Origin of the sequence: Variovorax sp. 278MFTsu5.1, assembly GCF_048305045.1 — a bacterium.
Taxonomy (GTDB): domain Bacteria; phylum Pseudomonadota; class Gammaproteobacteria; order Burkholderiales; family Burkholderiaceae_C; genus Variovorax; species Variovorax guangxiensis.
The window spans coordinates 6,217,539-6,657,118 of the sequence record NZ_CP157622.1 but is presented as its reverse complement, the minus strand read 5'-3'; the positions used below and the strand labels follow the sequence as shown (position 1 = coordinate 6,657,118).

The following is a 439,580-nucleotide window of genomic DNA, read 5'->3' as shown; positions in this document are numbered from 1 at the left end:
GCAAGGCCATCGGCGTGCCGGTGCGCATCGGATCGATCACCGCCCGCTCCGAAGGGCTTTTCCCGGCCTTCGAACTGCGCGACGTGGTGCTGCAGGATTCCGACAACCGCGAGGCCCTTCGCCTCGCGCGCGTGGTGGCCAGCGTGTCGCCGCGCTCGCTCTGGCGGCTCAACTTCGAGCAGCTCTACATCGAGCGCCCGCAGCTCGATGTGCGCCGCGACTCTCAGGGAAAACTCCATGTGGCTGGTTTGCACATGGCCACCGATACGACCGGAGAAACCCGGGGTGCCGACTGGTTTTTCGCGCAGCGCGAGCTGGTCATCGAAGGCGGCACCGTGCGCTGGACCGACGAGCAGCGCCAGGCCGAGCCCCTGCTGCTGACCGACGTGCGCTTCGTCGCGCGCAACAGCGCCCGGCGCCACGGCCTGCGCCTGGACGCCACGCCGCCTGCCGGCTGGGGCGAGCGCTTCACGCTGCGCGGCCAGTTCCGCCAGCCTCTGCTGTCCATCCGCAGCGGCCACTGGCAGACCTGGGACGGCCAGATCTATGTCGACCTGCCCTACATCGACGTCACCCGGCTCGGCCAGTACGTCTCGCTCGACGCGCGCATCCGCGAAGGCAACGGCGCGCTGCGACTGTGGGCCGACGTGGACGACGGCCAGGTCGTCGGCGGCGCGGCCGACCTCGGGCTCGACAAGGTCGACGTCTCGCTCGACAAGGGCCTGCAGCCGCTGGTGCTGCGCGCCGTCACGGGCCGACTCTCGGGCCAGCTCACCGAGGAGACGCTGGAGTTCGCCACCACCGCGCTGCAGTTCGACACCACCGACGGCCTGCGCTGGCCCGGCGGCAACCTCTGGCTGCAGCACACGCCCGCCAGGGGCCGTACCCCCGAGCACGGCGCGCTGCGCGCCGACCGGCTCGACCTGGCCGCGCTCGCCCTCATTGCCGACCGGCTGCCGCTGGGCGACGCCACGCACCGCCTGCTCGACAGCTACGGGCCGCGCGGCCTGGTCGAGCACGTCGACCTGAACTGGCAGGGCTCGCTGGGCGCGCCCACCCGCTACCAGGCCAAGGGCCGGGTCAGCGGGCTGCGCATCGCTTCCCAGCCGGCGGCGGCCGATGCAGCGACGCCCGCTGCAACAACGGCAACGACGACCACCGCCACCACCACCACGGCACCGCACAGGATCCACACCGGCACCCCCGGCCTGAGCGGCGCCACCGTCGACTTCGACGCCACCCACACCGGCGGCACCGCCACGCTCGCCATTGCGAAGGGCACGCTCGAATTCCCCGGCGTGTTCGAGGAGCCGGTCATTCCCGTCGATCGTCTCTCCACGCAGCTGCAATGGAAGCTCGACAACGGCAATGGCAACGCCCAGCTGCAGATGTCCAAGCTCAGCTTCGCCAACGTCGACGCCGAGGGCGAGGCCCAGGCCAGCTGGCGTACCAGCGATCCGGCCACCTCGAGCAGCAAGTCACGCTTTCCGGGCGTGCTCGACCTGCAGGGCAAGCTCACGCGCGCCGACGGCACGCGCGTGTTCCGCTACCTGCCGATGGACATTCCCCAGCACACGCGCGACTACGTGCGCGAGGCCGTCACCAAGGGCGTCGCGAGCAGCGTCGACTTCCGCGTGCGCGGCGACCTGCACGACATGCCGTTCAAGGACCCGAAGCAAGGCGACTTCCGCATCGTCGCCAAGGTGTCGGACGTCAACTACGCCTACGCGCCGCCCTCCATCACCAACGCCGCGCCTTCGCGCAACGGCACGCCCCCTCGCGTCTGGCCTGCGCTCACGGGCCTGTCGGGCGAGCTGGTGTTCGAGCGCGACAGCATGCTGGTGCGCAACGCGCGCGGCCGCCTGGCCGGCACCAACGGCGTCGAGGTGACCAAGGGCGAGGCGCTGATTCCGGAGCTGTCGCACCACGCGCAGGTGCTTCGCGTCGACGTGCAGGCCAAGGGCCCGCTGGGCGAGGTGCTGCGCGCGGGCGCGCCGCTGGCCGGCCTCGAGCCGGGCGGCGTGGGCGAAATCATGCAGGCCGCGCGCGCCACCGGCTCGGCCGACTACAAGCTGCACCTGGAGCTGCCCCTGGAGGCCATGGACAACGCCAGGGTGCAGGCCAGCGTGGCGCTGGCCGACAACGAACTGCAGGTGGTGCCCGAGGCACCGTCGTTCACGCAGACGAAGGGCACGGTCAGCTTCACCGAGACCGGCTTCTCGCTGGCCGGCGTGCAGGCCAGGCTGCTGGGCGGAGACATCCGCGTCGAAGGCCGCGGCCGCTTCAGCGGCCCCAATCGCGAGGTCGCGCTGAAGGCCCAGGGCACGGCCACCGCCGACGGCCTGCGCGGCGCGCGCGAGGTCGACTGGCTCGCGCGCCTGGCGAAGAAGGCGACCGGCAGCACGCCCTATGCCGCCACCTTCTCGGTGCGCGACGGCGCGCCCGAGTTCTCCCTCACCAGCAGCCTGCAGGGCCTGGCGCTGCAGCTGCCGCCGCCGCTGGTGAAAACGGCCGAGGAACAGATGCCGCTGCGCATCGAGAAGAAGGTGCTCGCGCGCGAGACCACGAAGCACGGCGCGACGGTGGCCACGCAGGACCAGCTCTCGCTGGACCTCGGCCGCGTCGGCGCCATCCAGTACGTACGCGATCTCGTGGGCAACGAGGCACGCGTGCTGCGCGGCAGCATCGGCGTGGGCCTGGCGCAGGGCGAGACGGCAAGCCTGCCCGACAAGGGTGTGTTCGCCAACGTCAACGTCGCCAAGCTCGACATGGCGGCCTGGCAGGCCCTGCTGGGCGAGGCCACCGGCACGAGCGCGGATGCCCCCGAGCGCCCCGACGATCCGTCGATGGCCTACCTGCCCACGCGCATCGCGGTGCGCGCGCAGCAGCTGGGCATCGCGGGCCGCACGCTGCACAACGTGGTGCTCGGCGGCACGCGCGAGGGCAGCGTCTGGCGCGCCAACGTCGACGCCACCGAACTCAGCGGCTATGCCGAGTACCGCCATGCGCAGGCCGGGCGTCTCTACGCGCGGCTCGCGCGGCTGAAGATCGCGCCCTCCGAGGCCACGCAGGTCGAGACCCTGCTCGACGAGCAGCCCGGCAACCTGCCGGCGCTGGACATCGTCATCGACGACTTCGAGCTGCTGGGCAAGCGCCTGGGCCGCGCCGAGATCGACGCGGTCAACCGCGGCGGCGCGGGCCGCGAATGGCTGCTCAACAAGCTGACCTTCACCATGCCCGAGGCCAGCTTCGCGGCCAAGGGCACCTGGGCCGCGGTGCCCGGCGCGCCGGCCGGCCAGCGCCGCACCGCCATGACCTTCAGGCTCGATGTCGCCGATGCCGGCGAGCTGCTCACGCGCTTCGGCATGCCGGGCGTGCTGCGACGCGGGCGCGGGCGGATGGAGGGCGACGTCAACTGGCGCGGCTCGCCCTTCTCGCTCGACTACCCGAGCCTGGGCGGGCAGTTGCAGGTCGACGTGGAGCAGGGCCAGTTCCTCAAGGCCGACCCCGGCCTGGCCAAGCTGCTGGGCGTGCTGAGCCTGCAGGCGCTGCCGCGCCGGCTCACGCTCGATTTCCGCGACGTGTTCAGCGAAGGCTTCGCCTTCGACTTCATCCGCGGCGACGCGAAGATCAGCAAGGGCATCGCCAGCACCAACAACCTGCAGATGAAGGGCGTCAACGCCGCCGCGCTGATGGACGGCTCGGCCGACATCGTGCGCGAGACGCAGAACCTGCGCGTGGTGGTGGTGCCCGAGATCAACGCCGGCACCGCGGCGCTGGTGGCCACCGCCATCAACCCTGCCATCGGCCTGGGCACCTTTCTTGCGCAGTGGGTGCTGAGCAAGCCGCTCGCGGCCGCGGCCACGCAGGAGTTCCACATCGAGGGCACCTGGACCGACCCCAAAATAGCGAAGGTGCCGCGCACGCTGCAGCTGCTGCCGCAGAGCATTCCCGGCGCGCCCGGCCTGCCGCCCGCCTCGCAGACCGCGGACGACGGCAAGAAAACGGAGAACAAGCAATGAAAGTCGCAGCCATCCAGATGGTGTCGGCCATCGCCCGCGAAGCCAACCTCGCGCGCGCCCACGACCTGCTCGCGCAGGCCGCCGCGGCCGGTGCCGAGCTCGCGGTGCTGCCCGAGTATTTCTGCATGATGGGCGCGCGCGACACCGACAAGCTGAGCCTGCGCGAAACCGCCGGCGCGGGCATGGTGCAGGGCTTCCTGGCCGATGCGGCGCGCGAGTTCGGGCTGTGGATCGTCGGTGGCACGCTGCCCATCGAGAGCACCGATGCCGAGCACGTGTTCAACAGCTCGCTGGCCTTCTCGCCCGACGGCCGCTGCGTGGCGCGCTACGACAAGATCCATCTCTTCTTCTTCGACAACGGCACCGAGCGCTACGACGAGCGCCGCGTCATCGCGCCCGGTGCGAAGCCGGTGGTGTTCGAGTTGCCCTCGCGCGACGGCCACCGCTGGCGCGTGGGCATGAGCGTGTGCTACGACCTGCGCTTTCCCGAGCTGTACCGCGCGCTCGCCAAACAGGGCGCCGACCTGCTGCTGGTGCCCAGCGCCTTCACCCGCACCACCGGCGCCGCGCACTGGGAGGTGCTGCTGCGCGCCCGCGCCATCGAGAACCTGGCCTGGGTGGTCGCGCCCGCGCAGGGCGGCACGCACGAGAACGGCCGCCAGACCTGGGGCCAGTCGCTGATCGTCGACCCCTGGGGCACGGTGGTGGCGCAGCAGGCCACCGAAGAAGGCGTGGTGCTGTTCGACATCGACGCCGCGAAGGTGCAGAGCACGCGCACTCAACTGCCCGTGCTCTCGCACAGCGTGATCTAGGAATGACCCCCAGGCTTGCCCACTTCGTGTGGCCGCCAACCCCCTTCCAGGGGGCAACACCTGCGGCCCGGCAAAGCCGGTTCCGCGGTGTTCCTGGAACAAGCCACGTACCTTGCGTGCGGCGGTGTTGCCGGTATGTCTGATGCGCTGCTGACCGTTGCACCGCAGCGATGGGCGCTGCTGGCCTATGCGCGGCTGCGCTCGCTGTGGCAGCGCTGGTTCCTGTGGCTGCTGCTGGCGGTGCTGGTGTCGGTGCTGCTGGTCACGGTGGTGTGGCTCGCGGGCCGGCACGAGGTCGAGCAGGTGCAGGCCGCGCTCGACCGCGACACCGCCGACGCGGTCTCCGACCTTCGCAGCGGCTTCCAGCGCAACGCGCAGAGCCTGCGCGCCACGCAGGCGCCGGGCGCCGATGCCGCGAAGTGGTCGGAGGTGGCCTCGGCATTGCTGCGCGAGCACCGCGAATGGCTGCGGCTCGAATGGCGCGACTCCGCGCTGCGCCCGCTTCAGGCCGTCAATACGCCCTACCGCATGCGCGTGCTCGACGAGGACACGCGCGGCCCCGATCAGTCCGACGTGACGCTGGCCTGCGCCGCCGCGCGCAAGCTCGGCGCGTCGGCCTACTCGCCCAGCCACTACGTGCCCATCGCGGGCGGCGGCGGCATCGAGGTGATGGAACTGTGCGTGCCGATCGACGCAGGCGGCTATCTGGTGGCGAGCTATTCGCTGCGCGACGCGCTGATCGAGCTGGTCGGCCCCACGCTCACGCGCGGCCAGGAAGTGGCATTCACCGAGGCCGACGGCACGCGGCTGGTGGCGCTTGGCAGCTCGCGGCGCACCGGCACGCGCGTGTTCACATCGCAGCAGCTCATCGACCTGCCGGGCACCTCGCTGATGCTGCGCGTGGACGGCTGGCGCGCCGCGCCCGACCTGTTCCCGAACATGCTGACGGCGCTGGTCACGGCGATCTCCATCGCACTGGTGTCGGTGCTGGTGCTGCTGGCGCGCGACACGCGCCGGCGTCTGCGCGCCGAGCGCGACCTGGCCGACGCGCTGGCCTTCCGCAAGGCGATGGAAGACTCGGTCATCACCGGCCTGCGCGCGCGCGACCTGCAGGGCCGCATCACCTACGTCAACCCGGCCTTCTGCGAGATGGTGGGCTTCAGTCCCGAGGAACTCATGGCGGACAACGCGGAGGCGCCCTACTGGCCCACCGAGCTGGCCCACGAGTACCAGCAGCGGCAGGCGCGCCGGCTCGCGGGCGGCATGCCGCCGCGCGAGGGCTTCGAATCGGTCTTCATGCGCAAGGACGGCACGCGCTTTCCGGTGCTGATCTTCGAGGCGCCGCTGATCAACGCGCACAAGGTGCAGACCGGCTGGATGAGCGCGTTCATCGACGTGAGCGAGCAGCGCCGCATCGAGGAGCTCTCGCGCGCCAGCCAGGAGCGGCTGCAGGCCAGCGCGCGGCTGGCCACGGTGGGCGAGATGGCCTCGCTGCTGAGCCACGAGCTGACCCAGCCGCTGGCCGCCATTGCCAGCTACGCGAGCGGCTCGCTCAATCTGCTGGGCCCCGATGCCAGGGGCGACCAGGGCGAGGTGGCGATGGCGGTGAAGCGCATCGCCGAGCAGGCCGACCGAGCCGGCCAGGTGATCCGCAGCGTGCACGACTTCGTGCGCCGGCGCGACCGCACGCGCGAGGCCGTGGCGCCGCAGGCGCTGATCGACGCGGTGCTGCCGCTGGTGCGGCTGCAGGCGCGCAAGCTGGGCGTGATCATCGAGGTGGTGCTGGAAGACCGGCTGCCCGCGGCCATGTGCGACCGCACCCTGGTCGAGCAGGTGCTGCTGAACCTCGCGCGCAACGCGATGCAGGCCATGGACAGCCCCGACAATGTCGGCAGCCGCGTGCTGCGGCTGCGCGTGGCGCGCGCCACGGCGGTCGGCGGCGCGGTGCAGGAGGACGGCCGGCGCTGGCTGGAGTTCTCGGTGGCCGATCTCGGCAGCGGCATCGGCCAGGACGTGGCCGAGCGGCTCTTCACGCCCTTCTTCACCACGCGCGCCGACGGCATGGGGCTCGGCCTGAGCCTGTGCCGCACGGTGGTGGAGCAGCACGGCGGGGCGCTCGTGTACGAGCCCAACAAGCCGCGCGGCACCGTGTTCCGGTTCACGCTGCCGAGTACATGATCACCCCCAGGCTTCGCGCACTTCGTGTCGCTACGCCAACCCCCTGCAGGGGGCGGCGCCAGCGGCCCGGCAAAGCCGGTTCCGCGGCGCCCCGGAAAGGGCACGCGTTTGATTTGGAATTGATATGCAACCGCTGATCGACGGCTTGATCTTCATCGTGGACGACGACGCCAGCGTGCGCGAGGCGCTGGCCTGGCTGCTGCGCTCGCGGCGGCTGGCCAGCGAGCACTTCGCGAGCGCGGAGGCGTTCGAGCAGTTTCTCGACCAGGGCCCGCTGCCGCAGCAGCCGCTGTGCCTGCTGCTGGACGTGCGCATGCCCGGCACCAGCGGGCTGGTGCTGTTCGACCGCATCGTGGAGCGCGGCCTGCTGCCGGCGATGCCGGTGATCTTTCTTACGGGCCACGCCGATGTGCCCACGGCCGTCGACGCGGTCAAGCGCGGCGCCTTCGATTTCTGCGAGAAGCCTTTTTCGGACAACGCGCTGGTCGACCGCATCGAGCACGCGCTGAACGCGTCGCTCCAGGCGCTGGAAGTGCAGCGCGCGCGCCGGGGCCTTGCCGAGCGCGTCAGCGAGTTGACCGAGCGCGAGCGCGACGTGATGCGGCTGGTGATCGAGGGCCTGCCCAACAAGCTCATCGCCGACCAGCTCGCGATCAGCGTGCGCACGGTGGAGGTCCACCGCGCGCGCGTGTTCGAAAAGATGGAAGTGAAGTCGGCCGTCGAACTGGCCAACCGTCTACGAGAACTCTAGCGCCGGATTCTTCGCGGAACACCGCGGAACCGGCTTCGCCGGGCCGCTGGTGTTGCCCCCTGCAAGGGGGGCGGCGCAGCGACACGAAGTGCGCGAAGCCTGGGGGTTAGCTCAGGAACACCGCGGAACCGGCTTTGCCGGGCCGCTGGTGTTGCCCCCTGCAAGGGGGTTGGCGCAGCGACACGAAGTGCGCGAAGCCTGGGGGTTAGCCCTTTTCCGCGACGAAGATTTCCACGCGGCGGTTCTGCGCGCGGCCGGCTGCCGTGCCGTTGTCCGCCAACGGTTCGCGCGAGCCGCGGCCGTCGGTGGTGATGACGGTGGTCGAGACGCCGCGGCTCACGAGGTGGTTGCGCACGCTGTCGGCGCGGCTTACCGAGAGGCGCTCGTTGCCTTCCTCGCTGCCGGTGCTGTCGGTGTGGCCGACCACGCGCACGCTGGCGGCGGTGGCGCTCTTCAGGCCTTCGGCGACCTTGTCGAGCACCTGCGCCAGGTTGCGCTTGACGTTGGCGCGGCCGGTGTCGAACGACAGCTCGTTCGGGATCACCAGGTGAAGCTGGTTGTCGGCGGTCTGCTCGATCACGACGCCCGTGCCCTTGGTGGAGGTCTCGAGGTCTGTCTTCAGGGCGGCCAGGCGGGCTGTCCAGCTGTTGGCCGGTGCGGCCGGAGCAACTGCGGGCGCGGGGGCCGGCGGCGGCGCCGACTGCGATGCGCAGCCCGCGATGAACAGCAACGCGGCGGCGGCCGCGCCAGAAACAACAAACTTCCTCATGAGATTCCCTCTTAATGGACCAATGGAACGGTGATGGCGGGAACCGGCCTTTCAGCGCGGCCGGTTTCCCTTCGTGTGCTGGAGATCGTCAGCCTCGCGGCGCGCGCTCGCCCACGTAGATTTCGACGCGGCGGTTCTGTGCCCTGCCGGCGTCGCTGTTGTTGTCGGCGATCGGTTCGTGCGAACCGCGGCCTTCGATGCGGAAGATCGCAGCGTTCACGCCGCGCGCCACGAGGTAGTCGCGGGTGCTGGCGGCGCGTTCGACCGACAGCGGGTTGTTGATGGCGTCCGAGCCGGTGCTGTCGGTGTGGCCGATGATGCGCACCTCGGCGTTCGGGTTGCCGCGCAGGCCGCTGGCGAACTGGTCGAGCACCGGCGCGAAATTTGGCTTGATGTTGGCGCGGCCCACGTCGAAGGACACGTCGCTCGGAATCTGCAGCTTCAGCTCGTTGTTTTGCGTCTGCGTCACGGCCACGCCGGTGCCCTGGGTGGCGGCCTCCATCTGGCGCTTCTGGTTTTCCATGCGCTGCGACCACAGGTAGCCGCCCAGCGCGCCGGCTGCCGCGCCGACCACCGCACCGGTGCCGATGGCGCCGCGGTTGCCGCCAGTGGCCGAGCCGATCGCGGCGCCGCCAAGCGCACCGATGCCGGCACCGATGCCGGTGTTGCGCTGCGTGTCGGTCATGCCGCCCGCGCAGCCGGACAGGACGAGCGCGGCGGCGGTGGTGGCGAGTACGAACTTTTTCATGGCGTTCCCTTTCAAGGTTGGATCAGGCGGCACAGCTTAGCCTTCGGGGAGTGCGTGATGGTACGGGCTCAAAGCCCTACGGAAAATAAGAAAAGTTTCGTCATCGCGCATGAATGCTGCGATGATTGCTACCAAAGTAATAGCAATGGAGTGGTTGTCCGACAGTGCGCAGCGGCAGGGGACTGCACGAGCAATTCACGCTTCGGGCGGGCGCTTCCCTTCTTCGGTAACGCGGCCGGCTTCGGGCTCGTCGCCGTCGTCGTGCAATTCACCCTTGTTGCGCCCGGAAAACATGGTCCACCAGATGATCAGGATGAACACGAGTCCCGCGGCGAGGGCTTCAAGCAGAATCAAACCCATGAGAAATGGACTCCAGTGGCTGGTCGGGCTTGTGATCGTAGCAACGCTCGCCGCCTGTTCCACCGGCCCGCGCACCCCCGAGCCGCCTATCCGCCCCCCTGTCAGCCAGCCACGCGACCTCGGTCCGCTCACAGGCTCGCTCGCGCACCCCAAGAGCCGGTGGGTGCCTGTCGGCTGGGGCGAGCTGCCCGGCTTCGGCGAAGACCCGCTGCACGAAGCGTGGATCGCGCTGCTGGCGAACTGCTCACGCCCCAACGCCGCCTTCGCGCCGCTGTGCCGCGACGTGCGCCAGCTCGCCATCGCCACCCCCGAAGAGCAGCGCCAGTGGATGACCGAGCGGCTGCAGCCCTATCGCGTCGAGGCGCTCAATGGCCAGATCGAGGGCAAGCTCACCAGCTACTACGAGCCGGTGTACGAGGCCTCGCGCGTGCCCACCGCCACCTTCAACGTGCCGATCTACCAGGCGCCCGACGGCCTCGTGCCGCGCCGCCCCTGGTACACGCGCCAGGAGATCGAGACCCTGCCCGAGGCACAGGCCGCGCTGCGCGGGCGCGAGATCGCCTGGATGGCCGACCCGATCGACGCGCTGATGCTGCACATCCAGGGCTCCGGCCGGCTGCGCATCACCGAGGCCAACGGCTGGCAGCACACCGTGCGCATGGCCTTCTCGGCCACCAACGAGCAGCCCTACCGCAGCGTGCAGCAGTGGCTCGTCAGCCAGGGCGTGACCAAGGTCGGCAAGTGGCCCGACGACACCAAGGCCTGGGCCGCGCAGAACCCGCAGCGCGTGGCGCAGATGATGTGGAGCAACCCGCGCTACGTGTTCTTCCGCGAGGAAACGATGAGCGAGGTCGATGCCGCATTCGGCCCGCGCGGTGCGCAGGGCGTGCCGCTCACGGCCGGCCGCTCCATCGCGGTGGACCGCGAGAGCATTCCCTACGGCACGCCGGTGTGGCTGGCCTCCAGCGGACCGGCGGCGCAGCTGCAGAAGCTGGTGGTGGCGCAGGACACCGGCAGCGCCATCCTCGGCGCGGTGCGCGCCGACTACTTCGCGGGTACCGGCGCCGAGGCCGGCCGCTTCGCGGCGAGCATGAACCAGCCGCTGCGGCTGTGGGCGCTGTGGCCGCGGCAGTTGCCCGCGCCCTGAATCGCCAGGAGGGCAAATCCGGACCAGGTTTCGATGAAGGGTTTCTGAAAAGACCTGATTTAACCTGACTGGAGGCTGATCAATTCACGGAGTCGTCATACGAAGTGCCTAACTTCGCGGGCTGGTTTTTCCCCAACCCACGAAGAAAGACATTGCGCATGACCGCAAACACCCGCTCCGACGATCGCCCGGTCGAAATCGAAGACATCGGCACCAACACCACGTCGAACCCCTCCTTCACCGACCTGATCGCCTCGCGCCTGAGCCGTCGCCACCTGTTCGGCCTGGGCGTCGGCACCGCCGGCACCGCGCTGCTCCAGGCATGCGGTGGCGGTGGCGGCGGCGGTACTGCCTTCCCCGTCCTTCCTCCGGCTCCGGCGCCTGCCCCGGCGCCAGCGCCCACTCCGGCGCCCAGCCCTGCGCCGATGAAGCTCGGCTTCAATGCCGTTGCCAAGAGCCTCGCCGACGTCGTCACCGTGCCCGCCGGCTACACCGCCAGCGTGCTGTACCGCCTGGGCGACCCGATCGCCACGAGCGTGGCCGCCTACAGGAACGACGGCACCGACGCAGCCGACACCTACGACCGCCGCGCGGGCGACCACCACGACGGCATGACCTACTTCGGCATGAACGCGTCGAACAAGTGGGACGCCACCGGCGCATCGCGCGGCCTGCTCGTGATGAACCACGAGGCCATCACACCGCTGTTCCTGCACCCCACCGGCCAGACCATCGTCAGCGGCGCGCGCACCGTGGCCGACGAAGTGCTGCGCGAGTTCTACCTGCACGGCGTGAGCGTGATCGAGGTCAACAAGAGCGGCAGCACCTGGAGCTACAAGCAGGACTCGACCTTGAATCGCCGCGTCCACACGCTCACCGAGATGAGCTTCTCGGGCCCCGCCGCCAAGACCGACTACCTGAAGACCAAGTACTCGACCGACGGCAGCAAGACCCGCGGCACGCTCAACAACTGCGCCAACGGCACCACGCCGTGGGGCACGTACCTCACCTGCGAGGAGAACTGGGCCGGGTACTTCCGCCGCATCGCCGCCAATGACGATGCCAACCGCACCGCCAAGGAACTGGCTTCCTTCAGCCGCTACGGCGTGGCCAGCACCGGCCGCGAACTCTGGGCCACCGTCACGCCCGACACTGCCGACAACCTGTACGGCCGCTGGAACACCGAAGTCGTCGCCACGAGCGGCACCGCCGTCGACGACTACCGCAACGGCGCCAACACCTACGGCTGGGTGGTCGAGATCGACCCGTTCAACCCGTCGAGCACCCCGAAGAAGCGCACCGCGCTCGGCCGCTTCGGCCACGAAGGTGCGTGCCTGGGCCCGGTCGTGGTCGGCAAGCCGCTGGTCTGGTACATGGGCGACGACTCGCGCAACGAGTACATCTACAAGTTCGTGTCGACCAAGAACTGGGACGCGGCCGACATCGGTGGCGGCATGGCCGCTGGCGACAAGTACATGGACGACGGCAAGCTCTACGTCGCCAAGTTCAAGGCCGACGGCACGGGCGACTGGCTCGAGCTGAAGCTCGGCGTCAACAACATCACCGCGAGCTATTCCGCCTATGCGTTCGCCGACGCGGCCGACGTGGTGGTCAATGCGCGCCACGCCGCCGATGCCGCCGGCGCTACCAAGATGGACCGCCCCGAGTGGACGGCCGTCAACCCGAAGACCGGCGAGGTCTACGTCACGCTGACCAACACCAACTCGAGCTCGCGTCCGATCGGCAAGACCGACGCCGCCAACCCGCGCTTCTACAACGACAAGACGACCGCCGGCAAGGACCAGAAGGGCAACCCGAACGGCCACATCGTGCGCTTTGCCGACACCAACGGCGATCCGACCTCCGTCACCTTCAAGTGGGACGTGTACCTCTTCGGCGCGCGTTCCACCGCGTCGGCCGATGTCAACCTCTCGCAGCTGGGCGCCGACAACGACTTCTCCAGCCCCGACGGCATGTGGTTCAGCCAGGCCGCTCCCGGCCTGCTGTGGCTGGAGACCGACGACGGCGCGTACACCGACGTGACCAACTGCATGCTGCTGGCCGCCCTGCCGGGCAAGGTCGGCGACGGCGGCGCGAAGACCATCACCAACGTCGACGGTTCCACCACCGCAACTCAGGCTACGTTCATCGGCAAGGCCCCCGGCACCGATGGCCTGCGCCGCTTTCTCGTCGGTCCCATCGACTGCGAGATCACCGGCATCGCCGAATCCGGCGACGGCCGCGCGCTGTTCGTGAACATCCAGCACCCGGGTGAGAACACGGCCAGCACGAACATCTCGGATCCGACGAAGTTCCTCAGCCACTGGCCCGATGGCGGCAACGCCCGCCCGCGCTCGGCGACCATCGTCATCACGAAGAACGACGGAGGCCTGATCGGCCTCTGATCGGCGCAACAACCTGCCTCTTCCGGGAGACACCGCGGAACCGGCTTCGTCGGGCCGCAGGTGTCGCCCCCGGCGAGGGGGGGCGCAGCGACACGAAGTGTGCGAAGCCCGCGGGCGTGCCTACTCCCTCGGCAACGGCAGCGCCGTCTTGTATCTCACCTGCTTCAGCGCAAAGCTGGAGCGGATCTTCTCGATCCCCGGGATCGGCGTGAGTTGCTCCAGGATGAATTTCTCCAGCGCCGCCATGTCCGCCACCGCGATGCGGATCAGGTAGTCGCTGTCGCCCGTCATCAGGTAGCACTCCATCACCTCGTCGTGCTCGGCGATGCGTTGCTCGAAGTCGGCGAGCGACTGCTTGCTCTGCGTGGTGAGGCTGATCGAGATGAACACGTTGAGCCCCAGGCCCAGCGCCTTGGCGCTGGCGAGGGCGACGTAACGGTCGATCACGCCGTTGGCCTCGAGCACCTTCACGCGAGCCAGGCAGGGCGACGGCGAGAGGTGCACGCGCCGCGCCAGCTCCACGTTCGACAGCGCGCCGTCGCGCTGAAGCTCGTCGAGGATGCGCAGGTCGATGGCGTCGAGTTGCATGAAATGCCGTGTAGATCTGATTTTGCGGAATTTTATGCTGCGACGCATTCGTGGGATTGGCGCTGCCGGTAGCTAATTTTCCTCACGGCGGCCTAAAGTGCCGTCATGAACGCCCCGATTTCGCCCGACCAGATGCGCGCCCTGCTGCTGGATGAAACGCAGCTCTCGCACGACCCCGACCCCGCCGAGACCGCCGAGTGGCGCGATGCCTTCGTGGCGCTGGCGCAGACCCAGGGGCCGCAGCGCGCCCGGCAGATGCTGGCCGAACTGGCCCGCCTCGCGCGGCAGCAGCGCATCGGCTGGCAGCCCGAGCTGGCGACGCCGTACGTCAACACCATCGCGGTGGAAGACCAGCCGCCGTTCCCGGGCGACCTTGCCATCGAGGAGAAGCTCGCCTCGCTGATGCGCTGGAACGCGCTCGCGATGGTGGCCAAGGCCAATCAGGCGTACGGCGAACTCGGCGGCCACATCGCCAGCTACGCGAGCGCGGCCGACCTGTTCGAGACCGGCTTCAACCATTTCTTCCATGCGCGCAGCGAGCACCATCGGGGCGACCTCGTGTTCTTCCAGCCGCACAGCGCACCGGGCGTGTACGCCCGCGCATACCTCGAAGGCCGCCTGAGCGAGGAAGACCTGAAGCACTACCGCCAGGAACTCACCGCGCCCGCCTTCACCGACGGCAGCGGCGCGCGCGGCCTGTGCAGCTACCCGCATCCGTACCTGATGCCGGACTTCTGGCAGTTCCCGACCGGCTCGATGGGCATCGGCCCCATCAGCTCGATCTACCACGCGCGCTTCATGCGCTACCTCACGCACCGCAACCTGCTGAACTGCGAAGGCCGCAAGGTGTGGGGCGTGTTCGGCGACGGCGAGATGGACGAGCCCGAGTCGATGAGCGCATTGACGCTCGCCGCGCGCGAGAAGCTCGACAACCTCGTGTGGGTCGTCAACTGCAACCTGCAGCGCCTGGACGGCCCGGTGCGCGGCAACGGCCGCATCATCGACGAGCTCGAGAAGCTCTTCGCCGGCGCGGGCTGGAACGTCATCAAGCTCGTGTGGGGCAGCGACTGGGACGGCCTCTTCGCGCAGGACGCGAGCGGCGCGCTTGCGCGCGTCTTCGCCAACACCGTCGACGGCCAGATGCAGACCTTCGCCGCCAAGGACGGCCGCTTCAACCGCGACAACTTCTTCGGCCAGAACCCCGAGCTCGCGCGCCTGGCCGAAGGCATGACCGACGAGCAGATCGACCGCCTCAAGCGCGGCGGCCACGACCTCGTGAAGATCCACGCCGCCTATGCCGCAGCCGCGGCGCATCGCGGCCAGCCCACCGTGATCCTCGCCCACACCAAGAAAGGCTACGGCATGGGCAGCGCCGCGCAGGGCAAGATGACCACGCACTCGCACAAGAAGATGGGCGACGTGGACCTCATCGAGTTCCGCGACCGCTTCAACCTGCCGCTGACCGACGCGCAGGCCACCGCGATGGACTTCTACCGCCCGGCCGAGGACAGCGCCGAGATGCGCTACCTGCGCCAGCACCGCGAGGCCCTCGGCGGCGCCATGCCGCGCCGCGAGACCGCCTGCGAGGTGGTCGCCAAGCCCGACATCGCGAGCTACGCGCAGTTCGCCACCGTCGCGGGCGGCAAGGAGATGAGCACCACCATGGCTTTCGTGCGCATGCTGGGCAACCTGCTGAAGGACAAGACCCTGGGCCCGCGCATCGTGCCCATCGTGGCCGACGAGGCGCGCACCTTCGGCATGGCCAATTTGTTCAAGCAGGTCGGCATCTATTCGAGCGTGGGCCAGCGCTACGCGCCGGAAGACATCGGCTCGGTGCTGAGCTACCGCGAGGCCACCGACGGGCAGATCCTGGAAGAGGGCATCAGCGAGGCCGGCGCCATCGCGAGCTGGACGGCCGCCGCCACCAGCTACAGCGTGCACGGCCTGGCGATGCTGCCCTTCTACATCTACTACTCGATGTTCGGCTTCCAGCGGGTGGGCGACGCCATCTGGGCCGCGGCCGACCAGCGTGCGCGCGGTTTCCTGCTGGGCGCCACCTCGGGGCGCACCACGCTCGGCGGCGAGGGCCTGCAGCACCAGGACGGCAGCAGCCACCTCGTGGCCGCGACCATTCCGAACTGCAAGGCCTACGACCCGGCCTTCGCGGGCGAGATGGCGGTGATCGTCGACGCGGGCATCCGCGAAATGATGGTCGAGCAGCAGGACGTGTTCTATTACGTCACGCTCATGAACGAGAACTACGCGCAGCCCGACGTGCCCGCCGGCGCGGAAGGCGACATCCTGCGTGGCTGCTACCGCTTCGGCACCTATGCGCCGGCATCGGGCGGCAAGGCGAAGAAGAAGGTCACGCTGATGGGCTCGGGCGCGATCCTCACCGAGGTCGTGAAGGCCGCGCAGCTGCTGGCCGAAGAGAGCATCGAGGCCGAGGTGTTCAGCGTGACGAGCTGGAGCGAACTCGCGCGTGACGGGCTGGCCTGCGAGCAGCGTGCGCTGGCTGGCGAGGAAGCCGGCATTCCCTTCATCGCGCGGCAGCTCGGCAAGGGCGGCAAGGCCCCGATCGTCGCCGCCACCGACTACGTGCGCGCCGTGCCCGAGAGCGTCCGCGCGTTCCTGCCCGAAGGCCGCCGCTACATCACGCTGGGCACCGACGGCTTCGGCCGCAGCGACACGCGTGCGGCGCTGCGTGGCTTCTTCGGCGTCGATGCGAAGAGCATCGCCAACGCTGCGCGCCACGCGCTGGGCTGAGAGGGTTAAATTGATTGTTGAACTGGCCGAGCCGGCCAATTCGCTGGCGCCTCGATGGTTTCGAATGCTTGCAAAGCAAAGGTCTTGCGCGGAGTGCGGTTGCGAATACGAGCCTCCCGCACTTTGATCTGCGCACGCACGTGCCGATGAAGGGGGACCAGCCCGTCTTGGAGCGAGCGCTCCATGGCCGAGCGAGAGACGGAGCCAATGATTACGCTGCGATCTGCGTGCAGGCGCAACTCGAAGCGCAATGAATGCTCAGCCCATCCGATGATTTCGCCTTGTAGTGTCTCAAGCCGCTCCTCGATCGTCATCGCTTCAGCGCGCTGTCGTGCGCGCTGCACTGCCTGTGTTGTCAATTCGAAATCACGATCGCCTTCCACCACGCGAAGACTGGCGCCCTCGTCGTCCAGCAGTTTGAAGAACTCCTGCAACGCGCCAAGTTGCCGGTTGTCGACATCCGCTGAAGCTTCATCGAACAACGCGTCGTCCGCCGCGGCCATGCGTGACAAGGTATCAGCGACCTGATCAACAACTTCTTGGAGGACCGCATCGCCAGATGGGGGTTCGCTGCCTTGCAGAACAAAACCAAATGATCCTCGTACGACATCTGTGACCAGCAACTGCGTGTCGTCGCTCATTGGAACTCGGCCGCGAGACGAAAGAGGACCGGTTTCGACCGCTGCGTAGCGCTGGCTGATCAGTTTCTGGAATTTACCTACCGCTTGAGTTCCGAACGCAGCCTTAATGCCGTGTGAGCCAATGACTGGTCTGCCACCGAAGAACAATGCCACACCGATGGGCTCTTGGGCGCCCGTGTGTGACAGTTCCGCCAGTTCTCGCTCAAGTCGCAAGACGCGCTGACCGTATTGGCGCTCTGCTATCAGATCTCCATGTGCTTGGCCTTCGGCTAGCAACTGCCGTGCTTGTGCCAAGTCTGCCTGCAGAAATTGCTTCTCAAGTTGAGCCAGCATTGGGTTCTCCTTGGTGCATCAATGAGGCGAGCATCGCATGAGCAATGGAATCGTCCGACTCCAAGGGTAGTTGCAGCATGCCTTTCCACAATGCGTCTCCACGACGGTGAGAGTACAAACCGTACCAATAGCGTGTCTGCACTACCAGCCATTCAGGTGCAGTGGTGAGATTAACAATGCTCGTATCGCAATGGAATTCCTGTTTGCACCGGTCTGAGTCAAACAGATCTGGTCGGTCATCCATCATCTGGTTGATTTGTGCCTTACTCATTGCAACGGGAGGATGAGCAAAAGTCACCACGTCAATATCCCTTGGCGCTCGATCCTCGCGCGCTTCTATATTCTCGACAAAGCTACCGTCGAGCCATTGAAAGCCGCGCGTGAAGCCCAACGAATGCAGTTCAGCCCGGTAGCGCAGCAGTCCTTGAAGCACAAGGCATCGCTGCGAATTGGTGGCAAAGCGTTGCACCAGCTCGCTGGCGGCCACAACATAGGGCGAACTGTGTGGGCTCGTCATTCGTTCGCCCTCGAAAGGCGGCAAGACGTGCGAATGATTGAAGTTGGGGATCACGGGGCGTGAGGATAGCGGCGATCTCCGGGAATCCGGCGCCGCTCAATTGGCGGTTTGCGGAAAAGAGTCGAAATGCATATTCGGGTTCTTTTTTTGCTGAGGGGCAATGCGGCCGACCCTCAGTTAGAGTCGCAGGCCCACCACCTTCGCGCCCATGACCGCCCGCTTCCAGTCCATCGCCCCCGCCGTCCGCCTGGCCGACCAGGTGGCCGATGCGCTCGCGGCCGAGGTGCGCAGCGGGCGCTTGTCCGAAGGCGACCGGCTGCCCACGGAGACCGCGCTGGCCGAGCAGTTCGGCGTGAGCCGCACCGTGGTGCGCGAGGCGGTGTCGCGGCTGAAGTCGCTGGGGCTGCTCGATTCGCGCCAGGGCAGCGGCGTCTACGTGCGCGCTGCCGGCGTCGAGCCGCTGCGCTTCGAGATGCCGCATGTGGCCTCGCGCGAGGCGGTGATCCAGATGGTCGAGCTGCGCCGCGCGCTCGAAGCCGAAGTGGCCGCGCTGGCTGCCGAGCGCCGCACGGACGAAGACGTGCAGCGCATCGGCGACGCCATCGCCGCATTGCACGCGGCGGTCGAGGCGGGCGGCAACGGCGCGGACGAGGATGTGCGCTTCCACCGCGCCATCGCCGAGGCGGCGCGCAACCCCTTCCTGATCGGCACGTTGCAGTACCTGCGGCAGTTCCTGCACGGCGCCACCCGCGTCACGCGCGCCAACGAGGCGCGCCGTGCCGACTTCGCGCGCGAGGTGGCGCATGAGCACGCGCGCATCGTCGAGGCCATCGAGGCCGGCGATCCGCTGCGCGCGCGCGAGGCCGCCAAGAGCCACATGGACAACGCGATCCGCCGCATCGAGCTGGCCGATCCGGTGTTCTGGCAGCAGGAGGGCGAGCAGCTCGCCCGTCCGCTGGTCGAAGGCTGGCCGGTCGGCGGCTGAGCCCGGCGCCGATACACGAAGTCACCAGAAGGGCGCCGGAAGGCGGCCGTTCCGAGGGTTTACCCGGGTCGGCCAGCAAAAGCCAGATTTGTATGATGACCTGATAAATTAACCGAGACACCGCTTTTCCATGAATTCCTCGACCCTCCAGGCTGGCGCCATGTCGCCCGCCGACACCGATGCCGCGCTCGAAAAGCGCGCCTATTCCAAGGTGTTCTGGCGCCTCGTGCCCTTCCTCATGCTCTGCTACGTGATCGCGTACCTCGACCGCGTGAACGTCGGCTTCGCCAAGCTGCAGATGGGCCAGGACCTGGGTTTCAGCGAAACCGTGTTCGGCCTGGGCGCGGGCATCTTCTTCCTGGGCTACTTCCTGTTCGAGGTGCCGAGCAACCTGCTGCTCAACCGCGTGGGCGCGCGCATCTGGATCGCGCGGATCATGATCACCTGGGGGCTGCTGTCGGCCTGCTTCATGTTCGTGAAGACGCCCACCAGCTTCTACATCCTGCGCTTCCTGCTCGGGCTGGCCGAGGCGGGCTTCTATCCGGGCGTGATCCTCTACCTCACGCACTGGTACCCGGCGCACCGGCGCGCGCGGATCATCGCGGTGTTCATGTCGGCCATTCCAGTGGCGGGCATCTTCGGCAACCCGCTGTCGGGCTGGATCATGGACAGCTTCCATGGCGTGTCGGCCATGAGCGGCTGGCAGTGGATGTTCCTCATCGAAGCCATCCCCGCCGTGCTCATCGGCGTGATGGTGCTGCTGTACCTGGACAACGGCATCGCCCAGGCGCGCTGGCTCAGCGCCGAGGAAAAGGCCCTGCTGCAGCGCGAGGTGGCGAACGACGCCGCCCACGGCGCCAAGGGCCCGCACTCGGTGGCCGGCGTGTTCCGCGATGCGCGCATCTGGTGGATGGCGTTCATCTACTTCGCCTTCGTCATGGGCCAGTACGCACTCACCTTCTGGCTGCCCACGCTGGTCAAGGCCACGGGCGTGCAGGGCAACCTGAACATCGGGCTGCTCAGCGCGATTCCGTTCCTCTGCGCCATCGTCGCGATGAACCTCTTCGGCCGCAGCGCCGACCGCCGCCAGGAGCGCCGCTGGCACCTGATCGTGCCGGCCATGATGGGCGCCGTGGGCTTCACCGTGGCCGCTTCGTACACGCAGAACACGGCCGTGTCGCTGGCCTTCCTCTCGCTCGCCGCGGCCGGCGTGCTGACCTGCGCGCCGCTGTTCTGGTCGCTGCCCACCGCCTTCCTCACGGGCACCGCCGCCGCCGCGGGCATCGCCGCCATCAACTCGGTGGGCAACCTCGCGGGCTTCGTGAGCCCCTACCTCATCGGCTACCTGAAGGACCTCACGGGCAGCACGCAGATCGGCATGTACGTGCTGGCCGGCGCGCTGGTGCTCGGCGCCATCGGCGTGTGGTTCACGCCCAAGCAACTGGTCAACCGTTAGATGAAGTACACCCCCAGGCTTCGCGCACTTCGTGTCGCTGCGCCAACCCCCTCGCCGGGGGCAACACCTGCGGCCCGGCAAAGCCGGTTCCGCGGTGTTTCCCGAACGGGGCGCGTCGCACCGGGTGCCCGGCCTTGCAACTGAACGGAAGCAACGCAATGAACCAAGAAAAGACCCCTTCCACCATCTCCGCTGCCACTCCCGTCGTCGGCCTCGTGGGCCTGGGCGCCATGGGCGCCGGCATGGCGCAGTCGCTGCGCCGCGCGGGCCATGCGCCGCATGTGTTCGACGTGCGCCGCGAGGCCGCCGAAGCCTTCGCGCGCGAGGGCGGCACGGCCTGCGCCACGCTGGCCGAGCTCGGCGCGCAGTGCGACATCGTGGTCAGCGTGGTGGTGAACGCCGCGCAGACCGAGTCGGTGCTGTTCGGCGACGGCACCACGCCCGGCTGCGCCGCGTCGATGAAGCCCGGCAGCGTCTTCGTGATGTGCTCCACCGTCGATCCGAACTGGTCGGTGGCGCTGGAGGCGCGCCTGGAGAAGCTGGGCATCCTCTACATCGACGCGCCCATCTCCGGCGGCGCCGCCAAGGCCGCGAGCGGCCAGATGACGATGATGACCGCCGCCAGGCCCGCCGCGTACGAGAAGGCCGGCGCGGTGCTCGACGCCATGGCCGCCAAGGTCTACCGCCTGGGCGACAAGGCGGGCGCGGGCAGCAAGGTGAAGATCATCAACCAGCTGCTGGCCGGCGTGCACATCGCGGTGGCGGCCGAGGCCATGGCGCTGGGCCTGCGCGAGGGCGTGGACCCAGCGGCGCTGTACGAGGTCATCACCCACAGCGCGGGCAACAGCTGGATGTTCGAGAACCGCATGGCGCACGTGCTCGCGGGCGACTACACGCCGCTGTCGGCCGTGGACATCTTCGTGAAGGACCTGGGCCTGGTGCTCGACGTGGCGCGCGCGAGCAAGTTTCCGCTGCCGCTGTCGTCCACCGCGCACCAGATGTTCATGCAGGCCTCGACGGCGGGCTACGCTCGCGAGGACGACAGCGCGGTAATCAAGATCTTCCCCGGCATCGAGGTGCCGGGCCCGAAGAAAGAAGCCTGAAAGAAAGAAGAGACACGCACATGAACATCCTCATCACCGGCGGCTGCGGCTTCCTGGGCGCCCGCCTCGCCCGCACGCTGCTCGCGGGCGGCAGCCTCGCGCTGGCCGGATCGGCCGCGCAGCCCGTCTCGCGCATCACCCTGGCCGACCGCGTGCCGCCGCCCGCCGACCTGGCGGCCGACGCGCGCGTGCAGCTCGTGCAGGGCGACCTGCTGGAGCAGCTTTCGAACGGCGCGCTGCCCGTCGCCGACACGCAGCTCGTGTTCCACCTCGCCGCGGCAGTGAGCGGCGAATGCGAGGCCGACTTCGACCTCGGCATGCGCAGCAATCTCGACGCCACGCGCGGCCTGCTCGAAGCCGCGCGCCGCGCGGGCCATGCGCCAGTGTTCGTGTTCTCCAGCTCGGTCGCGGTGTTCGGCGATTCGCCCGAGCAGCGCCTGCCCGCCGTCATCGAAGACACCACGCTGCCGACGCCGCAGAACAGCTACGGCATCCAGAAGTTCATCGGCGAGCAGCTGGTGGCCGACTTCACGCGCAAGGGCTTCGTGCAGGGCCGCAACGTGCGGCTGATGACGGTATCGGTGCGCCCCGGCCGGCCCAACGGCGCGGCCTCCAGCTTCCTGAGCGGCATGCTGCGCGAGCCGCTGGCCGGCGAACGCGCGCGCTGCCCGGTGTCGCCCGACACGCCCGTCGCACTGGCCTCGCCCGGCAGCACCGTCGCGGGCATCGTGCGCGCGGCCACCGCCAGCGCCGCCGAGTGGGGCGCGCGCACGGCCATCAACCTGCCCGCGCTGACCACCACCGTGCGCGAGATGGCGCAGGCGCTCGAACGCATCGCCGGCAAGGAAGCCACCGGCCTGATCGACTGGGAGCCCGATGCCGCCATCGCGAAGATCGTCACCAGCTGGCCCAGCCGCATCCACGCCGCGCGCGCCGAGGCGCTGGGCCTGAAGGCCGACGCGAGCTTCGACGCGATCCTGCGCGACTACGTGCGCGAGAACGCGCAGGCCGTGAAACTTGCGCTGAAGGACTGAACGCCATGTCCAAGCTCGTGCTCGGCTGCATCGCCGACGATTTCACCGGCGCCACCGACCTCGCCAACAACCTCGTGCGCGCCGGCATGCGCGTGGTGCAGGCCATCGGGGTGCCGAAAGGCCCGCTGGATGCCGACGTGGATGCTGTGGTGGTCGCCCTCAAGTCGCGCACCATCGCGCCGGCCGAAGCCGTCGCGCAGTCGCTCGATGCATTGCGCTGGCTGCAGTCGCAGGGTGCGAAGCAGATCTACTTCAAGTACTGCTCCACCTTCGACAGCACGCCCCAAGGCAACATCGGCCCCGTGACCGAGGCGCTGATGGACGCGATAGCGTGCGACTTCACCATCGCCACGCCCGCCTTCCCCGACAACAAGCGCACCGTGTTCAAGGGCTACCTGTTCGCGGGCGACGTGCTGCTGAACGAAAGCGGCATGCAGAACCATCCGCTCACGCCGATGACCGACCCGAACCTCGTGCGCGTGCTGCAGGCGCAATGCACGCGCAAGGTGGGGCTCGTCGACTACGCGGTGGTCGCGCGCGGCGCCGCCGCCATCGAGGAGCGCATCGCGCAGCTCAAGGCCGAGGGCGTTTCCATCGCCATCGTCGACGCGGTGTCGAACGACGACCTGCTGCGCATGGGCCCGGCGCTCGCGAAGATGCCGCTGGTGACGGCCGGCTCGGGCGTGGCCATCGGCCTGCCTGCCAACTTCGGCCTCGCGCCCTCGTCGCAGGCGAGCGCGCTGCCCAAGGCGGGCGGCAAGTCGGCGGTGGTCTCGGGCAGCTGCTCGCTGGCCACCAACCGGCAGGTGCTCGACTTCATCCAGCGCGGCGGCGCGGCGCTGGCCATCGATCCGCTGCGCATCGCGGCGGGCGTGGATGTCGCGGCCGAGGCATTGGCGTGGGCCACGCCGCTCATCGACAAGGGCCCGGTGCTCGTCTACTCCACCGCCGAGGCCGGCGCCGTGAAGTCGGTGCAGGGCCGGCTCGGCGTGGAAGAAGCCGGCGCGATGGTCGAGCGCACCATCGCCGCCATCGCGCGCGGACTGGTCGAGCGCGGCGTGCATCGGCTGGTGGTGGCCGGCGGCGAGACCTCGGGCGCCTGCGTGCAGGCGCTGGGCATCGCACAGATGCAGATCGGCCCGCAGATCGACCCCGGCGTGCCGTGGTGCCATGCGCGCTCCGAAGCCGCACCCGGGGACGGCCTGCACATCGCGCTGAAGTCCGGCAACTTCGGCAGCGACGATTTCTTCACCAAGGCATTTACAGTGCTCGAATGACCGAGAGCATGACTGCAGAGAACCAGGCCCGCGAGGAAATCTGCCGCGTCGGCCGCAGCCTGTTCGAGCGCGGCTACGTGCACGCCACGGCCGGCAACATCAGCGTGCGGCTGGACGACGGCGGCTTCCTCATCACGCCCACCGATGCCTGCCTCGGCTTCCTCGACCCTGCGCGGCTCGCGCGGCTCGACGCGCAGGGCCGGCAGACCGGTGGCGACCGCGCCAGCAAGACCATCGCGCTGCATACGCGCATCTATGCCGCCGCGCGCAGCTTCGATGCGAACACCGCCTGCGTGATCCACACCCACAGCACGCACTGCGTGGCGCTCACGCTGCAGTCGCCCGGCGACGAACTGCTGCCCGCGCTCACGCCCTATTTCGTGATGAAGGTGGGCCATGTGCCGGTCATCCCGTATCACCGCCCGGGCGCGCCCGAAGCAGCCGAACAGGTGGCCCAGGCCATCGAGCGCTTCGGCGCGGCCGGCACGCCGATCCGCGCCGTGATGCTCACGCGCCTGGGCCCCAACGTGTGGCACGACACACCGGGCGCCGCCATGGCCGTGCTCGAGGAACTCGAGGAAACCGCCAGGCTCCAGCAGCTCGCGCAGGCCGCAAGGCCCGAGCCGCTGGATGCCCGACAGATCGATGAACTGCGCCGCACTTTCGGCGCGCGCTGGTAGTAAAAACACCCCATGCCCCAATTCGCAGCCAATCTCTCGATGCTCTACCCGGAGCTCGCCTTCCTCGACCGCTTCGACGCCGCCGCGAAGGACGGCTTCAAGGCCGTGGAGTACCTCTTCCCCTACGACTTCGCCAAGGAAGAAATCGTCGCCCGGCTGAAGCACAACGGCCTGCAGCAGGTGCTGTTCAACGGGCCGCCGGGCGACTGGAATGGCGGCGAGCGCGGCCTGGCCTGCCTGCCGGGGCGCGAGGCCGAGTTCCGCGAAGGCATCGCCAAGGCCATCGACTACGCCGTGGCGCTCGACTGCCCGCGCATCCACGTCATGGCAGGCCTCGTGCCCGCAGGCCAGCAGCGCGACGCGCTGCAGCCGGTGTACGTCGACAACCTGCGCTGGGCCGCGGCCGAGGCCGCCAAGGCGGGCCGCGACGTGCTGATCGAGCCGATCAACACGCGCGACATCCCGGGCTTCTTCATCAACCGGCAGGACCATGCGCACGAGATCGTCGAGACCGTGGGCGCGCCCAACCTCAAGGTGCAGATGGACCTGTACCACTGCCAGATCGTCGAGGGCGACGTGGCGATGAAGATCCGCAAGTACCTGCCGACCGGTCGCGTCGGCCACATACAGATCGCCGGCGTGCCCGACCGCAACGAGCCCGACATCGGCGAGCAGAACTACCCGTACCTCTTCGACGTGCTCGACGAGGTGTCGGCGCAGTGCGGCTGGCAGGGCTGGGTCGGCTGCGAGTACCGGCCGAAGCGCGGCGCGGAACCCGGCGGCACCTCGGCCGGCCTGGGCTGGCTGCGCGAGTGGCGGCAGCGGCACGCATGAAGCTCGAAGCGCTGCGCATCCCGGCGCCGCTGCGTGGCTTCGCGGCGGGCGAGGCGCAGCTGTTCGACGTCACCATCGAGGGCGACAAGGTCGCCGCCATCACGCCGAGTGCGCAGCAGCAAGCCAAGGGCACGCTGCTGAGCGCGCTGGTCGAGGCGCATGCGCACATCGACAAGAACTACACCGTGCAGGACGTGGGCGCCGCGCAGGGCAACCTGTTCGTCGCCATCGACCGCATGAACCGCCACCGCGAGAGCTGGACCGGCGAATCGCTGCGCCTGCGCATGGAGCGCGCGCTGTACGACGCCTGGCTGTCGGGCACGCGCGCGCTGCGCACACACCTCGACTGGGTGCAGCCCGAGCCGCCGGCCGCGCTAACAGTGTTCGAGGCGCTGCGCGAAGAGTGGCGCGGGCGCATCGAGCTGCAGTTCGTCTCGCTCACGCCGCTCGACCTGTTCGCCGACATGGCGGCGGGCGAGCGCATCGCGCAAGAGGTGAAGCGCGCGGGCGGCGTGCTCGGCGCCTTCGTCTATCGCAACGACGGCATCGTCCACAAGCTGGGCCGCGTGTTCGACCTCGCGCAGCAGCACGCGCTGGCGCTCGACTTCCACGTCGACGAAGGCCTGGACGTCGAGGCCACCGGCCTGCGCAGCATCGCCCAGCTGGTGCGTGCGCGCGACTTCCGGCGCGGCGTGGTCTGCGGCCATGCCTGCTCGCTCTCGGTGCAGGACGACACTGTGGCCGGCGAAACGCTGGCGCTGTGCGCCGGCGCGGGCATCCACATCGTCGCGCTGCCCACCACCAACCTCTACCTGCAGGGCGCGTGGGACCGCACGCCGGTGCAGCGCGGCGTCACGCGCATTCGCGAGGCGGCGGCACGGGGCTTGCGTGCGAGCCTAGCGACCGACAACGTGCAGGACGCCTTCTATCCCTACGGCAGCTACGACCTGCTGGAAACCTTCGGGCTGGGCGTGCAGGTGGCGCACCTGGCACCGGCCGACGACTGGCTCGACGCCATCACCGTGAGCCCCGCGAAGGCGCTGGGGCTCGCGTGGGACGGACGCATCGCGCCGGGCTGCCCGGCCGACCTGCTGGTGCTGTCGGCCACCGGGGAACATGAACTGATCGGCCCGCGCGGACGGCAACGCACCGTCATCCGCGCCGGCCAGCCACTGGAGAGCAACGAATGATGAGCATGGGCAAGCCGATGGCCAACTACGCGGCCGCCAAGCGCGTGGGCGATTTCGTCTTCATGAGCGGCGTGGTCGCCGTCGACCCGGCCACGCGCCGCGCGGTCGCCGGCTACGACGCGATTCCGCAAGAGGCGCGCACCGCGCTGCAAAGCGTGGGCTACGCCACCGGCCAGATGTCGGTGGACGTGTTCGAGGCGCCCATCGTCGCGCAGAGCTGGTTCGTGCTGGAGCGCATCCGCCAGATCGCGGCCGAGCACGGCGGCACGATGGAAGACGTGGTGAAGCTGGTGCAGTACTTCCGCCACCTGCCGCACTACGCCTTCTACAACCGCGTGCGCGGCCTGTTCTATCCGGGCGAGCCGCCGGTGAGCACGGTTGTGGAGGTTTCGCGCTTTCTGCCGGGCGACGAGGTGCTGGTGGAAGTCGAAGCCACCATGTACCTGCCCCGGACGTCTACCTGACGCCCGCGCCCTTGAGCAGGAACTCGGTCACCTGCTCGATCAGGTAGCGCCGGTCCTTTTCCTCACCCTGCTGGGCGGTGTCGCGGAAGTAGGCGGCCTGCGTCGCGTGGTCGGCATAGAACTGCGTCACGGCCCAGATGTGGAACAGCACCAGCATCGGGTCGGCCTTGTCCATCAGTTCCTGGTTCATCCAGTTCTGGATCACCGCGGCGGCCTGCTCGGTGCGCTGCTTGCTCGTCTCCATCATGTCGTTGATGACTGGCGCGCCGCGCAGCATCTCGGCCGTGAAGATGCGCGAGCGCAGCGGGTGCTCGAACGAGAACATCATCTTGCGGCGGATCAGGTCGCCCAGCACCTTGCGCGGGCCGAAGGCCTCGTCGCTGAAGCCGAACACCACGATCCAGTCGTTGAGGATGTCCTGCAGCACCTGGCGGTACAGCGCCTCCTTACTGTCGATGTAGTAGTGCAGCTGCGCCTTCGAGAGTCCCGCCTTGTCGGCGATGGCCTGGGTCGACGCGCCGGCCAGCCCCTCGCTCGCGAACACCTCGATGGCGGCCTGGTTGATGAGGCCGAGCACCTGCGTGTACTTGCGCGAGCGGCCGCGCGTGGCGGGGGCTTCGCCGTCGCTCTCTTCCGTGATCGCGGCGCGTGTGCTCACAGCTGCAGTTCCAGTTCCAGCCCCTTGGCGCGCGAGCAGCACAGCGCCACCTTGTGGCGGCGCTCGCTGCCCGTGAGGCAGAAGTCGCGGTGCTCGGCGCCCTCGCCGTCGCCCTCGACCACGCAGGTGCCGCACAGCCCCTGCTGGCACGACACCGGAATGTCGATGCCGACCTCGTGCAGCGCGTCGACGGCGGTCTGGTCGGCCGCCACTGGCACCGTGATGCCGCGCCGCGCGAGCTTCAGCGTGAAGGGCAGGCCGGTGACGGCGCCCGCGTCGGCTGGCGCGGCGAAGTACTCGGCGTGCAGCGCATCCTCGGGCCAGTGCGCGGCGGCGTCGCGCACCGCCTGCATGAAGCCGCCGGGGCCGCACACGTACAGATGCGTGCCGGGCGCGCGCTGGGCCAGCAGCGCGCGCAGGTCGATGCGCTGCGAAGAGGCATCGCCCTGGTCCAGGTGCAGCCGCAGGTGCGGCGCCAGCGCCGGGGCATGCAGCGCGTCGGCGAAGGCCAGGTGCTCCTCGCTGCGCGCGAACACGCACAGCGTGAAGGCGGCGCCGCGCGCGGCCAGCGCCTGTGCCATCGCCAGCAGCGGCGTCATGCCGATGCCGCCGGCCAGCAGCAAATGGTGCGTGGCCTCCTCGCGCAGCGGGAAGGTGTTGCGCGGCGCGCTGATCGGCAGCAGGTCGCCCTCGCGCACGCGCTCGTGCATCGACGCCGAGCCGCCGCGGCTCGCGAGCTCGCGCTTCACGCCGATCACGTAGCGCCCCGCGCTGGCGGCCGATGGCGCGCGCGCCAGCGAGTACTGGCGCGAGAAGCCGCCCGGCATGTGCACGTCGATGTGCGCGCCGGCCTCGTAGGAAGGCAGCGGCCGGCCCCACGGGTGGGCCAGTTCGAAGGCCAGGATTTCCGGCGTCTGGCGCGAGATGCGTTCGACGCGGACGGTGAGCGTGCGTTCGAGGCTCATGGTGTTGTGTCTCCCTCTGGAGTCGGTGGCTCTTGCGCTAGATGCTGCCCAGCTTGCGCGAGACGCGTTCGATGAAATGGGTGCGGTCGCTCGCGGTGACGGCGTTCATGTCGTGCAACTGCAGCCACGTCACCTTGCAGCGCCATGCGAACAGCGCGCGCAGCGCCCGCGTGAAGAGCCGCCTGCCCGGGTCGCCGATGACCATCACGAACCAGCGCGGCGAGCCGCCGGTGGTCACCACCGTGAGCCGCCTGATGTGCCGCATGCCCGACTTCGCGAGCTGTCCCTTGCGTTGCGCGGGCAGGAATGCCACGCCCGGCAGCCACACCCGTTCCAGCCAGCCCTTGAGCATCGACGGCGGCCCGTGGAACCAGGTGGGAAACACGAACACCAGGTGCTCGGCCCACAGCAGCGCTTCGACGTGGGGTTTCACACGCTCGCGGATCAGGTCGGGGTTGTCGAGGTAGGCGATGCGCTCTTCGCATGTCAGCGTGGGGTCGAAGCCCTCGGCGTACAGGTCGATGGCCTTGACGGGATGTCGCGGCGAGAGGGCCTCGAGGGCGGTGCGGTAGAGCGCGTGGTTGAAGCTGTCAGGGTTCGGATGGCAATGGACGACGAGCGTTTTCATGGTTGAGGGCCGGTTCGCCCGGCGGTTGTTGGCCGCCGGCGAGACGGGGTCAGAGCCCAGGGGGTGAAAGGCCGCGCGGTGCCTTATGGCAACCCAGGCGCCGGCATCTGACCCCGGCGCAAGCCCCGCGCGACCCGCGGGAAAAACCGGTGTGCCTACTTGCCCGTGAGCTTCTTGCGCACGTCGATGCCGACGCCCTTGTTCACGAACTGCGTGGTGACCACCTTCGACAGGTCGACCTCGCCGGGCTTGTACAGGCCGGCCTTGACCATCTTGTCGTAGAAGTCCTTCACGCGGGCCTCATCCATCGCGCCGATGCCCTTGGTGAGCGACTCGCCGCTGTCGACGATGCCCATCTTCTTCATCAGCTCGATGGAGCCCTGCGAGGAGGCCACGGGCGAGTCGGGGTTGATCCTGGCGATCATCTCGTTGGCGGCCTTGTTGTCGCCGTAGAGGTAGTTGTTCCAGCCGATGATCGATGCCTCGATGAACTTGCGCACCGTCTCGGGCTTGGTCTTCACCAGGTCGGCGCGCGTCTCGATGGTGGTCGAGTAGGTCGAGAAGCCGTTGTCGGCCAGCAGCTGCACCACCGGGTCGAAGCCGGCCTGTGCCTTGATCGACAGCGGCTCGGAGATGGCATAGCCCTGCTGGATCGACTTCTTGTCGGCCAGGAAGGGACCCACGTTGAAGGTGTAGGGCTTGAGCTGCGAGTCCTTGAAGCCGTGCTCCGACTTCATCCACTGCCAGAAGCTGAACTGGCCGTCCTTGCCGATGAAGGCCACCGGCGCCTTGGTCATGTCCTTGAAGGTGTCGAAGCCCTGGCCGGGGTGCGCGAACATGGCCTGCGGGTCTTTCTGGAAGAAGGCCGCAACCACCACGGTGGGCACGCCGTTCTTCACGTTGTCGAAGGACTGCAGCAGGTTGCCGGTCATCAAAAAGTCGACCTTGCCGGCCGGCAGCATCGGCCGGTTGTTGACCATCGGGCCGCCCTGCTGGATGTCGACGTCGAGGCCGTACTTCTTGTAGGTGCCGTCCACCAGCGCCTGGTAGAAGCCGCCGTGGCCGGCCTGCGCCTTCCAGTTGGTGGCGAACACCACTTTTTCCTGGGCCTGCGCGGCGAAGGCGGCGCCCGCGAGGGCGAGGCCGAGAACGAGCGGACGGAGAGCGAAGGCGGGAATGCGCATGGGAACGTGCTCCTGTGGAGGTTTCGTTGAAAAGTACGGGATGCGGAGACTAAGGCTTTTCAGCGCCCGACGGCCATGTCGGCACGCCATCCGCGTGTTTTTCCGGGGTTCATCAGGCCCATGGGGTCGCTGCGCTTCTTGAACTCGATCTGCTGCGTGTCGATGGTCTTCATGCCGCCGTCCTCGATGGTGACGACGTGCGGGTTGAAGATCACGCAGCCGCCCTGCGACTCGATCTCGCGGATCACCTCGTACTGGTGCGCCTCGCCCTTCCAGCGCACCAGCAGGATGCCGAAGGTGCCGCACTCGCCGTTGGCGCGCGCGAAGTCCTGGTGCTGCAGCACGTCGTCGCCGAAGATCTCCAGGTGCCGCTCGACCACCGACGGATCGAAGGGCTGGGCGTAAGCCACCTGCAGATAGGTCCAGCCGCGGTCGGCCTTCAGCGCCTGCAGCGTGGTGTGGTTGAAGGCGCACTCGTAGGCCGGCGGCAGTCCTTCGGCGAGCAACTCGGCCTCGGTGCCGGCCACCGAGATGGTGCCGCCCTGCGCCGCGGCGAGCGCGCGGAAGTCGGCCATCGACTCGGGCGAGACCATCGCGAACACCGCGTGCCGGTCGGCCGGGAAGCGGTCGCGCATGGCGGTGTAGTACGGCGAGAAGCGCGCCTCCACCGTCGAGAGCAGGAAGATGTCGAGCGAGGGCGCCTGCGCGGCGATGCCGAAGTCGAGCGCGCCGCGGTAGGTGTCGAAGAGCACCGTGCAGTGCACCCAGTCGACGGCCGGGCTCAGCGCCACTTCCACGTCGAGGATCACGCCGTTGGTGCCGTAGGCATGGTGCACCTGCTGGATCTCGTCGCCGTTCAGCTCGATGACGCGCGGCTCGCGCTCCACCGTCATCACGCGCGCGCGCAGCAGGTTGCCGGGGTCGCGCAGGATGCCGTGGCGGAACGAGCCGATGCCGCCGAAGCCGCCCGCGATGAAGCCGCCGATGGAGGCCACATGCCAGGTCGAGGGCCACATGCGCAGCGCCTGCCCGGTCTCGCGCGCGGCGAGGTCGATGTCGTGCATGCGGGCGCCGGCCTCCACGCGGATGCTGCCGGGCTGGATGTCGAGCACGCGGCACATCTGCGTCACGTCGAGCACGATGCCGCCTTCCAGCGGCACGCACTGGCCGTAGTTGCCGGTGCCGCCCGCGCGCACGGTGAGCGGCAGCTTCCACTTCGCGGCCACGGCCGCGGCCTGGCGCACGTCGTCCTCGGTGCCGACCTTCACCACCAGATCGGCCACGCAGCCCGCGAGCTGCGCGGTGAGGATGGGGCTGTACCAGTAGAAGTCCTTCGACAGCTGCTTGCGCTGGCCCGGCGCGGTGATCACGTTGAGGCCGCGCAGGTCCGCGCGCACGGCGTCCCAGTCGACTGCCGGCGCAGGGGTGGGCGTCCTAACGTTCACGGCGCATCTCGCTTTCGTGCCAGTGGCCGAGCACCAGCCTGGACAGTGCCGCGAACACGATGAAGATCACGATGCCCAGCAGGGACACCAGCAGCAGCGCCGCGAACATCATCGGGATCTCGGTGCGGAAGCTCGATTCGAGGATGCGCGAGGCCAGCCCCGTTTCCTTGCCCGCCGTGCCGGCGGTGAACTCGGCCACCACCGCGCCGATCAGGCTCAGCCCGCCCGCGATCTTCAGGCCCGCCATGAAGTAGGGCAGCGCGCTGGGAGCGAGCAGGTAGCGGAAGGTCTGCCAGGGGGAGGCCTTGTAGAGTTGGAACAGGTCGCGCAGGTTGCTGTCGGCGCTCTTCAGGCCGATGACCGTGTTCGACAAAATCGGGAAGAAGGCCACGATCCATGCGCACAGCAGCAGCGCGGCCGTGGTGCTCGACACGTAGATCAGGATCAGCGGCGCGATCGCAATGATCGGCGTCACCTGCAGGATCACCGCGATGGGGAACAGGCCGATCTCCACCCACTTGAAGAGCGCGAAGGCAATGGCCAGCAGCACGCCGCCCACGATGGCCGCGAGCAGCGCCAGCAGCGTGAGCTTGACGGTGAACCACAGCGCGCTGGAGAGCGACTCCCAGTTGTCGAACAGCGTGCGGATGATGAGCGAGGGCGCAGGCAGGATGTAGTGCGGGATGTTGTTGGCGCGAACCGTCCATTCCCACGCCAGCAGCAGCAGCGCGACGATGGCCGCGGGAACCACGATGCGCAGCATCGACTCGCGCCGGCGCAGCCGGTCCTCGTGCGCGCGCAGCGCGGCCTCGGAAGGCGCGGCGTCCGCTTCGGAAGCGGGCACGGCGACGGCGGGCTCAGTGATCGATGTCGACGCCATGCAGGGCTCCATGCAGGGATTGCGACACGGCGGTGCAGTGCGCGTTGTAACGGCTGGATGTGCGGAAGTCTTCGCCGCGCGGATAGGGCTCGTCGATGCAGATCTCGTCGATCACGCGGCCGGGCCGCGCCGCCATCACCACGATACGGTTCGACAGGTACACCGACTCGTACACGCTGTGCGTGACGAACACCACCGAGAAGCGGTGCTCGCGCCAGATGGCCAGCAGGTCGTTGTTGAGCTTGATGCGCGTCATCTCGTCGAGCGCGGCGAAGGGCTCGTCCATCAGCAAGAGACGCGGGTGCGTGACCAGCGCGCGCGCGATCGACACGCGCATCTTCATGCCGCCCGAAAGTTCGCGCGGATACACGTCGGCGAAGCGCGAGAGGCCGACCATCTCCAGCGCCTGCTTCACCACCGGCGCGGCGGCGTCTCGGCTGGTGCCGGCCAGCTTCAGCGGCAGCCAGACGTTGTCGAACACCTTGGCCCAGGGCATGAGCGTGGGCTCCTGGAACACGAAGCCCAGGTCGCGGTCGGTCTTGCCGTTCTTGGTGCCGGCGGCGGCACCGCTCCAGTGCATGTCGCCCGAGCTCAGGCGCGTGAGCCCCGCGATGAGGCGCAGCGCCGTGCTCTTGCCGCAGCCCGAGGGGCCGAGGAAGCTGATGAAGTCGTGCTCGCCGATGTCCAGCGACATGCCCTGCAGCGCGAGCGTGCCGTTGGCGAAACGCTTGCTGACGTTGCGCAGGCCGACCAGCGGCGTGCCGGCGGCGGTGGTGGCGTCGGCGCTCATTTCCAGGCGGGCTGGTTGGCCAGGCGCGAGAGCGGGAAGCGGTCGACCTCCTGCAGCAGCTCGACGAAGCGGCGGCCCACGTGGTCGAGCACGGCGGCGCCCTTCTCTGCAGTGGCGCGCGTGGCGTCGCCGGCGGCGCCCGCGGGGTTGATGTCGTGCATCTGCCAGCCGAGCTTGCCGCTGGGCGTGATCGAGAGGAACTTGTTCTCCTCGGCCAGCTGCTCAGTCATGGAGCTGAAGTTGCGGAACTGGTCCTTGCGCACGTAGTCGGGCGTGAGGTGCAGCATCACCGAGCTTTCGAGGTCGCCGGCGTGGATGCCGTGCCTGCCTTCATGCGCCGTGAACAGGCCCTCGGGCAGGCCCAGCGTGTACCAGTTGGCGGCCACGACCATCATGTCGTGCTCCTCGCGCAGGTCGCGCGCGACGATGTCCATCACGCTCATCTGGCCGCCGTGGCTGTTGTAGAGCACCAGCTTGCGCACGCCCGCCTTCGCGACACAGGCGCCGATGTCCTTCCACATCGAGATCAGCGTGTTCGCCGACACGGTGAGCGTGCCGGGGTAGCGCGAGTGCTCGTTGCTCTTGCCGTAGGGCACGGTGGGCAGGAACAGCACCGGCAGGTCGGCGGGCAGGTGCGGCAGCGTGGCGCGCACCATGCCGTCGATGGTGGCGGTGTCGGTCGACATCGGCAGATGCGGGCCGTGCTGCTCGGTGGCGCCCACCGGCAGCACGGCGATGAGCCGTTCGCGGTCGAGGCGGGAGAACTCTTCGCTGGTCAGGTCGGACCAGAAGCGGCTGCGCAGGGGCGGCGGATTCATCGTGGGTTTACCTCGTGCCGCCGGGCGTGGCGGTGGCTTAAATTATCCATACGGTCAAAAAAGGAGGGCTATCGGTGGATACCCGGCAAATTTCGCCATGCAAGCGTCGTGCCATCAAATTTGCCCATATGGTATGAAATAGCCGTCCGCACGGCCCCGCCCACCCCGCAGTGCCGGCTCAGCGCCGCACGATGTAGCGCGTGACGACCGGCCCCGACTCGCCGATGTGGAAGGCGAGCCTGCGTTCGCGCAGCGCCATGTCGCTGGCCGTCGCACGGTTGAAGCGGCGCAGGTGGTCGGTCCACGACTCGTCGACGATCTGCTCCACGTAGCGCTCGGGCTGCGCGATGTCGTGCAGCAGCTCCCAGCCGATGGCGCCCTGGCTCAGGCGCGCGCGGCGCGTCTGCTGCATCACGAGGTGGAAGGCGGCGGCGCGCGCCGGATCGATCAGGTACTCGACGGTGATCACCACGCGGCCGCTTTCCTCGGGCGCTTCCGCGGGCGGACCGACGGCCCAGCCGGCCTGCGCGGGGCTGGTGTCGTCCTCGCCGCTCAGGTCGGTCACCCAGCGCAGCGCCGCGAGCATCAGCAGCGTGCCGCTCGCGGCCGCCACGCACAGGCTCGCGACCAGCGAGCTGACGGTGGCCACCTGCCCCCAGATGGCCGCGCCGATCGCGCTCGCGCCCATGATCGCCATCTGGTACATCGACATGCCGCGCGCGCGCACCCAGTCGGGCAGCGCGAGCTGGGCCGATACCGACAGCGAGTTGGCCACCGTGATCCACGCCATGCCGCCGAAGAACATCGCCGGCACCGCGACCCACGCGTTGGGCGCGAAGGCCATCACCGCCGTGGCGCCCGACTGCAGCAGCGTGCCGCGCAGCACCAGCTGGTCGCGTCCCATCGCCTGGCGCAGCCGCGGCAAGAACAGCACCGCGACGATCGCGCCCGCGCCCATGGCCGCCAGCAGCAGCGTGAAGGTGCCCGCGCCGCCGCCCTGCAGGTTGCGCGCCAGCAGCGGCAGCAGCGCCAGCAGCGCGGTCGAGTGGAAGAAGAAGATCGAGATGCGCGTGAGCACCGCGCGCATGCGCTGCGACTGCCGCACGAACTGCACGCCCACGCGCATCGCGCTGACGAGCTTCTCGCGGCCAAGTGGGTTGGGCGTGTGCTCGCGCCGCCAGCGCAGCACCACGAAGCCCGAGGCCACAGACAGCACCGCGTTCAGCGCGAACACCCAGATGCTGCCCGCGCTCGCGATCAGCATGCCGGCGGTGAGCGGGCCCACGATGCGCGAAGCGTTCATCGCGATGCCGTTCAGCCCCAGCGCGGCCGGCAGCTGCGTGCGCGGCACCAGCTCGGGCACGATGGCCGCGAACACCGGCCAGCGCAGCGCCAGCCCGATGCCGTTGGCGAAAGTCAGCGCCAGCAGCAGCGGCGCGGTCATCAGGTCGAGCGCCAGCGCGGCGCACAGCACGATGGCGGTGCCGGCCAGCCAGAACTGCGTGGCGACCAGCCAGCGCCTGCGGTCGAGGATGTCTGCCAGCGCGCCGCTGGGCAGGCCCAGCAGGAACACCGGCAGCGTGGAGGCCGACTGCACCAGCGCCACCCAGATGGGCGAGGACGTGAGCGTGGTCATCATCCACGCTGCCGCCACGTCGTTCATCCACATGCAGATGTTCGCGACGAGCCAGGTGCTCCACAGCATGCGGAACACGGGGAGCTTCAGGGGCACGAGGGCCGCGAACTTCGTCGGCTGCGGCCTCGCGGGCGGGATGGGCGTCTCTTCGGGGGATATGGGCGGCATGTGGCGCTATTTTGGCGCGGCCGCCGCCGTCAGCCCCTGTCGCTGCGGGCCAGGCGGTGCTCGAGGCGGCGCAGCAGGGTGGTGAGGATCAGCGTCATCACCCAGTAGATGACGGAGATCGCGAGGTACGGCTCCCAGTAGCGCGCATAGGCGCCGGCCACGGTGCGCGCGGCATACGCCAGTTCGGCCAGGCCGATGGCGGAGACCAGCGACGTATCTTTCAGCAGCGCGATCGCGTTGTTGCCCAGCGGCGGCAGCATGCGGCGGAAGGCCTGCGGCAGCACCACGTAGCGCATCACCTGCGCGGGCGAGAAGCCCAGCGAACGGCCCGCGTCGAACTGGCCGCGCGAGATCGACTGGATGCCAGCGCGGAACACTTCGGAGATGTAGGCGGCCGAGTTGAGCGTGAGCGCCACCACGCCCGAGATGAGGGCGCCGTGCTCCTGCTTGAGCGTGCGCGCGAGCTCGCCGTCGATCAGGATGCCCGAGGTCGGGTGGATGAACACCGGCATCACCGCGAAGTGGATCAGCAGGATCTGCACGAACAGCGGCGTGCCCCGGAAGAAGCTCACGTATACCGTGGCGGGCCAGCGCAGGAAGAAGCGCGCCACCCAGGTCCACGGCGCATGGCGCGGGTGCGCCAGCCGCGCGAGCGCGAGGCACAGCCCCCAGCTCGCGCCCAGCAGCACGCAGACCACCGTCATGCGCAGCGTCATCCATGCGCCCTGCCAGAACAGGTCCTTGTATTCCACGAGGATGTCCCATCGGAACCATCCAAAAAGCAGCACTGGTTGTTCCATCTATTGCTCCCCCCCAGGCTGCGCGCACTTCGTGTCGCTTCTCCCACCCCCTACCGGGGGCAATACCAGCGGCCCGGCGGAGCCGGTTCCGCGGTATTCCTGGCCTATGCCGTGGGGGTTCATCGGACGTTCGGGTCCTTGTTGAACCACTTCTTGTAGATCGTCACGTAGCTGCCGTCGGCGCGAATGGCGGCGAGGCCGGCCGTGAGCTTGTCGAGCAGCGCCTTGTCGCCCTTCTTCACGACGATGCCGAAGCCCTCTTCGGGAAAGGACTTGTCGTCCAGCGTCTTCAGGTCGGGGTTCTGCGCCACGCGGTAGGCGATCACACCGTTGTCGCCCATGGCGGCATCGACGCCGCCGCTGGCCAGCTCGGAAATGATGAGCGGCGTGCTCTCGAAGCGGCGGATGTCGGGGCTGGTCTTGCCGAACTCGCGCGAGGCGATGTCGTCGGCCGTGGAGGCGCTGACCACGGCGATCTTCTTGCCGGCCAGGTCCTTCAGCGAGGCGACCTTGCTGTTCTTCGGCAGCGCGATCAGCTGGCGGGCCGCGAAGTACGGCGGCGTGAAGTCGTAGCTCTGCTTGCGCTTCTCGTTGATGGTCACGCCGGAGATCACGAGGTCGACGTCGCCGTTGTTCAGCGCGCCGAAGATGCCGGTGAAGGGCGTGTTGACGATCTTGATCTTCAGGCCCTGCTGCTTGGCGATGGCGTTGATGATGTCGATGTCGAAGCCGACGATCTGCTTGTCCTTGTTCTCGAAGGCGAAGGGCGCGTAGGTGGCGCTGGAGGCCACGATCAGCTCGCGGTTCTGGGCCTGGGCGCCCAGCGAGAAGGCCGCGCTGGCGGAAAGAAGAACGAGCGACAGGGCGCGCCGGATGCGGTTCATGGGGTATCTCCGGGGAAATGAGGCTTTGGGGAGGCTTTGGGCGGCCATGGCCGTCCAAAAGGGCAAAGGTGCGGGATTTTAGGCCCCCGGCCGCGGGGCCCCCCGCCGCGTTCCGCCCTGCATGGGTGTGGCGCTGAAGCCTTCGCCGGTAACAAATGCTGTGGATTTCTTCTCGATGCATGCCCCAATTTCGGGCAACGGCCCGTTTTTGAATACGCCAATAGTTAACAACACCAACAATGGCGAAGCTTTGAAAACAAGTAATCAGGGAAGAAGAAGGTATGTCTCTCGTACTGGGCGTCATGGGGCTCCCTCAGGTTGAGGTCGAGCTCCTGAGAATCATCGTGCGCCTCAGCTCCAATCTCCGCTCGCGCTGGACCGTCAGCGAATCGCGCTCGTGCGACCTGCTGCTGATGGACGGCGATTTCCCCGCTTCCGAATGGCAGGCGCTCAGGGCGCGCTTCGTCGTGCCCATGGTGACCCGCGGCGATACCACCGCCAGGAGCGCGAGCCGCGCGCTCGCACGGCCCATCTACGCCGAGGAACTGGTGGAACTGCTCAACGAAGTCGCTCCGGGCAACGCGCCCGCCGAAGCCGCGCGTGCCGCGGTGCGCACACCCGGCATGCGTGCCTCGCTGGTGCGCTGGCCCTCGCAGGCGACGCTGCGGCGCCATCCGGCCTTCGTGCGGCTCGCCGCCGCGCTTGCCAGGAGCATGCAATCTGCGGAGAGCCTCAGCGTGCTCGGCCGTGTCGATGTCGAGGTGTGCAGCACATTTCTCGGCCTGCTCGACGGCGAAGGCGCACTGGCCTGGGCCGAGCAGGCGCCAGCGCCTTCCGCATCTTCCGCGTCCCGTGCGCACGCCGGCGGCGAGGCCGCGCGGCGCAAGCAGGGCCTGCTCTCGCGCATCCGGCAGCGCCTCGGGCTGGCCTGAGCGGAGCGCTGCCATGAGGGACTACAAGCTCGTCTTCACGGGCCCGATGGGCGTGGGCAAGACCACGGCCATCGCCGCCATCAGCGAAACACCGCCGGTCAGCACCGAGGTCGCCAATGCCGACGCCTCGATCGCCAAGGCCACCACCACCGTCGGGCTCGACTTCGGCCAGGTCACGCTGGACAACGGCGACCGCCTGCGCCTGTACGGCACGCCGGGGCAGGCCCGCTTCGACTTCATGTGGAAGATCCTGGTGCGCGACGCGCTGGGCTTCGCCATCCTCATCGACAACAGCCGGCCCGACCCGCTCGCCGACCTCGCTGCCTACCTCGACGGCTTCGCGGGCGCGCTCCAGCAGATGCCCTGCGCGATCGGCGTGAGCCGGCTGCCCAGCCACCCCTTTCCCACGCTCGACGACTACGCGCGCGCCCTGGCGGGGCGTGGCCTGGTGCTGCCGGTGATGGCGACCGATCCGCGCAACAGGGACGACGTGGTCGCGCTGATCGAGACGCTGCTGATGCAGATCGAGGCGCTCGACGAAGAGATCGCGCCATGAGGATTCCCCACGAGATCAAGCTGCGCGCCGCGGCCGAGGTGCTGCGCGTGCTGGAAGACGTGAACGGCATCGCCTCCGTGGTGATCGCCACGCCCGACGGCTTCGAGATCGCCAGCGCCAGCCAGCGCCACTTCGAGCCCGCGCGCATCGCCGCGATGGCCAGCTCCATCTCCGCCATCGGCGCCGTCGTGTCGCAGGAGGCGCGGCTGGGCCGCTGCACCTGCATCACGGTGGCCACCGACAAGGGCTTCGCGCTCGTCAGCCCGGTGCGCAACGGCGAGACCGAACTGGTGGTGAACGTCATCGCCGACGCCAATGCGGTGCTGGCGCAGGTGATGTACCGGAGCGCCGCCTGCGTGCGGCTGCTCGAGGCACCCTGAGCAGCCTGCAGAAAGAAAAAACATCGGGCGGGGACGGGTTGCATGCGACGCCCCCGCTTCATCCCTCAGTCGCATGAATCGAACCGAACCACAGGAAATCATTGAAATGGCCTCGATCCAGAACAGCCTTGAAAACCTCCTGACCGCCGACGGCGCCCTTTGCGCCGCGGTGGTCGATTCCGGCAGCGGCATGATGCTGGGCGCCATCGGCACCGGCGTCGACCTCGAAGTGGCGGCCGCCGGCAACACCGAGGTGGTGCGCGCCAAGCTCAAGACGATGCGCGCGCTCGGCCTGAACGACAGCATCGAGGACATCCTGATCACCCTCGGCAAGCAGTACCACCTTCTGCGCCCGATGGCGCAGAAGGAAGGCGTGTTCATCTACTTCGTGCTGGACAAGGCCAAGTCGAACCTGGCGCTGGCCCGCCGCAAGCTGCAGGACGTCGAGAAGGAAATGAGCTTCTGAGCAGGCACTGTTCGCCCGGCCACGGGCGCAGCGCCAGGCCGGCTTCGTCACGGAGCCGGCCTTTTTCATTCCACCCGGCTTGTCGCGCGGCGCCGGGACAACCAAGGTTCTCGGCGCAGGACGAAGGACATCGGCGAAGGGGCGCGGCCCGCTGGCTAGCATCCGGGGCTTTGCGGTTCAGGAGCCTTGCATGACGACGATCCAGCGGCTTGCTTCCCATCTTCTCTGCGGCATCGGCCTTGCGTCGGGCGCCGCGGTCGCGCTGGCGGCCGATCCCGCAACGCGGCCCTTCGATCCGCAGCGCCTCTCGCAGATCGTGAAGACGGTCTCGGGCGACGATTTCGAGGGCCGCGCGCCCGCCACGCCGGCGGAAGCGAAGACGCTCGACTACCTCGTCGCGCAGTTCAAGGCCGCCGGCCTCGCGCCCGGTGGCGATCTCGAAGGCGGCCGGCGCGGCTGGACGCAGTCGGTGCCGCTGGTGAAGACCGAGTTCCGCGGCACGCCGCAGATCACGCTGCAGGTGGGCGCGCAGCGCGACGCGCTGGCGCAGGGCGAGCAGATCGCGGTGCGCGCGGCGCTCGACGGCTCGACCGCGGTGTCGATCCAGCAGGCGCCGCTGGTCTTCGTAGGCTACGGCGTGAGCGCGCCCGAGCGGCGCTGGGACGACTACAAGGGCGTCGACCTGAAGGGCAAGATCGCGGTGGTGCTGGTGAACGACCCCGACTTCGAAGCGAGTGGAAGCGGCAGCGGCGACTTCGGCGGCAAGGCCATGACCTACTACGGCCGCTGGACCTACAAGTTCGAGGAGGCCGCGCGCCGCGGCGCGCTGGGTGTGCTGATCGTCCACGAGACCGCGCCGGCCTCCTACGGCTGGGCCACGGTCAGGAATTCCAACACCGCGACCATGCTCGACATCGAGCGCGAACAGCCCGCGTCGGTGCATCCGAAGCTGGAGGGCTGGATACAGCGCGACGTGGCGGTCGAGCTGCTGCGCCGCGCGGGCCTGGACTTCGAGGCGCAGAAGAAGCTCGCGCAGACGCGCGAGTTCCAGCCGCAGCTGCTGAAGGGCGCGAGCCTGTCGGCGGAGTACGCGATCGACCGGCAGGTGATCGTCTCGAAGAACGTGGTCGGCCGCATCGAAGGCCGCAAGCGACCGGACGAGACGGTGATCTACAGCGCCCACTGGGACCACCTCGGCGTGGGCGCGCCCGATGCGAAGGGCGACCGCATCTACAACGGCGCCGTCGACAACGGCACCGGCCTGGCCGCGCTCATCGAGATGGGCCGCGCCTTCGCGAGCGCGCGCCACAGGCCCGAGCGTTCGGTCGTGTTCCTCGCGGTGACGGCGGAGGAGCGCGGCCTGCTCGGCTCGGAGTTCTATGGCGCGAAGCCGCTGTACCCGCTGGCGAAGTCGGTGGCCGTCATCAACATGGACGCGCTCAGCCCCGAAGGCCCGGCGCGCAACTTCAGCACCTCGGGCAGCGCGGTCTCGCAGCTGCAGGATCTGCTGGTCGAGCAGGCGCGCGGCTTCGGCCTGGCTTACGCACCCGATCCGCATCCAGAGGCCGGCTACTTCTTCCGCTCCGACCACTTCTCCTTTGCCAAGCGCGGCGTGCCGGCACTTTCGTTCGCCTCGGGCAACGACCTGGTGGACGGCGGCCTCGCTGCCGGCGAGGTGGCCAGCAAGGCCTACAACGCCGAGCGCTACCACCAGCCGGCCGACGAATGGCGCGCCGATTGGTCCTTCACCGGCATGGCGCACGACCTGCCGCTGCTCTACCGCGTGGGCGAAACGCTGGCCAACAGCCGGCGCTGGCCGGAGTGGGGGCAGTCTTCGGAATTCCGCGCGGTGCGCGAGGCGAGCAGGGCCGAGCGGCGCTGATCCTGTATCAGGTCGCGCGCGCCCGACTTGTCGCGCCCAGGTGCGCCAGCGGCAGCGCGCTGCTGGCCTTCACCTCGCCCAGCGAGAAGCTGGTGTGCAGGTCCTTCACGTTCGGCAGGTTCATCAGGTGCTGGCGCGCGAAGGCCGAGAAGCTGTCGAGGTCCTGCGCCACCACCTGCAGCTCGAAGGTGCCGGTGCCGCTGATGTAGTGGCAGGCGATCACGTCGGGCAGCTTGCGGATCGCGTCCTCCAGGCGGCGCGTGGCCTCGTGGGTGACGCGCTCCGTGTCGACCCGCACGAAGGCGAGCACGCCCAGGCCGATCTTGTGGCGATCGATCTCGGCGTGGTAGCCCTTGATGAAGCCCGCTTCCTCGAGCGCGCGCACCCGGCGCCAGCAGGGCGCGGCCGACAGGCCCACGCGCTGCGCAAGCTCGGCGTTGGTAAGGCGTCCGTTGGCCTGCAGTTCTTGCAGGATTGCAAGGTCGAACTTGTCGATGCTTTCCATGGATGCCGATGTTAAGCAAGATTCTTTCTGGAAGCTCGTTTTTCCGGGCACAGAACGCAAACACCTGTCGCGGACCCCGGCATACACTTTGCGTGATCATGGGCTCGTGCCCTACCCGGGCACAGACCCAGAAACAGCCAGGCCCACGAGGCCCTGCCAAACGGAGACAGACGACATGAATGCACCGCTACCCGCGCACATTCGCAAGGCCCTAGAAACCGTCACGCTCGACGACAAGTACTCCCTCGACTACGGCCGCGCATTCATGAGCGGCGTGCAGGCCCTGGTGAAGCTGCCCATGCTGCAGCGGCTGCGCGACCAGCAGGCCGGCAAGAACACCGCCGGCTTCATCAGCGGCTACCGCGGCTCCCCGCTCGGCGGCTATGACCAGGCGCTGTGGAAAGCCAGCAAGTTCCTCAAAGAGCAGAACATTGTCTTCCAGCCCGGCGTCAATGAAGAGCTCGCGGCCACCGCGCTCTGGGGCACCCAGCAGCTGGGCTTCTCCCCGCAGGGCACCAACAAGTTCGACGGCGTCTTCGGCATCTGGTACGGCAAGGGCCCGGGCGTGGACCGCTGCTCCGACGTCTTCAAGCACGCCAACATGGCCGGCACCACCGAGTACGGCGGCGTGATCGCGGTGGCGGGCGACGACCACATCTCCAAGAGCTCCACCGCCGCGCACCAGAGCGACCACATCTTCAAGGCCTGCGGCACGCCGGTGTTCTTCCCGGCGAACGTGCAGGAAATCCTGGACCTGGGCATCCACGCCTTCGCCATGAGCCGCTTCGCGGGCGTGTGGTCGGGCATGAAGACGATCCAGGAGATCGTCGAGTCGAGCGCCACGGCGATGATCGACCCCGACCGCGTCGAGATCGTCATTCCCACCGACTTCGAGATGCCGCCCGGCGGCCTGCACATCCGCTGGCCCGACCACGCGCTGGAGCAGGAAGCCCGGCTCATGCACTACAAGTGGTACGCCGCGCTGGCCTACATCCGCGCCAACCGGCTCAACCACAACGTGATCGAGGGCCCCAACGACCGCTTCGGCATCATGGCCAGCGGCAAGGCCTACAACGACACCCGCCAGGCGCTCATCGACCTGGGCCTGGACGACGCGGCCTGCCGCCAGCTCGGCATCCGCCTGCACAAGGTGGGCGTGGTGTGGCCGCTGGAGGCGCAGCTCACGCGCCAGTTCGCCACCGGCCTGCAGGAGATCCTGGTGGTGGAAGAGAAGCGCCAGGTCATCGAATACCAGCTCAAGGAAGAGCTCTACAACTGGCGCCCCGACGTGCGGCCCAACGTGGTCGGCAAGTTCGACGAGGGCGAGGTGCATGCGGCCGAGGGCTACTCGGGCGGCGAATGGTCGATGCCCAACCCGACCTCGCACACGCTGCTGCGCGCCAACGCCGACCTGAACCCGGCGCTCATCGCCAAGGCCATCGCCTCGCGCCTGAAGAAGACCGGCCTCCTGGCCGCGGCCGGCGCCGACATGGCCGCGCGCATCGACGCGCAGCTCGCCATCCTGGAAGCCAAGGAGCGCTCGATGGCGCTGCAGCAGGCCTCCACCGGCGTGGCCGACGCCACGCGCCAGCCGTGGTTCTGCTCGGGCTGCCCGCACAACACCAGCACCGTGGTGCCCGAGGGCTCGCGTGCGATGGGCGGCATCGGCTGCCACTTCATGGCGACCTGGATGGACCGCTCCACCATCGGCTTCACGCAGATGGGCGGCGAGGGCGTGCCGTGGGTGGGCCAGCAGCCCTTCACCACCGACCAGCACATCTTCGCGAACCTGGGCGACGGCACCTACTTCCACAGCGGCCTGCTGGCCATCCGCCAGAGCATCGCGGCGGGCGTGAACATCACCTACAAGATCCTCTACAACGACGCGGTCGCCATGACCGGCGGCCAGCAGGTCGGCGAGCGGCCCGAAGGGCACTCGGTGCTGCAGATCGCCGAGAGCCTGCATGCCGAGGGCGCGAAGAAGGTCGTGATCGTCACCGACGAGCCCGAGAAGTACGAGGGCGTGAACATCCCCGGCGACCACGTGCAGGTGAAGCACCGCGACCTGCTCGACGACGTGCAGCGCGAGTTCCGCGCCATCCCCGGCACCACGGCCATCATCTACGACCAGACCTGCGCCACCGAGAAGCGCCGCCGCCGCAAGCGCGGCACGGCGGTCGATCCGGCCAAGCGCGTGGTCATCAACGAACTGGTCTGCGAAGGCTGCGGCGACTGCAGCGTGCAGAGCAACTGCCTGAGCGTGGAGCCGCTGGAGACCGAGTTCGGCCGCAAGCGCACCATCAACCAGAGCAGCTGCAACAAGGACATGAGCTGCCTCAAGGGCTTCTGCCCGAGCTTCGTGACCGTCGAGGGCGGCCAGCTGAAGAAGAAGGGCAAGAACAAGGCGGCCACGCCGGCCGAGTTCGGCCTGCTGCCCGAACCCTCGATTCCGTCGCTGGCCGGCGGCAGGGTCTGGGGCGTGGTGGTGGCGGGCGTGGGCGGCACCGGCGTCATCACCATCGGCCAGCTGCTGGGCATGGCGGCGCACATCGAAGCCAAGGGCATCGTCACGCAAGATGCCGCCGGCCTCGCGCAGAAGGGCGGCGCCACATGGAGCCACGTGCTCATCGGCGACACGCAGGACGACATCCGCACCACCCGCGTGGGTACGGCGGCGGCCGACCTGATCCTGGCCTGCGACCCGCTGGTCACGGTGAACGCCGAGACCATGGCGCGCATGCGCGAAGGGCGCACGCACGTCGCGCTCAACAGCCACAGTTCTCCGACGGCCGCCTTCGTGCGCAATGCCAACTGGAAGAACCCCGAGGAAGCCTGCGCCGCCGAGATCGCGCGTGCCGTGGGCGTGGACGGCGTAGGCAGCTTCGACGCCGATGCCACCGCGACCGCGCTGATGGGCGACACCATCTACGTCAACCCGATGATCCTGGGCTACGCCTGGCAGAAGGGCTGGATCCCGCTGGCGCACGAGTCGCTGATGCGCGCCATCGAGCTGAACGCCGTGGCCGTCGAGAACAACAAGGCGGCTTTCGAATGGGGCCGCCAGGCAGCCGTGCGGCCGGAGGAGCTGGTCAAGCGCGTGCGCCCGGGGCAGGTCATCGAGTTCAAGAAGCGCGAGTCGGTGGAGAGCATCGTCGAGCGCCGCGCGGAGTTCCTCACCGGCTACCAGAACGCCGCCTATGCCGACGAATACAAGCGCTTCGTGGGCAAGGTGCGCCAGGCCGAGTCGGCCGTGGGCAAGAGCACCGCGCTGACCGAGGCGGTGGCGCGCTATCTGTTCAAGCTGATGGCGTACAAGGACGAGTACGAAGTCGCCCGCCTGCATACCGACCGCACTTTCCTCGATCGCATCGAGGGCATGTTCGAAGGCGACTACAAGCTCAACTACCACCTGGCGCCGCCGATCATCGCGAAGAAGAACTCCAAGGGGCAGCTGCAGAAGCAGAAGTTCGGCCCCTGGATGCTGACGGGCTTCAGGCTGCTGGCCAGGCTCAAGGGCCTGCGCGGCACGGGGCTCGACATCTTCGGCCGCACGGAAGAGCGCAAGACCGAGCGCGCACTGATCGGCGAATACCGCGCCGCCATCGAGGAAGTCATCGGCGCCCTGCGTGCCGACAACCACGCGCTGGCGCTGGAGATCGCGAGCCTGCCGGAGCAGATCCGCGGCTACGGCCACGTGAAGGAACGCAACCTCGCGGCCGCCCGCGCCCGCTGGAGCGAGCTGATGGCCAAGTGGCGCAACCCGCAGGGGCAGCGCGCGGCGGCCTGAGCCAGGATCGCAGGAGGCCGGCTCAGTCGGACTGGTTGTCGGCGAGCCGGCCGTCCAGCCGGGCGCGTGCGGCCACCAGGGCGCCGTGGATCTTCTGTTCGAACACTTCGCGAGGCGGCAGGACGGTGAGGTATTCCGCCACGTGGATGCCTGACTTGTCCAGCTCGAGCAGTTCGATCTGTTCCTGCTTCTTGCCTGTGCAAAGAATGATGCCGAGCGGAGGCGCGTCGCCCGGCTCCTGGTCGTGACGGGCCAGCCAGCGCAGGTAGAGCTCCATCTGCCCCTTGTACTCGGCGCGGAATTCGCCCAGCTTCAACTCGATCGCCACCAGCCGGCGCAGCTTGCGGTTGTAGAAGAGCAGGTCGATGTAGAAATCGTCGTTGTCGAGCTGGATGCGCCGTTGCCGGGCGACGAAGCTGAAGCCCGCCCCGAGCTCGAGCAGAAAGCTTTCCAACTCGCGCAGGATGGCGTCCTCGAGATCCTTCTCCAGGTGGCGGTCCTGCAGGCCCAGGAAGTCGAGCACATAAGGATCTTTCAGCAGCAGTGCCGGCTCGGTGGAGTTCTGGCGCTGAAGCTCGTCGAGTTCCTGGCGGATCAGCACGTCGGGCTGGCGCGAGACCGCGGTGCGTTCGTAGAGCAGCGAGCCGATGCGCTCACGCAGCGTACGAACGCTCCAGCCTTCCAACTGGCACATCTGTGCATAGAAGTCCCGCGCGAGCGGGTCCTTGACCGGCAGCAGGGCCAGAAAGTGCGTCCAGCTCAAATGTCGCACCAGCGGTACGACAATTTGCTCGGACGGGAACACCTCGGCGAACTGCACCATGCGCCGGAGGTTTTTCTCTTCGAAGCCGCGGCCGTAGTCGCTCGCCAATTGTCGTGACAGCGTTGCGACAATTTCTTCTCCGTAGCCGGCGCGCCGGCCTCCCAGCACTTCGGTGCGAATGCGCTGGCCGATGCGCCAGTACATGAGCGTCATCCCCGCGTTCACGGAGGCGACGGCCGCCTGCCGGGCCTGCTCGATCAATTGCCGCAGGTCCGCGAGGAGGGCGCGTGGCTCCTTGTGAAGCGCCGGTGTGGCGCTGGCTGTCGTCAAGCTGTTGCGCTTGCTCATGAAGGCTCCTTGCTTTTCGGGTGGTGCGGCGGGAATTCTCCGGCGGCCGTGGACCCAAGCTTCCTCGCGCAATGGGCGAAGTCCGCAAAAAAGTCAAAAGTCGGGAACGCCCCTTGAGGTTGCTATCAAATGTGTAGCAAATGCGGTGCCCGGAAGCTTGCTGAAAGCCCTCCCCGCCGCGCCGGATAAGCGCTCCGGGCGGCCATCCGCGCCGAATACAATGCCCGGTGCTGTGCGCGGCCAGGCCCCGCCGCGCTTTGACTTGGCGCACCCGCATCCCGCGTGGCCGCGAACCCCAAGGAACCGCGGGCGTGGCCCGCGCTCCCACACGTTTTCTTTCTCTTCCCTCTGCTGGAGACTCTCTTGTTCATTTCCTCTGCTTTCGCCCAGACCGCGCCCGCTGCAGGCGGCGGCGACATGATGTCCTCGCTCGGCAGCATGCTGCCGCTGGTGCTGATGTTCGTGGTGCTGTACTTCGTCATGATCCGGCCCCAGATGAAGCGCCAGAAGGAAGCCCGCGCCATGATCGAGGCGCTGGCCAAGGGCGACGAAGTCGCCACCGCCGGCGGCCTGCTCGGCAAGATCACCTCGCTGAACGACCAGTACCTGGGCCTCGAGATCGCCAACGGCGTCGAGATCAAGATCCAGCGCAGCGCCGTGGTGCAGGTCCTGCCCAAGGGCACCGTCAAATAAAGGCGTGAGCTGACCTTGCGCCTTCGGGCGCGGGGCCCCAATTCACGCCGTGTTCCGTTTCAGAAAAAGCGCTTTCTCATGAACCGTTACCCGGTCTGGAAGTACGCGATCATCGTGGTCGTGCTGCTCGTGGGGCTCATCTACGCCCTCCCCAATTTCTTCGGTGAGGCGCCTGCGGTGCAGGTGTCGGCAGCCAAGTCGACCGTCAAGATCGACGCGTCGACCCAGGCCAAGGTGGAGGGGCTGCTCAAGACGGCGGGCCTCACGCCCGACCTGCTGACCCTCGAACCCACCGCGGTGCGCGCCCGCTTCGCGACCACCGACGACCAGATCAAGGCGCGCGACACGCTCCAGCAGGCGCTGGTGCCCGACGCCGACGACGCTTCATACACGGTGGCGCTCAACCTCGTGTCGCGCTCGCCCTCGTGGCTGACAGCGCTGCACGCCTTTCCGATGTACCTGGGCCTCGACCTGCGCGGCGGCGTCGACTTCCTGCTGCAGGTCGACATGCGCGGCGTGCTCGACAAGAAGGCCGAGTCCTTCGCCGGCGACATCCGCATGGGCCTGCGCGAGAAGAAGGTGCGCGGCAGCGCCGTGAACCGCAACGGCCAGAGCGTGGAGATCACGCTGCGCGACGCCGACAGCGTCGAGATCGCCCGGCGCCTGATCCAGGACCAGATGCCCGACCTCAGCACCGTCGAGACACAGCAGGGCAGCGAATGGCGCATCGTGGCAAGCATCAAGCCCGAGGCCGCCCGCCGCTTCCAGGACGCGGCGCTCAAGCAGAACGTGACCACGCTGCACAACCGGATCAACGAACTCGGCGTGGCCGAACCCGTGATCCAGCAGCAGGGCATCGACCGCATCGTCGTGCAGCTGCCCGGCATGCAGGATCCGGCCCAGGCCAAGCGCATCATCGGCCGCACCGCCACGCTCGAGATGCGCCTGGTGGACGAAAGCGCCGAAGGCCGCGCCGCCGAACTGAGCGGCGGCCCGGTGCCCTTCGGCTCCGAGAAGTTCCTCGACCGCTCGGGTCGCCCCGTGATCGTGAAGAAGCAGGTGCTGGTCACCGGCGAGAACCTCACCGACGCGCAGCCCGGCTTCGACCAGCAGAGCAACCAGCCCAAGGTCGACCTGACCATGGACTCCAAGGGCGGCACCATCATGCGTGACGTCAGCCGCGAGAACTACAAGAAGCGCATGGCCATGCTGATCTTCGAGAAGGGCAAGGGCGAAGTGCTCACGGCTCCCTCGATCAACGGCGAACTGGGCAACCGCTTCCAGGTCTCGGGCTCGATGAGCGTGGCCGAGGCCAACGACCTCGCGCTGCTGCTGCGCGCCGGCTCGCTGGCCGCGCCCATGGAAATCATCCAGGAACGCACCATCGGCCCGACGCAGGGCGCAGAGAACATCAAGAAGGGCTTCGACAGCGTGATGTACGGCTTCGCCGCGATCATGGTGTTCATGTGCATCTACTACGCGCTGTTCGGCCTGTTCTCGTCGATCGCGCTGGCCGTCAACCTGCTGCTGCTGGTGGCCATCCTCTCGATCCTGCAGGCCACGCTCACGCTGCCGGGCATCGCGGCCATGGCGCTGGCCATCGGCGTGGCGATCGACTCCAACGTGCTGATCAATGAGCGCGTGCGCGAGGAACTGCGCAACGGGGCGTCGCCGCAGGCGGCGATCCACGCGGGCTACGAACGCGCCTGGGGCACCATCCTGGACTCCAACGTGACCACGCTGATCGCGGGTATCGCACTGCTGGCCTTCGGCTCGGGCCCGGTGCGCGGCTTCGCGGTGGTGCACTGCATCGGCATCGTCACCTCGATGTTCTCGGCCGTGTTCTTCTCGCGCGGCCTCGTGAACTTCTGGTACGGCCAGAAGAAGAAGCTCAAGTCGGTGTCCATCGGTACGGTGTGGCGCCCCTCGACCGACGGCACGGCCGCGGCCGAAACCAAGTAAGCGGCAGAAGAAGGACGCACAGCCATGGAATTCTTCCGCATCCACAAGACCATTCCGTTCATGCGCCACGCGCTGGTGCTGAACATCGTCTCCGTCGTCACGTTCGCGCTGGCGGTGTTCTTCCTGTTCCACCGCGGGCTGCACCTGTCGGTGGAGTTCACCGGCGGCACGGTGATGGAAGTCGCCTACAACCAGTCGGCCGACGTCGGCAAGGTACGCGACATCGTCGGCAAGCTGGGCTACACCGAAGTGCAGGTGCAGAGCTTCGGCAAGTCGGTGCAGATCCGCCTGCCGGTGAAGAAGGGCGTGACCTCCGCCCAGCAGAGCGCCGAGGTGATGGACTCGCTGAAGGCGGCCGACCCGTCGGTGGAGCTGCGCAGCAACGAATTCGTCGGCCCGCAGGTCGGCGACGAACTCACCACCAACGGCCTGAAGGCGCTGGGCATGGTGGTCGTCGGCATCATGATCTACCTGGCGTTCCGCTTCGAGTGGAAGTTCGCGCTGGCTACCGTGCTGGCCAACCTGCACGACGTGGTGATCATCCTGGGCTTCTTCGCCTTCTTCCAGTGGGAGTTCTCGCTGGCGGTGCTGGCGGCGGTGCTGGCGGTGCTGGGCTACTCGGTGAACGAGTCGGTCGTGATCTTCGACCGCATCCGCGAGAACTTCCGCCGCTACCGCAAGATGTCGACCACCGAGATCATCGACAACGCGATCACCTCGACCATCAGCCGGACCATCATCACCCACGGCTCCACCCAGCTGGTGGTGCTGTCGATGTTCTTCTTCGGCGGCCCGACGCTGCACTACTTCGCCCTGGCGCTGACCATCGGCATCTGCTTCGGCATCTACTCGTCGGCCTTCGTGGCGGCGGCCATCGCCATGTGGCTCGGCGTGAAGCGCGAGGACCTGGTCAAGGGCGGCCCGACCAAGCGCGACGGCGGCTCCGAGGACGACCCGAACGCCGGCGCCGTCGTCTGACGGATACTCCAGGGTTCGACAACCCAGGGCGACCGCGGCGGCAACCGCCGCGGTTCGCATGCAACGCCGGGCAATCTCCACACTTGTGCGGCGGCCCGTCCCGATGCAAGCTCCGGTTGTCGCCAACGAATCGACTACCCTGGCCCTTCCGACCTTTCAATGAGCATTGCGCGGTCCGCTTCTTCCCTGCAGCTCGCACGCGAGACGCGTGAGCGTTTCGTCTCGGCCACGGAAGGCGCCATCGCCCCCCTGGCGCGCGCGATCCGGGACCGGCTGACCACGCTATCCACCGAGGCCGGCACCGCCCGCTCCATGCAGGACAACCGCGACGACTTCGTCGCCTTCCAGGGGCAGGCCACCCAGTGGGTGACCCTCAGCCAGGCCGGCTGGCGCAAGGCGCTGGCCGCCAGCTCCGGCGGCACGGGCACCCTGCCCTCGGCGCTGCGCCTGGAGCTGATCGGCGACGAGGTGGTGGAAAGCAACATCCTCTCCTCGCGCCTCGCGCAGCTCATCCACGACAAGGCCAGCTTCGAGCTCAGCGACCTGCGCCTGCGCATCCAGCATCTCGAAGGCACCACCGAGCTCGACTCCAAGGACGTGCTCAAGCCCGAGACGCTGGCCAAGCTGCTGGTCGAGCAATGGCTCGCGGCCGGCCTGAGCCGGGGCCTCTGGACTCGCGTGCAGGACACGGTGCAGCAGGGCCTGGTCGACGTGATCGTCAAGGCCTACCAGAGCGCCAACGCCTACCTGATCGCCGCCGGCGTGATGCCCGAGATTGACCTCAAGAGCTTCGTGCGGCGCACGGGCAACGCCGGGGCCGCGGGCGGAGGTGGCGGCGGCGGATCGGGCGCGGTGCCCATGGACGGCGGCATGTCCGCGGCTCACGCTCCCCAGGCGGTGCAGCGGCCCGGTTTCGGATTCGAAGGCCAGCCGCAACAGCTCTCGGTGCCGGGTGTCGTTGCGACCACGACCACCGGCGGCTCGCCGCTGATGATCGCGCGCCAGCGTGCGCAGACCGCGCTGCTGAGCCTCAAGCGCTTCGTGACCGCCCGCATCGGCGGCGACCCGGGCGCAGCCGGCGGCGCATTCCAGGCCGGCGCGGGGGAAGGCCGCACCACCAGCCCCGGCAGCCAGTCGGGCGGGCAGGGCGGCGGTGGCGGCATCAGCCCCGCGCCGCGCGCCTTCTCCAGGACCTTCGCCGGCGCCATCGCCGAGGCCGAGGCCGCCTACCGCATGGCCGCCACCCAGTACATGGAAGGCGCCGGCGAGCAGGCCACCGTCATGCAGCAGACGGCCGTCGACCTGCGCCGCCGCACGGCCGAGCTCAAGAAGCGCGCGCCCACCACCGCCGACAAGGCCACCGTCGAGATCGTCGCGCTGATGTTCCAGGCCATCCTCGCCGAGGAGCGCATTCCGTTCTCGGCCCGCGTTTGGTTCGCGCGCCTGCAGATGCCGGTGCTGCGCGTGGCCATCGCCGAGCCCGAGTTCTTCGGCACCCTGCAGCACCCCGCTCGCATGCTGATCGACCGCATGGGTTCGTGCGTGATGGGCTTCGACGCCGCGGCCATCACCGGCAGTGCGCTCGAAGGCGAGATCCGCCGCGTGGTGCAGGTCATCGAGCAGTACCCCGAGACCGGCCAGCGCGTGTTCAAGCTGGTGTTCGACGAATTCGTCGCCTTCCTCAACCGCTACCTGACGCAGAGCGACACCACGCAGCGCGTGATGAGCGTGGCGCAGCAGGTCGAGCAGAAGGAGACGATGGCGATCCAGTACACCATCGAGCTGCGCAAGATGTTGAACGACATGCCGGTGCGCGACGAGATCCGGGAGTTTCTCTTCAAGATCTGGGCCGAGGTGCTGGCCATCGCCGCGCTGCGCTACGGCGCGCAGGGCGAGCAGACCGTGATGCTCAAGCGAGTGGCCTCCGAGCTGGTGTGGGCCGCGAGCGCCAAGCCCAACCGCACCGACCGCGCCCGCGTGATCCAGGACCTGCCGCAGCTGCTGCAGCGCCTGCGCCAGGGCATGGCGCTGCTGGGCATCGTCGACGAGCCGCAGGAAGCGCACATCAAGACCATCGGCGCCACGCTGTCGGATGCTTTCATGTCGAAGACCGAGGCGATCCCGCAGGCCAAGATCGAGGCCATGGCCGAGCGGCTGGCGCACCTGGAAGACTTCGTGAGCGACGTGGGCGGCACCGCCGACCTGCCGCTGGACGCGCACAGCATCGAACTGCTGCTGGGCGTGGATGCCGCGTCCATCGAGGTCATTCCCGACACCGCAGGCGCCAAGGTGCCCGAGGACATGATTGCCTGGGCGCACGAGCTGCAGGTGGGCAACTGGTTCATGCTCGACCACAACGACCGCGTGAGCCAGGTGCAGTTCGTCTGGCGCAGCGACCGCAAGCAGTTGCACCTGTTCGCTTCGGGCGACGGTCGCAGCTTCCTGATCCAGGCCGGGCGTCTTGCGGCCTATCTGCAGGCCGGCCTGCTGGTGCCGGCGGAAGAAGAAACGCTCACGGTGCGCGCCACGCGCGAAGCTCTGGCGAAGCTCGATGCAAATCCGGAGCGCCTTCTGAACTAACTGCTGCGCGGCTGTTTTCGCGGAACACCGAGGAACCGGCTCTGCCGGGCCTCAGGTGTTGCCCCCGGTAGCGGGGTGGCGTAGCGGACACGAAGTGCCGCGCAGCCTGGGGGCGAGCCTAATGCGCGGTGCGGCCTTCGCGGCTTTCGCACAGCTCGTCGAGCATCAGCGCATCGGGCTCGATGCCGGTGCTCCAGTGCACCATCAGCACGATGATCTTCAGCTCGTCGAGCGCGACCGGATCGCCCGGCGCGGCCATCGCGCGCTCGACGACGATCTCGCGCAGCCCGCAGGGCAGCACGTCCGACGATTCGAGAAAGCGGATGAAGCCGAGGCACTCGGCGCCGAGGTGGTCCTGCTCGGCCTGGGAGTAGATGCGCATCGCGTTGCCCGATTGCGGCAGCGCCGCTTCGGGCCTGCCCCCGATCACGACGGTGGCGATGGCCTCGTCGTCGGGGCTGCGTTCGATCTGCAGGCCTTGCGTCGCAAGGCTGAGGCCGTCGAGCCAGTGAAGGGCTTCGCGGATCTCTTCTGCCTCGAAGCCATGGGCGCTGAGCTTGCGGCCCAGTTGCTCGGGTTCGGGGCAGGCGTCGCCGCGCCAGTAGTTTTCGTAGACAAAAACAAGCACTTCGAACATGGGCCCAATATAGCCGACGTTCATGCAATGCCAACTAGGTGGAAGCCACGCGCTGGAAGAGACCGCCGGGCAACCGGGACACATGCCCGTCCAGTTCGAGCTCGAGCATCTTCGCCTGCAGTTCGGCGGCGCCCCAGCCGGTGCGTGCGCTGAGCGCGTCGAGGCTCGCCGGTTCGAAACCGAGGACCTCCAGCAGCGGGTCTTCCGGCGATGAAGAAGATGCAGCGGCCACGCCCGTCGCGTTGCCGTAGAGGGGCGAAGCCGAGGCAGTGCGAGGTGCGTGGAGCGGCGGCAGCTCTTCGAGGATGTCGTTCACCGATTCCACGAGCTTCGCGCCCTGGCGGATCAGCGCATGGCAGCCGCGCGATTGCGGAGAGTGGATCGAGCCGGGGATCGCGAACACTTCCTTGCCCTGCTCCGAGGTGAGCCGCGCGGTGATCAGCGAGCCCGACTGCAGCGCGGCCTCGACCACCAGCGTGCCGCGCGCCAGCCCGGCGATCAGGCGGTTGCGCTTCGGAAAATTCTGTGTGAGCGGCGGCGTGCCCAGCGGCAACTCGCTCACGATCAGTCCCTGCAGCGTGATGCGGTGCGCAAGGTCGCGATGCCGCGCGGGGTAGACGCGATCGAGCCCGGTGCCCACCACGGCCACTGTCGCGAGCACGGGCGCGTCGCCTGCCGCATCGAGCGCACCCTGGTGCGCCGCGCCGTCCACGCCCAGCGCCAGCCCCGACACCACGGGAAGCCCCGTTTCGCCGAGCGCGCGCCCGAAGCTGCGCGCATTGGTCGCGCCCTGCGGCGTCGGGTTGCGGCTGCCCACGACGGCGATGCTGTGGCCGAGCTGCGTGAGATCGAAGCCGGTGGCGCCGAGCACGTAGAGCATCAGCGGCGGGTCGGCCATTTCGAGCAGGGAGGCCGGGTAGCCGGCGTCGCCGAGCGTGACGACGCGGCGCGAGACCTTGTCGTCGCCCGCCTGCAGCCATTGCCAGGTGAGATCGATCTGCGCCTGCAGGCCGTTGGGCGGCTGCGCGAGCGCCTCGGCCTGTGCGTGCGAGACGACCTCGCGCAAGGCGGCGTCTGGCTGGCTGAAGATTCGCTCGGGCAGCCCGAAGGCCGCGAGCAGGCGGCGCGCGGCACCATCGCCGATGCCGGGCGTCAGCGAAAGGCGCAGCCAGCCTGCGAGTTCTGCGCGTTCCAATCGAGTGTGAGAGAAGAAAGGCCGGAGTCGCGGGTCAGGGATTGACGAGGAAGTCGCCGGCGCGCGGAGTGTCGTTGATTTCGAGCACCAGCGCGTAGGAGACCTTCTCGAAGGTGCGGAAGACCATCAGCAGGCCGATTCGCTCGTTGGGCAGCTTGATGGTTTCCTTGCGCGCGCCGGTGCGGTCGAGGATGGTCTCGCCGTTCTTCAGGATGGCGAGCACGTGGCCGTTGTCGACGCCGTCGCGCGTGCCCTTGTTGATGGCCACCACCTGGTTCTGCGCCGCGAACTGCACCGCGTTGCCGTAGACCGAGATGATGCGTCCCTCGACCTGCGTGGAGGGCGCGCGTGGCACGTAGCTCAGCAACTGGCGCGGCGGCTCGGGCAGCAGGCGGTCGCCGGCGCGCATTTCCTCGCGCGAGGCGATGATGTCGATGCTGGCGGGCACGACGGTGATGACGTCCTTGTCCTCGACCGTCTCGACGGTGGTCGATTCGCCGCGCTGCAGGCGAGCCTTGCCCAGGTACTGCGCCTCGTAGCCGAGGATCTCGCCCGTGCCCGGGTCCTTCAGCGGCGTGGCATTGCGGAAGATGCGGAAGTTCTGCACGGGGCCCGGCACCTCGACCAGCGGCGCCTCGGCGGTGCCGCGGGCATAGGCCCGGTCGCCGCGCGACAGCAGCACGCGGCTGTCGTTGCCGGCCACGATGCGCGGTGCGGCATCGAGCGTGCCGGCGTCCACCACGATGGGCTCGCTCAGGAAGGGCTCGATGATGCTCGGGTTGAGCGTGGGCAGTGCCATGCCGGCCAGCGAGTCGAAACGGGTGCGGGGTGACAGCTTGATGGTTCCGCCGTCGCCGCTGACGCCGCCGCGGCGGGTGGTCAGGCGGGCGCGGCCGCCGCTCTTGTCCAGGTAGAGCACCTGGCCGGGGTAGATCCGGTGCGGATTGGCGATTTCATTGATGTTCATGCCCCACAGTTCCGGCCAGCGCCAGGGGCGCAGCAGGTAGAGGCGGGAGATGGCCCAGAGCGTGTCGCCCGACTTCACGGTGTACTCGTCGGGCGCCTTGGGCGACAGTTCGCTCAGCGGCACGCCGGCCTGGGCGGTCTGCTGGGCGGTGGCGCGCTGCTGCGGCGTGATGGGGTAGTTCTGAGCCCAGGCCGTCGTGGCGCCGCAACTGCCGATTACCGCCAGGGCTGTCAGCGTGGCAAGGAAAGAGGGGCGCTGGCGGTCGGTGAGTCTGAGCTTTTTCATGTCTGAAGGGTGAGCGCGCGACGTATCGCTGCGCATACGAATCTCACAATTTGCTACGAATTCTGCGCTGAAGCCCTTGGGAGGGCAACGTTTTCGGGCTCCGGAGCCGCGTGTCGTCGCGGAATTGGCGAAAATAGCCACAACTTTCCCCCGATTTCATGGCCAAACGAAACATTCTGAGTTACCCGGACAAGCGCCTGCACACCGTGGCCAAGCCGGTGCAGGGCGTCGACGCGCGCATCAAGACCCTGGTCGCCGACATGCTGGAAACCATGTACGACGCCAACGGCATCGGCCTTGCCGCGACCCAGATCGACGTGCACGAGCGCCTCGTCGTCATCGACGTGTCCGAAGAGCGTAACCAGCCCATCGTGCTGATCAACCCCGAGATCACCTGGGCCAGCGAAGAGAAGGTCGTGAACGAAGAGGGCTGCCTCTCGGTGCCCGGCATCTACGACGGCGTGCTGCGCTCCACCTCGGTGAAGGTGCAGGCGCTCGACGAGAACGGCGAGATGCGCACCATCGAAGCCGAAGGCCTGCTGGCCGTGTGCATCCAGCATGAACTCGATCACCTGCTGGGCAAGGTGTTCGTCGAATACCTCTCCCCCCTGAAGCGCAACCGCATCAAGAGCAAGCTGCTGAAGCAGCAGCGCGAAGAAATGCGGGAGCGGGCTTGAACCCCATGAACGCAGGCCGGCGCTCAGGCTCCCTCGCGGCGCTGGCGTTCGTCGCGGTCGCCGGTCTCGGGCTTCTTGCAGGCTGCGCCAGCGAACCCACCCGCATCCAGCCCGGCACCACCGCCGCCGACACCCTGCAGCGACTGGGCACGCCCACCGGCCGCTATCCGCTCACGGGCGGCGGCGAGCGGCTGCAGTACTCGCGCATGCCGGCCGGTTTCGAGGTGGTCGACATCGACATGGACGCCTCGGGCAAGGTCGTCTCGGTGACGCAGGTGCTCAGCGAGGCGCGCTTCGGCCAGGACATCAAGGTCAACCAGTGGCGCCAGAACGACGTGATGGCCTTCTACGGCCGGCCCTATGAGATCACCCGCGTCAGTTCCTTCGACGGCGCCGTCTGGACCTGGCGCTACAAGGCCGTGAACGAGCGCCGCATGCTGTACATCTACATCGATCCGACCGGCGTGGTCCGGCGCTATCACACGGGGGACGATCTCGATTTCGATCGGATCCGGGATTGAGCCGCCTCAGAGTCGTCTTCGCGGGCACGCCCGAGTTCGCGCGCGTCGCGCTGGAGGCCATCGCCGCCGCCGGCCATGAGGTCGTGCTGGTGATGAGCCAGCCCGACCGCCCCGCCGGCCGCGGCATGAAGCTGCAGGCCTCTCCCGTCAAGCAGTGCGCCGTCGCCAACGGCTGGCCCGTGGCCCAGCCGCGCAGCCTGCGCCTGGACGGCAAGTACCCCGACGAGGCCTCGGCCGCGCGCGACACCCTGCTGGCCGTGAAGCCCGACGTGATGGTGGTCGCCGCCTACGGCCTCATCCTTCCGCAATGGGTGCTCGACCTGCCGGCGCACGGCTGCCTGAACATCCACGCGAGCCTGCTGCCGCGCTGGCGCGGTGCCGCGCCGATCCACCGCGCCATCGAGGCGGGCGACGCGCAGACCGGCATCACCATCATGCAGATGGATGCCGGCCTCGACACCGGCGACATGCTGCTGCGCGAGGCCGTCGACATCGGCGCGGGCGACAACACCGCCCGCCTGCACGACCGCCTCGCCGCACTCGGCGGGAAGATGATCGTCGAGGCGCTCGCGCGCATCGGCACGCTCACCCGCACGCCGCAGCCGGCCGAAGGCGTCACCTACGCCAGCAAGGTCGAAAAGCACGAGGCGCTGGTCGACTGGACCCAGCCCGCCGACGCCATCGTGCGCCGCGTGCTGGCCTTCGACCCGTTCCCGGGCGCCAACAGTCCGCTGGACGGCGAAACCGTCAAGCTCTGGGCCGCCCGTGCCGAGAAGTCTTCCGCCGCCTCTCCAGCCGCGCCGGGCACCATCCTGGCCGTGGACGACATCGGCGTGACGGTGGCCGCGGCCGCCGGCTCGGTTGTCGTCCTCACCGAACTGCAGCGCCCGGGCGGCAAGCGCCTGCCCGTGGCTGCCTTCCTGCACGGCTTCGACCTGAAGCCCGGGCAGGCGTTCGGCTGATGTTCTTCTCGCAAAGCATCCGCGGCCGCCCCGAATTTCGCGTCGGCGTGCGCGACATGACTCCCGTGGCGCTGGGCATCGGCGCCTGGGGGCTGATGACCGGCGTGGCTATGGTCAAGTCGAACATGAGCCTGATCGAGGCCGTGGCGATGACGCTGCTGGTCTACGCGGGCAGTTCGCAGCTGGCGGCCATTCCGCTGCTCTTCGCCGGGGCGCCGGCCTGGGTGATCCTGGCCACCGGCTTCTGCGTCAACCTGCGCTTCGTGGTGTTCAGCCTGCACCTGCGGCCCTACCTCATGCACATGCCGCGCTGGCGCCGCATGGTGCACGGCTACCTCACGGCCGACATGAGCTACGCGCTCTTCACGAAGAAGTATCCGAAGCCGCCGCTGACCATCGCCGAGCAGGAGTCGCAGGAGGCCTACCTCACCGGCAACTACTTCGTCACTTGGACCGCCTGGATGGGCATGAGCCTGCTGGGCATCGCGCTGGCCAACTTCATTCCCCAGAGCTGGGGGCTGAGCTTCGCGGGCGTGCTGAGCCTGGTGGCCATCGTCTGCTCGATGGCGACGACGCGCCTGCGCGTGCTGGCCGCGCTGATCGCGGGCGCCACGGCGGTCGCGGCTTACGCGCTGCCGCTGAAGCTCAACATCGTGGTCGCCATCGGCGTGGCCGTGCTGCTGTGCTTCTGGCTCGAGAAGCAGCTCGGGCTCGACCCGAACGCGGAGGACGACAAGTGAACAGCGCCGGCGCAACCACCGACTGGTGGACCATGGGCGTGATCGTGGGCCTGGCCCTGGTCACTGTGCTCACGCGCTGTTTCTTCTTCATCCTCGACCGGCCCTGGGGCCTGCCCGAGTGGGCGCACCGCGCGCTGCATTACGCGCCGGCCGCCGCGCTCGCGGGCGTGATCGCGCCCGAGATCGTCATGACGCAGGGCCACCTCATCACCACGCTGCACGACGCGCGCCTGTACGCGGCGGTGGTCGGCGCCGCGTACTTCTACTGGCGGCGCGGCGTGCTGGGCACGATGCTCGCGGGCATGGCGGTGTACCTGCCGCTGCACCTCGGGCTGGGCTGGTAGGCGATCAATCGAGTTTGACGCCGGCCGTCTTGATGATGTTGCCCCAGCGTTCGCTCTCGGCGCGCGAGAGCTTGTAGAAGTCCTGCGGCGTCCCGGGCAGCGCCTCGAAGCCGAAGTCCGCGAACAGCTTCACCACCTTCGGCGCCTTCATCGCCTTATGCAGTTCGGCGTTGAGCCGCGCCACCGCTTCCGGCGGCATGCCGGCCGGGCCGATCAGGCCGTGGAAAGCGTAGGCGTTGACGTCGGGGAAGCCGGCCTCGACGAAGGTCGGTACCTCGGGCAGGGCGCCCGCGCGCTGCGGCAGCGCGATGGCCAGCACGCGCACCTTGCCCGACTTGATGATCGGCAGGCCCGAGGCCAGGTCCAGCATCATCGTCGGCACCTGGCCGCCCATCACGTCGGTCATGGCCGGCGCGGCGCCCTTGTACGGCACGTGCGTGATCGTCAGGCCGGCCTTCTGCTTGAAGAGCTCCATCGCCATGTGGTGCGGCGAGCCGTTGCCGGGCGAGGCGTAGCTCACCTTGTCGGGGTTGGCCTTCACGTAGCGCACGAACTCCGCCACGTTCTTCGCGGGAAAGTCGGGGTGCACCACCAGCGCTACCGGAAAGCGACCGATGGTGCCGATGTAGGTGAAGTCGCTCGCGGGCTTGTAGGGCAGCTTGGCGAACATGTGCTCGTTGAAGAGCAGTGCGGCATTCTCCGCCTGCATGATGGTGTAGCCGTCGGGCTTGGCCTGCATCATCACGCCCACGCCGATGTTGGTGGAGGCGCCCGGCCGGTTGTCGATGATGAGCGGCTGCCCCAGCGACGGCTGCATCGCCTCGGCCAGCGTGCGCGCGAGGTTGTCGGTGCCGCCGCCGGCCACGTAGGGCACGATCCACTTGATCGGCTGGGTGGGGTAGGCCGCCGGCTGCGCCGATGCCGGGCTGGTGGCGATCAGCGCGAAGGCCGAGGCCAGCAGGGGAAGAAAAAATCGCTTCATCGTCTCTTGTCTCCGTTGCTTGTTTAGAAATAGCTTCAGCTCACTCGCCGCGCAGGACCTGCCACAGCTCGCGGTCGCGCTCGGCGGTCCACACCACCGGGTGCTCGATGCCGCGCAACTCGTCGTAGGCGCGCGAGACATCGAAGGGCAGCACGTGCTGGAACACCGGCCAGTCGCCGAAGCGCGGCGTCATCGCCGCCTCGGCGCGGGCGAAGCAGCCCTTGAGCGTCTCGCCTGCCGCGATGCCGGCCTTCACGCTCTCCAGCAGCGTCGAGAGGAATGCCTTGGTGAGCCCGATGGCCTCGGCGCAGGCGGCTTCGTCCTGCAGCACCGCGCCGCGGCCGGGCACCAGCACGCGCGGCTTCAGCGCGGCCACCGCGTCGAGCGTGCCGGCCCAGTCGCCGATGTAGGCGTCGCCCGCGTACACACCGCAGCGGTTCTCGACCACGTCGCCCGAGAAGAGCACGCCGCAGTCGGGCAGCCAGGCGACCGCGTCGCCGCCCGAGTGGCCCCGGCCCAGCGACATCAGCCGCAACTCGCGGCCGCCGCCCAGCGGCAGCGAAGTCTCGCGATCGAAGACTGTCGTGGGAACGGTCAGGCCCGGTATTTCCTCGACGCCCGCGAACAGGCGCGGAAAGCGGCCGACCTCCGAGTCGAAGTCGGCCTGGCCGCGCGTGCGTATCCAGTAGAGCGTGCCGCTGCTGGCGACGATCTCGCGCACCTCGTCGAAGGCGCTCGCGCCCATCACGCGCACCGCGTGGTAGTGCGTGAGCACGATGGTGCGGATGGGCTTGTCGGTCACGGTGCGGATGGCGGCGAGGAAGTCGCGCGCCATGCGCGGCGTGGGGCGTGTGTCGATCAGCACGACGTGGTCTTCGCCGACGACGAAGCCGCAGTTGGGATCGAAGTCGCTGATGTAGCCGTAGGCGCCGGGGCCGAGCTGCTGCAGCCGGGGCTTCTGCTCGCGCGTGTCGGAGGCGGATGCGAAGGAAACGGTCGTGGTCATGGGGTGTCGTCGTCGTCCGTTGTCGTCGTGGGTTCTTCTTCGGCTGCCGCGCGGATGCAGGCGAGCAGCACGTCCTGGTCGGCGCACTGGTTGGCCAGCAGCAGCACGAGGCGCGCGTTGAGGTCGGCGCTCTGCGTCTCGGTGCGGCCTTCGTGGGCGGCGAGCAGCGTGGCGTAGAAGCCGTCGGGGTCGGGAATGCGGGGCTCGCTGTTCATCATGGTTGGCGGTCGTGGGGCAGCGCGGTGCGCAAGGCGGCGGCGATGGCTTCGGGCGTCGCGTTCACCAGCACGGCGGCGCGGTAGGCGTCGGGACGCACGAGCACGAAGCTGCCCGCGTCGCCGGCGCCGAGATGGGCCGCGAGCTTGTCGTCGGCCTGCAGCGTGGGCAGGCCGCTGTCGCCGCCCACGGCCAGCAGGCGCAGCGGCAAGGAGGCCGTGGCGTCGAGCGCCGCCATCGCCTGCCCGCGCGTCGGCGCGAACCACAGGCCGATGCAATGCGTGCCTTCGGCCAGCAGCTGCATCAGCGTGGTCTCGCGGCCGTCGGACCAGCGCAGCGGCAGGTTCTGCACCGTGCGCGCGCCTTCGGGCAGCAGCGGCGCGGGTGGATAGTCGTTGGCGACCGACATGCGGCCGGTGTTGACCAGCGCCCGCGCGAACGGGTGGCGCGCCGCCAGCGCCACCACCGCGCGTCGCAGCGTGTGCTCGGCCGGCGAGCGCGGCGCGAGAAAGCGCGCCGAGCGGCTGGTCACCTGCAGGTTCTGCTTCGCGGCGGGCTGGCGTTCGGCGTCGTAGCTGTCGAGCAGCGCATCGCCGGCCTTGCCCTGCGCGACCAGCGCGAGCTTCCAGCCGAGGTTGGCCGCGTCCTGGATGCCGCTGTTGCCGCCGCGCGCGCCGAAGGGGCTCACCACGTGCGCCGCGTCGCCGATGAAGAACACGCGGCCGTGGTGGAAGCTGTCGAGCAGGTGGTCGCGGTAGCCGTAGGGGCCGATCCAGACGAACTCGAACTCCACGTCCGGCCCGAGCTGCTCGCGCAGCCGCGCGCCGGCCACTTCGGGCTTGCTGATGTAGGCGGTGTCGCAGTCCTCGGGCATCTGGTAGTCGATGCGCCACACGCCGTCGGCCATCAGGTGCTGCCACACGCCGCGGCCCTCATTGAATGGCGCGTCCACCCAGGTCCAGCGCTCGGTGGGCAGCGGCTTCCTGAAGCGCACGTCGCTGATGCACCAGCGGTCGGTGCTGCGCGAGGAGTGCGCGTCGATGCCCATCTGCGTGCGGATCGCGCTGTTGGCGCCGGTGGCGTCGATCAGCCGGTCGGCCTCGATGGTGTAGCTGCCGGCGGGCGTCTCGACTTCCAGGCGCACGCCGTCGGCGAGCTGCTCCACGCGCGTGACGCGGTTCTTCCAGCGCAGGTCGGTCAGCCCCAGCTCGACGATGCGCTCGACCAGGAACCACTCGACGTAGAACTGCTGCAGGTTGATGAAGGGCGGCTGCCGCGAGACGCTGTTGGCCTGCAGGTTGAAGTTGTAGACCTCCTGCTCGCCCGAGAAGGTGCGCCCGAACGACCAGGTGATGCCCTTGTCCGCGATGCGCTCGTAGATGCCCAGGCGCTCGAAGATCTCCAGGCTCTTCTGCGCGTAGCAGATGCCGCGCGACGACGCGCCGCGAACGCCGACGGTGTCGTCCTCGTCCAGCAGCACGGCGCGCACGCCGCGCTGCGCGAGGTCGCAGGCCAGCGTGAGGCCCGAGGGGCCGGCGCCGACGATCACGATGGGGTGGCGCGTGATGGCCTTGCTGCCCAGCTCGGGCGGTGGCGTGAAGGGCCAGACCGGCAGCTCGTAGGCCGGGGCGAAAGCGAAGTTTTCCATGGTGGCTCTGCGGCTACAGCGCGTGCGCGAACTCGGCGATGGCGTCCGCCGCCTTCGGGATCAGCTCCGGCTGCCCCGCCAGATAGTGGTTGCCGCCGACGATATCGACGTTGCGGATGCGCGAGCCGCCCGCCGCCATCCACGCGTCGCGTGTGCTCGGGAAGGTCGACTGGTCGCCCGTGTAGGTCAGCAGCAGCTTCGGCACCGTGGTGCGCGCGAGGTTGGTCGGACCGTCGGCCTGCGAGCGCGACGACCACTGCGAGAGAAAGGCCGTGAGCGAGGTGGTGCGCCCCATCGCGTTGGCCGAGTAGTTCACCTGCCGCGCGTCGCCCCACACGCTGCCGGGCAGGCGGTCGTTGGGGTCGAGCGAGAGGTCCACGCAGCGCGGATCGGCATGCGTGCGGTAGACGATGAAGGTCTGGTCGCGCGGCGCGCCGGGTGTGCCGCGCAGCAGCGCGAGTCGGTCGAGGCACCACTGCTCGATGCGATCCAGCCGCGCCTTCTGGGCGGCGCTGAAGCGCGCGAGAAAGTCGCGGTCGTAGGGCACGCGGTGGCGCGCGTCGTACATGTCGAGCTCGGGGTTGACCGAGAGCGGGTCGTGCTCGTCGGTGACCGAGGGGTCGATCCAGTCGCGCATCAGCCGCGTGCGGCCCAGGTGCGCGGCGCACAGCGCGATGCCGTCCACGGGCGGCAGGTCGTCGGGGTGCAGGTGCGTGGGGTCGCCGTCGGGCAGGTGCGTGGCGGTGAGCTTCTCGGCCTGCGCCTGGTAGAAGGCCGAAAGCGCCGCGCCGCCGGAGTTGCCGACGAGAAACACCTTTTCGTAGCCGGCGGCGCGCAGGTACTGCACGCCCGCGCCCAGGTCTTGAATCGCGCGCTCCATCAGCAGCACCGTGTCGTTGCCCACGAAGCGCGAGTTCAGGCCCATGCAGCAGATGCCGCGCTCGGCCAGCGGGCCGATCAGGTAGTGGCCCATGAAGTTGCTCGTGGGGTGCATCACGATGGCGGCGATCTTCTTCGGGCCCTGCGGCGCGCGGAAGGCGCCATAGATGCGCGGGCGCAGCAGCTGCAGGCCCGACTGGCTCTCCATGGCTGCGCCGGGCTTCACGTCGATGACGGCGAGTTGGAGCTCAGGCATTCGACGGACCCTTCGTGGCGGCGGCGCGCAGGCCGGCCTTGCGCGCGGTCCATGCGTCGAGCTCGGCGCGCGCGCGCAGAGCGTGTGCGTCCATCTCGGCCTGCGGCACGGTGGGCGTGGTGAGTTCCACGCGGATGCCGTTGGGGTCGAAGAAGTAGATCGATTCGATGATGTGGTGGTCGGTCACGCCCAGCACCTCGACGCCCGCGCCTTCGAGCCGCGCCTTGGCGGCCAGCAGGTCGGCCACCGAGTCGACGCGCAGCGCGATGTGGTTCACCCACGAGGGCGTGTTGGGCGAGGGCAGCGCGGCGATGTCGTCGCCCAGGTCGAAGAAGGCGATGTACGAGCCGTCGCGCATCTGGAAGAAGATGTGCACGTAGGGGCAGTACTCGCCGGTGCTCGGCACGTGGTCGCTCTTGATGACGTGGGCCAGCGGCAGGCCCAGCAGGTCTTCGTAGAAACGGCGGGTTTCCTCGCTGTCGCGGCAGCGCCAGGCGAAGTGGTGCAGACCGCGCACGGGCGGCGGTGGGGTAGGCATGGCTCGTGTGTCTCCGGTGAGCCGGTATTGGGCGATGCCGCGTCTTATGATGCAATCGAAATTAATTCATCGATTGATGAAGGATTCATATATATGAACCTCACCCTGCGCCAGCTGCGCGCCTTCGCCGCCGTGGCCGAGACCGGCAGCTTCACCGCCGCGGCGCAGCAGCTGCATCTCACGCAGTCGGCTCTCAGCGTGCTGGTGCGCGAGCTGGAGCGCGAGATGGGCGTGCAGCTGCTCGACCGCAACACGCGACGCGTTCAGCTGTCGGAGGCGGGGCGCGAGTTCCTGCCCTCGGTGCACCGGCTGCTGGGCGACCTGGCCGGCGCGGTGGCCGGCGTCACGGATTTGCGTGACAAGAAGAAAGGCTTGCTACGGCTTGCCGCGCCGCAGCTCATGGCCTGCACCTTGATGCCGCGCGTGATCGCCCTCTACCGCGAGCAGTACCCCGACGTGGACGTGCGCCTGGCCGACACCCTGCCCGAGCACCTGCTCGCGGGCGTGACGGCCGGCGACGTGGAACTGGCCGTGGGGCAGGACGTGGCGGTCGACGACGCCGTCGAGCGCCGCACGCTGCTGCGCGACCGGCACTGGCTGATCTGCCCGCCCGGCCATGCATTCGCCGGCCGCCGCAAGGTGCGCTGGCACGAGCTCGGCCCCTACACCTTCATCGCGCCCACGCGCGACTTCCGCCAGCGCGTGCTGCCCGAGCTGGCCCCCGCCGAGCGCGAGTACATGCTGCGCCCCGGCACGCAGGAGGTGTCGTACATGACCACCGCGCTGGGCATGGTCGCCTCGGGGCTGGGGCTGACCGTGTGCCCCACCTACTCGGCGCCGCTGGTGCGCGCCCACGGGCTGCAGATGGTGCGGCTGGAGTCGCCCGACTTCCATCGCGAGGTGTGCGTCTACAGCGCGGCGCGGCGGTCGCTGTCGCCTGCGGCCGCGAGCTTCGTGGAGGTTCTGGAAAGTTTCGCGCGCGAACAGCAGCAGAAAGACTGAGGAAAAGCATCAGCGCGCGGCAAGAGGCGCGTAGAGCCGGCGATGGGGCCAAAACTACAATGCAGCCGATCCCCGTCTTCCAATCTTCTCCAGGTTTTCCCAATGAACGTCATTCGATTCACCGACCTCTGCGCGCAGGGCAAGGCCGCCGGCCAGCGCGTCTTCATCCGTGCCGACCTCAACGTGCCGCAGGACGACGCCGGCAACATCACCGAAGACACCCGCATCCGTGCCTCGGTGCCCTGCATCAAGCTGGCGCTGGACGCCGGCGCGGCGGTGATGGTCACCTCGCACCTGGGCCGCCCGACCGAGGGCGAGTTCAAGCCGGAAGACTCGCTGGCGCCCGTCGCCAGGCGCTTGGGCGAGCTGCTCGGCCGCGAAGTGCCGCTCGTCTCCAACTGGGTCGACGGCGTCGACGTGAAGCCCGGCCAGGTCGTGCTGCTTGAGAACTGCCGCGTCAACAAGGGCGAGAAGAAGAACGACGAAGGCCTGGCCCGCAAGCTGGCCGCGCTCACAGACATCTACGTGAACGACGCCTTCGGCACCGCGCACCGCGCCGAGGCCACCACCTACGGCATCGCGCAGTTCGCCAAGGTGGCCGCGGCCGGCCCGCTGCTGGCGGCCGAGATCGACGCCATCACCAAGGCGCTGGCGCAGCCCAAGCGCCCGCTGGTGGCCATCGTGGCGGGCTCCAAGGTGAGCACCAAGCTGACCATCCTGAAGAGCCTGTCGGCCAACGTCGACCAGCTCATCGTGGGCGGCGGCATCGCCAACACCTTCATGCTGGCCGCGGGCCTGAAGATCGGCAAGTCGCTGGCCGAGCCCGACCTGGTCGACGAAGCCAAGGCGGTGATCGATGCCATGCGCGCGCGTGGCGCCGACGTGCCCATTCCGGTGGACGTGGTCACGGCCAAGACCTTCGCGGCCGACGCGGCCGCCACCGTCAAGGACGCGAGGGACGTGGCCGAGGACGACCTGATCCTCGACATCGGCCCGAAGACGGCTGCCCAGCTCGCCGCGCAGCTGCGCGAGGCCGGCACCATCGTCTGGAACGGCCCGGTGGGCGTGTTCGAGTTCGACGCCTTCGCGGGCGGCACCAAGGCCATCGCGCAGGCCATCGCCGAGAGCAGCGCGTTCTCGATCGCCGGCGGCGGCGACACGCTGGCGGCCATCGCCAAGTACGGCATCGAGAAGCAGGTCGGCTACATCTCCACCGGGGGCGGTGCCTTCCTGGAAGTGCTGGAAGGCAAGACCCTGCCGGCCTTCGAGATCCTGTCGAAGCGGGCTGCCGGCTGAACCGGCTCGGGCCGGTGGCCGGAGCTCATCGAGGAAAAACCCATGGGTGACTTCCGTCCGACACACAAACTGTATACAGTAGCGAATACAAAACGGAGACTACCCTCATGAGCACGGACCGCATTCCCCGCCACGCCACCAAGATCGTCGCCACCCTCGGTCCGGCGTCCAGTTCGCCCGATCTGCTGGAGAAGATGATCCAGGCCAAGGTCAGCGTGGTGCGGCTGAACTTCAGCCACGGTACGGCGCAGGACCACATCGACCGCGCCGCCATGGTGCGCGAAGCCGCCCGCAAGGCCGGCCGCGAGGTGGCCATCATGGCCGACCTGCAGGGCCCCAAGATCCGCGTGGGCAAGTTCGCGCAGGGCAAGGTCTGGCTCGAGCAGGGCGCCAAGTTCGTGCTCGACGCCTCGCGTACCGAGCCCGGCGACGTCGATGCCGTGGGCCTCGACTACAAGGACCTGCCGCGCGACGTGAAGCCCGGCGACAGGCTGCTGCTGAACGACGGCCTCATCGTGCTGACGGTGGACGCCGTCAAGGGCGAGGCGGTGCACACCACCGTGAAGCTCGGCGGCGAGCTCTCGAACAACAAGGGCATCAACAAGCAGGGCGGCGGCCTCACCGCGCCCGCGCTGACGGCCAAGGACATGGAAGACATCAAGACCGCGATGAGCTTCCAGGCCGACTACGTGGCCGTGAGCTTCCCCAAGAACGCCACCGACATGGAAATGGCCCGCCAGCTGTGCAACGTGGCCGCCGCCGAATACGGCCACAAGCCCGGCATGATCGCCAAGATCGAGCGCGCCGAGGCCATTCCGAAGCTCGAAGAGATCCTGCGCGCCAGCGACGGCATCATGGTCGCGCGCGGCGACCTCGCGGTCGAGGTGGGCAACGCGGCGGTGCCCGCGCTGCAGAAGAAGATGATCCGCATGGCGCGCGAGATGGACAAGGTGGTCATCACCGCGACCCAGATGATGGAGTCGATGATCACCAACCCCGTGCCCACGCGCGCCGAGGTGAGCGACGTGGCCAACGCCGTGCTCGACGGCACCGATGCCGTCATGCTCTCGGCCGAGACTGCCTCGGGCCGCTATCCGCTCGAGACCGTGCAGGAGATGAGCCGCATCTGCGAGGCCGCCGAAGCCGCCGAAGACAAGCAGCTCGACGCCGACTTCAGCGGCCAGAACTACAGCCGCATCGACCAGTCGATCGCCATGGGCGCGCTCTTCACCGCCCACCACCTGGGCGCCAAGGCCATCGTGGCGCTCACCGAGTCGGGCTCCACGCCGCTGTGGATGAGCCGCCACCGCGCGCACATCCCCATGTACGCGCTGACCTCGCGCCTGGCCACGCAGCGCAAGATGGCGCTCTACCGCAACGTGCGCCCGCTGCTCATGGACTCGGAGAGCGACCGCGACACCGCGCTGCTGCAGGCCGAGAACCACCTGAAGAAGCGCGGCATCGTGCAAAGCGGCGACGTCTACGCCATCACCTGCGGCGAGCCGATGGGTGCCCCTGGGGGCACCAACATGCTCAAGATCTGCCGAGCAAGTTGAGCAAACCCCCAGGCTTCGCGCACTTCGTGTCGCTGCGCCAACCCCCTTGCAGGGGGCAACACCTGCGGCCCGGCGAAGCCGGTTCCGCGGTGTTCCTGGAAACTCAACCGTTGCGGAAGAGGAAGCTGTAGGCGTTCAGCGCCGGCACGCCGCCCAGGTGCGCATAAAGCACCTTCGAGCCCGCCGGGAATTCGCCCAGGCGCACCTTCTCGATCATCCCGTGCATCGACTTGCCCTCGTACACGGGGTCGGTCAGCATGGCCTCGAAGCGCGCGCTCAGGCGGATGGCTTCGAGCGTGCCTTCGTTGGGCAGGCCGTACTCGGGGCCGCCGAAGCGGCGGTCGAGCACGATGTCCTTCTCGGTGATGTCGCGGCCCAGCTCCACCAGTTCGGCCGTGTTCTTCGCGATGCGCAGGATCTGGTCGAAGGTCTGCTGCGGCTTGGCCGAGGCGTCGATGCCGATCACGCGGTCGGCGCGGCCGTCGGCCGCGAAGCCCACCACCATGCCGGCCTGCGTGCTGCCCGTCACCGAGCAGACCACGATGTAGTCGAACTTGAAGCCCAGCTCGGCCTCCTGCTGGCGCACTTCCTCGGCGAAGCCGACGAAGCCCAGGCCGCCGCGCGGATGCTCGGAGCAGCCCGCCGGAATCGGAAACGGCTTGCCGCCAGCCTTGCGAACGCTCTCCATGGCGTCCTCCCAGCTCTTGCGGATGCCGATGTCGAAGCCGGCTGCGTCCAGGCGCACGTCGGCGCCCATGATGCGTGACATCTCGATGTTGCCGACCCGGTCGTACACCGCGTCGGAATAGTTGACCCAGTTCTCCTGCACCAGCACGCACTTCATGCCGAGGTGCGCCGCCACCGCCGCCACCTGGCGCGTCTGGTTCGACTGGATGCCGCCGATGGACACCAGCGTGTCGTAGCCGCCCTCGATCGCCTCGGGAATCAGGTACTCGAGCTTGCGCGTCTTGTTGCCGCCGAAGGCCAGGCCGCTGTTGCAGTCCTCGCGCTTGGCATAGAGATCGACCTTGCCGCCCAGGTGCGCGCTCAGCCGCTTCAGCGGCTGGATCGGCGTGGGGCCGAAGGTCAGCGGGTGACGGGGAAACTTCTTGAGGTTCATCGCAGCGGTTCCAAGGAAGGAGGTGGTGGGAGGTGGTGAAGGCCCTCATCGTAGAAACAATGCCGCGCAACGTGCTTGCGAAGTTTTCTGGATTCATCAGAGAAAAAGATGCACTATCGAAAGAAGTAAAACTTTCATTCCGACAAAAATCCGATGAGCACAACAAAATTGCGTGACACGCCGGAGCTCGATCGCACCGACCGCGCCATCCTGCGCACCATGCAGCGCGACGCCTCGCTGTCGAACGTGGCGCTGGCCGCCAAGGTCAACCTGAGCCCGGCCGCCTGCCTGCGCCGCGTGGAGCGGCTCAAGGCGGCGGGCCTCATCAAGGGCATCGTCGCGCTGCTGGACCCCGACGCGCTCGAGGTGGGCATGCTCGTGATGATCGGCGTGGTGCTCGACCGCTCCACGCCCGACTCCTTCGCCAACTTCGAGAAAGCCGCCCAGAAGGTCTCGGGTTGCCTCGAATGCCACGTGGTCTCGGGCGAATTCGACTACTTCATGCTCGTGCGCACCCGCGACAACGACAGCTTCAACCGCCTGCACGCCGAGCAGCTGCTTTACCTGCCGGGGGTGCGGCAGATCCGCACCTTCGTCGTGCTCAAGCAGGTGCTTTCGACCACGCAGCTGCCTGTTTGACGAAACCGCCGCCTGGCTGCCTGCGTACAGCAGGGGATGATCTTCCCCACCACCCCCGCGTCATTCCTGCGGCGCCGCGGCGCCTTCGCCCTCGCAGGCTCTGGCATCGCCGCCGCATTGCTTTCGGCCTGCTCGCCGGTCAAGGTGCTCAACGGCCTGGTGCCCACCGACACCTACCGGTTCGAGGGCGGCATCGCCTACGGCCAGGAACCGCGCCAGCTGCTCGACGCGTACCGGCCGCTGCCGTCCATCCCGCCGGAGCGCGGCGCGCGGCCGCTGGTCGTGTTCTTCTACGGCGGCACCTGGACGACCGGCGACCGCGCCAGCTACAGGTTCATGGGCGAGGCCCTGGCCGCCCAGGGCGCCGTGGTGCTGGTGCCCGACTACGGGCTGTCGCCGGCCTTCACCTATCCGGCCTTCGTGCGCGACAGCGCGCTGGCCGTCAAGTGGGCGCTGGACAACGCGGCGCGGCTGGGTGCCGACCCCAGGCAGGTGTACATGATGGGCCACAGCTCGGGCGCCTACAACGCCGCCATGGTGGCGCTCGATGCGCGCTGGCTCGGCGAGCTGGGCGCAAGCCCGAAGCAGCTCGCGGGCTGGATCGGCCTGGCGGGACCCTACGACTTCCTGCCCATCGGCGATCCGCAGGTGAAGGTCGCCTTCAACTGGCCCGGCACGCCGCGCGACTCGCAGCCGCTGGCGCACGTCACGCCTGCTTCGCCGCGAGCCCTGCTCATGGCGGCCTCGAAGGACGACCTGGTCTACCCCGACCGCAACACCCTGCGGATGGCCGCGGCGCTGCGCGAGGCGGGCGTGCCGGTCCAGGTCAGGCTCTTCGACGATCTGAACCATGCGACGCTGGTCGGCGCCTTCGCCAGGCCGGTGCGGTGGCTGGGCGGGCCGGTGCTGCCGCCTGTCATGGATTTCCTCGGGCTGGCGTCGGTCCTGTCCCACAAGGGGGCTCGGTAGAATTAGGGCAGTTTTTCTCGTCTTTCCGTCTTCTTCTTTTCCTAATTCCCGCGAGGTATTTCCCATGGCACTCGTCTCGATGCGCGAACTGCTCGACCATGCCGCAGCCAATGGCTACGGCATTCCGGCCTTCAACGTCAACAACCTCGAACAGGTTCAGGCCGTCATGGAGGCCGCCAAGGAAACCGGCGCTCCCGTCATCCTGCAGGCCAGCGCAGGCGCCCGCAAGTACGCCGGCGAAGCCTTCATCAAGCACCTGATCCAGGCCGCCATCGAGCAGTACCCGAACATCCCGCTGGTGATGCACCAGGACCACGGCCAGAGCCCGGCCATCTGCCAGGGCGCCATCGACCTCGGCTTCTCCTCCGTCATGATGGACGGCTCGCTGCACGAAGACGGCAAGACGCCCGCCTCCTTCGACTACAACGTCGACGTGACCCGCAAGGTCGTGCAGCTGGCGCACAAGGTCGGCGTGACCGTCGAAGGCGAGCTGGGCTGCCTGGGCTCGCTCGAGACCGGCATGGCCGGCGAGGAAGACGGCATCGGCGCCGAAGGCGTGCTCGACCACTCCGCCCTGCTGACCGACCCCGAGGAAGCCGCCCAGTTCGTCAAGGCCACGCAGCTCGATGCGCTGGCCATCGCCATCGGCACCAGCCACGGCGCCTACAAGTTCACCCGCAAGCCCACCGGCGACATCCTGTCGATCAAGCGCGTGAAGGAAATCCACGCCCGCCTGCCCAACACCCACCTGGTGATGCACGGCTCGTCGTCGGTGCCGCAGGACCTGCTCGAAATCATCCGCAAGTACGGCGGCAACATGAAGGAAACCTACGGCGTGCCCGTCGAGGAAATCCAGGAAGCCATCAAGTACGGCGTGCGCAAGATCAACATCGACACCGACATCCGCCTGGCGATGACCGGCGCCGTGCGCAAGTTCATGGCAGAGAACCCCGAGAAGTTCGACGCCCGCGAGTGGCTCAAGCCCGCGCGCGAAGCCGCCAAGCAGATCTGCAAGCAGCGCTACATCGAATTCGGCTGCGAGGGGCAGGGCGCGAAGATCAAGGGCGACAGCCTGCAGGTCGTTGCCGGCAAGTACGCCAAGGGCGAACTGGCCCAGGAAGTCATCTAGGCACTTCCCCGCGATCAGACGGCCACCGTTCGCGGTGGCTTTTTTCTGCGCGCACAATCCGCTTTTCCCGTCAGCCATCCGTTTCCCCACCGCACCAGCCCCATGACCACCGTCCACACCTCCTCCATCCAGAGCCTGCCCCTTCTTGCGCGCGGCAAGGTGCGCGACAACTACGCCGTCGGCGAAGACCGCATCCTGATGGTCGCGAGCGACCGGCTCAGCGCCTTCGACGTGATCATGGGCGAGCCCATTCCGGGCAAGGGCGAGATCCTCACGAAGATGGCGCTGTGGTGGTTCGACCGCCTCGGCCAGATCTGCCCCAACCACCTGACCGGCGACGCGCCCGAGAGCGCAGTCACGGCCGACGAGGTGCCGCAGGTCACAGGCCGATCGATGCTGGTCAAGCGCCTGAAGCCGATCCCGGTCGAGGCCGTGGTGCGCGGCTACCTGGCCGGCAGCGGCTGGAAGGAATACCAGGAAAGCCGCTCGGTCTGCGGCGTGCCGCTGCCCGAGGGCCTGACCAACGCGAGCAAGCTGCCGCGCCCCATCTTCACGCCCGCTGCCAAGGCCGCCGCCGGCGAGCATGACGAGAACATCAGCTACGAGCGCGTGGTCGAGATCGTCGGCCCCAAGCTGGCCCAGCAGATCCGCGACACCAGCATCGCCATCTACGAAACCGCCGCGCAGATCGCCCTGGCCAAGGGAATGATCATCGCCGACACCAAGTTCGAATTCGGCCTCGACGAGAACGGCACGCTGGTGCTGATGGACGAGGTGCTCACGCCCGACAGCTCGCGCTACTGGCCGGTCGAGGGCTACCAGGCCGCGCTGGCCGCCGGCGCCAACCCGCCGAGCTACGACAAGCAGTTCGTGCGCGACTGGCTCGAAGGCACCAAGATCAACGGCAAGCCCTGGGACAAGACGCCCCCGGCGCCGCGCCTGCCGGCCGAGGTCATCGAGAAGACGGCGGCCAAGTACCGCGAGGCGCTGGAGCGCCTCACGGGCTGACAGGCTGGCTGAGTAGTCCATCCCGGGCGCCTTGTCGCCACGGGAACAGGGGATGTCCGGACGTCCCCGCCCCGCCATCATGTGCGTCCAGAACATGAGGGAGTGGGGAAGATGGAAACCGGAAGAAGCGTTCGTGGGTGGCAGCGCTGCGTGGCGGCGGGGCTTATCGTGGCCATTGCGGGCTGCAGCAGCATCGATCCGTACCAGCGCAGCAAGCGCGCCGACATACCGATCAACCAGCTCGGCTACGAGGAAGTCGCTCTTGCCAACGCCAGGCCCCTTGCCGGCAACCTGCAGGGCGCGCTGGGTGCCCTGAAAGACCAGCGCCGCGAGTGGTTCGACTCGCTGTCGGCGCAGGCACGCGTTCGCACGATGACGCAACTCGGCTTGCTGGGCGTGACGGCTGCCGCGCTATATGGGGGCCTGAAATCCGGTGTCACCAGCGATCGCGAGAAGACCCGGCTCGCAATGGCCGGCGCCGTGGGCTTCACCGCCTATTCGGCGAGCAACTGGTTCGTCAATCCCAATCAGGAGAAGGCTTACGTCGAAGGCGTTCTCGGACTGACCTGCGCCATGCTGACCATTGAGCCGTTGCGGCTGGAGGTCGGGAGCTTCGACAGGATGTGGGCCGAGCAATACCGACTGACGCAGGCCATCAACAAGCTCGACGCGCAGTTGCTCGGGGCTCAGGCCGTCTTGCGCTACGCCCGTGACAGCGAACTGCCGCAGGCCCATGTGCGCCGCGAGGCTGCTTCGGCCTTGTGGCGGGCGCGCAAGACCCTCGCTTCCAGCGAGCAGCTGTACTCCCAGCTCGGGAACAGCGGGGTCATCCTGATGCGGGAGGGCGATCTGGTCTTTGCCCGCGTGGCTGCACATATCAACGCGGCCAACAAGACGGTATCCAGCCCTGACGAGTTGGTCACCCAAGCCACGGGAATCATCGGCAAGTTCCGGGCGGTCAAGATCGACGCCGCAAGCGAGAGCACCCAAGGCGACTCCGAAGGTGCAGGTCGGCCGGCGGCAGATGCGGCCGGGAAGAAGTCGGACGCCGAAACGGGCGCCGACGGCAAAGACGAAGAGACGCTTGGCGAAGAGCCTGCCGGTGCGCCGACAGCCAAGACCAGGAAGGCGAAACTGCTGGCGGAGTTGGCCGCGATTCAGAAGAAGGAGTCCGAGGACGCTTCCGCGCGAGCCCAGAAGAATCTGAAGGAGTCCCAGGCGGCGCTCAAGCGGGCCAAAGCTGCTGAAGCGGTCGCCGCCACCGCCGCAAACAGAAAGGTGATTGATGCCTGCAAGGCAGCTGGCCGCCGCGACTGCGGGCCTCTGGAGGCCGATGTCATCGCTGTCTCTCTTGCTGCCAGCACGGCGGAGATCTATGCCGCACGACGTCCTCTGAGCAATCGCCTTCTGACTTTCAACGATGCGCGCAAGGCAGCTGCCCGAAATCCGGGTTGCGCCGGCGGTAGCAGCGCCATGACCGTTTCCCCGGCCGAGGATGCAAAGGTCAAGCCCGGCCAGCGCTACCTCATCACCGTGAACGGCGTTGCCAAGCCGCCGATGGCATCAGCCAAGGGGCCGGCAACCCTGGAAGTTCTTGTCTCCGGACCGAATCAGTACACCGTACGCGTCATGGTGAAGGCCGATGCAAAAGGCATTGTGGACGTCAGCATCTCCGATCAGGGGCTAGCTACCGAAGAGATCCAGCTGACGGTCGATACGCCATCGGCCAAGTAGTCTTCTTCAGCGCCCCCCGCCGCTGCTCAGCAGCGCCGCCGTCCGCCCGTTGGCATCGAGCAGGGCCAGCCGGTTCGGCCCCGCCAGCCGGTAGCTCGTGGTGTTCTGCAGCGCCGAGATGAACTGCGCCTCGTTGGCGCCGCGCGTCGGATCGGTGCAGGCCATGCGGGTCGAGGCCATCTGGCCGATCCTCAGGGCGACGCCGGTGCGCGTGAAGGTGCCCGAGATGCGGTTGCAGCCGCCCGAGCCGCTGACGCGTCCGCTGCTGCGGTCGAACTGCACCTGGGCGCCGTTGCCCGGCGCGACCGGCTCCTCGCCCAGCTGCACCAGCTGCCAGGCCGGGCCCTCGATCGGCTCGTCGAGGCTGATGCCGCTGCCGCAACCGGCCAGCGTGGCCAGCAGGGCAGTGGCGGCAAGGGCGGGGAAGAGCGCGGTGCGGCGGGCGAAGGAGCGCATGGCCAGTGTTCCTTTTTCGATCTGCAACAAGTTGAATCGGGCGTGATCGTATGCGACGGCGCCTGGCCCGCCAATGCCGTGCCCCCTGCCGCCGGACCATGAAAAAAGCGACCCGGAGGTCGCTTTCTTCCCGAGTGGAGAACCGGTCAGCTCAGCACGATGCTGCTGAGCCGGCGGCGGTACGAGGCCACCACCGGGTCGTCCGGCGGAATCTGCCCGTCGGCCACCTTCACCTTCGGCGGCTCGATGATGTCGAGGATCGCGATGTAGGTCTTGCGCGCCAGGTCTTCGCTCCAGGCCTTGTCGCGCATCAGGATGTCGAGCAGCTCGTCCATCGCGTCGGTCCAGCGCTGCGCGGCCATCAGCAGGCGGGCGCGGCCGAAGCGGGCGTCGAAGTCGCGCTTGTTGGCGGCGATCTTCGCGTCGAAATCGGCGATGGCCGGCGCGGCGCCGGTGGGCGGTGCTGCGAAATCGATAGCATCCATCCAGCGCTGCAGCGCGTCGAAGCGGCGCACCAGCGATGTCTTGGCGATCACCGGGGCGAAGGCGACCTTGGCGTCGTCGATGCGGCCTTCCTGCAGCAGCAGCTTCACGTAGTCGAAGCGGGCGTCGTCGTTGGCCGGGTCGGTGGCCACCGCGTGCTGCAGCTTCTCGAGCGCGCCCTGGGTGTCGCCACCGGCCAGCGCTTCCTGAGCAGCCGCTTCCTCGGAGGCGGCTTCGGCTTCGTCGGCGCCGGGCACGTGCTTGTCGAGGAATTCGCGGATCTTCTCGGCCGGAATGGCGCCGACGAAGCCGTCCACCGGCTGGCCGTCCTTGAACATCACGCAGAAGGGGATGCTGCGCACGCCGAACATCTCGGACAGCTGCGAGGAAATCTGCGGCACCTTGTCGGCGTCGAGCTTGGCCAGCGTGAAGCGACCGCCGTACTCGACTTCGAGCTTTTCGAGCACCGGGCCGAGCTGCTTGCAGGGGCCGCACCATTCGGCCCAGATGTCCAGCAGCACCGGCGTGGCGACCGAGGCTTCGATCAGTTCGGCCTGGAAATTTTCGAGAGTGATGTCGATCATCGGAACCAGCTGGGGGTGAAACGTAAAATTGAAACCATGAACGAAACCATTCAGGTCGGTGTAGTGATGGGCTCGAACTCCGATTGGGAGACGATGCGCAACGCGGTCGAGATTCTCCAGCAATTCGGAATCGGGCACGAAGCCAGGGTGGTCTCGGCCCACCGGATGCCCGACACGCTCTTCGAATATGCCGAAAGCGCCGCCGGGCGCGGCCTTGCCGCGATCATCGCCGGCGCGGGTGGCGCGGCCCACCTGCCGGGCATGCTGGCGTCGAAAACCACGGTGCCGGTGCTCGGCGTGCCGGTGGCCAGCCGCCACCTGCAGGGCGTCGATTCGCTCTACAGCATCGTGCAGATGCCCAAGGGCGTGCCGGTCGCCACCTTCGCCATCGGCAATGCCGGCGCGGCCAACGCGGCGCTGTTCGCGGTGTCGATGCTGGCGGTGAACGACCCGGCCCTGCGCGCGAAGCTCGACGCCTTCCGCGCCGCGCAGACGGCGGCCGCCGAGGCCATGACCCTGCCCCCGCCGCCCGCCGGCGAGGCAGCTCCCGTATCTCCCTTCTCGCCGCAAGGCGGGGGTGCCCTGTGAGCGGCCGCAACGGCGACCTGCCGATCCTCCCGGGCGCCACGCTCGGCGTGCTCGGCGGCGGACAGCTGGGGCGGATGTTCGTCCATGCCGCCCAGCGCATGGGCTACTTCACCGCGGTGCTCGACCCCGACACCGACAGCCCCGCCGGCCGCGTGAGCCATCATCACATCCATACCGACTACGACGACGTCGACGGCCTCGCCCGTCTGGCCGGCCTGGCCGACGCGGTGACCACCGAGTTCGAGAACGTGCCCGCGCCCTCGCTGGAGCATCTCGCGGTGGCGCGCCCGGTGTCGCCCGCCGCGCCGGCCATCGCCATCGCGCAGGACCGCATCGCCGAGAAGGCGCACTTCACCCGCTGCGGCGTGCCCTGCGCGCCCTACGCCGTCATCGAAACGGCCGCGCAGCTCGCCGCCATCGACGACAACCTGCTGCCCGGCATCCTCAAGACCGCGCGCCTGGGCTACGACGGCAAGGGCCAGCAGCGCGTGAAGACGCGCGACGAGCTGGTCGAGGCCTGGCAGGCCGCGGGCTGCGTGCCCTGCGTGCTCGAGAAGATGCTGCCGCTCGAATTCGAGTGCTCGGTCATCCTCGCGCGCGGCCGCGACGGCCAGATCGTGCACTTCCCGCCGCAGCGCAACCTGCACCGAGACGGCATCCTGGCCGTGACCGAGGTGCACCCGCAGAACATGCCCAAGACGGTGGCGCAGGGCGCCATCAACTCGGCCAAGAGCATCGCCAATGGCCTGGGCTACGTCGGCGTGCTGTGCGTCGAGTTCTTCGCGCTGGCCGACGGCTCGCTGGTGGTCAACGAAATGGCGCCGCGCCCGCACAACAGCGGCCACTACACCATGGAAGCCTGCGACGTCTCGCAGTTCGAGCTGCAGGTGCGCACGCTCGCGGGCCTGCCGCTGGCCGCGCCGCGCCAGCACAGCCCGGCCATCATGCTCAACCTGCTGGGCGACCTGTGGTTCCCCGGGGGCGCCGACAACAAGGCCGACAAGCCTGTCGCGCCGCGCTGGAGCGAGGTGCTCGCGCTGCCCGGCGCGCATCTGCATCTCTACGGAAAGATCGAACCCCGCCGCGGCCGCAAGATGGGCCACCTCACGCTGACCGGCGCCACGCTGGAGGCGGTGCGCGCCACGGCTTCGCAGGCGGCGCTGCTGCTGGGCCTGCCGGCGGTGGCCACCGCCGATCTCGCATGATCCTCGACGGCCGCTCTCCCGAAGCCATCGCCGAGGCCGCGCGCGTGTTGCGTGCCGGCGGGCTGGTGGCCTTCCCGACCGAGACCGTCTACGGCCTGGGCGCGGACGCGAGCAGCGACACCGCCGTCGCCGGCATCTTCGAGGCCAAGGGCCGGCCGTCGGACCATCCGCTGATCGTCCACGTGGCGGCCGGCACCAAGGGCACGGAGTCGCTCTCGCGCTTCGCGCAGCCGCTGCCGCCCTTCGCGCAGAAGCTGGTGCAGGCCTTCTGGCCGGGGCCGCTCACGCTGATCGTCACGCGCCAGCCCGGCGTGGGTGCCGCGGCTGCGGGCGGGCAGGACACCATCGGCCTGCGCTGCCCCTCGCATCCGGTGGCGCAGGCGCTGCTCGAAGCCTGCGCCGAGCAGGGCGTGCCCGGCCTCGCGGGGCCGAGTGCCAACCGCTTCGGCCGCGTCAGCCCGACCACCGCCCAGCACGTGCACGACGAGTTCGGCGACGAGCTGCTGGTGATCGACGGCGGCCCCTGCGACGTGGGCATCGAGTCGACCATCGTCGACTGCAGCCGTGGCGCGCCCGTGCTGCTGCGCCCCGGCCTCATCACGCGTGCCCAGATCGAGGCCGCCTGCGGCGAGAAGCTCGCCGACCGCGAGGTGCTCGAGACGCCCGATCCGCGCGCATCGGGCACGCTCGAAGCGCACTACGCCCCGAACGCCAAGGTGCGGCTGATGGATGCCAAGTCGATCCAGACCGGCCTCGACGTGCTCGGCGCGAACGCCGCCCACATCGCAGTCTGGTCGCGCGCTGCGGTGCGCAGCCGCTCGCAGCGCGTGCTGCTGCGGCGCATGCCCGACGACGCGGCGGCCAGCGCGCAGCTGCTGTTCGCAGTGCTGCGCGAGTTCGACGCGCAGGGCGTCAAGCTGATCTGGGTCGAGACGCCGCCCGACACGCACGAATGGGAAGGCGTGAAAGACCGCTTGCAGCGCGCATCGGCCGCTTAAACCTGGCTAACCCCCAGGCTTGCCCACTTCGTGTGGCCGCCCACCCCCTTGCAGGGGGGCAACACCAGCGGCCCGGCAAAGCCGGTTCCGCGGTGTTCCTGGAATGGGCTCTTCGTTCAGCCTCCGGCTGCGAGCACGCCCTGGAAGAAGCCACGGGCCGACGCCAGGCAGAACGGCGGTGCCAGCGTGCCGTGGTACGCCAGCGTGACGGCCTGGGCCTTGTCCGATGCGCTGCCCGAGGTGTTCTGCGCGAGCAGTGCCTTGGCCTGCGCGAAGCCGGCGCGGGCGGTGGAGTAGGCGTCGATGGCCGCCGAGTCCTCCAGGTCCACCACGGACAGAATGCTGGACGGCATGCCCTTGGCGCGGAAGTAGCCCGAGGTGGCGCGGGTGCTCACGAAGTTCACCGTCGGGTCGTTGGCGCCGCCGCACATCAGCATCGGCCGGGTCGGCACCCAGTTGCGCAGGTCGTTGGCGATGGCGGCCTTGCGGAAGCCGGTGGAAGGCTTGCAGTCCAGCGGCGAGGTGGTGCTCAGCGAAGCGGCCGTGGCCGGCAGCGCGTTGCCGGGGCAGGGGTTGCCCTGGATGTCGCCCGCCGCCTGCGTCAGGAAGCTCTGCTTGATGAGGTTGTTGGCGCCGTAGAAGATCGACAACTCCGGGCTCACCGGCCCCGGCGTGGCGTTCGCCGGGAACAGCGCGAGCTGGGGCAGCTTGCCGCTGCTGAACAAGGTGCCGGGCGAGGTGCTGGGCAGCAGCGTGTCGATGCCGCTGGCGTACTGCGCTTCGTACACGTCGCTGGTGGAGCCGTAGACGTTGCCGAACTGCTGCTGCCAGCTCGTCGACAGCAGCGGCACGAACAGCGTGGCGCCCAGCGCCGGCCAGCCCAGGTAGGTGTAGTCGGTCAGCAGGCTGATGGCCGAGGGCGCCGACAGCGGCGCCGACGCCGTCACCGCCTTGCCCGTGGCCTGCATCTCGCGGTGCGCCGCCATCGCCACGTAGCCGCCCTGCGAGTAGCCGGTGATGAAGAGCGAGCCCGCGTCGTTCGCGCCGATGCCCGAGAAGGTCTTGCGCGCCGCGGTGAGCGCGTCGACCATGTCCTTGCCCTGCTGGTCGCCGTCGAGGTACGGGTGGTAGGGCAGCGTCGACTTGTCGTAGCCCGCGTAGTTGGGCGCCACCACGATGTAGCCCTGCGCCGCGAACATGGCGGCAATCATCAGGCCCTCGCCGGCGGCCGCCTGCGTGCTGTCGGTCCACTTGGCGAGGTTGTAGGCCTTGGCGGCGGTGGTGCCATGGGCATAGAGCACCACCGGGCGCTGGCCGCTGCAGGCCACGTCGGAGCCGGTGGGCACCATGATGGCGGCGGTGGCGTTGGTGGCCTCGTTCTTCGCGCCGACGGTGCGGTATTCGAGGTAGCGCAGGTCCACGCCGCACTTGGGCGTGCCCGCCACCTGCAGCAGGGCCTTGCCCTGGTCGCTGGCCTGCAGGCTGGCGGTGAACTGCGTGGCCGTCAGCGCGGCTGTCTTCTCGGGCGGGTCGGTGACCACCGAGCCCCGGCCGTTGTCTGCCGCGGGCGGGGGGACGCCCACGCCGATGCCGATGCCTCCCCCGCCTCCGCCACCCCCGCCGCAGGCGGCGAGCAGCAGCAATGTCGCGGCGCTTGCGACGGCCGTGAAGGCGGCGGTCTTGCGCAGGGGGCGGGAGGGCTGGGTTTGAGGCTGGTTCAAGTGATGTCTCCTGCGCCGGTCGGCGCCTGGCTTGCGTGGAATCGAACGACCGTCCGATTCTGTGCAGCGGCAAGGCCGCGCGCAACCGGGCGTTTGCCCTCAGAAGTTTTCAGTACTCAGCGCTACAGGCCAGCGGGAAGCCTTCAGTTGTCCTGCGAGGCCCAGTCGACCAGCGCGTCGAAGGCCGCGCGCGCGGCCCCGGCGTTCTCGCCGTTGGCGATGGCCACGAGCACGTAGCGCCGGCCGCTCGCGCCGTCCACGTAGCCGGCCACGCCGGAGGAATCGCGCAGCGTGCCGGTCTTCAGGTGCGCCGAGCCGCCGGAGCGCAGCGAGCGCCTCTTCAGCGTGCCGTCCACGCCCATGGCCGGCAGCGAGGACATCAGCTCCGGCATCACCGGCGAGCGCCATGCCACCTGCAGCATCCTGCCGAGCGCGGCGGCGCTGATGCGCTCGTCGCGCGACAGGCCCGAGCCGTTCTCGAACACCGGCTGCGCCTCGCCCGTGCCGATGCGATCGCGCCACCACTGGCCCATGGCCGCGCGCGAGGCCTCGAAGGTGCCGCGGTTCTTCTGCGCCAGCCCGATGGTGAGGAACAGCTGCTGCGCCATCACGTTGTTGCTGTACTTGTTGACGTCGCGGATCACCTCCGCCAGCGGCGGCGACTCGAACTCGAACGCCGGCTTCAGCCCCGCCGGCACGCGCCCCTCGCGCATCTGCCCGCCGACGCGCCCGCCCATCTCGGCCCACATGCCTCCGATGGCGCGCATGGCATAGGTGCGCGGGTCGCCATAGGCCACGGCCCAGCTCTTCTCGCCGCAGCCGCTGGGAAAGCCGCCGTTGAAGCGGATGCGGTTCACGTCGGAGAAGTCGGCGCGCAGCGTGCCGCGCCAGTCGCCGCATTCGCCGGGCACCAGCGCCACGGTCTGCGGCATGGCTACGCTGGCCAGCGGAGGCTCGTAGCTCACGCGCGCGACCTGGCCGGCGCGGTCGGGCGCGAAGGTCATGTTGACCGACTTGAAGTTCACCAGCAGCGCGTCGGGCGAGGCGTTGTAGGGGCGCAGCGGCTCGCCGTCGAAGGCGGCGGGGTCGCCCTCCACCGTGGTCTCGAAGGCGCCGCGGTCGAGGACGATGTCGCCGCTCACCGTGGTGATGCCCAGCCCCTGCACGTGGCGCAGCAGCAGCCACACGCGCTCCAGCACCAGCTTCGGATCGCCCTGGCCCTTGATGTAGAGGTTGCCGTTGAGCACGCCGTTGTTCACCGTGCCGTCGACGTAGACCGGCGTGGTCCAGCTGTAGGCGGCGCCGAGCAGGTCGAGCGCGGCGTAGGTGGTCACCAGCTTCATGATCGACGCCGGGTTCACCTGCGCCTGCGTGCGCCACGCCAGGCGCGGCTGGCGCGTGCCGTCGGCCTCGGCGACCAGCATGGTCACCGACTCGCGCGGCACCTTGGCGCGGGCGAGGGCGGCGTCGACCTGGGTGGGGAGGGCTTGCTGGGCGAACGCGCCGGCGGACGACAGCGTTGCGAGAGTCAGTGCGCAGGCCGCGCGGCGAAAGGCAGAAGGCATCCGCCCATTATCCCGGCGGGAAAACATGCAGCTTCGCGTGATACAGCAGCATCACCGTCTTGGCGTCCGCGATGCGGCCGTCGGCCACCATGGCCAGCGCCTCGTCGATGCCGGTTTCGAGCACCTCGATGTCCTCGCCTTCCTCGGCCAGCCCGCCGCCTTCGCCGACGCGCATCGACGACTCGTAGGGCGCGACGAAGAAATGCAGCTTCTCGGTGACCGAGCCCGGGCTCATGAAGCACTCGAACACCTTGCGCACCTCGCCCAGCCGGTAGCCGAGCTCTTCCTCGACCTCGGCGCGGATGCGCTCCTCGGGTGCCGCGTCGTCGAGCAGGCCGGCGGCGGCCTCGATCAGCAGGTCGTCATGGCCGTTGACGAAAGCCGGGTAGCGGAACTGGCGCGTGAGCAGCACCGTGCGCCGCTGCAGGTTGTAGGGCAGCAGGGTGGCGCCGTTGCCGCGGTCGTAGGTCTCGCGGTGCATGCGCTGCCACTGGCCGTCGTTGCGGCGCCAGTCGAAGGCGGTGGTGCGCAGCGTGTACCAGTTGTCGGAGAGCAGGGTGACTTCGTGCACCCGGACGCGGTCGTGGATGGTCATGCGCCGAGCATATGTGCATGTTCGTGCAATAACAAGAAAAATCGTGCAGAAAGCGGCGCGAGCCGATACCATCGCCCGATGCTCACCAGCCAGCGCAAGCAACACATCCTCTCGGTCCTGCGGCGCGACGGCAATGTCGTCGCCAAGTCGCTCAGTGAAGAACTGGGCCTGTCGGAAGACACCATCCGCCGCGACCTGCGCGAGCTGGCGGGCGAGGGCCTCCTGCTGCGCGTGCACGGCGGCGCGCTGCCGCTGGCGGCGGCCGAGGCCGACTTCGCCGGCCGCCAGCAGCTCGCGCCCGACGAAAAGGTGGCCATCGGCCGCGCCGCCGCGCGCTTGGTGAAGCCGGGGCAGGTGGTGTTCATCGACGGCGGCACCACCGCCGTGCAGCTCGCTCGCCACCTGCCGGCGAACCTGCGCGCCACGGTGGTCACGCACAGCCCGTCGGTGGCGGTGGAACTGGCCTCGCATGCGGGCATCGAGGTGGTGCTGATCGGCGGGCGGCTCTTCCGCCACTCGATGGTGGCGGTGGGCTCGGCGGCGATGGCGGCCATCTCGCGCATCCACGCTGACACCTACTTCATGGGCGTCACCGGCGTGCACGCCGAGGCCGGGCTGACCACCGGCGACCTGGAGGAAGCCGAGATCAAGCGCGCGCTGATGGGCTCGGCGGCCGAGACGGTGGTGATGGCGTCCTCGGAAAAGATCGGCGCTGCCTCGGCCTGGGTGGTCAACCCGGTGGCGTCGGCCGGCACGCTGCTGGTTTCGCCGCAGGCGCCGGCAGCGGCGCTGGTGCCGCTGCGCCGGGCGGGGCTGGCGATCCTGCGCAGCGACGATGCCGACGGCGGGAAAGCTGCCGATACCGCAGGCGGGGCTTCGGAATTGCCCGGCGCTCGATAATCGCAGGGATGTCTCCCTTCTCGCCCAAGCTGCTCGCCTTCGACACCAGCACCGAACACCTGTCCGTGGCCGTGCTGCATGGCGACAGGCTGCTGGCGCACGAGGGCGCCGGCGGCGCGCAGGCCTCCAGCACCCTTCTTCCGCTGATCCGGCAGCTGCTGGGCGAAGCCGGGCTCGCGCTGGCCGAGCTCGACGCCATCGCCTTCGGCCGCGGCCCGGGCTCCTTCACGGGGCTGCGCACCGCCTGCTCGGTGGCGCAGGGCCTGGCCTACGGCGCCAAGGTGCCGCTGCTGCCGGTCGATACGCTGCTCGCGGTGGCCGAGGAAGCGCGCCATGCCTTCGACGCGCAGCAGGTGGTGGCGGCGCTGGACGCGCGCATGGAGCAGGTCTACGCCGCGCGCTACGACTTCGCGGCGCACGGCCCGCTGGGTCAGCCCGAGGGCGGCGAAGAGCCGCTGCTGCTGGCGCCCGAGGAGCTCGAAGTGCCTGCCGGCTGGGCGCTCGCCGGCAATGCCTTCGCCGCCTACGGTTCGCGACTGGCCCCGGCCGCCGCCCGCCACGAGGCGCTGCCGATGGCCGCGGCCATGCTGCGGCTGGCGCCCGCGCTGCTCGCCGCCGGGCGCACCGTGCCGGCCGCGCAGGCCTGGCCGCTCTATGTTCGCGATAAAGTGGCGCAAACCACAGAAGAGCGCGCCGCCATCAAGGCTGCCGCAGCACAACGCTAGCCACCCTCGCATGAGCGCCGTCCTCCAGCCCGTCGAAGCCCGCCTCGAACCGCTCACCGTCGAGCGGATCGATGCCGTCTGCGCGGTCGAGCAGACGGCCTACAGCCACCCCTGGACGCGCGCCAACTTCACCGATTCCATGGCCGTGGGCTACCACTGCCAGTGCCTGCTGGCCCCCGGCACGGCGCCGGGCGTGGATTCGCCGGTCACGCAGCTGGGCGAGACGCTGATCGGCTACTTCGTCGCCATGAAGGGCGTCGACGAGGTGCACCTGCTGAACATCACCGTGGCGCCGGCCTTCCAGCGCCAGGGCTGGGCGCCGCTCATGCTCGAGGCGCTGGGCGGCTGGTCGCGCGCCGAGGGCGCCCAGTGGCTCTGGCTCGAAGTGCGCCAGAGCAACCAGCGCGCGCTCGACATCTACCTGCGCCAGGGCTTCCGCAGCGTCGGCGTGCGCAAGGGCTACTACCCGGCGCACGGCGGCAAGCGCGAGGACGCTGTCGTCATGAGCCTGCGCCTGAACGAAAGCCCGACGGCCTGGGGAGGCCTGCGATGAGCGCCGCCGTGCAGACGCTGAGGCTGGACGCCCGCCAGCGCGCCATGCTCGACGAGATGGGGGTGAAGGTCTGGTGGCCCGTTCCCGAGGCGGTCGAGGTGGCGGCAGCGCCGCAAGCTCCGGCGCCGGTCGAGGAGGACATGCCCACCGTCGACGAGCGCCAGGAGGCCGAAATGCCGGTGGCCGCACCGTCACCGCCCGTTGCCCGGCCTGTCGCCCCTCCGGTGCAGGCCTCTGCGCCAGCTCCCCGTGCCGCCGCGCCAGTCACGCAGGGCGCGGCCGTGCTGGTCGAAGCTCCCTGCCGCCTCTATGCCGATGTCGGCGCCGCCGATGCCGTGCAGGGCGGCTGGCTGGTCGTCGCCGACATGCCGCCCGAAGCCGACGGCCGCCACGGCGATGCCTTCGCGGGCGATGCCGGCCGCCTGCTCGACAACATGCTGCGCGCCCTGAAGCTGCACGACGGCAGCACGCCCGTGCACCTCATGCGCACCCACCGCGGCGTGGCCTCCGGCCAGCCCGGCAGCCCGCGCGCCATGGACGAAGCCTTCGGCGAGCATGCGGCGGCGATCGCCCCGCGCGTCGTGCTGGCCATGGGGCCGCTGGCCGCGCAGAGCCTGATGCGCAGCGGCGACCCGCTCGGCAAGCTGCGCGGACGCATCGTGCCGCTGGATTCCATCGAAGGAGCCTGCGTGGTCGCCACCTACCACCCGGCCTACCTGCTGCGCAATCCGGCGGACAAGGCCCGCGCCTGGGCCGACCTCTGCCTGGCCGCCGAGCAGCACTCGCCCGGCCCGAACTGAGCCCAGGCGACGGGCCAATTAAAATCACGGCCCATGACTTTCCTCGACAAGCTGGCCGCCGCACAGCAAAAAAACGGTTCTTTGCTTTGCGTGGGGCTCGATCCCGAGCCCGCCAGGTTCCCGGGACAGTTCAAGGGTGACGCCAGCCGCATCTACGACTTCTGCGCCCGCATCGTCGACGCCACGGCCGACCTGGTCATCGCCTTCAAGCCGCAGATCGCCTACTTCGCCGCGCATCGCGCCGAAGCCCAGCTCGAAAAGCTGATGGAGCACATGCGCAGGAACACGCCCGACGTGCCCGTGATCCTCGACGCCAAGCGCGGCGACATCGGCTCCACCGCCGAGCAGTACGCCCTGGAAGCCTTCGAGCGCTACGGCGCCGATGCGGTGACGCTGTCGCCCTTCATGGGATTCGACTCGGTCGCTCCGTACCTCAAGCACGAAGGCAAGGGCGCTTTCCTGCTGTGCCGCACCAGCAACCCCGGCGGCTCCGACCTGCAGGGCCAGCGGCTGGCGGACGTCGAAGGGCAGCCCTTCCTCTACGAACACGTGGCCAGGCTGGCGCAGGGGCCGTGGAACCTCAACGGCCAGCTCGGCCTGGTGGTGGGCGCGACCTACCCCGCCGAGATCGAGCGCGTGCGCGAACTCGCGCCGACGGTGCCGCTGCTGATCCCCGGCGTCGGCGCCCAGGGCGGCGATGCCGTCGCCACGGTGCGAGCCGGCTGGCGCCCCGATGCGCCGATCGTCGTGAACTCGTCGCGCGCGATCATCTACGCCTCGTCGGGCGACGATTTCGCCGAGGCGGCCAAGACTGCCGCGCGCACCATGCGCGACACCCTCGAATCCGCCAAATAGGGCTCGCCCCCAGGCTGCGCGCACTTCGTGTCGCTTCGCCAACCCCCTGCCGGGGGCAACACCAGAGGCCCGGCAGAGCCGGTTCCTCGGTGTTCCTGGATTGAGCCTCAGGCTCGACGGAGCCGCGTGAAGGCTTCGAACTCCCAGTTCCGCATCCCCAGCAGCAGCGTGTAGCCCTCGCGGTCCTTGGCGGCCAGTTTCTGGTCGGTCTGGTGCTGCTGGGCGAAGTCCTGCGCCACGCGCTGCAGGCGTTCCAGGAAGGCGGGCGCCAGCGAGCGGCTGATCTGGCCGTGCACCAGCAGCAGGCCCTCGGCGGGGCCGTCGAAGCCGCCCTTGTAGTAGTCGAGCACCACGTTCTCGCGGAAGAACTCCATCACCGGGCCGTGCGGGCGCCAGCGGAAAGTCTTGGCGAGCTTCAGGCGATACCGGTTGAGCGGGCGCAGCTCGATGATGCCGATGCGGTCGAGCTGCGCCAGAAAGCCGATGCACTCGGCCTCGCTCACGCGGTAGGCCGCCACGATCTGCTCCAGCGTCCACTGGCTCAGCACGCTGATGGCCACCAGCAGCAGCTTCTTGTCCTTGACCACGGCCTTCTCCTGCTCGTGCGTCAGCTCCTTCAGGAGCGGCTGGGCGTCGGCCACCCGGCGCGCCAGCTCGGCGAAATCGATCTTCAGCGCCCGGCAGATGGCGTCCACGCGGGACAGCGGCATGTCGCTCTTGGCCAGCATCCGCTTGACGCTGGATTCGGCCATGTCGAGCGACCGCGCCAGGTCGGCGTAGGTCATGCGGGCGTTCTTGAGTTCGTTCTTCAGGGCCTGGACGAGATCGACGGTGGTACTCATGGGGCGGAAGCGTACACGGGCGCCAGGGAGTATCAATTGGAGATACCACCGGGTGTGAATTAGTACCTCGTATCGATTCTCGATGCCTCTGGAGGGGTGCGGACCCTAAATTCCGCGCCAGTTCAGACCACCACCGAGGACCGCCATGCTTCTGCCCTCCCTCAGCCGCCGCGAACGCGGGCTGCTTTTCGCCTTCGCGCTGCTCGCGCTGATCGGCTTCTTCGGCCCCGAGCTGCCGGCCGCCGATGTCGCCATCGCATCGGTGTTCGCCGACACCCGCGGCTGGCACGGGCTGCCCAACGCCATGGACGTGCTGAGCAACCTCCCCTTCGTGGTGATCGGCCTGTGGGGCCTGTACCGGCTCAACCGCATCGACCGCTCGCACCAGGAGGCGCTCTCGCAGTTCCCGCTGGCCCCGCCGGCCAGCGACCCGCCGGACAACACGCTCGACTGCGCCTGGCTCTTCTTTGCCGGCCTGATCGCCACCGCCACCGGCTCGGCCTTCTACCACCTCATGCCCGACGGCCCCCGGCTCGCCGCCGACCGCGCCGGCATGGCGGTGGCCTTCGCCGGGCTGATCGGCGTGGCGGTGTGCGAGCGGGTGAGCCAGCGCGCCGGCTGGCCCGCCGCCTGGTTCGTGCTGACGGCCGGGCTGCTGTCGGCCGAGGTGTTCCAGGAGACAGGCAACGTCATGCCCTGGGCGCTGGTGCAGTTCGGCGGCATGGCGCTGGTGCTGACGCTGGCGCTGGCTACGCCGATGCGCAAGTCGGTGGGGCTGAAGCTGGGCTGGGTGATCTTCTTCTACGTGCTGGCCAAGGGCTTCGAGATGGCCGACCACCAGATATACGAATTCACGCAGCAGACGGTGTCGGGCCACACGCTCAAGCACCTGACGGCCTCGCTCGCCGGGCTGCCCGTGGTGTTCGCGCTGCGCAAGCTGGAGATGCGCTGGGAAGCCGCGCTGCGGCACAATCCGGGCGCCGCCGCCGTGGCCGCATGAGGAGCACTCTTCGAATGACAAATCCCGCCGCCGCAGCCGAGGCCACGCCCGTGGCCCACGAGGAGAACGCCCACGCCAACCAGTTCGCGCTCCTCGGCCAGCGGCGCTTCGCGCCCTTCTTCTGGACCCAGTTCGCGGGCGCGGCGAACGACAACCTCTTCAAGTTCGCCTTCACCGTCATGGTGACCTACCAGCTCCAGCTGAGCTGGATGCCGCCGTCGATGGCGGGCCTTGTGATCGGCGCGCTCTTCATCCTTCCCTTCCTGCTGTTCTCGGCCACCTCCGGCCAGCTCACCGACAAGTTCGACAAGACGAAGATGATCCGCTTCGTCAAGGACCTCGAGATCGTGATCATGCTGATCGCCGCCTGGGGCTTCGTCACGGCCAACGCGGTGGTGCTGCTGGGCTGCGTGTTCCTCATGGGGCTGCACTCCACGCTGTTCGGGCCGGTGAAGTTCGCCTACCTGCCGCAGGTGCTCGACGCGCGCGAGCTCACCGGCGGCAACGGCATGGTCGAGATGGGCACCTTCGTCGCCATCCTGCTCGGGCAGGTGGCGGGCGGGTTGCTGGTGGCCCTGCCGAACGTCGGCCACACGAGCGTGGCCGTGGGCTGCGTGCTGCTGGCGCTGGTGGGCCGGGGCGTGGCGCAGGCCATCCCGAGGGCGCCGGCCACCGACCCTGGGCTGGTCATCAACTGGAACCCGATCAGCGAGACCTGGCGCAACCTCAAGCTCGCGAACCAGAACGTGGTGGTGTTCCGCTCGCTGCTGGGCATCTCGTGGATGTGGTTCTTCGGCGCGGTGTTCCTGAGCCAGTTCCCCAGCTTCGCCAAGGAAGTGCTGCACGGCGACGAGCAGGTGGCCTCGCTGCTGCTGGTGGTGTTCTCGGTGGGCATCGGCGTCGGCTCGCTGCTGTGCGAGACGCTCAGTCGCCGGCAGGTGGAGATCGGCCTGGTGCCGCTGGGCGCCATCGGCATGAGCGTGTTCGCGATCGACCTGTACTTCGCCTCGCGCGGCCTCGCGCCCGCCACGCACGACATGGGCATCGGCGCCTTCTTGCACCAGCCCGCGCACTGGCGCGTGATGGCCGACCTCGCGCTGCTGTCGCTGTTCGCGGGGCTCTACAGCGTGCCGATGTACGCGCTGATCCAGCTGCGCAGCCAGCCGACGCACCGCGCGCGCATCATCGCGGCGAACAACATCCTCAACGCACTCTTCATGATCGGCAGCTCGGTCATCGCGGGCGCGCTGCTGGGCGCGGGCTTCACCATTCCGCAGATCTTCCTGTTCACCGGCATCGCCAACGCGGTGGTGGCGTTCTACATCTTCATGCTGGTGCCGGAGTACCTGCTGCGCTTCGTGGCCTGGGTGCTGTCGCGCTTCGTCTACCGCTTCGACATCAAGGGCGAGACGCACATTCCCACCGAAGGCGCGGCCGTGCTGGTGTGCAACCACGTGAGCTTCATCGACGCGGTGCTGCTGATGGCGGCGAGCCCGCGGCCGATCCGATTCATCATGGACCACCGCATCTTCAGGGTGCCGGTGCTGGGCTGGCTGTTCAAGCTGGCCAAGGCGATTCCGATCGCGCCGCAGAAGGACGACCCGGCGGCCTACGAGGCGGCGTTCGCGAAGGCGCAGGAGGTGCTGCGCGAGGGCGACCTACTCGCCATCTTCCCCGAGGGTGCGATCACGCGCGACGGCGAACTGCAGCCCTTCAAGGGCGGCGTGATGAAGATCCTCGAGGGCGCGCGCGCCCAGGGCATCGAGCCGCCGGTGATTCCGATGGCGCTCACCAACCTGTGGGGCTCGTACTTCAGCCGCATCGAGCTGCGCGGCGGCGAGCGCGTGGCCATGGCCAGGCCCTTCCGCCGCGGCTTCTTCAGCCGCGTGGGCCTGAACGTCGGCGCCCCCGTGCCGCCGGCCGAGGTGCAGCCCGACGCGCTGCGCCAGCGCGTGAGCGCCCTGCTGGCCAGCTGAAACACCCCAAAAAGTATCGATTGCGGATACCGGAGGCGCTGGAAACCGCCACCGGTGCAAGCATTCAAGCCTCGCGGTGCGGGAGCGAACCATCATTCGCTCACCTTCACTACGCCGCGAGGCACACATGCAACCCCTCTCATCGACCACGACCGTCTTCATCCAGCGCGACACGCGGGCCTGGCAGTTCCAGGCCTGGGCTTCGTTCGCGATCGCCGTCTTCCTGTGCGCCACCGGCCTGAGCTGGCTGCCGGGCGAGGCGCTGGACCGGGCGTTCATGGTGATGGGCTACGTGTTCTGCCTGAGCACCGCCTTCATGCTGTCCAAGTTCGTGCGCGACAGCCAGCAGGCTGCCGAGCGCGGCTCCGAAGCGGCGCGCGACGTGCCGATGTGGAAGCTGGTCGTCTGGGGCAGCTTCTTCACCGCGATGGGCCTGACCGGCTGGGGCCTCGTGCGCATGGAGATCAACGAGGCCTACAAGGCTTTCCTGGGCGTGAGCTGGCTCTTCCTCATCAGCTCGGCCTTCACGCTGGCCAAGACGCTGCGCGACCGCCACGAGGCCGACATTGCCGAAGCCCGCATGCAGGGCCGCCGCATGGCACGCGCCGAAGCTGCTGCCGCAGCCGCCACCGAATGACCCACGCACCCCAAGAACGGAGACTCATCATGATCAGGAAGTCGATTGCCGCCGCCCTCGTCGCCGCCAGCACTGTCTTCGCCGGTGTCGCGGTTCCCATTCAGGCCCAGGCCCAGAGCGACGCCTCGCTCGCCCTCTCGCTGATGCCGGTGGCGTCGGTGGTGGTCGCGGGCTCCGCCGTCGGGGCCTCGGCCACCACGGCGGTCGCGCTGCCCGCCGCGCTGTCGGTGGGCGGCTCGACCCTCGCCGTGGTCGCGGTCGAGGCCTCGGTGGACGGCACGGTGTACGTGCTCGAACGCGCCTCCGACGGCGCGCGCGCCAGCATCAAGGTCGCGGGCCGCGCGGCCGATGGCGCCTCGAAGGCCGTGGGTACCAGCGTGCTCGTCACCGTGATCGGCTCGGGTGTCGTGCTGTCGGCCGCCGGCGAGGTGCTGGCCTTCGTGCCCAACGCCATCGGACGCGCGCTGCTGCACAACGAGAGGTTGTCGTGAGCCGCGCGCTGGTGCCGCTGCTCGCGCTGGCGGTCGCGGCGGCCTTGTTGCCCATGCAGGCGCAGGCCGGCCGCTCCTGCGAGCAGGTCAAGCCCACGCCCGACGTGATCGTCAAGGGGATGCGGATGGCCGAGCGCACCTCGCAGGCGCTCGACACCAGCGGCGCGCGCGTCGTGCTCCTGGCGCGCGCCGGGCAGGACCTGAGCAAGTACGGCCTGCGCTATTCGCATCTCGGCTTCGCCTACAAGACCGAGGCCGGGCCGTGGCGCGTGGTGCACAAGCTCAACCAGTGCGGCACCGCCATCGCCGAGGTCTACCGGCAGGGGCTCGGCGAGTTCTTCCTCGACGACCCGTGGCGCTACGAGGCCGCCTGGGTGGTGCCCACGCCCGAGGTGCAGGCGCGCCTGCTGGCCGCGCTGAACGAATCGCCCGCGCGCATCGTGCGGCTGCACACCGAGCCCTACAGCATCGTGAGCTACGCGTGGGGCCGCAAGTACCAGCAGTCGAACCAGTGGGCCATGGAGACGCTGGCCGCCGCCATGGAGCCCGCCACCGTCGCCAACCGCGCGCAGGCGCAGGCATGGATGCAGTCCAAGGGCTACGAGCCCACCACGCTGAAGCTGGGCCCGCTCACGCGGCTGGGCGGGCGCGTGGGTTCGGCCAACGTGGCCTTCGACGATCATCCGAACGACAAGCGTTTTTCAGACCGCATCGAGACGGTGACGGTCGACTCGGTTTTCGCCTGGATGCCGCGCGCCGGTCTGGGCGCGGCGCCGGTGACGCTGAAGCTGCAATGAGAAAGAACGAGGAGAAAACAACATGAGCAAGTCTTTGAGACTTTCAGAAAAATGGTTCCGCCGCGGCCTCTGGCTGGTGGCGCTGGTGTTCGCGAGCTTCCTCATCGGACTCGGCAGCACGGTGGTGAGCGACCTGCCGCAGGTCGAGCGGGTGCGCCAACTCGACGACTTCATCGACAAGCCCAGGGCCGAGCCGCTGCGCGCCACCATCAAGGCCTCGGAGGCCGCCGAGTTGCAGGCCGCGCGCGACCTCGACCAGATCCGCCTGCAGCTCAATGCCGCGCAGCAGGCCAGCACCAACGCGCGCGAGACCTTCTCCAACTGGCTCGCCACGAGGCGCGCCACCGCGCAGCCCGACCAGGACACCGAGCTCATCGCGCGCACCAAGGCGCTCGACGCATTCAAGCAGAAGGAAGAGGAGCTGCAGCGCAAGGTCAACGCGCAGCAGCAGATTGCGCTCGACGCACGCCAGGCCGAGCAGGGCGCGCGCACGGCGCTGTCGGTGCTCGAGTACGAGGCGCAACGCAAGCTCGACGCCGAGTACCGCCGCATCGAACTGCGCGTGTTCGCCTACCGGCTGGCGCTCACGCTGCCGCTGCTGGTGGTGGCCGGCTGGCTCTTCGCGAAGAAGCGCAAGAGCACCTACTGGCCCTTCGTGTGGGGCTTCATCTTCTTCGCGCTGTTCGCCTTCTTCGTCGAGCTGGTACCTTACCTGCCGAGCTACGGCGGCTATGTTCGATACGTGGTGGGCATCGTGCTGACGGTGCTGGTGGGGCGCTACGCCATCGTCGCGCTCAACCGCTACCTCGCGCGGCAGAAGCTGGCGGAGCAGCAGCCCGACCAGGTGCGCCGCGAGGAATTGAGCTACGACACCGCGCTCGCACGCCTGGCCAAGAGCGTGTGCCCCGGCTGCGAGCGGCCGGTGGACCTGAAGAACAACGAGATCGACTTCTGCCCGCACTGCGGCATCGGCCTGTTCGACCACTGCGGCAACTGCGAAACCCGCAAGAGCGCGTTCTCGAAGTTCTGCCACGCGTGCGGCACCTCGGCCGCGAATCGCGTGTTGCCGGCCCTCGGGACGGCCGAGGCGTAGTCTGCGAATTCGGTCACGGCCCACGGAAGCTTCGACACGTCATGTAGCGGACATGCCGCGAGGCCGTGCTACAACCCCCGGCTGCGACACAAGTGTTGCCGCAGACTTCCAGCCACCCCTTCGACGGAGCAAAAGCATGAGCATTTTTGGCAGCATCCTTTCCAAGATCTTCCCGGGCGCCAAAGCCGCCGAGGCCCCCGCGCCTGCCCCCGCGGCGCCAGCCGATGCACCAGCGCCCGCCGTGGCAGCGCCGCCGCCCGCCATTCCGCTGGGCGATGTGGCCGCCGTGCTCGACGCGATGCCGGGCTCGAAGAACCTGAACTGGCGCACCTCCATCGTCGACCTGATGAAGCTTCTGGGCCTGGACAGCAGCCTCGAAGCGCGCAAGCAGCTGGCAGCCGAGCTGAGCTACGGCGAAGACACCAGCGACAGCGCCAAGATGAACATCTGGTTGCACCGCCAGGTCATGACCAAGCTGGCCGCCAACGGCGGTACGGTGCCCGCAGAACTGCGGGATTGAGCGCAACACCGGCGGCCCGGCAACGCCGGTTCCGCGGTGTTCTCGAAAGGAAAAAGCCTCGCGCGATGCGCGAGGCTTTTTTTCAGGTCCAGCCGGCGTCGACGACGTAGTCCTGCGCGGTGCACATGCGCGAATCGTCGGCGGCCAGGAAGAGCGCCATCGCAGCGATGTCCTCCGCCATCACGCGCCCCGGCAGGCATTGCGCCGCATCGATTTCCGCGCCCGACTCGGGCTTGACCCACAGCTTGATCTGCCGCTCGGTCATCACCCAGCCCGGCACGATCGAGTTCACGCGGATGTTCTGCTTGCCCAGGTCGCGCGCCAGCGAGCGCGTGAGGCCGCGCGCCGCCGCCTTGCAGGCCTGGTACACCGGGTAGCCCTTGCCCTTGATCATCCAGCTGATGGAGCCGAAGTTGACGATCGAGCCGCCGCCCAGCGCGCGCATGTCGTCGGCCACCGCCTGCGCGGCGAAGAACTGGTGCTTGAAGTTGACGGCCACGAGGCGGTCGAAGTCCTCGTCGGTCACGTCGGCCATCTCGTGGCGACGGTCGTTGGCGGCGTTGTTCAGCAGCACCGACACCGGCCCGAAGCGCTGGCGCACCGCGTCGATGGTGGCCGCGAGGGCGGCCGTATCGGTCACGTCGCAGGGCACGAAGAGCGCGGGGTGCTCGCCCTGCAGCTGCGCCGCGAGCGCGTTGCCGGCGGCGGTGTCGAGATCGCAGAAGCCGACCTTCGCGCCCTGCGCATGGAAGGCCCGCACAAGCGATTCGCCGATGCCGCTGGCGCCGCCCGAGATGAACACGGTGCGTCCGGCCAGCGAGGGATAGCGGGCGGTGTAGGGCGAAAGTGGTGGTGATGCGTCGGTCATGGTGGCTGCGGCAGCGTGGAGACGGACGGCAAGCGTAGCGGATAGCGGCCGGCCGGTGTATCCGGTGTATGGCTTCCGGCGAATGGGCGGCGCGAGCGGGCGTGGCTACGCTTGCTCCCATGAAGACCCAAGCACTTCCCCGCCGCCGCACCCTCGTTGCGTTCGCGATGCTCGTTCCCGCCGCGCTGGCGGTGCGCTCCGTGCGGGCGCAGGCCGCAGCATCCGGCGTGCAGCTCTTCAAGGTGGTCTCTGCGCGCGACGAGGTGATCGTCGGCGCCGACGCCGCGATGCTCGGGGCAGGCGCCGGCCCCGCGGTCGAGCGGCTGGCGACCCAGCTCGCCGCCAAGGGCCAGCTCACCCTGTGGCAGTACGCCTCGAGCAAGGACGCGGGCGGCGCGCTGGTGCAGGCGCCGCTCAGGCAGATCGTGGTGTTCAGGAACGATGCGCTGCGCATCGAGCCCTACGCCACGCCGCTGCCGATCCAGCCGCTGAAGTAGCTGCCGGCTGCTTCTTTTTCAGACTCCTCGCGCCCGGTCGGACTTGAAGCGCGCGCGGAACTCCGTGAACGTGCCCGCGTCGAGCGCCTCGCGGATCTCGCGCATCAGGTTCAGGTAGTAGTGCAGGTTGTGGATGGTGGTGAGCATCGGCCCCAGCATCTCGCCGCAGCGGTCCAGGTGATGCAGGTAGGCGCGGCTGAAGCCTTCGCGCCCGCCGTCGTTCCAGCTCACGCCCGAGGTGCCCGCACAGGCGTGGCAGGTGCAGCTCGGGTCGATGGGCTGCGGATCGCTCTTGTGGCGCGCGTTGCGCATCTTCAGGTCGCCGAAGCGGGTGAAGAGCGTGCCGTTGCGCGCGTTGCGCGTGGGCATCACGCAGTCGAACATATCGACGCCGTCGGCCACGCCCTGCACCAGGTCCTCGGGCGTGCCCACGCCCATCAGGTAGCGCGGCTTGTTCGAGGGCAGCCGGTGCGGCGTGTGGCCCATGATGTGCAGCATCTCTTCCTTGGGCTCGCCCACGCTCACGCCGCCGATGGCGTAGCCGGGGAAGTCCATGTCGACCAGCGCCGCGAGCGACTCCTCGCGCAGGTTCTCGTACATGCCTCCCTGCACGATGCCGAAGAGCGCGTTCGGGTTCTGCAGGCGGGTGAATTCCGCCTGGCAGCGCTTGGCCCAGCGCAGGCTCAGCTCCATCGAGACACGCGCCTCGGCCTCGGTCGTGATGTGGCCCTTGGTGTCGTAGGGCGTGCACTCGTCGAACTGCATCACGATGTCGCTGTTGAGGATGGTCTGGATCTGCATCGAGACCTCCGGCGTGAGGAACAGCTTGTCGCCGTTGACGGGCGACGCGAACTTCACGCCCTCCTCGCTGATCTTGCGCATCGCGCCCAGCGACCACACCTGGAAGCCGCCGGAGTCGGTGAGGATGGGCTTGTCCCACTTCTCGAACTGGTGCAGCCCGCCGAAGCTGGCCATCACGTCGAGGCCCGGGCGCATCCAGAGGTGGAAGGTGTTGCCCAGGATGATCTGTGCGCCCATCTCTTCCAGGCTGCGCGGCATCACGCCCTTGACCGTGCCGTAGGTGCCCACTGGCATGAAGATCGGCGTCTGCACCTTGCCGTGGTTGAGCGTGAGCGTGGCGCGTCGCGCGTGGCTGTCGGGGTCGGTCTTGAGGAGTTCGAAGTTCAGCATGTCGTTCAGTCCTGGGTGCGTGCGAGCAGCATGGAATCGCCATAGCTGAAGAAGCGATAGCGTTCGGCAATGGCGTGGGCGTACAGCCCCATCACCCGCTCGTAGCCCGCGAAGGCCGAGACCAGCATCATCAGCGTGCTCTTGGGCAGGTGGAAGTTGGTCACCAGCAGGTCGACGTGCTCGAAGACGAAGCCCGGCGTGATGAAGATGCGCGTGTCGCCCGCGGCCTTGCCGCTCCTGGCCCACGACTCGAGCGTGCGCACGGTGGTCGTGCCCACGGCCACGATGCGGCCGCCGCGCGCCTTGCATTCTGCAATCGCGCGCTGCGTGGCCTCGGGCACTTCGTAGCGCTCGGCATGCATCGTGTGTTCCGAAATGTTCTCGGTCTTCACCGGCTGGAAGGTGCCGGCGCCCACGTGCAGCGTGACGTTGGCGCGCTGCACGCCGTTGGCCTCCAGCTCGGCCAGCAGGCCTTCGTCGAAGTGCAGGGCGGCGGTGGGTGCCGCCACCGCGCCGGGCACGCGCGCGAACACGGTCTGGTAGCGGCTTTCGTCCTCGGCCGAGTCGGTGTGGGTGATGTAGGGCGGCAGCGGCACGTGGCCGCAGCGCTCCATCAGCATGTAGGGGTTCTCGCCGGTGTCGCTCTCGAAGGCGAAGCGGAAGAGGGCGCCGTTCTCGTCGGGCCAGCGGCCCAGCAGCGTGGCGCGGAAGCCGCCGACCATCTCCAGCGTGGTGCCCACGGTCGGCTTCTTGCTGACCTTCATGTGCGCCACCACTTCCTGGCCCTGCAGCACGCGCTCCACCAGCAGTTCGAGCTTGCCGCCGGTGGGCTTCTCGCCGAAGAGGCGGGCCTTCACCACGCGGGTGTCGTTGAAGACGAGCAGGTCGCCCGGGCGCAGCAGCGAGGGCAGGTTCCTGAAGATGCGGTCGACCGGTGCGGGCCCCGTGCCATCGAGCAGGCGGGAGGAGGTTCGTTCGGGGGCCGGGTGTTGCGCCACCAGCTCGGGCGGCAGGGCGAAATCGAAATCGGAGAGCGTGAAAGCGCGCATGTGCTTGAGGGCCGGACGGGCCCGTTCCAAGAAAAGACGGGAAGCGGTGGGGCTCCACTCGACGCCGTGGATGCACGGTGCGGGGGAAGGCCCGGATTGTCCCATGCCGCGAAAGCCGGCCTTTTCCGCAGGGTTGTCGAGGCAGAATCGGCGGATGGTCGATTCACAAGCTGCGCGTGTTGCCTCGGGCTCGTCGTCCGGCCCCTCCGAAGGTGAGCTCTTCAAGAAGATCCTCGGCAGCGCCTGGCAGGGCCTGCATCCCGACATCCGCCGCCGCTTCGACAAGAACCCGTCGCCGGGCAAGGCGCTGCACTACCTGGGCTCGCTGAGCGAGCTGCGCTGCTCGCGCTTCGGCAAGCTGCTGGGGCACATCACGCAGCCGATGATCCAGGGCGCACTCATTCCCTACAGCGACGCCGACTTCCCCGTGGAGATCCAGGTCTACGCCAAGCCGCGGGACCGGGCCATCTACAAGCAGCGCATCTACCGCCTGCGCAATCGCAAGCCGATCCAGTTCACCAGCTTCATGCGCGAGAGCGAGCGCGGCGAGGTGCTGGAGTACGTGGGCATGGGGCTGGGCATGAAGCTGGTGCTCAGCGTGGAGAACGGCAGCCTGCACTTCCAGAGCGACGGCTATTTCTGGGACGTCTTCGGCTGGCGTATCCCGCTGCCGGGCGTGCTCACGCCCGGCAAGACCTTCCTCTGGCACCACAACGAGACACCGGAGCGCTTCAACATCCGCATCGAGATCCGCCACTGCCTGATGGGCACGACCTTCACCCAGGTCGGCGTGTTCGAGGAGATTCCCGAGCCGAAGGCGGTGCCCGCATGATCGACACGCACCTGCTTGCGCTGCAACTCATGGCCGCGCAAGGCGCGCTCGGCGCCTTCGACACGCTCTACCACCACGAGGGCACCGAGGCGCTGCCGCGGCGCGGCACGGCCGGGCGCGAGCTGGCGATCCACGCCACGCGCTCGTCGATCTACTGCGCGCTCTTCATCGGGCTGTCGTCCTGGGCCTGGCATGGCGCATGGGCGTGGGTACTGCTCGCGGTGTTCGGCGTCGAGATCGTGCTCACGCTGTGGGACTTCGTGGTCGAAGACCGCAGCCGCCTGCTGCCGCCCACCGAGCGCGTGACGCACACGGTGCTGGCCATCAACGCGGGTGCCTTCATCGCGCTGCTGGCGATGAGCGCGACGGACTGGGCAGCGCAGCCGACCGCGATGGTGTGGCAGCCGCAGGGCTGGCTCGGCGCCTTCCTCGCGCTGTGCGGCGCGGGCGTGGGCCTGTCGGGCCTGCGCGATGCCTTCGCGGCGCGCGCGCTCTTCAGGCGCGGCGCGCAGGAGCGGGCGCGCGATGCCCAGGCGCCGGTGCGCTTCGGATCGAAGCCGCAGCGCGTGCTGGTGACGGGCGGCACGGGCTTCATCGGCCAACTGCTCGTGCGTCATCTGGTGGCCGACGGCCATGCCGTGACGGTCTGGACGCGTGATGCGCGATCGGCCGCCTGGAACTTCGGCGGCGCGGTGCGCTGCGTGCAGTCGCTCGACGACGTGCCGGCGGCCGACGACATCGACGTGGTCGTCAACCTCGCGGGTGCGCGCATCCTGGGCATGCGCTGGAGCGAGCGGCGCAAGGCGCAGCTGCTGAGAAGCCGGGAAGGGCTGACGCAACAGCTGGTCGCATGGATCGCGGCGCGGCCGCGCAAGCCATGGCTGCTGCTGTCCGGCTCCGCCATCGGCTACTACGGTGTGCAGCCGCAGGGCGACGCGAGCGAACTCGCGGAAGACGCGCCGCCGCAGCCGATCTTCATGTCCCAGCTGTGCCAGCGCTGGGAGCGGGCGGCGCAAGCGGCGGTGGCGCACGGCGTGCACGTGGCCTGCATGCGCTTCGGCTTCGTGCTGGGCCACCAGGGCTCGCTGCCGCAGTTGCTGCTGCCGATCTCGCTGGGCATGGGCGGACGGCTGGGCAGCGGGCGGCAATGGCTGTCGTGGGTGCATGTGCACGACCTGATCCGCGCGATGGCGCATGTGTGGACCCTGACCGAGAACGCTGCGGCGCCCCCGGCCGCGCAGGCGTTCAACTTCACCGCGCCCGGCGCCCTGAGCCAGGAGGAATTCACCCGCGTCGCCGCGAGCGTGCTGCACCGGCCCTGCTGGATGCCGACGCCCGCCGCGCCCGTCAAGCTGCTGCTCGGCGAGCAGGCCGATCTGTTGCTCGAAGGCCAGCGCGTGGTGCCGGCGCGGCTGCTGCAGTCGGGCTTCGGCTTCATGTTCCCCGACGCCCGCAGCGCCTTGACGGACCTTTGCCGGCCGCGCTAGAAGACTCTTCCGTGCCCGCCAAGAAAGCCCCGACTCCCACCGCCGAAGCGGCCGCCGCCGCGCCGGAGAAGCCGTCGCCGCCGGGCTCCGGCCTGAGCCAGGTCCAGCGCGCGCTGCGCAAGCTCGGCCTCGTGCGCGACATCGACTTCGCGCTCTACCTGCCGATGCGCTACGAGGATGAGACGCGCATCGTGCGCATCGCCGACACGCGCGACGGCGACGTGGCGCAGGTCGAAGGCGTCGTCACCGAATGCGAGGTGGTCTACCGCCCGCGCCGCCAGCTCATCGCGACCATCGACGACGGCAGCGACACCTGCCAGCTGCGCTTCTTCAACTTCTATCCCTCGCAGCAGAAGCAACTCGCGGTTGGCGCGAAGGTGCGCGTGCGTGGCGAGGTGCGCGGGGGCTTCGTGGGGCGGCAGATCATGCACCCCACGGTGAAGGCGGCCGGCACCGCACTGCCGAACGCGCTCACGCCCGTGTACTCGACGGTGGCGGGGCTCGCGCAGCCGGTGCTGCGGCGCGAGGTGCGCTCGGGCTTGGCGCGCGCGGTGCTCGACGAGACCGTTCCCGTGCAGATCGGCTTTCGCGGCGCGTGGAACCTGCGCGACTCGCTGAGCTTCTTGCACTACCCGACGCCCGACGTGGCGATCGCCACGCTCGAAGACCACAGCCATCCCGCCTGGCAGCGCATCAAGGCCGAGGAGTTGCTCGCGCAGCAGCTCTCGCAGTTGCAGGCGCGGATGGAGCGCGCGGCGCAGCGCGCGCCGGTGCTGCCGCCCGCACCGCCCGAACCCGACGCGGCCTCGCTGCATGCGCAGCTGCTTGCCGTGCTGCCTTTCGGCCTCACGGGTGCGCAACAGCGTGTCGGCGAGGAGATCACGCGCGACCTCGGCCGCGAGATCCCGATGCACCGGCTGCTGCAGGGCGACGTGGGCTCGGGCAAGACGGTGGTGGCGGCGCTCGCTGCGGCACGCTGCATCGACGCGGGCTTCCAGTGCGCGCTGATGGCGCCTACCGAAATCCTCGCGGCGCAGCACTTCGGCAAGCTCGTCGGCTGGCTCGATCCGCTGCTGGCGGCGCGTGGCCAGCGCGTGGCGTGGCTCACGGGCAGCCAGAAGAAGAAGGAGCGCGACGAGATGTCGGCGGCGGTGGAAAGCGGCCAGGCCGCGCTCGTCATCGGCACGCACGCGGTCATCTCGGAGAAGGTGCGCTTCAGGAGCCTCGCGCTGGCGATCATCGACGAGCAGCATCGCTTCGGCGTCGCGCAGCGCCTCGCGTTGCGCGGCAAGGCGCAAGGGCACCTGGAACCCCACCTGCTGATGATGAGCGCCACGCCCATCCCGCGCACGCTGGCGATGAGCTACTACGCCGACCTCGATGTCTCCACCCTCGACGAGCTGCCGCCGGGCCGCACGCCCATCATCACCAGGCTGGTGGCCGACCACCGGCGCGACGAGGTCATCGACCGCATCCACTCGCAGATCGCGCAGGGCCGGCAGGTCTACTGGGTCTGTCCGCTGATCGAGGAGAGCGAGGCCGTCGACCTGCGCAACGCCACCGAGACGCGCGACGAGCTGGCCGAAACATTGGGCGAGCCCATCCAGGTGGGCCTGCTGCATTCGCGCATGCCCACGGCCGAGAAGCAGGCGGTGATGGCGGCGTTCACCGCCAACGAGATCCAGGTGCTGGTGAGCACCACCGTGATCGAAGTGGGCGTGGACGTGCCGAATGCCTCGCTCATGGTCATCGAGCATGCGGAGCGCTTCGGCCTCTCGCAGCTGCACCAGCTGCGCGGCCGCGTGGGGCGCGGCGCGGCGGCCTCGGCCTGCGTGCTGCTCTATGCGCCGGGCGACAGCGGCCGCGTCGGCGAGGCGGCACGCGCGCGGCTCAAGGCCATGGCCGAGACCAGCGACGGCTTCGAGATCGCGCGGCGCGACCTCGAGATCCGCGGCCCCGGCGAGTTCCTCGGTGCGCGCCAGTCGGGCGCGCCGCTGCTGCGCTTTGCCGACCTCACGACAGATACGCTGCTGCTCGACTGGGCCCGCGAACTCGCGCCGGTCATGCTGCGCAAGCACCCCGACCTGGCGCAGCGGCACATCGACCGCTGGCTGGGCACCAAGGCCGAATACCTCAAAGCCTGAAGATTCTTTCGCGGAACACCGCGGAACCGGCTTTGCCGGGCCGCAGGTGTTGCCCCCGGCGAGGGGGTTGGCGCAGCGACACGAAGTGCGCGAAGCCCTGGGGGAGCGCTTCCTATGCGGGGCGGCGCGTGAAGGCCAGGATCACCCCGAAGCCGACCATCATGCTGCCGCTGATGCGGTTGAACCAGCGCATCGCACGGCTGCCGTTGGCCAGCCGGCGCATGCGCGCGCCGAGCAGCGCGTAGAGCGCGATCGCCACCAGCTCGAACACCAGGAAGGTCAGGCCCAGCAGCAGGTAGCTGGAGGCATAGGCGCCCGGCACCACGAACTGCGGGAAGAAGGCGGTGAACACCAGGATCGCCTTCGGGTTGCCCGCCGCCACGGTGAACTCTTGCCGGATGAGGGCGCGCATCGAGGGCGGCGCGGAGGCGGCGTCTCGCGCCTGCACCTCGGCCGTGGGCGTCGGTGCGCGCAGCAGGCGGATGCCGATCCACACCAGGTAGGCCGCGCCGATGTACTTGATGACGTCGAAGGCCAGCTCCGAGGCCACCAGCACCGCGCCCATGCCCAGCCCGGCGATGGCGATCATGATCGCGAAGGCCACGAGCCGGCCGCTGGCCGCGATGACCGCGGGAGACAAGCCGTGCCTGGCGCCGTTGGTCACCGACAGCAGGTTGTTGGGCCCGAAGGCCATGTTGATGGCGAAGCAGGCCGGCAGGAAGAGCAGGTAGGCAGACAGGGTCATGGCGGGTGTCCTTCAGGGGGCGGACAGCCATTATCCGCAGGCCCTAGCTGTCGATGCCGCCCTCGGGCATGCTGCGCGCATAGACCGCCAGCACGATGCGCTCGGAGTGCACCAGGTAGTCGTTGAGCGCGGCCGAGCCCTCGGCGAACTTGCCGGCCTCGATGAGTTCGAGCAGCTTCATGTTCATGTCGACGTAGGGCGCGTGCAGGAACTCCGGGTCCTTCAGCAGGCCGAAGGCCAGCCGCAGTTCGACCAGGATATGGGCGAACAGGTTGTTCAGCCGCTCGCTGTCGGCCAGTTCCACGATGCCCTTGTGGAACTCCATGTTGGCCGTGCCCACGCCCAGCCAGTCGCCGGCCTCGCGGCACTTCAGCGCCATCTCCACCGCCTCGCGCATGTGCTTCTTGGCGGGGTGGCGCGGGTAGGCCTGCGCCAGCGCCTGGCATTCGATGAGCCGTCGCACGCGGTAGATGTCGATGATCGACGCGATGCTCGGCACCGCCACGAACACGCCGCGGTTGGGCGCGTGCTTGAGCAGGCCTTCCTTGGTCAGCGTGCGGAACACCTCGCGCAGGGTGTTGCGCGAGATCTCGAAGCTGTCGGCCAGCGCGGCCTCCGACAGCCGCTGCCCCGGCGAGAACTCGCCCTTCACGATCTTCTGGCGGATCAGCTCCGCGACCCGGTCGTTGAGCGTCTGTGCGCCGGCTGCGGCAGGCGGGGCGGATGGGGTCGTCGAGGCCGGAGGGGTCATGCCGAAAGGGGAAGGCAGCTAAGGGAGGGTCCGTGAACCCGGGCGTTTTTAGCAGGTTTTCCCTGCTGGACCGGCAAAAGACGGGCCCTGCCGGATGCACCAGACGGTGGCGTGCTCAGGGTTTTCATGGGGTCATGCAGGCACTGTTGTTGGGCACACTCTCATAAATTGTTCAACAATTTATTGAAATTGAGTGATTCAGGAGAAATGAATTGCTCATTCATTGGCACGCAGCTTGCAAGAAGCGGCCAGCCGGAATCCCGGCGCAAGGTGTCTCCGAATCACCAAACGAAAGACCAACATGACTCCTGACATCCCTCACCTCTGGCCGCTGATCGGCGTCGCCGTGATCATTGCGGGCTTCGTCCTGCGCTTCAATCCGATGCTGGTGGTGATCGTCACCGCCATCGCCACCGCGGCGGCCGCGGGCTTCGGCCCGATGGCGATCCTCACGGCCATCGGCAACGGCTTCATCAAGACGCGCAACCTGCCGCTGATCATTCTTCTGCCGCTGGCGGTGATCGGCCTGCTCGAGCGCCACGGCCTGCGCCAGCACGCGCAGAACTGGATCAGCCGCATCAAGTCGGCCACCGCCGGGCGCCTGCTGATCGTCTACCTGGCCGCGCGCGAGCTGACCGCGGCCATGGGCCTGACCAGCCTGGGCGGCCATCCGCAGATGGTGCGTCCGCTGCTCGCGCCGATGGCCGAGGGCGCCACCGAGACGCGCTACGGCAAGCTGCCCGATCGCATCCGCCACAAGCTGCGCGCCTATGCAGCGGCCACCGACAACGTGGGCCTGTTCTTCGGCGAGGACATCTTCGTGGCCTTCGGCGCCATCGTGCTGATGACAACCTTCCTGCACGAGGCCGGCATCGACGTGGAGCCGTTGCACGTCGCGATGTGGGGCATCCCGACGGCCATCGCCGCCTTCGTGATCCACGCCTGGCGCCTGCGCCGGCTCGACCAGGCGCTGGCGCGCGAACTCGACGGCAAGCCTGAAGTGCCCACGGTTCCCTCGGTCCCCGCAACGCAAGAGGGCCGCTGATCATGATCCTCTCGATCCAGCACCTCTACATCCTGGTCGGCCTGATCCTCGCGATCACGGCGGTGATGACGCTGGCCGACCGCCAGCATCCCAAGCGCTACACCAGCGCGCTTTTCTGGGGCCTGTATTCGCTGGTCTTCCTGGTCGGCGACAAGCTGCCGCCCGCGCTGGTGGGCGTGGGCGCCATCGCCATGGCCGTCATCGCCGGCATGCGCGGCGTGGGCGCGGGCAAGCACGACGAGCCGACGTCCGCCCAGTACGAGGCCAGTGCGAAGCGCCTGGGCAACAAGCTCTTCATGCCGGCGCTGGCGATCCCGCTGGTCACCGTGATCGGCACCGTGCTCGTGAGCAAGGTCAAGATCGGCGACGCCTTCCTGCTCGACCCCAAGAACACCACCCTGGTGAGCCTGGGCGTGGGCTGCGTGGCGGCGCTGGCGCTGGCCTGCTGGCTGACGCGCGAGACGCCGGTTCAGGGCATGCGCGAGTCGCGCCGCCTGACCGACGCGCTGGGCTGGGCCGTGGTGCTGCCGCAGATGCTGGGCATGCTGGGCCTGGTGTTCTCCGACGCGGGCGTGGGCAAGGCGGTGGCGTATGTCACCACCAGCTACATCAACATGGACATCCGCTTCGTTGCCGTCGCGGTCTACGTGCTGGGCATGGCGCTCTTCACCATCATCATGGGCAACGGCTTCGCGGCCTTCCCGGTGATGACGGGCGGCGTGGGCGTGCCGGTGCTGGTGGGCGTGTACCACGGCGACCCGGCGGTGATGGCGGCCATCGGCATGTTCTCGGGCTACTGCGGGACGCTGATGACGCCGATGGCGGCCAACTTCAACATCGTGCCGGCAGCGCTGCTGGAGCTGCCCGACAAGAACGCGGTGATCCGCGTGCAGATACCGACCGCGGCCACGCTGCTGGTGGTCAACATCTTCCTGATGTACTTCCTGATGTTCCGCTGAGGGCTCCGCATGACCACCGATGACAAGGCGCCCCGGGTGCTGGTCGCGGGCTTCGAGCCGTTCGAGAACGATCCCGTCAACCCCGCGTGGGAGATCGCCCGCGCGCTCGAGGGCTGGCGCTGCGAAGGCACCGTGGTGCAGGCGCTGCAGCTGCCCTGCGTGTTCGGCCGCTCGATCCACGTGCTCGACGCCGCCATGGCGGGCATCGCGGAGAGCGGCAGGCCGCTGCCGCTGGTGCTGTGCATCGGCGCCGCGGGCGGGCGCACAGAGATCTCGCTGGAGCGCGCCGCGCTGAACATCGACGACGCGCGCATTCCAGACAACGCCGGCTACCAGCCCATCGACATCGAGGTGGAGGCGGGCGGCCCCGCCGCCTACTTCTCGACGTTGCCGATCAAGGCCATGGTGCGCGACATGCGCGCCGCCGGGCTGCCCGCGGCGGTGTCCAACAGCGCCGGCACCTTCGTGTGCAACCACATCTTCTATGCGTTGATGCACCGCCTCGCGACCCGGCCGATGCTGGCGCACACGCGCGGCGGCTTCGTGCATGTGCCCTACCTGCCCGAGCAGGCCGCCTCCAGGCCCGGCGTGGCGAGCATGGCGCTGCAGGCGCAGGTGGAAGCCTTCCGCGTGGCGATCCGCACCGCGCTGCTCGTGCGCGACGACGTGCGGGAGACGGCGGGCCGCCTGCACTGACCGACTCACTGAAGACCGAACGATGAACATCGACTTGAACAGCGACCTCGGCGAGAGCCTTGGCGCCTGGCGCATGGGCGACGACGCCGCCATGCTTTCCCTCGTGAGCAGCGCCAACGTGGCCTGCGGCTTCCATGCCGGCGACCCGGCCGGCATCCTGCGCACGCTGCGGCAGGCCAGGGAGCGCGGCGTCGCCATCGGCGCGCACGTGGCCTACCGCGATCTCGTGGGCTTCGGGCGCCGCAACATGGACGTGGAAAGCGCCGACCTGCGCGCCGACGTGATCTACCAGATCGGTGCGCTCAAGGGCCTGGCCGCCGCGGCCGGCACCACGGTGCGCTACGTGAAGCCGCACGGCGCGCTCTACAACACCATCGCCCACGACGAGCGCCAGGCGCGCGACGTGATCGCCGCCATCCGCGAGATCGACGCCAGCCTGGTGCTGGTGGCGCTCGCGGGCTCGCCGCTGCTGGGCTGGGCGCGCGACGCTGGCCTGCGCGTGGTGGCCGAGGCCTTCGCCGACCGTGCCTACACGCCCAATGGCACGCTGGTGTCGCGCCGCGAACCCGGCGCGGTGCTGCACGACGCCGAAGAAGTGGCCGCGCGCATGCTGCGGCTGGCTTCCGAAGGCGTGGTCACGGCCATCGACGGCAGCAGCGTGCGCATCGAGGCCGAGTCGGTCTGCGTGCACGGCGACAGCCCTGGCGCGGTGGAGATGGCGCGCCGGGTGCGCGCGCTGCTGGAGCAGTCGGGCGTGGCGATCCGCTCCTTCGTGGACGCCGCATGACGACGATGCGCTTCCTGCCGGTCAACCTGAATGCGGTGCTGGTCGAGCTCGAAGACCTGGCGCAGACGCTCGCGCTGCTGGCCTCGCTGCGCGCCGAGCCCATCGCGGGCATCGAGGAGCTGGTGCCCGCGGCGCGCACGCTGCTCATCACCTTCCGGCCGGCCGCAATTTCAGCCGACGAGCTCGCGCGGCAGGTCGGCGCGCGCAGCCTCGACGCGCGCGAGGCGCGCAGCGAAAGGCGCATCGAGATTCCGGTGCGCTACGACGGCGAGGACCTGGCCGAGGTGGCCGGGCTGCTCGGCATCACACCCGATGAAGTCGTGCGCTGCCACACCGGCAGCGACTACACCGTGGCCTTCACCGGCTTCGCGCCCGGCTTCGCATACCTCTCGGGCGGGCACCCGAGCCTGAACGTGCCGCGCCGCAAGGTGCCGCGCACGCGCATTCCCGCCGGCGCCGTCGGGCTCGCGGGAAGCTTCAGCGGCGTCTATCCGCAGGCCAGCCCGGGCGGCTGGCAGATCATCGGCGTGACCGACACGCCGATGTGGGACCTGTCGCGCGAGACGCCCGCGCTGCTGCAGCCGGGCGACGCGGTGCGCTTCGTCGACGTGACAGGCCAGCCGCGCGCGGAGGTGCAGGCCGCCGCCGCGCCTGCGCAACCGGCCGTGCCGAAGAGCGGCTGCGCCCTGGAGATCCGCGCCCCGGGCCTGCAGTCGCTGCTGCAGGACGGCGGCCGCCACGGGCAGGCGAAGCAGGGCGTGTCGGCTTCCGGCGCGATGGACCGGCGCTCGCTGCAGGCGGCCAACCGGCTCGTCGGCAATGCCTCCGACGCCGCGTGCATCGAGGTCGCCTACGGCGGCTTCCAGTTCGCCTGCCGTGGCGATGCGGTGGTGGCGGTCACCGGCGCCGAAGCTCCGGTCACGCTGACCCGCGCCGATGGCGCGAAATGGCCGCTGCCGCGCTACCAGGCGGTCGCGCTGACCGACGGCGACGTGCTCGCGCTCGGCGAGCCGACGGCCGGCATCCGCAGCTACATCGCGGTGCGCGGCGGCTTCGACATCGCGCCCGTGCTAGGCAGCCTCTCGACCGACACGCTCGCGCGCGTCGGCCCCGCCGCCCTCGCCGCGGGCGACATGCTGCCTGTGCGCGCGGTGTCGGCCGGTGCGCTGGTCGGCGAGCCCGAGGCGCCGCCGGCCGGCCTGCCCACCGTGCACGAGGAAGTGGTGCTCGACATCGTGCTCGGCCCGCGCACCGACTGGTTCACGCCCGACGCAGTCGAGCTGCTCTGCGGCCAGGCATGGACCGTCACGCCGCAGTCGAACCGCGTCGGCATCCGCCTGGCCGGCGAAGAAGCGCTGCAGCGCGCCAACCACGCCGAGCTGCCCAGCGAGGGCACCGCGCGCGGCTCGATCCAGGTGCCGGCGAGCGGCCAGCCTGTGCTGTTCCTGGCCGACCATCCGCTGACGGGCGGCTATCCCGTGATCGCCTCCGTCGCCACCCATCACCTCGACCGCGCGGGGCAGATCCCCGTGAACGCGCGCGTCCGATTCAGGCCCATGGCCCAGTGAAAGCCTCCCCATGAAGAAAGTACTGATCGCCAACCGGGGCGAAATCGCCGTGCGCATCGCGCGCGCCTGTGCCGACCACGGCGTGAAGTCGGTCGCGGTGTATGCCGACGCCGACCTGAATGCGCTGCACGCGCGCATGGCCGACGAGGCCTACGGGCTCGACGGCAACAAGCCCGCCGACACTTACCTCAACATTGCCAAGCTGCTCGACGTGGCCGCGCGCAGCGGTGCCGACGCGGTGCATCCGGGCTACGGCTTCCTCTCGGAGAGCGCGGCCTTCGCGCAGGCCGTCATCGACGCCGGGCTCACCTGGATCGGCCCACCGCCGGCCGCCATCGCGATGCTGGGCGACAAGGTGCAGGCCCGCAAGCTCGCGATGAAGGTGGGCGCGCCGCTGGTGGCGGGCACGGCCGGTCCGGTGAAGGACGCGGGCGAGGTGCTGGCCTTCGCCGAGAAGCACGGCCTGCCGGTCGCGATCAAGGCCGCGTTCGGCGGCGGCGGGCGCGGCATCAAGGTGGCGTGGCGGCTCGACGAGGTCGAGGGCCTCTATGAATCTGCGGTGCGCGAGGCGGTGACGGCCTTCGGGCGCGGCGAGTGCTATGTCGAGCAGTTCCTCGACCGCCCCCGCCATGTCGAGGCGCAGGTGCTGGCCGACACGCACGGCAACGTGGTCGTGCTCGGCACGCGCGACTGCTCGCTGCAGCGGCGCAACCAGAAGCTGGTGGAAGAAGCGCCCGCGCCCTTCCTGAGCGACGCGCAGCGCGAGCGCATCCATCAGGCCGCGCGCGACATCTGCGCGGAGGCCGGCTACACCGGCGCGGGCACGGTCGAGTTCATGCTGAGCGCGAGCGGCGCGATCTCCTTTCTCGAAGTGAACACGCGGCTTCAGGTGGAGCATCCGGTGACGGAGGAAACCACGGGCATCGACCTCGTGATCGAGCAACTGCGCATCGCCGAAGGCCTGCCGCTGCAGATCAGGCAGACGCCCGCGCCGCGCGGCCATGCCTTCGAGTTCCGCATCAACGCCGAGGACGTGGGGCGCGGCTTCCTGCCCTCGCCCGGGCCGGTCAAGGTGTTCGACGCGCCCTCGGGGCCCGGCGTGCGCGTGGATGCCGGCGTGGAGTCGGGCTCGCAGGTGCCGGGCACCTTCGATTCGCTGATGGCCAAGCTCATCGTCACCGGCGCCACGCGCGAGCAGGCCATCGCGCGGGCGCGGCGTGCACTCAAGGAGTTCCGCATCGAGGGCCTGCCGACGGTGCTGCCCTTCCATCGCGCGGTGATGGCGCACCCGGACTTCGTCTCGGGCGACGCCTTCAAGGTGCACACGCGCTGGATCGAGACAGACTTCGCCAACGGCGAGACGCCGGCCCTGCGCCCCGATCCGCTGCCCGACGCCGCGCTGCTGCGCACGGCGATCGAAGTCGATGGGCGGCGCATGGCGGTGGGCCTGCCGGCAGTGCTGCTGAGCGGGCTCTCGGCCGCAGCAGGCGGTGCCGCGGCGGCTCCCGCGTCGCAGGCACCCGCGGCGGATGCAGCCGCGGTGGCCGCACCCGTCTCGGGCACGGTGCAGGCATGGAAGGTGGCCGACGGTGACGAGGTCACCGAGGGCGCCGTCATCGCGGTGATGGAGGCTATGAAGATGGAGATGCAGGTGCTCGCGCATCGCGCGGGTCGCATCGCCATCTCGGTGGCCGCGGGCGGCTACGTGGCGGTCGGCGCCGCCATCGCGACCATCGCCTGAAAGGCAGCGGCATGACCAGCGGCAGCATCACGCGGCGCGGCTTCGCATGGCTGGCGTGCGGGGCCGGCCTTCTGCCGCCGGCCGCGGGGTCGGCGCAGGCGGTCGTGTGGCGGCTGGCCACCGGCTATCCGGCGGAGAACTTCCACACCGCCAACCTGCTGGCGATGGCGAAGGAGGTGGAGGCCGCGACCGGCGGGCAGCTTCGCATCGAGGTGCATCCGGGCAACACGCTGTTCGCGCTGAACGCGATCCGCGCGGCGGTGCAGGAGGGCAGGGTCGAGGCCGGCGAAGCCATCATGAGCAGCCTCGCGGCCGACGTGCCGCTGGCGGGCGCCGACTCCGTTCCCTTCATCACGCGCAGCTATGCCGATGCGCAATTGCTGTGGCGCATCCAGCGCCCGCTGATCGAGCAGGACTTCGCGCAGCGCGGCCTGCGCGTCCTCTACGCGGTGGCATGGCCGCCGCAGGGCCTCTTCTCGACGCGGCCGCTCGGCGGCGTGGGCGACCTGCGCGGCATGCGCATGCGTGCCTACAACGACACCACCGCGCGCATCGCGACGCTGATGGGCGCGGTGCCCGTCGACGTTCCGGCCACCGGCCTGGGCAAGGCGCTGGCCGAAGGCCGCATCGATTGCATGCTGACCTCCGCCGTGACCGGCGTGGAGAACCAGGCGTGGCAGTCGATGCGCTACTTCTACGAGATCAACGCGTGGTTTCCGAAGAACCTCGTGTTCGTCAACGCCAGGGCGTGGGACGGGCTCGACCCGTCGTCGCGCAGCTCGCTGGCCGCCGCGTGCGCGCTCGCCGAGACGCGCGGATGGGCCCGCAGCGCCGAGGCCGCCGCCCGCTCGACGGACGAACTGCGGCGCAACGGCGTGAAGATCGAGCCGGTGCCTTTCCTGCTGGGGCGCGACCTGCAGCGCCTCGGCGAGAACTTTTCGCTGAACTGGGTCAAGCAGGTGGGCACGGCCGCCAACGGCATCTTCATTCCGTATTTCGAGAAGCGCTGACGGCCGCGCGCGGAAGGAAAACCCTACGCCCAGGAGATGAAGTTGCTGCGTTGCAACATTCCATTTCCTGCGCTTGCGCTTGCGGTTACGACGAAAGCCATCGGATTTTCCGGCCGCGAATCGGGTGACCACTTCCCGATGAAATCTTTCTCTCTCAACGCCCCACGTGAAATGTTTTCACCCGGGAAGCTGTCGCTGAAATTATTGAAACAGCTTGTACATTGATTCGGAGTTTGCGAATGTTTCCTGCGGGAAACGATCGCTCGCCGATTCAATTCAAGACGTGGAGAAGTTCATGAGCACGGTCGATCCTCTGGGTGCCGCATCGGTCCTCACTACGGGCCAGATGGCGATGTGGCTCGGCGCGAAGTTCGCCTCGCCGGACACCAACTTCAACCTCGCCGAAGCCATCGAGATCGAGGGCTGGATCGACGCGGACGTCTTCGTGGCCGCGATGCGGCAGGTGACCGAAGAGGCCGAGGCCACGCGCCTGAGCTTCGTCGACACCGCGCAGGGCCCGCGGCAGGTGGTGGCGCCCGTCTTCAACCGCGAGATGCCCTTCCTGGACTTCAGCGGCGAGCACGATCCGGCCGCCGCCGCGCAAGCCTGGATGCAGGCCGACTTCACGCGCAAGGACGACCTCGCGCGCGACCAGCTCTGGATGTCCGCGCTGATCCGCCTCGCGGACGACCACCACGTCTGGTACCACCGCAGCCACCACATCGTGCTCGACGGCTTCGGCGGCGGGCTCATCGCGCGGCGCTTCGCCGACGTGTACAGCGCCCGCATCGCGGGCACCGAGGTGCCCGAGGCCTCGCGCCTCGCACCCATTTCGCAGTTGATGGAGGAAGACAAGGCCTATCGCGAATCGGGACGCTACCCGCGCGACAGGCAGTACTGGACGGAGCGCTTCGCCGACGCGCCCGATCCGCTGAGCCTGGCCTCGCAGCGCTCGGTGAACGTCGGCGGCCTGTTGCGCCAGACCGCCTACCTGCCGGCCGAAAGCGTGCGCGCCCTGGCCGACATCGCGCAGCAGCTCGGCGCCACGCTGCCGCAGATCCTGATCGCGACCACCGCCGCCTACCTGTACCGCGCCACCGGCGTCGAGGACATGGTGATCGGCATCCCGGTCACCGCGCGGCACAACGACCGCATGCGCCGCGTGCCCGCGATGGTGGCCAACGCGCTGCCGCTGCGCCTGGCGATGCGCCCCGACCTGCCGGTGGCAGAGCTGATCGCCGAAGTGGGGCGGCAGATGCGGCAGATCCTGCGGCACCAGTCCTACCGCTACGAGCACCTGCGCGGCGACCTCAACATGCTGGTGAACAACCGGCAGCTCTTCACCACGGTGGTCAACGTCGAGCCCTTCGACTACGACTTCCGCTTCGCCGGCCACGCCGCATGGCCGCGCAACCTGTCCAACGGCACGGCCGAGGACCTGGGCATCTTTTTGTACGAGCGCGGCAACGGGCAGGACCTGCAGATCGACTTCGACGCCAACCCCGCGATCCACACCGCGCAATCGCTGGCCGACCACCAGCGCCGGCTGCTGGCCTTCATGACGGCGGTGATCCGCCAGCCCGCGCAGGCCATCGGCCACGTCGACCTGCTCGATGCCGCCGAGCGCGAGCAGCTGCTGGTGACGTGGAACGACACGGTGCACGCAGTGCCCGGGACGAACCTCGTCGCGCTCATCGAAGCGCAGCTCGCCGCCAACCCGCAAGGCATCGCACTGCGCTTCGAGGGCGAGGCGATGAGCAACGAGGAACTCGACCGCCGCGCCAACCGCCTCGCGCACCTGCTGCGCGCGCATGGCGCTGGTCCCGAGCGCACCGTGGCGCTGGCCATTCCGCGTTCCTTCGACCTGATGGTGGCGCTGCTCGCCACGCTGAAGACCGGCGCCGCCTACCTGCCGTTGGACCCGGACTTCCCCCGGGACCGTATCGCCTTCATGCTTGGCGACGCGCGGCCCGCCTGCCTCGTCACCACCGAAGCGCTCGCGGAGTCGTTGCCGGTGGATACGCCGAAGCTCTTGCTCGATGTAGCGCAAACGTTTGCCGCGTTGGCGAATACGGCGAACGGCGACGATGCCGCGCCCGGCGCGGCCATCGACCCCGCGCATCCGGCCTACGTGATCTACACCTCCGGCTCCACCGGCAAGCCCAAGGGCGCGGTGGTGTCGCACCGCGCCATCGTCAACCGCCTGCGCTGGATGCAGGACCGCTACCGCCTGAAGGCCGATGACCGCGTGCTGCAGAAGACGCCGTCGAGCTTCGACGTGTCGGTGTGGGAATTCTTCTGGCCGCTGATCGACGGCGCCACGCTGGTGCTCGCGAAGCCCGGCGGCCACAAGGACGCGGCCTACCTCGCGAAGCTGATCGCCGATGAAGGCATCACCACCGCGCACTTCGTGCCGTCGATGCTGGAAGTGTTCCTGCTCGAGCCGAAGGCGCGCGAGTGCGCCTCGCTGCGGCGCGTGATCTGCAGCGGCGAGGCGCTGTCGCCCGCGCTGGTGGCGCAGTTCCAGCGGCAGCTGCCGTGCGAACTGCACAACCTCTACGGGCCGACCGAGGCCGCGGTCGACGTCACTTCGTGGGAGTGCCCGCGCGAGGCTGAGGACGCGCCGTCTTCGCGCAGCAGCGCGCCCATCGGCCGGCCGATCTGGAACACGCAGATGCATGTGCTCGACAGCGGCCTGCAGCCCGTGCCTCCCGGCACCGCGGGCGAGCTGTACATCGCGGGCGTCGGCCTTGCGCGGGGCTATCTCGAGCGCCCGCTGCTGAGCGCCGAGCGCTTCGTGGCCAACCCCTACGGCGAGCCCGGCAGCCGCATGTACCGCACCGGCGACCTCGCGCGCTGGCGCGAGGACGGCAGCCTCGACTTCCTGGGCCGCGCCGACCAGCAGGTGAAGATCCGCGGCCTGCGCATCGAGCCCGGCGAGATCGAATCGGCGCTGCTGCAGCACGCGCAGGTCGCGCAGGCGGCGGTGGTCGCGCGGGAAGACGTGCCGGGCGAGAAGCGCCTCGTGGCCTACGTGGTGGCCGCCGAGGGAGCCGATCCGCAGGCGGGCGACCTGCGCACCCACCTCGCGCAGTCGCTGCCCGAGTACATGGTGCCCTCGGCCTTCGTCAACGTGCCGGCGCTGCCGCTGGGCCCCAGCGGCAAGCTCGACCGCCGCGCGCTGCCCGCGCCCGAGCTGCAGGCGGCCACGCCCTACGTGGCGCCGCGCACGCATACCGAGAAGATCCTCGCGCGCCTCTGGGCCGAGACGCTGCACCTGCCGCGCGTGGGCATCGAGGACAACTTCTTCGAGCTCGGCGGGCACTCGCTGATGATCGTTCAGCTGATCTCGATGATCCGACAGCAGTTCATGATCGACCTGCCGCTGGATACGCTGTTCCAGGTCTCCACCATCGCCGGCCTCGCCGAGCTGCTCGACCAGGCCTCGCAGGCGCGCCCGAGCCTGGTGCCGATGCCGCGTCCGGCGCGCATTCCGCTGTCGTTCGCGCAGCGCCGCCTTTGGCTGATGAACCAGCTGGAGAACGCCAACCCCGCCTACAACATGCCGCTCGCGCTGCGCCTGTCGGGCGTGCTCGACCGCGCCGCGCTGCAGTCGGCGCTCGACGACCTGGTGCAACGCCACGAGAGCCTGCGCACCATCTACCCGAGCGAGGACGGGCTGCCCTACCAGCACATCCTCGAAGGCGAACAGGCGCGCGCGCTGCTGGTCGAGGCCGACAGCAGCGAGGACGGGATCGCCGCGCAGCTGCACGCCGCCGCCCGCACCGGCTTCGACCTCGGCACCACCGCGCCGCTGCGCCCGCAGCTCTTCAGGCTGGCCGACGACGAGCACGTGCTGCTGCTGCTCACCCACCACATCGTGGGCGACGGCGCCTCGCTGCTGCCGCTGGCTCGCGACCTGAGCGTGGCCTACGCCGCGCGCAGCGAAGGCAAGGCGCCTGGCTGGGCGCCGCTGCCGCTGCAGTACGCCGACTACGCGCTGTGGCAGCAGGAGCTGCTGGGCAGCGAAGACGACCCCGAGAGCATGGCCGGCCGCCAACGCGAGTTCTGGCGCGAGACCCTGCGCGACCTGCCCGAGCGGCTGAGCCTGCCGGTCGACCGCCCGCATCCGGCCGTGCCCAGCTACCGCGGCGACGTGGTGCCGCTGCAGATTCCGCCGCAGGTGCACGAGCGCATGCTGCAGCTGGCACGCGACGGCCAGGCCAGCGTCTTCATGGTGCTGCAGGCGGCGCTCGCGGGGCTGCTCAACCGTCTGGGCGCGGGGGACGACATCGTCATCGGAACGCCGGTGGCAGGTCGCAGCGACCACGCGCTGGACGAGCTCATCGGCTGCTTCGTCAACGCGCTGGTGCTGCGCACCGACCTCGCAGGCCAGCCCAGCCTGCGCGAGCTGGTCGCGCGGGTGCGCGCCACCAACCTCGCGGCCTATGCGAACCAGGAGTTCCCGTACGACCGCATCGTGGAGCTGCTGCGCCCGCAGCGCGGCGGCGCGAACCTGCCGCTGTTCCAGGTGATGCTGGGCTTCCAGAGCGGCAGCAACCGGCTCTCGTTCGGCCTGCCGGGCCTGTCGATCACGCCGCAGCCGGTGGAGGTGGACACGGCCAAGTTCGACCTGTCCTTCATCCTCGACGAGCAGCGCGGCGCCGACGGGCTGCCTGGCGGCATCGCGGGCGGCATCCAGTTCAGCACCGACATCTTCGACCGCGCGACCGTCGAGGCCATCGGCCAGCGGCTCGTGCGCCTGCTGGAGCAGGCCTGCGATGCGCCCGATGCCGCGCTGGGCAGCCTGGACATCCTCGGCGACGAGGAGCGCCATCGCCTGCTGGCCGACTGGAGCGGCAGGAGTGCCGGCACGCGCGACGACATCGCGCCGCTCTCGCTCGCGGCCATGGTGGAGGCGCACGCCGCCGCGCGCCCGCATGCGGCTGCGGTGGTGCTCGACGACGCCTCGGTCGTGAGCTACGCCGCGCTCGACGTGCGCGCCAATCGGCTCGCGCACCTGCTGCGCGGGCGGGGCGTGGGCGCAGGCCACATCGTCGCCACGGTGCTGCCGCGTTCGCTCGACCTCGTGGTGGCGCACCTCGCCATCGTGAAGGCCGGCGCGGCCTACCTGCCCGTCGATCCGAACCACATGGCCGGGCGCAGCGCCTTCGTGTTCGAGGAGGCGGCGCCTGCCGCGGTGCTGACGCACACGTCGCTGCTGCCGGAACTGGCCGGCATTGCGCACTGCCTCGCGCTCGACAGCGACGAGACCGTCGCAGCGCTGGCCATCCAGTCGGACGGGCCCGTGGCGCAGCCGCGCGCGGCCGACCCGCGCGATGCTGCCTACGTCATCTACACCTCCGGCTCCACCGGCAAGCCCAAGGGCGTGGTGGTGCCGCACCAAGGGTTGAGCAGTCTCGGCGCCTCGATGGCGCAGCGCTTCGCCATCGACCACGGCTCGCGCGTGCTGCAGTTCTCCTCCAGCGGCTTCGACGCTTCGGTGATGGACCTGCTGATGGCCTTCCATGCAGGAGCCGCGCTGGTGGTGCCTTCAGCGCAGCAGGTGCTGGGGGCCGAGCTCGGCGCGCTGATCGACCGGCTGGACGTGAGCCACGCGCTGATTCCGCCGGCCGCGCTCGCGACGCTGCCCGAGGGCGAGTACCCGTACCTGCGGACGGTGGTGGTGGGCGGCGATGCCTGCTCCGCCGAACTGGCCGCGCGCTGGTCCAGGGGCCGCCGCATGATCAACGCCTACGGCCCGACCGAGATCACCATCTGTGCGAGCACCAGCGCGCCGATGAACGGCGATGAGCCGCCCACCATCGGCACGCCGGTGTGGAACACGCGCGTGTACGTGCTCGACGACGCGCTGCAGCCGGTGCCGCCGGGCGTGGCGGGCGAGCTCTACATCGCGGGCAGCGGCGTCGCGCGCGGCTACCTGAACCGCGCGTTGCTGAGCGCCGAGCGCTTCGTCGCCGATCCCTTCGGCGAGCCCGGCAGCCGCATGTACCGCAGCGGCGACCTGGTGCGCTGGCGCAACGACGGCAGCCTCGACTTCCTCGGCCGCGCCGACCAGCAGGTGAAGATCCGCGGCTACCGCATCGAGCCGGGCGAGATCGAATCGGTGCTGCTGCGCCATCCGCAGGTGACGCAGGCGGCCGTCATCGCGCGCGAGGACGTGCCGGGCGAGAAGCGCCTGGTGGCCTACGTGGTGGCGTCTTCCGATCCGCAGCCGGCCGAGCTGCGCGCCCACATGGCGCAGTCGCTGCCCGACTACATGGTGCCCTCGGCCTTCGTGCATCTGCCGTTCCTGCCGCTGACGCAAAGCGGCAAGCTAGACCGCAGGGCGCTGCCCGCGCCTGAGCAGCAGGCCGCCTCGGCATATGTCGAGCCGCGCACCGCCACCGAAAGGCAGCTCGCCGCGCTGTGGGCCGAGACCCTTCACCTGGAGCGCGTGGGCATCCACGACAACTTCTTCGAGCTCGGCGGGCATTCGCTGATGGCCATTCAGCTCGGCATGCGCATCCGTCAGCAGGTGCGCGCGGACTTTCCGCATGCCGAGGTCTACAACCGGCCGACCATCGCGGCGCTGGCCGCATGGCTGGACGACAACACGGAAGGCGCCCAGGCGCTGGACCTGTCGCGCGAGCTCGACCTGCCGGCGTACATCCAGCCCCATGTGGCCCTGCCGCCGTTGATTGCAAAGCGCGTGTTCCTGACCGGCGCCAGCGGCTTCGTCGGCAGCCACCTGCTGGCCGCGCTGCTGCGCGACACCTCGGCCTGCGTGGTCTGCCACGTGCGCGCCGCCGACGAGGAGGCCGGCCGGCGCCGCCTGCAGCTCACGCTGGCGCAGCGGCAGCTCGGCGCGATCTGGGACGACGCGCGCATCGAGGTCGTGACCGGCGATCTCGGCAAGCCGCGCCTGGGGCTGGACGACAGCGCGGTGCAGCTGGTGCGCGAGGGCTGCGACGCCATCTACCACTGCGCGGCGCAGGTGGACTTCCTGCATCCCTACGCGAGCCTGAAGCCGGCCAATGTCGACAGCGTGGTCACGCTGCTCGAATGGACCGCGCAGGGCCGGCCGAAGAGCATGCACTACGTGTCGACGCTGGCGGTGATCGACCAGAACAACGGCAAGGAAGGCGCCACCGTCACCGAGCAGTCGGCGCTGGCCTCCTGGCGCGGGCTGGTCGACGGCTACAGCCAGAGCAAGTGGGTGGGCGACGCGCTGGCGCGCGAGGCGCAGTCGCGCTGCATGCCGGTGGCGATCTACCGGCTGGGCGCGGTCACGGGCGACCACACGCACGCGATCTGCAACGCCGACGACCTGATCTGGCGCGTGGCGCATCTCTATGCCGACCTCGAAGCCATTCCCGACATGGACCTGCCACTGAACCTCACGCCGGTGGACGACGTTGCGCGCGCCATCCTCGGCCTCGCGGCACTGCAGTCCTCGTGGGGCCAGGTGTTCCACCTGACGAGCCAGGAGGCGCTGCGGGTGCGCGACATTCCGGCCGTGTTCGAGCGGCTCGGCATGCGGCTCGAACCCGTCGGGCTCGAACCGTGGCTGCAGCGCGCGCATGCGCGGCTCGCCGTGGGGCAGGACCGCGACCTCGCAGCGGTGCTGGCGATCCTCGACCGCTACGACACCTCGGCCACGCCGCCGAAGGTGAGCGGCGAGGCCACGCACGCGCAGCTGCAGGCCATCGGCGCGGCGATCCGCCCTGTGGACCGCGACCTGCTGCAGCGCTACTTCGTCGACCTGGGCATCGACACCAAGGCGCGCTCTCCGGTCGAGACCAGCGCATCGCAGGTGGCCTGAGATGGCGCGCTACCTCATCGCGGCAACCGCGCTGCCGGGACACGTGCTGCCGATGCTCGCCATCGCGCAGCATCTGGTGGGCCTCGGGCACGAGGTGCGGGTGCACACGGCGAGCCGCTTCCGCGCGCAGGCCGAGGCCACCGGCGCGGGCTTCACGCCCTTCGACGCCTCCATCGACTTCGATCACCACGAACTCGACCAGCGCTTTCCGCAGCGCCAGCGGCTGCCGTCGGCGCATGCGCAGCTGTGCTTCGGGCTCAAGCACTTCTTCGCCGACGCCATGGCGGCGCAGCGGGCCGGGCTGGAGGCCATCCTGCGCGACTTCGCGGCCGACGCGATCGTGGTCGATACCATGTTCTGCGGCACCTTCCCGCTGCTGCTGGGGCCGCGCGAGCAGCGCCCGGCCATCGTGGCCATCGGCATCTCGGCGCTGCCGCTGTCGAGCTGCGACACCGCCTTCTTCGGCACCGCGCTGCCGCCGTCGTCCACGCCGGAAGGGCGGGTGCGCAACCGCGCGATGAACGCCAACCTCAAGCAGGCGATGTTCGGCGAGGTGCAGCGCTACTTCGACGCGCTGCTGACCTGCGCGGGCCTGCCGGCGCTGCCGGCGCTGCCGGAGTTCTTCATCGACGCGATGGTGAAGCTGCCGGACCTGTACCTGCAGCTCACCTCCGAATCCTTCGAATACCCGCGCAGCGACCTGCCTGCCTCGGTGCGCTTCGTCGGCCCGCTGCTCGCGCCGGCCAGCCGCGACTTCGTGGAGCCCGACTGGTGGCACGAGCTGGACGACGGCCGCGCGGTGGTGCTGGTGACGCAGGGCACGTTGGCCAACCTGAACCCGGCGCAGCTGATCGGGCCGACCCTGCAGGGGCTGGCCGGCGCCGGCGACATCCAGGTCATCGCGACCACCGGCGGCCCGCAGCCCGAGGCGCTGAACATGGCGGTGCCGGCGAATGCGCGCGTGCTGCCCTTCCTGCCCTACGACCGGCTGCTGCCCAAGGTCCACGCGATGGTGACCAACGGCGGCTACGGCTCGGTCAATCATGCGCTGAGCCTCGGCGTGCCGCTGGTGGTGGCTGGCGCCACCGAGGAGAAGCCCGAGATAGCCGCGCGCGTGGCGTGGTCGGGGGCAGGCATCAACCTGGGCAACGGACAGCCCACCGCGCGCCAGGTCGGCGACGCGGTGCGCAGGCTGCTGAACGACCCCGCCTACCGCCAGCGCGCGGGCGTGCTGCGCGACGACTTCGCGCGGCATCACGCGCTCACCGGGATATCAACTGCGCTCGAGGCGCTGCGCGAGGCCGCTGCTGCCGAATCCGTGGAAATGGCCTGACTGAAGACGAACCCCGCAAGGAAACCGACGATGAGCAACCCGTTTGACGACAAGAACGGCACCTTCCAGGTGCTGGTGAACGACGAAGGCCAGCACTCGCTGTGGCCCGCCTTCATTGACGTGCCCGCCGGCTGGAAGGTGGCGCTGCCCGCCACCGACAGGGCCGCCTGCAGCGCCTACATCGAGGCGAACTGGACGGACATGCGCCCGCGCTCCCTTGCGGCGAAGGATCTCGATGCTGCCGGCGCATGAGGGTGTTCGCCCTGCACCGGCGCGGCGCCGCATGGGCATATGCGTCGCGCCTGCGCTCGTCCGCGGCCGGTGATGTGAGCGCCGCCTCCGGCGAGCGGAAGGAACGCGCCGGCTCTGCCGAAGGGAGGCGGGAAAAGCCGCGGCAGCGGGGCGGGCCGAGCCGGCGATGAGTGTCTTCTCTGCCTGGCCGTACTTCGTGCTCATGCTGGTGGTGCTCGGCGCGATGGCGCTCCCGGTGTTCCGCGCGGCCGACGAGCCGCGGCACAGTTCACGCGACCACCGCACCGCCACGCTCGACGGGCTGCGCGGCTTTCTCGCGCTGAGCGTGTTCGTGCATCACCTGATGGTGACCCATGGCTACATCGAGCATGGCGAGTGGACTTTTCCGCCCTCGGGCTTCCACACGCTGCTGGGGCAGGCGGGCGTGGGCGTCTTCTTCATGATCACCGGCTTCCTGTTCTGGGGAAAGCTGCTCGACGCGAAGGGGCGGCCGGACTGGCGCGGCCTGTATGCCGGCCGGCTCTGGCGCATCGGCCCGACTTATCTGCTGGCGGTGGGCTTGATGTTTCTTGTCGTCGCATGGCGCACCGGCTTCGAGCTCAGGGAGCCGGTGTGGTCCCTGCTCGGCGCAGTGCTGCAGTGGCTGGCCCTCGGCATCTGGCCGCTGCAGCCGGACATCAACGGCTATGCCGGCACGACGCTGATCCTCGCTGGCGTGACGTGGACGGTCTTCGTGGAGTGGCTGTTCTACGGGGCGCTGCGGCCGATGGCGCCGCTCGCGCGCGGCGATCGCACACCCCGGTTCGTGCTCGGTCTCATGCTGCTGCTGTGCCTGCCCTTGCTGTGCTTCGCGGCGCTGTCGCCGGGCGCCACGCCCTCGCGGCCTACGCTCGCGCTGGTGATCGGGGCACTGGCCTGGGTGCTGGCATCGTTTCTCATGGGCATGCTGTCGGCCTGGCTGGTTCGGCGCGGCTGGCCGAAACTGCCGCAGCGATCGGCTTCACTGCTCGCGCTGGCCTGCCTTGGAGGCGTCTTCCTAGGCTTCGAGCACATGGTCGGTCCAGTGCAGGTGCTGCTGCTCTGGGTGTTCTTCCACCTGGTGTGCACCGGCAGCACCCTCTTCGGCCTGCTGGCCACGCGCGCGGCCCGGCGCATGAGCACGGCGAGCTACAGCATCTACCTGCTGCAGGGGCTGGTGCTGACGCTGGTGTTCGGCCTGCGGCCAGTAAGAGAGTTCGCGATGGCCGGGGCGGTGCAGTACTGGCTGGTGGGCACCGCCTGCGCGCTGCTGCTGGTGGCGACCTCGGTGGTCAGCTACCGGCTGGTCGAGAAGCCGGGAATCGCGCGGGGCCGGCGCCTGCGGGCCGGGCCGCGCGGGATGCCCGCGGCGCAGGCGGCGGGGCCTTGAACGGGGGATGGCCGTGGTCCTGAAGACCCCAGGCCATCCTCGTCACACACCCTTGCGCATAATTGACGCAAGCTATGACTCTCACCGAACTCAAATACATCGTCGCAGTGGCCCGCGAAAGGCACTTCGGCAAGGCGGCCGAGGCCTGCTACGTTTCGCAGCCGACCCTCTCGGTTGCCATCAAGAAGCTCGAGGACGAACTCGAGGTCAAGCTCTTCGAGCGCAGTGCCGGCGAAGTGACCGTCACGCCGCTGGGCGAGCAGATCGTGCAGCAGGCCCAGAGCGTGCTCGACCAGGCAGCCAGCATCAAGGAGATCGCCAAGCGCGGCAAGGACCCGCTGGCCGGCCCGCTGAACCTGGGCGTGATCTACACCATCGGCCCGTACCTGCTGCCCGACCTCGTGCGCCAGGTGATCGCGCGCACGCCGCAGATGCCGCTGGTGCTGCAGGAGAACTTCACCGCCAAGCTGCTGGAGATGCTGCGCGCCGGCGAGATCGACTGCGCCATCATGGCCGAGCCCTTTCCCGACACCGGCCTCGCGATGGCGCCGCTGTACGACGAGCCCTTCATGGCGGCGCTGCCCAACAAGCACAAGTTCGCCGACCGCGAATCCATCACGTCCGAAGAACTGCAGAGCGAGACCATGCTGCTGCTGGGCACCGGCCATTGCTTCCGCGACCACGTGCTGGAGGTGTGCCCGGAGTTCGCGCGCTTCTCGAGCAACGCCGAGGGCATCCGCAAGAGCTTCGAGGGCTCGTCGCTCGAGACCATCAAGCACATGGTGGCCTCGGGCATGGGCGTGACGCTGGTGCCGCGCCTGTCGGTGCCGGCCGATGCGCTCAAGCCCAAGGTCAAGGGCCGCAAGGAGGCCGAGCAGATGGTGCGCTACCTGCCGGTGCGCGACGCGCAGGACCGCGACCCGCCCACGCGCCGCGTGGTGCTCGCATGGCGGCGCACCTTCACGCGCTACGAGGCCATCGCCGCGCTGCGCAACGCGATCTATGCGTGCGAGCTGCCGGGCGTGAAGCGCCTTTCGTAGCGGATCGAATGTCGAGAACTTGGCCTACGCGAGGGCTGTTTTGAATCGTTGATCGCTGAGATAGAGTGGCACTGTTGCGAAGCCGCGTGCCGGCTTCCAGAATCGAAGCGAACACCCCCTCCAAGAAATCGACTGAAGAAAAGGATCTCCCGCCATGGCCAAAGACTCCAAGAAACCATCGTCAGCAGCTTCCGCCGGCAAGGTGCCCAAGAAGGGCGGCAAGCAGGTCGCGCAGGAGTCGGGCAGCCGCAATGCGCCCATCATCAACATCGGCATCGAGCGCCAGGACCGCGCCGCCATCGCCGAAGGCCTGAGCCGCGTGCTGGCCGACACCTACACGCTGTACCTCACCACGCACAACTTCCACTGGAACGTGACGGGCCCGCACTTCAACTCGCTGCACGCCATGTTCATGCAGCAGTACACCGAGCTGTGGGGCGCGACCGACGTGATCGCCGAGCGGATCCGCGCACTGGGCCACTACGCCCCTGGCTCGTACGCCGAGTTCAGCAAGATCGCCACCGTGCCCGATGTGCCTCAGAACCCGCCCAAGGCGATGGAGATGGTGCGCATCCTGGTGAAGGGCCACGAGACCGTGTCGCGCATCGCGCGCGAATTCATTCCTGTCGCCGAGGAAGCCGGCGACGACCCGACGGCCGACATGCTGACCGCGCGCTGCACGGTGCACGATCAGACGGCCTGGATGCTGCGTTCCCTCCTTGAAGACTGATTCCGCTCCCTCCGTCATCGCGCCCGCGGCTCGCCGCGGGCGTTTTGCGTTGTATCTCGACCTGATCCGCTGGAACCGCCCGGCGGGCTGGCTGCTGCTGCTGTGGCCCACGCTGGGCGCGCTGTGGTTCGCGGCCGGCGGCTGGCCGGGCTGGCACTTGCTCATCGTGTTCACGCTCGGCACCTTCCTCATGCGCAGCGCCGGCTGCTGCGTGAACGACGTGGCCGATCGCGACTTCGACCGCCATGTGAAGCGCACCGCGCAGCGGCCCGTGACAAGCGGCGAGCTGTCGGTCAAGGAAGCGCTGGGGCTGGGCGTGGTGCTGGCGCTGGTGTCCTTCGGGCTGGTGCTCACGACCAACCGCACGACGGTACTGTGGTCGTTCGCGGCGCTGGCCATTACGCTGGTTTATCCCTTCGCCAAGCGCTTCGTCTCGGTGCCGCAGGCGGTGCTGGGCATCGCCTTCAGCTTCGGCATTCCGATGGCCTTCGCGGCGGTGCAGTCGACCGTGCCGCTCTTTGCGGCGGTGCTGCTCGCGGGCAACCTGTTCTGGGTGCTGGCCTACGACACCGAATACGCGATGGTCGACCGCGACGACGACCTCAAGATCGGCATGAAGACATCGGCCATCACCTTCGGCCGCTTCGATGTTGCGGCGGTAATGGCGAGCTACGCGATCTTCCTCGCGGTCTGGACCTGGGCAGGCGCCAGCCGTTCGCTGGGCGTGCTGTTTTATGTGGGCATCGCCGTGGCTGCGGCGCAGGCTCTGTGGCACTGGCGGCTGATTTACGACCGCACGCGCGAAGGCTGCTTCAAGGCATTCCGGCTGAACCACTGGCTGGGCTTCACCGTGTTCGCCGGCGTCGTGGCCGGCTACGCGCTGCGTTGAGCACGCCGCGCTGTCCGGCGGGCTTCGTGGCTCTATCCAACGAGTTGTTCAGTCGCGGCCGAATTCTTCGCCCAGTTCGGCGGCGCGCTTCTGTGCCGCGCGGATCGCGGTCTTGAACTGCGACTTCACGTCCGCTGCCTGCAGCGAGGTGATGGCCGCGTAGGTCGTGCCGCCCTTCGAGGTCACGCGCTCGCGCAGCACCGACGGCGGCTCGGTCGCGCTGTGCGCCAGCGCCGAGGCGCCGGTGAACGTGCCGATCGCCAGCCGCTGGGCCTGCTCGGGCGAGAGGCCCATCTCGACGCCGGCCTCGGTCATTGCCTCGATGAAATAGAACACGTAGGCCGGGCCGGAGCCGGACATGGCGGTGACTGCGTCGAGGGCCGGTTCGGTGTCCACCCAGAGCAGTTCGCCGGTAGGCGCCAGCAGTTGGCCGACCATCGAGCGGTCGCTGCCTTCGACGCCGGGGCGGGCATACAGGCCGGTCATGCCCTTGCCCACCAGCGCGGGCGTGTTGGGCATGGCGCGCACCACGCGCTCGGTGCCGAGCCAGCGGGCGATGCTGTCGGACGGAATGCCCGCGGCCACGCTCAGGTGCAGGGCATCGGCGGCGAAGGCGCGCACCGGCCTGGCGGCTTCGGCGAAGGTCTGGGGCTTGACCGCCCACACCACCACGCCGCAGCGCGACAGCGCCTCGCTCGCCTCGGCCCTGGCGACGATGCCGAAGGACTGGGCCAGCTTCTTCCGGGCCTCCTCGAAGGGCTCGACCACCTGGAAGGCATCCGCCGGGGTGCCTTGCTGGATCAGGCCGCCGATGATGGCGCTGGCCATGTTGCCGCCCCCGATGAAGGCGACGGGAGGCAGCGGCGCAGGGCCGGTGCGGGGCAGGAAGGTCACGGCGATGGTCATGGTCGGTCGGCGTATTCGAAGGCGGCGAACTGGGTGATTTGAAGCGGATTGAAATTGTCGTCGCTCACGACCACCAGCATGCGCCTGCCGCCGGGCAGCGGCGGGCCCCAGCACATGCCTTCGGTGTTGTCGAGCCGGGAGAGGCCCAGCGTGGCGAAGTCGGCCACCAGGGTCTTGGCTGCCGGCCGGTGGTTGCCGGGCGCCAGCGCATCGACCGCGAGCACGTCGCTGGCGGCGCGGGTGTCTATTTCATACAGGCGCAGCGAATTGCCGCGGCCGGTGGCGTAGGCGCGCTCCAGCACCAGCATGCGGTCGGCGTCGATCATCAGGATCTCGCTCACGCCGTTGTCGGCGTAGCTTCCGGGAACGAGCGGGCGCAGCGGGATGGCGTCGGGAACGTAGGCGATCTGGCGGTCGGGCTGGCCGGTCTCCAGGTCGATCCGCGTGAAGCGGCAGGGACCGCCGGCGGCGCCCACGGCGGGTTCGGGGCCGTCCTGGATCAGGGCGTTTTCCATCGCCAGCCAGGCGAAGCGGCCGTCGGGCGTGAGGCTGACGCCCTCGAAGGTCAGGTTGTCGCGCGGGCCGCGGCGCTTTGCCGGATCGGGCTGGAACATCGCCGGCATTCGGAATTCGCGCAGGAAACGGCCGTCGCGGGCCGATTCGTACAAGGCCGGCCCGAAGCCGCGTGCGACGTCCCCCTCGCTGGTCCACAGCAGGGTGTTGGTGGCGGGGCGCAGCCGAAGGGCTTCAGGATCGGGTGCAGGCAGGCCGTCGACCGCGTTGCGGCGGTTGGGCCAGGGACCGCCGCCCGGGCGTTGCAGCTGCACCACGCCGGTCGACTCCGGCGGCGCGGCCTGCGGAGAGGGCCAACGGGCGGTGTAGTAGCGGACGGGGGCGAGATCTGATCGGTCGTCGCTGATGAGCAGGTACTCACCTCGGATTGGGTCGTAGTCGATGCCCGAGAGGCCTCCGGCCGTGGTTCCCTCTATATGAAGGCGGTGCGGCCAACGCGCTTCGGCGAGGAGGCGCAGCCGGCCGGGGTCCGGGTTCGGTGTCGCGCCGCCTTTGCAACCGGCCAGTGCCAGCCCCGCGAAGCCGACCCCGGCGGCCAGCAGGCGCCGGCGCTGTATTGACGAGGTCGAAAGAACGGGGTTTTCGGGCGCTTGCACGCCCCGGAGTCTAGTGGCAGTGCTCGACGGCAAGCAGGGTTGTTGACTTCCGGCTTCTCGCGTGCAACAATCGCGGGCTTCGCTTTCAAAAGGCGAAGCTTTCAGCCCAAAGCGAAAGTGTCCCGAGTGGTTCGGGGCATGGACGACGGGCCCAAGACTGACTGATTTGCCTCCCTCCTGGATGCACATCGGTACAAGTTGGGAATATCAAGAAATGATCCAAACTGAATCCCGGCTCGAAGTGGCCGACAACACGGGCGCGAAATCCGTCCTGTGTATCAAGGTGCTCGGTGGCTCCAAGCGGCGTTATGCCAGCGTGGGCGACGTCATCAAGGTCAGCATCAAGGAAGCCGCTCCGCGTGGTCGCGTCAAGAAGGGCGAGATCTACAGCGCAGTGGTGGTCCGCACCGCCAAGGGCATCCGTCGCGCCGACGGTTCGCTCGTCAAGTTCGACGGCAACGCAGCAGTGTTGCTCAACGCCAAGCTGGAGCCCATCGGCACCCGCATCTTCGGACCGGTCACGCGCGAACTGCGTACCGAGAAGTTCATGAAGATCGTGTCGCTGGCCCCCGAAGTTCTCTAAGGACACAACGCCATGAACAAGATTCGCAAGGGCGACCAGGTCATCGTGTTGGCCGGCCGCGACAAGGGCAAGCGGGGCACCGTCTCGCTGCGCAAGGACGACTCGCATGTGGTCGTCGAAGGCATCAACCTCGTCAAGAAGCACACCAAGCCGAACCCCCTGAAGGGTACGACCGGTGGCATCGTCGAGAAGGCCATGCCGATTCACCAGTCCAACGTGGCGATCTTCAACGCCGCGACCGGCAAGGCCGATCGCGTGGGCGTCAAGGTCACCCAGGATGCTGACGGCAAGCGCGTGGCTGTTCGCGTGTTCAAGTCGAGCGGCGAAGAAATCAAGTTCGCCTAAGAGGTACTCACATGGCACGTCTCCAACAACACTATCGCGAAAAGATCGCGAAAGACCTGACGGAAAAGTTCGGCTACACGTCGCCGATGCAGGTTCCGCGCCTCACCAAGATCACCCTGAACATGGGCGTGGGTGAAGCAGTCGCCGACAAGAAGGTTCTCGACAACGCCGTCGCCGACCTGACCAAGATCGCCGGCCAGAAGCCCGTGGTCACCAAGTCGAAGAAGGCCATCGCCGGCTTCAAGATCCGCGAAAACCAGCCGATCGGCTGCATGGTCACGCTGCGTGGCGTGCACATGTACGAATTCCTGGATCGCTTCGTGACCATCGCGCTGCCGCGCGTTCGCGACTTCCGTGGTATCTCCGGCCGTGCTTTCGACGGCCGTGGCAACTACAACATCGGCGTCAAGGAACAGATCATTTTCCCCGAGATCGAGTACGACAAGGTCGATGCCCTGCGCGGTCTCAATATCAGCATCACGACGACGGCCAAGACCGACGAAGAAGCCAAGGCTCTTCTCGCCGGCTTCCGTTTCCCGTTCAAGAACTGAGGTGACCTGTGGCTAAAGCATCTTTGATCCAGCGCGAACTCAAGCGCGACAAGCTGGTTGCCAAGTTCGCAGCGAAGCACGCCGAACTGAAGGCGGCTTCCAACGACCTGAAGAAGACCGAGGAAGAGCGCGCCGCTGCTCGCCTGGCGCTGCAGAAGCTGCCGCGCAACGCGAACCCCACGCGCCAGCGCAACCGTTGCGAAATCACCGGTCGTCCCCGTGGCACCTTCCGTCAATTCGGTCTGGCCCGCGCCAAGATCCGCGAACTGGCTTTCAACGGCGACATCCCCGGTGTCACCAAGGCCAGCTGGTAAGCCAGGCAGGAGCAAACAACATGAGCATGAGTGATCCCATTGCCGACCTGCTGACGCGTATCCGCAACGCGCAGATGGTGGCGAAGCCCACCGTGTCGGTCCCGTCTTCCAAGGTGAAGATCGCGATCGCACAAGTCCTGAAGGACGAGGGCTACATCGACGGCTTCCAGGTCAAGACCGAAGCCGGCAAGAGCGAACTGGAAATCTCGCTGAAGTACTACGCTGGCCGTCCGGTCATCGAGCGTATCGAGCGTGTGAGCCGCCCCGGCCTGCGTGTCTACAAGGCCAGCGCTTCCATTCCGCAAGTCCAGAACGGCCTCGGCGTCGCCATCGTCACGACCCCCAAGGGCGTGATGACCGACCGCAAGGCTCGCGCCTCCGGTGTCGGCGGCGAAGTCCTGTGCTACGTCGCCTAACCGAGACATCGAGGAGTAACTGAAATGTCCCGAGTAGGAAAATCGCCGGTCGCCATCCCCGCAGGCGTGGATGTGTCGATCAAGGAAGACCAGATCAGCGTCAAGGGTACGGGCGGCACGCTCAACCTCGCGCGCAACGCGCTGGTCAACGTCGTCAGCAAGGACGGCAAGCTGAGCTTCGAACCCGCCAACGAATCGCGTGAAGCCAACGCGATGAGCGGCACGGTTCGCCAGCTCGTGAACAACATGGTGGTCGGTGTGACCAAGGGCTTCGAGAAGAAGCTCAGCCTGATCGGCGTGGGCTACAAGGCCGCCGCCCAGGGCGCCAAGCTGAACCTCCAGGTCGGCTACTCGCACCCCGTCAACATCGACATGCCGCAAGGCATCACGGTGGCGACGCCTACCCCGACCGAAGTCGTGGTCAAGGGCGCAGACCGCCAGCGCGTCGGCCAGGTGGCTGCTGAGATCCGTGCCGTTCGTCCGCCAGAGCCCTACAAGGGCAAGGGCATCCGCTATGCGGACGAGAAGATCGTGATCAAAGAGACCAAGAAGAAGTAAGGGGCAGCAAAATGATGTTGACCAAAAAAGCACAGCGTCTCCGCCGCTCGCGCCAGACCCGCATCCGCATCGCGACGCAGGGCGTGGCCCGTCTGACGGTGAATCGCACCAACCTGCACATCTACGCCACCGTCATCTCCGGCGACGGCGCCAAGGTGATTGCAACCGCATCGACGGCAGAAGCCGAAGTGCGTACCTCGCTCGGCGGTTCGGGCAAGGGCGGCAACGCTGCCGCCGCCACCGCCGTCGGCAAGCGCATCGCTGAAAAGGCGAAGGCAGCCGGCATCGAGAAGGTCGCTTTCGACCGCGCAGGTTTCGCCTACCACGGCCGCGTCAAGGCGCTGGCCGAAGCCGCCCGCGAAGCCGGCCTGCAGTTCTAACCGGACACGAGATTCAAAATGGCAAAGATTCAGGCAAGAGCTCAGAACGAAGGCCCTGAGGACGGTTTGCGCGAGAAGATGATCGCGATCAACCGCGTCACCAAGGTGGTGAAGGGTGGTCGTATCCTCGGTTTCGCAGCACTCACCGTGGTCGGTGACGGCGATGGCCGCGTCGGCATGGGCAAGGGCAAGTCGAAGGAAGTGCCCGCTGCAGTGCAGAAGGCAATGGAAGAAGCGCGTCGCAACCTGCTGAAGGTTTCGATCAAGAACGGCACGCTGCACCACCAGGTGCAAGGCCACCACGGCGCTTCGACGGTCGTGATGTATCCGGCTCCCAAGGGTACCGGCATCATCGCCGGCGGCCCGATGCGCGCCGTGTTCGAAGTGATGGGTATCACCGACATCGTGGCCAAGAGCCATGGTTCGTCGAACCCCTACAACATGGTTCGCGCCACGCTCGACGGGTTGAAGAACTCGACGACCGCCAGCGAAGTGGCTGCCAAGCGCGGCCTGACCGTCGAAGAAATCTTCGCCTGAGCGCAGGCCGTCGCAAGCCTCAAGGAAGCATTCAAATGACGCAACAACAGACCCTCAAGGTGCAACTGGTCAAGAGCCCGATCGGCACCAAGGAATCGCATCGCGCGACCGTGCGCGGCCTCGGCCTGCGCAAGCTCAACAGCGTGAGCGAGCTGCAAGACACGCCCGCGGTGCGCGGCATGATCAACAAGATCAGTTATCTGGTCAAAGTCCTGTAAGAGAGACTGATATGGAACTCAATGGCATCAAGCCGGCGGATGGCGCCAAGCACGCCAAGCGCCGTGTCGGCCGCGGTATCGGTTCCGGCCTGGGCAAGACCTCGGGTCGCGGCCACAAGGGCCAGAAGTCGCGCGCAGGCGGTTTCCACAAGGTCGGCTTCGAAGGCGGTCAAATGCCGCTGCAGCGTCGCCTGCCGAAGCGTGGCTTCAAGTCGCACCTGCTGAAGTTCAACGCCGAAGTCACGCTGACCGCTCTCGAGCAGCTCGGCCTGGCCGAAGTGGACATCCTGGCGCTGAAGCAAGCCGGCCTCGTGGGCCAGCTCGCCAAGGTCGTCAAGGTCGTGAAGACCGGTGAGCTCACCAAGGCCGTCAAGCTGACGGGCGTGGGCGCAACGGCTGGCGCCAAGGCTGCGATCGAAGCGGCCGGCGGCAGCATCGCCTGATCACCATCGGACTGAAAGAAGTTCTTCGTGGCAACTAACGCGGCAACGATCGCAAAAACAGGCAAGTTCGGCGACCTCCGTCGTCGGCTCGTCTTTTTGCTGCTCGCGCTCGTGGTCTACCGGATTGGCGCGCACATTCCTGTGCCGGGTATCAACCCGGACCAGCTGGCTGCGCTGTTCCAGGGCCAGCAGGGCGGCATTCTGAGCCTGTTCAACATGTTCTCGGGCGGTGCGCTGTCGCGCTTCACCGTGTTCGCGTTGGGGATCATGCCGTACATCTCGGCGTCGATCATCATGCAGCTGATGACCTACGTGCTTCCGACCTTCGAGCAATTGAAGAAGGAAGGCGAGGCCGGCCGCCGCAAGATCACGCAGTACACGCGCTATGGCGCGCTGGGCCTGGCCCTGTTCCAGTCGTTCAGCATCGCGGTGGCTCTCGAGTCGTCGGCAGGCCTGGTGATTTCTCCCGGCTTCGGCTTCCGCATCACCGCGATGGTGAGCCTGACGGCAGGTTCCATGTTCCTGATGTGGCTCGGCGAGCAGATCACCGAACGCGGCCTGGGCAACGGCATCTCGATCCTGATCTTCGCGGGTATCGCGGCCGGCCTGCCCAATGCCATCGGCGGCCTGCTGGAGCTGGTGCGTACCGGCGCCATGAACGTGATCGTCGCGCTCTTCATCGTCGCCGTGGTGGTGCTGGTCACCTACTTCGTGGTGTTCGTGGAACGCGGCCAGCGCAAGATCCTCGTGAACTATGCGCGGCGCCAGGTCGGCAACAAGGTGTATGGCGGCCAGTCGTCGCACCTGCCGCTGAAGCTGAACATGGCTGGCGTGATCCCTCCGATCTTCGCCTCGTCGATCATCCTGCTGCCGGCGACGGTGGTCGGCTGGTTCAGCACCGGTGACGGCGGTTTCCGCTGGATCAAGGACGTTGCCAGCGCGCTGCGTCCCGGCGAGCCGATCTACGTGCTGCTGTATGCCGCTGCGATCGTTTTCTTCTGCTTCTTCTACACGGCACTCGTGTTCAACAGCAAGGAAACGGCCGACAACCTGAAGAAGAGTGGTGCATTCATCCCGGGTATCCGTCCGGGTGACCAGACCGCTCGCTACATCGACAAGATCCTGGTTCGACTGACGCTGGCTGGGGCGGTGTACATCACCTTCGTCTGCCTGCTGCCGGAGTTCCTGATCCTGAAGTACAACGTGCCGTTCTACTTCGGTGGTACCTCCCTGCTGATCATCGTGGTCGTCACGATGGACTTCATGGCCCAGGTGCAAAACTACATGATGTCGCAGCAGTACGAATCGCTGCTGAAGAAGGCGAACTTCAAGACATCGTAGGGCTGTGTTTCAGTATTGAGTCCGGGCGGTAGACCGCCACGTTAAACAGTTTTAGGAGAGTGAAATGAGAGTTTCGGCTTCGGTCAAAACCATCTGCCGTAATTGCAAGGTCATCCGCCGCAAGGGTGTGGTGCGCGTGATCTGCACCGACCCGCGCCACAAGCAGCGCCAGGGTTGATTGAAGAGTATTAGAGGACGCACATGGCACGTATTGCTGGCATCAACATCCCGCCGCACAAGCACGCTGAAATCGGCCTGACCGCCATCTTCGGCATCGGTCGCACCCGCGCCCGCCAGATCTGCGAAGCGAGCGGCATCGAGTATTCGAAGAAGATCAAGGATCTGACCGACGCCGATCTCGAGAAGATCCGCGACCAGATCGCCCTGTTCACGATCGAAGGCGACCTACGTCGCGAGACGACGATGAACATCAAGCGCCTGATGGACATCGGCTGCTACCGCGGCTTCCGTCACCGTCGCGGCCTGCCGATGCGCGGCCAGCGCACGCGCACCAATGCCCGCACCCGCAAGGGTCCGCGCAAGGCTGCGCAGTCCCTGAAGAAATAAGGATAGAACAGCATGGCTAAAGCACCTGCAAACAACGCCGCACAGCGCGTTCGCAAGAAGGTTCGCAAGAACGTCGCGGACGGTATCGCTCACGTGCACGCTTCGTTCAACAACACCATCATCACGATCACCGACCGCCAGGGCAACGCCCTGTCGTGGGCTTCGTCGGGTGGCCAGGGCTTCAAGGGCTCGCGCAAGTCGACGCCGTTCGCTGCGCAGGTCGCTTCCGAAGTGGCCGGCCGTGCTGCTGTCGAACAAGGCATCAAGAACCTCGATGTCGAGATCAAGGGCCCCGGCCCCGGTCGCGAATCGTCGGTGCGCGCACTGGCTGCGCTCGGCATCCGGATCAACTCGATCGCCGACGTGACGCCCGTTCCGCACAACGGCTGCCGTCCCCAGAAGCGTCGCCGCATCTGATCGTCAGTCCGCAAGGCGCAGCCGGCTTTGAATAGCGGCTGCGCGTTTGTTTTTTTACTAAGCCCACCGCCATCGGCATTCCGCTGATGGCTCCCGCAGGCAACTGCGGCAGATGACACAAAGGAAAAATCGTGGCACGTTACCTCGGCCCCAAGGCCAAACTTTCCCGCCGTGAAGGCACCGACCTGTTCCTGAAGAGCGCCCGCCGCTCGATCCAGGACAAGGCCAAGTTCGACTCCAAGCCCGGCCAGCACGGCCGCACCTCGGGTCAGCGTACCTCCGACTACGGCCTGCAGCTGCGCGAGAAGCAGAAGGTCAAGCGCATGTACGGCGTGCTCGAGAAGCAGTTCCGCCGCTACTTCGAAGAAGCCGATCGCCGCCGTGGCAACACCGGTGCCAACCTGCTGTTCATTCTCGAATCGCGCCTGGACAACGTCGTCTACCGCATGGGCTTCGGCTCGACCCGCGCAGAAGCGCGCCAGCTCGTGTCGCACAAGGCGATCACGGTGAACGGCCAGTCGGTCAACATCCCGTCGTACCTGGTCAAGACCGGCGACGTGATCGCCGTGCGCGAGAAGTCGAAGAAGCAGACCCGCGTTGTCGAAGCGCTGCAACTCGCCCAGCAAGTCGGTATCCCGGCATGGGTCGACGTGAATGCCGACAAGGCCGAAGGCACGTTCAAGAAGGTGCCCGATCGCGACGAATTCGCAGCCGACATCAACGAATCGCTGATCGTCGAACTGTATTCGCGTTGATTTTTTCTACCCGCCTGCGCTTCCACGCGCCGGCGGGAGATTGTTTTTGTTGTTCACGTTCCTGTTCCGCGCTCCGTCGCGGCTCAGGTGCTTCACCAGCCTTACCGGTGTAACGAGCCGGGGGTATTGAGAGGAAGTCTGCATGCAAACCACCCTGCTGAAACCCAAGACCATCCAGGTCGAGCAACTTGCCGCCAACAAGGCCAAGGTGACGCTCGAGCCTTTCGAGCGCGGCTATGGCCACACGCTCGGCAACGCGCTGCGTCGCGTTCTGCTGTCGTCCATGGTGGGCTACTCGGCCACCGAAGTCACGATCGCTGGCGTTCTGCATGAGTACTCGTCGATCGACGGCGTGCAGGAAGATGTCGTCAACATCCTGCTGAACCTCAAGGGCGTGGTGTTCAAGCTCCACAACCGCGACGAAGTCACGCTGAGCCTGCGCAAGGACGGCGAAGGCCCGGTCCTGGCCTCGGACATCCAGACCCCGCACGACGTCGAGATCATCAACCCCGACCATGTGATCGCCCACCTGTCGCAAGGCGGCAAGCTCGACATGCAGATCAAGGTCGAGAAGGGTCGCGGCTACGTGCCCGGCACGATGCGCCGCTACGCGGACGAGCCGACCAAGTCGATCGGCCGCATCGTCCTCGATGCCTCGTTCTCGCCCGTCAAGCGCGTGAGCTACACGGTCGAAAGCGCCCGCGTCGAGCAGCGCACCGACCTGGACAAGCTGCTGGTCGAAATCGAGACCAACGGCGCGATCACCGCCGAAGACGCAGTGCGCGCATCGGCTAAAATCCTGGTCGAGCAGCTCGCCGTGTTCGCGCAGCTCGAAGGCGGCGAACTCGCTGCGTTCGACGCTCCGGCTCCGCGCAGCGCACAGCAGTTCGATCCGATCCTGCTGCGCCCTGTCGACGAACTCGAACTGACGGTGCGTTCGGCCAACTGCCTGAAGGCCGAAAACATTTACTACATCGGTGACCTGATCCAGCGCACCGAGAACGAGCTGCTCAAGACCCCGAACCTGGGTCGCAAGTCGCTCAACGAAATCAAGGAAGTGCTTGCCTCGCGCGGCCTGACCTTGGGCATGAAGCTCGAAAGCTGGCCGCCGGCCGGCCTCGACAAGCGTTGATCATTTGAATTTTTTGAAAGAGGCCCCCTGAAAAGGGCCAGTGCACCGGGCAGTACCTGACACGGCTGCCTGTTTTTATAAAGTAAAGGAAAGCACCATGCGTCACGGACACGGACTCCGCAAACTCAACCGCACCAGCTCGCACCGCCTCGCGATGCTGCAGAACATGATGAATTCGCTCATCGAGCACGAAGTCATCAAGACCACGGTCCCCAAGGCCAAGGAACTGCGCCGCGTCATCGAGCCGATGATCACGCTCGCCAAGAAGCCCACCGTCGCCAACAAGCGCCTGGCCTTCGACCGCCTGCGCAACCGCGACGCCGTCGTGAAGCTCTTCGGCGACCTCGGCCCGCGTTTCGCAACGCGTCCGGGCGGCTACACCCGCATCCTGAAGATGGGCTTCCGCGTGGGTGACAATGCCCCGATGGCGCTCGTCGAACTGGTTGACCGTCCTGAAATTAAAGAAGACGCAGCCGAGCAAAACGCCGCTGAATAAGCTATAATCTAAGTCTGCCGCGCGATGGAGCAGCCTGGTAGCTCGTTGGGCTCATAACCCAAAGGTCGCAAGTTCAAATCTTGCTCGCGCAACCAAATTGAAAAGGCCCTTTGAGAAATCAAAGGGCCTTTTTCTTTGCCGGTCTTTGTTTATCAATTGCCGGTCAATGACAAAAAGAAATGCCCTCGCAATGAGGGCATTTTTATTTCGGTCGGCGCAAGAGATCAGTCCGGGATGACCGCCGTCACTTCGATTTCCACCTTCGCCCGGTGCTCCACAAGCGCCGCCACCTGCACACAGGTCATGGCCGGGAAGTTGCGTCCCATCGCTTCGCGATAGACAGGCCCGAGCTCGCTGAGGCGGCGGCTGTATTCGTCACGGTCCGTCACATACCAGGTCATGCGCACCATGTGCTCGGGGCCCGCACCACCTGCGCGCAGCACTTCGACGATGTTGCGCAGCGCCAGGCCGCACTGGTCGATGAAGTCGTCCGACTCGAATTGCTGCTGTGCATTCCAGCCGATCTGGCCTCCGATGAACAGCATCGTTCCGCGAGCGGCGACGCCGTTCGCATAGCCCTTGGGAGGCAGCCAGCCTTCGGGTTGCAGGAGTTTGTTGATCATGATGTCGTGTTGAGTTGTCTCAGTTTGAATCGTTGGAGCTTGCCGGTTTCCGTGCGCGGCAGCGCCGGTACGAACTCGATCTCCCTTGGGTATTTGAATGGTGCGATGGTCGCCTTCACGTGGTCCTGCAGCGCCTTCACAAGGGCTGCGTTGCCCTCGTTGCCGGGCTTGAGAACGCAGAACGCCTTCACGATCATGCCCCGCTCGGCATCGGGCTTGCCGATCACGCCGCACTCGGCCACGGCAGGATGCTTGAGCAGCGCATCCTCCACTTCCGGCCCGCCGACGTTGTAGCCGGCCGTGATGATCATGTCGTCCGCGCGTGCCTGGTAGAAGAAGTAGCCATCGTCGTCCTGCACGAACGAATCTCCCGGATAGTTCCAGCCGTTCTTCACGTAGTCTGTCTGGCGCGGATCGTCGAGGTAGCGGCAGCCCACCGGCCCCTGCAGCGCAAGCTTGCCGACCGTGCCATGGGGCACCTCGTTGCCTTCGCCGTCCACCACCTTCGCGGTGAAACCGGGCACTGCCTTGCCAACTGCCCCGCGGCGCACGTCGTTGCCCGCGGCAGAGATGTAGATGTGGAACACCTCGGTTCCGCCGATGCCATCCAGCATCTCGATGCCGGAAGCTTCCTTCCACAGCTGCCGTGTGGCATCGGGCAGGGCCTCGCCCGCGCTCACGCTGATGCGCAGGCTGGGCATGCCGTGCTGCTTCACGAACGGTGCCATCTGCCGGTAGAACGTGGGTGCCGTGTAGCAGATGGTCGCGCCGACCTCGTTGATGAGCTTCACCAGCCCCTCGGGCGTGAACGGCGCATCGGGGAAGTAGACGGAGGCGCCGGCCCACATCGGAAACACAAGCAGTCCGCCGAGCCCGAAGGTGAAGGCCAGCGGCGGCGAGCCCACCACGATGTCGTCGCTGCGCGCGCGCAGCACGTGGCGCGGCCAGGTCTCGCACATCGCGAGCACATCGCGGTGCGTGGTGACAGGCGCTTTCGGCTTGCCCGTGGTGCCCGAGGTGAAAGCCAGCAGCGCGATGTCATCGGATGCCGTGGGGCATGCCTCGAACACACCGTTCTTCTTCGCCGCGCGTGCCGAAAGCGAATCTTCCGCATCGGGCTTGTTGAATGCAACCACCGTGGCAAGCACCGGATGCGCCTGCTGCGCCAGCAGCAACTCATCGAGCAGCCGACCATCGCACAGCGCGGCCACGGGCTGCGATTTCTCGATGATGTCGCCCAGCTCCTTCGCGCGCAGCAGCGGCATCGTGGCCACCGCGATCAGCCCGGCCTTCACCACCGCCAGCCATGCCAGCGCCATCGCCACCGAATTGCCGCCGCGCAGCAGCACCCGGTTGCCCGGCACCAGCTTGAGATCTTCCACCAGCACCTGCGCGATGCGATTGACCTCGACGGCCGCCTGCGCATAGGTCAGCGTGCCCTGCGGCGAGCGCAGCATCGGCTTGTCGCTGAAACCCTTCGCTGCGGCCTTGTCGAGCAGCTCCTCGACCAGGTTGAGCTGGTCGGGCAGCTGCAGCTCGGGCATGTCGTAGCGAAAGACGGGCAGCTGTGCCGCGGGCGGCAAGCGGTCGTGAACGAAGCGGTCGACTTGGGCAGACACGGTGTTTATCCCCGTAGAACGGATTTGCCGATGATCAGTTGTTGGACTTCCGTCGCGCCTTCGTAGATGCGCAGCGAGCGGATGTCGCGGTAGAGGCTTTCAACCTTCGTGCCAACCTTCACGCCGAGGCCGCCATGCATCTGCAGCGCCATGTCGATCACGCGGTTCGCGTTCTCGGTTGCGCACATCTTGGCCATCGCGGCGGCGGCCGACACGTCGCCCACTGCCGGTGCACCGCGCCGCTCGGCGTCGTCGCGCATCCAGGCGGCGCGGTAGGTGAGCAGAGCGGCGCTGTCGATCAGCGCGGCCATCTCGCCGAGCTTGGCCTGCGTGAGCTGGAAGTCCGCCAGCGTCTGGCCGAACATGCGTCGCTTCTTGGAATGGGTGATGGCTTCCGCCAGCGCGCGCCGGCCCATGCCGAGCGCCGCACCGGCCACCGAGGCGCGGAAGATGTCGAGCGTGCGCATCGCGAGCTTGAAGCCGCCGTTGAGCTCGCCCAGTTGCGTAGCACGCGGCACGACACAGTTCTCGAAGCGCAGCGTGGCCAGCGGGTGGGGCGCCATCACGTCGATGTGCGCGGAGGTGTCGAGGCCGGACGTCGTCGCATCGACGATGAAGGCGGTGATGCCGCGCGTGCCGCCCGCCGGGTCGGTCTTCGCGAACACGCAGTAGAAGTCGGCGATGCCGCCGTTGCTGATCCAGGTCTTCTCGCCGTTCAGCTTCCAGCCGTCGGTGGTCGCCTCGGCGCGCATCGCCATCGCGCCCACGTCGGAGCCGGCCTCGGGCTCGCTGAGCGCGAAGGCCGCGATCTTGCCGCCCTTGGCAACGGCGGTCAGGTAATCGGCGTGCTGCTGCGGTGTGCCCGCGAGCGTGATCGCGCCGCTGCCCAGGCCCTGCATCGCGAAGGCGAAGTCGGCGAGCGGCGAGTGGTAGGCGAGCGTCTCGCGCAGCAGCACCAGGGCGCGCGAATCGAGCCGCTCCAGCGCGCCGCCGGAGCTGCCCGGCACGCAATAGCGCAGCCAGCCGCCGGCGCCTAGCCGCTGTACCCAGTCGCGGCAGGCCGCGCGGTCGTCGTGCTCGTCGACTTGCTGCGCGTCGGCCCAGGGCAGCAGGCCGTCGGCCAGCGTGCGGTGCGCGTCGTCGAAGAAGGGCAGCGCAAGGTGCGCCGTCGAGGGTGGTGCGGGAGCCTTGGTCATCATCGCGTCAGTCCCCGCCGAACACCGGCTTGCGCTTGGCCGCGAAGGCCTCGTAGGCGCGCTTGAAATCTTCGGTCTGCATGCAGATGGCCTGTGCCTGCGCCTCGGCTTCGATGGCCTGGTCGATGGTCATCGACCATTCCTGCGACAGCATGGTCTTGGTCATGCCGTGCGCGAAGGTCGGGCCTTCGGCCAGGTCGCGCGCGACCTTGGTGGCGGCCTCGAGCAGCGCATCGCTCTCGTGCAGCGCGTTGAAGAAACCCCACGAATGGCCTTCCTGCGCCGTCATCGCGCGGCCGGTGAAGAGCAGTTCGGACGCACGGCCCTGGCCGATCACGCGCGGCAGCAGCGCGCAGGCGCCCATATCGGCACCGGCGAGGCCCACGCGCGTGAAGAGGAACGCGGTGCGCGTGGCAGGCGAGCCGTAGCGCAGGTCGCAGGCCAGCGCGATCATCGCGCCGGCACCGGCGCACACGCCGTCGATCGCGCCGACGATGGGCTGCGGACAGGCACGCATCGCCTTCACCAGGTCGCCCGTCATGCGCGTGAACTCCAGCAGCTCGGGCATGCGCATGCCGGTCAGCGGGCCGATGATCTCGTGCACGTCGCCACCGGAGCAGAAGTTGCCGCCCGCGCCGGTCACGACGATCGTCTTCACGTCGGTGGCGTAGACCAGCGCGCGGAACAGGTCGCGCAGCTCGCCGTACGAGTCGAAGGTCAGCGGGTTCTTGCGGTCGGGCCGGTTCAGCGTGATGGTGCCCACGCCGGCCTCATAGCTCCATGCGAAGTGCTCGGCCTTGTAGGCTGCCTTGGGTTCGAATTGGGCGCGCATGGGATTGCCCGCGCCGATGTAGTGCTTCATTCGGTCTCCGCCATCAGTAGTTGGTTGTGCGAGTGCTGCTTGACCTTGCCCAGCAGCTTGTGCAGTTGCGCGATCTCCTTGGCGCTGAGGCCCGCGAAGGCCTCGACGATCCAGTCCTCGTGCTGCTGCGCCATGTCGTTGAAGAGCTTGCGCCCGCGCGGCGTGAGGCGCACGCGCCATGCACGGCGGTCGCCCTCGACGTTGATGCGCTCCACCAGCCCTTCGGACACGAGCTGGTCGGTGATGCCGGTCACATTGCCGCCCGTCACCATCATGCGGCGCGAGAGCTCGTTCATCTTCAGCCCCTCGGGCGAGCGCTCGAGCTGGGACATCAGGTCGAAGCGCGGCAGCGTGGTCGCGAACTGCGAGCGCAGTTCGTTGCGCACCTGCTTCTCGATCAGCTGGGTGCAGGTGAGCAGCCGCAGCCAAAGCCGCAGCGCCTCCGGGTGTTCGCTGTGCGCGCGCGCTTCGAGGTCCATCTCAGTGCGTCTCCTCGCTGTTCTGCGCGGCCATCGCTGCATTGGCGGCCGCGGCGAGCTGCTGCTGCTTGGCGATCTCGCGGTACATCTGGTCGCGCCCGCTCAGGTACTGCACGGGCCATTCGACGTCGCGGCTTTGCAGCTTGGCGGCCTCGTGCAGCGTCCATGCCGGGTCGGCCAGGTGCGGACGCGCGATGGCGCACAGGTCGGCACGGCCGGCGGCGATGATGCTGTTGGCCTGGTCGGCATCGGTGATGGCGCCCACGGCGATGGTCGAGATGCCGACCTCGTTGCGGATGCGGTCGGAGAACGGCGTCTGGTACATGCGCCCGTACACCGGCTTCGCGGCGCGCGTGGTCTGGCCGGACGACACGTCGATGAAGTCGGCGCCGGCCTCCTTGAAGAGGCGCGCGACCACGATGGCGTCGGCATCGGTGTTGCCGCCGGGCGCCCAGTCGTGCGCCGAGATGCGCACGCTCATCGGCTTGTCGGCCGGCCACGCGGCGCGCATGGCACGGAACACTTCGAGCGGGTAGCGGCAGCGCGCCTCGATGTCGCCGCCGTACTCGTCGGTGCGCAGGTTGGTGAGCGGGCTGATGAAGGCCGACAGCAGATAGCCGTGCGCGCAGTGCAGCTCGAGCCAGTCGAAGCCGCATTCGGCGGCGCGGCGGGTCGAGTCGACGAACTGGTCGCGCAGCGTGTCCATCTCGGCGCGCGTGATGGCCGCGGGCAGCTGGTTCTGCTCGCCGTAGGACAGCGCGCTCGCGGCCAGCAGCGGCCAGTTGCCGCTCTCGAGCGGCTCGTCGGTGCCTTCCCAACCCACGCGGGTCGAGCCCTTGGGGCCGCTGTGGCCGAGCTGCATGGCGATCTTCGCGCTGGACTGCGTATGCACGAAGTCGACGATGCGCTTGAAGGCGGCCTGCTGCTCGTCGTTGTAGAGGCCCGTGCAGCCGGGCGTGATGCGGCCTTCGGGCGTCGGGCTGGTCATCTCGACGAACACCATCGCGGCGCCGCCGAGCGCGCGTGCGCCCAGGTGCACCAGCAGGAAATCCTGCGGCACGCCGTCGACCGCGCTGTAGGTGGCCATCGGCGACACCAGGATGCGGTTCTTCAGCGTGAGTCCGCGCACCTTGTAGGGCATGAGCATCGGCGGCAGCGCCTTGCCGCCGGCCAGCCACTGCTCGTAGCCGCTGAGCCACTGCGTGTCGCGCAGGCGCAGGTTCTCGTGGCTGATACGCTGCGAGCGGGTGAGCAGCGAGTAGGCGAACTGCTCGATCTGCATGCCGGTGTAGCGCGGCACGTTCTCGAACCACTCGGTGGAGTTGCGCGCGGCGTTCTGGATCTTCAGCACCTCGACGCTGCGGCGTGCCTCGTAGCCTTCGAGCACATGGTCGACAGTGCCGCCCTGCGCGAACTCGTTGGCCAGGTCGATCGCGTCTTCCAGCGCCAGCTTGGTGCCCGAGCCGATCGAGAAGTGCGCCGTGTGCGCCGCGTCGCCCATCAGCACCACGGGCACCGAGCGGCCCTCTACGTCGATGCGGTGCGTCCAGCGCTCGCACACCACGCGCGGAAAGCGGATCCAGTTGGCAGAGCCGCGCAAGTGCGTGGCGTTGCTGATCAGCGAATGGCCGCCGAGGTACTTGGCGAAGAGCTTCTCGCAGAAGGCGATGGCCTCGGGCTGTTCCATCTGGTCGAGGCCGTGGGCCTTCCAGACGGCCTCGGGCGTCTCGACGATGAAGGTCGAGGTCTTGTCGTCGAACTGGTAGGCGTGCGCCTGGAACCAGCCGTGCTCGGTCTGTTCGAAGGCGAAGGTGAAGGCGTCGAAGGTCTGGTGCGTGCCCAGCCACACGAAGCGGCAGTTGCGCAGGTCGATGTCGGGCCTGAACACGTCGGCGTAGCGCTGGCGGATGCGGCTGTTGAGGCCGTCGCTGGCGATCACCAGGTCGGCCTGGTACTTCGCGGCAATGGCCTGGTCGTCGGCGACGTCGGTCTCGAACACCAGCTCGACGCCCAGCTCGAGGCAGCGCTCCTGCAGGATGTTGAGCAGGCGCTTGCGGCCGATGCCGCAGAAGCCGTGGCCGCCCGAGCGCACCTGGCGGCCCTTGAAGAAGACCTGGATGTCGTCCCAGTGGTGGAACTCGTTGCCGATGAGCGCCGCGGTCGGCGCGTCGGCCGCGCGCAGGTTGGCGAGCGTCTGGTCGCTGAGTACCACGCCCCAGCCGAAGGTGTCGAAGGGGCGGTTGCGCTCCACCACGGTGATCTGCAGCGCCGGGTTGCGCGCCTTCATCAACAGGGCGAAGTACAGGCCCGCCGGCCCGCCGCCGATGCACAGGATGCGTTGGAGGTCCGAGGCGGGAGCGGACTTGGACGGGTCGAGGCTGTTCATGGCTAAATAGTTTAGACATAAACAATCCAATGTCAATCCGGGTTCGCGCAGGCCCGAAGCCGCCTCAGATCGCGGCTTGCGCCGACACGGGAAGTCATGCAAAAGCTTGGAAAAATCAATACCATGGCCCCATGCAACACTTGATACCCAAGATCGAGTCGCAGCTGGCTTCGCTGCCTGTCCCCATCGCGCTCGAGCTGCCCGATGGCCGGCGCGTCGCACAGGCCGGAGCCCGCGTCACGCTGGCCTTCAAGGAATGGGCGGTACTGGCCAAACTGGCGGCACGGCAGGTGGGCGCCATCGGCGAGGCCTACGTCGAGGGCAAGGTGCAGATCGAAGGCGCCATGCGCGACCTGATCGATGCCACGGTCGGCATGCTCCCCGGCAACCCGGCGGAGACCGACACCGGCTGGTGGAGCCGCCTGCAGCGCCGGGCCAAGTCGCACGGCTCGCACTCGCTGCGCAAGGACGCGGCGCAGATCGAGTTCCACTACGACGTTTCCGACGACTTCTACGCGCTGTGGCTGGACCCGCGCCGCGTGTATTCATGCGCGTACTTCCGTACGCCCGACCTCACGCTGGCGCAGGCGCAGGAAGCCAAGCTCGACCACATCTGCCGCAAGCTGATGCTGCAGCCCGGCGAGCGCTACCTCGACATCGGCTCCGGCTGGGGCGCCCTGCTGCTGTGGGCCGCCGAGCACTACGGCGTGGACGCCACCGGCATCACGCTGTCGAAGAACCAGCATGCCTACGTGCAGCGCCTCATCGAAGAAAAGGGCCTGCAGGGCCGCGTGCGCGTCGAGCTGCGCGACTACCGCGAAGTTCCCGCCGACCAGCCCTTCGACAAGATCTCCTCCGTCGGCATGTTCGAGCACGTGGGTGCGGCCAACATGCCGACCTACTTCCGCAAGATCCATTCGCTGCTGAAGCCCGGCGGCCTGGTGATGAACCACGGCATCACCTCCGGCGAGCTCAACTATCGCCAGCTTGGCGCTGGCATGGGCGACTTCATCGAGAAGTACATCTTCCCCGGCGGCGAGCTGCTGCACGTGACGCACGTGCTGCGCGAAACGGCCGCGGCCGGCCTGGAGATGGTCGACACCGAAAGCCTGCGCCCGCATTACGCGCGCACGCTCTGGGCCTGGTCCGACGCGCTGGAGGCGCAACTCGACGCCGCACGCGAAGTGCTCCAGCGCAGCGGCGGCCGGCAGGCCGAGAACGCCGAGCGCGTGCTGCGTGCCTACCGCCTGTACCTCGCGGGCTCCGCCATGAGCTTCGAGCAGGGCTGGATCTCGCTGCACCAGATGCTTTCCACCAAACCCGATGGCAAGGTCGAACACGGCGTCCTGCGCGGCGCGCAATCCGTGTACCCTTTTGCCCGTGACTACATCTACAACAAGTGAGTGAGAACACAACCATGCTCTATCGATTCCAATCCCGGGCCTCTCCCGATTTCGTGATGCTCGAAGTGCATGCCCGCCAGCTGCTGGAGATCGTCGGCAAGTCGGTCGCCCCGCAGGGCATCATCACCGTCGAGCAGATCCCCGGCGCCATCGCGGCCCTCGAAGCCGCGCTGGCGCGCGAGGCCTCCAACTCCCACAACAACGACGACTACGCCGTCGAAGGCCACGCCAACGAGGCCGAGAAACAGCACATCGGGCTGCACCAGCGCGCGATCCCGCTGCTGCACATGCTCAAGGACTCGCTTGCCGAAAAGAAGGACGTGACCTGGAAGACTTGATCACCAAGATCAGGCGCCCCCCGATCTTTACGTGAAACACCACGGATCCGGCTCCGCCGGTCCGTAGGTGTTGCCCCCTGCAAGGGGGTTGGCGAAGCGACACGAAGTGCGCGCAGCCTGGGGGTTAGTCAACTTTAGCGCCGGAGTCCTTGACCACCTTCGCCCACTTCACATGCTCGCTCGCGATGAGCTTCGTGAAGTCGGCCGGCGAATTCCCGCTCGGGATCGCGCCCTGAGCCAGCATCTTCTCCTTCATGGCCGGCGTGCCCAGCGCCTTGGCCACTTCCTGCTGAATGCGGTTCACGATCTCCGGCGACGTGCCCGCCGGCGCCAGCAGCCCAAACCACGAACTCGCCTCGTAGCCCTTGAGCGAGGGGCCGCCCACTTCAGCCACCGTAGGAATGTCCGGCAGGGCCGGTGAACGCTGCGCGCTCGTCACCGCCAGCGCGGTGAGTTTGCCGGCCTTGATCTGCGCCATCGACGAAGGCAGGTTGTCGAACATCACGTCGGCGTTCCCGCCCACCATGTCCAGCAGCGCCGGGCCCGAGCCCTTGTACGGGATGTGGGCCATGAAGGTGCCCGTCATGCTCTTGAAGAGCTCGCCCGCCAGGTGGATCGAGGTGCCGCTGCCGCTGGAGGCCATGTTCAGCTTGCCAGGGTTGGCCTTGGCGTACTTGATGAAGTCCTGCACGTTGTGGATGTTCAGCGACTTCGCCTTGTCGGCGTTCATCTCCATCACGTTCGGCACGGCGGCCACCAGCGTGATGGGCGCGAAGTCCTTGATCGGGTCGAAGGGCAGCTTGGGATACAGCGCGCGGTTGATGCCGTGCGTGCCCACCGTGCCCATCAGCAGCGTGTAGCCGTCGTTCGGCGCGCGCGCCACGATCTCGGCGCCCACGTTGCCGCCCGCGCCCGCGCGGTTGTCGACGATGAACTGCTGGCCGAAGGCCTTGGAAAGCTCGGGCGCCACGGCGCGCGCCAGGATGTCGGTGGTGCCGCCGGCCGCGAAGGGCACGACGATGCGCACCGGCTTGGTCGGCCAGGTGCCCTGTGCCCACGAGGGAGCGGTGATGAGGGTCAGCGCGGCGGCGACGGATGCGGCCAGCGCGGTGCGGCGATTCGGGGAGGAAGAGAAAGTCTGATGGGTCATGCGCGCGTTTGTACAGGTGCGCGCTCCGGCCGTCGCGGGTGAAAACCCCGTGGCCGCGTGAGGGAGTTGACAGCGCGTGGTCTGGGGCGCCTCAGGCCACCTGCATCCGCTGCGCGAACCGCTCCTCGCGGAAGCGCTCCAGCACGAAATCGATGAACACCCGCGTCTTCGGCGGCAGCAGCTTCTTGCTCGGGTAGTACAGCCACACCGCACCGGCGTCCTGGTACCAGTCGGGCAGCAGCCGCAGCAGCTCCCCGCTGCGCAGCCCGCGCTCCACGAAGGGCATGGGCAGCATCGCCACACCCAGTCCCATAAGCGCGGCATGCGCGATCGCCTCGGGGTCGTTGAAGATGGCGCGCGGCCGGGGCAGCTCGACGCTGACCTCGCTTTCGCCTTCGCCTTCGCCTCCGCCCGCGCCGCGCACGCGCCGCAGCGTCCAGCTGCGCACGCGCCCCGTGGGCGAGGAGCGGCGCATCAGCGTGTCGAGCGCGGCCAGGTCCGACGGATGCCGGGGCGGCTTGCGCCCCTGCATGTACGCGGGCGAGGCCACTGCCACCACGTGGATGCGCGCCAGCTCGCGCGCCACCAGCCCGGCCGGCAGCTCGATGCCGCCGCCGATGGCCGCGTCGAAGCCCTCGCCCACCAGGTCGACCTGCTGGTTGTCGAAGTGCCAGTCGGGCACGATGGCCGGGTAGCGCGCGAGGAACCCGCCCATCAGCGGCAGCACGTGCTCGCGCCCGAAGGCCTGGCCCATGCTCACCTTCAGCGTGCCCGAGGGCTGGCCGTCGTCGGTGTCGATGCCGGCCACCGCCTCGCGCAGCGTGGCCAGCGCGCCGCCGATCTGCGCCAGGAAGCGCTCGCCGCCCTCCGTCAGCGTCAGGCTGCGCGTGCTGCGCTGGAACAGCCGCAGCCTCAGCCGCGCTTCCAGCCTTGCCACGTTCTTGCTGACGGCGGCCGGCGTCAGGCCAAGGCGCCGCGCGGCCTCGGAGAAGCTGCCGCCTTCCGCGCTCTGCACGAAGGATTCGAGGTGATTGAGCGGTTCCATGGCCGCATTGTGGCGCCCATCTTCAACCATCGGTTGAATCTGATTGACCCGATTGACGGCTACCGGAGAAGGAATGAAGCGCCCAAACTGAGGCCTTCTTCTTCACCATCGCACAGGAAAAAATCATGGCCTCCAGCACCGCTTCTTCTTCTGCTTCTTCTTCCTCCGTCCTGGCCGGCAAGGTCGCCTTCGTCACCGGCGGCTCGCGCGGCATCGGCGCGGCCATCGTGCGCCGCCTGGCGCGCGACGGCGCCGCCGTGGCCTTCAGCTACGCGGCCTCGGCAGCTCCCGCCGACGAACTGGTGCGCAGCATCCAGTCCGAAGGCGGCCGCGCCCTCGCGCTGAAGATCGACAGCGCCGACGCCGCGGCCCTCACCGCCGGCATCGACGAGGCCGCCCGCACCTTCGGCAGGATCGACATCCTCGTGAACAACGCGGGCGTGTTCCTCGGCGGCACCCTGGACGAGTTCTCGCTCGAAGACTTCGACAAGACGCTGGCCATCAACGTGCGCGCCGTCTTCGTCGCCGCCAAGGCGGCCTCGCGCCACATGGGCGAGGGCGGCCGCATCATCAACATCGGCAGCACGAATGCCGTGCGCATGCCCTGGCCCGGCGGCAGCGCCTACGCGATGAGCAAGTCGGCGCTGGTCGGCCTGGTGCAGGGCCTGTCGCGCGACCTCGGCCCGCGCGGCATCACCGTCAACAACGTGCAGCCCGGCCCGGTCAACACCGACATGAACCCCGTCGACGGCCCCAATGCCGCCTCGATGCACGGCCTGATGGCGCTGGCCCGCCACGGCCATCCTGATGAAATCGCCGCCATGGTCGGCTACCTCGCCAGCCCCGAAGCCGGCTTCGTGACGGGGGCGAGCCTCAACATCGACGGTGGCTTCGCGGCATAACTTGGTTCGCCCCCAGGCTGCGCGCACTTCGTGTCGCTTCGCCAACCCCCTTCCGGGGGCAACACCAGCGGCCCGGCGAAGCCGGTTCCGCGGTGTTCTTGGCTCGCCCCCAGGCTTCGCGCACTTCGTGTCGCTTCGCCAACCCCTACCGGGGGCAACACCGACGGCCCGGCGAAGCCGGTTCCGTGGTAGCACTTGGCTCGCCCCCAGGCTTCGCGCACTTCGTGTCGCTGCGCCAACCCCCTTCCGGGGGCAACACCGACGGCCCGGCGAAGCCGGTTCCGTGGTGTTCTGGAATGGGGCGTGGCCTGCTCGTGGTTGCGGTCAGGGGGTGCCGCGCTGCACTGCCTCGATGAGCTTGTCGAGGGTGGTGTCGAGCTGCGCCAGTTCGACGGCTCCGATGCCGCCGAATAGCGCGACCTCGCGCGCGCGGCCGAGCGCGCCCACCGTTTCGTGCAGCGCCTTGCCGGCGGCGGTGAGATAGAGCCGGCTGCGGCGCCGGTCGGTCGGGTCGTCGTGGCGCTGCACGCGCTTGTGGCGCAGCAGGCCGGCGAGGGCGCGGCTCACCGCCATCTTGTCGAGGCCGGTCTGGTCGGCCACCTGCGTGGCGTTGAGGCCGGGTTGCGCTGCCAGAACCGTCATCGTGCGCCACTCGTTCAGCGTGAGCCGGTGCTCGCGGCCCACGCGCTCATGGAAAGGCCGCGCCGTGAGATTCACGACCCGCACCAGCTTGAAGAAGAGAGGGTCCATGGGGGGGCGCGTTCAGCCAGCGAGCCTTTTCGCCGTGGCCACGATGGCGTCCGTGCCGATGCGTGACTGTGCCTCCAGCACCGGCGCATAGCCGACCGGAATGCGCGGCGCGCCCAGCCGTGCCACGCGGCAGCCGGTGGCCTCCGCAGCGCTGGCCGCGATTTCCGCACCGAAGCCCGCCGCCTGCACCGCCTCGTGCACCACCAGCAGCCGACCGGTGCGGGCGCACGACGACAGCACCGTCTCGCGGTCCCAGGGCCACAGCGTGCGCAGGTCGATCAGGTCCACCGCGATGCCCTCGGTCGCCAGCGCATCGCACGCCGCCGCGCTGGCCTGCATCTGCCGGCTCCAGCTCACGAGAGTGAGCGCATCGCCCGCGCGCACGCGTGCCGCCTTGCCCAGCGGCACGGCGACGCTTTCGTCGACCTCGCCGCGCGCGCCCCACAGCGTCTTGTGCTCGATGTAGACCACCGGGTCGCCGCACTGCAGGGCGGAGCGCAGCAGTCCGTGGTTGTCCTGCGGCGTCGACGGGCACACCACCACCACGCCCGGCAGGTGCGCGAACCAGGCTTCGAGCGACTGCGAATGCTGCGCGGCCGAGGCGTCCCAGATGCCGCCGGGCATGCGCGCCACCAGCGGCACGCGGCCCTGGCCGCCGAACATGAAGCGGTTCTTGGCGGCCTGGTTCACCAGCTCGTCCATGCCGCACAGCGCGAAGTCGACCACGCGCATCTCGACCACCGGCCGCAGCCCTGCGAGCGCCATGCCCACGCCGGCGCCCATGATCGCGGCCTCGCTGATCGGCGTGTCGATCACGCGTCCCGGGCCGAAGCTCTGCTGCAGCCCCTTGTACTGCCCGAAGATGCCGCCGCGGCCCACGTCCTCGCCGAGCACCACCACGCGCGGGTCGGCTTCCATCTCGCGCTGCAGGGCGAGCAGGGCGGCTTCCGAATAGCTCAGTTCGTGCTTCATCGCCACTGGCCCTCCCCGACGGTCTGCACGTCGGTGAAGGCGGCGGCCGGCTCGGGCCAGGGGGCCGCGTCGGCGATGGCGAGGGCGGTGTCGACCTCGTCGCGCGCGGCGTTCTCGATGGCGTCGAGCGCGGAAGCCGCGACGCCGGCCGAAAGCAGATGGGCGCGTGCCCGTGCGATCGGGTCGGTCTCGAGCGCGGCCGCCAGTTCGGCAGGATCGCGGTAAGCCGCCACGTCCACCGATACATGCCCCTTCACGCGGTAGGTCAGCGCATGCAGCAGGCGCGGCCCGCCGCCGCTGCGCACCTGCGCCACCAGCTTCGCGGCGGCCGCATGCACCGCGAATACGTCGTTGCCATCGACCTGCGTGGACGCGATGCCGAGCGACTCGGCGCGCGCCGAGGCGCCTTCCCCGGCCGTCATCGGCCCGCTCGCGGTGGTCGCGCTCCAGCGGTTGTCCTCGCAGACGAAGAGCACCGGCAGCTCGTACACGCGCGCCCAGTTCAGCGCCTCGAGGAAGGGGCCGCGGTTGATCGCGCCGTCGCCGAAGAAGCAGACGGTGATGTCGTCAGCCTTGTTCAGCAGCTTCTGCGCGTGCGCCGCGCCCACCGCGATCGGCAGCCCCGCCGCCACCACGCCGTTGGCGCCCAGCATGCCGACCGAGAAATCCGCGATGTGCATCGAGCCGCCCTTGCCGCCGTTGAATCCGGTGGCCTTGCCGAACAGCTCGCACATCATCCGCGCGAGGTCGGCGCCCTTGGCCAGCGTGTGGCCGTGGCCCCGGTGGGTGGAAGTGAGGTAGTCGGCGGCGCGCAGGTGGGCGCAGACGCCGGCTGGCACCGCCTCCTGCCCGGTGGAGAGGTGCAGCGGCCCGCGCACCTTGGCGGCGCCCGCCGCCTGCTGGCCATAGGCGCTCACGCCGCCCTGGCTGGCGGTCTCCGCCGCGTTCTCGAAGGCCCGTATTCGCACCATGACGCGGTACAGGGCCTCACCCACGCCGTGCGCGCCACGGACGGCGCTGCCGGAAATGCTCGAGTCCATCTTGTCTCCGACGCCCTTGGGGCGGGCGTTCCGGAAAAAATCGTATCAAGCGATACGGACTCGCGGCACCGGGCTTACCCGCCACGTGCCGGCAAATTCACGCCAACGGCGGCAGGCGATCCAGCAGCTTGTCGAGCGTGATCGGGTAGTCGCGCACCCGCACGCCCGTTGCGTTGTAGACGGCGTTCGCCACCGCCGCGGCGACGCCGCACATGCCGAGCTCCCCGACGCCCTTGGCCTTCATCGGCGAGGAGATCGGGTCGGTCTCGTCGAGGAAGACGACGTCCTGGTGCGGAATGTCGGCGTGCACCGGCACCTCGTAGCCCGCCAGGTCGTGGTTGACGAAGAAGCCCTGCCGCTTGTCGAGCGCCAGCTCTTCCATCAGCGCGCCGCCGACGCCCATCGTCATCGCGCCGATCACCTGGCTGCGCGCGGACTTCGGGTTCAGGATGCGCCCCGCCGCGCACACCGCGAGCATGCGCCGCACGCGGATCTCGCCGGTGGCCGCGTCGACGCCGACCTCCACGAAATGCGCGCCGAAGGTCGACTGCTGGTACTTCTTGTCGAGGTCGCCGAATTCGATGCTGTCCTCCACCACCAGCTCCTGCGCTCCCGCCGCCTCGGCCAGCGGCACCGCGCGCGAGCCGGCGCGCACCATGCCTTCGGAGAACTCCGCCTCGGCCATCGGAATGCCCAGCTTCGACGCCACGGCTTCGCGCAGCTTCATGCATGCCGCGAAGACGCCGGAGGTCGAGCTGTTGGCGCCCCACTGGCCGCCGGAGCCGGCCGAAACCGGGTGCGCCGAGTCGCCCAGGCGCACCTGCACCTTGTCGAGCGTCACGCCCATGGTCTCGGCGGCGGTCTGCGCGATGATGGTGTAGGTCCCGGTGCCGATGTCCGTCATGTCGGTCTCCACCGTGACCATGCCCCGGTTGTCCAGACGCACGCGCGCGCCCGACTTCATCACCAGGTTGTTGCGGAACGCGGCGGCCACGCCCATGCCGACGAGCCAGCGGCCGTCGCGCTGCTGCCCCGGCGCCGGGTTGCGCCTGTTCCAGCCGAAGCGCTCGGCGCCTGTGCGCAGGCATTCGATCAGCTTGCGCTGGGAGTAGGGGCGCTGCGGTTTCTCGGGGTCGACCTGCGTGTCGTTGAGCACGCGGAACTCGATCGGGTCGATGCCCAGCTTCTCGGCCATCTCGTCCATGGCGATCTCCAGCGCCATCATGCCGGGCGCCTCGCCGGGCGCGCGCATCGCGTTGCCCTCGGGCAGGTCGAGCACGGCCAGGCGCGTGGTCGTGAGGCGGTTCGCGCCGGCGTACAGCAGGCGGGTCTGGTTCACGGCCGTCTCCGGCTGGCCGCCCGGCAGGTCGCCCGACCAGCCTTCGTGCGCGATGGCGGTGAGCCTGCCGTCCCGGCCGGCGCCCAGGCGGATGCGCTGGATGGTCGCTGGCCGGTGCGTGGTGTTGTTCGCCATCAGCGGCCGCGGCAGCGCCACCTTCACGGGCCGCCGCGCCGCCCGCGCACCCAGCGCCGCGAGCAGCGCATCGGCCCGCACGAACAGCTTGCCGCCGAAGCCGCCGCCGACGAAGGGCGAGATCAGCCGCACGTTCGCCTTCGGGATGCCGAGCGTCTTGGCGACGTCGCCGGCGCCCCAGGCGATCATCTGGTTCGAGGTCCAGATGGTCAGCTTGTCGCCCTGCCACTGCGCGATGGAGGCGTGCGGCTCCATCATCGCGTGCGACTCGTCGGGCGTGGTGTAGGTCGCGTCGAGCTGCACGGGGGCCGCCGCGTAGGCGCCCGCGAAATCGCCCGTCTTCGTCTGCGGCTCGCCCGCGAAGGGGTTGGGCGCGGGCAGTTTCGCCGCGTCCTTCTCGGCGGACAGGTCGAAGCGGCCCGGCGTGCGCTCGTACTCGACGCGCACCAGCTGCGCGGCCGCGCGCGCCTGCTCGAAGGTGTCGGCCACGACCAGCGCCACCGCCTGGTGGTAGTGGTCGATCTCCGGCCCGCCCAGGAGCTTCGCCGTATTGAAGTCGCCCTTGCCGAGCTTGCCCGCGTTGCGCGCGGTGACGATCGCCAGCACGCCCGGCGCCGCCCGGGCAGCGGCCAGGTCCATCGACGCGATGCGGCCCTTCGCGATGCCCGCGCCCACCACGTAGCCGTAGGCTGCGCCGGGCATCTCGGTGTTGCGCTCGTAGGCGTAGCGCGCGGCGCCGGTGGTCTTCATCGGGCCGTCGATGCGGTCCGTGGCCCTGCCGATGATCTTCAGCTGGTCGATGGGGTTGGTCGTGGCGGGTGTGTCGAATCTCATGGTCAGCTCCTCGCTTGCGTGATGGCGGCGGCCAGCGCGCGCTCGGCGAGCTGCAGCTTGAACGCGTTCTCGTGGGTGGGCTGCGCGTCGGCGAGCAGCCGCGCGGTCACGGCCCTGGCGCCTTGCGGCATGGCGGTCTCTGCAGCCTCCACGCGCCACGGCTTGTGCGCGACACCGCCGAGCGCCACCCGGCCGGAGCCGTCGCGCTGCACGATGGCCGCGACCGACACCAGTGCGAAGGCATAGGAGGCGCGATCGCGGATCTTGCGGTAGACGTGCGTGCCGCCCACGGGCCTGGGCAGCGTGACGCCGGTGATGAGCTCGTCGCGCTCCAGCGCCGTCTCGACGTGCGGCGTGTCGCCTGGCAGGCGGTGGAAGTCGGCGATCGGAATCACGCGGGTGCGTCCGTCGGGCCGCACGGTCTCGACGGACGCATCCAGCACGCGCATCGCCACGGCCATGTCGCCCGGATTCGTCGCGATGCAGGACTTGCTGCCTCCGATCACCGCGAGCTGCCGCGTCACGCCGCCGATGGCGCCGCAGCCGCTGCCGGGGCGGCGCTTGTTGCACGGCTGGTCGGTGTCGTAGAAGTAGGGGCAGCGCGTGCGCTGCAGCAGGTTGCCCGCGGTGGTCGCCTTGTTGCGCAGCTGGCCCGATGCGCCGGCCAGCAGCGCGCGGGAGAGCACGCCGTAGTCGCGGCGCACGCGCTCGTCGGCCGCCAGGTCGGTGTTGCGCACCAGGGCGCCGATGCGCAGGCCACCCTCGGGCGTCGGCTCGATGCGGTCCAGCGCCAGGCCGTTCACGTCGACCAGGTGCACCGGTGCCTCGATCTGCAGCTTCATGAGGTCGAGCAGGTTGGTGCCGCCGGCGATGAACTTCGCGCCGGGCCTGCCCGCGACGGCGGACGCCGCCTGCGCCGGGGTCGCGGCGCGCTCGTAGGTGAAAGCCTTCATGCTTTGCTCCCCGCCACTTCCGTGATGGCATCGACGATGTTGGAGTAGGCGCCGCAGCGGCAGATGTTGCCGCTCATGCGCTCGCGCAGTTCCTCCGCCGAGAGAATGGGGCGCGCCGTGAGGTCGGCGCTCACGTGGCTCGGCACGCCGCGCCTGACCTCGTCGATCACCCCGACCGCCGAGCAGATCTGGCCGGGCGTGCAGTAGCCGCACTGGTAGCCGTCGTGCCTGACGAAGGCGGCCTGCAGCGGATGCATGCCTTGCGGCGTGCCCAGCCCTTCGATGGTCGTGACCTGCGCGCCCTCGTGCATCACGGCGAGCGTCAGGCAGGAGTTGATCCGCCTTCCGTCGACGATGACCGTGCAGGCGCCGCACTGGCCGTGGTCGCAGCCCTTCTTGGTGCCCGTCAGGTGCAGGTGCTCGCGCAGTGCGTCGAGCAGGGTGGTGCGCGTGTCCAGGTCGAGTGCCTGCGCCGTGCCATTGACGTTCAGCGTCAGCTTCATGCGCGAGCCGCCCGCGGCCGCTGCCGGGGCCGCGGTCTGCGCCGACGCGGGCGGCGCGGTGGCTGCCGAGACCGCCGCGGCGGTTGCGGCGCCGACGATGAGCGCGTCGCGCCGCGAGATCAGTTGTGTCGTGGGACTGTCCATGTCAGCTCCTGCTGTTCGAGGTTCGTGGGGATGGCGAATACTGCTGATAGCGCGTGCCATGGGCGGTGGCGGTAGGAAAACGGCTGCTGTTGCCCCCTGCCCGCGGCCCGTGGGGCTCCCCGCTTCCGAAAATGGTTCTCACCTTGGGAAGCCGCGGGGGCAGACCGGCCGATTCCCATTCTTCTGAAGCCGCGCGAGGATCGATAGCGCAATCCTCTTCATTTCTTGCCCGATCCGATGAGGCAGCGGGCGCGGGTGCGTGGCGTCAGGCCGGCCCTTGCCCGGTGCCGGCTCCGTCGATGCCCCCGGCACCCGCGCGCGCACCGCCGCGCAGCACCTCGATGTCCCGCCTGGGCGGCGCGCCGAACAGGCGGCTGTACTCGCGGCTGAACTGCGACGGGCTTTCGTAGCCGACCTGGAAGGCCGCGCTCGCTGCGTCGAAATGCTCGTTGAGCATCAGCCGCTTCGCCTCGTTCAGCCGCAGCCACTTCTGGTACTGCAGCGGACTCATCGCCGTCAGCTGGCGGAAGTGGTGGTGGAAGGTCGGCGCGCTCATCTGCACGCGGGCCGCGAGCTCGTCGATGCGAAAGGGGGAGGCGTAGTTCAGCTTCAGCCAGTCGATGGCCCTGGCGATCCGGTGGCCCTGCCCGTCGACCGAGGCGATCTGCCGCAGCCTCGCGGCCTGGTCGCTCATCAGCAGCCGGTAGTGGATCTCGCGATGGATCATCGGCGCGAGAACGGGAATGGCCTCGGGCTCGTCCAGCAGCTCCACCAGCCGGCCGATGGGCGCCAGCAGCGCGGGCGTCGCTTCGCCGAGTCCCACGCCGATGCCGATGGGGCGCTCGCGATGCGGCGGCAGGTTGCCCTGCGCGATGAGCTCGGCCAGCACGCGCACGTCGAGCTTGAGCATCAGGCCCAGGCAGGGCTGCCGCGGGCTCGCCGTCTTCACTTCGGAATTCGCGGGCATGTCCAGCGAGGTGATGAGGAACCGCGAGGTGTCGTACGGATAGGCCTCGCCGCCCACCCACATCTGCTTGGCACCCTGCGCCACGAGCACGATGCTCGGTTCGACCATGCAGACGGCGGGAGGCGCGGGAGACTCGCGCCTGAAGAAGCCCAGGCTGGCGATGGGCGTGTCGTAGTCGCCCGGCAGCGGCGTGCGGGCATTGATGATCCGCGCCATCGCCTGCTGCAGCGCCCTGCACCGCGCTGCGGCGTCCGCGTCCTCGTCCTGACTGGGGGCCATCTTGCTTGCTTCGAACCTTTGCGCAGGACTCTACCCGCGGGGCGCTTCGTCATCCACAAAAGAGCCGCGCCCCCGCAGGATCGGGCAAGAAATCCAGAGGAGTGAGCAAGCCTTCGCATCCCTCGGCGCAGCGGGCACCTGCCTGCCCTCCTACATCGTTGCGAGACGTTTCTGCGAACGCGTGCAGGACAAATGCCCGACCCGCCTGGCGAGGCCCCGCGGCGCAAGGGCCTGTGGCATCTTCACCTACTCATTCCGTCTGCCGGCCCGCGTGCCGGCTCGCGGCCATCCACCAAACACAGCGCAGGAGGCACATCACCATGATCAAGATCGGCATCGTCGACGACCACGCGGTCGTCCGCACAGGCCTGAAGTCGTTCTTCTCCACTTTCGTCGACTTCCGCGTGGTCGGCGAGGCCGGCACCGGCCGGGAGGCCATCGACCTGGTGCGCACGGCCGATCTCGACGTGCTGGTGATGGACCTTTCCATGCCCGGCCAGAGCGGTATCGACGCGCTCGCGATGGTGCGCGCCAAGGCGCCCGACCTCGGCGTGCTCATCCTCAGCGGCTATCCCGAGGAGCACTACGCGGTGAACCTCATCCGCCAGGGCGCATCCGGCTACCTCAACAAGGAATGCGAGCCCGAGGAGATCGCCAAGGCCATCCGCACGATCGCGCTGGGCCGGCGCTACATCTCGCCCTCGGTGGCAGAGCTGCTCGCAGGCCAGCTGGAGCGCAAGGACAACGCGCCGCCGCACGAGCACCTGTCGGAGCGCGAATTCCAGGTGTTCCTGAAGCTGGCCAAGGGAGAATCGGTGGGCGCCATCGGCGAGGCACTGTCGCTCTCGGTGAAGACCATCAGTACTTACCGCACGCGGCTGATGGAGAAGATGAACCTTTCCACCAACAGCGACCTGACCTACTACGCCATCAAGACACAGCTCATCGATTGACGAACCCCGAGGCGACGACCGCAACGACAAGGCAGCTGCGCATTCCGGTGACCGATGAGGTCGCCGTGTCCGCGCTCGCGGTGTCGCCGCCTTCGCCCGAGGCCTGCTGCGTGCTGGCGCATGGCGCCGGTGCCGGCATGACGCATCCGTTCATGGAGGCTGTGGCCGACGGGCTCGCGCAGCGGCGCATCGCCACGCTGCGCTACCAGTTTCCCTACATGGAGCGAGGCAGCAAGCGCACCGACGCGCCGGCGCTCGCGCATGCCACCGTGCGCGCGGCGGTCGATTGCGCGGCCTCGCATTTCGGCGGGCTGCGCCTCTTTGCTGGCGGCAAGTCGTTCGGCGGCCGCATGACTTCGCAGGCACAGGCACTGGAGCCGCTGCCGGGCGTGAAGGGGCTGGTCTTCCTCGGGTTTCCTCTGCACCCTTCGGGCGCGCCATCGACCACGCGCGCGGAGCATCTGCACGATGTCGACGTGCCCATGCTCTTCGCGCACGGTCCGCGCGACACGCTGGCCGAGCCGCGCGAGTTCGATGTCGTCACCCGCTCGCTCGGCCCGATGGCCAGCGTGCTCGAGATAGACGGCGCCGACCACTCCTTCAGCGTCCTGCGGCGCAGCGGTCGCACGGATGCCGAAGCGCTCGACGAGCTGCTCGACGGCATCGCCGTGTGGACGCAGGCCTGGCGCATCGGCTGAACGAACAAACCCTTGCAAGCCGCTCCGGGAATTCCCGGATGCCCACGATCGCACCTCGATGGGATAGTTAGTTCGCCCTTCAAACTAACTAATTTCTTACACGGCTGGCGCCTGCGGGCGACTCAACTCAGGAGAGACATCGATGCGACTGAAACAAACCCTGGCCGCCATGGCCTTCGCCACGGCACTCGGTTCCACGGCCGTGGGCGCGATGGCGCAGACCGTGGTCGGCGTGAGCTGGTCCAACTTCCAGGAAGAGCGCTGGAAGACCGACGAGGCCGCCATCAAGGCAGAGCTGGAGAAGCTCGGCGCCAAGTACATCAGTGCCGATGCGGGCGGCTCGCCCGAGAAGCAGCTGGGCGACATCGAGGGCCTGATGTCGAAGGGCGCGAAGGCGCTCATCGTGCTGGCGATGGACAAGGACGCCATCCTGCCGGCCGTCACCAAGGCCACGCGCCAGAAGGTGCCCGTGGTCGCCTACGACCGCCTCATCGAGGCGCCGGGCGTCTTCTACATCACCTTCGACAACGTCGAGGTCGGCCGCATGGAGGCGCGCGAGGTCTTCAAGGTCAAGCCCAAGGGCAACTACGTGATCATCAAGGGCTCGCCCAGCGACCCGAACGCCGACTTCCTGCGCGCGGGCCAGCAGGAAGTGCTGGATGCCGCCATCAAGAAGGGCGACATCAAGATCGTCGGCGACGAATACACCGAAGGCTGGAAGCCCGAGGTCGCGCAGAAGAACATGGAGCAGATCCTCACCAAGAACGGCAACAAGGTGGATGCCGTGGTGGCCGCCAACGACGGCACGGCCGGGGGCGCTGTGGCCGCGCTCACGGCCAAGGGCATCCGCGGCATTCCGGTGTCGGGCCAGGACGCCGACTTCGCGGCGCTCAACCGCATCGCGCTGGGCACGCAGACCGCCACCATCTGGAAGGACTCGCGCGAGCTCGGTCGCGAAGCCGCCCTCGCCGCCGTGGCGCTGGCCGCCGGCAAGCCGGTCGACAAGGCCGCGCCGTGGGCCGGCGGCGCCAAGAAGATCTCGTTGTCCTCGCGCCTGCTGACGCCGGTGCCGATCACGCGCGACAACCTCGACGTGATCGTCAAGGCCGGCTGGATCAAGAAGGACGAGCTCTGCAAGGGCGTGTCGGGCGCCAGCGCACCCGCGGCCTGCAAGTAACGACGCAACGCAACGCGTCGGCGCCATCCCCGGAAACCCGGAAAGCGCGCCGGCCTTTCTTCTCTCTCCCATGCAACGCATCCGACTGCCGGCCCTCGCGGGCCCGGCTGGCGGGCGCTTGCGCACCCACGTAGTCCCGTGTACTCCCAAAGGGCCTGAAACATGAGCAACCCATCACCAACACCGGGCTGGTGGCGCCGCACCGGCGTCGACCTTCGGCTCATCCTGATGTGCGTGCTGCTGGTCAGCATGGCCGTGGCCTTCAGCGTCATGTCCGGCGGCGTGTTCCTCTCGCCCGAGAACCTCTACAACGTCGCGCAGCAGACGGCGGTGGTGGGCATCGTCTCCACCGTGATGGTGCTCATCATCGTGGCGCGGCACATCGACCTGTCGGTGGGCTCGGTGATGGGCTTCGTCGGCGTGCTCATCGCCTACCTGCAGTACACCTCGGGCTGGTCGTGGCCCACGGCCTGCCTCGCGGGGCTCGCGGTGGCGCTCTTGGTGTCCATCTACCAGGGCTGGCTCACGGCGGTGCTCGGCGTGCCTTCCTTCGTGGTCACGCTGGGCGGCCTCATGTCCTTCCGCGGCGCGGCCTTCCTGGTGGCCGACGGCAAGACGCAGCCGGTGAACGACGAATTCTTCCAGCGCCTGGGCGGCGGCTACGACGGCGGCATCGGCGTCACCGCGAGCTGGGTGCTCGCGGTGCTGGTGGCACTGGTGCTGTTCGGCCGCATGGTGCAGAAGCGCCGCGCGCGCCAGCGCTACGACATGCCCACCGAGGCGCTGTGGCTCGACGTGCTCATCACAGCGGTGCCGGTGGCGGTGGTGTTCGGCTTCGCATGGGTCATGAACAGCTACCAGATCTCCTCCAAGAGCGAGCCGCAGGGCATTCCGATCCCGGTGCTGATCTGGGCCGTGGTGGCCATCGTGCTGTCTTTCATCGTGCATCGCACGCGTTTCGGGCGCTACGTGTTCGCGATGGGCGGCAACCCCGACGCGGCGGCGCTGGTGGGCATTCCGGTCAAGCGCGTCACGCTGATGCTGTTCGCGCTGCTGGCGGTGCTGGTCACGGTCGCGGCCATCGTGTCGATCGCGCGCCTGAACGCCGGCACCAACTCGCTGGGCACGGGCATGGAGCTGTACGTGATCGCCGCGGCCGTCATCGGCGGCACGGCGCTCGCGGGCGGCAGCGGCTCGATCTTCGGCTCGGTGCTGGGCGCGCTCATCATGCAGTCGCTCGACAGCGGCATGCTGCTGCTCGACGTGCCCATCGGCAAGCGCATGGTCATCATCGGGCAGGTGCTGATCGTGGCGGTCGTCTTCGACGTGCTGTACCGCCGCAAGTTCGGAGAGAACTGACATGGACACCAACATCGACACCTCCAAACCCCTCGTCGAACTGCGCGAGATCCGCAAGGCCTTCGGCGGCGTGAAAGCTGTGGACGGCGTGAGCGTGAACCTCTACCCCGGCGAGGTGGTCGCGCTGCTGGGCCACAACGGCGCGGGCAAGTCCACGTTGATGAAGATGCTCGCAGGCGCCTACCCCATCGACTCGGGAGACACGCTGATCGCGGGCGAGAAGGTCAACATCCGCACGCCGGCCGAGGCGCAGGCGCAAGGCATCGAGACCATCTACCAGACGCTCGCGCTCGCCGACAACCTCGACTCGGTGGCCAATCTCTTCCTCGGCCGCGAGAAGATGACGCCGTGGAACACGCTCGACGACCACTTCATGGAGGTGCAGGCGCGCAAGGTGTTCCAGCGCCTGAACAGGAACTTCACCAACATCCGCGTGCCGGTGCGCCGGCTCTCGGGCGGGCAGCGGCAGGTGGTGGCCATTTCGCGCGCGCTGTACTTCAATGCGCGCATCCTCATCATGGACGAGCCCTGCGCCGCGCTGGGCCCCGAAGAAACGGCGATGGTCGGCGGCCTGGTGAAGCAGCTCAAGGCCGACGGCGTGGGCATCTTCCTCATCACGCACGACATGCCCGACGTGTTCTCGCTGAGCGACCGCCTCGCGGTGATGAAGAACGGCAGGCTCGTGGGCACCTACCGCACCGCCGACGTGACCGAGGACGAGGTGCTCGGGATGATCATTGCCGGCAAGCGGCCCGAGGGCAAGGAGCAGGCCCATCACGCCGATACCGCGGCGGCACCCGCCTGACGCACAGGTAGACGGAGACAGACCCGACGTGACCACCACGGCCGACCTGCAACTGGTGAAGCGCATGAACCGCAGCGTGCTGCTGCGGCTGCTGCGCGCGCAGCCCGGCCTTTCGCGCGCACGGCTGGCCGGCGAGAGCGGCCTCACCAAGTCGACCGTGAGCCTGCTGGTGCGCGAGCTGATCGACGAGGGCTGGCTCAGCGAGGCCGGCGCGACCGTGGCCGACGGGCTCGGCCGCCCCTCCACGCCGCTGCAGATCGACGTGGGCGTGCGCGCGCTCATGGGCGTGGAGATCGCCGTGGAGACCGTGCGCCTCGTGTGCATGTCGCTGCAGGGCGAGGTGCTGCATTCGCAGAGCCACGACCTGACCGACGGTTCGCCCGCCGGCGTATGCGCGCAGGTCGCGCGCATGGCGGCGGCCGCGCACGCGAAGCTGCAGCAGCTCGGCCTGCAGCTGTCGAGCATCGGCGTGTGCGTCCCCGGCGCGGTGGACGACTGCACCGGCGTCGTCCGCTTCGCGCCCAACCTCGGGTGGCGCAACGTGAGCCTGCTGCCGGCGCTCGAGAAAGCCTTCGCCGCCGTCGGGCTACCCGGGGTGACGGTGCAGCTGCAGAACGACGCCGATGCCGCCGCGCTGGGCGAATACGAGTTCGCCTCCAGTGTCGGCCAGGAGGGCGAAGACCCGCTGATCTTCGTCAACTGCGACGTGGGCGTCGGCGCGGGCGTGGTGCTCAACGACCGGCTCTTCACCGGCGCGCAGGGCATGGCCGGCGAGATCGGCCACACCATCCTCCAGCTCGACGGACCGCTGTGCTCGTGCGGCCGTCGTGGCTGCGCCGAGGCCTTCTTCGGCTCGCGCGTGCTGGAGCGCGAAGGCGCCGATCTGCCGCGCGCCGCCGCATTCTTCGGCGTGCTGCTGCAGAACCTGTGGGTCACCTTCAATCCGCGCGCCATCGTGCTCGGCGGCAAGGCCTGCGCCGACCACAAGGGCTTCGCGCAGGCTGCCTTCGAATGCATGAAGCGGCATGCGGACGACGCCGGCATGCCGGCGCCGGACCTGCGCACAGCGCGCTACGGCGAGCTGGCGCCCGCGGTGGGCGCGGCGGCGCTCGCGCTGCACGAATACTTAAGGCCGCTGCAGCCCGATGCGAAGGCACGCAGGGCGCGCGCCGCGCAGGTTCTCGCCGCCACCTGAGCCTTCGGCCTACGCGCGGGCTGCCCGCAGCGGTCTAGCGTTCGGACTCCGTCCCTGGAGTTCCCGCCATGAATCCGCGCCCGTCCGCCGAGCCCGCCCGTTCCGCTTCCGTGTTGCTGGCCGCGATGGCCGTGCTGATCGGGCTTGCAGGCGTGGCGCTCGCCGTGGCCGGTGCATGGCTGATCGCGCTCGGCGGCTCGTGGTACTACCTCGTCGCGGGACTGGGCCTGGCGGCGGCGGCGCTGCTGTTGCGGCGCGGCGGCGGTGCCGGGTTGATGGTGTACGCGGCGGTGGTCCTGCTCACGCTGGCCTGGGCACTGTGGGAGGTGGGGCTCGACTGGTGGCCGATGGCCGCGCGCGGCGACGTGTTCTTCGTGATCGGCCTGCTGCTGCTCACGCCGTGGGTGGCGCGTGCGCTCGCCCTGCGCAATGCCGCGGGCGTTGGAAGCGCGCGCGCCGTGCTCGGCGTGGTGCTCGTGGCCTTCCTGGTGGCGGCGGTGTTCTCGTGGATGCGCGATCCCCGCCGCATCGAAGGCATCTCGCCCCCGGCCGATGCCACGGCCGCGACGGCGAGCCCGCCCGTGGGCCCCACGGCCGCGGCGGACGAGTGGACGGCCTACGGCGGCACCGGCTTCGGCCAGCGCTACTCGGCGCTCGACCAGATCACGCCGCAGAACGTGAGCCAGCTCGAGGAGGCCTGGCACTTCCGTACCGGCGACGTGCGAGGCCAGCCGGGCGACCCCGAGGAGACGACCTTCGAGGTCACGCCCCTGAAGATCGGCGGCAGGCTGTTCCTGTGCACGCCGCACCAGTCGGTGATCGCGCTCGACGCCACCACCGGCCAGCAGGTCTGGCGCTACACGCCCCAGATCGCGCGGCCGCTCGCGCTGCAGCACCTGACCTGCCGGGGGCTCTCGTACTACCCGGGTGCTGCGGCGGCGCCATCTGCCGGAGCCACGCCCGCATCCGCATCCGGGTCGCCGGCCGCCTGCGACGCGAAGCTGTTCATGCCCACAGCCGATGGCCGCGTCATCGCGCTCGATCCCGCCAGCGGCCAGCCCTGCCCGGCCTTCGGCGGCGGCACCGGCCAGATCGATCTCTGGAAGAACATGCCGAACGTGAAGGCAGGCTCCTACTACTCGACCTCGCCTCCGGTCGTGACGCGCTCGCTCCTCATCGTGGGCGGTACCGTGCTGGACAACGTCTCGACGAAGGAAACCTCCGGCGTGATCCGCGCCTTCGACGCGAACACCGGCGCGCTGGTGTGGAACTGGGACTCCGGCAACCCCGAGGACACCGCCCCCATCGCGGCCGACCGCACCTACACCGCCAATTCGCCCAACAGCTGGTCGATCTCCAGCGTGGACGAGGCGCTGGGCCTGGTCTACGTGCCCATGGGCAACCAGCCGCCCGACCAGTGGGGCGGCGCGCGCAGCGAAGGCGCGAAGAAGTATTCGTCGGCGGTGGTGGCGCTCGACCTGGCCAGCGGCCGCGTGCGCTGGAGCTTCCAGACCGTGCACCACGACCTGTGGGACTACGACGTGCCCGCGCAGCCCAGCCTGGTCGACCTGCGCGTGGGCAGCGAGACCGTGCCCGCGCTGGTGCAGCCGACCAAGCAGGGCGAGCTCTTCGTGCTCGACCGCCGCAACGGCAAGCCGATCCTTCCGGTGAACGAGCGCGCCGCGCCGCAGGGCGCCGCCGCGGGCGACGTCACCGCGCCGACGCAGCCGTCATCGGCCCTGTCCTTCGATCCGCCGGCGCTCAAGCCCTCGGACATGTGGGGCGCCACGGTCTTCGACCAGCTGGCCTGCCGCATCGCGTTCCACCGTCTGCGCTACGAGGGCCGGTTCACCCCGCCCTCGACCGAGGGCTCGCTGATCCATCCGGGCAACTTCGGCGTCTTCAACTGGGGCGGCGTGGCGGTCGATCCGCGCCGGCAGATCGTCTTCGCCACGCCCGCGTCGCTGGCCTTCGTCTCCAGGCTCGTGCCGCGCGCGGACGACACCTCGCTCTACGTGCAGGGCAAGGAACGCCCCAACGACAGCCTCCCGGCGCTCAACGAGAACTTCGGCGCGCCCTTCGCGGTGAAGCTCAGCGCCTTCACCTCGGTGCTCGGCCTGCCGTGCCAGGCGCCGCCCTGGGGCTACGTCGCCGCGGCCGATCTGCGCACCGGCCGGGTCGCCTGGATGCACAAGAACGGCACGGTGCGCGACAGCTCGCCGCTGCCGCTGCCCTTCGCGATGGGTGTGCCCAATCTCGGCGGGCCCATCATGACGGCAGGGGGCGTGGCCTTTCTCTCGGGGACGCTCGACCAGTTCGTGCGCGGCTACGACGTGAACGACGGCAGGGAGCTCTGGCGCAGCCGCCTGCCGGCCGGCGGACAGGCCACGCCAATGACCTACCGTGGCGCCGATGGGCGCCAGTACCTGCTGGTGGTGGCCGGCGGCCACGGGTCGCTCGGCACGCGCACCGGCGACCATGTGATCGCCTACGCGCTGCCCAGGCGCTGAACGGCCTTCAGTCGCGTGCGTCGGCCACGGCCGCGGCTTCGTCGCGCCAGCCCCGCAGCCGCCGGTAGAGCGTGCCGCGCGACACGCGCAGCTGCCGCGCCGCCTGCGACACGTTGCCGCCATGCGCGGCGAGCGTCTCCTCGATCAGCTTGCGGCTGTGCTCGCGCAGCGTGGTCTGCTCGTGCGGCGCTGCCTCGTCACCATCTGCGTGTTCGCTGGCCTGTGCGGCCGGCATCGCATCGTGCCGCTCGATGGCCAGTGGGGCAGCCTCGCCCGGCATCGCCACTGCGTGCCGGAAGTCCGCGCCATCCGCGCCGCCCTTCAACTGTGCCTGCACCCACACGCCAAGGCCGCTTGCCAGCCGCAACGGCTGCGCAGCCTCGCGTCGGCCCAAGCGCAGCAGGCTCGCAAGATCGTGCCCCAGCAGGAACTCCACGTCGCGCTCGTCCGCCGCCTCGGGCAGCCGCCCCAGCAGCCGCGCGCCCGCGTTGTTGAGCCAGGCGATGGTGCCGTCGGGCGCGATGCCGGCCAGCGCCTCCAACGGCGTGCCCAGCAGCGTGGGGCTGGCCTGGAAGCGCAGGATCAGGTGGTCGCGCGACTGCGCCTGCAGCAGCCGGTTCTCGATGGTGGTGGCGTACAGCGACACCATCGACGCCGCGTCGAAGCCGAAGCGCCGCGCCTCCACCGTGAGGTCGAGCACGCCGGCGAGCTGCCCTGTCACATCGCGTATCGGCGCGGCCGCGCACTGCATGTGGCACAGCAGGTCGAAGTAGTGCTCGGCGCCGTCGACGGTGCAGGCCTGCCCGGTGCTCGCCACGATGCCCGGCGCGGTGGTGCCGACGATGTGCTCGGCAATGTTCACGCCCACGCGCGCGGTCTTGCGCAGCACGGGCTGGTGCGCGGCGGCGGGATGCTGCGTGACGTGCACCACCACGCCCTCGCGGTCGGTGAGGATCACGCGGCAGTCGGTGCCCGCGAGCGCGTGCTCCATCTGCCCGAGTTCCTGCCGCGCCGCTTCGAGCAGCTGGCGGTTGCGCGCGAGCGTGGCGTGCAGCCGGCTGGGTGTGACCGGGTCGAAGGGCACGATGCGCTGGCGGTCGGCGTGGGTGCGGCTGCAGCGCATCCACGACTGGATCACCGCCTCGCCCACCAGCCCCGAGGGGCGCACGCCTTCCTCGAAGAACTGCCGCCGCGCGAGCGCCACGCGCTGCGCGGGCGTGCTGGCGAAGAGCTGGCGCGGGGCATCGGGTGTACCGATTCTTCCGACAAGGCTTCTGTCGAGGGCCATGGGTGAGCTGCCTCCCGGTTCAGGACCAGCGTCGAATGTGTTCCGCAATGGAACAGCGCCGGACTGGGGAAATCCCGAAGATGAACGCGCGGCCCGTCCCGACGATTCTTGGCGCACAAAGGAGACCTGCGATGAAAAAAACACACTCCGGGCTGCTCGTGCTCGCCGGCGCATTGCTGTGCCTGGGCGCCACCACCGCAGCCACGGCCCAGAACGCACAGGACCGCGCGGCAGCCGCTACGAAACGCGTCGACGGCGGCTTCATCCGCGCCAACGCCGCGCAGAAGAAGACGCCGGACTGGCCCAGCGTGGGCCTGGACTATTCGGAATCGCGGTTCAGCCAGCTCGACCAGGTGAACGCCGGCAACGTGAAGGACCTCGGGCTGGTCTGGTCGTACAACCTCGAGTCCACGCGCGGCGTCGAAGCCACGCCGCTGGTGGTGGACGGCATCATGTACATCACCGCCTCCTGGAGCGTGGTGCACGCCATCGACACGCGCACCGGCCAGCGGCTGTGGACCTTCGATCCGCAGGTCGACAGGTCCAAGGGCTTCAGGGGCTGCTGCGACGTGGTGAACAGAGGCGTCGCGATCTACGAGGGCAAGGTCTACGTGGCGGCCTACGACGGGCGCCTGATCGCGCTCGATGCCGCCACCGGCCAGAAGGTCTGGGAGAAGAACACCATCGAGGGCCAGAAGGGCAGCTACACCATCACCGGCGCGCCGCGCGTGTTCAAGGGCAAGGTCATCATCGGCAACGGCGGGGCCGAATACGGCGTGCGCGGCTTCGTCACCGCCTACGACGCGAAGACGGGCGACCAGAAGTGGCGCTGGTTCGTGGTGCCGGGCGACCCGGGCAAGCCCTTCGAGGACGAGTCGATGGCGCGCGCCGCCAAGACCTGGGACCCCAGTGGCAAGTACTGGGAGGCCGGCGGCGGCGGCACCGCCTGGGACAGCTTCGCCTTCGACCCCGAGCTCAACCTGATGTACGTGGGCACCGGCAACGGCTCGCCCTGGTCGCACAAGGCGCGCAGCCCCAAGGGCGGCGACAACCTCTACCTGGGCTCGGTGGTGGCGCTCGACCCCGACACCGGCAAGTACAAGTGGCACTACCAGGAGACGCCCGGCGACAACTGGGACTACACCTCCACGCAGTCGATGATCCTCGCCAACGTGAAGATCGGCGGCAAGCAGCGCAAGGTGCTGCTGCATGCGCCGAAGAACGGCTTCTTCTTCGTCATCGACCGCACCAACGGCAAGTTCATCTCGGCGAAGAACTTCGTCGAGGTCAACTGGGCCACCGGCTACGACAGGAACGGCCGCCCCATCGAGATCGCCGCCGCGCGCGACGCCACCAAGCCCGGCGACAGTATCCCCGGGCCCTTCGGCGCGCACAACTGGCATCCGATGTCGTTCAACCCGCAGACCGGCTTCGCCTACCTGCCCGCGCAGCATGTGCCGATCAACCTCATGGACGACAAGGACTGGAAGTTCGACGAGAACGTGCCCGGCCGTCCGCATTCGGGCCTGGGCTGGAACCTGGGCAAGTTCGCCAACGCCGAGCCTCCCAAGAGCAAGCCCTTCGGCCGCCTCGTGGCATGGGACCCGGTGGCGCAGAAGGAAGCCTGGGGCGTGGACTATGCATCGCCCTGGAACGGCGGCACCCTCACCACCGCCGGCAACCTCGTGTTCCAGGGCACGGCCGATGGCCGCCTGCTGGCCTACAACGCGAAGACCGGCGAGAAGCTCTGGGAAACGCCCACCGGCACCGGTGTGGTTGCCGCGCCATCGACCTACATGGTCGACGGCAAGCAGTACGTGTCGGTCGCGGTGGGCTGGGGCGGCGTCTACGGCCTCGCGCAGCGAGCCACCGAGCGGCAGGGGCCGGGCACGGTCTACACCTTCGCGGTGGGCGGTACCGCCAAGATGCCCGAGTTCGTGCAGTACCGCATGGACAAACTGGTGCAGGGCGTGAAGTACGACCCCGCCAAGGTCCAGGCCGGCACCATGCTCTACGTGAGCAACTGCGTGTTCTGCCACGGCGTGCCTGGCGTGGACCGCGGCGGCAACATCCCCAACCTCGGCTACATGGACGCGGCCTACATCGATAACCTCGACAAGTTCGTGCTCAAGGGCCCGGCCATGTCACGCGGCATGCCCGACTTCACGGGCAAGCTCTCGAACGACGACATCGAGAGCATCAAGGCCTTCATCCAGGGAACCGCCGACGCCATCCGCCCGAAGTAGAGGACGCAGCAGCACCAACAAAAAAGAAAGCCGCCGTCCCAAAGGACAGCGGCTTCAATTTGTCAATTCCAGGAACACCGAGGAACCGGCTTCGCCGGGCCTCAGGTGTTGCCCCCGGAAGGGGGTTGGCGTAGCGACACGAAGTGCGCGCAGCCTGGAGGCGAACTCAGTCAATCGGCGTAGACGCCGGCGGCCTTGATGATCGGCCCCCACTTCGCGATCTCGGCCGAGACGAACTTCTTGTGTTCCGCCGGCTCGGTGCGCTTGTCGGTGGTGATCACCGCGCCCAGCGCCTCTTCACGCTTGATGAAGCCGGGGTCCTTCATCGCGGCCTTGATGGCTTCGTTGAGCTTCTTCAGCACCGGCGCGGGGGTGCCCTTGGGCGCGTACACGCCGTGCCAGATCGTCACTTCGAAGCCCTTGAGGCCCGACTCGTCCAGCGTCGGCAGGTCCTTCAGCGCGGGGGTGGTCAGGCGCTTGCTGGTGGTCACGGCGTAGGCCTTGACCTTCTTGGCCTCGATCTGCGACGTGGTGTTGGTGGTCTGGTCGCACAGCAGGTCGATCTGGCCGCCCAGCAGGTCGGCGATGGCCGGTGCGGTGCCCTTGTAGGGAACCGGCGTCATCTCGACCTTCAGTGCGCTCTGGAACAGCAGGCCGCACAGGTGCGAGGCGGCGCCCAGGCCGGCGTTGCCGAGGTTGATCTTGCCCTTGTTGGCCGCGATCCAGCTCGTCAGCTCCTTGTAGTTGTTGGCCGGCAGGCCGGGCTTGCCGATCAGCGTCATGGGCACTTCGTTGACCATGCCCAGGTACTCGAAGTCGTTCTCGACGTTGAAGGGCAGCTTGCGGTAGAGCGCCGGCATCGTCGACATGCCGATGTGGTTCAGCAGCAGGGTATAGCCGTCGGGGTTGGCGCGCGCCACCTTGGCGGTGCCGATGGAACTGCCCGCGCCGGCGGTGTTGTCCACCACGATGGTGGTGCCCAGCGTCTTCTGCATGGCTTCGGCCAGGTCGCGCGCGACACGGTCGGTCGGGCCGCCGGCGGCGAAAGGCACCACCAGCGTCACGGTCTTGCCCGCGGGGAAGTCCTGGGCGTGTGCACCGACGGCCGCGGCGGCAATCGCCGCGAGGGCGAACAGTTTCTTCATGTCGTCTCCGAAAGGGGGGAATAAAAACGCCGCGATCTTAAGGGCTGACCAGGGGCTGACCTATAGCGAATAGCCCTTAGCCAAAGGCCGTCTTGCGCACCTCGGCGGGGCGCGTGGCGGGGCTCGCAAACCCGGGCCTCGCGAACGGGTTTTGCGGTGGGCCGCTTGCGGCGATGCCGCCGGCGTGGTCCTCTCGTCCTGCAGGCCCCCTCATCCTTCCCGACACCAGGAGACCACCACCGATGCAGACCATCCAGCTCAAAGACCCGACCCTGCTGCGCCAGCAGGCCTACATCGCAGGCGCATGGGCCGACGCCGACGGCGGCGAGACCGTGGCCGTCACCAACCCGGCCAACGGCCGGCAGATCGGCACCGTGCCGATGTGCGGCGCCGAAGAGACCGCGCGCGCCATCGCCGCCGCCGAGATTGCCCAGCGTGCGTGGGCGGAGGTGCCGGCCAAGGAGCGCTGCGCCGTGCTGCGCAGGCTCAACGACCTGATGCTGGCCAATGTGGACGACCTCGCGCTCATCATGACCACCGAGCAGGGCAAGCCCATGGCCGAGAGCCGCGGCGAGATCGCCTACGCAGCCTCGTTCATCGAATGGTTCGCCGAGGAGGCGCGCCGCGTGTACGGAGACACCATTCCCGCGCCGGAGGCCGACCGCCGCATCCTCGCGCTCAAGCAGCCCGTGGGCGTGACGGCCGCCATCACGCCGTGGAACTTTCCCGCCGCCATGCTCACGCGCAAGGCAGGCCCCGCGCTCGCTGCCGGCTGCGCGATGGTGGTGAAGCCCGCCACGCAGACGCCGTTCTCCGCGCTGGCCTTCGCCGAACTGGCCGAGCGCGCGGGCGTGCCCAAGGGGCTGCTGTCGGTGCTCACCGGCTCGGCCAGCAAGATCGGCGGCGAGATGACGCGCAACCCCGTCGTGCGCAAGCTCACCTTCACGGGCTCGACCGAGGTGGGCCGCACGCTGATGAAGCAGTCGGCCGACACCATCAAGAAGCTCTCGCTCGAGCTTGGCGGCAACGCGCCCTTCATCGTGTTCGACGATGCGGATGTGGACGCGGCCGTCGAGGGTGCGATGGTCTCCAAGTACCGCAACACCGGCCAGACCTGCGTGTGCGCCAACCGCATCTACGTGCAGCGCGGCGTGCTCGACGACTTCACGCGCAAGCTGGTGGCGAAGGTCGAGGCGATGAAGGTGGGCGACGGCACCGCGCCCGGCGTCACGCAGGGGCCGCTGATCGACGCCAAGGCCGTCGAGAAGATCGAGGAGCACGTGGCCGACGCCGTGGCCAAGGGCGGCAAGGTGCTCACCGGCGGCAAGCGCCACGCGCTGGGCGGCCTCTTCTTCGAGCCCACGGTGATAGGCGGCGCCACCGCCGGCATGCTGTTCGCGCGCGAAGAAACCTTCGGGCCGCTCGCGCCGATCTTCGCCTTCGACACCGAGGAGGAAGCCATCGCCGCCGCGAACGACACCGAGTTCGGCCTGGCCTCGTATTTCTACGCGCGCGACATCGGCCGCATCATGCGCGTGGCCGAGGCACTGGAGTCGGGCATCGTGGGCGTGAACACGGGGCTCGTGTCCACGGCCGAAGCGCCCTTCGGCGGTGTGAAGCAGTCGGGGCTCGGCCGCGAGGGCTCGAAGTACGGGCTCGACGATTTCCTCGAGGTGAAGTACGTCTGCCTCGCGGGGGTCGACAAGTAGCAGCAAGCGGCTGCACATTCTTCGTAAAGGAAGTTTGCCGGCCGTCGAACTGTCCGACAGGCGGAGCCGGCGCCGGACGATGCGGCCGGCGCATGCCGGACCTAGGGTGAAGGGCTTTTGAAGGAGATTCAACCCATGCCCAACACCACCACATCGTCATCCTCGCTGGACGGAATGAAGGTTGCCATCCTCGTGTCCGACGGCTTCGAGCAGGTCGAGATGACCGAGCCGCGCAAGGCGCTCGACCTCGCCGGCGCGCAGACGCGGATCGTCTCGCCCGTCGGGCGCGTGCGCGGCTGGAACCATCACGACCCGGCGGACAGCTTCCCCGTCGACGTGCCGCTGAAGAATGCGAGGCCCGACGACTTCGACGCACTGCTGCTGCCCGGCGGCGTCGTGAACCCGGACGCGCTGCGCATCGACGAGAAGGCGGTCGCTTTCGTGCGTGCCTTCGTCGAGGCCGGCAAGCCCATCGCGGCGATCTGCCACGGACCCTGGACGCTGATCGATGCCGGCGGCGTCAAGGGCCGCAAGATGACCTCGTGGCCCTCGCTGCATGCCGATCTGAAGAACGCCGGCGCGAAGTGGACCGACGAGGAAGTCGTGGTCGACCGCAGCCTCGTCACCAGCCGCAAGCCGGACGACCTGCCCGCCTTCAACCGCGAGATGACGAAGGCCTTCGCGCTCGCGCGGGAAACCGCGGCTCACTGATCTCTTCGGCCGCGCCGGGCATCGGCCCCGTGTAGCGGGCTCGCGGACGGATCAGCTGCCCCGTGGCCTGCTGCTCCAGCACGTGCGCGGTCCAGCCGACGGTACGCGAGAGCGCGAAGAGCGTGAGCGCCGCGCCCGGCGGCAGCCTGTGCACGGCAGCGAGGGCGGCCAGCGCGAAATCGATGTTCGCGGCCTCGCCCAGCAGTCTCTCGCCGATGCCACGCAATTCCTCGAAGGCGGGCGGCAGCTCGATGTTCGCGAGCAGGGCGCCGCAGCGCGCGTCGCCGCCCGGGTAGAGCGGATGGCCGAAGGCCGCCAGCGGCCGGTCGTGCGCGAGCCACTCGCGCACCGCGGCCTCGGCGCCGATGTCCGACGCACGGTGCATCAGCGCCTGCACTGCTGCCGAGGCGCCGCCATGCAGCGGCCCGGTCAGCGTCGAGAGGCCGGTGAGCAGGCAGGCTGCCATCGACGCGCCGGTCGATGCCGTCACGCGCGCGGCGAATGTCGAAGCGTTGAGTTCGTGGTCGGCCAGCAGCACCAGGGCGCGGCGCAGGTCGTCGGCGGCGCGCGGCCGGCGCCACGCCGTGGCCAGCCGCATGTGCAGCGGCATCTCGCGCGCGGCAGGCGTGGTGCCCAGCATCGCATCGGCCAGCGCGCCGATCGCGCCCGCCGCCTCGGCCTGCAACACGCTGCGCGAGCGGCCGCGCGATGGCAGGTCTGTGGCGGCGCGCGCCGCGAGCGCGAGCAGGCCGGCCTGCAGCGGTGCGTTGCCTGAAGCAGCGGATGCGGCCGAAGCAGGAAAGCGCGGTGGCGTGCTTTCCCACAGCAGCCCTGCCACATCCTCCAGCGCGGCCTGCTCCGCCAGCACGCAGGCATCTTGCCCGCGATACAGCAGCCGCCCTTCGGCCACCGTCGATACGGCAGAGGCCAGCACTGGCTCGCCCCACTGGATCGCCTCGCTCGCCACTGTCTCGACACTGCGTCTGCCCCGCGCGCGCGCCGCGACGCGCTGCACGTCGTCGCGGTGATAGAGGCTGCGGCGCGGATCCGCCGCATCGGGCTTGGCGCGGATGCGGCCGCGGCTCACGCTCGCGTAGAGCGTCTGCGGACGCACCTGCATCAGCTCCAGCGCCTCGGTGGCCGGCAGCCACAGGGGCGTGCTTCTCTTCATGGTCATGTTGACAGAATAGATCAAGATTGACGTCAATATCCATCGGACCAGAATCGATGTCATCGTGACAACCCAGGAGCAAAGAGCGATGAACAACGATGACGGCAGCCTCGAAGGCGTGGTGGCAGCGCATACCGTGCTGTCCGAGGTGGACGGCGAGGCCGGCTGGCTGGTGATCCGTGGCCACGAACTCGACGAGATCGCGCAGCGCTGGCGCTATGAAGACGTGGTGGGCCTGCTGTTCGAAGGCTTCTTCGACACGCTGCCCGCCGCCTCGGCCCTGCGCCGCGCCCTGGGCCGCGCGCGCCGCGAGGCCTTCGAGCTGCTGCAGCCGAACGACGACGCGCAGCTGCGCCGCATGCCGCCCATCGAGGCCGTGCGCGCGCTGATGGCTCGGCTTCCCGATGGCGACGACCTGCCGACCGCGCTGCGCCTGGTGGCCGCGCCGGCCGTCTACACCGCCGCCGTGATGCGCTGGCGCCTGGGCGTGCCGGCGCTCGCGCCGGACGAGGCGCTGCCGCACGCCGCCGACATGCTGCGCATGCTGCATGGCCGTGCGCCCACGTCCGCGCAAAGCGCCGCGCTCGACACCTACCTCGTCACCGTGTGCGACCACGGCCTCAACGCATCGACCTTCGCGGCGCGCGTGGTCGCATCGACAGGCGCGGGTCTCGCATCGGCGGTGCTCGCGGGCGTCAGCGCGCTCAAGGGGCCGCTGCACGGTGGCGCGCCCGGCCCGGTGCTGGATGCGCTCGATGCCATCGGCACTGCCGCCAACGCGCGCGCATGGCTGGAGCAGGCCGTGGCCGACGGCCAGCGGCTGATGGGCTTCGGCCATCGCATCTACCGCGTGCGCGATCCGCGCGCCGATGCGCTCAAGGGCGCGCTCGGCAGGCTCGGCGAGGAAGGCAGCGTGAACGCCGCGCGCTTCGCGCTGGCCGAAGCCGCCGAGCAGGCCGCGCTCGCCATCCTGCGCGAGAAGAAGCCGGGCCGTGCGCTGGAGACCAACGTGGAGTTCTACACCGCGCTGCTGCTCGAAGCGCTGGGCTTCGGCCGCGAGAGCTTCACCTGCGTGTTCGCGGCGGGCCGAGTGAGCGGCTGGGTGGCGCATGCGCGCGAGCAGGTGAAGAAGGGGCGGCTGATCCGTCCGCAGTCGGTCTACGTCGGGCCTGCACCGGAGGAATCGGGCGAGGCCGCACTCGCGCACTGAGCCTACAGGGCGCACCCGCCGTCATCCGATACGCTCGCCTTTTCCGCATGACGCGGCCGCGCCGGCCGCGCCATGCGTCGTGAAAGGCGAAAGTATCTCTTCCATGACGGCGACTTCTTCCCATCCGCAAGCACGGCAGGCACTGCGCCTGCCGCGCGACTTCGCGCTCATCACCGTGGCCATCGACGCCGTGATGGTGCTGGTCAACATGACCCTCCAGCTCTGGCCCGACTCGCCCAATGCCGAGCAGCTGCGCAGCGCCTATGCGCTGCCGGGCGTGTGGGTCCCGATGGTGTTCAGCATCGGCATGGCCTGGGTGCTGGCGGCCGCGCTGGCCTGGAGCCACGGGCGCAATGCGCTCGAAAAGCGCGGCGTGGACAGCGTGGCACGGCTGCCCCAGCCGCGCGTGCGCTACGGCGCGGCATACGTCGTGGTGCTGCTGCTGAACTTCTACGCGCTGAGCCCGCTGCTCTACGACCTGCAGCTGCTTTTCATGCCGGGCGGGCGTTTGCACGAATCGCTGGGCGACACCTCGATGCGCGCGGCGATGCCGGTGTTCATGTTCCTGCAGTCCGTGGCCCAGCTGATCGTGCTGGTGCTCGGCTTGTGGGTCGCGGCATGGTTCGCGCTGAGAGCCGGCCGTGCCGATGCCTCGGATACGCGGGGCGATGACGTACCCGCGGCCTCTTCGCCGCGCCGCGCGGTGGCGCTGGTGGGGGCGTCGGTGTTCGCGTCGCTGCAGATGTGGAGCGGCGCGGCGCTGAGCCGCTGGAGTTCCGTGTCGCAAGGCCTGGACGGCGCCGGGCTGCTGGTGGCATGGGTAGTGCCGCCGCTGGCCGCCTTCGCGCTGGCTTTCTGGGGCGGCTGGCTGGGCGCGACGGCGGGCCTTTCGAGGGTGCGGCCCTTCAGGGCCGTGGCGGCATCGGTGCTGGCTTTCGCCTTGGTGCAGATCGGCTGCATCGCCATTGCGCTGGCCTGGCTGGCGCTGGCGGTCTGGCTGCACGGCTTCAACAGCGCGGGCAGCCTCGTCGGCTTCGCGCTGGCGCTCGTGCTGGTCTACACGCTGCTCGCGGTGCTGCTCACGCGCGCCGCGACGCGCGGCTTCTACCGCCGCTACTTGTAGCTGCGCGCGTCCTCGATCACCTTGCCGTCGTTGGGCAGCGAGCCCGCGCCCACGACGACGACCTCGCTGCGCAGCTTGGTCACCTCGCGGATCACCGCGCTCACGCGCGCTTCAAGCCCTTCGGGTGCACTGCCCGCGCATTCGAGCTGCAGCGTCATCCTGTCGTCGCCCATCTCGCCCGAGACGACGAGGCGCGCGCGCTGCACTTCGGGAAAGCGCCGCGCGATCTCGGCCACCTGCGACGGGTGCACGAACATGCCGCGCACCTTGGTGGTCTGGTCGGCGCGGCCCATCCAGCCCTTGATGCGCTTGTTGGTGCGGCCCGTGGGGCAGGTGCCCGCGAGCACGGCGGAAAGGTCGCCGGTGCCGAAGCGCACCAGCGGATAGTCGGAGTTGAAGGTGGTGACGACGATCTCGCCGACTTCGCCGTCGGGCACCGGGTCGCCGGTGCCGGGGCGCACGATCTCCACCAGCACGCCCTCGTCGAGCACCAGCCCTTCGCGCGCGCTGGTCTCGTACGCGATGAGGCCCAGGTCGGCGGTGGCGTAGCACTGCGTACCCTTCACGCCGCGCGCGGCGATCCAGTCGTGCAGGCTCGGTGGGAAGGCCTCGCCAGACACCAGCGCCTTGGTGAGCGATGGCAGCTTGACGCTCTTCTCCTCGGCCTTCTCCAGCAATATCTTCAGGAAGCTCGGCGTGCCCGCGTAGCCCTCGGGCTTGAGGTCGACCATGGCCTCGAGTTGCTGCTCGGTCTGCCCGGTGCCGCCCGCGAACACGGTGCAGCCCATGGCGCGCGCGCCGCTTTCCATGATCGAGCCCGCGGGCGTCATGTGATAGCTGAAGCTGTTGTGGATGAGCTCGCCGCCGCGAAAACCCGCCGCATGCAATGCGCGCGCGGTGCGCCAGTAGTCGCGCGCCTCGCCCTCGGGCTCGTAGATGGTGCCGGGGCTCGCGAACACGCGCGGCATCCGCGGCCCGCGCACGATCGTCGAGAAGCCGCCGAAGGGGTCGTCCGCGCGCCGTGCCTTCTGCAATTCGAGCAAATCCGATTTGCGCGTGACCGGTAGTTTCGCGAGCGCCTCGCGCGTGGTGACGTCGGCAGGCTTCACGCCGTCGAGGATCTTCGCGAAGGCGGGCGCCGCTGTCTGGGCCTGTGCGATCTGCTTCGGCAGCGCGGCCAGCAGGTCGCGCTCGCGTTCGGCGGGGTCTCGGATCTCGAGTTTGTCGTAGTGGTCGGTCATGTCCGTACCCTTTGTCTTTCTGTTCGGTTCAGCCTCCGGCGGGGGAGAGTCAGGCCAGCCACCTCTTGCGCCGCTTGTAGCTCTTGACGTCGCGGAAGCTCTTGCGGTCCGCGCCGCCGACGCCGAGGTAGAACTCCTTCACGTCCTCGTTCTCGCGCAGGCTCTTGGCCTCGCCGTCCATCACGATGCGGCCGTTCTCCAGGATGTAGCCATAGTCGGCGTAGCGCAGCGCCATGTTGGTGTTCTGCTCGGCCAGCAGGAAGGTCACGCGCTCCTTGGCGTTGAGGTCCTTCACGATCTCGAACACTTCCTCCACGATCTGCGGCGCGAGGCCCATCGAGGGCTCGTCGAGCAGCACCATGGTCGGATTGGCCATCAGCGCGCGGCCGATGGCGCACATCTGCTGCTCGCCGCCGGAGGTGTAGGCCGCCTGCGAGGTGCGGCGCGTCTTCAGGCGCGGGAAGTACGCGTAGACCTTCTCCAGCGTCTGCTGCACCGCGGCCTTGCCGTCGGTGCGCGTGTAGGCGCCGGTCATCAGGTTCTCCTCGATGGTCAGGTGCGCGAAGCAGTGGCGGCCTTCCATCACCTGGATCAGGCCGCGCTTGACCAGCTCGGCCGGCGACAGCGCCTCGATGCGCTCGCCGCGCAGCTCGATGGTGCCCTTGGTGACCGCGCCGCGCTCGCCCGCGAGCAGGTTGCTCACCGCGCGCAGCGTGGTCGTCTTGCCCGCGCCGTTGCCGCCCAGCAGCGCCACGATGCCGCCTTCGGGCACGGTGAGCGACACGCCCTTGAGCACCAGGATCACGTGGTTGTAGATGACCTCGATGCCGTTGACATTGAGGAGGATGTTGGATTCGCTCATGGTGTGGTCCGAAGCATTCGCAAGAACGGCGCACGGGGTGCCCGCCGCTCTTGCGAATGGCGGCTCTCGCGAGCCGCCACGGAACGCTCGCTCAGCGCATCAGGACTGGCAATCCGCTGCTTCGCGGCGCGTCAGCTTCTTCTCGCCCGCGTACTTGTCGGCCGCGGCCTTCACCATCGGCTTGATGATCTGCTCGTCGGCCTGGTACCAGTCGGACATGTCGCCCCACTTCGCGCCGTCCCAGGTGTGCACGCGCGCCCAGGTCGAGCCCATGTGGTCCTGGCACGAGGTGCTCACCGGGCGCATCACGCCCGAGAAGCCCAGCGCGTCCAGCTTCTTCTGGTCGAGCGCGAGGTTTTCCATGCCCCAGCGAACCTGCTCGCCGGTCATGACCTTGCCCTTGCCGAAGCGCTCCTGCGCGCGCTTCACGGCCTCGATGGTCAGCATCTGGATGATCACGCCGCGCGTGTAGAGCACCGAGCCCACTTCGTCCTTCGGACCTGTGCCCTGGCCCTTGTCGTGCACCTGCTTGAGGATGTCCTGGATCACCTTGGGTTGCGTGCCCGAGGTGTTCAGCGCCAGCGCGTGGTAGCCCTTGGCATTGGCGCCCACGTCCTTCACGTCGGGCTCGGCGCCGGCCCACCACACGCCGTACATCTTCTCGCGCGGGTAGCCGGTGGCCACGGCCTCCTTCAGGGCGGTGGAGTTCATCACGCCCCAGCCCCACAGCAGCACGAAGTCGGGGCGCTGCTGGCGAACCTGCAGCCAGGCCGACTTCTGCTCCACGCCGGGCGCGGTCACCGGAATCAGCGAGAGCTCGAAGCCGTTCTGCTTGGCGCGCTCCTGCAGCAGCGGAATCGGTTCCTTGCCGAAGGGCGAGTCGTGATAGACGAGGGCGATCTTCTTGCCCTTGAGCTTGTCCATGCCGCCTTCCTTCTTCCCGATGTGCTGGATCAGGATGTCGGCCGCGGTCCAGTAGGAGCCCATCAGCGGGAAGTTCCACTTGAAGACGCCGCCGTCCTGCGAGGCGGCCAGGCCGTAGCCCAGCGTGATCAGCGGGATCTTGTCGGTAGGCACCTTGTCGGTCAGCGCGAAGGTGATGCCGGTGGCCTGCGGGTCGAAGAGCGCCACGCCGGGGCGGCCCTTCAGGCGCTCGTAGCACTCCACGCCCTTGTCGGTGGCGTAGCCGGTCTCGCACTCCTCGTACGCGATCTTCACGCCGTTGATGCCGCCGGTGGCGTTGACCAGCTTGATGTAGTCCTGCTTGCCGTTGGCCCAGGGCGTGCCGTTGGGTGCGTAGGGGCCGGTGCGGTACACCAGCAGCGGGAAGAACTGCTCCTTGGCCTGCGCGTTGACCACGGATGGCGCGAGCGCGGCGCCGAGGGTGCCGGCCACCAGGGCGGCGGTCAGAGCGAGCGATTTCAGTTTCATGCCTGTCTCCTTTGTGGGCACCTCGGTGCCGGGTTTTGACTAACGGGAACCTTTGGATCTCAATGCGGGAAGGGCCACAGCCGCAGCTTCTCCTTGGCCGTGGACCACAGCCGCGCGAGGCCGTGCGGCTCGACGATCAGGAAGAACACGATCAGCGCGCCGAAGATCATGGTCTCCAGGTGCGAGGCCAGCGCGGTGGAAATCGAGAAGCCCAGCCAGCCCGGCAGCTGGTTGAGCAGGAGCGGCAGCAGCACGATGAAGGCGGCACCGAAGAAGCTGCCCATGATCGAGCCCAGCCCGCCGATGATCACCATGAACAGCAGCTGGAACGAGCGGTCGATGCTGAAGGCCGCCGGCTCCCACGCGCCCAGGTGCACGAAGCCCCACAGCGCGCCGGCCACGCCGACGATGAAGCTGCTTACCGCGAAGGCCGTGAGCTTGGCGTACACCGGGCGGATGCCGATCACCGCGGCGGCCACGTCCATGTCGCGCATCGCCATCCATTCGCGGCCGATGGCGCTGCGCACCAGGTTCTTGGCCAGCAGCGCGAACACCGAAACGAAGATCAGGCAGAAAAGATACTTCTGCGCTGGCGACTCGATGGGCACGCCGAACACGTTGAGCCCCGCCACGCTCACCGAGCCGGAGGAAGAATTGTTGGTGAACCACTGGATGCGCAGGAAGGCCCAGTCGGTGAAGAACTGCGCCGCCAGCGTGGCCACGGCCAGGTACAGCCCCTTGATGCGCAGGCTCGGAATGCCGAAGAGCACGCCGATCACCGTGGCGCACAGTCCGCCCAGCAGCAGCGAGGCGATGAGCGGCATGCCGTCGATGCGCACCTGGAAGTTGTAGGCCGCGTATGCGCCCACCGCCATGAAGGCGCCGGTGCCCAGCGAGATCTGGCCGCAGTAGCCCACGAGGATGTTCAGCCCCAGTGCGGCGAGCGAAAGAATGAGGAAGGGCGTGAGGATGGCGCGCATCCAGTAGTCCGACACGCCCAGCGGCACCACCACGAACGCCACGAGCAGCAGAACGAGGATGGCCAGGCGGTCCTGCGCGATCGGGAAGATCTGCTGGTCGGCGCGGTAGCTCGACTTGAATTGGCCGTTTTCTCTGTAGAACATGTCAGTAGGTCGAAAGCGGGATCGGACAGCCGAACGCAGAGGTCGCGAAGGTCTCGCAGAGGTCGCAGAAGGAATGCAGAAAATCTTGAGGTTTTCTTCTGCGACCTCTGCGCAGCTTTTGTATTTCTTCTGCGTTCGGCTGTCCGTATTCGAAGTTCTTCATCTCACACCCGATCGATGATCTTTTCGCCGAAGAGGCCCTGCGGACGCACCAGCAGGAACACCAGCGCCAGCACATAGGCGAACCAGATCTCGATGCCGCCGCCGAACATCGGGCCGAGATAGATCTCGGAGAGCTTCTCGCCCACGCCGATCAAGAGGCCGCCGATGATGGCGCCCGGAATGGAAGTGAGGCCGCCCAGGATCACCACCGGCAGCGCCTTCAGCGCCACCAGCGAGAGCGAGAACTGCACACCCAGCTTCGACCCCCAGATGATCCCGGCCACCAGCGCCGAGAAGCCGGCCACCGACCACACGATCACCCAGATGCGCTTGAGCGGAATGCCGATGGACTGCGCGGCCTGGTGGTCGTCGGCCACTGCGCGAAGGGCGCGGCCGGTGGCGGTCTTCTGGAAGAAGATGGCCAGCACCACCACGAGGCCCGCGGCCACGAGTGCGGCGATCAGGTCTTCCTGGCTCAGCAGCAGGCCGCCCTGGAAGGTGTTCTCCAGCACCATCAACGGTTCCTTGGGCATGCCCACGTCGATCTTGTAGATGTCGTTGCCGAAGATGGTCTGGCCCACGCCGTCGAGGAAGTAGGCGATGCCCAGCGTGGCCATCAGCAGCGTGATGCCTTCCTGGTTCACCAGCTTGCTCAGCGCGAGCCGTTCGATGAGCCAGGCCACGAGGACCATCACCGCCATGGCCGCGACGAAGGCCAGGATGTTCGCGAGGATCTGGCTTTCGAAGCCGAACCACTGCGGGAACCACTCGGCGAAGCGCGCCATTGCCAGCGCCGCGAACAGCACCATCGCGCCCTGCGCGAAGTTGAAGACGCCGGAGGCCTTGTAGATCAGCACGAAGCCGATGGCGATCAGCGAATAGAGCATGCCGACCATCAGGCCGCCGAAGAGGGTTTCGAGGAAAAAGCCCATGGTCAGTTTCTTTCTCCCTCTCCCGCTTGCGGGAGAGGGCAGGGGTGAGGGCAAGCGGCGTTGGAGATGCTGCCGTTTGTGATGAGGCCGTCGACCCTCACCCCAACCCTCTCCCGCAGGCGGGAGAGGGGGCAAGACAGGAAGCGGTCGTGCGCGGCCATCAGTGCTCCACACCCAGATAGGCCCGGATCACGTCTTCGTTGTTCCGGACTTCATCCGGCGTGCCGTCGCCGATCTTCTTGCCGTAGTCCAGCACCACCACGCGGTCGGAGATGTCCATCACCACGCCCATGTCGTGCTCGATCAGCACGATGGTGGCTCCGAACTCGTCGTTCACGTCGAGGATGAAGCGGCTCATGTCCTGCTTCTCCTCCACGTTCATGCCGGCCATGGGCTCGTCCAGCAGCAGCACCTGCGGCTCCATCGCGAGCGCGCGGCCCAGGTCCACGCGCTTCTGCAGGCCGTAGGGCAGGCGGCCCACCGGCGTCTTGCGGTGCGCCTGGATTTCGAGGAAGTCGATGATGTGCTCGACGAACTCGCGGTGCGCGAGCTCCTCGCGCTCGGCCGGTCCCCAGCGCAGCGCCTGCGCGAACAGGCCGCTCTTCATCTTGAGGTTGCGGCCCGTCATGATGTTGTCGAGCACGCTCATGCCCTTGAAGAGGGCCAGGTTCTGGAAGGTGCGCGCCACGCCCATCTCGGCCACCTGGCGCGAGTTCATGTGCTTGAAGGTCTGGCCCCGGAAGGTGATGGAGCCCTGCTGCGGCCAGTACACGCCGTTGATGCAGTTCAGCATCGAGCTCTTGCCCGCGCCGTTCGGCCCGATGATGGCCCGCACCTCGTGCTCGCGCACGTTGAAGCTGATGTCGGTGAGCGCCTTCACGCCGCCGAAGCTCAGGGAGATGTTCTGCACGTCCAGGATGACGTCGCCGGTTTTTCTAGCCATGGACGGGCTCCTGGACGCGGACAGCCGAACGCAGAAGTCGCGAAGGTTTCGCAGAAGTCGCGAAAGAAGACCATGGAAAGTTCATCCGATTCCCTCTGCGACTTCTGCGCAGTTTTTGTATTTCTTCTGCGTTCGGCTGTCCGAATTCGAGTGCATTCATCTCACGCCGCCTTTCCCAACGGCGCGAACCGCTTCGCCTCGACGATCTTCAGCGTCGCGCTCACCACGCCCGTGCGTCCGTCCTCGAACTTGACCTGGGTCTCGATGAACTGCTCCTTCCTGCCGCCGTAGAGCGCGTCGACCAGCACTGCGTACTTGTCGGCGATGAAGCCCCGGCGCACCTTGCGCGTGCGGGTTAGCTCGTCGTCGTCGGGGTCGAGTTCCTTGTGCAGCACGAGGAAGCGCGCGATCTGGGTCTCGCCCATGCCGTCCTCGGCGGCGAGGTCGGCGTTCACCTTGGCAATGCACTCGGCCACCAGCGCGAGCACGTCGGGCTTGCCGGCCAGGTCGACGTAGCCACCGTAGGCCAGGCCTCGGCGCTCGGCCCAGTTGCCGACGGCCTCGTAGTCGATGTTGATGGCGGCGCAGACCTCGTCGCGGCCGTTGCCGAAGCACACGGCTTCCTTGATCTGCGGGAAGAACTTGAGCTTGTTCTCGATGTAGTTGGGCGCGAACATCGCGCCGCCCACGAGGCGGCCCACGTCCTTGGCGCGGTCGATGATGCGCAGGTGGCCCTCGCTGTCGAGCACGCCCGCGTCGCCGGTGTGGAAGTAGCCGTTCGCGTCCAGCACCTCGGCGGTGGCGTCGGGGCGCTTGTAGTACTCCTTGAGCACCGAAACGCCGCGCACCAGCACCTCGCCGTCTTCGGCGATCTTCAGCTCGATGCCGGGCGCGGCCGTGCCCACGGTCTGCAGCTTGACCTTGCCGTCCTGCTGCAGGCACACGTAGGCGCAGGTCTCGGTCTGGCCGTAGAACTGCTTCAGGTTGACGCCGATGGAGCGGTAGAAGCGGAACAGGTCGGGCCCGATGGCCGCGCCCGCGGTGTATGCCACGCGGATGCGGCTCATGCCCAGCACGTTGCGCAGCGGGCCGTAGATCAGCAGGTCGCCCAGGCGATACATCAGGCGGTCGCCCATGCTCACCGGCGCGCCGTTGAGAATGTCGGCGCCCACGCGCTGCGCCAGCGCCATGAACTTCGCGTACAGCCAGCGCTTCGGAGCCGCCGCGTCTTCCATGCGGATCGACACGGCCGTCAGCAGCCCCTCGAAGGTGCGCGGCGGGCCGAAGTAGTAGCTCGGGCCGATCTCGCGCATGTCGTTCATCACCGTTTCCGACGACTCGGGACAGTTGAGCGTGAAGCCGCCCACCAGCCACTGCGCCACCGAGAACAGGTGGTCACCCACCCACGCCATCGGCAGGTAGCTCATGATGTTGTCGCCGGGGCCGAGCCTGTCGGTTTCCACGCCGCCACGGCCCGCCGCGATGAAGCTCGCGTGCGTCTGGCACACGCCCTTGGGGCGGCCGGTGGTGCCGGAGGTGTAGAGGATCACGCCCACGTCCGTCGCTTCGCCGCTGGCCACCGCGCGGTCGTAGTAGCCGACGTTGGCCTTGTCGAACTCGCGGCCCAGCGCGCGCAGCTGCTCATGGCTCATGAGCCCGGGCTGGTCGTAGTGGCGCAGGCCCTTGGGGTCGTCGTAGACGATGTAGCGGATGCCGGGCTGCTTGCCCTGCTGCATCTCGCGGCATTCGAGCAGCTTGTCGACCTGCTCCTGGTCTTCGACGATCACGAACTCGATGCCTGCGTCCTGCAGCATGAAGACCATCTCGCCGGCCACCGCGTCCTGGTACAGCGGCACCGGCACGCCGCGCAGGCTCTGCGCCGCGACCGCCGCCATGTACAGGTGGGGCCGGTTGGCGCCGACGATGGCCAGGTTGTCGAAGGGCCTGAAGCCCAGGCTCGCGAGGCCGCAGGCGGTCTCGCGCACTTCCTGCGCGACGGCGCTCCAGCTCCAGGTTTGCCAGATGCCGAGGTCCTTCTCGCGCATGGCTGGGGCCTCGGGCTGGGCCTCGGCGTGCGCGAGCAGCAGACGGGGAAAGGTGGGGGCGGGTGTTTGCACAGTGGCCGGATCGTAGGACTCACTTTGACGCCCGCTTGTCGTTCCAACGACAATCCTAGGGACACTACTCCCCGGAGTTTCCCGATGCCTCACGGCCATCCCACCCACAGCGCGCTCGGCGGTTCGACCATCAGGGACCGGGTGCGCGCAGCCAATGCGCAGGAACTGGAAAGTATTCCGTGGCTGCCCACGCTCACGCCCGCCGAGCGGCGCCGCGCCGAGGCCGCGCTGGTGGTCGGCGAGGCCGAGCCCGGCGACCTCGTCTGCCGCGTCGGGCGCTCGCCCACCTACTGGTTCGGCGTGGTCGAGGGACTCCTGAAGATGAGCAACGACAACGCCGACGGCGGCTCCGTCACCTACACCGGCGTGCCGCCCGGCGGCTGGTTCGGCGAAGGCACGGTGATGAAGCGCGAGCCCTACCGCTACAACATCCAGGCGCTGCGGCGCAGCCTCATCGCCGGCCTGCCCACCGACAGCTTCCACTGGCTGCTCGACCATTCCATCGGCTTCAACCGCTTCGTGATGAACCAGCTCAACGAGCGGCTGGGCCAGTTCATCGCCGCGCTCGAGATCGACCGGCTCAACAACCCCGACGCGCGCGTGGCGCGCAACCTCGTCTCGCTCTTCAACCCCGTGCTGTATCCGGGTGTGGGCGAAGTCCTGCGAATCACCCAGCAGGAACTGGCCTACCTCGTCGGCCTCTCGCGCCAGCGCGTGAACGAGGCGCTTAACGCGCTGTCGGCGCAGGGGCTGATCCGCGTGGAGTACGGCGGCCTGCGCGTGCTCGACCTGCCGGGCCTGCGCGCGACCGCGATGTCGAACAAGAAGAACCAGCCGGCGCCAACCCAGGCGGAAAAATCATGACCAATCTCTCCGACAAGCTCCAGATCGTGCCCGCGAATGCCGAGGCCGCATTCATCCCGCCTCCGGAACCACCCAAGGCCAAGCCCGAAAGCGCCGGCCCCACGCTGGAGGAAGTCATCGAGCGCAACGAGGCGCTCACCGAAAAGGTAGAAGCGCTCGACGCGGTGCTGGCCAAGCCGCTCGCCGAGATCCTGGCCGACCGCGAGAAGGCCGAGGAAGCCGCGCTCGCCTGGGATCGCTTCGGCGCGATGTGGATGCTCTCGCAGCGCGCCATGCGCCGCGTTGCCCTCGACCTCGCGGCGCAGCTCGGCGTGAGCGAGGAAGAAGTCGTGGCGCGCGCCATGGCCAATGCCAACGCGGTGCTCAACGGTGCGGACGAGGTCGACCTGGGCGGCACCATCGCGCCGGCGCAGATGCAGCACATTGCGCGGCATCGCAACTTCCTGAGGAAGCAGTTCCGCTAGAGCCGCCTCCGGCTGTTATCGCGTCTTGGCGTGGATCATCCCGTCGGTCCACGTGTCTCGCATCTTCGCCAGCAGGTCTTTCGGGATCCGCTGGTCGCCGCGCGCCTCGTCCAGCGTCTTTCGCATCCCCTCGGCGATTCGCTCGAGAACGAGGGCGGGCTTGGCGACCCCGCATACCTTGCTGCCGAAAAGCAGCAGCTCCTCGGTCGTCGGATAGGCCCTGGTGTGGCCCTTGCCCGCGAAGAGCTTGAGCGCAAGCGTGCGGTCCTCCAGCTCGGGCCCGCCCTCGTAGCGCGTGTACCTGTAGATCGCGGTGGTCACCACGTCGAACATGGGCGCGAGGCGGCAGTCCGCCGTCGAGGTGTAGAGCAATCCGTAGTTCTTGAGGTGGCCGTCGCCGTTGCGCACCATGATGCTGAAGGCGACCTGCTCGAAGAAGCGCGCCAGGTTCTCGCTGGGCAGCTGAAGGTACTGCATCAGCTCGGCGATGCGCTGGTAGCTGCCGTGGTACTTCCGATCGGACTGGATGTCGCGCACCCGGAGGTTCATCAACGCCGCGATGTCCTCGAACCCGATGCGCGAGCCGTCCGCCGCGATGTCGAACCTGTCGACCAGGAGCAGCTGTCCGTCGTCCGAGAGATCGAAGCCGGGTGTCTCGATGCCGGCGTGGCCGGCGGCCGTCAGGCACAAGAACTCGTTGGCCGACAGGCCCGGGTAGGAAGGAGCGGCGGCCTTCACGATGATCGTGGGCACCGGGAGGGTGACCCGATCCGGCACCATGATCTTCGGCTGCATGCCGGCGATGCCTGCGCCCGTGCTCAGATACGCCCGCACCAGTTCGTCGAACACCTCGGGTGTGTAGCGGGTCTGCAGTAAGGTCTTGCGGTCGATGATCCGCAGCGCCGCAAGTGGCTCGGTGCCCGGCAGCCGGAAGCCCAGCCGCCCGATGCCATTGGAGCCGACCACCGCGAGCAGGTGCATCGGGGTGAGCTGCTGCTTGGGGAACATCGCCCGCAGGCGCAGGTACAGGTCGCCCTCCGGCAGGTTCTGATCCATGACCGCGAAGAGGTCGCCGTCCTGGTATGTGGGCCGGGTCGGCGGCATGAGGAGCGCGACCGAGGGCTGGTCCGCACGGCCGTCGAGGTACCGGAACTCGTAGACGGAGTGCCTGAGCAACTGCCCGGCGGGCGCGCCGGCGATCTCGACGTCGAGCTGCCTGATCTTTTCAGGAAGCATCGTCGTCCTCGTCCTCGTCCTGTCCGAAGCGTTGCGTGACTTCCTCCAGCGTCGGCATGCCCAGGCGCTCCAGGCTGATCGTGAGATCCATGGCGCGCAGGATGTCGAAAAGCGAGGCGAGGGTGACGTCTTCTCCGCGCTCCAGGCGGTAGAGAACGTTGCGCGCGCGGCCCGACCGTGAGGCGATGTCGGTCGCCTTCAGGCGGCCTTCTTTTCGCGCGCGCTTGATGGCTTGTCCAAGCTCGCCGGGGAGCCTGATTTTGTCCTGCATGCGCCACATTTTGGGGTCGAAAACGGAATTTGTCCATTTTGAAGGACAAAAATCCATCTATAGCCGGTACGTTCAGGACTCGGTGCCGCGGCGACGGATTCAACCGTGGGCCCGATCGAAATTCATCGCATCGCCTAAGCTCGCGGTTTTCTTTCCGTCTCCATCGCAATCCCATGTCTAGCTCTCACCTCACCCTCATCACCGGCGCCTCGCGCGGCCTGGGCCAGGCCATGGCCGAGCAGCTGCTGCAGGCCGGCCACACGGTCGTCGGCATTTCGCGCAAGCAGTCGTCCGCGCTGGCCGAGGCGGCCAAGGCTGGCGGTGCCGAGCTCACGCAATGGGAGCAGGACCTGTCCGACCCGGTGGCCGCGGCCGAGCGCCTCTCGGCCTGGCTCAAGACCGTCGACGCGCAGCGCTTCGACAGCGTCACGCTCATCAACAATGCCGGCACCGTGGGCAACCCCGCGCCGCTGTCGCGCGCCGTGGAGTCGGAACTGTCGCTGGCCCTGCGCATCGGCCTCGAAGCGCCGATGCTGCTGACGGCGGCCTTCCTCGGTGCCACGCGCGAATGGCGGGGCGTGCGCAAGGTGCTCAACATTTCCTCGGGTCTGGGCCGCAACGCCATGGGCAGCCAGGCGCCGTACTGCGCTGCGAAGGCCGGCATGGACCACTTCTCGCGCGCCGTGGCGCTGGAGGAGGCGAATGCGCCGAACGGCGCGCGCATCGTCTCGCTGGCGCCGGGCGTGATCGACACCGACATGCAGGTGCAGCTGCGCGGCGCCTCGGCCGAGAAGTTTCCGGACCGCACGCGCTTCGAGAAGATGAAGAACGAAGGCATGCTCGACAGCCCCGCCACGGCCGCGGCCAAGGTGCTGAAGTACCTCGCGCGCGCGGACTTCGGCGCCAAGCCCGTGGCCGACGTGCGCGACCCCGACTGAGCGGAAGGCGAGCGACATCATGGCAACGGCCCAGGCCATCGACACCGGCGAGTACAAGCTCTTTCCCTCGCCGCGCAACGTGCACCGCATCGTGTTCGAGCACCAGGTGTTCGTGCCGCACCCCTATGCGCTGATCGTGATGAACGAGTTCGGCTTCAAGGGGCGCTACAGCCTGTTCTCGGCCTGCCGCATGAGCGACGGGAAGATGGGGCAGGTGGCGACGTTCGAGGACGTCGCCGACGTGGACATCTTCAACAGGAAGTTCGTGCCGGACTGAATCCGGCACGCCGCTTCACTGCATCGCGAACCTGTCGCGCTGCGCCTGCGCGCATTCGCCCATCACGTTCAGTGCGCGCTCCACTGTGGGCGTGCCCATCACGAACGGATTTGCCGCGCCCGCGGGCTGCTGGCGCAATGCCGCCATCTTGGCCTGCGAGCTGTCGACGTTCGAGTGATTCGACAGCATCACGTCGATGTTCTGCGCCTTCACCACCGAGTCCATGCGCTTCGTGGATGCAACGTAGCTGTCAAGCCGCGGAATGTCCTTGCCGAAGTTGAAGCCGGTGCCGCCCCAGAGCATGGCGCGGTGCCTGCGGCCGTTCTCGCTCACATCGAACACCGGCGAGAGCGTGCCCATGGTGTGGCCGGGCGTGAGGTAGAGCGTGACGGTGGTGTCGCCCAGCGTGACGCGGTCGCCGTCCTTCACCGAGATGTCCCGCTTCGGAGGCGCACCCCAGATCGGCGTGGCGAACTCGAGCTTGGTCTCGGTCATCGTCCAGTCGGGCTCGCTCATCACCACGCGCGCGCGGTACTTCTGCGCGAGGTACGGCGCGCCGCCGTAGTGGTCGCCGTGGCCGTGCGTGACGATCACGTATTTGATCTGCGCCGGGTCCAGGCCCAGCTTGCGCATGCCGCCTTCGATCAGCGCGGCGGCTTCCACCTGGTTGTTGAGTGCATCGATGAGGATGATGCCGTCCGAGGTCTTGATGGCCCAGGCGCTGACCCAGTCGGCGCCCACGAAGTAGAGGTTGTCGAAGGCCTTGGCGGGCGGCGGTGCCGGCTTGTTGATGAGCAGCGGCAGGCCCTTGTCGAGCTCTTCCTGCGGCGGTCGCGTGGCGGGGGCGGGCTTGCACAGCGAGAGCAGCGGCCCGAGGTCTGTGCCCGCGGCCTTCGTGGCTGCCGCGACGTGGGCGGCGACGGTGGCGTCTGAAGGCTTCTGCGCGGCGGGTGTCTGCACGCAGCCCTGGGCGAAGGCGACAACCGCCGCGAGGGCGGCTGTCTTCAATGGAAGCGAAGGAACCATCGGTGTCTCCATGCCGTCGATGCGGCTTGTTCTGGAGACACCATTCTGCGACCCGAATGGCTTATTCGATTGTCGCGCCCGAGGCTTGCACGATGCCCTTCCACTTCTCGTAGTCGGTCTTCAGCAGCGCGCCGAACTGCTCGGGCGTCATGCTCTGTGGCTCGGCGCCCTGCGCGATGATGGCCGCCTTCATGTCGGGCGTGGCCAGCAGCTTGTTGATCTCGGCATTGAGCGTGGTCACCACATCCTTGGGCGTGCCGGCCGGCACGAAGATGCCGTACCAGGTGCTCACGTCGAAGTCCTTGTAGCCGAGCTCGGCGACGGTGGGCGTCTCGGGCAGCGAGGTGCTGCGCTTGGCCGAGGTGACGGCCAGCGGACGCAGCTTGCCGGCCTTGATCTGCGCCATGGCCGAGGGCACCGACGACACCATCAGGTCGACGTTGCCCGCGAGCACGTCCATCATGGCCGCGTTGGAGCCCTTGTAGGGCACGTGGCGCATCTTGATCTTGGCGGCGCCGTTGAAGATCTCGCCGGCCAGGTGGATGGTGGTGCCGTTGCCGGGCGAGCCGTAGGTGACTGTGTCGGGCGCGGCGCGCGCGGCCTTCACCACGTCGTCGAGCGTCTTGAACTTCGAATTGGCCTGCGTGACGATCACCACCGGCGTGTAGGCCACGTGGGCTACCGCGGTCAGGTCCTTCACCGGGTTGTAGCTCAGGCTCTTGTAGAGCCAGGGTGCGACGACCATGTTGTCCTTCTGGCCCATCACGATGTCGTAGCCCGTGGGCGCGGCGCGCGCGGCCTCGGCGATGCCGATGGTGCCGCCGGCGCCCGCGCGGTTGTCGGGCACCACGGTCCAGTGCTTGGCCTCGGTGAGCTTCTGGGCTACCAGGCGGGCCAGGATGTCGGTGCCGCCGCCGGGCGGGAAGGGCACGATCAGGCGCACGGGCTTGGCGGGGTAGGCGGTGGTCTGTGCGTGGGCGGTGGCTGTGAAAGCCAGCGGGAGTGCCAGCGAAAACGCCAGCGAGGTGGCCAGCTTGCCGAGATGTCTGCGGATCATGGGTTGTCTCTTCGTCGGAATAGATCGGGGGGTTGCAGCCGTTGCCTGCGGTCACTGCACCGGGGGTGCAGTGTGCCGGAAGCCGCGTAAGAAGGATTTCTTCATTCGCGACGGGGCACGTATCGACTTGCGGGGGCCCATTTTCCGATGCCTTGACAGGGCTCCGTCCGACGCAAATACTGCACCGCATGGTTGAGTATTTTTGGCAAGCCCGGCGTCCTGCCTTTTCGATGGCGCGCGGGGCCTGGAAGGAGACTCGCATGCTCGGAAACATCAACGCAGTGGCCAACCTCGCGGTGAAGGATCTCGCCGTGGCCCGCCGCTTCTACGAAGACACGCTGGGCCTGTCCCAGGTCGATGCGGAGGGCGACGAAGTGATCGTCTACCGCAGCGGCAACACGCGCATCAACGTGTACCGCTCGCAGTTCGCGGGCACCAACCAGGCGACGGCCGTGACCTGGGCCGTCGACGGCGACATCGAGCGCGTCGTGGATGCGCTGAAGTCGCGAGGCGTGAGCTTCGAGCACTACGACATGCCCGACACGAAGCTGGTCGGCGACCTCCATGTCATGGGCGACATGAAGGTCGCGTGGTTCAAGGACCCGGACGGGAACATCCTGAACCTGATCAACGATTGATCGATCGAGCGATCGATCAGCCGAAGTTCTTCGCGGCGAAGTCCCAGTTGACCAGCTTGGCCAGGAAGGTCTCGACGAACTTCGGGCGCAGGTTGCGGTAGTCGATGTAGTAGGCGTGTTCCCAGACGTCCACCGTCAGCAGCGCGGTGTCGGCGGTGGTCAGCGGCGTGCCGGCTGCGCCCGTGTTCACGATGTCCACCGAGCCGTCGGTCTTCTTCACCAGCCAGGTCCAGCCCGAGCCGAAGTTGCCCACGGCCGACTTCACGAAGGCTTCCTTGAAGGCGTCGAAGCTGCCCCACTTGGCATCGATGGCCTTGGCCAGCGCGCCAGTGGGAGCACCGCCGCCCTGGGGCTTCATGCAGTTCCAGAAGAAGGTGTGGTTCCAGATCTGGGCGGCGTTGTTGTAGATGCCGCCGCTGGACTTCTTGACGATCTCTTCGAGCGTCATCGACTCGAATTCGGTGCCCTTTTGCAGGTTGTTGAGGTTCACCACGTAGGCGTTGTGGTGCTTGCCGTAGTGGTACTCCAGCGTTTCTTGCGAGTACTCGGGTGCCAGTGCATCGAGTGCGTAGGGCAGGGGTGGGAGCTTGTGTTCCATCGTGGTTCCTTTGGGTTGGTGAAAGAGTCGGGAAAAAGAAATCTCAGGTGGCCGCCTTGGGCTCGACCCGGTAGGCGCAGCGCCGCGCGCCCGCCAGCACGTGCTCGACGCGGCTGACGTTCACGTCGGGGCCCAGCACCTCGTTGAAAAGCTGCAGCTCGCTGCGGCAGAAGCCCGTGCAGGCCTGCGCCGCGGTGCAGATGGGGCAGTGGTTCTCGATGAAGAGAAAGCCGTCGCCCCGGCCCTCCTCGTCGGGCCGGAACTCGGCCATGTAGCCCTCGCGGCTGCGGATATCGGCCAGCCGCTCCAGCCGCGTCTTCAGGCTGCGCGCGCCGCGCATGGCCTCGGCGTAGTTGGTGCGCATCGTGGCCTCGCGCGCGTTGATGAGCTGGTCCATGCCCTTCTGGCCGAACACGCTGATGACGGCGCTGATCATCTGCACCGTCATCTCGGCGTGCGTGTCGGGAAAGCGCTTGTGGCCTTCCCCGGTGAGCCGCCAGATCTGCGTGGGCCGGCCCCGGCCGCCGGAGCGGCTCTCGGCGTCGACCAGGCCTTCCGTCTCCAGCTTGGCCATCTGCTGGCGCACCGCCTCCACCGTGACGTTGAGCACCTTGGCGATGTCGGGTATGCCGAGCGCGCCACGGGTCTTGAGCGTCGAGAGGATGCGGTCTGCCGGCTGGTGCGGCATCCAGGTTGGCTTTGCATCGGGGGCGGACATGTCTGCTTCTGGCATGGAAAACAGCACCATTGTCAGGTGGTTGGCGCTCCTTTCGCCACCGAGGGTGCTTGCCAGCCCCCGCCCAGCGCCTTGTAGAGCGCGACCAGGCTGGTGTACGAGGCGGTTTCGGCCTCGGCCACGGCGTCCTGCGCGCGCAGCAGGGTGCGCTGGGCATCGAGCACGCTCAGGTAGGGCGCGGCGCCTTCGCGGTAGCGCACCTCGGCCAGCTCGGCGGCGCGGCTGCTGCGGGCGGATGCCTCCACCAGCCGCTGCAGGCGCAGCTGGTTCTGGCCATAGCCGGTGAGCGCGCCTTCCACGTCCTCGATGGCGCGCAGTACCGTCTGCTCATAGAGCGCGCGGTCGCCCTCGACACGGGCTTCGGCGCCGCGCACGCGGGCCTTCACCGAGCCCAGCCGCAGGGCAGGCCAGCTCACGCCCGGCGTCACGCTGAAGGCCCGGCTCGACGAACTGCCGAGGTCCGAACCCCGCAGCGCGACGAAGCCGAGGAAGCCGCCGATGTCGAAGCGCGGATAGAGCTCGGCCGTGACCGCGCCCACGTCGGCCGTGCTCGCGGCAAGCCCGCGCTCGGCGCGCAGCACGTCGGGCCGGCGGCGCAGCAGCTCGCTCAGGTCGCCCACGGGCAGGCGCTTGTCGAGCACGCGCAGCTGGCGCGGCTGCAGCATCGGCTCCAGCTCGCCGGGGCGCAGGCCGGCCAGCACCGCGACGCGGTAGGCCGACTGGCGGCGCGTGGTTTCCAGCGCAGGCAGCTGGCTCTCGGTGGTCGCGAGGTTGGCCTGCGCGCTCGCCAGGTCGCCTTCGAGGCCGCGCCCGGTCTGCACTTGCGCCTCGGTCACGCGCAGGCTCTGGCGCAGGCTGTCGAGCGTGCGGCGCGTCACTGCGATGCGCTGCTCGGCGCCGCGCATCTCGTAGTAGTTGCGCGCCAGTTCGGCCACGGCCACGATGCGCACCTGCTCCAGGTCGGCCGCGCTGGCCTCGGCGCGCGCGGTGGCGGCCTCGTCCAGGCGCTTCAGCCGGCCGAACAGGTCGATCTCCCACGATGCGTCGAAGCCCGCGCGGCTGCTCTGTGCCAGCGAGCGCACGTCGGGCTGCGCGCCGTTGTTGCCCTGGGCGATGCCGCGCGTCTTGCTCGCGCTGGCGGTCACCACCGGCAGCCGGTCGAGCTCCGCCCCGGTCTGCACCGCGCGGGCTTCGAGCAGGCGGGCCTGCGCGATCCGGATGTCGTGGTTCTCGGCCAGCGCGCGGTCGACGAGCGCGTCGAGCTGCGGATCGTCGAGCTGGCTCCACCAGTCGCGCTGCACCGCGTCGTTGGCGAAGAGTGAACTCTCCGGTGCGCGGATGACCACCGGCGCATCCGCCGGGGCCTTGTAGTCGGGCCCGACGGCGCAGCCGGCGAGCACCAGCATGCCCAGCGCGAAGGGAGCGGCGTAGGAAAAGAGTCGGTTCATGGTCATGCTCCTTCGGCCAGAGCTTCGAGTTCGGCCGCGCGCTGCGAGCGGCCCTCCGCGCGGTGGTCGCGCGCCAGCAGCGTGTACATGGTGGGCAGCACGAAGAGCGTGAACAGCGTTCCCACCAGCATGCCGACCACGATCACCAGCCCGATGCTGAAGCGGCTGTTGGCGCCGGCCCCGCTCGCAAAGAGCAGCGGCACCAGGCCCACCACCATCGCGGCGGTGGTCATCAGGATGGGGCGCAGCCGGATGCGTGCGGCCTCTTCGATGGAGGAGCGCCGGTCCAGGCCCTTGTGCATCTGGATCTCGTTGGCGAACTCCACCATCAGAATGCCGTGCTTGCTGATGAGCCCGATCAGCGTCACCAGCCCGATCTGCGTGTAGATGTTGATGGTGCCGAAGCCCAGTGCCAGAGGCACCAGCGCGCCGCAGATCGACATCGGCACGCTGATCAGGATGATCAGCGGGTCGCGCAGGCTCTCGTATTGCGCCGCCAGCACCAGGTAAATCACGACGATGGCGAACACGAAGGCCATCACCAGCGCCGAGCCTTCCTGCGTGAACTGCCGCGCGTCGGACTGCCAGTCGAAGCTGAAGCCAGCCGGCAGCTTCTTCGCCTCCTCGCTCAGGAAGGCCACCGCGTCGCCCATGGTCACGCCCGGCGCTGGAATGGCCTGGAAGGTGGCCGCGTTGAGCTGGTTGAACTGCGTGAGCTTGTTCGGCCCCACGCTGGTCGACAGCTGCACCAGGTTGGCCAGCGGCACCGGCTGGCCGCTAGCGCTCTTCACGAAGTAGCGCGAGAGCGCCTCGGCCGTCAGCCGCTGCTCGCGCGGCGACTGCGGAATCACGTCGTACGAGCGGCCGTCCATGCCGAAGCGGTTGACGTAGTTCTCGCCCACCAGCACGGCCAGCGTGTCTCCGATGGACTTCATCGTCACGCCCATGCTGTTGGCCTTGGCGCGGTCCACGCGGATCTCTACCGTGGGGTTGTTGAACTCCAGGTCGCTGTCGACCACGATGAACTTGCCGCTGTCGCGCGCCGACTTCTTCAGCGACTCCATCGCCTCGAACACCGTGCGGTGGTCGCCCGCGCTGCGGATCACCATCTGCACCGGCAGCCCGCCGGTCGAGCCCGGCAGCGAGGGCAGCTGGAAGGCGAAGACGCTGCTGCCTTCCACCTCGTTCATGCGGCCTTGCGTGTCGCCCTGGATCTGGTCGGCGTTGCGCTTGCGGTCCTTCCAGTCGGAAAGCTGCACGCCGCCGATGCTGTTGGAGACACCGTCCGAGCCGTTGATGAGCCAGCGGCCGGTGTTCTCGGGCAGCGATGCGAACACGTCGTCCCACTTCTTGCCGAACTTCTCGACGTAGTCGATGTTGGCGTGCTGCGGCGACTTGATGGCCGTCAGCACCATGGCCTGGTCTTCACCGGGCGCCAGCTCGCGTTGCGCCGCGTTGTAGAGGAAGGGCAGGCTCGCCAGCACCAGCGCCGCGAAGATGCCGGTCACCCAGCGGTGGTGCAGCGACACGTCAAGCAGCTTGCCGTAGCCCGTGGCGAGCCGGTGGAAGAAGCTCTCGGCCGCGCGCGCCATGCGGCTGCCGGTGGCGTCCTGCGGCAGCAGGAAGGAGCTCATCACGGGCGACAGCGTGAGCGCGATCACGCCCGACACCACCACCGCGCCCGCCAGCGTGAAGGCGAATTCCTTGAAGAGCGAACCGGTGAGCCCGCCCATGAGGCCGATCGGCGCGTACACCGCGGCCAGCGTGAGCGTCATGGCAATCACGGGGCCGGCCACTTCACGCGCACCGATCAGTGCAGCCTGCACGCGCGACTTGCCTTCCTCGATATGCCGGTGCACGTTCTCCACCACCACGATGGCGTCGTCCACGACCAGGCCGATGGCCAGCACCATCGCCAGCAAAGTCAGCAGGTTGATGCTGAACCCGAACAGCAGCATCAGCGCGGCCGCGCCCAGCATCGACAGCGGAATGGTCACCACCGGAATCAGCACCGCGCGCACCGAGCCCAGGCACAGGAAGATCACGATCACCACGATGGCGATGGCCTCCAGCAGCGTGTGGCGCACCTCGTCGATGGACGCCTCGATGAAGCGCGCCAGCTCGAAGGGAAGCTGTACTTCCACGCCCGGCGGCAGGTTCTGCTTGATGCCGGGCAGCAGCTCGCGGATGCGCTTGACGATCACCAGCGGGTTACCGTTGGGCGCGGCCTGCAGGCCGAGGTAGATGGCGGGCACGCCGTCCATGGTCGCGCTGCTGTCGGCGCTGGCCGCGCCCAGCTCCACGGTGGCCACGTCGCCCAGGCGAACGATGGCGTCACCCTCGCGCTTGACGACCATGTCGCGGAACTCGGCCACGTTCACCAGGTCGGTGTTCACGCGGATGTTCGACACCACGTACAGGCCCTTCACCTGCCCGGGCGCGGCCTGCACGTTGTTCTGGCGCAGCGCGTCGGCCAGCTCGCCGGCCGAGATGCCGCGCGCGGCCATGCGGTTGGGGTCGAGCCACACGCGCATCGCGAGCGTCTGCCCGCCCGACACCTCCACGCCCGACACGCCCGTGATGGACGCGAACTGCGGCTGCACCACTCGCGAGAGATAGTCGGTGAGCGCGGGCATCGGCATCGTCTTGCTCGAGAAGCCCACGTAGGCCACCGCGGTGGCCTCGCCCGAAGACTTCAGGATCACCGGGTCGAAGGCCTCCGCCGGCAGCCGGTACTTCACCTGGCTGACCTGCGCCATCGCCTGGGTGAGCGCCTGGTTGGCATCGGCGTTGAGCTTCATGCGCACGCTGATCACGCTGCGGCCCAGAGTGGATGACGACGACAGGTAGTCGACGTTCTCGATGGTCGCCACCGCCTGCGCGATCGGCTGCGTGACGAAGCCCTGCATCAGCTCCGGCGAGGCGCCGGGGTACTGGGTGGTGATGGTGAGCGTGGTGCTCTCGGTCAGCGGGTACTGCCGCACCGGCAGGTCGCCCAGGGCGCGCGCGCCCAGCAGCAGGATGAGCGTGCTCACCACCAGCGCCAGCACGGGCCGGCGCACGAAGAGGTCGGTGAACTTCATGACTTCGATTCCTGCGCGAGCGACAGCGTGTCCTTGTCGCCGGGCGCGACCGCCGCGCCGGTGTAAAGGCGCAGCTGGCCCGAGGTGACGACCTTGTCGCCGGGCGAGAGGCCCTTCTCGATCACCACCAGTCCGTCCTGCCGCTCGCCGGCCTTCACGAAGACCTGCTGCGCGGAGAAACCGCCGCCTTTTTCGGTGGGAACCACGATGAACACCGAGTCGCCGTGCGTGCTGTAGGTGATGGCCGTCTCGGGCACGGTGATGGCGTCGGTGCGTGCCGGCAGCGCGACCCGGCCGTTGACGAACATGCCCGGCGCGAGCGCGCCGTCGGCGTTGTCGACCGTGGCCTGCAGGCGCACCGTGCGCGTGTCGCTGCCGATCTGTGGCTCGATGGTGCTGAGCCTGCCCTGGAACACGCGTCCCGGATACGCGTCGACCGACAGCGCCACCTGCTGGTTGCGCTTGAGCGCGGGCAGGGCGGTCTCGGGCAGCGTGATGTTGGCGAAGAGCGTGCGGCTGTCGGTGAGCGACACCAGCGCATCGCCCGCGCGCACGAACTGCCCGAGGTTGACGCGGCGGATGCCGAGCACGCCGTCGAACGGCGCCTTGATGCGCTTCTGCTCCAGCAGCGCCTGCACGCGCCGCAGCTCGCCGCTGGCCTGGTCGAAGGCGGCCTGCGCCTGTTCGAGCTGCTCCTGCGTGGCCGCCTGCTGCGGCACCAGCCGGCGCGTGCGCTCCAGCAGCGCCCTCGCATTGGCGCGCTGGGCCTTCAGCCGCTCCAGGTCGCCCTGCTCGGGCGCGTCGTTGAGCTGCACCAGCACCTGCCCCGCGCGCACCTCGGCGCCGGGCGTGAAGAGGATCTTCGCGATGCGCCCCTCCACCTCGGCCGGCACCTCCACCTGCCGGTTGGCCTCCAGCGTGCCGATGCCGCCGAGGAAGCGCGCCACTTCCGTCTTCTGCGCAGCGGCGACTGCCACCTTGGCCGGCGGCATGCCGCCTCCACCCTCCGCATGCGCGGGCCGCAGCTTGGTGGCGAGCCCGAAGCCGGCGCCTCCCAATACCAGTGTCGCAAGGCCGGCACCCAGCCAGGCCCTTGATTGCTTGTTCATACGACGTCCATTATTAATCAAAGAAAGTACTTTGATTATTTGTTGATGTCGTTTGCCTGTCGATGAAGGCATCGCAATGGCCGTCATAGGCCGGGGCTATTCGCGCAAGGCAGTGCATGGGTCTCCGGGAGCTGAGCGGGAAATGCCGCAGACCTGAGACGTGCCGGCCGGGCTTGTTGTGACAGTCGGGCTCTTCTGTCCGGCTGAATGCGTCGCGTGAAGTAAGTCGCGTCGCGGAGCTTTGTCTGCGGTGCTTGGCGAGCGATGCCGCCCGGTCTCTCTACAAGTCGATGTCCTCAACTCGGAGATTCATTGCAATGATGCGAAAGGTGATCGTGGTGGGTGATCCACCAGGACGCATACCATCGGCATCGCCCCCGGGGTCTTTCAGCATTCCTGATGCTGCCTTTTCGACCGACTCACGGCTCAGCACGCTCATCTACGAGGTGACTCACTTCGATGACACCTTTTCCTCGAAGGACACCGTCGGAACTATGCGGAAAAGCCTCCCTCTGGCCTCGAACCCCGAGGAAGCGCGTTTCAACGCGGACAGCATCACTGGCTACGTGCTCTATGTCGACTAGGTTGATGTCTCTGGTCCTGGCGCTGACGTTGGCCTCCGCCAACGCGCAGGGATGTTCACGGGTGATCCAGATCACACTGGATTTCCAGGAAGACTCTGCGCAACTCGAATCCAAGCAGATCTTGCGGCTGGCGAGATGGCTGGTCGACGTGCGCGGCCTTTTCCAGTACGGCGATGCCGATGTCGAGGGCGTGGCCGTTGGCAATGAGGCCGGCAAGGACCGAAAGGAACTCGCAAGGCGCCGAGCCGATGCAGCGGCCAGCGCTTTGAAAACTCTGCTGGGAGGTTTGCCCATTCATTCCAGCTCGAACGTCTATCCGACGGACTTCATCCGATCGAGCGGAAATTACGCCGTTGTCCAGCTGAACCCGGTGAATGCGCCGGACTGCAGTCCGGTCCCGATACCTGGCTTCAAGTACTGATCGAATTGTGTGTCGTGTCCTTGCCGGGAATATTGGCCCGACAAGGATGCTCCGGCCGTTCCCGGCGCCACCTCACAGGCACTGAGGTGGCGTTTTTACGCTTTCTTTACGCCCACCCCACCACTCTTTCCCCCGTTTTGACGCCCGACTGCCGAGACTGACTCCCATCTTTCTCGTTTGCAGGAGTGATGCATGGACATCGTCTGGATGGGCGCCTTGCTGGCGCTGTGGGCCGTGGTGGGGGCCATGGTGGTCGGGCTGGACAGGCTCGATGCGCCGAAGAACCCGTCGAGCAAGGCGTCGAGCGCCGCCGATGGAGCCACGTCGTGATCAGCCTCGAAGTTCTTTACGGCTTCGGCGCGCTGATCGCCGTGGTTCTTTTCGCGTACCTGGTGTTCGCGCTGATCTGCGCGGAGGAATTCTGAAATGACCTCCTCCGCCTGGGGCCTGCTGGCCCTTTTCCTCGTCCTGCTGGGGGTGCTCGCATGGCCGGTCGGCAAGTTCCTTGCCGCGCTGTGCAACGAGCGCGTGCCGCGCTGGATGCAGCGCATCGAGGCGACGCTCTACAAGCTCGCGGGCACGAAGCCCGAGCAGTCGATGCACTGGCTGCGCTATGCCTTCGCGCTGCTGGCCTTCAATGCCATCGGCGCGATCTTCGTCTATGCACTGCAGCGCCTGCAGGCATGGCTGCCGCTCAATCCCGCGGGCATGTCGGCGGTGTCGCCCGACTCGGCCTTCAACACCGCGGTGAGCTTCGTCTCCAACACCAACTGGCAGGGGTATGCCGGCGAGTCGACCATGAGCTATCTCACGCAGATGCTGGGGCTCTCGGTGCAGAACTTCTTCTCCGCCGCCACCGGCATCGCGGTGGCCTTCGCGCTGGTGCGGGGCTTCGCCCGGCGCGGCGACGGCAAGGGTCTGGTGGGCAACTTCTGGGCCGACATCACGCGCCTCACGCTGTGGGTGCTGGTGCCGATCTCCTTCGTGCTGGCCGTGGTCTTCGCGGGCCAGGGCGTGATCCAGAACTTCGACGCCTACAAGGAAGCGAGCACGCTGGAGACCACCGCCTTCCAGCAGCCGAAGAACGGCGCCGACGGCCAGCCGCTGAAGGATGACAAGGGCCAGCCAGCGATGGAAGACGCCACGACCAAGACACAGACGCTGGCCATGGGCCCCGTCGCTTCGCAGGAGGCGATCAAGATGCTGGGCACCAACGGCGGCGGCTTCTTCAACGCCAACTCTGCGCATCCGTACGAGAACCCGACGGCGCTGGTGAACCTGCTGCAGATGCTGGCGATCTTCCTGATCCCGGCCGCGCTGTGCTTCACCTTCGGCCACGTGGTGGGCGACATGCGCCAGGGATGGGCCGTGCTCGCGGCGATGACGGTGATGTTCGTCGTCGCGGTCATCGTCATCACGCCTGCCGAGCAGGCCGGCAATCCGCTGCTGACCCCGCTCGGCGTCGACCAGATCCACGGCGTGCTGCAGGCCGGCGGCAACATGGAGGGCAAGGAAGTGCGCTTCGGCATCGACGCGTCCTCGCTGTTCGCTGCCATCACCACGGCCGCCTCGTGCGGCGCGGTCAACGGCATGCACGATTCGCTCACCCCGCTGGGCGGCATGGTGCCGCTGGTGCTGATGCAGCTCGGCGAGGTGGTGTTCGGCGGCGTGGGCTCGGGCCTGTACGGCATGCTGATCTTCGCGATGCTCGCGGTGTTCATCGCCGGCCTGATGATCGGCCGCACGCCCGAGTACCTCGGCAAGAAGATCGAGGTGCGCGAGATGAAGCTGATCTCCATCGCCATCCTGGTCACGCCGATCCTGGTGCTGGCCGGAACGGCGGTGGCGGTGATCGCGAGCGCCGGCAAGGCCGGCATCGCGAACCCCGGCGCGCACGGCTTTTCGGAGATCCTGTACGCGCTGACCTCGGCCGCCAACAACAACGGCAGCGCCTTCGCGGGCCTGTCTGCCAACACGCCCTTCTACAACGGCCTGCTCGCGCTGGCCATGTGGCTCGGCCGCTTCGCGATGATCGTGCCGGTGCTCGCCGTGGCCGGCGCTCTGGCCGCCAAGAAGCGCCTGCCCGTCACCAGCGGCACGCTGCCCACGCACGGCCCGCTGTTCGTCTCGTTGCTGATCGGCACGGTGCTGCTGGTCGGCCTGCTCAATTACGTGCCGGCATTGGCCCTGGGCCCGATCGTCGAGCACCTGGTGCTCTGGAAGTAAGGGGGCCGCCATGACCGCCAATACAAAAACCTCTCTCTCGCTCTTCGATGCAGCGCTGGTCAGGCCCGCGCTGTGGGCTGCCTTCGCCAAGCTCAACCCGCGCACGCAGTGGCGCAACCCGGTGATGTTCATCGTCTACATCGGGAGCATCCTCACGACGGTGCTCTGGGTGCATGCGCTGAGCTTCCCGGGCGACACCGGCATGAAGCCCGCCTTCGTGCTGGCCGTGACCATCTGGCTGTGGTTCACCGTGCTGTTTGCCAACTTCGCCGAAGCACTTGCCGAGGGCCGCAGCAAGGCGCAGGCCGCCTCGCTGCGCGGCCTGCGAAAGGACACCTGGGCCAAGAAGCTGCAGGAGCCGCATCACGGCGCCCAGTGGCTTCCCGAGCAGGCGCCCAACCTGCGCAAGGGCGACGTGGTGCTGGTCGAGACCGGCGACGTGATTCCGCTCGACGGCGAAGTGATCGAAGGCGTGGCCTCGGTCGACGAGAGCGCCATCACCGGCGAATCGGCACCCGTGGTGCGCGAATCGGGCGGCGACTTCTCGGCCGTGACCGGCGGAACCCGCGTGCTGTCCGACTGGCTGGTGGTGCGCATCTCGGTGAACCCGGGCGAATCGTTCCTCGACCGCATGATCGGCATGGTCGAGGCCGCCAAGCGCCAGAAGACGCCCAACGAGATCGCGCTGACCATCCTGCTGGTGGCGCTGACCATCGTGTTCCTGGTGGTCACGGTCACGCTGCTGCCTTTCTCCATCTTCAGCGTGGAGGCCGCGGGCGCGGGCACGGTGGTGTCGCTCACCGCGCTGGTCGCGCTGCTGGTGTGCCTGATTCCGACCACCATCGGCGGCCTGTTGTCGGCCGTGGGCGTGGCGGGCATGAGCCGCATGATGCAGGCCAACGTGATCGCCACCTCGGGCCGCGCGGTCGAAGCCGCCGGCGACGTCGACGTGCTGCTGCTCGACAAGACCGGCACCATCACGCACGGCAACCGCCAGGCCAGCGCCTTCCTGCCTGCGCCGGGCGTGACCAAGGCGCGGCTCGCTCGCGCCGCGATGATCGCCTCGCTGGCCGACGAGACGCCCGAGGGCCGCAGCATCGTCGAGCTCGCGCGCCGCGAAGGCCTGGAGCCGACGTCGGTGGAGGGCGCCCGCTTCGTCGCCTTCACCGCGCAGACGCGCATGAGCGGCGCCGACCTGCCGGCCGCCCCCAACAGCCTGGACACCGACCCCGTGCTGCTGCGCAAGGGCGCGGTCGACGCGGTGCGCCGCCACGTCGAGGCCATCGGCGGCACGGCGGCTCCCGAGGTGCTTCGCGCAGCCGAGGAAGCCGCGCGCCGTGGCAGCACGCCGCTGGCGGTGGCCGAGGGCAACCGCGTGCTCGGCATCGTCGAGCTCAAGGACATCGTCAAGACCGACATCAAGGAGCGCTTCGCCGAGCTGCGCCGCATGGGCATCAAGACGGTGATGATCACCGGCGACAACAAGCTCACCGCGGCGGCCATCGCCGCAGAGGCCGGCGTGGACGACTTCCTGGCCGAGGCCACGCCCGAGGACAAGCTCGCGCTGATCCGCCAGTACCAGTCCGAAGGCCGCCTCGTGGCCATGACCGGCGACGGCACCAACGACGCCCCCGCGCTCGCGCAGGCCGACGTGGCGGTGGCCATGGGCAGCGGCACGCAGGCCGCCAAGGAGGCCGGCAACATGGTCGACCTCGACTCCAATCCGACCAAGCTGCTGGAAGTGGTGGAGACCGGCAAGGCGCTCCTGATGACACGCGGCTCGCTCACTACCTTCTCGATCGCGAACGACGTGGCGAAGTACTTCGCCATCATCCCGGCGATCTTCATCTCGACCTACCCGCAGCTGGGCGCGCTCAACGTGATGCGGCTCGCGAGCCCGTCGTCGGCCATCCTGAGCGCGGTGATCTTCAATGCGCTGGTGATCGTGTTCCTGATCCCGCTGGCGCTCAAGGGCGTGCGCTACCGCCCGGTGGGTGCCGCTGCGCTGCTGCGCCGCAACCTGGCCATCTACGGCTTGGGCGGCCTGCTCGTGCCCTTCATCGGCATCAAGCTGATCGACTGGCTGCTCGTGGCCGTCCATCTCGTCTGAGGAGTATTCCGTCATGAACAACAACACCATCAACGGCAATGGCGGCGAGGGCGGCATCGTCCGCCCCGCGCTCGTGCTCTTCGTACTGCTGAGCGCACTCACCGGCCTGATCTACCCGATGGCCGTCACCGGCGTCGCGAAGGCGGCGTTTCCCGATCAGGCGGCGGGTAGTCTGGTCGTGCTCGACGGCACGACCGTCGGCTCGAAGCTCATCGGCCAGAACTTCAGCGATCCGAAGCATTTCTGGGGCCGGCCGTCGGCCACCGCGCCGCAGCCCTACAACGCGAGCGCCTCGGGCGGATCCAACCAGGGTCCGCTCAACCCCGCGCTGACCGATGCGGTGAAGGCGCGCGTGGAAGCGCTGCGCGCAGCCGATCCGGACAACGTTGCGCCGGTGCCCGTCGACCTCGTCATGGCCTCGGCCAGCGGGCTCGATCCCGACATCAGCCCCGCCGCCGCGCAGTACCAGGCGGCGCGCGTGGCGCGCGTGCGCGGCATGCCGCTCGCGCAGGTGCAGTCGCTGATCGACAGGAACACGCAGCAGCCCCTGCTGGGCTTCCTGGGCGAGCCGCGCGTCAACGTGCTGGCGCTGAACATCGCGCTGGACGCCGCCTCCGGTTCATTCAGTCCTTCGACACCGCGGTGAGGAGAAACAAGCCATGGCCTATGCCGCCTATCGAGAACACCCCGGTGCGCCGAGAACGCGCGCTTCCATGAACACCGCCAGAGGCAACGACAGCCCCTTCTACGTGCTCGACGTCACGGTCTGCTGCGCCGATGCCCTGCGCGTGCGCCGCAGCGTCGCCGGCTGCCCCGAGGCCGGCGTGGTGCGCTGCGAGCCGCTGCTGCATGCCTGCAGCTCGCAGGAGAGCGACGCGCCCTGCGTGCGCCTGATGATCCGCCTGCCGCTGGCGCGCTACGCCGACGTGCTGCACCGGCTGATCGAATGCGTGCCCTCGGGCGAGATCGGCCGGCTCGTGAGCTGGCGCGAGCACCTCGCGCGCTGCGGCCTGCGCCATGGCCACTGACCTGCTGATGGCGCTGCTGGCCATGGCGGCGCTCTTCGTGCCGCTGGGCTTTGCCTGGTGGATGCTGTCGCGCACCGCGCGGCGCCACCAGCGTTCGCGCCGCAAGGACAGCCCGATGCGCTAACCTGTGCCGCCGATGAACGAAGTGCTCCGCCCCGACCCCGACGCGCTGCTCGCGCAGCTGCGCAGCGACGAGGCGCGCGCCCAGCGCGGCAAGCTGCGCATCTACTTCGGCGCCAGCGCGGGCGTCGGCAAGACATGGGCCATGCTCAGCGCGGCGCAGCGCGAGCGGGCTGCGGGGCGCGACGTGCTGATCGGCGTGGTCGAGACCCATGGCCGCAGCGAGACCGCCGCGCTGCTCTCGGGGTTGGAGGCGCTGCCGCTGCGCGAGCTGGACTACCGCGGGCGCACGCTCGCCGGGTTCGACCTCGACGCCGCGCTCGCGCGCAGGCCGGCCGTGCTGCTGGTCGACGAGCTGGCCCACACCAACGCCCCGGGCTCTCGCCACGCCAAGCGCTGGCAGGACGTGCAGGAGCTGCTGTCCGCCGGCATCGAGGTGTGGTCCGCGCTCAACGTGCAGCACCTCGAAAGCCTCAACGGCACGGTCGGAGCCATCACCGGCGTGCGCGTGCACGAGACCGTGCCCGACACCGTGCTCGACGAGGCCGACGAGGTGGTGCTGGTCGACGTCACGCCCGACGAGCTCACCGCGCGGCTCGCGGCTGGCAAGGTCTACCTGCCGCAGCAGGCCGAGCGTGCGGCGCAGAACTTCTTCCGTAAGGGCAACCTCATCGCGCTGCGCGAGATCGCGCTGCGGCGCACCGCCGAGCACGTGGAAGACGACGTGCGCGGCTGGCGTGTGGAGCAATCGGGCGCGGTCGGAAGCGGGCGCGACCTGCAGGCCTGGAACACCTCGGGCGCGATCCTCGCGTGCGTCGGCCCGCACGAAGGGGCGGCGCAGACGGTGCGCACGGCGGCGCGGCTCGCGGGGCAGCTCAACGTGCGCTGGCATGCGGCGTATGTCGAGACACCTCGATTGCAGCGGCTGGCCGCCACCGAGCGCGACCGCATCCTCGCGGTGCTCAAGCTCGCCGAAGAACTGGGCGCGGCCACGGCGGTGCTCACCGGCTCCGACGTGGCCGAGCAACTGGCCGAACAGGCGAGGCGCCTGAACTGCGCCACGCTGGTGCTGGGCCGCCCGCAGCCCGAGGCCGGCTGGCGGCGCTGGTGGCCCGGGAAGACGGTGCCGCTCGCGCGCACGCTGGCGCAGCGCGCACCGGCGCTCGACATCATGGAAGTCGCGCCCGCCGAAAGCTCGCGCCGCCTCTCTCGCGCGCCGCTGCAGGGCGCGAGCATCGACAGCGACGACCACGAGAAGGCGCCCATCCACTGGCCCGGCTATGCATGGGCGACGGCCACAAGCGTCGCGCTCACGCTGGTGTGCACGCCACTGGCCAACGTGCTGGAGCTGTCGAACATCGTCATGCTGTTCCTGCTCGGGGTGGTGGGCGTGGCGATGCGCTTCGGGCGCGGGCCGTCGGCGCTGGCGGCGTTGCTCAACGTCGCGGCCTTCGACTATTTCTTCGTGCCGCCGCGCCTGTCGTTCGCGGTGAGCGACGTGCAGTACGTGCTGACCTTCGCGATCATGCTCGGCGTGGGCCTGCTGGTGGGGCAGCTCACGGCCGGGCTGCGTTTCGCGGCGGGCGTGTCGACCAGCCGCGAGCGGCGCGCGCGTTCGCTGTTCGAGCTCACGCGCGAGCTCTCGGCGGCGCTGGAGAGCTCGCAGGTGGTCGCGCTCGGCACGGCCGCCGTGCGGGGCCATTTCGGCGGCGATGCGCTGGTGCTGGTGACCGACGCGGCCGACCAGCTCGTGATGCCCGCCGACGCGCCCGACGGCTTCGATGCGCAGGTGGCCGACTGGGCCTTCCGCCATGGCCAGAGCGCGGGCCTCGCCACCGCCACCCTCGCGGCCCAGCCTTGGCACTACGTGCCGCTGCGCGCGCCGATGCGCGTTCGCGGCGTGCTCGCGCTCTCGCCCGCGCAGCCGCGCTGGCTGCTCATTCCCGAACAGGCGCAGCAGCTCGACACGCTGGCGCGGCAGATCGCCATCGCGCTGGAACGCGTGCACTACGTCGAGGTGGCGCAGCAGGCCGTGGTCGAAATGGAGTCGGAGCGGCTGCGCAATGCGCTGCTGGGCGCCATCTCGCACGACGTGCGCACGCCGCTCACCGCGCTCATCGCACTGGCCGAGTCGCTGCAGACATTGCCGCCCGAGGAGCACGCCAACGCGGCGCGCGCCATCGTCGCGCAGGCGCACGAGCTGCATGCGCTGGTGAGCAACCTGCTCGACATGGCGCGGCTCGAAAGCGGCATCGCCGGCGGCGCGGTGAACCTGCGGCGCGACTGGCAGTCGGTGGAGGAGGTGGTGGGCTCGGCCATCCGCGCGGCGCGCACCTCGCTGGGCGGCACCGTGGTGCAGACCGCGCTCGACCCCGAGCTGCCGCTGGTCGAGTTCGACGCGGTGCTCATCGAGCGCGTGCTGGTCAACCTGCTGGAGAACGCCACCAAGTACGGCGCGCCGCCCATCGTGGTCGGCGCGCGTGCCGAGCCCGGCGCGCTGGTGCTGACCGTGCGCGACCACGGCCCTGGCCTGCCGGCCGCGCTGCTGGGCCACGAGCAGAAGCTCTTCGACAAGTTCACGCGCGGCGAGGCCGAATCCGCCACGCCGGGCGTGGGCCTGGGCCTGGCGATCTGCAAGGCGGTGGTGAGCGCGCACGGCGGCGAGATCACCGCCGAGAATGCGCGCGATGGCGGTGCAGAATTCACCGTCACGCTCCCGCGCCGCGAGCCACCCGAGCCTGCCGAAGCCCAACTCTGAACCCATGCCTTCCCCCACCGCCATCGTGATCGAAGACGAGCCGCAGATCCGCCGGTTCGTGCGCGGCGCCCTGGAAGCCGAGGGCTGGCTGGTGCACGAGGCCGGCACCCTGCGCGACGGCCTCGCCGCGGCAGGCACGCGCCAGCCCGACCTGCTCGTGCTCGACCTCGGCCTGCCCGACGGCGACGGCGTCTCGCTGATCCGCGACGTGCGCGGCTGGTCGGCCGTGCCCATCATCGTGCTGTCGGCACGCACCGACGAAGCCGACAAGATCGCCGCCCTCGACGCCGGCGCCGACGACTATCTCACCAAGCCCTTCGGCACCGGCGAGCTCCTGGCCCGCGTGCGCGCCAACCTGCGCCGCCCGCGTGCCGCCAGCAGCACGGAAGAAGCGGCACCCGAGGCGCTGTTCCGCTTCGGCGAGATCGAACTCGACCGCTCCGCGCGCCTCGTGCGCCGCGCCGGCGCCGAAGTGCACCTCACGCCGACCGAATACCGCCTGCTGTCGGTGCTCGTCGCGAACGCGGGCCGCGTGCTGACGCAGCGCCAATTGCTGCGCGAAGTGTGGGGCCCGTCGTACACCGACCAGAGCCACTACCTGCGGATCTACATGGGGCACCTGCGGCAGAAGCTGGAGGCCGATCCGGCGCAGCCGAGGCATCTGCTGACGGAGACGGCTGTGGGGTACAGGCTGGTCGTTTAGTTCTTCAGGGTACGGCGGCTAGAGCCATGCCCTTCCCTGAAGCAGCTCTGGGTATTGCTCCCTCTCCCTCCGGGAGAGGGTTGGGGTGAGGGCGACAGCATCAACGAAACGACAAGCCCGGTAAGCGGCGCGGTGCGTTCGGCCCCTCTGTGCCGCCGAGGAGCGCAGCGTTGCGCGGACAAGGGCTCGCAGTTGTTCGAGCGAAGCGAGTTCTGCGAGACCCCGCGAAACGCGAGCACCGCAGGGAAGCCGCGAAGCGGCCAGCATAGTGGGGACGAGCGCGCCGTGCCGCTTACCGGGCGACCTGCTCAGGCAAGACGAATCAGGCCTTGTTCGGATTCAGCAGGAACTTTTCCCCCGTCGCCTGCTTGCCATACACGCCGATCGCATCGAGCTGCAGCATCTCCACCAGCGACACCTCGCGCGTGTAGTGGCTCGCGAACGTGGTCTTCAGTTCGGCGACCACGCGGGCCTTCAGGCGCTGCGTGCCGGCGTCGCCCAGGCGCTGCAGGAAGGGGAACAGCAGCCAGCCGCCCATGCCCCAGGTCATGCCGAAGTTGCGCACCACCTCGGTCGGGCTGCGGTCGAGGCCGCCGTAGATGTAGACCTGCTTGTGGGTGTTGGAGCCGTATCGGCTGTATTCCTTGGCGGTGCGGTTGATGGCCGCTTCCATGCAGCCGAGGATCTGGCCGGCGAGCTTGCCGCCGCCGATGGCGTCGAAGGCCAGGGTGGCGCCGGTCTCGGCGAGGGCCTGGGTCAGGTCCTCGATGAAGGTGGGCGAACTCGAATTGCACACGTACTTGGCGCCGAGTCCGCGCAGCAGGTCTTCCTGGTCCTGCTTGCGCACGATGTTGACGAGGGCGATGCCGTCCTTCTGGCAGATCTTGTTGAGCATCTGGCCGAGGTTGGACGCGGCGGCGGTGTGCACCAGGGCCTTGTGGCCTTCCATGCGCATGGTCTCGACCATGCTCAGCGAGGTGAGGGGGTTGACGAAGCACGAGGCGCCTTCGGCCGGCGTGGTGCCCGCCGGCAGCTCCATGCACTGGGCGGCGGCGAGGCAGCGGTACTGCGAATACATCGCGCCGCCGATGGCGGCCACCGTCTTGCCGAGCAGCGCCTGCGCCTGCGGCGAGGAGCCTGCCTTCACCACCACGCCCGCGCCTTCGTTGCCGACGGGCATCGATTCGTCGAGCCGCGCCTTCATGGCGGGCAGCACGCGCTCGGGCACGGTGGCGGTGACGACGGGGCGATCGGCGGTGCCGGAGGCCTTGGCGGTGCTCATGTCGGCCGCGCCGAAAAGCAGGCCCAGGTCGGACGGATTGAGCGGCGAGGCCTCGACGCGGATCACCACTTCGTGGACCTGCGGCTCGGGGATGGGGTCGTCGTGCAGCGAGAGTTCGAGTTCGCCGCTGGAACGAATGAGGGAGCGGATTTGCAGTGCCATGGGAGGTCCCTTCTGGTCAGGTTCGCGGATGGCCTTCGGCCACGGGGCGGCCAGTATAGGAGCGGGTTCCGCGGCCTGCTGGCGCCTTCAGGACACCACCGGAATCGCAGGCGCCTGGGCCAGCGCGTCGCGCATGGCGGCCGGGTCGAGCCGCTCGATGTAGCGCGGGATGTTGCGCCACAGCGTGTGGTAGCCGTAGCCGCCGCGCAGCATCTCCTGGCGGGCGCTGTCCTTGTCCCAGTCCTGCAGCGCCATGCGGTAGACCGCCGCGACCACGCCGGTGCGGTCGGCGCCGTGCATGCAGTGGATGAGCACCGGGCCCTGCTTCTCGGCCGCGCGGATGGCCTGCAGCGCGCGCAGCACCTTCGCGTCGTCGATGGACCAGGTGTTGATCGGCACGCGCACCAGCCGGATGCCGCTGCCCGCGAACACTTTCCGGTCGTCGTTGAACGAGCGCAGGCTTACCACCGTGCGGATGCCCAGTGACTGCAGCGCGGCAAGATTCGAGCGCTTCGGCTGCGCGCTGCGGTACAGCGTGGGCGTGATGCGGTGCAGGTTCTCCACGCCCAGCGCGTCCAGCGGATCGGCCCAATGGCCGGGGCGTGGTGCGTCGGCGATGGGCTCCTGCCCGCGTTCCCTGCGTTTTCTTCTGCTGCTGCTCATCGGCTGCCCTTGCGCGGCCAGTGCCGCGTCGCCAGGATGATCGCCGCCACCGCGAGCCCGCCCCAGTAGTCCACGGGCGCGCCCCACAGCCAGTGCTTGTGCCAGAAAGCGTCCACCGGGTTGAAGCGCTCCCAGCCGAAGGCCGGGTTGATGAGGAACCAGGTGAAGTCCTCGCAGACCCAGAACACGATGAGGCCCACTGCCGCCAGTCCCACGTCGCGCCAGGTCCATCGGCCGTTGAAGGCCAGCGGCGAGAAGAACACCAGCGCCATGAAGGTGAAGACCCAGGCGTGGTAACCCGTCATCGCACGGCCGCCCCAGAAGATGTCGAGCCAGATGCTGTTCTCGATGCGCCATGTGGGCAGCGAGGTGGCCCAGCCGGCGCCGCCTTCGATCTGGATTTCGGCGTTGGCGAAGAAGAAGGCCATGACGATGACCCAGGTCAGGTAGCCGAGCGTGCGGGCCACGCTCGTCTTTTCGGTGGCGGGGCTCATGCGGGCGTCCCGAGAACGTGATGCAGCACCGATCGCGCCGCCTGCGGCTTGCCCAGCGTGCGGCTGCGAGTCGCCATGCTCGCGAGCTTGGCGGCATCAGCCATGAGGCGCGCCACCTTGTAGTCGAGGCCGATGGCGTCGTAGGCGAGCCATGCGGCGCCTTCCTCCATGAGGAAGCCGGCGTTGTGTTCTTCCTGTCCCGGAATCGGCGAGATCAGCAGCATCGGCTTGCCCAGCGCCAGGCACTCCGACACCGTGAGGCCGCCGGGCTTTGTCACCACCAGGTCGGACGCTGCCATCATTCTGTGCATCTCGTTGGTGAAGCCGATGGCGGCCACGCGGCCCGGGTGGCGCCTGGCCAGCGCCTCGAGCTTGCCGTGCGCCTCCGCATTGCGGCCCGCGACGGCGATCACCTGGAAGTCGTTCGGCTTGCCGTCGGGCCCGCCCATGCCGAGCACGCGCTCGACCATGCTCGGCAGGTCGCCGACACCGGCGCCGCCCGACACCATCAGCAGCACCGGCCGCGAGGGGTCGAGGCCGAGCCCGGCCACGCAGGCATCGCGCGCCAGCGCGGGCGCATCGGGTTCGGAGAACGCGGGCATCACCGGAATGCCCGTGACGTGGATGCGCTCGGCCGGCACTCCGCGCGCCCGCAGGCGGAAGGCCACTTCCTCGGTCGCGGCAAGGTAGCCCGTCATGCCCGGCACCAGCCACATGTTGTGCAGGTCGTAGTCGGTGATCTGCAGCCACACCGGGTAGTCGATGCGGCCCCGGTTGCGCTCGCGCATCAGCAGCTCGGCCGGCAGAAAGTGCGTGCAGATCACCGCATCGGGCTTCTCGCGGCGGATCTCGCGCACCAGCGCGCCGGTGCTCAGCCGCTCGATGCCGCGGCGCAGGCGCTGCGAGGGCGCATGGTGCGGCGTGACGTCGGTGCGCTGGTGCAGGTACGACCACAGCTCGGGCGCGCGATTCACGAGCTGGATGTACCAGTCGGTGTAGATCTTGCGGAACCCTGCGGCTACGTGGGCCATCGCGTCGATGTGGACCGCCGTGCAGGGCGGGGCGAGGGACTGGGCGGTGGCGGCAAGCGCCTGTGCTGCACGCACGTGGCCGTTGCCGGCACTCACGCTGAGGATCAGGAGTTTGGTCATGAAATCCGGGAGTTGCGCGGATTATGGCGATGCCGTGTGGCAGCCGATTCCGCGCACTCCCGGGGCACGATCCTGCAGGCTCAGAGCGGTGCGCGCGAGGTGATCAGCTGGCCGACGCCGGCAGCAGCCCGCTCACGCACAGCCTCGAAGCTGGTGCTCTCCACGATGCGCCCGTTCTCGAACACGGTCTGCAGCAGATCGGCCTGGTCAGGTCCGAGCGTTTCCTCGCGCAGGGTACGCACCTCGCCACCTTCGCCGCGCACCAGCGCAAGCCGCCCCTTCTTCGAAGCCTTGCCCACGTCTCCAACAGGCGACTTGTACACGTCGCGCCACTCGCCGTTCACCTGCATCGCCGAGCACTTCATCGCCCACTGCATGGTGTCGCGGTTGACCTGCTGCAGCAGCCCGCCGCCCATGCCGAAGGCGATGTTCTCCGCCGAGAAACCGTTGTGATAGAAGTTCGACAGGCACAGCCGCAGCGAGTCGAGCGTCACGCCGTCGCCCTGGATGATGCGCACGTTGTTCAGCACGCGAAAGCCCTTGGCGTTGGTCGTGGTGCCGAAGCGGTCGGCCAGGATGCGCGCCACCTGCAACGTGGTCTCTGCCGGGTCGCCCGAGTCGGGCCGCACCACCAGCGTGGCGCCCGAGGCCACCACCTTCGCCTTCAGCTCCTCGCCCCAGATGCGGGCGCAGGCGTTGAAGATGTCGTAGCTGTCGCTCACTACCGCGAAGGTCGCACCGGGCTTGCCGAACTGGTCGACCATGTTGCTGTACGCGTCCGATTCATGCTCCCGGCCCCAGCCCGTGATGGTGCTGTGCTCGGCTGCGGGAATCGAGAAGCCCGCCACGTCGCAGTCGTAGTAGCGGCGCGCGGCGACCAGCGCGGCCAGCGTGTCGGTGCCCATGAAGTTCACCAGGTGCGCCATGCCGCCGAGCGCGGCCGATTCGAGGCTCGACACGCCGCGCGCGCCGAAGTCGTGCAGCCTGAAGGCGATCTGCCCCTGCGGGTCGTCGCAGGTCGCTTCCAGGTAGCGCAGCAGCGTGGTGCGCGCGGCGGCCGAGAGCGTGGCCACCGTGGTCGGGTACCAGATGGCGCGCAGCAGCTCGGTCTCGAGGAAGCTGGTGACCCAGAAGAACTCGGGGTCGGTGTTCTCGATGGTGGCGAGCACGTTGTGCACCGGCGTCACGCTGCCTTCGGGCACGGCGCGGATGCGCACCGGCATCAGCCCGCCGTGCTTTTCGATCAGCCGCAGCCAGCCCTCGCGGTTGAAGGGCTCGCCGTGCACGGCCATGAGAGCGGCGGCTTCCTCGACGTCGTCGCGCGTCACCGGCGTCTGCAGGTATTCGCGCAGGTAGGCCTGCAGCCCGAAGAACAGCGAGTGGCTGAAGATGCCGCCGCGAGACTCGATGTAGCTGTACACGGTCTGCGTGCCGGGCGGGTACTGCATCCAGTGCGAGACCTTGTACGAGTCGGTGCGCAGCAGCAGGTTGTTGCCCAGGGGCGTGGAATTGAGATTGCGGTTCATGTGAAAGCTCCTTTCACGCTGGCCCCGTCAACCGGGGCCGTTCTTGCTGACAAGGCCGGGGCATTCAGTTCTTGCCCAGCCCACCCAAAAAATGATTCGCGATGAAGAAGTGGTCTTCGTAGATGCGCTCCTGCATGTCGAGGAACTCGGCGATGGGCACCCAGCGAACCTCGGCCGCGTCGTCGTCTGCGCGCACTTCCGAAAGGCCCGTCCACTGGTTGTGCGCCAGCTCGAAGAAGAAGCCGTGCGTGATGGTTCGGCCGCGCTGCGAGCGGTCGGGCGCGTCGAACACGTGGCTGGCCTTCATGCTGCCGTTGAGCACGGGCACCGGCACCTTCAGGCGGGTTTCCTCCTTCAGCTCGCGGATGGCCGCGTCCTGCAGACGCTCGTGCTGGCCGACGAAGCCGCCGGGCAGCGCCCAGGTGCCCTTGCCGGGATGGAACTTGCGTTGCACCAGCAGGATGTGGCCGGCCTCGACCACCACCGCATCGACCGTGGTGTAGATCGGCGGAAACTCGCTGCCGGCGTAGCGGTATTTGTCGCGGTAGTCGGCGAGGAAGGCGCGCTCCTCGCAGAGCTCCGCGTAGTCGGCCGTGCGGGTGAACTGGTCGAGAAAAGCCGCGGTGCCGTCGGGCAGGTCGGCGCGTGCGAGCTGGCCGCGGTTCTCGGGGTCGAAGTAAAGGCTGCGCACGTCGGTGGCGTTGAGGCTCTCCACGCTGTTCTGGCCGACGAACTCCCAGTGCGGGAAGAGCTTGAGGTAGTAGCTCGATGCGTCCTTCAGGTGGCCCACCAGCGCCACCTTGGCCTTCGCTGGCGCATGGCCGTCCTGTGCGATGAGCCGCTCGACCGCCGACTGGATCGACGCGATCCAGATCTGGTCGTTGTAGGGCGAGTCGCCCACGCCGACCACGCTCACGCGCATCTGCTCGGTGCCGCGAAGGCAGGCGCGCACCATGCGTTCGCGTTCGTCGAAGGTGAAGGGGTTCTTGACGCTGCGCGGCTGCCGGTCGGAGCCGACCACCACGATGACCCGCTCGGCGGCGCGGAGGCCTTCCTCGATGAGTCGTTGATGTCCGAAATGAACGGGCTGGAAACGCCCGATGACGATGGCGTACTGGTACTTGCGTGTGCTCACTTGGGAATCCCCCAAAAATGACGCGATCAACTCGCGTCCGGGTTCAGGATAGCATCGGTGCCGCATTCCGATCAAGCCCCGATGACAGAGCCATCTCCTTCCCCCGCCGATGCCGTGCGCCTCAACAAGCGCATGGCCGATCTCAAGCTGTGCTCGCGCCGCGAAGCCGACGAATGGATCGCCAACGGCTGGGTGAAGGTCAACGGCAGGCCGGCCGAGATGGGCGTGAAGGTCACGCCAGCCGACCGCATCGAGGTCGACAAGGCTGCCAAGGGGCAGCAGGCGAACCAGGTCACCATCCTCATCAACAAGCCCATCGGCTACGTGAGCGGGCAGGCCGAGGACGGGCACGACCCTGCGGTCAAGCTCTTCACGCCGCAGAACCGCTGGGCCGACGACAACGCGCGCTTCTTCTTCAGCCCCAAGCAGCTGCGCGGCCTCGCGCCCTGCGGCCGGCTCGACATCGATTCCACTGGCCTGCTGGTGATGACGCAGGACGGCCGCATCGCGCGCCAGCTCATCGGCGAGGACTCGACGATGGAAAAGGAGTACCTCGTGCGCGTGGCCTACCACGGCCTGGGCCAGCCCGCGCCCACCGGCCAGTTGGTGCGGCTGGACGACGACGACCCTGTCACCACCAACGTGCAGGCGGTCTTTCCGAAGGCCATGCTCGCGAAGCTGCGCCACGGCCTGAGCCTCGACGGCCAGGCCCTGAAGCCCGCGCGAGTCGACTGGCAGAACCCCGAGCAGCTGCGCTTCGTGCTCACCGAAGGCAAGAAGCGGCAGATCCGCCGCATGTGCGAGCTGGTCGGCCTGAAGGTGGTCGGCCTGAAGCGCGTGCGCATCGGCCGGGTGATGCTCGGCAACCTGCCGCTGGGGCAATGGCGATACCTCGCGCCGCACGAGAAGTTCTGAGCCTGCGCGCGCTGAACCGCGCCACGCTGGCGCGGCAGATGCTGCTGGAGCGGCGCAAGCTGTCGGTGCCTCAGGCCATCGAGCGGCTGGCCGGGCTGCAGGCGCAGGCACCGAATCCGCCCTATATCGGCCTCTGGAGCCGCATCGAAGGCTTCCGGCGCGACCAGCTCACCGAGGCGCTGCGCAGGCGCCGCATCGTTCGCATGTCGACCTTGCGCGCGACGCTGCACCTGATGATCGCGCAGGACGCGCTGGCATGGCGTCCGCTGCTGGAGCCCGTGCACCAGCGTGGCCTGCTGGGCAGCACGCACAAGAAGGAACTCGAAGGGCTCGATCGCGCGGCGGTGATCGCGGCGGGGCGCGCACTGCTCGGCGAACAGCCGCGCACCGGCGCCGAGCTCGGCCAGGCGCTGGGCCTCCGGTGGACCGGCCGCGAAACCGCATCGCTCGCCGCGCTGATCCGCAACAACCTGCCGCTCGTGCACCTGCCCCCGGCCGGCACCTGGAACTCGCACCAGAACGCGGTGCTGCAGCCCCTGGGCGACTGGCTCGGAGAGGCTGTGGAAGCCGCCCCTGCCACGCAGGACGACATGCTGCTGCGCTACCTCGCCGCCTTCGGCCCCGCCACGCTGGCCGATGCCGGCGCATGGTCGGGCCTCACGGGATGGAAGGCGGTTGCCGAACGCCTGCGGCCGCAGTTGCGCGTGTTCGCGGGCGAAGACGGCCAGGAGCTCTTCGACCTGCCCCGCGCGCCGCGCCCCGACCCCGACACGCCCGCGCCGCCGCGCCTGGTGGCCGAGTGGGACAACCTGCTGCTCTCGCATGCCGACCGCAGCCGCATCCTCAGCGAGGCGCATCGCGCCCGCGTGTTCACACTCAATGGCATCGTGCGCGGCACGGTGCTGCTCGACGGCTTCGTGGCGGGCACCTGGAAGATCGAGCGAGGGAAGCTGAAGGGCGGGAACACCGCCACCGTGCTGCTGGAGCCCTTCGGCCGCTGGTCGAAGGCCGACCGCGCCGGGGTGGAGAAGGAAGCTCTCGACCTGCTGGCCTTCGCCTCGGACGGGGAGGGCGAGCGCCACGCCGTGCGCCTGGCCTGACCCGGCCGTGGTCCCGGCCATTGCCCCCGCGCCGCGCCCGCCGCCTAAGCGTGCCCTAACTATTCGTGCCTACTCTGCGCCACGGCGCAGGCTCTTCCGATCATCCCGGTCGCGTGCTACCTTGCGGCCGAAGGAGTCGCCGCGATGCGCGTGCTGTTGGTGGAAGACGATGAAATGATCGGGCGCAGCCTGAAGCAGGCGCTCGAGGGCGCGGGCTGGTCCGCGGACTGGGTGCGCGACGGCGAGCTGGCGCAGAGCGCGCTGGGCGACGGCGGCTACACCTGCGTGCTGCTCGACCTGGGCCTGCCCAGGCAGGACGGCACCGAGGTGCTGCGCCGCGCCCGTGAACGCGGCGACGCCACGCCGGTGCTGGTGCTCACCGCGCGCGACGGCCTGGACGACCGCATCCACAGCCTCGACCTCGGCGCCGACGACTACCTGCTCAAGCCCTTCGAATTCCGCGAACTGCTCGCGCGCATGCGCGCCGTGGTGCGCCGCCGCGACGGGGCCGCGCACTCGCTGGTGGGCAGCGGCGCGCTGCAGCTGGACCTCACCACGCGTGAAGTCGTGGTCAACGGCGCGCGAGAGGCGCTCACCGCGCGTGAGTTCGCGCTGCTGCACGCGCTGCTGGAGCGGCCCGGCGCCATTCTTTCGCGCGAGCAGCTGGAGAACCGCATCTACGGCTGGGGCGAGGAAGTGACCAGCAACGCGATCGACGTGCTGATCCATGGCATGCGCCGCAAGCTCGGCGCCGATGCGATCCGCAACGTGCGCGGACTGGGCTGGCGCGTGGCCGCATGATGATGCTCGCCCGCAGGCTCCACGCACTTCGGGGCCGGGCTGCCGGGCTGGCCTGCCGATGAACGCAACCTCGCGCGGCCCGGGCCGCTGGTGGCGGCCGCGATCGCTGCGCACGCAACTGCTGCTGTGGCTCATTACGCTGCACCTGGGCGCGGCCGTGCTCACGGCGTGGTTCTCCTTCGTGGCCTACGGCAACCTCGTGCACAACGCGCTGGACGACCAGATGCGCCTCGTGGCCGAGTCGTACGCGGGCAGCGATCCGCAGAAGCTGCCGCGTCCGATGGACGGCGAAGCCGCGTTTTCGCGCGGCGCCTTCATCGTGCAGATCTGGAGCGCCGATGGCAGCACGCTGCGCGCCACCTCGTGGCCGGTGCTCACGGTGCCGCTGCAGGCGCGCCCCGGCTTCAGCGACGTGAACACCGGCACGCACTCGGGATCCGCATGGCGCGTGTTCACCGCCGAGCCCGGCTCGCGCGCCGACCAGCCGCGCGTGCAGGTGCTTCAGAACGAGGACTACCGCCGCCGCCGCGCATTGCGCCGCGCGCTGCTGGAAGGCCTGCCGATCACGCTGCTGCTGCCGCTGGCGCTGCTGATCCTCTGGATCATCGTGTCGGCCGCGTCGCGTTCGCTGCGCGCGGTGGCGCGCGACGTGGCCTCGCAGGACGAGCGCAGCCCCACCGAGCTGTCGCTCGCGCGCGTGCCCGACGAGATCGCGCCGCTGGTGAGCGCCTTCAACAATCTGCTGTCGCGCGTGCGCAGCGCCTTCGCCACGCAGCGGCGCTTCGTGCAGGACGCGGCGCACGAGCTGCGCACGCCGATGGCCGCCATCGGCCTGCAGATCGAGAACCTGCGCGCGCACGTGCCGGCCGGCGAGGCCACCGAGCGCTTCAATCAGCTGGAGGCGGGCGTCACGCGCGCGCAGCATCTGATCGAGCAGCTGCTGCATCTCTCGCGGCAGGACGCGCCGCGCGTGGGCGGAGCGAACGAGCGCGTCGACATCGAGGTGTTGCTGCGCGACAGCGTGAGCCAGCTGATGGTGCTGGCCGACGCGCGGCGCGTGGACATCGGCTTCGAGGGCGGCATCGCCGCCGTGGTGGTCGCGCCGGTGGCCGAACTGCGCAGCGTGTTCGACAACCTGATCGACAACGCGCTGCGCTACGCGCCCGAAGGCGGCGTGGTCGACGTGAAGCTGCACCAGGTCGAAGGCCACGCGGTGGTCGACGTGCTCGACAACGGCCCCGGCATTCCGCAGGCCGCCATGGGGCGCGTGTTCGACCGCTTCTTCCGCGTGCCGGGTGCGGCGGCGGGCGGCAGCGGGCTGGGGCTGGCGATTGCCCGCACGGCGGCGGAGCGCCATGGACTGCGCATCGAACTGCGCAACCGCACCGACGGGCCGGGGCTGATGGCGCGGGTGCATCTGCCTTGAGTACTGCTGCGCACTGGCAGGCGGTGCGGTCCAAAGCTTTAGAAAAAAGAGCGGCGCTCACGTGCGCCTAACTCTTCGCTCACATCCAACTCAGTCGGCGTGCCTAGAGTGCCTCAGGTCCTGCCACGCGCAGTTCGCGCGATGGCATGTGACCGGAGACAACCTGCTTCAATCAATCAGGAGAACACACCATGCGCACTTCCTTCAAGCTTCTCGCCATCGGTTCCCTTGCTGCGCTGGCAGCGGTGGGCACCATCAACGCATCGGCCGAAACCACCGACGGTTCGGACTTCCATCCGCTGCAGATGAATTCGCCCGAGAAGCCCGAGGTCCAGGCCGGCGCCATGGCCGCCGCGCGTCCGACCGGCACCGAGCCCATCGGCCAGTCGACCAGCGCACCCGCGATGAGCTCGACGATGCCGGTGGCCGACATCCAGGCCGGCGCCTATGCCGCATCGCATCCGACGGGCACCGAGCCGATCGGGCAATCGACTTCACTGCCGATGGTGAAGTCGGGCAGCGGCAGCTGATCCGGAAGGCCAGCCGCCGCCGCCGGTGACGACGGCGATCAGTCGTCGTTGCCGTTGCTGAGCAGTGCGCGGTAGATCACCGCGCCGATGATGGCGCCCGCGATGGGCGCTGCCCAGAAGAGCCACAGCTCCGACACCGCATAGGACGGCCCGAAGAGGGCCGGGCCCGTGCTGCGCGCCGGGTTGACCGAGGTGTTGGTCACGGGAATCGAGATCAGGTGGATGAGCGTGAGGCACAGGCCGATGGCCAGTCCCGCGAAGCCGCCGGCCGCGCGCCTGGCGGTGGCACCGAGGATCACGATCAGGAACACGGCCGTCATCACCACTTCGCACAGCAATGCGGCCGTCATGCCGTACTTGCCGGGCGAGTGTTCGCCATAGCCGTTGGTGGCGAAGCCGCCGATGTCCGCGCCAGGCTTGCCGGTGGCGATGAGATAGAGAATGCCCGCCGCCGCGATGGCGCCGAGCACCTGCGCCACGATGTAGCCCGCGAGCTGCGAGGCCTTGAAGCGGCCCGCGGCGGCGAGGCCGATGGACACCGCCGGATTGAAGTGCCCGCCCGAGATCGGGCCCAGTGCGTAGGCCCCCGTCACCACCGTGAGGCCGAAGGCCAGCGAGACGCCGAGCAGGCCGATGCCGACGTTTGGAAAGGCAGCCGCCAGAACTGCGCTTCCGCAGCCTCCGAGCGTGAGCCAGAAAGTACCAATGAACTCGGCAGACCATTTTTTATAGGTACTGTGTTCCATACCGCTCCATCCTGAAGTTGAGAAGGCGCGCATGCCGCCGGGGCGATGCGCGGGCGGATTCTAGGAACGCAAACAGGGAGCGTCGAGCAAGTCGTTGGCACTAACGGAACCTGTTCACGGATGCCGCGGCTTTGTGCATTGCCGCAACTGCGTTGCGTCTGCGGCACCAATGGGTTTCGTGATCTTTTACAGCGTCACGACGATCTTTCCGAAGGCGCCGCGCTCCAGATGGTCGAGCGCTTCGGGCAATGCGTCGAAGCAGTAGCTCGCCGCGATCACCGGCTTGAGCGCGTTCGCATCGACGGCGCGCACCAGGTCCTCGAGCGCGCGGCGATGGCCCACGCCGATGCCCTGCACCGTCACGCGGCCCAGCACCATCGCGTAGAACGATGCGCTGAGCGTCTCGCCGCCGAGCATGCCGATGATCGACACGCGCCCACACTGCTTCACGGCCTGCAGCGAGCGGTCGAGGTTCGGGCCGCTCGCGAGTTCGAGCACGTGGTCGGCGCCGCGCCCCTGCGTGAGGCGGCGCACTTCTGCGGGCCAGTCGCCGTCGCGCGCGAGCACGTGCGTGGCGCCGAGCGCGAGGGCCTGCGCGTGCTTGGCTTCGTCGCCGCCCGTCACCACGATGGCCCGCGCACCGTGCAGCCGCGCGATCTGCAGGCCGAAGAGCGCAACGCCGCCGGTGCCGTGGATCAGCACCGTCTCGCCCGCACGCAGCGCACCGGTCTCTGCCAGCGCGAACCATGCGGTGAGGCCCGCGCAGGGCAGGGTGCTGGCTTCGGCCAGGCTTAGCGTCCCGGGCGCGGCGACGGCCCATGCGGCATCGAGCAGCACATGCGAGGCCAGCATGCCCGGGCCGGGCCCGCCTAGCAGCGTGGTGTCGGCATGCCAGTGGCTGTCTATCCAGCCGCCCCAGAAGGTGTTGACGACGCGGTCGCCAACCGCGAAGCGCGTCACGCCAGCACCGATGGCCGCCACGGTGCCGGCCATGTCGGAGCCGGGAACGAAGGGCATGCCGATCGCCATGCCCATGCCGTCGCGGATCATCAGCAGGTCGCGGTAGTTGAGGGATACCGCGCCTACCTTCACGAGGATCTGGTTCGCGCTCGGCGTGGGCAGCGGCGCCTCGGCCTGTTCGAGATGGGCGCGGCCGAATTCGGGAAGCTGCCAGCGGCGCAGCGTTCGGGGTTCTTGCATGAAGGTGCTCCAGGGAAAGAAAGACGAGAAGCCTTCATGCTATTGACGATCAAAGATATCCGGTGGTGGATAATTTTCCGATCAATGGCGCCCGAAAGTATCCAATGAGTCAGCGTCTGCAAGGCATAGAAGAGTTCGTCGCGGCGGTGGAGGCGGGCAGCTTCGCGCTGGCCGCGCAGCGTCTGCACGTCACGCGCTCGGCAGTCGCCAAGAGCATCGCGCGGCTCGAATCGCGGCTGGACACGCGGCTCTTCCTGCGCACCACGCGCAGCCAGAGCCTCACGCAGGAGGGCCACGGCTACTACGAGCGCTGCCGCCGCGCGCTCGCCGAGCTCGAAGCGGCCGAGGCCATTGCCGACGTGGCGCGCAGCACCGCCTCGGGCCTCGTGCGACTGAGCATGCCGGCGATGCTGGGCCGGCTGAAGGTCGGGCCGCTGCTGCTGGCGCTGGCGCGGCACCATCCGCAGCTGTCGCTGGAGCTCTCGTTCAACGACCGGCGCGTTGATCTTGTCGAGGAGGGACTCGATCTCGCCATCCGCAGCGGCGAGCTCGCCGACAGCGCGGAACTGGTCGCGCGACCGGTCGGCATGCAGTGGATGGTGCTGTGCGCCTCGCCCGGCTACCTGGCCGCGCATGGGCATCCCGCCGGCATCGACGAGCTGAAAGGGCACGGGGCCGTGCTCTACGCGCGCGACGGGCAGGTCTCGTCCTGGCGCTTCCACGACGCCGAGGGCCGCCTCGTCGAAGTGACGCCGCCCTCGCGGCTGCGCTGCGACAGCGCCGAGGTGCTGCTGGAGGCGGCCGTCGGCGGCATGGGCCTCGCGCGGCTGCCGGCATGGCTCGCGGCCGACGCGCTCGCGGCGGGTACGCTGGTGCGCGTGTTCGACGAGCCCCGGCCCTTCGGCTTCGCGCTGAACGTGATCCGCTCGCGCAGCCGCTACCTGCCGCTGAAGACGCGCGTGGTGACCGACTGGCTGGCCGAGCACCTGCCGCCGTTGCTGGCCGCGCGCTGAACGCCTGTTGGGCGCTATCCTGCGCCTTCCAACAAAGACAACGAGGAGATCCGCGCATGCGCCCAGCCGCCATCCGTCACATCGCCGTCGCCGCAGGCTTCGCCACGGCAGCCCTTCTTGGAGCGTCGAACGCCGCCGCGCAAGGCACGGTCAACGCGCTGTGCAGCACCGATGCCGGCTGGTGCGAGGCGGCAGCCACGGCCTTCACGCGCGAGACCGGCATCAAGGTGCAGCAGGCCCACAAGGGCACCGGCGAGATAGGCGCCCAGCTGCGTGCCGAGGCCGCCAATCCCAAGACAGACATCTGGTGGGGCGGCACCGGCGATCCGTTCCTGCAGGCGGCCGAGCAGGGCCTGCTGGAACCCTACCGCCCGGCCTACATCAACGACCTGCACGACTGGGCGGTGCGGCAGTACGCGCTGTCGCAGAACATGGTGGGCGGCTTCTACACCAGCGCCATCGGCTTCGGTTTCAACACCGACGTGCTCAAGAAGAAAAAGCTGCACGAGCCCAGGTGCTGGGCCGACCTGATCAAGCCCGAATACAAGGGTGAGATCGAGATCTCGCACCCCGCCACCAGCGGCACGGCCTACACCATCATCGCGGGGCTGGTGCAGCAGATGGGCGAGGAGGAGGCCTTCGACTATCTGAAGAAGCTGCACAGGAACGTGACCAGCTACACCCGCAGCGGCCAGGCGCAGGCGCCCAACGTGGCCAAGGGCGAGGTGGCCATCGGCGTGAGCTTCATCTTCGGCTTCGAGCGCTGGCGGTATGACAAATTTCCCGTGAAGACCGCCGCGCCCTGCGAGGGCACCGGCTACGAGATCGGCGGCATCGCCCTCGTGAAGGGCGCGCGCAACAAGGAGAACGCCAGGCGCTACTACGACTGGCTGATGAGCCCCGCGGGGCAGGCCATCGGCGGCAAGGCGGGCAGCCTGCAGTCGCCGGCCAACAAGACCTTCAAGCCCGATCCGCGCATCCCGTCGATGGCCGACGTGAAGCTGATCAGGTACGACTTCGAGAAGTACGGCAAGGCGGCCGAGCGCAAGCGCCTCATCGACCGCTGGACGCGCGAGGTGGAGTCGTTGCCTAGATAGGGCTAGCCCCGGCACCGTGACGATTCTCCGAGCCGAGCCGCGCCGCTTCAGGGCGAACTGGCGGTGAAGGTGACCTGGCCGGTATAGGTGCCGGCGGTGCGGCTGGCGAGGTTGGCGTAGGAAAAGGTCCAGGTCGCGGTGCGCTGGGTGACGAGGTTGGTGAAGGCCGTGCCGACCACATTCACGGCGGCACCGGTGCCCGTGTTCGGAATCTGCGGCGCGGGCAGGTTGGCGTCGCTGCTGGCGATGGTGATCTCCGACAGCGGGATCGTGTTGGCGCCGCTGGCCAGCGGCGTCGTCGCGGTGGCCCGCAGCGTGACCTGCCCCGCGTTGCTGCGCACCTCCACCGGCAGCGCGTTGCCCGAGGGCGTGACGCCGAATCCGGGCGCCGCGCCGCTCCAGTTCACCGGTGTGTTGTTGCCCGCGACCGGCGTGGTGGGCACGGCCGGAATCGACGGCGTGAGCGCGAAGCTCACCGTGCTCACGGTGCCGCCCGGCGTGGGCCAGGCACCGTCGCCGATGCGGAAGAAGATGAACTTGTCGATGGCGATGGTGAAGTCCAGGTTCACGCCCGTGCTCAGCGGCACGGTCGCGCTGGGGCCGGCGGTGCTGGAGGCGGCCCGCGCGGCGGTCACCAGGCCCGTGCCCAGCGCAAGGGCCAGCAGTCCGGCGTGCGTCGCGCGAAGCGTCATTTCAGCTCCACGTCGACCTTGAAGCTGCCCTTCTCCCAGTCCAGCCTGCCGCTGGCCTTCACCGGATAGACGGGCTGCGGCGGGGGCTGCCCGCCCTCGCCCTTGGGCACCAGCGCCAGTGTGCGCGTCTGGCCCGGCAGGATCGGCGTGCCCTCGGGCACCAGCTCGAACGCGAGGCCCTTGCTGTCGGTGGCGTCCAGGCTGCCTTCGAGCCGGCCGTGGGCGTCGCCTGTGTTGGCCACCGTCACGACTGCGCGCCGCGCGCCGCCGGCTTCTCCGCTGGCGATCTGCCTGATCTCCAGCCTGGGCTCCGCGCCGTCGAGCATGACGTACACCGCCACCGCGATGCGGCCGGTGACCGGCAGGCTCAGGCTGGCGCCGCCGCCGCGGATGACGGTCTGCTGCGCCGGCTCCGTGCCCTCGATGGCGATCATGAATCGGCACTCGCCGCGCGGCGCATCGGCCGGCGGTTCGACCTGGAAGCGGAACGAGCGCTTGCCGCGCGCGGGCACCGTCACGTTGCGCCGCTCCAGCACCACCCACGGCCTGCAGCTGCCGGGCAGCAGCTCGTCGTGATAGCCGATGTTGCCTTCGGGCGAATAGCTCCAGTCGATGGTACGCATCGTCACCTCGGAGGCGGTCGAGGCCAGGTTGTGGATGTCCAGCGACTGGCCGAGCCGCGCGCCGGCCTTGCCCGCGAGCTCGAAGCGCGACGGGGTGACGGCCAGCTCGAAGGGCGCGGCCGTCGCCGTCCCGGCAGCGGCGAGCAGCACGAGGAAGAGGGGTGCGAGAAAGGCTGGTGCGTTCATGGCAGTGTCTCGATTTCGAAGAACGACTCGAAGCTCAGCGCCGAGCCCGACGGCATGCGCAGTTCGCGCGGATCGACGCGCAGCGTCAGCTCGAAGGTCTCGTTCATCCATGGCGACTGGACCACGCCGTTCCACACCTGCACCCGGTCGCCGGGGCGGCCGCTGCCGCCGGCGAAGGCGCCGTTGCCGCGCCACTGCACCAGCATGCCGGCGGGAGAGCGCAGGCCCGCCACCATCGCCGGGATCACGTAGAAGATGCGCGCGCGGCGGCCCACGTGCGGCGCGGTGGCCAGCCGGTACTCGACCCGCCCGAGCGGCAGCACCAGCATGTGGCCGTCCATGTCCTGGGCGTTGGCGAAGTCGCTGCGCACCTGTGCGCGCGGCGAGGCCGAGTCGTCCAGCCGCTCGAGCGCCGCCCGCGCCGGCACGCACAGCAGCGACGCAGCAGCCGCTCCTGCCGCGAGGACCGTGCGAAGGCGCTGGCGCTTCATTCCATCGACGCCGTGAAGCGCACGGTTCCCTTGTAGCTGCCGCCCGGATACACGACGTTGTTGTCGTAGGAGAACTGCAGCTGCGTGGCCGTGATGTTGTTCGACAGGTAGGTCCAGGTGCCGACGCCCAGCACGCAGGGCAGGCCGAGCGGGCCGACGCAGAAGGTGGCGTTGGCGTTGTAGCTTGCGATCGTCTGGTTGGCCGTGGCGGTGAAGCGGCCGCTCTGGATGTCGCCCGAGGCCGCGCTGCTGTTGTTCGTGGCCACCCAGCTGATGCTGCTGAACGGAATGGCAGTGCTGCCGCAGCCGCCCGACTGGCAGGTCAGGGCAGCGGATGAATCGACGCGCAGCGTCACCGGCCGCGCCACGGTGGTGTTGGCCACCGGCCGCACCGGCATCACCCAGACGCTGATGGCCGGCGTGCCGGTCACGGCCGTGGGTGTCAGCCCCGCGTTGGCGCCGGTCACGCTGAAGGCCACCGTGTCGACGGTCGCGCCGGACGAGCCCACGCGCAGCGTCAGGCTGTAGGTGCTTCCGGTGTCGGTGACCGTGGTGATGACGGCGCGCGCGGGCATTGCGGCAAGCATGGCCGCAGCCGTGAGCGCCGTCGCCGTTGCCGCACGCGCGGGCATCAGATGCCCTGGGCGGTGTACGTGATGGTGTTCGTGTAGGTGCCCGCGACCCAGCCGGCGGGCGTGCCGCCCAGCGTGTAGGCCCAGGTGCCGGATGCCACCGCGTTCGAGGGGAACGAGGTCGAGGCGCAGGCGCCGAGGTTGGCCCCGGGGTGCGGCAGCGTGCCCGTGGTCGCGACTGTGAAGTCCGCGTTCGCCGGACCGCCGGCCGCGGGCGCCCAGGTGCCCATGGCGCAATTGATGGTGCCTGCGCCCGCGTTGGTCCAGGCGTACACGTTGAGCGTGTTCGTGGTCGACGCGGGCGCGACGGTGGGCGCCGCGCCGTTCCAGTCGACGCTGGTGTTGTTGCCCGTGACCGGCGTGGTCGGCACCGGCGGGATGCTGAGGGTGGAGGCCCAGGTCACTGTGTCGATGGTGGTGTCGGTCGAGCCCACGCGCAGCAGGATCAGCTTGGGTACCGTCACGCTCAGGTTCACCCTGGCCTGCGCCGTGATCGTGCCCGTGCCGGAGCCGTACTGGCTCTCGGCCATGGCATTGGCGCCGGCGAGCGCGAGGCCCGCGAGGCACAGCGCCTGCAGATTGCGGGAGATGGGTGCTCTGGTCATGGACTCTCCTTGGGTTGAATGCATGAGGGGGAAAGAGGCGGCAGGCAGCTCGGTTCGTTCGTTCACTCGCCCACCTTCACGACGGGGATCGCCGCGCCGGCATGGCCGCGCAGCGGAACGTTCACGCTCACCCCGTTCTCGCCGGCCGCGCCCCATGGCAGCGGCACGCTCTCGAGCCGGAGCGTCAGCTGGTGGCGGCCGGTGGTCACCATCGGAAATTCGAAGCGACCGTCGCGGTCGGTGACGGCGCGGTAGCGGCCGTCGAGCAGCACCTCGACGCCCGAGACGCCGCCCTCGCCCGATTGCTCCTCGCCGTCGCGGTTGGCGTCGTAGAACACGCGGCCCGACACGCTGCCGCCGCCCGGCCCCTCGGTGCGCATGCCGGCGGCCCGGTAGCCGGTGCCGGCGCTGCCCTCCCAGCGCAGGTAGACATAGGCCGTCTTCTCATTGCTGCGGTAGAGGCTGGGGCCCGACCACGATGTCGGCAGCAGCGAGGCCCGCGCCTGGTTGAAGTTGGCCATGAAGCCCAGCCGCCAGCCCGAGCCCAGGTCCTTCTCGGCCGTGAGCGAGCCCGACAGGCCCCGGCTGGTGTAGAGGCCGCCGCTTTGCGAGGTGTAGCGCAGGTTGCCGCCCACGTTGAAGCCGCCGTCGAACCAGTAGCGGAACTGCAGGCCCGCCGTCGGATAGCTGCGGGCGGTGCCGCCGCTGCGGTCGCGCGCGTGGCCGATGGTGGTGGTGAGCTCGGGGCGCATGGTCTCGGAGCGCCCACCGATCCAGTCCTGCTCCCACTGCACTTCCTGGCCCGTGGCGGCGGTGTCGCCCAGCACGACCAGTTCGTTGCGCCGCACCGTCAGCGTGAAGCGGCTGCGCGGCCAGTCGAAGAAGCGGGTCTGGTAGAAGGCGCTCGCGTAGAGGCTGCGGCCGTCGCCGGCGCCGGTGGACGTGCCCGGCAGGCTGCCGGCGGGGCTCGCTTCGTAGCGCGTGCGGTAGGCGCTCACGCTGCCGCCGATGGAGTTGTAGCGGTCGAAGAGGTACTGGAAGTTGCCGTTCGCGCCCACGCGCCGGTAGCCCGAGAGGCGGAAGCTCGCGTCGGTCGCCGCGCGCTCGTAGTCCAGCCCGGCGCCCCAGCTCATGCGGCTGGTGTTGCGATCCACCCGCCAATAGGCGCCGCGTGTGCCGGTGGCCAGCGCGTAGTCGCCGAAGTACAGGTTGGGCCGCGCGGCATAGGCGCCGAACTCGTGGCGGTAGAGGCCGGTGCGCGCGCTCGCCTCGACGAAGAGGCCGTGCGAATCGCCGGTGGCCACGCCCGGCGTGGGCGAGCTCACGCGGCTGCCCACCAGCGTGGCGCGCGCCTTGAGGTCGCCGTCGCGCAGCACCTCGCGGCCGTAGCCCAGCGAGGTGGCCCAGCTGGTGACGTCCTTGCGGCCGAAGCCCTGGGCCGTCAGCGGGTCGTAGTAGTAGGCGGGCACATTGCGCGCCTGGTCGAGCTGGAACGCGGTGAACCACTTGTCGTCCAGCCGCAGCGTGGCGCCGAGCCAGCCCAGCGTGCCCTGGCTCTTCTCGAAGCCCGGATAGGGCCCGCCCGTGAGGTTGCCGCGCTGGCCGAAGCCGGCGCGCAGGTCGAGGCCGCTGTTGAAGACGCGGGCGGAGGCGCCGCGCACGGTGGTCGAGCCCAGCGAAAGGCGGTAGTTGCGCGAGAGGCCGTCGGTGAGCTCGCTGTAGGTGTCGCCCACGGTGGTGTCGGCGAAGGTCCGGGTGGTCAGCGGAAAGCCGAGGTTGCGCAGCGTGAAGCGGCCGCTGGTGTTCTCGCGCGCATAGCCCAGCGAGCCGATGCCGAAGCCGCTGCCCGTGGTGTTGTCGCCGCCGAGGTGGCGGCCGTCGGCCTGCAGCACGAATTCGCCGTAGTTGAGGGTCTCGCGGCGGTACTCGAAGCGCTGGCCCAGCTCGGTCGCGCGCTGGCGGCCGTAGCCGGTGGTGGTGGCCTCGCCGAAGCCGATGCGGCTTTCCACCAGCCAGGCGCGGTAGCCCTCGGGCTGCGCGGCTTCGGGCTCTTGCTCGGCCGAAGCCCGGTCCGGCGGGGCGGTGTCGGGCGTCATGAAGCGGTCTTCGTAGGCCTTGGGCGCGGATTCCATGAGCGCCTTCAGCCGCGCCTGCTCCGCCTGCGCGCGGTCGAGGGTTTCGATGCGCGCGTCAGCCACGGCATGGGCGGCCGGGGCGCTCGCCTGCGACTGCTGCTGGGGTTCCGCCTGTGCCTGCGCACAGGACAGCCAGGCGAGGGCGGTCGTGCACTCGAGCCATGCAAGGGCGGCCACCGGGCGCCTCGCGGCTCCGGGCGGGCCGGAAACGGCCCCTGGCGACGTGCAAGTCATCAGAAGTCATCCCTTGTCTCGTTCCCCGGGGCTGCACCCCTGTTCGTGTCACTTCTTGGCAGTCGTCAGGATATTTCAGAACTGTTAACAAGAGTCAATTTTTCGGGGCGCGGAGGGTTTTCCCCAGAGGAGGACGCGAGCCTCGGACCTTCAGGAAGGCCAAAAATGGAACGTTGGATTTCATTTGCTCTTGATGAGAACAAAAGACGGCCCAATTGAAGACGTTGGCGCGGCGGCGCCCTGCAGCGCCGCGCCCGACTTAGAATTTTTCCGGTTTCGACATTTCAATTTCCATGGCTGATTCCTCCAAAACCAAACTCCCGTTCCAGGCTGAAGTCGCGCAACTGCTGCACCTCGTCACGCATGCGCTGTACTCCAACAAGGAAATCTTCCTGCGCGAGCTGATCTCGAATGCATCGGACGCCTGCGACAAGCTGCGCTTCGAGGCCCTCGACCATCCCGAGCTCTACGAAGGCCAGTCCGACCTCGACGTGCGCCTGAGCTTCGACAAGGCCGCGCGCACCATCACCATCACCGACAAGGGCATCGGCCTGTCGCGCCAGGAGGCGATCGACAACCTCGGCACCATCGCCAAGAGCGGCACCAAGGACTTCATGAGCAAGCTGAGCGGTGACCAGAAGGCCGACGCCCAGCTCATCGGCCAGTTCGGCGTGGGCTTCTACTCGGGCTTCATCGTGGCCGACAGGATCACGGTCGAGTCGCGCCGCGCGGGCCTTCCGGCCGACCAGGGCGTGCGCTGGGTGAGCGGCGGCGCCGGCGACTTCGAGGTGGCCGACATCACGCGTGCCGAGCGCGGCACCAGCATCACGCTGCACCTGCGCGAAGATGCAGACGAATACCTCAACGCCTGGAAGCTCAAGCAGATCGTCGGCAAGTACTCCGACCACATCTCCCTGCCCATTCTCATGGAGAAGGAGGAGTGGAAGGACGGCGAGAACGACCAGCCCGGCGACATGGTCAAGACCGGCGAGTGGGAAACCGTCAACAAGGCCAACGCCCTGTGGAGCCGCCCCAAGAAGGACATCACCCCCGAGCAGTACGAGGAGTTCTACAAGAGCATCAGCCACGACTACGAGGCCCCGCTCGCCTGGAGCCACAACCGCGTGGAAGGCAGCACCGAGTACACGCAGCTGCTGTACATCCCGGCCAAGGCCCCCTTCGACCTGTGGAACCGCGACAAGAGCGCGGGCGTGAAGCTCTACGTGAAGCGCGTCTTCATCATGGACGACGCCGATGCGCTGATGCCCAGCTACCTGCGCTTCGTCAAGGGCGTGATCGACTCGGCCGACCTGCCGCTGAACGTGAGCCGCGAGCTGCTGCAGGAAAGCCGCGACGTGAAGGCCATCCGCGAGGGCAGCACCAAGCGCGTGCTCGGCATGCTGGAAGACCTGGCGAAGAAGCAGAAGACCGCGCCCGAGAGCGGCGAGGGCAAGATCGACGTGGGCTCGGGCGAGTCGGTGCCGGCACCGGACCCCACCGAAGGCGTGACCGATGTGGTCGACAAGAACGCCCCCACCGCCGCTGAAACCGCCGCAGCCGCAGCCGACGAATCGGGCAAGTACGCCAGGTTCTACGCCGAGTTCGGCGCGGTGCTCAAGGAAGGCCTGGGCGAGGACTTCGCCAACCGCGATCGCATCGCCAAGCTGCTGCGCTATGCCTCCACCACCACCGACTCGGTGAGCGTGAGCTTCGCGGACTACAAGGCCCGCATGAAGGAAGGCCAGGACGCCATCTACTACATCACGGCCGACACGCTCGCCGCCGCCAAGAACAGCCCGCAGCTCGAAGTCTTCAAGAAGAAGGGCATCGAGGTGCTGCTCATGACCGACCGTGTCGACGAGTGGGCGCTGAACTACCTCAACGAGTTCGACGGCACGCCGCTGCAGAGCGTCGCCAAGGGCGCGGTCGACCTCGGCAAGCTGCAGGACGAGGCCGAGAAGAAGGCCGCCGAGGAAGCCGCCGAGTCGTTCAAGCCCATGCTCGAGAAGCTCAAGGAAGCGCTGAAGGACAAGGCGGAAGACGTGCGCGTGACCACCCGCCTGGTCGACTCGCCCGCCTGCCTGGTGGTGCAGGACGGCGGCATGAGCACGCAGCTCGCGCGCATGCTCAAGCAGGCCGGCCAGCCCGCGCCCGAGCTCAAGCCGGTGCTCGAGGTCAACGCCGAGCATCCGCTGGTGAAGAAGCTCGAGGGCTCCTCGCACTTCGACGACCTGGCCAACATCCTGTTCGACCAGGCCCTGCTGGCCGAAGGCGGCCTGCCGGCGGACCCGGCGGCCTACGTGAGGCGCGTCAACGCGCTGCTGGTGTGAACGGCCGGCCGCGCGTCATCCGGGCAGCGGCCGTCGTTCCGGCGGCGGCGCTGCTGCTCCTGGCGGGCGGCTGTTCCCACTACCACGTCGGCATTCCACTGGTGCCCGGGCTCTCGCTGGGGCTCGGCGCCACGAAGGACGGCAATTTCTCCGTCGGCTTGAACACCGGCTTCGGCCCGCTCGGCGCGGGCGTGGCGGTGAACAACGGCGGGCAGGTGTCGGGCTCGGCCGGCGTGGGCGTCGGCGTGGGGCCGGTGCGCACCGGCGTGAGCAAGAGCGCGATGCTCTACGACCCGAAGGGCCAGCCGGTGGCGGCGCCCGCCGCACCTGGCGCACCCGTTGCGCAAGCCGCGGCGACCAGCGGGGTGGCCGCCGCCGCGCCCGCCGCCGCGCCCGCCGCCGCGCCCGGCACCCCCGTGCAGTACTACTCGACGCCAGAGGCGCCGTTCACGCCCGTGGCGCCTGTCGTTCCGCCGGCTCCGGTGGCTGCGGCGCCTGCGCCAGTCAGGAGGGCGCCGCTGGTCAAGATCACGCGCCCGCCGCCCGAGCCCATCGCTCCCGTGGCGCCTGTCGCCGCAGCGGCGCCCGCCGTGAACGTCACTTACCGCACGCCGGCCGTGGCGGCCGCCGCGGCATCGGCCCGCGAGGCCGGCACGCCTGGCAATCCGGTCGCGCCCTGATCTCTTACTGATCCCGCTCGGCCCTTGTGGCCTCGTGCGCCCCGAGCCGCCCGGCATCGGGCGATGCCACTACCATGGCGCAGGACCCTTCCTCCGCCCCATGACACGCCGCCGACCGCTTCTGCAGCAACTGCTGGCCACGACCACGCTCGCGGCCGCGCCGTGGCTGCCGCGAGCGGCGAAGGCGCAGTTCGCCTACCCCTCCAAGCCCATCCGCTGGATCGTGCCCTACCAGGCCGGCGCGGGCACCGACATCGTCGCGCGCACCATCGGCGCCCAGCTGGCCATCGACTCGGGCCAGTCGGTGACCATCGAGAACCGCGGCGGTGGCAACACCGCGCTCGGCGCCATCGAGGCGGCGCGCGCCCCGGCCGACGGCTACACGCTGCTGTCGGCCGACAGCGGCACGCTGGTGTTCAACCCGGCGCTGTACCGCAACCTCAGCTACAACCCCTCGCGCGACTTCGCGCCCGTCACCCTGCTCGGGCGGTTGCCGATGGTGCTGCTGGTGGGGCCGGCCAGCGGCGTGAAGGATGCGCGGGCCTTCATCGACGACGCGCGCGCCTTCCCCGGCAAGGTCAGCTACGCCTCGGCCGGCACCGGCAGCCCGCAGCACCTGTCGATGGAGCTGCTCGAACGAGAGGCTGGCCTGGAAATGGTGCACGTGCCGTATCGCAGCGCCGCGGCCGCGGTGGCTGACGTGGCCGGCGGCCAGCTGCCGGTGATCATGTGCGACCTGGCCGCCTCGCGCCGCTTCATCCCCGGCGGCAGGCTGCGCCCGCTGGCGGTGGCGAACCCCGTGCGCCTGGCGCAGCTGCCGCGCGTGCCCACCTTCGCCGAAATCGGCCTGCCGCGCGTGGAGGCCGCCGCGCTCCTGGGCCTGGTGGTGCCCGCCAACACGCCGGGCGAGATCGTCTCGCGGCTGCAGCAGTCGGTGGCCAGCGCCATCCACAACCCCGCAGTGCTGCGCAGGCTGGCCGAGTTCGGCGTGGAGCCCGCGGGCGACACGCCCTCGCGCTTCGCGGCGCTGCTGCAGGGCGAATCGGCGCGGTGGCATCCGCTGATCCGCGACCTGAATCTTTCGTTGGATTAGCCAGGCCCCTTGTTTGTCCCGGGGAGGACACCAGTAACAGGAGCCCACGAGCCGAAGACTGACGTCGTCGTTGCGGCCGGGCCGGCAACCGGGCAGGCCGGACTGATGGAAATTCGCCTTCGCCGGCACGCGTGCATTCGCATGCGCCGCACGAACACAGGAGAGTTCCGGATGTCCGAGACCCACAAGGCGATTCTCGAAAAGGCCAACGCCGCCATCACCCAGGGCGACCACGAAGGATTTCTCGCGTTCTGCACCGACGACACGAAGTGGACCTTCGTCGGCGACAGAACGCTCGACGGCAAGCAGGCGGTGCGCGAATGGATGGCGACCGCCTACCGGGAGCCGCCCCGGTTCGAGGTGCACCGCCTGATCGCCGACGGCGACTTTCTCGCGGCCCTTGGCGAGATCACGCTGAAGGACGAGGCCGGCAAGGCGACCCGCCATGCGTACTGCGACGTCTGGCGCTTTCGCGACGGCCGGCTGGCCGAGCTGCAGGCCTTCGTCGTCGAAGCCCGCCCGCAGGCCCAGGACTGAGGGCCGCCTATCGCTGCGCGTTGGCCGCGGCAAGCCCGTAAAGCAGCCCGACCCATTGCCGGAGCCGCTCGATGGCCGCCTGCCGGCCATCGGCATTGCGCGCTGCGCCATCGGCAGATGCCGCGAGCAGTTCCTCCGCCGCTCCCGCCACCGCCCGCGCGAACTTCGGTGCATCGCCACGCCACACCACCACCCGGTGCGCCAGCCCCAGCTGCGCCGCGCGGCCCGCGTTGATCGCCTGCTCGGGCTGGTCGGTGAGCAGCAGCAGGATCGGTTTGCGGTAGACCGCCGCGATCGACAGCGCCGCCATGCCCGGCGCCGAGACGATGAAGGCGCTGTGCGCGGCCGCCTCGATCCAGTGCTCGTCGCGCGCATGCCAGTGCGGGCGGTGCGCATAGCCTTCGCCGACGAGGTGCGCGGGCACGCCGGCGTCGGCGAGGCCTCGCTCGAGCCCGTCGGCCAGCGCCGGTTCCTGGAAGTGCGGGTTGAGGTAGACGGCCGCCAAGCGCTGCCGCGTTGCATCGCCCCTGTCCACCGCATCGACCACCGCCACCGGCGTGGCCAGCCGGTGGCGGCCGTGGCCGTCGTGCTGCGGTTCGCCGTAGGCGAAGTCGTGCTCGATACGCGCGAGGCTGCGGTCGATCTGCCAGGCCACGATGCGGCCGAACACCCGGGCTACGAAACCCGGCATGCGGCCGCTGAAGTTGGTCTCCAGCGCATGCCGCAGGCTCGCGCCGTACACGTGCACCACCTTGCGCCGCCACAAGGGCAGCCAGCCCATCAGCAGCAGCGCGGGGTGGAAGGAGTCGTTCACCACCAGGTCGGCATCGCGCAAGTGTGCGCGCAGCTTCCACACGTCGCGCAGCATGCGTTCGGGCCTGAACATGTACAGCGCCACGTTGCGGTCGGTCTCGCGGCGCAGCATGTTCTGCTGCGTGTCGAACTGCACCGCGTAGTGGCGCGAGAGCACCGGCGCGTCGATGCCGAAGCCGGCGAGGAAGCGCGCGCCTTCGTCGGAGGTGGTGAGCACGCGCACCTGCGCGCCGGCCTCGCGCAACGCATGCGTGAGCAGCTGCGCGCGCATGAGGTGGCCGCGCGCGTCCGCGGTCGCGAGGTAGAGGATGCGCGGCGGCATCGCTCAGGCGTGGTGCCGCACCGGCGGTGCCGAGCCGGGGCGCAGGCGCAGCGCCACGCCGGCCAGCCACATGCCGAGCGCGCCGGTCACGCCGAAGCCGCGCTCGGTGTCGCGCACCTCGCGCATCACCCGCGCGAGCCGCTGCTGCTCGTGCGGCGCCACGCATCGCTGCAGCGTGTGGCTGCACAGCCGGATGTGGCGGTCCTCGTCGGCCATCACGCGCGACAGCAGCGGATGCAGCGCGTGCTGCGGGCCGATCAGCGCGCAGTGGCGCTGCAGGATGCGCGAGGCCATCTGCTCGGCCGCGAGGCCGATGGCGTAGGCCGGCACCAGGCCACCGTGTGCAAAGTGCGGCGCGTGGCGGCGGATCAGCGCCTGCCAGCGCGCGAGCTTGCGGCGGCTGAACCAGTCGGGCTGTGGCGCTTCTTCCGGCGACGCAGCGGCCTGCGCATTGCCGCCGCGCTCGACGATGGCCTGCGCGAACAGGCGCGCGTGCAGTTGCTCGTCGGCCAGGTGCTGGTCGAGCTGGCGCGCCAGCCATTCGGGCGGCGCGATGCGCAGTTCGCGCTGCAGGGCCTGCTCGGACGACTCCTCGCCCACCAGGTAGAAGCGCAGCAGCAGCATCTCGCCCTCGTTGCTCGCATGCAGCTGGCGCAGCGCGGCGCGCTTGACGTGATGCACCAGCCAGGCTTGCAGCGCGGGCCAGCCGCGCAGCCGCGGCGGCGAGAGGCAGTCGAAGCCGGGCGCGGTGCCGGATGCGGGTTCAGCGGCCATCGGCCTTTGTCTTCGCCGTCTGCGGCTGTTGCTGCTGCCAGCCCAACACCAGCCCGATGAAACTGTCCTGCAGGAAGGCGCGCGCGGCCGCGTCGGCACCCGCGAACTCGCGCTGCTGGCCGTCGTAGCGGATGTAGCCCTTGCCGTTGGCGGCGCCGAGAAGCAGCTTCTCGTTCTTGCGGAAGCCGCGCTGCAGCAGGGGCTGCAGCAGCGACTGCGATTCGAGCCCGTACAGGAACAGGTCGCGCTGCACCACCTGGCGCGGGATCTGGCCGCTCAGTGCCTGCAGCTCCAGCGTCCAGTTGCCCTGCTGCATGGCCTCCGCCAGGTCGCGGTCCTTGGCGCCTGGCGCGCGGAAACGCGCGCGCGCCACCGACTTCGAGGCGCGGCTCAGGCCCAGGCCGATGGTGATGTCGGCGTCCCTGGCGCCGTCGGCGCGGTTGTCGTCCACCTGCACGAAGACGTTGGCCAGCCGCGCGGCCAGCGATGGCCTGGCCAGCGCCTCGACGATCTGCTCGGGGGTGAGCATCACGCGTTCGGTGCCGGGCTCGTTCACCGTCACCTTGTACGGATCGATGCGGATGTCGTCGAACTCGCCGCTTACGGGCGAGTGCGCATGGCTGCTCACCGACCACTCGGTGCCCGAACGACTCAGCAGCGCATGGAAGGTCAGCGGCACGCGCTGGCCGTCGCGCGCGCGGCCCGAGCCCTGCAGCAGCACGTCGCCGACGATGGTTTTCTCGGGATAGCTGCGGGTGCTGGCGAAGCGGATGGTGTGCGCCGCGGCGTCGAGCGCGGCGTGGGTGTCGGCGTCGTCCAGCGCGAGGCGGTTGCACTCGCTGCCGCCACCCGCGAGCGCCGCGAAGGGGCAGCCGGCGTCGGACTTGAAGTTGAAGACGCCGCGGCCCGCGAAGTCGGCGGCACCAGCCAGCGTGAACGCGCCTGCGAGCGCGAGGCCCAGTGCCGTGCGGCGGACGGAAAGTGAAGAGAAGTTGCGCATGGTCTTTGGTTGTTCTTCTTCTGCGGAAAGGAAAAAAGGCGGGGCTCGATCAGGGCCGGTGATAAGACAGCGCCTGCGCATCGGCATTGGTGCGCCCGGTCGTGTGCCAGCCGATGCCGCGCGCGAACGCGCCCAGCATGTCGACGGCCGAGAAACCGAGGATGAGCGCCACGCCCGCGAGCCAGCGCAGTCCGCGCAGCGGCGGCAGGTCCTGATGGTTCAGCGCCTTCATGCTGAAGCCCAGCCGCGTGAAGAGCACCGCCAGCGGCCCGATCGGACCGCTCTTCGCGAGCCATTGCCAGCGCGGCGAGACGTAGCTGCGCAGCAGGTGCGGCGTGAGCGAATAGGCGTCCTGCCCGCGCATCCAGCGCAGTTTCAGCGCCTCTGCGCGCGTGTCGGGCAGGCGGTGCTCGGTGTGGGCCGCGGCCGCGTAGTGGATGGGCACGCCCGCCGCCTTCAGCCGCATGCCGAGCACTTGGCAGTGCGCGCGGTAGACGCCGTCGAGCGCCTGGTAGCTGTGCTGCTCGAACACGTCGCGGCGAAAGGCCACGTTGTTCGCGTAGAAATTGCTCGTGGCCCCCGCATGGTCGGCGTTGGGGAAGTACATGAAGTCGATGGTGGTGAGGGCCGTGCCCACCACGTTGGCCGCATAGCTGGTGCGGCCAGCCACCACGGCGGGGGCATCGGCACCCTTGGTGAACGGCAGCAGCATCTGCAGCAGCCAGTCGTCGTCGGGCAGGCAGTCGGCATCGGCGAACACCACGTGCGTGCAGCGCTGCGCGTCGGTGGCCGCGAAGCCGGCGTTCTTGGCGTCGTAATAGCCGGTGCTCGTGTCGATGCGCACGAAGTCGATGGGGCGGCCGGCGAGCGCGCTCACGGCCTCACAGGTGGCAGGGCTCAATCCGTCGTGCGTGATGACCACCTGCGCGAGCGCGCTCAGCGGCAGCTTCTGTTTCGCCAGCAGGGCGACGAGGCGCTGCAGGCTTGCGCCCGCCCTGGCCTCTGCATCGGCGCCGCCGCGCAGGTTGTTGGTCTCCAGGACCAGCGCGCAACGCGCGGCAACTTGATCGGGCATCATCGAATTTTCCTGTCCGGACATCGTTTTGAAGGCTTGCATCCTGCTTTTATCGCACAACCGCTCCCGCCACCAGTGCCGCACGCCATGGGGCCGTCCATGAAGGTGACCATCTTCGGCGCGGGCTACGTGGGCCTGAGCTTCGCCGCCTGCCTGGCCGAGGCGGGCCACGAGGTGCTCTGCGCGGACGCCGACCCGGCGCGCATCGAGGGCCTGCAGGGCGGCCGGATGCCGCTGCATGAGCCCGGCCTGGAAGCGCTGGTGGCCTCGGGCGTCGCGGCGGGCACGCTGCGCTTCACCGCCGACGAGTGCGCGGCCTGCGAGCATGGCGAGCTGCTCTTCATCGTGGTGAACACGCCGGCCGATGCGCAGGGGCGGGTCGATCTGCGGCACGTCATCGCGGTGGCCGCCGCCATCGGGCGGCATCGCGACCGCGACGCGCTGGTGGTCTGCAAATCGACCGCGCCCGTGGGCACGGCCGCGCAGGTCGAGGCCGTGCTGGGCGGCGAACTCGCGCAGCGCGGCACGCGGCACCGCATCGCGGTGGCGGTGAACCCCGAGTTCCTGCGTGAAGGCTCGGCCGTGCGCGACTGCCGCCGGCCCGACCGCGTGGTGATCGGCAGCGAAGATCCATGGGCCATCGAGCTGCTGACCAGGCTCTACGCGCCTTTCATTCAAGATCCGCAAAGGCAGCTGCTCGTGATGGACCGCCGCTCGGCGGAGCTCGCCAAGTACGCGGCCAACGCGATGCTCGCCACCCGCATCAGCTTCATGAACGAGATGGCGCGCGTGGCCGAGCAGGCGGGCGCCGACATCGAGGCGGTTCGGCTCGGCATCGGTGCCGACCGGCGCATCGGGCCCGACTTCCTGCAGGCCGGCGTGGGCTATGGCGGCTCCTGCCTCGCGAAGGACGTGCGGGCGCTCACGCATGCGGCCGAACGTGCGGGCCATGCGCTGCGCATCCTTTCCGCCGTCGCTGCCACCAACCACGAGCAGAAAGGCAGGCTCTTCGAGCTGATGTCGCGGCACTTCGGCGGCACGCTCGCGGGCCGGACCATCGCCGTGTGGGGCCTGGCCTTCAAGGCCGACACCGACGACATGCGCGACGCGCCCAGCCTCGTGCTGCTGGAACGCCTGTGGGCGGCCGGCGCGCGCGTGCGGGCCTACGACCCTGCCGCGATGACGAATGCGCGCGGCATCGTCGGCGAGCGCGACGACATCCGCTGGTGCACCACCGCGCAGGAGGCGCTGCAAGGAGCCGATGCGCTGGCCGTGGTCACCGAGTGGGAGGAGTTCCGGCGGCCCGACTTCGCGCAACTCGCCGGCGAGTTGAACGCGCCGCCGGTCATTTTCGACGGGCGCAATCTCTACGATGCGGCGCAGGCCGAGTCGGCGGGCATCGCCTACTACGGCATCGGCCGGGGCCGGTCGTCAATGCTGCGCTGAGTCTTCCGAAGGCACAAAGGCATCGCCCGGCGTGAGCGGCGCATGCCGGTAGCTGGCCGGCGTGCGGCTCAGCTTCACCGGTGCGCCTATGCCGCGGTAGCCGCCGGGCATCTCCACCACCATCTCGCGATGAAGCGTGTGCGGATGCTGCAGCGCTGCATCCACCGGCAGCACCGGCGCGGCGGGCACGCCGGCGGCCATGAGTTGATCGACCAGCGCGCGGCCATCGAAGGCGGCCATCGCGGCTTCGAGCCGCTGCTTGAGTTGCCCGCGATTGACCGAGCGTGCGCCGGCCGTGCGGAAGAGCGGGTCTTCAGCGAGTTCGGGCAGGCCGATGCAGCGGCACAGGCTCGCGAACTGCCGGTCGTTGCCCACCGCCACGAACACAGGATCGGTGCCGGTGGCCAGCGCGTCGTAGGGATAGATGTTCGGATGCGCGTTGCCGGTGCGGCGGGGCTCGGTGCCGTCCATGAACCAGTTGGCGGCGTGCGGATGCAGCAGCGAGAGGCCGCTGTCGTACAGCGCCGCCTCCACGAACTGGCCGCGGCCGCTGCGGTTGCGCTCCTGCAGCGCGAGCAGCACGCCGATCACCGCGTTGAGGCCGGTCACCATGTCGACCACCGGCAGGCCCACGCGCAGCGGGCCGCCGTCGGCCTCGCCGTTGATGCTCATGATGCCGGTCATGGCCTGCACGGCGGCGTCGTAGCCCGGCAGCGCGCCCAGCGGGCCGTCGGCGCCGAAGCCCGAGACGCGGCACCACACGAGGCGCGGGAAGCGCTTCGACAGCTCCTCGTAGCCGATGCCCCAGCGTTCCATGGTGCCGGTCTTGAAGTTCTCGATCAGCACGTCGGCCTCGGCCACCAGCGCGAGCAGCGCCCCGCGGCCTTCCTCGGTCGAGAAGTCGAGGTGCTGCACGCGCTTGTTGCGGTTGAGCCCGTGGTAGTACGAGGCCACGCCTTCCCTGAAGGGGGGGCCCCAGGTGCGCGTGTCGTCGCCCTGGGGCGGCTCGACCTTGAGCACGTCGGCGCCATGGTCGCCGAGGATCTGGCCGCAGTAGGGGCCGCCGAGGATGCGGGAGATGTCGAGTACGCGGATGCCGGCGAGGGCGCCCTTGGAGGCCTGGTTCATTTCGGTGTTCTCAATCGAGCTGCGCGCCGGACTTCTTCACGACGTCCTTCCACTTCACCGATTCGCCTGCGATGAACTGCCCGAGCTTCTGCGGCGATGTATCGGCCGGCACTTCGAGGCCCTGCGCCGCGAACATCTGCTTCACCTTGGGCGAATTCAGCACCTCGGCGAACGCATGGTTGAGCTTGTTCACGCGGTCGGCAGGCGTGCCGGCCGGCGCGACGATGCCGAAGAACACGCTCACGTCGTAGCCCTTGTAGCCCTGCTCGGAAATCGTCGGCACATCGGGCAGTGCCTGCGAACGCGCCACGGTGGCCACGCCCAGCGCGCGCAGCTTGCCGGCCTTGACGTAGGGCAGCGCGGTGAGGATGTCGGTGAAGGTCATGCTGACCTGGTTGCCCAGCAGGTCGTTGAGCGCGGGGCCGGTGCCCTTGTAGGGAATGTGCTGCAGGTCGGTGCCCGCCACCGAATTGAAGAGCACGCCCGCGAGGTGCGACGAGGCGCCGTTGCCCGACGAGGCATAGCTGAGCTTGCCCGGGTTGGCCTTGGCGTAGGCCACCAGCTCCTGCACGTTCTTCACCGGCAGCGTGGGGTTGACCACCAGGATGTTCGGCAGGTAGCCGACCTGGATCACTGGCGCGAAGCTCTTCACCGGGTCGTAGTTGATCTTGCGGTACAGGCTCGAGTTGATGGCCAGCGGGCCCGAGGTACCGAACAGCAGCGTGTGGCCGTCGGCCTCGGCGCGCGCAACGAACTCGGCGCCGATGTTGCCGCCGGCGCCCGCGCGGTTCTCCACGATCATGGGCTGGCCGAGGCGGTCCTTCATCTCGGCGGCGAGGGTGCGGGCCATCGCGTCGGTCGGACCGCCGGGCGGGAAGGGCACGACCAGCATCAGGGGCTTGGAGGGAAAGGCATCGGCCGCTTGCGCAGCGGGCATGGCCGCCGTCAGCGAGGCGCAGGCGGCCAGCAGGAAGGTGAAGCGTTTCAAGGGTGTCTCCGTTTTATTGAAAGAAGAAGGCTCAGGCGGGCACGGCCGCCGACGAAGCCGCCGCGGCGTTCCAGTCCGCCGGCATCGCGTCGGGCGAGAGCGGATCGCGCGGCAGCACGCGGTGCAGCAGCACCAGTTGCGCCCAGCGCAGGCGTGCCGCGGAGCCGCCGTGCGCGGCTTCCCAGGCCATGGCGATGGCGCTGGTGCAGTGATAGAGCGCCGATGCGGCCTGCCGCGCGAGCACGTCGCCGCCTTCGCGTGCGGCGGTCTCGGTGAGCGCGGCGGCGCGGTCGAGCGCGTCGCGCAGGGCCTTGGCGAAGGCGGGAGCCAGCGCCGCATCTGCAAGCAGCTTCTCGCAGTGCGCGCGCAGCACCGGCAGCGAGCCTTCGCGCTTCACCGCGCGGATCACGTCCAGCGCCACGATGTTGCTCGTGCCTTCCCAGATCGATCCCAGGTGGGCGTCGCGCACGAGCCGCGCGTCGCTCCATTCCTCGATGTAGCCGCAGCCGCCGCGCACCTCCATCGCGTCGCCCGTGACCTTGCGCGCATCGCGGCAGGCGCGGAACTTGATGAGCGGCGTGAGGATGCGCAGCAGCGCGTACGCATCGGGCTCGCCCGCGTCGGAGCGCGCGAGCGCCAGCGCCGTCTGGCACACCATGGTGCGCGCCTGCTCGGCGGGCAGGCGCAGCTTGTCGAGCTGGCGCTGCATCAGCGGCATCTGCTCCAGCGTGCGGCCGAAGGCGCGGCGCTCGGATGCGATGAATTCGGCCTCGGCCACCGCGCGGCGCATCAGGCCGGCGGCGCGCACGCCATTCGACAGGCGCGAGTTGTTGACCATGTCGGCCATCTGCACGAAGCCGCGGCCTTCCTCGCCCACCAGCCAGGCGGTGGCGCCTTCGAGGCGGATCTCGCCGCTGGCCATGGAGCGCGTGCCGAGCTTGTCCTTCAGCCGGATGATGCGGTAGCTGTTGAGGCTGCCGTCGTCGAGCCGGCGCGGCAGCAGGAAGAGCGACACGCCCTTCATGCCCTGCGGGCCGTCATCGGCGCGCGCGAGCACCATCGCGAAGTCGGCGTCGGGGTTGGAGCAGAACCACTTGTCGCCCGTGAGGCGCCAGCTGCCGTCCGATTCGCGGCGGGCCAGCGTGGCGGTGGCGGCGATGTCGGAGCCGGCGGCCTGTTCGGTCATGAACATCGCGCCCTGCGCGAGTTCGTCGAAGTCGAGCGAGGTGAGGCGCGGCAGGTATCTGGCGACCAGCTCCGGGCTGCCGAACTTCTTCAGCGTGCGCGTGAGCGAGTCGGTCATCGACACCGGGCAGCACAGGCCGAACTCCGCCTGCACGAACAGGTAGGTCAGCACGTACTTGACCAGCGGCGGCATCCTGCCCTTCCAGCCCAGCGTGTCGTCACGGTGCGAGATGGCGGCCAGGCCGAATTCGGCGAGCGCGAGGCGCTCCATCTCCACGTAGGCGGGGTGCTTGACGATCTTCTGCTCGTCCAGGCCGGTGCGCGTGCGCTGCTTCAGCACCGGCGGGTTGCGGTCGGCGGTGCCGGCCAGCTCGTCGATCAGGCCGCCCGCGAGGCCGCCCAGGCGCTCGAAGTGCGGCTGCATGTGGCGGCGCAGGTCGTCGGGCAGGTAGAGCGCGAGCAGGGCGTGCAGCTCGGCGTCGGTGGTGAAGAGGTTCTGGCCGTGGCGATCGGGGATCGGATGGGCGTGCTCTGCCATGCGCTTTGTCTCCTTGAGTCTCTGGTTTGGCGCATTGTTGAAGCCGAAACGATCCGTGTCTAATATCGATTCGGTCTTGTTCGATTCGATCTGACTATCCATGGAACTGCGTCACCTGCGCTATTTCTCCGTGCTCGCCGAGGAGCTGCACTTCGGGCGGGCGGCGCGGCGGCTGTCGATCTCGCAGCCGCCGCTGTCGGTGGCCATACGGCAGCTCGAGGACAACGTGGGCGCGCGCCTCTTCGAGCGCAACAGCAAGGAGGTGCGGCTCACGCCCGCGGGCGAGGCGCTGCGGGTTTCGGCGCGCAGGCTGCTCCTGCAGGCCGAGGAAGCCGCCATCGAGGCGCGCGACGTGGCGCTGGGGTCGGCCGGGCGGCTGCGCATCGGCTTCGTCGGCGCGATGCTGTACCGGGGCCTGCCGCAGGCGCTGCGCGCCTTCCAGGCGAAGCACCCGGCGGTGCGCATCACGCTGAGCGAGCTCAATTCGGGCATGCAGATCGCCGAGCTGCTGAACGACCGGCTCGACCTGGGTTTCGCCCATACGCACCGCGTGCCGGACGAGCTGCAGCACCGGCTGCTGCTGTCGGAGCCCTTCGTGGCCTGCCTGCCCGCCGGGCACGCATTGGCGCGCAAGCGCGTGCTGGCACCGGCCGACCTGCGCGAGCAGCCCTTCGTGCTGTTCTCGCGCGAGGTCTCGCCCGACTATCACGAGCGCATCCTGAGCATCTGCGCCGACGCGGGCTTCTTGCCCGAGGTACGGCACGAGGTGCGGCACTGGCTCGCGGTGGTCTCGTGGGTGTCGCAGGGGCTGGGCGTGGCGCTGGTGCCGCAGGCGATGCGGCATTCGGCCTTGCGCGGCGCGGTGTTCAGGCCGCTCGACAGGGCCGTGGCTCAGTCGGAGGCCTACGGCATCTGGCGCAGCGGGCCGGCCAATGTGCTGGTCGAGCGGCTGCTGGAAGGCGTGGCCGAAAGCCTCGCCGCCACCCGCGGCGATCAGGCGTAGAGCGGCTCTTCCGCCATCTGCTCGCACTGCTCCTCGAGCATGAGGATCTGCCCCTTCCAGTAGTCGCTGGAGCCGAACCACGGGAAGTTGATCGGGAAGATCGGGTCTTCCCAGCGCCGCGCCAGCCAGGCGCTGTAGTGGATGAGGCGCAGCGTGCGCAGCGGCTCGATCAGCGCCAGTTCGCGGCGGTCGAACTCGCGGAACTGCTCGTAGCCGTCGAGCAGGCCCGACAGCTGCGAAGTGCGCTGTGCGCGGTCGCCCGACAGCAGCATCCACAGGTCCTGCACCGCGAAGCCGGTGCGCGCGTCGTCGAGGTCGACGAAGTGCGGGCCGCCGCCGGGACGGTCGGTGGGCGTCCAGAGAATGTTGCCGGGGTGCACGTCGCCGTGCAGGCGCAGCTTGCGGGGCTGGAAGTCGGCCGAAGGCGGGCTGGCCGCGAGCGCGGTGGCGCCGATCATGTCCAGCGCCTCGTTGCAGGCCTTTTCCCAGTCGCGCTGCACGTCGAGCGGGATCTTGTCGTTGGCGAGCAGCCAGTCGCGCGAGGCGATGCCGAAGGTCTGCAGGTCGAGTGCGGGCCGGGCCTCGAAAGGCCTGGCGCTGCCCACCGTGTGGATGCGCGCGAGGAAGCGGCCCACCCATTCGAGCACTTCGAAATCGTCGAGCTCGGGCGCGCGGCCGCCTCGGTAGGGGCCCACGCTGAAGGCGAAGCCGGCGTGGTGGTGCAGCGTCCTGCCGTCGAAGGCCAGCGGGGGCACGGCAGGCACCTCGGCGGCGGCCAGCTCGAGCGAGAAGCCGTGCTCCTCGAGGATCTCGGCCTCGCTCCAGCGGCCGGGGCGGTAGAACTTGACCACCACCACGCTGCGGTCTTCCAGGTGGACCTGGTAGACACGGTTCTCGTAGGAATTCAGGCCGGTGAGCCGGCCGTCGCCGTGCAGGCCGAGCGTCGCGAGCGCGTCGAGCACCACGTCGGGCGTGAGGCTCTCATAAGGATGTGTGTTCGCGGGCGCCGCGGAAGATTGGGTCATGCGGCGATTGTCGTCGCCGCGCGATGCCCCTGGCGTCAGCCTGCGGCGGACTGCTTGCAAAGGGACAGGATGTGGCCGGTGCGCGGATCGCCCTTGCCCGCCAGCACCTGCGCGTAGGCGGCCTGCACCGCCACGCCGCCGTTGTGATGCTCGGCATGCAGCCAGGGCGCCTTCGCATCGGTGACGGTGGCCATGAAGTCGTGCCAGGCCGCGACCATGCGGCGGCCGAACTCCTCGGGGCCCCATTCGGTGGTTCGCTTCTTGATCTGCGCCGGCGCGAAGAACAGCGTGGCGCGCGGGCCCGGCAGGTCCTTGCCTGCGCCCTTGGACGCGAGCTGCTCGACGTGGGTGCCGCCGATGGAGCTGCTGTACTTCAGGTTGGCGAAGCGCTCGTGGATGGCGTTGCGCAGCGTGCCGTTGCCGGCGAAGTCGACGTACACGCAGGGCGTGTCGGCCGCGATGGAATCGAGCGCGTCGTAGGTCACCACGCGGTCGTAGCAGCCAAGGCTCTCGCAGAACGCCACGTTGGCGGGCGAGGTCAGGCCGATCACTTCGATGCCCTCGCGCTTGTGCATCTGGAAGGCGGTGCCGTAGGCCGTCTTGCTCGATGCACTGGACAGCAGCATGGTGCCGGCGCCGAAGAAATCGTTGTCGGCCATGAAGTCGTCGATCAGCCACGAGGTGATGAACAGCGGGCGCAGCAGGGCCTGGATGTCTTCGGTGCCGGCCGTGTAGAGCGGGTCGCTCGCGCAGCGGAAATACTGGTTGTAGACGGCGGGCAGTTCGGCGCGGTGCGGCGCCACGTCGGTGAAGCGCTCGGGCGAGAGCCGCCCGGGGCTCAGCACCGCGCTGGAGGCCATCGGCCAGTAGCCGTAGAGCCGCTCGCCCACCGGCACGCCCGGGTGCAGCGACTGCACCACGCTCGCGAAGCCCCACACGGGGATGCTGCCCCAGCCTTCCTCGCCGCTCGGGAAGAACTGCCAGTAGCTCATCGCGTCGCCGAAGGCGGCATACGTGATGTTGTTGGACGTGAGCGCGAAGCTGTCGATGCGCACGCGCACCTGGCCGTCGGCGAGTGCTTCGTCTGTGGCGGTGTGGAGGCGCGTGGTGGAAAGCTGGTCTTTGCGGATGAGGAGGCTGGTGGTGCTCATGAGCGTGGCTCCTGGCGGTTGTGGTGTTCGCCTACGTTAGCCAAGCTTGATGAAAGGCGCCATCGCGCAACCGTGTTTGGCGTCACCCGTGAGACATCGGCGGGCATGAAAAAAGCGGCCCGGCTTGGGGCCGGGCCGCTTCGGGTTCGCTTGTACGCGAGGCTCAGGCGATGCTGAGTTCGACGTCGATGTTGCCGCGCGTGGCGTTCGAGTACGGGCACACCTGGTGCGCCGTGTCGACCAGCTTCTGCTTGGCCTCGGCATCCAGGCCGGGCAGCGTGATCGCCAGCTTCACGGCGATGCCGTAGGCGGCGCCGCCGTTCGTCGGGCCAAGCGAAACGCTGGAGTCGATGGCGACGTCTTCCGGCACCTTCACGCCGATCTTCGGGCCGACGGCCTTCATCGCGCCGATGAAGCAGGCGGCATAGCCGACCGCGAACAGCTGCTCGGGGTTGGTACCGGGCTTGCCGGAACCGGGCGAGCTCAGCTTGACGTCGATGGCGCCGTCGCTGGACTTGCCTGCGCCGTCACGGCCGCCGACCGTGTGGGCTTCTGCGGTGTAGAGCACTTTGTCGAGCTTGGTGGTCATGGTGATTCCTTTGGTGGTGATGAAGTTGAAGGGAGGGTGGTGAAAAGGCTTCGTTCTCTTTCCTTGCGGAGGTCGAGCGGAGCGGGAGAAAAATGTGGCGCTGCCGTCAGGCTGCCTTCCTGATGCGGTCGCGCAGCGTCTGGATCTGCTGGGTGAGGGAAACCAGCTCGGGCACCGAGCACTCGGCCGCGGCCATCAGGCAGGCCGGCACGCTGGATGCGCGGTTCTTGAGCCTGCGGCCCGCCGCAGTCAGCGTGATGTGCACGCGCCGCTCGTCGGCCACGTCGCGCACCCGTGCCACGTAGCCGTTGGCTTCCAGGCGCTTGAGCAGCGGAGTGAGCGTGCCCGAATCGAGCGAGAGGCGCTCGCCGAGCTCGGAGACCATGAGGCCGTCCTGCTCCCAGAGGGCGAGCATGACGAGGTATTGGGGGTAGGTGAGCTGCAGCTTCTCGAGCACCGGCTTGTACAGCCGCGTCATGGCCAGCGAAGCGGAATAGACGGCGAAGCACAGCTGGTTGTCCAGCTTCAGCATTTCGTCGGCGTTGATGGCGGTGGAGCGCATGGGCCGAATTGTAGCGAGCAATTAGATTGCGTGCAATGTAATTTGAAAGTGTCAGTATCGAGGTGAAGTCAGGGCACATGAACCCGGTTTTCGTGTCGGCCTGTTGACCCGGCCCCAGGGACAGCCCTTACAAAGGCAGACTCGTCGAAAAAGGTTCTCATCGTGCGATCCAACACCCGATTCCTCAGCCCGTCCGAAGCCGCAAGGCGGCTCGGCGTGTCAGCCAAGGCCCTGCGGCTCTACGAGCAGCGTGGTCTGGTGGAGCCCGAGCGGACCGCTGCAGGCTGGCGTGTCTATGGCCCTGAGCAGATGGCCCTTGCCGCCGAAATCGTCGCGCTTCGAGCGCTCGGCTTCAGCCTTGCTCAGGTGGGGCGAGTGTTGCAAGGCGACCCGCAGGGGCTGGAGCAGACATTGGCGGCTCATCAGGCAGCGCTGGAGGCGCAGTTGCATGGGCTTGCAGCAACGGTCGCGAAGATTCGGAGCCTGCGAACTGATCTGCTGCAAGGCCGCACGCCGACCATCGGCGAACTCGCGGACCTGCGCGCACCAACCACCGAGGTTCGCGTCGCGTTTCGGCTTCCGTGGCCCTGGGGTGGCGAGCTTTTCGAGCTGCGCGACATCCGCGCGCTGAACTACATCATCGGCCCGCTCGGCAGCGGCAAGACGCGGCTTGCGCACAGCCTTGCCGAGGCGCTGCCCGATGCAGTCTTCCTGGGATTGCACAGACTTGAAGAAGCCGAGGCGGCAGCAGCGAAGGCAAGACTGCACGCCGACAACCGGCTGAAGTCGAGAGTCGACGAGGCCTTGGCTTGGCTCGAGGAAGACGGCGCCACGCCGTCGGACGCCTTGTCGGTGCTGCTCTCCGAACTCGAAGCCGAACGCTCCGCCACACTCATCGTGGACATGATCGAGCAAGGCCTGGACCAGCCCACACAGGAGGCCCTGATCGCCTGGCTGCGCCGAAGAGCCACCGGCGCACGGCCGATGTTCATGCTCACCCGCTCCAGCGCGATCCTGGACCTGTCCGCCGTGGGCCCTGACGAAATCATCATTCTTTGTCCCGCCAACCACAGCCCGCCGATGCAGGTCGCGCCGTATTCCGGCGCACCCGGCTACGAAGCGGTCGCCACCTGCCTGGCCTCGCCGGAAGTGCGGGCGCGGACGGCGGGCGTCATCGCGTGGTTTCCGCCGGGCCGCGTGGAGGCCGCTGCTGCTACGCCCTGAACCTCTTGCGCGTCAGCCCCAGCGCAATCCAGAACGCCACAACCGCATACACCGCCAGCACCACCGCGTGCGCCCACCAGCCGGTGGGCCACTGGTCCATGAAGAGCGGCCGCACCAGCGCCACGGCATTCGTCAGCGGCAGCCACGCGGCCACTGCCTGCACGGCGGCGGGCAATTGCTCCAGAGGAAAGAACACGCCGCTCAGGAACATCATCGGCGTCATGAACAGCGTGAAGTAGTAGGTGAAGAAGTCGTAGCCCTTCGCCAGCGCATTGAAGATCAGCGCGATCGAGGAGAAGGTGATGCCCGCGCCGATCAGCACCATCCACGCGACGATGAGCTTGGGGCTGTGGCTGATGCCCAGCCCCAGCATCACGAAAAGGATGGCCGTCACGGTGAAGATCGACTTGAACGCCGCCCACAGCATCTCGGCCAGCACGATGTCGTCCAGGCCCACGGGGGCGTTCATGATGCCGTCCCAGGTCTTCTGCACGTGCATGCGCGAGAAGGCCGAATAGAGCGCCTCGAAGCTCGCCGCGTTCATCGCGCTCATGCAGATCGAGCCGCTCGCCAGGAACAGGATGTACGGCACCTTCACGCCGTCGACCGACACCTGCCCCACCAGCGCGCCCATGCCGTAGCCGAAGGCCACGAGCCAGATCAGCGGTTCGGCGATGTTGCCGATCAGGCTCGGTATGGCGAGCTTGCGCCACACCAGCAGGTTGCGCAGGAACACGGGCCACCAGCGCAGCGAGAGCTGGGGCGGGCGCCACGGTGAGGGCGAAGGGGGCGCGGTTGTGGTGGTGGTCGTGTTCATGTCTAGCCATCTTCACGAATCTGGCGACCCGTGAGCTTGAGAAAGAGGTCTTCGAGATTCGCGGGCCGGTGGAAGGTGCGCAGCCCGCCGTGCCGCGTCAGCGCATCGAGCAGCCGCCGCGCGTCCTGGGTGTAGAAGAACACCGTCTCGCCGCTGACTTCCACGCGCGCCGCCATCGCCTTCAGCTCGGCCGACCCGGCCAGCGAGAGCGCGCCGTTGCCGTACACCTCGACCACGTCGGGCTCCAGGTGCTCGGCGATCAGGTCGCGCGGGCGGCCCTCGGCGATCTTGCGGCCGTGGTCCAGCACCAGCAGGCGCGAGCACAGGCGCTCGGCCTCGTCCATGAAGTGCGTGGTCAGCAGGATCGACTTGCCCTGCTGCAGCAGCACCTGCAGCCGCTCCCACATCAGGTGCCGCGCCTGCGGGTCGAGCCCGGTGGTGGGTTCGTCCAGCAGCAGCAGCTTCGGGTCGTTGACCAGCGCACGCGCCAGCGAGAGCCGCCGCCGCATGCCGCCCGAGAGCTCGCCCGGCTTCGCGTCGGCCTTGTGCGAGAGCGCCGCGAACTCCAGCAACTGCGGAACGCGCGCACGCACCTGCGCCTTGCTGAAGCCGAAGTAGCGGCCGTACACCACGAGGTTCTCGGCGCAGCTGAAGTCGGGGTCCAGCGTGTCGAACTGCGACACCACGCCCAGCTGCGCCTTGATCGCCAGCGCATCGCGCGGCATCTGCAGCCCCAGCGCCGAGATCTCGCCGCCGTCGGGCGCGGTGAGGCCCAGGCACATGCGGATGGTGGTGGTCTTGCCGGCGCCGTTCGGGCCGATCACGCCGAGGCACTCGCCGGGTGCGATCTCGAACGACAGGTCGTTCACGACCGTGGTGTCGCCATAGCGCTTGTGCAGATGGCTGGCGTGGAAGAGGGGAGGCGGGGCGGAGGAAGAGGGTGTAGGCGGCACGCGGCCATTCTGACGCAGCCGGACGCGGGGCGTGCCCATCGCTTCAATCGATGGACAATCCGCCGATGTTCAGAGCAACTTCATGGATCGTGGCGTGCCTGGCCGCCACGGCGGTGCAGGTGGCGGCGGCGGCAGCGCCGGCCGATCCGAAACGGTGCGAACAGCTCCACGAGGTCGCGAATGCGAGCCCTGGCTTCGTCCCGCGCTACGGCGCGGTCGTTGTCGGCGCCGGCCGAGCGCATCTCCACACGGCGCCCGACGCCGCCTGCGACAGCGGCAAGTTCCTGATACCCAAGGACCGCGTCACCGTCTACACGCCGTACAAGGAATGGGTTCAGGTGATGTTCATCCACCCGAAGACGGGCGAGGACACTATGGGCTGGATGCTCGACAGCCGCCTGAAGACGACCGGCGCCATGGGCCCTCGATAACCCGGGGCGGAGCGAGCTCCCGGCAGCGGCAAAATCGCCGCACCCATCGATCGACGGATGAATGAGCCAATGGCATTGCACACGGGGGGAGACCCAAGAATGCTGCGTTTCTGGCTGGCGCTGGCGGCCTTTCTGCTGCTCGGCGCCTGCGCACCCTTTCACCGGCCCCTGGCGGCCGCGGACCGCAACAAGGTCCAGGAAGTCGACCTGCGCGTGGTCGTCGCGCAGGAGAGCTTCATGTTCTCCGCGCAGTCGCCCGGCGTGAGTGCCGCCACGGGCGGCGGGCTGATCGGTGCGCTCATCGATTCCTCCGTGCAGCAGTCGCGCCAGAAGGACATGAGCGCCGAGGTGCAGGCCATCGTCGGCCCGCTGCTCGACTACGACTACCGCGCCGAGGCGGCCCGGGCGCTCGAGGCGCAGCTCGGCGAGCCGTCTTCGTTCCCGCTGAAGATCCGCTCCGCGCGGCTGCTTCCGGCCATGCCCGTCAAGGCCGAGCACGAGGCCCGCATCGCCGCCACGAAGAACGGTCCCGCCTACATGGTGCTGTTGCTGCAGTACGCGCTGGAGCCCGGCCTGGGCGCCTTCACCACGCGCACCTCGGCCCTGCTCTGGCAGGACGGCAGGAGCGAGCCCAGCTATCGCGCCGCGGCCATCTTCCAGACGCCCGTGGGCGGCGTCGCGCGCGCCACCGTCATCCGCCGCCTCACCGCCGATGACGGCCAGGTGCTGCGCGGCATGATGCGCGAGTCGATGACGCAGACGCTGCATGCGGTGGCGCTGGACATCGCCGGCGCGCGCTCGGGCGCGGTGAAGACCGCGCGCTTCAACGTCAACGGCTCGTGGGTGACGCTGGCCGGCCAGAGCTTCGACGAGCGGCCGGGCCGCGTGCTGTTCCGCGACCAGGACGGCGCGCTCTATTCGGTCAGGAGCGCTGCGCCATGAGGCCGCTGCGCCACGCCTGGAGACCGGCCGCTTTCAGCGCCCTGTGCATGCTCGGCGCCACGCCGGGCATCTCGCAAGCGCTGACCGAGACCGAGCCGCTTCCCATGGTCTACGAAGCGGCACCCGAGCCGGCCGAGCGGCCCAACAGTACGCCCGCCCCTGTGCTGCGCGTAGCCAGCGGCTGCACGCTGTATCTGCCGAAGATCGACGACATGCGCCTGCACAAGGCCAGCGTCGGCAACCTGACATTGATGCTGCCCACACTGCACGCCACGCCGGTGAAGGTGCAGTCCATCCGTGCCGGCGGCGATCCGGTCGAGTGGGCGCGCAGTGCGCTGCAGTCCGCAAGCCGCTACGGCCTGCAGGTGGTGAGTGCCGTGCCGCCCTCGACGGGCGCTGCTGCGAGGCAGGTCACGGCCGACGTCGCGCTGCGCCTGGCGCATTCGTGGTCGTCGGGCCTCAACCTCGTCTCGCACGTCGTGCTGCAGGCCAGCTACCGCATGCCCGGCGCCGAGCCCGTGATGCGCCAGTACCACGGCATGGGCACGCGCGCGAACTGGGCCAGCGGCAATGGCGAATTCATGTCGGTGCTCAATCTCGGCATGGAAGAAGCGGTGCGCGGCATGGTCGCCGACACGGCCGCGCTGTGCGACGGCAAGCCTCTGCCAGATCGGGGGGGCGCGCCATGAACACGATTCCGCGGCCGCTGAAAGGCCGGCTCGAACTCCACTTGACTTGCGGTGCGATGGATGCCGCGCGGATTCCTTTCTTCGTTGAGGTCTGCGAGCAGGTGGGGCTCAAGCCGCTGCTGATCGACCTCGCCCACGGCGAGCAGAAGCAGCAGCCCATGGCCACCACCTGGCTGCGTGGCGACCTCGCCGAGGCGAAGGCCGAGGCGATGGCGCTTGCGCAGTGGCTGGCGCGTGCGGGCATGGCCGTGCTGCGCGTGAAGGTCGAGGCCCCCATCCAGGGTCACGAATGCCTGAGCCGGCCCGACGAGTACTTCGAATGGCACGGCAAGCTGCGCGTGCACGACGCCTCCGCGTTGCAGCACCTGTGCGAGACGCACGGCGCGCGCCTCTCGCGCAACAGCCTGAAGGACGAGACGGACGTGCGCTTCGCCACCCTGCGCAGCCGCGAACCGCTGGACGGGTTCAAGGCTCGGGTCGCGGCACTGACCGGCCAGTTGGAGCGCCAGGGCTGGCCGCTGCTGAAGCAGGAGACGGAGATCTGCCTGCTCGACAGCCGGGAGTCGATGGACGCGGGATGGCTGGAAGCAGCTGCATGAACCTGCGGTGCGCTCCGCCGTTCAAAGCCTGAGCCCGCAGAACTCCGCCTTCATCCACTCGATGAACGCCCGAGTGCGCGCCGGCAGCAGCCGCGCATTCGGATAGATCACGCTCACCGGCCGCGGCGGCGGCTCGAAGTCTTCGAGCACCAGCCTCAGCCTTCCCTGCGCGACGTGCGGCATCACCTGGTACGAGAAGAAGGTGCCGAACCCCATGCCCGCGGCGCACGATTCGATGGCGGGCGCGAGGTGGTTGAATTCCAGCCGGTTGTCGGGCGTCACGCTGATCGCCTTGCCGCCCTCGTAGAACTGCCACTGTGCCGGCGCATCGACGCGGCCGCGCACGCACGGGGCGCCGTTCAGTTCGCGCGGGTGCGTCGGCGTGCCGTGCTGCGCAAGGTAGTCGGGGCTCGCTACCAGCACGCGGCGGATGGTGCCCATGGTCTGCGCGACGAGCGAGGAATCTTCCAGCGGGCTGATGCGGATGCCGACGTCGATGCCTTCCTCCAGCAGGTTCACGGTGCGGTCGTACAGCCGCACGCTGCAGCGCACTTTTTCGTAGCGCTTCATGAAGCGCACGATGGCCGGTGCCACGTACATGTGGCCGAAGAGCACCGGCGCGGTGATGGTGAGCTGGCCGGCGGGCTCGCGCGCCTCGGCTTTCAGCGCGAGGTCGGCGGCATCGGCCGCGAGCAGCACCTCGCGTGCGCTCGGCAGGTAGCTGCGCCCCTCCTCGGTGAGCGAGAGTCGGCGCGTGGTGCGGTGGAACAGGCGCACGCCCAGGTGGGCCTCCAGCGCGGCGAGCGAGCGCACCACCGCGGGCAGCGAGGTGCCCAGCGCCTCGGCGGCGCGAGTGAGGCTGCCCTGGTCGGCGATCTGAACGAAGGTCTGCATGGCCTTGAAGCGATCCATGGAGCGATTAAACCGGAAAACGCAGCAGTCAAATACAGGAAAGGCTATTCATTCGATGACTGCAAGAGAGAAGAATCCGGCCATGCCCCACCTCTTCGCAGAAAAGGAATTGCTCATGACCGCCGCCCGCCTCTCTCAACCTGTGCAGCCCATCAAGCTCTACGGCTCCTTCCTTTCGGGCCACGTGCATCGCGTGCGCCTTTTCCTCACGATGCTCGGCCTGCCCTTCGAGAACATCGAGCTCGACATGCGCAAGCGCGAGAACCGCACGCCGGAGTTCCTGGCGCGCAACCCCTTCGGCCAGGTGCCGGTGATCGAGGACGGCGAGCTCACGCTGGCCGATTCCAACGCCATCCTGGTCTATCTCAACGAGCGCTATTCGGCCGACCCCTCGCGCTGGATGCCGCGCGACGCAATCGGCGCGGCGCGCGTGCAGCGCTGGTTCTCGGTGGCGGCCGGTCCGCTAGCCTATGGCCCGGCGGCCGCGCGGGTCATGGTGCTGTTCGGCCACGCGGCCGATCCCACGGAGACCGTCAAGCGCTCGCACGCGCTGCTCTCGGTGATGGAAACGCACCTGCAGCAGCAGCCCTTCCTCGCAGGTCCCGAGGCCACGCTGGCCGACATCGCGAACTACGCCTACGTGGCGCACGCCCCTGAAGGCAGCGTGTCGCTCGACGGCTATCCGAGCGTGCGCGAGTGGCTGGCGCGCGTCGAGGCATTGCCCGGCTTCGTGCCGATGGTGCGCACCGCCGTAGGACTCGCCGCGGAGGCCAGCTCATGATCGCCGCTCCATTCCATGCCGGCGAGCGCACGCTGCAGGCGCTGGCGGGTTCGCGCGAACAGATGGAGGTCGCCGGCCCCCGCGTGATCCGCGACTACATGCCCGACCAGCACCGTGAGTTCTTCTCGCTGCTGCCCTTCATCGTGGCCGGCAGCCTGGATGCCGACCTGCAGCCCTGGGCCAGCGTGCTCGCCGGGCCCGCCGGCTTCGTGCATTCGCCCGATGCCACGCACCTGCGCGTCGATGCGCTGCCCACGGCGAGCGATCCGCTCATCGGCCAGCTGAAGCAGGGCGCAACCCTGGGGCTGCTCGGCATCCAGCCGCACACGCGGCGGCGCAACCGCATGAACGGCACGGTGGAGGCGCTCGATGCGGCGGGCTTCAGCGTCGCGGTGCAGCAGAGCTTCGGCAACTGCCCGCGCTACATCCAGGCGCGCGAGCCGGAGTTCGTCGCGCCGCGCGCTACCGGTGCGGCTCCCGTGCAGTGGCTCGACAGGCTGGATCTTGCTGCGCACCGCCTCATCGGCAGCGCCGACACGCTGTTCCTTGCCACTGCCTACCCCCACGAAGCCGCGGCGGGCGACGAGGCCGACGCGAGCTCGCACGGCGTCGACGTGTCGCATCGCGGCGGCCGTCCGGGCTTCGTGCGCATCGATGGCGACGACACGCTCGTGCTGCCGGACTTCAACGGCAACCGCTTCTTCAACACGCTGGGCAACCTCGCCGTGCATCCGCGCGCGGGCCTGCTGTTCGTCGACTTCGACAGCGGCGACCTGCTGCACGTGGCGGCCACAGCCGAGATCGTGTGGAACGGCCCCGAGGTCGATGCGTTCGAGGGGGCGGAGCGGCTGGTGCGCTTCCGCGTCACGCACGCGCTGCGCCGGCCGGGCGCGCTGCCGCTGCGCTGGGGCGATGCGCAGCTGTCGCCGCACCTCGCGGGCACCGGTCAGTGGAACACGGGGATGCGCCCGTTGGCCGACGGCCGGTAGCTCCAGCCGCGCAGGCGCTGGGCATCGAGGTCGGCTGCATGCTGCAGCAGCAGCGTGTGGAGGCTGGCGGCGGCCAGCGTGCAGGCCAGCGCCTGTCCCGGACACGCGTGCATGCCGTGGCCGAAGCCGAGCATGCGGCGCCGTTCGCGCAGGGGCATGAACCGGTCGGGCTCGGGGTTGAACGCCGGATCGCGGTTGGCCGATGCCAGCAGCACCAGCACCGTGTCGCCCGCAGCCACGTCGGTGCCGGCGATGGTGACGGCCTCGGCGGCGAAGCGCCGCGTGTTCTGCACCGACGGGTCGTGGCGCGCGGTTTCCTCGACGACGGCCTGGAGGCCATTGCGCGTGCGGGCCGAAGGCCGCAGCGACGGCTCGCGCATCAGTGCGATCAGGCTGTTGCCGACCAATCCGGCCGTGGCGTCGCAGGTCTGCGAGAGCAGACCAGCGAGGTTCGCGAGCAGCGAGCGCGACAGGAGCGCATCGCCGCCTGCGCTTTCTGCCAGCACCGCAGCGAGCAGCGTGCCGTGCCGCGGCGCATTGCCGGTTGCCAGGACTTCGAAGCGCGCCATCAGCTCCGCGGCGGCAGTGCTCGCGCGCTGCAACTGTTCGAGCGTGGAAAGCGGCGACAGGCAGGCCACGAAGTCGCGCATCCACCGGTCCACCTGCGGCAGCGCATCGTCGGCAAATCCGAGCAGGTGCGCGGCGGACTGCACCGGCATCGAGAACAGCGTGTCGGAAAGCGGCTGCTGCCGAGGCGCGCGCTGCGCGACCTGCAGGGCGGATTCGTACACCGCGTTCATGTCGAGCCCGGCGAGCGCGCGTTGCAGCGCGGGCCTGTGGGCCTGATGCGCGGCACCGTCGTTCATTCGGACCAGGTGGCCGAACACCTCGCCGGCCGGGCTGCCCACGATGGCGCGCGGCACGGGCTCGGCGGCCGGCCGCACGCGCAAGGCACCGTGGGCCTGCAGCACCTGTTCGACCAGGTCCGCGCGGCTCGCGACCCACAGGCGCAGCTTCTCGTTCCACGCGAGCGGCGGTCCGTCGCGAAGGGTGGCGTAGTAGGGGTAAGGATCGGCATGCGTGGCGGCCGCGACCGGATCGGCGGGCATGGCAGAGGGCGTGGGGCTCGTGTTCGTCATGGCGCCAGTGTGCGGTCGAAGCTGCCGCCACACTTCGCCCGCGAACGAAGTGTGGCGTGCGCCGCCGTCTTAGGATGGGCGCATGGACGACACCCTTTCCTCATCCGCCGACTTCCAGCTCGCCCGCCTGGCCGGCGCGATCGCCGAGCCGGCGCGCGCCCGCATGCTGAGCTGCCTGATGGACGGCCACGCACGCACCGCCACCGAGCTCGCCACCGTCGCCGAGGTGGCAGCCTCCACCGCCAGTGCACACCTGGCGCGCCTGAAGGAAGAGCGGCTGGTCGACGTGCTGGTGCAGGGCAAGCACCGCTACTTCCGCCTCGCCAACGACGACGTCGCTTCCGCGCTCGAAAGCCTGATGGTGGTGGCCGGCACCCCACGCACGCCACCTGCGCCCGAGTTCAGGCCCAGCACGCCGAGCCGCCTGCGCAGCGCCCGCACCTGCTACGACCACATGGCGGGCACGGCCGGCGTCGCGCTGCACGACCGGCTGCATGCGCAGGGCTGGCTCAGCGGACTGCAAAGCGGCTCCTACGAACTCACGCCCGATGGCGCGATCGCGCTGGAGAGCCTGGGCGTGGAGATCGACGAGGTGCGCCGCTCGCGCCGCCGCTTCGCCTGTGCCTGCCTCGACTGGAGCGAGCGCCGCCCGCACCTGGGCGGCGCGCTGGGCGCGGCGTGGCTGCAGCTGTCGCTGAAACGGGGATGGGTGCGGCAGGAGCTGGACGGGCGGGCGCTCACGCTGACGCCGAAGGCGCAGCGGGAGATGCCGGAGCTCTTCGCATGAAAGAGTGCGGCCGATTCGGCGCAAAGGTTCGCAAGGCGCAGCCCAAGGCGGGGACGCCGCGGAACCGGCTTTGCCGGGCCGCAGGTGTCGCCCCCGGAAGGGGGTTGGCGCAGCGACACGAAGTGCGCGAAGCCTGGGGGAGAGCCTGTTTCAGGCCTTGAGCTTGAGCAGATAGATGAGGGGCCCGGCCATCGCCGTATCGAGATCGAGGAAGCTCTCGAAGTCCTTGCCCGCCATCCAGTACGGGTCCCAGTTGTTGCGCTTGATGGTCTTCTGCCAGACGTCGGCCTGGGTGGCGCGGCGCACGGCTTCGAGCAGCACGGCCTTTCGTTCCGCCGTGACCTTCTTGCCGGTGAGCACGCCGCGCCAGTTGGCGAGGTCGGCGTCCACGCCCTGTTCGCGCACCGACGGAATGCCCAGGAACGGCCGCTTGGCCGACACGCCGATGGCGCGCAGCTTGCCGTTGGCGAGTTGCTCGCTGAATTCGCTGTAGCCCGAAATGCCGGCGGCTGCCTTGCCCGATTCGAGCGCCTCGACCACCTGCGCGCCGCCAGGATGCGGTTGGTAGACCAGCGCGCCCGCGTTGCCGGCCACGCGCGCCAGCATGCCCGCGTACATGTGGTCCACGCCGCCGGCCGAGCCGCCCGCAATGACCGTCTTCGCGGCATCTGCGCGCAGCTGTGCGATCAGGTCCTTCGGCGTCTTGATGGGGGAGTCGGCCTTCACGGCCACCACTTCGTAGTCGCTGGTGAGCCGCGCAACGGGCGCCACCTGCGCCATGGTGATGGCGGGCTTCTGCAGTGCCACGGCACCGACCATGACCATGCCGCTCATCAGCAGCGTGTCGGGGTCGGCGTCGTATTTCTCGACGTACTTGGCCAGGCCGATGGTGCCGCCCTTGCCGCCGATGTTCTCGTAGCTGATGTCCCCCACCGCCCCCGAGGCGATCATCGCGGCGCCCAGCGCGCGGCCGGTCTGGTCCCAGCCGCCGCCTTCGTTGGCGGGAATGACGATGCGCAGCTTGGGTGCGAGCTGCGCTTCAGCCGCGTCCGCTGCTGAAGGCCGCAGCGCGGGCACAACGCCCACGGCGGCGGCCGATGCCATCCAGGCGGTGAAGCCACGGCGAGACAGCCCCGTGGGGGCAGTTGGCACGAAATGCGTCATTTTGTTTCCGGCTCCCTATAAAAGTAACCGGATGATCGACGAAAACCGTGTCAGACATCATGGTCGCGCTGCTTGCGAAGCGGCCGGTCTCCGCTGACGTAGGTTGCAAGCGAGCTTGCCGAGCTACATGCTGGAGACCGTGGTCACTACCAGCAAGGAAAGGAGACCGGCCATGCAAGAGATTAGCAAGATCCACGTGGGTTTGGACGTTCACAAGGACAGCATTGCCGTTGCAGTGGCTGAGCCTGGGCGAGCGGCAGCCAAGGTGATCGGCACGATCAGGCACGACGTTCCCAAGCTGCTGAAGTTGCTCGTCAAACTAGGCGACACCGAAGCCGTGCATGTGGTCTATGAGGCAGGTCCCACTGGCTGGGGCTTGCAGCGTGCCTTGACGGCCAAGGGTTACAGCTGCGAGGTCATTGCGCCGTCGAAGATGCCTCGACGTCCCGGAGACCGCATCAAGACCGACCGGCGCGACTGCGCGCAATTGGCCGAGTGCTCGCGTGCGGGACAACTGCGCGCGGTGTGGGTGCCTCGACCTGAGGACGAAGCCATTCGAGACCTGGCACGCGCCCGCGAAGATGCGCTGAACGACCGGCGCCAATTGCGCCAACAGCTCAAGGCCCTGCTGTTGCGCCACGACGTGCGCTTCCCGGGCAAGACCTCCTGGACGCAGGCGCACCATGCATGGCTCGGGAAGCTGAACTTCTCCGAGGTGGCAACGCAGGCAGCATTTATGGACTACTGGATGGCTGTGCAGGCCAGCGATGAACGCCTCAAGCGCCTGAGCTCAGCACTGCTCGAGTACGTCAAGAATTGGCGCTTTGCGCCACAGGTATCGGCGCTGCAGGCGCTGCGAGGCATCGACGTGACCTGCGCCATCGCACTGGTGGCCGAGATCGGGGACTTCAGCCGCTTCGATCATCCGCGCAAGCTCATGGGTTACTTGGGTCTGGTGCCCTCGGAGCGCTCCAGCGGTGAGCGCACTGCACGAGGCAGTATCACCAAGACTGGCAACGCGCATGCGAGAAGGATGCTGAGCGAGGCGGCGTGGAGCTACCGCTTCAAGCCACGATTGGGTGAGCGTGCACGTCGGCGCCAGGAAGGCTTGAGCCAGCAGCTGTGCGCTATTGGCTGGACGGCGCAGGTACGCCTGACGCAGCGCTTCGCAAAGCTCGACGCCCGTGGAGTGCACAGGAACAAGGTGTGTGTGGCCGTGGCGCGTGAACTCACCGGCTTCGTCTGGGCAGTTGCTCAGGCGGCGGACACACCATCGCAGGCAACACAAGGAGGCACGACATGAGCGAGATCGATTCGGTGATGCGACCCACGCACCCGGCAGGGCAACCCTCGTAATGGCTGCATAGGCTCCGAAAGGATGATCCACGACTTTTAGAGCGAGGCAGGCCCGCGACGGATCGATGAAGTGCCGGTAGCCAATCCGCGGATATGAGCATGATTCATCGTCGCTTGCGCGCTCGGGTCGCATCACCCGATCGATCTCATATGAGAAAAAATTAAATCCTCGTTGACGGCAGCGACCATATGAGCCATTAGTGTCATTTGCTCGGGGTAAACCCGAACAAAACCCTAGCGAGCGAACCGGCGGTTCAGGCCTTGAGCTTCAGCAGATAGATGAGAGGGCCGGCCATCGCGGTGTCGGTCTCGAGGAAGTTCTCGAACTCCTTGCCCTCGAGCCAGAACGGGTCCCAGTTGTTCTGCTTGACGGTTTTCTGCCACAGCTCGGTGGCGGTGGCGCGCCGCACCACCGTCAGCAGGGCCGCCTTGCGGTATGGCGGTACCTTGCGGCCGGTGAGCACGCCGCGCCAGTTGGCGAGGTCGGCGTCCACGCCCTGTTCGCGCACCGAGGCGATGCCCTGGAACGGCCGCTTCGACGACACGCCGATGGCGCGCAGCTTGCCGCTGGCCAGGCCCTCGGCGAACTCGCTGTAGCCCGAGATGCCCGCCACGGCCTTGCCGGTATCGAGTGCCTCGACCACCTCCGCTCCGCCGGGGTGCGCCTGGTAGACCAGCGACTGCGAGGCATCGGCCACGCGCGCCAGCATGCCGGCGTACATGTGGTCCACGCCGCCTGCCGAGCCGCCCGCGATGACGGTGCCGGCCGCGTCCGCGCGCAGTTGCGCGATCAGGTCCTTCGGCGTCCTGATGGGTGAGTCGGCCTTCACCGCGATCACCTCGTAGTCGCTGGTGAGGCGGGCGATGGGCGCCATGTTGGCCATGGTGACCGTGGGCTTCTGCAGCGCCACCGCGCCGACCATGACCATGCCGCTCATCAGCAGCGTGTCGGGATCGGCGTCGTATTTCTCGACGTACCTGGCGAGACCGATCGTGCCGCCCTTGCCGCCGACGTTCTCGTACACCACGTTGCCGACCGCGCCCGATGCCAGCATCGCGGCGCCCAGCGCACGGCCCGTCTGGTCCCAGCCGCCGCCTTCGTTGGCGGGGATCACGATGCGCAGCCGGTTGCTCAGCGGCGCGTCGGCGGCGTGCGCGGCGCGCGGCCACAGCGCGGCGTGTCCTGCGCCGGCTGCGGCGGCCGAGGCCGCGATCCATGCAGAAAAACTGCGACGGGAGATGGGGGGAACGGAGCGCGACTGGGTCATCTTCTTTCCGGTTGTCGTGGGATAGACCGGATGATGTCCGCGAAACGCGCCAATCCCGCGCGGCCGCGGGCAGGACAAACCCTGAGGCCCCGGCCCTTGCCGGGCCCCTGCTGGAGCCGTTCTTCTTACTGGAACGCCACTTCGGCGAAGCTGCGCAGCTTGCGACTGTGCAGCCGGGTCGAGCCCTCGGCGCGCAGGATGTCGATGGCCCGCATGCCGATGCGCAGGTGCTGCTCCACGCGCTCGCGGTAGAAGTGGTTGGCCATCCCGGGCAGCTTGATCTCGCCGTGCAGCGGCTTGTCGCTCACGCACAGCAGGGTGCCGTAGGGCACGCGGAAGCGGAAGCCGTTGGCCGCGATGGTGGCGCTTTCCATGTCGAGCGCCACCGCGCGGCTCTGGCTGAAGCGGCGCTGCGGCTGGTTGCCCGGCAGCAGCTCCCAGTTGCGGTTGTCTGTGCTGGCCACGGTGCCGGTACGCATGATCTTCTTCAGGTCGGGGCCCTCGTAGCGCGTGACGTCGGCCACTGCTTTTTCCAGCGCGAGCTGGATCTCCGACAGCGCCGGGATCGGCACCCACAGCGGCAGTTCCTCGTCGAGCACGTGGTCCTCGCGCACGTAGGCGTGGGCCAGCACGTAGTCGCCGAGCTGCTGCGTGTTGCGAAGGCCGGCGCAGTGGCCCAGCATCATCCAGGCATGCGGGCGCAGCACCGCGATGTGGTCGGTGATGGTCTTGGCGTTGGCCGGGCCCACGCCGATGTTGACCATGGTGGTGCCGCTGCAGTCCTCGCGCACCAGGTGGTAGGCCGGCATCTGGGGCAGGCGCGGCGGTGCGGTGCCCTGGCTGCCGTCGAGCAGGTGGCCGTAGGTAGCGCTCGAGCCGGCGGGCAGGCCGCGGCGGCGCGTGACCACGTTGCCGGGCTCGATGAAGGCGACGTACTCGCTGTTCTCGTCGGCCATGGCCTCGTGGCCCAGGCGCACGAATTCGTCGATGTAGAACTGGTAGTTGGTGAACAGCACGAAGTTCTGGAACCACTCCGGCGCCGTGCCCGAGTAGTGGCGCAGGCGGTGCAGCGAGTAGTCGACCCGCGCGGCGGTGAAGAGCGACAGCGGCTGCGCCTCGCCGTCGCGCGCCTCGAAGGTGCCGTTGGCGATGCCGTCGTCCATCACGCCCAGGTCGGGCAGGTCGAACACGTCGCGCATGAGGGCGCGGCGCTCGGCGCTCATGGTGCCTTCGATGTGGTCGTTCTCGGCGAAGGAGAAATGGATCGGGATCGGCTGCGTGCTGGTGCCGACCTCGAGCTCGACCTGGTGGTTTTCCAGCAGCAGGCGGAACTGGTCGAGGTAGTAGCGCGAGAACAGGTCGGGGCGCGTCAGCGTGGTCTCGTAGCGGCCGGGGCCGGCCACGAAGCCGTAGCTCAGGCCGGCGTTGGCCGGCGGCGTGTGGCGCGAGACGGTGTGGGTGTGCACCCGCACGAAGGGGTAGCAGGCCCGCACCCGACCCGGCAGTTCTTCGCCGGCGACGAAGCGCAGCATCGATTCGCGCAGGTGCGCGAGGCCGCTCTGGTAGATCAGCTTGACCTGTTCGAGTGCGGCGGCGGCGTCGGTGAAGCGGGCGGGAGCGACGAAGGTTGGCATGTAGGGCATGCCGGCATTGTGCAATGCGGCTGCCCCGTCAGCTCGGGTCAGTTCAACAGGCAGGCCAGCACCTTCGCCAGCATGTCGTTCACGTCCGTGGCCTGCACCGCGCCGGGCAGCGCCACGTCGCCGTGCATCACGAACACCGGCTTGCCCCACTTGAGGCCCAGCGCCATTTCAGACAGCGTGCCCATGTTGCCGCCGATGGCGACCAGGCACACGCCGCTGCGTGCGACGATGCCGTTGCGCATCTCGCCCATGCCGGTGGGGATGGCCACGCTGAGCCATTCGTTGGCATTGCGGTCGTCGTCCTCGGGCAGGATGCCCACGGCGATGCCGCCGGCTTCCGCCGCGCCGCGCGAGGCTGCGGCCATCACGCCACCGCGCCCGCCGCAGACCACCGCCATGCCCGCGCCGGCCAGCGCATGCGCCACCGCATGGGCGGCCTCGCACTCGGCCGGCCCCCCGTCGCCGGGGCCGATGATGGCCACCGGCTGGCGGTGGCGCGCAGGCCCCCGCTGTTTCTGCGCGAGGCGTTCCAGCGCCTCAGTGACCGGCGCCGGCAGCACCGCCGCGCTCGCGCCTTCGCGTAAAGACATCGCCCACTCCCATCACGATCACACACACAACCATCAGCACCAGCGACAGGGCCGCCGCCACCGCGAAATCGGAACCGCCGTCGCCCACCTGCGCCAGCAGCATCAGCGGCAGGATGTTGAGCTGCGTGCCCACCAGCGCCAGCGCCGTGCCGTAGGTGCCCATCGCTATCGCGGCCACCATGCAGGCGTTCGACAGGACCGAAGGCAGCACCTCGGGCACCACCGTGTCCCGGAAGGCGCGCGCTTTCGACGCACCCAGCGTGCGCGCCGCCTGCGCCGGGCGCAGGTCGAGGTTCGCGAACACCGGGTACAGCGACAGCGCCACGCGCGGAATCAGGTAGTAGGCATACGCAAAACCCAGGCCCGACACGCTGTAGATCCAGCTGCCGATGGCGGCGGGGTCGGCGCCCAGCCCCGCGAGCAGCTGCGTCACGAAGCCCGCCCGGCCGAAGGCCAGGATGAAGCCGTAGGCGATCACCAGGCCCGAAAAGGCCAGCGGCAGGCCCAGCAGCGTCATCATCCAGCGGCGGCGCGCGGCAGGCTGGCGCGCCAGCTCGATAGCGATGCAGGTGCCCACCAGCGCCGACATCGCACCCGCCGCGAGCCCGAGCGCCAGCGTATTGCGCAACGCGCCGAAGAAGAGCGCGTTGCCGAACAGCCGCCCGAAGGCGCTGCCGCCTTCGCCGAAGGCCTCGGGCAGCAGCGCCGCCAGCGGCACCGCGAAGAACAGCGCCATGAAGGCCCACGCGGGCCAGGCGCCAAAGCGTCGCATGGCTGCTTACTTGCCCAGTGCGGCTTGCGCCCAGAGCTTGTCGATTTCCGCCTTGCGCTCCGAGGCCTTCACCACGTCCAGCGGCCTGATCTGCGGCGCGGCCGGCATCCTGGCGGCCACGTCGGCGGCCAGCGGCGTGCCCGGCACTGCAGGGCGCACGAAGCCCTGGGCGAACAGCGACTGGCCGGCCTCGCTCATGATGAAGTTGAGCCACAGCTTGCCGGCGTTCGGGTTCGGGCCGTTCTTCACAAGGCTGATGGCGTAGGGCGCGGCCACGCTGGCTTCCTTGGGGATCACGACTTCCACCGCGTCGCCCATGCCGTCGACGTGCTTGGCCTTCAGGCCGTCGTTCTCGTAGCTGATCCACACCGGGATCTCGCCCTTGAGGAACTTGGCATAGGGCGTGGTGCCTTCCACGCGAAGCACGTTGCCGGCCGCATGCAGCTTGCCGAGGTAGTCGGTGCCGGGCTGCACGTTGTCGACGCTGCCGCCGTTGGCATAGGCCGCCGCGAAGGTCAGCACCTGCCCTATGCCGGTGGAGCGCGGGTCGAGGTACACGACCGTGTTCTTGAACTCGGGCTTGAGCAGGTCGGCCCAGCCGGTCGGCACGTTCTTCACCAGCTTCTTGTTGACCAGGAAGGCGATGTTGAGCGTGTGGATGGTGAACCAGCGGCCTTCGGCCTCGCGGAACACGGGCGGGAGCTTGTCGAAGTTGACGGGCTTGAAGGGCGCGACCACGTCCTTCTTCGCGGCGTCGACGGCCGAGGCGGCGAAGTAGTAGGCGGTGTCGGCCTGCGGGCGGCGCCTGGTCTTCTCGAGCGAGACCACGGTGGCGGCGGAGCCGATGTCGTTGTAGGTCAGCTCGATCTCGGGGTAGCGCTTCTTGAAATCGCGGAACAGCGACTTCCAGTTGGCCCATTCAGGGCCGGTGTCGAAGGAGACGCACAGGCCTTCCTTCTGCGCCTCGGCGTACAGCGCCTTCTCGCCCGCGTAGAGCTCGGGGCCGTCGAAGGCGAATGCGGTACGGGCCGCGAGAGAGGCCAGCGGCAGTGCGCCGGCGGCCTGGATCAGATGTCTGCGTTGCATGGTGGCTCCTTGGAGGAAGAGGTCAGTGGTCGAGTAAGCGGAGGTGCTCGGGCGCGATGGCGATGGCCTCGCCGGCGGGCTTCGCCGATTCGGCGAGGAAGGGCTTGGCCGCGCCCGGCACTTCGAAGTCGTAGCGCGTGAGCGCGCCCAGGTAGCGCTGCGCGCCGGTGCGACCCGCGAGGCGATTGACGGCGTCGGCGGCAGGGTCGGGCCGGATGTGCTCGGGCCGCACCAGCACCTGCACCTCGGTGCCGAGCGCGCGCCTGCCGGTGTCGGCGAAGAGCTCGGCAAAACCCATGTCCAGCCGGCCGGGCGCAGCCACCTTCGCGGGCAGGATCGTCGAGAGCCCGACGAACTCGGCCACCGCGCGGCTCTCGGGGTTCTCGTAGATGTCGCGCGGCGTGGCGATCTGCAGCAGCCGGCCGTCTTTCAGCATCGCCACGCGGTCGGCCATGGCCAGCGCTTCCTCCTGGTCGTGCGTGACCAGCAGCGTGGTGGCGTTGAAGCGCTGCTGGATGGCGCGGATCTGGTCGCGCAGGTGGCCGCGCACGCTGGCGTCGAGCGCCGAGAGCGGCTCGTCGAGCAGCAGGGCGCGAGGGTCGATGGCCAGCGCGCGGGCCAGCGCCACGCGCTGCTGCTGCCCGCCCGAGAGCTGCGCCACGGCGCGCCGCGAGAACTCGCCCAGCCCCACGATGTCGAGCAGCTCCTGCGCGCGGCGGTGCCGGTCAGCCGTGGCCACCTTGCGCAGCTTCAGGCCGTAGGCGACGTTGTCGAGCACGCTCAGGTGCGGAAAGAGCGCGTAGCTCTGGAACACCATGCCGATGTGGCGCTGGTGCACCGGCGTGCGCGACATGTCCTCGCCGTCGAGCGCGATGCGGCCGGTGTGGCCCGTCTCCAGGCCCGACACGAGCTTGAGCAGCGTCGACTTGCCCGAGCCGCTGGGCCCGATCACCGCGACCAGCTCGCCGGTGCGCACGTCGAGCGACACCTCGTGCAGGCCGTGTGTGCTGCCGGGATAGTTGTAGCTGACCTTGTCGAGGAGGAGGCTCATGGCGTATCGGTTCTGCCGCTTATGCGCGTTGCTTCACGAGGGAGGAGGAAAGAAGCGCCGACGCGCTCGCCAGCACCAGCAGGATCACCGTGGCCGCGCAGGCGAAGCCCGTCGCGCCGTAGAAGGCCTGCAGCAGCACCACCGGGTAGGTGCGGTTCTGGAAACTCGTGAGCAGGTTCGACACGCCGAACTCGCCCACCGAGATGGCCGCCACCATCACCAGCCCGCTGATCAGGCTCTGGCGCAGGCTGGGCAGCACGATGCCGGTGAACTGCTGCCAGCCCGAGGCGCCGAGCGTGGCGGCCGCCTGCTCCAGGCGGCTCAGGTCGAGGTGGCGCAGGTCGGTCAGCAGCGTGTTGGTGAGGTAGGGCAGGGTGAGGATCGCGTGCGCAGCGATCAAGAGAGGCATCGAGCCCAGCCAGGGCGCGAGGTCGGTGTTGAAGACGATCATGTAGCCGAAGGCCAGCGTGATCGCCGGCACCGCCACCGGCGTGGCGCTCACGATGCGCGCCGCCAGGCTGCCGCCGCGCCGCGCACCGTGATACAGCGCATAGGCCAGCGGCAGGGCCAGCACGGTGTTGATGGCACAGGCCGACATGGCCACCACGAGGCTGCTCACGAAGGCCTTGCGGAAGGAGGTGTCTAGCCAGAGGTCGGCATACCACTGCCCGGTGATGCCCGTGGGCAGCAGCGTGTTGGTCCAGTTGCCGCCCACGCTGCCGACCAGCAGCAGCGCGATGGGCAGCAGCAGGTACAGGCCGTAGATGAGCGAGATGACGCGAACCAAGCTTGCCTCCGAATGTCATGGGCGCCCGGCATACTTTCCGGATGCGCTACTGTTCGCGCCGGGCTTGCCGCCGCGTTGCCTCGAATTCTAGGAATCGCGTACGAACTTATGGGTGAAAGTTGGATGACGACACTTGAGCAATCGGAAAGCGTTTTTCATGCGGCTTTCACGAAGCGAGGCCAGGCATGAAGCGCGACTGCCCCACCATCCAGGAACTGCTGGCCTTCGACGCCGTGGCGCGGCACCAGAGCATCACACTGGCCGCCGGCGCGCTGTGCATCACCGTTAGCGCGGTCAGCAAGCAGATCGCGGGGCTCGAGGCCTTCCTCGGCCGCGAGTTGCTGCAGAAGAATGGACGCGGCGTGCAGCTCACCCCGCAGGGGCGCGTGTACTGGCAGAAGATCTCCGGCGGCCTGCGCGCCATCGAGACCGCCACCTTCGAGGCCCGCTCGGGCGACGCGGGCGCTGGCCTGCTCACGCTGGCGAGCGTGCCCACCTTCCTCACCAAGTGGCTCATTCCGCGCCTGCCGGCCTTCAGCCAGAAGAGCCGGCACGTGATGCTGAGCTTCAGCCGCCACCTGGAGCCCAGCGACGGCATCCCGGCCGGCGTCGATGCAGCCATCCGCTACGGCCCTGATGGCTGGCCCGGCGTGGTGTCCGAATACATCGCGGGGCGCGAGTTCGTGCTGATCGTGGCGCGCGCGCTGGTCGAAGGGCGACACCGCATCGCGCAGCCCGCCGACATCGTCGGCCATACGCTGCTGCACCACGAGGGCGCGCCCACCGCCTGGCGCCTGTGGGCCGTGCAGCACGGCGTGCCCGAGGTGCAGACCGTGGCCGGCCCGCGCTTCGCCCAGTATTCGGCGCTGATCCAGGCGGCACTGAACGGACTGGGCATCGGCCTGGTGCCGAAGCTGCTGGTGCAGGAAGAGCTCGCCGAAGGCGCCCTGCTGAGCCCCTGCGGCACGCCGGTGAGCGTGAACCAGGGGCACTACCTCTGCTATAGGCCCGACCGCCTCGACCTGCCGGCCTTTGCGGCGTTCCGCGAATGGCTGCTCGCCGAGGGGCTGAAGTCGCGCGGCGTGGAAACTGAGGCATGAAGCGAAGCATGAAGGCGCCATCTTCGCTAGGCTTGCCCTCCATGCGGACAAGCAAGGAAACGAACCGATGAAAGTCGCAGTCATGGGAGCCGGCGCGGTCGGCTGTTACTACGGGGCGATGCTCGCGCGAGCCGGACACGAGGTGGTGCTGATAGGCCGCCCCGCGCACGTGGAAGCCGTCGACGCCAGGGGCCTGCGCCTGGAGACCAAGGCCTTCGACGAGCACGTGCGCGTTGCCGCAAGCACCGAGGCTTCGGCCGTTCAGGGCGCGGACCTCGTGCTGTTCTGCGTGAAATCGACCGACAGCGAATCTGCGGCTGAACAGATCAAGCCGCATCTCGCACCTGGCGCGCTGGTGCTCACGCTGCAGAACGGCGTGGACAACGACGAGCGCGTGCGCTCGGTGCTGCCGCCGTCGAACGAGGTGGCGGCGGCGGTCGTCTACGTCGCGACCGAAATGGCCGGGCCCGGCCACGTGAAGCACCACGGACGCGGCGAGCTGGTGATCGCCCCCTCGGGCCGCGGCGAGGAAGTGGCAAGGCACCTCGAAGCCGCCGGCGTGCCCACGCAGATTTCGTCCAATGTGCGCGGATCGCTGTGGGCCAAGCTGATCCTCAACTGCGCCTACAACGCGCTTTCCGCCGTCACGCAGCTACCCTACGGCGTGCTCGTGAAGGGCACCGGCGTGACCGACATGATCCGCGACGTGGTGGCCGAATGCCTCGCGGTTGCCAGGGCCGAGGGCGTGGAAGTGCCCGGTGACACCGACGCCGCCGTGCGCGCCATCGCGCAGACCATGCCCTCGCAGTACTCGTCCACTGCGCAGGACCTCGCGCGCGGCAAGCCCAGCGAGATCGACCACCTCAACGGCCTGATCGTGCGCCGCGGCGAGGCGCTCGGCGTGCCCACGCCGGCCAACCGCGTGCTGTTCGTGATGGTGAAGTTGCTCGAGGGCAAGCAGCAGGCGGCGCGAGCCTAGCCGGGCATCGGCTCGCGCATCGTGACGAATTCTTCGGCGGCAGTCGGGTGGATACCCACCGTGCTGTCGAAGACCGCCTTCGTCGCCCCCGCCCGCATCGCTACCGCGAAGCCCTGCACGACTTCGCCCGCATCGGCGCCCACCATGTGCAGGCCCACGACGCGGTCTGTAGCCTTGTCGACCACCAGCTTCATGAAGGTGCGCTCGCTGCGGCCCGAGAGCGTGTGGCGCAGCGACTTGAATTCGCTGGAGAACACCGTGACCTCGCCGAACTTCGCGCGCGCGTCGAGCTCGGTGTAGCCGCAGGTGCCGATGTTCGGGTGCGTGAACACGGCGGTGGGAATGAACTCGTAGTCGAGGCGGCGCTTGCCCTTGCCGAAGAGTTCGTCGACGACCACCATCGCCTCGGCCAGCGCCACCGGCGTGAGCTGCACGCGGGTGGAGACGTCGCCCACCGCGTAGATCGACGGCACCGAGCTGCGGTAGTGCGCATCGACCGCGATCGCGCCGCGCTCGTCGAGCTTCACGCCCGCCGCCTCGAGGCCCAGCCCCTGCGTGTTGGGCACGCGGCCGGTGGCGAAGAGCACGGTGTCGGCCTCGATCTGCTGGCCGCGCGCGAGCGTGACCGTAAGCCCGCCGGCGCCGCCTGTGCCGCGGGTTACCGATGCGACATCGCAGTTCAGCCGCACGTCGACGCCGGCCTTGCCCATCTCGTTGGCCAGGAACTGCCGCACGTCGTCGTCGAAGCCGGTGAGCAGGTGCGCGCGTCGGTGCAGTTGCGTGACCTTGGAGCCCAGCCCGTTGAAGATCGACGCGAACTCGCAGGCGATATAGCCGCCGCCCACCACCAGCAGGCGCTTGGGGAACGGCTCGAGGTCGAACATCGCGTCGGAGGTCACGATGTGCTCGCGGCCCTGGATGTCGGGCACGAAGGGCGTGCCGCCGGTGGCCACGAGCAGGTGGCGCGCGGTGTGGCGCTTGCCGTCGACCTCCACCGTATGCGGATCGACCAGCTGCGCCCAGCCGGTGACGAGCGTGACGCCCGCGTTCTTCAGCAGCGAGGCGTAGATGCCGTTGAGCCGCGTGATCTCCTTCGCGCGCTGCGCCTTCAGGCGCGCCCAGTCGAACTGCGGCGCCTCGGAAAGCGTCCAGCCGTAGCCCGCGGCTTCCTCGAAGGATTCGGCATAGCCGGCCGCGTAGCTGTAGAGCTTCTTGGGAATGCAGCCCACGTTGACGCAGGTACCGCCCAGATCGGCGGCCTCGGCGAGGGCGACGCGGGCACCGGTCTGCGCCGCCATGCGCGCGGCACGAACGCCGCCGCTGCCGCCGCCGATGACGAAGAGATCGAAGTCGAATGTGGGCATGGGAAAGCTTGGCTCCTTTGGCCGCTGACTGTAGCGGCGGGCCGAAGGCGGCGCTTCGGGCGGGGCTTGCTTGACTCTGGAGCTGCTTCAGGGATTCCACTGCCCGCAGGCCGCGCGGGAGTTCATCGCCACCGGCGACGCTTGCGCGGGATGCCAGCTCTCAGGGGGAAACACATGGGCATGCTCGAAAGACTCTTCGGTGGACACGGCGGGTCGCGTCATGGTGGTGGCGGCGGCCACCACGGCTCGCGCGGCGGATACGGCAACGGCGCATCGTCATCGGGCAGGGGCAGCGCATGTCCGTCATGCCGAGCCGTCAGCGCGCCTGGCGCGCGCTTCTGCCTGCAATGCGGCGGTTCGATGCAGCCGGCTGCCTGCAGTCAGTGCGGCACCGCCGTGCAGGCCGGCGCAAGGTTCTGTGCGCATTGCGGCCAGCCTGCGGAAGGTGCACCGCGCGGCTGAAGAAGCGCTGGCTACTGGCGCGAGTCCGGGGAAGTCCAGAGCCTGCGCGGATCGTCGCCGGCGGGCTGGCCCGGTTGCGGCGGCGTGCCGCGCTGCTGCTGGAGCGCACGCAACTGGGCCTGCTGCAAGGCCTGTTGCTGAGCCTGCGCCTGCTGCTGCATCTGCGCGGTGCGTTGCTGCAGCTCCTGCTGCTGGCGAAGCATCTGCTGTTGGGCCAACGCCTGTTGCTGGGCCGCGCGTTGCTGTTGCAGCTGCATCTGTGCCGCCTGCTGTTGTTGAAGCAGCTGTTGCTGCTGCAGGGCCTGCGCCTGCGCGGCGCGCTGCTGCATTTCCTGCTGCTGGCGCAGGGCCTGGCGTTGCTGCTGCTGGAGTTGCAGCTGCAACTGCTGTTGTTGCTGCTGTTGCTGCCAGCGGTCCTGTTCGGCGCGATCGCGCCATTCGCGCCGCTGGCGCCAGTCTTCCTGCCGGCGCCACTCCTGCTGCTGGCGCCAGTCCTGCTCGCGCTGCCATTCCAGCTGTTGCTGCTGGGCAGCCTGGGCGGCGCGTTGCTGCTCCGTCCACTGCGCTTGCTGCCGGGCCTGTTCGTATTCGATCTGCTGCTGTCGCGCGATCAGTGCCGCAGGCGGCACCGCCACGGCCGGCTGGGCGTAACGTACGGGGTCGTCGTACCGGCCACGCTCGGCCACCCAGGTGTCGAAACTGCCGTTCTGCGAGCGCGTGGTGCGCACGGTCGTGAGGTTCCGGCCCGACACCGTGGTCTGCTGGCGCCCGGTCAGCAGTTGCGAGATGCCGTTCTGGCCACGCAGCGTGAGGTGGCCCGAGGCAACCGCCGCCCAGGTGGTCGTCGTGTCGGCCTCGTCGACGGCGATGCGGTATTCGCCCGGCGCGCCGATCACCGCCGAGAGATTGGGCGTGTCGATGCTGATGCGCTGGCCCGGGGCCATGTCGCGCACGCTCAGCTGCAGGTTGCCCCGGCCGGCGTTGATGCGGATGGTGTCCTCGTCGATGCCGGTGAACTCCACGTAGGTTCCGCCATCGAGTCGCAGCGCGGCCGGGCCGATGTAGACCTCGGCGCGCGCGTTGCGGTCGGTCCAGATGCGGTCGCCGGCGCCGAGTTCGCGCCCGGGCCGGGCGGCGGACCAGCGATCGTCGCCGGCGGACGAGACGCTCACCGTTCCCTGCTGCAGGTTCAGGCGCCCGATGGACTGCGCGTTGGCCGCGAAGCCGGCGCACACCAGCGCCAGCCCGAGCAGCAAGCTGCGCAACGGGCGTTGAAAGGCCGAAAGGCTTGTTCTTGTGCGAGTCATGTGATTTCTCTGATCCCCGGATGTACGAATGCGATGGCGTTGTGACTAACGCGCGAGAATCCGTTGCCGCTGTCAGCGCTGCTGCGTTGCTTGGTGAAGCGCGCGTGCACTCGGCAACCGGTTGTAAGGAGGGACACCGCATGAAAAACCAGAACAACGCACGGCCCGTAGGCGCATCGTGCTTCCAAAACAATAGCGTGACTGCGTTTTGCGTCGCGGCTGCCATCGCCATGCTGGCGGCCATGCCCGCTGCTGCCCAGCTAGCCCGCAAGCCGTCGTACTACCAGCAGCAGAGCCAGCCGCAGCCCGAAGGCCCGGCCGCGCAGCTCGTTCCCCGCCCCGCGGTGCCCTCGTCGCTGCCCGCGCTGCGCAGCCAGGGCGATTTCGACCAACTCGCCCGCGTCTACGACGCCGGCACGCCGATGCAGCTCGCGCACGTGCTCTTCGTCATCGACCGGCAGGCCAAGCCGCCGCGCATGTACTACATCGACACGCCGCGCTACCAGCTGCATGTGCGCTTCCTGCGCGACACGCGGCTCGCGCCCAGCACCGTCAAGCGCGAGATCGACCGCAACTACCTCGTGCCCGACCGCCGCTTCCTGTTCGGCACGCTGAGCTGGCAGCAGAACATCGGCAGCTTCACCTACGAATTCTGGGAAGGCGACAAGCTCACCGCGCCGCTGCTGCGGCAGGCCGAGCAGCAGGTCAGGGCCAGCTTCTTCGGCCCGGTGAAGTTCAAGACCAACTCCACGCTGCACGAGCGCGTGGCGAAGGAAGCCGGCATCGACTTCGTGAGCCAGGAGGCGCTGATCCGCGAGCAGCCCTTCCTGCCGATGAACCTCGGCACCGCTACCGGCCGCGTACGCATCGTGGACGACGACGCGGGAATCAACGCGCTGCTGCCCGACGACATCGCCGTGCTGCGGCAGGTGCCCATCGGCCTGCCGCCGGTGGCGGCCGTGCTGACCGAGCGGCCCTCGACCGCGCTCTCGCACGTCAACCTGCTGGCCAAGGGCTGGGGCATTCCCAACGCCTACGTGCGCGATGCCGCCGCGGTCCTGAAGGAGCATGCCGGCCAGTGGGTGGCGCTGAAGGTCGCCAGCTCGGGCTACCAGGTGCGCCGGCTCACGCCGGAGGAGGTCGCCGCGCTGCCGCCGCGCGCGGTGCGCACCGCCGCCACGGGGGCCGTGCCCGGCAGCGCGCGCGCCATCAGGCCCGACCTGCGCGAGAACCGGCTGCTGCCGCTGGCTTCGCTGCGCGCGCGCAACAGCGCGCAGTGCGGTGTGAAGGCCGCGAACCTCGGCGCCATGCAGGCCGCGCACATCCCGGGCACCTCGGTGCCCGACGGCTTCTGCATTCCCTTCGCGCACTACGACCGCTTCATGCGCGCCAACGGCCTGGCCGATCGCATCGCGCGCATGCAGCAGCAGCCGGGCTTCGCGAGCGATCCGAAGGTGCGCCAGAAGGCGCTGGCGCAGTTGCGCGACGAGATCGTGCAATGGCCCGTCGATGCCGCCACCGCAGCCGGCTGGCGTGCGGCGTGGCAGTCGCAGCTCGGAGGCGGCGGCGTGTTCGTGCGCAGCTCGTCCAACTCCGAAGACCTGCCCGGCTTCAGCGGTGCCGGGCTGTACACCACCGTGCCCAACGTCAAGACCGGCGACGCGCTCGAAGTGGCCGTGAAGAAGGTCTGGGCCTCGGTGTTCAACCCCGAGGCCTGGGAGGCCCGCGCGGCGGCGGGCTTCGGCGCCGAATCGGTACTGATGGGCGTGTTCGTGCAAACCGCCATCGATTCGGCCAACGCCGGCGTGATGATCACCCGCGACCCCTTCGACGCCGGGCATCCGCACATCACCTACATCTCCGCCAAGCGCGGCATCGGCATCCGCGTGGTCGAGGGTCGGCGCGTCGCCGAGCAGGTGATGTACTCCAGCTGGTCCAAGGCCATCCAGGTGCTCAGCCGCTCGGCCGAAGACACCGCGCTGCAGCTCGACAAGGACGGCGGCGTGAAGGAGGTGCCGGTGGAGGCCGGCCGCAACGTGCTGACCGACGACCTCGTGGTGCGGCTGGCCAATGTGGGCGTGGCGGTCAAGCGCACCTTCAACGGCGTCGACCAGGACATCGAGTGGGCGACGGTGGGCGACAGGATCGTGCTCCTGCAGGCGCGGCCGTATGTGGAGAGGCGGCGCTGACGCCGGACCGGGGAGCCTTCGACCTGCGGCTGCCAGCTCAGCACAACGGGTAGTAAATGAAAAACCGCCATCCCCAGACAGCCAGCAAGGCAACAGCCATCCAGAGAGAGTGATGTGCTTTTTTCTTTTGGATCGACTGGATGACTGCCAAAACGAGGAGCGGAATCAAAAAGGCGAAAGAAAAAAACCTGGCGCTGATATCGTCGTCAAGCGGCAACCCGCAAAAAGTCAGGCCCTCGGATTTTGCGTTGGGCTCGTCCAGCATCCATTCATACTTGTTCATTGGCATGAGAAGCATGAAGGCGATGCAAAAAAAGGCATACGCCGATACAAATATCAAACCTGCTCTCTTCATCGTCAAAATTTATTCAGAAGCGTTAGAACGTGGTCGCGGTGCTCCAGCATCCTGCGCCCATATTCAGAAAACTGTCTGCCTTGGCTGCCAGGAGGACGTTTGATGGAATTGACAAAATCACTGAAGGCGCGCTCGATTCCTCGGTTGTAGCGAGAGCCGGCAACGATGAATTGTTCGTCCGTGAGATTTGAAGTATCGGTGCCCGGGTAGTCGTGTAGGACGAGATTTTTCAGATGCTGAGCAACGACGCTCAAATTGAAGGCATCGGTCTCGAGGCACGTGATCAAGTTCATTCGATCCGGGTACGACAGCAGCTCGACTGGAATTCCAAGTTCCTTCGAAGCAACTCGCAGTTGAATGCTCACTGCGCCAACGGATGTTTCCTCGGGCGGCTTTCCAAATTTGACAGGTCTTCCCGCTAGCGTTCGCTGCAATGTGCGTCCTTGAAATGCAGGTCTTTTTATGCCGTCGGGTTTGCCGCCCACCTCGGCCCATGCAACACAGGCGAGCAGCACAGGAGGGATTCGATGCTGCTCCGCCGCATCTTTGATACGGAATTTATTGTAAACAACCCAGCCATCTTTGTAGGCTTGTAAATACGGTCGGCCGCCGCCCATTTTCTCTGACAAGGCACGCCATTTGAAAACATCCCAACTATTCCATTTGGGGTAACTCGAATTGTCCGGCGCGCAAAACTCCCTGCCACTCATGCATCGCTCCCTTTTTGAATCCGGGCATCATAGTGAGAGCGAATATTTAATTGAGCGGCGGCCTGAGAAATTCTGCACGCTTGAATATTTATTTATTCAGGGTGCGCGGCACGCTGGGCAACATAGAACCGACCGAGCACATTCATCCCTGAAAAGCGCTCCTCTTGGGAGTTCAGGCGACTGCAAACCGCTCGGGCCGATCAAGCTCTTCATTGCCCGTACGTCGCACGACCGAGCGAGGGGAACACATGCCGCCCTCACCACGACCCGCTTCTATTTGTACAGCAGCTGCGGCAACCACAACCCGATCTGCGGCCACATGTAAAGCAGCACGATCGCCAGCACCTGGATGCCCATGAAGGGCAGCATGCCCAGGAAGATCTGGTTCAGCGTCACGTGGGGCGGGCTCACGCCCTTCAGGTAGAAGGCTGCCATCGCGACCGGCGGCGAGAGGAAGGCGGTCTGCAGGTTCAGCGCCACCAGCAGCCCGAAGAACAGCGGGTCGACGCCGAAGTTGTCGAGCAGCGGGATGAAGATGGGCATGAAGATCACGATGATCTCGGTCCACTCCAGCGGCCAGCCCAGCAGGAAGATGATGACCTGGCTCAGGATCAGGAACTCCACCTTGGTGAGGTTCATGCCGAGCACCCATTCCTCCACCAGCGCCTGCCCGCCGAGCAGCGCGAACGCGGCAGAGAAGATGGCCGAGCCGACGAAGAGCCAGCACACCATGGCCGATGTCTTGGCCGTGAGGAATACCGACTCCTTCAGCACCGCGAGGTTGAGGCGCCTGTAGGCCGCCGCCAGCAGCATGCCGCCGAGCGCGCCCATGGCGGCCGCCTCGGTGGGCGTGGCAAGACCCAGCACGATCGAGCCCAGCACCGAGAGGATCAGCAGCACCAGCGGGAAGAACGATGCCAGCAGCATCTTGAAGATCTCGAGCCGCGCGAAGCTCAGGAACAGGTAGAACAGCGTGACGATGGCGCCGAAGACGGCGAAGGTGACCCACCACCAGGTCGGTGCGGGTCGCTGCGTGGCTGCCTCCGTAGCAGCAGCGGCCGAGGGCTCTGCGGTTCCTGCGGCGGGCGCGGGGGGAACGGCCGGGGCTCCCGGCGGCTCGGACAGCGCCGCCTGGCTGGAGGCAGTGGCCGGTGCCGACGGCTGCGTATCGTCGTTGGGCGGCTCCTGCAGCCCACCTTCCTGCGGTGGTTCCTGCAACCCGCCTTCGACCGGCGGCTCCTGCAGGCCGCCGGACTCCGGCGTGCCGCTGCGCACGGCCCCGATTTCCTCGATCTCGTAGCGCGCCTGGGCTTCCACCGTCGTCACGGCCTTGTAGCTGAAGGCGGCCAGCAGCAGGAAGATCACGCCCGGCATCGCAACGATGCCGAGCTGCTTCAGCACATGCGAGAAGGGCACGCCGGCATTGCGCCGTCCCTTCAGCAGGCCTACCAGCGCATGCGCGGCGGGGCTGTCGGCCAGCCGCTGCGACAGCGGCGGCAGCGGCACGACGCGCTCCGCCTGCGAGAGCGGCGGCGCCCACTGCGGCTTGAGCCAGGCGACGATGATCACGTACAGCACATAGAGCGAAGCCAGCATCAGCCCCGGAAAGAACGCGCCCGCATAGAGCTGCACCACCGACACGCCAGCCGTCGCGCCGTAGACGATGAGCAGCACCGAAGGCGGAATCAGGATGCCCAGGCAGCCGCCCGCGGTGATCGAGCCGGCGGCCAGAGGCACGCTGTAGCCCGCGCGCAGCATGGCCGGCAATGCAAGCAGGCCCATCAGCGTGACCACCGCGCCCACGATGCCGGTGGCCGTCGCGAAGATGGTGCAGGTGACCAGCGTCGCCACCGCCAGCGCACCTGGCAGCCGTGCGAGCGCGAGGTGCAGGCTCTTGAAGAGCGACTCGATGAGGTTCGCGCGCTCCACCAGGTAGCCCATGAACACGAACAGCGGCACCGCGATGAGCACGTCGTTGGCCATGGTCTTGAAGGCCGACTGCACCATCAGGTCGAGCGTTCGGTGCCAGTCGCGGTCGTAGGCCAGCCAGGTGAAGAGCATGCCCATGCCCATCAGCGTGAACGCCGTGGGAAAGCCCAGCATGATGGCCACCACCACCAGCGAGAGCATCAGCAGGCCGAGGTGGCCGTTGGTGATGGTGGGCGCATTGGCCAGCACCGCCACCGCGCCGATCACGATCAGCGCCATGAACGAGAGGCCGAACCAGAGTTCGCGGCGGATCATCGCGCGGCCTCCTTCGAGGCGACGACGCGGTCGAGCGCGGCGATGTCCTCGTCCTTCACGTGCACCATCTCCTTGAGCTTCTCGACGTCGACTTCCTCCACGTCCTGCTCGCGCGAGGGCCAGGTGCCCTCGCGGATGCAGCGCACGCAGCGGATGATCTCCACCAGCCCCTGCAGCAGCAGCGTGAAGCCCGCCAGCGGAATGACGTACTTGAACGGGTACAGCGGCAGCGGCTCGGCCGAGAAGGTCTGCTCGCGGATGGCGAGCGATTCGCCCGCGTAGACCCATCCGGCCCAGGTCAGCGCGACGATGCCGGGCAGGAAGAAGACGATGTAGAGCACCAGGTCCACCAGCGCCTGCGTGCGCGGGCGGAAGAAGCCGTAGAGCACGTCGCCGCGCACGTGGCCGTTCTTCGAGAGTGTGTAGGCGCCCGCGGTCATGAACATGGTGCCGTACAGCATGATCTGCGCGTCCAGCACCCAGGCGTGAGGCCTGTTGAGGGCATAGCGCGAGAACACCTCCCAGCTGATCAGCAGCGTGAGCAGCAGGGCGCACCAGGCGAAGGTCTTGCCGATCCATGTGGAGAACCGGTCGACCGCCAGCAGGAAAGATTGCATCGGAACGAACTCCTCGCCGCGTCATCCGTGTCTTGCGCGGCAGCTTGGGCGCAGGCATGGGAAGAGGGCACCGCCCGGGTGCCCTCGCGTCGCATCGATCCCGTTGGCTCAGGTCTTCTTCGCCTGCCGTCCGAAGTAGTGGTTGTAGGCCATCTTGAAATCGACCCCGTAGTCGTTCTGCCACTGGCCCGCGCGCTCCGCGAAGGCGCGCTGCGAGTCGAGCACCTTCTTGAACATCGGGTTCTCGGCCGACTTCTTCTCGATGGTCTTGTCCCACGATGCGAGCTGCGCGCGCAGCACCGTGTCGGGCGTCTTGTAGAACTTGATGCCGGCCTTCTTCAGCTCCTCGTAGTCCTTCGAGTTGCGGTCGATGGCCTTCCAGCTCATCTCGGCGCTCGCGGCCTGCGTGGCGTATTCGATGATGGACTTGAGCTCCGCCGGCAGCGCCTTGAGCTTGCCGCCGTTGAACAGCACCTCGAACTGCTCGCCGCTCTGGTGGAAGCTCTGCAGCATGCAGTTCTTGGCGACGTCGGGAAAGCCCAGCACGCGGTCGCTGGAGGCGTTGTTGAACTCGGCCGCGTCGATCAGTCCGCGGTCCAGCGCGGGCACGATCTCGCCGCCGGGCAGTGGGTTCACGGCCGCGCCCATGTCGGTGAACACGTCCACCGCGAGGCCCACGGTGCGGAACTTCAGGCCCTTCATGTCCTCGGCCTTGGCCACCGGTTTCTTGAACCAGCCCAGCGGCTGCGTGGGCATGGGGCCGTAGAGGTACGAGACCACGTCGAGGTTCAGGCCCTTGTAGATCTCCTCCATCAGCGCCTTGCCGCCGCCGTAGGTGTGCCAGGCCAGCACCATGTTGGCGTCCATGCCGTAGCCCGGGCCGGAGCCCCACAGCGCGAGCGCCGAGTTCTTGCCGTACCAGTACGCGACCACGCCGTGGCCGCCGTCGAGCGTGCCCTTGGCCACCGCGTCGAGCAGCTGAAAGGCGGGCACCACCGAGCCGGCGGGCAGCACCTCGATCTTCAGGCGGCTGCCCGCCATGTCGTTGACCTTCTTCGCGTAGTCCTGCGCGTACTCGTGGAAGATGTCCTTCGCGGGCCAGGTGCTCTGGAAGCGCAGGGTGGTGGTCTGGGCCATGCTGACCATCGGCACGGACATGGCGCCGGCGGCCACGGCCGCGCCCTTGAGCAGCCCGCGGCGGCGGGGCATCTTGCTGTCTGTCATTTGTCTCTCTCCAAACGGTTCTGAGTTGGGAAAACCCAGGCTGTCCGTCTTGGAGTTATGGTTCGACAGGCCCAAGGCGCCATCTTTGGCGCGCGGGAGCACTCGACAAACAGGGTTTTCACGAACCGGAGAAAAATTCCGGGCCATGAAAACCCGCATCCCAAGGACACGAGAGAAATGACCGAACCCATCGAGAACAAGGGCTACGCCGGCGACGTGACGCCCGAGCAGGCCGCCCAATGGACCGCCAGCGGCGAAGCCGTGCTGGTCGACGTGCGCACCGACGCCGAGCGCGAATGGGTAGGCTACGTGCCCGGCGCCGTGCCGCTGGCATGGAAGCAATGGCCCGGCATGGCGCTGAACCCGGCCTTCGACGAAGGCATCCGTGCCGCGGCTGAAGGCGGAAAGAAGGTGGTGCTGCTGTGCCGCAGCGGCGTGCGCTCCATCGCAGCGGCCAAGCGCGCGACAGAGCTGGGCGTGGAGGCCTACAACATCCTCGAAGGCTTCGAGGGCAACCCGGACGAGAACGGCCACCGCGGGCTGACGGGCGGCTGGCGCAAGCGCGGGTTGCCGTGGCGGCAGAACTGACGGGGAAGGGCCGATCGTCTCACTCGGCCGTGGCCGGGTCGATCACGCTGTAGACCCGGTCCACGCGATTGGCCGGGAAGCCGCCGAGTTCCGCGTGCCGGCGCACCAGTTCGGCGTCGGTGGCCTGGTAGACGCAGTAGACCCGGTCGTCGGTCACGTAGCTGTGGATCCACTGGATGTCCGTGCCCATGCTGCTGAGCACGCCGCAGGACTTCTGCGAGATGGCCTTCAGGTCCGACGGGGTGAGCTTGCCGGCGCCGGGGATGTCTCGCTCGATGACGAATTTGGGCATGGTGGTACTCCTGTCTGGCTGTCAGAATCGGTCGAAGGCGACCGGTACCTATGGTGCCGGGGCGAAGCCGCCGCGTCTTGCCCGTCTCGCCTGAGTTATTGACCGAAACCCCGCCCTCGCTTGCCCCGGGAGGTGACCATGGATGTCTTGTCGGACGTGCTGCGGACCATCCGCCTGGAAGGCGCGCTGTTCCTGAACGGGGACATGTATGCACCCTGGTGTTTCGAGGTACCCAAGGGTAGGGACATCGCGCAGCTGCTCAGGCCTGGCGCGCAGCGGATGGCGATCTGTCACCTGGTGCTGCAGGGCGAATGCTGGGCGCAGGTCGATGGCGGCGAACCGATCCGCGCGCATGCGGGCGAAGTGATCGCCGCGCTGCACGGCGACTCCCACGTGCTGGGCAGCGGCCTGCACCATGCGGCGGTGGACATGTCGCATGTGGTGAGCCCGCGGGCACCCGAGCTGGAGCGCGTGCGCTATGGCGGCGAGGGCGATCGCACCTTGCTGGTGTGCAGCTGGTTCGCGTACGAGGGCGATGCGCCCGATCCCGTCATGGCGAACATTCCGCGCCTGTTCACCACGCCGCTGCGAAGCAGGCCGGCGGGCCCGTGGATCGAGCAGTCCGTCAACTTCGTGTTGGGCGATGCAGCTTCACGATCACCGGGTTCGGAGCTGGTCGCCGCCAAGGTGGCGGAGGTGCTGTTCGCCGAAGTGCTGCGCGGCTACATCGAATCCATGCCCGCCAACAACCCGGGCTGGCTGGCGGGCCTGCGAGACCCTCACGTGAGCCGCTGTCTGGCGCTGATGCATGCCGAGCCCGCGCGCAACTGGACGGTCGACGCGCTGGCGCACGAGACGCACACCTCGCGCAGCGTGCTGGCCGACCGCTTCGCCGAGCTGGTGGGCGTGCCGCCCATGCACTATCTCGCGCGCTGGCGAATGATCCTGGCCGCAGGCATGCTGCGCAGGGACCAATGCAACCTGGCGCGCATCGCCGAAGGCGTGGGCTACGAGTCGGAGGCCGCCTTCAACCGCGCGTTCAAGCGCGAGTACGGCGTGTCGCCAGGGGCTTGGCGGCACAACGGGGCCTAGCCCCGCGTCCTTTTCAGAGCGCCGGGATGCGCAGCTTCTGCCCCGGATAGATCTTGTCCGGATGCGTCAGCATCGGCTTGTTGGCTTCGAAGATCACGTTGTACTTGTTGGCGTCGCCGTAGTACTTCTTCGAGATGGCCGAGAGCGTGTCGCCGCGCACCACGTCGTGGTACTGGGCGGGCGGCGCGGGCGGGGCCACGAGGTTGTTCTCCACGCTGGTCACGTTCGCCACGTTGCCGGCGGCGAGCGAGGCCTTCTCGCTGGCTTCCTGCGACGGCGCCTGGCCCGCGAGGGTGACCACGCCGGTGGCGGCGGTGTAGGTCACTTCCAGTCCCGTGAGGCCGAGGTTCTGCGTCTCGATGTAGGTCTTGATGGCGGCGGCAGCGGCCTGGTTGGCGTCGGGCGTGGCGGCCTGGGCCGACGAGCCGCCGAACAGCTTCTCACCAGCCTCCTTGATGAAACTGAGCAATCCCATGGTTCTCTCCTTGTGCGGTGGTGGGTGGAACCCGCCAATGTAGAGGCGGAAGCCGGCGCGCCTGCGTAGGCCCATGCCGCGTGTGTCAACGACGTGCCAGCCGGAATAACAACAAAGTCGCAATAATCCCGCGCATGTCATCCCCCTTCCTCGCCATCGACATCGGCAACACCCGCCTCAAGTGGGCGCTCTACGACTCGGCCCGCCCCGGCGCCGCGTTGCAGGCGCAGGGTGCCGAATTCCTCGACCACATCGAACGGCTGGCCGACGGCCCGTGGGCCGACCTGCCTTCGCCCGGCTCCATGCTGGGCTGCGTGGTGGCCGGCGACGCGGTCAGGCGCCGGGCCGAGGAGCAGATCGTCGAGCGCTTCGACTGCACGCCGCGCTGGGTGATGTCGAGCGCGGGCGAGGCCGGCATCGTCAACGGCTACGACCACCCCACGCGCCTGGGCGCCGACCGCTTCGTGGCGATGATCGGCGCGCGCCACCGCATGCTGGCCGCCGCGAAGCCGGGGCAGGCGCCGCGGCCGATGGTGGTGGTGCTGATCGGCACGGCCGTGACGGTCGAGGCCATCGACGCCGACGGCAAGTTCCTCGGCGGCCTGATCCTGCCGGGCCACGGCATCATGCTGCGCGCGCTCGAATCGGGCACTGCGGGCCTGCACGTGCCCACCGGCGAGGTGCGCGAGTTCCCCACCAACACCAGCGACGCGCTGACCAGCGGCGGCACCTACGCCATCGCGGGCGCTGTGGAGCGCATGGTGCAGCACGTGCGCTCGCACTGCGGCGCGGAGCCGGCCTGCTACATGACCGGCGGCGCGGGCTGGAAGATGGCGCCCGTGATGAACGGTCACTTCGAGCTGGTCGAGAGCCTCATCATGGACGGGCTCCTGGTCATCGCCCGCGAGCGGGCGTCCAACTGAAAAGACTCGGTCAGGGGCGCATCAGCGCTTCTGCCATCGCCTGGAAGGCCGGCAGCGTGAGCGGATCGTTCGCGCCGTTGGCCGCCACCGGGTGCGCCGCATAGCGCACGATCACCATCTCGGCCTTCGGGTCCACGTAGATGCTCTGGCCGTGGATGCCGCGCGCCATGTAGGCGCCGTGCGGGTTGTGCGACACCCACCACATGTCGCGGTACGACCAGCCCTTGAGCAGCGGATAACCGGCCTTCACGAACTTGGCCGGATCGCCGCCGCGCTGGATGTCTTCCACCACCGCCTTCGGAATCGCCTGCTGCCCGTTGGAGGCACGCCCGCCGTTGCGCATGGTCTCGCCGAAGCGGGCCAGGTCGCGCAGCACGGTGTTGAGGCCGCCGCCACCGGATTCGGTGCCGATGCGGTCGACCATGAAATACGCATCCTGCTCGGCGCCGATGCGGCGCCAGATCTTCTCGCTCAGCAGGTCGGCCAGCGACTGGTTGCTGGCGCGGCGAACGATCCAGGCCAGCACCTCGGCGTTGACCGTCTTGTAGGCGAAGCCGTCACCATGCTCGCCTTCCTTCTTCAGCGTGACGAGGAATTCGTAGAACGACTTCGGGCCCGTGTAGTTCGCGCCCTGCGTGAGCATGCCGCCGGCGCGGGCGTAGTCCCAGATCTCGGCCTTGGGGTCGGCATAGTTCTCGGAGTAGTGCACGCCCACGGTCATGTCCATCACCTGGCGCACGGTGGCGTCGCCGTAGGCGCTGTCCTTGAGTTCGGGGATGTACTTGGTGACCGGCGCGGCCGGGTCCAGCTTGCCCTCGTCCGCGAGGATGGCCGCCAGCGTGCCCACGAAGGACTTGGTGACCGACATCGCGATGTGCGGGCGCTCGGGCGTGAGCGCGCCGAAGTACTTCTCGTAGACCACCTTGCCGCGGTGCATCACCAGGATGCCGTCGGTGTAGGTGCCGGAGATCATCTGGGCGAAGTTCAGCGTCTGCTCGCCGCCCAGGGGCTTGAAGGTGACGGCCTCGATGTCGAAGCGGGCAGGCGCCGAAGGCAGCGGGCTGGCCGCGCCGCTGCCGCGCCATACGTTGGCCGTGGGCACTGTCTCGCGCACGTGCGAGAAGCTCCAGCGCGTGCGCGGAAACACGCCGCCGGCCGGGTTGTCGAAGGTGATGAGCTTGTCTGGCGGGGGCGGGAAGCCCTTCATCCAGCCCATGGCGTCGACCGAGGTGGCGGCAGGATCGGGCAGCGCGGGAGGCGTGGGCGTCTGTGCGGAAGTGGTGTTCACGGCGAGCAGGGTGAATGCGGCGGCGAGCGCCGTGCGTGCTGGAGAAAGAGGCATGTCGTTGTTCTCGATGAAAGGGATCAACGGCCGCTGAAGCGTGCCGGGCGGCGTTCGATGAAGGAGCGCACGCCCTCGGCGGCGTCCTCGCTGTTCGACAGGCGCTTCTGCGTCTCGATGAATTCCGACACGGCGGCCAGCGGGCCCTGCTCCACGGCCTTGATCACGTTCAGCCGCGTGGCCACCACCGCCAGCGGCGCCTGCGCCGCGATGCGCTGCGCGATGGCCAGCGCCGCGTCGAGCTCCTGGCCGGTCGGCACCACCTTCTGCACGAAGTTCAGGCGCAAGGCCTCGGCGCTGTCGAACTCGTCGGCCGTGAGCAGGTGCAGCATCGCGTTGCCCACGCCCGCGCGCTCGGCCATACGCAGCGTGGCGCCGCCCGTGGCCATGATGCCGCGCTGCACTTCCATCTGAGAGAAGCGGCAATTGTCGGCCGCCACCACGATGTCGGCGCCAAGCATCAGCTCGATGCCGACCGTGAAGCAGATGCCCTTGACCGCCACCACCATCGGCTTGGTGCGGCGGCGGTAGTCGGGCAGGCCGAAGTCGTGCGGCTCCACCAGCCCGGCGGGAATCGCCTTCTCGCCGCGCTTCATGTACTCGGTGACCGCGGGCAGGTCCAGGCCCGCCGTGAAGTGGTCGCCGAAGGCATGCAGCACGCCCACGCGCAGCTCGGGGTCGTCGTCGAGCCGGGTGTAGGCCTCGGCCAGCTGCCTGAACATCGGCGGCGTCCAGCCGTTGCGCTTGGCCGGGCGGTTGATGCCGATCAGCAGCACGTGGCCGAGCACCTGGGTGTCGATGCAGCCTTCTGCCGGCGGGGTGGTGGGCGTGGCGGTCATGTGAGCGGTCTCCTTTTCTTATCTTTTCAAGGAACACCGCGGAACCGGCTTTGCCGGGCCGCTGGTGTTGCCCCCGGTAGGGGGTTGGCGAAGCGACACGAAGTGCGCGAAGACTGGGGGCGAGCCAGTGTCAGTAGGTGTAGACGCCGCGGCCGGTCTTGCGGCCGAGCTGGCCGGCGGCCACCATTTCCTTCAGCAGCGGGCAGGGGCGGTACTTGGAATCGCCGAATTGCTCCAGGTACACCTCCATCACGGCCAGGCACACGTCCAGGCCGATCATGTCGGCCAGCGCCAGCGGGCCGATGGGCTGGTTGCAGCCCAGCTTCATGCCGGCGTCGATGTCTTCCGCCGTGGCGATGCCCTCGGACAGCACGAAGAAGGCCTCGTTGATCATCGGCACCAGAATGCGGTTGACCACGAAGCCCGGCGCGTTTTTCACCGTGATCGGCGACTTGCCCAGGCGTTCGGCCAGTTCCTTCACCGTGTCGTGCGTGGCGTCGCTCGTGAGGTAGCCGCGGATCAGCTCCACCAGCGCCATCATCGGCACCGGGTTGAAGAAGTGCATGCCGATGAAGCGGTCGGCGCGCGAGGTGGCGGCGGCCAGCTGGGTGATCGAGATCGAGGAAGTATTCGAGGCGATGATGACCTCGGGCGCCAGCATCTCGTCGACCTGCTTGAGGATCTTGAGCTTGAGCGCGTGGTTCTCGGTGGCGGCCTCGATGACCAGCTGGGCGCTCTTCAGGTCTTCGTAGTTCGTCGAGCCCTGGATGAGCGCCAGCGCGGCGGTCTTCTGCTCGGCGGTGAGCTTTTCCTTCTTGATCAGGCGGTCGAGGCTGCCCGACACCGTGGCCAGGCCCTTGTCGACCGCCGCCTGGGCGATGTCGACCATCACCACCTTCACGCCGGCCACCGCGCAGGCCTGCGCGATGCCGTTGCCCATCGTTCCGGCGCCGATGATGCCTACAGTCTGGATAGCCATGAGAGAACTCCTTGGAGAAAGCAAAAAGAAAAGGGGCGCGCGCGGCGGGCGCCACGGCGAAAGACATCGATTGTGAAGCAGCACCGCGCCCGCGCCGTTCCCGCGTGCGACACCGGAGGCTGCGGGTGGCTTACAGTCCTGCGGTTGCTTTTTCCAGCCTTTTTCGACTCCCGACCATGACCACCCTCGGCACCCCCCTTTCTCCCTCCGCAACCCGCGTGATGCTCCTGGGCTCCGGCGAACTCGGCAAGGAGGTGCTGATCGCCCTGCAGCGCCTCGGCGTCGAGACCATCGCCGTCGACCGCTACGAGAACGCCCCCGGCCAGCAGGTGGCGCACCATGCACGAACCATCACCATGAGCGATCCGGCGCAGCTGAAGGCGCTGATCGAGGCCGAGAAGCCCGCGCTGGTGGTGCCCGAGATCGAGGCCATCGCCACGCCCATGCTGCAGGAGCTCGAAGAAGCCGGCACCGTGCGCGTGATTCCCACGGCCCGCGCCGCCCGCCTGACCATGGACCGCGAGGGCATCCGCCGCCTGGCCGCCGAGACGCTGGGCGTGCCCACCAGCCCCTACAAGTTCTGCGATTCGCTGGCCGAGCTGCAGGCCGCCATCGACGCAGGCATCGGCTACCCCTGCATCGTCAAGCCGGTGATGAGCAGCTCCGGCAAGGGCCAGAGCAAGATCGACGGCCCCGCTGACGTGCAGAAGGCCTGGGACTACGCCATGGCCGGAGGGCGGGTCAGTCATGGCCGCGTGATCGTCGAGGGCTTCATCGACTTCGACTACGAGATCACCCTGCTCACCGTGCGTGCCAAGGACGCCACCGGCGGCGTGCAGACGCAGTTCTGCGACCCCATCGGCCACGTGCAGGTCAGCGGCGACTACGTGGAAAGCTGGCAGCCCCACCCCATGGCGCCCGCCGCGCTCGCGAAGGCGCAGCAGATCGCGCAGGCCGTGACGGCCGACCTGGGCGGCCAGGGCCTCTTCGGCGTGGAGCTCTTCGTGAAGGGCGACGAGGTCTGGTTCAGCGAAGTCAGCCCGCGCCCGCACGACACCGGCATGGTCACCATGGCCACCCAGTGGCAGAACGAGTTCGAGCTGCACGCGCGCGCCATCCTCGGCCTGCCGGTGGACACCTCGCTCAAGAGCCCGGGCGCCAGCGCGGTGATCTACGGCGGCGTGGACGCCGCCGGCATCGCCTTCGACGGCGTGGCCGATGCTCTGCGGGTGCCGGGCAGCGACATCCGCCTGTTCGGCAAGCCCGAGAGCTTCATCAAGCGCCGCATGGGCGTGGCGCTGGTGCATGCGGCCGACACCGACACCGCCCGCAAGCTGGCCAAGGAAGCGGCCTCCCTGGTCAAGCCGCGCAAGGCGTAGCCAGTTTCCGCAAGCCGCGCCGCAAGGGCGCGGGCATGGTGCGGGGGCTGCCGGGCCCAGTCGGGTGCGGGTGCGTGCGGATACCGCGGGCGCCCGATGCCTCCCACACTGGACGCTCGCAACGATCCACCGGAGACACCATGCTGCACCCCCAGGCGCGCGCCCTGCTGGACTTCATCGAGGCGCGCGGCATTCCGCCGACGCACACCCTGTCGCCCGCCGATGCGCGGGCCTTCTATCGCGAGCGCCGCACCACCACGCAGCCGCTGCCGCCGGAGGTGGCCGAGGTGCGCGACCTCGCCGCCGACGGGCCGCACGGCACCATCCCGGTGCGCCTGTACCGTCCGATGGGCTCCGGCGTGGGGCCTTTGCCGGTGCTGGTGTACTACCACGGCGGCGGCTGGGTCATCGGCGACCTCGACACGCACGACGTGCTGTGCCGCCAGCTGGCCAATGGCGCTGGCTGCGCGGTGGTCGCGGTCGACTACCGCATGGGTCCCGAGCACCGCTTTCCCGCCGCCGTCGACGACGTGCTGGCCGCCACCCGCTGGGTGCGCCGCGAGGCCGCCGCGCTGGGGCTCGATGCGAGCCGGCTCGCGGTGGGCGGCGACAGCGCGGGCGGCAATCTCGCGGCGGTGGTGTCGATCGCCGCGCGCGACGCGGGCGACCTGCCCGTCGTCTACCAGCTGCTGATCTACCCGGCCACCGACATGCGGCGCGGCCACGCATCGCACCAGGCCAACGGGCAGGGCTACCTGCTGACGGCAGACACCATCCGCTACTTCCACGACCACTACATCACCGACCCGAAGCACGATCTCGACTGGCGCGCTTCGCCGCTGCTGCACCCCGATCTTTCGAAGCTGCCGCCCGCGCTGGTGCTCACCGCCGGCTACGACCCGCTGCGCGACGAAGGCGCCGCGTATGCCGAAGCGCTCACGGCCGCCGGCAACAGCGCGGTCTACGTGTGCTTCGAGCGCCAGATCCACGGCTTCGTGCCGATGGGCAAGGTGCTCGACGAAGCCAATGCAGCGGTCGCGCTGTGCGCCGCAGAACTGCGCCGCGCGTTCGCGGCGGCATAGGGGAAAGTCCCCGCGCAAATCGGCGCAAACCCATATCGCGCAGGCGGCCCGCGCCGCTACGATCCAGCCAACAAAGGACGCCGCCACGAAGCGGCAGTCCACCGATGCAGGAGACAAGCACCATGCAGCGAACGAGGACGACGCCGCCGCCCGCGCGCGGTGCCGAGAGGCAAGGCGAACGCCTGATGTGGCTCACGCCGCATCGCGTGTTCTACGCCGGTTTGCTCGGTGCGGCTGCCGAGCGCACGATGGGCGGGCACGGCGTGTACGTGTCGCCCGCTGGCGCGCCGCCCACGCGCATCCGCATCGGCGGCGGGGCCTGGATGAGCGGCGAGTTCATCGTGGTGCCGCCGCACGTGCCGCACGAGGTGGAGACCGCGCATCCGCTGATCTTCAATCTGCTGATCGAGTCGGAATCGGTCGACCCCGCGCGCATGCCGGCTTTCCTGCAGCACTGCGGCCCGGTGGAGGCGCCGGCCTTCGTGCAGCGCGTGCGCGATGCCCATGCGAACCTGCTCGCGGCCTCGGCGCGCGGCATGAACTTCGAGGGCTTCGACTTCGACACCATGTTCTTCGGCGAGCCGCTCGCGCAGCGCGCGCTCGACGCGCGCATCCGCAAGGTGGCCGACGCCATCAACGCCGACCCGGCCTCGCCGGCCTCCGCGGAGGAGTGGGCGGCTTCGGTGCACCTGTCGTTCTCGCGTTTCCTGCACCTGTTCAAGCAGGAGACCGGCATGGCCTTCCGCGCCTTCCGGGCCTGGAAGCGCGCGCGCAGCCTGCTGCGCTACGTGCGCCAGAGCAGCACGCTGACCGACATCGCGCTCGACACCGGCTACCCCGACTCCACGCACTTCAGCCATTCGATCCGCCAGGTCTACGGCCTCAAGCCCAGCGACATCGTGGCCGGCTCGCGCCGCCTCGTGCTGCACGACGCGGCCGGCGGCAGCGGCGGCTTCACCCGGCAATGAACGCGGCGGAACAGAGTCCATGCAGATTCTCCAGCTGCTGCTGTCGGGCATTGCGCAAGGCTGCATCTACGGCCTGATCGCGCTGGGCTTCGTGCTCATCTACAAGGCCACCGAGACGGTGAGCTTCGCGCAGGGCGACCTGATGATGCTCGGTGCCTTCGGCGCGTTCGCGGGCATGTCGCTGTTCGGCATGCCGTTCTGGCTCGCGGCCATCCTCGCGGTGGTGGCGATGGCGGCCTTCGGCGTGCTGCTGGAACTGGTGGTGATACGGCCCATCCTCGGGCAGCCGCAGTTTTCCATCGTGATGCTGACCATCGGCATCGCCTACGTGGCGCGCGGGCTGGTCACCATGGTGCCGGGCATCGGCACCGAGACGCACACGCTGGCCGTGCCCTACAAGGACCAGATCTGGAAGCTGGGCGAGCTGGTGGTGAACCTGGAGCAGTTCGTGATCATCGTGGCCACCGCCATCCTGTGCGGCCTGCTGTTCGCGATGTTCCGCTACAGCAAGCTGGGCATCGCGATGCAGGCCTCGTCGCAGAACCAGCTCGCGGCCTACTACATGGGCATTCCGGTGAAGCGGCTCAACGGGCTGGTGTGGGGCCTTGCGGCGGCGGTGGCGGCCATCGCGGGCATGCTGCTGGCGCCCATCACCTTCGTGCACGCGAACATGGGCTTCATCGGGCTGAAGGCCTTTCCGGCGGCGGTGGTGGGGGGCTTCGGCAGCCTGCCGGGCGCGATCGTCGGCGGGCTGGTGATCGGCATCGTCGAGTCGTTCGCGGGCTTCTACCTGCCCGACGGCTTCAAGGACACGGCGCCGTACATCGTGGTGCTGCTGATGCTGATGATCAAGCCGAACGGCCTGTTCGGCGAAAAGCTGCGCAAGAAGGTCTGAACATCCCATGCGCTTCATCTTCAAAACGAGTTACGACCAGGACATCCGCCTCGCCCGCCACGGCGGCCATGTGTTCTGGTACGGCCTGCTGGTGGCCTTCCTGCTCGCGGCGCCGTGGATCATCGACGAGTACTGGCTCGCGCAGCTGACCTTCGTGCTGATCTACGGCATCGTCGGCCTCGGGCTGATGCTGCTGGCGGGCTTCACGGGGCAGTTCTCCATCGGGCACGCGGCCTTTCTCGGCGCGGGTGCGTACACGCAGGGCGTGCTGACGAACATCGGCGTGCCGTTTCCGCTGGCGCTGGTCGCCGCCGCGGCGCTGTCGGCGGCAGTGGGCGTGGTCGTGGCCTTGCCGGCGCTGCGGGTGAAGGGCATCTACCTAGGCATCGCGACGCTGTCCTTCGGCTTCATCGTCGAGGAGGTGTTCGCGCGCTGGGAGAGCATGACGGGCGGCAACGCCGGCCTGCACGTGAAGTCGCCGCAGCTCTTCGGCTGGTCGCTGGGCTCGGGGGAGGGCTTCTACTTCCTGTGCCTGGTGGTGGCGGTGCTGGCGACGCTGGGCATCCTGAACCTGCTGCGTTCGCCGACCGGGCGTGCCTTCGTCGCCATCCGCGATTCGGAGATCTCGGCGCAGAGCATGGGCATCCACCTGGCGCGCTACAAGACGATGTCCTTTGCGATCTCGGCCGCGCTCGCCGGGCTGGGCGGCGCGCTCTATGCGCACAAGCTGAGCTTCATCTCGCCGGACCAGTTCAGCATCCTGCAGTCCATCGACCTGCTGCTGATGGTGGTGATCGGCGGGCTGGGCTCGGTGCACGGCGCGTTCCTGGGCGCGATCTTCCTGATCGCGATGCCCCAGCTGATCTCCATCGGCAAGGACTGGCTGCCGGAAGCCATCGGCCAGGCGCCAGGCCTGCAGGGGCTGGTGTACGGGCTGGTGCTGATCGCCTTCGTGCTGTTCGAGCCGCTGGGGCTGTACGGGCGCTGGCTGAAGATCCGCACCTGGCTGCAGCTCTTTCCGTTCTACCGCAAGGGCCTTTTCAAGCGGCAGAAGTCCTTCACCAAGTCGGATCGTCTGAGATGAGTGGCGGCGACATTCTTCTTTCGGCCAAGGAGCTGAGCGTGCGCTTCGGCGGCGTGCTCGCGGTCAACAAGGTGAGCTTCGACGTGCGCCGCGGCGAGGTGTTCACGCTGATCGGGCCGAACGGGGCGGGCAAGACGACGGTGTTCAACCTCATCAGCCGCATCTACACGCCGACCACCGGCGCGATCGAGTGGCATGGCGAGCCGGGCGGGCCACTCGCGCTGACGCAGCAGGCGCCGCACGCCATCGCGGCGCTGGGCATTGCGCGCACCTTCCAGAACATCGAGCTGTTCGAGCATGCGACGGTGCTGCACAACCTGCTGATCGGTCGCCACACGCATCGGCAGACGGGCTTCTGGAGCGAGGTGTTCTTCACGCCGGCCACGCGGCGGGCGGAGATCGCGGCGCGCGAGAAGGCCGAGCAGGTGATCGACCTGCTGGACCTTCAGCACCATCGCGACTCGATGGTGGCGGGCCTGCCCTACGGCGTGCGCAAGGTGGTGGAACTGGCGCGCGCGCTGTGCACCGAGCCCAAGCTGCTGCTGCTCGACGAGCCTTCCTCCGGCCTCAATGTGGAGGAGACGGCGGACATGGCGTTCTGGATCCAGGACATCCAGCATGAGCTGGGTGTGTCGGTGCTGATGGTCGAGCACGACATGTCGCTCGTATCGAAGGTGTCGGACCGGGTGCTCGCCATGAACCAGGGCGAGGTGCTTGCTACTGGCTCTCCGGGGGAAGTGCAGGCCGATCCTCGTGTTGTCGAGGCCTACCTCGGCACGGTGGACGACGTGAGCAGCCTGAGGAGGGTGGCGGCATGAGCGACATCGTTCTCCAGCTCATGAACGTCGAGAGCGCCTATGGGCCGATCAAGGCCATCAGGGGCGTGAGCCTGAAGGTCCGCAAGGGCGAGATCGTGACGGTGCTCGGCTCGAACGGCGCGGGCAAGACGACCATCCTGAAGACCATCTCGGGAATCATCGACCCGCGCAAGGGCAGCATCGAGTTCCAGGGCGCGGACATCACCGCGAAAGACCCGGCCTACATCGTCCAGCAGGGCCTGAGCCACGTGCCCGAGGGGCGCGAGGTGTTCCCGCTGCTGTCGGTGAAGGACAACCTGCTGATGGGCGCCTACACCCGCAAGGACCGCGATGGCGTGGCGCGCGACATCGAGACGGTCTACGCATACTTCCCGATCCTGCGCGAGCGGGCCGCGCAGGACGCGGGCCTGCTGTCGGGCGGGCAGCAGCAGATGCTGGCGATCTCGCGCGCCATCATGGCCGCGCCGCACCTGATTCTTCTGGACGAACCGAGCCTCGGCCTGAGCCCGAAGCTGACGAAGGAGATCTTCGAGATCGTGGTGCGCATCAACCGCGAGCGCGGCACCACGATCCTGCTGGTGGAGCAGAACGCCAACATGGCGCTCAACGCCGCCGACCACGGCTACGTGCTGGAGAACGGCCGCATCGTGATGGAAGACTCCTGCGAACGCCTGAGGGAGAAGGAGGACATCAAGGAGTTCTACCTCGGCATGAAGGACGACGGCGTGCGCGGCGAGCGGCGCTGGAAAAAGAAGAAGACCTGGAGATAGCCGCCATGCAGCAAGGACTCTGGGACCTGAACACCTTCGCGCCCAAGCTCGACGTGGTCGTGCCCGGCGACACCATCCCGGCGATGTTCTGGAACGCGGTGAAGCAGCGCGGCGACAACATCTGGATGCGGCAGAAGAAGCTCGGCATCTGGCGCAGCTGGAGCTGGCACCAGACCGCCGACGCGGTGCGCGAGATCGCGGCGGGGCTGCAGGCCATCGGCTTCGCGCCGGGCGAGTGCGCGTCGATCCTGTCGAACACCGTCATCGAATGGGTGCTCGCCGACTTGGCGGTGCTCAGCTGCGGTGGCGTGTCCAACGGCATCTACCCGACCGACGCGGCCTCTCAGGTGCACTACCTGTGCGAGGACTCGCGCACCACCGTGCTTTTCGTGGAGGACGACGAACAGCTCGACAAGGCGCTCGAGGTGCGCGCCGGCCTGCCCGGGCTGCGCCGCGTGATCGTGTTCGACATGGAGGGCCTGCGCGAGCTCGACGACGCCGGCGTGATGAGCCTCGACGCGCTGCGTGCCCTCGGCCGCGAGCGCCTGTCGGCCGACCCGCAGGCGGTGGAGCGCACGGTCGCGGCCTGCCGCCCGGAGGACCTGGCCATCCTCGTCTACACCTCGGGCACCACCGGCAAGCCCAAGGGCGCGATGCACAGCCACGCCGGGCTGGTTTACACCGCGCGCGGCTACAACACGCTGGTGGCGCAGGACGACAAGGACGAGCGCATGTGCTTCCTGCCGCTGTGCCACATCGCCGAGCGCATGGGCGGCGAGTATTTCGCGATGTACACAGGCTCCATCCTCAATTTCGTCGAGAACCCGGAGACGGTACCCGAGAACGTGCGCGAGATCGCGCCCACCGTGTTCACGGCGGTGCCGCGCGTTTGGGAGAAGTTCTATTCGGGCGTGATGATCGCGCTGAAGGAGGCCGGCCCGCTGCAGCAGGCCGCCTACAAGTGGAGCATCGGCGTGGGCGGGGAGATCGCCGACCGCGTGCTGGCCGGCCGGCCCGTGGGGGCAGCGCTGAAGCTCAAGTTCAGGCTGGCGCGCGCGCTCGCGCTGGACAACGCGCGCAAGCTCATCGGCATCCACCGCTCGCGCTTCCTGGTGACGGGCGCGGCGCCCATCTCGCCGGAGTTGGTGAGGTGGTACCTGGCGCTGGGCGTGCCGATGCTGGAGGTGTGGGGCATGACGGAGTCGTGCGGCGCCTCCACCGCAGTGCCGGCCGCGCGCATCAAGCCGGGCTCGATCGGGCCGGCCACCAGCTACAACGAGGTGCGCGTCGACCCCGCCACCGGCGAGATCCTGGTGCGCGGCCCCAATGTCTTCATGGGCTACCTCAACCTGCCGGAGAAGACGGCCGAGACCATCGACGCCGACGGCTGGCTGCACACCGGCGACGTGGGCGTGATGGACGAGGACGGGTATTTCCGCATCACCGACCGCATGAAAGACATCATCATCACCGCGGGCGGGAAGAACGTGACGCCCAGCGAACTGGAGAACGAACTCAAGTTCAGCCTCTACATCACCGATGCGGTGGTCATCGGCGACAGGAGGCCCTACCTCACGGTGATCGTCATGATCGACCAGGAGAACGTCGAGAAATTCGCGCAGGACAACGACGTGCCGTTCAGCAACTACGAGAGCCTGACGCGCGCCAAGGAAGTGCAGGACCTGATCCAGGGAGAGATCGACCGCGTCAACGCCAAGTTCGCGCGCGTGGAGCAGATCAAGAAATTCTTCCTGCTGGAGACGCAGCTCAGCGCCGAGGACGAGGAGCTGACGCCGACGATGAAGCTCAAGCGCAAGCTGGTGCAAACGAAATACGAGCAGCGCATCGAGGCCATGTACCGCTGACCGGCATTGCAGATCCGTTTTTTTCGCCAACCCGAGGAGACAACCGCATGAAGCTCAAGACACTGACGACGCTGGCCGTGCTGGGACTGACCGCGACGCTCGCGTCCGCGCAGCAGCAGGGCGTGAGCAAGGACGAGATCCGCATCGGCACCATCCAGGACCTGTCGGGTCCGCTCGCGGGCTTCGGCAAGCAGGCGCGCAACGGGATGCAGCTGCGCGTCGACGAGCTCAACGAGCAGGGCAACGTCAACGGCCGCAAGCTCAAGCTCTTCGTGGAGGACTCGGGCTACGACCCGAAGAAGGCGGTGCTGGCGGCTCAGAAGCTGGTGAACCAGGAGAAGATCTTCATCATGGCCGGCCACATCGGCACGGCGCAGAACATGGCGGCGATGCCGGTGCAGTTCGACAAGAACGTCATCAACTACATGCCCATCACCGCGGCGCGCGAGATGTACGAGCCGCTGAACCGGCTGAAGTATTCGTTCGCCGCCACCTACTACGACCAGATCCGGCTGGCGCTGCCGAAGATGATCAAGGACAAGGGCGCCAAGAAAGTCTGCACCATCTACCAGGACGACGAGTTCGGCCTGGAGGTGCAGCGCGGCGCCGAGGCGGGCCTGAAGGCGGCGGGCATGGAGCTGACGGAGAAGACATCGTTCAAGCGCGGCGCCACCGACTTCAGCTCGCAGGTCGCGAAGATGAAGGCCGCCAACTGCGACCTCGTGGTGCTCGGCACCATCATCCGCGAGACCATCGGCACCGTGGGCGAGGCGCGCAAGACCGGCTTCAACCCGACCTTCCTGGGCTCGAGCGCGGCCTATACCGACCTGATCCACAAGCTCGGCGGCAAGGCGATGGACGGCGTCTACGCCACCATGACGGTGCAGAACCCCTACACCGACGAGCAGTCGCAGCCGCTGCGCTTCTGGGCCAACAAGTACAAGACCAAGTTCAACGAGGACCCGACCGTGTTCTCGGTGTACGGCTACGTGATCATCGACTCGTTCATCAAGGCCGCCACCAAGGCCGGCCCGAACCTCACGACCGACAGCTTCATCAAGGCCATGGACAGCATGACCTTCGAGCCCGACATGTTCGGCAGCCCGAAGAGCACGTACACGGCCACCAAGCGCCTCGGGAACGATCAATCCCGCCTCTCGCAGATCAAAGACGGGAAATGGGTCGTGGTTTCGGACTATGTGACACCGTAATCCGGCACTCCCCCATGCTTCGCGCACTTCGTGTCGCTGCGCACACCCCCTCGCCGGGGGCAACACCTGCGGCCCGGCAAAGCCGGTTCCGCGGTGTTCCGCGATGAAGGCATGCAGGTTGGTCGAGGTTTATATTCGCGGCGAACTTCTACGCTGAAGAGCCCGCAATGCCCCAGTACTGGTTGATGAAATCCGAGCCCGACGAGGTCTCGATCGACGATGCGCTCGCCGCGCCCGATGCCACCGTGGCCTGGACCGGCGTGCGCAACTATCAGGCACGCAACTTCATGCGCGATGGCATGAAGGTCGGCGACGGCGTGTTGTTCTATCACTCGAGTTGCCCGGAGCCGGGCATCGCCGGCATCGCGCGGGTGGCCTCGGGCATCAAGCCCGATCCGACGCAGTTCGACGCGAAGTCGCCGTACTACGACGCGGCGTCGAAGAAGGACGATCCGCGCTGGCTGCTGGTGGACGTGCAGGCGCTGCGCAAGACGCGCCTGCTGGCGCTGCCCGAGCTGCGCGCCAGGCCCGAGCTGGCCGACCTGGTCGTGCTGCGCAAGGGCAACCGGCTGTCGATCACGCCTGTGGAGCCGGCGCACTGGAAGATCATCGAGAAGATGCTGGCCTGAACCAGCTGCAGGCTTTTTCAGCCGAGCTTGTTCAGGATCGGGAACAGCTTGCCGAGCCCGTCGGCCATCACCTCGACCGCGAGCGCGGCGAGGATCAGGCCCATCAACCGCGTCATGATGTTGATGCCGGTCTTGCCCAGCACGCGCGCGATCGGCTGCGCGAGCGAGAAGGCCAGGGCGGTGGCCAGCGCCACCACCACGCCGTAGCCGACCAGGATCGCGAGCTCCCACAGGTGCTGCGCCTTGTCGGCGTAGATCACCACGGTGGAGATGGTGGCCGGTCCGGTGAGCAGCGGAATGGTGAGCGGCACCACCGCGATCGACGCGCCCATCGACGCCTTCACCTCGGTGGCGCGCAGCTCCTCCACGTTGGTCTTGCTCTCGGCCGGCTTGGCGTTGAGCATCGACAGCGAACTCATGAGCAGCAGCAGCCCGCCGCCGACCTGGAAGCTCGCGATGGAAATGCCGAAGAAGGACAGCAGCTGCAGCCCCAGCAGCGCGCTCACCGCGATGACCACGAAGGCGCTGAATGCCGACATGCGCACCGTGTGGCGCCGCTGCGCGTCGCTGTAGCCCTGCGTGTAGTGGATGAAGAAGGGCACGATGGCCAGCGGGTTGACGATGGCCACCAGCGTGACCAGCGGCTTGATCAGGTCCATCGACGTGCTCATGCTCAACGGCCTCCAGTGACGTCGAGCAAGGCCGTGGTGGTATAGCTCGCCTCGGGCGACAGCAGCCACAGGATGGCGCCGGCGATCTCCTCGGCGGTGCCGGTGCGCTTCATCGGCACCGTGGGCGCGAGCTCGAAGGCGCGGTCGGGCAGGCCGCCGGAGGCGTGGATCTCGGTATCTATCAGGCCGGGGCGCACCGCGTTGACGCGGATGCCTTCCTCGGCCACTTCCTTGGCCAGGCCGATGGTGAAGGTGTCGATGGCGCCCTTGCTCGCGGCGTAGTCGACGTACTGGCCCGGCGAGCCCAGCCGCGCGGCGCCGCTGGAGATGTTGACGATGGCGCCGCCCGAGCCGCCATAGCGCGTGCTCATGCGCCGCACCGCCTCGCGTGCGCAGACGAAGCTGCCGATCACGTTGATGCGGAACATGCGCTCCAGCCGGGCGACGCTCATCTCGTCGACGCGTGCCATCTGGTCGACCACGCCTGCGTTGTTGACCAGCGCGGTGAGGCGGCCGAAGCGCGCGTCGACCTTCTGGAACATGGCGATGACCTGGGCCTCGTCGCCCACGTCGGCCTGCACGGCCATGGCGTTGCCGCCGCCGTCGCGGATGGTGCGCACCACCTCGTCGGCGGCCAGTGAATTGGTGGCGTAGTTGACGGCCACCGCGTAGCCGCGGCTGGCGGCGAGCAGGGCAGTGGCCGCGCCGATACCGCGGCCGCCGCCCGTGATCAATAGCACCTGGTCCAAAACCTACCTCCTGCAGAGAAACTGCGTGTCAGTTAAAACGACTGGCTTGGATTACATCATCGGGGCATGCACATGAGCACCGGCAAGACCATCGACTACTACTTTGCACCCCAGAGCCCGTGGACCTACTTGGGGCATTCCCGCTTCGAGGCGATCGCCGCGGCCGCGGGCGCCACGGTACGGGTGCGGCCCATCGACATGGGCAGCGTGTTCCCGGTGTCGGGCGGGCTGCCGCTGGGCAAGCGGGCGCCGCAGCGGCAAGCCTACCGGCTGGTCGACCTGGCGCGCTACTCGAAACACCTGGGGCTGCCGCTGAACGTCAAGCCGAAGTTCTTCCCGGTGGCCGGCGACGACGCGGCGCGCGTCATCATCGCGGTCGACATGCACGACGGCACCGAGGCCGCCATGCGCATGTGCGCGGCGGTGTTCCAGGCCGTGTGGGTGCAGGAGCGCAACATCGGCGATCCGAAGGTGCTCGACTCGTTGGTGGTCGAATGCGGGCTGTCGCCCAAGCGCGGCGAGCAGTCGCAGAGCCAGGCGGTGCAGGAGCGCTACGAGGCCTACACGCAGGAGGCCATCGACATCCAGGTGTTCGGCGCGCCCAGCTACGTGATCGACGGCGAGATTTTCTGGGGGCAGGACCGTCTCGACTTCGTCGAGCGCGCGCTGCGCCCGTAACCCCGGCATCCCTTCTTTTCTTCGGATGCCATCAAGGAGCAAGACAACATGGGTCAATTCATCGATCTCAAGGCCAAGGACGGCCTGAGCTTTCCCGCCTACGTGGCCGAGCCGTCGGGCAAGCCGCGCGGCGCGGTGGTCGTGGTGCAGGAAATCTTCGGCGTGAACTCGCACATCCGCTCGGTGGCCGACGGCTACGCGGCCGAGGGCTACCTCGCCGTGGCGCCTTCGACCTTCCAGCGCGTGAAGCCGGGCGTGGAGCTGGGCTACTCGGAAGACGACATGAAGAACGGCTTCGGCCTGAAGACAGCGGTCGAGGCGTTGCCGGCACCGGGCGTGCTGCAGGACATCGAAGCTGCCATCGCCTATGCGTCGAAGGCGGGCAAGGTCGGCATCGTCGGCTACTGCTGGGGCGGCCTGCTGACCTGGCGCGCTGCCGCGCTGCTGCCGGGCCTGTCGGCGGCGGTGCCCTACTACGGCGGAGGCATGACCTCGCCGGAGGAAACGGCACGCCAGCCCAAGGTGCCGGTACTGGCCCACTTCGGCAACCAGGACCACTGGATTCCGCTGGACACCGTCGAGGCGTTCAGGAAGGCGCATCCCGAAGTGGAAGTGCACGTCTACCCGGTGGGCCACGGCTTCAACTGCGACCAGCGCGGTTCGTACGACGCCGACGCGGCCAAGCTGGCGCGCGAGCGCACGCTGGCCTTCTTTGCGAAGCACCTCGGCTGAGGCCTTCCCGCGAATGAAGGAAGCCCGGTGCATGCCGGGCTTCTTTCATTGTCAGGACGCCGGTTTGCGCTTCAGGCCGGGCCCGTCGCCCACGCGGGTCTGCAGGAAATCGAGCAGCGCGCGCAGCGCGGCGCTGTTGTGGCGCCGCTGCAGGTACGCGGCCGAAAGCCACATGTCCTTGCGCGTGTAGCCCTGCAGCACCGGCACCAGTTCCCCGTGCTCGATGTGCGACTGCACGAGGATGGAGGGTAGGTAGATCACGCCGAATCCGCGCATCGCAACGCGGATCAGCGGCGCGCCCTCGGTGCAGTCCATGCGGCTCTTGACGTGCACGTCCAGCGGCTGGCCGCCGTCGTCGAAGCGCCATACCGGCTGCGCGCCGAGCAGCGAGTGGGTAAGGGCCTCGTGGCTGGCCAGGTCGCGCGGGTGTTCGGGCTTGCCGTGCTTCTTCCAGTAGATGGGCGAGGCGCAAACCACCATTTCCATGAGCCGGAGCTTGCGCACGATGAGGTTGGCGTCTTCCACGGGGCCACTGCGGATGTCGACGTCGATGCCTTCCTCGGCCAGGTCGACGGTGCGGTTGGTCAGCTGCAGGCTGATGCTCACGTCGGGGTAGTAGCGCATGAAGTCGGCCAGCAGGTTCGGGAACTCGCCGTTGCCCATGCCGTGCGGCGCCGAGATGCGCAGCCGGCCGCCCGGCTGGCTGGCGCGGTCCTGCAGCTCGGACTGGGTGAGTTCGACCATCTCCAGCACCGGGGTGCTGCGCTCCAGCAGCAGCTGGCCGGCGTCGGTGAGGCTTACGGAGCGGGTGGAGCGGTTCAGAAGACGCACCCCGAAGCGGGTTTCCAGCTCGGCCACATACTTGCTGACGGTGGCCTTCGACATATCCAGCCTCTTGGCTGCCTGGGAGAAGCTGCCGTGCGAGGCGACCTCCCGGAAGGTTCTGATCAGATCGAGACTGTCCATGTGGATGGGTCCATTGTTTCCGTTTTGGGAACGCGATGGTTCGATTCTCCCGGGTTTTTCCTAGCTGGCTTGGGCGACACTTGCGTTACATGCCGACGTCGCCAGCCTGGCTGGGCCGTTGGAAGGAACTGAAATGAAGACCCCGAACATCGTCGCCGCCGCCCTTTTGTCGCTCTTTGCCGCCTCCGGCGCGCTGGCGCAGGGCTTCGAGCCGGTGCAGCCGCTCAAGGCCGTCACCAGCCGCAGCGATGTGGCCGCCGGTGCCGACGCCGCGGCGCGGGAGGGGAATGTCTACGGCGACGTGGTCGCCGCGCCCCTGACCTCGCGGCCCAGTTCGCTCGACCGGGCATCGATTCGCGCCGAGGCCGTGGCCGCCGCCCACGCGCCGAACCAGAACCTGGACCGCCGCGCCTTCGTCAACAGCGAAGTGCCGCCGCAATTCCAGGGCGCCAGGCGCTAGGCCGGAAGTTTGTCCTCTCGGGCAAGGCCGGGCCGGTGCGAAACCGGGCCCGGCTTTTTGTTTTGCATGCCTTCATGTCGCCATTGTTTCAATAGAGGAAACACGGTGTCTCTGAACCGGGTGTTCTGGCAGCGCCGTTCCCCCGGAAACTCGCCGCACAGGCTCGCGAACCAGCAGGCCTGGTGGACGAACCATCCAGAGAACACCCTAGGAGAAATGACCATGAAGACCTCGCAAATCCTCGCAGCCGCCACCCTCGCCCTGCTCGCCGCCACCGGCGCCCAGGCTGAAACCTACCAAGGCGTGAACACCGCCGTCTCGACCAAGAGCCGCGACGAAGTCAACGCCGAGGCCGTGCGCACCGCCGCTGCTCCGAACCAGAACGTCGTGCGCGGTTCGCGCGGCGCGGAAACGGTTGCCGTGTCGAAGGACCGCTCGATCGTGGAAGCCGAAGCCGTTCGCACCGCCTACGCTCCCGACCAGAACGTGACCTCCGGTTCGCGCGTGAACAGCAAGGTCATCTCGACCATGCAGCACCCGATGGACGCTCGCGTTCAGGCACAGCAAGGTTCGGGCGCCGTCGCCAAGTAATAGGAGCGGCCCCGCTGGGGTCGTCGAAATCGAAAAGGGCCACGCGAAAGCGTGGCCCTTTTCTTTGGCGCGACAGATCTGGAGCGTCGGCGTGTCAGCGCGTGCGGGCGAGGTAGCGCTTGCGCCAGAAGATCACGACCAGCAGCACGGCGATGACCAGCATGGATGTCATCGCGATCCAGAAGCCGTCGGCCTTGTGCACCAGCGGGATGAATTCGAAGTTCATGCCGAAGATGCCGGCGATGAGGTTCAGCGGCAGGAACACGGCGGTGAGCACCGTCAGCACCCGCATGATGTCGTTGGCGCGGTGGCCCTGGACGCTGAAGTGCATCTGCACGGCCGTCTCGGCGTTCTGCTCCAGCCGGTGCACGTGGTGCACCACGCGCTCGATGTGCTCGAGCACGTCCCGGCTGCGGATCATGATGAGTTCCCGCTCGCGCTGCTCCGTCTCGCCCTTGGGCACGGGCAGCGTTTCGAGCGAGTCGATCCAGTCCTGCATGGCGGCGCGCTGGTCCTCGCAGATCTCGTCCAGGTGGTGCAGCGACTGGCGCGCCTCCATCAGCGCGCCCCAGTTGGTGAAGCGGCTGCGCGGGTCGATCAGCTCGGTCTGCCAGTGGTCGAGCTGCTTGGTGAGCTCGCGCCGCAGGTCGAGGTAGCCGTCGACGATCTGGTTGATCACGCGCAGCATCAGGTCTGAAGGGCTGGTCGGCAGGCGGGCCGAGGTGGCGCGCACGTCGAGCGCCGGGGTGGCGCCGTCGGCCGAGGCCGCGGCCAGCAGCCGGGCGGCGAAGGCGTCGCGCACCGCGCCATCCTCGGGGTGCACCGACAGCAGGACGCGGTCGAACACGGCGAAGCCCACCGGCCGGGTGTCGACGCGGCGCAGCACGGGCGGGCCGCTGCGGGGCTGGCGCGACGCGGTGGCTGAGACCGGGGCAGGCGGCGCCTCGTTGCCATTGCCTTTGCCGTTTCCCAGCGCCGCCTGGCCCTGGCCGTTGGCCAGCCGCCGGAACACCAGCACGTCGTACAGCGAGGTGTAGTCGTAGTGCGAGGGCAGCTGGTCGTTGAGCAGGTCGGCCACATGCAGGTCGACCAGCTGCGTGAGGCACAGCGTCTGCAGGATCTGCTGGACCTCGGCCAGCGAGGCCCGGAATTCGTCCCGCGTGAGCGAGATCCAGAGGTAGCCGCTGGCGCCGCAGGCGCCCGGCACGGCCAGCGGCGCCAGCGCGGCGTGCTCGCTGACCTGTGACCGGTTGATTTCGAAGATGCGCATGCCCGGTTGCCGGCGCGCCGTTACTTCTGCAGCAGGCGCGCGGCGTCGAGCGCGAAATAGGTCAGCACGCCGTCGGCGCCGGCGCGCTTGAAGGCCAGCAGGCTTTCGAGCACCACGGCGTCGTGGTCGAGCCAGCCGTTCTGGGCGGCGGCCTTGAGCATCGCGTACTCCCCGCTCACCTGGTAAGCGAAGGTGGGCACGCGGAACTGGTCCTTCACACGGCGCACGATGTCCAGGTAGGGCATGCCGGGCTTCACCATCACCATGTCGGCGCCCTCGGCGATGTCGATGGCGACTTCGCGCAGGGCCTCGTCGCTGTTGCCCGGGTCCATCTGGTAGACCTTCTTGTTGCCCTTGCCGAGCGTGGCGGCCGAGCCGACCGCGTCGCGGAAGGGGCCGTAGAAGGCGCTGGCGTACTTGGCGCTGTAGGCCATGATGCGGGTGTGGATGTCGCCGCGGGCCTCGAGGGCGTTGCGGATGGCGCCAATACGGCCGTCCATCATGTCGCTGGGCGCCACGATGTCCACGCCGGCTTGCGACTGCGCGAGCGCCTGCTTCACCAGCACCTCGACGGTCGCGTCGTTGAGGATGTAGCCGGTGTCGTCGAGCAGGCCGTCCTGGCCGTGGCTGGTGTAGGGGTCGAGGGCGACGTCGGTCATCACGCCCAGTTCGGGAAAGCGCGCCTTCAGGGCGGCCACCACGCGGGGGATCAGCCCGTCGGGATTGAAGGCCTCGCGGCCGTCGGGCGTCTTGAGGCTGGCGTCGATCACCGGGAAGAGCGCCATCACCGGAATGCCGGCGGCCACGCATTGCTCGGCCACGGGCAGCAGCAGGTCGAGGCTCAGGCGGTCGACGCCGGGCATCGAGGGGACGGCATCACGGCGCTTCTCGCCTTCCTGGACGAACACCGGGTAGATCAGATCGTCGACCGTCAGTGCGTGCTCTCGCACCAGGTTGCGGGTGAAAGCGTCGCGGCGCAGGCGCCGCGGCCGCCCGGCGGGGAACATGGCCAGGGGGGAAGATGATGACGTCATATATCCAAAATTGTGCCTGAAGCGACTGTTTACGACTCCTCGGCACGGGCGTTCGGTTGTCCTACAACTACGGAAATTAGTACAACCAAGGTTTTCAGTTTTTTGCTTTAAATGTCAAAGAAAGTGGCGCAGTCGCTTGAAACCTTGTTTCGTCTTTGTTAAATTCTGACGCGGGCGGCTTGCCGCCCCCCGCTTTTCCTCCCTGAGCGGGTGCCTTGATGTGTGACAGCAAAAGGGCTTCCCAGCCCGACGTGAAGACGTCGGGCTTTTTTTTGCCTGTCGTACGAGTAGGCTGCCCCAAAACAGGGCTTTGCCGCGGAGAGGGCGCCACTAAACTGCCGCCATGCTCTGGGTCAAATCTCTACACATCGTCTTCATTGCAAGCTGGTTCGCGGGGCTGTTCTACCTGCCGCGGATCTTCGTGAACCTGGCGATGGTTCCGCCCGAATCGGTGGCCGAGCGCGAGCGCCTGCTGCTCATGGCGCGCAAGCTCCTGAGGTTCACGACCTTCCTGGCGGTTCCCGCGATCGGTTTCGGCCTGTGGCTCTGGCTGGGCTACGGCATCGGGCGCGGCCCGGGCAACGGCTGGATGCACGCCAAGCTGGCGCTGGTGCTGGTGGTGATCGGCTACCACCACGGCTGCGCGGTACTGCTTCGCCGCTTCGCGGCCGGCGAGAACCGGCGCAACGACCGCTGGTTCCGCTGGTTCAACGAGCTTCCGGTGCTGCTGCTGCTGGGCATCGTGATCCTGGTGGTCGTCAAGCCGTTCTGAGCCGCGCACCGATGCCCACGGTGGATCGGCCGCAGCACAAGTCAGCCGCGCTCCCGCTGGCGCTCGCCTACGGGGCGCTGATCGTCTACGCCAGCCTCTATCCGTTCGCCGACTGGCGCGACCAGGGAATCGCGCCCTGGGCGTATCTCTCGGCGCCCTGGCCGAAATATTGGACCGGCTTCGACTTCGCGGTCAACGTCGCGGGCTACGTGCCCTTCGGCTTCCTGTGCGCGCTGGCGGTGCTGCGCACGGGGCGCGCCGCCGGGGTATGGCCTGCGGTGCTGCGCGCCACCGTGGCGGGAGCGGCGGTTTCCTTCGCCATGGAGACGCTGCAGAGCTACCTGCCGGCGCGCATTCCTTCCAATGTGGACCTGGGGCTCAACACTGCCGGCGCGATCGTCGGCGCCGTGCTGGCGGCGGGGCTCGAGCGGCTGGGTGCGGTGGCGCACTGGAGCCGCGCGCGCTCGCAGTGGTTCGCCGAGGATTCGCGCGGCGCGCTGGTGCTGCTGGCGCTGTGGCCCTTCGCGCTGCTCTTTCCGGCGGCCGTCACCTTCGGGCTGGGACAGGTGTTCGAGCGGCTCGAGGTTGCGATTTCCGAATGGCTGCTCGACACGCCCTTCATCGACTGGCTGCCACTGCGCCAGTTCGAGCTCGAGCCGCTGGTGCCGGCGGTCGAGCTGCTGTGCGTGATGCTGGGCGCGCTGGTGCCCTGCCTGCTGGGCTATCTGGTGGCGCGCTCGGTGGTGCAGCGGGCGGTGCTGCTGCCGCTGACGCTGCTGTCGGGCATTGCGGCCTCGGCGCTTTCGGCGGCGCTGAGCTACGGGCCCGAGCACGCCTGGGCCTGGCTCGGGCTGCCGGTGCAGGTCGGCATGGCGGCGGCGCTCTTCGCCGGCGTGCTGCTGCTGTTCGCGCCGCGCCGCCTGTGCGCGGCGCTGCTGCTGATGGGGCTGGTGCTGCAGCTGAGCCTGCTGAACCAGGCTCCCGAAAGCGCGTACTTCGCGCAGACGCTGGCCACGTGGGAGCAGGGGCGCTTCATCCGCTTCCACGGGCTGGCGCAGTGGCTGGGCTGGGTGTGGCCCTATGCGGTGATGGTCTACGTGGTGGCGGCCCTGTCGCGCCGCGGGCGGTCCGGTGCGGCTCCGACGAGTTGAGTGTGTGCGGATTGCTCGGTCGGAGCGAGGGTAGCGAGGGTGGTCACTAAAATCCGCCGATGCCCAGCTCCACCTCAGCCGCACCGTCCGGCTACTACGGCCGCCACATCTTCTTCTGCCTGAACGAGCGCAAGAACGGCGAGGACTCCTGCGCCATGCACAACGCTCAGGAAGGCTTCGACCGCTGCAAGGCGAAGGTCAAGGAGGAGGGGCTATCGGGGCCCGGCAAGGTGCGCGTCAACAAGGCAGGCTGCCTCGACCGCTGCGCGGGCGGGCCGGTGGCCGTGGTGTACCCCGAGGCCGTCTGGTACACCTTCGTCGACAGCGAGGACATCGACGAGATCGTCGAGTCGCACCTGAAGAACGGCAAGGTCGTCGAGCGGCTGCTGCTGCCCCCGAACGTCGGACGCTGAACTTTTACGCCGGCCCCCTGCTCGTACCTGCGCCAATGAATTCCCAGACCGAAAAGATCAGCCTCCAGGGCGCCGCCGGCGCGATCGAGGTTCAGCGCGACCAGCCCGCCGGAACCCCGCGCGGAATCGCGGTCATCGCGCATCCGCATCCGCTGTTCGGCGGCACCATGGACAACAAGGTGGTGCAGACGCTCGCGCGTGCCTTCGTCGCCAGCGGATGGACCACGGTGCGCTTCAATTTCCGCGGCGTGGGTGCCAGCGAAGGCGTGCACGACGAGGGGCGCGGCGAGTTGGAGGACATGCTGAATGTCGTCGGCCAGCTCGCGCCCGAGGGACCGGTGGCGATCGCCGGCTTCTCCTTCGGCGCCTTCGTCGCGAGCGGTGCCGTCGCAAAGCTATGGGCCGGGCGCGAGATCCGGCAGATCGTGCTGGTGGGCACGGCCGCCGCGCGCAACAACGTGGCGGCGCTGCCCTTGGAGGCGCATGAGCGCACGCTGGTGGTCCATGGCGAGGCCGACGACACGGTGGCGCTGTCCGCCGTGATGGACTGGGCGCGGCCGCAGTCACTTCCTGTCACAGTCATCCCCGGGGGCGGTCATTTCTTTCACGGACAATTGCCGCTGCTCAAGGGTCTGGTCGTCCGCCATCTGCGCGCGGACATCGCTTGAAAGCCTCTTCGGCTTGTTTTCGTCTCTTTCCGAACTCCCAATGAACCGTTTTCTTGGCGTGCTTCGCACGCTGGTCTTTACCGCCGCCGCCTCCTTCAGCCTGATCACCGCCGCCCAGATGCCGGCGCCGCCTGAAATCGCCGCGCGCAGCTATCTGCTGCTGGACGTGACCGCGAACCAGATCCTGGCCCAGAAGGACATCGACAGCCCGGTCGAGCCGGCCTCGCTCACCAAGCTGATGTCCGCCTACGTGGTGTTCGACGCGCTGCGGGCCAAGAAGATCACGCTGACCCAGACCCTGCCGGTCAGTCCCCGCGCCTGGAAGATGCCCGGCTCTCGCATGTTCATCGACCCCAAGATGCAGGTGCCGGTGGAAGACCTGATCAAGGGGCTGATCGTGCAGTCGGGCAACGACGCCACGGTCGCGCTGGCCGAAGGCGTGGGCGGCACGGTGGAGCATTTCGTCGAAATGATGAACGCCCAGGCCAAGGCGCTGGGCATGAAGAACACCACCTACAAGAACCCCGAGGGCCTGACGGCGCCCGGCCACACCACCACGGCCCGCGACCTGAGCATCCTGGCGACCCGCCTGGTGCGCGATTTTCCCGAGGAAGCCAAGTACTACGCCATCAAGAAGTACCGCTACCCGGGCACCCCCTCGACCAACGACACCAACCGCAACCTGCTGCTGTTCCGCGATCCGACCGTCGACGGCCTGAAGACCGGACATACCGAAGCGGCCGGCTACTGCATGATCGCCACCGCCAAGCGCGACTTTCCCAACCTGACGGGCGGACGCCGCCTGCTGTCGATCGTGCTGGGCACCACGGGCGAGACCGTGCGCGCCAACGAGTCGCAGAAGCTGCTGAACTGGGGCTACACGGCCTATGACGCCGTGCGCCTGTTCGACGGCGGCCAGCCGGCGGCCACGCCGGCGGTGTGGAAGGGCAAGGCCAACGTCCTGAAGCTGGGCCGCCCCGAGCCGATCGTGGTGGCCGTGCCGACGGGCTCGGCCAACAAGATCAAGACCCAGGTGTCGCGCCCCGACCCGCTTGTGGCGCCGTTCACCAAGTATCAGGCGGTCGGCTCGCTCAAGGTCACGCTGGACGACCAGCCCCTGGCCGACGTGCCGCTGGTGGCCCTGGAGCCGGTCGAGCAGGCCGGCGTGCTCGGCCGCGCCTGGGACGCCCTGCGCCTCTGGATCAAGTAAGCCGGGGTAGGGAAAAGAGCTGAGCAAGGGCTGCTGGCGGGCATCCGCGGCAGCCGACTTTGCCGTTTCGGGGCTCCTTTGCTATACTCGTGGGCTTTTCGGAATTTTCCGAAGGGTTTCACGTTTTCGTCATTCCCGGCCTCCTTGAGTCACGACAAGGGTGGCTTCACAGCCAGGGCCGGGCGTTTCTCGTTTTGGGGACTTTTTAATTCATGCCAACCATCAATCAACTGGTGCGTCAGGGTCGAACGGTCGAAAAGATCAATTCGAAGAGCCCTGCCATGCAGAACTCGCCGCAACGTCGCGGCGTCTGCACCCGCGTCTACACCACGACGCCGAAGAAGCCGAACTCGGCTCTGCGTAAAGTCGCCAAGGTCCGCCTGACCAACGGCTTCGAAGTCATTTCCTACATCGGCGGCGAAGGCCACAACCTCCAGGAGCACAGCGTCGTGCTGGTCCGCGGTGGTCGTGTGAAGGACTTGCCCGGTGTTCGCTACCACATCGTTCGCGGTTCGCTCGACCTGCAAGGCGTGAAAGACCGCAAGCAGTCGCGTTCCAAGTACGGCGCGAAGCGTCCCAAGAAGGCCTGATAGGTCTTCCTGTCGTCAAAAACAAACGGTGTTCGGTTACCTTGGCGGGTACATCGAACGAAGTGACCCACTGTCGGGTCGAGTAAGTGAGAGTCCTGACTGGCTCTCGCGGTGCCGGAAACGGTGCCAACTGAAGCAAAGAGGTTAGAAAAATGCCACGTCGTCGCGAAGTCCCCAAACGTGAAATCCTGCCGGATCCCAAGTACGGCAATGTCGAGCTGTCCAAATTCATGAACGTGATCATGGAAGGCGGCAAGAAGGCTGTTGCCGAGCGCATCATCTACGGCGCGCTCGACTTCATCGAGAAGAAGAACCCGGACAAGGACCCCCTCGAGGCGTTCACCGTTGCCATCAACAACGTGAAGCCGATGGTCGAAGTGAAGTCGCGCCGCGTCGGCGGTGCGAACTACCAGGTGCCGGTTGAAGTCCGCCCCGTCCGTCGCCTCGCCCTGTCGATGCGCTGGATCAAGGAAGCCGCCCGCAAGCGCGGCGAGAAGTCGATGGCCCTGCGTCTGGCCAACGAACTGATGGAAGCCACGGAAGGCCGTGGCGGCGCAATGAAGAAGCGCGACGAAGTGCACCGCATGGCAGAAGCCAACCGCGCATTCAGCCACTTCCGCTTCTAAAAACCAAACTTCGCTTGGGCGTTGGGTGTCGGGTGACGGGTGCAAGGCCCGTTCTCGAGGCCCAGCGCTCAACGCATTTAACCCGAAAGTAAATCATGTCCCGCAAGACCCCCATCGAGCGCTACCGCAACATCGGCATCTCCGCGCACATCGACGCTGGCAAGACCACGACGACCGAACGCATCCTGTTCTACACCGGTGTGAACCACAAGATCGGTGAAGTGCACGACGGCGCCGCCACGATGGACTGGATGGAGCAAGAGCAAGAGCGCGGCATCACCATCACCTCGGCTGCTACCACCTGCTTCTGGAAGGGCATGGCCGGCAAGTTCGACGAACACCGCATCAACATCATCGACACCCCCGGCCACGTGGACTTCACCATTGAAGTCGAGCGCTCGATGCGCGTGCTGGACGGCGCCGTGATGGTGTACGACGCCGTCGGCGGCGTGCAGCCCCAGTCGGAAACCGTCTGGCGCCAGGCCAACAAGTACAAGGTTCCGCGTCTCGCGTTCGTCAACAAGATGGACCGTACCGGTGCCGACTTCCTGCGCGTCCGTCAGATGATGATCGACCGCCTGAAGGCCAACCCCGTCGTGATCCAGATCCCGATCGGCGCCGAAGAGCACTTCCAGGGCATCGTCGACCTCGTGAAGATGAAGGCGATCATCTGGGACGAGGACAAGGGCGTGACCTTCCAGTACGGCGACATTCCCGCCAACCTGGTCGACGTCTGCAACGAATACCGCGAAAAGCTCGTCGAAGCGGCTGCCGAAGCCAGCGAAGACCTGATGAACAAGTACCTCGAAGGCGGCGAGCTGAGCGAGGAAGAGATCAAGAAGGCCCTGCGCCAGCGCACCATCGCAGGCGAAATCCAGCCGATGCTGTGCGGCTCGGCCTTCAAGAACAAGGGCGTGCAGGCCATGCTCGACGCTGTCGTCGAATACATGCCCTCGCCGCTGGACATCCCGCCGGTGGCTGGCGTGTCGGAAGACGAAACGCCCACGACCCGCAAGGCAGACGACAACGAGAAGTTCTCGGCCCTGGCATTCAAGCTGATGACCGACCCGTTCGTGGGCCAGCTGACCTTCGTGCGCGTCTACTCGGGCGTGCTCTCGAAGGGCGACAGCGTCTACAACCCGGTGCGCGGCAAGAAGGAACGTATCGGCCGTATCGTGCAGATGCACGCCAACAACCGTGAAGAAGTCAGCGAAATCCGCGCCGGCGACATCGCCGCCTGCGTGGGCCTGAAGGACGTGACCACCGGCGAGACGCTGTGCGATCCGGAAGCCGTCGTGACCCTCGAGCGCATGCACTTCCCTGAGCCGGTGATCCGCCAGGCCGTGGAGCCGAAGAGCAAGGCCGACCAGGAAAAGATGGGTATCGCACTGGGCCGCCTGGCGCAGGAAGACCCCTCGTTCCGCGTCAACACCGACGAAGAATCCGGCCAGACCATCATCGGCGGCATGGGCGAGCTCCACCTCGAAATCATCGTGGACCGCATGAAGCGCGAATTCGGCGTGGAAGCCAACGTGGGCAAGCCGCAGGTGGCCTACCGCGAAACGATCCGCAAGACCGTCGAGGAAGCCGAAGGCAAGTTCGTTCGCCAGTCGGGCGGCAAGGGCCAGTACGGTCACGTGGTGCTGAAGATCGAACCCCAGGAAGCCGGCAAGGGCTTCGAGTTCGTCGACGCCATCAAGGGCGGTGTGGTTCCTCGCGAATACATCCCCGCGGTCGAGAAGGGCATCGTGGAAGCACTGGGCCAGGGCGTGCTGGCGGGCTACCCCGTCGTGGACGTCAAGGTCACGCTGCACTTCGGTTCGTACCACGACGTGGACTCGAACGAAATGGCGTTCAAGATGGCCGCGATCTTCGGCTTCAAGGAAGGTGCCCGCAAGGCCAACCCCGTGATCCTCGAGCCGATGATGGCCGTGGAAGTGGAAACGCCCGAAGACTACGCCGGCAACGTGATGGGCGACCTGTCGTCCCGCCGCGGCATGGTGCAGGGCATGGACGACATGGTCGGTGGCGGCAAGGCCATCAAGGCAGAAGTGCCGCTGTCGGAAATGTTCGGCTACTCGACCACGCTGCGCTCGATGTCGCAAGGCCGTGCAACGTACACGATGGAGTTCAAGCACTACGCCGAAGCTCCGCGCAACGTTGCCGAAGCCATCGTGGCCGCTCGCGCCAAGTAAGCTTTTCAAGAACGTCGGGTCATGCAGTGCATGGCCCTTCTTGTCTGCGATCCGGTGCCGCCCTGTTCCCGTGCGGGGCGAATCAGCAACCGGATGCAGACATAAAACCAATACACGGGACTGCTCTTTCAAGGATTGAAAAATGGCAAAAGGTAAATTCACCCGCACCAAGCCGCACGTGAACGTGGGCACGATCGGTCACGTCGACCACGGCAAGACCACGCTGACGGCTGCGATCGCAACGGTGCTGTCGTCGAAGTTCGGCGGCGAAGCCAAGGCCTACGACCAGATCGACGCTGCGCCTGAAGAAAAGGCACGCGGCATCACGATCAACACCGCGCACGTCGAGTACGAAACGGCCAACCGCCACTACGCACACGTCGACTGCCCCGGCCACGCCGACTACGTGAAGAACATGATCACCGGCGCTGCCCAGATGGACGGCGCCATCCTGGTGTGCTCGGCCGCCGACGGCCCGATGCCCCAGACCCGTGAACACATCCTGCTGGCTCGCCAGGTGGGCGTGGGCTACATCATCGTGTTCCTGAACAAGTGCGACATGGTCGACGACAAGGAACTGCTCGAGCTGGTCGAGATGGAAGTCCGCGAACTCCTCGATAAGTACGAATTCCCCGGCGACGACACCCCCATCATCCACGGCTCGGCCAAGCTGGCCCTGGAAGGCGACAAGGGCGAGCTCGGCGAAGGCTCGATCATGAAGCTGGCCGAAGCCCTGGACACGTACATCCCGACGCCCGAGCGCGCCGTGGACGGCACGTTCCTGATGCCCGTGGAAGACGTGTTCTCGATCTCGGGTCGCGGCACGGTGGTGACCGGCGCCGTCGAGCGCGGCGTGATCAAGGTCGGTGAAGAAATCGAAATCGTGGGCATCCGCCCGACGGTCAAGACCACCTGCACCGGCGTGGAAATGTTCCGCAAGCTGCTGGACCAGGGTCAAGCCGGCGACAACGTGGGCGTGCTGCTGCGCGGCACGAAGCGCGAAGAAGTCGAGCGCGGCCAGGTGCTGTGCAAGCCCGGCTCGATCAAGCCGCACACGCACTTCACCGCCGAGGTGTACGTTCTGTCGAAGGACGAAGGCGGCCGTCACACGCCGTTCTTCAACAACTACCGTCCGCAGTTCTACTTCCGCACGACGGACGTGACCGGTGCGATCGAGCTGCCCAAGGACAAGGAAATGGTCATGCCCGGCGACAACGTCAGCATCACCGTGAAGCTGATCGCCCCGATCGCCATGGAAGAAGGCCTGCGCTTCGCCATCCGCGAAGGCGGCCGCACCGTGGGTTCGGGCGTCGTGGCGAAGATCCTCGACCTGTAATCAAGACGGGAGCAAAGGAATCACCATGGCTACCAAGCAAAAGATCCGCATCCGCCTGAAGGCATTCGACTACAAGCTGATCGACCAGTCGGCCGCTGAAATCGTGGACACCGCAAAGCGCACCGGCGCGATCGTCAAGGGCCCCGTGCCCCTGCCGACCCGCATGAAGCGCTTCGACATCCTGCGTTCGCCGCACGTCAACAAGACGTCGCGCGACCAGCTGGAAATCCGTACGCACCAGCGCCTGATGGACATCGTCGACCCGACCGACAAGACCGTGGACGCGCTGATGAAGCTCGACCTGCCGGCTGGCGTGGACGTCGAAATCAAGCTGCAGTAATCCATTCGGCTTCGCGCCGCAAGTGCTGCAAAACCCGCCTGCAGAAATGCAGGCGGGTTTTGTGCTTTATGTCTCACGAATGTGGCATCCTCCCGTGCCGACGCCCGCCAATTTCCGAGGTGTCGGGTAGCTGAAGCGAGGGCAGCACAACTATGGGACAACGCATCTCTTTTTCGTCGGGCCTGGTTGCCTGTGTCGCGGCAGCGCTTCTGACTGCTTGCGGTGGCGGAGGAGGAGGGGGCGGCGGTGGCATCCCCTTGCTCCCTTTGATCCCGACGACACCGGTTGCGCTGAGCGGTACGGCCACCTACGAGTCGGTGCCCAATCCCAGCGGCCGCCTCGTGTACGCCGACACCACGGTCAAACCGGTGCGCGGTGCTTTTGTCGAAGTGCTCGATGCCGCCAGCGGCAACCAGCTTGCCACGACGGCCACCGACGAGAACGGGGCCTATTCGGTGAATGTCCAGGGCAACACGAACGTCATCGTCCGTGTGCGGGCCCAGCTGACCCGTACCGGCGCGCTCCCGACCTGGGACGTCACCGTCCGGGACAACACGCAGTCGAGCGCGATCTATTCCATGCAGTCCTCGGTGTTCTCCACGGGCAGCGCTGCGCTCACCCGTGACCTGCGCGCCGCCAGCGGCTGGGGCGGCTCGAGCTACACCGGTCAGCGCGTGTCGGGGCCGTTCGCCATCATGGACACGGTCTATACCGCGATGCAGAAGGTGATGACGGCCGCTCCGGCGACGGCATTCCCATCGCTGAAGGTGTTCTGGAGCGTCAACAACACCAACTCCGGCGGCAGCATCGCGCTGGGGCAGATCGGCACCACCTTCTTCGTGGGCAGGAGCTCGGGCGCCGAGATCTACGTGCTCGGCAAGGAGAACGTGGATACCGACGAATTCGATGCGCCGGTGATTGCCCACGAATGGGGCCACTATTACCAGGCCTCCTTCAGCCGCGACGACTCGACTGGCGGCGCGCACTCCACGAGCGAGCGCGTCGATCGCCGGCTGGCCTTCTCCGAAGGGTGGGGCAACGGCTGGTCGGGAATTGCGCTGGGGCGCAGCAACTATGTCGATTCGGGCGGGCCCGGCCAGGCGCAGGGCGGCAATCTCGATCTGACGAGGGGGCCGACGACCAATCCGGGCTGGTTCCGCGAATCCTCGATCCAGTCGATCTTCTGGAACCTGAACCAGCAGGTCGGGTTCAAGCCGATCCACGACACGATGACGAGCGCGCTGTTCAGGGGCGGCGCGCCGGTTACCTCGATTCACCCGTTCACTGCTGCTTTCAACGTGGTGGCGTCGGGCAATGCTCCGGCTTTGGCGACGCTGCTGGCGGGCCAGAGCATCAACGCCGCCTCCAACGATGCCTACGGCACGCAGGAAACCAACGGTGGCGGGTCGCCGACCGTGAACTACGTGTTGCCGATGTACAACCAGGCGACGGTCGGTGCGAGCACCTCGGCTTGCGTGACGAACGCAGAAGATCCCCAGCGCGACGGAAACAAGCTCGGCAGCTTCTCCTACCTGCGCTTCACGGCACCCGCGAGCCGCAGCTACCAGTTCGCGATCACCCCGCCTGCGGGCGCCAGCCCCAATTTCGTGATCTACAGGGGCGGGGTGGTGAGCCGGAACACCAATTCGGTCAACCTGTCGGCCGGCGACCATGTTCTGGTCGTCAATGATGTCAACAACTCCGGCGCAAACACCTGCTTCGGCGTGCTGATCCAATAAGCAGCAGCGAGGAAGTCCACCATGAACCTCCGTTCCAGTCCGATGATTGCCACCGCCGCTGCACTTCTGGCGCTCGCTGCCGCCTCGGCGTGCGCAGACGGTGCCCCCGGGCAGCGCGCGGCCAGTCAGGCCGCCGCTTCCCGCAATGCAGCACCCATGACGGCTGCGGCTCGCAAGCCCAATGATTCCGGCGTGGCGATCCAGTACAGGGTCGAGGGCGCGGCGCAGGTCGGGCGCTCGGTCGCCGTCGTTCTCCAGTTCGATGGCGTGAGCGATCCTGCCGGCGCTACCGCACGTTTGACGACCGATGCGGGCCTTTCCCTGGCAACAAGCAGCAGCCTTGCCTTGCCGGCAGGCCAGAGTACTACGGCCACCGCGCGTGTCACCGTCGACCGGGAAGGCCTTGCCTACCTGAACGTCTTCGTCACGCAGAACGGTGCCATGAGCATCGTCGCCATCCCCATCCAGACCGGGGCCGCAGCGCCCGCCATGAAGGCTGCGGGCGAGATGAAATCGTCGGTGGAGGGCGAGAAGATCATCTCGATGCCGGCCAAAGAGCCGAAATAGGCTCGAAAACGCCCCGAAAACAGGCCTCCGAGGCCTGAAAGCGCCGCAATGGCGGCACTTGCACCAGGCCCGCAGCGCGGGCTATAATCGCTGGCTCTGCCCTTGTTGCGCCCGCATGGGCGCTATGCGAGCAGAGATTTATCAACCTTCTTCCGCAGTTCGGGGAAGCCCGACAAACGCTGTCGCCAATTGAAGTGGCAGCGGCGAAGGAAGCTTCCATTTTTGGAGAAAACAAATGAGTCTGAGCAACTCCCTCGGGTTGCTGGGCCGCAAGGTGGGGATGATGCGTCTCTTCACCGATGACGGGGACGCAGTTCCCGTCACGGTGGTGGATGTGTCCAACAACCGCGTGACCCAGATCAAGTCCCAAGAGAACGATGGCTACGTCGCCCTGCAGGTGACGTTCGGTTCGCGCAAGGCATCGCGCGTGACGAAGCCCGAAGCCGGCCACCTCGCCAAGGCGGGTGTCGAAGCCGGTGAGATCATCCAGGAATTCCGCGTTACCGCCGATACCGCTGGTCAGCACAAGGCTGGCGGCGTGATCCCGGTGGCAAGCGTCTTCTCCGTGGGCCAGAAGGTGGACGTGCAGGGCACGTCCATCGGCAAGGGCTACGCTGGCACGATCAAGCGTCATAACATGAGCTCGCAGCGCGCGTCGCACGGTAACAGCCGTTCGCACAACGTGCCCGGCTCGATCGGTATGGCGCAAGACCCCGGTCGCGTGTTTCCCGGCAAGCGCATGACGGGCCACCTCGGCGACGTCACCCGCACCACGCAAAACCTCGACGTCTTCCGTATCGACGAAGCACGTCAACTGCTGCTCATCAAGGGCGCGATTCCGGGTGCCAAGGGTGGCTTCGTCACCGTGCGTCCCGCCATCAAGGCCAAGCCGCAGGCTGCCCAAGGAGCGAAGTAATGGAACTCGAACTCCTGAACGAACAAGGCCAGGCCGCGTCGAAGTACGACGCCCCCGAGACCGTGTTCGGCCGTGACTACAACGAAGACCTGGTCCACCAGATCGTCGTTGCTTTCCAGGCCAACGCACGCCAAGGCACTCGCGCCCAGAAGGACCGCGAGCAGGTCAAGCACTCGACCAAGAAGCCTTTCAAGCAAAAGGGAACGGGCCGCGCCCGTGCCGGTATGACTTCCTCGCCGCTGTGGCGCGGGGGCGGCCGGATCTTCCCGAACATGCCTGACGAAAACTTCTCGCAGAAGATCAACAAGAAGATGTACCGCGCCGGCATGGCGTCCATCTTCTCGCAGCTCGCTCGCGAAGGCCGTCTGGCCGTGGTCGACTCGATCAAGGTCGACTCGCCCAAGACCAAGCCGCTGGCAGCCCGTTTCAAGGCGATGAATCTCGAGTCCGTGCTCGTGATCGCCGAAGAAGTCGACGAAAACCTGTACCTTGCCTCGCGCAATCTGGTCAACGTTCTCGTGGTCGAACCCCGTTACGCCGACCCGGTGTCGCTGGTTCACTACAAGAAGGTGCTGGTCACCAAGGGTGCCGTCGACAAGCTCAAGGAGATGTTCGCATGAGCCGCGTGAACCCCACCGCCGCTGAACGTACGTTCGACGAAGGCCGACTGATGTCGGTGCTGGTCGCCCCGATCGTGTCCGAAAAGGCCACGATGGTCGGCGAGAAGTCGAACGCTGTCACTTTCAAGGTGTTGCAAGACGCCACCAAGCCCGAAATCAAGGCCGCCGTCGAACTGATGTTCAAGGTCGAAGTCAAGGGCGTGTCGGTGCTCAACACCAAGGGCAAGACCAAGCGCTTCGGCAAGTCCGTCGGCCGCCGCGACAACGTTCGCAAGGCCTATGTGACCCTGAAGGCCGGTCAAGAGCTCAACCTCGTCGGGGAAGGCGCTTAATCATGGCCGTCATCAAGATGAAACCCACTTCGCCGGGCCAACGCGGCGCGGTGAAGATCTCGCGTGACCACCTGTTCAAGGGTGCTCCTCACGCCCCCCTGCTGGAACCCCAGTTCCAGAAGGCCGGCCGCAACAACAACGGCCACATCACGATCCGTCATCGTGGCGGCGGTGCCAAGCACCACTACCGCGTCGTCGACTTCGTGCGCAACAAGGACGGCATCCCGGCCAAGGTCGAACGCATCGAATACGACCCGAACCGTACCGCCCACATCGCTCTGGTCTGCTACGCCGATGGCGAGCGCCGCTACATCATCGCCCCGCGCGGTCTGGAAGCCGGTGCAACGCTGCTGTCGGGCGCCGAAGCCCCGATCCGCGCCGGCAACACCCTGCCGATCCGCAACATTCCGGTGGGTTCGACGATCCACTGCATCGAACTGCAGCCCGGCAAGGGCGCGCAGATCGCCCGCTCGGCCGGTACCTCGGCCACGCTGCTGGCCCGTGAAGGCGTCTACGCCCAGGTCCGCATGCGTTCGGGCGAAGTCCGCCGCATTCACATCGAGTGCCGCGCGACCATCGGTGAAGTGGCGAACGAAGAGCACAGCCTGCGCCAGCTCGGCAAGGCCGGTGTGAAGCGTCACATGGGTATCCGCCCGACCGTCCGCGGCGTGGTGATGAACCCGATCGACCACCCGCACGGTGGTGGTGAAGGCCGTACCGGCGAAGGCCGTCATCCGGTCGACCCGTGGGGCAATCTGACCAAGGGTTATCGGACCCGCAACAACAAGCGCACGCAGGTATTCATCGTGTCGCGTCGCAAGAAGTAAGGGATAGCCAATGACTCGCTCTCTCAAGAAGGGTCCGTTCGTCGACCACCACCTCGTGGCCAAGGCCGACAAGGCCGTGACGACCAAGGACAAGAAGCCGATCAAGACCTGGTCGCGCCGCTCGATGGTTCTGCCCGAGTTCATCGGCCTGACCATCGCCGTGCACAACGGCAAGCAACACGTGCCTGTGTACATCACCGACCAGATGGTCGGCCACAAGCTCGGCGAATTTGCGCTCACCCGCACGTTCAAGGGGCACCCCGCGGACAAGAAAGTCCAGAAGAAGTAAGGAACGACCATGTCTGAAACACGTGCAGTCCTCCGCGGTGTCCGCCTGTCGGTCGACAAGGGCCGTCTGGTCGCTGACCTCATCCGCGGCAAGAAGGTCGATCAAGCGCTCAACATCCTGCAATTCACGCAGAAGAAGGCCGCTGTGATCGTGAAGAAGGTGCTCGAGTCGGCCATCGCCAACGCCGAGCACAACGACGGTGCCGACATCGACGAACTGAAGGTCAAGACCATCTACGTCGAGCAAGGCGCCACGCTCAAGCGCTTCACGGCGCGCGCCAAGGGTCGCGGCAATCGCATCAGCAAGCCCACGTGCCATGTGTACGTGACGGTTGGCAACTAAGCCTGGAAGAAATATGGGACAGAAAATCCACCCAACCGGCTTCCGCCTGGCGGTTACCCGTAATTGGTCCAGCCGCTGGTACGCAAGCGACCGCGATTTCGCGGGCATGCTGGCCGAAGACATCAAGGTTCGCGAGTACCTGAAGAAGAAGCTGAAGAACGCTTCGGTCTCGCGCGTCATGATCGAGCGTCCCGCCAAGAACGCACGCATCACGATCTTCTCGGCTCGTCCGGGCGTCGTGATCGGCAAGAAGGGCGAAGACATCGAAAACCTCAAGCGCGAACTGGGCAAGCAGCTCGGCGTGCCGGTTGCGGTCAACATCGAAGAAGTGCGCAAGCCCGAAATCGATGCGCAGCTGATCGCCGACAGCATCACGCAGCAGCTCGAGAAGCGGATCATGTTCCGCCGCGCCATGAAGCGCGCCATGCAGAACGCCATGCGTCTGGGTGCCCTGGGCATCAAGATCATGTCGGCTGGCCGTCTGAACGGCATCGAAATCGCTCGTACCGAGTGGTATCGCGAAGGCCGCGTGCCGCTGCACACCCTGCGCGCCGACATCGACTACGGCACCTCCGAAGCCAAGACGACCTACGGCGTCATCGGCGTGAAGGTGTGGGTCTACAAGGGCGACACGCTGGGTCGCAACGACCTGCCCGCCGTCGAGACGCCGCGTCCTGAAGAAGAACGTCGCCCGCGTGGTCCCCGCCGCGATGGCCGCCCCGGTGGCGACCGTCCGGGCAGCGACCGCCGTGGCCCCGGCCCGCGCGCCGGTGCCCGCGGCCCGATCGGTGGCAACACCGCTCCGGCCGATGGCAGCGACAAGCCCGCAGAAGCAACCGGCGGTGCCGGTGCAGACTCGAAACCCGCCGTTAAGCGCGTCCGCAAAGCCGCGCCCGCTGCAGCAGCGGACGGTGCCAAGGCCGAGTAATCGGTCGCTCCCGGGCGCGCAAGCGCCTGGGGCCCTCACGGAGTAACAAAACATGCTGCAACCTGCACGCAGAAAGTTCCGCAAGGAACAAAAGGGCCGCAACACCGGCATCGCAACCACGGGTAACTCGGTTGCGTTCGGTGACTTCGGTCTCAAATGCACCGACCGCGGCCGCCTGACGGCGCGCCAGATCGAAGCCGCTCGCCGCGCGATTTCGCGTCACGTGAAGCGCGGTGGCCGTATCTGGATCCGCGTGTTCCCCGACAAGCCGATCTCGACCAAGCCCGCAGAAGTGCGGATGGGTAACGGCAAGGGCAACCCCGAGTACTACGTCGCCGAAATCCAGCCCGGCAAGATCGTGTTCGAGATCGTCGGCGTGCCCGAAGAGCTCGCCCGCGAAGCGTTCCGCCTGGCTGCCGCCAAGCTGCCGCTGCGCACGACGTTCGTCGCTCGCCAGCTCGGCGCCTGAGAGGAGAACATCCATGGCAACACGTAAGAAGAAGGAAACCGCGGCTCCGGCCAAGGTGACGAAGGCCGCAACCCTGCGCACGAAGGACGTCGCAGGCCTGCAAGCCGAAATCAAGGATCTGCAGAAGGCCCACTTCGGCCTGCGCATGCAGAAGGCCACGCAACAGCTGTCGAACACCTCGACGCTGCGCGTGACCCGCCGCGACATCGCGCGCGCCAAGACCATTCTTGCCCAGAAGCAGCAAGAAGCCCAAGCCGCCAAGTAAGGAGTGAACATGACGGAAGCTAAAAAATCCCTCAAGCGCACCTTGATCGGCAAGGTGGTCAGCGACAAGCGCGCGAAGACCGTGACGGTGCTGGTCGAGCGTCGTGTGAAGCACGAGCTCTACGGCAAGATCGTGGCCAAGACGAGCAAGTACCACGCCCACGACGAAAAGGGCGAGTACAAGCTGGGCGACACCATCGAGATCACGGAAAGCCGTCCGATCTCGAAGACCAAGAACTGGGTCGTGACCCGTCTGGTCGAGAAGGCCGTCCTGGTCTGATCAATCATTGGAGCCCCCAGGGGCATCCGATCCGGAAACGGCCCACAATGTGGGCCGTTTTTCTTTTTCAGGAGCACATTCAATGATCAAAGTCGGCGACACCCTTCCCTCGGCCACCCTGCAGGAATACTCCGAAGTCGAGGGCGAAGGCTGCAGCATCGGCCCGAACCCCGTGGACGTGGCCAAGGCGACGGCTGGCAAGACCATCGCGCTGTTCGCGCTGCCCGGCGCCTTCACCCCCACCTGTTCGGCCAAGCACGTGCCGGGCTATGTTCAGCACTTCGACGACTTCAAGGCCGCCGGCGTGGACGAGATCTGGTGCGTCAGCGTGAACGACGCCTTCGTGATGGGCGCCTGGGCGCGCGACCAGAAGACCGGCGCCAAGGTTCGCATGCTGGCCGACGGCAGCGCCGACTTCGCGAAGGCCACCGGCCTCACGCTCGACCTGACCGGGCGCGGCATGGGCCTGCGCAGCAACCGCTACTCGATGCTGGTGAAGGACGGCAAGGTCGCGACGCTGAACGTCGAGGCACCGGGCAAGTTCGAAGTGAGCGACGCCGGCACGCTGCTGGCCCAGGCCCGCGGCTGAGGCCGGCGGGTCAGAGATCTACTTTCAAGTAGTGAGCCCCGGCGACGGGGTTGTGATAGTAGGGCGGTACCTCCACGAAACCCAGGTCTTCGTAGAGCGCCCGGGCCGATTCCATGTCGTCGAGGGTGTCCAGCAGCACGCAGCCGTAACCCGCGCTGCGTGCGGCATCGAGGATCGCCTCGGCCAGCTGGCGGCCCAGCCCGAGGCCGCGGAAGCCGGGGCGCACGTACAGGCGCTTCATTTCCGCCGCGTTCGCGTAGTCCGCGTTGTCCAGCGGACGCAGCGCGCAGCACCCCGCCACATGGGCCAGCGTGCCGTCGGCGCGCTGCAGCGTCGGAGCCCGCCGTCCGGCGTCTTCCTTGACGTTCGCGGGATCGACCAGCGCAAGCAGCAGCGTGCCGCGCGGCTCGGCGTATTCGCCGGGCAATTGCGCCAGTTCGCCGTCGAAATCTTGGAAATCCAGGTCGATGCCCAGCGAAGCCGCGTAGTCACGGAAGATCGTGCGTGTCGCCTCGATCTCGTGGGCCTCTTCGGGGGTGAGCAGCACCACCGCCGGCATGGCCGACAGCGGCAGGGGGCGTGAAACAGAGAAGCTCATACGCGCAACGAGGAAATCCACCAGGCCACGCCCGCGCATAGCGCGAACAGCCCCAGCGCCAGCCAGCGCGAGGCCGCATCGTCGCGGCTGGGCGCCACTTGGCGGCTTTCGGAAGGGACCAGCTTGTCGCCCGACACCATCGGCCGCACCAGGCGGTGCCGCTTGATGAGCACGTAGAACAGCACGGCCAGCACATGCAGGCTCGCAAGGGCGATCACGATCCACTTGCCCTGCGACTTGTGCCAGCCGGTGGCCATGCCAACGATCTCGCCGGAGACGAAGCGGGTGAGCGGCCCCGAGGCCGAGATCTCGTCGTCCGCCATCAGCCCGGTCGCGACCTGCAGCACCAGGATGGCCAGCACCGCGAACACCGACAGCGCGCCCAGCGGCGTGTGCCCGATCAGGTGGTCCGGATGCGCCCGGCCGCTCAGGTAGGCCGCCAGCGAGCCCGGCCCGTAGACGAAAGCCCCGAAGCGCGACCAGCGTCCGCCCATGAAGCCCCAGAGCAGCCTGAAAAGCAGCAGCGCCAGGACCGTGTAGCCGATGCGGAAGTGCCACTCCATGGCCCCGTTCAGGCCGGTGCCGATCATGCCGACGACGGCGATGGCCAGCGCCCAGTGGAAAAGGCGCGTCGGCAGGTCCCAGACCCGGGTGAGGGCGCCGGGGCCGGGGGCCGCGCGAAAGGCGGCCACGGAGGTGTCGGTCATCGAGGAAGGCGCTGGGGGGCGCGGTGCTGCGGAAGGCGCAGATTAGCAAAGTCCGGGCCCCAGGCCGCTTCGGGTTGTTGCTATGAGGCCGGTACGGCCCGCCCCTACACTCGCCCGCAGCGCCGCGCACGATGGCGTTTTTTCCCCACACGAGGATCACCCATGAAACGATTCGCCTCCCTGGCCGTCGCAGCCGCCTGCGCGGCCATGTCCCTTCCCGCGGCCGCCCAGTTCGCCAAGCCCGAAGACGCCATCAAGTACCGCCAGAGCTCGCTGTTCGTGATGAGCCAGCACTTCGGCCGCCTCGGCGCCATGGCCAACGGCCGCGCGCCTTACGACGCAGCCGCCGCCGCGGCCAATGCCGAAGTGGTCGCCGACATGGCGAAGCTGCCCTGGGCAGGCTTCTCCGCCGGTGCCGAGGGCGGCAAGGCCAAGCCCGACATCTGGAAGGAAGACGCCAAGTTCAAGGAACGCCAGCAGAAGCTGGTCGAGGAAACCGGCAAGCTGGTGACCGCCGCCAAGGCCGGCAATCTCGATGCCCTCAAGGCCCAGTTCGGCCCGACCGCCGCGAGCTGCAAGGCCTGCCACGACAGCTTCCGCGCGCAGTAAGCAGCGGATCGCGACAGGACAAAAGCAAAAGGCGCCCTTTCGGGGCGCCTTTTCGTTGGGGCTGGCGAGAGATCAGGCTTCGGCCAGGAGTTTTTCGATGAGCTTGTGCAGCTCGGCGAAGTCCGGCTCGCCCACATAGCGCTTCACGATCTCGCCGCGCTTGTTGACCAGATAGGTGGTCGGCGTGAGCTTCACGTCGCCCCAGGCCTGCGCCACGCTGCCGGTGTTGTCGATCGCCACCTTGAACGGCAACTTGCGTGTCTGGGCGAAATTGACGACGTAGCTCGGCGGGTCGTAGCTCATGGCCACCGCCAGCGTGTCGTAGCCCTGGGCCTTGTACTTGTCGTAGGTGGCGATGACCTTGGGCATCTCGCCCACGCAGGTCACGCAGCTGGTGGCCCAGAAGTTGACCAGGGTGACCTTGCCCTTCAGGTCCGCCGTGCTCTTCTGCGAGCCGTCCAGCAGCACGAAGGTGGAGGCGGGAGCGGCAGTGGCGCCCGAGCCGAGGTACACGCCCACGCCGGTGGCCAATGCGACGACGACAGCTGCTGCGGCGAGGTATTTCTTCATGGCTTGGTGCAAGAGAAGGGCGGCGCGATTTTAGTTCCGCGTGCCCGATCGTGCTGGCGACATCCCGACCGGCGTGCACGGTTCGATAATCGCTGCCCCATGCCGTCGCCGTCCCCCGCCATTCCCCGCTCCAGGCTCGCAGTGCTGGCCGCGGCAGCCCTGCTCGCAGCCTGCAGCCCCGCCTTCAACTGGCGCGAGGTGCCGATCGCCGGGGCCGGCCTGGTCGCGATGCTGCCCTGCAAGGCCGACCGTGCGACCCGCGCGCTGCCGCTGGGCACCGAATCGGTGCAGGTCGACATGACGGGCTGCGAAGCCGGCGGCGCGACATTCGCCATCGCGCATGCCTCCGCGAACGGCCCAGAGCAGGCCGAAGCCTGGCTGCGCGCCTGGCACACCGCCACGCGCGGGCAACTTGGCGAGGCGCAGGTGACGGAATCCGCCGCCAGCGTGCTGCGCGCAACGGCAGTACCTGCGCCGCTGCGCCTGGAAACACAGCCGCCGCAAAAAGGTACGGCCACGCCCCTGCAGGTGCTCTGGTTCGCCCAGTCGCAGAAAGACGGTTCGGTGGCGCTCTACCAGGCCACGGTGCTCGGCCAGCCTTCCTCGGCCGAGGCGTTGAAGACCTTCTTCGAGGGCCTCAGGCTTCCATGAGCGGCGGGCTCGCCCGCTATGGTTCCGATAGCTGCCATGGTCAGACCGTCCGCACGGTCCTGTCCGTTTTCCGGGGCTGCCGCGTTATGTCGCATATCTACTTCCCCTGGGCGCCCCCGCATAATCGACGCGTCGTCCTCCCTTTTGCATGAACAGCATCCTCATCATCGCCCACGCTCCGTTCGCCCATGCGATGCGGCAGTGCGCGCTGCATGTGTTTCCCGACTGCGAACAGGCCATCGCCGCGCTCGACGTGCTGCCCAACGTGTCGCCCGAAGAAACGCTGGCGGCCGCGCGCATCACCCTTGCGCAGCAGCTGCACGCGCCGCGCTCGCAGGTGCTGGTGCTGGCCGACGTGTTCGGCGCCACGCCCTGCAACGTGGCGCAGAAGCTGGTGGACGGCGTCCGGTCGCGGCTGGTGGCGGGGGTCAATCTTCCGATGCTGCTGCGTGCCGTCACCTACCGGCACGAACCCCTGGAGACGCTGGTGCAGCGCGCCCTCGCGGGCGGCACCGCGGGCGTGATGCAGGTGGCGGTGGCGGCTCCCCAGAACCAGGCGAAAAGAAAGCACAGTGATCAAGAAATCCGTGACCATCAGCAATAAGCTGGGCCTGCATGCACGCGCATCGGCCAAGCTGACCAAGCTCGCAGGCAGCTTTCCCTGCGAGGTGTGGCTCTCCCGCGGCGACCGCCGCATCAACGCGAAGAGCATCATGGGCGTGATGATGCTGGCTGCCGGCCTGGGCTCCACTGTCGAGCTCGAGACCAACGGGCCGCAGGAAGACGAAGCGATGAACGCCATCGTCCAGTTGATGGACGACAAGTTCGGCGAAGGCGAATAAGGACCGTCCCATGACCTTCGCAGTCCACGGCCTCCCCGTTGCCCGTGGCATTGCCATCGGGCGCGCCGTGCTGGTGGTGTCGAGCCGCATCGACGTCGCCCACTACTTCATCAAGCCCGAAGAGATCGAGACCGAGATCGACCGCGTGCGCACTGCGCGCAACGCGGTGGCCGACGAGCTTGCCAAGTTGCAGGCCAACGTCGCGCAGATGGGGCCGAACGACGCGCCGCACGAGCTCGCGGCGCTGCTCGAGGTGCACCAGATGCTGCTGCAGGACGAGGCCCTGAGCGGCGGCGTCAAGCACTGGATCAGCGAGCGGCTCTACAACGCCGAGTGGGCGCTGACCACGCAGCTCGAGATCATCGCGCGCCAGTTCGACGAGATGGAGGACCCGTACCTGCGCGAGCGCAAGGCCGACCTCGAGCAGGTGGTCGAGCGGCTGCTGCACCGCATGAAGGGCACGGCCGCCGTGCTGGCGCCGAGCCCGCCGCGCCGCAAGCGCGCCGCTTCGTCGGACGACGACAACGACGACCCCACCGCGGGCGACGGCATCGACGTGCCGCTGGTGCTGATCGCGCACGACCTCTCGCCGGCCGACATGCTGCAGTTCAAGAAGAGCGTGTTCGCCGGCTTCGTCACCGACGTGGGCGGGCGCACCTCGCACACCGCCATCGTGGCGCGCAGCATGGACATCCCGGCCGTGGTCGGCGCGCGCACCGCGAGCCAGCTGGTGCGGCAGGACGACTGGGTCATCATCGACGGCGACGCCGGCGTGGTGATCGTCGACCCGTCGCCGATCATCCTGGCCGAGTACGGCTTCAAGCAGCGCCAGGGCGACCTCGAACGCGGCCGGCTCGCGCGGCTGCGCCACAAGCCCGCCGTCACGCTCGACGGCCAGCGCGTGGAGCTGCTCGCCAACATCGAGATGCCGGAGGACACCGTGGGTGCGGTCAAGGCCGGCGCGGTGGGCGTGGGCCTCTTCCGCAGCGAATTCCTCTTCATGGGCCGCGACACGGGCTCGCCCCAGACCCGGCTGCCCGATGAGGAGGAGCAGTACCAGGCCTACAGGCGCGCGGTCGAGGGCATGCAGGGCATGCCGGTCACCATCCGCACCATCGACGTGGGCGCCGACAAGCCGCTGGACAGCAAGTCGGCCAACAAGCAGGAGCACCTGAACCCGGCGCTGGGCCTGCGCGCCATCCGCTGGAGCCTGGCCGATCCGGCGATGTTCCTCACGCAGCTGCGCGCCATCCTGCGCGCGGCGGCGCATGGCGAGATCCATCTGCTCATCCCGATGCTCGCGCACGCGAGCGAAATCAGGCAGACGCTCTCGCTGATCGACTTCGCGCGCGCCGAACTCGACAACCGCGGCGCGGTGTACGGCCACGTGAAGCTCGGCGCCATGATCGAGATCCCGGCGGCCGCGCTCACGCTGCGCATCTTCCTGAAGCACTTCGACTTCCTGTCGATCGGCACCAACGACCTGATCCAGTACACGCTGGCGATCGACCGCGCCGACGAATCGGTGGCGCACCTCTACGACCCGGCGCATCCGGCCGTGCTGCGCCTGGTGGCCGACACCATCGCCGAGTGCCGCCGACAAGGCAAGGGCGTGGCCGTGTGCGGCGAAATGGCGGGCGACGTGGCCTTCACGCGCCTGCTGCTGGGCCTGGGCCTGCGCAGCTTCTCGATGCATCCCTCGCGCATCCTCGCGGTCAAGCAGGAGGTGCTGCGCGCCGACACCGGCAAGCTCGAGGCATGGGCAAAGAGCGTGCTCGACTCGGACGATCCTGCCGCCGCGATGGCTGGCTGACCGGCTGACGCCACGAGCGTACTTTTCACTCACCCCGCGGGTGAGTGAAAAGAAACGAAACACGCCGAAACTGCGGCGAAAGGACTTGCGGGGGGCCCGCAAGCACGATCAGGCCTTCTCTTCAACCACTGAAAGAAAGGCCTGAAATGAACTCCATCTCCTTTACCCAGATCGTCGCCGTCGCATCCTTCGCCATGCTCGCCGCAGCCGGCGCGAAGGCCGAGAGCTACGAGGGCGTGCAGCCCGCCGTGTCGGCCAAGAGCCGTGCCGAAGTCAACGCCGAAGCCATGCGCACCGCATCGGCGCCCGACCAGAACGTGGTGCGCGGCTCGCGCGGTGCCGAGACCATGGCCGTCTCGACCGAACGCGGGCGCATCGTCGCAGAAGCCGTGCGCGCTGCCGCCGCGCCTGACCAGAACGTGTCGGCGAGTTCGCGCGTGAACAGCCAGGTCATCTCGACCATGCCCAACCCCGTCGACGCACGCGCCTCGGCTGCCAACGCCAAGAGCAGCCGCCTCTAAGCAGGCCGGCTTGTCGCCACGCCTGTCGCCATAAAACGAAACACGCCGCAACCGCAGCGAGAGGACTTGGCCCGGTGCAATCCGCACCATGGAGCTTCCTCCTCAACACAACACCAGGAACACAAGGAATCGCCATGAAACACTGGATCAAACGCACTCTCTTTGGCTTCGCCGGCGCCGCCATGGTCGCGGGGAGCATCGCCGGCTGCAGCAGCTACCGTCACGGCTGGGGCGGCGACAGCGCCGAGTTCCGCACGAAGATGGTCGAGCGCGTGGGCAGCAAGCTCGAACTCGACGCGAGCCAGAAGCAGAAGCTCACTGTGCTGGCCGAGAAGCTGCAGGCGCAGCGTGAAGCCATGCGCGGCGCGGGCGGCTCTGGCGATCCGCGCTCGCAGTTCAAGGCGCTGTTCGCGGGCAACAAGCTCGACCAGGCCGGTGCCGCTCGCCTGATTGACGAGAAGACCACGGCCGTGCGCAACGGCAGCCCCGAGATCATCGCCGCCGCAGCGGACTTCTTCGACAGCCTGAACGCCGCGCAGCAGCAGAAGGTGCGCGATTTCATGGAACGAGGCGGCCGCCGCTGGAGCCACCGTGGCTGAACCGGGCTCACCCCCAGGCTTCGCGCACTTCGTGTCGCTGCGCCACCCCCCTCTCCGGGGGCGACACCAGTGGCCCGGCGAAGCCGGTTCCACGGTGTCTCCCGAGGGGGCCGTATCGGCGACCGGTGGCGTGCGCACGCTGCTGCGCCTCGAAGGCGCCGTGGTGCTCGGCGTGGCGCTCGCCGCCTACGCGCAGTTCGGCGCAGGCTGGGGCGTGTTCGCGCTCTGGCTGCTCGCGCCCGATCTCTCGCTTCTGGGCTACCTCGCGGGCCCGCGCACGGGTGCGGCGCTCTACAACGCGGCGCACTCGTACGTCGGCCCGGTGCTGCTGCTGGCGCTCGGCGTGCTTGCGGGCATGCCGTGGGCGGTGGCCGGCAGCCTGATCTGGCTGGCCCACATCGGCATGGACCACGCGCTGGGCTACGGGCTCAAGTACGCGAGCGGCTTCGCCGCCACGCACCTGGGCCGCATCGGCAAGGCCGACCCATGGTGAGCGGCGATCCCACGGCTTCGCATGCCGTGCACGCGCCAGCCGCGCGCGCATGGATGCTGACGGAGGCGCTCACGCTGGGCATCGCGTCGATGGTGCATGCCGGGTTCATCGTGCCCGGCTACGCGCACCCGGCGGCACGCACCGCCGAGGCAGTGATCGCCACGGTGCTGGTGCTGGCCTCGGTCGAGACCTGGCTGCGCCCGCACCATGCGCGCCGCGCGGCCATCTTCGGTCAGGGCTTCGCGCTGCTGGGCACGTTGGTCGGCCTCGGCACCATCATCGCGGGCATCGGCCCGCGCACGGTGCCCGACGTGGTCTACCACGCGCTGCTGCTTTCCATCCTCGTGACGGGCCTGACCTGGGCGGTGCGATGCCGGCGGGTCTGATGGTCAGCGAGGTCATTCGCCACTTTCTCGTCCGGAGGCACAATCCCGCCATGCCGCGCATCCTGCTGATCGACGACGACGAGCATCTCGCCGCGCCGCTGACCACCTACTTCGCACGCTTCGGCTGCACGCTCGAAAGCGCCGTGCGCCCGAGCGAGGGGCTGGCCAGGCTGCGCGCGGGCTCCTACGACGCGGCCATCCTCGACGTGATGCTGCCCGAGATGGACGGCTTCGCGCTGTGCCGCGAGATCCGCAAGGAAAGCGACATTCCCATCGTGATGCTCACCGCCCGCGGCGAAGTGATGGACCGCGTGGTCGGGCTGGAGCTCGGCGCCGACGACTACGTGCCCAAGCCCTTCGAGCCGCGCGAACTGGTGGCGCGCGTGCAGACCATCCTGCGCCGCCAGCGCAGCACGCCGCAGGCGTCAGCCAGCGGCACGCAGTACCGCGTGTTCGACGGCCTGTCGATCGACCTCGACCGGCGCCAGGTGCTGCGCCACGGCGAGCGCGTGGAGCTCACCGGCACCGAGTTCGAGCTGCTCGCGCTGCTGGCGGCCGAGCCGGGCAAGGTGTTCAGCCGAGACGACATCCTCAACCGCCTGCGCGGGCACGAGGCCGAGCTCTACACGCGCGCGGTCGACATCGTCGTGAGCCGCCTGCGCAAGAAGCTCGAGCCGCTGGATTGCATCAAGACGCTGCGCAACGCGGGCTACGCGCTGGCCGTCGCCCGCAGCGAACCTGCATGAACTTCGGCCGAAGCAGGGAGTCCCGCAGGATGCGGTGGCGCGGCGAGGAATGCCGCGACGAGATGACGCGCGGCGACTGGCACGCCAAGTGGCACGCGCGCTGGAACGAGAAGGTGCAGGGCAAGCGCCGCTGGCGCCGTTCGCTGCGCGTGCGGCTGGTGCTGATGTTCGTGCTGCTCGCGCTGGTGATGGCGGCCGTCTTCATGGGCGGCATGAAGAAATCGTTCTCCACCGGCTGGGCCGAGGCCGCCAAGCCGATGCTGACCGATTACGCCGACCGCCTGGTCGCCGAGATCGGCACGCCGCCCGACGTGGCGCGCGCGCAGGCGCTGGTGGCGCGGCTGCCGATCACCATCCGCATCGTGGGCCCCAAGGTCAACTGGGACTCCAACCCCGGCGGCGCCAGCAGCCCCGGCGGCTGGATGCACGACCGCGAAGACGTCTTCGGCGGCGACAAGTGGTTCATCCGCCCCACGGCCGACGGCCACCGCGTGATCTTCGGCTGGTCGCCCAAGCTCTGGCAGCTGGCGCCGCGTGTCATCGGCTGGGCCACGCTGGGCCTGCTGCTGTCCTGCGTGCTGCTGGGCTACGCCTACGTGAGCCGTCTGCTGCGCCCGCTGATCGACATCCGCGAGGGCGCGCAGCGCTTCGGCCGCGGCGAGTTCACGCAGCCCATTCCGATCCGCCGCAACGACGACCTCGGCGACTTGGCAGAGCGCATCAACACCATGGCCGAGGACATCCAGGCCATGCTCGACGCCAAGCGCGGGCTGCTGCTGGCGCTGAGTCACGAGCTGCGCTCGCCGCTCACGCGCGCGCGCCTGAACGCCGAACTGCTGCCGACCACGCCCGAGGGGCAGGCCGAGCGCGACGCGCTGCTGCGCGACCTGAACGAGATGCGCGACCTCATCAGCGACCTGCTCGAAAGCGAGCGCCTCGCCAGCCCGCACGTGGCGCTGCAGCGCGAACCGGTCGACCTGGCGGCGCTGATCCGCGAGATCGTGGCCGAGATGCCCGGAGCGGAGCATGTGCATCTCGACCTGGCCGAGGGCCTGCCGCCGCACGCGGTGGACCGCATGCGCATCCGGCTGCTGGTGCGCAACCTGCTGGACAACGCGCTGCGCTACAGCGCCGACGCGCCCCGGCCGCCCTGCGTGTCGCTGCGCGCGGTGCTCGACGGCAGCAGCCAGGGCGCCGAGATCGAGGTGCGCGACCACGGCCCCGGCGTGGACGACGAGCAGCTCGAGCGCCTGACAGAGCCCTTCTACCGCACCGACGGCGCCCGGGCGCGCGCCACCGGCGGCGTGGGCCTGGGCATGTACCTGTGCCGGCTGATCGCCGAGGCGCACGGCGGCAAGCTCACGGTGCGCAACGCGCAGCCGGGGTTGCGGATCGTCGTCAGGCTGGCCTAGACGAGGGGCGAAAGGCGCGCTGTCGCCTGCGCTACCTGCCCGCCCCGGGGGCGCCGCTACGATGCGCCTGCGCGCCAGCGCCCCCTCATTCAAGGTCAAGGAGACAGACGCCATGAGCACCCCACTCACCAACCATCAGGTCCGCCTCGCCAAGCGCCCCGAGGGCACGGCCACCCGCGAGAACTGGAAATTCACCACCGAGCCCGTCGGCGAACCGGCCGAGGGCGGCGTGCTCGTCAAGACGCTGTCGTTGTCGCTGGACCCCGCCATGCGCGGCTGGCTCAACGACGCCAAGAGCTACATCCCGCCCGTGGGCATCGACGAAGTGATGCGCGCCGGCGGCGTCGGCCGCGTCATCGCCTCGAAGAACCCGCAGTTCGCCGTGGGCGACACCGTCTACGGCACGCTGGGCGTGCAGGAATACATCCTCATCCCCGAAGACCAGATCAAGCGCAACGGCCTGGTGAAGATCGACCTGCGCGTGGGCACCATCACCCAGTGGCTCAACGTGCTGGGCATGCCCGGCATGACCGGCTACTTCGGCCTGATGGACGTGGGCATGCCCAAGCCAGGCGAGACGGTGGTGGTTTCCGGCGCGGCCGGCGCCGTCGGCCAGACGGTGGGCCAGCTGGCCAAGATCAAGGGCTGCCGCGTGGTCGGCATCGCCGGCGGCCAGGCCAAGTGCGACTGGGTGGTGAGGGAGCTCGGCTTCGACGCCTGCATCGACTACAAGGCCGGCGCCGCCGCGGTGCGCGAGGGCCTGAAGACGCACTGCCCGAAGGGCGTGGACATCTACTTCGACAACGTCGGCGGCGAGATCCTCGACATGGTGCTGGCGCGGCTCGCGCGCAAGGCCCGCATCATCATCTGTGGCGCCATCAGCCAGTACAACAACGCCAACAGCATGCCCTCGGCTGGCCCGAAGAACTACCTGAGCCTGCTGGTGAATCGTGCCCGCATGGAAGGCATCGTGGTATTCGACTACGCCGACAGGTACCACATCGCCATCGCCGAGATGGCCGGTTACCTGAAAGATGGGCGCATGAAGAGCAAGGAAGACGTCGTGAAGGGCCTCGATACCTTCCCCGAGTCGCTCAACAAGCTCTTCGCGGGCGAGAACTTCGGCAAGCTGGTGCTGCAGGTCGCCGAAGACTAGGCGCGGGGCGGGCTGCCGGAGGGACGCCGCGGCTCAGCCCAGGTCGGGACGCATCGGGATGTCGCCCAGCGCGTCGTCCTCGCGCAGGCCGCGCGCGGCCTTCAGCAACTCGATCGACAGGCCGTCGCCATGGCCCGCGAAGCCCCGGGCGATGCCCTCGAGCACCGTCGACAGGCCGGCTTCGCCGTCGCTGCGCGCATCCATGCTGATGTTGAGCACCCGGGCCGCCATCTGGCGGTAGGTGACGGCGCCCGCGCCCTCCAGCGCGGCCACCAGGTCGAGGTACAGCGCCAGGTTCAGGTCGAACACCAGCTTTGGCGTGATCTCGAAATCCCTGTTCTTGTCGTCCATGTGGGTTGGCTCCTTTTTCCTGAGCCTCCACTCTAGCCAGAAAAGATGAAGGCGCGCCGTCGGATACAGCCTGATTCAGCACGCAGGCATCACCATGATCACCGCGATCAGCGTGCGCGCGTGCCCATGATCGCCGCCGAGATGATCAGCCAGGCCGCCAGCGCGATGGTCCAGGTCAGCGGCCGGCCCGTCACCAGCAGCAGCAGCGCCGTCGAGCCCAGCGGCGTGATGTAGCTCAGGATGCCGATCTGTCGCGCGTCGCCGCGCTTGAGCGCCATGTCCCACACGAAGAAGGCCGCGCCCAGCGGGCCGAGGCCGCACAGCGCGAGCAGCAGCCAGTCACGGGCCGTCAGCGACACCGAGGGCTCCAGCACCGCATGGCAGGCCAGCGCGAGCGCCCCCGAAACCAGCCCGAAGAGGCCGATCGCCGAGGTCGGGAAGGCCGGCACGCGCTTCGTCCACAGCGAATAGCTCGCCCAGACGAAGGCCGAGGCCAGCGCCGGCACGAAGCCCCAGTACCCCGCGGCGGAAGCGGCGCCGCCCCCGCCCGCGCCCAGGATCGCCGCTGCCGCGCCGCCAAAACCCAGCAGCCCCGCCACCAGGTGCAGCGGCCGCAGCGACACGCCCGGCAGCAGCACCGGCGCCAGCACCACCATCAGCAGCGGCCAGAGGTAGTTGACCAGGTTGGCCTCGACCGGCGGCGCGTAGCGCAGCGCGATGAACAGCAGGAAGTGATAGCCGAAGAGCCCGTAGATGCCCAGCGCCAGCGTGCGCGGCGGCACTTTCCAGGCGGCGCGGTCGCGCAGCACCAGCGGCCAGCTCGGCACGCTGCCGATGATGAGCGCGAGGCCCGTGAGCAGAAAAGGCGGCAGGTGCGACAGGGCTGTGCCCAGCGAGGCGAGCGTGGTCCACAGGGCGATGGCGATCAGTGCGTAGGCGGTCGATGGCATGGATGGCGAGGCTACGCGATGCGGTCGTCGCGCAATGACGGTCCGTCGTCGAGAAACGACGGTCTTTCGATCAGGAAAAGGGACTCAGCGCCGCAAGGCGGCCGTAAGGGCGGAAGGCGAGCGGTAGCCCGTGCGCCGCGCTGTCTCCGCCACGCTCATGCCGCCCAGCCTCAGCTCGCGCGCATGCGCCAACCGCAGCGAGCGCAGCCATTGCATCGCGCCCATGCCCTGCTCGTCGCGGCAGCGCTGCGCGAACTGGCTGGGGCTCAGGCAGGCGACCTGCGCCAGGTCGGCCACGCTCAAGGGCTCGTGCCAGCGGGCACGGGCCCAGTCGGCGAGCAAGGACCAGTCGATGCGGCGGCGCGACGCCGACGACGATGCCGGTGCGGGGCTCCAGGCCTCCAGGAGCAGCGCCGGCCCGTGCTGCAAGGCCAGGGCCGAGGCTCGCGGCTGCTTCATGCATTGCGCCAGGTAACGCGCCAACGCGTGCAGTTGCGCCGAATCGGGCGGCGCGCGTTCGGCGCAGCGGGCCCATGCCGGCTGCGTGGTGTCGAGCACCAGGCACACCGCTCCATGCCTGCGCGCGCTGAAATCGTGCCGGTCGCCCGGTGCGACCACCTGCGCTTCGCCTGCGGCGATGCCCGCGCCCCGGCCTTCCACCTCGATATCGAGCACGCCGTCGAGGCCGATCAGCACCTGGAAATGGTTGTGCGCATGGCTGCCGTGCGAGTGGCCGTAGTCGCGCAGGGCGAGTTCATGGCGAGGCGGCAGGGATGAACCGAAAACAGGCATGGGCAGTCGAGGATTGTCCGCGCAGCTCCCGCAATGCCACAAGCGGCATCAGCTTCCGTCGGCGTCCCGCAGCGCCCGAGCGTTGACCCGCACGGCCTCGACCACACGCCCCTGGCCTGTCGCCAGCGGCTGCGTGCGGCCCTCGGCCCGCACCCTGTCTCCGACCTTCAGCGCCAGCTTCGCATGGCCGTCGGGCTTCATGTGGATGAAGTCGCCGGTGTCCAGCACCACGCCGTTGGCCTCTCCGTGGCGCGCGTAGTTGAAGCGCACCACGGTGCCTTCGATGCGTTCTTCGGCCCGCGCATGCCGGGGCGGTTCGCCGTCGACCGAGGCCAGCCGCTCGAAGCGGTAAACCGTGTGTTCGCTCTCCGCCTTGGGCGAGGGGCCCGCTTCGATGCCCTCGATCACCAGCGCCTGGCCCACCTTCAGGCCCTCGAAGGCGCGCGCGGCGTCTTCGTCGTGGCGGTCGAACACGAACTGCGTGGGCACGCCGTCGGTGTCGATCAGCACGCCCTCGATGCTGCCCCTGGGGCTGTAGATCAGTTGCTGGAAGCGGCCTTCGACGGACCAGACGTCGAGGGTGCCGTGGGATTCATGATGACTTGGCATGGAATGTCCTTTCGAGATCGGTTGTTGAAAGGGCGATCAGCCGAGCCGCAGCAGCAGCGCCGAGGCCGCGCACACCAGCAGGAAGGGAATGCTGATGCGGTGGAACTCGCGCAGCCCGTTCGGCAGCTTCGCCAGCCGCAGCGCGATCAGGTTGGCCAGCGAGCCCAGCACGCAGCCGAAGCCGCCCACGCTTACCCCGGCCGCGAGCGCCGGCAGGTCGCGCACGTGGCCATCCAGCAGGATGGCCGCCGGCACGTTGCTGATGAACTGCGAGGTCACGATGGCCGCGAGGTAGGCGCGCCAGCCCTCGGTGATCGGCCAGTGGCCCAGCAGCGCCACCACCGCGGGCAGCTCCGCGAGCTGCCGCAGGTCCACGAACATCAGCGCGATGATCGCCAGCAGCGCCCAGTCGATGCCGCGCAGCACGCGCGGATACGCCACCAGGAACACGCCGAACACCACGCCCAGCCCGGCCAGCAGCCAGTGGCGGTCCAGCGCGACCACGAAGCCGACGAACAACACCCCCGACAGCGCCAGCATGCGCGGCTGCACCGGCGCGGCCTCGGCCTCGGGCTTGAGCTCGATGGGTGTGCGCGGCACCAGCAGCCACACTGCGACGAAGAGCCAGAACAGCATCACCGCCACCGTCGGCCCCATCATTCCCATGAAGGCGACGAAGCCCTCGCCCGAGCGGTGCCACAGATAAAGGTTCTGCGGATTGCCGATCGGCGTGAGGGCAGAGCCCGCGTTAACTGCCAGCGCCTGCAGCACCACCAGCCGAGCCAGCGGCAGGTGCGCCTGCGTGGCGAGCACGCGCGTCAGCGGCACCAGCAGGAACAGGCTCACGTCGTTGGTGACCAGCGCCGAGAGAAAGGCCGCGCTGGCCGTCAGCAGCATCGCCAGGCTGCGCTGGTCGTGCGTGCGCGCCAGCAGGCGCTGCGCGGCGGCCTGCAGCATGCCGCTGCGCTCCACGCCCTGCGTGATGGCCAGCAGCCCGGCGAGCGCGCCCACGGTCTGCCAGTCGACCAGCCGCAGCCAGTCCATCGGCGCGCGCGGGCGCAGGAAGGCGAACAGCACTGCGACGGCGACCAGCACCCACAGCAGGCCGTTGCCGCCGCCTTCGTGCGGCGAGGAAGCGTCGGAATCGGAAGTCGCGGAAGAAGGCGCGGACACGGAATCTTTGGTCATGGAGCGGAAGTGGTCGGTGCGCGGGCGGCAAGCGCGTCCGGTATCGAACGCGGACGATAGCGGGTTTCGGGCATCGCGAAGGCAAAGAGAGCGAGCCCGGCCAGCGCGACGGCCGCCAGCATCACGAAGGCCGCGTCGTAGCCGGCCAGGTGCGCGACCGCACCGGCTGCCAGATTGCTCAGCGCCGCGCCCAGCCCCACGCAGGCCGCGCCGATGCCCAGTGCGAAGTTGAAATGGCCGCTGCCGCGCGTGATGTCGCCGATCATCAAGGTCAGCATCACGCCGAAGATGCCCGCGCCGATGCCGTCCAGCACCTGCAGCGACAGCAGCGCGGCGGGGCTGTCGGCCAGCAGGTAGAGCAGCCCTCGCACCGGCAGCACCGCGAAACCGACCAGGAAGATGGGCTTGCGCGCCAGCCGCGGCGCCCAGCGGCCGACCGCCAGGGCGATCGGAACGGTGACCAGCTGCGTGACGATCACGCCGCCCGACAGCCACAGCGTTGCCGAGGTGCCGGCCTGCGTGCCGACCTTCTGCGCCACGAGCGTGAGCATGGCGGCATTGGCCAGGTGGAACAGGAAGGCGCAGGCCAGCAGCACAAGCAGGCGGCGGTCGTACCAGCGCGCGGACGGCGCGGCATCGGGCTCGTGGCCGGTGTCGGCGCCGCGCGCCAGGAGCGGATCGACGTCGCGCTGGCGGATCAGCATGGCCGCCGCCATGGTCGGCAGCGCCATCGCCACCGCGTAGAAGAACATGGCGTGCGGGCCGAACGCGTGGCCCACCCAGCCCGTGCCCAGCGCCCACAGCACCGTGCCGCCCGCGGTGATCGCGGCGTTGCGGCCGATGCGGGCATCCAGCCCGGCGCGGCCGACCATGCCGAGGCTGATGGCCGCGATGGCGGGCGCCACCAGCGTGCCCGCCGCGCCGATGAGCGACTGGCCCGCCAGGATCACACCGTAGCCCGGCCAGTTCGCCATGACCACGAGGCATGCCGCGATGAGCGCGATGGCCCCCGCGATCCAGCGCGGCTTGTGCCGCACGCTGTCGATCAGCGCGCCGGCCGGCGCCTGCACCGCCAGCCCCACCAGCGCCGAGACGAACATCACGGTGCCGATGCGCTGCGGATCCCAGGCCAGCGTGCCGGCCATGAAGACGATCAGGAACGGGCCGACGCCGCCCTGGATGTCTGGCGCAAGGAAGGCCAGCGCGTCCAGCGAGCGCAGGCTGCGGCGGGAGGGAGCTGAGGACGGGGCGGTCATCGCAGGGGCTCGCCGATCAGAACGCCGGCACCGGCGGACGCGGCGCCACCGGGCCACGTCCGGGCCCCCGGTGCGGGCCCTCGAACACTTCGCGCGCCGTGGACGCTGTCGGGCCCATGCTCGTGGCCTCCAGCGCCGTGCCCTGCGCACCGCGCGTGCCCCAGCCGCGCGCGTAAAGCTGCGCGCCGGGCTGCAGCTGCGCGCCGTACATGGCGCCGATGTGCGGCGGGAAGCGCACGATGGTCCTGTCGGCCAGCAGCGCGCCGTGCACGTCGCCGAGGTCGTTGTACAGAAGGCGCTCGATGCGCCCGTCCGCCGTCATGGCGCTCAGCGCGGCCGGATCGTGGGCGCGCCGCGGCGGGAACATGCCGGGAACAGGCGGCTCGTCGATCACGCTGCGGCCGTTGGCGCTGAGCGACTGCATGCGCACCACCGGCACCTGCGGCGCGCGCCAGCCGCGGACCTGCACGGTGTCGCCGGGCCTGAGCGCCTGCATCACCGCGGCCGAAAGGTGCGGCGGGAACGCGACCTGCGTTCCGTCAGCCAGCAGCAGGCCGTCGGCCTCGCCGTTCGGGTTGAGCAGCCATTGCTGCACGCGGCCGGAGGCGACGGTGTCCGCCTCCGGTGCCGCAGCCACAGCGACGGGTGGCGGCGGCGGCGGAAGATGGGCGAAGGCCGGAGTGAAAGCGGTGCTGCCCCCGAGCAGGCAGACGGCGGTGGCGATGGACGCGATGCGATGTGTCATGGTGACTCCTTGTGGATGAATGCCCCATGGACATCTCACACAACGTGCCAGCCCGCATTTCCTTTGAAATCAACGACTTGCGCGCGCCGAACGGCGGCAGTCGTCCTATACGGAGACAGAGGGCGTCCGCTTTGCGGACACCCCATCTACTCGATGCCGTACTGCGCCAGCTTCCGGTACAGCAGCTGGCGGTGAATGCCCAGCCGCCGCGCGGCCTCGGTGCGGTTGCCCTGCGCCTGCGCGAGCGCGTGCTCGATGAGCAGCCGTTCGAGCCGTTCCACCGCGCCGGGCAGGTCTCCCTCCAGCCACTCGGCCGGCAGCATCCCGACGGACGGTGCCGATTGCGCGGGCCGCGCCTCGCCCATCGCCAGCCCCAGGTCGGCGCTGCCGATCACGCGATGCCGCACCAGCGCCTGGCAGCGCTCCATCACGTTGCGCAGCTCCCGCACGTTGCCGGGCCAGGGCCGGCTCAGCAGCAACTGCGCGGCCTCCGCGGAAAGCGCCTTGGGCGCATCGGGCAGTGCCGCGCGCCGCAGGAAGTGCTCGGCCAGCGGGATCACGTCGGCCAGCCTCTCGCGCAGCGGCGGCAGGCGTATCGACAGCACGTCGAGCCGGTACATCAGGTCTTCGCGAAAGCGTCCCTCGCCGACCGCCGCAGCCAGGTCGCGGTGGGTGGCTGCGACGATGCGCACGTCGACCTTCACCGGCTTGTGGCTGCCCAGCGGCGTGACCTCGCCTTCCTGCAGCACGCGCAGGATCTTCGCCTGCACCGAAAGCGCCATGTCGCCGATCTCGTCGAGCAGCAGCACGCCGCCGTCGGCCGCGCGAAAGCATCCCGCGCGCTCGCCGGTCGCACCCGTGAACGCGCCGCGCACATGGCCGAAGAGCTCGCTTTCGAGCAGCTCCTTCGGAATGGCCGCGCAGTTGACCGCCACGAAGGGCTTGTCCGCGCGCGACGAATACCGGTGCAGCGCGCGCGCCACCATTTCCTTGCCGGTGCCCGTCTCGCCCAGCACGAGCACGGGCGCCTGGCTGGCCGATGCGAGGCCGATGCGCTTCTGCACCTCGCGCATCGCCTGGCTCAGGCCGACGAGGTCGCCGTCGTCGTCTTCCGCCACGGCGGTCGCCGCCACCACGCCTTGTTGCTGCTGCTGTTGCAGCACCCGCCCGAGCACCTCGCGCACGGCCTCGCGGCTGATCGGCTTGGTGATGTGGTCGAAGGCGCCGAGCCGCATCGCCTCGATGGTGTTGCCCGCGCTCGCGAAGGCGGTGAGCACGATCACCGGCGGCACGCGCGCGAGCCGGGCGTGCATCGCCTCCAGCGTCTGCAGGCCGTCCATGTCGGGCATGCGGTGGTCGAGGAACACGGCGTCGAAGCGCGTGCGCGCCATCGCATCGAGTGCCTCGGTGCCGCTCGCGACGTTCTGCGCCTCGTGGCCCAGGCCCTGCAGCGTCTCGGCCAGCGTGTCGCGGAAAGCGTCGTCGTCGTCGACGATCAGGAAGCGCGCCATGGAAGCTCCAGTTCGAATCGCGTGCCGGGTTCGAGCGCCGCATGGCGCAGGTCGCCGCCGTGTGCCAGCGCCACTTCGCGCGCCAGGGCGAGGCCCAGGCCGGTGCCATCGGCGCGGCCCGTGGCGAAGGGCTCGAAGAGGCTGGCCTGCAAGGCTTCGGGCACGCCGCCGCCGTCGTCGTCCACCCGGATGAAGAGCGCGCGCGCCTCGTTCGCCGAGGCCGAGAGCGTGACCTGCCCGCCGCGCGGCGCATGGCGCACCGCGTTGTCGAGCAGGTTGTCGACAGCGCGCGCCAGATGCACGGGGTCGAACACGGCCTGCGGCGGCTCGTCGTGCTGCAGCACCAGGCGTACGTCCGCCGCGCCGGCCCTGCCGCTCACGCTCGCGATGCGCTCCTCGAGCCAGCGATGCAGGTCGACCTGCACCGGCGCCAGCGTCACCGGCTGCACCAGCGCCAGCAGGCTCTGCACCAGGCCGTCGAGCCGGTCGATCTGTCCGACGATCACGCGCAGCGCGTCGCCCTGCTTCCCGGGCGTGGCGGCCAGCGCGTTCTCGGCCTTCAGCCGCATGGTGGCGATGGGGTTGCGGATCTCATGCGCGATGCCCCCGGTCATGCGGCCCAGCGCGGCCAGGCGCTGGTCGCGGCTGCGCTGCTGGGCCGCTTCGCGAAGGCGCGCGCGTGCTTCCTCGAAACGCACACGGTAGTGATTGAAGCCGTCGACGATGCGGTCGAGCTCGCGCACGCCGGTGCGGGGCAGCTCGGGCATGGCGCCGCCGTCGGCATCGCTGCGGGCCAGCCGGTCTTCCAGCCGCTGCACGTGGCGCAACCCGCGCAGCAGGATGAAGCCCAGCCACAGGCCCGAAGCCAGCACCAGCAACAGCAGCACACCAAGGCCGGTGCGCAGGCTGTCCTGCGCGGCCAGCGCGCCGCCGGTGGTGCGGGTCATGGTCCAGGCTGCGAGGTCGTTGCCCGGCGCCGCCAGCGGGCAGGCCGCGACGATCAGCGCCTCGCGGCTGCCGCGCACCACGTCGGTCTGCAGCTGCTGCGTGCGGGCGGCCAGCTGCGCCACCTCGGCGATCAGCGGCTGCTCGGCCGCGGGCACGTCGCGCTTGACGCCGCCGCCTTCATAGGTGGGGTAGGCATAAGCCAGGTGGCCGCCGCCGGCCTGCCACACGCCTCCCTCGACATGCGGCGCCTCGATCAGCACCAGCTGCAGCAGCACCTGCAGCAGGTCGACCTGCGGCCGGGCAGGGGCAAGCGAGGAGGACGACGGCGTGGCCGACTTGGCATAGCGCGCCGCGATCGCCCGGCAGGACTGCTCGGTGGCGGCGCGCGCTGCCGACACCTGCACGCCCGCGCTGCTGCGGTAGAGCGTGAGCATCACCACCGCCAGCGCGGCGCACATGGCGAACAGCAGCATCCAGAAGAAGATCAGTTGACCACGCAGGGATTTCATGCGCCGCGATCTTGCCCTGTCTTCGTGTCACGGCGCGCCTGTCCCGGCGCTGTCAACGGCCGGCGAGCTCACGCAGCTCGCGCTTGAGCACCTTGCCGATCGCGCTGCGCGGCAGCTCGTCGATGAAGGCCAGGCGCGCCAGGCGTTGTGTCTTGCCGAGCTGGGCGTTGGTCCACTGCAGCAGTTCGTCCTCGCTGGTGGCGTCGCCCTCGCGGCGAACCACGAAGGCGGCAGGCGTCTCGCCCCATTGCTCGGAGGGCACGCCCACCACCGCCACGTCGGCCACCGCCGCATGGCCGCGCAGCACGGCCTCCAGGTCGCTCGGGTAGATGTTGAATCCGCCGCTGATGATCATGTCCTTCTTGCGGTCGAACAGCGTGAGGAAGCCGTCGGCGTCGAAGCGGCCCACGTCGCCGGTGCGGATGAAGCGCTTGCCGGTGGCGTCGAACCACTCGGCCTCGCGCGTCTTCGCGGGCTGGCGGTGGTAGCCGGTCATCATGCCGGCCGAGTGGCCCACCACCTCGCCGGCCACCTCGGTGTTGCCGCTCGGAAGCTCGTTGCCTTCCTCGTCGATCAGGCGGATGTCGCTGCCCTCGGCGGGCCGGCCCACCGTGTGCAGCTTGGTCGGATTCAGGTGCGCTTCCAGGATGCAGGTGCCGCCGCCCTCGGTCATGCCGTAGAACTCCACCAGCCCGCCGGACCAGCGCTTGAGCACGTCGGCCTTCAGCGCGGCGCCGAAGGGTGCGCTGGTGCTGAACTTGTGCCGGTAGGAAGACAGGTCGTGCTCGTCGAAGCGCGGATGCGCCATCAGCCGCTGGTACTGCACCGGCACGAGCATGGTGTGCGTCACGCGGCGCTGCTGCGCGAGCTGCAGGTAGCCCAGCGCGTCGAACTTGGGCATCAGCACCACGCAGCCGCCGAAGGCCAGCGTGGGGAAGAACACCACCAGCGTGGTGTTGGAGTAGAGCGGCGTCGAAAGCAGCGTGACCGTGTCGGGCCCGTACTCGTACTTCGCGCCGCGCTGCACGTGCGCCCAGCGCATGCCGTGGCCCTGCACGATGCCCTTGGGTTCGCCCGTGGTGCCCGACGAATAGATGATGTTGAAGGCCCAGCCCGGCTGCACGTCGACCGCCTCGGGCCGCGCGCCGGCAGGCGCCAGCCATTCCTCGATGCCGCGCCCGATCTGCGAGCCGTCGAGCGCCACGCGCGGAATGCCCCCTTCCTTCGCGGGGCCGATGACCTCGGCGGCCGATGCGTCGCTGAACAGGATGCGCGCGTCGGCGTCCTCGATCATGCGCGCCAGGCTGGCGGGCGTGGAGCCGGGCGCCAGCGGTGCCACCGCGACGCCCGCGCGCAGCGCGCCCAGGAACACGGCAGCATAGTTCACAGACGACGAGGCGCAGATGGCGATGGCGTCGCCGGCCTTGAGCCCGTCGCGCTGCAGGCTGGCCGCGACGCGGTCCATCAGCGCGTCGAGGGCGCGGTAGTCCAGCGTGCGGATTGCGTCCGACAGGGCGGCATGGTCGGGCGTGTGTTGCGCGTGGAGGCGGACCAGATCGGCAATGGCGCCGAAACTGCGTTCCATGGCGGCTTGGACGGCGGGGTGAGTTTGCAAAGTCGTCTTCCTTCTTCTTGGCCGGACTCTTGGCCAAACGGCAGGATAGCGAAATGCTCCCGCCTCCTGCCAGCGCCTTGGCGACCGGGCGGTCGCAGGACGGCGCGCCGTCAGTTGGCGCTCAGGAAGGCGGGAACACGATCCCCAGGCGCTGCACGCCACGCGGCGGCGCTTGTTGTCACCAACGACAGGGGGTTTTCCGTGCACATCATCTGGACGATTCTGATCGGCTTCATCGCCGGGCTCCTGGCCCGCGCCGTGCTGCCGGGCAACAACTCGATGGGGTTCATCCTCACTGCGGTGCTCGGCATCGCCGGCTCGCTGGTCGCGACCTATGCCGGGCAGGCCATGGGTTGGTATGCGGCGGGCGCGGGCGCAGGCTTCATCGCCTCGGTGGTGGGTGCGGCGGTGCTGCTCGGGGCCTGGCACCTCGTGAGCCGCTGAGGCAGCCGGATCCCTTCATCAAGGAGTTTTCCATGGGCTTACTCGACATCCTCCAGCAGGCCATCGGCAACAACGATGCCGAAGCCCACCTCGACCAGGTCGCGCAGCACGCCTCCGCCGGCGAGCTGGGCGCGGGGCTCGCGGCCGCGATGCGCTCGGACCAGACGCCGCCTTTCGGCGACACCGTGGGCCAGCTCTTCGGACAGTCGTCGCCCTCGCAGCAGGCCGGCGTGCTCAACCAGATACTGGCCACGCTCGGGCCCGCTGCCGCCTCGGCGCTGGCCGGCGGCGTGCTCGGACGCATGCTGCAGCCCGGCCAGACGCAGATCACGCCCGACCAGGCCTCGCAGCTCTCGCCCGCGCAGGTGACCGAGATCGCCGCGCATGCCGAGCAGCAGCACGCCGGCGTGATCGACGAGGTAAGCAGGTTCTACGCGCAGCACTCCGGGCTCATCAAGACGCTGGGCGGCGCAGCCATCGCCATAGCGCTGGCGAAGATGAAGGAGAACGCCACGCGCGGCTGATCAGCCCGCGGAAGCGTTATCTCCGCCGCCCATCACCTTGTAGAGCGTGATGCGGTTGCTCTGCTCCGACAGGCGCAGCGTGATGAGCGTCTGCTGCGCGGTGTACAGCGAGCGCTGCGCGTCCAGCACCTCCAGGTAGCTGTAGCTGCCGTTGCGATAGAGCGCCTGCGACAGCGTGAGGCTCTTCTGCGTCGCATCCACCAGCGACTGTTGTGCCGCCAGTTGCTCGCCCAGCGAGCCGCGCACGGCCAGCGCGTCGGCCACTTCCTTGAACGCGGTCTGCACGGTCTTCTCGTAGGTCGCGAGGTCGATCTCGCGCTGCGCCTTGGCCGAATCTAGGCTGGCACGGTTGCTGCCGGCGTTGAAGATCGGCAGGCTGATCGAGGGCGCGAAGCTCCAGGTGCTGTTGCCGCCCTTGAAGAGGCCCGATAGCGCCGTGCTCGACGAGCCCGCGCTTGCCGTGAGCGAAATCGTCGGGAAGAAGGCCGCGCGCGCCGCGCCGATGTCGGCGTTCGAGCCCTGCAGCGTGTGCTCGGCGGCCAGCACGTCGGGGCGCTGCTGCAGCAGCGTCGATGGCAGGCCGGCGGGCACGTCGACCAGCGCGCTGGCCGTGGCCATGCCGGCGGGCGGCAGCAGCTCGTCGGGCACGGTGGCGCCGGCCAGCAGGTCGAGCGCATTGCGGTCCTGTGCCACCTGCGCGGTGTAGCTGGCCACGTCCACGCGCGCCGAATCCACCGTGGTCTGCGACTGGGCCAGCGCCAGCGCGGTGCTGGCGCCCAGCGCCTTCATGCGGCTGGTGAGCTCATAGGAGCGCTGCTGGCTCGCGAGCGTGCTCTGCGCGAGCTTCAGCCGCTCGTTGTCGGCGGCCAGCGTGAGCCAGGCCGAGGCGACCTCGGCCACGAGGCTGATGCGCGTACTGCGGGTCGTGGCCTCGGTCGACAGGTAGCTCTGCAGCGCGGCCTCGTTGAGGTTGCGCACGCGGCCGAACAGGTCGAGCTCGTAGCTGCTGAAGCCCTGCGCGGCGGTGTAGGTGCTGCCGACGGACGATTCACCGCTGCTGCTCGTGGACGCCGAGGTGCGCTGGCGTGTGCCGCCCGCGGTGGCCGCGACGCTGGGGAACAGCTCTGCGCGCTGCACGCCGTACTGCGCGCGCGCCTTCTCGATGTTCTGCAGCGCCACGCGCAGGTCGCGGTTGTTGGCCAGCGCGAGCTCGATGGTGCGGCGCAGGCGCTCGTCGGTGATGAAGCCCTGCCAGCCGGTGCCGGCGGAAACGGATGCGTCGTCCGCCTTCGCTCCGGCGGCCGGCCACTCCGAGGGAATGGGCGCCTCGGGCCGCGAGTAGGTGGGCGCGAGATTGACGCAGCCGGCCAGCAGCGCGGCGATGGCCAACGAAGAGAGTCTGGAACGAAGGGAGTTCATGGCTTTCATGCCTCGGGCTGCGCGGTCAGCGTGGGTGCCGCTTCGGGTTTTTTCTTGGGCGCGAAGAAGCGCCTGATCACGACGAAGAACAGCGGCACGAAGAAGATGCCCAGCGCGGTGGCCGTCGCCACGCCGCCGAGCACGCCCACGCCGATGGCGCGGCGGCTGCCCGAGCCGGCGCCTGTGCTCAGCGCCAGCGGCAGCACGCCGAACATGAAGGCCAGCGAGGTCATCAGAATGGGCCGCAGCCGCAGGCGCACCGCCTGCAGCGTGGCCTCGACCAGCGCCATGCCCTCGTCCTGCAGCTGCTTGGCGAACTCCACGATCAGGATCGCGTTCTTCGCCGCCAGTCCCACTGTGGTGAGCAGCCCCACCTGGAAGTACACGTCGTTCGACAGCCCCGCCAGCCTGGTCGCCAGCACCGCGCCCAGCACGCCCAGCGGCACCACCAGCATCACCGAGAACGGCACCGACCAGCTCTCGTAGAGGGCAGCCAGGCACAGGAACACGAACAGGATCGACACCGCGTAAAGCAGCGGCGCCTGCGAGCCGGACAGGCGCTCCTGGTAGGAACTGCCCGCCCACTCGTAGCCGATGCCCTGCGGCAGCTGCTTCATGATGCCTTCCACCGCGTTCATCGCCGTGCCCGAGCTCACGCCCGCGGCCGGGTCGCCGATGAGTTCGAAGGACGACATGCCGTTGTAGCGCGACAGCTGCGGCGAGCCATAGGTCCAGCGGCTGCTGGCGAAGGCCGAGAAGGGCACCATCTCGCTGTTGCCGTTGCGCACGTACCAGCTGTCGATGCTGTCGGGCTGCATGCGGAAGGGCGCGTCGGCCTGCACGTAGACCTTTTTCACACGGCCGTTGTTGATGAAGTCGTTCACGTAGCTGCCGCCCATCGCGCTGGAAAGCGTGTCGTTGATGTCCGAGGTCGACAGGCTCAGCGCCGCGGCCTTGCGGTCGTCGATGTCGATGGCGAACTGCGGAGTGTCGTCCAGGTTGTTGCTGCGCACCTGGCTCAGCGCCGGGCTCTTGCGCGCCAGCGAGAGGAACTGCTCGCGCGCCTGCACCAGCGCCTCGTGGCCGATGCCGCCCAGGTCCTGCAGCTGCACGTCGAAGCCGGCATTGGAGCCCAGGCCGCGCACGGCCGGCGGCAGCATCACGAACACGTTGGCGTTGCTGGTGCGAGCGGCCATGTCCATGGTGAAGCGGCGCGCCAGCGATGCGGCGTCCTGCGCCTTGCCGCCGCGCTCGCTCCAGTCCTTCAGCGTGATGAAGGCGTTGCCCGTGGCTTGGTCGCCGCTCAGGCCGGTGAGCGTGATGAAGTGCGCCACTTCCTTCTGCGAGCCCAGGTAGGCCTCGAATCTCTTCATGGTCTGCTGCAGCTGCTCGTCGGTGGCGCTGGCGGGCAGCTTCACCTGCGCCATCAGCGTGCCCTGGTCTTCATCAGGCAGGAAGGATGTGGGCAGGCGCATGAAGACCACGCCCAGCACGGCCACCAGCAGCGCATACACCAGCAGGCTGCGCTTGCCGCGATGCAGCAGGCCGCCCACGCCCGAGCGGTAGCGGTCGGCGTTGCGCTCGAAGTTGCGGTTGAACCAGCCGAAGAAGCCGCGCTTTTCCTGGTGATGGCCGGCCTCCACCGGCTTGAGCAGCGTGGCGCACAGCGCCGGCGACAGCGTGAGCGCCACCAGCACCGACAGCAGCATCGACGCCACGATGGTCACCGAGAACTGCCGGTAGATCACGCCCGTCGAGCCGCCGAAGAAGGCCATCGGGATGAACACCGCCGACAGCACCAGCGCGATGCCCACCAGCGCGCCGGTGATCTCGCGCATCGACTTGCGCGTGGCCTCCTTCGGCGAGAGCCCTTCCTCGGTCATCAGCCGCTCGACGTTCTCAACCACCACGATGGCGTCGTCCACCAAGAGGCCGATAGCCAGCACCATGCCGAACATGGTGAGCGTGTTGATCGAGTAGCCCATCAGCGCCAGCACTCCGAAGGTGCCCAGCAGCACCACCGGCACCGCGATGGCGGGCACCAGCGTGGCGCGCAGGTTCTGCAGGAAGAGGTACATGATCAGCACGACCAGCACCATCGCCTCCACCAGCGTCTTGGCCACCTCCTCGATGGAGATGCGCACGAAGGGCGTGGTGTCGTAGCCCACCACGGCCTTCATCTGGTTGGGGAAGAAGGGCCCCAGCTCCGCGAGCTTGGCCTTCACCGCGTTCGACACCGTGAGCGCGTTGGCGCCGGTGGCCAGCTTCACGCCCATGGCGGCCGAGGGCTTGCCGTCGAAGCGGCTGGCGATGGTGTAGCTCTCGCTGCCGAGCTCGACGCGCGCCACGTCGCCCAGCCGCACGATGGCGCCGCTGGAGTCGGACTTGACGATCACCTCGCGGAACTGCGCGGCGGTGCGCAGCTTGCTGCGCGCGGTGATCGTCGCCGTGAGCCGCTGGCCCGAGGCCGCCGGCAGCGCGCCGAGCTGGCCGGCCGACACCTCGGTGTTCTGGCTGGTAAGCGCGCTCGTCACGTCCGAGGGCATCAGCGAATACTTCTGCAGCTTGGCCGGGTCGAGCCAGATGCGCATGGCGTAGCCCGAGCCCAGCGCCTGCACGTCGCCCACGCCGTCGATGCGGCTGACCACGTCGAGCAGGCTGCTGGAGATGTAGTCGCCGATGTCGGTGGCCGAGGCGCTGCCGTCCTCGGAGACCACCGAGACGATCATCAGGAAGTCGGTGCCCGACTTGGTGACCGTCACGCCCTGGCTCTGTACCGACTGCGGCAGCTGCGACTCGGCTTGCTGCAGCTTGTTCTGCACCTGCATCTGCGCCACGTCGGCGTTGGTGCCGGCCTCGAAGGTGAGCTCGATGCGCGCCGTGCCCGACGAGGTGCTGCTCGACGACATCGACACCAGCCGGTCGAGGCCCTTCATCTTCTGCTCGATCACCTGCGTGACCGAGTCTTCGATCGTCTTGGCCGACGCGCCCGTGTAGGTCGCGTTGATGCTGACCTTGGTGGGCGCGATGTCGGGGTACTGCTCCAGCGACAGCGTGCCGATGGACATCGCCCCGGCCAGCATGATGACGATGGCGATGACCCACGCGAAGATGGGCCGGTCTATGAAGAAGCGTGCCATGCGCGGGCCTCCTCAGTGCGCCGCAGGGGCTGCTGCAGCGGCCGCCACCGTTGTGGCATCGGCCGCGACGGGCTTCACCGTGTCGCCGGGCTTCACCCTGAGCGAGCCCTCGACGATCACGCGCTCGCCCGCCTTCAGGCCCTCGGTCACCTGCCAGCGGTTGCCGACCGCGCGCGATACTTTCAGCGCGCGCTTCTCGACCTTGTTGTCGGCCGTGACCACCAGTGCCGAGGCATCGCCGATGGCGGTGCGCGTCACGCCCTGCTGCGGCACCAGCAGCGCCTGCTCGGCCACGCCCTCTTCGAGCACCGCGCGCACGTACATGCCGGGCAGCAGCGTGCGTTCGGGGTTGGGCACCAGGATGCGCAGCGTGACCGCGCCGGTGCTTTCGCTCACCGTGACGCTGGAGAACTGCAGCCGTCCGGCATGGGCGTAGGCGGTGCCGTCTTCCAGCAGCAGCTTCACCGAGGCTTCGCCTCTTTCGCCTTTCTCGCCGCCGCTCTTGAGCGTGCCGGCCGCGAGTTCGCGCTGCAGCCGCAGCAGCTCGGTGGTCGATTGCGTCACGTCGACGTGGATCGGATCGAGCTGCTGCACCGTGGTCAGCGCCGTGGTCTGGCTGGCCGTGACCAGTGCGCCCGGCGTGACCGTGGAGGCCTCGATGCGCCCGGCGATGGGCGCGGTGATGCGCGTGAAGCCGAGGTTGATGCGCGCCGTGTCGAGCGCCGCGCGGGCCACGCCAAGGTCGGCCTCGGCCTGCTGCAGCGTGGCCTGGCTGTCCTCGCTGGTCTGCTGGCTGACGGCCTCGATCTTCGCGAGCTCGGCGTTGCGGCGCGCCGTGACCTTCGCGGCGTTGACCGTCGCTTCAGCCTTCGCGACGCTGGCCTGCGCGCTCGCGTAGGCGGCCTTGTAGGTGGCGGGGTCGAGCTGGTAGAGCACCTGCCCGGCCTTGACCAGCGCGCCTTCTTCGAAGAGGCGCTGCTGCACGATGCCGCCGACCTGCGGGCGGATCTCCGCGCTCAGCCGGGCGCGGGTGCGGCCAGACAGTTCGGTGGTCACGGGCTGGTTCTGGGGCTGCACCGTCACCACGCTCACCTGAGCGGCGGGGGCGCCCTGGGGCGGGGCGGACGATGAAGAAGCGGATGAGCCGGAGCATCCCGCGATGGCGCCCAGCAGGCCAGCGGCCAGGGCGCACGCGAGGCCGGTGCGGATGAAGCGGGAAGACATGTTCAGAGGGGTTCCAATCAGGTTGGAACCCATGGTCTTCAGCGAATGTGGAGCCAATTTGAAGGTCCCCGGGGCCTGCGCGGCCATGGGCGCGCAGTGCACCGCGCGGACGGCATCTGGCTTATCTTGTGGGCCTTCATGAAGAAGATCGGCATCACCACCAAGCTCTTTCTTGCCGTGCTGGCCACCGCCGTGCTGGCAGTGGTCGCGATGGGCGCGGCCTCGCGCTGGAACTTCGAGCGCGGCTTCGTCGGCTACCTCAACGAGCAGGGCGTGGAGCGGCTCGACGCGGTGGTGCCCAATGCAGTGGCTGCCTACCGCGAGCACGGCAACTGGGACTTCCTGCGCGACAACCCTCGCCCCTGGTTCGAGATCATGCGGCCCGCGCCTTCCGTGCTGGGCGATCACTTCGAGCCGGGGCGCTCGCCGGCGCTGGTGTCGGACCTGACGGGCGCCGTGCTGCGCATTTCGCTGCTCGACACCGACAGGCGCGTCATCATCGGCTTCAGGGAAGTGGGCAAAGGTGCCGTCGAGCGCGCCGTGGTGGTCGACGGCAAGACCGTGGGCTGGGTCGCGATGATGCCCTTCCAGAGCGTGAGCGAGGCCGGCGACCAGCGCTTCCAGCAGAACCAGCTGCGCGCGAGCTGGGTCATCGGCAGCCTCTGCGTGCTGCTGGCCGCGGGCATCGCGTGGTGGATCGCGCGGGTGCTGCTGGCGCCCGTCAAGCGCGTGGCGGCGGCCACGCACCGGCTGGCGGCGGGCGACTACGCGAGCCGCGTGGCCGTGGCCTCGCAGGACGAAGTGGGACAGCTCGCGCGCGACTTCAACTCGCTGGCCAACACGCTGCAGCGCAACGAACAGATGCGCCGCGAATTCATGGCCGACGTGTCGCACGAGCTGCGCACGCCGCTGGGCGTGCTGCACGGCGAGCTGGAGGCCATGGAAGACGGCGTGCGCCGCCTCGACGCGCAGGCCGTGCGGTCGCTGCAGCACGAGGTCGGCATGCTCAACCAGCTCGTGACCGACCTCTACGACCTGTCGATGGCCGACGTGGGCGCACTCGCGTACCGCAAGGCCGACGCCGACGTGCGCGAGCTGCTGGAGCCGTGCGTGGACGCGTTCCGCGAGCGGCTCGCCTCGGCGGGCCTGCGGCTGGATCTGGCGCTGCCGGCGCAACCGCTTTCGGTGTTCGCCGACGAGCGGCGCATGCACCAGCTCTTCAGCAACCTCGTGCTCAACAGCTGCCGCTACACCGACGCGGGCGGCGTGCTGCGCATCGAGGCACGGGAAGAAGGAAGCGAGGTAGCCATCGACTTCATGGATTCGGCACCGGGCATCGACGCCGCGCTGCTGCCGCGCCTGTTCGAACGCTTCTTCCGCGGAGAAGGCTCGCGCAACCGCGCCAGCGGCGGCGCGGGGCTGGGCCTGGCCATCTGCCGCAGCATCGTGGAGGCGCACGGCGGCACCATCGAGGCCAAGGCCTCGCCACTGGGCGGCGTGTGGATCGCGATCCGCCTGCCGAAGGTTTGAGGAGAGGAGAACGAGGAAGATGAACGACACTCCCGGCGCGGCCGCCCCCGCGCACATCCTGATCGTCGAGGACGAGCCGCGCATGGCGGCCCTGCTCGCCGACTACCTGCAGGCCTCGGGCTACAGCTCGCAATGGCTCGCCAACGGGCTGGAAGCGGTGCCGGCGGTGAAGGCACGCCGGCCCGACCTGGTGCTGCTCGACGTCATGCTGCCCGGCCAGGACGGCATGAGCGTGTGCCGCGAGCTGCGGCTGTTCAGCGATGTGCCCGTCATCATGCTCACGGCGCGCGTCGAGGAGGCCGACCGCCTGATGGGCCTGGAACTCGGCGCCGACGACTACATCTGCAAGACCCCCTTCAGCCCGCGCGAAGTGGTGGCGCGCGTGAAGGCGCTGTTGCGGCGAAGCGGCTACGCCGCGCGCGGGGCCTCGTCGCCACTGCAGATAGACGAGCAGGCCTACAAGGCCTCGCTGCACGGCAACCCGCTGGGGCTCACACCCATCGAGTTCCGCCTGCTGAAGGCCCTGGCCGACGCGCGCGGCCGCGTGCTCTCGCGCGACAAGCTGCTCGACCACGTGCACGCCGACCAGCGCGCCGTGACCGATCGCGCGGTCGACAGCCACATCAAGAACCTGCGCCGCAAGCTCGATGCGGTGGGCGAGGGGCAGGAGCTGATACGGTCGATCTATGGGGTGGGGTACAGGCTGGATCTGCCCTGAGCCGGTGGGCCCAGTTCAGACGCCTGCGGCGTGCGCCTGCTGGTCGGCGTGATAGCTCGAACGCACCATCGCACCCACCGCTGCATGGCTGAAGCCCATCTTGTAGGCCTCTTCCTCGAACATCCTGAAAGTGTCGGGATGCACGTAGCGGCGCACCGGCAGGTGCGAGCCCGACGGGGACAGGTACTGGCCGATGGTCAGCATGTCGATGTTGTGGGCGCGCATGTCGCGCATGACCTGCAGGATCTCTTCGTCGGTCTCGCCGAGGCCGACCATGATGCCGCTCTTGGTCGGCACGTTGGGATGCAGCGCCTTGAACTTCTTCAGCAGGTTCAGGCTGAACTGGTAGTCGCTGCCGGGGCGCGCTTCCTTGTAGAGGCGCGGCGCGGTTTCCAGGTTGTGGTTCATCACGTCCGGCGGCGCGGCCTTGAGGATCTCGAGGGCGCGGTCGTCGCGGCCGCGGAAGTCGGGCACGAGGATCTCGATCTGCGTCGTGGGCGAGAGCTCGCGGATGTTGCGGATGCAATCCACGAAGTGCTGGCTGCCGCCGTCGCGCAGGTCGTCGCGGTCCACGCTGGTGATGACCACGTACTTCAGGCGTAGCTTGGCGATGGTCTTCGCGAGATTGATCGGCTCGTCCTTGTCGAGCGGGTCGGGGCGGCCGTGGCCCACGTCGCAGAACGGGCAGCGGCGCGTGCACTTGTCGCCCATGATCATGAAGGTGGCCGTGCCCTTGCCGAAGCATTCGCCGATGTTGGGGCAGGAGGCCTCTTCGCAGACGGTGTGCAGGTTGCTCTCGCGCAGGATCTGCTTGATCTCGTAGAAGCGCGTGGTGGGGCTGCCGGCCTTGACGCGGATCCAGTCGGGCTTCTTGAGCACTTCGCCGCTTTGCACCACCTTGACGGGAATGCGCGACAGCTTGGCCGCCGCCTTCTGCTTGGCCAGGGGGTTGTAGGTTTCGGCGCTCTGGGCCTCTCTCACTACGGGTGCGGGGACGACTTCGGTGGTGCTCATTGGTGTGTCAAGGCGCCAGGAAGGTGCAGAGCTTCTGGCCCAACACCGTGGCGGCTTCTTCCCATGTGGTTTGGATGCCGATTGTAGAAAGATCGACCGTCTGCAGCCCCGCGTAGCCGCAAGGGTTGATGCGCGAGAAGGGTTCGAGGTCCATCCGCACGTTGAGCGCCACGCCGTGATAGGTGGCGTGGCGGCTCACCTTGATGCCCAGCGCGGCGATCTTGCCGAGACCGCGGAACGGGTCGGCCGCGGGCATGGGGCCGGTCAGTGCCGCGTGCGAGAACGGGTCGTCCAGGCGCACGTAGATGCCTGGAGCGCCCGCCACGCGGTGGCCCGTGACGCCGAAGTGGGCCAGCGTGCGCAGCACGGATTCCTCGATGCGGTAGACGTACTCCTTGACGAAGTAGCCCGCGCGGCGCAGGTCGATCAGCGGGTAGGCCACCACTTGGCCGGGGCCGTGGAAGGTGACCTGGCCGCCACGGTCGGTCTGCACGACCGGAATCGCACCGGGGTTTAGGATGTGGTCCTGCCTGCCCGCGATGCCCTGCGTGAAGACCGGGTCGTGCTCGCAAATCCATAGCGCATCGGGCGTGTCGGGCGTGCGCTCGAGCGTGAACTGCTTCATCGCAGCGAAGGTGTCGGCGTAGTCGACGCGGCCTAGCGGGCGCAGCTCGATGGCGGCGGCGATTGCGGCGGCGGTGTCGGTCATCGCAGGGCCTGCCGCGCCGAGAGTCCGGGCATCAGAGCACGACCTTGACCATCGGGTGCGAGGACAGCGCGCGATACAGGTCGTCGAGCTGCTCGCGGCTGGTGGCCGTGACGGTGATGGTCACGCCGAGGTAGTTGCCGGCCTTGCTGTCGCGCAACTCGACGGTGGTGGCGTCGAAGGTCGGGTCGAAGCGCTCGGCGATCTGCGTGACGGCGTGCACGAAGCCATCGACCTTGGCGCCCATCACCTTGATCGGAAACTGCGAGGGGTACTCGATCAGCGATTCCTTGCGTGGATCGGGGATCGAGGTGGTTTCGGTGGCGGGGGTGTTGCTGTCGGTCATGCCGGGGCTCCGTGTTTCTGCTCTTGCTGCTTCCGAGCGTTGTGTACCTTGGCCTCCTGGTAGGCCTTGTACAAGCTCTCGTAGATGGGGCCGGGGCGGCCATTGCCAATAGGCTTGCCATCGAGCGTGGCGACCGGCAGCAGTTCCTTGCTGGCCGAGGAGATGATCACTTCGTCGGCGGCGAACACTTCTTCGCGCGAGATGGGTCGCAGTTCGAAGGGAATGCCGAGCGTCTTGCTCATGCGCTCGAAGAGACCGTAGCGGATGCCGGTGAGCACGAGGTTGTTCTTTGGTGGGCCCATCAGCTTGCCGTCCTTCACGATCCACACGTTGCTCGACGAGGCCTCGCTGAGCCAGTCGTCGCGGAACATGATGGTCTCGGCCGCGCCGGCCTCCACGCTGATCTGCCGAGCGAGCACGGCACCCAGCAGGCTGGTGCTCTTGATGTGCGCCTTCTGCCAGCGGAAGTCGGCCGCGGTGACGCAGGCCACGCCCTTGGCGCGGATCGCGTCGGAAATGGGTGGCAGCGGGTTCACCATCACGAACACGGTAGGGCGCAGGCCGCGCACCATTGCGTGGTCGCGCGGGGCTACGCCACGTGTCACCTGGAAGTACACCGACTGCGGTGCGTCGCCTGCGGGCGCTACGAGGCGCATCACGATCTCGCGCCACTGCGCGAGGGAGAGCGGGTTCTCGATCTGCAGCTCGGCAAGCGAGCGGTCGAGGCGGGCCATGTGCTCCTCGAAGCAGAAGGGCTGGCCGAAGTAGACGGGGACGTATTCGTACACACCGTCGCCGAAAATGAAGCCGCGATCGAGGACGCTGATCTTCGCGTCGCGCAGCGCGGTGTATTCGCCATCGAGGTAACAAAGCGTGGCGGGCAGGGCGTCGGTGATAGGGTGCATGCCGGAATTATGGTTGCGCGCGCCACGTCGGGCTCCCGTCAGGGAATGCGGCGCCGTTTTGCGTGCGCGACAGCGCGGGTGGCGGGACAGGCTGGGTTTTTACTTATAATCAATGGCTTTGTAGAAATTCTGGGTCGTCATCCGGGCTTCATTCGAAATGAAAACAATCGCCCGTCGTGACTCGGAGGCCACTGAAGGCCTTGATACAGAATTCAAGCCGTTGACCGCCGATGAGGCGCGTGAACTGCGTGCAAAGAACCCATCGATTTCCCCGTGGCGGGTGATCGCGGGTCAGTTGGTTGTCGGTCTGGTGGTGGCTCTGGCCGCCTGGGGGCTGACGGGGAGGCAAAATCTGGGCTGGTCCGCCGCATATGGCGCGATCGCGGTGGTTGTTCCATCGGCGGTCTTCGCGCGCGGGCTGACCGGCCGGTTTTCCTCCCTGAATCCGGGCACTGCGGTGTTCGGGTTCTTCCTGTGGGAAATGGTCAAGATGGCCTTGTCCGTGGCAATGCTGATTGCTGCGCCAAGGCTGATTACGGCGCTGAGCTGGCCAGCAATGCTGGTCGGCCTGGTGGTGACAATGAAGGCGGCCTGGTTGGCGGTGATGTTCTCGCCCCGGCGCCGGAAACTGAGAGACGAGTAACCGAATGGCTGCTGAAAACGCTGCGGAACATGGTCAGACCGCTGGTGAATACATCATTCACCACTTGACGCACCTGCAAAGCTCCAAGCCCGGAGGTGTGGCCGACTTCTCGGTTTTCAACTTCGACTCTCTCTTCTTCTCGATCACGCTCGGTATCCTGGGTTGCTGGCTGCTCTGGCTGGCTGCCCGCAAGGCCACTTCGGGTGTTCCCGGCCGTTTTCAAGCGGCTGTCGAACTGCTCGTCGAAATGGTCGACCAGCAGGCCAAGGGCATCGTCCACAACGCCACCAGCCGCAAGTTCGTGGCCCCGCTGGCGCTCACGATCTTCGTTTGGATCTTCCTGCTGAACGCAATGGACCTGTTCCCGGTCGATTTGTTCCCGGCGATCTGGGCCAAGATCTTCCACCTCGCCGGTGAAGATCCGCATCACGCCTATCTGCGCGTCGTGCCCACCGCCGACCTCTCGGTGACGATGGGCATGTCGGTCGCCGTGCTGCTGGTCTGCCTCTACTACAACGTCAAGATCAAGGGCCTGGGCGGCTGGGTGCACGAGCTGTTCACCGCACCTTTCGGCAACCACTGGGCGCTGTACCCCTTCAACTTCGCCATGCAGCTGATCGAGTTCGTCGCCAAGACGGTCTCGCACGGCATGCGTCTGTTCGGCAACATGTACGCCGGCGAACTGATCTTCCTGCTGATCGCCCTGATGGGCGGTGCCTGGTCGCTCTCGGCCACCGGCATCGGCCTGGCCATCGGCCACATCATCGCGGGCACGGCCTGGGCCATCTTCCACATCCTGATCATCACGTTGCAGGCCTTCGTGTTCATGATGCTGGCGCTGGTCTACATCGGCCAGGCCCACGATCACCACTGATCAGTCGCTTTCGTTCTTGTTTTTGTTTTTCTCTTCAACCAAAGTCCTCTAGGAGTCATCATGGAAGTTATTAGCTTTGTTGCACTGGCCGCCGGCCTGATCATCGGTCTGGGCGCTGTGGGCGCATGTATCGGCATCGGCATCATGGGCAGCAAGTACCTCGAGTCGGCCGCACGTCAGCCCGAACTCATGGGTGAACTCCAGACCAAGATGTTCCTGCTGGCTGGTCTGATCGACGCCGCGTTCATTATCGGCACCGGTATCGCCCTGTGGTTCGCAACGGCCAACCCGTTCCTGTCGCAAATCGCCAACCTGCCGAAGTAAGTCTTTCTCGTCGGACCTGCGTCGTCGTTCTCTAGCCTGCTAGCGAATGGCTTCGATTCAATCCCATAGAGAGGGTGAAAAGTGAGCATTACCGGTACCCTGATCGTTCAGATGATCGTGTTCCTGATCCTGGTCGGGTTCACGATGAAGTACGTGTGGCCGCCGATCGCGAAGGCGCTGGACGAACGCGCTGCCAAGATCGCCGAAGGCCTCGCTGCAGCCGACAAGGCCAAGTCCGAGCTTTCCGCCGCCAACAAGCGCGTGGAAGCCGAACTGGGCCAGGCCCGCAACGAGTCCGCACAACGTCTTGCCGACGCCGAACGTCGCGCCCAGGCCATCGTTGAAGAGGCCAAGGCCCGCGCGACCGAGGAAGGCAACAAGATCGTTGCAGCCGCACGCGCCGAAGCCGAACAGCAGGCACTGAAGGCCCGTGAAGCCCTGCGCGAGCAGGTGGCGGCACTGGCAGTCAAGGGCGCGGAGCAGATTCTGCGCAAGGAAGTGAATGCGGGCGTTCACGCCGATTTGCTCGCCCGTCTGCAGACCGAACTCTGATAGAAGCCATGGCAGAACTCGCCACCATTGCACGCCCCTACGCCGAGGCGCTCTTCAAGGCTTCGTCGTCCGACGTTGCCGGAACCAGCGCCTGGCTCGAAAAGATTGCCGCCATCGCGGCCAATCCGGAGCTCCAGCAGTTCGCCGAGAACCCGAAGGCCACGGCCGAACAGGTGATCGGCGTGGTCGCCGGTGCATTCGGTGCACCGCTGGCCGCTCCTGCCCAGAACTTCCTGTCCGCGCTCCTCGAGAACGGGCGCTTTTCGGTGCTGCCGGAAATTGCGAAGCAGTTCCGGGCACTCGCCAACGCGAAGAGCGGTTCGTCCGACGCCGTGGTCTACAGCGCCTTCCCGATCGACGCCGCGGCACTGGCCAACGTGTCGGCCGCGCTCGAGAAGCGCTTCGGTCGCAAGCTCCAGGTCACGGTTCGCCAAGAGCCTGAACTGATCGGCGGCATCCGTGTGGTGGTCGGCGACGAGGTGCTCGACACCTCCGTCAAAGCGCGCCTTGAACAAATGAAAGTTGCGCTGGTGGCCTGACGGCTCCCGGCCCCTTACAAAGAAAGAAGGAAAGAGTCATGCAACTCAATCCCGCAGAAATTTCCGAGCTGATCAAGAGCCGCATCGAGGGCCTCGGGGTCAGTGCCAACATCCGCAACGAAGGCACCGTGGTGTCGGTGACCGACGGCATCGTGCGCATCCACGGCCTGTCCGACGCGATGCAGGGCGAAATGCTGGAGTTCCCGGCCACTGCCGACGGCGTTCCGTCGTTCGGCCTGGCCCTGAACCTCGAGCGCGACTCGGTCGGCGCCGTGATTCTGGGCGAGTACGAGCACATCTCCGAAGGCGACACCGTCAAGTGCACGGGCCGCATCCTGGAAGTGCCGGTGGGCCCCGAGCTCATCGGCCGCGTGGTGAACGCCCTGGGCCAGCCGATCGACGGCAAGGGTCCGGTGAACGCCAAGATGACGGACGTGATCGAGAAGGTCGCACCGGGCGTGATCGCCCGCAAGTCGGTCGACCAGCCGATGCAGACCGGCCTGAAGTCCATCGACTCGATGGTGCCCGTGGGCCGTGGCCAGCGCGAGCTGATCATCGGCGACCGCCAGACCGGCAAGACCGCCGTGGCGATCGACGCGATCATCAACCAGAAGGGTCAGAACATGACCTGCGTCTACGTCGCGATCGGCCAGAAGGCTTCGTCGATCAAGAACGTGGTGCGCGCCCTGGAACAAGCCGGTGCCATGGACTACACGATCGTGGTCGCGGCTTCGGCTTCGGAATCGGCTGCAATGCAGTACGTCGCGGCCTACTCGGGCTGCACGATGGGCGAGTACTTCCGCGACCGCGGCGAAGACGCGCTGATCGTCTATGACGACCTGTCGAAGCAGGCCGTCGCCTATCGTCAGGTGTCGCTGCTGCTGCGTCGTCCCCCGGGCCGCGAAGCCTACCCCGGCGACGTGTTCTACCTCCACAGCCGCCTGCTCGAGCGCGCAGCCCGCGTGAACGCCGACTACGTCGAAGCCTTCACCAAGGGTGAAGTCAAGGGCAAGACCGGTTCGCTGACCGCGCTGCCGATCATCGAAACGCAAGCCGGCGACGTGTCCGCCTTCGTTCCGACCAACGTGATCTCGATCACCGACGGCCAGATCTTCCTGGAAACCAACCTGTTCAACGCAGGTATCCGCCCCGCCATCAACGCCGGTATCTCGGTGTCGCGCGTGGGTTCGTCGGCCCAGACGAAGATCATCAAGGGCCTGTCGGGCGGTATCCGTACCGACCTGGCGCAGTACCGTGAGCTGGCTGCGTTCGCGCAGTTCGCTTCCGACCTCGACGAAGCCACCCGCAAGCAGCTCGACCGCGGTGCCCGCGTGACCGAACTGCTGAAGCAGCCGCAATACAGCCCGCTGTCGATCTCGCTGATGGGCGCGTCGCTGTTCGCCGTGAACAAGGGCTTCATGGACGACCTCGAAATCAAGCAGGTGCTGCCTTTCGAGCACGGCCTGCACCAGTTCCTGAAGTCCAGCCACGCCGCGCTGCTCGACAAGATCGAGAAGGCCAAGGCTCTGGACAAGGAATCGGAAGCCGAACTGCTGGCCGCCGTCACCTCGTTCAAGAAGTCGTTCGCCTGATCGACGCCTTGACCGACGCAAGAAGGAGCTCTCATGGCAGCTGGTAAGGAAATCCGCGGCAAGATCAAATCGGTGGAAAACACCAAGAAGATCACCAAGGCCATGGAAATGGTCTCGGTTTCCAAGATGCGCAAGGCGCAGGATCGCATGCGCGCCGCTCGCCCCTACAGCGAAAAGATCCGCAACATCGCAGCCAACCTCGGCAAGGCGAACCCGGAGTACACCCACGCTTTCATGAAGACGAACGACGCCAAGGGCGTCGGCTTCATCATCGTGACCAGCGACAAGGGCCTGTGCGGCGGCCTGAACACCAACCTGCTGCGTGCTGTCACCAGCAAGCTGCGCGAAGCGCAGTCCGCAGGCAACGTGGTGGAGTCGGTCGCCATCGGCAACAAGGGGCTGGGTTTCCTGAACCGCATCGGCGCCCGCGTGGTGGCCCATGTGACGCAGCTGGGCGACACGCCGCATCTGGACAAGCTCATCGGGCCGGTCAAGACGCTGCTGGACGCCTACGCCGAAGGCAAGCTGTCGGCGGTGTACCTGTGCTACACGAAGTTCATCAACACCATCAAGCAAGAGCCGATGGTGGAACAGCTCCTGCCGCTGAAGGCCGAGACGCTGCAGGCCGATCCGGCGCATCACTCGTGGGACTACATCTACGAGCCCGATGCGCAGAGCGTGATCGACGAGCTGCTGGTGCGCTACGTGGAATCGCTGGTGTACCAGGCCGTGGCAGAGAACATGGCGTCCGAGCATTCGGCGCGCATGGTGGCCATGAAGGCCGCGACCGACAACGCAGGCAACGTGATCAACGAGCTGAAGCTGGTCTACAACAAGACCCGCCAGGCCGGCATCACGAAGGAACTGTCGGAAATCGTGTCCGGCGCGGCCGCTGCCGCGGGCGTTTGATCGAGGCAATGCAACAGGCCGCGTTGCTGATCAGGGGCGTTCCGCGTTCCTGATAACCCAAGGCCTTTTTTAGGGGACTCTGCGCAAAATGAAGAAGATGCTTGCTCTGGTGGCTGTTGCTGCCGCTCTGACCGCCTGCTCCAAGAAGGAAGAGGCGCCCGCGCCTGCACCGGCTCCAGCCGCTGCACCTGCAGCGCCCGCTCCGGCACCCGCGCCCGCTCCTGCAGCAGCGCCGGCGGCTGCTCCCGCCGCAGCTCCGACGGCATCCGCCGCCGATCTGCCGCAGGAATGCAACGACTACCTGGCCAAGGTGCAGACCTGCGTCGCTTCGCAAAGCGGTGCTGCTGCCGACGCCATGAAGGCAAGCCTCGACCAGACGAAGGCCACCTGGGCTTCGATGGGCGCCGACAAGGCTGCACTGGGCCAGGCCTGCAAGGCTGCTTCGGACGCTTTCGCCGCACAGGCGACGGCCATGAAGTGCTGATGAAGTACTGACAGCGAAGACTGCAAAGAGAAATTCAAGGATGCCGGCCTGTCCGGCTTTCTTGCAAAAGCGGCCCGTTTTGGCAGCAGGACGCTTCTGCAAGAACCTGTCGCAAATTTATTGAGATCCATCCAGAAGGAAACGCCATGGCTGAAGGAAAAATTGTCCAATGTATCGGCGCCGTGGTCGACGTGGAGTTCCCGCGTGACCAGATGCCCAAGGTCTACGACGCCTTGAAGTTCGAAGGCGGCGGGCTGACCCTCGAAGTTCAGCAGCAGCTCGGCGACGGCGTGGTGCGCACCATTGCACTGGGCTCGTCCGACGGCCTGCGTCGCGGCCTGGTCGTGACCAACACCGGCGCTCCCATCACCGTGCCGGTCGGCAAGGCCACCCTCGGCCGCATCATGGACGTGCTGGGCCGCCCGATCGACGAGCGCGGCGACGTGGGCCAGGAGCTCACCGCTTCCATCCACCGCAAGGCTCCCGCGTACGACGAACTGTCGCCTTCGCAGGACCTGCTGGAAACCGGCATCAAGGTGATCGACCTTGTCTGCCCGTTCGCCAAGGGCGGCAAGGTGGGCCTGTTCGGTGGCGCCGGCGTGGGCAAGACCGTGAACATGATGGAACTCATCAACAACATCGCCAAGGCTCACTCGGGTCTGTCGGTGTTCGCAGGCGTGGGCGAACGTACCCGCGAAGGCAACGACTTCTATCACGAGATGGCCGACTCTGGCGTCGTGAACCTCGAGAAGCTCGAGGACTCGAAGGTGTCGATGGTCTACGGCCAGATGAACGAACCCCCGGGCAACCGCCTGCGCGTGGCGCTGACCGGCCTGACCATCGCCGAGTCGTTCCGCGACGAAGGCCGTGACGTTCTGTTCTTCGTGGACAACATCTACCGCTACACGCTGGCCGGTACCGAAGTGTCGGCACTGCTGGGCCGCATGCCTTCCGCCGTGGGCTACCAGCCGACGCTGGCCGAGGAAATGGGCCGCCTGCAGGAGCGGATCACGTCGACCAAGGTCGGCTCGATCACCTCGATCCAGGCCGTGTACGTTCCCGCCGACGACTTGACCGACCCGTCGCCTGCCACCACCTTCGCCCACCTGGACTCCACCGTGGTGCTGTCGCGTGACATCGCCTCGCTGGGCATCTACCCCGCCGTGGACCCGCTGGACTCGACCTCGCGCCAGCTCGACCCGAACGTGGTCGGCGAAGAGCACTACAACGTGGCCCGCGCCGTGCAGGGCACGCTGCAGCGCTACAAGGAACTGCGCGACATCATCGCGATTCTGGGCATGGACGAACTGGCTCCGGAAGACAAGCTGGCCGTGGCCCGCGCCCGCAAGATCCAGCGTTTCCTGTCGCAGCCATTCCACGTGGCCGAAGTGTTCACGGGCTCGCCCGGCAAGTACGTGCCGCTGGCCGAAACCATCCGCGGCTTCAAGATGATCGTGAACGGCGAAGCCGACCACCTGCCCGAGCAGGCGTTCTACATGGTCGGCACCATCGACGAAGCGTTCGAGAAGGCCAAGAAGGTCGCTTAAGAAGGAATCACCATGGCAGGCACCATCCATGTGGACGTGGTCAGCGCGGAAGAGTCGATCTTCTCGGGCGAAGCCAAGTTCGTCGCGCTGCCCGGTGAAGCCGGTGAGCTCGGCATCTTCCCGCGCCACACCCCGCTGATCACGCGCATCCGCCCCGGCGCCGTGCGCATCGAAACCGCCGACGGCAAGGAAGAGTTCGTCTTCGTGGCCGGCGGCATTCTCGAAGTGCAGCCCAACGCAGTCACCGTGCTGTCCGACACCGCGATCCGCGGCAAGGACCTCGACGACGAGAAGGCCAATCAGGCCAAGGCCGCAGCAGAAGAAGCGCTGAAGAACGCGAAGAGCGACATCGACATCGCGATGGCCCAATCCGAGCTGGCCGTGATGGCCGCCCAGATCGCGGCGCTGCGCAAGTACCGTCAGAAAAAATAAGCTCCTTCGTCGGAGCCCAAGAAGCCGCCCTTCGAGGCGGCTTTTTTTCGTCCACCGTGCGCCTGGCATCGTTGTCATTTGGCCTGAATTAGGTCGAAGTTCGGCCTTGTCCGGCTGAAGCCCGACACCTAGTATTCGCCTTCGTCCAGCGGCAATGACCGCTGGCGCAAGACAAAGAACACCGGAGACAAGGCGCGTGGCACCCTGGAGTGGCATCACTGCGGACGAAATGCGTTTGCTGGAAACGACCTTCTGGTCGGCCGGTGGTTCGCGCCATGCCATGGCGGAGCAGCTGGGCTTTTCCAAGAGCAAGGCCAACGGGCTGATCGCAGGCCTCGTCGACCAGGGCCTTCTGGCGGAAGCCGGCCTGCAGCGCTCGTCGGGCGGACGCCGCCCCGAAAACCTCCAGCTGCACGCCGCACTCGGCGTGCTCGTAGGCGTCGACATCGGCGCCACCAGCCTCGACGTGGCCGTGCTGCGGCCCGACCTGAGCGTGCTCGCCCAGCACGACGAACCCGCCGACGTACGCGAGGGCCCTGCGGTCGTGCTGGCCCGTGTGCGCGTGCTGATGCGCGAGCTGCTGGCCCGCTGTGGCCACGGCCCCAAGGACGTGCTCGGCATCGGTATCGGCGTGCCCGGCCCGGTCAACTTCGAGATCGGCCAGCTCGTGAACCCGCCGCTGATGCCGGCCTGGGACAGCTTCTCGATCCGCGACTACCTGCGCGAGGACTATGCCGCCCCCGTCTTCGTCGACAACGACGTGAACCTCATGGCGCTGGGTGAGCTGTGGCGTCTGCGGCGCTCGCTGCAGAACTTCCTTGTCATCAAGATCGGCACCGGCATCGGCTGCGGCATCGTCTGCCACGGCGAGGTGTACCGCGGCGCCGCCGGTTCGGCCGGCGACGTGGGCCACATCTGCGTCGACCAGGAAGGCCCGCGCTGCCACTGCGGCAACCTCGGCTGCGTCGAGGCGATGGCCGCCGGCCCGGCGATCACTCGCATGGCGGTGCAGGCCGCCGAGGCCGGCGAGAGCGCCGCGCTGGCCGAGGTCCTGCGCCAGCACGGCCGCATCGACGCGATCGACGTGGGCCAGGCCAGCCGCGGCGGCGACACGGCCGCCAACGCCATCATCCAGCGCGCCGGCAGCCTGATCGGGCAGATGCTCGCTTCGGTCGTCAACTTCTTCAATCCGTCGCACGTGTTCATCGGCGGCGGCATCACGCGCATCGGGCCGCTGTTCCTCGCTGCCGTGCGGCAGAGCGTGTACCAGCGCTCGCTGGCGCTTTCCACGCGGCACCTGGAGATCCAGTACACGCCGCTGGGCATGCAGGGCGGCCTGATCGGCGCGGGCGTGCTCGCGATGCAGGAAACGCTGAAGGCACGCGGGGTGGCGCCATGACCGACGCGGGCATGAGCGGCAAAGGCAGCGTCGCTGTCGAGTTCGACGGCATCGTGAAGGCTTTCGGCCCGGTGCAGGTGCTGCACGGCGTGAGCTTCGCGCTCGCGCCCGGGCACGTGTACGGCCTGCTCGGCGAGAACGGCGCGGGCAAGTCCACGCTGATGAAGATCCTGTCGGGCTACGAGTCGGCCACCGGCGGCGCCCTGAAGATCAACGGACAGCCGCGGCAGTTCGCGAGCTCGCGCGACGCCGAGGCGCTGGGCATCGTGCTGATCCACCAGGAGTTCAACCTCGCCGAAGACCTGAACGTGGCGCAGAACATCTTTCTCGGCCATGAAAAGAAGAAAGGCTGGCTGCTCGACGATGCCGCCATGGAGCGCGACGCCGCCTCCGCGCTCGCGGCCGTAGGCCTGAACATCGACCCGCGCACCAAGGTGCGCAAGCTCATCGTCGCCGAGAAGCAGCTCGTGGAAATCGCGAAGGCCATCGCCCGCCGCGCGCGCCTGCTCGTCATGGACGAGCCCACCGCCACGCTCACGCCCGGCGAGACCGAGCGCCTCTTCAAGCTGATCGCCCAGCTGCGCGCCGACGGCGTGACCATCGTCTACATCTCGCACAAGCTCGACGAGGTGGAGCAGGTGACCGACGAAGTCATCGTCATGCGCGACGGCCGCTTCGTGGCGCGCGCGCCCACGGCCGATGTCACGCGCCAGCAGATGGCCAACCTGATGGTGGGCCGCGAACTGGCCGACCTGTACCCGCCGCGCGATGCGGTGACGACGTCCGGCGAGCCCGCCATGCGCGTGCAAGGCTTCAGCGTGCCCGGCTGGGCGCAGGACGCGAGTTTCGAGGTGCGCCCCGGCGAGATCCTCGGCTTCGCGGGCCTCGTCGGCGCGGGTCGCACCGAGCTCTTCGAGGGCCTGCTGGGCCTGCGGCCCGCCAGCGGCGGCAGCGTCGAGATGCTGGGCAAGCCCGTGCCCCACGGCAATGGCTGGCGCAATCCGCGCGACGCTGCTCGGCACGGCCTCACCTACCTGAGCGAAGACCGCAAGGGCAAGGGCCTGCATGTCAACTTCGGCCTGCGCCAGAACCTCACGCTCATGGCGCTCGAGCGCTACGCGCAACCCTGGCTCAAGCCCGAGGCCGAACGCGGCGCGCTGGCCGAGGCGGTGAAGGACTACGGCATCCGCACCGGCTCGCTCGACGTGAAGGCCTCGTCGCTGTCGGGCGGCAACCAGCAGAAGCTCGCGCTCGCGAAGGTGCTGCAGCCCAGGCCGAAGGTGGTGGTGCTCGACGAGCCCACGCGCGGCGTCGACGTGGGCGCCAAGCGCGACATCTATTTCCTGATCCAGCGACTCGCCCGCGAAGGGCTCGCGGTGATCGTCGTCTCGTCGGAGCTGATGGAGCTGATCGGCCTGTGCCACCGCGTCGCGGTGATGCGGGCAGGCAAGTTGGTCGCCACGCTTGACGCGGAGCATTTGACAGAAGAGGAGCTCATCGCTCATGCCACCGGAACAGCAGACACCACAGCCGCAGCCTGAAGCCGCCGCGCACCGCAGCGAGACCGAGCCGCGCTGGACCGAGCGCCTGCACGGCCTGGGCCCGGTCATCGGCCTGGTGCTGCTGTGCATCGCGGGCACGCTGCTGAACGGCGACTTCGCAACCGTCGACAACGCGATGAACGTGCTCACGCGCACGGCCTTCATCGGCATCATCGCCGTGGGCATGTGCTTCGTGATTATCTCCGGCGGCATCGACCTGTCGGTGGGCTCGATGGCCGCGCTCATCGCGGGCAGCGTGATCATGTTCATCAACTGGGCCGGCCCGGCCTCGGGCTCACCGCTGCTGGCGGTGGTGATGGGCGCGGTGCTGGCCGTGGTGCTCGGCGCGGTGTTCGGGCTGGCGCACGGCCTGCTCATCACCAAGGGGCGCATCGAACCCTTCATCGTGACGCTGGGCACCCTGGGCATCTTCCGCGCCTACCTCACGTACTTCGCCGACGGCGGCGCGCTCACGCTCGACAACGAGCTGTCGGACCTCTACGCGCCGGTGTACTACGCGAGCCTCGCGGGCATCCCGGTACCGGTGTGGGTGTTCGTGATCGTCGCCATCGTGGGCGGCCTCATCCTCAACCGCACGGCCTACGGACGCTACGTGCAGGCGATCGGCTCGAACGAGCAGGTGGCGCGCTACGCGGCGGTGGACGTCGACCGCGTGAAGATCCTCACCTATGTGCTGCTCGGCGTGTGCGTGGGCATCGCGACGCTGCTGTACGTGCCGCGACTGGGCTCGGCCTCGCCGACCACCGGCCTGCTGTGGGAGCTCGAAGCCATCGCCGCGGTGATCGTGGGCGGCACGGCGCTCAAGGGCGGCGCGGGCAGCATCACCGGCACGGTGGTGGGCGCGGTGCTGCTCTCGGTCATCAGCAACATCCTGAACCTCACCAGCATCATCAGCGTGTACCTCAACGCCGCGGTGCAGGGCTTCGTGATCATCATCGTCGCGTTCCTGCAGCGCGGCCGGCGCTAGTTCTTTCCCGTTCCGTTCCATCAACCAAGAGGAGACATCCAGCATGACGACTTTCACCCGACGCCTCGCATTCACGGCGGTTGCCGCCGCCGCGTTCGCCAGCCTGCCCGCGCTCGCCGCGGAGAAGGTCAACCTCGGCGTTTCGATTCCGGCCGCCACGCACAGCTTCATGGGCGGCATCAACTACTGGGCCAACCAGGCGAAGAAGGACCTGGAGAAGGAACACAAGGACCTGAAGATCACCATCAAGACGGCCGCCAACGCCCCCGAGCAGGCCAACCAGCTGCAGGACCTTTCGACGGTCACCAAGATCAACGCGCTGGTCGTGTTCCCCTTCGAATCCGCAGCGCTGACCAAGCCCGTAGCACAGGTCAAGGCCAAGGGCGCCTACGTGACGGTGGTGGACCGCGGCCTCACCGACACCAGTGCGCAGGATGCGTACGTGGCCGGTGACAACACGGCCTTCGGCAAGATCCCTGCCGAATACATCGTGAAGCAGCTGAACGGCAAGGGCAACGTGGTGGCGCTGCGCGGCATCGCGACCACGCTGGACAACGAGCGCATGGATGCCTTCAACGCGGTGCTCAAGAACAGCCCCGACATCAAGCTGCTCGACGCCAAGTACGCCAACTGGAACCGCGACGACGCCTTCAAGGTCACGCAGGACTACCTCACGCGCTTCAAGAGCATCGACGCCATCTGGGCCGCCGACGACGACATGGCCGTGGGCGTGCTCAAGGCCATCGAGCAGGCCAAGCGCGACGACATCAAGATCATCTTCGGCGGCGCGGGCGCCAAGGGCATGGTCAAGACCATCATGGACGGCAAGGACAAGCGCATCACGGCCGACGTGAGCTACTCGCCCAAGTTCATCTACGACGCGATCAAGCTCACGGCAGAAGCGCGCCTGAAGGGCGAGAAGCTGCCGGCGACCACGATCATTCCTTCGGTGCTCATCACCAAGGAAAACGCCAAGGACTTCTACCACCCCAATTCGCCTTTCTGATGTCCCGAAGCGGCGGGCCTGCTTTGCTCCCTCTCCCCGGGGAGAGGGTTGGGGTGAGGGCCTGCGGCGACGGCGAAAACGGTGCGTGTGCAAATGCCGCCACCCTCACCCTAGCCCTCTCCCCAAGGGGAGAGGGAACAGTTTCCGGAAACGCCGAGACGATCGATGACCGACACACCTCCCCGCAAACTGCGCTACGCCATGGTCGGCGGCGGCCGCGATGCCTTCATCGGCGCCGTGCACCGCAAGGCCATGGCGCTCGACGGGCAGATCGAGCTCGTCGCGGGCGCGCTCTCGTCCAGCCCCGGGAAGGCGCGCGCCTCGGGCCGCGACCTCGGCCTGGCCGACGATCGCAACCACGGCGACTGGCAGGCGCTCCTGGCCGACGAGCTCAAGCGCCCCAAGGGCGAGCGCATCGACTTCGTGTCGATCGTCACGCCCAACCATGTGCACTTCCCGGTGGCGCAGGCCTTCGCCGAGGCGGGCTTCCATGTGGTGTGCGACAAGCCACTGGTGCACACGCGCGAGCAGGCCGACGCGCTGGTCGCTACGGTCGCGAAGAAGGGCACGGTGTTCGGCGTCACCTACAACTACACCGGCTACCCGATGGTCCGGCAGGCGCGCGAGATGGTGCGCTCGGGCCTCATCGGCGAGGTGCGCAAGGTCGTCGTCGAATACAACCAGGGCTGGCTTGCGAGCCACGTCGAGGGCAGCGGCGACAACAAGCAGGCCGACTGGCGCACCGACCCCGCGCGCAGCGGCGCGGCCGGCGCCATCGGCGACATCGGCTCGCATGCCGAGAACCTCGTGGCCACCGTCACCGGGCTGCGCATCGAGAGCCTGTGCGCCGACCTCGGTGCACTGGTGCCGGGGCGCATGCTCGACGACGACGGCAGCCTGCTGCTGCGCTTCGAGGGCGGCGCGCGCGGCGTGCTCATCGCTTCGCAGATTAACACCGGCCTGGAGAACGACCTGCGCCTGCGCGTGTCGGGCACGCTGGGCACGCTCGAATGGCACCAGGAGCAACCGAGCCGGCTGGTGCACCTGCCGCACGACGGGCCGCTGCAGGTACTCACGCGCGGCGCGCCGTGGCTGTGCGAGTCCGCGAAACGCGCGAGCCGGCTGCCGGCCGGGCACCCGGAGGGCTTCATCGAAGCCTTCGCGAACGTGTACGCGGGCGTGGCGGCGGACATCCGCGCAAGGCTCGAAGGGCGTACTGCCGACCCGCTGGCTGCGGACTATCCGCGCGTGGAGGATGGTGCGCGCGGCGTGCGCTTCATCGAACGCACGGTGGCTTCGGCGAAAAGCGAATTAAAGTGGACGCCCTGGTAGCGCGCGGCGCGCTGCCCAGGCCTCCATGACACCTCCCGCGTCCGACGCAACGTCCTCGTCGTCTTCTTCCGCATCGTCTTCCTCGATGGTGCCGCCATGGCTCGCGGCATTGTGGAAGCGCAGCATCACGCTGTTCCCCCTGAAGCTGGTCGGCAACACCGTCGCCACGCTCGGTTTCTTCCCGCTGTACTTCTGGATCATGAAGAACGCGGGCCAGGCCTGGGTGTTGCCCCTCACGCCCGTCGATCGGCTGATCGCCTTCTGGCCGTGGCTGCTGCCGGTGTATCTATCGCTATGGGGCTACATCGCGCTGCCGGTGCTGCTGGCCAGGGACATGCGCGAACTGACCGGCTTCTCGCTGGGCTGCGCGGCCATGACGCTGCTGGCGCTGCTCGTGTTCTGGTTCATGCCCACGGCGATTCCCAACTTCGTGGTCGAGACCACGCCGGGCACCTCGCTGCAGTTCCTCAAGATGGTCGATTCGGCCGGCAACGCCTTCCCCTCGCTGCATGTGTCGTTCTCGGTGTTCAGCTGCGTGGTGCTGGCGCGGCAACTGCGGGCGGTGGGGGCGCCGCTCTGGCTGCGCGCCATCAACGTGGCCTGGGCCGCCGGCATCGTCTATTCGACGATGGCGGTGCGACAGCACGTGCTGATCGACGTGCTCGGCGGCTTCGCCCTGGGCGTGGCGTTCGGCGTTGCCACGAGGCGGCGCGGCACGGCGGCTGTTCCGGCGTAGGCCGATCGCGATATACCGCCGCGGCGGCGCGCGCGGTAAAAACCGGGCATCGCCGTACACCGCCGGGGGAGCCCGCCATGAACATCCGTCTTTCCGCCGCCGTGGCCTGCCTGGCGGCCGGTGCCCTCGCAGTGCCGGCGCTCGCGCTCGACTTTCCCGCGCGCAAGCCAGGCCTCTGGGAGATCCGGACGGGCGACGGCAGCGGCGGCAAGGACGCCGCAGCAGGCCACACCATGCAGCAATGCATCGACGCGGCCAGCGACAAGGCGCTGCGCGACATGGGCCAGGGCATGGGCAAGGACCTGTGCTCCAAGCAGGAGCTGAGCTCGGACGGCGGCAAGCTGGTCATGGACTCGGTCTGCAAGATCGGCAACACCGTCGCCACATCGCACGCGGTGATGAGCGGCGATTTCGGCACCGCCTACCGCATGGAGAGCAAGTCGAGCTACAACCCGCCGCTGATGGGCCGCGCCGAGGGCCACAGCGTGATGGAGGCCAAATGGATCGGCCCCTGCAAGGCCGACCAGAAGCCGGGCGACATGGTCATGCCCAACGGCATGAAGATGAATGTGCTCGACATGGCGAAGAACCGTCCGAAGCGACCCTAGGGTAGGAGCCCGCCCACAACGCTTTGCGCCCGTCATTCGGCGGCGCCAAACCCCGGCAGCGCCTACGATGGCGTGCCATGCCTCCCGCAAAGCAGGAAGAAGACCTTCTCGTCGTCGCCCGGCCCGAGGGCCTGTACTGCCCGCCCGGCGATTTCTACATCGACCCGTGGCGGCCGGTGGCGCGCGCGGTCATCACCCATGCGCATTCCGACCACGCGCGCGCCGGGCACGGGCACTACCTCGCCCACACCGACAGCGCAGGCACGCTGCGCGCGCGCCTGGGACGCGACATCGCGCTGCAGACGCTGCCTTACGGCGAAGCCATCGAGCACCACGGCGTGCGCGTCTCGCTGCACCCTGCGGGCCATGTGCTGGGCTCGGCGCAGGTGCGGCTCGCGCACGGCGGGCGCGTGTGGGTGGCCTCGGGCGACTACAAGACGGAGCCCGACGGCACCTGCCCGCCGTTCGAGCCGGTGCCCTGCGACACCTTCATCACCGAGTCGACCTTCGGCCTGCCGGTCTACCGCTGGCCCCCGCAGCCGGTGCTGTTCGCGCAGATCGACGCGTGGTGGCGCGCCAACGCCGAAGCCGGCCGCGCATCGGTGCTGTTCTGCTATGCCTTCGGCAAGGCGCAGCGCATCCTGCACGGCGTGGACGCGAGCATCGGGCCCATCGTCGTGCACGGCGCGGTGGAGCCGCTCAATGCCGTGTACCGCGCGGCCGGCGTCGCGCTGCCGCCCACCCTGCGTGCCGACGGCGAGGGCGTCGATGCCGCGCTGCTGAAGCGTTCGCTGGTGCTCGCGCCGCCCTCGGCACAGGGTTCGCCATGGATGAAGCGCTTCGGCAACTACGCCGACGCCTTCGCGAGCGGCTGGATGCAGCTGCGCGGCACGCGCAGGCGGCGCGGCGTGGACCGGGGCTTCGTGATGTCCGACCATGCCGACTGGCCCGGCCTGCAGCAGGCCATCGCCGGCACGGGTGCCGAGCGGGTCTTCGTCACCCATGGCAGCGTGCAGGTGATGGTGCGGTGGCTCAGCGAGAACGGCCTCGATGCGCAGTCGTTCAAAACCGAGTACGGCGATGAAGATGATCAAGAGACTCCCTCCCCCCCCGGGGGAGGGCTGGGGAGGGGGCAGGCGGCGCTCGATGGGGAGGCCGGGAGCCCCCATCCCAACCTTCCCCCAGAGGGGGAAGGAGAGATGCCATGAAGGCCTTCGCCGCGCTGTACCACGAGCTCGACGCCAGCACCTCCAACCTCGCCAAGCAGGCCGCCCTGCAGCGCTACCTGCGAGAAGCCGATGCGGCTGACGCCGCCTGGGCCGTCTACTTCCTTGCCGGCGGCAAGCCGCGCCAGCTGGTGCCCGTCAAGTTGCTGCGGCTGCTCGCGCAGGAGGCGGCGGGCCTGCCCGAGTGGCTGTTCGACGAGAGCTACGACGCTGTGGGCGACCTGGCCGAGACCATCGCATTGCTGCTGCCGCCGCCCACCGACGCGCACGACCTGGGCCTTGCCGCATGGGTCGAGCAGCACCTGCTGCCGCTGCGCGATGCCGCGAAGAACACGCCCGACGAGCTGCCCGACCGCCTGCGCGCGCAGTGGCGGCAGCTCGCGCCGGAGGAGCGGCTGGTGTACTTCAAGCTCATCACCGGTGCGTTCCGCGTCGGCGTGTCGAAGCTGCAGGTCACGCAGGCGCTCGCGGCCGTGGGCGGCATCGACGCCAAGCGCGTGGCGCAGCGGCTCATGGGCTACACGCACATCGGCGGGCGGCCCCGGGCCGCCGACTACCAGGCGCTCATCGCACCCGAGACGGGCAGCGAGCAGGAGCAGAAGACCAGCGGCCAGCCTTACCCCTTCTTCCTTGCGCATCCCTTCAACCTGCCGCTGGAGCAGTTCGACGCGGTGCTGGGGCCGCCCTCGGACTGGATCGTCGAATGGAAATGGGACGGCATCCGCGCGCAGCTGGTCAAGCGCGCGGGCGCGGCGTGGGTGTGGTCGCGCGGCGAGGAACTGGTGACCGAGCGCTTCCCCGAACTCGCCACGCTCGGCGAGGCGCTGCCCGATGGCACGGTGCTCGACGGCGAGATCGTCGTCTGGCGCGAGGGCCGCGTGCAGCCCTTCGCCGAGCTGCAGAAGCGCATCGGCCGCAAGACGCTGGGCGCAAAGCTGCTGCGCGACATTCCGGTGGTGCTGCTGGCCTACGACATCCTCGAATGGGAGGGGCGCGACCTGCGCGCGCTGCCGCAGTCGCAGCGCCGAGTGCTGCTCGACGAGCTGGTGGCGCGCATGGACCATCCCTCGCTGCTGCCGAGCCCGGTGCTCGCCGGGGCCGACTGGCCCGATCTCGCGCGCCAGCGCGAAGCGGCGCACGCCATGGGCGTGGAAGGGATGATGCTCAAGCGCCGCGACGCGCAGTACGGCGTGGGCCGCACCAAGGACGTGGGCGTGTGGTGGAAGTGGAAGATCGATCCGCTGAGCGTCGATGCGGTGCTGATCTACGCGCAGCGCGGCCACGGCCGGCGCGCCAGCCTCTTCAGCGACTACACCTTCGCCGTGTGGGACGGCCCGCCCGGACAGGAGGACCGCAGGCTCGTGCCCTTCGCCAAGGCCTACTCGGGCCTCACCGATGCCGAGATGGCGCGCGTGGACGCGATCATCCGCAAGACCACCGTGGAGAGCTTCGGGCCGGTGAAGAGCGTGAAGCCCACGCTGGTGTTCGAACTCGGCTTCGAGGGCATCGCGCGCAGCACGCGGCACAAGAGCGGCATCGCGGTGCGCTTTCCGCGCATGCTGCGATGGCGCGAGGACAAGCCGGTGGAAGAGGCCGATACCTTGCAGACGTTGGCGGCGTTGTTGCCCGAATGAGCAGTGACCCTCAAGCCCCGTCTTCACTCCCTCCCCCTCTGGGGGAGGGCAGGGGTGGGGGCACGCGGCGTATCGAGAAGGCGCCGCCTGTTGAAGGCCGTCTGCCCCCATCCCAACCTTCCCCCAAAGGGGGAAGGAGCAAGGCCGTCAAGGCCGCGCTCGATGCATGGTTCGCCGGGCGCGGATGGAAGCCTTTCAAGTTCCAGCGCGAGGTCTGGAAGGCGATCGCCGATGGCAGGTCGGGCCTGCTGCATGCCACCACCGGCGCGGGCAAGACCTATGCGGTGTGGCTCGGGGCATTGCAGGCGTTCATGCGGGCGCGCAAGGCAGCCGCTTCGGCGAACGCCCGGGCGGATGCGCCGCCGAAAACGCGGCCGAATGCGCGCCCCGTTGCCGAGCCGCTCACCGTGCTGTGGCTCACGCCGATGCGCGCGCTGGCGGCCGACACGCTGAGGGCTCTGCAGCAGCCGCTCGAAGCCCTGGGCGCCGACGTGCATCCATGGAGCGCCGGTGCGCGCAGCGGCGACACGACGTCGGCCGAGCGCAGCGCGCAGAACCAGCGCCTGCCCACGGTGCTCGTCACCACGCCCGAAAGCCTTTCGTTGCTGATCGCGCGGGCCGATGCGCGCGAGGTGCTCGGCCACGTTCGCATGGCGGTGGTCGACGAGTGGCACGAGCTGCTGGGCAACAAGCGTGGCGTGCAGGTGCAACTGGCGCTCGCGCGGCTGCGGCGCTGGAACCCGTGCCTCGCGGTCTGGGGCATGTCGGCCACGCTGGGCAACCTGCACGAGGCGATGCACGCGCTGCTGGGCCATGAGGACGGCGTGCTCGTGCAGGGCCAGGTGCCGAAGAAGCTCGTCGTCGATTCACTGCTGCCCGGCGTCGCCGAGCGCTTTCCGTGGGGCGGCCACCTGGGCCTCACGATGCTGCCGCAGGTGATCGAGGAGATCGCCGCGAGCAGCACCACGCTGGTCTTCACCAACACGCGCTCGCAGGCGGAGATCTGGTACCAGGCGATGCTGGAGGCCAGGCCGGAGTGGGCCGGTCTCATCGCGCTGCACCACGGCTCGCTCGACCGCGAGGTGCGCGAGTGGGTCGAGCTGGGCCTGAAGAGCGGCGAATTGAAGGCGGTGGTCTGTACCTCCAGCCTCGACCTGGGCGTGGACTTCCTGCCGGTGGAGCGCGTGCTGCAGATCGGCTCGCCCAAGGGCGTCGCGCGGCTGCTGCAGCGCGCGGGCCGCTCGGGCCATGCGCCGGGCCGGCCTTCGCGCATCACGCTCGTGCCCACGCACAGCGTGGAGATGGTGGAAGGCTCGGCCGCGCGCGTCGCCATCGCGGCTGGGCACATCGAGGCGCGCCATTCGCCCGAGCAGCCGCTCGACGTGCTGGTGCAGCACCTCGTGACGGTGGCGCTGGGCGGCGGCTTCGTGCCCGACGACCTCTACGAGGAAGTGCGCGGCACGGCGGCCTACGAAAGCCTCTCGCGCGAGAACTGGCAGTGGTGCCTGGAGTTCGTGGCGCAGGGCGGCCCGTCTCTCGCGGCCTATCCGGACTACAAGCGCGTGGTGCCCGATGCCGAGGGCGTCTGGCGCGTGCCCGATGCGCGGCTCGCACGGCGGCACCGCATGAACATCGGCACCATCGTGAGCGACGCGAGCATCTCGGTTCAATACGTCGGCGGCTCGAAGATCGGCAGCGTGGAAGAGAGCTTCGTCGCCCGCATGAAGGCCGGCGACTGCTTCCTGTTCGGCGGCCGCATGCTCGAACTCGTGCGCATCCACGACATGACGGCCTGGGTGCGGCGCGCCAGCGGCAAGCGTGCCGCGGTGCCGCGCTGGGGCGGTGGACGCATGCCGCTGTCGAACACCCTGGCCGACGCGGTGGTGCAGCAGCTCGCGCAGGCCGGCGAAGGTCGCTACGACTCGCCCGAGCTGCAGTGCGTGCGCCCGCTGCTGGAGATACAGCAGCAGTGGTCGGCGCTGCCCACGCCGCAGACGCTCTTGGCCGAGACGCTGAACACGCGCGAGGGATCGCATCTGTTCCTGTATCCCTTCGCGGGCCGGCACGTGCACCTGGGGCTCGCAAGCCTCCTGGCGTGGCGCGTTGCGCAGCACGAGGCGCGCACCTTCTCGATCGCGGTCAACGACTACGGCTTCGAGCTGCTGAGCGCGACCGAGGTCGACTGGCCGGCGCTGCTGCCGCGGGTGCTGACGCTGCCCCACGGCGAGGGCGAAGACCAGCGCGCGGCGCTGCTGCACGAGGTGCTGGCTTCGCTCAATGCGGGCGAGCTGGCGCAGCGGCGCTTTCGCGAGATCGCGCGCGTCTCGGGCCTCATCTACCAGGGCTATCCGGGCGAGAAGCGCAGCAGCAAGCAGCTGCAGGCCTCGTCGTCGCTCTTCTGGGAGGTGTTCCGCAAGTACGACCCCGGCAACAGGCTGCTGCTGCAGGCCGAGCAGGAGCTGCTCGCGCAGGAGCTCGAGATCGGCCGCCTGCGCGCGAGCCTCGAGCGCATCGCCACGCAGCGGCTGGTGCTGAAGCCGCTCGCACGGCCCACGCCGTTCTCGTTTCCGCTGATGGTGGAGCTGTTCCGCGAGAAGCTGTCGAACGAGAACGTGGCCGACCGCATCGCGCGCATGGTCGAGCAGCTCGAGAAGGCCGCGGGCGGCGCGGTCACGGCCGGCGGCGTGGAGCGCGTGAAGGGAACGCTGGCCTTCGGGCAAGAAGGGCCGGGCAAGCCGCCGAAGCCGGTGAGCCAGCGGCGCGACCGCCGGCGGCCGCCGCGGCCGTCAAGGCCGCTGCCGCCGCTCTAGTCTCAGCCCGCGCCGTGCGCCTTCACCCAACGCACGATGTCGGCCGTGCCCATCGCGCCGGCCTGCCGCGCCACCTCGCGGCCGCCGCGGAACAGCGCCAGCGTCGGGATGCTGCGGATGTTGAAGCGCGCGCCCAGCGCGGGCACCGCCTCGGTGTCGACCTTGGCGAGCCGCACGTAGGGCTCCAGCTGGGCTGCGGCCTGCTCGTAGGCCGGCGCCATCTGGCGGCAGGGGCCGCACCAGGGCGCCCAGAAATCGACCAGCACCGGAATCTCGTTGCGGGCGATGTGGCGGTCGAAGGTGGCGGCATCCGCCAGCGCCGTCGAATGGCCGGTGAACAGCGGGCGGTGGCAGCTGCCGCAGTCGGGGGCGCTGCCCAGCTGCGCCGCGCGCACGCGGTTGGTCGTGTGGCAGTGCGGGCAGACGATGTGCAGCGGGGGCGATTCGGTCATGGCAGGCAAATGGGGGCTCTGGAGGGCCTTTGCAAGGCAATCGCAGGTTTTGCGACACTGGCCGGGTGACATCCCCCGATACATCCAACTCGCCGCTCGCCGTGCACTGGGCGGGCGAGCTGCTGCACCTGCTGCCCGAGCGTGCCCTGTGGTGGCCCGGCCGGCGCGTGCTGTTCGTGGCCGACCTGCACCTGGGCAAGGCCGCGACCTATCGCGCGCTCGGCCAGCCGGTGCCGGGCGGGACCACGCAGCAGAACCTCGCGCGGCTCGATGTGCTGATCCAGAAGCATGAGCCGCAGCGCATCGTTTTCCTAGGCGACTTCCTGCATGCGGCGCAGGCGCGCACGGTGCTGGCCGCCGTAGAGGCCTGGCGTTCGCTCCACGCGGCCATTGCCATGACCCTGGTGCGCGGCAACCACGACAGCCGTGCGGGCGATCCGCCGCCGGAACTCGGCATCGAGGTGGTCGACGAGCCTTTCCTGCTGGGCCCTTTCGCCTGCTGCCACCATCCGCAGGTGCATGCCACGCACTTCGTGCTCGCGGGGCATCTGCATCCGGTCTGCAGGCTTCAGGGGCGAGGGCGCGACAGCGTGCGGCTGCCGTGCTTCGCGAGCGACGGGCAGCAGGCCGTGCTGCCGGCCTTCGGCGAGTTCACGGGCGGGTGGCTGATGGAATCTGCGCCGGGGCGGCGCTTTCATGCGGTTGGTGGCGACGCGGTGTGGGCTGTGCCACCGCGCGATGGCTGCTAGAGCACCACCGGTTCATCGGGCAGCTCGTTCACGTCCACTTCGCCCTCGGCCAGCGGAAAGTGCTCGACAAGCAGCGCGGAAATCTCTTCCAGCGCCTGCGTGAGCCCGTCCTCGAAGCGGCCTTCGCGGAAGGCCGCGCTCATGCGCTGTGCCATCGCGGCCCATTCGGCATCGTCGACATGTGCGTCGATGCCCCGGTCTGCCACGATCTCGATGGCGTGCTCGGCCAGCAGCAGGTAGATGAGCACGCCGTTGTTGTGTGCGGTGTCCCATACGCGCAGCTTGCCGAACAGCGTCACCGCGCGTTCGCGCGGCACCGCATGGCGCCACAGGTAGGACATCGGCAGGCCGGCTTCGACGCAGATGCGGATCTCGCCGCTGTGGCGCCGCTCGCTCGCGGTCACGCGGCCCGCGAGGCGCTCCAGCGCTGCCGCAGGAATCGCGCGGCGCACCTCGGATTCATCGATCCAGCGATGGCGCCAGATGCGGCCCAGCTTGGTGAAGAGGCCCGCTTCGCTGCCAGAGGGCTTCGTGTTGGTGCTTTGCATCGTGTTCACCAGTCCCCCGACGCGCCACCGCCGCCGAAATTGCCGCCACCGCCGGAGCTGAAACCGCCGCCCCCGCCACCTCCGCTGAAGCCGCCACCACCGCCGCCCCAGCCTCCGCCGCCGGAACTCCAGCCGCCGCCCCCGCCCCCGCCCGGACGCCCGGTACCCGCGACCAGCGAGACGATCAGTGCCACCAGCGCCGCGATCACCGCGATGGCGATGCTGGTGGTGATGAAGAAAACCACCACGCCCACGCCGCCGCCGATGAACATCGTGCCCAGCTTCTTGCCGAAGATGGCGCGCGCGATCGGCGCGCCGACGAAGACACCGACGAACAGGAAGATCGCGAGGTTCTCCCAGTCGAAGCCCTCGTTGCCACCCCCGCCCGTGTTGCGCGACGGCTCTGGCAGCGGCTCGCCATCGACCAGCCCGATGAGCCGGTCCACCGCCGCGTTCAACCCGCCTGCGAAGTCGCCGTTGCGAAAGCGCGGCTTCATCTCCTCGTCGATGATGCGGCTGGCCGCGAGGTCGGGCACCGCGCCTTCGAGCGCCTTGGCCGTGGCGATGCGCATCTTGCGATCGTCCTTGGCCACCACGACCAGCAGGCCGTCGCCGACACCCTTGCGGCCGATCTTCCAGGCATCGCCCACGCGCTGCGTGTAGCTGGCGATGTCCTCGGGCGCGGTGGTCGGCACCATCAGCACCACGATCTGCGAACCCTTGCGCTGCTCGAAGGCCGCGAGCTTGGTTTCGAGGCCGTTGCGCTGCGCGCTGTCGAGCGTGCCGGTCTGGTCGATCACGCGTGCGGTGAGCGTGGGGATCGGCAGCAGGCCCTGGGCCAGCGCGACGCCGGCCAGGGCCGCGAGAACGACAGCGGCCAGCGCGCGGCGAAGCAGTGCGGCGATGGCCATCGGGTTGCCGGCTTACTTCTTCGGTGCGCTGAAGTCGACCGTTGGCGGCGTGGAGATCTGCGCCTCGTTCTGCACCGAGAAGTTGGGCTTGGTCGCGTAGCCGAAGACCTTGGCCGTGATGTTGGTCGGGAAGCTGCGCGCGAGCACGTTGTACTCCTGCACGCTTTCGATGTACCGGTTGCGCGCCACGGTGATGCGGTTCTCGGTGCCTTCCAGCGTCACGCGCAGGTCGCGGAACGACTGGTTGGCCTTCAGGTCGGGGTAGCGCTCCGACACCACCATCAGCCGCGACAGCGCCGACGAGAGCTCGCCCTGCGCCTGCTGGAACTTGTTGAAGGCCTCGGGGTTGTTGAGCGTCTCGGGCGTCACCTGGATCGAGGTGGCCTTGGCGCGCGCCTCGATCACCTTGGTGAGCGTGTCCTGCTCGAAGCTGGCCTCGCCCTTCACGGTGGCCACGATGTTCGGCACGAGGTCGGCGCGCCGCTGGTACTGGTTGAGGACCTCGCTCCAGGCCGACTTGCTGGCCTCGTCGAGGGACTGGAACTGGTTGTAGCCGCATCCGCTCAGGGACAGGACCGCCGCGAGAATCAGGAACCAGCGCTTCATCATCATTTGCATTACCTCCGCAGAAGATGCGGAAGGTAGCATAGGCGGCTCCATGGCCGTTGATCCACTGCAAGCCCTGCAAGCCGCCAACCGTGCGGTAATGCCCGTTGCCTCCGATGCCTTCGGCACGCTGCTGATCGCGGGCGCGACCGGCGCGCTGGGCGCCGAACTGCTGCGCCGGCTGGCGGGGAGCCACCGCCATGCCCACACCCGCGTGCTGGCGCGCGAGCCGATCCGCGACGGGCTGCGCGGCGTCGAGACCTACCTGAGCCCGGCCCAGCCGATCGCGCAATGGCCGCTGACCTCGGCCCACACCGCCATCATCGCCTTCGACCCGCCGCGCCTGTACCACGACCGCGAGCGCGCGCTGTGGGTGCCCGAGCCTTCCGAGCTGCCCGAGCTGGCCCGCTGGCTGCGTGCCTGCGGCGTGCAGACATTGGCCATCGTGCTGCCGCACGACCAGGGCCGGCTGCCCGAAGCGCTCAAGCGCGGCCTCGCGAGCCTCGACGAGCAGGCGGTGGTGGCCTGCGGCTTCGAGCGCGTGATCCTCGTGCGCTCGGCGCGCAAGCCGGTGAACGCGAAGATCGCCAACCCCTTCGAGCGGCTGGCCGCGTGGATGCTTTCGGTGGTGCGCTTCATGGTGCCCAGCAGCGAGCAGCCGGTGCGCGCGGTGAAGGTGGCGGAGCTGGTCGATGTGGCGCTGCGCATCGCGCCGCCCGGCGTGCATGTGGCGGCACCCGAGCTGGTGTGGGAATCCGCGCAGGGCGACATGCCGGCGGTGGCCGCGCGCTGGCTCGGAGTGCCGGGCTGAGATTCAGCCGCGCCACACCCGCAGCAGCTCTTCTGAATCCATCACCAGCCCCAGGTGCAGCGACACCATCGCGAGCGCCGCGTCTTCCAGGTGCGCATCGGTGCCGCGCACGAGGTCGCGCAACACGATCACGCGGTAGTTGCGGTTGCTGGCGTCGAAGGCGGTGTTGAGCACGCAGCAGTCGGTGAAGCCGCCGTCGAGCACCACGGTCTCGATGCGCTGGTTGCGCAGAAGAAAGTCGAGGTCGGTCGGGTAGAAGGCCGAGAGCCGGCGTTTGCCGTCCACGCGCATGTCGCCGGGCTCCACGCGCGTGACCCACTCGGTCCACTTCGAGCCCTCGATGGCATGCGCGTCGGCATTCGGAATCTCGCCCACGTGCAGAGGGAAGGTGCGCCGCCATGCCGACGGAATGCCGTTGATGTCGTCCACGCCGCCGGGCCGCAGCACCGACCTGACGTGCACGATGCGCACGCCCAGCGCGCGCACCGCGTCGTGGAAGCCGTCGATGGGCGCCACCACGTCGCGTGCGCGCGGCGCGGGGCAGGGGCAGTCGGGGCTGTCGTCCAGGTGGCCGCGGTGCATGTCAATGGAAACGACAGCCGTGTTGGCCGGATTCAGGTAGTCGGCGAACCGCGCTGCGTCGAGCTCGCGCTCCTCGTTGTAGACCCAGGCCTTCATCGGCGTTCTTCTCTCACATAGGGTTGTCCCAGCGCGCCGGGCTCTTCGTCGGCGCCGCGCCGCGAGAGCGCGACCCACACCATCACGCCGAGCGTCACCGCGTACGGCGTCATCATCACGAAGTACTGCGGCAGCTGCACGCCGGCCGCGGCCAGTTGGGGAATCAGCGCCTCGATGCAGCCGAAGAGCAGCGCGCCGGCGAGCGCCTTCCACGGCGACCAGCGCGCGAAGATCACGAGGCCCACGGCGATCCAGCCGCGCCCGCCGGTCATGCCCGCGATCCACAGCTTGGTGCTGACCACCGAGATGTAGGCACCCGCCAGCCCCACCAGCGCCGAGCCCGCGAGCACTGCCGCGAAGCGCCATGCCGTCACGCGGATGCCCGCCGCGTCGGCCGCCTCCGGGTTCTCGCCCACCGCGCGCAGCCGCAGGCCGGCCGAGCTGCGCGCGAAGAACCACGCCACTGCGCCGAAGATCGGCAGCGTGAGCCACACCATCGCGTTCTGCTCGAAGAGCCTGCCCACCCCCGGCAGCAGCGACAGCGGCCACAGGCCCATCGTGCCGATGCCTTCGGTCGCATGGTTGGTCCACTCGGCCATCGAGCCCACCAGCGCCGTGAGCCCCTGGCAGAAGAACACCAGCGCGAGCCCGGCGATCACCTGGTTCACGCGCAGCCAGATCACCATCACCGCGAACAGCACCGACACCACGCTGGCCGCCAGCATCGCGAGCACCAGCGACACGGCCGGCTGGCCGATGACGATCTGCGCGCCGATGCCGGCCAGCGCGCCGACCAGCATGAGCCCCTCGGCGCCGAGCGCGAGCACACCCGCGCGCTCGCAGACGATGAGCCCGAGCGCCGCCAGCGCATAGGGCACCGCGAAGTCCGGCGTGCTCGCGAGCCAGTTGAGGACGATGCCGCCGTTCATTGCACGGTCTCCCCGCCCACGCGGCGCAGCCGGTGACGAATGAAGAAGTCGCTCGACGCGACGCACACCACGATCACCGCCTGGATCAGCTGCACCATCGAGAACGGCACCTGGTAGAACACCTGAAGGCTGCGCCCGGTGACGAAGAGCGCTGCCACCAGCAGGGCCACCACCGTGGCCGCCAGCGGGTTGTTGCGCGCGAGGAAGGCGATGAGGATGCCCGAGAAGCCGTAGCCCTGGTAGAAGGCCTGCGTGAGCCGGCCTTCCTGCCCCGCTGCCACGGCGAAGCCCGCGAGCCCGGCCATCGCGCCCGACAGCAGCACCGCACCGTAGATGGTGCGCCGCACCGGCACGCCGCTGGCATGCGCCATGCGCGGATTGGCGTCGACGAAGCGCAGGTACAGGCCCATGCGGCTCACGCTCGCGAGCCACCACGCCAGCAGCGCGACGATGCCCGCCAGCAGGATCGAGCTGCCGATGCCCGCGCCCAGCTCGGGCAGGCGCTCGAACACGCGGAACTGCGGCGAGTAGGGGAAGTTGTCCTTCGGATCCTTCCAGCTGCCGTAGACCAGGTGCAGCAGGAAGTTGGCGGCCATGTAGTTGAGCATCAGCGTCGAGATGATCTCGTTCACGCCCAGCTTGAGCTTGAGCCATGCGGGGCCCAGCACCCAGAGCAGGCCGCAGCCGATGGCCGCGATGAACATCAGCGGCAGGCGCAAGTTCTCGGGGCCGATCTGCCACATCGAGATGGCGGTGGCGCCGATAGCACCCCAGATCATCTGGCCCTCGAGCCCGAGGTTCCAGAAGCGCGCGCGGAAGGCGACGCAGCCCGCGAGGCCGACGAGGATCATCGGCGCGGCCTGGAACAGCACGGCGCGGAAGTTCTGGCCGTCGAAGAAGGTCTGCATCACGAACTCGTTGGCGAGTTCGTCGGCCGGCACGCCCGCCGCGATGAGGATCGCCGCCGAGATGGCGAAGCCCGCGAGCAGCGCGGCCGCGAGGATCAGAGCCTGCCAGTGCCAGGCCATGTGCTGGCGGATCTCCAGCGCATAGCGGCGGCCGGCGAGCGGCTGGGGCTGTTGCGCTGCCGTTGTCTTGTGCGACGGGGCCATGTCGGCGGAGAGCGATGCTTCAGCCATGGTCCACCATCGCCTGTCCGATGGCCTGGCGGTCCGCGGGCTGCGCGAACTCGCCGGCGATGCGACCGCGCGTCATCACGCCGACGCGGTCGGCGAGCTGCAGCACCTCGTCGAGGTCTTCGCTGATGAGCAGCACCGCCGCGCCGCTGTCGCGTGCAGCGCGCAGCCTGGCGTGCACCTCGGCGCTGGCGCGCACGTCGAGCCCGCGGCTCGGGCTGTGCGCGAGCACCAGCGTAGGCGACTTGCCGAACTCGCGCGCCAGAACCAGCTTCTGCGCGTTGCCGCCCGAGAGCAGCGCCGCCTTCTGCGCGACCGAGCGCACGCCCTGCACATCGAAGGCGCGCACCGCTTCCTGCGTGTCGCTCTGGATGCGGCCGCGGCGCAGGCGCCACACGGGTCCGTAGCGGCCGGTGTGCACGCGGCCGATGGCGTAGTTCTCGGCCACCGAGAGGCCGCCCGCGAGCGCGAGCCCGTAGCGGTCGGCGGGAATGGCCGCGATGCCGATGCTCCGGCGTACCGAGGCGGGCATGGTCTTCAGGTCGCCATGGCCTTCGAGCCGCATCTCGCCTTCGGTAGGCTCGCCCTCCAGGCCCATGATCGCGCCCGCCAGCTCGCCCTGTCCGTTGCCGCCCACGCCGGCGAGGCCGTAGATCTCGCCCGCATGCAGGTCGAGGTCCACCCCGTCGAGCACGCGGCGGCCCTCGGGCGATGCGGGCGTGCGCAGGCCGCGCACCGAAAGGCGCACCGGCCCGCGCGGGGCCGCCGGCGGTTGAAATCCCTGCGCGGCGATCGATTCACCGACCGTGAGCTTCACCAGCTCGGCCACCGATGTCTCCGAGGGCTGGAGCGTTGCCACCGTGCGGCCGCCGCGCATCACCGTCACGCGGTCGGCATAAGTCTTCACGTCGGCCATCTTGTGCGTGACCAGCACCACCGCCGCACCCTTGCGCGCCAGGCCCTGCACCGTCTGCAGCAGGCGCGCGGCCTCCTGGTCGGTCAGCACGGCCGTGGGCTCGTCGAGGATCAGGATGCGCGCGCCCGCCAGCAGCACCTTGAGGATTTCCACGCGCTGCTGCTCGGCGACGGACAGCGCATCGACGCGCTTCGAGGGATCGATGTCGAAGCCCAGCTCCGCCGCCTTGTTGCGGATGTCGCGCGAAATCTCGCGCAGCCGCTCGCCATGGCTCTGGAACTCCGCCGGCGGCGGCGCGGTGAGCAGGATGTTCTGCGCCACCGTGAAAGGCCGCACCAGCTTGAAATGCTGGTGGACCATGCCGATGCGGTGCTTCGCCGCGTCGCGCGGGCCGGTGAAGCGAACCGGGTTGTCGTCCACCAGCAACTGCCCGGCCTCGGGTGCGTAGAGCCCGGCCGCGATGTTCATCAGCGACGACTTGCCTGCGCCGTTCTCGCCGAGCAGCGCGTGCACCTCGCCCCAGCGCGCTGCGAAGTGGGCGTCGGTCAGTGCCGCGAAGCCGTCGAAGGTCTTGCGGATGCCGGTGAGTTCGAGCGCGTTGGGCATGTGCGGCCTTGCCTTGTCTGCGGGCCTACTTCTGCGTGACCACGCCCTTGACGAACCAGTCCATCTTCCAGAGGTCGGCGTCCGAAAGAACGGCGCCCTTGGCCACGCGCTCCTTGCCATCGCGGTCGGCGAGCGGGCCGGCATAGATCTGCTTGCCCTTCATGATCGCGTCGCGCTCGGCGGTGATGAGCGCGGCCTTGTCCTTGGGCACGGCCGGGCCGAAGCCGGCGATGTCGGTGCCGCCGTCCTTCATCTCGATGAAGGCGCCGTACTGCGCGGGCTTCCAGCCGCCGGCCATGATCTTCTTGAGCTCCGGCGTCAGGAAGCGGTCCCACACCCACACGGAGGAGCACAGCGTGGCCTTGGGCGCGAACTGGCGCAGGTCGCGGTGGTGGCCGGTGCCGTACACGCCGCGCTCCTGCGCGACGATCTGCGGCGTGGGGCTGTCCACGTGCTGGCCGATCACGTCGGCGCCCTGGTCGATGAGCGCGGCCGCCGCTGCGCGTTCCTTCACCGGGTCGTTCCACGCGCCGGTGTAGATCACGTTGACAGTGGCGTTGGGGTTCATCTTCTGCGCGCCGAGCGCGAAGGCGTTGATGGTCCAGTTCACCACGCCGAAGGGGTTGGCCGCGACGAAGCCCAGCTTGCCGGTCTTCGAGGCCGCGCCGGCGGCCATGCCGCAGAGGTACTGGCTCTCGTAGGTGCGGCCGTAGAACGACTCGAGGTTGCTGCCGTTGGTGGTGCCCGAGCCGTTGAGGAAGGCCACGTCGGGGTACTTCGCGGCCAGGTCCTTGAAGCTGTCGGAGTAGCCGAAGGCGGTGCCGATCACGATGTTGGCGCCGCGCTGGATGAACTTCTCCGCCGCGGGCTTGATGGCCGAGGCGTCCTCGGGCACGTTCTCCACGAACTGGATCTTCTGGCCGATCTCCTTCTCGATCTTCACGCGGGCCTCGTCGAAGGCCTGCGTCCAGCCGCCGTCGTTCTTGGGGCCGAAGTAGAGCATCGCGATCTTCGGCTTGTCCTTCAGCGTGAAGCCGTCGGCCGCGGCCGGCAGCGAGAACGAGGCGCCGCAGGCTGCGAGCGTCAGTGCCAGGCCGAGGGCCGGGCCGTTGGAGGAAATGCGCGGCATGGAGCAACCTTTCGTGAGGAGCGTGAAGACGAGGGAGAGGAAGGCGGAAGAGGGAGAAGAGAGGGAAGGAAGGCCGCGCGCCGCTACATCATGAAATTGATGCGGAACACGTTGCCCTCGGGATCGAGCAGCACCGACTGGTACCAGCTGTAGTAGGTGACGTACGGCGCCTTCACGAGCGTGGCGCCGGCCTCGAGCGCGACGGGCACCATGCGATCGACGTCGGCCTGGCTGTCGACGTCGATGTTCAGCAGGAACTTCACGCCGCGCGTGTCGGAGAACTCGCTCAGGTGCAGCAGTTCGTAGGCATCGAGCGCGTTGAAGCCGAGGCTCGACTTGCCGGTGTCCAGCCCCCGGAAGATGGGCGAGCGGATCGCCTCGATCTCCTTGAAGCCGAATACGCGCTGGTAGAAGCCGCTGAGCGCGACCACGTCCTTGGCGAAGACGTTGACGTAGGAGAGATGGGCCATGGGTTCGGAGGGGCTCAGGCCGTGACCTTGGTGCCGCCGAAGGTCGTCTGCTTGACGAACTTCGAGGTGAGGTGGTCGCCCGAGGAGATGGGCGCGTACTTCGGCTCTTCGCCCGGTGGGAGGCAGCTCGGCAGGCACTCGACCATCGCGTCGTAGTTGGGCTGGTGGAAGAACACCAGCGACTGCCGGCGGTTGGTGCTTGCCACCTCGAAGGGCGGGTTGATCACGCGGTGCAGCGTGGACACCCACTGGTCGTTGGTCCACTGCATCATGAGGTCGGCGATGTTGACCACGAGGCCGCCCTCGACCTGCGGCACGTCCACCCACTGGCCGGCCTTGTTGAACACCTGCAGGCCCTTGTCGTCGGGCAGCACGATGGTGAGGCTGCCGTAGTCGCTGTGCGCGCCCGCGCGCAACTGGCCGGGCAGCGGCTGCTCGCGCTGCGGCGGATAGCTCAGCACGCGGAACATGCTGATGTGCCTGTCGATCTTGTCGTCGAAGAAGGTCTCGGGCAGCGAGAGGCCGAGCGCGAAGACACGCATCAGCGAGCGCGAGAGATCGCTCATCGCCTCGAAGTACTGCTCGTAGGCCTCCTTGAAGCCCTCGATGGGCGGCCAGCTGTTGGGCTCGAAGTGCGGGCCGGCGGCGGGGCCGCGGTGGTAGTCGTCGTCGGGCACGTTCGAGGGGCCGATGGAGAACGACTCCTTCAGGTCGCCAGGCGCCGCTTCCTCGAGGCTGTAGGAGAGGCCTTCCTCGCCCACCGCGCTGTAGCCGCGCACCGCGTCCTCGCGCGGACGATCGACCTTGCGCTTCTCGCCCAGCGGCATGTCGAAGAACTTGCGGGAGAGCGAGGACACGCGCGAGATCAGCTCCGGCGAGATGCCGTGGTTGGTGATGACGAGGAAGCCGATGCTGCGGCAGGCTTCGTCGACTTTCTTCGCTACCTCCGCCTTGCCTTCGGCGGTGCCGGCGAAGTAGGGCGCGAGATCGATGATGGGTACGGAAAGCAGGGTCATGGCAGGTTCCTCATGCTTGGCATGCCTTTCGCCATGCAACGTCTGTGCCAGTTGGACCAAATGGACAAACAGCATCCGTCGCGTCAGCATGGTGCGCGGGAATGCGTTGCGAAGGCGGTCGCGGCGCAAGGCGATGCACCGTGGCCTTACAGTGGTGCGCGTTTGTCGATTCACGATCAGATCAAGAGCGAGGGAAGATGCCGAAGACAAAAGCGCTGGCTGCGAATGCCGGCAAGGAGAGCCCGGCGCGCAAGCGCGCGAAGCCCGCGGTGCGAAGCGCTTCCGCAGTGAACCGCCGGTTGCGTCAGATAGAGGACAAGCGCAGCGCGATCCTGGGCGCCGCGCTGGGGCTGTTCTCGCGCTTCGGCCTGCATGGCACCTCCATCGACCAGGTGGCCGCACGCGCCGACGTGTCGAAGAGCAACCTGCTCTACTACTTCGCGAACAAGGAAGAGCTCTACGTGAATGTGCTGCGCGACCTGCTCGCACTGTGGCTCGAACCGCTGCGCGGCTTCAGCGCCGAGCAGGATCCGGCCCAGGCCATCGGCGACTACATCCGCCGCAAGCTGGTGGTCTCGCGCGACAGGCCCGACGCGTCACGGCTCTTCTGCCTGGAGATGATCCAGGGCGCGCCGCTGCTGCGCGACGAGCTCGATCGCGAACTGCGCACGCTGGTGGAGAAGAAATCGGAAGTGATCCGCGCGTGGATCGATGCAGGCAAGCTGGCGCCTGTCGATCCGCATCACCTGATCTTCGCGCTGTGGGCGATGACGCAGCACTACGCGGACTTCGGCGTGCAGGTGCAGGCGCTGTCGGGGCATACGCTGGAGGACGAAGGGTTCTTCGAGCAGACCGTCGAGAACGTTCAGCGCATCGTGCTGCAGGGCATCGTGCCGCGCTGAGTCTTGCTCCCTCTCCCCTTGGGGAGAGGGCTGGGGTGAGGGTGGCGGCCTGAAAGTCACTGCTGCTGTTGCGAGCGCCGTTGCCCCCTCACCCTAACCCTCTCCCCGAGGGGAGAGGGGAGAGGGGAGAAAACGGGTCAGTGCTGCGGCGGCGCAGCGATCTCGTGATACCGGCGATCGAAGTAGATGAGCCCCTGCGCCGCCCCGCCGATGGCGATGGAGACGGCTTCGCAGAACAGCACGTCGTGCGTGCCCGCGCTCGTCGCGTGCACCACGCGGCAGTCGAAGGACACGGCCGCGTCGTCGAGCATCGGCGAACCGGTGGTCTTGCTGCCCCATCGCGCGGCGGCGAAGCGCTCGTCCATCGGCGTCTTGCCGCCAAATAGCGCCGAGAGCGACTGGTGCCCGGCAGCCAGCACGTTCACGCACAGCACGCCGTTGGCCTTGAACGCCGGGTACACCGAGGCCGAGCGGTTCAGGCATACCAGCAGCGTCGGCGGCTCGTCGGTCACGCTGCACACGGCCGATGCGGTGAAGCCCGCGCGGCCTGCGGGGCCGTCGGTGGTGATGATGTTCACCGCCGCGCCCAGCCGCGCCATCGCGTTGCGGTAGTCGGCTTTCTGCAGGCCCTGCGGCAACAGGGCAAGGTTGGGTGACGATGGAGCAGGGTTCGAGGCCATGGCGTTGTGCAGCATCTCGCGTGACTCCTTCAGGCCAGCAGGCAGGCCTCGTCGAAGGACAGCCGAGGCAGGCGGCCGAACACCTTCGACGCGTCGCCGTGGCCGAGGTTGATGAGGAAGTTGACGGTCCAGTCGGTGCCCTCGAAGAAGGCCGCGTCGACCTTCGCCTTGTCGAAGCCCGACATCGGGCCCGCATCGAGTCCGACCGCCCGCGCCGCGAGCAGCAGGTAGCCCGCCTGCAGGCTGGCGTTGCGAAAGGCCGTCTCGTGCGCGGCCTCGGGGCTGCCGGTGAACCAGCTGCGTGCATCGGCATGCGGGAACAGCGTGGGCAGCCTGTCGTAGAACTTGCGGTCCCACGCGGCGATCACGGTGACGGGCGCTGCCATGGTCTTGTCGAGGTTGCCCTTGGAGAGGGCGGGCGCGAGGCGCTGCTTGCCTTCGGGCGTGCGCACGAAGACGAAGCGCGCGGGCGAGCAGTTGGCCGAGGTGGGGCCCAGGCTCGCGAGTGCGTAGATCTGCTGCAGCTGGGCATCGGTAACGGGTTCATCGGTCCAGCCGTTGTGGCTGCGCGCGCCGGTGAAGAGCAGCGAGAGCGCGGCGTCGTCGAGTGTGGAAGAGATGGTGGTGGTCATGCTGGAACGGCGGGTGCACTGACCCGCGAAAGAAAGTCGAGCAGGCTGCGGTTGAAGTCTTCGGCCTCGGTCACGCAGTGCGCGTGGCCGCCGTGCGGCACGAAGTCGAGCGTGACGTCGCGCAGGCCGTCGGCCAGGCGCTGCGAGCAGGTCCAGGGCACGAGCACATCGTCCCTGGCTGCGGCCACGAGCGTGGGCGCAGAGATGTCGGCGAGGCGCGCATCCACGTCGAAGGCCCGCAGGGCGGCGATGCGCGCGCGCATGTTGGCTTCGCCGGGAAAGTGCGCGAAGGCATGGTCGACTTCGTCGGCCACGCGCTGCGCGTTCTCGGCGGCCCATGCGGCGGGGTACAGGAAAATCGGCTGCGCTTCGACGTACGCGCGCGGACCGCATGCGCCCAGCAGTGCGAGCCGTGCATCGAAGCAGCGCGCCGAATGCGGGTTGGGCTCCGACCACGCGTTGACGAGCGCGAGGCTCGCGATGCGCGAAGGCGCATCCAGCGCGAGCTGCAGTCCGACGAGGCCGCCTAGCGCATGGCCCGCGAAGTGGCACCGCGAGGTGTTCGTCGCGTCGAGTATCTCGATCACGTCCCGCGCCATGTGCGCGATGGCGTAGGCCTCGGGCAGCGCGGCGGGGCTGCGGCCGGTGCCGCGCTGGTCGTAGGCGATGACGCGATGCCCTGCGGCGATCAGCGCGCCGAGCTGCGGCTGCCAGAACCCGGCCGAGCCGCCGAGGCCCGACGACAGCAGCACCGTGGCCACTGCATCGGACGGTCCGTGCACCTCGTAGTGCAGCGCGCTCATGAAGCTCAGGCCTTCTTGCCCACGTGCGCGATCGACGCGATCTCGACCAGCGCGTCGGGCTTCACCAGGCCGCACTGGATGCAGTAGCGCGCGGGCTTGGTGCCGGGAAAGAACTCGGCGTACACCGCGTTGATCTTCGCGTAGTCGGCCCAGTCCTTGAGCATGATCTGGTTGAAGGTGACGTCGTCCATGGTGCCGCCGGCGGCCTCGACCACGCCCTTGATGGTGGTGAGCACGTGCCTTGCCTGCGCGCTCGCGTCGCCCACATGCACCACGTTGTTGTCCTTGTCGAAGGGCAGCGTGCCCGACACGTAGAGCACGCCGTCGGCGAGCGTGCCGGGGACGAAGGGAGCGATGGGAACGCCGGTGCCGGGAGGGATGATGGCTTGCTTGGGCATGCTGGAAAGTCCTTGGTGAAGAAGATGGGAAGGGAAATCAGGCAACGGCCGCTTCGGCCGGAGTGGTTTGGGTGGCAAGAGAGGGCGCGAAGGTGCTGCAGAAGTGCTCCGTCGTGGACACCCAGCCGAAGAAGGTCTCCACGTTGTAGACCGACGCCTTCTGGATGGCGGGCCCGCCGAGCTCGTGCGTGGCGTCTTCCAGCATCACGGCGAAGTACTCGAGGTGGAAGGCGTCGCGCAGCGTCGATTCGACGCACACGTTGGTGGCGATGCCGGTGAACACCAGGTGGCGGATGCCGCGCGAGCGCAGCGTGCTGTCGAGCGTGCTGTTGAAGAAGCCGCTGTAGCGCGTCTTGGGCACGACGATGTCACCGGGCTGGGGCTTCATCTGCTCGATGAGCTCGTAGTCCCAGCCGCCCTTGGCGAGGAACTTGCCCTGCAGCTCGGGCCTGGCGCGCATGGTCTTGAGCGCGTTCGACTTGTGCCAGTTGGGCGAGCCGGGGCCGCCGGCTTCCACGTAGTTCGCGTCCCAGCCGTTCTGCAGGAACACGACCAGCATGCCGGCCGCGCGCGCCGCCGCGATGCTGCGCGAGATGCTGGTGATGGTGCCCTGCGCGCCGGAGATATCGAAGCCGGCCGAATCGACGTATCCGCCGATGGAGGCGTAGGCGTTCTGCATGTCGACCACGATCAGCGCGGAGTCGCTTGCGTTCAGCGCCAGCGGCTCGGGGCGCGCGGGCAGTACCAGCGGCGCGGGCGCACCGGGTGCGCGCGGCGCGCCCACGGGCGTGTTCGACGTGAGGGTGGTGTTGCGTGCCGGAGTGGTCATCTGGCGCTCCTGCTCAGGCTGCGAGGCGCTCGGGCACCGCCTGCGAGGGCACGGGACTCTGCACATGCGCGCGGCTCTTCATCAGCGGCTGGATGCGCTCGCCGAAGGCCTCGACGCCCTGAACGAAGTCGTCGAAGGTCAGCAGTACGCCCTCGGTGCCGGGCACCTCGGCCACTTCGTCGAGCATGCGCGCGACGCTCACGTAGGAGCCGACGAGCGTGCCCATGTTGATGTTCACAGCCGAGGTCGGGTCGGCCATCTGGCGCACGTTGGTGTCGGCGCCCGATTTCGTGTCGGCCGCGCCCTGCTGGCCCAGCCATGCGATGGCCTCGTGGTCGGCGCCGGCCTTGTAGTGCTCCCACTTGGCGCGCGCGGCCTCGTCGGTCTCGTCGGCGATCACCATCATCAGCACGTAGGTGGTGACCTTGCGGCCGGTCTTCGCGGTGGCCTCGATGAGCTTGTCGGCCGCGGGGGCGAAGGCCTTGGGCGTGTTCACGCCCTTGCCGAAGCAGAAGTTGTAGTCGGCGTACTTCGCCGAGAACTCCATGCCCGCGTCGCTCTGGCCCGCGCAGATCACCTTCATGTCGGCCTGCGGCTGCGGGCTGAGGCGGCAGTCGTCCATCTTGAAGTGGTCGCCCTTGAAGTCGGACGAGCCCTTGCCCCAGAGGTCGCGCAGCACCTGGATGTATTCGGACAGGTACTGGTAGCGCGTGCCGAAGAACTGGTCGCCGGGCCACATGCCCATCTGCGAGTACTCGGGCCGCTGCCAGCCGGTGACGAGGTTCAGGCCGAAGCGGCCGTTGGAGATCGAGTCGATGGTGGAGGCCATGCGCGCCACGATGGCAGGGGGCATCACCAGCGATGCCGCGGTGGCGAAGAGCCTGATCCTGCTGGTGACCGCGGCGAGGCCGGCCATGAGCGTGAAGGACTCCAGGTTGTGGTCCCAGAACTCCGTCTTGCCGCCGAAACCGCGCAGCTTGATCATGGACAGCGCGAAGTCGACGCCGTAGCGCTCGGCCTTCAGTGTGATCTGCTTGTTGAGCTCGAAGCTGGGCTTGTATTGCGGCGCGTTCTCGGAAAGCAGCCAGCCGTTGTTGCCGATGGGAATGAAGATGCCGACGTTCATTGGAAGGGCTCCTGTTGCGGGTTCGGGAGGCTCCTTGCATGCGCCGTGCCAGATGAATAAGTTCTTTGATATCAATGGTTTGCGGAAAATCCACGCTTTCCTTTTGACCATTTGGTCCAAAACGGAGCAGAAGATTCGGCCGGGCTGCGGCACCGCGGTGCGGCCGGGGCCAAAGCGGTGCAGCGCCCGCGTCACGGAGCACGCGGCAAAATCACGCCATGCCCAAGACCCCACTCCGCGCCGCCGCGGCCATCGGCGGCACTGCCGACGACGTCGAGGCGGCTTTCTACGAAGCGCTGCAGCGCGGCGACATCGACGCGCTGATGGCCTGCTGGGCCGACGAGGACGAGGTGTTCTGCGTGCACCCCGGCGGCCCGAGGCTGGTGGGCGCCGTGGCGATCCGCGCGGCCTTCGAGCAGATGTTCGGCAACGGTGCGATCCACGCCATGCCCGCGCGGGTGCGCAAGATCGATTCGCTCGCGAGCGCGGTGCACAACGTGCTCGAGCGCATCGAGGTGCTCACCGCCGAAGGCCCGCGCCATGCCTTCGTGCTGGCCACCAACGTCTATCACAAGACCGCGCAGGGCTGGCGCATGGTGGCGCACCATGCGAGCCCCGGCACCGCGCGCGAGCCGGACGACGCCAACGATCCGCCCCAGGTCCTGCATTGATCGATTGATGCTTTCTCCGGTCGCTTCCTTCTCTCCGGCTGCCTCTGCCGGAACCTCCCTTCAGCCGATGGACTACGCCGCGCCGCGCTGGCTGCCCGGCGGCAACCTGCAGACCATCTGGGCCGCGCTCTATGCCCGCCGCTTCGAAGGCCAGGCGCCGGCCTACCGGCGCGAGCGCTGGTCGACGCCGGATGGCAGCGACTTCATCGACGTCGATTTCGTCGACGCGCCGATGCCCGGCGCGCGGCCGCTGCTGGTGCTGTTCCACGGGCTCGAAGGCTCGTCGCGCAGCCACTACGCCGAGGCCTTCGCAACCTTCGCGGCATCGCGCGGCATGGCCTTCGCGGTACCCCATTTCCGCGGCTGCAGTGGCGAGATGAACCTCGCGCCGCGCGCGTACCACTCGGGCGACTTCGAGGAGATCGGCTGGATCCTCGCGCGCATGCGCGAGCAGCACGCGCGCAAGGGTGGTGGGCCGGTGTTGGCGGCCGGCGTGTCGCTGGGCGGCAATGCGCTCATGCGATGGGCTTCCGAAGCAGGCGAGACCGCCTCCAGCGTGGTGAGTGCCGTCGCCTCGGTGTGTGCGCCGCTCGACCTCGCCGCGGGCGGCGAGGCCATCGGCAAGGGCTTCAACAAGCTGGTCTACACGCGCATGTTCCTGTCGACCATGAAGCCCAAGGCGCTGGCCAAGCTTGCGCAGTTTCCGGGCCTGTTCGACCGCGAGAGGCTGGTGTCCACGCGCAACCTCTACGAATTCGACAACGTCTTCACCGCGCCGCTGCACGGCTTTCGCGATGCCGACGACTACTGGGCGCGGGGCTCGGCCAAGCCGCACCTGGCCTCCATCCGCGTGCCGGCGCTGGTGGTGAATGCGCGCAACGATCCATTCATTCCGGCGCGCAGCCTGCCAAGGCCTGGCGAAGTCGGTTCGCACGTCACGCTGTGGCAGCCCGAGCACGGCGGGCACGTCGGCTTTCCGATGGGGCTGCCGCCAGGGCATGTGCGGGGCATGCCGGAACAGGTCGGTGGCTGGCTGCAACTGCACGGCGGCGCCTCCGCTGACGGCGGGGGCTTGCCGCCGGGACGAGAATGACGCCATGGATGACATCGTCAAGCAGGCGCTCGCCAAATGGCCCAACGTGCCGCACTGCTACGGCTGGCTGGGCCTGGATGCGCGCGGCAACTGGTACATGCGCGACGACCGCACCCAGGCGCAGGGCCCGTTCCGCACGGCCAAGGGCTCGATGCTGCGGCACGACAAGCTGATCGAATTCATCCACCGCAACTACGAGCACGACGACGAAGGACAGTGGTTCTTCCAGAACGGACCGCAGCGCGTGTACGTGGAGCTGGAGGCGGCACCGCTGGTATGGCGTGTCGCCGAGGATGCGAGCGGGGGCTTCGCCGTCACCGCTCATACGGGCGCGGCGGTCACGGTGTCGGGCTGCCTGCTCGACGAGGACGGACGGCTCTATCTGGCCTCGCCGCTGGGGCTCGGGCTGGTGCACACGCAGGACGTGGGCATCGCAGCCGAGGCTGTCGAACGCGGAATCTGGACGCCGGAGACGGTGCAGGCCAGCGATCTGCCCGCGCGTTTCGGACACGTGCTGAGCCCGGCCGGACGCCACGCAGCCGTCCCGCACACCTGAGCGGAAAAGAAAAAGCCGGCGCTGGGCCGGCTTTCTTCTTTTGGCTGATTAGGGAAAACGCTTACTTGGCTGGCGCGCTCGCCGGTGCGGCAGGCGCCGCGCCCGAAGCGCCTTCGGCAGGCGCCGCGCCCGAAGCGCCTTCGGCCGGCGCCGCGGCTGCGGCAGGGCGATCCGGCACCGGGAACTTGGCGCCGCCGGCATTGGCCATGTAGACCACGGCACGGCCGACTTCGAGGTCTTCGAAGTCGCCGCCGCCCTGTGGAGGCATGGCGCCCTTGCCCTTCAGGGCGTGTTCGAGCAGCGTTGCGTAGCCCTGGCCGATGCGCGGGCCCCAGGCTGCCGCGTCGTTCAGGTGGGGGGCACCGGGGATGCCGGGCGCTCCGTGGCAGGCGACGCACTGGGCCTTGAATACGGCCTCGCCGGCTGCGAGTGGGCGGTTGGCGTCACGGATCTCGATGCTGCCGACCTTCTTGAGGCGCTCGGCCACTTCGCGGTCTCGCGCTTCCTTGGTGACGCCGTAGAGCGCCATGTTGTCGCCCTGAGCGGTGCCGGCGGGCTTGTTGCCCGAGACCACGTAGGAGACAAGACCCACGATGATCAGGATCGGGGCAATGAAGGAAAAAAATACCGCGAGCAGCAGTTGCTTCGGGTTCTTGATCGGCCCGGTGTGGGCTTCTTCTGTGGCCTGGTAATGCGGGTCTGCGCTCATTCGCGTCCTCAATTATCGGGGGCTCGTCGGGGGGCTTTTCCTAACCAACCGGCGATTATAGAGAGAGCCCTTGCCGGCAGGAGCAAGGGACCTCCCTTATGGGACGCCTTGGCGTCTCGGCCACTCCGGGACGCCGGGAGCTTCCTCAGCCCTTGCCGCCTGCTGCGTCGTTGCTGTCGCGCGTGGCCCAGCCGCCACCCAGCGTCTTGTACAGCGTGACCTGGTTCTGCAGCTGCAGCAGGCGCGTCGTCACAGCCGACTGCTGCGCAGTGAACAGCGAGCGCTGCGCGTCGAGCAGGTCGAGCGCGCTGGCGATGCCGTTGCGATAACGCAGGTCGGAGAGCTTGAAGCGCACGGCTTCCGCGTCGGCCTGCGCACGCTGCGCGCGCGCCTGCTCGCCCAGCGTCGCGCGGCCCGCGAGTGCGTCGGCCACTTCGCGGAACGCCGTCTGGATCGACTTCTCGTACTGCGCCACCGCGATCTCGCGCCCGGCCTTGGCCGAGTCGAGCGTGGCGATGTTGCGGCCGGCGTCGAAGATGGGCAGCGTCACCGTGGGCGCGAAGGACCAGGCCTTGGAGCCGCGGTCGAACAGGCCCGAGAACTCGCTGCTCGCGGTGCCGATGGAACTCGTCAGCGACACGCGCGGGAAGAAGTTCGCGCGCGCCGCGCCGATGTTGGCGTTGGCCGCTATCAGCTGCTGCTCGGCCGAGCGGATGTCGGGACGTTCGGCCAGCAGGTCCGAAGGCAGGCCGGCCGGCACGTCGGGCATCGGCTTGATGCCGTCCAGGCCCTTGGCGCCGCCGGCGGTGGCATCGGCCGGCACCGGCGCGCCCAGCAGCAGGGCGAGAGCGTTCTCGTCCTGTGCGCGGGCGCGCAGTTGCTGCGCATAGGCGGCACGCGCGGTTTCCAGCGCCGAGTTCGCCGACTGGAAATCGAGTTCGGACGACACGCCGTTGTCGAAGCGCAGCTTCGTGAGGCGCACCGACTCCTCGCGCGTGACCATGGTCTGGCGCGTGATCTCCAGCAGCTCGTCGTCGGCCAGCAGCGTGAGCCAGCCGTTGGCCACCGACGCGATCAGGCTGATCTGCACCGCCTTGCGGGTCTCGTCCGTGGCGAGGTACTGCGCCAGCGCCTGGTCCTTCAGCGCGCGGATGCGGCCGAAGAAGTCGATCTCCCAAGAGGTGAAGCCGAAGTTGACGGCGTACTGCGACGAAACGCTGCCCTGGCTCGGGTCGATCGCCTGGTAGGCGTTGGGGCTCGAGCGCGAGCCCGTGCCCGTCAGGCCGAGCGCGGGGAACAGGTTCGAGCGCTCGATCTGGAACTGCGCGCGCGCCTGCTCGATGTTGAGCACCGACACGCGCAGGTCGCGGTTGTTCGCGAGCGCCGTGCGGATCAGGCCCGCCAGGCGCGGGTCGGTGAAGAAGTCCTGCCACGGCAGGGTGGCCGCGGCCTGGCCCGGAGGCTGCGACGGGTCGCCCGGGTAGGTGGTGGGCACCGGCGCGGCGGGGCGCTCGTAGGTCGGGATCAGCGAGCAGCCGGCCAGCAGCATTGCCGCGGCCAGTGCCGTTGGAATGAATTTCGTCATTGTCATTGCGACTCCATGGCCGCTCGCGCTGCACGCACTGCGCGGCCTGTTCGGGAAACACCACGGAACCGGCTCTGCCGGGCCGCAGGTGTTGCCCCCTGCAAGGGGGTGGGCGTAGCGACACGCAGTGCGCGAAGCCTGGGGGTGTGCCCGGGTTCAGTCATGTTTGGTTTCCTCCGCGGAGATGCCTGCGGCTTCTGCATGCCGCTTGTCGGCCTCGTGCTGGCGCGCGCTGCCCTTGAACAGGCTGCGCACCACCACGAAGAACACCGGCACGAAGATCACGGCCAGCGCGGTGCCTGTCACCATGCCGCCCAGCACGCCGGTGCCGATGGCACGCTGGCTGGCGGAGCCGGCGCCCGAGGCGATCGCCAGCGGCACCACGCCCAGGCCGAAGGCCAGCGAGGTCATGATGATCGGGCGGAACCGCAGGTGGGCGGCGGCCAGGGCCGACTCGATGATGCCCTTGCCCTGCGCCTGCAGGTCCTTCGCGAACTCGATGATCAGGATCGCGTTCTTCGCCGACAGGCCGATGATCGTGATCAGGCCCACCTGGAAGTACACGTCGTTCGAATAGGCGCGCAGCATCGTTGCCACCAGCACGCCCAGCACGCCCAGCGGCACCACCAGGATCACCGACAGCGGGATCGACCAGCTCTCGTACAGCGCGGCCAGGCAGAGGAACACCGCCAGGATCGCGAAGCCGTACAGGATGATGGCCTGCGAGCCGGCGAGCTTTTCTTCTCGCGACTGGCCGGTCCATTCGTAGCCGAAGCCGGCGGGCAGCTGCGATGCGAGCTTCTCCATCTCGGCCATCGCCGCGCCGGTGCTGTAGCCCGGTGCCGCGTCGCCGCTGATGCGGATCGCCGGATAGCCGTTGTAGCGCACCGTCTGCGTGGCGCCCGTGACCCACTTGGTGGTCGCGAAGGCCGACAGCGGCACAGGCTGGCCCTGCGTGTTGCTGGCGTTCAGCTTGAGCAGGTCGTCGGGCTGCATCCGCGCCGGAGCGTCGGCCTGCACCACCACGCGCTGCAGGCGGCCGCGGTTGGGGAAGTCGTTGATGTAGCTCGAGCCCAGTGCGGTCGACAGCGTCGCGTTGATCGCGTCGAAGCTCACGCCCAGCGCGTTCGCCTTGTCGCGGTCGATGTCGATCTGCAGCTGCGGCGCGTCTTCAAGGCCGTCGGGACGGACCTGCGCCAGCACCTTGCTTTGCGAGGCCATGCCCAGCAGCTGGTTGCGCGCATTGATCAGCGCATCATGGCCCGCGCCGGAGCGGTCTTGCAGGCGGAAGCTGAAGCCGCTGGCGTTGCCCAGTTCGGGAATGGGCGGCGGGCTCAGCGGGTAGATGAAGGCGTCGCGGATGCCCGAGAGCGCACCGAAGGCGCGGCCCGCGAGGGCGCTGGCCGAGTGGGCCGGATCCTTGCGCTCTTCCCAGTCCTTCAGCGTCACGAAGGCGAGGCCCGCGTTCTGGCCCTGGCCCGAGAAGCTGAAGCCCATCACGCCCACCATGCTCTGCACTTCGGGCTGCTTCAGGATGAAGCCCTCGACCTGCTGCATGACCGAAAGCGCACGCTCCTGCGTGGCGCCGGGCGGCAGCTGCACGTTCACGATGATGTTGCCCTGGTCTTCCTGCGGCAGGAACGAGCTCGGCAGGCGGCTGTAGGTGAACGCCACGGCGCCGATGATGGCGACGTAGATCACCAGGTAGCGCGCGGCGCGGCGCAGGATGCGCGCGACGATGCCTTCGTAGCCCTTGGCCGTGCGTGCGAAGCCGCGGTTGAACCAGCCGAAGAAGCCGGTCTTCTCATGGTGATGGCCGGCTTCCACCGGCTTGAGCAGCGTGGCGCACAGCGCCGGCGTGAGCGACAGCGCCATGAAGGCCGAGAAGGCGATCGAGGCCACCATCACCGCGGAGAACTGGCGGTAGATGTTGCCGGTCGAGCCCGCGAAGAAGGCCAGCGGCACGAACACCGAGATCAGCACCACCGTCACGCCGATGATGGCGCCGGAGATCTGCCGCATCGCCTTGCGCGTGGCTTCGAGCGGCGAGAGCCCCTCCTCGCTCATGATGCGCTCGACGTTCTCCACCACCACGATGGCGTCGTCCACCACGATACCGATCACCAGCACCATGCCGAACATGGTCAGCACGTTGATCGAGAAGCCCAGCGCCAGCAGCGAGGCGAAGGTGCCCAGCAGCGCCACCGGCACCACGATGGTCGGGATGATCGTGTAGCGCCAGTTCTGCAGGAACAGGAACATCACGAGGAACACCAGCGCCACGGCTTCCAGCAGCGTCTTGACCACTTCGCTGATCGAGATCTGCACGAAGCGCGAGCTGTCGTACGGAATGGCCCACTTCACGCCCTGCGGGAAGTAGCGCTCGAGCTCGGCCATCTTGGCGCGGATCGCCTTGGCCGACTGCAGCGCGTTGCCGTTGGGCGTGGGCTGCACGCCGACACCGACCGCGGGCACGCCGTTCAGGCGCGCCGAGGTGGCGTACGACTGGCCGCCGAGTTCCACGCGCGCCACGTCCTTCAGCCGCACGGTCGAGCCGTCGGTGTTGGCGCGCAGCACGATGTTCTTGAACTGCTCGACGTTGACCAGCTGGCCGTTCACCGTCACCGTGGCCGCGATGGCCTGGCCGGGAATGTTGGGCAGGTCGCCCAGCGTGCCCGAGGACACCTGCGCGTTCTGCGCGCGGATGGCGTTGTTGACGTCGGTGGCCGACAGGTTGAAGCCCTGCAGCTTGGCCGGGTCGATCCACACGCGCATCGCGTTCTCGGAGCCGAAGAGCTGCGCCTGGCCCACGCCGACCACGCGCTGGAGTTCGGGCACGACGTTGCGCGCGGCGTAATCGCCGAGCGCCACAGGGTCGAAGTTCGGGTTGTCCGAGGACAGCATCACGAACATGAGGAAGTTGTTGCGCGACTTGTCCACGCGCACGCCCTGCTGCGTCACGGCGGAGGGCAGGCGCGGCGTCGCGCGCGACAGCCGGTTCTGCACGTCCACCTGCGCGAGGTCGTCGTTGGTGCCGGGCTCGAAGCTGATCGTGATGGAGCCGGTGCCGTCGGCCTGGGCCACCGATTCCATGTAGATCAGGCCCGGCGAGCCGTTCATTTCACGCTCGATGACGGACAGCACGCTGTCCTCGAGCGTCTGTGCCGAGGCGCCCGGGTAGGCGACGTTGATGACGATGGCGGGCGGCGCCACCGGCGGGTACTGCGAGATCGGCAGCTGGGTGATTGACACGCCGCCCACCACCAGGATGAACAGTGCGATCACCCAGGCGAAGATCGGTCGGTCGATGAAGAATTTGGCCATTTGCGGGCGCGCTCCTGATTACTTCTTTTCGGCCGGAGCCTTCTCAGCCGCGGCGGGTGCCGCGGGCGAGGCTGCCTCGGCGGCGGGCTTGGCCGCTGCGCCGCCGCCATTCGGGTTGGGCTTGGTCCAGGGCACGGCCTTCACCGGCGTGCCGGGCGGCATCATCTGCAGCTTCTGGAAGCCGTCGACCATCACCTGCTCGCCGGCCTTCAGGCCATCGAGCACGACCCACTGGTTGTCCTTTGCGGCGCTGATCTTGACGGTGCGCTTGCTGATCTTGCCGTCCTTGTCGACCACCGACACCGTGTCGCCCTGCTGGGTGCGCGTGACGGCCTGCTGCGGCACCGTGATCGCGTTGGTGGCCTGGGCCTGCTCGAGCTTCACGCGCACGTACAGGCCAGGCAGCAGCTCGCCCTTGGGGTTGGGCACTTCGGCGCGCAGCGTGACCTGGCCGGTGGTGGAATCGACCGTGAGGTCGGAGAACAGCAGCTTGCCCTCGAGCGGGTAGTCGGTGCCGTCTTCCAGCACCACGCGGATGCTCGCGGCTTCGTCGCCGCTGGCGCGCTTGTACTGTCCGTCGGCCACGGCCTTGCGCAGCTTCAGCACGTCGGAGGCCGACTGCGTGAAGTTCACGTACAGCGGGTTGATCTGCTGCACCACGGCGAGCTCGGTGGCGTCGCCCTGGCCCACCAGCGCGCCTTCGGTGACGAGGGCGCGGCCGATGCGACCGGCGATGGGCGAGGTCACGTCGGCATAGCCGAGGTTGATCTTGGCCGTCTGCACCGCTGCGCGGCCGGCGGCCACGTCGGCTTCGGCGGTTTTCTGCGATGCGACGGCGGTCGCGTATTCCTGCTTGCTCACCGCGTTGGCCTCGACCAGCGGCTTGTAGCGGTCGGCCAGGGCCTTGGCCTGCACGGCGTTGGCTTCGGCGCGTGCGAGCGTGGCCTGGGCGTTCTGGGCGGCGGCCACCAGCGGCGCCGGATCGATGCGGAACAGCAGCTGGCCGGCCTTCACGTCGCTGCCCTCGCGGAATTCACGTTTCAGCAGGATGCCCGATGCGCGGGCGCGGACCTGGGCGACGCGGGAGGCTTCGAGGCGACCGGGCAGTTCGGTAACAAGTCCGACGTCGGTCGGCGCGGCCACGACCACGCCAACTTCGGGCGCGGGATGACCGCCACCACCACCGCCTCCGCCGCCCGGACCTCCGGGTGCGTCGCTCTTGCCACAGCCCGCGAGGACCAGCAGGACGACGGCGGCCACGGTCGCGAGGCGCGGCGAAAAGGACGATTGGCGCGAAACATGCAAGAGAGGCATGCGATTCCTTTGAAGCGAAGACGGGAGATGGCGCGTTCGCGGGGCGAACCGGAAACCTGTACGGCCAGGTGGGCCATCGGGGAAGCCGGCTAGTTTACATACATTCATGGATGTATAGTGACAGCCGAGCAATGGCCCCACGATACATAGAGGGCGTTGTCTTTACAAATCAGGAGACTTGGTGGCACGTCGTACGAAGGAAGAAGCATTGGCCACGCGGCATCGTCTGCTCGACGCCGCAGAGCTGCTGTTTCAGGCGCAAGGCGTCTCGCAGACCACGCTGCAGCAGATCGCGCAGCAGGCCGGCGCGACGCGTGGCGCCATCTACTGGCACTTCAAGGACAAGGCCGATCTCTTCAACGCGATGATGGAGCGCGTCATCCTGCCGCTGGAGACCACGCCGAGGGCGGCCGCCACCGCGCCCAACGTCGAGGACCCGCTCGCCGAGATCGAGGAAGGAATGGTCCACGCGCTCAACCTCATGACCACCGACCTGCAGGTGCGCCGCGTGTTCGACATCGCGACCCACAAGGTCGAATACACGCACGACATGGCCTCGGTGCAGCAGCGCCACCTGGATGCGCGCAACGCCTGCGTCGCCGATTTCGAGAAGGCTCTGCGCATGGCCGCGCGCCGAGGCCGCATCAAGCTGCCGGTGCCGGGCCATGTGGCGGCGCAGGGGCTGCACGCGCTGATCAGCGGGCTCATCCAGAACTGGCTGCTCGATCCGGAAGCTTTCGACCTCGTGCCGACGGGAAGGCGCACCTTCAGGGTCTATCTGGCGGGTCTCGGCTTCGCCCGGCCGCAACTGGGAGCCGCGGCTGCGGCGGAGGCCGAAACTGTCGTCGTCTGATAGGCGATAATGTCGGACTCCGGTGCAAACCGGATCCCAATTTCTCGCTGTATTTCAACGGATAGAATTCGGCCCTCCGAAGGCTGAGATCCAGGTTCGATTCCTGGCGGCGGGACCAGCTACCAAGCCGGACACTTTCAAAGGTGTCCGGCTTTTTTGTTTTCCGGTCCCTCGTTCGCGGTCAGCGCGATCCGGACGAGGGGAGGCCACCGACAGAAAACCTGGGGACAGTCCCGGTACAAGTCATGCGTTATCCACAGTCGCAGCCGCTTGCCGGATGTTGTTCCCATTTCCGATGCAGCACCGAAGCACGCGCGCTCACAGCGGTACGGCCACCGCAAGTCCCTGTCGCGCAAGGAAAAAGCGACACTTTCCACAGACAGGGTTTACCCTTATCTACTACTACTATCTTTAAATAAGAAAGAAAGTAGAGAAGAAAGGCGGGACAGAGAAAGAGAAAAAGGGAACGCCGGGTCGCCGTGTTCGCCGGCCACGGTGTCGGCGCTCAGCCCGCCGCGCGCTTCATGCGCCGCGCGGTCTCGACGACCGCGGCGCGCAGCGATTGCACCGTCGGGTGCGCCTCCAGTTCCTTCAGCGTGAAGAAGCTCACCGGCGGCAGGTTCCAGCTCAGCCGGTGGGGCAGCGCCGCCAGGTGGCCCGTGCCTTCCATGCCGGCCACGACGTCGCGCGCGAAGATGGTGATCGCGTTGGGCTCCTGGCGCAGCGCCGTCTCGATGCTGCGGATCGACGTGGTCTCCAGGATCGGCAGCGGTGGCTGCACGCCCGCGCCGACGAAGATCGCGTTGTAGGTCCTGCGCATCGGCGTGTTGGGCGGCGGCAGGATCCAGTCGAGCTGCGCGAGCCTGGCCCAGTCGAGCGGGCCGCGCGAGAGGCGCCGCACGTTCTTCGCGCCGACCACGAGGCAGGGCTCCTGCTCGTGGATCGCCTCCTGCACCAGCCCGGTCGCGTCGCCGTCGTAGGAGCGGCCGATGGCGCAGTCGAGTTCGCGCGCGACGAGGCTCGCGACCAGTTCGTCGGTGGTGCCTTCGCGCGCCATCACCGAAATGCGCGGCGTGCGGTCGAGCAGGTGGGTGAGTGCAGCCGACATCAGTTGCTGCGGCACCTGCTGCGTGAAGCCCAGCCGCAGCCGCCCGGCGCGGCCCGCCTCGAGCGAGGTGAGCACGCGCGCGGTGGCCTCGAGCTCGGCCAGCCAGCGCCGCGCATAGCGCAGCACCGCCTCGCCCGCGGCCGTGGGCACCAGCCCCCTGCTGGTCCGCTCGAAGAGCGTGCTGCCGAAGATGTCTTCCACCTCGTGCAGTGCCTTGGTGATCGCGGGCTGGCTCAGCTGCATCTCGGCGGCGACGCGGCCGAGCGTGCGGTGCCGGTCGATGGCCTGCAGCAGCGAAAGCTGGCGCAGCTTGAGGCGGGACAGCAGCGTGCGCTGCAGTTCGGCGGCGGGGTCGCGGGCGGTGGACAAGGCCATAACTCCACGGTTATCGGGCTATCAGAAATTATTTCACTTTGGTGAATCGAGGGTCCTAGACTTTTTGCATGGACCCGACCACCGCACCGCCAGCCACCTCCGCGACCTCCGCGACCTCCGCCACCGCCATCACGGCTGCCTTCCTGGACTCCCTGGCCGAGACGCAGGACGCCAGCGAGGCGATGCGGCTGATCGACCAGCGGCGGCTGCAGGTCGCGCCCGGCAGCATCTTCAGCATCCAGCAGAACGTGACGACCGACGGCGACGCCGCAGGCCAGGTCCTGCTGCGCCGCTTCTATTCGTCGGAGGCGTCGAGCTTTCCGGTGAACGGCGCGAAGCGCAAGACGCTCACGCCGTGGAGCGAATGCCTCTTCGTGCGCGGCCGTGTGTTCGTCGGCGAGGGCGAGCACGTGCTCGCGAGCAACTTCGACGACTTCGAGCAGATGCGCGAGTACCGCCTGCGCAGCGTGGTCAACGTGCCGCTGATGCAAGGGCGGACCTGCTTCGCCACCTTCAACGTCTTCGGCACGCGCGAGCACTGGCTGCCGCAGGAAGTGCTGGGCATCCGCATGCTGGCGCTCGCCGCCGCGCGCTGGGTGCCCGTCGCGCCCCGACTGGCCTACAGCTTCGAGGAAACGCCATGCCCGTGACCGCCCTGCACCACTTCACGATCCGCTGCGCGCCGCACGAGCTGCCGCCCCTGCTGGACTTCTACACCCGCGTGATGCGCCTCACCGTCGGCGCGCGGCCGGGGATCCCCGCGCCCGGCGCCTGGCTCTATGCGGACGGCCAGCCGATCGTGCACCTCTACGCGCATCTCTCGACGCCCGACGAGCCGGTCGAGCCCGTCACCGGCCACGTCGACCACATCTCGTTCCGCGCCCATGGGCTCGCCGAGATGCGCGCACACCTCCGCGCACAGGGCGTCGCGTTCGCCGAGGCGCCGATCCCGGGCTGGCCAATCCACCAGCTCTTTCTGCACGACCCGCGCGGCCTGAAGATCGAGATGACTTTCTGGATGGACCAGGAAGATCGACAGGGCGGGGAAGGGGGCGCGGCATGACCGGCTTCCTGCAGGCCGGCGAACTGCGCGTCGCCTTCGAGCGCGAGGGCGAAGGCCCGCCGCTGGTGCTCATGCATGGCGCCGAGGCCTCGCGCCAGATGTTCTCGGCGCTGGTGCCGCATCTGTCGAAGCACTTCACCGTGATCGCCTACGACCAGCGCGACTGCGGCGAGACCGAAGGGCCGCAGCGCGCATCGACCCTGGCCGATCTTGCCGACGACGCACAGCGGCTCATCAAGGCGCTGGGCTTCAAGCGCGCGCACGTGTTCGGCTCGTCCTTCGGCGGGCGTGTGGCGCAGGCGCTGGCGCTGCTGCATCCGCGCTCGGTCGACCACCTCGTGCTCGGCAGCACCTGGCCGCTGCCGAGGCCCTACGAAGAACTGTGCCCCGACGCGAAGCGCCTGGCCGAGCTGCGCAGCGGGCTGCCGGCCACGGCGCAAGAGCTGGCGACATGGTTCTTCCCCGAAGCCTTCCTGCAGCAGCGGCCCGAACTGCGGAGCATCTTCGCGAGCGCACGGCCCGGTTCGGCACGTTCCGCGCGGCGGATGGCGACGGCGCTGACCGCCATCGAGCGCGGCGTGGCCGACATCGTCGCGCCCACGCTGGTGCTGGCCGGCGAACTCGACCGCGTGGTGCCCCCGAGCGTGACGCTATCGATGGCCGGCCGCATCCGCGGCGCCGATGCGGTACTGCTGCCCGGCATCGGCCACGTCACCGCGATGCAGGCGCCGCAGATGCTGGCGCAGCACATCGTGCGCTTCCTCAAGAACTGAAACCCGAAGGAGCCAGGCCATGAGCACGAACCACGACCGCGCGCGCGGCCGCGCCGACTACATCCGCATCGAAGGGCTATCCAAGCACTTCGGCGACGCAAGCGAAGGCGTGCTCGCGCTGAAGGACATCGACTGCAGCATCGAGCAGGGCAGCTTCGTGACCATCGTCGGGCCCAGCGGCTGCGGCAAGAGCACGCTGCTGCGCATCCTCGCGGGCCTGCTCGACTACGGCATGGGCCGCGTCGTGCTCGACGGTCAGCCCATACGCGGCACGCGGCGCGACGTGGGCGTGGTGTTCCAGAGCTCGATCCTGCTGCCCTGGCGAACCATCCTCGAGAACGTGATGCTGCCCGCCGAGGTGCTGGGCATTCCCGCGAAGCAGGCGCGCGAGCGCGCGATGCAGCTGCTGCAGATGGTCCGGCTCGAAGGCTTCGAGCACAAGCTGCCGCGCCAGCTCAGCGGCGGCATGCAGCAGCGTGCCTCCATCGCGCGGGCGTTGCTGCACGATCCCAAGATCCTGCTGATGGACGAGCCCTTCGGCGCGCTCGACGCCATGACGCGCGAGCGCATGAACCTGGAACTGCAGCGCATCTGGATGGAAAGCGGCAAGACGGTGGTGCTGATCACGCACTCGATTCCCGAGGCGGTGTTCCTCGGCGACAGGGTCTTCGTTATGTCGCCGCGCCCCGGCACGCTGGAGCGCGTGCTGCCCGTGGACCTGCCGCGTCCACGCTCGATGGACGTGATGTCGCACCCCGCCTTCGCTGCCGCATCCGCGTCGATCCGCGAACGCTTCTCGCATGCGGCTTCGTTCGACTGATTCCGTCCGTTCGATTCAAAGAGGCCACCAGATGACCACCGCCATGCTCGCCAAGTCCGACCCTCCTGCGCTATCCGGCGACCGCGCGCCGGCCCCCGCGGCCGGCCCCAGGCCGCGCCGCCGCGCCAATCCGCTCGCCTCGACGCGGGTGCAGTCGATCCTGCTGCTCGCCGCGCTGCTCGGATCGTGGGAAGCAGGGGTGCGGTTCTTCAAGGTGCCGCAGCACCTCGTGCCGCCGGTCAGCGACATCCTGGTCGCGCTGTGGCGCGGCCTCGCCACCGGGCCGCTTGCGAAGGACGGCTTCTGGTACCACGGCGGCGTGACCGTGACCGAGATCCTGCTGGGCTTTCTCGTCGGCAGCGGCGTCGGCCTCGCGATCGGCATCGTGGTGTCGCAGATGCCGCGGGTCGAGGCGCTGCTGGAGCCCTACGTCGCCGCGCTGCAGAGCGTGCCCAAGGTGGCGGTCGCGCCGATCATCGTGGTGTGGCTGGGCTTCGGTATCGGCTCGAAGGTGATGATCATCTGCCTGCTCACCTTCTTTCCCGTGCTGGTGACCAGCATCGCGGGCTTCAAGGCGGTGGACCCCGACCGCATAGACCTGCTGCGCTCCCTCTCGGCCACGCAGTGGCAGATCTTCCGCAAGGCCAAGTTCCCGAGCGCGCTGCCCTACATCTTCGCGGGGCTGAACATGGCCGCGGCCTTCAGCGTGGTCGGCGCGGTGGTGGGCGAGTTCGTCGGCGCGCAGGCGGGGCTGGGCGTGCTCATCCTGCAGATGGAAGCTCAGGCCGACACCGGCGGCAGCTTCGCGGTGTGCGTGGTGCTGTCGGTGATCGGCATCGTGATGACCGACCTCCTGCGCCGCATCCAGCGCCGCGTGCTGCACTGGATGCCGGTCGACGCCTCGCAGCGGACGGTGAACGTCTGAGCGCTGCATCCCCGGATTCCTGGATTCCCGTTTTTCCGTATGAAGGAGCGAGCCATGTTGACGCGACGTGATTTCGGCCTGGGCCTCGGCGCCCTGGGCCTGGCCGGGAGCCTGCCGGCGCTGGCGCAGAGTGTGCGGGTGATGAAGGTGGCTAACACCGCGGCGGTGAACGATCCGCAGCAGTGCTTCTGCACCGCGGGCCAGCACCCGAAGCTGAACTTCTACAAGCCCGGCGGCGTGGACGTGGAGTACGTCAACATGTCGAGCATGACGCAGGCGCTGCAGAGCCTGCGCGCCGGCCACGTCGACTTCGGGCCGGCGGTGCCGGGCATCCTGCTGCCCGCGATGGCGAAGGACCCGTCGCTCGACCTGGTGAGCGTCTACAAGTGGCTGCCGCGCAATGCGAACGTCATCGTGGTGAAGCCCGGCAGCCCGATCAAGTCGGCCGCCGACCTCGCGGGCAAGCGCATCGGCGTGCGCAGCCAGGGCGACACCGGCATCGTCATCACCAGGACCATGCTGGCCGAGCTGGGCCTGAAGGACGACGGCTGCGAGTACATCGCCATCGGCGACGGCGCGCCGGCCGGCGCGGCCATCGACAACGACCGCGTGGACGCGATGGTGGCCTTCGACACCGCAGCCGCCCGCATCGAGCTGGTGGGAACGAAGCTGCGCTACGTGCCGCTCACGCCCAGGTTCGCGCAGGTGGGCTCGGGCTGGATGTGCGTGCCGCGCAAGATGCTCAAGGAGGACCGCAAGTCGCTGGTGGCGCTGTTCCGCGGCATCGCGAAGTCGACCCTGTTCTCGAACGCGAATCTCGAAGCCGCGATCGACCTGCACTGGGCGGTCTATCCCGAGAGCCGGCCCAAGGGCCGAAGCGAGGACGACGCGCGCAAGGAGCTCGCCTTCATCCTGAAGGACCGCAAGAACAGCTGGATGCGCCGCCCCGACGACCCCGACCAGCGCATGGGCGCATCGTCGACGGCCGAATGGAAGGCCAACGTCGAGATGGCCGCCGAGGCCAGCAAGAACCCCAAGCTCGCGAGCGAACTCGGCGACCCGAACCGGCTGTTCACCAACGAACTGATCGACGAGATCAACGCCTTCGACAAGCAGGCGGTGATCCAGATGGCTCGGGAATTCAAGCTTTAGCCGCAGAAGGAGGATCAGCCCATGGACGTACTCGTTTCCGGCGCCAGCATGGCCGGCCTGTCGGCCGCCTACTGGTTCGCCCGCCTGGGCCACCGGGTCACCGTGGTCGAGCGCGCCGACGGGCTGCGCCCGGGCGGCGCGCCCATCGACGTTCGCGGCCGCGCGCTCGCCACCGCGCAGCGCATGGGCCTCCTGCAGAGAATCGCCGAGGAGAAGGTCGCCATCGCCGAGCCGGCGCCTGTGCTCGACGGCAGCGGAGCGCAGGTCGCTTCGCTCGACCTGCGCTGGTTCGCCAACGAGACGGACGAGGACATCGAGATCACGCGCGACCGCCTCAACCGGATCCTGCTGGACGCCATTCCGTCGGGCGTGGAGTTCCGCTTCAGGACTTCGATCGTGTCGCTCGACGATCGAGCGGGCGGAGTGGACATCGGCTTCACCGACGGCGCGAGGGGCCGCTACGACCTGGTCGTCGGCGCCGACGGCCTGCACTCCAACGTGCGCAGGCTGGCCTTCGGGCCTGAGAGGGACTACGTGCGGCACTTCGGCCACTACGTCGCGCTCGTCGATCTGCCGCCCGGCCGGCCATGGCGCCGGGCGATGCTCAACGTGCCCGGCCTCACCATCGCCGTGCGCGACGCCGGCGACGGGCCGCAGGGAATGATGATCGTCGCCAGCCCCGAGATCGACTACGACTACCGCGACCTCGATGCGCAGCGCAGGCTGCTCGGCCGGTTCCTCTCGCGCGTGGATGCCTGGCAGGTGCCTGCGATGCGCGCGGCCTTCATCGACCCCGATGCCAAGGGCTTCTACTTCGACTCGGTGAGCCAGACGCGCATGCCGGGCTGGATCAAGGGCAATGTCGCGGTCATCGGCGATGCGGGGCATTGCGCCGCGCTGCTGTCGGGCATGGGCACGACGCTGGCGATGGTCTCGGCGGAACTCCTGGCGAACACCTGGACCGAGCACGGCGGCGACATGGCTGCGGCGTCGCCGGTCTATCACGAGAAGCTGCGGCCGTATGTCGAGCAGTGCCAGGCCTTCGCGAGCGAAGGCGCGCCGATCATGGTGCCCGCGACGCAGGAGGCGCTCGACGAGCGCAACGCGATGTTCCGCGCGTACGCGGACAGGTTCGCGAACGCGTGATCCGCATCGGCCGCGTCCCATGCGGCTTGTGAACATTCGACACCTGCGATCCGACGCACACAGAGGCGTCGCAGCCGCTGCGCGCATTCGTTCACGAATCCGCTGAAGCATTCGTCGGCGCCGAACGAAAGACGCCGCGCACTTGGATACTCCGACGAAACATGCCGCCGAACAGAGCGGCAACGAATGATTTCAGGGAGGATCCATGTCCATCTTCGATGGCACGCGCCGGCACGTTCGCCCGGCGCCGTGCGCCGTTGCGTCCGCGGTGGTGCGATGACGCGCCGGGTTTCCATTCAGACCCCGTTGCGGGAAGCGCTGCAATTCCATTGGCTGACCGGCCGCGAGGCGCTGAGCCGGCTCCACGACTTCGATGTGGAACTGCTGGGCAGCAGCAACAGCGTCGATCCGAAGATGCTGCTCGGCAAGACCGTTACCCTGGCGATGCAGACCGAGAGCGGCGGCACGCGCTACCTGGGCGGCGTCGTCGCGTCCTTCGGCCTGGCCGGAGAGGACGCACGCCATAGCTTCTACCGAATGAAGCTGCGCCCATGGCTGTGGCTCGCGACGCGACGCAGCGACTTCCGAATCTTCCAGGGCAGGACCGTTCCGGACATCGTCGCCGACGTGCTCGAAGCCTACGGCTACCCCATGGAGAAGCGGCTGGCCCGCGATTACCGCGTGTGGGAGTACTGCGTGCAGTACGGCGAGAGCGATTTCTCCTTCGTCTCGCGGCTGTGCGAGCTGGAAGGCATCTACTACTACTTCCGGCATGAGGCTCAGCGGCAGGTGCTGGTGTTTGCGGATGACGTGCTGGGCTCGCACGATCCGATGCCCGGAGGGGAGACGGTGCGGTTTCATCCGTTGGAGAAGGCGGGAATGACCGGCGGTGGCGATGGCTCGAACGAACGCATCCATGAGTGGCGCACGAGCGAAGAAGTCCGTTCCGGCCTGCACTTCACCAACGACTACGACCCGCTCAAGCCAAAGGCCGACCTCTCCAGCCGGCGGGAGCTGCGCACCGGCCACTCGCACGACGAGCTCGAGCTGTACGAATGGCCCGGTGGGTACAGGCATTACGACGACGGCGAGGCCTGTGCACGCACCCGCGTCGAAGAGCAACTGAGCGGTGGCAGCGTTGCCAGCGGCCGCTCCAACAGGCGAGAACTCGCGCCGGGCTGCATCTTCGAGCTGGCGGGCCATCCGAGGGACGATCAGAACCGCAAGTACCTTCTGACTGCCGTCGACTACGAGTTGCGGGAGAACCTCCGGGCCACCGAAGGCGCCGATGCCGGCGAAGGCTCCGTCCAGCGCTTCTGCTTCGATGCGCAGCCCGTGAGCCACGCGTGGCGCCCGCCGCGCGTCACTCCGAAGCCCCGCACCCGCGGACCTCAGACTGCCATCGTCGTCGGGCCGAAGAACGAAGAGATCTGGGTCGACCAGTACGGCCGCGTGAAGGTGCAGTTCCATTGGGACCGCATCGGGCAACGCAACGAGAACTCCAGCTGCTGGATCCGCGTATCCATGGCCTGGGCCGGAGAGACATTCGGGGCGGCTGCGCTGCCGCGCGTCGGCCAGGAGGTGGTCGTCGATTTCCTCGGCGGCGACCCGGACTGTCCCATCATCACCGGCCGTGTGTTCAATGCCGAGAACATGCCCGCGTGGCGGCTGCCCGACCAGCAGAACCTATCGGGCCTGCGCAGCCGTGAATTGAAGGCGGGTGCAGCAGGCGGATCGCGCGGCAACCACCTGGTGCTGGACGATCAACCCGGAAAGATCCAGGCACAGCTCAAGAGCGACCATCTCAGCAGCAGCCTGAGCCTCGGCCACATCGGGCGCATCGACGACACGGCAGGCCGCAAGGACGACCGCGGCGAGGGCGCCGAGTTGCGTACCGATGGCCATGCCGCGGTGCGCGCAGCAAGGGGCTTGCTGCTCAGCACCGAGCCGAGGCCCGGAGCCGATGCGCACATCACCGATCTTGGGGAAACAGTCGCACGCCTGACGGCCGCGCGCGACCTGCATGAACGGCAGAGCCGGACCGCGCAGGAAGCGAAAGCGCACGAAGCGGGCGACCAGGACGCGGTCACCCAGGCCCTCAAGGAACAGAACGATGCGATCAAGGGCCGCCATTCGCGGCAGGGAGATTTCCCTGAACTCCGCGAACCGCACCTAGTGCTCGCCAGTGCGGCAGGCATCCAGAGCACGGCGGCGGGCGCCACCCACATCGCCAGCATCACGCACAACGCGCTGAGCAGCGGCGGGCACACCAGCATCAGCGCCGGCAGGAGCTTTCTGGTGAGCGTGAAAGAAGCCGTACGCCTTTTCGCATACAAGGCCATCCGCCTGACCGCAGCCACGGCCGGCATCGACATCGTCGCCCTGCAGAACAGCATCAACCTGCTGGCGAGGCTCGACATCAAGATGGAGTCCGACAGGATCAGCATCAGCGCCAAGGAAGAGGTCGTCATCAACGGCGGCGGCAGCTTTTCCAGGTGGAGTGCCTCCGGCATCGTACACGGCACCCAGGGCCTTTGGCGCGAGCACGCGGCCACCCACAGCTATGCAGGGCCGATGGACATGGCCAAGCGCCGTCGCATGGAAGGCGTGAGCCACGACGACAGGTACAGCGTGCGCTTCGCGCCCCTTGGCAGCGACGAGATCTTCAAGCACGCGGGCATGTCGGGGCTGCCCTACCGGATCCTCGGCGAGAAGCGCCAAACGCTGGCCGAAGGCGTCATTCCCGACGACGGACGGCTGCCCCGCGTCGCGTTCGAAACGCCGGACGAGGCGGTGCTGGTGGTGGGCGAGGAAGCGTGGGACTGGACGCCCGTTCCGACGATCCGCTCCGAGCCAGACAGCGCGGAAGACGATGACCGGGCCGATGACGGCGGCGAGACCGAATCGCCGGGAGCGGAAGGCTCCATGTATGCAGCGGCTGCAGGCGCTTTCGACCCCGGCCACTTTCTTTCCGAGTCCGCCATCGAAGCCCACCTGAACGGCTTGGCTTGAGCTAGGGAAACACCCGCATGTCCAGACTGATATCTGCAACCTACCACCCCAACATCGAAGTCGCCGAATTCATCTGCGAAGACGGCCGTCACCTGCTGCGCTCGGGCGGAACGCTGCCGTGGCGCATCAACAATCCCGGCGACCTGACTGCCCGGATGGTTGATGGCGTGCCCGCGCCCAGAAAGGCCAAGGGTTACGTCGGATTCGCCACCACCAGATCGGGCAGGACCTTCCTGATCTTTCCCGACGAAGACGCGGGGCGAGAGGAATTGAAGGCCAACTTGAAGCGCCTGCATGGCGACAGGACGATTCCGGAAGCCATTCCCATCTACGCCCCGAAGAAGGAAAACGACACGGAAAAATATGTGCGCGATCTGCTCAAGACCAGTGGCATTCCGGCCGGCAGAAAAATCGGCGAGTGCAGCGACGCCGAACTCGAAAAGATCGTGAGCAGCATCGCGGAGATCGAGGGGTTTCACGCCAACGCCGGGACCAGGAAGGAAACCTGGGTTGCCGTGAGCAGGATCAACGCGACCGACGGCAGCCAGCCATTGCCCGGCACGGAGATCATTCTGCAAAGAGGAGGCAAGGAGGAAACCGTCAAGTCCGATGCCGCAGGGCGATTCCCTCCTGTGATTCACCCCGCCGACAAGTCGGCCGTGCACGTCAAGGTGGCGGATCCGAAGAGCAGGGAGGCCGTGACGGTCGGAACCATCGAGGGCGACGTCGGAAAGGATTTCAACCTGCTGGCGAGATTCAAGAGGTGGAAGGGCGTCGCCGGCTCGGAAAAGATCAACAGCTCGACCCTTGGGCAGAGAACGCCCATGAGCTATGTCGTCCAGCCGGGCGACAGCCTCTGGAAGATCGCGAAGCTGTATCGCACCAGCGTGGAAGCCATCAGGGAGGCCAACGAGCGGGGGCACGACAGGATCTATCCCGGTGAGGTGCTACTGATCAGCGGGAGTGAGAGGAGAAGGCTTGGCAGCGAGGCGCCCGCTCCTCACCCGACCACGGTGACCAAGCCACCCTCTGTGAGCACAACTGCAAGCCCTGCGGCTCTGCCAAAGCGGCCCGTTGTTTCTCCGGCGCCCCCGCCTGTTCCCACGGCAATCGGCTCTTCGGATTCAGCGCGTTCGAAAGAGGGGGAGGGGAAGGTTCTGGCGTTGATTAATCCGGTATCTGGACGTGCGCCATGGATGCCGATTGCAATCGCGGAGGCGAAGCTCAGGCGAGGTGAAACGGAGCTCACGCTGCAGGAAAAGATCAACTATCACATAGAAATTGATGACACCGTCAAATCCATGTTCGGTCGAAAAAGCGCATGGTGCGCTGCCTTTGTGAATTGGTGTTTGATGCGAGCAAACTATCCTATAGAAAATAAAAATTTTCCAGAACGAAAAATAGCAAAGGCACGCGCACATGGATTCTATGAAGTGGACGGACCCAAGAAAGAAAGTGGGAAGGACAGAAAAAAGATCAGAAATCCATTGTTCGTAGAGCTGGAAAAGCCCATCTACGGGGCCGTCGCCATGGTCACGTCCTTATCTGGGACGGGACAACATGTCGGATTTGTATATGCCAAAAATGGATCAAATGGATTGATCTTGCTAGGAGGAAATCAGGGGCAGCAGATCAATTTTTCGTACTTCAACATCCTTCCCGTCGCTCCATTCGTGACGAAAAACAAAAAAGGGGAAAGTGTGAAGCACAAGGGAAGCCCGAGCTACCTGAAGTATTTTGTTCCGATTGCCTACTATGAGCAAGCGAAGAAAGATCTTCTGGACCCAGGGATCGAGGAGCGGAGTGCTGCGGAAATCAATAAGGCGATGGGAATAGAAGTTGCGAAAAGTGCCGACGCTAATACAACTCCTTCGCTTCGATGATATGAAAAACATCAGTTTCCGTTCTTTCGAATTTCCATTTCGAAAAATACTTTCCTTCGTTTTATTGCTTCCCTCTATCGCTGTGGCAGGTTATGCGGGTGGGCCCTACGTTGTATGGGTGAACCTCGATCGCTCTCTCAATAAATCAGTCGTCGATCAGATGATCGCTGATTTTGTGGTTCGAAAATCCATCAATTGCGATGACCAATGGAAGTTGGGCGATTCGCTTTTATACATGAAGAGGCGCCCAGCGCTGATAGATGATGGGTTGGTTAGAGATATTTTCCTGAAAAAAAGCAAAGCGAAGTTGAAGCACCTGAATGCTGCCTTGAAAAACTACAGAGACGACGAGTTTCCACATCATGAAGGCCTCGACGGGCTTATCGTCTACACGGGTCAGCCCGAAATGAAAATGATGAGTTTCACAAGAGGGAGGCATCGCATTGAGTCACTGGCCATTGCTTCGAAGGGGGATATGCCGTCGAAAGAGGATGTGGAAGAGGCTTTTTGTGCTCTTCTTCCTCCGATCACTCGCGCTCCATAGCGATATGAAGGCGGGGCCTATATCGATGTATCCGGGTGGTGAGCTCAATAGCATATTTGATTTTGCTCGCAGGCCGAAAGACAAGGATCAGATCTAGAAAATCTACAAGGGGGTGAAGATGAGTACTGTTTGGATGCGCGCGGGCAGCGTTATTGCCTTCGCAACTTTCATTTTTCTTCCATTTAACTCTTTTGCCGGATCGCGAAGCGATCATTTCATCGCATGGGGTAGTCTTGGGAATGCCGATGTCAGCCAAGAGATAACGGAAAAAATCAAGGATTTCGCGAATAGCGATCGCATCGATTTCGCTTGCGATATTCAATGGAGGAATAATGATTCGATCTTGTATTTAAATAATCGCCGCTTGAAAATTCCAGATGATCTGCTCAGAAGAGTTTTCATGGAGCGCGATGGTGAATCCTTCGCTGAGCTGAGCCGTACATTGCGGTCTTTCAGGCATCTTGAGAGAAATGTCGGCGATGGATTGGATGGGATGATTTTTTACGACGGAGAGAAATCCTTTCGGATGATGAGCTTCACGGTAGGTGCAAGAAAGGTGAAAACCTATCCGCAGTTGTTGAAGGCGTCTTCGAAAACGAAGGAGATCGAGCGAGCCTTCTGCTCGCTCCTTCCTCCGATCACTCGCGCTCCTTGAAGAGGGACTCGAGCAAGAGCTTCAATCACGGAATGCACTGGAGGTGCTGTTGCGCTAAGCCTCGCCCCTCGCTGCGCCGCGCCCGTGATTGCCCCCGCTCCCCTCCCGTGCCACCATCTCCCGCATGCCCTACCAACTCCATTACTGGCCCACCATCCAGGGCCGAGGTGAATTCGTCCGGCTCGCGCTCGAAGCTGCCGGCGCGGACTACGTCGACGTGGCGCGCTTGCCGGAGGGCGAGGGCGGTGGCGGATCCGCTCTGGGTGAGCGGCTGGACGACCCGGAGGCCGCGCGCCCTGCCTTCGCGCCGCCGTTCCTCGTCGATGGCGACATCGTGGTCGGGCAGACGGCCGCGATCCTGCTGTATCTGGGCCCCAGGCTCGGCCTGTCGGGCGTAGGCGAATCGGACGGGCTTTGGACGCACCAGCTGCAGCTCACCATCGCCGATGCGGTGGCCGAGGCGCACGACACGCACCATCCGATCTCGGTCGGCGCCTATTACGAAGACCAGCGCGACGCGGCCGTGCAGCGCGCGAAGGCCTTTCGCGAGGAGCGCATACCGAAGTTCCTCGGCTGGTTCGAGCGCGTGCTGCAGCGCAACCCTGCGGGCAGCCAGCATCTGGTGGGCGACACGCTGACCTACGCCGACCTGTCGCTGTTCCAGCTTGTGGACGGTTTGCGCTACGCGTTTCCGAAGGCATCGGCGCGGGCACTCGCCGCCACGCCCGCGGTGGAGAGGCTGCATGCCAACGTCAAGCGACGCCAGCGCGTGCATGACTATCTGCAGAGTCCGCGCCGTATCGCGTTCAACGAAGATGGCATCTTCAGGCGTTACGCCGAACTGGACGGCTAGTTCTGCTCCGCCTCGTCGCGGATGCGCAGCGCGGCGTCATACAGCGTATTGCGCGGGGCGCCGCTGATCTCCGCCGCCAGCTTCACGGCCGTCTTCACGGGCAGTTCCGTCAGGAGCAGGCGCAGCACGCGCTCGCCTTCGGCCCCGCCGTCACCGCTCACGGCCACGGGGTGCAGCACCAGCGCGAACTCGCCGCGCGTGCGGTCGCGGTCGGTGGCGAACCAGTCGGGTAGGGCACCTGCGGCGACGGTGGCGATTTCCTCGAACTGCTTGGTGAGCTCGCGACCCACGGTGACGCGGCGCTCGCCCAGCGTGGCCAACGTGCGCGCGAGGTTCTCGATGCGGTGCGGTGCCTCCAGCAGCACGACCGCGCGCGGTTCCTTCGACAGCGCCTGCACGGCCGCATCGCGCTCGCCGGCCTTGCTCGGCAGGAAGCCCGCGAAGACGAAAGCGCTGCTGGCATTGCCGTCGTGGCCGCCCTCGGCCACCAGCCCCGCCGCGCCGACCAGCGTGGTCACGCTGCTGGCGCCCGGCAGCGGCAGCACGCGTTGTCCGGCGGCGCGCACCGCGGCCGCGAGCCGCGCGCCGGGGTCGCTCACGCCGGGCGTGCCGGCGTCGCTGACGTAGGCGATGCGCTCGCCCTGCGCGAGCCGCGCGACAACCGCCTGCGCCGCCTCGGCCTCGTTGTGCTGATGTACCGCCAGCAGCTGCGAGCCGGGGCGGTCGATGCCGTAGGCGCGCAGCAGGCTCTGCGTGTGGCGGGTGTCCTCGCAGGCGACGGCATCGACCAACTGCAGCACGTGCAGGGCGCGCAGCGTGATGTCGGCCAGGTTGCCGATGGGCGTGGCGACGACGTAGAGCGTGCCCTGCGGATAATGCTGCGCACCCGCGGCGTCATGAGCTGCCGCGAGGGCTGCGCCGAAAGAGGCGGGAGCGAGTGAAGCCAAGGGGTTTCTCCGTCGGAACGAACAGGCAGCAAGCAGGAAAAAGAAGACTCTCGAGAGCCGGCCAGGGAGGGCCATGAAGACCGACACCACAACGAAGCATCGGGGCGATGCGGCGGAAGACGCCGCGCTCGACCACCTGCGGGACGCGGGCCTCGTGCTGCTCGCCCGCAATTATCGGACGCCCGGGCGCGGCGGCGGCGAGATCGACCTGATCATGCGCGATCCGCGTCCCTCGCCCACGGGCACGCTGGTGTTCGTGGAAGTGCGCCATCGCAGCTCCGGCACGCACGGCGGCGCGGGCGGCAGCATCACCGGGCCGAAGCAGCGGCGCATCGTGTTCGCCGCGCAGCACTACCTGAGCCGGCTGCGCACGGTGCCGCCCTGCCGCTTCGACGTGGTGCTGGTGGAAGACAAGATAACCTGGCTGCAGGCCGCCTTCGATGCCGGCTGACGCGCCGCCCGAGGGAACTGAAGCCGCAATGCAGGCTCCACACTCGAACGTCTTGTTTCACAGCCCCCAGTTATCATCCCGCCCCATGCTCGAGCAACGGATTCAGCAGCACTTCATCGACAGTGCCGACCTCAAGTACCAGACCGGGCCGGTACTCAGCAAACCCATCTCTCAAGCGATGCAGGCCCTGCTGGCCTGCGTGACCAGCGGCGGCAAGGTGCTCGCCTGCGGTGCCGGCGTCTCGGGGCTGCTGGCGGCCCAGTTCGCCGCGCAGTTCGTGGGCCGCTTCGAACGCGAGCGGCCCGAGCTCGGCGCCATCGCGCTGCCCGGCGATGCAACCGACCCAGGCGCCGACAGTGCCGAAGCAACGGACGCCGACCGCTTCGCCCGCCAGGTGCGCGCGCTCGGCCAGGCCGGCGACGTGCTGCTCGCTCTGAGCATCAGCGGCCAGTCGGCATCGGTGCTGGCAGCAGTGGCCGCGGCGCACGAGCGCGACATGACCGTCGTCGCGCTGCTGGGCAACGCGGCATCGGGCGCAGGTGGGGCCATCGGCCGCGCCCTGCGCGAGACGGACGTACAGATCAGCGTGCCGCACGAGCGTGCGGCGCGCATCCACGAGATCCACCAGATCGCACTGCACTGCCTTTGCGACGGCGTGGACGCCCAGCTACTCGGAGAACAGGAAGCTTCCTCATGACCTTGAAGACCATGACGACGACATCGACCCAACGTTTCGCACTGGCCCTGACACTGGGCGCCGCACTGGTCACGAGCCTTTCCGCCTGCGTGCCGCTCGTCGTGGGCGGCGCGGCCGTGGTGGGCGTGGGCATGGTGGCCACCGACCGCCGCAGCTCGGGCGCCCAGCTCGACGACCAGGGCATCGAGCTGCGTGCCGCGGCCCGCGTGCGCGACATCGCCAACGACCAGATGTACGTCAGCGTGACCAGCTACAACCGCCAGGTGCTGCTGACCGGCGCCGTGGGCAGCGATGCCGACCGCCGCCGCGTCGAAGACGAGGTGAGCCGCATCGTGAACGTGCGCTCGGTGGTCAACGAGCTGACCGTCGGTTCCTCCAGCACCTTCCAGGACCGCTCGAACGACCTCTACATCACCGGCAAGGTGAAGGCCTCGCTGCTCGACGCCAAGGACATCTTCGCCAATTCCTTCAAGGTGGTGACCGAACGCGGCGTGGTCTACCTGATGGGCATCGCCACGCGGCGCGAGACCGATCGCGCGACCGAGATCACGCGCGGCGTGTCGGGCGTGGTGAAGGTGGTGCGCGTGGTCGAGGTCGTGAGCGAAGCCGATCTGGCGGCCAGCCAGGCGGCGAATCAGGCTGCCGCGCAGCGCGGTGGCACGGGGCCGGCGCCGGTGACTTCGGCAACGCCGTCCGCGCCCTCGTCGTCGTCCACCTCGCGCGTGCCGCTGCCGCCGATGGAGCCGTTGCCCCCCGCGGGCTCGTCGACGCCGGCGCCTTCCTCGAACGGCGTGACGACCTCGCCGGTGCGCTGAAGATCCGGCACGCCAAGACAGGAAAGCCCGCTGATGCGGGCTTTCTTCATTGCGTCACTTGAGCCGCGTGATGAGGCTCGAGGTGTCCCAGCGCCGGCCACCGGCCTGCTGCACGTCGGCGTAGAACTGGTCGACCAGCGCCGTCACCGGCACGCGCGCGCCGTTGCGCTTGGCTTCGTCGAGCACCAGGCCCAGGTCCTTGCGCATCCAGTCGACCGCGAAGCCGTAGTCGAACTTGCCTTCGATCATGGTCTTGCCGCGGTTCTCCATTTGCCAGCTCTGGGCTGCGCCCTTGCTGATAACGCCGAGCACGGCCTCCATGTCGAGACCGGCGCGCTGGCCGAAGGCGATGGCTTCCGACAGGCCCTGCACCAGGCCCGCGATGGCGATCTGGTTGACCATTTTCGCGAGCTGGCCGGCGCCGCTCTCGCCCAGCAGCGTGACTGCGCGCGAGAACGCCATGGCCACCGGCTTGATGCGCTCGAAGACCGCCGCGTCGCCGCCGCACATCACGGTGAGCGCGCCGTTCTGCGCGCCGGCCTGGCCGCCCGAGACGGGGGCGTCGATGAAGTGCAGGCCCAGCGCCTGCGCTGCCTTGGAGAGCTCGCGCGCCACGTCGGCCGAGGCGGTGGTGTGGTCGACCAGCACCGCCCCCTTCTTCATGCCGGCGAAGGCGCCGTCGTCGCCCAGCACCACCGAGCGCAGATCGTCGTCGTTGCCGACGCAGCAGAACACGATGTCGGCGCCGGCGGCCGCTTCGCGCGGGGTGGCGGCGTGGCGGCCGGGCGGGCCGAATTCCTCGGCCCAGGCCTGCGCCTTGGCGGCGGTGCGGTTGTAGACCGTGACGCTGTGGCCGGCCCTGGCCAGGTGGCCGGCCATCGGGCCGCCCATGACGCCGAGGCCGAGGAAGGCCACGGTCCGCGCGGGGATGGATTCGTAGGTGCGGGGGTTGATGCTGCTCATGGGGCGACAGCTTAAGGCCATTCCGCCGCAGGCGTCGTGCGGCGGAGGCCGGCCTTCCGCGGCCTCAGACGATCGCGAAGTGCTCCGTGCCCGCCGCCAGGTCGGTGCTGCGCGCGCGCTGGCTGTTGAGCTTGATCTGCAGCCGCAGGTCGTTGGCCGAGTCGGCGTTGCGGATGGCGTCCTCGAAGCTGATCGAGTGGCTCTCGAACAGGTCGAACAGCGCCTGGTCGAAGGTCTGCATGCCCAGGTTGCGGCTCTTGCGCATGATTTCCTTGATCTCGCCCACCTCGCCCTTGAAGATCAGGTCGGAAATCAGCGGCGTGTTCAGCAGCACTTCCACTGCGGCCACGCGGCCCAGGCCGTCTTCCGTTGGCACCAGCCGTTGCGAAACCAGCGAGCGCAGGTTCAGCGACAGGTCCATCAGCAGCTGCGCGCGACGTTCTTCGGGGAAGAAGTTGATGATCCGGTCCAGCGCCTGGTTGGCGCTGTTGGCGTGCAGCGTGGCCATGCACAGGTGGCCCGTTTCGGCGAAAGCCACGGCGTGCTCCATGGTTTCGCGGTCGCGGATTTCGCCCATCAGAATGACGTCCGGCGCCTGGCGCAGCGTGTTCTTCAGCGCGGCTTCCCAGCTGTCGGTGTCGATGCCCACTTCGCGCTGCGTTACCACGCAGTTCTTGTGCGGATGCACGAATTCGACAGGGTCTTCCACCGTCACGATGTGGCCGTAGGAGTTCTCGTTGCGCCAGTCGATCATCGCCGCCAGCGTGGTCGACTTGCCCGAGCCCGTGGCGCCCACCAGGATGCACAGGCCGCGCTTGGTCATCGACACGTCCTTCAGCACCTGCGGCATGCCCAGGCCGTCGATGGTCGGCAGCTTGGCGGGAATGGTCCGCAGCACCATGCCGACCTTGCCCTGCTGCACGAACGCGTTCACGCGGAAGCGGCCGATGCCGGTGGGCGAGATCGCGAAATTGCATTCCTTTGTGCGCTCGAACTCCGCCGTCTGGCGGTCGTTCATGATCGAGCGGGTCAGCGCCAGCGTGTGCGGCGCGCCCAGCGCCTGCTGCGAAACCTTGGTGACCTTGCCGTCGACCTTGATGGCCGGCGGGAAGTCGGCGGTGATGAACAGGTCGCTGCCGTTGCGGCTCACCATGAGCTTGAGCAGGTCGTTGATGAACTGGCTGGCTTGATCGCGTTCCATGATGTCTTTGCTCCGGGAGGGCCTGGGGTCAGCCGGGGAAGTTCTCGGGGATCTTGGCTTTCCCGCGGGCTTCCGCTGCCGAGATGGTATTGCGGCGCACCAGTTCCGTCAGGTTCTGGTCCAGCGTCTGCATGCCCGAGCCCTGGCCGGTCTGGATGGTGGAGTACATCTGCGCCACCTTGGCCTCGCGGATCAGGTTGCGGATGGCCGGGGTGCCCAGCATGATCTCGTGCGCCGCCACGCGGCTCTGGCCGTCCTTTGTCTTGCACAGCGTCTGCGAGATCACGGCCTGCAGCGACTCCGAGAGCATGGCGCGGATCATTTCCTTCTCTTCGCCCGGGAACACGTCGATGATCCGGTCGATGGTCTTGGCGGCCGAGGAGGTGTGCAGCGTGCCGAACACCAGGTGGCCCGTTTCGGCGGCGGTCATCGCCAGGCGGATGGTCTCCAGGTCGCGCAGCTCGCCCACCAGGATGGCGTCGGGGTCTTCGCGCAGCGCGGAGCGCAGGGCGTTGGAGAACGACAGCGTCATCGGCCCCACCTCGCGCTGGTTGATCAGGCACTTCTTCGACTCGTGCACGAATTCGATCGGGTCTTCCACCGTGAGGATGTGGCCGTACTCGTTCTCGTTGAGGTAGTTGATCATCGCCGCCAGCGTGGTCGACTTGCCCGAGCCCGTGGGGCCCGTCACCAGCACCAGCCCGCGCGGCTTGAGCGCCAGTTCACCGAAAATCTTCGGCGCGTTCAGCTGCTCGAGCGTGAGGATCTTGGACGGAATGGTCCGGAACACCGCGGCCGCGCCGCGTGCCTGGTTGAAGGCGTTCACGCGGAAGCGCGCGAGGCCGTCGATCTCGAAGGAGAAGTCGACCTCCAGGAACTCTTCGTAGTGCTTGCGGTGCGTGTCGCTCATGATGTCGTACACCATGGCGTGCACGCCCTTGTGGTCGAGCGCGTCGACGTTGATGCGGCGCACGTCGCCGTTGACGCGGATCATGGGCGGCAGGCCCGCGGAAAGGTGCAGGTCGGAGGCTTTGTTCTTGACGCTGAACGCCAGCAGTTGGGTGATGTCCACGGGGCTCCTCGGCTCGGGTTTCGTGACGTTTTGATACGATTTTGGACGATTATGACGATGATTGGCGACGACCTCCAGCAAGTAAACAACCGGATCGCGAAGGCATGTGTAACGGCCGGCCGCGACCCGGCCGGAGTGCGCCTTCTGGCGGTGTCCAAGACCTTCGGCCCCGAGGCCGTGCGCGAGGCGCATGCGGCGGGCCAGTCGGCCTTCGGCGAGAACTACGTGCAGGAGGGGCTGGACAAGATCGAAGCACTCGCCGACCTGCGTTCTTCCCTCGAATGGCACTGCATCGGGCCGCTCCAGAGCAACAAGACGCGGCCCGTGGCCGAGCACTTCGACTGGGTCCACTGCATCGACAGATTGAAGATCGCCGAGCGCCTTTCGGCCCAGCGCCCGGCTCACCTGCCGCCGCTGCATGTATGCCTTCAGGTTAATGTGGACGGCGGAGCGAACAAGTCCGGCGTGCCTCCGGAAGAGGCGCTCGCGCTGGCGCGCGCTGTGGCGGCTTTGCCACAACTCCGGCTGCGCGGGCTCATGGCGATTCCCGAGCCGGCCACCGGCTTCGAAGCGCAGCGCGAACTGTGCCTGCGCGCGCATGCGGTGTACCAGTCGATCCGCGACGCAGGCATCGCGCTCGACACACTCTCGCTGGGCATGAGCGGCGATCTCGAAGCCGCGATCAGCGCCGGCAGCACGATGGTGCGGGTAGGCACCGCGATCTTCGGCGGCCGCAACTACGCCAAGCCGGCCTGACAGGCCCGGCTCACACCCCCAGCGGCAGCCGCGCGCTGTTCTTCACTTCTTCCATCACCGCATAGGTCCGCGTTTCGCGCACGCCGGGCAGTTGCCACAGCACGGTGCCCGCGAACTCGCGGTAGGCGGCCATGTCGGCCATGCGGGTCTTGAGCAGGTAGTCGAAGCCGCCGGCGACCATGTGGCATTCCATGATCTCGTCGCGCACCTGCACCGCGGCCTTGAACTGGTCGAACACGTTGGGCGTGGTGCGGTCGAGCAGCACCTCGACGAAGACGGTGAAGCCGCGGCCCAGCTTGTGCGGATCGAGCCGCGCCTCATAGCCCTGGATGAACCCGTCGCGCGTGAGCCGCTGCACCCGCGCCAGCACAGCCGTGGGCGAAAGCGCCACCGCCTCGGCGAGCTTGAGGTTGGTGATGCGGCCGTCTTCCTGAAGGATCTTCAGCAGACGCAGATCGATGCGGTCCAGGTCGAGCATCGGAGGATTATCCGGCTCGGGCATCGATTCGTGGCAAAAGATGCGGGTTATGGAGGCAGGCTATAGGAGATAGAACCAAGGAACTGCCGCCGGCCTACCCTCGCTTACCCAAGGAGCGAAGGGGCCGAGGCATTCCATCCCCGTCAGCGTAGCTGGGTCTGCGGTTGCGCGGCCGCTTGCTGGTTCTTCAGTTGGTCGACGAGTGCGCTGTAGGCAGGGCTCGCGCGCAGTCGTGCGTACTCGGCGGCGGCCTCGCGGTAGCCGGGCCTCATCGTGTCGGCACCGGCCTCGCCGCTCTGCCTGGCCGCCAGGCCCGAGCGGATCCACAGCTGCGTGTCGGCAGCCACCGCGGCGCGGGAGTTGGCCGACACCACCACCGCCTGCTGCTCGTAGCCGCTGGTGTAGCCCTGCGTGGGCGCGGTCTTCAGCCACTGCACCGCGTCGGCGGTCACGGCGGCGCGTGTGGTCGAGGAGACCAGCGGCGCGGGACGCGGATCGCCCTCGGCGTAGTTGCCGGCGAAGCTCGGCGCGGCGATCGTGCCCAGCAGGGCGGCGAGGGCGGCGGTGCCGATCAGACGGGTGGCGGAAGCTTGCTTGCTCATTCGTTACTCCTTGATGTGTGACGTCGGTTGGTTTGCCATGGTTGGTGAAGCCAACTCTACGAAGCGGATCTGCTGGGTCGATAACCCGTCGATGACGTTTCTGTCATCTACGGATGTGGCGCATGCCTATCGCTCGCCCGAGGGGATCGTTCCCGCCCGCATCGCCTTGATGGCCTCGGCCTCCACCGCTTCGCGCGTGGCGGGCTGGCCGGTGCGCGCGGCAGGCCAGGGCGCGCCGCGGCTCACGTTGTTCCAGGCGGGCTGCTTCTGCGCCGTTGCCAGCTCTGCCACGACCCTGTCGCGCGACGGATCCTGCTTCGCGTGATCGGGATAGCGCGTCACGCCGGCCTCGGTGGGGGCGAAGTGGTATTCGCCCGCGGCGGACGCTGCCAGCGGAGTCAGCGCGACGGCGGCGAGAAGGGAGGAAGAAACAAGAATCTTGCGGTGCGGCATGGTCGGTATCTCCTGGTTGTCCGTCGTCGCCGGGATGGCGCGACCATGCCAATCTAGGAAGCGAGCCGGTCAGCCTCCGCACGCCGCGATTACATCGGCGCAATGTCGACCCGGCAGGCCAGCCAACCTCTCTTGCATAACCGCCTCCGCGGCGCGCATAAGCCATGGCGCAACGCGCGGCGGAGGTCTATCGTTGCAGCCACCCTAACAAACCAAGCAAGGGAACTCATATGAGCGAACAACTCTCCTTCGTCAGTCCTACAGCCAACAGCCCGTGGGGCACCTATCTCTCGCAGGTCGACCGCGTCGTGCCGTACCTCGGCCCGCTGGCCCGCTGGGTCGAAACCCTCAAGCGCCCCAAGCGCGCGCTCATCGTCGACGTGCCCATCGAAATGGACGACGGCACCATCGCCCACTTCGAGGGCTACCGCGTGCAGCACAACATGAGCCGCGGCCCCGGCAAGGGCGGCATCCGCTTCCACCCCGACGTCACGCTGGAAGAAGTGATGGCCCTGTCGGCCTGGATGACCATCAAGACGGCTGCCGTGAACCTGCCGTACGGCGGCGCCAAGGGCGGCATCCGCGTCGACCCGAAGAAACTCTCGCTGCAGGAGCTCGAGAAAGTCACCCGCCGCTACACCAGCGAGATCGGCATCATCATCGGCCCGCACACCGACATCCCCGCGCCCGACGTCAACACCAACGCGCAGATCATGGCGTGGATGATGGACACCTACTCGATGAACGTCGGCGGCACCGCCACCGGCGTCGTCACCGGAAAGCCCCTGCACCTGGGCGGCTCGCTGGGCCGCGTGAAGGCCACCGGCCGCGGCGTGTTCGTCACCGGCCGCGAAGCCGCGCGCCGCCTCGGCATGGACCTGCGCGGCGCGCGCATCGCTGTGCAGGGCTTCGGCAATGTGGGCTCCGTCGCGGCCGAACTCTTCGCCGAGGCCGGCGCCAAGATCGTCGCCGTGCAGGACCACACCGGCACCATCGTCAACAGCAACGGCCTCGACCTCGCCAAGCTCGTGCCCATCTCGCGCACCGACGGCGTGGTCGGCTTCAAGGCCGGCGGCGACATCGTGCCGAACGAGGACTTCTGGAACACGCCCTGCGACATCCTCATTCCGGCTGCCCTCGAAGGCCAGCTCACCGCCGAACGCGCGCAGAAGACCACCGCCAAGCTGGTGCTCGAAGGCGCCAACGGCCCCACCGTGCCGCAGGCCGACGACATCCTCGCCGAGCGCGGCGTGCTGGTGGTGCCCGACGTGATCTGCAACGCCGGCGGCGTGACGGTCAGCTACTTCGAATGGGTGCAGGACTTCTCGTCCTTCTTCTGGGACGAGGACGAGATCAACGTGCGCCTCGACCGCATCATGATGAACGCGCTCAACCACATCTGGGACACGGCGGACAAGCACAAGATCACGCTGCGCACTGCGACCTACGCGGTGGCCTGCGAGCGCATCCTGATGGCTCGCCAGGAGCGCGGCCTGTATCCCTGATCGCGAAGCAACGGTCCCTGTATCCTGCGGGCCCATGAGCGGCCCGCCCATCCACCTCGATCCCGCGTTCATCGCGTCGCCCGATGCCCTTCTTGAATGGCTTCGGTCCGCGGTGACGTGGGACGAGCGCATGCGCGCACGCAAGACCGCCAGCTTCGGCGTGCCCTACGACTATTCGCAGATTGCCTATGAGGCGGTGCCGATTCCCCCGGAACTGGAAGTCCTGTGCGGCAGGATCGAAGCCACGCTCGGGTTCCGTCCCAACAATTGCCTGCTGAACCACTATGCCGATGGCGCGTCGTCGATGGGCTTCCATTCGGACGACATCGCGGCATTGGCACCCGGCACCGGCGTCGCCATCGTATCGGTCGGGGCCACCCGGTCTATCGCATACCGCAGCAAGGCCGACAGCAGCTTGCGCTTCCATTACCCGCTTTCCCACGGCTCGCTGCTCTATATGTCCGACGCCGTCCAACGGGAGTGGCTCCACGCCATTCCCAAGGCCGAAGGCGTTGGCGAGCGCATCAGCCTGACGTTTCGTGCGATCCTGAAATGACGGCGTTGCTCGTGTAGCGCGCGAGTCGCGCTCGAGAGCCTTTCCGCTGGCTGATGATTTCTTGACGCCCAGAGAAGCTACGCTCAGGGGGATGAGCACTCCTCCCGCGCAGAACTTTCCCTCACTTCCTGAACTTCCCCCTGAAAGCGCCGCCCGCCTGCAGGCCCTGATGGCCAGCGGGCAGCGGCGGCTGCTGGGGCTCGTCGGCGCGCCCGGCGCTGGCAAGTCGACGCTCGCGGCGGCGCTCCTGCAGGCGGTGGGCGCGGAGCGTGCCCAGGTCGTTCCCATGGACGGCTTCCATCTGGCCAACGTCGAGCTGCAACGGCTCGGACGCGCCGGCCGCAAGGGTGCTCCCGACACCTTTGACAGCGCCGGTTACGTCGCGCTGCTGCAGCGCCTGCGCGAGCAGCGGCCCGACGGGGGCATCGTCTACGCGCCCGAGTTCCGCCGCGAGATCGAGGAGCCGATCGCCGGCGCGATCGCGGTGCTGCCTTCGACGCAGCTCGTCATCACCGAAGGCAACTACCTGCTGCACGACGTGGGCCCATGGGCCGGCGCGGCGGCGATGCTGGACGAGGTCTGGTACGTGGACATCGACGACGCGGTGCGCGAGGCGCGGCTGGTGCGCCGCCACCAGCAGTTCGGCCGCAGCGCCGAAGAAGCGCGCGCCTGGGTGGAGAGCACCGATGCGCCGAACGCGCGGCTGATCGCGGCGACGCGGGTGCGCGCGCATCACGTGCTGCCCTGGTCCTGAAAATTTCGGCATTGCGGCGGGAACGCGCTTGCACGGGCGCGCTCGAAGGCTTGCCGGCAAGGCCGCCGGTTAGCATTCGCCGCTTCATGCCGTCCATGCACTCCAATTCCCTGTTCGCCATCCGTGCCCCGGTCCGTAAACCGGTTCTCGCCCTGGGCCTGCTCTGCGCCGTTCTCGTGCTCGCCGGTTGCGGCAGTAGCTCCCGCCGGGTCAACTACGAACCCGAGGCCTTCGGCTCCACCACCACCCACACCCGCGACTACGAGGCCACCGAGGCCCAGACCTGCGAGGCCGCGCGCCGTGCGCTGTTGAGCCAGGGCTACATGATCACGGCCGCCAACTCCGACCTCGTGACCGGGCGCAAGAGCTTCCAGCCTGCAGCTGAGGTGCATGTGGAAGTCGAGTTCCGCGTGGTCTGCGCGCGCGAGAGCACCCGCGGCGGCAAGACGAGCAGGAGCACCGTGGCCTTCGCCACCGCGCTGCAGGACCGCTACGGGCTCAAGAAGGTGAACAACTCGGCGAGCCTCGGCGTGGGCGCTATCGGCTCGCTCTCGCTGCCGTTCTCGGGCAGCGACGACGCGATGGTGAAAGTGGCGAGCGAGACGCTGACCGACGAGCGCTTCTACGACCGCTTCTTCGCGCTGCTCGACCGCTTCCTGGAAGGCCCGGAGGCAGAAGCCGAGGACGAGGCCGCGACCAAGCCCGAGGAAACGCCGGTCGCATCGCCGGCCCCGGTGCCCATGCCTGCGCCCGCCATCGCTCCGGCCTCCGAGCCGGCGCCGGCCGTCACCTACCCTGTGACTTCATCGCCCAATCGGGGCTGACGCCGAAAGGCCTGGATACCAAGACGCGTCTTACAATCCGGGCATGGCTTCCACCGTCCCAGATACGGCGCAATGCGCCTCGCGTCTTCGCTCCTCGGTGTCGTTGCTCTCCCGCCAGCTTCGCGGCGGCAGTGCCACGCCGGAGGGGCCGAGCGTGGCCAAGCTCAGCGTGCTGGGCCAGCTCCACCGGCACGGGCCGTGCACGCCCACCGCGCTGGCGGGGTTCGAGCGCGTCAAGCTCCAGTCGCTGACCCGGCTGCTGGCCGAGCTGGAAGCCGAGGGCTGGATCGGCCGCGCGCCGCATCCGGCCGACGGGCGCCAGTGGCTGCTGTCGCTCACCCCCGAGGGCATGCGACGGCTGAAGGCGATCATGCGCACGCGCGAGGCGGCGCTGGCCGAGGCGATCGGAGCCACGCTCGATGAAGGCCAGCGCGCCCTGCTGCTCGAAGCCTGCGGGCTGATCGACGGCATTTCGGCCGCGCTCGACGGCGGCGCGAAGCCTCCCGGGCCATGAACGGCACGCGCGCGCTGCAACGCCTCGCCGACCCCTGGCGCAACGGCCGCTGGCGTCCCGGCGTGCAGCTCGCCGCGGCGGTGGCCATCGCATGGTGCGTCGCTACCGCGCTGCATCTGCCCGAGAGCTTCTGGGCCGTGATGAGCGTGCTGATCGTCATGCGCCCGAGCGCCGGTTCCACGCTCGACGCCGGCTGGGACCGCGTGCGCGGCACCGCGGCTGGCGCGCTGGTCGGCATGGCGGGCGTCTGGCTGCAGCATCACGGCGCACAGCCGATCGCGACCACGCTGGCCCTCGTCGTACTGCTCGCTTTCGCCAGCGCCTCGGTGCCGGGCATGCGCAGCGCGCCGGTGGCGGCGCTCATCATCCTGTCTGCCGGCGGCATTCCCGGCCATTCGCCGCTGCAGGTGGCGCTGCTGCGCATGGTGCAGATCGGCATCGGCGTGGGCGTGGCACTGGTGGTCTCGACGGTGATGTCGGAGTACCACGCGGGCGCGCGTTTCGACGAGGGCTGCGCGGCGCTGCTGCGCGGCATCGCTAGGCGCATGTCCGCCTCGCGCCGTCCCACCGATGCCGGGGAGATCGAGCGCATCCAGGCAGGTACGCGCGCCGCGCTGGTCCGCCTGGGGGCGCTCGCCGGCAGCGCCGACCTCGAAGCGCGATGGTGGCGCCGGGGCGGCACGAGCGGCAGCTATCGCGACAAGGCCCGGCTGGCGGCGCGCATCTTCCAGGACGCCACGGTGCTCGACCGCGTGTTCCGCCTGGCGCCCGGCACGCGGGCCGAAGCCGCGCAGGCGGCCGGCGCGGCCATTGCGGGCATGGCCGACGCGCTCGAAGGCAAGCCCGCGCCGTCCGACCTGGACGAACTGGCCCGCTGCGCAGCACAGGCTTCGTCGGGCGAAGGCGCCTCGAACGCGCTGCTGGCGGCGCCGCTGAACCTGCTGCTCGACGACCTGCGGCGCCTGCAAACCACGCTCGCCGCGCGCCCGCCTGCTTAGCCGGCCGGCCGGAGCGGGCATCGAACCGCCCTAGAATCTTCCGAAAATTCATTCGTTTCGGAGAGGGACGGGCATGGAAGACCAGTCGCAGGACGCGCGCTACGCGCCTCCGCAATCCCATGTGGAAGACGTGGTGCAGCCGGGCGGGGGCCAGTCAGGCGAGCTCGCATCGCGCGGCACGCGTTTTCTCGCCGCGATGCTCGACGCGGGCATCTCCATCGTGGCGATCTGGCTCCTCGCGAAGTTCACGCCCATCAATCTCTGGGAAGACGACGGCCTCGGCATGTGGGAGCCCCGCATCTCCAGCGCGGCCTCCGGCGTCGTCCTCTATCTCGTGCTGCACGGCTATCTGCTGGCCACCCGCGGCCAGACCATCGGCAAGGCGCTCTTCAAGATCCGCATCGCGCGGCCCGACGGCTCGCAGGCGCAGATCGGCCGCATCCTCGCGCTGCGCGACGGGCCGATGTTCTTCACCAGCATCTGGCCGCTGCTCGGGCCGATCTACGTGCTGATCGACTGCCTCTTCATCTTCCGCGCGTCGCGCCGCTGCCTGCACGACCAGATCGCCGACACCGTCGTGCTGCAAGCCTGAGCCGGGCGCGACGCCAGTGCGCCTCGACACGCTCTACACCGCCGAGACCCCTGAAGGCATCGCGCTCTCGCTGCGCCCGGCCGGGCTGGTCGCGCGCGGGCTGGCCTACCTCATCGACTTCGCGATCCGGCTCGGCATCTTCGTCGCGATCTCCATCGGCGTCGGCATGCTGGGCAAGATGGGCTTCGGCATCCTGCTGATCGCCTACTTCTGCCTGGAGTGGTTCTACCCTGTGGTCTTCGAGCTGACGCGCGCGGCCGCCACGCCCGGCAAGCGCGTGATGGGCCTGCGCGTGGTGATGGACTCGGGCCTGCCCGTCACGCCCGCCGCCGCGCTCACGCGCAACCTGCTGCGCGCGGCCGACTTCGTGCCTTCGTTCTACGGTGCGGGCATCGTGTCGATGCTGTGGCGCCACGACAGCAAGCGCCTGGGCGACCTGGCCGCCGGCACGCTGGTGGTGTTCAGCGACCAGGTGAGCCTGCACGGCAGCGTGCCCCCGGCCGAACCGCAGGCGCCCGCGCGGCCGCTGTCGGCGCGCGAGCAGATGGCCATCGTCTCGTGGGCCGGGCGCGCCACCCGCCTCACGCCCGAGCGCTTCGACGAGCTTGCCCGCGTCGCGGAACCGGTGCTCGGGCCCGACACCACCGGCGCCTCGGCCTCGCAGCGCCTGCTAGGCGTGGCGCAGTGGGTGCTGGGTCGGCGCTCCGGTGCCGATGCGCAGGGAAGGGCGGTGCGATGACCCCGCTCGATTTCGAGGCCGCCTACGCACCCCTGTGGGCCGAGCTCGAAGCCGTCATCCGCACGGCCGAGACCAAGCGCAAGTTCGACGGCGCCCGGCTCGCCACGCTGTACCGCCGCGTGTGCGAGCACCTCGCGCTGGCGCAGGCGCGCGCCTATCCGATCCATCTCACGCAGCGCCTGGAGGGCCTCACGCAGAGCGCGCACCGGCTGATCTACCGCCGCCACGACTACGGCCTCGCCCGCTTCGGGCGGCTCGCGCTGGTCGACTTTCCCGAGGCGGTGCGCGCGCACCGCATCTACCTGCTGGTGTCGGCGCTGATGTTCATGCTGCCGCTGCTGATGGCGGGCTGGGCCGCCTGGCGCGACCCGGGCTTCATCCTGCACCTGCTCGACGCCAGCTCGGTGCAGGAGTTCGACTCCATGTACGGCGACAGCGCCGAGTCGCTGGGCCGCACGCGCAGCGCGGACGACGACTGGCAGATGTTCGGCTACTACATCATGAACAACATCGGCATCGGGTTCCGCTGCTTCGCGGCGGGCATCTTCGCCGGCGTGGGCAGCGCGGCGGTGGTGGTGTTCAACGGCGTGCAGATCGGGGCCGTGGGCGGCTACCTCATCGCGGCGGGGCATGCCCAGAACTTCCTTTCCTTCGTCGTCACGCACTCGGCCTTCGAGCTCACCGCCATCGTGCTGGCGGGCGCGGCGGGCCTGCGGCTCGGCTATTCGTGGGTGGCGCCCGGACGGCACACGCGGCTCGAGGCGCTGCGGCTGGCGGCGCGCCACGCGGTGGTGATCGTCTACGGGGTGATCGGGCTGCTGCTGATCGCCGCCGCGGTCGAAGCCTTCTGGTCGTCGGCGCGATGGATCGCGCCGGCCGTGAAGTACGGCGTGGGCGGAGCCTGCTGGGTGCTGGTGCTGGCCTACCTGGGCTGGCAAGGCCGGCCGAGCGCCGCCGCGAAGACAGGGGACGAACATGCGGGTTGACGGCCTCGCCATCGCGCTGCGGCCGCGACCCATGGCCGAGGCCGCCGATCTCGGCGCGCAACTGGTGCGCAGCCACGCGCGCTCGGTGTGGCGCACCTTCCTGCCGGTGCACATCGTCATGGTGCTGCTGGCCCTTGGCACGGTCGAGATCGCCGGCTGGCTGCCCAGCCTGCTGATCTTCTGGCTCAAGCCCTGGCTCGACCGCAGCCTGCTCTTCGTGCATTCGCGCGCCGTGTTCGGGCAGGAGACGCGCTGGTCCGACCTCTGGGCCAACCGCCGGGCAGTGTGGGGCGGCCAGCTGCTGCGCACGCTGCTGTGGCGGCGCTTCTCGCCCTGGCGCTCGTTCACCCAGGCCATCGAGCAACTCGAGGGCCAGCGCGGAAGCGCACGGCGCAAGCGGCGCGCGCAGCTGCTGAGCGGACGGCGCGGTTCGGCCACCGGCATGCAGCTGGTGTTCGCCAACGTCGAGATGGCGCTCGACATCTGCCTGCTGTCGCTGCTGTTCTGGTTCGCGCCCGAAGGCAGCTCGCGCGATCTCTTCAACTGGCTCACGCAGTCGGACTCGACGGTGCAGAGCCTGCTGACGGCAGGCGCGTATGCGCTGGTCGTCGGCGTGCTGGAGCCGTTCTACGTGGCGGCCGGGTTCGCGATGTACCTGAACCGCCGGGTCGAGCTGGAAGCGTGGGACATCGAACAGGAGTTCCGTCGTGGATTCCGTTGATATCCGCGGGCTTCGCGTTGCGGCAGCGGTGCTGGCCGTGTGGGCTGCCAGCCTGATGCTGCCGGCGACCTCCACCGCGGCCGAGACGGTGCTGACGCGCGAGCAGGTGCAGGCCGCCGCCGACAAGGTCCGCGCCGACCCGAACATGCCCGGCACCAGGACCGAGAAGAAGCTGCGCTTCAAGGAGCGCGACGAGGAAGAGGAAGAGCCAGAGAAGAAGACCGACAGCCTCGACTGGCTGCGCGACTTCGTGCGGGCCGTGGCCGAGGGCGCGCGCTGGCTGATCTGGGGGTTGGCCGCATTGGCGCTGGCCTGGCTGGCGGTTCGCCTTCATCGATGGATCAGGGTGCGCGCCGGCGGCACGCGGCCCGGCAAGGCGCCGCTGCCCAGCCACGTGGGCAGCCTCGACATCCGGCCCGAGAGCCTGCCCGAGGACATCGGCAATGCCGCCGCCGGCCTCTGGCAGCGTGGCCAGCACCGGCCCGCGCTGTCGCTGCTGTACCGCGGCGCGCTGTCGCGGCTGGTGCATGCGCATGCGGTGCCGGTGCGCGCCGCGAGCACCGAGGGCGAGTGCGTGGTGCTGGCCTCGACCCGGCTGTCGCCGGACGCGCAGGCTTTCTTCGTGCGGCTGATCGAGGCGTGGCAACTGGCGGCGTACGGCGGCCGGCTGCCGTCCACCGCGCAGGTGCTGGCGATCTGCGGCGAGTTCGACCTGCACCTGTCCGCCAAGGCGGCCGCTGCCGAGCTGGACGACAGCCTGATGAAGGGCGCGGCCGCATGAACGCATGGGTGGCCCGCATCCTCACGGTGCTCGTGCTGGCGCTGGCCGGCTTCTGGCTGGTCTCCGCCACCGAATGGGCCGACACCGAGGTGTCGACGCCCGCGAGCGGAGAGGCCAGGACGAACCGCTTCTACGGTGCGCAGGCGATGCTGCGCGAGCTCGGCATGAAGGTGGTCAAGCGCGACAGCCTCGACGCCATGCCGCCCGCGCGGGCGCGGCTGGTGCTCGGCTCCAGCCACTGGGACATGTTTCCCGAGCGCGGGCAGCGCCTGCGCCAGTGGGTCGAGCAGGGCGGGCACCTCGTGATGCCGGGCTACCTGGTCGGCGGCGACCAGCTCGAAGACTGGCTGCCGCTGGTGCGCGAGAAGCCGCCTGCATCGGAAGAAAAGAACGAGAAGGAAACGCCCGAGCCGAAGAAGAGGCGGAAATCGGGCATCCCGCGCATTCCCGACCCGTCCGCCAGGGACGCGGACTGCCACACGGTGAACGAGCCCGCAACGGTTCCCGCGAGCTTCGCCGGCGGACGCAGCTACCGGCTCTGCACATGGTGGTCGCCCTCGCGCTACCGGCCCGCCGACAGGCAGCCGCCCGCGCTGTGGACCGCGACCGGACCGCGCGGCACCGAGGCGATCCGCGTCGGCGTCGGGCGCGGCACCGTCACCGTGATGCCCTGGGGCCTCTGGCACAACGACAGCCTGCTGCGCGGCGACAACGCGCTGTTCGCCGCCGCGGCGGTGCAGGCGCGCGGCGGTGCCGAGATCTGGTTCGTCGCCGAGGAGGCGCGTGAGCCCTTCATGCTGTGGCTCTGGCAGAAGGGCTGGGTGGCAATGGTCGTGGGGCTGCTGGCGCTGCTCGCCGCGCTCTGGCGCGCGGCCGTGCGCTTCGGGCCGCTGGCGCCTTCGGCCGGCACGCACCGGCGCTCCATGGCCGAGCAGGTGCGCGGCACCGCCGGTTTCCTGCATGCGCACGGCCCGGGCGCGCTGCACGTTGCGCAGCTGCGCGCGCTCGACGAATCGGCTCGCCGGCAGCTGCGCGGCTACGCGTTTCGCGATGCGGCGGCGCGAGCAGCCGCCATCGCGCAGGCAACGGGGCTGGAGCCGGCGATGCTGTTGCGCGCGATGGACGGGGCCCGCACCCGCCACGCCGGCGCGATGGCGATCGAGCTGGAAGTGCTCGAGACCGCGCGCCGCCGGCTCGACGCGAACGGGCCGTTCACGCCGCGGACTTCTTCTTCATCACCTTCTTCTTCCTCCTCCTCATCCTCATCCTGAACCGAGAGACGCCCATGCAAGCCATCCAACCCGAAGAACTGACGCGTGCGGCCCAGTGGCTGCAGACGCTGCGCGCCGAGGTCGGCCAGGCCGTGGTCGGCCAGCTCGAGGCGGTCGACCAGACGCTGGTGGCGCTGGTGGCCTCGGGCCACGTGCTGATCGAGGGCGTGCCGGGGCTGGGCAAGACCCTGCTCGCACGGGCGCTCGCGCAGGCCATGACGCTGCGCTACTCGCGCGTGCAGTTCACGCCCGACCTGATGCCCTCCGACGTCACCGGCCACGCGGTGCTCGACATCGCATCGCGCGGCGACGGCAGCCTCGGCACCCTGCGCGTGCACCAGGGCCCGGTGTTCACCAACCTGCTGCTGGCCGACGAAATCAACCGCGCCCCGGCCAAGACCCAGAGCGCATTGCTCGAAGTCATGCAGGAGTACCAGGTCACGCTCGAAGGCAAGGCCATGGCGCTGCCGCGCCCTTTCATGGTGATGGCCACGCAGAACCCGATCGACACCGAGGGCACCTATCCGCTGCCGGAAGCGCAGCTCGACCGCTTCCTGCTGAAGATCGACATCGGCTTTCCGAGCCACAGCGAGGAGAACGCCATCGTGCAGCTCACCACGCGGCAGCGCGCGGGCAACCAGTTTCCGCTGGAAGCCGTGCGCCCCTGTCTCGACGAGGCGCAGGTGCTCGAGCTGCAGCGGCTGGCCTGCCTGGTGCAGACCGACGAGCGTGTGATCGACTACGCGGTGCGCATCGCGCGCGCCACGCGCGACTGGCCGGGGCTTTCGTCGGGTGCCGGCCCGCGCGGCACCATGGCGCTGGTGCGCGCCGCCCGCGCCGCCGCGCTGATGGCCGGGCGCGACTTCATCACGCCCGACGACGTGGCGCGCCAGGCGCTGCCGGCGCTGCGGCACCGCGTGATGATCTCGCCCGATGCGCAGCTTGAAGGCCTGAGCGTCGACACGCTGCTGCGTGCCGCGCGAGACAGCGTGGAAGCTCCAAGGCTGTAAGCCCAGCGCGGATGCGAGCTGCCATTCCGATCCCCGCGCGCGCGCCCGTGCTGGCGCTGGCCGGCCTCGGTGTCGCCGCCACGGTGGCGCTGCTGCTGGGCGTGCCGGTGGACTACGTCGCCGTCGTGGCGGGCGTGCTGCTGGCGCTCGGCTTCGTGCTGGCGGGCGCCGATCTCTGGCAGAGCCTGCGGCTTTGGCGCGCCGCGCCGCTGCGCATCGAGCGCAACCTGCCGGGCGCGTTCTCGCTGGGCGTGCCCACGGTGCTCACCCTCACGCTGGTGAACGAAGGCGCGCAGGCCTGGCGGGTGTCGGTGTTCGACGAGCTCGACACGCACTTCGCCTTCGAGGGCCTGCCGCAGGAGCACGTGGTGCCGGCGCTCTCGCGCGTCGCGATCCGCTACACGGCCACCGCCACGCAGCGCGGCGTGGCGCAGTTCGGCGCCACCCAGCTGCGCTGGCGCACCCGCCTCGGCTGCTTCGAAGTGCGGCGGACGCTCGGCGAGCCGCGCCGGCTGCGCGTGTACCCGAACTTCGCCGCGCTCGCGCGCTATGCCTGGCTCTCGGGCGACCGGCGGCTCGCGCAGATCGGCATCAAGACCTATGCGCAGCGCGGGCTGGGCACCGACTTCCGGCAGCTGGCCGACTACAAGACCGGCGACTCGCTGCGCCACATCGACTGGAAGGCCACGCAGCGCCAGCGCCGGCCCATCGTGCGCGAGTTCCAGGACGACCGCGACCAGTGCGTGCTGTTCCTGCTCGACTGCGGCCGTCGCATGCGCGCCGACGAAGGCGCGCCGGCGCAGCAGGCCGGCAGCAACAGCCACTTCGACGAAGCCCTCAACGCCCTGATGCTGCTGAGCTACGTCGCGCTGAAGGAGGGCGACGAAGTCGGTGCCATGACTTTCGGCTGCCCGCCCGAAGAGCGCCGCGACTTCGCCCCGCGCAAGGGCAGCGCCACGCTCAACGCGCTGATGAACCGGCTGCACGACATCCAGCCCGGCGCCACCCATTCCGACTACCTGCTGGCCGCGCAGGAGCTGCTGCGCGTGCAGAAGCGGCGCGCGCTGGTCATCGTGCTGACCAACTTCCGCGACGAGGACGCGGCCGAACTGCGCCCCGCCATCAAGCTGCTGCGCCGCAAGCATCTCGTGCTGGTCGCGAGCCTGCGCGAGCGCGTGCTCGGCCGCATCGCCAGTCAGCCGCTGGTGCATGCGCGCGACGCGGTCGACGTGGCGGCGGCGCACCTGTTCGAGCAGTCGCGCCGCGACGCCTTCGCGCGCGTGGTGGGCAACGACCCGCTGTCGGTCGACGTGGAGCCGGCCGACCTTGCGGTGGCGCTGGTGAATCGTTACCACGCGGTCAAAAGGGCTGGCCTTTTGTAAAGGTCTTTGCCCACAATGGGTTCTTCATAAATCAGAGGAGAGAGAAGCACATGACGACCGATTTCACCAATCCCAATCCGTACGCCGCGCCCCGCTCCACGGTGGCCGACGTGTACGAGGGCGGCTCCGATGCCGTGCAGCCCGTGAAGCTGTGGTCCGCCAAGGGCCGCATCGGCCGGGCACGCTTCCTGGCGTACACGCTTTTTTCGTACATCATCTTCATCATCGCTGCCGCGGTGATGGGCGGCATCCTCGGCTTCACCGGCCTCGCGCGCTCCGAGGGCGTGATCGGCGGGCTGACCTTCCTGCTGGCGATTCCGTACCTGGTCTTCTATGTGCTGACCGGCATCCAGCGCTCGCACGACATGGACTGGTCGGGCTGGATGCTGTTGCTGGCGCTGATTCCGTTCGTCGCCCTGATCTGGGTCTTCAAGTCGGGCACCAAGGGCCGCAAC

General features: G+C 68.3%; 440 protein-coding genes and 2 tRNA genes (2 of these 442 cut by a window edge). 263 read left to right on the top strand and 179 right to left on the bottom strand.

All coding sequences use genetic code 11. From position 1 onward, the window contains the following. From ABL844_RS31095 to ABL844_RS31080, 4 genes are all read left to right on the top strand, one after another. Positions 1 to 4,022: the 3' portion of a YhdP family protein gene (locus tag ABL844_RS31095; protein ID WP_418130009.1), read on the top strand. It extends 178 nt beyond the left edge of the window; only the last 4,022 of its 4,200 coding nucleotides appear in the window; the start codon falls outside the window, past its left edge; it ends in the stop codon at positions 4,020 to 4,022. After that, positions 4,019 to 4,834, top strand: a complete 816-nt coding sequence (locus tag ABL844_RS31090; RefSeq protein WP_418130008.1) for a carbon-nitrogen hydrolase family protein — start codon at positions 4,019 to 4,021, stop codon at positions 4,832 to 4,834. The genes ABL844_RS31095 and ABL844_RS31090 overlap by 4 nt, the downstream gene beginning before the upstream one ends. 135 nt (positions 4,835 to 4,969) lie before the next feature. Then, on the top strand, positions 4,970 to 7,012 hold the full coding sequence (locus tag ABL844_RS31085; RefSeq protein ID WP_418123356.1) for a two-component system sensor histidine kinase NtrB: 2,043 nt from the start codon (positions 4,970 to 4,972) through the stop codon (positions 7,010 to 7,012). A 124-nt stretch (positions 7,013 to 7,136) separates the two neighbouring features. Next, complete coding sequence (locus ABL844_RS31080; protein WP_126021072.1) at positions 7,137 to 7,763, top strand: response regulator transcription factor; 627 nt, start codon at positions 7,137 to 7,139, stop codon at positions 7,761 to 7,763. Between the two features lie 205 nt (positions 7,764 to 7,968). Here ABL844_RS31080 and ABL844_RS31075 read toward each other — a convergent pair whose 3' ends face one another. The 3 genes from ABL844_RS31075 to ABL844_RS31065 all read right to left on the bottom strand — a co-directional run bounded on the left by ABL844_RS31075 (position 7,969) and on the right by ABL844_RS31065 (position 9,640). Next, positions 7,969 to 8,532: an OmpA family protein gene (locus ABL844_RS31075; RefSeq protein ID WP_126021073.1), complete on the bottom strand. Its 564-nt coding sequence runs from the start codon at positions 8,530 to 8,532 to the stop codon at positions 7,969 to 7,971. Positions 8,533 to 8,620: 88 nt separating this feature from the next. Beyond that, entirely contained in the window at positions 8,621 to 9,280 is a 660-nt protein-coding gene (locus ABL844_RS31070; protein ID WP_126021074.1) for an OmpA family protein, read from the bottom strand. Between the two features lie 195 nt (positions 9,281 to 9,475). Continuing rightward, on the bottom strand, positions 9,476 to 9,640 hold the full coding sequence (locus tag ABL844_RS31065) for a hypothetical protein (RefSeq protein ID WP_165909574.1): 165 nt from the start codon (positions 9,638 to 9,640) through the stop codon (positions 9,476 to 9,478). On the opposite strand from ABL844_RS31065, the gene ABL844_RS31060 reads away from it, so the two are divergent. Beyond that, positions 9,639 to 10,787: a murein transglycosylase A gene (locus tag ABL844_RS31060; protein ID WP_126021075.1), complete on the top strand. Its 1,149-nt coding sequence runs from the start codon at positions 9,639 to 9,641 to the stop codon at positions 10,785 to 10,787. The genes ABL844_RS31065 and ABL844_RS31060 overlap by 2 nt on opposite strands. Positions 10,788 to 10,945: 158 nt before the next feature. Next, entirely contained in the window at positions 10,946 to 13,192 is a 2,247-nt protein-coding gene (locus ABL844_RS31055) for a PhoX family protein (RefSeq protein ID WP_418130007.1), read from the top strand. A 120-nt stretch (positions 13,193 to 13,312) separates the two neighbouring features. Here the strand turns inward: ABL844_RS31055 and ABL844_RS31050 are convergent, their stop codons facing one another. Next, on the bottom strand, positions 13,313 to 13,780 hold the full coding sequence (locus ABL844_RS31050; RefSeq protein WP_184639385.1) for an Lrp/AsnC family transcriptional regulator: 468 nt from the start codon (positions 13,778 to 13,780) through the stop codon (positions 13,313 to 13,315). Between the two features lie 105 nt (positions 13,781 to 13,885). Here ABL844_RS31050 and mdeB point away from each other — a divergent pair, with 105 nt between their 5' ends. Continuing rightward, positions 13,886 to 16,546 (top strand): alpha-ketoglutarate dehydrogenase, encoded by a 2,661-nt coding sequence (gene mdeB / locus ABL844_RS31045; protein WP_418130006.1) that lies wholly within the window; start codon positions 13,886 to 13,888, stop codon positions 16,544 to 16,546. A gap of 5 nt (positions 16,547 to 16,551) precedes the next feature. Here the strand turns inward: mdeB and ABL844_RS31040 are convergent, their stop codons facing one another. Next, a complete protein-coding gene (locus ABL844_RS31040; RefSeq protein ID WP_418130005.1) occupies positions 16,552 to 17,520 on the bottom strand; it encodes a hypothetical protein in 969 nt (322 codons plus the stop codon). Then, on the bottom strand, positions 17,504 to 18,091 hold the full coding sequence (locus ABL844_RS31035; RefSeq protein ID WP_418130004.1) for a DUF6932 family protein: 588 nt from the start codon (positions 18,089 to 18,091) through the stop codon (positions 17,504 to 17,506). The genes ABL844_RS31040 and ABL844_RS31035 overlap by 17 nt, the downstream gene beginning before the upstream one ends. Positions 18,092 to 18,245: 154 nt before the next feature. On the opposite strand from ABL844_RS31035, the gene ABL844_RS31030 reads away from it, so the two are divergent. The 9 genes from ABL844_RS31030 to ABL844_RS30990 all read left to right on the top strand — a co-directional run bounded on the left by ABL844_RS31030 (position 18,246) and on the right by ABL844_RS30990 (position 27,060). Next, positions 18,246 to 19,022 carry a FadR/GntR family transcriptional regulator gene (locus ABL844_RS31030; protein ID WP_418130003.1) on the top strand — a complete coding sequence of 259 codons (777 nt, stop codon included), beginning with the start codon at positions 18,246 to 18,248 and terminating at the stop codon, positions 19,020 to 19,022. A gap of 130 nt (positions 19,023 to 19,152) precedes the next feature. Then, on the top strand, positions 19,153 to 20,478 hold the full coding sequence (locus ABL844_RS31025) for an MFS transporter (protein ID WP_418130002.1): 1,326 nt from the start codon (positions 19,153 to 19,155) through the stop codon (positions 20,476 to 20,478). A 158-nt stretch (positions 20,479 to 20,636) separates the two neighbouring features. Then, positions 20,637 to 21,581 carry an L-threonate dehydrogenase gene (ltnD, locus tag ABL844_RS31020; protein WP_418118449.1) on the top strand — a complete coding sequence of 315 codons (945 nt, stop codon included), beginning with the start codon at positions 20,637 to 20,639 and terminating at the stop codon, positions 21,579 to 21,581. A 20-nt stretch (positions 21,582 to 21,601) separates the two neighbouring features. Beyond that, positions 21,602 to 22,615, top strand: coding sequence for a D-erythronate dehydrogenase (gene denD / locus ABL844_RS31015; protein WP_418130001.1), 1,014 nt, complete (start codon positions 21,602 to 21,604; stop codon positions 22,613 to 22,615). A 5-nt stretch (positions 22,616 to 22,620) separates the two neighbouring features. Beyond that, on the top strand, positions 22,621 to 23,892 hold the full coding sequence (gene otnK, locus ABL844_RS31010) for a 3-oxo-tetronate kinase (RefSeq protein WP_418130000.1): 1,272 nt from the start codon (positions 22,621 to 22,623) through the stop codon (positions 23,890 to 23,892). Positions 23,893 to 23,900: 8 nt separating this feature from the next. Then, complete coding sequence (locus ABL844_RS31005) at positions 23,901 to 24,572, top strand: aldolase (RefSeq protein WP_418129999.1); 672 nt, start codon at positions 23,901 to 23,903, stop codon at positions 24,570 to 24,572. 12 nt (positions 24,573 to 24,584) lie between these two features. After that, a complete protein-coding gene (otnI, locus tag ABL844_RS31000) occupies positions 24,585 to 25,406 on the top strand; it encodes a 2-oxo-tetronate isomerase (protein ID WP_418129998.1) in 822 nt (273 codons plus the stop codon). Then, positions 25,403 to 26,596, top strand: a complete 1,194-nt coding sequence (locus ABL844_RS30995; protein WP_418129997.1) for an amidohydrolase family protein — start codon at positions 25,403 to 25,405, stop codon at positions 26,594 to 26,596. The genes otnI and ABL844_RS30995 overlap by 4 nt, the downstream gene beginning before the upstream one ends. After that, positions 26,596 to 27,060, top strand: coding sequence for a RidA family protein (locus tag ABL844_RS30990; protein WP_418129996.1), 465 nt, complete (start codon positions 26,596 to 26,598; stop codon positions 27,058 to 27,060). Before ABL844_RS30995 ends, ABL844_RS30990 begins: the two co-directional genes overlap by 1 nt. Here the strand turns inward: ABL844_RS30990 and ABL844_RS30985 are convergent. From ABL844_RS30985 to ABL844_RS30935, 11 genes are all read right to left on the bottom strand, one after another. Further along, the gene (locus tag ABL844_RS30985; protein ID WP_418129995.1) at positions 27,053 to 27,718 is read right to left on the bottom strand and encodes a TetR family transcriptional regulator C-terminal domain-containing protein; all 666 of its coding nucleotides are present in this window, start codon (positions 27,716 to 27,718) and stop codon (positions 27,053 to 27,055) included. The two genes, ABL844_RS30990 and ABL844_RS30985, sit on opposite strands and share 8 nt — an antisense overlap. After that, the gene (locus tag ABL844_RS30980; RefSeq protein WP_418129994.1) at positions 27,715 to 28,683 is read right to left on the bottom strand and encodes a PDR/VanB family oxidoreductase; all 969 of its coding nucleotides are present in this window, start codon (positions 28,681 to 28,683) and stop codon (positions 27,715 to 27,717) included. The genes ABL844_RS30985 and ABL844_RS30980 overlap by 4 nt, the downstream gene beginning before the upstream one ends. Positions 28,684 to 28,720: 37 nt before the next feature. Next, positions 28,721 to 29,311, bottom strand: coding sequence for an NAD(P)H-dependent oxidoreductase (locus tag ABL844_RS30975; RefSeq protein WP_184639409.1), 591 nt, complete (start codon positions 29,309 to 29,311; stop codon positions 28,721 to 28,723). Positions 29,312 to 29,466: 155 nt separating this feature from the next. Next, entirely contained in the window at positions 29,467 to 30,495 is a 1,029-nt protein-coding gene (locus tag ABL844_RS30970; protein ID WP_126021091.1) for an ABC transporter substrate-binding protein, read from the bottom strand. Positions 30,496 to 30,554: 59 nt separating this feature from the next. Beyond that, positions 30,555 to 31,940, bottom strand: coding sequence for an FAD-binding oxidoreductase (locus tag ABL844_RS30965; protein ID WP_418129993.1), 1,386 nt, complete (start codon positions 31,938 to 31,940; stop codon positions 30,555 to 30,557). Next, positions 31,930 to 32,820 carry an ABC transporter permease gene (locus tag ABL844_RS30960; protein ID WP_418123331.1) on the bottom strand — a complete coding sequence of 297 codons (891 nt, stop codon included), beginning with the start codon at positions 32,818 to 32,820 and terminating at the stop codon, positions 31,930 to 31,932. Before ABL844_RS30960 ends, ABL844_RS30965 begins: the two co-directional genes overlap by 11 nt. Further along, on the bottom strand, positions 32,798 to 33,610 hold the full coding sequence (locus ABL844_RS30955) for an ABC transporter ATP-binding protein (protein ID WP_418129992.1): 813 nt from the start codon (positions 33,608 to 33,610) through the stop codon (positions 32,798 to 32,800). Before ABL844_RS30955 ends, ABL844_RS30960 begins: the two co-directional genes overlap by 23 nt. After that, on the bottom strand, positions 33,607 to 34,428 hold the full coding sequence (locus ABL844_RS30950) for a creatininase family protein (RefSeq protein WP_418129991.1): 822 nt from the start codon (positions 34,426 to 34,428) through the stop codon (positions 33,607 to 33,609). The genes ABL844_RS30955 and ABL844_RS30950 overlap by 4 nt, the downstream gene beginning before the upstream one ends. A gap of 178 nt (positions 34,429 to 34,606) precedes the next feature. Continuing rightward, a complete protein-coding gene (locus tag ABL844_RS30945; protein ID WP_184639420.1) occupies positions 34,607 to 36,232 on the bottom strand; it encodes an MFS transporter in 1,626 nt (541 codons plus the stop codon). Between the two features lie 29 nt (positions 36,233 to 36,261). After that, positions 36,262 to 37,032: an amino acid ABC transporter permease gene (locus tag ABL844_RS30940; protein WP_126021096.1), complete on the bottom strand. Its 771-nt coding sequence runs from the start codon at positions 37,030 to 37,032 to the stop codon at positions 36,262 to 36,264. A 119-nt stretch (positions 37,033 to 37,151) separates the two neighbouring features. After that, positions 37,152 to 37,916, bottom strand: coding sequence for a basic amino acid ABC transporter substrate-binding protein (locus ABL844_RS30935; RefSeq protein WP_418129990.1), 765 nt, complete (start codon positions 37,914 to 37,916; stop codon positions 37,152 to 37,154). Positions 37,917 to 38,197: 281 nt separating this feature from the next. Here ABL844_RS30935 and ABL844_RS30930 point away from each other — a divergent pair, with 281 nt between their 5' ends. The 5 genes from ABL844_RS30930 to ABL844_RS30910 all read left to right on the top strand — a co-directional run bounded on the left by ABL844_RS30930 (position 38,198) and on the right by ABL844_RS30910 (position 42,132). Next, positions 38,198 to 38,848 carry a hypothetical protein gene (locus tag ABL844_RS30930; protein WP_418129989.1) on the top strand — a complete coding sequence of 217 codons (651 nt, stop codon included), beginning with the start codon at positions 38,198 to 38,200 and terminating at the stop codon, positions 38,846 to 38,848. A gap of 13 nt (positions 38,849 to 38,861) precedes the next feature. Then, complete coding sequence (locus ABL844_RS30925; RefSeq protein ID WP_184639425.1) at positions 38,862 to 39,404, top strand: GTP-binding protein; 543 nt, start codon at positions 38,862 to 38,864, stop codon at positions 39,402 to 39,404. Continuing rightward, entirely contained in the window at positions 39,401 to 39,784 is a 384-nt protein-coding gene (locus tag ABL844_RS30920; RefSeq protein WP_126021100.1) for a roadblock/LC7 domain-containing protein, read from the top strand. The genes ABL844_RS30925 and ABL844_RS30920 overlap by 4 nt, the downstream gene beginning before the upstream one ends. A 106-nt stretch (positions 39,785 to 39,890) precedes the next feature. Further along, positions 39,891 to 40,250: a hypothetical protein gene (locus ABL844_RS30915; RefSeq protein WP_184639429.1), complete on the top strand. Its 360-nt coding sequence runs from the start codon at positions 39,891 to 39,893 to the stop codon at positions 40,248 to 40,250. A 190-nt stretch (positions 40,251 to 40,440) separates the two neighbouring features. Beyond that, positions 40,441 to 42,132 carry a M28 family metallopeptidase gene (locus ABL844_RS30910; RefSeq protein ID WP_418129988.1) on the top strand — a complete coding sequence of 564 codons (1,692 nt, stop codon included), beginning with the start codon at positions 40,441 to 40,443 and terminating at the stop codon, positions 42,130 to 42,132. Between the two features lie 7 nt (positions 42,133 to 42,139). Here the strand turns inward: ABL844_RS30910 and ABL844_RS30905 are convergent, their stop codons facing one another. Continuing rightward, positions 42,140 to 42,637 (bottom strand): Lrp/AsnC family transcriptional regulator, encoded by a 498-nt coding sequence (locus tag ABL844_RS30905; RefSeq protein WP_418129987.1) that lies wholly within the window; start codon positions 42,635 to 42,637, stop codon positions 42,140 to 42,142. Positions 42,638 to 42,812: 175 nt separating this feature from the next. Between ABL844_RS30905 and ABL844_RS30900 the strand changes: the two genes are divergently transcribed. Next, on the top strand, positions 42,813 to 46,424 hold the full coding sequence (locus ABL844_RS30900; protein ID WP_418129986.1) for an indolepyruvate ferredoxin oxidoreductase family protein: 3,612 nt from the start codon (positions 42,813 to 42,815) through the stop codon (positions 46,422 to 46,424). Between the two features lie 22 nt (positions 46,425 to 46,446). On the opposite strand, the gene ABL844_RS30895 is transcribed toward ABL844_RS30900, so the two are convergent. Then, entirely contained in the window at positions 46,447 to 47,535 is a 1,089-nt protein-coding gene (locus ABL844_RS30895; protein ID WP_418129985.1) for a PDDEXK nuclease domain-containing protein, read from the bottom strand. Positions 47,536 to 47,898: 363 nt separating this feature from the next. Here ABL844_RS30895 and yajC point away from each other — a divergent pair, with 363 nt between their 5' ends. The 4 genes from yajC (at position 47,899) to ABL844_RS30875 (ending at position 53,748) form a co-directional block, all read left to right on the top strand. After that, positions 47,899 to 48,228, top strand: a complete 330-nt coding sequence (gene yajC, locus ABL844_RS30890; RefSeq protein ID WP_093196024.1) for a preprotein translocase subunit YajC — start codon at positions 47,899 to 47,901, stop codon at positions 48,226 to 48,228. Between the two features lie 78 nt (positions 48,229 to 48,306). Beyond that, complete coding sequence (gene secD / locus ABL844_RS30885) at positions 48,307 to 50,190, top strand: protein translocase subunit SecD (RefSeq protein WP_418118433.1); 1,884 nt, start codon at positions 48,307 to 48,309, stop codon at positions 50,188 to 50,190. Positions 50,191 to 50,214: 24 nt separating this feature from the next. Then, complete coding sequence (secF, locus tag ABL844_RS30880) at positions 50,215 to 51,168, top strand: protein translocase subunit SecF (RefSeq protein ID WP_126021111.1); 954 nt, start codon at positions 50,215 to 50,217, stop codon at positions 51,166 to 51,168. 159 nt (positions 51,169 to 51,327) lie between these two features. Further along, a complete protein-coding gene (locus ABL844_RS30875; RefSeq protein WP_418129984.1) occupies positions 51,328 to 53,748 on the top strand; it encodes a DUF1631 family protein in 2,421 nt (806 codons plus the stop codon). Positions 53,749 to 53,866: 118 nt separating this feature from the next. On the opposite strand, the gene ABL844_RS30870 is transcribed toward ABL844_RS30875, so the two are convergent. From ABL844_RS30870 to ABL844_RS30860, 3 genes are read right to left on the bottom strand one after another with little or no spacing between them, the layout of a single operon-like run. Then, positions 53,867 to 54,385 carry a DUF494 family protein gene (locus ABL844_RS30870; RefSeq protein WP_418129983.1) on the bottom strand — a complete coding sequence of 173 codons (519 nt, stop codon included), beginning with the start codon at positions 54,383 to 54,385 and terminating at the stop codon, positions 53,867 to 53,869. 34 nt (positions 54,386 to 54,419) lie between these two features. Further along, complete coding sequence (gene dprA / locus ABL844_RS30865; protein WP_418129982.1) at positions 54,420 to 55,580, bottom strand: DNA-processing protein DprA; 1,161 nt, start codon at positions 55,578 to 55,580, stop codon at positions 54,420 to 54,422. Positions 55,581 to 55,614: 34 nt separating this feature from the next. Next, positions 55,615 to 56,832, bottom strand: coding sequence for a LysM peptidoglycan-binding domain-containing protein (locus tag ABL844_RS30860; RefSeq protein WP_184639442.1), 1,218 nt, complete (start codon positions 56,830 to 56,832; stop codon positions 55,615 to 55,617). Positions 56,833 to 56,990: 158 nt separating this feature from the next. Between ABL844_RS30860 and def the strand changes: the two genes are divergently transcribed. From def to ABL844_RS30835, 5 genes are read left to right on the top strand one after another with little or no spacing between them, the layout of a single operon-like run. Beyond that, entirely contained in the window at positions 56,991 to 57,509 is a 519-nt protein-coding gene (gene def / locus ABL844_RS30855) for a peptide deformylase (RefSeq protein WP_418129981.1), read from the top strand. Between the two features lie 5 nt (positions 57,510 to 57,514). After that, complete coding sequence (locus ABL844_RS30850; protein ID WP_418131970.1) at positions 57,515 to 58,030, top strand: hypothetical protein; 516 nt, start codon at positions 57,515 to 57,517, stop codon at positions 58,028 to 58,030. Continuing rightward, on the top strand, positions 58,027 to 58,992 hold the full coding sequence (gene fmt, locus ABL844_RS30845) for a methionyl-tRNA formyltransferase (protein ID WP_418129980.1): 966 nt from the start codon (positions 58,027 to 58,029) through the stop codon (positions 58,990 to 58,992). The genes ABL844_RS30850 and fmt overlap by 4 nt, the downstream gene beginning before the upstream one ends. Next, on the top strand, positions 58,992 to 59,732 hold the full coding sequence (locus ABL844_RS30840; RefSeq protein ID WP_418129979.1) for an AzlC family ABC transporter permease: 741 nt from the start codon (positions 58,992 to 58,994) through the stop codon (positions 59,730 to 59,732). The genes fmt and ABL844_RS30840 overlap by 1 nt, the downstream gene beginning before the upstream one ends. Positions 59,733 to 59,764: 32 nt before the next feature. Continuing rightward, positions 59,765 to 60,076: an AzlD domain-containing protein gene (locus tag ABL844_RS30835; protein WP_093055509.1), complete on the top strand. Its 312-nt coding sequence runs from the start codon at positions 59,765 to 59,767 to the stop codon at positions 60,074 to 60,076. Between the two features lie 4 nt (positions 60,077 to 60,080). Here ABL844_RS30835 and ABL844_RS30830 read toward each other — a convergent pair whose 3' ends face one another. From ABL844_RS30830 to ABL844_RS30805, 6 genes are read right to left on the bottom strand one after another with little or no spacing between them, the layout of a single operon-like run. Next, positions 60,081 to 61,058, bottom strand: a complete 978-nt coding sequence (locus ABL844_RS30830; RefSeq protein WP_418129978.1) for a Bug family tripartite tricarboxylate transporter substrate binding protein — start codon at positions 61,056 to 61,058, stop codon at positions 60,081 to 60,083. 40 nt (positions 61,059 to 61,098) lie between these two features. Beyond that, positions 61,099 to 62,064, bottom strand: coding sequence for an MBL fold metallo-hydrolase (locus tag ABL844_RS30825; protein ID WP_418129977.1), 966 nt, complete (start codon positions 62,062 to 62,064; stop codon positions 61,099 to 61,101). Continuing rightward, a complete protein-coding gene (locus tag ABL844_RS30820) occupies positions 62,061 to 62,279 on the bottom strand; it encodes a DUF2783 domain-containing protein (protein ID WP_418131969.1) in 219 nt (72 codons plus the stop codon). Before ABL844_RS30820 ends, ABL844_RS30825 begins: the two co-directional genes overlap by 4 nt. Continuing rightward, positions 62,279 to 63,928: an FAD-dependent oxidoreductase gene (locus ABL844_RS30815; RefSeq protein WP_418129976.1), complete on the bottom strand. Its 1,650-nt coding sequence runs from the start codon at positions 63,926 to 63,928 to the stop codon at positions 62,279 to 62,281. Before ABL844_RS30815 ends, ABL844_RS30820 begins: the two co-directional genes overlap by 1 nt. 13 nt (positions 63,929 to 63,941) lie before the next feature. Next, positions 63,942 to 65,063 carry an alpha/beta hydrolase family protein gene (locus tag ABL844_RS30810; RefSeq protein ID WP_418129975.1) on the bottom strand — a complete coding sequence of 374 codons (1,122 nt, stop codon included), beginning with the start codon at positions 65,061 to 65,063 and terminating at the stop codon, positions 63,942 to 63,944. Further along, positions 65,056 to 65,601 (bottom strand): VOC family protein, encoded by a 546-nt coding sequence (locus tag ABL844_RS30805; RefSeq protein ID WP_418129974.1) that lies wholly within the window; start codon positions 65,599 to 65,601, stop codon positions 65,056 to 65,058. Before ABL844_RS30805 ends, ABL844_RS30810 begins: the two co-directional genes overlap by 8 nt. Before the next feature lie 93 nt (positions 65,602 to 65,694). On the opposite strand from ABL844_RS30805, the gene ABL844_RS30800 reads away from it, so the two are divergent. From ABL844_RS30800 to pyk, 3 genes are all read left to right on the top strand, one after another. Continuing rightward, complete coding sequence (locus ABL844_RS30800; RefSeq protein ID WP_369660409.1) at positions 65,695 to 66,603, top strand: LysR family transcriptional regulator; 909 nt, start codon at positions 65,695 to 65,697, stop codon at positions 66,601 to 66,603. Between the two features lie 102 nt (positions 66,604 to 66,705). Beyond that, complete coding sequence (locus ABL844_RS30795; RefSeq protein WP_418129973.1) at positions 66,706 to 67,899, top strand: phosphoglycerate kinase; 1,194 nt, start codon at positions 66,706 to 66,708, stop codon at positions 67,897 to 67,899. Positions 67,900 to 68,006: 107 nt separating this feature from the next. Beyond that, positions 68,007 to 69,455 carry a pyruvate kinase gene (pyk, locus tag ABL844_RS30790; RefSeq protein ID WP_369660411.1) on the top strand — a complete coding sequence of 483 codons (1,449 nt, stop codon included), beginning with the start codon at positions 68,007 to 68,009 and terminating at the stop codon, positions 69,453 to 69,455. A 103-nt stretch (positions 69,456 to 69,558) separates the two neighbouring features. Here pyk and ABL844_RS30785 read toward each other — a convergent pair whose 3' ends face one another. Further along, complete coding sequence (locus ABL844_RS30785) at positions 69,559 to 70,575, bottom strand: 1-aminocyclopropane-1-carboxylate deaminase (protein ID WP_126021135.1); 1,017 nt, start codon at positions 70,573 to 70,575, stop codon at positions 69,559 to 69,561. Between the two features lie 35 nt (positions 70,576 to 70,610). Here ABL844_RS30785 and ABL844_RS30780 point away from each other — a divergent pair, with 35 nt between their 5' ends. The 6 genes from ABL844_RS30780 (at position 70,611) to ABL844_RS30755 (ending at position 76,054) form a co-directional block, all read left to right on the top strand. Continuing rightward, complete coding sequence (locus ABL844_RS30780; RefSeq protein ID WP_184639467.1) at positions 70,611 to 70,751, top strand: hypothetical protein; 141 nt, start codon at positions 70,611 to 70,613, stop codon at positions 70,749 to 70,751. Further along, the gene (locus ABL844_RS30775) at positions 70,729 to 71,214 is read left to right on the top strand and encodes an Lrp/AsnC family transcriptional regulator (protein WP_184639469.1); all 486 of its coding nucleotides are present in this window, start codon (positions 70,729 to 70,731) and stop codon (positions 71,212 to 71,214) included. The genes ABL844_RS30780 and ABL844_RS30775 overlap by 23 nt, the downstream gene beginning before the upstream one ends. Before the next feature lie 36 nt (positions 71,215 to 71,250). Next, on the top strand, positions 71,251 to 72,183 hold the full coding sequence (locus ABL844_RS30770) for an alpha/beta hydrolase (RefSeq protein WP_369660412.1): 933 nt from the start codon (positions 71,251 to 71,253) through the stop codon (positions 72,181 to 72,183). 64 nt (positions 72,184 to 72,247) lie between these two features. Continuing rightward, positions 72,248 to 73,312 (top strand): class II fructose-bisphosphate aldolase, encoded by a 1,065-nt coding sequence (gene fba, locus ABL844_RS30765; RefSeq protein WP_126021141.1) that lies wholly within the window; start codon positions 72,248 to 72,250, stop codon positions 73,310 to 73,312. Between the two features lie 102 nt (positions 73,313 to 73,414). Then, a complete protein-coding gene (locus ABL844_RS30760; protein ID WP_126021143.1) occupies positions 73,415 to 74,320 on the top strand; it encodes a phosphoribosylaminoimidazolesuccinocarboxamide synthase in 906 nt (301 codons plus the stop codon). Positions 74,321 to 74,431: 111 nt separating this feature from the next. Continuing rightward, complete coding sequence (locus tag ABL844_RS30755; protein ID WP_418129972.1) at positions 74,432 to 76,054, top strand: hypothetical protein; 1,623 nt, start codon at positions 74,432 to 74,434, stop codon at positions 76,052 to 76,054. A 6-nt stretch (positions 76,055 to 76,060) separates the two neighbouring features. Here the strand turns inward: ABL844_RS30755 and ABL844_RS30750 are convergent, their stop codons facing one another. Both ABL844_RS30750 and ABL844_RS30745 read right to left on the bottom strand, forming a co-directional pair. Then, positions 76,061 to 76,510: an META domain-containing protein gene (locus ABL844_RS30750; protein ID WP_184639475.1), complete on the bottom strand. Its 450-nt coding sequence runs from the start codon at positions 76,508 to 76,510 to the stop codon at positions 76,061 to 76,063. Between the two features lie 146 nt (positions 76,511 to 76,656). Next, on the bottom strand, positions 76,657 to 77,577 hold the full coding sequence (locus ABL844_RS30745; protein ID WP_418118420.1) for a tetratricopeptide repeat protein: 921 nt from the start codon (positions 77,575 to 77,577) through the stop codon (positions 76,657 to 76,659). 36 nt (positions 77,578 to 77,613) lie between these two features. Here ABL844_RS30745 and purE point away from each other — a divergent pair, with 36 nt between their 5' ends. From purE to ABL844_RS30730, 3 genes are read left to right on the top strand one after another with little or no spacing between them, the layout of a single operon-like run. Then, positions 77,614 to 78,165, top strand: coding sequence for a 5-(carboxyamino)imidazole ribonucleotide mutase (gene purE / locus ABL844_RS30740; RefSeq protein ID WP_019653924.1), 552 nt, complete (start codon positions 77,614 to 77,616; stop codon positions 78,163 to 78,165). Next, positions 78,162 to 79,370: a 5-(carboxyamino)imidazole ribonucleotide synthase gene (locus ABL844_RS30735; protein WP_369660415.1), complete on the top strand. Its 1,209-nt coding sequence runs from the start codon at positions 78,162 to 78,164 to the stop codon at positions 79,368 to 79,370. Before purE ends, ABL844_RS30735 begins: the two co-directional genes overlap by 4 nt. Beyond that, positions 79,367 to 80,368, top strand: a complete 1,002-nt coding sequence (locus ABL844_RS30730) for an L-threonylcarbamoyladenylate synthase (protein ID WP_184639481.1) — start codon at positions 79,367 to 79,369, stop codon at positions 80,366 to 80,368. Before ABL844_RS30735 ends, ABL844_RS30730 begins: the two co-directional genes overlap by 4 nt. 116 nt (positions 80,369 to 80,484) lie before the next feature. Here ABL844_RS30730 and ABL844_RS30725 read toward each other — a convergent pair whose 3' ends face one another. The 3 genes from ABL844_RS30725 to ABL844_RS30715 form a co-directional block, all read right to left on the bottom strand. Beyond that, complete coding sequence (locus ABL844_RS30725; protein ID WP_369660416.1) at positions 80,485 to 82,089, bottom strand: alpha/beta hydrolase family protein; 1,605 nt, start codon at positions 82,087 to 82,089, stop codon at positions 80,485 to 80,487. Positions 82,090 to 82,232: 143 nt separating this feature from the next. Next, on the bottom strand, positions 82,233 to 83,654 hold the full coding sequence (gene dacB, locus ABL844_RS30720) for a D-alanyl-D-alanine carboxypeptidase/D-alanyl-D-alanine-endopeptidase (RefSeq protein ID WP_418118415.1): 1,422 nt from the start codon (positions 83,652 to 83,654) through the stop codon (positions 82,233 to 82,235). 7 nt (positions 83,655 to 83,661) lie between these two features. Next, entirely contained in the window at positions 83,662 to 84,249 is a 588-nt protein-coding gene (locus tag ABL844_RS30715) for a GDP-mannose pyrophosphatase (RefSeq protein WP_418123282.1), read from the bottom strand. 78 nt (positions 84,250 to 84,327) lie between these two features. Between ABL844_RS30715 and ABL844_RS30710 the strand changes: the two genes are divergently transcribed. From ABL844_RS30710 to pyrF, 5 genes are read left to right on the top strand one after another with little or no spacing between them, the layout of a single operon-like run. After that, positions 84,328 to 85,149, top strand: a complete 822-nt coding sequence (locus ABL844_RS30710) for a DeoR/GlpR family DNA-binding transcription regulator (RefSeq protein ID WP_418123281.1) — start codon at positions 84,328 to 84,330, stop codon at positions 85,147 to 85,149. Positions 85,150 to 85,157: 8 nt separating this feature from the next. After that, positions 85,158 to 85,874, top strand: coding sequence for a tRNA (adenosine(37)-N6)-threonylcarbamoyltransferase complex dimerization subunit type 1 TsaB (gene tsaB, locus ABL844_RS30705; RefSeq protein ID WP_418129971.1), 717 nt, complete (start codon positions 85,158 to 85,160; stop codon positions 85,872 to 85,874). Between the two features lie 10 nt (positions 85,875 to 85,884). After that, positions 85,885 to 86,427: a ribosomal protein S18-alanine N-acetyltransferase gene (gene rimI / locus ABL844_RS30700; RefSeq protein WP_126021165.1), complete on the top strand. Its 543-nt coding sequence runs from the start codon at positions 85,885 to 85,887 to the stop codon at positions 86,425 to 86,427. Then, on the top strand, positions 86,424 to 87,227 hold the full coding sequence (locus tag ABL844_RS30695) for a uracil-DNA glycosylase family protein (protein WP_418129970.1): 804 nt from the start codon (positions 86,424 to 86,426) through the stop codon (positions 87,225 to 87,227). The genes rimI and ABL844_RS30695 overlap by 4 nt, the downstream gene beginning before the upstream one ends. A gap of 33 nt (positions 87,228 to 87,260) precedes the next feature. Next, entirely contained in the window at positions 87,261 to 88,082 is an 822-nt protein-coding gene (pyrF, locus tag ABL844_RS30690; RefSeq protein WP_184639496.1) for an orotidine-5'-phosphate decarboxylase, read from the top strand. 107 nt (positions 88,083 to 88,189) lie between these two features. Here pyrF and ABL844_RS30685 read toward each other — a convergent pair whose 3' ends face one another. Then, positions 88,190 to 88,924: a helix-turn-helix domain-containing protein gene (locus tag ABL844_RS30685; RefSeq protein ID WP_019653935.1), complete on the bottom strand. Its 735-nt coding sequence runs from the start codon at positions 88,922 to 88,924 to the stop codon at positions 88,190 to 88,192. 145 nt (positions 88,925 to 89,069) lie between these two features. On the opposite strand from ABL844_RS30685, the gene ABL844_RS30680 reads away from it, so the two are divergent. From ABL844_RS30680 to ABL844_RS30650, 7 genes are all read left to right on the top strand, one after another. Next, on the top strand, positions 89,070 to 89,924 hold the full coding sequence (locus ABL844_RS30680; RefSeq protein ID WP_369660423.1) for a hypothetical protein: 855 nt from the start codon (positions 89,070 to 89,072) through the stop codon (positions 89,922 to 89,924). Positions 89,925 to 89,938: 14 nt separating this feature from the next. Continuing rightward, positions 89,939 to 91,900 carry an MFS transporter gene (locus ABL844_RS30675; RefSeq protein ID WP_418129969.1) on the top strand — a complete coding sequence of 654 codons (1,962 nt, stop codon included), beginning with the start codon at positions 89,939 to 89,941 and terminating at the stop codon, positions 91,898 to 91,900. Between the two features lie 127 nt (positions 91,901 to 92,027). Further along, the gene (locus tag ABL844_RS30670; RefSeq protein WP_126021170.1) at positions 92,028 to 92,537 is read left to right on the top strand and encodes a YiaA/YiaB family inner membrane protein; all 510 of its coding nucleotides are present in this window, start codon (positions 92,028 to 92,030) and stop codon (positions 92,535 to 92,537) included. A 29-nt stretch (positions 92,538 to 92,566) separates the two neighbouring features. Further along, a complete protein-coding gene (locus ABL844_RS30665; protein ID WP_418118407.1) occupies positions 92,567 to 93,028 on the top strand; it encodes a hypothetical protein in 462 nt (153 codons plus the stop codon). Continuing rightward, on the top strand, positions 93,025 to 93,825 hold the full coding sequence (locus tag ABL844_RS30660) for a DUF2145 domain-containing protein (RefSeq protein ID WP_369660427.1): 801 nt from the start codon (positions 93,025 to 93,027) through the stop codon (positions 93,823 to 93,825). The genes ABL844_RS30665 and ABL844_RS30660 overlap by 4 nt, the downstream gene beginning before the upstream one ends. Before the next feature lie 22 nt (positions 93,826 to 93,847). Continuing rightward, entirely contained in the window at positions 93,848 to 94,918 is a 1,071-nt protein-coding gene (locus ABL844_RS30655) for a serine endopeptidase (protein ID WP_418118405.1), read from the top strand. Positions 94,919 to 95,054: 136 nt separating this feature from the next. Next, positions 95,055 to 95,438 (top strand): DUF3597 domain-containing protein, encoded by a 384-nt coding sequence (locus ABL844_RS30650; RefSeq protein ID WP_019653942.1) that lies wholly within the window; start codon positions 95,055 to 95,057, stop codon positions 95,436 to 95,438. Between the two features lie 82 nt (positions 95,439 to 95,520). On the opposite strand, the gene ABL844_RS30645 is transcribed toward ABL844_RS30650, so the two are convergent. Further along, a complete protein-coding gene (locus ABL844_RS30645) occupies positions 95,521 to 96,306 on the bottom strand; it encodes an SDR family NAD(P)-dependent oxidoreductase (RefSeq protein ID WP_184639506.1) in 786 nt (261 codons plus the stop codon). A 119-nt stretch (positions 96,307 to 96,425) separates the two neighbouring features. On the opposite strand from ABL844_RS30645, the gene ABL844_RS30640 reads away from it, so the two are divergent. Next, the gene (locus ABL844_RS30640) at positions 96,426 to 96,803 is read left to right on the top strand and encodes a hypothetical protein (protein WP_418129968.1); all 378 of its coding nucleotides are present in this window, start codon (positions 96,426 to 96,428) and stop codon (positions 96,801 to 96,803) included. 18 nt (positions 96,804 to 96,821) lie between these two features. On the opposite strand, the gene tgt is transcribed toward ABL844_RS30640, so the two are convergent. Beyond that, entirely contained in the window at positions 96,822 to 97,994 is a 1,173-nt protein-coding gene (tgt, locus tag ABL844_RS30635; RefSeq protein WP_418129967.1) for a tRNA guanosine(34) transglycosylase Tgt, read from the bottom strand. Positions 97,995 to 97,999: 5 nt separating this feature from the next. Then, positions 98,000 to 99,043, bottom strand: coding sequence for a tRNA preQ1(34) S-adenosylmethionine ribosyltransferase-isomerase QueA (queA, locus tag ABL844_RS30630; protein WP_418129966.1), 1,044 nt, complete (start codon positions 99,041 to 99,043; stop codon positions 98,000 to 98,002). Between the two features lie 154 nt (positions 99,044 to 99,197). On the opposite strand from queA, the gene ABL844_RS30625 reads away from it, so the two are divergent. From ABL844_RS30625 to recG, 3 genes are read left to right on the top strand one after another with little or no spacing between them, the layout of a single operon-like run. Then, on the top strand, positions 99,198 to 99,875 hold the full coding sequence (locus tag ABL844_RS30625; protein WP_418129965.1) for a DUF4166 domain-containing protein: 678 nt from the start codon (positions 99,198 to 99,200) through the stop codon (positions 99,873 to 99,875). Beyond that, positions 99,872 to 101,362, top strand: a complete 1,491-nt coding sequence (locus ABL844_RS30620) for a TIGR01777 family oxidoreductase (protein WP_418129964.1) — start codon at positions 99,872 to 99,874, stop codon at positions 101,360 to 101,362. Before ABL844_RS30625 ends, ABL844_RS30620 begins: the two co-directional genes overlap by 4 nt. An 11-nt stretch (positions 101,363 to 101,373) precedes the next feature. Continuing rightward, complete coding sequence (gene recG, locus ABL844_RS30615) at positions 101,374 to 103,506, top strand: ATP-dependent DNA helicase RecG (RefSeq protein WP_418123268.1); 2,133 nt, start codon at positions 101,374 to 101,376, stop codon at positions 103,504 to 103,506. A 112-nt stretch (positions 103,507 to 103,618) separates the two neighbouring features. Here the strand turns inward: recG and ABL844_RS30610 are convergent, their stop codons facing one another. Then, a complete protein-coding gene (locus tag ABL844_RS30610; RefSeq protein WP_418129963.1) occupies positions 103,619 to 104,251 on the bottom strand; it encodes a LysE family translocator in 633 nt (210 codons plus the stop codon). Positions 104,252 to 104,294: 43 nt separating this feature from the next. Further along, entirely contained in the window at positions 104,295 to 105,002 is a 708-nt protein-coding gene (locus ABL844_RS30605) for a GntR family transcriptional regulator (RefSeq protein WP_126021186.1), read from the bottom strand. 301 nt (positions 105,003 to 105,303) lie between these two features. Between ABL844_RS30605 and ABL844_RS30600 the strand changes: the two genes are divergently transcribed. The 15 genes from ABL844_RS30600 to ubiA all read left to right on the top strand — a co-directional run bounded on the left by ABL844_RS30600 (position 105,304) and on the right by ubiA (position 126,285). Continuing rightward, positions 105,304 to 106,047, top strand: a complete 744-nt coding sequence (locus ABL844_RS30600) for a DUF969 domain-containing protein (RefSeq protein WP_184639522.1) — start codon at positions 105,304 to 105,306, stop codon at positions 106,045 to 106,047. Between the two features lie 2 nt (positions 106,048 to 106,049). Continuing rightward, positions 106,050 to 107,006, top strand: coding sequence for a DUF979 domain-containing protein (locus ABL844_RS30595; RefSeq protein ID WP_418129962.1), 957 nt, complete (start codon positions 106,050 to 106,052; stop codon positions 107,004 to 107,006). 9 nt (positions 107,007 to 107,015) lie between these two features. Next, positions 107,016 to 107,702 carry a pyroglutamyl-peptidase I gene (gene pcp, locus ABL844_RS30590; protein WP_418129961.1) on the top strand — a complete coding sequence of 229 codons (687 nt, stop codon included), beginning with the start codon at positions 107,016 to 107,018 and terminating at the stop codon, positions 107,700 to 107,702. A gap of 22 nt (positions 107,703 to 107,724) precedes the next feature. Further along, complete coding sequence (locus tag ABL844_RS30585; protein WP_418129960.1) at positions 107,725 to 108,489, top strand: LamB/YcsF family protein; 765 nt, start codon at positions 107,725 to 107,727, stop codon at positions 108,487 to 108,489. Positions 108,490 to 108,494: 5 nt separating this feature from the next. Further along, entirely contained in the window at positions 108,495 to 110,057 is a 1,563-nt protein-coding gene (locus ABL844_RS30580; protein WP_418131968.1) for a 5-oxoprolinase/urea amidolyase family protein, read from the top strand. A 10-nt stretch (positions 110,058 to 110,067) separates the two neighbouring features. Then, on the top strand, positions 110,068 to 111,798 hold the full coding sequence (locus ABL844_RS30575) for an acetyl/propionyl/methylcrotonyl-CoA carboxylase subunit alpha (RefSeq protein WP_418129959.1): 1,731 nt from the start codon (positions 110,068 to 110,070) through the stop codon (positions 111,796 to 111,798). Between the two features lie 11 nt (positions 111,799 to 111,809). Next, positions 111,810 to 112,808, top strand: coding sequence for a TRAP transporter substrate-binding protein (locus ABL844_RS30570; protein ID WP_418129958.1), 999 nt, complete (start codon positions 111,810 to 111,812; stop codon positions 112,806 to 112,808). Between the two features lie 36 nt (positions 112,809 to 112,844). Beyond that, the gene (locus tag ABL844_RS30565) at positions 112,845 to 113,033 is read left to right on the top strand and encodes a hypothetical protein (protein WP_184639530.1); all 189 of its coding nucleotides are present in this window, start codon (positions 112,845 to 112,847) and stop codon (positions 113,031 to 113,033) included. A 70-nt stretch (positions 113,034 to 113,103) separates the two neighbouring features. Continuing rightward, positions 113,104 to 120,633: an amino acid adenylation domain-containing protein gene (locus ABL844_RS30560; RefSeq protein ID WP_418129957.1), complete on the top strand. Its 7,530-nt coding sequence runs from the start codon at positions 113,104 to 113,106 to the stop codon at positions 120,631 to 120,633. Position 120,634: 1 nt separating this feature from the next. Then, on the top strand, positions 120,635 to 121,966 hold the full coding sequence (locus ABL844_RS30555; RefSeq protein WP_418129956.1) for a glycosyltransferase: 1,332 nt from the start codon (positions 120,635 to 120,637) through the stop codon (positions 121,964 to 121,966). Between the two features lie 30 nt (positions 121,967 to 121,996). Next, positions 121,997 to 122,218: an MbtH family protein gene (locus ABL844_RS30550; protein ID WP_184639536.1), complete on the top strand. Its 222-nt coding sequence runs from the start codon at positions 121,997 to 121,999 to the stop codon at positions 122,216 to 122,218. A 166-nt stretch (positions 122,219 to 122,384) separates the two neighbouring features. Further along, on the top strand, positions 122,385 to 123,626 hold the full coding sequence (locus tag ABL844_RS30545) for an acyltransferase family protein (RefSeq protein WP_418129955.1): 1,242 nt from the start codon (positions 122,385 to 122,387) through the stop codon (positions 123,624 to 123,626). 74 nt (positions 123,627 to 123,700) lie between these two features. Continuing rightward, positions 123,701 to 124,666 (top strand): LysR substrate-binding domain-containing protein, encoded by a 966-nt coding sequence (locus ABL844_RS30540; RefSeq protein ID WP_126021198.1) that lies wholly within the window; start codon positions 123,701 to 123,703, stop codon positions 124,664 to 124,666. A gap of 154 nt (positions 124,667 to 124,820) precedes the next feature. Then, on the top strand, positions 124,821 to 125,396 hold the full coding sequence (locus ABL844_RS30535; protein WP_126021199.1) for a Dps family protein: 576 nt from the start codon (positions 124,821 to 124,823) through the stop codon (positions 125,394 to 125,396). Next, positions 125,386 to 126,285, top strand: coding sequence for a 4-hydroxybenzoate octaprenyltransferase (gene ubiA, locus ABL844_RS30530; protein ID WP_418129954.1), 900 nt, complete (start codon positions 125,386 to 125,388; stop codon positions 126,283 to 126,285). Before ABL844_RS30535 ends, ubiA begins: the two co-directional genes overlap by 11 nt. A 48-nt stretch (positions 126,286 to 126,333) precedes the next feature. On the opposite strand, the gene proC is transcribed toward ubiA, so the two are convergent. Together proC and ABL844_RS30520 are read right to left on the bottom strand one after the other, a co-directional pair. Next, entirely contained in the window at positions 126,334 to 127,191 is an 858-nt protein-coding gene (gene proC, locus ABL844_RS30525) for a pyrroline-5-carboxylate reductase (RefSeq protein ID WP_418129953.1), read from the bottom strand. Continuing rightward, positions 127,188 to 128,360 (bottom strand): esterase-like activity of phytase family protein, encoded by a 1,173-nt coding sequence (locus tag ABL844_RS30520; protein ID WP_418129952.1) that lies wholly within the window; start codon positions 128,358 to 128,360, stop codon positions 127,188 to 127,190. Before ABL844_RS30520 ends, proC begins: the two co-directional genes overlap by 4 nt. A 214-nt stretch (positions 128,361 to 128,574) precedes the next feature. Here ABL844_RS30520 and rplN point away from each other — a divergent pair, with 214 nt between their 5' ends. The 18 genes from rplN to ABL844_RS30430 all read left to right on the top strand — a co-directional run bounded on the left by rplN (position 128,575) and on the right by ABL844_RS30430 (position 137,508). Then, on the top strand, positions 128,575 to 128,943 hold the full coding sequence (gene rplN, locus ABL844_RS30515) for a 50S ribosomal protein L14 (RefSeq protein WP_009124801.1): 369 nt from the start codon (positions 128,575 to 128,577) through the stop codon (positions 128,941 to 128,943). A gap of 12 nt (positions 128,944 to 128,955) precedes the next feature. After that, on the top strand, positions 128,956 to 129,288 hold the full coding sequence (gene rplX, locus ABL844_RS30510; RefSeq protein ID WP_019653967.1) for a 50S ribosomal protein L24: 333 nt from the start codon (positions 128,956 to 128,958) through the stop codon (positions 129,286 to 129,288). Positions 129,289 to 129,299: 11 nt separating this feature from the next. Further along, positions 129,300 to 129,839: a 50S ribosomal protein L5 gene (gene rplE / locus ABL844_RS30505; protein WP_093196100.1), complete on the top strand. Its 540-nt coding sequence runs from the start codon at positions 129,300 to 129,302 to the stop codon at positions 129,837 to 129,839. 8 nt (positions 129,840 to 129,847) lie between these two features. Next, positions 129,848 to 130,153 carry a 30S ribosomal protein S14 gene (gene rpsN, locus ABL844_RS30500; protein WP_019653969.1) on the top strand — a complete coding sequence of 102 codons (306 nt, stop codon included), beginning with the start codon at positions 129,848 to 129,850 and terminating at the stop codon, positions 130,151 to 130,153. A 20-nt stretch (positions 130,154 to 130,173) separates the two neighbouring features. Continuing rightward, positions 130,174 to 130,569, top strand: a complete 396-nt coding sequence (gene rpsH, locus ABL844_RS30495; protein WP_081267428.1) for a 30S ribosomal protein S8 — start codon at positions 130,174 to 130,176, stop codon at positions 130,567 to 130,569. A gap of 24 nt (positions 130,570 to 130,593) precedes the next feature. Next, the gene (rplF, locus tag ABL844_RS30490; protein WP_126021202.1) at positions 130,594 to 131,127 is read left to right on the top strand and encodes a 50S ribosomal protein L6; all 534 of its coding nucleotides are present in this window, start codon (positions 130,594 to 130,596) and stop codon (positions 131,125 to 131,127) included. A 14-nt stretch (positions 131,128 to 131,141) separates the two neighbouring features. Next, positions 131,142 to 131,507, top strand: a complete 366-nt coding sequence (gene rplR / locus ABL844_RS30485) for a 50S ribosomal protein L18 (protein WP_026346312.1) — start codon at positions 131,142 to 131,144, stop codon at positions 131,505 to 131,507. An 18-nt stretch (positions 131,508 to 131,525) separates the two neighbouring features. Then, positions 131,526 to 132,044, top strand: a complete 519-nt coding sequence (gene rpsE / locus ABL844_RS30480) for a 30S ribosomal protein S5 (protein WP_125950502.1) — start codon at positions 131,526 to 131,528, stop codon at positions 132,042 to 132,044. Positions 132,045 to 132,079: 35 nt separating this feature from the next. Next, positions 132,080 to 132,262 carry a 50S ribosomal protein L30 gene (gene rpmD / locus ABL844_RS30475; RefSeq protein ID WP_019653974.1) on the top strand — a complete coding sequence of 61 codons (183 nt, stop codon included), beginning with the start codon at positions 132,080 to 132,082 and terminating at the stop codon, positions 132,260 to 132,262. Between the two features lie 11 nt (positions 132,263 to 132,273). Continuing rightward, the gene (gene rplO, locus ABL844_RS30470; RefSeq protein ID WP_019653975.1) at positions 132,274 to 132,705 is read left to right on the top strand and encodes a 50S ribosomal protein L15; all 432 of its coding nucleotides are present in this window, start codon (positions 132,274 to 132,276) and stop codon (positions 132,703 to 132,705) included. Between the two features lie 27 nt (positions 132,706 to 132,732). Continuing rightward, positions 132,733 to 134,046 (top strand): preprotein translocase subunit SecY, encoded by a 1,314-nt coding sequence (gene secY, locus ABL844_RS30465; protein WP_019653976.1) that lies wholly within the window; start codon positions 132,733 to 132,735, stop codon positions 134,044 to 134,046. A 64-nt stretch (positions 134,047 to 134,110) separates the two neighbouring features. After that, positions 134,111 to 134,224 carry a 50S ribosomal protein L36 gene (rpmJ, locus tag ABL844_RS30460; protein ID WP_013544106.1) on the top strand — a complete coding sequence of 38 codons (114 nt, stop codon included), beginning with the start codon at positions 134,111 to 134,113 and terminating at the stop codon, positions 134,222 to 134,224. 23 nt (positions 134,225 to 134,247) lie between these two features. Then, the gene (rpsM, locus tag ABL844_RS30455; protein WP_013544105.1) at positions 134,248 to 134,613 is read left to right on the top strand and encodes a 30S ribosomal protein S13; all 366 of its coding nucleotides are present in this window, start codon (positions 134,248 to 134,250) and stop codon (positions 134,611 to 134,613) included. A gap of 12 nt (positions 134,614 to 134,625) precedes the next feature. Then, on the top strand, positions 134,626 to 135,030 hold the full coding sequence (gene rpsK, locus ABL844_RS30450; RefSeq protein WP_009124825.1) for a 30S ribosomal protein S11: 405 nt from the start codon (positions 134,626 to 134,628) through the stop codon (positions 135,028 to 135,030). Positions 135,031 to 135,161: 131 nt separating this feature from the next. Continuing rightward, positions 135,162 to 135,785 (top strand): 30S ribosomal protein S4, encoded by a 624-nt coding sequence (gene rpsD, locus ABL844_RS30445; protein WP_126021203.1) that lies wholly within the window; start codon positions 135,162 to 135,164, stop codon positions 135,783 to 135,785. A 142-nt stretch (positions 135,786 to 135,927) separates the two neighbouring features. Then, a complete protein-coding gene (locus ABL844_RS30440; protein WP_009124827.1) occupies positions 135,928 to 136,917 on the top strand; it encodes a DNA-directed RNA polymerase subunit alpha in 990 nt (329 codons plus the stop codon). A 97-nt stretch (positions 136,918 to 137,014) separates the two neighbouring features. After that, a complete protein-coding gene (gene rplQ / locus ABL844_RS30435) occupies positions 137,015 to 137,413 on the top strand; it encodes a 50S ribosomal protein L17 (RefSeq protein ID WP_126021204.1) in 399 nt (132 codons plus the stop codon). A gap of 18 nt (positions 137,414 to 137,431) precedes the next feature. Then, positions 137,432 to 137,508: transfer RNA gene (locus ABL844_RS30430), tRNA-Met, on the top strand. Positions 137,509 to 137,637: 129 nt separating this feature from the next. On the opposite strand, the gene ABL844_RS30425 is transcribed toward ABL844_RS30430, so the two are convergent. From ABL844_RS30425 to ABL844_RS30400, 6 genes are read right to left on the bottom strand one after another with little or no spacing between them, the layout of a single operon-like run. Next, positions 137,638 to 138,036 carry a RidA family protein gene (locus ABL844_RS30425; RefSeq protein WP_126021205.1) on the bottom strand — a complete coding sequence of 133 codons (399 nt, stop codon included), beginning with the start codon at positions 138,034 to 138,036 and terminating at the stop codon, positions 137,638 to 137,640. Beyond that, a complete protein-coding gene (locus ABL844_RS30420; protein WP_418129951.1) occupies positions 138,033 to 139,655 on the bottom strand; it encodes an AMP-binding protein in 1,623 nt (540 codons plus the stop codon). Before ABL844_RS30420 ends, ABL844_RS30425 begins: the two co-directional genes overlap by 4 nt. A gap of 5 nt (positions 139,656 to 139,660) precedes the next feature. Beyond that, positions 139,661 to 140,854, bottom strand: coding sequence for an acyl-CoA dehydrogenase family protein (locus ABL844_RS30415; RefSeq protein ID WP_418129950.1), 1,194 nt, complete (start codon positions 140,852 to 140,854; stop codon positions 139,661 to 139,663). A gap of 4 nt (positions 140,855 to 140,858) precedes the next feature. Further along, complete coding sequence (locus ABL844_RS30410; RefSeq protein WP_184639549.1) at positions 140,859 to 141,713, bottom strand: enoyl-CoA hydratase family protein; 855 nt, start codon at positions 141,711 to 141,713, stop codon at positions 140,859 to 140,861. After that, positions 141,710 to 142,192 (bottom strand): MarR family winged helix-turn-helix transcriptional regulator, encoded by a 483-nt coding sequence (locus ABL844_RS30405; protein WP_184639551.1) that lies wholly within the window; start codon positions 142,190 to 142,192, stop codon positions 141,710 to 141,712. Before ABL844_RS30405 ends, ABL844_RS30410 begins: the two co-directional genes overlap by 4 nt. Before the next feature lies 1 nt (position 142,193). Next, a complete protein-coding gene (locus ABL844_RS30400; protein WP_418129949.1) occupies positions 142,194 to 144,578 on the bottom strand; it encodes a bifunctional salicylyl-CoA 5-hydroxylase/oxidoreductase in 2,385 nt (794 codons plus the stop codon). Between the two features lie 131 nt (positions 144,579 to 144,709). On the opposite strand from ABL844_RS30400, the gene ABL844_RS30395 reads away from it, so the two are divergent. After that, positions 144,710 to 145,981 carry a class I SAM-dependent methyltransferase gene (locus tag ABL844_RS30395; protein ID WP_418129948.1) on the top strand — a complete coding sequence of 424 codons (1,272 nt, stop codon included), beginning with the start codon at positions 144,710 to 144,712 and terminating at the stop codon, positions 145,979 to 145,981. Positions 145,982 to 145,995: 14 nt separating this feature from the next. Next, positions 145,996 to 146,319: a DUF1840 domain-containing protein gene (locus tag ABL844_RS30390; protein WP_418129947.1), complete on the top strand. Its 324-nt coding sequence runs from the start codon at positions 145,996 to 145,998 to the stop codon at positions 146,317 to 146,319. Between the two features lie 124 nt (positions 146,320 to 146,443). On the opposite strand, the gene ABL844_RS30385 is transcribed toward ABL844_RS30390, so the two are convergent. Together ABL844_RS30385 and ABL844_RS30380 are read right to left on the bottom strand one after the other, a co-directional pair. Next, positions 146,444 to 147,469, bottom strand: a complete 1,026-nt coding sequence (locus tag ABL844_RS30385; protein ID WP_418123244.1) for a Bug family tripartite tricarboxylate transporter substrate binding protein — start codon at positions 147,467 to 147,469, stop codon at positions 146,444 to 146,446. A 91-nt stretch (positions 147,470 to 147,560) separates the two neighbouring features. After that, on the bottom strand, positions 147,561 to 148,514 hold the full coding sequence (locus ABL844_RS30380; RefSeq protein WP_418129946.1) for a LysR substrate-binding domain-containing protein: 954 nt from the start codon (positions 148,512 to 148,514) through the stop codon (positions 147,561 to 147,563). 125 nt (positions 148,515 to 148,639) lie between these two features. Between ABL844_RS30380 and ABL844_RS30375 the strand changes: the two genes are divergently transcribed. After that, complete coding sequence (locus tag ABL844_RS30375) at positions 148,640 to 149,416, top strand: SDR family oxidoreductase (RefSeq protein ID WP_418129945.1); 777 nt, start codon at positions 148,640 to 148,642, stop codon at positions 149,414 to 149,416. 324 nt (positions 149,417 to 149,740) lie between these two features. On the opposite strand, the gene ABL844_RS30370 is transcribed toward ABL844_RS30375, so the two are convergent. The 7 genes from ABL844_RS30370 to ABL844_RS30340 form a co-directional block, all read right to left on the bottom strand. Continuing rightward, positions 149,741 to 150,166, bottom strand: a complete 426-nt coding sequence (locus tag ABL844_RS30370; protein ID WP_418129944.1) for a MarR family winged helix-turn-helix transcriptional regulator — start codon at positions 150,164 to 150,166, stop codon at positions 149,741 to 149,743. Between the two features lie 12 nt (positions 150,167 to 150,178). Continuing rightward, complete coding sequence (locus ABL844_RS30365; protein WP_418129943.1) at positions 150,179 to 151,138, bottom strand: alpha-ketoacid dehydrogenase subunit beta; 960 nt, start codon at positions 151,136 to 151,138, stop codon at positions 150,179 to 150,181. Further along, complete coding sequence (locus tag ABL844_RS30360) at positions 151,135 to 152,178, bottom strand: thiamine pyrophosphate-dependent dehydrogenase E1 component subunit alpha (RefSeq protein WP_418129942.1); 1,044 nt, start codon at positions 152,176 to 152,178, stop codon at positions 151,135 to 151,137. The genes ABL844_RS30365 and ABL844_RS30360 overlap by 4 nt, the downstream gene beginning before the upstream one ends. A 97-nt stretch (positions 152,179 to 152,275) precedes the next feature. Further along, positions 152,276 to 154,486 (bottom strand): aldehyde oxidoreductase molybdenum-binding subunit PaoC, encoded by a 2,211-nt coding sequence (gene paoC / locus ABL844_RS30355; protein WP_418129941.1) that lies wholly within the window; start codon positions 154,484 to 154,486, stop codon positions 152,276 to 152,278. Positions 154,487 to 154,488: 2 nt separating this feature from the next. Continuing rightward, entirely contained in the window at positions 154,489 to 155,439 is a 951-nt protein-coding gene (locus ABL844_RS30350) for an FAD binding domain-containing protein (protein ID WP_418129940.1), read from the bottom strand. Beyond that, positions 155,436 to 156,086, bottom strand: coding sequence for an aldehyde dehydrogenase iron-sulfur subunit PaoA (gene paoA / locus ABL844_RS30345; protein WP_418129939.1), 651 nt, complete (start codon positions 156,084 to 156,086; stop codon positions 155,436 to 155,438). The genes ABL844_RS30350 and paoA overlap by 4 nt, the downstream gene beginning before the upstream one ends. Before the next feature lie 265 nt (positions 156,087 to 156,351). Beyond that, entirely contained in the window at positions 156,352 to 157,332 is a 981-nt protein-coding gene (locus ABL844_RS30340) for an AraC family transcriptional regulator N-terminal domain-containing protein (protein WP_418129938.1), read from the bottom strand. A 320-nt stretch (positions 157,333 to 157,652) separates the two neighbouring features. Here ABL844_RS30340 and ABL844_RS30335 point away from each other — a divergent pair, with 320 nt between their 5' ends. From ABL844_RS30335 to ABL844_RS30305, 7 genes are all read left to right on the top strand, one after another. Then, positions 157,653 to 158,285 (top strand): response regulator transcription factor, encoded by a 633-nt coding sequence (locus ABL844_RS30335; RefSeq protein ID WP_126021223.1) that lies wholly within the window; start codon positions 157,653 to 157,655, stop codon positions 158,283 to 158,285. Then, positions 158,282 to 158,983 carry an alpha/beta family hydrolase gene (locus ABL844_RS30330; protein ID WP_418129937.1) on the top strand — a complete coding sequence of 234 codons (702 nt, stop codon included), beginning with the start codon at positions 158,282 to 158,284 and terminating at the stop codon, positions 158,981 to 158,983. Before ABL844_RS30335 ends, ABL844_RS30330 begins: the two co-directional genes overlap by 4 nt. A 142-nt stretch (positions 158,984 to 159,125) precedes the next feature. Further along, positions 159,126 to 160,160, top strand: coding sequence for a D-xylose ABC transporter substrate-binding protein (xylF, locus tag ABL844_RS30325; RefSeq protein ID WP_418129936.1), 1,035 nt, complete (start codon positions 159,126 to 159,128; stop codon positions 160,158 to 160,160). A gap of 162 nt (positions 160,161 to 160,322) precedes the next feature. Continuing rightward, positions 160,323 to 161,519, top strand: coding sequence for a sugar ABC transporter permease (locus ABL844_RS30320; protein ID WP_418129935.1), 1,197 nt, complete (start codon positions 160,323 to 160,325; stop codon positions 161,517 to 161,519). 1 nt (position 161,520) lies between these two features. Beyond that, a complete protein-coding gene (locus ABL844_RS30315) occupies positions 161,521 to 162,324 on the top strand; it encodes an ATP-binding cassette domain-containing protein (protein ID WP_418129934.1) in 804 nt (267 codons plus the stop codon). Positions 162,325 to 162,352: 28 nt separating this feature from the next. Continuing rightward, a complete protein-coding gene (locus tag ABL844_RS30310; RefSeq protein WP_184639581.1) occupies positions 162,353 to 163,519 on the top strand; it encodes an ROK family transcriptional regulator in 1,167 nt (388 codons plus the stop codon). A gap of 68 nt (positions 163,520 to 163,587) precedes the next feature. After that, positions 163,588 to 166,029, top strand: coding sequence for a membrane-bound PQQ-dependent dehydrogenase, glucose/quinate/shikimate family (locus ABL844_RS30305; protein WP_418129933.1), 2,442 nt, complete (start codon positions 163,588 to 163,590; stop codon positions 166,027 to 166,029). A 7-nt stretch (positions 166,030 to 166,036) separates the two neighbouring features. On the opposite strand, the gene ABL844_RS30300 is transcribed toward ABL844_RS30305, so the two are convergent. Beyond that, a complete protein-coding gene (locus ABL844_RS30300; protein WP_184639585.1) occupies positions 166,037 to 167,317 on the bottom strand; it encodes a helix-turn-helix domain-containing protein in 1,281 nt (426 codons plus the stop codon). Positions 167,318 to 167,448: 131 nt separating this feature from the next. Here ABL844_RS30300 and ABL844_RS30295 point away from each other — a divergent pair, with 131 nt between their 5' ends. Further along, complete coding sequence (locus ABL844_RS30295; protein WP_418129932.1) at positions 167,449 to 169,563, top strand: PQQ-dependent dehydrogenase, methanol/ethanol family; 2,115 nt, start codon at positions 167,449 to 167,451, stop codon at positions 169,561 to 169,563. A gap of 170 nt (positions 169,564 to 169,733) precedes the next feature. Here the strand turns inward: ABL844_RS30295 and ABL844_RS30290 are convergent, their stop codons facing one another. Next, a complete protein-coding gene (locus ABL844_RS30290) occupies positions 169,734 to 170,708 on the bottom strand; it encodes a tripartite tricarboxylate transporter substrate-binding protein (RefSeq protein ID WP_418118357.1) in 975 nt (324 codons plus the stop codon). 242 nt (positions 170,709 to 170,950) lie between these two features. Between ABL844_RS30290 and ABL844_RS30285 the strand changes: the two genes are divergently transcribed. Both ABL844_RS30285 and ABL844_RS30280 read left to right on the top strand, forming a co-directional pair. Next, a complete protein-coding gene (locus ABL844_RS30285; protein ID WP_418129931.1) occupies positions 170,951 to 172,417 on the top strand; it encodes an NAD-dependent succinate-semialdehyde dehydrogenase in 1,467 nt (488 codons plus the stop codon). Between the two features lie 135 nt (positions 172,418 to 172,552). After that, positions 172,553 to 173,128: a type 1 glutamine amidotransferase domain-containing protein gene (locus ABL844_RS30280; protein WP_126021234.1), complete on the top strand. Its 576-nt coding sequence runs from the start codon at positions 172,553 to 172,555 to the stop codon at positions 173,126 to 173,128. On the opposite strand, the gene ABL844_RS30275 is transcribed toward ABL844_RS30280, so the two are convergent. Then, the gene (locus ABL844_RS30275) at positions 173,073 to 174,305 is read right to left on the bottom strand and encodes a citrate synthase (RefSeq protein WP_418129930.1); all 1,233 of its coding nucleotides are present in this window, start codon (positions 174,303 to 174,305) and stop codon (positions 173,073 to 173,075) included. The two genes, ABL844_RS30280 and ABL844_RS30275, sit on opposite strands and share 56 nt — an antisense overlap. A gap of 82 nt (positions 174,306 to 174,387) precedes the next feature. Here ABL844_RS30275 and ABL844_RS30270 point away from each other — a divergent pair, with 82 nt between their 5' ends. Beyond that, entirely contained in the window at positions 174,388 to 175,509 is a 1,122-nt protein-coding gene (locus ABL844_RS30270) for a citrate synthase/methylcitrate synthase (RefSeq protein ID WP_418129929.1), read from the top strand. Between the two features lie 103 nt (positions 175,510 to 175,612). Then, positions 175,613 to 176,632 carry a hypothetical protein gene (locus ABL844_RS30265; protein ID WP_418129928.1) on the top strand — a complete coding sequence of 340 codons (1,020 nt, stop codon included), beginning with the start codon at positions 175,613 to 175,615 and terminating at the stop codon, positions 176,630 to 176,632. Here ABL844_RS30265 and ABL844_RS30260 read toward each other — a convergent pair. The 7 genes from ABL844_RS30260 to ABL844_RS30230 all read right to left on the bottom strand — a co-directional run bounded on the left by ABL844_RS30260 (position 176,623) and on the right by ABL844_RS30230 (position 185,444). After that, positions 176,623 to 177,873, bottom strand: a complete 1,251-nt coding sequence (locus ABL844_RS30260) for a phenylacetate--CoA ligase family protein (RefSeq protein WP_418129927.1) — start codon at positions 177,871 to 177,873, stop codon at positions 176,623 to 176,625. The two genes, ABL844_RS30265 and ABL844_RS30260, sit on opposite strands and share 10 nt — an antisense overlap. A 49-nt stretch (positions 177,874 to 177,922) precedes the next feature. Continuing rightward, a complete protein-coding gene (locus ABL844_RS30255) occupies positions 177,923 to 178,735 on the bottom strand; it encodes an ABC transporter ATP-binding protein (protein WP_418118348.1) in 813 nt (270 codons plus the stop codon). A 99-nt stretch (positions 178,736 to 178,834) separates the two neighbouring features. Continuing rightward, on the bottom strand, positions 178,835 to 180,166 hold the full coding sequence (locus ABL844_RS30250; protein WP_126021239.1) for an ABC transporter substrate-binding protein: 1,332 nt from the start codon (positions 180,164 to 180,166) through the stop codon (positions 178,835 to 178,837). A gap of 59 nt (positions 180,167 to 180,225) precedes the next feature. Then, entirely contained in the window at positions 180,226 to 181,290 is a 1,065-nt protein-coding gene (locus tag ABL844_RS30245) for a branched-chain amino acid ABC transporter permease (RefSeq protein ID WP_125950549.1), read from the bottom strand. 164 nt (positions 181,291 to 181,454) lie between these two features. Then, complete coding sequence (locus ABL844_RS30240) at positions 181,455 to 182,384, bottom strand: branched-chain amino acid ABC transporter permease (RefSeq protein WP_126021240.1); 930 nt, start codon at positions 182,382 to 182,384, stop codon at positions 181,455 to 181,457. Positions 182,385 to 182,544: 160 nt separating this feature from the next. Next, on the bottom strand, positions 182,545 to 183,327 hold the full coding sequence (locus tag ABL844_RS30235) for an ABC transporter ATP-binding protein (protein ID WP_184639600.1): 783 nt from the start codon (positions 183,325 to 183,327) through the stop codon (positions 182,545 to 182,547). A 161-nt stretch (positions 183,328 to 183,488) separates the two neighbouring features. Further along, positions 183,489 to 185,444, bottom strand: coding sequence for an AMP-dependent synthetase/ligase (locus ABL844_RS30230; RefSeq protein WP_126021242.1), 1,956 nt, complete (start codon positions 185,442 to 185,444; stop codon positions 183,489 to 183,491). 84 nt (positions 185,445 to 185,528) lie between these two features. On the opposite strand from ABL844_RS30230, the gene ABL844_RS30225 reads away from it, so the two are divergent. Together ABL844_RS30225 and ABL844_RS30220 are read left to right on the top strand one after the other, a co-directional pair. Further along, a complete protein-coding gene (locus tag ABL844_RS30225; RefSeq protein WP_418118345.1) occupies positions 185,529 to 186,308 on the top strand; it encodes a Crp/Fnr family transcriptional regulator in 780 nt (259 codons plus the stop codon). Continuing rightward, entirely contained in the window at positions 186,305 to 186,772 is a 468-nt protein-coding gene (locus tag ABL844_RS30220) for a hypothetical protein (protein WP_126021244.1), read from the top strand. Before ABL844_RS30225 ends, ABL844_RS30220 begins: the two co-directional genes overlap by 4 nt. 15 nt (positions 186,773 to 186,787) lie before the next feature. Here the strand turns inward: ABL844_RS30220 and ABL844_RS30215 are convergent, their stop codons facing one another. Beyond that, positions 186,788 to 188,008, bottom strand: a complete 1,221-nt coding sequence (locus tag ABL844_RS30215) for a type II toxin-antitoxin system HipA family toxin (protein ID WP_418129926.1) — start codon at positions 188,006 to 188,008, stop codon at positions 186,788 to 186,790. Continuing rightward, complete coding sequence (locus ABL844_RS30210; RefSeq protein WP_418129925.1) at positions 187,998 to 188,279, bottom strand: helix-turn-helix domain-containing protein; 282 nt, start codon at positions 188,277 to 188,279, stop codon at positions 187,998 to 188,000. Before ABL844_RS30210 ends, ABL844_RS30215 begins: the two co-directional genes overlap by 11 nt. Before the next feature lie 173 nt (positions 188,280 to 188,452). Between ABL844_RS30210 and ABL844_RS30205 the strand changes: the two genes are divergently transcribed. Beyond that, positions 188,453 to 189,217, top strand: coding sequence for an SDR family NAD(P)-dependent oxidoreductase (locus ABL844_RS30205; RefSeq protein WP_418129924.1), 765 nt, complete (start codon positions 188,453 to 188,455; stop codon positions 189,215 to 189,217). Between the two features lie 19 nt (positions 189,218 to 189,236). Beyond that, on the top strand, positions 189,237 to 189,494 hold the full coding sequence (locus ABL844_RS30200) for a hypothetical protein (RefSeq protein ID WP_418123206.1): 258 nt from the start codon (positions 189,237 to 189,239) through the stop codon (positions 189,492 to 189,494). A 15-nt stretch (positions 189,495 to 189,509) separates the two neighbouring features. On the opposite strand, the gene ABL844_RS30195 is transcribed toward ABL844_RS30200, so the two are convergent. Next, complete coding sequence (locus tag ABL844_RS30195) at positions 189,510 to 190,502, bottom strand: MBL fold metallo-hydrolase (RefSeq protein ID WP_418129923.1); 993 nt, start codon at positions 190,500 to 190,502, stop codon at positions 189,510 to 189,512. 79 nt (positions 190,503 to 190,581) lie between these two features. Further along, positions 190,582 to 191,577, bottom strand: coding sequence for a Bug family tripartite tricarboxylate transporter substrate binding protein (locus ABL844_RS30190; protein WP_418129922.1), 996 nt, complete (start codon positions 191,575 to 191,577; stop codon positions 190,582 to 190,584). A 260-nt stretch (positions 191,578 to 191,837) separates the two neighbouring features. On the opposite strand from ABL844_RS30190, the gene ABL844_RS30185 reads away from it, so the two are divergent. Further along, positions 191,838 to 192,215, top strand: coding sequence for a VOC family protein (locus tag ABL844_RS30185; RefSeq protein WP_418129921.1), 378 nt, complete (start codon positions 191,838 to 191,840; stop codon positions 192,213 to 192,215). A 16-nt stretch (positions 192,216 to 192,231) separates the two neighbouring features. On the opposite strand, the gene ABL844_RS30180 is transcribed toward ABL844_RS30185, so the two are convergent. Genes ABL844_RS30180 through ABL844_RS30160 form a run of 5 tightly spaced genes read right to left on the bottom strand, consistent with a single transcriptional unit; the run spans position 192,232 to position 199,189 of the window. After that, on the bottom strand, positions 192,232 to 192,813 hold the full coding sequence (locus tag ABL844_RS30180) for a superoxide dismutase (RefSeq protein WP_418129920.1): 582 nt from the start codon (positions 192,811 to 192,813) through the stop codon (positions 192,232 to 192,234). A gap of 43 nt (positions 192,814 to 192,856) precedes the next feature. Then, positions 192,857 to 193,531 (bottom strand): helix-turn-helix transcriptional regulator, encoded by a 675-nt coding sequence (locus ABL844_RS30175; RefSeq protein ID WP_418129919.1) that lies wholly within the window; start codon positions 193,529 to 193,531, stop codon positions 192,857 to 192,859. A gap of 32 nt (positions 193,532 to 193,563) precedes the next feature. Continuing rightward, positions 193,564 to 195,003, bottom strand: coding sequence for an efflux transporter outer membrane subunit (locus ABL844_RS30170; RefSeq protein ID WP_418129918.1), 1,440 nt, complete (start codon positions 195,001 to 195,003; stop codon positions 193,564 to 193,566). Beyond that, positions 195,000 to 198,080, bottom strand: coding sequence for a MexW/MexI family multidrug efflux RND transporter permease subunit (locus tag ABL844_RS30165; protein WP_418129917.1), 3,081 nt, complete (start codon positions 198,078 to 198,080; stop codon positions 195,000 to 195,002). Before ABL844_RS30165 ends, ABL844_RS30170 begins: the two co-directional genes overlap by 4 nt. After that, positions 198,077 to 199,189: an efflux RND transporter periplasmic adaptor subunit gene (locus ABL844_RS30160; RefSeq protein WP_418129916.1), complete on the bottom strand. Its 1,113-nt coding sequence runs from the start codon at positions 199,187 to 199,189 to the stop codon at positions 198,077 to 198,079. Before ABL844_RS30160 ends, ABL844_RS30165 begins: the two co-directional genes overlap by 4 nt. Positions 199,190 to 199,777: 588 nt before the next feature. Between ABL844_RS30160 and ABL844_RS30155 the strand changes: the two genes are divergently transcribed. The 10 genes from ABL844_RS30155 (at position 199,778) to kdpE (ending at position 209,139) form a co-directional block, all read left to right on the top strand. Then, entirely contained in the window at positions 199,778 to 200,194 is a 417-nt protein-coding gene (locus tag ABL844_RS30155) for a hypothetical protein (RefSeq protein ID WP_184639630.1), read from the top strand. A 192-nt stretch (positions 200,195 to 200,386) separates the two neighbouring features. After that, positions 200,387 to 200,524, top strand: coding sequence for a hypothetical protein (locus tag ABL844_RS30150; RefSeq protein WP_418129915.1), 138 nt, complete (start codon positions 200,387 to 200,389; stop codon positions 200,522 to 200,524). Next, positions 200,521 to 200,619, top strand: a complete 99-nt coding sequence (gene kdpF, locus ABL844_RS30145) for a K(+)-transporting ATPase subunit F (protein WP_019657711.1) — start codon at positions 200,521 to 200,523, stop codon at positions 200,617 to 200,619. Before ABL844_RS30150 ends, kdpF begins: the two co-directional genes overlap by 4 nt. A gap of 1 nt (position 200,620) precedes the next feature. Continuing rightward, positions 200,621 to 202,420 (top strand): potassium-transporting ATPase subunit KdpA, encoded by a 1,800-nt coding sequence (gene kdpA / locus ABL844_RS30140; protein WP_418129914.1) that lies wholly within the window; start codon positions 200,621 to 200,623, stop codon positions 202,418 to 202,420. A gap of 10 nt (positions 202,421 to 202,430) precedes the next feature. Next, on the top strand, positions 202,431 to 204,530 hold the full coding sequence (gene kdpB, locus ABL844_RS30135) for a potassium-transporting ATPase subunit KdpB (protein ID WP_418129913.1): 2,100 nt from the start codon (positions 202,431 to 202,433) through the stop codon (positions 204,528 to 204,530). Between the two features lie 13 nt (positions 204,531 to 204,543). Further along, positions 204,544 to 205,176, top strand: coding sequence for a potassium-transporting ATPase subunit KdpC (gene kdpC, locus ABL844_RS30130; RefSeq protein ID WP_418129912.1), 633 nt, complete (start codon positions 204,544 to 204,546; stop codon positions 205,174 to 205,176). A 67-nt stretch (positions 205,177 to 205,243) separates the two neighbouring features. Further along, complete coding sequence (locus tag ABL844_RS30125; protein ID WP_418129911.1) at positions 205,244 to 205,558, top strand: hypothetical protein; 315 nt, start codon at positions 205,244 to 205,246, stop codon at positions 205,556 to 205,558. Further along, the gene (locus ABL844_RS30120) at positions 205,548 to 205,682 is read left to right on the top strand and encodes a hypothetical protein (RefSeq protein WP_418129910.1); all 135 of its coding nucleotides are present in this window, start codon (positions 205,548 to 205,550) and stop codon (positions 205,680 to 205,682) included. The genes ABL844_RS30125 and ABL844_RS30120 overlap by 11 nt, the downstream gene beginning before the upstream one ends. A 12-nt stretch (positions 205,683 to 205,694) precedes the next feature. After that, a complete protein-coding gene (locus tag ABL844_RS30115) occupies positions 205,695 to 208,436 on the top strand; it encodes a DUF4118 domain-containing protein (RefSeq protein WP_418129909.1) in 2,742 nt (913 codons plus the stop codon). 4 nt (positions 208,437 to 208,440) lie between these two features. Next, positions 208,441 to 209,139: a two-component system response regulator KdpE gene (kdpE, locus tag ABL844_RS30110; RefSeq protein ID WP_418129908.1), complete on the top strand. Its 699-nt coding sequence runs from the start codon at positions 208,441 to 208,443 to the stop codon at positions 209,137 to 209,139. 322 nt (positions 209,140 to 209,461) lie between these two features. On the opposite strand, the gene ABL844_RS30105 is transcribed toward kdpE, so the two are convergent. The 6 genes from ABL844_RS30105 to ABL844_RS30080 form a co-directional block, all read right to left on the bottom strand. Further along, positions 209,462 to 210,583 carry a zinc-binding dehydrogenase gene (locus ABL844_RS30105; protein WP_418123180.1) on the bottom strand — a complete coding sequence of 374 codons (1,122 nt, stop codon included), beginning with the start codon at positions 210,581 to 210,583 and terminating at the stop codon, positions 209,462 to 209,464. An 87-nt stretch (positions 210,584 to 210,670) separates the two neighbouring features. Continuing rightward, positions 210,671 to 211,246, bottom strand: a complete 576-nt coding sequence (locus ABL844_RS30100; protein WP_418123178.1) for a dual specificity protein phosphatase family protein — start codon at positions 211,244 to 211,246, stop codon at positions 210,671 to 210,673. Beyond that, positions 211,243 to 211,740, bottom strand: coding sequence for a hypothetical protein (locus tag ABL844_RS30095; RefSeq protein ID WP_418129907.1), 498 nt, complete (start codon positions 211,738 to 211,740; stop codon positions 211,243 to 211,245). The genes ABL844_RS30100 and ABL844_RS30095 overlap by 4 nt, the downstream gene beginning before the upstream one ends. After that, a complete protein-coding gene (locus ABL844_RS30090; protein WP_418129906.1) occupies positions 211,737 to 212,891 on the bottom strand; it encodes an MGDG synthase family glycosyltransferase in 1,155 nt (384 codons plus the stop codon). The genes ABL844_RS30095 and ABL844_RS30090 overlap by 4 nt, the downstream gene beginning before the upstream one ends. A gap of 80 nt (positions 212,892 to 212,971) precedes the next feature. Next, positions 212,972 to 214,417 carry a nicotinate phosphoribosyltransferase gene (locus ABL844_RS30085; RefSeq protein ID WP_126025437.1) on the bottom strand — a complete coding sequence of 482 codons (1,446 nt, stop codon included), beginning with the start codon at positions 214,415 to 214,417 and terminating at the stop codon, positions 212,972 to 212,974. A gap of 64 nt (positions 214,418 to 214,481) precedes the next feature. After that, complete coding sequence (locus ABL844_RS30080) at positions 214,482 to 215,552, bottom strand: bifunctional nicotinamide-nucleotide adenylyltransferase/Nudix hydroxylase (protein ID WP_019657724.1); 1,071 nt, start codon at positions 215,550 to 215,552, stop codon at positions 214,482 to 214,484. Between the two features lie 81 nt (positions 215,553 to 215,633). On the opposite strand from ABL844_RS30080, the gene ABL844_RS30075 reads away from it, so the two are divergent. The 5 genes from ABL844_RS30075 to ABL844_RS30055 all read left to right on the top strand — a co-directional run bounded on the left by ABL844_RS30075 (position 215,634) and on the right by ABL844_RS30055 (position 220,324). After that, positions 215,634 to 216,467: a pseudouridine synthase gene (locus tag ABL844_RS30075; protein ID WP_418129905.1), complete on the top strand. Its 834-nt coding sequence runs from the start codon at positions 215,634 to 215,636 to the stop codon at positions 216,465 to 216,467. Continuing rightward, positions 216,434 to 217,567, top strand: a complete 1,134-nt coding sequence (locus ABL844_RS30070) for a winged helix DNA-binding domain-containing protein (protein WP_184639656.1) — start codon at positions 216,434 to 216,436, stop codon at positions 217,565 to 217,567. Before ABL844_RS30075 ends, ABL844_RS30070 begins: the two co-directional genes overlap by 34 nt. Before the next feature lie 144 nt (positions 217,568 to 217,711). Then, entirely contained in the window at positions 217,712 to 218,368 is a 657-nt protein-coding gene (locus ABL844_RS30065) for a response regulator transcription factor (RefSeq protein ID WP_176665079.1), read from the top strand. Positions 218,369 to 218,426: 58 nt separating this feature from the next. Next, complete coding sequence (locus ABL844_RS30060; protein WP_126025441.1) at positions 218,427 to 219,794, top strand: sensor histidine kinase; 1,368 nt, start codon at positions 218,427 to 218,429, stop codon at positions 219,792 to 219,794. 191 nt (positions 219,795 to 219,985) lie between these two features. Next, on the top strand, positions 219,986 to 220,324 hold the full coding sequence (locus ABL844_RS30055; RefSeq protein ID WP_126025442.1) for a hypothetical protein: 339 nt from the start codon (positions 219,986 to 219,988) through the stop codon (positions 220,322 to 220,324). 38 nt (positions 220,325 to 220,362) lie between these two features. Here ABL844_RS30055 and aqpZ read toward each other — a convergent pair whose 3' ends face one another. Together aqpZ and ABL844_RS30045 are read right to left on the bottom strand one after the other, a co-directional pair. After that, positions 220,363 to 221,070, bottom strand: a complete 708-nt coding sequence (gene aqpZ / locus ABL844_RS30050; RefSeq protein WP_126025443.1) for an aquaporin Z — start codon at positions 221,068 to 221,070, stop codon at positions 220,363 to 220,365. A 186-nt stretch (positions 221,071 to 221,256) separates the two neighbouring features. Further along, positions 221,257 to 222,270 carry a zinc-dependent alcohol dehydrogenase family protein gene (locus ABL844_RS30045; RefSeq protein ID WP_418129904.1) on the bottom strand — a complete coding sequence of 338 codons (1,014 nt, stop codon included), beginning with the start codon at positions 222,268 to 222,270 and terminating at the stop codon, positions 221,257 to 221,259. Positions 222,271 to 222,374: 104 nt separating this feature from the next. On the opposite strand from ABL844_RS30045, the gene ABL844_RS30040 reads away from it, so the two are divergent. Beyond that, entirely contained in the window at positions 222,375 to 223,283 is a 909-nt protein-coding gene (locus ABL844_RS30040; protein ID WP_418129903.1) for a LysR family transcriptional regulator, read from the top strand. 56 nt (positions 223,284 to 223,339) lie between these two features. Further along, the gene (locus tag ABL844_RS30035) at positions 223,340 to 224,380 is read left to right on the top strand and encodes an ABC transporter substrate-binding protein (protein WP_418118309.1); all 1,041 of its coding nucleotides are present in this window, start codon (positions 223,340 to 223,342) and stop codon (positions 224,378 to 224,380) included. A 47-nt stretch (positions 224,381 to 224,427) separates the two neighbouring features. On the opposite strand, the gene ABL844_RS30030 is transcribed toward ABL844_RS30035, so the two are convergent. The 6 genes from ABL844_RS30030 to ABL844_RS30005 all read right to left on the bottom strand — a co-directional run bounded on the left by ABL844_RS30030 (position 224,428) and on the right by ABL844_RS30005 (position 229,921). Next, positions 224,428 to 225,072 carry a hypothetical protein gene (locus ABL844_RS30030; protein ID WP_184639664.1) on the bottom strand — a complete coding sequence of 215 codons (645 nt, stop codon included), beginning with the start codon at positions 225,070 to 225,072 and terminating at the stop codon, positions 224,428 to 224,430. Beyond that, the gene (locus ABL844_RS30025; protein WP_418118307.1) at positions 225,069 to 225,881 is read right to left on the bottom strand and encodes a hypothetical protein; all 813 of its coding nucleotides are present in this window, start codon (positions 225,879 to 225,881) and stop codon (positions 225,069 to 225,071) included. Before ABL844_RS30025 ends, ABL844_RS30030 begins: the two co-directional genes overlap by 4 nt. Then, a complete protein-coding gene (locus ABL844_RS30020; protein ID WP_418129902.1) occupies positions 225,878 to 226,372 on the bottom strand; it encodes a hypothetical protein in 495 nt (164 codons plus the stop codon). Before ABL844_RS30020 ends, ABL844_RS30025 begins: the two co-directional genes overlap by 4 nt. Beyond that, positions 226,369 to 227,004 (bottom strand): hypothetical protein, encoded by a 636-nt coding sequence (locus ABL844_RS30015; protein WP_184639667.1) that lies wholly within the window; start codon positions 227,002 to 227,004, stop codon positions 226,369 to 226,371. Before ABL844_RS30015 ends, ABL844_RS30020 begins: the two co-directional genes overlap by 4 nt. Then, positions 227,004 to 227,609, bottom strand: coding sequence for a hypothetical protein (locus ABL844_RS30010; RefSeq protein WP_184639669.1), 606 nt, complete (start codon positions 227,607 to 227,609; stop codon positions 227,004 to 227,006). Before ABL844_RS30010 ends, ABL844_RS30015 begins: the two co-directional genes overlap by 1 nt. Positions 227,610 to 227,671: 62 nt before the next feature. After that, positions 227,672 to 229,921 carry a hypothetical protein gene (locus tag ABL844_RS30005; RefSeq protein ID WP_418123159.1) on the bottom strand — a complete coding sequence of 750 codons (2,250 nt, stop codon included), beginning with the start codon at positions 229,919 to 229,921 and terminating at the stop codon, positions 227,672 to 227,674. A gap of 350 nt (positions 229,922 to 230,271) precedes the next feature. On the opposite strand from ABL844_RS30005, the gene htpG reads away from it, so the two are divergent. From htpG to ABL844_RS29985, 4 genes are all read left to right on the top strand, one after another. Next, positions 230,272 to 232,308 carry a molecular chaperone HtpG gene (gene htpG / locus ABL844_RS30000; protein WP_418129901.1) on the top strand — a complete coding sequence of 679 codons (2,037 nt, stop codon included), beginning with the start codon at positions 230,272 to 230,274 and terminating at the stop codon, positions 232,306 to 232,308. Then, a complete protein-coding gene (locus tag ABL844_RS29995; protein ID WP_418129900.1) occupies positions 232,305 to 232,988 on the top strand; it encodes a hypothetical protein in 684 nt (227 codons plus the stop codon). The genes htpG and ABL844_RS29995 overlap by 4 nt, the downstream gene beginning before the upstream one ends. Positions 232,989 to 233,088: 100 nt before the next feature. Next, positions 233,089 to 234,081 (top strand): Bug family tripartite tricarboxylate transporter substrate binding protein, encoded by a 993-nt coding sequence (locus ABL844_RS29990; protein ID WP_184639677.1) that lies wholly within the window; start codon positions 233,089 to 233,091, stop codon positions 234,079 to 234,081. A 171-nt stretch (positions 234,082 to 234,252) separates the two neighbouring features. Continuing rightward, positions 234,253 to 234,618 (top strand): nuclear transport factor 2 family protein, encoded by a 366-nt coding sequence (locus ABL844_RS29985; RefSeq protein ID WP_418129899.1) that lies wholly within the window; start codon positions 234,253 to 234,255, stop codon positions 234,616 to 234,618. A 7-nt stretch (positions 234,619 to 234,625) separates the two neighbouring features. On the opposite strand, the gene ABL844_RS29980 is transcribed toward ABL844_RS29985, so the two are convergent. Genes ABL844_RS29980 through ABL844_RS29965 form a run of 4 tightly spaced genes read right to left on the bottom strand, consistent with a single transcriptional unit; the run spans position 234,626 to position 238,605 of the window. Continuing rightward, complete coding sequence (locus ABL844_RS29980) at positions 234,626 to 235,753, bottom strand: hypothetical protein (protein WP_418129898.1); 1,128 nt, start codon at positions 235,751 to 235,753, stop codon at positions 234,626 to 234,628. 3 nt (positions 235,754 to 235,756) lie between these two features. Next, positions 235,757 to 236,527, bottom strand: coding sequence for a hypothetical protein (locus ABL844_RS29975; RefSeq protein WP_126025451.1), 771 nt, complete (start codon positions 236,525 to 236,527; stop codon positions 235,757 to 235,759). Next, positions 236,517 to 237,527, bottom strand: coding sequence for a hypothetical protein (locus tag ABL844_RS29970; protein ID WP_418129897.1), 1,011 nt, complete (start codon positions 237,525 to 237,527; stop codon positions 236,517 to 236,519). Before ABL844_RS29970 ends, ABL844_RS29975 begins: the two co-directional genes overlap by 11 nt. A gap of 49 nt (positions 237,528 to 237,576) precedes the next feature. After that, positions 237,577 to 238,605 carry a glycosyltransferase gene (locus ABL844_RS29965; RefSeq protein WP_418129896.1) on the bottom strand — a complete coding sequence of 343 codons (1,029 nt, stop codon included), beginning with the start codon at positions 238,603 to 238,605 and terminating at the stop codon, positions 237,577 to 237,579. A 96-nt stretch (positions 238,606 to 238,701) separates the two neighbouring features. On the opposite strand from ABL844_RS29965, the gene ABL844_RS29960 reads away from it, so the two are divergent. Beyond that, positions 238,702 to 240,048: a UDP-glucose dehydrogenase family protein gene (locus tag ABL844_RS29960; protein ID WP_418129895.1), complete on the top strand. Its 1,347-nt coding sequence runs from the start codon at positions 238,702 to 238,704 to the stop codon at positions 240,046 to 240,048. Here the strand turns inward: ABL844_RS29960 and ABL844_RS29955 are convergent. The 3 genes from ABL844_RS29955 to ABL844_RS29945 are packed head-to-tail and all read right to left on the bottom strand — an operon-like array spanning position 240,034 to position 243,887. Next, positions 240,034 to 241,176, bottom strand: coding sequence for a CaiB/BaiF CoA transferase family protein (locus tag ABL844_RS29955; protein WP_418129894.1), 1,143 nt, complete (start codon positions 241,174 to 241,176; stop codon positions 240,034 to 240,036). The two genes, ABL844_RS29960 and ABL844_RS29955, sit on opposite strands and share 15 nt — an antisense overlap. Positions 241,177 to 241,186: 10 nt before the next feature. Next, positions 241,187 to 242,164 (bottom strand): Bug family tripartite tricarboxylate transporter substrate binding protein, encoded by a 978-nt coding sequence (locus tag ABL844_RS29950; RefSeq protein WP_418129893.1) that lies wholly within the window; start codon positions 242,162 to 242,164, stop codon positions 241,187 to 241,189. 31 nt (positions 242,165 to 242,195) lie between these two features. Then, positions 242,196 to 243,887, bottom strand: a complete 1,692-nt coding sequence (locus ABL844_RS29945) for an acyl-CoA dehydrogenase family protein (RefSeq protein WP_418129892.1) — start codon at positions 243,885 to 243,887, stop codon at positions 242,196 to 242,198. 100 nt (positions 243,888 to 243,987) lie between these two features. On the opposite strand from ABL844_RS29945, the gene ABL844_RS29940 reads away from it, so the two are divergent. Then, a complete protein-coding gene (locus ABL844_RS29940) occupies positions 243,988 to 244,890 on the top strand; it encodes a LysR family transcriptional regulator (RefSeq protein WP_369660516.1) in 903 nt (300 codons plus the stop codon). Here ABL844_RS29940 and ABL844_RS29935 read toward each other — a convergent pair. The 4 genes from ABL844_RS29935 to ABL844_RS29920 all read right to left on the bottom strand — a co-directional run bounded on the left by ABL844_RS29935 (position 244,881) and on the right by ABL844_RS29920 (position 248,217). After that, entirely contained in the window at positions 244,881 to 245,915 is a 1,035-nt protein-coding gene (locus ABL844_RS29935; RefSeq protein ID WP_418129891.1) for a serine/threonine protein kinase, read from the bottom strand. The genes ABL844_RS29940 and ABL844_RS29935 overlap by 10 nt on opposite strands. Positions 245,916 to 245,950: 35 nt before the next feature. After that, a complete protein-coding gene (locus tag ABL844_RS29930) occupies positions 245,951 to 247,066 on the bottom strand; it encodes a DUF2855 family protein (protein WP_418129890.1) in 1,116 nt (371 codons plus the stop codon). A 163-nt stretch (positions 247,067 to 247,229) separates the two neighbouring features. Beyond that, on the bottom strand, positions 247,230 to 247,655 hold the full coding sequence (locus tag ABL844_RS29925) for an organic hydroperoxide resistance protein (protein ID WP_126025461.1): 426 nt from the start codon (positions 247,653 to 247,655) through the stop codon (positions 247,230 to 247,232). 106 nt (positions 247,656 to 247,761) lie between these two features. Continuing rightward, positions 247,762 to 248,217: a MarR family winged helix-turn-helix transcriptional regulator gene (locus ABL844_RS29920; protein WP_418129889.1), complete on the bottom strand. Its 456-nt coding sequence runs from the start codon at positions 248,215 to 248,217 to the stop codon at positions 247,762 to 247,764. A 162-nt stretch (positions 248,218 to 248,379) separates the two neighbouring features. Here ABL844_RS29920 and ABL844_RS29915 point away from each other — a divergent pair, with 162 nt between their 5' ends. Then, on the top strand, positions 248,380 to 249,441 hold the full coding sequence (locus ABL844_RS29915; RefSeq protein ID WP_418129888.1) for a MerR family transcriptional regulator: 1,062 nt from the start codon (positions 248,380 to 248,382) through the stop codon (positions 249,439 to 249,441). On the opposite strand, the gene ABL844_RS29910 is transcribed toward ABL844_RS29915, so the two are convergent. After that, entirely contained in the window at positions 249,431 to 250,258 is an 828-nt protein-coding gene (locus ABL844_RS29910) for an ABC transporter permease (protein ID WP_418129887.1), read from the bottom strand. The two genes, ABL844_RS29915 and ABL844_RS29910, sit on opposite strands and share 11 nt — an antisense overlap. A gap of 2 nt (positions 250,259 to 250,260) precedes the next feature. Continuing rightward, positions 250,261 to 251,250, bottom strand: coding sequence for an ATP-binding cassette domain-containing protein (locus ABL844_RS29905; protein WP_240650834.1), 990 nt, complete (start codon positions 251,248 to 251,250; stop codon positions 250,261 to 250,263). Positions 251,251 to 251,276: 26 nt separating this feature from the next. On the opposite strand from ABL844_RS29905, the gene ABL844_RS29900 reads away from it, so the two are divergent. The 4 genes from ABL844_RS29900 to ABL844_RS29885 all read left to right on the top strand — a co-directional run bounded on the left by ABL844_RS29900 (position 251,277) and on the right by ABL844_RS29885 (position 253,872). Further along, on the top strand, positions 251,277 to 251,642 hold the full coding sequence (locus tag ABL844_RS29900) for a hypothetical protein (protein WP_184639711.1): 366 nt from the start codon (positions 251,277 to 251,279) through the stop codon (positions 251,640 to 251,642). Between the two features lie 99 nt (positions 251,643 to 251,741). Continuing rightward, positions 251,742 to 252,584 carry a hypothetical protein gene (locus tag ABL844_RS29895; protein ID WP_418129886.1) on the top strand — a complete coding sequence of 281 codons (843 nt, stop codon included), beginning with the start codon at positions 251,742 to 251,744 and terminating at the stop codon, positions 252,582 to 252,584. After that, positions 252,581 to 253,273 (top strand): hypothetical protein, encoded by a 693-nt coding sequence (locus tag ABL844_RS29890; RefSeq protein ID WP_418129885.1) that lies wholly within the window; start codon positions 252,581 to 252,583, stop codon positions 253,271 to 253,273. Before ABL844_RS29895 ends, ABL844_RS29890 begins: the two co-directional genes overlap by 4 nt. Continuing rightward, positions 253,270 to 253,872, top strand: coding sequence for a hypothetical protein (locus ABL844_RS29885; protein ID WP_369660522.1), 603 nt, complete (start codon positions 253,270 to 253,272; stop codon positions 253,870 to 253,872). Before ABL844_RS29890 ends, ABL844_RS29885 begins: the two co-directional genes overlap by 4 nt. A gap of 21 nt (positions 253,873 to 253,893) precedes the next feature. Here ABL844_RS29885 and ABL844_RS29880 read toward each other — a convergent pair whose 3' ends face one another. Next, complete coding sequence (locus tag ABL844_RS29880; RefSeq protein WP_369660523.1) at positions 253,894 to 254,784, bottom strand: LysR family transcriptional regulator; 891 nt, start codon at positions 254,782 to 254,784, stop codon at positions 253,894 to 253,896. 115 nt (positions 254,785 to 254,899) lie between these two features. On the opposite strand from ABL844_RS29880, the gene ABL844_RS29875 reads away from it, so the two are divergent. Next, positions 254,900 to 255,565, top strand: coding sequence for a glutathione S-transferase family protein (locus tag ABL844_RS29875; protein ID WP_418129884.1), 666 nt, complete (start codon positions 254,900 to 254,902; stop codon positions 255,563 to 255,565). After that, entirely contained in the window at positions 255,562 to 256,554 is a 993-nt protein-coding gene (locus tag ABL844_RS29870; protein ID WP_418129883.1) for a pyridoxamine 5'-phosphate oxidase family protein, read from the top strand. Before ABL844_RS29875 ends, ABL844_RS29870 begins: the two co-directional genes overlap by 4 nt. Here the strand turns inward: ABL844_RS29870 and ABL844_RS29865 are convergent. After that, positions 256,512 to 257,663 carry a cytochrome P450 gene (locus ABL844_RS29865; RefSeq protein ID WP_418131967.1) on the bottom strand — a complete coding sequence of 384 codons (1,152 nt, stop codon included), beginning with the start codon at positions 257,661 to 257,663 and terminating at the stop codon, positions 256,512 to 256,514. The genes ABL844_RS29870 and ABL844_RS29865 overlap by 43 nt on opposite strands. Positions 257,664 to 257,775: 112 nt before the next feature. On the opposite strand from ABL844_RS29865, the gene ABL844_RS29860 reads away from it, so the two are divergent. Then, on the top strand, positions 257,776 to 258,480 hold the full coding sequence (locus tag ABL844_RS29860; RefSeq protein WP_418129882.1) for an ArsR/SmtB family transcription factor: 705 nt from the start codon (positions 257,776 to 257,778) through the stop codon (positions 258,478 to 258,480). 150 nt (positions 258,481 to 258,630) lie between these two features. Here the strand turns inward: ABL844_RS29860 and ABL844_RS29855 are convergent, their stop codons facing one another. Next, positions 258,631 to 259,584 (bottom strand): Bug family tripartite tricarboxylate transporter substrate binding protein, encoded by a 954-nt coding sequence (locus ABL844_RS29855; RefSeq protein ID WP_418120535.1) that lies wholly within the window; start codon positions 259,582 to 259,584, stop codon positions 258,631 to 258,633. A 232-nt stretch (positions 259,585 to 259,816) separates the two neighbouring features. Here ABL844_RS29855 and ABL844_RS29850 point away from each other — a divergent pair, with 232 nt between their 5' ends. Next, a complete protein-coding gene (locus ABL844_RS29850; RefSeq protein WP_418129293.1) occupies positions 259,817 to 260,947 on the top strand; it encodes an IS110 family transposase in 1,131 nt (376 codons plus the stop codon). Between the two features lie 307 nt (positions 260,948 to 261,254). Here ABL844_RS29850 and ABL844_RS29845 read toward each other — a convergent pair whose 3' ends face one another. From ABL844_RS29845 to ABL844_RS29815, 7 genes are all read right to left on the bottom strand, one after another. Further along, complete coding sequence (locus tag ABL844_RS29845; RefSeq protein WP_184639730.1) at positions 261,255 to 262,268, bottom strand: Bug family tripartite tricarboxylate transporter substrate binding protein; 1,014 nt, start codon at positions 262,266 to 262,268, stop codon at positions 261,255 to 261,257. Positions 262,269 to 262,393: 125 nt separating this feature from the next. After that, positions 262,394 to 263,911: an AMP nucleosidase gene (locus ABL844_RS29840; protein WP_126025474.1), complete on the bottom strand. Its 1,518-nt coding sequence runs from the start codon at positions 263,909 to 263,911 to the stop codon at positions 262,394 to 262,396. A gap of 38 nt (positions 263,912 to 263,949) precedes the next feature. Beyond that, entirely contained in the window at positions 263,950 to 264,501 is a 552-nt protein-coding gene (locus ABL844_RS29835) for a TIGR00725 family protein (protein WP_418129881.1), read from the bottom strand. Next, the gene (locus ABL844_RS29830; RefSeq protein WP_418129880.1) at positions 264,449 to 265,273 is read right to left on the bottom strand and encodes an ABC transporter permease; all 825 of its coding nucleotides are present in this window, start codon (positions 265,271 to 265,273) and stop codon (positions 264,449 to 264,451) included. The genes ABL844_RS29835 and ABL844_RS29830 overlap by 53 nt, the downstream gene beginning before the upstream one ends. 6 nt (positions 265,274 to 265,279) lie before the next feature. After that, positions 265,280 to 266,359 (bottom strand): extracellular solute-binding protein, encoded by a 1,080-nt coding sequence (locus ABL844_RS29825; protein WP_418129879.1) that lies wholly within the window; start codon positions 266,357 to 266,359, stop codon positions 265,280 to 265,282. A gap of 22 nt (positions 266,360 to 266,381) precedes the next feature. After that, positions 266,382 to 267,410: an ABC transporter ATP-binding protein gene (locus tag ABL844_RS29820; protein ID WP_418129878.1), complete on the bottom strand. Its 1,029-nt coding sequence runs from the start codon at positions 267,408 to 267,410 to the stop codon at positions 266,382 to 266,384. 19 nt (positions 267,411 to 267,429) lie between these two features. Next, a complete protein-coding gene (locus ABL844_RS29815; RefSeq protein WP_418129877.1) occupies positions 267,430 to 268,197 on the bottom strand; it encodes an ABC transporter permease in 768 nt (255 codons plus the stop codon). Between the two features lie 185 nt (positions 268,198 to 268,382). Here ABL844_RS29815 and ABL844_RS29810 point away from each other — a divergent pair, with 185 nt between their 5' ends. Next, positions 268,383 to 269,297 (top strand): LysR substrate-binding domain-containing protein, encoded by a 915-nt coding sequence (locus ABL844_RS29810; protein ID WP_418123126.1) that lies wholly within the window; start codon positions 268,383 to 268,385, stop codon positions 269,295 to 269,297. 67 nt (positions 269,298 to 269,364) lie between these two features. Further along, positions 269,365 to 270,276: a ketopantoate reductase family protein gene (locus tag ABL844_RS29805; RefSeq protein WP_418129876.1), complete on the top strand. Its 912-nt coding sequence runs from the start codon at positions 269,365 to 269,367 to the stop codon at positions 270,274 to 270,276. Here the strand turns inward: ABL844_RS29805 and gorA are convergent. Beyond that, on the bottom strand, positions 270,273 to 271,640 hold the full coding sequence (gene gorA, locus ABL844_RS29800) for a glutathione-disulfide reductase (protein ID WP_418129875.1): 1,368 nt from the start codon (positions 271,638 to 271,640) through the stop codon (positions 270,273 to 270,275). The genes ABL844_RS29805 and gorA overlap by 4 nt on opposite strands. Before the next feature lie 150 nt (positions 271,641 to 271,790). Here gorA and ABL844_RS29795 point away from each other — a divergent pair, with 150 nt between their 5' ends. Then, entirely contained in the window at positions 271,791 to 272,102 is a 312-nt protein-coding gene (locus ABL844_RS29795; protein WP_418129874.1) for a zinc ribbon domain-containing protein, read from the top strand. 11 nt (positions 272,103 to 272,113) lie between these two features. Here the strand turns inward: ABL844_RS29795 and ABL844_RS29790 are convergent, their stop codons facing one another. Further along, positions 272,114 to 273,367 (bottom strand): hypothetical protein, encoded by a 1,254-nt coding sequence (locus tag ABL844_RS29790; protein WP_418129873.1) that lies wholly within the window; start codon positions 273,365 to 273,367, stop codon positions 272,114 to 272,116. Between the two features lie 182 nt (positions 273,368 to 273,549). Between ABL844_RS29790 and ABL844_RS29785 the strand changes: the two genes are divergently transcribed. Further along, complete coding sequence (locus tag ABL844_RS29785; RefSeq protein WP_418129872.1) at positions 273,550 to 275,598, top strand: PEP/pyruvate-binding domain-containing protein; 2,049 nt, start codon at positions 273,550 to 273,552, stop codon at positions 275,596 to 275,598. 37 nt (positions 275,599 to 275,635) lie between these two features. On the opposite strand, the gene ABL844_RS29780 is transcribed toward ABL844_RS29785, so the two are convergent. From ABL844_RS29780 to ABL844_RS29760, 5 genes are all read right to left on the bottom strand, one after another. Next, the gene (locus ABL844_RS29780) at positions 275,636 to 275,953 is read right to left on the bottom strand and encodes a DUF2645 family protein (RefSeq protein WP_418129871.1); all 318 of its coding nucleotides are present in this window, start codon (positions 275,951 to 275,953) and stop codon (positions 275,636 to 275,638) included. 2 nt (positions 275,954 to 275,955) lie between these two features. Continuing rightward, positions 275,956 to 276,663, bottom strand: a complete 708-nt coding sequence (locus ABL844_RS29775) for a hypothetical protein (protein WP_418129870.1) — start codon at positions 276,661 to 276,663, stop codon at positions 275,956 to 275,958. Between the two features lie 273 nt (positions 276,664 to 276,936). After that, positions 276,937 to 278,907: a TRAP transporter large permease gene (locus ABL844_RS29770; protein ID WP_418129869.1), complete on the bottom strand. Its 1,971-nt coding sequence runs from the start codon at positions 278,905 to 278,907 to the stop codon at positions 276,937 to 276,939. Beyond that, on the bottom strand, positions 278,904 to 279,524 hold the full coding sequence (locus tag ABL844_RS29765) for a TRAP transporter small permease subunit (protein WP_418129868.1): 621 nt from the start codon (positions 279,522 to 279,524) through the stop codon (positions 278,904 to 278,906). Before ABL844_RS29765 ends, ABL844_RS29770 begins: the two co-directional genes overlap by 4 nt. 108 nt (positions 279,525 to 279,632) lie before the next feature. After that, positions 279,633 to 280,748 (bottom strand): TRAP transporter substrate-binding protein, encoded by a 1,116-nt coding sequence (locus tag ABL844_RS29760; RefSeq protein ID WP_418129867.1) that lies wholly within the window; start codon positions 280,746 to 280,748, stop codon positions 279,633 to 279,635. A gap of 177 nt (positions 280,749 to 280,925) precedes the next feature. On the opposite strand from ABL844_RS29760, the gene ABL844_RS29755 reads away from it, so the two are divergent. After that, entirely contained in the window at positions 280,926 to 281,336 is a 411-nt protein-coding gene (locus ABL844_RS29755) for a rhodanese-like domain-containing protein (protein ID WP_418123118.1), read from the top strand. A 19-nt stretch (positions 281,337 to 281,355) separates the two neighbouring features. Here ABL844_RS29755 and ABL844_RS29750 read toward each other — a convergent pair whose 3' ends face one another. Further along, positions 281,356 to 281,628 carry a DUF4242 domain-containing protein gene (locus ABL844_RS29750; protein ID WP_176665023.1) on the bottom strand — a complete coding sequence of 91 codons (273 nt, stop codon included), beginning with the start codon at positions 281,626 to 281,628 and terminating at the stop codon, positions 281,356 to 281,358. 138 nt (positions 281,629 to 281,766) lie between these two features. On the opposite strand from ABL844_RS29750, the gene ABL844_RS29745 reads away from it, so the two are divergent. Then, complete coding sequence (locus ABL844_RS29745) at positions 281,767 to 282,720, top strand: AraC family transcriptional regulator (protein ID WP_418129866.1); 954 nt, start codon at positions 281,767 to 281,769, stop codon at positions 282,718 to 282,720. 13 nt (positions 282,721 to 282,733) lie between these two features. Here ABL844_RS29745 and lysM read toward each other — a convergent pair whose 3' ends face one another. Continuing rightward, complete coding sequence (lysM, locus tag ABL844_RS29740) at positions 282,734 to 283,195, bottom strand: peptidoglycan-binding protein LysM (protein ID WP_418129865.1); 462 nt, start codon at positions 283,193 to 283,195, stop codon at positions 282,734 to 282,736. 134 nt (positions 283,196 to 283,329) lie between these two features. Here lysM and ABL844_RS29735 point away from each other — a divergent pair, with 134 nt between their 5' ends. After that, positions 283,330 to 284,118, top strand: a complete 789-nt coding sequence (locus ABL844_RS29735) for a type III pantothenate kinase (protein WP_418129864.1) — start codon at positions 283,330 to 283,332, stop codon at positions 284,116 to 284,118. A 10-nt stretch (positions 284,119 to 284,128) separates the two neighbouring features. Here ABL844_RS29735 and ABL844_RS29730 read toward each other — a convergent pair whose 3' ends face one another. From ABL844_RS29730 to ABL844_RS29720, 3 genes are all read right to left on the bottom strand, one after another. Continuing rightward, positions 284,129 to 285,460, bottom strand: coding sequence for a serine hydrolase domain-containing protein (locus tag ABL844_RS29730; protein WP_418129863.1), 1,332 nt, complete (start codon positions 285,458 to 285,460; stop codon positions 284,129 to 284,131). A gap of 23 nt (positions 285,461 to 285,483) precedes the next feature. Beyond that, positions 285,484 to 286,299 (bottom strand): crotonase/enoyl-CoA hydratase family protein, encoded by an 816-nt coding sequence (locus tag ABL844_RS29725; RefSeq protein WP_418129862.1) that lies wholly within the window; start codon positions 286,297 to 286,299, stop codon positions 285,484 to 285,486. Positions 286,300 to 286,429: 130 nt separating this feature from the next. Continuing rightward, positions 286,430 to 287,278 (bottom strand): 3-hydroxybutyryl-CoA dehydrogenase, encoded by an 849-nt coding sequence (locus ABL844_RS29720; protein ID WP_237676454.1) that lies wholly within the window; start codon positions 287,276 to 287,278, stop codon positions 286,430 to 286,432. 176 nt (positions 287,279 to 287,454) lie between these two features. On the opposite strand from ABL844_RS29720, the gene purT reads away from it, so the two are divergent. From purT to ABL844_RS29670, 10 genes are all read left to right on the top strand, one after another. Beyond that, positions 287,455 to 288,657 carry a formate-dependent phosphoribosylglycinamide formyltransferase gene (gene purT / locus ABL844_RS29715; protein ID WP_418129861.1) on the top strand — a complete coding sequence of 401 codons (1,203 nt, stop codon included), beginning with the start codon at positions 287,455 to 287,457 and terminating at the stop codon, positions 288,655 to 288,657. Between the two features lie 140 nt (positions 288,658 to 288,797). Then, complete coding sequence (locus tag ABL844_RS29710; RefSeq protein WP_418129860.1) at positions 288,798 to 289,739, top strand: alpha/beta hydrolase; 942 nt, start codon at positions 288,798 to 288,800, stop codon at positions 289,737 to 289,739. A 122-nt stretch (positions 289,740 to 289,861) separates the two neighbouring features. Then, entirely contained in the window at positions 289,862 to 290,707 is an 846-nt protein-coding gene (locus tag ABL844_RS29705; protein WP_184639764.1) for a helix-turn-helix domain-containing protein, read from the top strand. 19 nt (positions 290,708 to 290,726) lie between these two features. Then, positions 290,727 to 291,602, top strand: a complete 876-nt coding sequence (locus ABL844_RS29700) for a branched-chain amino acid ABC transporter permease (protein ID WP_019657793.1) — start codon at positions 290,727 to 290,729, stop codon at positions 291,600 to 291,602. A gap of 7 nt (positions 291,603 to 291,609) precedes the next feature. After that, positions 291,610 to 292,686: a branched-chain amino acid ABC transporter permease gene (locus tag ABL844_RS29695; protein ID WP_126025501.1), complete on the top strand. Its 1,077-nt coding sequence runs from the start codon at positions 291,610 to 291,612 to the stop codon at positions 292,684 to 292,686. After that, complete coding sequence (locus ABL844_RS29690) at positions 292,683 to 293,504, top strand: ABC transporter ATP-binding protein (protein WP_126025502.1); 822 nt, start codon at positions 292,683 to 292,685, stop codon at positions 293,502 to 293,504. The genes ABL844_RS29695 and ABL844_RS29690 overlap by 4 nt, the downstream gene beginning before the upstream one ends. After that, positions 293,501 to 294,274 carry an ABC transporter ATP-binding protein gene (locus ABL844_RS29685; RefSeq protein WP_126025503.1) on the top strand — a complete coding sequence of 258 codons (774 nt, stop codon included), beginning with the start codon at positions 293,501 to 293,503 and terminating at the stop codon, positions 294,272 to 294,274. Before ABL844_RS29690 ends, ABL844_RS29685 begins: the two co-directional genes overlap by 4 nt. 5 nt (positions 294,275 to 294,279) lie before the next feature. Beyond that, positions 294,280 to 296,139 (top strand): AMP-dependent synthetase/ligase, encoded by a 1,860-nt coding sequence (locus ABL844_RS29680; RefSeq protein WP_418129859.1) that lies wholly within the window; start codon positions 294,280 to 294,282, stop codon positions 296,137 to 296,139. Between the two features lie 47 nt (positions 296,140 to 296,186). Next, a complete protein-coding gene (locus ABL844_RS29675) occupies positions 296,187 to 297,350 on the top strand; it encodes an ABC transporter substrate-binding protein (RefSeq protein ID WP_184639767.1) in 1,164 nt (387 codons plus the stop codon). Between the two features lie 167 nt (positions 297,351 to 297,517). Then, the gene (locus tag ABL844_RS29670; protein ID WP_418129858.1) at positions 297,518 to 297,979 is read left to right on the top strand and encodes an EVE domain-containing protein; all 462 of its coding nucleotides are present in this window, start codon (positions 297,518 to 297,520) and stop codon (positions 297,977 to 297,979) included. Between the two features lie 17 nt (positions 297,980 to 297,996). On the opposite strand, the gene ABL844_RS29665 is transcribed toward ABL844_RS29670, so the two are convergent. Together ABL844_RS29665 and ABL844_RS29660 are read right to left on the bottom strand one after the other, a co-directional pair. Beyond that, positions 297,997 to 298,650: a MarC family protein gene (locus ABL844_RS29665; protein WP_019657800.1), complete on the bottom strand. Its 654-nt coding sequence runs from the start codon at positions 298,648 to 298,650 to the stop codon at positions 297,997 to 297,999. Between the two features lie 2 nt (positions 298,651 to 298,652). Continuing rightward, positions 298,653 to 299,399 (bottom strand): SDR family oxidoreductase, encoded by a 747-nt coding sequence (locus tag ABL844_RS29660; protein WP_126025507.1) that lies wholly within the window; start codon positions 299,397 to 299,399, stop codon positions 298,653 to 298,655. Positions 299,400 to 299,471: 72 nt separating this feature from the next. Here ABL844_RS29660 and ABL844_RS29655 point away from each other — a divergent pair, with 72 nt between their 5' ends. Further along, positions 299,472 to 300,077, top strand: coding sequence for a 2-hydroxychromene-2-carboxylate isomerase (locus ABL844_RS29655; protein WP_369660550.1), 606 nt, complete (start codon positions 299,472 to 299,474; stop codon positions 300,075 to 300,077). Positions 300,078 to 300,125: 48 nt separating this feature from the next. After that, positions 300,126 to 300,809: a dienelactone hydrolase family protein gene (locus tag ABL844_RS29650; RefSeq protein WP_184639772.1), complete on the top strand. Its 684-nt coding sequence runs from the start codon at positions 300,126 to 300,128 to the stop codon at positions 300,807 to 300,809. A gap of 51 nt (positions 300,810 to 300,860) precedes the next feature. On the opposite strand, the gene ABL844_RS29645 is transcribed toward ABL844_RS29650, so the two are convergent. Then, positions 300,861 to 301,775 (bottom strand): LysR family transcriptional regulator, encoded by a 915-nt coding sequence (locus ABL844_RS29645; RefSeq protein WP_184639774.1) that lies wholly within the window; start codon positions 301,773 to 301,775, stop codon positions 300,861 to 300,863. Positions 301,776 to 301,908: 133 nt separating this feature from the next. Between ABL844_RS29645 and ABL844_RS29640 the strand changes: the two genes are divergently transcribed. Then, positions 301,909 to 302,235, top strand: coding sequence for an alpha/beta hydrolase (locus tag ABL844_RS29640; protein WP_418129857.1), 327 nt, complete (start codon positions 301,909 to 301,911; stop codon positions 302,233 to 302,235). A gap of 222 nt (positions 302,236 to 302,457) precedes the next feature. Beyond that, positions 302,458 to 302,826, top strand: coding sequence for a DUF4148 domain-containing protein (locus ABL844_RS29635; RefSeq protein ID WP_418129856.1), 369 nt, complete (start codon positions 302,458 to 302,460; stop codon positions 302,824 to 302,826). Positions 302,827 to 302,920: 94 nt separating this feature from the next. Here ABL844_RS29635 and ABL844_RS29630 read toward each other — a convergent pair whose 3' ends face one another. Both ABL844_RS29630 and hemB read right to left on the bottom strand, forming a co-directional pair. After that, positions 302,921 to 304,096, bottom strand: coding sequence for a magnesium transporter CorA family protein (locus ABL844_RS29630; protein WP_418129855.1), 1,176 nt, complete (start codon positions 304,094 to 304,096; stop codon positions 302,921 to 302,923). 20 nt (positions 304,097 to 304,116) lie between these two features. Further along, the gene (hemB, locus tag ABL844_RS29625) at positions 304,117 to 305,130 is read right to left on the bottom strand and encodes a porphobilinogen synthase (RefSeq protein ID WP_240650835.1); all 1,014 of its coding nucleotides are present in this window, start codon (positions 305,128 to 305,130) and stop codon (positions 304,117 to 304,119) included. 343 nt (positions 305,131 to 305,473) lie between these two features. Here hemB and ABL844_RS29620 point away from each other — a divergent pair, with 343 nt between their 5' ends. From ABL844_RS29620 to ABL844_RS29510, 23 genes are all read left to right on the top strand, one after another. After that, positions 305,474 to 305,902: a CopD family protein gene (locus ABL844_RS29620; protein ID WP_176664998.1), complete on the top strand. Its 429-nt coding sequence runs from the start codon at positions 305,474 to 305,476 to the stop codon at positions 305,900 to 305,902. An 11-nt stretch (positions 305,903 to 305,913) separates the two neighbouring features. Beyond that, the gene (locus ABL844_RS29615; protein WP_126025514.1) at positions 305,914 to 307,053 is read left to right on the top strand and encodes a VanZ family protein; all 1,140 of its coding nucleotides are present in this window, start codon (positions 305,914 to 305,916) and stop codon (positions 307,051 to 307,053) included. A 59-nt stretch (positions 307,054 to 307,112) separates the two neighbouring features. Further along, on the top strand, positions 307,113 to 307,466 hold the full coding sequence (locus ABL844_RS29610; protein ID WP_369660553.1) for a (2Fe-2S) ferredoxin domain-containing protein: 354 nt from the start codon (positions 307,113 to 307,115) through the stop codon (positions 307,464 to 307,466). 35 nt (positions 307,467 to 307,501) lie between these two features. Then, a complete protein-coding gene (locus ABL844_RS29605) occupies positions 307,502 to 308,134 on the top strand; it encodes an alpha/beta hydrolase (protein WP_418118222.1) in 633 nt (210 codons plus the stop codon). Positions 308,135 to 308,174: 40 nt separating this feature from the next. Beyond that, the gene (locus tag ABL844_RS29600) at positions 308,175 to 309,344 is read left to right on the top strand and encodes a D-alanyl-D-alanine carboxypeptidase family protein (protein WP_418129854.1); all 1,170 of its coding nucleotides are present in this window, start codon (positions 308,175 to 308,177) and stop codon (positions 309,342 to 309,344) included. Between the two features lie 212 nt (positions 309,345 to 309,556). Continuing rightward, positions 309,557 to 309,934 (top strand): 30S ribosomal protein S12, encoded by a 378-nt coding sequence (gene rpsL / locus ABL844_RS29595; RefSeq protein ID WP_013543948.1) that lies wholly within the window; start codon positions 309,557 to 309,559, stop codon positions 309,932 to 309,934. Positions 309,935 to 310,086: 152 nt separating this feature from the next. Beyond that, complete coding sequence (gene rpsG / locus ABL844_RS29590) at positions 310,087 to 310,560, top strand: 30S ribosomal protein S7 (RefSeq protein WP_007829591.1); 474 nt, start codon at positions 310,087 to 310,089, stop codon at positions 310,558 to 310,560. Positions 310,561 to 310,655: 95 nt separating this feature from the next. Beyond that, positions 310,656 to 312,755 (top strand): elongation factor G, encoded by a 2,100-nt coding sequence (gene fusA, locus ABL844_RS29585; protein WP_126025518.1) that lies wholly within the window; start codon positions 310,656 to 310,658, stop codon positions 312,753 to 312,755. 142 nt (positions 312,756 to 312,897) lie between these two features. Continuing rightward, positions 312,898 to 314,091, top strand: coding sequence for an elongation factor Tu (tuf, locus tag ABL844_RS29580; RefSeq protein WP_093210122.1), 1,194 nt, complete (start codon positions 312,898 to 312,900; stop codon positions 314,089 to 314,091). Between the two features lie 25 nt (positions 314,092 to 314,116). After that, positions 314,117 to 314,431, top strand: coding sequence for a 30S ribosomal protein S10 (gene rpsJ, locus ABL844_RS29575; RefSeq protein WP_007838118.1), 315 nt, complete (start codon positions 314,117 to 314,119; stop codon positions 314,429 to 314,431). Positions 314,432 to 314,583: 152 nt separating this feature from the next. Further along, on the top strand, positions 314,584 to 316,170 hold the full coding sequence (locus ABL844_RS29570) for a hypothetical protein (protein WP_184642144.1): 1,587 nt from the start codon (positions 314,584 to 314,586) through the stop codon (positions 316,168 to 316,170). Between the two features lie 21 nt (positions 316,171 to 316,191). Further along, the gene (locus ABL844_RS29565) at positions 316,192 to 316,737 is read left to right on the top strand and encodes a hypothetical protein (RefSeq protein ID WP_418129853.1); all 546 of its coding nucleotides are present in this window, start codon (positions 316,192 to 316,194) and stop codon (positions 316,735 to 316,737) included. 235 nt (positions 316,738 to 316,972) lie between these two features. Continuing rightward, the gene (gene rplC, locus ABL844_RS29560) at positions 316,973 to 317,653 is read left to right on the top strand and encodes a 50S ribosomal protein L3 (RefSeq protein WP_126025408.1); all 681 of its coding nucleotides are present in this window, start codon (positions 316,973 to 316,975) and stop codon (positions 317,651 to 317,653) included. Beyond that, positions 317,653 to 318,273, top strand: coding sequence for a 50S ribosomal protein L4 (gene rplD / locus ABL844_RS29555; protein ID WP_019657681.1), 621 nt, complete (start codon positions 317,653 to 317,655; stop codon positions 318,271 to 318,273). The genes rplC and rplD overlap by 1 nt, the downstream gene beginning before the upstream one ends. Then, positions 318,270 to 318,605, top strand: a complete 336-nt coding sequence (gene rplW, locus ABL844_RS29550) for a 50S ribosomal protein L23 (protein ID WP_126025407.1) — start codon at positions 318,270 to 318,272, stop codon at positions 318,603 to 318,605. The genes rplD and rplW overlap by 4 nt, the downstream gene beginning before the upstream one ends. 2 nt (positions 318,606 to 318,607) lie before the next feature. Next, positions 318,608 to 319,432 (top strand): 50S ribosomal protein L2, encoded by an 825-nt coding sequence (rplB, locus tag ABL844_RS29545; RefSeq protein WP_126025406.1) that lies wholly within the window; start codon positions 318,608 to 318,610, stop codon positions 319,430 to 319,432. A gap of 10 nt (positions 319,433 to 319,442) precedes the next feature. Beyond that, positions 319,443 to 319,721 (top strand): 30S ribosomal protein S19, encoded by a 279-nt coding sequence (rpsS, locus tag ABL844_RS29540; RefSeq protein ID WP_007838132.1) that lies wholly within the window; start codon positions 319,443 to 319,445, stop codon positions 319,719 to 319,721. 9 nt (positions 319,722 to 319,730) lie between these two features. Then, positions 319,731 to 320,063 carry a 50S ribosomal protein L22 gene (gene rplV, locus ABL844_RS29535; protein ID WP_019657678.1) on the top strand — a complete coding sequence of 111 codons (333 nt, stop codon included), beginning with the start codon at positions 319,731 to 319,733 and terminating at the stop codon, positions 320,061 to 320,063. A gap of 13 nt (positions 320,064 to 320,076) precedes the next feature. Next, positions 320,077 to 320,991 carry a 30S ribosomal protein S3 gene (rpsC, locus tag ABL844_RS29530; RefSeq protein ID WP_126025405.1) on the top strand — a complete coding sequence of 305 codons (915 nt, stop codon included), beginning with the start codon at positions 320,077 to 320,079 and terminating at the stop codon, positions 320,989 to 320,991. 52 nt (positions 320,992 to 321,043) lie between these two features. Then, a complete protein-coding gene (gene rplP, locus ABL844_RS29525; RefSeq protein WP_007838137.1) occupies positions 321,044 to 321,460 on the top strand; it encodes a 50S ribosomal protein L16 in 417 nt (138 codons plus the stop codon). A 55-nt stretch (positions 321,461 to 321,515) separates the two neighbouring features. After that, complete coding sequence (gene rpmC / locus ABL844_RS29520) at positions 321,516 to 321,725, top strand: 50S ribosomal protein L29 (protein ID WP_026346743.1); 210 nt, start codon at positions 321,516 to 321,518, stop codon at positions 321,723 to 321,725. Between the two features lie 9 nt (positions 321,726 to 321,734). Beyond that, entirely contained in the window at positions 321,735 to 322,004 is a 270-nt protein-coding gene (rpsQ, locus tag ABL844_RS29515) for a 30S ribosomal protein S17 (protein WP_015867662.1), read from the top strand. 82 nt (positions 322,005 to 322,086) lie between these two features. Further along, positions 322,087 to 322,593 (top strand): peroxiredoxin, encoded by a 507-nt coding sequence (locus ABL844_RS29510; protein WP_126025404.1) that lies wholly within the window; start codon positions 322,087 to 322,089, stop codon positions 322,591 to 322,593. Positions 322,594 to 322,603: 10 nt separating this feature from the next. Here ABL844_RS29510 and ABL844_RS29505 read toward each other — a convergent pair whose 3' ends face one another. After that, a complete protein-coding gene (locus ABL844_RS29505) occupies positions 322,604 to 323,191 on the bottom strand; it encodes a GNAT family N-acetyltransferase (protein WP_126025403.1) in 588 nt (195 codons plus the stop codon). Next, positions 323,188 to 323,898 carry a cytochrome b/b6 domain-containing protein gene (locus ABL844_RS29500; protein ID WP_418129852.1) on the bottom strand — a complete coding sequence of 237 codons (711 nt, stop codon included), beginning with the start codon at positions 323,896 to 323,898 and terminating at the stop codon, positions 323,188 to 323,190. Before ABL844_RS29500 ends, ABL844_RS29505 begins: the two co-directional genes overlap by 4 nt. A gap of 162 nt (positions 323,899 to 324,060) precedes the next feature. Here ABL844_RS29500 and ABL844_RS29495 point away from each other — a divergent pair, with 162 nt between their 5' ends. Next, positions 324,061 to 324,507, top strand: coding sequence for a c-type cytochrome (locus ABL844_RS29495; RefSeq protein ID WP_418118218.1), 447 nt, complete (start codon positions 324,061 to 324,063; stop codon positions 324,505 to 324,507). Between the two features lie 72 nt (positions 324,508 to 324,579). Here the strand turns inward: ABL844_RS29495 and ABL844_RS29490 are convergent, their stop codons facing one another. Then, positions 324,580 to 325,077 carry a TlpA disulfide reductase family protein gene (locus tag ABL844_RS29490; RefSeq protein WP_126025400.1) on the bottom strand — a complete coding sequence of 166 codons (498 nt, stop codon included), beginning with the start codon at positions 325,075 to 325,077 and terminating at the stop codon, positions 324,580 to 324,582. 99 nt (positions 325,078 to 325,176) lie between these two features. On the opposite strand from ABL844_RS29490, the gene ABL844_RS29485 reads away from it, so the two are divergent. From ABL844_RS29485 to ABL844_RS29435, 11 genes are all read left to right on the top strand, one after another. After that, a complete protein-coding gene (locus tag ABL844_RS29485; protein WP_418129851.1) occupies positions 325,177 to 325,728 on the top strand; it encodes a hypothetical protein in 552 nt (183 codons plus the stop codon). 148 nt (positions 325,729 to 325,876) lie between these two features. After that, the gene (locus ABL844_RS29480) at positions 325,877 to 326,332 is read left to right on the top strand and encodes a PTS sugar transporter subunit IIA (protein ID WP_126025398.1); all 456 of its coding nucleotides are present in this window, start codon (positions 325,877 to 325,879) and stop codon (positions 326,330 to 326,332) included. Then, on the top strand, positions 326,301 to 326,570 hold the full coding sequence (locus ABL844_RS29475; protein ID WP_184642140.1) for an HPr family phosphocarrier protein: 270 nt from the start codon (positions 326,301 to 326,303) through the stop codon (positions 326,568 to 326,570). The genes ABL844_RS29480 and ABL844_RS29475 overlap by 32 nt, the downstream gene beginning before the upstream one ends. A 10-nt stretch (positions 326,571 to 326,580) precedes the next feature. Next, on the top strand, positions 326,581 to 328,383 hold the full coding sequence (ptsP, locus tag ABL844_RS29470) for a phosphoenolpyruvate--protein phosphotransferase (protein WP_418129850.1): 1,803 nt from the start codon (positions 326,581 to 326,583) through the stop codon (positions 328,381 to 328,383). Positions 328,384 to 328,529: 146 nt separating this feature from the next. Further along, positions 328,530 to 328,904, top strand: a complete 375-nt coding sequence (locus tag ABL844_RS29465; RefSeq protein ID WP_369660558.1) for a DUF4148 domain-containing protein — start codon at positions 328,530 to 328,532, stop codon at positions 328,902 to 328,904. 134 nt (positions 328,905 to 329,038) lie between these two features. Next, entirely contained in the window at positions 329,039 to 329,503 is a 465-nt protein-coding gene (locus tag ABL844_RS29460) for a Spy/CpxP family protein refolding chaperone (protein WP_126025395.1), read from the top strand. After that, complete coding sequence (locus ABL844_RS29455) at positions 329,496 to 329,996, top strand: DUF4260 domain-containing protein (protein ID WP_418129849.1); 501 nt, start codon at positions 329,496 to 329,498, stop codon at positions 329,994 to 329,996. The genes ABL844_RS29460 and ABL844_RS29455 overlap by 8 nt, the downstream gene beginning before the upstream one ends. Then, positions 329,990 to 330,382 carry a hypothetical protein gene (locus ABL844_RS29450; protein ID WP_126025393.1) on the top strand — a complete coding sequence of 131 codons (393 nt, stop codon included), beginning with the start codon at positions 329,990 to 329,992 and terminating at the stop codon, positions 330,380 to 330,382. The genes ABL844_RS29455 and ABL844_RS29450 overlap by 7 nt, the downstream gene beginning before the upstream one ends. Positions 330,383 to 330,432: 50 nt before the next feature. Then, positions 330,433 to 331,128 (top strand): response regulator transcription factor, encoded by a 696-nt coding sequence (locus tag ABL844_RS29445; protein ID WP_418129848.1) that lies wholly within the window; start codon positions 330,433 to 330,435, stop codon positions 331,126 to 331,128. Between the two features lie 29 nt (positions 331,129 to 331,157). Next, positions 331,158 to 332,540 (top strand): HAMP domain-containing sensor histidine kinase, encoded by a 1,383-nt coding sequence (locus tag ABL844_RS29440; RefSeq protein WP_126025391.1) that lies wholly within the window; start codon positions 331,158 to 331,160, stop codon positions 332,538 to 332,540. A 112-nt stretch (positions 332,541 to 332,652) separates the two neighbouring features. Beyond that, on the top strand, positions 332,653 to 333,696 hold the full coding sequence (locus ABL844_RS29435; RefSeq protein WP_418129847.1) for an NADP-dependent oxidoreductase: 1,044 nt from the start codon (positions 332,653 to 332,655) through the stop codon (positions 333,694 to 333,696). Between the two features lie 33 nt (positions 333,697 to 333,729). Here ABL844_RS29435 and ABL844_RS29430 read toward each other — a convergent pair whose 3' ends face one another. The 10 genes from ABL844_RS29430 to ABL844_RS29385 all read right to left on the bottom strand — a co-directional run bounded on the left by ABL844_RS29430 (position 333,730) and on the right by ABL844_RS29385 (position 344,140). Then, the gene (locus tag ABL844_RS29430) at positions 333,730 to 334,047 is read right to left on the bottom strand and encodes a hypothetical protein (RefSeq protein ID WP_126025389.1); all 318 of its coding nucleotides are present in this window, start codon (positions 334,045 to 334,047) and stop codon (positions 333,730 to 333,732) included. A gap of 107 nt (positions 334,048 to 334,154) precedes the next feature. Then, complete coding sequence (locus ABL844_RS29425) at positions 334,155 to 334,997, bottom strand: DMT family transporter (protein WP_418129846.1); 843 nt, start codon at positions 334,995 to 334,997, stop codon at positions 334,155 to 334,157. Positions 334,998 to 335,081: 84 nt separating this feature from the next. Further along, the gene (locus ABL844_RS29420) at positions 335,082 to 335,789 is read right to left on the bottom strand and encodes an AraC family transcriptional regulator (protein ID WP_418129845.1); all 708 of its coding nucleotides are present in this window, start codon (positions 335,787 to 335,789) and stop codon (positions 335,082 to 335,084) included. Between the two features lie 48 nt (positions 335,790 to 335,837). Next, positions 335,838 to 336,398 (bottom strand): hypothetical protein, encoded by a 561-nt coding sequence (locus ABL844_RS29415; protein WP_418129844.1) that lies wholly within the window; start codon positions 336,396 to 336,398, stop codon positions 335,838 to 335,840. Positions 336,399 to 336,434: 36 nt separating this feature from the next. Further along, positions 336,435 to 337,586, bottom strand: a complete 1,152-nt coding sequence (locus ABL844_RS29410) for an SLC13 family permease (RefSeq protein ID WP_221297806.1) — start codon at positions 337,584 to 337,586, stop codon at positions 336,435 to 336,437. Then, on the bottom strand, positions 337,583 to 338,842 hold the full coding sequence (locus tag ABL844_RS29405; RefSeq protein WP_418129843.1) for an MFS transporter: 1,260 nt from the start codon (positions 338,840 to 338,842) through the stop codon (positions 337,583 to 337,585). The genes ABL844_RS29410 and ABL844_RS29405 overlap by 4 nt, the downstream gene beginning before the upstream one ends. Positions 338,843 to 338,858: 16 nt before the next feature. Further along, positions 338,859 to 339,587: a hypothetical protein gene (locus ABL844_RS29400; protein WP_418129842.1), complete on the bottom strand. Its 729-nt coding sequence runs from the start codon at positions 339,585 to 339,587 to the stop codon at positions 338,859 to 338,861. Positions 339,588 to 339,733: 146 nt separating this feature from the next. Next, the gene (locus ABL844_RS29395) at positions 339,734 to 341,098 is read right to left on the bottom strand and encodes a sigma-54-dependent transcriptional regulator (protein WP_418129841.1); all 1,365 of its coding nucleotides are present in this window, start codon (positions 341,096 to 341,098) and stop codon (positions 339,734 to 339,736) included. Continuing rightward, positions 341,083 to 342,555: a sensor histidine kinase gene (locus tag ABL844_RS29390; protein ID WP_418129840.1), complete on the bottom strand. Its 1,473-nt coding sequence runs from the start codon at positions 342,553 to 342,555 to the stop codon at positions 341,083 to 341,085. Before ABL844_RS29390 ends, ABL844_RS29395 begins: the two co-directional genes overlap by 16 nt. Positions 342,556 to 342,607: 52 nt before the next feature. Then, positions 342,608 to 344,140 (bottom strand): class I adenylate-forming enzyme family protein, encoded by a 1,533-nt coding sequence (locus ABL844_RS29385; protein WP_418129839.1) that lies wholly within the window; start codon positions 344,138 to 344,140, stop codon positions 342,608 to 342,610. 231 nt (positions 344,141 to 344,371) lie between these two features. On the opposite strand from ABL844_RS29385, the gene ABL844_RS29380 reads away from it, so the two are divergent. Together ABL844_RS29380 and ABL844_RS29375 are read left to right on the top strand one after the other, a co-directional pair. Beyond that, on the top strand, positions 344,372 to 344,614 hold the full coding sequence (locus ABL844_RS29380; RefSeq protein WP_126025380.1) for a GlsB/YeaQ/YmgE family stress response membrane protein: 243 nt from the start codon (positions 344,372 to 344,374) through the stop codon (positions 344,612 to 344,614). Positions 344,615 to 344,646: 32 nt separating this feature from the next. Further along, on the top strand, positions 344,647 to 345,138 hold the full coding sequence (locus ABL844_RS29375; protein ID WP_369660575.1) for a hypothetical protein: 492 nt from the start codon (positions 344,647 to 344,649) through the stop codon (positions 345,136 to 345,138). Here the strand turns inward: ABL844_RS29375 and ABL844_RS29370 are convergent, their stop codons facing one another. Genes ABL844_RS29370 through ABL844_RS29360 form a run of 3 tightly spaced genes read right to left on the bottom strand, consistent with a single transcriptional unit; the run spans position 345,139 to position 350,921 of the window. Then, a complete protein-coding gene (locus tag ABL844_RS29370) occupies positions 345,139 to 346,557 on the bottom strand; it encodes an efflux transporter outer membrane subunit (protein WP_418129838.1) in 1,419 nt (472 codons plus the stop codon). Positions 346,558 to 346,562: 5 nt separating this feature from the next. Beyond that, a complete protein-coding gene (locus tag ABL844_RS29365) occupies positions 346,563 to 349,697 on the bottom strand; it encodes an efflux RND transporter permease subunit (RefSeq protein WP_418129837.1) in 3,135 nt (1,044 codons plus the stop codon). 12 nt (positions 349,698 to 349,709) lie between these two features. Next, positions 349,710 to 350,921: an efflux RND transporter periplasmic adaptor subunit gene (locus tag ABL844_RS29360; protein WP_418129836.1), complete on the bottom strand. Its 1,212-nt coding sequence runs from the start codon at positions 350,919 to 350,921 to the stop codon at positions 349,710 to 349,712. Between the two features lie 138 nt (positions 350,922 to 351,059). On the opposite strand from ABL844_RS29360, the gene baeS reads away from it, so the two are divergent. Together baeS and ABL844_RS29350 are read left to right on the top strand one after the other, a co-directional pair. Further along, positions 351,060 to 352,451 (top strand): sensor histidine kinase efflux regulator BaeS, encoded by a 1,392-nt coding sequence (gene baeS, locus ABL844_RS29355; protein WP_418129835.1) that lies wholly within the window; start codon positions 351,060 to 351,062, stop codon positions 352,449 to 352,451. A 19-nt stretch (positions 352,452 to 352,470) separates the two neighbouring features. Beyond that, positions 352,471 to 353,169 carry a response regulator gene (locus ABL844_RS29350; RefSeq protein WP_418118196.1) on the top strand — a complete coding sequence of 233 codons (699 nt, stop codon included), beginning with the start codon at positions 352,471 to 352,473 and terminating at the stop codon, positions 353,167 to 353,169. A gap of 15 nt (positions 353,170 to 353,184) precedes the next feature. Here the strand turns inward: ABL844_RS29350 and lipA are convergent, their stop codons facing one another. The 4 genes from lipA to ABL844_RS29330 are packed head-to-tail and all read right to left on the bottom strand — an operon-like array spanning position 353,185 to position 356,140. Beyond that, positions 353,185 to 354,183 carry a lipoyl synthase gene (gene lipA / locus ABL844_RS29345; protein ID WP_418129834.1) on the bottom strand — a complete coding sequence of 333 codons (999 nt, stop codon included), beginning with the start codon at positions 354,181 to 354,183 and terminating at the stop codon, positions 353,185 to 353,187. 7 nt (positions 354,184 to 354,190) lie between these two features. After that, positions 354,191 to 354,892 carry a lipoyl(octanoyl) transferase LipB gene (gene lipB, locus ABL844_RS29340; protein ID WP_418129833.1) on the bottom strand — a complete coding sequence of 234 codons (702 nt, stop codon included), beginning with the start codon at positions 354,890 to 354,892 and terminating at the stop codon, positions 354,191 to 354,193. A gap of 31 nt (positions 354,893 to 354,923) precedes the next feature. Next, the gene (locus tag ABL844_RS29335; RefSeq protein ID WP_019657645.1) at positions 354,924 to 355,235 is read right to left on the bottom strand and encodes a YbeD family protein; all 312 of its coding nucleotides are present in this window, start codon (positions 355,233 to 355,235) and stop codon (positions 354,924 to 354,926) included. Next, entirely contained in the window at positions 355,232 to 356,140 is a 909-nt protein-coding gene (locus ABL844_RS29330; RefSeq protein ID WP_418118188.1) for a D-amino acid aminotransferase, read from the bottom strand. Before ABL844_RS29330 ends, ABL844_RS29335 begins: the two co-directional genes overlap by 4 nt. 157 nt (positions 356,141 to 356,297) lie before the next feature. Between ABL844_RS29330 and ABL844_RS29325 the strand changes: the two genes are divergently transcribed. The 20 genes from ABL844_RS29325 to ABL844_RS29230 all read left to right on the top strand — a co-directional run bounded on the left by ABL844_RS29325 (position 356,298) and on the right by ABL844_RS29230 (position 377,316). Continuing rightward, positions 356,298 to 356,783 (top strand): ATP synthase subunit I, encoded by a 486-nt coding sequence (locus tag ABL844_RS29325; protein ID WP_126025134.1) that lies wholly within the window; start codon positions 356,298 to 356,300, stop codon positions 356,781 to 356,783. A gap of 4 nt (positions 356,784 to 356,787) precedes the next feature. Beyond that, positions 356,788 to 357,657 (top strand): F0F1 ATP synthase subunit A, encoded by an 870-nt coding sequence (atpB, locus tag ABL844_RS29320; protein WP_019657642.1) that lies wholly within the window; start codon positions 356,788 to 356,790, stop codon positions 357,655 to 357,657. Positions 357,658 to 357,717: 60 nt separating this feature from the next. Then, positions 357,718 to 357,981, top strand: a complete 264-nt coding sequence (atpE, locus tag ABL844_RS29315; protein WP_019657641.1) for a F0F1 ATP synthase subunit C — start codon at positions 357,718 to 357,720, stop codon at positions 357,979 to 357,981. A gap of 81 nt (positions 357,982 to 358,062) precedes the next feature. Next, the gene (locus ABL844_RS29310; RefSeq protein ID WP_019657640.1) at positions 358,063 to 358,533 is read left to right on the top strand and encodes a F0F1 ATP synthase subunit B; all 471 of its coding nucleotides are present in this window, start codon (positions 358,063 to 358,065) and stop codon (positions 358,531 to 358,533) included. Positions 358,534 to 358,541: 8 nt separating this feature from the next. Next, positions 358,542 to 359,072, top strand: a complete 531-nt coding sequence (locus tag ABL844_RS29305) for a F0F1 ATP synthase subunit delta (protein ID WP_126025133.1) — start codon at positions 358,542 to 358,544, stop codon at positions 359,070 to 359,072. A gap of 38 nt (positions 359,073 to 359,110) precedes the next feature. Beyond that, positions 359,111 to 360,664, top strand: coding sequence for a F0F1 ATP synthase subunit alpha (gene atpA, locus ABL844_RS29300; protein ID WP_126025132.1), 1,554 nt, complete (start codon positions 359,111 to 359,113; stop codon positions 360,662 to 360,664). Between the two features lie 33 nt (positions 360,665 to 360,697). Then, positions 360,698 to 361,573, top strand: a complete 876-nt coding sequence (gene atpG, locus ABL844_RS29295) for a F0F1 ATP synthase subunit gamma (RefSeq protein ID WP_126025131.1) — start codon at positions 360,698 to 360,700, stop codon at positions 361,571 to 361,573. A gap of 88 nt (positions 361,574 to 361,661) precedes the next feature. Then, complete coding sequence (locus ABL844_RS29290; RefSeq protein WP_126025130.1) at positions 361,662 to 362,057, top strand: hypothetical protein; 396 nt, start codon at positions 361,662 to 361,664, stop codon at positions 362,055 to 362,057. Between the two features lie 146 nt (positions 362,058 to 362,203). Then, positions 362,204 to 363,604, top strand: coding sequence for a F0F1 ATP synthase subunit beta (gene atpD / locus ABL844_RS29285; RefSeq protein WP_126025129.1), 1,401 nt, complete (start codon positions 362,204 to 362,206; stop codon positions 363,602 to 363,604). Between the two features lie 12 nt (positions 363,605 to 363,616). Beyond that, on the top strand, positions 363,617 to 364,036 hold the full coding sequence (locus tag ABL844_RS29280) for a F0F1 ATP synthase subunit epsilon (RefSeq protein WP_019657634.1): 420 nt from the start codon (positions 363,617 to 363,619) through the stop codon (positions 364,034 to 364,036). 229 nt (positions 364,037 to 364,265) lie between these two features. After that, positions 364,266 to 365,435, top strand: a complete 1,170-nt coding sequence (locus ABL844_RS29275) for an ROK family protein (RefSeq protein ID WP_126025128.1) — start codon at positions 364,266 to 364,268, stop codon at positions 365,433 to 365,435. Then, a complete protein-coding gene (locus ABL844_RS29270) occupies positions 365,432 to 366,976 on the top strand; it encodes a sugar ABC transporter ATP-binding protein (RefSeq protein WP_418129832.1) in 1,545 nt (514 codons plus the stop codon). Before ABL844_RS29275 ends, ABL844_RS29270 begins: the two co-directional genes overlap by 4 nt. Then, positions 366,939 to 367,964: an ABC transporter permease gene (locus tag ABL844_RS29265; protein ID WP_418123065.1), complete on the top strand. Its 1,026-nt coding sequence runs from the start codon at positions 366,939 to 366,941 to the stop codon at positions 367,962 to 367,964. The genes ABL844_RS29270 and ABL844_RS29265 overlap by 38 nt, the downstream gene beginning before the upstream one ends. A gap of 43 nt (positions 367,965 to 368,007) precedes the next feature. After that, positions 368,008 to 368,970 (top strand): substrate-binding domain-containing protein, encoded by a 963-nt coding sequence (locus tag ABL844_RS29260; RefSeq protein WP_418123064.1) that lies wholly within the window; start codon positions 368,008 to 368,010, stop codon positions 368,968 to 368,970. 165 nt (positions 368,971 to 369,135) lie between these two features. Beyond that, on the top strand, positions 369,136 to 370,302 hold the full coding sequence (locus ABL844_RS29255) for a Gfo/Idh/MocA family protein (RefSeq protein ID WP_418129831.1): 1,167 nt from the start codon (positions 369,136 to 369,138) through the stop codon (positions 370,300 to 370,302). Between the two features lie 25 nt (positions 370,303 to 370,327). Next, the gene (locus ABL844_RS29250; protein WP_260319504.1) at positions 370,328 to 371,038 is read left to right on the top strand and encodes a phosphatase PAP2 family protein; all 711 of its coding nucleotides are present in this window, start codon (positions 370,328 to 370,330) and stop codon (positions 371,036 to 371,038) included. Between the two features lie 77 nt (positions 371,039 to 371,115). Continuing rightward, positions 371,116 to 371,646, top strand: coding sequence for a DUF3617 domain-containing protein (locus ABL844_RS29245; protein WP_184642110.1), 531 nt, complete (start codon positions 371,116 to 371,118; stop codon positions 371,644 to 371,646). A gap of 77 nt (positions 371,647 to 371,723) precedes the next feature. Continuing rightward, positions 371,724 to 372,854, top strand: coding sequence for a ligase-associated DNA damage response exonuclease (locus ABL844_RS29240; protein ID WP_418129830.1), 1,131 nt, complete (start codon positions 371,724 to 371,726; stop codon positions 372,852 to 372,854). After that, complete coding sequence (locus ABL844_RS29235; RefSeq protein ID WP_418129829.1) at positions 372,851 to 374,506, top strand: ATP-dependent DNA ligase; 1,656 nt, start codon at positions 372,851 to 372,853, stop codon at positions 374,504 to 374,506. Before ABL844_RS29240 ends, ABL844_RS29235 begins: the two co-directional genes overlap by 4 nt. After that, positions 374,503 to 377,316, top strand: a complete 2,814-nt coding sequence (locus ABL844_RS29230) for a ligase-associated DNA damage response DEXH box helicase (protein WP_418129828.1) — start codon at positions 374,503 to 374,505, stop codon at positions 377,314 to 377,316. Before ABL844_RS29235 ends, ABL844_RS29230 begins: the two co-directional genes overlap by 4 nt. Positions 377,317 to 377,318: 2 nt before the next feature. On the opposite strand, the gene trxC is transcribed toward ABL844_RS29230, so the two are convergent. Beyond that, complete coding sequence (gene trxC / locus ABL844_RS29225) at positions 377,319 to 377,768, bottom strand: thioredoxin TrxC (protein WP_126025119.1); 450 nt, start codon at positions 377,766 to 377,768, stop codon at positions 377,319 to 377,321. A 146-nt stretch (positions 377,769 to 377,914) separates the two neighbouring features. Between trxC and pdeM the strand changes: the two genes are divergently transcribed. Continuing rightward, positions 377,915 to 378,517 (top strand): ligase-associated DNA damage response endonuclease PdeM, encoded by a 603-nt coding sequence (gene pdeM / locus ABL844_RS29220; RefSeq protein WP_418120534.1) that lies wholly within the window; start codon positions 377,915 to 377,917, stop codon positions 378,515 to 378,517. Here the strand turns inward: pdeM and ABL844_RS29215 are convergent. The 3 genes from ABL844_RS29215 to ABL844_RS29205 are packed head-to-tail and all read right to left on the bottom strand — an operon-like array spanning position 378,514 to position 380,588. Further along, positions 378,514 to 379,065, bottom strand: a complete 552-nt coding sequence (locus ABL844_RS29215; protein ID WP_418129827.1) for a TPM domain-containing protein — start codon at positions 379,063 to 379,065, stop codon at positions 378,514 to 378,516. The two genes, pdeM and ABL844_RS29215, sit on opposite strands and share 4 nt — an antisense overlap. 5 nt (positions 379,066 to 379,070) lie before the next feature. Next, positions 379,071 to 379,976, bottom strand: coding sequence for a TPM domain-containing protein (locus tag ABL844_RS29210; RefSeq protein ID WP_369660593.1), 906 nt, complete (start codon positions 379,974 to 379,976; stop codon positions 379,071 to 379,073). 12 nt (positions 379,977 to 379,988) lie between these two features. Further along, entirely contained in the window at positions 379,989 to 380,588 is a 600-nt protein-coding gene (locus ABL844_RS29205; protein ID WP_184642103.1) for a LemA family protein, read from the bottom strand. A 46-nt stretch (positions 380,589 to 380,634) separates the two neighbouring features. Between ABL844_RS29205 and ABL844_RS29200 the strand changes: the two genes are divergently transcribed. After that, positions 380,635 to 381,393: a hypothetical protein gene (locus ABL844_RS29200; protein WP_418129826.1), complete on the top strand. Its 759-nt coding sequence runs from the start codon at positions 380,635 to 380,637 to the stop codon at positions 381,391 to 381,393. Positions 381,394 to 381,396: 3 nt separating this feature from the next. Here the strand turns inward: ABL844_RS29200 and ABL844_RS29195 are convergent, their stop codons facing one another. The 7 genes from ABL844_RS29195 to ABL844_RS29165 all read right to left on the bottom strand — a co-directional run bounded on the left by ABL844_RS29195 (position 381,397) and on the right by ABL844_RS29165 (position 388,273). Further along, positions 381,397 to 382,071, bottom strand: a complete 675-nt coding sequence (locus tag ABL844_RS29195; RefSeq protein ID WP_418129825.1) for a cysteine hydrolase family protein — start codon at positions 382,069 to 382,071, stop codon at positions 381,397 to 381,399. After that, the gene (locus ABL844_RS29190) at positions 382,068 to 383,000 is read right to left on the bottom strand and encodes an ABC transporter permease (protein WP_418129824.1); all 933 of its coding nucleotides are present in this window, start codon (positions 382,998 to 383,000) and stop codon (positions 382,068 to 382,070) included. The genes ABL844_RS29195 and ABL844_RS29190 overlap by 4 nt, the downstream gene beginning before the upstream one ends. Further along, positions 382,997 to 384,139 carry an ABC transporter permease gene (locus tag ABL844_RS29185; protein WP_418129823.1) on the bottom strand — a complete coding sequence of 381 codons (1,143 nt, stop codon included), beginning with the start codon at positions 384,137 to 384,139 and terminating at the stop codon, positions 382,997 to 382,999. The genes ABL844_RS29190 and ABL844_RS29185 overlap by 4 nt, the downstream gene beginning before the upstream one ends. After that, the gene (locus ABL844_RS29180) at positions 384,132 to 385,658 is read right to left on the bottom strand and encodes an ABC transporter ATP-binding protein (RefSeq protein WP_418129822.1); all 1,527 of its coding nucleotides are present in this window, start codon (positions 385,656 to 385,658) and stop codon (positions 384,132 to 384,134) included. The genes ABL844_RS29185 and ABL844_RS29180 overlap by 8 nt, the downstream gene beginning before the upstream one ends. Positions 385,659 to 385,683: 25 nt before the next feature. Continuing rightward, positions 385,684 to 386,787 carry a BMP family ABC transporter substrate-binding protein gene (locus ABL844_RS29175; RefSeq protein ID WP_019657608.1) on the bottom strand — a complete coding sequence of 368 codons (1,104 nt, stop codon included), beginning with the start codon at positions 386,785 to 386,787 and terminating at the stop codon, positions 385,684 to 385,686. An 83-nt stretch (positions 386,788 to 386,870) separates the two neighbouring features. Continuing rightward, on the bottom strand, positions 386,871 to 387,257 hold the full coding sequence (locus ABL844_RS29170) for a VOC family protein (protein ID WP_418129821.1): 387 nt from the start codon (positions 387,255 to 387,257) through the stop codon (positions 386,871 to 386,873). A gap of 14 nt (positions 387,258 to 387,271) precedes the next feature. Then, positions 387,272 to 388,273: an isopenicillin N synthase family dioxygenase gene (locus ABL844_RS29165; RefSeq protein WP_418129820.1), complete on the bottom strand. Its 1,002-nt coding sequence runs from the start codon at positions 388,271 to 388,273 to the stop codon at positions 387,272 to 387,274. Positions 388,274 to 388,470: 197 nt separating this feature from the next. On the opposite strand from ABL844_RS29165, the gene rutR reads away from it, so the two are divergent. Then, positions 388,471 to 389,175 (top strand): HTH-type transcriptional regulator RutR, encoded by a 705-nt coding sequence (rutR, locus tag ABL844_RS29160; protein ID WP_418118163.1) that lies wholly within the window; start codon positions 388,471 to 388,473, stop codon positions 389,173 to 389,175. Positions 389,176 to 389,312: 137 nt separating this feature from the next. On the opposite strand, the gene rutF is transcribed toward rutR, so the two are convergent. The 6 genes from rutF to rutA are packed head-to-tail and all read right to left on the bottom strand — an operon-like array spanning position 389,313 to position 393,643. Next, positions 389,313 to 389,870, bottom strand: a complete 558-nt coding sequence (rutF, locus tag ABL844_RS29155; protein WP_418129819.1) for an NADH-dependent FMN reductase RutF — start codon at positions 389,868 to 389,870, stop codon at positions 389,313 to 389,315. Positions 389,871 to 389,884: 14 nt separating this feature from the next. Next, positions 389,885 to 390,487 (bottom strand): malonic semialdehyde reductase, encoded by a 603-nt coding sequence (locus tag ABL844_RS29150; RefSeq protein ID WP_369660603.1) that lies wholly within the window; start codon positions 390,485 to 390,487, stop codon positions 389,885 to 389,887. Next, positions 390,484 to 391,290: a pyrimidine utilization protein D gene (gene rutD, locus ABL844_RS29145; RefSeq protein ID WP_418129818.1), complete on the bottom strand. Its 807-nt coding sequence runs from the start codon at positions 391,288 to 391,290 to the stop codon at positions 390,484 to 390,486. Before rutD ends, ABL844_RS29150 begins: the two co-directional genes overlap by 4 nt. 5 nt (positions 391,291 to 391,295) lie before the next feature. Then, complete coding sequence (gene rutC / locus ABL844_RS29140) at positions 391,296 to 391,688, bottom strand: pyrimidine utilization protein C (RefSeq protein WP_019657601.1); 393 nt, start codon at positions 391,686 to 391,688, stop codon at positions 391,296 to 391,298. 37 nt (positions 391,689 to 391,725) lie between these two features. Beyond that, on the bottom strand, positions 391,726 to 392,517 hold the full coding sequence (rutB, locus tag ABL844_RS29135; RefSeq protein WP_418129817.1) for a pyrimidine utilization protein B: 792 nt from the start codon (positions 392,515 to 392,517) through the stop codon (positions 391,726 to 391,728). A 13-nt stretch (positions 392,518 to 392,530) separates the two neighbouring features. Next, entirely contained in the window at positions 392,531 to 393,643 is a 1,113-nt protein-coding gene (gene rutA / locus ABL844_RS29130) for a pyrimidine utilization protein A (protein ID WP_418129816.1), read from the bottom strand. A gap of 218 nt (positions 393,644 to 393,861) precedes the next feature. Between rutA and ABL844_RS29125 the strand changes: the two genes are divergently transcribed. The 3 genes from ABL844_RS29125 (at position 393,862) to ABL844_RS29115 (ending at position 395,963) form a co-directional block, all read left to right on the top strand. Next, the gene (locus ABL844_RS29125) at positions 393,862 to 394,314 is read left to right on the top strand and encodes a YybH family protein (RefSeq protein WP_093206406.1); all 453 of its coding nucleotides are present in this window, start codon (positions 393,862 to 393,864) and stop codon (positions 394,312 to 394,314) included. Between the two features lie 67 nt (positions 394,315 to 394,381). Next, positions 394,382 to 395,407, top strand: a complete 1,026-nt coding sequence (locus ABL844_RS29120; protein WP_418129815.1) for a YheT family hydrolase — start codon at positions 394,382 to 394,384, stop codon at positions 395,405 to 395,407. 4 nt (positions 395,408 to 395,411) lie between these two features. Continuing rightward, complete coding sequence (locus ABL844_RS29115) at positions 395,412 to 395,963, top strand: DUF2946 family protein (RefSeq protein WP_369660608.1); 552 nt, start codon at positions 395,412 to 395,414, stop codon at positions 395,961 to 395,963. A gap of 61 nt (positions 395,964 to 396,024) precedes the next feature. Here the strand turns inward: ABL844_RS29115 and ABL844_RS29110 are convergent, their stop codons facing one another. From ABL844_RS29110 to ABL844_RS29095, 4 genes are all read right to left on the bottom strand, one after another. Next, entirely contained in the window at positions 396,025 to 396,672 is a 648-nt protein-coding gene (locus ABL844_RS29110) for a c-type cytochrome (protein WP_184642090.1), read from the bottom strand. Between the two features lie 145 nt (positions 396,673 to 396,817). Beyond that, the gene (locus ABL844_RS29105; protein WP_126025189.1) at positions 396,818 to 398,257 is read right to left on the bottom strand and encodes an efflux transporter outer membrane subunit; all 1,440 of its coding nucleotides are present in this window, start codon (positions 398,255 to 398,257) and stop codon (positions 396,818 to 396,820) included. A 156-nt stretch (positions 398,258 to 398,413) separates the two neighbouring features. Next, on the bottom strand, positions 398,414 to 401,581 hold the full coding sequence (locus ABL844_RS29100) for an efflux RND transporter permease subunit (RefSeq protein ID WP_126025098.1): 3,168 nt from the start codon (positions 401,579 to 401,581) through the stop codon (positions 398,414 to 398,416). An 18-nt stretch (positions 401,582 to 401,599) separates the two neighbouring features. Next, the gene (locus ABL844_RS29095; protein WP_418129814.1) at positions 401,600 to 402,895 is read right to left on the bottom strand and encodes an efflux RND transporter periplasmic adaptor subunit; all 1,296 of its coding nucleotides are present in this window, start codon (positions 402,893 to 402,895) and stop codon (positions 401,600 to 401,602) included. A 178-nt stretch (positions 402,896 to 403,073) separates the two neighbouring features. Here ABL844_RS29095 and ABL844_RS29090 point away from each other — a divergent pair, with 178 nt between their 5' ends. Both ABL844_RS29090 and ABL844_RS29085 read left to right on the top strand, forming a co-directional pair. Next, positions 403,074 to 403,748, top strand: a complete 675-nt coding sequence (locus tag ABL844_RS29090; protein ID WP_184642088.1) for a TetR family transcriptional regulator — start codon at positions 403,074 to 403,076, stop codon at positions 403,746 to 403,748. 43 nt (positions 403,749 to 403,791) lie between these two features. Then, positions 403,792 to 403,866: transfer RNA gene (locus ABL844_RS29085), tRNA-Arg, on the top strand. A gap of 387 nt (positions 403,867 to 404,253) precedes the next feature. Here the strand turns inward: ABL844_RS29085 and ABL844_RS29080 are convergent. Then, the gene (locus ABL844_RS29080; RefSeq protein ID WP_369660612.1) at positions 404,254 to 405,225 is read right to left on the bottom strand and encodes a LysR family transcriptional regulator; all 972 of its coding nucleotides are present in this window, start codon (positions 405,223 to 405,225) and stop codon (positions 404,254 to 404,256) included. Between the two features lie 74 nt (positions 405,226 to 405,299). Between ABL844_RS29080 and ABL844_RS29075 the strand changes: the two genes are divergently transcribed. From ABL844_RS29075 to ABL844_RS29020, 12 genes are all read left to right on the top strand, one after another. Continuing rightward, positions 405,300 to 405,881 (top strand): GAF domain-containing protein, encoded by a 582-nt coding sequence (locus ABL844_RS29075; RefSeq protein ID WP_418129813.1) that lies wholly within the window; start codon positions 405,300 to 405,302, stop codon positions 405,879 to 405,881. Further along, a complete protein-coding gene (locus ABL844_RS29070; RefSeq protein WP_418129812.1) occupies positions 405,872 to 406,294 on the top strand; it encodes a VOC family protein in 423 nt (140 codons plus the stop codon). The genes ABL844_RS29075 and ABL844_RS29070 overlap by 10 nt, the downstream gene beginning before the upstream one ends. Beyond that, positions 406,291 to 407,067, top strand: a complete 777-nt coding sequence (locus tag ABL844_RS29065; RefSeq protein WP_418118153.1) for an alpha/beta fold hydrolase — start codon at positions 406,291 to 406,293, stop codon at positions 407,065 to 407,067. The genes ABL844_RS29070 and ABL844_RS29065 overlap by 4 nt, the downstream gene beginning before the upstream one ends. 19 nt (positions 407,068 to 407,086) lie before the next feature. Beyond that, positions 407,087 to 407,887, top strand: coding sequence for an ABC transporter ATP-binding protein (locus ABL844_RS29060; RefSeq protein ID WP_418129811.1), 801 nt, complete (start codon positions 407,087 to 407,089; stop codon positions 407,885 to 407,887). Positions 407,888 to 407,918: 31 nt separating this feature from the next. Continuing rightward, entirely contained in the window at positions 407,919 to 408,812 is an 894-nt protein-coding gene (locus ABL844_RS29055; protein ID WP_418129810.1) for an ABC transporter permease, read from the top strand. A 54-nt stretch (positions 408,813 to 408,866) separates the two neighbouring features. Then, positions 408,867 to 409,964 (top strand): ABC transporter substrate-binding protein, encoded by a 1,098-nt coding sequence (locus ABL844_RS29050; protein ID WP_418129809.1) that lies wholly within the window; start codon positions 408,867 to 408,869, stop codon positions 409,962 to 409,964. 21 nt (positions 409,965 to 409,985) lie between these two features. Then, complete coding sequence (locus tag ABL844_RS29045) at positions 409,986 to 411,110, top strand: FAD-dependent monooxygenase (protein ID WP_418129808.1); 1,125 nt, start codon at positions 409,986 to 409,988, stop codon at positions 411,108 to 411,110. 276 nt (positions 411,111 to 411,386) lie between these two features. Further along, positions 411,387 to 414,122: a type VI secretion system Vgr family protein gene (locus ABL844_RS29040; RefSeq protein WP_418129807.1), complete on the top strand. Its 2,736-nt coding sequence runs from the start codon at positions 411,387 to 411,389 to the stop codon at positions 414,120 to 414,122. 17 nt (positions 414,123 to 414,139) lie between these two features. Further along, a complete protein-coding gene (locus tag ABL844_RS29035) occupies positions 414,140 to 416,005 on the top strand; it encodes a LysM peptidoglycan-binding domain-containing protein (protein ID WP_418129806.1) in 1,866 nt (621 codons plus the stop codon). Between the two features lies 1 nt (position 416,006). Continuing rightward, positions 416,007 to 416,549: a hypothetical protein gene (locus ABL844_RS29030; protein ID WP_418129805.1), complete on the top strand. Its 543-nt coding sequence runs from the start codon at positions 416,007 to 416,009 to the stop codon at positions 416,547 to 416,549. 118 nt (positions 416,550 to 416,667) lie between these two features. After that, positions 416,668 to 417,204: a hypothetical protein gene (locus ABL844_RS29025; RefSeq protein ID WP_418129804.1), complete on the top strand. Its 537-nt coding sequence runs from the start codon at positions 416,668 to 416,670 to the stop codon at positions 417,202 to 417,204. A 124-nt stretch (positions 417,205 to 417,328) separates the two neighbouring features. Then, positions 417,329 to 418,057, top strand: coding sequence for a glutathione S-transferase family protein (locus ABL844_RS29020; protein ID WP_184642083.1), 729 nt, complete (start codon positions 417,329 to 417,331; stop codon positions 418,055 to 418,057). Here ABL844_RS29020 and rsmI read toward each other — a convergent pair. Further along, a complete protein-coding gene (gene rsmI, locus ABL844_RS29015) occupies positions 418,054 to 419,004 on the bottom strand; it encodes a 16S rRNA (cytidine(1402)-2'-O)-methyltransferase (RefSeq protein WP_418129803.1) in 951 nt (316 codons plus the stop codon). The genes ABL844_RS29020 and rsmI overlap by 4 nt on opposite strands. 73 nt (positions 419,005 to 419,077) lie before the next feature. Here rsmI and ABL844_RS29010 point away from each other — a divergent pair, with 73 nt between their 5' ends. From ABL844_RS29010 to ABL844_RS29000, 3 genes are all read left to right on the top strand, one after another. Further along, entirely contained in the window at positions 419,078 to 419,455 is a 378-nt protein-coding gene (locus ABL844_RS29010) for a YraN family protein (RefSeq protein WP_418129802.1), read from the top strand. Positions 419,456 to 419,540: 85 nt separating this feature from the next. Beyond that, the gene (locus tag ABL844_RS29005; RefSeq protein ID WP_418129801.1) at positions 419,541 to 420,152 is read left to right on the top strand and encodes an SIS domain-containing protein; all 612 of its coding nucleotides are present in this window, start codon (positions 419,541 to 419,543) and stop codon (positions 420,150 to 420,152) included. Beyond that, positions 420,149 to 420,967: a BON domain-containing protein gene (locus ABL844_RS29000; protein WP_418129800.1), complete on the top strand. Its 819-nt coding sequence runs from the start codon at positions 420,149 to 420,151 to the stop codon at positions 420,965 to 420,967. The genes ABL844_RS29005 and ABL844_RS29000 overlap by 4 nt, the downstream gene beginning before the upstream one ends. 54 nt (positions 420,968 to 421,021) lie before the next feature. Here ABL844_RS29000 and ABL844_RS28995 read toward each other — a convergent pair whose 3' ends face one another. The 3 genes from ABL844_RS28995 to ABL844_RS28985 all read right to left on the bottom strand — a co-directional run bounded on the left by ABL844_RS28995 (position 421,022) and on the right by ABL844_RS28985 (position 424,203). Then, a complete protein-coding gene (locus ABL844_RS28995) occupies positions 421,022 to 421,930 on the bottom strand; it encodes an NAD(P)-dependent oxidoreductase (protein WP_369660625.1) in 909 nt (302 codons plus the stop codon). Between the two features lie 64 nt (positions 421,931 to 421,994). Then, positions 421,995 to 423,131 carry a PilT/PilU family type 4a pilus ATPase gene (locus tag ABL844_RS28990; protein ID WP_126025782.1) on the bottom strand — a complete coding sequence of 379 codons (1,137 nt, stop codon included), beginning with the start codon at positions 423,129 to 423,131 and terminating at the stop codon, positions 421,995 to 421,997. A gap of 28 nt (positions 423,132 to 423,159) precedes the next feature. After that, a complete protein-coding gene (locus ABL844_RS28985; RefSeq protein WP_126025783.1) occupies positions 423,160 to 424,203 on the bottom strand; it encodes a type IV pilus twitching motility protein PilT in 1,044 nt (347 codons plus the stop codon). A gap of 51 nt (positions 424,204 to 424,254) precedes the next feature. On the opposite strand from ABL844_RS28985, the gene ABL844_RS28980 reads away from it, so the two are divergent. Continuing rightward, positions 424,255 to 424,959, top strand: coding sequence for a YggS family pyridoxal phosphate-dependent enzyme (locus ABL844_RS28980; protein ID WP_418131966.1), 705 nt, complete (start codon positions 424,255 to 424,257; stop codon positions 424,957 to 424,959). A 10-nt stretch (positions 424,960 to 424,969) separates the two neighbouring features. Here ABL844_RS28980 and ABL844_RS28975 read toward each other — a convergent pair whose 3' ends face one another. The 3 genes from ABL844_RS28975 to ABL844_RS28965 all read right to left on the bottom strand — a co-directional run bounded on the left by ABL844_RS28975 (position 424,970) and on the right by ABL844_RS28965 (position 426,492). Continuing rightward, positions 424,970 to 425,437: an Lrp/AsnC ligand binding domain-containing protein gene (locus ABL844_RS28975; protein WP_019657564.1), complete on the bottom strand. Its 468-nt coding sequence runs from the start codon at positions 425,435 to 425,437 to the stop codon at positions 424,970 to 424,972. A gap of 143 nt (positions 425,438 to 425,580) precedes the next feature. Next, positions 425,581 to 426,039 (bottom strand): hypothetical protein, encoded by a 459-nt coding sequence (locus ABL844_RS28970; protein ID WP_126025784.1) that lies wholly within the window; start codon positions 426,037 to 426,039, stop codon positions 425,581 to 425,583. A gap of 126 nt (positions 426,040 to 426,165) precedes the next feature. Continuing rightward, a complete protein-coding gene (locus tag ABL844_RS28965; RefSeq protein ID WP_418129799.1) occupies positions 426,166 to 426,492 on the bottom strand; it encodes a DUF4148 domain-containing protein in 327 nt (108 codons plus the stop codon). A 230-nt stretch (positions 426,493 to 426,722) separates the two neighbouring features. Here ABL844_RS28965 and ABL844_RS28960 point away from each other — a divergent pair, with 230 nt between their 5' ends. From ABL844_RS28960 to ABL844_RS28890, 15 genes are all read left to right on the top strand, one after another. Continuing rightward, entirely contained in the window at positions 426,723 to 427,997 is a 1,275-nt protein-coding gene (locus tag ABL844_RS28960) for a Glu/Leu/Phe/Val family dehydrogenase (protein WP_418118134.1), read from the top strand. 34 nt (positions 427,998 to 428,031) lie between these two features. Further along, on the top strand, positions 428,032 to 428,553 hold the full coding sequence (locus tag ABL844_RS28955; protein WP_126025787.1) for an alpha-ketoglutarate-dependent dioxygenase AlkB family protein: 522 nt from the start codon (positions 428,032 to 428,034) through the stop codon (positions 428,551 to 428,553). Between the two features lie 91 nt (positions 428,554 to 428,644). After that, positions 428,645 to 429,307, top strand: a complete 663-nt coding sequence (locus ABL844_RS28950; RefSeq protein WP_418129798.1) for a nucleoside/nucleotide kinase family protein — start codon at positions 428,645 to 428,647, stop codon at positions 429,305 to 429,307. 95 nt (positions 429,308 to 429,402) lie between these two features. Then, on the top strand, positions 429,403 to 430,131 hold the full coding sequence (locus ABL844_RS28945) for a DUF2242 domain-containing protein (RefSeq protein ID WP_418129797.1): 729 nt from the start codon (positions 429,403 to 429,405) through the stop codon (positions 430,129 to 430,131). A gap of 43 nt (positions 430,132 to 430,174) precedes the next feature. Continuing rightward, complete coding sequence (locus ABL844_RS28940; RefSeq protein ID WP_418129796.1) at positions 430,175 to 430,645, top strand: MarR family winged helix-turn-helix transcriptional regulator; 471 nt, start codon at positions 430,175 to 430,177, stop codon at positions 430,643 to 430,645. Continuing rightward, positions 430,642 to 431,643 carry an FUSC family protein gene (locus tag ABL844_RS28935; protein ID WP_418129795.1) on the top strand — a complete coding sequence of 334 codons (1,002 nt, stop codon included), beginning with the start codon at positions 430,642 to 430,644 and terminating at the stop codon, positions 431,641 to 431,643. The genes ABL844_RS28940 and ABL844_RS28935 overlap by 4 nt, the downstream gene beginning before the upstream one ends. A 73-nt stretch (positions 431,644 to 431,716) precedes the next feature. Then, positions 431,717 to 432,235 (top strand): RDD family protein, encoded by a 519-nt coding sequence (locus ABL844_RS28930; protein ID WP_301507925.1) that lies wholly within the window; start codon positions 431,717 to 431,719, stop codon positions 432,233 to 432,235. Positions 432,236 to 432,251: 16 nt separating this feature from the next. Beyond that, positions 432,252 to 432,974, top strand: a complete 723-nt coding sequence (locus tag ABL844_RS28925) for an RDD family protein (protein WP_126025793.1) — start codon at positions 432,252 to 432,254, stop codon at positions 432,972 to 432,974. Then, entirely contained in the window at positions 432,971 to 433,960 is a 990-nt protein-coding gene (locus ABL844_RS28920; protein WP_418129794.1) for a stage II sporulation protein M, read from the top strand. The genes ABL844_RS28925 and ABL844_RS28920 overlap by 4 nt, the downstream gene beginning before the upstream one ends. Then, positions 433,950 to 434,681, top strand: a complete 732-nt coding sequence (locus ABL844_RS28915; RefSeq protein ID WP_369660634.1) for a hypothetical protein — start codon at positions 433,950 to 433,952, stop codon at positions 434,679 to 434,681. Before ABL844_RS28920 ends, ABL844_RS28915 begins: the two co-directional genes overlap by 11 nt. Then, on the top strand, positions 434,668 to 435,462 hold the full coding sequence (locus tag ABL844_RS28910) for a DUF4129 domain-containing protein (RefSeq protein WP_418129793.1): 795 nt from the start codon (positions 434,668 to 434,670) through the stop codon (positions 435,460 to 435,462). The genes ABL844_RS28915 and ABL844_RS28910 overlap by 14 nt, the downstream gene beginning before the upstream one ends. After that, positions 435,459 to 436,733 carry a DUF4350 domain-containing protein gene (locus ABL844_RS28905; RefSeq protein ID WP_418129792.1) on the top strand — a complete coding sequence of 425 codons (1,275 nt, stop codon included), beginning with the start codon at positions 435,459 to 435,461 and terminating at the stop codon, positions 436,731 to 436,733. The genes ABL844_RS28910 and ABL844_RS28905 overlap by 4 nt, the downstream gene beginning before the upstream one ends. A 14-nt stretch (positions 436,734 to 436,747) precedes the next feature. Beyond that, on the top strand, positions 436,748 to 437,743 hold the full coding sequence (locus ABL844_RS28900; RefSeq protein WP_418129791.1) for an AAA family ATPase: 996 nt from the start codon (positions 436,748 to 436,750) through the stop codon (positions 437,741 to 437,743). An 11-nt stretch (positions 437,744 to 437,754) separates the two neighbouring features. Continuing rightward, positions 437,755 to 439,125, top strand: a complete 1,371-nt coding sequence (locus ABL844_RS28895; protein WP_418129790.1) for a DUF58 domain-containing protein — start codon at positions 437,755 to 437,757, stop codon at positions 439,123 to 439,125. Between the two features lie 50 nt (positions 439,126 to 439,175). Beyond that, a protein-coding gene (locus ABL844_RS28890) for a DUF805 domain-containing protein (protein WP_418129789.1) crosses the window boundary here: on the top strand, positions 439,176 to 439,580 show its 5' portion. 159 nt of this gene lie beyond the right edge of the window; 405 of the gene's 564 nt are visible here — the first part of the coding sequence; the start codon lies at positions 439,176 to 439,178; its stop codon lies beyond the right edge, outside the window.

What these genes read in the sequence shown, in the direction of transcription:
- ABL844_RS29405 (WP_418129843.1), bottom strand. Translation starts at nt 338,842, where the DNA reads ATGACCGCCCCGTCCTCAGCTCCCTCCCGCCGCAGCCTGCGCTCGCTG.
- ABL844_RS29990 (WP_184639677.1), top strand. Translation starts at nt 233,089, where the DNA reads ATGACACGCCGCCGACCGCTTCTGCAGCAACTGCTGGCCACGACCACG.
- rplD (WP_019657681.1), top strand. Translation starts at nt 317,653, where the DNA reads ATGGAACTCGAACTCCTGAACGAACAAGGCCAGGCCGCGTCGAAGTAC.
- ABL844_RS29795 (WP_418129874.1), top strand. Translation starts at nt 271,791, where the DNA reads ATGCCAGCTCTCAGGGGGAAACACATGGGCATGCTCGAAAGACTCTTC.
- ABL844_RS30410 (WP_184639549.1), bottom strand. Translation starts at nt 141,713, where the DNA reads ATGAAGCACTACATCGGCGCGGGCAATCCCATGCGCGCCCAATTCGAA.
- ABL844_RS29930 (WP_418129890.1), bottom strand. Translation starts at nt 247,066, where the DNA reads ATGAGCACCACCAGCCTCCTCATCCGCAAAGACCAGCTTTCCACCACG.
- ABL844_RS28915 (WP_369660634.1), top strand. Translation starts at nt 433,950, where the DNA reads ATGCGGGTTGACGGCCTCGCCATCGCGCTGCGGCCGCGACCCATGGCC.
- ABL844_RS30350 (WP_418129940.1), bottom strand. Translation starts at nt 155,439, where the DNA reads ATGAAGGCTTTCACCTACGAGCGCGCCGCGACCCCGGCGCAGGCGGCG.
- ABL844_RS30055 (WP_126025442.1), top strand. Translation starts at nt 219,986, where the DNA reads ATGCGCACTTCCTTCAAGCTTCTCGCCATCGGTTCCCTTGCTGCGCTG.
- ABL844_RS30645 (WP_184639506.1), bottom strand. Translation starts at nt 96,306, where the DNA reads ATGACCGACGCATCACCACCACTTTCGCCCTACACCGCCCGCTATCCC.
- rimI (WP_126021165.1), top strand. Translation starts at nt 85,885, where the DNA reads ATGAGCGCCGTCCTCCAGCCCGTCGAAGCCCGCCTCGAACCGCTCACC.
- ABL844_RS29945 (WP_418129892.1), bottom strand. Translation starts at nt 243,887, where the DNA reads ATGGCAGAGCACGCCCATCCGATCCCCGATCGCCACGGCCAGAACCTC.
- ABL844_RS29385 (WP_418129839.1), bottom strand. Translation starts at nt 344,140, where the DNA reads ATGGAACGCAGTTTCGGCGCCATTGCCGATCTGGTCCGCCTCCACGCG.
- ABL844_RS28900 (WP_418129791.1), top strand. Translation starts at nt 436,748, where the DNA reads ATGCAAGCCATCCAACCCGAAGAACTGACGCGTGCGGCCCAGTGGCTG.
- rplN (WP_009124801.1), top strand. Translation starts at nt 128,575, where the DNA reads ATGATCCAAACTGAATCCCGGCTCGAAGTGGCCGACAACACGGGCGCG.
- ABL844_RS30335 (WP_126021223.1), top strand. Translation starts at nt 157,653, where the DNA reads ATGATCAAGATCGGCATCGTCGACGACCACGCGGTCGTCCGCACAGGC.
- ABL844_RS29655 (WP_369660550.1), top strand. Translation starts at nt 299,472, where the DNA reads ATGAGCACCGGCAAGACCATCGACTACTACTTTGCACCCCAGAGCCCG.
- ABL844_RS28955 (WP_126025787.1), top strand. Translation starts at nt 428,032, where the DNA reads ATGAGCGGCCCGCCCATCCACCTCGATCCCGCGTTCATCGCGTCGCCC.
- ABL844_RS28960 (WP_418118134.1), top strand. Translation starts at nt 426,723, where the DNA reads ATGAGCGAACAACTCTCCTTCGTCAGTCCTACAGCCAACAGCCCGTGG.
- aqpZ (WP_126025443.1), bottom strand. Translation starts at nt 221,070, where the DNA reads ATGGAACACAGTACCTATAAAAAATGGTCTGCCGAGTTCATTGGTACT.
- ABL844_RS29570 (WP_184642144.1), top strand. Translation starts at nt 314,584, where the DNA reads ATGGGACAACGCATCTCTTTTTCGTCGGGCCTGGTTGCCTGTGTCGCG.
- ABL844_RS29690 (WP_126025502.1), top strand. Translation starts at nt 292,683, where the DNA reads ATGAGTGGCGGCGACATTCTTCTTTCGGCCAAGGAGCTGAGCGTGCGC.
- ABL844_RS30990 (WP_418129996.1), top strand. Translation starts at nt 26,596, where the DNA reads ATGAGCATGGGCAAGCCGATGGCCAACTACGCGGCCGCCAAGCGCGTG.
- ABL844_RS28945 (WP_418129797.1), top strand. Translation starts at nt 429,403, where the DNA reads ATGCACTCCAATTCCCTGTTCGCCATCCGTGCCCCGGTCCGTAAACCG.
- rplV (WP_019657678.1), top strand. Translation starts at nt 319,731, where the DNA reads ATGTCTGAAACACGTGCAGTCCTCCGCGGTGTCCGCCTGTCGGTCGAC.
- ABL844_RS29865 (WP_418131967.1), bottom strand. Translation starts at nt 257,663, where the DNA reads ATGCCCGCCGATCCGGTCGCGGCCGCCACGCATGCCGATCCTTACCCC.
- xylF (WP_418129936.1), top strand. Translation starts at nt 159,126, where the DNA reads ATGCGACTGAAACAAACCCTGGCCGCCATGGCCTTCGCCACGGCACTC.
- ABL844_RS30205 (WP_418129924.1), top strand. Translation starts at nt 188,453, where the DNA reads ATGTCTAGCTCTCACCTCACCCTCATCACCGGCGCCTCGCGCGGCCTG.
- rpsS (WP_007838132.1), top strand. Translation starts at nt 319,443, where the DNA reads ATGACTCGCTCTCTCAAGAAGGGTCCGTTCGTCGACCACCACCTCGTG.
- ltnD (WP_418118449.1), top strand. Translation starts at nt 20,637, where the DNA reads ATGAACCAAGAAAAGACCCCTTCCACCATCTCCGCTGCCACTCCCGTC.
- ABL844_RS29370 (WP_418129838.1), bottom strand. Translation starts at nt 346,557, where the DNA reads ATGAACTCCCTTCGTTCCAGACTCTCTTCGTTGGCCATCGCCGCGCTG.
- ABL844_RS30155 (WP_184639630.1), top strand. Translation starts at nt 199,778, where the DNA reads ATGTCTCTGGTCCTGGCGCTGACGTTGGCCTCCGCCAACGCGCAGGGA.
- ABL844_RS30730 (WP_184639481.1), top strand. Translation starts at nt 79,367, where the DNA reads ATGATCCTCGACGGCCGCTCTCCCGAAGCCATCGCCGAGGCCGCGCGC.
- ABL844_RS30150 (WP_418129915.1), top strand. Translation starts at nt 200,387, where the DNA reads ATGGACATCGTCTGGATGGGCGCCTTGCTGGCGCTGTGGGCCGTGGTG.
- ABL844_RS29970 (WP_418129897.1), bottom strand. Translation starts at nt 237,527, where the DNA reads ATGCGCAACTTCTCTTCACTTTCCGTCCGCCGCACGGCACTGGGCCTC.
- tuf (WP_093210122.1), top strand. Translation starts at nt 312,898, where the DNA reads ATGGCAAAAGGTAAATTCACCCGCACCAAGCCGCACGTGAACGTGGGC.
- ABL844_RS29730 (WP_418129863.1), bottom strand. Translation starts at nt 285,460, where the DNA reads ATGCCTCTTTCTCCAGCACGCACGGCGCTCGCCGCCGCATTCACCCTG.
- rpsE (WP_125950502.1), top strand. Translation starts at nt 131,526, where the DNA reads ATGGCAAAGATTCAGGCAAGAGCTCAGAACGAAGGCCCTGAGGACGGT.
- ABL844_RS30315 (WP_418129934.1), top strand. Translation starts at nt 161,521, where the DNA reads ATGGACACCAACATCGACACCTCCAAACCCCTCGTCGAACTGCGCGAG.
- kdpE (WP_418129908.1), top strand. Translation starts at nt 208,441, where the DNA reads ATGCCTTCCCCCACCGCCATCGTGATCGAAGACGAGCCGCAGATCCGC.
- ABL844_RS30820 (WP_418131969.1), bottom strand. Translation starts at nt 62,279, where the DNA reads ATGAACAGCGAGCCCCGCATTCCCGACCCCGACGGCTTCTACGCCACG.
- ABL844_RS29365 (WP_418129837.1), bottom strand. Translation starts at nt 349,697, where the DNA reads ATGGCACGCTTCTTCATAGACCGGCCCATCTTCGCGTGGGTCATCGCC.
- ABL844_RS29020 (WP_184642083.1), top strand. Translation starts at nt 417,329, where the DNA reads ATGCCCTACCAACTCCATTACTGGCCCACCATCCAGGGCCGAGGTGAA.
- ABL844_RS30770 (WP_369660412.1), top strand. Translation starts at nt 71,251, where the DNA reads ATGATCTTCCCCACCACCCCCGCGTCATTCCTGCGGCGCCGCGGCGCC.
- ABL844_RS29805 (WP_418129876.1), top strand. Translation starts at nt 269,365, where the DNA reads ATGAAAGTCGCAGTCATGGGAGCCGGCGCGGTCGGCTGTTACTACGGG.
- ABL844_RS30670 (WP_126021170.1), top strand. Translation starts at nt 92,028, where the DNA reads ATGCAACCCCTCTCATCGACCACGACCGTCTTCATCCAGCGCGACACG.
- ABL844_RS30600 (WP_184639522.1), top strand. Translation starts at nt 105,304, where the DNA reads ATGACTCCTGACATCCCTCACCTCTGGCCGCTGATCGGCGTCGCCGTG.
- ABL844_RS30680 (WP_369660423.1), top strand. Translation starts at nt 89,070, where the DNA reads ATGCTTCTGCCCTCCCTCAGCCGCCGCGAACGCGGGCTGCTTTTCGCC.
- ABL844_RS28970 (WP_126025784.1), bottom strand. Translation starts at nt 426,039, where the DNA reads ATGAGCAAGCAAGCTTCCGCCACCCGTCTGATCGGCACCGCCGCCCTC.
- ABL844_RS29875 (WP_418129884.1), top strand. Translation starts at nt 254,900, where the DNA reads ATGACCGCCGCCCGCCTCTCTCAACCTGTGCAGCCCATCAAGCTCTAC.
- baeS (WP_418129835.1), top strand. Translation starts at nt 351,060, where the DNA reads ATGAAGAAGATCGGCATCACCACCAAGCTCTTTCTTGCCGTGCTGGCC.
- trxC (WP_126025119.1), bottom strand. Translation starts at nt 377,768, where the DNA reads ATGACCGAATCGCCCCCGCTGCACATCGTCTGCCCGCACTGCCACACG.
- ABL844_RS29675 (WP_184639767.1), top strand. Translation starts at nt 296,187, where the DNA reads ATGAAGCTCAAGACACTGACGACGCTGGCCGTGCTGGGACTGACCGCG.
- ABL844_RS30960 (WP_418123331.1), bottom strand. Translation starts at nt 32,820, where the DNA reads ATGGCGTCGACATCGATCACTGAGCCCGCCGTCGCCGTGCCCGCTTCC.
- ABL844_RS30840 (WP_418129979.1), top strand. Translation starts at nt 58,992, where the DNA reads ATGTTCTTCTCGCAAAGCATCCGCGGCCGCCCCGAATTTCGCGTCGGC.
- ABL844_RS30975 (WP_184639409.1), bottom strand. Translation starts at nt 29,311, where the DNA reads ATGAAAACGCTCGTCGTCCATTGCCATCCGAACCCTGACAGCTTCAAC.
- ABL844_RS30695 (WP_418129970.1), top strand. Translation starts at nt 86,424, where the DNA reads ATGAGCGCCGCCGTGCAGACGCTGAGGCTGGACGCCCGCCAGCGCGCC.
- ABL844_RS29440 (WP_126025391.1), top strand. Translation starts at nt 331,158, where the DNA reads ATGCGGTGGCGCGGCGAGGAATGCCGCGACGAGATGACGCGCGGCGAC.
- ABL844_RS28975 (WP_019657564.1), bottom strand. Translation starts at nt 425,437, where the DNA reads ATGCTCGACCTGGACCGCATCGATCTGCGTCTGCTGAAGATCCTTCAG.
- ABL844_RS29840 (WP_126025474.1), bottom strand. Translation starts at nt 263,911, where the DNA reads ATGCCCTACATGCCAACCTTCGTCGCTCCCGCCCGCTTCACCGACGCC.
- ABL844_RS29435 (WP_418129847.1), top strand. Translation starts at nt 332,653, where the DNA reads ATGAGCACCCCACTCACCAACCATCAGGTCCGCCTCGCCAAGCGCCCC.
- ABL844_RS30115 (WP_418129909.1), top strand. Translation starts at nt 205,695, where the DNA reads ATGAACGAAGTGCTCCGCCCCGACCCCGACGCGCTGCTCGCGCAGCTG.
- ABL844_RS29485 (WP_418129851.1), top strand. Translation starts at nt 325,177, where the DNA reads ATGCCGTCGCCGTCCCCCGCCATTCCCCGCTCCAGGCTCGCAGTGCTG.
- ABL844_RS30910 (WP_418129988.1), top strand. Translation starts at nt 40,441, where the DNA reads ATGACGACGATCCAGCGGCTTGCTTCCCATCTTCTCTGCGGCATCGGC.
- tgt (WP_418129967.1), bottom strand. Translation starts at nt 97,994, where the DNA reads ATGCTGAACTTCGAACTCCTCAAGACCGACCCCGACAGCCACGCGCGA.
- ABL844_RS29635 (WP_418129856.1), top strand. Translation starts at nt 302,458, where the DNA reads ATGAAGACCTCGCAAATCCTCGCAGCCGCCACCCTCGCCCTGCTCGCC.
- ABL844_RS30300 (WP_184639585.1), bottom strand. Translation starts at nt 167,317, where the DNA reads ATGGCCCTCGACAGAAGCCTTGTCGGAAGAATCGGTACACCCGATGCC.
- ABL844_RS30060 (WP_126025441.1), top strand. Translation starts at nt 218,427, where the DNA reads ATGAACGCAACCTCGCGCGGCCCGGGCCGCTGGTGGCGGCCGCGATCG.
- ABL844_RS29910 (WP_418129887.1), bottom strand. Translation starts at nt 250,258, where the DNA reads ATGAACACGACCACCACCACAACCGCGCCCCCTTCGCCCTCACCGTGG.
- rpsL (WP_013543948.1), top strand. Translation starts at nt 309,557, where the DNA reads ATGCCAACCATCAATCAACTGGTGCGTCAGGGTCGAACGGTCGAAAAG.
- ABL844_RS30560 (WP_418129957.1), top strand. Translation starts at nt 113,104, where the DNA reads ATGAGCACGGTCGATCCTCTGGGTGCCGCATCGGTCCTCACTACGGGC.
- rpsC (WP_126025405.1), top strand. Translation starts at nt 320,077, where the DNA reads ATGGGACAGAAAATCCACCCAACCGGCTTCCGCCTGGCGGTTACCCGT.
- ABL844_RS30945 (WP_184639420.1), bottom strand. Translation starts at nt 36,232, where the DNA reads ATGCCGCCCATATCCCCCGAAGAGACGCCCATCCCGCCCGCGAGGCCG.
- ABL844_RS30290 (WP_418118357.1), bottom strand. Translation starts at nt 170,708, where the DNA reads ATGAAGAAACTGTTCGCCCTCGCGGCGATTGCCGCCGCGGCCGTCGGT.
- ABL844_RS30710 (WP_418123281.1), top strand. Translation starts at nt 84,328, where the DNA reads ATGCTCACCAGCCAGCGCAAGCAACACATCCTCTCGGTCCTGCGGCGC.
- atpD (WP_126025129.1), top strand. Translation starts at nt 362,204, where the DNA reads ATGGCTGAAGGAAAAATTGTCCAATGTATCGGCGCCGTGGTCGACGTG.
- ABL844_RS30860 (WP_184639442.1), bottom strand. Translation starts at nt 56,832, where the DNA reads ATGAAAAAGCTCAGACTCACCGACCGCCAGCGCCCCTCTTTCCTTGCC.
- ABL844_RS31025 (WP_418130002.1), top strand. Translation starts at nt 19,153, where the DNA reads ATGAATTCCTCGACCCTCCAGGCTGGCGCCATGTCGCCCGCCGACACC.
- ABL844_RS29785 (WP_418129872.1), top strand. Translation starts at nt 273,550, where the DNA reads ATGAAAAACCAGAACAACGCACGGCCCGTAGGCGCATCGTGCTTCCAA.
- ABL844_RS29905 (WP_240650834.1), bottom strand. Translation starts at nt 251,250, where the DNA reads ATGGGCACGCCCCGCGTCCGGCTGCGTCAGAATGGCCGCGTGCCGCCT.
- ABL844_RS30750 (WP_184639475.1), bottom strand. Translation starts at nt 76,510, where the DNA reads ATGCGCTCCTTCGCCCGCCGCACCGCGCTCTTCCCCGCCCTTGCCGCC.
- ABL844_RS29885 (WP_369660522.1), top strand. Translation starts at nt 253,270, where the DNA reads ATGAACACGATTCCGCGGCCGCTGAAAGGCCGGCTCGAACTCCACTTG.
- ABL844_RS29395 (WP_418129841.1), bottom strand. Translation starts at nt 341,098, where the DNA reads ATGGCGCGCTTCCTGATCGTCGACGACGACGACGCTTTCCGCGACACG.
- ABL844_RS29645 (WP_184639774.1), bottom strand. Translation starts at nt 301,775, where the DNA reads ATGGACAGTCTCGATCTGATCAGAACCTTCCGGGAGGTCGCCTCGCAC.
- ABL844_RS31080 (WP_126021072.1), top strand. Translation starts at nt 7,137, where the DNA reads ATGCAACCGCTGATCGACGGCTTGATCTTCATCGTGGACGACGACGCC.
- rpsK (WP_009124825.1), top strand. Translation starts at nt 134,626, where the DNA reads ATGGCTAAAGCACCTGCAAACAACGCCGCACAGCGCGTTCGCAAGAAG.
- ABL844_RS29205 (WP_184642103.1), bottom strand. Translation starts at nt 380,588, where the DNA reads ATGATGATGAAGCGCTGGTTCCTGATTCTCGCGGCGGTCCTGTCCCTG.
- ABL844_RS29825 (WP_418129879.1), bottom strand. Translation starts at nt 266,359, where the DNA reads ATGCAACGCAGACATCTGATCCAGGCCGCCGGCGCACTGCCGCTGGCC.
- ABL844_RS29290 (WP_126025130.1), top strand. Translation starts at nt 361,662, where the DNA reads ATGAAGAAGATGCTTGCTCTGGTGGCTGTTGCTGCCGCTCTGACCGCC.
- ABL844_RS30105 (WP_418123180.1), bottom strand. Translation starts at nt 210,583, where the DNA reads ATGGCACTGCAAATCCGCTCCCTCATTCGTTCCAGCGGCGAACTCGAA.
- ABL844_RS30405 (WP_184639551.1), bottom strand. Translation starts at nt 142,192, where the DNA reads ATGGACCTCGAAGCGCGCGCGCACAGCGAACACCCGGAGGCGCTGCGG.
- ABL844_RS29165 (WP_418129820.1), bottom strand. Translation starts at nt 388,273, where the DNA reads ATGACCCTGCTTTCCGTACCCATCATCGATCTCGCGCCCTACTTCGCC.
- ABL844_RS29045 (WP_418129808.1), top strand. Translation starts at nt 409,986, where the DNA reads ATGGACGTACTCGTTTCCGGCGCCAGCATGGCCGGCCTGTCGGCCGCC.
- paoA (WP_418129939.1), bottom strand. Translation starts at nt 156,086, where the DNA reads ATGGACAGTCCCACGACACAACTGATCTCGCGGCGCGACGCGCTCATC.
- ABL844_RS29935 (WP_418129891.1), bottom strand. Translation starts at nt 245,915, where the DNA reads ATGACCCAATCTTCCGCGGCGCCCGCGAACACACATCCTTATGAGAGC.
- ABL844_RS29050 (WP_418129809.1), top strand. Translation starts at nt 408,867, where the DNA reads ATGTTGACGCGACGTGATTTCGGCCTGGGCCTCGGCGCCCTGGGCCTG.
- ABL844_RS29095 (WP_418129814.1), bottom strand. Translation starts at nt 402,895, where the DNA reads ATGCCTCTCTTGCATGTTTCGCGCCAATCGTCCTTTTCGCCGCGCCTC.
- ABL844_RS30095 (WP_418129907.1), bottom strand. Translation starts at nt 211,740, where the DNA reads ATGAGCCCCGCCACCGAAAAGACGAGCGTGGCCCGCACGCTCGGCTAC.
- ABL844_RS29400 (WP_418129842.1), bottom strand. Translation starts at nt 339,587, where the DNA reads ATGACACATCGCATCGCGTCCATCGCCACCGCCGTCTGCCTGCTCGGG.
- secD (WP_418118433.1), top strand. Translation starts at nt 48,307, where the DNA reads ATGAACCGTTACCCGGTCTGGAAGTACGCGATCATCGTGGTCGTGCTG.
- ABL844_RS29900 (WP_184639711.1), top strand. Translation starts at nt 251,277, where the DNA reads ATGTTCAGAGCAACTTCATGGATCGTGGCGTGCCTGGCCGCCACGGCG.
- rutB (WP_418129817.1), bottom strand. Translation starts at nt 392,517, where the DNA reads ATGACCACTCCGGCACGCAACACCACCCTCACGTCGAACACGCCCGTG.
- ABL844_RS30775 (WP_184639469.1), top strand. Translation starts at nt 70,729, where the DNA reads ATGAGCACAACAAAATTGCGTGACACGCCGGAGCTCGATCGCACCGAC.
- rpsH (WP_081267428.1), top strand. Translation starts at nt 130,174, where the DNA reads ATGAGCATGAGTGATCCCATTGCCGACCTGCTGACGCGTATCCGCAAC.
- purT (WP_418129861.1), top strand. Translation starts at nt 287,455, where the DNA reads ATGACCACCCTCGGCACCCCCCTTTCTCCCTCCGCAACCCGCGTGATG.
- ABL844_RS29330 (WP_418118188.1), bottom strand. Translation starts at nt 356,140, where the DNA reads ATGCACCCTATCACCGACGCCCTGCCCGCCACGCTTTGTTACCTCGAT.
- ABL844_RS31085 (WP_418123356.1), top strand. Translation starts at nt 4,970, where the DNA reads ATGTCTGATGCGCTGCTGACCGTTGCACCGCAGCGATGGGCGCTGCTG.
- ABL844_RS31070 (WP_126021074.1), bottom strand. Translation starts at nt 9,280, where the DNA reads ATGAAAAAGTTCGTACTCGCCACCACCGCCGCCGCGCTCGTCCTGTCC.
- ABL844_RS28995 (WP_369660625.1), bottom strand. Translation starts at nt 421,930, where the DNA reads ATGAGCAGCATCAACCCCCGCACCTACGAATCCATCCCCGCGCGGACC.
- ABL844_RS28930 (WP_301507925.1), top strand. Translation starts at nt 431,717, where the DNA reads ATGGAAGACCAGTCGCAGGACGCGCGCTACGCGCCTCCGCAATCCCAT.
- ABL844_RS29070 (WP_418129812.1), top strand. Translation starts at nt 405,872, where the DNA reads ATGCCCGTGACCGCCCTGCACCACTTCACGATCCGCTGCGCGCCGCAC.
- ABL844_RS30255 (WP_418118348.1), bottom strand. Translation starts at nt 178,735, where the DNA reads ATGAGCGAATCCAACATCCTCCTCAATGTCAACGGCATCGAGGTCATC.
- secF (WP_126021111.1), top strand. Translation starts at nt 50,215, where the DNA reads ATGGAATTCTTCCGCATCCACAAGACCATTCCGTTCATGCGCCACGCG.
- ABL844_RS30360 (WP_418129942.1), bottom strand. Translation starts at nt 152,178, where the DNA reads ATGGACTCGAGCATTTCCGGCAGCGCCGTCCGTGGCGCGCACGGCGTG.
- ABL844_RS30830 (WP_418129978.1), bottom strand. Translation starts at nt 61,058, where the DNA reads ATGAAGCGATTTTTTCTTCCCCTGCTGGCCTCGGCCTTCGCGCTGATC.
- ABL844_RS29000 (WP_418129800.1), top strand. Translation starts at nt 420,149, where the DNA reads ATGACCTTGAAGACCATGACGACGACATCGACCCAACGTTTCGCACTG.
- ABL844_RS29260 (WP_418123064.1), top strand. Translation starts at nt 368,008, where the DNA reads ATGACGACTTTCACCCGACGCCTCGCATTCACGGCGGTTGCCGCCGCC.
- ABL844_RS30760 (WP_126021143.1), top strand. Translation starts at nt 73,415, where the DNA reads ATGACCACCGTCCACACCTCCTCCATCCAGAGCCTGCCCCTTCTTGCG.
- ABL844_RS29115 (WP_369660608.1), top strand. Translation starts at nt 395,412, where the DNA reads ATGGATGACATCGTCAAGCAGGCGCTCGCCAAATGGCCCAACGTGCCG.
- ABL844_RS30895 (WP_418129985.1), bottom strand. Translation starts at nt 47,535, where the DNA reads ATGAGCAAGCGCAACAGCTTGACGACAGCCAGCGCCACACCGGCGCTT.
- rutC (WP_019657601.1), bottom strand. Translation starts at nt 391,688, where the DNA reads ATGCCCAAGCAAGCCATCATCCCTCCCGGCACCGGCGTTCCCATCGCT.
- ABL844_RS30185 (WP_418129921.1), top strand. Translation starts at nt 191,838, where the DNA reads ATGCTCGGAAACATCAACGCAGTGGCCAACCTCGCGGTGAAGGATCTC.
- ABL844_RS30285 (WP_418129931.1), top strand. Translation starts at nt 170,951, where the DNA reads ATGCAGACCATCCAGCTCAAAGACCCGACCCTGCTGCGCCAGCAGGCC.
- ABL844_RS29200 (WP_418129826.1), top strand. Translation starts at nt 380,635, where the DNA reads ATGGCCGTTGATCCACTGCAAGCCCTGCAAGCCGCCAACCGTGCGGTA.
- ABL844_RS29770 (WP_418129869.1), bottom strand. Translation starts at nt 278,907, where the DNA reads ATGATCCGCCGCGAACTCTGGTTCGGCCTCTCGTTCATGGCGCTGATC.
- ABL844_RS30425 (WP_126021205.1), bottom strand. Translation starts at nt 138,036, where the DNA reads ATGATCAACAAACTCCTGCAACCCGAAGGCTGGCTGCCTCCCAAGGGC.
- ABL844_RS30235 (WP_184639600.1), bottom strand. Translation starts at nt 183,327, where the DNA reads ATGGCTAGAAAAACCGGCGACGTCATCCTGGACGTGCAGAACATCTCC.
- ABL844_RS30225 (WP_418118345.1), top strand. Translation starts at nt 185,529, where the DNA reads ATGCCTCACGGCCATCCCACCCACAGCGCGCTCGGCGGTTCGACCATC.
- ABL844_RS30100 (WP_418123178.1), bottom strand. Translation starts at nt 211,246, where the DNA reads ATGAGCAGCAGCAGAAGAAAACGCAGGGAACGCGGGCAGGAGCCCATC.
- ABL844_RS29170 (WP_418129821.1), bottom strand. Translation starts at nt 387,257, where the DNA reads ATGGCCCATCTCTCCTACGTCAACGTCTTCGCCAAGGACGTGGTCGCG.
- ABL844_RS29450 (WP_126025393.1), top strand. Translation starts at nt 329,990, where the DNA reads ATGGTGAGCGGCGATCCCACGGCTTCGCATGCCGTGCACGCGCCAGCC.
- ABL844_RS28950 (WP_418129798.1), top strand. Translation starts at nt 428,645, where the DNA reads ATGAGCACTCCTCCCGCGCAGAACTTTCCCTCACTTCCTGAACTTCCC.
- ABL844_RS30165 (WP_418129917.1), bottom strand. Translation starts at nt 198,080, where the DNA reads ATGAAGTTCACCGACCTCTTCGTGCGCCGGCCCGTGCTGGCGCTGGTG.
- ABL844_RS30625 (WP_418129965.1), top strand. Translation starts at nt 99,198, where the DNA reads ATGGTCGATTCACAAGCTGCGCGTGTTGCCTCGGGCTCGTCGTCCGGC.
- ABL844_RS29680 (WP_418129859.1), top strand. Translation starts at nt 294,280, where the DNA reads ATGCAGCAAGGACTCTGGGACCTGAACACCTTCGCGCCCAAGCTCGAC.
- ABL844_RS30550 (WP_184639536.1), top strand. Translation starts at nt 121,997, where the DNA reads ATGAGCAACCCGTTTGACGACAAGAACGGCACCTTCCAGGTGCTGGTG.
- ABL844_RS29100 (WP_126025098.1), bottom strand. Translation starts at nt 401,581, where the DNA reads ATGGCCAAATTCTTCATCGACCGACCGATCTTCGCCTGGGTGATCGCA.
- pyk (WP_369660411.1), top strand. Translation starts at nt 68,007, where the DNA reads ATGAGCACGGACCGCATTCCCCGCCACGCCACCAAGATCGTCGCCACC.
- ABL844_RS29025 (WP_418129804.1), top strand. Translation starts at nt 416,668, where the DNA reads ATGAGTACTGTTTGGATGCGCGCGGGCAGCGTTATTGCCTTCGCAACT.
- purE (WP_019653924.1), top strand. Translation starts at nt 77,614, where the DNA reads ATGAACGAAACCATTCAGGTCGGTGTAGTGATGGGCTCGAACTCCGAT.
- ABL844_RS30175 (WP_418129919.1), bottom strand. Translation starts at nt 193,531, where the DNA reads ATGTCCGCCCCCGATGCAAAGCCAACCTGGATGCCGCACCAGCCGGCA.
- ABL844_RS29215 (WP_418129827.1), bottom strand. Translation starts at nt 379,065, where the DNA reads ATGCAAAGCACCAACACGAAGCCCTCTGGCAGCGAAGCGGGCCTCTTC.
- ABL844_RS29985 (WP_418129899.1), top strand. Translation starts at nt 234,253, where the DNA reads ATGTCCGAGACCCACAAGGCGATTCTCGAAAAGGCCAACGCCGCCATC.
- ABL844_RS29110 (WP_184642090.1), bottom strand. Translation starts at nt 396,672, where the DNA reads ATGAGCGCAGACCCGCATTACCAGGCCACAGAAGAAGCCCACACCGGG.
- lysM (WP_418129865.1), bottom strand. Translation starts at nt 283,195, where the DNA reads ATGGGATTGCTCAGTTTCATCAAGGAGGCTGGTGAGAAGCTGTTCGGC.
- ABL844_RS29120 (WP_418129815.1), top strand. Translation starts at nt 394,382, where the DNA reads ATGGACTACGCCGCGCCGCGCTGGCTGCCCGGCGGCAACCTGCAGACC.
- rplR (WP_026346312.1), top strand. Translation starts at nt 131,142, where the DNA reads ATGTTGACCAAAAAAGCACAGCGTCTCCGCCGCTCGCGCCAGACCCGC.
- ABL844_RS29270 (WP_418129832.1), top strand. Translation starts at nt 365,432, where the DNA reads ATGACCGACGCGGGCATGAGCGGCAAAGGCAGCGTCGCTGTCGAGTTC.
- ABL844_RS31090 (WP_418130008.1), top strand. Translation starts at nt 4,019, where the DNA reads ATGAAAGTCGCAGCCATCCAGATGGTGTCGGCCATCGCCCGCGAAGCC.
- atpB (WP_019657642.1), top strand. Translation starts at nt 356,788, where the DNA reads ATGGCTGCTGAAAACGCTGCGGAACATGGTCAGACCGCTGGTGAATAC.
- ABL844_RS29185 (WP_418129823.1), bottom strand. Translation starts at nt 384,139, where the DNA reads ATGGCTGAAGCATCGCTCTCCGCCGACATGGCCCCGTCGCACAAGACA.
- ABL844_RS30045 (WP_418129904.1), bottom strand. Translation starts at nt 222,270, where the DNA reads ATGCAAGAACCCCGAACGCTGCGCCGCTGGCAGCTTCCCGAATTCGGC.
- ABL844_RS30240 (WP_126021240.1), bottom strand. Translation starts at nt 182,384, where the DNA reads ATGGGCTTTTTCCTCGAAACCCTCTTCGGCGGCCTGATGGTCGGCATG.
- rplQ (WP_126021204.1), top strand. Translation starts at nt 137,015, where the DNA reads ATGCGTCACGGACACGGACTCCGCAAACTCAACCGCACCAGCTCGCAC.
- ABL844_RS29975 (WP_126025451.1), bottom strand. Translation starts at nt 236,527, where the DNA reads ATGGCCGCTGAACCCGCATCCGGCACCGCGCCCGGCTTCGACTGCCTC.
- ABL844_RS30605 (WP_126021186.1), bottom strand. Translation starts at nt 105,002, where the DNA reads ATGACCCCTCCGGCCTCGACGACCCCATCCGCCCCGCCTGCCGCAGCC.
- ABL844_RS29980 (WP_418129898.1), bottom strand. Translation starts at nt 235,753, where the DNA reads ATGCCGCCGCGCATCCTCTACCTCGCGACCGCGGACGCGCGCGGCCAC.
- kdpA (WP_418129914.1), top strand. Translation starts at nt 200,621, where the DNA reads ATGACCTCCTCCGCCTGGGGCCTGCTGGCCCTTTTCCTCGTCCTGCTG.
- pcp (WP_418129961.1), top strand. Translation starts at nt 107,016, where the DNA reads ATGACCACCGATGACAAGGCGCCCCGGGTGCTGGTCGCGGGCTTCGAG.
- ABL844_RS31075 (WP_126021073.1), bottom strand. Translation starts at nt 8,532, where the DNA reads ATGAGGAAGTTTGTTGTTTCTGGCGCGGCCGCCGCCGCGTTGCTGTTC.
- ABL844_RS29180 (WP_418129822.1), bottom strand. Translation starts at nt 385,658, where the DNA reads ATGCCCAACGCGCTCGAACTCACCGGCATCCGCAAGACCTTCGACGGC.
- ABL844_RS29175 (WP_019657608.1), bottom strand. Translation starts at nt 386,787, where the DNA reads ATGCCGCGCATTTCCTCCAACGGCCCGGCCCTCGGCCTGGCACTGACG.
- rutF (WP_418129819.1), bottom strand. Translation starts at nt 389,870, where the DNA reads ATGCTGCACAACGCCATGGCCTCGAACCCTGCTCCATCGTCACCCAAC.
- pyrF (WP_184639496.1), top strand. Translation starts at nt 87,261, where the DNA reads ATGACTTTCCTCGACAAGCTGGCCGCCGCACAGCAAAAAAACGGTTCT.
- ABL844_RS29940 (WP_369660516.1), top strand. Translation starts at nt 243,988, where the DNA reads ATGGAACTGCGTCACCTGCGCTATTTCTCCGTGCTCGCCGAGGAGCTG.
- ABL844_RS29280 (WP_019657634.1), top strand. Translation starts at nt 363,617, where the DNA reads ATGGCAGGCACCATCCATGTGGACGTGGTCAGCGCGGAAGAGTCGATC.
- ABL844_RS30090 (WP_418129906.1), bottom strand. Translation starts at nt 212,891, where the DNA reads ATGACCAAACTCCTGATCCTCAGCGTGAGTGCCGGCAACGGCCACGTG.
- ABL844_RS29565 (WP_418129853.1), top strand. Translation starts at nt 316,192, where the DNA reads ATGAACCTCCGTTCCAGTCCGATGATTGCCACCGCCGCTGCACTTCTG.
- ABL844_RS29410 (WP_221297806.1), bottom strand. Translation starts at nt 337,586, where the DNA reads ATGACCAAAGATTCCGTGTCCGCGCCTTCTTCCGCGACTTCCGATTCC.
- ABL844_RS29695 (WP_126025501.1), top strand. Translation starts at nt 291,610, where the DNA reads ATGCGCTTCATCTTCAAAACGAGTTACGACCAGGACATCCGCCTCGCC.
- ABL844_RS30125 (WP_418129911.1), top strand. Translation starts at nt 205,244, where the DNA reads ATGAACACCGCCAGAGGCAACGACAGCCCCTTCTACGTGCTCGACGTC.
- ABL844_RS29860 (WP_418129882.1), top strand. Translation starts at nt 257,776, where the DNA reads ATGGACGACACCCTTTCCTCATCCGCCGACTTCCAGCTCGCCCGCCTG.
- ABL844_RS29040 (WP_418129807.1), top strand. Translation starts at nt 411,387, where the DNA reads ATGACGCGCCGGGTTTCCATTCAGACCCCGTTGCGGGAAGCGCTGCAA.
- ABL844_RS30260 (WP_418129927.1), bottom strand. Translation starts at nt 177,873, where the DNA reads ATGACCGACCACTACGACAAACTCGAGATCCGAGACCCCGCCGAACGC.
- ABL844_RS29245 (WP_184642110.1), top strand. Translation starts at nt 371,116, where the DNA reads ATGAACATCCGTCTTTCCGCCGCCGTGGCCTGCCTGGCGGCCGGTGCC.
- ABL844_RS30850 (WP_418131970.1), top strand. Translation starts at nt 57,515, where the DNA reads ATGAACGCAGGCCGGCGCTCAGGCTCCCTCGCGGCGCTGGCGTTCGTC.
- ABL844_RS29750 (WP_176665023.1), bottom strand. Translation starts at nt 281,628, where the DNA reads ATGCCCAAATTCGTCATCGAGCGAGACATCCCCGGCGCCGGCAAGCTC.
- ABL844_RS29240 (WP_418129830.1), top strand. Translation starts at nt 371,724, where the DNA reads ATGCCTCCCGCAAAGCAGGAAGAAGACCTTCTCGTCGTCGCCCGGCCC.
- ABL844_RS29810 (WP_418123126.1), top strand. Translation starts at nt 268,383, where the DNA reads ATGAAGCGCGACTGCCCCACCATCCAGGAACTGCTGGCCTTCGACGCC.
- ABL844_RS29835 (WP_418129881.1), bottom strand. Translation starts at nt 264,501, where the DNA reads ATGTCTTTACGCGAAGGCGCGAGCGCGGCGGTGCTGCCGGCGCCGGTC.
- rplE (WP_093196100.1), top strand. Translation starts at nt 129,300, where the DNA reads ATGGCACGTCTCCAACAACACTATCGCGAAAAGATCGCGAAAGACCTG.
- ABL844_RS29350 (WP_418118196.1), top strand. Translation starts at nt 352,471, where the DNA reads ATGAACGACACTCCCGGCGCGGCCGCCCCCGCGCACATCCTGATCGTC.
- gorA (WP_418129875.1), bottom strand. Translation starts at nt 271,640, where the DNA reads ATGCCCACATTCGACTTCGATCTCTTCGTCATCGGCGGCGGCAGCGGC.
- ABL844_RS30160 (WP_418129916.1), bottom strand. Translation starts at nt 199,189, where the DNA reads ATGAACAAGCAATCAAGGGCCTGGCTGGGTGCCGGCCTTGCGACACTG.
- ABL844_RS29125 (WP_093206406.1), top strand. Translation starts at nt 393,862, where the DNA reads ATGCCCAAGACCCCACTCCGCGCCGCCGCGGCCATCGGCGGCACTGCC.
- ABL844_RS30265 (WP_418129928.1), top strand. Translation starts at nt 175,613, where the DNA reads ATGACGGCGACTTCTTCCCATCCGCAAGCACGGCAGGCACTGCGCCTG.
- ABL844_RS30815 (WP_418129976.1), bottom strand. Translation starts at nt 63,928, where the DNA reads ATGGAAAACTTCGCTTTCGCCCCGGCCTACGAGCTGCCGGTCTGGCCC.
- ABL844_RS31005 (WP_418129999.1), top strand. Translation starts at nt 23,901, where the DNA reads ATGACTGCAGAGAACCAGGCCCGCGAGGAAATCTGCCGCGTCGGCCGC.
- rpmJ (WP_013544106.1), top strand. Translation starts at nt 134,111, where the DNA reads ATGAGAGTTTCGGCTTCGGTCAAAACCATCTGCCGTAATTGCAAGGTC.
- fba (WP_126021141.1), top strand. Translation starts at nt 72,248, where the DNA reads ATGGCACTCGTCTCGATGCGCGAACTGCTCGACCATGCCGCAGCCAAT.
- ABL844_RS28920 (WP_418129794.1), top strand. Translation starts at nt 432,971, where the DNA reads ATGACCCCGCTCGATTTCGAGGCCGCCTACGCACCCCTGTGGGCCGAG.
- ABL844_RS29390 (WP_418129840.1), bottom strand. Translation starts at nt 342,555, where the DNA reads ATGAAATCCCTGCGTGGTCAACTGATCTTCTTCTGGATGCTGCTGTTC.
- ABL844_RS28965 (WP_418129799.1), bottom strand. Translation starts at nt 426,492, where the DNA reads ATGCCGCACCGCAAGATTCTTGTTTCTTCCTCCCTTCTCGCCGCCGTC.
- ABL844_RS30010 (WP_184639669.1), bottom strand. Translation starts at nt 227,609, where the DNA reads ATGACCAGAGCACCCATCTCCCGCAATCTGCAGGCGCTGTGCCTCGCG.
- paoC (WP_418129941.1), bottom strand. Translation starts at nt 154,486, where the DNA reads ATGAGATTCGACACACCCGCCACGACCAACCCCATCGACCAGCTGAAG.
- rplW (WP_126025407.1), top strand. Translation starts at nt 318,270, where the DNA reads ATGAGCCGCGTGAACCCCACCGCCGCTGAACGTACGTTCGACGAAGGC.
- ABL844_RS29065 (WP_418118153.1), top strand. Translation starts at nt 406,291, where the DNA reads ATGACCGGCTTCCTGCAGGCCGGCGAACTGCGCGTCGCCTTCGAGCGC.
- ABL844_RS30970 (WP_126021091.1), bottom strand. Translation starts at nt 30,495, where the DNA reads ATGCGCATTCCCGCCTTCGCTCTCCGTCCGCTCGTTCTCGGCCTCGCC.
- ABL844_RS30540 (WP_126021198.1), top strand. Translation starts at nt 123,701, where the DNA reads ATGACTCTCACCGAACTCAAATACATCGTCGCAGTGGCCCGCGAAAGG.
- ABL844_RS30955 (WP_418129992.1), bottom strand. Translation starts at nt 33,610, where the DNA reads ATGAGCGCCGACGCCACCACCGCCGCCGGCACGCCGCTGGTCGGCCTG.
- ABL844_RS29265 (WP_418123065.1), top strand. Translation starts at nt 366,939, where the DNA reads ATGCCACCGGAACAGCAGACACCACAGCCGCAGCCTGAAGCCGCCGCG.
- atpA (WP_126025132.1), top strand. Translation starts at nt 359,111, where the DNA reads ATGCAACTCAATCCCGCAGAAATTTCCGAGCTGATCAAGAGCCGCATC.
- hemB (WP_240650835.1), bottom strand. Translation starts at nt 305,130, where the DNA reads ATGACGTCATCATCTTCCCCCCTGGCCATGTTCCCCGCCGGGCGGCCG.
- ABL844_RS29030 (WP_418129805.1), top strand. Translation starts at nt 416,007, where the DNA reads ATGAAAAACATCAGTTTCCGTTCTTTCGAATTTCCATTTCGAAAAATA.
- ABL844_RS28980 (WP_418131966.1), top strand. Translation starts at nt 424,255, where the DNA reads ATGACGATGATTGGCGACGACCTCCAGCAAGTAAACAACCGGATCGCG.
- ABL844_RS30655 (WP_418118405.1), top strand. Translation starts at nt 93,848, where the DNA reads ATGAGCAAGTCTTTGAGACTTTCAGAAAAATGGTTCCGCCGCGGCCTC.
- ABL844_RS30035 (WP_418118309.1), top strand. Translation starts at nt 223,340, where the DNA reads ATGCGCCCAGCCGCCATCCGTCACATCGCCGTCGCCGCAGGCTTCGCC.
- ABL844_RS30025 (WP_418118307.1), bottom strand. Translation starts at nt 225,881, where the DNA reads ATGAACGCACCAGCCTTTCTCGCACCCCTCTTCCTCGTGCTGCTCGCC.
- ABL844_RS30610 (WP_418129963.1), bottom strand. Translation starts at nt 104,251, where the DNA reads ATGACCCTGTCTGCCTACCTGCTCTTCCTGCCGGCCTGCTTCGCCATC.
- ABL844_RS29460 (WP_126025395.1), top strand. Translation starts at nt 329,039, where the DNA reads ATGAAACACTGGATCAAACGCACTCTCTTTGGCTTCGCCGGCGCCGCC.
- ABL844_RS29360 (WP_418129836.1), bottom strand. Translation starts at nt 350,921, where the DNA reads ATGTCTTCCCGCTTCATCCGCACCGGCCTCGCGTGCGCCCTGGCCGCT.
- ABL844_RS30585 (WP_418129960.1), top strand. Translation starts at nt 107,725, where the DNA reads ATGAACATCGACTTGAACAGCGACCTCGGCGAGAGCCTTGGCGCCTGG.
- ABL844_RS30020 (WP_418129902.1), bottom strand. Translation starts at nt 226,372, where the DNA reads ATGAAGCGCCAGCGCCTTCGCACGGTCCTCGCGGCAGGAGCGGCTGCT.
- ABL844_RS29445 (WP_418129848.1), top strand. Translation starts at nt 330,433, where the DNA reads ATGCCGCGCATCCTGCTGATCGACGACGACGAGCATCTCGCCGCGCCG.
- ABL844_RS30715 (WP_418123282.1), bottom strand. Translation starts at nt 84,249, where the DNA reads ATGACCATCCACGACCGCGTCCGGGTGCACGAAGTCACCCTGCTCTCC.
- ABL844_RS29605 (WP_418118222.1), top strand. Translation starts at nt 307,502, where the DNA reads ATGAATTCCCAGACCGAAAAGATCAGCCTCCAGGGCGCCGCCGGCGCG.
- ABL844_RS30835 (WP_093055509.1), top strand. Translation starts at nt 59,765, where the DNA reads ATGGGCGTGATCGTGGGCCTGGCCCTGGTCACTGTGCTCACGCGCTGT.
- ABL844_RS30085 (WP_126025437.1), bottom strand. Translation starts at nt 214,417, where the DNA reads ATGAACCGCAATCTCAATTCCACGCCCCTGGGCAACAACCTGCTGCTG.
- ABL844_RS30915 (WP_184639429.1), top strand. Translation starts at nt 39,891, where the DNA reads ATGGCCTCGATCCAGAACAGCCTTGAAAACCTCCTGACCGCCGACGGC.
- ABL844_RS30555 (WP_418129956.1), top strand. Translation starts at nt 120,635, where the DNA reads ATGGCGCGCTACCTCATCGCGGCAACCGCGCTGCCGGGACACGTGCTG.
- ABL844_RS30270 (WP_418129929.1), top strand. Translation starts at nt 174,388, where the DNA reads ATGAACAACGATGACGGCAGCCTCGAAGGCGTGGTGGCAGCGCATACC.
- tsaB (WP_418129971.1), top strand. Translation starts at nt 85,158, where the DNA reads ATGTCTCCCTTCTCGCCCAAGCTGCTCGCCTTCGACACCAGCACCGAA.
- ABL844_RS29190 (WP_418129824.1), bottom strand. Translation starts at nt 383,000, where the DNA reads ATGAACGGCGGCATCGTCCTCAACTGGCTCGCGAGCACGCCGGACTTC.
- ABL844_RS29335 (WP_019657645.1), bottom strand. Translation starts at nt 355,235, where the DNA reads ATGACCGACAGCAACACCCCCGCCACCGAAACCACCTCGATCCCCGAT.
- ABL844_RS29235 (WP_418129829.1), top strand. Translation starts at nt 372,851, where the DNA reads ATGAAGGCCTTCGCCGCGCTGTACCACGAGCTCGACGCCAGCACCTCC.
- ABL844_RS29705 (WP_184639764.1), top strand. Translation starts at nt 289,862, where the DNA reads ATGCAGCGAACGAGGACGACGCCGCCGCCCGCGCGCGGTGCCGAGAGG.
- ABL844_RS29820 (WP_418129878.1), bottom strand. Translation starts at nt 267,410, where the DNA reads ATGAGCCTCCTCCTCGACAAGGTCAGCTACAACTATCCCGGCAGCACA.
- ABL844_RS30545 (WP_418129955.1), top strand. Translation starts at nt 122,385, where the DNA reads ATGAGTGTCTTCTCTGCCTGGCCGTACTTCGTGCTCATGCTGGTGGTG.
- ABL844_RS30190 (WP_418129922.1), bottom strand. Translation starts at nt 191,577, where the DNA reads ATGATCCGCAGACATCTCGGCAAGCTGGCCACCTCGCTGGCGTTTTCG.
- ABL844_RS30535 (WP_126021199.1), top strand. Translation starts at nt 124,821, where the DNA reads ATGGCCAAAGACTCCAAGAAACCATCGTCAGCAGCTTCCGCCGGCAAG.
- ABL844_RS31040 (WP_418130005.1), bottom strand. Translation starts at nt 17,520, where the DNA reads ATGCTGGCTCAACTTGAGAAGCAATTTCTGCAGGCAGACTTGGCACAA.
- ABL844_RS30905 (WP_418129987.1), bottom strand. Translation starts at nt 42,637, where the DNA reads ATGGAAAGCATCGACAAGTTCGACCTTGCAATCCTGCAAGAACTGCAG.
- kdpB (WP_418129913.1), top strand. Translation starts at nt 202,431, where the DNA reads ATGACCGCCAATACAAAAACCTCTCTCTCGCTCTTCGATGCAGCGCTG.
- ABL844_RS29230 (WP_418129828.1), top strand. Translation starts at nt 374,503, where the DNA reads ATGAGCAGTGACCCTCAAGCCCCGTCTTCACTCCCTCCCCCTCTGGGG.
- ABL844_RS29325 (WP_126025134.1), top strand. Translation starts at nt 356,298, where the DNA reads ATGAAAACAATCGCCCGTCGTGACTCGGAGGCCACTGAAGGCCTTGAT.
- ABL844_RS29640 (WP_418129857.1), top strand. Translation starts at nt 301,909, where the DNA reads ATGAAGACCCCGAACATCGTCGCCGCCGCCCTTTTGTCGCTCTTTGCC.
- ABL844_RS28940 (WP_418129796.1), top strand. Translation starts at nt 430,175, where the DNA reads ATGGCTTCCACCGTCCCAGATACGGCGCAATGCGCCTCGCGTCTTCGC.
- ABL844_RS31060 (WP_126021075.1), top strand. Translation starts at nt 9,639, where the DNA reads ATGAGAAATGGACTCCAGTGGCTGGTCGGGCTTGTGATCGTAGCAACG.
- ABL844_RS30675 (WP_418129969.1), top strand. Translation starts at nt 89,939, where the DNA reads ATGACAAATCCCGCCGCCGCAGCCGAGGCCACGCCCGTGGCCCACGAG.
- fusA (WP_126025518.1), top strand. Translation starts at nt 310,656, where the DNA reads ATGTCCCGCAAGACCCCCATCGAGCGCTACCGCAACATCGGCATCTCC.
- ABL844_RS30385 (WP_418123244.1), bottom strand. Translation starts at nt 147,469, where the DNA reads ATGACCCATCAGACTTTCTCTTCCTCCCCGAATCGCCGCACCGCGCTG.
- ABL844_RS30380 (WP_418129946.1), bottom strand. Translation starts at nt 148,514, where the DNA reads ATGGAACCGCTCAATCACCTCGAATCCTTCGTGCAGAGCGCGGAAGGC.
- ABL844_RS30800 (WP_369660409.1), top strand. Translation starts at nt 65,695, where the DNA reads ATGAACCTCACCCTGCGCCAGCTGCGCGCCTTCGCCGCCGTGGCCGAG.
- ABL844_RS30925 (WP_184639425.1), top strand. Translation starts at nt 38,862, where the DNA reads ATGAGGGACTACAAGCTCGTCTTCACGGGCCCGATGGGCGTGGGCAAG.
- ABL844_RS30825 (WP_418129977.1), bottom strand. Translation starts at nt 62,064, where the DNA reads ATGACCACGACCGTTTCCTTCGCATCCGCCTCCGACACGCGCGAGCAG.
- ABL844_RS29275 (WP_126025128.1), top strand. Translation starts at nt 364,266, where the DNA reads ATGCGTTTGCTGGAAACGACCTTCTGGTCGGCCGGTGGTTCGCGCCAT.
- rplX (WP_019653967.1), top strand. Translation starts at nt 128,956, where the DNA reads ATGAACAAGATTCGCAAGGGCGACCAGGTCATCGTGTTGGCCGGCCGC.
- mdeB (WP_418130006.1), top strand. Translation starts at nt 13,886, where the DNA reads ATGAACGCCCCGATTTCGCCCGACCAGATGCGCGCCCTGCTGCTGGAT.
- ABL844_RS30745 (WP_418118420.1), bottom strand. Translation starts at nt 77,577, where the DNA reads ATGATCGACATCACTCTCGAAAATTTCCAGGCCGAACTGATCGAAGCC.
- ABL844_RS30220 (WP_126021244.1), top strand. Translation starts at nt 186,305, where the DNA reads ATGACCAATCTCTCCGACAAGCTCCAGATCGTGCCCGCGAATGCCGAG.
- ABL844_RS29720 (WP_237676454.1), bottom strand. Translation starts at nt 287,278, where the DNA reads ATGGCTATCCAGACTGTAGGCATCATCGGCGCCGGAACGATGGGCAAC.
- ABL844_RS30570 (WP_418129958.1), top strand. Translation starts at nt 111,810, where the DNA reads ATGACCAGCGGCAGCATCACGCGGCGCGGCTTCGCATGGCTGGCGTGC.
- ABL844_RS29745 (WP_418129866.1), top strand. Translation starts at nt 281,767, where the DNA reads ATGGATGTCTTGTCGGACGTGCTGCGGACCATCCGCCTGGAAGGCGCG.
- ABL844_RS29615 (WP_126025514.1), top strand. Translation starts at nt 305,914, where the DNA reads ATGCCCACGGTGGATCGGCCGCAGCACAAGTCAGCCGCGCTCCCGCTG.
- ABL844_RS30015 (WP_184639667.1), bottom strand. Translation starts at nt 227,004, where the DNA reads ATGCCCGCGCGTGCGGCAACGGCGACGGCGCTCACGGCTGCGGCCATG.
- rpmD (WP_019653974.1), top strand. Translation starts at nt 132,080, where the DNA reads ATGACGCAACAACAGACCCTCAAGGTGCAACTGGTCAAGAGCCCGATC.
- ABL844_RS29105 (WP_126025189.1), bottom strand. Translation starts at nt 398,257, where the DNA reads ATGACGAAATTCATTCCAACGGCACTGGCCGCGGCAATGCTGCTGGCC.
- otnK (WP_418130000.1), top strand. Translation starts at nt 22,621, where the DNA reads ATGTCCAAGCTCGTGCTCGGCTGCATCGCCGACGATTTCACCGGCGCC.
- ABL844_RS30390 (WP_418129947.1), top strand. Translation starts at nt 145,996, where the DNA reads ATGCTCTATCGATTCCAATCCCGGGCCTCTCCCGATTTCGTGATGCTC.
- ABL844_RS28905 (WP_418129792.1), top strand. Translation starts at nt 435,459, where the DNA reads ATGAACGCATGGGTGGCCCGCATCCTCACGGTGCTCGTGCTGGCGCTG.
- ABL844_RS30875 (WP_418129984.1), top strand. Translation starts at nt 51,328, where the DNA reads ATGAGCATTGCGCGGTCCGCTTCTTCCCTGCAGCTCGCACGCGAGACG.
- ABL844_RS30040 (WP_418129903.1), top strand. Translation starts at nt 222,375, where the DNA reads ATGAGTCAGCGTCTGCAAGGCATAGAAGAGTTCGTCGCGGCGGTGGAG.
- ABL844_RS30665 (WP_418118407.1), top strand. Translation starts at nt 92,567, where the DNA reads ATGATCAGGAAGTCGATTGCCGCCGCCCTCGTCGCCGCCAGCACTGTC.
- ABL844_RS29700 (WP_019657793.1), top strand. Translation starts at nt 290,727, where the DNA reads ATGCAGATTCTCCAGCTGCTGCTGTCGGGCATTGCGCAAGGCTGCATC.
- ABL844_RS31050 (WP_184639385.1), bottom strand. Translation starts at nt 13,780, where the DNA reads ATGCAACTCGACGCCATCGACCTGCGCATCCTCGACGAGCTTCAGCGC.
- htpG (WP_418129901.1), top strand. Translation starts at nt 230,272, where the DNA reads ATGGCTGATTCCTCCAAAACCAAACTCCCGTTCCAGGCTGAAGTCGCG.
- ABL844_RS29685 (WP_126025503.1), top strand. Translation starts at nt 293,501, where the DNA reads ATGAGCGACATCGTTCTCCAGCTCATGAACGTCGAGAGCGCCTATGGG.
- ABL844_RS29620 (WP_176664998.1), top strand. Translation starts at nt 305,474, where the DNA reads ATGCTCTGGGTCAAATCTCTACACATCGTCTTCATTGCAAGCTGGTTC.
- ABL844_RS28935 (WP_418129795.1), top strand. Translation starts at nt 430,642, where the DNA reads ATGAACGGCACGCGCGCGCTGCAACGCCTCGCCGACCCCTGGCGCAAC.
- rplB (WP_126025406.1), top strand. Translation starts at nt 318,608, where the DNA reads ATGGCCGTCATCAAGATGAAACCCACTTCGCCGGGCCAACGCGGCGCG.
- ABL844_RS29665 (WP_019657800.1), bottom strand. Translation starts at nt 298,650, where the DNA reads ATGAGCACGTCGATGGACCTGATCAAGCCGCTGGTCACGCTGGTGGCC.
- ABL844_RS30440 (WP_009124827.1), top strand. Translation starts at nt 135,928, where the DNA reads ATGCAAACCACCCTGCTGAAACCCAAGACCATCCAGGTCGAGCAACTT.
- rutA (WP_418129816.1), bottom strand. Translation starts at nt 393,643, where the DNA reads ATGAACGTCGGCATCTTCATTCCCATCGGCAACAACGGCTGGCTGCTT.
- ABL844_RS31065 (WP_165909574.1), bottom strand. Translation starts at nt 9,640, where the DNA reads ATGGGTTTGATTCTGCTTGAAGCCCTCGCCGCGGGACTCGTGTTCATC.
- ABL844_RS29210 (WP_369660593.1), bottom strand. Translation starts at nt 379,976, where the DNA reads ATGGCCATCGCCGCACTGCTTCGCCGCGCGCTGGCCGCTGTCGTTCTC.
- ABL844_RS30365 (WP_418129943.1), bottom strand. Translation starts at nt 151,138, where the DNA reads ATGAAGCACGAACTGAGCTATTCGGAAGCCGCCCTGCTCGCCCTGCAG.
- ABL844_RS30620 (WP_418129964.1), top strand. Translation starts at nt 99,872, where the DNA reads ATGATCGACACGCACCTGCTTGCGCTGCAACTCATGGCCGCGCAAGGC.
- ABL844_RS29055 (WP_418129810.1), top strand. Translation starts at nt 407,919, where the DNA reads ATGACCACCGCCATGCTCGCCAAGTCCGACCCTCCTGCGCTATCCGGC.
- ABL844_RS30920 (WP_126021100.1), top strand. Translation starts at nt 39,401, where the DNA reads ATGAGGATTCCCCACGAGATCAAGCTGCGCGCCGCGGCCGAGGTGCTG.
- ABL844_RS30785 (WP_126021135.1), bottom strand. Translation starts at nt 70,575, where the DNA reads ATGAACCTCAAGAAGTTTCCCCGTCACCCGCTGACCTTCGGCCCCACG.
- ABL844_RS30650 (WP_019653942.1), top strand. Translation starts at nt 95,055, where the DNA reads ATGAGCATTTTTGGCAGCATCCTTTCCAAGATCTTCCCGGGCGCCAAA.
- ABL844_RS29375 (WP_369660575.1), top strand. Translation starts at nt 344,647, where the DNA reads ATGGGCTTACTCGACATCCTCCAGCAGGCCATCGGCAACAACGATGCC.
- ABL844_RS30395 (WP_418129948.1), top strand. Translation starts at nt 144,710, where the DNA reads ATGCAACACTTGATACCCAAGATCGAGTCGCAGCTGGCTTCGCTGCCT.
- ABL844_RS29600 (WP_418129854.1), top strand. Translation starts at nt 308,175, where the DNA reads ATGAACCGTTTTCTTGGCGTGCTTCGCACGCTGGTCTTTACCGCCGCC.
- lipA (WP_418129834.1), bottom strand. Translation starts at nt 354,183, where the DNA reads ATGAGCACCACCGAAGTCGTCCCCGCACCCGTAGTGAGAGAGGCCCAG.
- ABL844_RS29490 (WP_126025400.1), bottom strand. Translation starts at nt 325,077, where the DNA reads ATGAAGAAATACCTCGCCGCAGCAGCTGTCGTCGTCGCATTGGCCACC.
- ABL844_RS29650 (WP_184639772.1), top strand. Translation starts at nt 300,126, where the DNA reads ATGGGTCAATTCATCGATCTCAAGGCCAAGGACGGCCTGAGCTTTCCC.
- lipB (WP_418129833.1), bottom strand. Translation starts at nt 354,892, where the DNA reads ATGACCGACACCGCCGCCGCAATCGCCGCCGCCATCGAGCTGCGCCCG.
- ABL844_RS29610 (WP_369660553.1), top strand. Translation starts at nt 307,113, where the DNA reads ATGCCCAGCTCCACCTCAGCCGCACCGTCCGGCTACTACGGCCGCCAC.
- rpsG (WP_007829591.1), top strand. Translation starts at nt 310,087, where the DNA reads ATGCCACGTCGTCGCGAAGTCCCCAAACGTGAAATCCTGCCGGATCCC.
- ABL844_RS30595 (WP_418129962.1), top strand. Translation starts at nt 106,050, where the DNA reads ATGATCCTCTCGATCCAGCACCTCTACATCCTGGTCGGCCTGATCCTC.
- ABL844_RS29955 (WP_418129894.1), bottom strand. Translation starts at nt 241,176, where the DNA reads ATGAACCAGGCCTCCAAGGGCGCCCTCGCCGGCATCCGCGTACTCGAC.
- rpsM (WP_013544105.1), top strand. Translation starts at nt 134,248, where the DNA reads ATGGCACGTATTGCTGGCATCAACATCCCGCCGCACAAGCACGCTGAA.
- ABL844_RS30580 (WP_418131968.1), top strand. Translation starts at nt 108,495, where the DNA reads ATGCGCTTCCTGCCGGTCAACCTGAATGCGGTGCTGGTCGAGCTCGAA.
- ABL844_RS29925 (WP_126025461.1), bottom strand. Translation starts at nt 247,655, where the DNA reads ATGACCACCAAGCTCGACAAAGTGCTCTACACCGCAGAAGCCCACACG.
- ABL844_RS30295 (WP_418129932.1), top strand. Translation starts at nt 167,449, where the DNA reads ATGAAAAAAACACACTCCGGGCTGCTCGTGCTCGCCGGCGCATTGCTG.
- ABL844_RS30215 (WP_418129926.1), bottom strand. Translation starts at nt 188,008, where the DNA reads ATGCTTCCTGAAAAGATCAGGCAGCTCGACGTCGAGATCGCCGGCGCG.
- ABL844_RS28895 (WP_418129790.1), top strand. Translation starts at nt 437,755, where the DNA reads ATGCGAGCTGCCATTCCGATCCCCGCGCGCGCGCCCGTGCTGGCGCTG.
- ABL844_RS30340 (WP_418129938.1), bottom strand. Translation starts at nt 157,332, where the DNA reads ATGGCCCCCAGTCAGGACGAGGACGCGGACGCCGCAGCGCGGTGCAGG.
- otnI (WP_418129998.1), top strand. Translation starts at nt 24,585, where the DNA reads ATGCCCCAATTCGCAGCCAATCTCTCGATGCTCTACCCGGAGCTCGCC.
- ABL844_RS29010 (WP_418129802.1), top strand. Translation starts at nt 419,078, where the DNA reads ATGAAGACCGACACCACAACGAAGCATCGGGGCGATGCGGCGGAAGAC.
- ABL844_RS29735 (WP_418129864.1), top strand. Translation starts at nt 283,330, where the DNA reads ATGTCATCCCCCTTCCTCGCCATCGACATCGGCAACACCCGCCTCAAG.
- ABL844_RS29920 (WP_418129889.1), bottom strand. Translation starts at nt 248,217, where the DNA reads ATGCGCTCCACCGCCATCAACGCCGACGAAATGCTGAAGCTGGACAAC.
- queA (WP_418129966.1), bottom strand. Translation starts at nt 99,043, where the DNA reads ATGCGCGCTTTCACGCTCTCCGATTTCGATTTCGCCCTGCCGCCCGAG.
- rplO (WP_019653975.1), top strand. Translation starts at nt 132,274, where the DNA reads ATGGAACTCAATGGCATCAAGCCGGCGGATGGCGCCAAGCACGCCAAG.
- ABL844_RS30640 (WP_418129968.1), top strand. Translation starts at nt 96,426, where the DNA reads ATGAAGACCCAAGCACTTCCCCGCCGCCGCACCCTCGTTGCGTTCGCG.
- ABL844_RS29780 (WP_418129871.1), bottom strand. Translation starts at nt 275,953, where the DNA reads ATGAAGAGAGCAGGTTTGATATTTGTATCGGCGTATGCCTTTTTTTGC.
- ABL844_RS30900 (WP_418129986.1), top strand. Translation starts at nt 42,813, where the DNA reads ATGAATGCACCGCTACCCGCGCACATTCGCAAGGCCCTAGAAACCGTC.
- ABL844_RS30935 (WP_418129990.1), bottom strand. Translation starts at nt 37,916, where the DNA reads ATGAACCGCATCCGGCGCGCCCTGTCGCTCGTTCTTCTTTCCGCCAGC.
- ABL844_RS30120 (WP_418129910.1), top strand. Translation starts at nt 205,548, where the DNA reads ATGGCCACTGACCTGCTGATGGCGCTGCTGGCCATGGCGGCGCTCTTC.
- ABL844_RS29830 (WP_418129880.1), bottom strand. Translation starts at nt 265,273, where the DNA reads ATGCGACGCTTTGGCGCCTGGCCCGCGTGGGCCTTCATGGCGCTGTTC.
- atpG (WP_126025131.1), top strand. Translation starts at nt 360,698, where the DNA reads ATGGCAGCTGGTAAGGAAATCCGCGGCAAGATCAAATCGGTGGAAAAC.
- rutD (WP_418129818.1), bottom strand. Translation starts at nt 391,290, where the DNA reads ATGAGCGCGCTGCACTACGAGGTGCACGGACCGTCCGATGCAGTGGCC.
- ABL844_RS29895 (WP_418129886.1), top strand. Translation starts at nt 251,742, where the DNA reads ATGCTGCGTTTCTGGCTGGCGCTGGCGGCCTTTCTGCTGCTCGGCGCC.
- ABL844_RS30795 (WP_418129973.1), top strand. Translation starts at nt 66,706, where the DNA reads ATGAACGTCATTCGATTCACCGACCTCTGCGCGCAGGGCAAGGCCGCC.
- ABL844_RS30030 (WP_184639664.1), bottom strand. Translation starts at nt 225,072, where the DNA reads ATGACGCTTCGCGCGACGCACGCCGGACTGCTGGCCCTTGCGCTGGGC.
- ABL844_RS29255 (WP_418129831.1), top strand. Translation starts at nt 369,136, where the DNA reads ATGACCGACACACCTCCCCGCAAACTGCGCTACGCCATGGTCGGCGGC.
- ABL844_RS30180 (WP_418129920.1), bottom strand. Translation starts at nt 192,813, where the DNA reads ATGGAACACAAGCTCCCACCCCTGCCCTACGCACTCGATGCACTGGCA.
- proC (WP_418129953.1), bottom strand. Translation starts at nt 127,191, where the DNA reads ATGACCATCGCCGTGACCTTCCTGCCCCGCACCGGCCCTGCGCCGCTG.
- ABL844_RS29670 (WP_418129858.1), top strand. Translation starts at nt 297,518, where the DNA reads ATGCCCCAGTACTGGTTGATGAAATCCGAGCCCGACGAGGTCTCGATC.
- ABL844_RS29465 (WP_369660558.1), top strand. Translation starts at nt 328,530, where the DNA reads ATGAACTCCATCTCCTTTACCCAGATCGTCGCCGTCGCATCCTTCGCC.
- ABL844_RS30320 (WP_418129935.1), top strand. Translation starts at nt 160,323, where the DNA reads ATGAGCAACCCATCACCAACACCGGGCTGGTGGCGCCGCACCGGCGTC.
- ABL844_RS29630 (WP_418129855.1), bottom strand. Translation starts at nt 304,096, where the DNA reads ATGCGCATCTTCGAAATCAACCGGTCACAGGTCAGCGAGCACGCCGCG.
- ABL844_RS29505 (WP_126025403.1), bottom strand. Translation starts at nt 323,191, where the DNA reads ATGAGCTTCTCTGTTTCACGCCCCCTGCCGCTGTCGGCCATGCCGGCG.
- ABL844_RS29425 (WP_418129846.1), bottom strand. Translation starts at nt 334,997, where the DNA reads ATGCCATCGACCGCCTACGCACTGATCGCCATCGCCCTGTGGACCACG.
- ABL844_RS30170 (WP_418129918.1), bottom strand. Translation starts at nt 195,003, where the DNA reads ATGACCATGAACCGACTCTTTTCCTACGCCGCTCCCTTCGCGCTGGGC.
- ABL844_RS30950 (WP_418129991.1), bottom strand. Translation starts at nt 34,428, where the DNA reads ATGAATCCGCCGCCCCTGCGCAGCCGCTTCTGGTCCGACCTGACCAGC.
- ABL844_RS29890 (WP_418129885.1), top strand. Translation starts at nt 252,581, where the DNA reads ATGAGGCCGCTGCGCCACGCCTGGAGACCGGCCGCTTTCAGCGCCCTG.
- ABL844_RS30400 (WP_418129949.1), bottom strand. Translation starts at nt 144,578, where the DNA reads ATGAACAGCCTCGACCCGTCCAAGTCCGCTCCCGCCTCGGACCTCCAA.
- ABL844_RS29845 (WP_184639730.1), bottom strand. Translation starts at nt 262,268, where the DNA reads ATGACCCAGTCGCGCTCCGTTCCCCCCATCTCCCGTCGCAGTTTTTCT.
- ABL844_RS30930 (WP_418129989.1), top strand. Translation starts at nt 38,198, where the DNA reads ATGTCTCTCGTACTGGGCGTCATGGGGCTCCCTCAGGTTGAGGTCGAG.
- ABL844_RS30250 (WP_126021239.1), bottom strand. Translation starts at nt 180,166, where the DNA reads ATGAAACTGAAATCGCTCGCTCTGACCGCCGCCCTGGTGGCCGGCACC.
- ABL844_RS29415 (WP_418129844.1), bottom strand. Translation starts at nt 336,398, where the DNA reads ATGCCAAGTCATCATGAATCCCACGGCACCCTCGACGTCTGGTCCGTC.
- rplF (WP_126021202.1), top strand. Translation starts at nt 130,594, where the DNA reads ATGTCCCGAGTAGGAAAATCGCCGGTCGCCATCCCCGCAGGCGTGGAT.
- ABL844_RS29305 (WP_126025133.1), top strand. Translation starts at nt 358,542, where the DNA reads ATGGCAGAACTCGCCACCATTGCACGCCCCTACGCCGAGGCGCTCTTC.
- ptsP (WP_418129850.1), top strand. Translation starts at nt 326,581, where the DNA reads ATGACCTTCGCAGTCCACGGCCTCCCCGTTGCCCGTGGCATTGCCATC.
- ABL844_RS29195 (WP_418129825.1), bottom strand. Translation starts at nt 382,071, where the DNA reads ATGAAGGCCTGGGTCTACAACGAGGAGCGCGAGCTCGACGCAGCGCGG.
- rplP (WP_007838137.1), top strand. Translation starts at nt 321,044, where the DNA reads ATGCTGCAACCTGCACGCAGAAAGTTCCGCAAGGAACAAAAGGGCCGC.
- rpsJ (WP_007838118.1), top strand. Translation starts at nt 314,117, where the DNA reads ATGGCTACCAAGCAAAAGATCCGCATCCGCCTGAAGGCATTCGACTAC.
- rplC (WP_126025408.1), top strand. Translation starts at nt 316,973, where the DNA reads ATGAGTCTGAGCAACTCCCTCGGGTTGCTGGGCCGCAAGGTGGGGATG.
- ABL844_RS29150 (WP_369660603.1), bottom strand. Translation starts at nt 390,487, where the DNA reads ATGACCACCACCATCTCTTCCACACTCGACGACGCCGCGCTCTCGCTG.
- ABL844_RS29060 (WP_418129811.1), top strand. Translation starts at nt 407,087, where the DNA reads ATGAGCACGAACCACGACCGCGCGCGCGGCCGCGCCGACTACATCCGC.
- ABL844_RS29850 (WP_418129293.1), top strand. Translation starts at nt 259,817, where the DNA reads ATGCAAGAGATTAGCAAGATCCACGTGGGTTTGGACGTTCACAAGGAC.
- ABL844_RS30805 (WP_418129974.1), bottom strand. Translation starts at nt 65,601, where the DNA reads ATGCCTACCCCACCGCCGCCCGTGCGCGGTCTGCACCACTTCGCCTGG.
- ABL844_RS29420 (WP_418129845.1), bottom strand. Translation starts at nt 335,789, where the DNA reads ATGCCTGTTTTCGGTTCATCCCTGCCGCCTCGCCATGAACTCGCCCTG.
- ABL844_RS30200 (WP_418123206.1), top strand. Translation starts at nt 189,237, where the DNA reads ATGGCAACGGCCCAGGCCATCGACACCGGCGAGTACAAGCTCTTTCCC.
- dacB (WP_418118415.1), bottom strand. Translation starts at nt 83,654, where the DNA reads ATGCCTTCTGCCTTTCGCCGCGCGGCCTGCGCACTGACTCTCGCAACG.
- ABL844_RS29480 (WP_126025398.1), top strand. Translation starts at nt 325,877, where the DNA reads ATGAACAGCATCCTCATCATCGCCCACGCTCCGTTCGCCCATGCGATG.
- ABL844_RS30870 (WP_418129983.1), bottom strand. Translation starts at nt 54,385, where the DNA reads ATGTTCGAAGTGCTTGTTTTTGTCTACGAAAACTACTGGCGCGGCGAC.
- ABL844_RS29005 (WP_418129801.1), top strand. Translation starts at nt 419,541, where the DNA reads ATGCTCGAGCAACGGATTCAGCAGCACTTCATCGACAGTGCCGACCTC.
- ABL844_RS31055 (WP_418130007.1), top strand. Translation starts at nt 10,946, where the DNA reads ATGACCGCAAACACCCGCTCCGACGATCGCCCGGTCGAAATCGAAGAC.
- ABL844_RS30370 (WP_418129944.1), bottom strand. Translation starts at nt 150,166, where the DNA reads ATGGACCCTCTCTTCTTCAAGCTGGTGCGGGTCGTGAATCTCACGGCG.
- ABL844_RS29755 (WP_418123118.1), top strand. Translation starts at nt 280,926, where the DNA reads ATGACCGAACCCATCGAGAACAAGGGCTACGCCGGCGACGTGACGCCC.
- ABL844_RS30575 (WP_418129959.1), top strand. Translation starts at nt 110,068, where the DNA reads ATGAAGAAAGTACTGATCGCCAACCGGGGCGAAATCGCCGTGCGCATC.
- ABL844_RS30210 (WP_418129925.1), bottom strand. Translation starts at nt 188,279, where the DNA reads ATGCAGGACAAAATCAGGCTCCCCGGCGAGCTTGGACAAGCCATCAAG.
- atpE (WP_019657641.1), top strand. Translation starts at nt 357,718, where the DNA reads ATGGAAGTTATTAGCTTTGTTGCACTGGCCGCCGGCCTGATCATCGGT.
- ABL844_RS30280 (WP_126021234.1), top strand. Translation starts at nt 172,553, where the DNA reads ATGCCCAACACCACCACATCGTCATCCTCGCTGGACGGAATGAAGGTT.
- ABL844_RS29035 (WP_418129806.1), top strand. Translation starts at nt 414,140, where the DNA reads ATGTCCAGACTGATATCTGCAACCTACCACCCCAACATCGAAGTCGCC.
- ABL844_RS30980 (WP_418129994.1), bottom strand. Translation starts at nt 28,683, where the DNA reads ATGAGCCTCGAACGCACGCTCACCGTCCGCGTCGAACGCATCTCGCGC.
- ABL844_RS29855 (WP_418120535.1), bottom strand. Translation starts at nt 259,584, where the DNA reads ATGGCATCGGCCGCCGCCGTGGGCGTTGTGCCCGCGCTGCGGCCTTCA.
- ABL844_RS29765 (WP_418129868.1), bottom strand. Translation starts at nt 279,524, where the DNA reads ATGCAATCTTTCCTGCTGGCGGTCGACCGGTTCTCCACATGGATCGGC.
- denD (WP_418130001.1), top strand. Translation starts at nt 21,602, where the DNA reads ATGAACATCCTCATCACCGGCGGCTGCGGCTTCCTGGGCGCCCGCCTC.
- ABL844_RS29960 (WP_418129895.1), top strand. Translation starts at nt 238,702, where the DNA reads ATGAAGGTGACCATCTTCGGCGCGGGCTACGTGGGCCTGAGCTTCGCC.
- ABL844_RS30995 (WP_418129997.1), top strand. Translation starts at nt 25,403, where the DNA reads ATGAAGCTCGAAGCGCTGCGCATCCCGGCGCCGCTGCGTGGCTTCGCG.
- ABL844_RS29495 (WP_418118218.1), top strand. Translation starts at nt 324,061, where the DNA reads ATGAAACGATTCGCCTCCCTGGCCGTCGCAGCCGCCTGCGCGGCCATG.
- ABL844_RS30375 (WP_418129945.1), top strand. Translation starts at nt 148,640, where the DNA reads ATGGCCTCCAGCACCGCTTCTTCTTCTGCTTCTTCTTCCTCCGTCCTG.
- def (WP_418129981.1), top strand. Translation starts at nt 56,991, where the DNA reads ATGGCCAAACGAAACATTCTGAGTTACCCGGACAAGCGCCTGCACACC.
- ABL844_RS30275 (WP_418129930.1), bottom strand. Translation starts at nt 174,305, where the DNA reads ATGACCATGAAGAGAAGCACGCCCCTGTGGCTGCCGGCCACCGAGGCG.
- ABL844_RS29710 (WP_418129860.1), top strand. Translation starts at nt 288,798, where the DNA reads ATGCTGCACCCCCAGGCGCGCGCCCTGCTGGACTTCATCGAGGCGCGC.
- ABL844_RS29500 (WP_418129852.1), bottom strand. Translation starts at nt 323,898, where the DNA reads ATGACCGACACCTCCGTGGCCGCCTTTCGCGCGGCCCCCGGCCCCGGC.
- ABL844_RS29075 (WP_418129813.1), top strand. Translation starts at nt 405,300, where the DNA reads ATGGACCCGACCACCGCACCGCCAGCCACCTCCGCGACCTCCGCGACC.
- ABL844_RS30415 (WP_418129950.1), bottom strand. Translation starts at nt 140,854, where the DNA reads ATGATGACCAAGGCTCCCGCACCACCCTCGACGGCGCACCTTGCGCTG.
- ABL844_RS29880 (WP_369660523.1), bottom strand. Translation starts at nt 254,784, where the DNA reads ATGGATCGCTTCAAGGCCATGCAGACCTTCGTTCAGATCGCCGACCAG.
- rutR (WP_418118163.1), top strand. Translation starts at nt 388,471, where the DNA reads ATGCCGAAGACAAAAGCGCTGGCTGCGAATGCCGGCAAGGAGAGCCCG.
- ABL844_RS30065 (WP_176665079.1), top strand. Translation starts at nt 217,712, where the DNA reads ATGCGCGTGCTGTTGGTGGAAGACGATGAAATGATCGGGCGCAGCCTG.
- ABL844_RS30755 (WP_418129972.1), top strand. Translation starts at nt 74,432, where the DNA reads ATGGAAACCGGAAGAAGCGTTCGTGGGTGGCAGCGCTGCGTGGCGGCG.
- ABL844_RS30940 (WP_126021096.1), bottom strand. Translation starts at nt 37,032, where the DNA reads ATGGAACAACCAGTGCTGCTTTTTGGATGGTTCCGATGGGACATCCTC.
- ABL844_RS29510 (WP_126025404.1), top strand. Translation starts at nt 322,087, where the DNA reads ATGATCAAAGTCGGCGACACCCTTCCCTCGGCCACCCTGCAGGAATAC.
- ABL844_RS31030 (WP_418130003.1), top strand. Translation starts at nt 18,246, where the DNA reads ATGACCGCCCGCTTCCAGTCCATCGCCCCCGCCGTCCGCCTGGCCGAC.
- ABL844_RS30810 (WP_418129975.1), bottom strand. Translation starts at nt 65,063, where the DNA reads ATGCCTGAGCTCCAACTCGCCGTCATCGACGTGAAGCCCGGCGCAGCC.
- ABL844_RS29725 (WP_418129862.1), bottom strand. Translation starts at nt 286,299, where the DNA reads ATGACCGCCACGCCCACCACCCCGCCGGCAGAAGGCTGCATCGACACC.
- ABL844_RS30070 (WP_184639656.1), top strand. Translation starts at nt 216,434, where the DNA reads ATGGCGATACCTCGCGCCGCACGAGAAGTTCTGAGCCTGCGCGCGCTG.
- ABL844_RS30075 (WP_418129905.1), top strand. Translation starts at nt 215,634, where the DNA reads ATGACAGAGCCATCTCCTTCCCCCGCCGATGCCGTGCGCCTCAACAAG.
- ABL844_RS28990 (WP_126025782.1), bottom strand. Translation starts at nt 423,131, where the DNA reads ATGGAACGCGATCAAGCCAGCCAGTTCATCAACGACCTGCTCAAGCTC.
- ABL844_RS29430 (WP_126025389.1), bottom strand. Translation starts at nt 334,047, where the DNA reads ATGGACGACAAGAACAGGGATTTCGAGATCACGCCAAAGCTGGTGTTC.
- rpsQ (WP_015867662.1), top strand. Translation starts at nt 321,735, where the DNA reads ATGACGGAAGCTAAAAAATCCCTCAAGCGCACCTTGATCGGCAAGGTG.
- ABL844_RS30685 (WP_019653935.1), bottom strand. Translation starts at nt 88,924, where the DNA reads ATGAGTACCACCGTCGATCTCGTCCAGGCCCTGAAGAACGAACTCAAG.
- ABL844_RS29250 (WP_260319504.1), top strand. Translation starts at nt 370,328, where the DNA reads ATGACACCTCCCGCGTCCGACGCAACGTCCTCGTCGTCTTCTTCCGCA.
- ABL844_RS29965 (WP_418129896.1), bottom strand. Translation starts at nt 238,605, where the DNA reads ATGATGCCCGATCAAGTTGCCGCGCGTTGCGCGCTGGTCCTGGAGACC.
- ABL844_RS29760 (WP_418129867.1), bottom strand. Translation starts at nt 280,748, where the DNA reads ATGACAGACAGCAAGATGCCCCGCCGCCGCGGGCTGCTCAAGGGCGCG.
- ABL844_RS29870 (WP_418129883.1), top strand. Translation starts at nt 255,562, where the DNA reads ATGATCGCCGCTCCATTCCATGCCGGCGAGCGCACGCTGCAGGCGCTG.
- ABL844_RS30565 (WP_184639530.1), top strand. Translation starts at nt 112,845, where the DNA reads ATGAAGTTGCTGCGTTGCAACATTCCATTTCCTGCGCTTGCGCTTGCG.
- ABL844_RS29775 (WP_418129870.1), bottom strand. Translation starts at nt 276,663, where the DNA reads ATGAGTGGCAGGGAGTTTTGCGCGCCGGACAATTCGAGTTACCCCAAA.
- ABL844_RS30305 (WP_418129933.1), top strand. Translation starts at nt 163,588, where the DNA reads ATGAATCCGCGCCCGTCCGCCGAGCCCGCCCGTTCCGCTTCCGTGTTG.
- ABL844_RS30245 (WP_125950549.1), bottom strand. Translation starts at nt 181,290, where the DNA reads ATGTTCTACAGAGAAAACGGCCAATTCAAGTCGAGCTACCGCGCCGAC.
- kdpC (WP_418129912.1), top strand. Translation starts at nt 204,544, where the DNA reads ATGAACAACAACACCATCAACGGCAATGGCGGCGAGGGCGGCATCGTC.